388 protein-coding genes, 4 tRNA genes and 1 other RNA gene (2 of these 393 running past the window's edge) are annotated in these 461,373 nt (G+C 32.4%); 216 read left to right on the top strand and 177 right to left on the bottom strand.

Annotated elements, in window-relative coordinates:
* Nucleotides 1–872 carry the beginning of a M14 family metallopeptidase gene (locus D1815_RS11055; protein ID WP_118386982.1) on the bottom strand. The gene continues 874 nt to the left of window position 1, outside the view, so 872 of the gene's 1,746 nt are visible here — the first part of the coding sequence; its start codon is at nucleotides 870–872; its stop codon lies off the left edge, out of view.
* A gap of 151 nt (nucleotides 873–1,023) precedes the next feature.
* Between D1815_RS11055 and D1815_RS11050 the strand changes: the two genes are divergently transcribed.
* Nucleotides 1,024–2,622 carry a SulP family inorganic anion transporter gene (locus tag D1815_RS11050; RefSeq protein WP_027392375.1) on the top strand — a complete coding sequence of 533 codons (1,599 nt, stop codon included), beginning with the start codon at nucleotides 1,024–1,026 and terminating at the stop codon, nucleotides 2,620–2,622.
* A gap of 13 nt (nucleotides 2,623–2,635) precedes the next feature.
* Here D1815_RS11050 and D1815_RS11045 read toward each other — a convergent pair whose 3' ends face one another.
* The 8 genes from D1815_RS11045 to D1815_RS11010 all read right to left on the bottom strand — a co-directional run bounded on the left by D1815_RS11045 (nucleotide 2,636) and on the right by D1815_RS11010 (nucleotide 9,577).
* On the bottom strand, nucleotides 2,636–3,460 hold the full coding sequence (locus D1815_RS11045; RefSeq protein ID WP_118386980.1) for a class I SAM-dependent methyltransferase: 825 nt from the start codon (nucleotides 3,458–3,460) through the stop codon (nucleotides 2,636–2,638).
* 96 nt (nucleotides 3,461–3,556) lie between these two features.
* Entirely contained in the window at nucleotides 3,557–3,898 is a 342-nt protein-coding gene (locus tag D1815_RS11040; protein WP_027392373.1) for a hypothetical protein, read from the bottom strand.
* A gap of 341 nt (nucleotides 3,899–4,239) precedes the next feature.
* Nucleotides 4,240–5,433, bottom strand: a complete 1,194-nt coding sequence (locus D1815_RS11035; RefSeq protein WP_118386978.1) for a DUF1501 domain-containing protein — start codon at nucleotides 5,431–5,433, stop codon at nucleotides 4,240–4,242.
* A gap of 10 nt (nucleotides 5,434–5,443) precedes the next feature.
* Entirely contained in the window at nucleotides 5,444–6,838 is a 1,395-nt protein-coding gene (locus D1815_RS11030; RefSeq protein WP_118386976.1) for a DUF1800 family protein, read from the bottom strand.
* Between the two features lie 56 nt (nucleotides 6,839–6,894).
* Nucleotides 6,895–7,287 (bottom strand): VOC family protein, encoded by a 393-nt coding sequence (locus D1815_RS11025; protein ID WP_118386974.1) that lies wholly within the window; start codon nucleotides 7,285–7,287, stop codon nucleotides 6,895–6,897.
* Entirely contained in the window at nucleotides 7,287–8,021 is a 735-nt protein-coding gene (locus D1815_RS11020) for a hypothetical protein (protein WP_118386972.1), read from the bottom strand. The genes D1815_RS11025 and D1815_RS11020 overlap by 1 nt, the downstream gene beginning before the upstream one ends.
* Before the next feature lie 29 nt (nucleotides 8,022–8,050).
* Complete coding sequence (gene coaD / locus D1815_RS11015) at nucleotides 8,051–8,512, bottom strand: pantetheine-phosphate adenylyltransferase (RefSeq protein WP_027392368.1); 462 nt, start codon at nucleotides 8,510–8,512, stop codon at nucleotides 8,051–8,053.
* An 87-nt stretch (nucleotides 8,513–8,599) separates the two neighbouring features.
* Nucleotides 8,600–9,577, bottom strand: coding sequence for a D-alanine--D-alanine ligase (locus D1815_RS11010; RefSeq protein WP_118386970.1), 978 nt, complete (start codon nucleotides 9,575–9,577; stop codon nucleotides 8,600–8,602).
* A 94-nt stretch (nucleotides 9,578–9,671) separates the two neighbouring features.
* Here D1815_RS11010 and D1815_RS11005 point away from each other — a divergent pair, with 94 nt between their 5' ends.
* The 3 genes from D1815_RS11005 to D1815_RS10995 all read left to right on the top strand — a co-directional run bounded on the left by D1815_RS11005 (nucleotide 9,672) and on the right by D1815_RS10995 (nucleotide 11,636).
* A complete protein-coding gene (locus tag D1815_RS11005; protein ID WP_035084849.1) occupies nucleotides 9,672–10,250 on the top strand; it encodes a PASTA domain-containing protein in 579 nt (192 codons plus the stop codon).
* A 25-nt stretch (nucleotides 10,251–10,275) separates the two neighbouring features.
* Nucleotides 10,276–11,325 carry an RluA family pseudouridine synthase gene (locus tag D1815_RS11000; RefSeq protein WP_027392366.1) on the top strand — a complete coding sequence of 350 codons (1,050 nt, stop codon included), beginning with the start codon at nucleotides 10,276–10,278 and terminating at the stop codon, nucleotides 11,323–11,325.
* Nucleotides 11,326–11,444: 119 nt separating this feature from the next.
* The gene (locus tag D1815_RS10995) at nucleotides 11,445–11,636 is read left to right on the top strand and encodes a cold-shock protein (protein ID WP_027392365.1); all 192 of its coding nucleotides are present in this window, start codon (nucleotides 11,445–11,447) and stop codon (nucleotides 11,634–11,636) included.
* 89 nt (nucleotides 11,637–11,725) lie between these two features.
* On the opposite strand, the gene D1815_RS10990 is transcribed toward D1815_RS10995, so the two are convergent.
* A complete protein-coding gene (locus D1815_RS10990) occupies nucleotides 11,726–13,090 on the bottom strand; it encodes a glycoside hydrolase family 71/99-like protein (RefSeq protein ID WP_118386968.1) in 1,365 nt (454 codons plus the stop codon).
* 341 nt (nucleotides 13,091–13,431) lie between these two features.
* Here D1815_RS10990 and yaaA point away from each other — a divergent pair, with 341 nt between their 5' ends.
* The 5 genes from yaaA (at nucleotide 13,432) to D1815_RS10965 (ending at nucleotide 20,932) form a co-directional block, all read left to right on the top strand.
* Complete coding sequence (yaaA, locus tag D1815_RS10985) at nucleotides 13,432–14,193, top strand: peroxide stress protein YaaA (protein WP_118386966.1); 762 nt, start codon at nucleotides 13,432–13,434, stop codon at nucleotides 14,191–14,193.
* Between the two features lie 93 nt (nucleotides 14,194–14,286).
* Entirely contained in the window at nucleotides 14,287–14,793 is a 507-nt protein-coding gene (locus D1815_RS10980; protein WP_118386964.1) for a TRAP transporter small permease subunit, read from the top strand.
* Nucleotides 14,793–16,139 (top strand): TRAP transporter large permease subunit, encoded by a 1,347-nt coding sequence (locus D1815_RS10975; protein ID WP_027392362.1) that lies wholly within the window; start codon nucleotides 14,793–14,795, stop codon nucleotides 16,137–16,139. Before D1815_RS10980 ends, D1815_RS10975 begins: the two co-directional genes overlap by 1 nt.
* Nucleotides 16,140–16,169: 30 nt before the next feature.
* Entirely contained in the window at nucleotides 16,170–17,303 is a 1,134-nt protein-coding gene (locus D1815_RS10970; RefSeq protein WP_233557501.1) for a TRAP transporter substrate-binding protein, read from the top strand.
* Nucleotides 17,304–17,479: 176 nt separating this feature from the next.
* Complete coding sequence (locus D1815_RS10965) at nucleotides 17,480–20,932, top strand: pyruvate carboxylase (protein WP_027392361.1); 3,453 nt, start codon at nucleotides 17,480–17,482, stop codon at nucleotides 20,930–20,932.
* An 82-nt stretch (nucleotides 20,933–21,014) separates the two neighbouring features.
* On the opposite strand, the gene D1815_RS10960 is transcribed toward D1815_RS10965, so the two are convergent.
* Nucleotides 21,015–24,182: a T9SS type A sorting domain-containing protein gene (locus D1815_RS10960; protein WP_118386961.1), complete on the bottom strand. Its 3,168-nt coding sequence runs from the start codon at nucleotides 24,180–24,182 to the stop codon at nucleotides 21,015–21,017.
* Nucleotides 24,183–24,507: 325 nt separating this feature from the next.
* Between D1815_RS10960 and D1815_RS10955 the strand changes: the two genes are divergently transcribed.
* The 5 genes from D1815_RS10955 (at nucleotide 24,508) to D1815_RS10935 (ending at nucleotide 30,519) form a co-directional block, all read left to right on the top strand.
* Nucleotides 24,508–25,230: a hypothetical protein gene (locus D1815_RS10955; protein ID WP_120650205.1), complete on the top strand. Its 723-nt coding sequence runs from the start codon at nucleotides 24,508–24,510 to the stop codon at nucleotides 25,228–25,230.
* Between the two features lie 156 nt (nucleotides 25,231–25,386).
* Nucleotides 25,387–26,877, top strand: a complete 1,491-nt coding sequence (locus tag D1815_RS10950; RefSeq protein ID WP_147404078.1) for a lipase — start codon at nucleotides 25,387–25,389, stop codon at nucleotides 26,875–26,877.
* The gene (locus D1815_RS10945) at nucleotides 26,867–28,144 is read left to right on the top strand and encodes a GDSL-type esterase/lipase family protein (protein ID WP_118386955.1); all 1,278 of its coding nucleotides are present in this window, start codon (nucleotides 26,867–26,869) and stop codon (nucleotides 28,142–28,144) included. Before D1815_RS10950 ends, D1815_RS10945 begins: the two co-directional genes overlap by 11 nt.
* Nucleotides 28,137–29,795, top strand: coding sequence for an MBOAT family protein (locus D1815_RS10940; protein WP_118386953.1), 1,659 nt, complete (start codon nucleotides 28,137–28,139; stop codon nucleotides 29,793–29,795). The genes D1815_RS10945 and D1815_RS10940 overlap by 8 nt, the downstream gene beginning before the upstream one ends.
* Nucleotides 29,796–29,865: 70 nt before the next feature.
* Complete coding sequence (locus D1815_RS10935) at nucleotides 29,866–30,519, top strand: uracil-DNA glycosylase family protein (RefSeq protein ID WP_118386951.1); 654 nt, start codon at nucleotides 29,866–29,868, stop codon at nucleotides 30,517–30,519.
* 75 nt (nucleotides 30,520–30,594) lie between these two features.
* On the opposite strand, the gene D1815_RS10930 is transcribed toward D1815_RS10935, so the two are convergent.
* Nucleotides 30,595–31,128, bottom strand: coding sequence for a hypothetical protein (locus D1815_RS10930; protein ID WP_027395393.1), 534 nt, complete (start codon nucleotides 31,126–31,128; stop codon nucleotides 30,595–30,597).
* Between the two features lie 181 nt (nucleotides 31,129–31,309).
* Complete coding sequence (locus tag D1815_RS10925) at nucleotides 31,310–31,897, bottom strand: DUF1287 domain-containing protein (protein WP_118386949.1); 588 nt, start codon at nucleotides 31,895–31,897, stop codon at nucleotides 31,310–31,312.
* A 208-nt stretch (nucleotides 31,898–32,105) separates the two neighbouring features.
* Here D1815_RS10925 and D1815_RS10920 point away from each other — a divergent pair, with 208 nt between their 5' ends.
* Complete coding sequence (locus D1815_RS10920) at nucleotides 32,106–33,368, top strand: hypothetical protein (RefSeq protein WP_118386947.1); 1,263 nt, start codon at nucleotides 32,106–32,108, stop codon at nucleotides 33,366–33,368.
* Nucleotides 33,369–33,372: 4 nt separating this feature from the next.
* Here D1815_RS10920 and D1815_RS23635 read toward each other — a convergent pair whose 3' ends face one another.
* From D1815_RS23635 to D1815_RS10870, 10 genes are all read right to left on the bottom strand, one after another.
* Nucleotides 33,373–33,555, bottom strand: a complete 183-nt coding sequence (locus tag D1815_RS23635) for a DUF6576 domain-containing protein (protein WP_155839781.1) — start codon at nucleotides 33,553–33,555, stop codon at nucleotides 33,373–33,375.
* 159 nt (nucleotides 33,556–33,714) lie between these two features.
* The gene (gene trpA, locus D1815_RS10910; RefSeq protein WP_027395396.1) at nucleotides 33,715–34,476 is read right to left on the bottom strand and encodes a tryptophan synthase subunit alpha; all 762 of its coding nucleotides are present in this window, start codon (nucleotides 34,474–34,476) and stop codon (nucleotides 33,715–33,717) included.
* 87 nt (nucleotides 34,477–34,563) lie between these two features.
* Entirely contained in the window at nucleotides 34,564–35,745 is a 1,182-nt protein-coding gene (trpB, locus tag D1815_RS10905) for a tryptophan synthase subunit beta (protein WP_118386945.1), read from the bottom strand.
* Between the two features lie 49 nt (nucleotides 35,746–35,794).
* A complete protein-coding gene (locus tag D1815_RS10900) occupies nucleotides 35,795–36,439 on the bottom strand; it encodes a phosphoribosylanthranilate isomerase (RefSeq protein WP_118386943.1) in 645 nt (214 codons plus the stop codon).
* Entirely contained in the window at nucleotides 36,436–37,221 is a 786-nt protein-coding gene (gene trpC, locus D1815_RS10895) for an indole-3-glycerol phosphate synthase TrpC (protein ID WP_118386941.1), read from the bottom strand. The genes D1815_RS10900 and trpC overlap by 4 nt, the downstream gene beginning before the upstream one ends.
* Before the next feature lie 17 nt (nucleotides 37,222–37,238).
* On the bottom strand, nucleotides 37,239–38,234 hold the full coding sequence (gene trpD, locus D1815_RS10890; RefSeq protein WP_108801525.1) for an anthranilate phosphoribosyltransferase: 996 nt from the start codon (nucleotides 38,232–38,234) through the stop codon (nucleotides 37,239–37,241).
* 93 nt (nucleotides 38,235–38,327) lie between these two features.
* Nucleotides 38,328–38,897: an aminodeoxychorismate/anthranilate synthase component II gene (locus D1815_RS10885; RefSeq protein WP_027395401.1), complete on the bottom strand. Its 570-nt coding sequence runs from the start codon at nucleotides 38,895–38,897 to the stop codon at nucleotides 38,328–38,330.
* Between the two features lie 4 nt (nucleotides 38,898–38,901).
* Nucleotides 38,902–40,299 carry an anthranilate synthase component I family protein gene (locus D1815_RS10880; protein ID WP_027395402.1) on the bottom strand — a complete coding sequence of 466 codons (1,398 nt, stop codon included), beginning with the start codon at nucleotides 40,297–40,299 and terminating at the stop codon, nucleotides 38,902–38,904.
* A 227-nt stretch (nucleotides 40,300–40,526) separates the two neighbouring features.
* Entirely contained in the window at nucleotides 40,527–41,093 is a 567-nt protein-coding gene (locus D1815_RS10875; protein ID WP_118386939.1) for a YceI family protein, read from the bottom strand.
* Nucleotides 41,094–41,134: 41 nt separating this feature from the next.
* A complete protein-coding gene (locus D1815_RS10870; protein WP_027395404.1) occupies nucleotides 41,135–41,587 on the bottom strand; it encodes a MarR family winged helix-turn-helix transcriptional regulator in 453 nt (150 codons plus the stop codon).
* Nucleotides 41,588–41,805: 218 nt separating this feature from the next.
* Between D1815_RS10870 and D1815_RS10865 the strand changes: the two genes are divergently transcribed.
* The 4 genes from D1815_RS10865 (at nucleotide 41,806) to D1815_RS10850 (ending at nucleotide 43,847) form a co-directional block, all read left to right on the top strand.
* Nucleotides 41,806–42,327, top strand: a complete 522-nt coding sequence (locus D1815_RS10865; protein ID WP_027395405.1) for a TlpA disulfide reductase family protein — start codon at nucleotides 41,806–41,808, stop codon at nucleotides 42,325–42,327.
* 44 nt (nucleotides 42,328–42,371) lie between these two features.
* Nucleotides 42,372–42,998: a thioredoxin family protein gene (locus tag D1815_RS10860; protein ID WP_118386937.1), complete on the top strand. Its 627-nt coding sequence runs from the start codon at nucleotides 42,372–42,374 to the stop codon at nucleotides 42,996–42,998.
* 114 nt (nucleotides 42,999–43,112) lie between these two features.
* Nucleotides 43,113–43,427 (top strand): rhodanese-like domain-containing protein, encoded by a 315-nt coding sequence (locus tag D1815_RS10855; RefSeq protein ID WP_027395407.1) that lies wholly within the window; start codon nucleotides 43,113–43,115, stop codon nucleotides 43,425–43,427.
* Nucleotides 43,428–43,445: 18 nt separating this feature from the next.
* On the top strand, nucleotides 43,446–43,847 hold the full coding sequence (locus D1815_RS10850) for a rhodanese-like domain-containing protein (RefSeq protein WP_118386935.1): 402 nt from the start codon (nucleotides 43,446–43,448) through the stop codon (nucleotides 43,845–43,847).
* Between the two features lie 78 nt (nucleotides 43,848–43,925).
* Here D1815_RS10850 and D1815_RS10845 read toward each other — a convergent pair whose 3' ends face one another.
* The 3 genes from D1815_RS10845 to D1815_RS10835 all read right to left on the bottom strand — a co-directional run bounded on the left by D1815_RS10845 (nucleotide 43,926) and on the right by D1815_RS10835 (nucleotide 49,587).
* On the bottom strand, nucleotides 43,926–46,244 hold the full coding sequence (locus D1815_RS10845) for an N-acetylmuramoyl-L-alanine amidase (protein ID WP_118386933.1): 2,319 nt from the start codon (nucleotides 46,242–46,244) through the stop codon (nucleotides 43,926–43,928).
* Nucleotides 46,245–46,353: 109 nt separating this feature from the next.
* Nucleotides 46,354–48,786, bottom strand: a complete 2,433-nt coding sequence (locus D1815_RS10840; RefSeq protein WP_118386931.1) for a peptidoglycan DD-metalloendopeptidase family protein — start codon at nucleotides 48,784–48,786, stop codon at nucleotides 46,354–46,356.
* 141 nt (nucleotides 48,787–48,927) lie between these two features.
* Nucleotides 48,928–49,587 (bottom strand): response regulator transcription factor, encoded by a 660-nt coding sequence (locus D1815_RS10835; RefSeq protein ID WP_108801535.1) that lies wholly within the window; start codon nucleotides 49,585–49,587, stop codon nucleotides 48,928–48,930.
* A 727-nt stretch (nucleotides 49,588–50,314) separates the two neighbouring features.
* On the opposite strand from D1815_RS10835, the gene D1815_RS10830 reads away from it, so the two are divergent.
* A complete protein-coding gene (locus D1815_RS10830; RefSeq protein WP_118386929.1) occupies nucleotides 50,315–50,671 on the top strand; it encodes a T9SS type A sorting domain-containing protein in 357 nt (118 codons plus the stop codon).
* 105 nt (nucleotides 50,672–50,776) lie between these two features.
* Here D1815_RS10830 and D1815_RS10825 read toward each other — a convergent pair whose 3' ends face one another.
* Genes D1815_RS10825 through tssD form a run of 3 tightly spaced genes read right to left on the bottom strand, consistent with a single transcriptional unit; the run spans nucleotide 50,777 to nucleotide 53,500 of the window.
* Nucleotides 50,777–51,391 (bottom strand): hypothetical protein, encoded by a 615-nt coding sequence (locus D1815_RS10825; RefSeq protein ID WP_118386927.1) that lies wholly within the window; start codon nucleotides 51,389–51,391, stop codon nucleotides 50,777–50,779.
* Nucleotides 51,381–52,811, bottom strand: a complete 1,431-nt coding sequence (locus D1815_RS10820; RefSeq protein ID WP_118386925.1) for a reprolysin-like metallopeptidase — start codon at nucleotides 52,809–52,811, stop codon at nucleotides 51,381–51,383. Before D1815_RS10820 ends, D1815_RS10825 begins: the two co-directional genes overlap by 11 nt.
* Nucleotides 52,811–53,500 carry a type VI secretion system tube protein TssD gene (gene tssD / locus D1815_RS10815; RefSeq protein ID WP_118386923.1) on the bottom strand — a complete coding sequence of 230 codons (690 nt, stop codon included), beginning with the start codon at nucleotides 53,498–53,500 and terminating at the stop codon, nucleotides 52,811–52,813. The genes D1815_RS10820 and tssD overlap by 1 nt, the downstream gene beginning before the upstream one ends.
* 635 nt (nucleotides 53,501–54,135) lie before the next feature.
* Between tssD and D1815_RS10810 the strand changes: the two genes are divergently transcribed.
* The 9 genes from D1815_RS10810 to D1815_RS10770 all read left to right on the top strand — a co-directional run bounded on the left by D1815_RS10810 (nucleotide 54,136) and on the right by D1815_RS10770 (nucleotide 63,274).
* On the top strand, nucleotides 54,136–55,395 hold the full coding sequence (locus D1815_RS10810) for a tyrosine-type recombinase/integrase (RefSeq protein ID WP_118386921.1): 1,260 nt from the start codon (nucleotides 54,136–54,138) through the stop codon (nucleotides 55,393–55,395).
* On the top strand, nucleotides 55,396–56,448 hold the full coding sequence (locus tag D1815_RS10805; protein ID WP_118386919.1) for a hypothetical protein: 1,053 nt from the start codon (nucleotides 55,396–55,398) through the stop codon (nucleotides 56,446–56,448). It begins immediately after the preceding gene.
* Between the two features lie 88 nt (nucleotides 56,449–56,536).
* Nucleotides 56,537–56,812, top strand: coding sequence for a helix-turn-helix domain-containing protein (locus D1815_RS10800; protein ID WP_118386917.1), 276 nt, complete (start codon nucleotides 56,537–56,539; stop codon nucleotides 56,810–56,812).
* Between the two features lie 43 nt (nucleotides 56,813–56,855).
* Complete coding sequence (locus tag D1815_RS10795; protein WP_120650181.1) at nucleotides 56,856–57,875, top strand: protein rep; 1,020 nt, start codon at nucleotides 56,856–56,858, stop codon at nucleotides 57,873–57,875.
* 55 nt (nucleotides 57,876–57,930) lie between these two features.
* Nucleotides 57,931–58,248 carry a DUF6660 family protein gene (locus tag D1815_RS24100; RefSeq protein ID WP_118386913.1) on the top strand — a complete coding sequence of 106 codons (318 nt, stop codon included), beginning with the start codon at nucleotides 57,931–57,933 and terminating at the stop codon, nucleotides 58,246–58,248.
* 49 nt (nucleotides 58,249–58,297) lie between these two features.
* Nucleotides 58,298–60,484: a TonB-dependent receptor gene (locus D1815_RS10785; RefSeq protein ID WP_118386911.1), complete on the top strand. Its 2,187-nt coding sequence runs from the start codon at nucleotides 58,298–58,300 to the stop codon at nucleotides 60,482–60,484.
* A 2-nt stretch (nucleotides 60,485–60,486) separates the two neighbouring features.
* Nucleotides 60,487–60,900 carry a Fur family transcriptional regulator gene (locus tag D1815_RS10780; protein ID WP_118386909.1) on the top strand — a complete coding sequence of 138 codons (414 nt, stop codon included), beginning with the start codon at nucleotides 60,487–60,489 and terminating at the stop codon, nucleotides 60,898–60,900.
* Between the two features lie 56 nt (nucleotides 60,901–60,956).
* Nucleotides 60,957–61,319 carry a DUF3703 domain-containing protein gene (locus tag D1815_RS10775; protein WP_118386907.1) on the top strand — a complete coding sequence of 121 codons (363 nt, stop codon included), beginning with the start codon at nucleotides 60,957–60,959 and terminating at the stop codon, nucleotides 61,317–61,319.
* Nucleotides 61,316–63,274, top strand: coding sequence for a heavy metal translocating P-type ATPase (locus tag D1815_RS10770; protein ID WP_118386905.1), 1,959 nt, complete (start codon nucleotides 61,316–61,318; stop codon nucleotides 63,272–63,274). Before D1815_RS10775 ends, D1815_RS10770 begins: the two co-directional genes overlap by 4 nt.
* A 180-nt stretch (nucleotides 63,275–63,454) precedes the next feature.
* Here the strand turns inward: D1815_RS10770 and ssrA are convergent.
* Nucleotides 63,455–63,852: a transfer-messenger RNA gene (ssrA, locus tag D1815_RS10765) on the bottom strand.
* A 142-nt stretch (nucleotides 63,853–63,994) separates the two neighbouring features.
* On the opposite strand from ssrA, the gene D1815_RS10760 reads away from it, so the two are divergent.
* The 4 genes from D1815_RS10760 (at nucleotide 63,995) to D1815_RS10745 (ending at nucleotide 68,002) form a co-directional block, all read left to right on the top strand.
* The gene (locus D1815_RS10760; RefSeq protein ID WP_118389955.1) at nucleotides 63,995–65,203 is read left to right on the top strand and encodes an NAD(P)-dependent oxidoreductase; all 1,209 of its coding nucleotides are present in this window, start codon (nucleotides 63,995–63,997) and stop codon (nucleotides 65,201–65,203) included.
* A 26-nt stretch (nucleotides 65,204–65,229) separates the two neighbouring features.
* The gene (gene pyrF, locus D1815_RS10755) at nucleotides 65,230–66,051 is read left to right on the top strand and encodes an orotidine-5'-phosphate decarboxylase (protein ID WP_108801549.1); all 822 of its coding nucleotides are present in this window, start codon (nucleotides 65,230–65,232) and stop codon (nucleotides 66,049–66,051) included.
* A 295-nt stretch (nucleotides 66,052–66,346) separates the two neighbouring features.
* Nucleotides 66,347–67,135, top strand: a complete 789-nt coding sequence (locus D1815_RS10750; protein ID WP_118386903.1) for an ABC transporter substrate-binding protein — start codon at nucleotides 66,347–66,349, stop codon at nucleotides 67,133–67,135.
* 81 nt (nucleotides 67,136–67,216) lie between these two features.
* Complete coding sequence (locus D1815_RS10745) at nucleotides 67,217–68,002, top strand: alpha/beta fold hydrolase (RefSeq protein WP_027395425.1); 786 nt, start codon at nucleotides 67,217–67,219, stop codon at nucleotides 68,000–68,002.
* A 17-nt stretch (nucleotides 68,003–68,019) separates the two neighbouring features.
* On the opposite strand, the gene D1815_RS10740 is transcribed toward D1815_RS10745, so the two are convergent.
* From D1815_RS10740 to D1815_RS10725, 4 genes are all read right to left on the bottom strand, one after another.
* Nucleotides 68,020–68,193, bottom strand: coding sequence for a Lacal_2735 family protein (locus tag D1815_RS10740; protein WP_108801552.1), 174 nt, complete (start codon nucleotides 68,191–68,193; stop codon nucleotides 68,020–68,022).
* 154 nt (nucleotides 68,194–68,347) lie between these two features.
* Nucleotides 68,348–69,709 (bottom strand): RagB/SusD family nutrient uptake outer membrane protein, encoded by a 1,362-nt coding sequence (locus D1815_RS10735; protein ID WP_118386901.1) that lies wholly within the window; start codon nucleotides 69,707–69,709, stop codon nucleotides 68,348–68,350.
* A gap of 44 nt (nucleotides 69,710–69,753) precedes the next feature.
* On the bottom strand, nucleotides 69,754–72,768 hold the full coding sequence (locus D1815_RS10730) for a TonB-dependent receptor (protein WP_118386899.1): 3,015 nt from the start codon (nucleotides 72,766–72,768) through the stop codon (nucleotides 69,754–69,756).
* A 279-nt stretch (nucleotides 72,769–73,047) separates the two neighbouring features.
* Entirely contained in the window at nucleotides 73,048–73,767 is a 720-nt protein-coding gene (locus tag D1815_RS10725) for a DUF4197 domain-containing protein (protein ID WP_027395428.1), read from the bottom strand.
* A 36-nt stretch (nucleotides 73,768–73,803) separates the two neighbouring features.
* Between D1815_RS10725 and D1815_RS10720 the strand changes: the two genes are divergently transcribed.
* Nucleotides 73,804–74,760, top strand: a complete 957-nt coding sequence (locus D1815_RS10720; protein ID WP_118386897.1) for an MBL fold metallo-hydrolase — start codon at nucleotides 73,804–73,806, stop codon at nucleotides 74,758–74,760.
* Here the strand turns inward: D1815_RS10720 and purU are convergent.
* Together purU and D1815_RS10710 are read right to left on the bottom strand one after the other, a co-directional pair.
* Nucleotides 74,755–75,609, bottom strand: coding sequence for a formyltetrahydrofolate deformylase (gene purU / locus D1815_RS10715; RefSeq protein WP_118386895.1), 855 nt, complete (start codon nucleotides 75,607–75,609; stop codon nucleotides 74,755–74,757). The genes D1815_RS10720 and purU overlap by 6 nt on opposite strands.
* A 202-nt stretch (nucleotides 75,610–75,811) precedes the next feature.
* The gene (locus tag D1815_RS10710) at nucleotides 75,812–78,424 is read right to left on the bottom strand and encodes a zinc-dependent metalloprotease (RefSeq protein ID WP_118386893.1); all 2,613 of its coding nucleotides are present in this window, start codon (nucleotides 78,422–78,424) and stop codon (nucleotides 75,812–75,814) included.
* A gap of 272 nt (nucleotides 78,425–78,696) precedes the next feature.
* Here D1815_RS10710 and D1815_RS10705 point away from each other — a divergent pair, with 272 nt between their 5' ends.
* From D1815_RS10705 to D1815_RS10690, 4 genes are all read left to right on the top strand, one after another.
* Nucleotides 78,697–82,131 (top strand): methylmalonyl-CoA mutase family protein, encoded by a 3,435-nt coding sequence (locus D1815_RS10705; protein ID WP_118386891.1) that lies wholly within the window; start codon nucleotides 78,697–78,699, stop codon nucleotides 82,129–82,131.
* A 111-nt stretch (nucleotides 82,132–82,242) separates the two neighbouring features.
* Nucleotides 82,243–83,574 carry an amidohydrolase family protein gene (locus tag D1815_RS10700; RefSeq protein ID WP_118386889.1) on the top strand — a complete coding sequence of 444 codons (1,332 nt, stop codon included), beginning with the start codon at nucleotides 82,243–82,245 and terminating at the stop codon, nucleotides 83,572–83,574.
* A gap of 75 nt (nucleotides 83,575–83,649) precedes the next feature.
* Entirely contained in the window at nucleotides 83,650–84,849 is a 1,200-nt protein-coding gene (locus D1815_RS10695) for a hypothetical protein (RefSeq protein ID WP_118386887.1), read from the top strand.
* A 193-nt stretch (nucleotides 84,850–85,042) separates the two neighbouring features.
* On the top strand, nucleotides 85,043–86,218 hold the full coding sequence (locus D1815_RS10690; protein WP_118386885.1) for an alpha/beta hydrolase: 1,176 nt from the start codon (nucleotides 85,043–85,045) through the stop codon (nucleotides 86,216–86,218).
* Between the two features lie 5 nt (nucleotides 86,219–86,223).
* Here D1815_RS10690 and D1815_RS10685 read toward each other — a convergent pair whose 3' ends face one another.
* Entirely contained in the window at nucleotides 86,224–86,565 is a 342-nt protein-coding gene (locus D1815_RS10685) for a hypothetical protein (protein WP_233557568.1), read from the bottom strand.
* Between the two features lie 153 nt (nucleotides 86,566–86,718).
* Between D1815_RS10685 and D1815_RS10680 the strand changes: the two genes are divergently transcribed.
* The 5 genes from D1815_RS10680 to D1815_RS10660 all read left to right on the top strand — a co-directional run bounded on the left by D1815_RS10680 (nucleotide 86,719) and on the right by D1815_RS10660 (nucleotide 92,542).
* Entirely contained in the window at nucleotides 86,719–87,162 is a 444-nt protein-coding gene (locus tag D1815_RS10680; RefSeq protein ID WP_247666477.1) for an Lrp/AsnC family transcriptional regulator, read from the top strand.
* A gap of 24 nt (nucleotides 87,163–87,186) precedes the next feature.
* The gene (locus tag D1815_RS10675) at nucleotides 87,187–88,332 is read left to right on the top strand and encodes a hypothetical protein (RefSeq protein WP_118386883.1); all 1,146 of its coding nucleotides are present in this window, start codon (nucleotides 87,187–87,189) and stop codon (nucleotides 88,330–88,332) included.
* A 103-nt stretch (nucleotides 88,333–88,435) separates the two neighbouring features.
* Nucleotides 88,436–90,034: a sodium:alanine symporter family protein gene (locus D1815_RS10670; RefSeq protein ID WP_118386881.1), complete on the top strand. Its 1,599-nt coding sequence runs from the start codon at nucleotides 88,436–88,438 to the stop codon at nucleotides 90,032–90,034.
* 194 nt (nucleotides 90,035–90,228) lie between these two features.
* The gene (locus tag D1815_RS10665; RefSeq protein WP_027395440.1) at nucleotides 90,229–91,047 is read left to right on the top strand and encodes a mechanosensitive ion channel family protein; all 819 of its coding nucleotides are present in this window, start codon (nucleotides 90,229–90,231) and stop codon (nucleotides 91,045–91,047) included.
* Nucleotides 91,048–91,126: 79 nt separating this feature from the next.
* The gene (locus tag D1815_RS10660; RefSeq protein ID WP_118386879.1) at nucleotides 91,127–92,542 is read left to right on the top strand and encodes a hypothetical protein; all 1,416 of its coding nucleotides are present in this window, start codon (nucleotides 91,127–91,129) and stop codon (nucleotides 92,540–92,542) included.
* A gap of 715 nt (nucleotides 92,543–93,257) precedes the next feature.
* Here D1815_RS10660 and D1815_RS10655 read toward each other — a convergent pair.
* Nucleotides 93,258–94,010, bottom strand: coding sequence for a DJ-1/PfpI family protein (locus tag D1815_RS10655; protein ID WP_118386877.1), 753 nt, complete (start codon nucleotides 94,008–94,010; stop codon nucleotides 93,258–93,260).
* A 10-nt stretch (nucleotides 94,011–94,020) separates the two neighbouring features.
* On the bottom strand, nucleotides 94,021–95,250 hold the full coding sequence (locus D1815_RS10650) for an MFS transporter (protein WP_118386875.1): 1,230 nt from the start codon (nucleotides 95,248–95,250) through the stop codon (nucleotides 94,021–94,023).
* A gap of 128 nt (nucleotides 95,251–95,378) precedes the next feature.
* Here D1815_RS10650 and D1815_RS10645 point away from each other — a divergent pair, with 128 nt between their 5' ends.
* Nucleotides 95,379–95,993 carry a DUF1684 domain-containing protein gene (locus tag D1815_RS10645; RefSeq protein WP_027395444.1) on the top strand — a complete coding sequence of 205 codons (615 nt, stop codon included), beginning with the start codon at nucleotides 95,379–95,381 and terminating at the stop codon, nucleotides 95,991–95,993.
* A 68-nt stretch (nucleotides 95,994–96,061) separates the two neighbouring features.
* On the opposite strand, the gene D1815_RS10640 is transcribed toward D1815_RS10645, so the two are convergent.
* From D1815_RS10640 to D1815_RS10625, 4 genes are all read right to left on the bottom strand, one after another.
* Nucleotides 96,062–97,162, bottom strand: a complete 1,101-nt coding sequence (locus tag D1815_RS10640) for a porin (protein ID WP_118389953.1) — start codon at nucleotides 97,160–97,162, stop codon at nucleotides 96,062–96,064.
* A 317-nt stretch (nucleotides 97,163–97,479) separates the two neighbouring features.
* Nucleotides 97,480–97,818 (bottom strand): P-II family nitrogen regulator, encoded by a 339-nt coding sequence (locus D1815_RS10635; RefSeq protein ID WP_027395446.1) that lies wholly within the window; start codon nucleotides 97,816–97,818, stop codon nucleotides 97,480–97,482.
* 34 nt (nucleotides 97,819–97,852) lie between these two features.
* On the bottom strand, nucleotides 97,853–98,224 hold the full coding sequence (crcB, locus tag D1815_RS10630; protein WP_118386873.1) for a fluoride efflux transporter CrcB: 372 nt from the start codon (nucleotides 98,222–98,224) through the stop codon (nucleotides 97,853–97,855).
* A 16-nt stretch (nucleotides 98,225–98,240) separates the two neighbouring features.
* Complete coding sequence (locus D1815_RS10625; protein ID WP_027395448.1) at nucleotides 98,241–99,278, bottom strand: GyrI-like domain-containing protein; 1,038 nt, start codon at nucleotides 99,276–99,278, stop codon at nucleotides 98,241–98,243.
* A 186-nt stretch (nucleotides 99,279–99,464) separates the two neighbouring features.
* Here D1815_RS10625 and D1815_RS10620 point away from each other — a divergent pair, with 186 nt between their 5' ends.
* Complete coding sequence (locus D1815_RS10620) at nucleotides 99,465–101,516, top strand: dihydrofolate reductase (RefSeq protein ID WP_118386871.1); 2,052 nt, start codon at nucleotides 99,465–99,467, stop codon at nucleotides 101,514–101,516.
* Nucleotides 101,517–101,588: 72 nt separating this feature from the next.
* On the opposite strand, the gene D1815_RS10615 is transcribed toward D1815_RS10620, so the two are convergent.
* From D1815_RS10615 to D1815_RS10585, 7 genes are all read right to left on the bottom strand, one after another.
* The gene (locus tag D1815_RS10615) at nucleotides 101,589–102,758 is read right to left on the bottom strand and encodes a cupin domain-containing protein (protein ID WP_118386869.1); all 1,170 of its coding nucleotides are present in this window, start codon (nucleotides 102,756–102,758) and stop codon (nucleotides 101,589–101,591) included.
* Nucleotides 102,759–103,077: 319 nt separating this feature from the next.
* Complete coding sequence (locus tag D1815_RS10610) at nucleotides 103,078–103,275, bottom strand: hypothetical protein (protein WP_118386867.1); 198 nt, start codon at nucleotides 103,273–103,275, stop codon at nucleotides 103,078–103,080.
* 108 nt (nucleotides 103,276–103,383) lie between these two features.
* Nucleotides 103,384–104,301 (bottom strand): YfaP family protein, encoded by a 918-nt coding sequence (locus tag D1815_RS10605; protein WP_118386865.1) that lies wholly within the window; start codon nucleotides 104,299–104,301, stop codon nucleotides 103,384–103,386.
* A 103-nt stretch (nucleotides 104,302–104,404) separates the two neighbouring features.
* Nucleotides 104,405–105,031: a response regulator transcription factor gene (locus D1815_RS10600; RefSeq protein WP_108801576.1), complete on the bottom strand. Its 627-nt coding sequence runs from the start codon at nucleotides 105,029–105,031 to the stop codon at nucleotides 104,405–104,407.
* The gene (locus D1815_RS10595) at nucleotides 105,028–106,887 is read right to left on the bottom strand and encodes a sensor histidine kinase (protein ID WP_162897357.1); all 1,860 of its coding nucleotides are present in this window, start codon (nucleotides 106,885–106,887) and stop codon (nucleotides 105,028–105,030) included. The genes D1815_RS10600 and D1815_RS10595 overlap by 4 nt, the downstream gene beginning before the upstream one ends.
* A gap of 10 nt (nucleotides 106,888–106,897) precedes the next feature.
* On the bottom strand, nucleotides 106,898–107,479 hold the full coding sequence (locus tag D1815_RS10590; protein ID WP_027395454.1) for a hypothetical protein: 582 nt from the start codon (nucleotides 107,477–107,479) through the stop codon (nucleotides 106,898–106,900).
* A gap of 23 nt (nucleotides 107,480–107,502) precedes the next feature.
* A complete protein-coding gene (locus tag D1815_RS10585) occupies nucleotides 107,503–108,585 on the bottom strand; it encodes a papain-like cysteine protease family protein (RefSeq protein WP_027395455.1) in 1,083 nt (360 codons plus the stop codon).
* A gap of 411 nt (nucleotides 108,586–108,996) precedes the next feature.
* Between D1815_RS10585 and D1815_RS10575 the strand changes: the two genes are divergently transcribed.
* Nucleotides 108,997–109,383 (top strand): nucleoside triphosphate pyrophosphohydrolase family protein, encoded by a 387-nt coding sequence (locus tag D1815_RS10575; RefSeq protein ID WP_118386863.1) that lies wholly within the window; start codon nucleotides 108,997–108,999, stop codon nucleotides 109,381–109,383.
* A gap of 85 nt (nucleotides 109,384–109,468) precedes the next feature.
* Here D1815_RS10575 and D1815_RS10570 read toward each other — a convergent pair whose 3' ends face one another.
* A complete protein-coding gene (locus tag D1815_RS10570; RefSeq protein ID WP_118386862.1) occupies nucleotides 109,469–110,536 on the bottom strand; it encodes a branched-chain amino acid aminotransferase in 1,068 nt (355 codons plus the stop codon).
* 172 nt (nucleotides 110,537–110,708) lie between these two features.
* Here D1815_RS10570 and D1815_RS10565 point away from each other — a divergent pair, with 172 nt between their 5' ends.
* From D1815_RS10565 to D1815_RS10555, 3 genes are all read left to right on the top strand, one after another.
* Nucleotides 110,709–111,215, top strand: a complete 507-nt coding sequence (locus D1815_RS10565) for a DUF4920 domain-containing protein (RefSeq protein WP_118386861.1) — start codon at nucleotides 110,709–110,711, stop codon at nucleotides 111,213–111,215.
* A complete protein-coding gene (mnmD, locus tag D1815_RS10560; protein WP_118386860.1) occupies nucleotides 111,215–111,910 on the top strand; it encodes a tRNA (5-methylaminomethyl-2-thiouridine)(34)-methyltransferase MnmD in 696 nt (231 codons plus the stop codon). Before D1815_RS10565 ends, mnmD begins: the two co-directional genes overlap by 1 nt.
* A 108-nt stretch (nucleotides 111,911–112,018) precedes the next feature.
* The gene (locus tag D1815_RS10555; RefSeq protein WP_118386859.1) at nucleotides 112,019–112,921 is read left to right on the top strand and encodes a TIGR01777 family oxidoreductase; all 903 of its coding nucleotides are present in this window, start codon (nucleotides 112,019–112,021) and stop codon (nucleotides 112,919–112,921) included.
* A gap of 75 nt (nucleotides 112,922–112,996) precedes the next feature.
* On the opposite strand, the gene D1815_RS10550 is transcribed toward D1815_RS10555, so the two are convergent.
* Entirely contained in the window at nucleotides 112,997–113,668 is a 672-nt protein-coding gene (locus tag D1815_RS10550) for a YceI family protein (RefSeq protein ID WP_027395462.1), read from the bottom strand.
* Nucleotides 113,669–113,829: 161 nt separating this feature from the next.
* Here D1815_RS10550 and D1815_RS10545 point away from each other — a divergent pair, with 161 nt between their 5' ends.
* From D1815_RS10545 to D1815_RS10425, 25 genes are all read left to right on the top strand, one after another.
* On the top strand, nucleotides 113,830–114,372 hold the full coding sequence (locus D1815_RS10545) for a nucleotide exchange factor GrpE (RefSeq protein ID WP_027395463.1): 543 nt from the start codon (nucleotides 113,830–113,832) through the stop codon (nucleotides 114,370–114,372).
* Between the two features lie 8 nt (nucleotides 114,373–114,380).
* Nucleotides 114,381–115,499 carry a molecular chaperone DnaJ gene (dnaJ, locus tag D1815_RS10540; protein WP_027395464.1) on the top strand — a complete coding sequence of 373 codons (1,119 nt, stop codon included), beginning with the start codon at nucleotides 114,381–114,383 and terminating at the stop codon, nucleotides 115,497–115,499.
* Between the two features lie 340 nt (nucleotides 115,500–115,839).
* Complete coding sequence (locus D1815_RS10535) at nucleotides 115,840–116,769, top strand: ABC transporter ATP-binding protein (RefSeq protein WP_027395465.1); 930 nt, start codon at nucleotides 115,840–115,842, stop codon at nucleotides 116,767–116,769.
* Nucleotides 116,762–118,063, top strand: coding sequence for an ABC transporter permease (locus D1815_RS10530; protein WP_027395466.1), 1,302 nt, complete (start codon nucleotides 116,762–116,764; stop codon nucleotides 118,061–118,063). The genes D1815_RS10535 and D1815_RS10530 overlap by 8 nt, the downstream gene beginning before the upstream one ends.
* Before the next feature lies 1 nt (nucleotide 118,064).
* Nucleotides 118,065–118,961, top strand: a complete 897-nt coding sequence (locus tag D1815_RS10525) for a mechanosensitive ion channel family protein (RefSeq protein ID WP_035086658.1) — start codon at nucleotides 118,065–118,067, stop codon at nucleotides 118,959–118,961.
* Nucleotides 118,962–118,981: 20 nt separating this feature from the next.
* Nucleotides 118,982–119,884 (top strand): DUF6268 family outer membrane beta-barrel protein, encoded by a 903-nt coding sequence (locus D1815_RS10520; protein WP_118386858.1) that lies wholly within the window; start codon nucleotides 118,982–118,984, stop codon nucleotides 119,882–119,884.
* Entirely contained in the window at nucleotides 119,884–121,047 is a 1,164-nt protein-coding gene (locus D1815_RS10515; RefSeq protein WP_027395469.1) for a sigma-54 dependent transcriptional regulator, read from the top strand. The genes D1815_RS10520 and D1815_RS10515 overlap by 1 nt, the downstream gene beginning before the upstream one ends.
* Nucleotides 121,048–121,096: 49 nt before the next feature.
* The gene (locus D1815_RS10510) at nucleotides 121,097–121,618 is read left to right on the top strand and encodes a hypothetical protein (protein ID WP_027395470.1); all 522 of its coding nucleotides are present in this window, start codon (nucleotides 121,097–121,099) and stop codon (nucleotides 121,616–121,618) included.
* A gap of 238 nt (nucleotides 121,619–121,856) precedes the next feature.
* The gene (locus D1815_RS10505; RefSeq protein WP_027395471.1) at nucleotides 121,857–122,735 is read left to right on the top strand and encodes a phosphate--nucleotide phosphotransferase; all 879 of its coding nucleotides are present in this window, start codon (nucleotides 121,857–121,859) and stop codon (nucleotides 122,733–122,735) included.
* A gap of 42 nt (nucleotides 122,736–122,777) precedes the next feature.
* Nucleotides 122,778–124,166 carry a M20/M25/M40 family metallo-hydrolase gene (locus tag D1815_RS10500; RefSeq protein WP_027395472.1) on the top strand — a complete coding sequence of 463 codons (1,389 nt, stop codon included), beginning with the start codon at nucleotides 122,778–122,780 and terminating at the stop codon, nucleotides 124,164–124,166.
* 1,009 nt (nucleotides 124,167–125,175) lie between these two features.
* Nucleotides 125,176–131,796 (top strand): glycoside hydrolase family 48 protein, encoded by a 6,621-nt coding sequence (locus tag D1815_RS10495; RefSeq protein WP_118386857.1) that lies wholly within the window; start codon nucleotides 125,176–125,178, stop codon nucleotides 131,794–131,796.
* Between the two features lie 195 nt (nucleotides 131,797–131,991).
* The gene (locus D1815_RS10490; RefSeq protein ID WP_118386856.1) at nucleotides 131,992–134,373 is read left to right on the top strand and encodes a cellulase family glycosylhydrolase; all 2,382 of its coding nucleotides are present in this window, start codon (nucleotides 131,992–131,994) and stop codon (nucleotides 134,371–134,373) included.
* Nucleotides 134,374–134,515: 142 nt separating this feature from the next.
* Complete coding sequence (locus D1815_RS10485) at nucleotides 134,516–141,460, top strand: PKD domain-containing protein (RefSeq protein WP_118386855.1); 6,945 nt, start codon at nucleotides 134,516–134,518, stop codon at nucleotides 141,458–141,460.
* Between the two features lie 211 nt (nucleotides 141,461–141,671).
* The gene (locus D1815_RS10480; protein ID WP_118386854.1) at nucleotides 141,672–145,079 is read left to right on the top strand and encodes a PKD domain-containing protein; all 3,408 of its coding nucleotides are present in this window, start codon (nucleotides 141,672–141,674) and stop codon (nucleotides 145,077–145,079) included.
* A gap of 233 nt (nucleotides 145,080–145,312) precedes the next feature.
* Entirely contained in the window at nucleotides 145,313–148,567 is a 3,255-nt protein-coding gene (locus D1815_RS10475; protein WP_147404097.1) for an RICIN domain-containing protein, read from the top strand.
* Between the two features lie 35 nt (nucleotides 148,568–148,602).
* The gene (locus D1815_RS10470) at nucleotides 148,603–151,764 is read left to right on the top strand and encodes an RICIN domain-containing protein (RefSeq protein ID WP_118386852.1); all 3,162 of its coding nucleotides are present in this window, start codon (nucleotides 148,603–148,605) and stop codon (nucleotides 151,762–151,764) included.
* Nucleotides 151,765–152,053: 289 nt separating this feature from the next.
* Nucleotides 152,054–155,338, top strand: a complete 3,285-nt coding sequence (locus D1815_RS10465) for a T9SS type A sorting domain-containing protein (protein WP_118386851.1) — start codon at nucleotides 152,054–152,056, stop codon at nucleotides 155,336–155,338.
* A 401-nt stretch (nucleotides 155,339–155,739) separates the two neighbouring features.
* A complete protein-coding gene (locus D1815_RS10460) occupies nucleotides 155,740–160,107 on the top strand; it encodes a carbohydrate-binding protein (protein WP_118386850.1) in 4,368 nt (1,455 codons plus the stop codon).
* A gap of 214 nt (nucleotides 160,108–160,321) precedes the next feature.
* Nucleotides 160,322–162,589 (top strand): carbohydrate-binding protein, encoded by a 2,268-nt coding sequence (locus D1815_RS10455; RefSeq protein ID WP_081415704.1) that lies wholly within the window; start codon nucleotides 160,322–160,324, stop codon nucleotides 162,587–162,589.
* Between the two features lie 126 nt (nucleotides 162,590–162,715).
* Nucleotides 162,716–165,055, top strand: a complete 2,340-nt coding sequence (locus tag D1815_RS10450) for a carbohydrate-binding protein (RefSeq protein WP_118386849.1) — start codon at nucleotides 162,716–162,718, stop codon at nucleotides 165,053–165,055.
* A 273-nt stretch (nucleotides 165,056–165,328) separates the two neighbouring features.
* The gene (locus tag D1815_RS10445; RefSeq protein ID WP_118386848.1) at nucleotides 165,329–167,497 is read left to right on the top strand and encodes a glycoside hydrolase family 9 protein; all 2,169 of its coding nucleotides are present in this window, start codon (nucleotides 165,329–165,331) and stop codon (nucleotides 167,495–167,497) included.
* A gap of 126 nt (nucleotides 167,498–167,623) precedes the next feature.
* Nucleotides 167,624–169,003, top strand: coding sequence for an MATE family efflux transporter (locus D1815_RS10440; protein WP_027395476.1), 1,380 nt, complete (start codon nucleotides 167,624–167,626; stop codon nucleotides 169,001–169,003).
* A gap of 139 nt (nucleotides 169,004–169,142) precedes the next feature.
* Nucleotides 169,143–170,213, top strand: coding sequence for an OmpA family protein (locus tag D1815_RS10435; protein ID WP_118386847.1), 1,071 nt, complete (start codon nucleotides 169,143–169,145; stop codon nucleotides 170,211–170,213).
* A 117-nt stretch (nucleotides 170,214–170,330) separates the two neighbouring features.
* Entirely contained in the window at nucleotides 170,331–170,558 is a 228-nt protein-coding gene (locus tag D1815_RS10430; protein ID WP_027395478.1) for a hypothetical protein, read from the top strand.
* Between the two features lie 42 nt (nucleotides 170,559–170,600).
* Complete coding sequence (locus D1815_RS10425; RefSeq protein WP_118386846.1) at nucleotides 170,601–171,167, top strand: phosphatase PAP2 family protein; 567 nt, start codon at nucleotides 170,601–170,603, stop codon at nucleotides 171,165–171,167.
* 20 nt (nucleotides 171,168–171,187) lie between these two features.
* On the opposite strand, the gene D1815_RS10420 is transcribed toward D1815_RS10425, so the two are convergent.
* Together D1815_RS10420 and D1815_RS10415 are read right to left on the bottom strand one after the other, a co-directional pair.
* A complete protein-coding gene (locus tag D1815_RS10420) occupies nucleotides 171,188–172,117 on the bottom strand; it encodes an expansin EXLX1 family cellulose-binding protein (protein ID WP_118386845.1) in 930 nt (309 codons plus the stop codon).
* An 11-nt stretch (nucleotides 172,118–172,128) separates the two neighbouring features.
* Nucleotides 172,129–174,369 carry a transglycosylase domain-containing protein gene (locus D1815_RS10415; protein WP_118386844.1) on the bottom strand — a complete coding sequence of 747 codons (2,241 nt, stop codon included), beginning with the start codon at nucleotides 174,367–174,369 and terminating at the stop codon, nucleotides 172,129–172,131.
* A 299-nt stretch (nucleotides 174,370–174,668) separates the two neighbouring features.
* Between D1815_RS10415 and D1815_RS10410 the strand changes: the two genes are divergently transcribed.
* Nucleotides 174,669–174,959 (top strand): hypothetical protein, encoded by a 291-nt coding sequence (locus tag D1815_RS10410; protein ID WP_027395482.1) that lies wholly within the window; start codon nucleotides 174,669–174,671, stop codon nucleotides 174,957–174,959.
* 39 nt (nucleotides 174,960–174,998) lie between these two features.
* On the opposite strand, the gene meaB is transcribed toward D1815_RS10410, so the two are convergent.
* Nucleotides 174,999–176,057, bottom strand: coding sequence for a methylmalonyl Co-A mutase-associated GTPase MeaB (gene meaB / locus D1815_RS10405; RefSeq protein WP_118386843.1), 1,059 nt, complete (start codon nucleotides 176,055–176,057; stop codon nucleotides 174,999–175,001).
* A gap of 87 nt (nucleotides 176,058–176,144) precedes the next feature.
* Nucleotides 176,145–176,708 (bottom strand): DUF2911 domain-containing protein, encoded by a 564-nt coding sequence (locus D1815_RS10400; RefSeq protein WP_118386842.1) that lies wholly within the window; start codon nucleotides 176,706–176,708, stop codon nucleotides 176,145–176,147.
* Nucleotides 176,709–176,794: 86 nt separating this feature from the next.
* Here D1815_RS10400 and D1815_RS10395 point away from each other — a divergent pair, with 86 nt between their 5' ends.
* Nucleotides 176,795–178,393, top strand: a complete 1,599-nt coding sequence (locus D1815_RS10395; protein ID WP_027395485.1) for an NAD(P)/FAD-dependent oxidoreductase — start codon at nucleotides 176,795–176,797, stop codon at nucleotides 178,391–178,393.
* Nucleotides 178,394–178,396: 3 nt separating this feature from the next.
* Here D1815_RS10395 and D1815_RS10390 read toward each other — a convergent pair whose 3' ends face one another.
* The gene (locus D1815_RS10390; RefSeq protein ID WP_027395486.1) at nucleotides 178,397–178,621 is read right to left on the bottom strand and encodes a hypothetical protein; all 225 of its coding nucleotides are present in this window, start codon (nucleotides 178,619–178,621) and stop codon (nucleotides 178,397–178,399) included.
* Nucleotides 178,622–178,909: 288 nt separating this feature from the next.
* Here D1815_RS10390 and D1815_RS10385 point away from each other — a divergent pair, with 288 nt between their 5' ends.
* The 5 genes from D1815_RS10385 to D1815_RS10365 all read left to right on the top strand — a co-directional run bounded on the left by D1815_RS10385 (nucleotide 178,910) and on the right by D1815_RS10365 (nucleotide 182,913).
* Nucleotides 178,910–179,401: an RNA polymerase sigma factor gene (locus tag D1815_RS10385; protein WP_051336370.1), complete on the top strand. Its 492-nt coding sequence runs from the start codon at nucleotides 178,910–178,912 to the stop codon at nucleotides 179,399–179,401.
* Complete coding sequence (locus D1815_RS10380) at nucleotides 179,385–179,996, top strand: hypothetical protein (RefSeq protein WP_118386841.1); 612 nt, start codon at nucleotides 179,385–179,387, stop codon at nucleotides 179,994–179,996. Before D1815_RS10385 ends, D1815_RS10380 begins: the two co-directional genes overlap by 17 nt.
* Nucleotides 179,968–181,347: a hypothetical protein gene (locus tag D1815_RS10375; RefSeq protein WP_027395489.1), complete on the top strand. Its 1,380-nt coding sequence runs from the start codon at nucleotides 179,968–179,970 to the stop codon at nucleotides 181,345–181,347. Before D1815_RS10380 ends, D1815_RS10375 begins: the two co-directional genes overlap by 29 nt.
* A 263-nt stretch (nucleotides 181,348–181,610) precedes the next feature.
* A complete protein-coding gene (locus D1815_RS10370; protein ID WP_027395490.1) occupies nucleotides 181,611–181,910 on the top strand; it encodes a hypothetical protein in 300 nt (99 codons plus the stop codon).
* Nucleotides 181,911–182,274: 364 nt separating this feature from the next.
* Complete coding sequence (locus tag D1815_RS10365) at nucleotides 182,275–182,913, top strand: hypothetical protein (protein WP_118386840.1); 639 nt, start codon at nucleotides 182,275–182,277, stop codon at nucleotides 182,911–182,913.
* Between the two features lie 101 nt (nucleotides 182,914–183,014).
* Here the strand turns inward: D1815_RS10365 and D1815_RS10360 are convergent, their stop codons facing one another.
* A complete protein-coding gene (locus D1815_RS10360; protein ID WP_027395492.1) occupies nucleotides 183,015–183,365 on the bottom strand; it encodes a DUF6249 domain-containing protein in 351 nt (116 codons plus the stop codon).
* A 148-nt stretch (nucleotides 183,366–183,513) separates the two neighbouring features.
* Between D1815_RS10360 and D1815_RS10355 the strand changes: the two genes are divergently transcribed.
* The 5 genes from D1815_RS10355 to D1815_RS10335 all read left to right on the top strand — a co-directional run bounded on the left by D1815_RS10355 (nucleotide 183,514) and on the right by D1815_RS10335 (nucleotide 187,565).
* Nucleotides 183,514–184,101, top strand: coding sequence for an RNA polymerase sigma factor (locus D1815_RS10355; protein WP_118386839.1), 588 nt, complete (start codon nucleotides 183,514–183,516; stop codon nucleotides 184,099–184,101).
* The gene (locus D1815_RS10350) at nucleotides 184,085–184,483 is read left to right on the top strand and encodes a hypothetical protein (RefSeq protein WP_118386838.1); all 399 of its coding nucleotides are present in this window, start codon (nucleotides 184,085–184,087) and stop codon (nucleotides 184,481–184,483) included. The genes D1815_RS10355 and D1815_RS10350 overlap by 17 nt, the downstream gene beginning before the upstream one ends.
* A 95-nt stretch (nucleotides 184,484–184,578) precedes the next feature.
* Nucleotides 184,579–185,910: an NAD(P)/FAD-dependent oxidoreductase gene (locus D1815_RS10345; protein ID WP_118386837.1), complete on the top strand. Its 1,332-nt coding sequence runs from the start codon at nucleotides 184,579–184,581 to the stop codon at nucleotides 185,908–185,910.
* Nucleotides 185,907–186,596 carry a peptidoglycan DD-metalloendopeptidase family protein gene (locus D1815_RS10340; RefSeq protein ID WP_118386836.1) on the top strand — a complete coding sequence of 230 codons (690 nt, stop codon included), beginning with the start codon at nucleotides 185,907–185,909 and terminating at the stop codon, nucleotides 186,594–186,596. Before D1815_RS10345 ends, D1815_RS10340 begins: the two co-directional genes overlap by 4 nt.
* Before the next feature lie 324 nt (nucleotides 186,597–186,920).
* Entirely contained in the window at nucleotides 186,921–187,565 is a 645-nt protein-coding gene (locus D1815_RS10335) for a hypothetical protein (RefSeq protein WP_118386835.1), read from the top strand.
* Nucleotides 187,566–187,648: 83 nt separating this feature from the next.
* Here the strand turns inward: D1815_RS10335 and D1815_RS10330 are convergent, their stop codons facing one another.
* Nucleotides 187,649–188,230 carry a DUF4377 domain-containing protein gene (locus D1815_RS10330; RefSeq protein ID WP_118386834.1) on the bottom strand — a complete coding sequence of 194 codons (582 nt, stop codon included), beginning with the start codon at nucleotides 188,228–188,230 and terminating at the stop codon, nucleotides 187,649–187,651.
* A gap of 119 nt (nucleotides 188,231–188,349) precedes the next feature.
* On the opposite strand from D1815_RS10330, the gene D1815_RS10325 reads away from it, so the two are divergent.
* Both D1815_RS10325 and D1815_RS10320 read left to right on the top strand, forming a co-directional pair.
* Nucleotides 188,350–188,688, top strand: coding sequence for a PadR family transcriptional regulator (locus D1815_RS10325; protein WP_027395497.1), 339 nt, complete (start codon nucleotides 188,350–188,352; stop codon nucleotides 188,686–188,688).
* Nucleotides 188,685–189,293 (top strand): hypothetical protein, encoded by a 609-nt coding sequence (locus D1815_RS10320; RefSeq protein ID WP_035086670.1) that lies wholly within the window; start codon nucleotides 188,685–188,687, stop codon nucleotides 189,291–189,293. The genes D1815_RS10325 and D1815_RS10320 overlap by 4 nt, the downstream gene beginning before the upstream one ends.
* Before the next feature lie 81 nt (nucleotides 189,294–189,374).
* On the opposite strand, the gene secA is transcribed toward D1815_RS10320, so the two are convergent.
* The 5 genes from secA to D1815_RS23625 form a co-directional block, all read right to left on the bottom strand.
* On the bottom strand, nucleotides 189,375–192,731 hold the full coding sequence (gene secA, locus D1815_RS10315) for a preprotein translocase subunit SecA (protein WP_027395498.1): 3,357 nt from the start codon (nucleotides 192,729–192,731) through the stop codon (nucleotides 189,375–189,377).
* A gap of 238 nt (nucleotides 192,732–192,969) precedes the next feature.
* Nucleotides 192,970–193,191, bottom strand: a complete 222-nt coding sequence (locus tag D1815_RS10310; RefSeq protein ID WP_006989959.1) for a DUF2795 domain-containing protein — start codon at nucleotides 193,189–193,191, stop codon at nucleotides 192,970–192,972.
* Between the two features lie 140 nt (nucleotides 193,192–193,331).
* Nucleotides 193,332–193,907: a cob(I)yrinic acid a,c-diamide adenosyltransferase gene (locus tag D1815_RS10305; protein WP_027395499.1), complete on the bottom strand. Its 576-nt coding sequence runs from the start codon at nucleotides 193,905–193,907 to the stop codon at nucleotides 193,332–193,334.
* Nucleotides 193,879–194,025: a hypothetical protein gene (locus tag D1815_RS23630; RefSeq protein ID WP_158594437.1), complete on the bottom strand. Its 147-nt coding sequence runs from the start codon at nucleotides 194,023–194,025 to the stop codon at nucleotides 193,879–193,881. The genes D1815_RS10305 and D1815_RS23630 overlap by 29 nt, the downstream gene beginning before the upstream one ends.
* Nucleotides 194,022–194,186, bottom strand: coding sequence for a hypothetical protein (locus D1815_RS23625; RefSeq protein ID WP_155839784.1), 165 nt, complete (start codon nucleotides 194,184–194,186; stop codon nucleotides 194,022–194,024). The genes D1815_RS23630 and D1815_RS23625 overlap by 4 nt, the downstream gene beginning before the upstream one ends.
* Before the next feature lie 181 nt (nucleotides 194,187–194,367).
* On the opposite strand from D1815_RS23625, the gene recR reads away from it, so the two are divergent.
* The 7 genes from recR (at nucleotide 194,368) to D1815_RS10270 (ending at nucleotide 200,938) form a co-directional block, all read left to right on the top strand.
* Nucleotides 194,368–194,988 carry a recombination mediator RecR gene (gene recR / locus D1815_RS10300; protein ID WP_118386833.1) on the top strand — a complete coding sequence of 207 codons (621 nt, stop codon included), beginning with the start codon at nucleotides 194,368–194,370 and terminating at the stop codon, nucleotides 194,986–194,988.
* A gap of 27 nt (nucleotides 194,989–195,015) precedes the next feature.
* The gene (locus D1815_RS10295) at nucleotides 195,016–196,143 is read left to right on the top strand and encodes a glycosyltransferase family 2 protein (protein ID WP_118386832.1); all 1,128 of its coding nucleotides are present in this window, start codon (nucleotides 195,016–195,018) and stop codon (nucleotides 196,141–196,143) included.
* A 90-nt stretch (nucleotides 196,144–196,233) separates the two neighbouring features.
* Nucleotides 196,234–197,577 carry a dihydrolipoamide acetyltransferase family protein gene (locus D1815_RS10290; protein ID WP_027395502.1) on the top strand — a complete coding sequence of 448 codons (1,344 nt, stop codon included), beginning with the start codon at nucleotides 196,234–196,236 and terminating at the stop codon, nucleotides 197,575–197,577.
* Between the two features lie 238 nt (nucleotides 197,578–197,815).
* Nucleotides 197,816–198,463, top strand: coding sequence for a hypothetical protein (locus D1815_RS10285; protein ID WP_147404174.1), 648 nt, complete (start codon nucleotides 197,816–197,818; stop codon nucleotides 198,461–198,463).
* 26 nt (nucleotides 198,464–198,489) lie between these two features.
* The gene (locus tag D1815_RS10280; RefSeq protein ID WP_027395504.1) at nucleotides 198,490–199,137 is read left to right on the top strand and encodes a hypothetical protein; all 648 of its coding nucleotides are present in this window, start codon (nucleotides 198,490–198,492) and stop codon (nucleotides 199,135–199,137) included.
* A 515-nt stretch (nucleotides 199,138–199,652) separates the two neighbouring features.
* On the top strand, nucleotides 199,653–200,132 hold the full coding sequence (locus D1815_RS10275; RefSeq protein WP_118386831.1) for a hypothetical protein: 480 nt from the start codon (nucleotides 199,653–199,655) through the stop codon (nucleotides 200,130–200,132).
* 89 nt (nucleotides 200,133–200,221) lie between these two features.
* The gene (locus D1815_RS10270) at nucleotides 200,222–200,938 is read left to right on the top strand and encodes a metallophosphoesterase (protein WP_035086678.1); all 717 of its coding nucleotides are present in this window, start codon (nucleotides 200,222–200,224) and stop codon (nucleotides 200,936–200,938) included.
* A gap of 92 nt (nucleotides 200,939–201,030) precedes the next feature.
* Here the strand turns inward: D1815_RS10270 and D1815_RS10265 are convergent, their stop codons facing one another.
* The 5 genes from D1815_RS10265 to D1815_RS10245 all read right to left on the bottom strand — a co-directional run bounded on the left by D1815_RS10265 (nucleotide 201,031) and on the right by D1815_RS10245 (nucleotide 205,719).
* Nucleotides 201,031–201,696, bottom strand: coding sequence for a hypothetical protein (locus tag D1815_RS10265; protein ID WP_118386830.1), 666 nt, complete (start codon nucleotides 201,694–201,696; stop codon nucleotides 201,031–201,033).
* A gap of 77 nt (nucleotides 201,697–201,773) precedes the next feature.
* Nucleotides 201,774–202,937, bottom strand: coding sequence for a metal ABC transporter permease (locus D1815_RS10260; protein ID WP_027395508.1), 1,164 nt, complete (start codon nucleotides 202,935–202,937; stop codon nucleotides 201,774–201,776).
* Complete coding sequence (locus tag D1815_RS10255) at nucleotides 202,930–204,060, bottom strand: metal ABC transporter permease (protein WP_027395509.1); 1,131 nt, start codon at nucleotides 204,058–204,060, stop codon at nucleotides 202,930–202,932. The genes D1815_RS10260 and D1815_RS10255 overlap by 8 nt, the downstream gene beginning before the upstream one ends.
* A gap of 4 nt (nucleotides 204,061–204,064) precedes the next feature.
* Nucleotides 204,065–204,802, bottom strand: coding sequence for a metal ABC transporter ATP-binding protein (locus D1815_RS10250; RefSeq protein WP_118386829.1), 738 nt, complete (start codon nucleotides 204,800–204,802; stop codon nucleotides 204,065–204,067).
* On the bottom strand, nucleotides 204,802–205,719 hold the full coding sequence (locus D1815_RS10245; RefSeq protein WP_118386828.1) for a metal ABC transporter solute-binding protein, Zn/Mn family: 918 nt from the start codon (nucleotides 205,717–205,719) through the stop codon (nucleotides 204,802–204,804). The genes D1815_RS10250 and D1815_RS10245 overlap by 1 nt, the downstream gene beginning before the upstream one ends.
* Before the next feature lie 165 nt (nucleotides 205,720–205,884).
* Here D1815_RS10245 and D1815_RS10240 point away from each other — a divergent pair, with 165 nt between their 5' ends.
* From D1815_RS10240 to D1815_RS10230, 3 genes are all read left to right on the top strand, one after another.
* Complete coding sequence (locus D1815_RS10240; RefSeq protein WP_027395512.1) at nucleotides 205,885–206,568, top strand: metal-dependent transcriptional regulator; 684 nt, start codon at nucleotides 205,885–205,887, stop codon at nucleotides 206,566–206,568.
* 81 nt (nucleotides 206,569–206,649) lie between these two features.
* Complete coding sequence (locus D1815_RS10235; protein WP_118386827.1) at nucleotides 206,650–207,429, top strand: 3'-5' exonuclease; 780 nt, start codon at nucleotides 206,650–206,652, stop codon at nucleotides 207,427–207,429.
* A gap of 18 nt (nucleotides 207,430–207,447) precedes the next feature.
* Nucleotides 207,448–208,059 (top strand): fumarylacetoacetate hydrolase family protein, encoded by a 612-nt coding sequence (locus D1815_RS10230; protein WP_027395514.1) that lies wholly within the window; start codon nucleotides 207,448–207,450, stop codon nucleotides 208,057–208,059.
* Between the two features lies 1 nt (nucleotide 208,060).
* On the opposite strand, the gene D1815_RS10225 is transcribed toward D1815_RS10230, so the two are convergent.
* The gene (locus D1815_RS10225) at nucleotides 208,061–208,531 is read right to left on the bottom strand and encodes a thioredoxin family protein (RefSeq protein WP_118386826.1); all 471 of its coding nucleotides are present in this window, start codon (nucleotides 208,529–208,531) and stop codon (nucleotides 208,061–208,063) included.
* A 2-nt stretch (nucleotides 208,532–208,533) separates the two neighbouring features.
* Nucleotides 208,534–210,894: a TonB-dependent receptor gene (locus D1815_RS10220; RefSeq protein ID WP_118386825.1), complete on the bottom strand. Its 2,361-nt coding sequence runs from the start codon at nucleotides 210,892–210,894 to the stop codon at nucleotides 208,534–208,536.
* Nucleotides 210,895–211,228: 334 nt separating this feature from the next.
* Between D1815_RS10220 and D1815_RS10215 the strand changes: the two genes are divergently transcribed.
* The gene (locus D1815_RS10215; RefSeq protein ID WP_027395517.1) at nucleotides 211,229–211,567 is read left to right on the top strand and encodes an Hpt domain-containing protein; all 339 of its coding nucleotides are present in this window, start codon (nucleotides 211,229–211,231) and stop codon (nucleotides 211,565–211,567) included.
* Nucleotides 211,568–211,569: 2 nt separating this feature from the next.
* A complete protein-coding gene (locus D1815_RS10210; protein WP_118386824.1) occupies nucleotides 211,570–212,811 on the top strand; it encodes a competence/damage-inducible protein A in 1,242 nt (413 codons plus the stop codon).
* 5 nt (nucleotides 212,812–212,816) lie between these two features.
* Here the strand turns inward: D1815_RS10210 and D1815_RS10205 are convergent, their stop codons facing one another.
* The 3 genes from D1815_RS10205 to D1815_RS10195 form a co-directional block, all read right to left on the bottom strand.
* Entirely contained in the window at nucleotides 212,817–213,218 is a 402-nt protein-coding gene (locus D1815_RS10205) for a hypothetical protein (RefSeq protein ID WP_051336355.1), read from the bottom strand.
* A 226-nt stretch (nucleotides 213,219–213,444) separates the two neighbouring features.
* Nucleotides 213,445–213,858, bottom strand: a complete 414-nt coding sequence (locus D1815_RS10200) for a hypothetical protein (RefSeq protein ID WP_118386823.1) — start codon at nucleotides 213,856–213,858, stop codon at nucleotides 213,445–213,447.
* Nucleotides 213,859–214,003: 145 nt separating this feature from the next.
* Nucleotides 214,004–214,405, bottom strand: coding sequence for a hypothetical protein (locus D1815_RS10195; RefSeq protein WP_051336356.1), 402 nt, complete (start codon nucleotides 214,403–214,405; stop codon nucleotides 214,004–214,006).
* Nucleotides 214,406–214,883: 478 nt separating this feature from the next.
* Between D1815_RS10195 and rpmB the strand changes: the two genes are divergently transcribed.
* From rpmB to D1815_RS10165, 6 genes are all read left to right on the top strand, one after another.
* Complete coding sequence (gene rpmB / locus D1815_RS10190) at nucleotides 214,884–215,123, top strand: 50S ribosomal protein L28 (protein WP_027395521.1); 240 nt, start codon at nucleotides 214,884–214,886, stop codon at nucleotides 215,121–215,123.
* A 24-nt stretch (nucleotides 215,124–215,147) separates the two neighbouring features.
* The gene (gene rpmG, locus D1815_RS10185; protein ID WP_027395522.1) at nucleotides 215,148–215,330 is read left to right on the top strand and encodes a 50S ribosomal protein L33; all 183 of its coding nucleotides are present in this window, start codon (nucleotides 215,148–215,150) and stop codon (nucleotides 215,328–215,330) included.
* 4 nt (nucleotides 215,331–215,334) lie between these two features.
* On the top strand, nucleotides 215,335–215,487 hold the full coding sequence (locus tag D1815_RS10180) for a DUF4295 domain-containing protein (protein WP_081415706.1): 153 nt from the start codon (nucleotides 215,335–215,337) through the stop codon (nucleotides 215,485–215,487).
* A gap of 123 nt (nucleotides 215,488–215,610) precedes the next feature.
* Entirely contained in the window at nucleotides 215,611–216,564 is a 954-nt protein-coding gene (ftsY, locus tag D1815_RS10175; RefSeq protein WP_027395523.1) for a signal recognition particle-docking protein FtsY, read from the top strand.
* A gap of 6 nt (nucleotides 216,565–216,570) precedes the next feature.
* Nucleotides 216,571–217,188 carry a hypothetical protein gene (locus tag D1815_RS10170; RefSeq protein WP_120650660.1) on the top strand — a complete coding sequence of 206 codons (618 nt, stop codon included), beginning with the start codon at nucleotides 216,571–216,573 and terminating at the stop codon, nucleotides 217,186–217,188.
* Nucleotides 217,189–217,353: 165 nt separating this feature from the next.
* A complete protein-coding gene (locus tag D1815_RS10165) occupies nucleotides 217,354–219,024 on the top strand; it encodes an amidase family protein (RefSeq protein WP_240337551.1) in 1,671 nt (556 codons plus the stop codon).
* Here the strand turns inward: D1815_RS10165 and D1815_RS10160 are convergent.
* The gene (locus D1815_RS10160) at nucleotides 219,021–220,118 is read right to left on the bottom strand and encodes a serine hydrolase (RefSeq protein ID WP_118386821.1); all 1,098 of its coding nucleotides are present in this window, start codon (nucleotides 220,116–220,118) and stop codon (nucleotides 219,021–219,023) included. The genes D1815_RS10165 and D1815_RS10160 overlap by 4 nt on opposite strands.
* A 138-nt stretch (nucleotides 220,119–220,256) precedes the next feature.
* Between D1815_RS10160 and rimO the strand changes: the two genes are divergently transcribed.
* Nucleotides 220,257–221,558, top strand: coding sequence for a 30S ribosomal protein S12 methylthiotransferase RimO (rimO, locus tag D1815_RS10155; protein ID WP_027395526.1), 1,302 nt, complete (start codon nucleotides 220,257–220,259; stop codon nucleotides 221,556–221,558).
* Nucleotides 221,559–222,347: 789 nt separating this feature from the next.
* Here rimO and D1815_RS10150 read toward each other — a convergent pair.
* From D1815_RS10150 to D1815_RS10110, 11 genes are all read right to left on the bottom strand, one after another.
* Nucleotides 222,348–222,977, bottom strand: a complete 630-nt coding sequence (locus tag D1815_RS10150; RefSeq protein WP_118386820.1) for an NAD(P)H-dependent oxidoreductase — start codon at nucleotides 222,975–222,977, stop codon at nucleotides 222,348–222,350.
* Nucleotides 222,978–222,988: 11 nt separating this feature from the next.
* A complete protein-coding gene (locus D1815_RS10145; protein ID WP_118386819.1) occupies nucleotides 222,989–223,702 on the bottom strand; it encodes a pirin family protein in 714 nt (237 codons plus the stop codon).
* 96 nt (nucleotides 223,703–223,798) lie between these two features.
* Entirely contained in the window at nucleotides 223,799–224,665 is an 867-nt protein-coding gene (locus tag D1815_RS10140) for an AraC family transcriptional regulator (protein ID WP_118386818.1), read from the bottom strand.
* 222 nt (nucleotides 224,666–224,887) lie between these two features.
* Nucleotides 224,888–225,052, bottom strand: coding sequence for a hypothetical protein (locus D1815_RS23620; RefSeq protein WP_155839785.1), 165 nt, complete (start codon nucleotides 225,050–225,052; stop codon nucleotides 224,888–224,890).
* A 46-nt stretch (nucleotides 225,053–225,098) separates the two neighbouring features.
* Nucleotides 225,099–225,251, bottom strand: a complete 153-nt coding sequence (locus D1815_RS23615; RefSeq protein WP_155839786.1) for a hypothetical protein — start codon at nucleotides 225,249–225,251, stop codon at nucleotides 225,099–225,101.
* 487 nt (nucleotides 225,252–225,738) lie between these two features.
* Nucleotides 225,739–226,371 (bottom strand): hypothetical protein, encoded by a 633-nt coding sequence (locus tag D1815_RS10135; protein WP_118386817.1) that lies wholly within the window; start codon nucleotides 226,369–226,371, stop codon nucleotides 225,739–225,741.
* Nucleotides 226,368–226,619 (bottom strand): hypothetical protein, encoded by a 252-nt coding sequence (locus D1815_RS23825; RefSeq protein ID WP_027395531.1) that lies wholly within the window; start codon nucleotides 226,617–226,619, stop codon nucleotides 226,368–226,370. The genes D1815_RS10135 and D1815_RS23825 overlap by 4 nt, the downstream gene beginning before the upstream one ends.
* A 121-nt stretch (nucleotides 226,620–226,740) precedes the next feature.
* Nucleotides 226,741–229,611 carry a pitrilysin family protein gene (locus D1815_RS10125; RefSeq protein ID WP_118386816.1) on the bottom strand — a complete coding sequence of 957 codons (2,871 nt, stop codon included), beginning with the start codon at nucleotides 229,609–229,611 and terminating at the stop codon, nucleotides 226,741–226,743.
* An 11-nt stretch (nucleotides 229,612–229,622) separates the two neighbouring features.
* Nucleotides 229,623–230,342, bottom strand: a complete 720-nt coding sequence (locus D1815_RS10120; protein ID WP_027395533.1) for a hypothetical protein — start codon at nucleotides 230,340–230,342, stop codon at nucleotides 229,623–229,625.
* An 8-nt stretch (nucleotides 230,343–230,350) separates the two neighbouring features.
* Entirely contained in the window at nucleotides 230,351–231,001 is a 651-nt protein-coding gene (locus D1815_RS10115) for a DinB family protein (RefSeq protein WP_118386815.1), read from the bottom strand.
* 66 nt (nucleotides 231,002–231,067) lie between these two features.
* The gene (locus tag D1815_RS10110) at nucleotides 231,068–233,548 is read right to left on the bottom strand and encodes a M14 family metallopeptidase (RefSeq protein ID WP_118386814.1); all 2,481 of its coding nucleotides are present in this window, start codon (nucleotides 233,546–233,548) and stop codon (nucleotides 231,068–231,070) included.
* A 217-nt stretch (nucleotides 233,549–233,765) separates the two neighbouring features.
* On the opposite strand from D1815_RS10110, the gene bshC reads away from it, so the two are divergent.
* Entirely contained in the window at nucleotides 233,766–235,361 is a 1,596-nt protein-coding gene (gene bshC, locus D1815_RS10105) for a bacillithiol biosynthesis cysteine-adding enzyme BshC (RefSeq protein ID WP_118386813.1), read from the top strand.
* Nucleotides 235,362–235,447: 86 nt separating this feature from the next.
* Here bshC and D1815_RS10100 read toward each other — a convergent pair whose 3' ends face one another.
* From D1815_RS10100 to D1815_RS10080, 5 genes are all read right to left on the bottom strand, one after another.
* Nucleotides 235,448–236,365 (bottom strand): LLM class oxidoreductase, encoded by a 918-nt coding sequence (locus D1815_RS10100; protein ID WP_118386812.1) that lies wholly within the window; start codon nucleotides 236,363–236,365, stop codon nucleotides 235,448–235,450.
* Between the two features lie 3 nt (nucleotides 236,366–236,368).
* Nucleotides 236,369–237,166 (bottom strand): SDR family NAD(P)-dependent oxidoreductase, encoded by a 798-nt coding sequence (locus D1815_RS10095; RefSeq protein ID WP_118386811.1) that lies wholly within the window; start codon nucleotides 237,164–237,166, stop codon nucleotides 236,369–236,371.
* Between the two features lie 52 nt (nucleotides 237,167–237,218).
* Complete coding sequence (locus D1815_RS10090; protein ID WP_118386810.1) at nucleotides 237,219–238,091, bottom strand: DUF4437 domain-containing protein; 873 nt, start codon at nucleotides 238,089–238,091, stop codon at nucleotides 237,219–237,221.
* 40 nt (nucleotides 238,092–238,131) lie between these two features.
* Complete coding sequence (locus tag D1815_RS10085; RefSeq protein WP_240337553.1) at nucleotides 238,132–238,311, bottom strand: putative quinol monooxygenase; 180 nt, start codon at nucleotides 238,309–238,311, stop codon at nucleotides 238,132–238,134.
* A gap of 122 nt (nucleotides 238,312–238,433) precedes the next feature.
* Entirely contained in the window at nucleotides 238,434–239,033 is a 600-nt protein-coding gene (locus D1815_RS10080) for an NAD(P)H-dependent oxidoreductase (RefSeq protein WP_027395540.1), read from the bottom strand.
* Between the two features lie 114 nt (nucleotides 239,034–239,147).
* On the opposite strand from D1815_RS10080, the gene D1815_RS10075 reads away from it, so the two are divergent.
* Nucleotides 239,148–239,483, top strand: coding sequence for a helix-turn-helix domain-containing protein (locus tag D1815_RS10075; protein ID WP_081415711.1), 336 nt, complete (start codon nucleotides 239,148–239,150; stop codon nucleotides 239,481–239,483).
* A gap of 11 nt (nucleotides 239,484–239,494) precedes the next feature.
* On the opposite strand, the gene D1815_RS10070 is transcribed toward D1815_RS10075, so the two are convergent.
* Nucleotides 239,495–239,929: a GNAT family N-acetyltransferase gene (locus D1815_RS10070; protein ID WP_118386809.1), complete on the bottom strand. Its 435-nt coding sequence runs from the start codon at nucleotides 239,927–239,929 to the stop codon at nucleotides 239,495–239,497.
* Between the two features lie 66 nt (nucleotides 239,930–239,995).
* On the bottom strand, nucleotides 239,996–241,852 hold the full coding sequence (locus D1815_RS10065; protein WP_118386808.1) for a tetratricopeptide repeat protein: 1,857 nt from the start codon (nucleotides 241,850–241,852) through the stop codon (nucleotides 239,996–239,998).
* A gap of 343 nt (nucleotides 241,853–242,195) precedes the next feature.
* Here D1815_RS10065 and D1815_RS10060 point away from each other — a divergent pair, with 343 nt between their 5' ends.
* Nucleotides 242,196–243,215 carry a ThuA domain-containing protein gene (locus tag D1815_RS10060; protein ID WP_118386807.1) on the top strand — a complete coding sequence of 340 codons (1,020 nt, stop codon included), beginning with the start codon at nucleotides 242,196–242,198 and terminating at the stop codon, nucleotides 243,213–243,215.
* Here the strand turns inward: D1815_RS10060 and D1815_RS10055 are convergent.
* Nucleotides 243,212–243,757 (bottom strand): pyridoxamine 5'-phosphate oxidase family protein, encoded by a 546-nt coding sequence (locus D1815_RS10055; protein WP_118386806.1) that lies wholly within the window; start codon nucleotides 243,755–243,757, stop codon nucleotides 243,212–243,214. The genes D1815_RS10060 and D1815_RS10055 overlap by 4 nt on opposite strands.
* 85 nt (nucleotides 243,758–243,842) lie before the next feature.
* Entirely contained in the window at nucleotides 243,843–244,622 is a 780-nt protein-coding gene (locus tag D1815_RS10050) for a serine aminopeptidase domain-containing protein (RefSeq protein ID WP_118386805.1), read from the bottom strand.
* Between the two features lie 134 nt (nucleotides 244,623–244,756).
* Between D1815_RS10050 and guaA the strand changes: the two genes are divergently transcribed.
* The 4 genes from guaA to D1815_RS10030 all read left to right on the top strand — a co-directional run bounded on the left by guaA (nucleotide 244,757) and on the right by D1815_RS10030 (nucleotide 249,660).
* Nucleotides 244,757–246,289 (top strand): glutamine-hydrolyzing GMP synthase, encoded by a 1,533-nt coding sequence (gene guaA / locus D1815_RS10045; protein ID WP_027395546.1) that lies wholly within the window; start codon nucleotides 244,757–244,759, stop codon nucleotides 246,287–246,289.
* A 60-nt stretch (nucleotides 246,290–246,349) separates the two neighbouring features.
* A complete protein-coding gene (locus D1815_RS10040; protein ID WP_162897356.1) occupies nucleotides 246,350–248,515 on the top strand; it encodes a LysM peptidoglycan-binding domain-containing protein in 2,166 nt (721 codons plus the stop codon).
* A gap of 364 nt (nucleotides 248,516–248,879) precedes the next feature.
* The gene (locus D1815_RS10035; protein ID WP_035086693.1) at nucleotides 248,880–249,413 is read left to right on the top strand and encodes a DUF922 domain-containing protein; all 534 of its coding nucleotides are present in this window, start codon (nucleotides 248,880–248,882) and stop codon (nucleotides 249,411–249,413) included.
* Nucleotides 249,414–249,435: 22 nt separating this feature from the next.
* Entirely contained in the window at nucleotides 249,436–249,660 is a 225-nt protein-coding gene (locus D1815_RS10030; protein WP_027395549.1) for a DUF3820 family protein, read from the top strand.
* A 116-nt stretch (nucleotides 249,661–249,776) separates the two neighbouring features.
* Here D1815_RS10030 and lysA read toward each other — a convergent pair whose 3' ends face one another.
* Nucleotides 249,777–251,009 carry a diaminopimelate decarboxylase gene (lysA, locus tag D1815_RS10025; RefSeq protein ID WP_118386803.1) on the bottom strand — a complete coding sequence of 411 codons (1,233 nt, stop codon included), beginning with the start codon at nucleotides 251,007–251,009 and terminating at the stop codon, nucleotides 249,777–249,779.
* Between the two features lie 178 nt (nucleotides 251,010–251,187).
* Here lysA and D1815_RS10020 point away from each other — a divergent pair, with 178 nt between their 5' ends.
* The 11 genes from D1815_RS10020 (at nucleotide 251,188) to D1815_RS09970 (ending at nucleotide 262,361) form a co-directional block, all read left to right on the top strand.
* Nucleotides 251,188–251,823: an LON peptidase substrate-binding domain-containing protein gene (locus D1815_RS10020; protein WP_027395551.1), complete on the top strand. Its 636-nt coding sequence runs from the start codon at nucleotides 251,188–251,190 to the stop codon at nucleotides 251,821–251,823.
* A gap of 156 nt (nucleotides 251,824–251,979) precedes the next feature.
* The gene (sucC, locus tag D1815_RS10015) at nucleotides 251,980–253,173 is read left to right on the top strand and encodes an ADP-forming succinate--CoA ligase subunit beta (protein ID WP_027395552.1); all 1,194 of its coding nucleotides are present in this window, start codon (nucleotides 251,980–251,982) and stop codon (nucleotides 253,171–253,173) included.
* An 82-nt stretch (nucleotides 253,174–253,255) separates the two neighbouring features.
* The gene (locus D1815_RS10010) at nucleotides 253,256–253,762 is read left to right on the top strand and encodes a cupin domain-containing protein (protein WP_027395553.1); all 507 of its coding nucleotides are present in this window, start codon (nucleotides 253,256–253,258) and stop codon (nucleotides 253,760–253,762) included.
* Nucleotides 253,763–253,991: 229 nt separating this feature from the next.
* A complete protein-coding gene (locus tag D1815_RS10005; RefSeq protein ID WP_027395554.1) occupies nucleotides 253,992–254,498 on the top strand; it encodes a ferritin in 507 nt (168 codons plus the stop codon).
* Nucleotides 254,499–255,025: 527 nt separating this feature from the next.
* Complete coding sequence (locus D1815_RS10000) at nucleotides 255,026–255,790, top strand: YARHG domain-containing protein (protein ID WP_118386802.1); 765 nt, start codon at nucleotides 255,026–255,028, stop codon at nucleotides 255,788–255,790.
* Nucleotides 255,787–256,548, top strand: coding sequence for a hypothetical protein (locus tag D1815_RS09995; protein ID WP_118386801.1), 762 nt, complete (start codon nucleotides 255,787–255,789; stop codon nucleotides 256,546–256,548). The genes D1815_RS10000 and D1815_RS09995 overlap by 4 nt, the downstream gene beginning before the upstream one ends.
* A gap of 215 nt (nucleotides 256,549–256,763) precedes the next feature.
* Nucleotides 256,764–259,082 (top strand): DUF2339 domain-containing protein, encoded by a 2,319-nt coding sequence (locus D1815_RS09990; protein ID WP_118386800.1) that lies wholly within the window; start codon nucleotides 256,764–256,766, stop codon nucleotides 259,080–259,082.
* Nucleotides 259,066–260,292, top strand: coding sequence for a DUF3999 family protein (locus D1815_RS09985; RefSeq protein WP_118386799.1), 1,227 nt, complete (start codon nucleotides 259,066–259,068; stop codon nucleotides 260,290–260,292). Before D1815_RS09990 ends, D1815_RS09985 begins: the two co-directional genes overlap by 17 nt.
* 74 nt (nucleotides 260,293–260,366) lie before the next feature.
* Nucleotides 260,367–260,714, top strand: a complete 348-nt coding sequence (locus D1815_RS09980) for a YciI family protein (protein WP_027395559.1) — start codon at nucleotides 260,367–260,369, stop codon at nucleotides 260,712–260,714.
* A 15-nt stretch (nucleotides 260,715–260,729) separates the two neighbouring features.
* Nucleotides 260,730–261,077 (top strand): YciI family protein, encoded by a 348-nt coding sequence (locus tag D1815_RS09975; protein ID WP_118386798.1) that lies wholly within the window; start codon nucleotides 260,730–260,732, stop codon nucleotides 261,075–261,077.
* 6 nt (nucleotides 261,078–261,083) lie between these two features.
* On the top strand, nucleotides 261,084–262,361 hold the full coding sequence (locus D1815_RS09970) for an RNA polymerase sigma factor (protein WP_118386797.1): 1,278 nt from the start codon (nucleotides 261,084–261,086) through the stop codon (nucleotides 262,359–262,361).
* 21 nt (nucleotides 262,362–262,382) lie between these two features.
* Here the strand turns inward: D1815_RS09970 and D1815_RS09965 are convergent, their stop codons facing one another.
* Nucleotides 262,383–263,318: a hypothetical protein gene (locus D1815_RS09965; RefSeq protein WP_118386796.1), complete on the bottom strand. Its 936-nt coding sequence runs from the start codon at nucleotides 263,316–263,318 to the stop codon at nucleotides 262,383–262,385.
* A 371-nt stretch (nucleotides 263,319–263,689) separates the two neighbouring features.
* Here D1815_RS09965 and D1815_RS09960 point away from each other — a divergent pair, with 371 nt between their 5' ends.
* The 4 genes from D1815_RS09960 (at nucleotide 263,690) to D1815_RS09945 (ending at nucleotide 266,267) form a co-directional block, all read left to right on the top strand.
* On the top strand, nucleotides 263,690–263,881 hold the full coding sequence (locus tag D1815_RS09960) for a cold-shock protein (RefSeq protein WP_027395563.1): 192 nt from the start codon (nucleotides 263,690–263,692) through the stop codon (nucleotides 263,879–263,881).
* A gap of 464 nt (nucleotides 263,882–264,345) precedes the next feature.
* Nucleotides 264,346–265,185 carry an alpha/beta fold hydrolase gene (locus D1815_RS09955; protein ID WP_118386795.1) on the top strand — a complete coding sequence of 280 codons (840 nt, stop codon included), beginning with the start codon at nucleotides 264,346–264,348 and terminating at the stop codon, nucleotides 265,183–265,185.
* A complete protein-coding gene (locus D1815_RS09950; RefSeq protein ID WP_027395565.1) occupies nucleotides 265,178–265,672 on the top strand; it encodes an RNA polymerase sigma factor in 495 nt (164 codons plus the stop codon). Before D1815_RS09955 ends, D1815_RS09950 begins: the two co-directional genes overlap by 8 nt.
* Entirely contained in the window at nucleotides 265,665–266,267 is a 603-nt protein-coding gene (locus D1815_RS09945; protein ID WP_027395566.1) for a hypothetical protein, read from the top strand. Before D1815_RS09950 ends, D1815_RS09945 begins: the two co-directional genes overlap by 8 nt.
* Before the next feature lie 13 nt (nucleotides 266,268–266,280).
* Here the strand turns inward: D1815_RS09945 and D1815_RS09940 are convergent, their stop codons facing one another.
* On the bottom strand, nucleotides 266,281–267,363 hold the full coding sequence (locus D1815_RS09940; protein ID WP_118386794.1) for an acyloxyacyl hydrolase: 1,083 nt from the start codon (nucleotides 267,361–267,363) through the stop codon (nucleotides 266,281–266,283).
* Nucleotides 267,364–267,524: 161 nt separating this feature from the next.
* On the opposite strand from D1815_RS09940, the gene D1815_RS09935 reads away from it, so the two are divergent.
* From D1815_RS09935 to D1815_RS09925, 3 genes are all read left to right on the top strand, one after another.
* Nucleotides 267,525–268,277 (top strand): DUF5995 family protein, encoded by a 753-nt coding sequence (locus tag D1815_RS09935; protein WP_118389949.1) that lies wholly within the window; start codon nucleotides 267,525–267,527, stop codon nucleotides 268,275–268,277.
* Between the two features lie 340 nt (nucleotides 268,278–268,617).
* Complete coding sequence (locus D1815_RS09930; RefSeq protein ID WP_147404118.1) at nucleotides 268,618–269,511, top strand: glycoside hydrolase; 894 nt, start codon at nucleotides 268,618–268,620, stop codon at nucleotides 269,509–269,511.
* A 461-nt stretch (nucleotides 269,512–269,972) separates the two neighbouring features.
* A complete protein-coding gene (locus tag D1815_RS09925) occupies nucleotides 269,973–270,482 on the top strand; it encodes a DinB family protein (protein WP_118386792.1) in 510 nt (169 codons plus the stop codon).
* 9 nt (nucleotides 270,483–270,491) lie between these two features.
* Here D1815_RS09925 and D1815_RS09920 read toward each other — a convergent pair whose 3' ends face one another.
* The gene (locus D1815_RS09920; protein ID WP_118386791.1) at nucleotides 270,492–271,265 is read right to left on the bottom strand and encodes a phosphatase PAP2 family protein; all 774 of its coding nucleotides are present in this window, start codon (nucleotides 271,263–271,265) and stop codon (nucleotides 270,492–270,494) included.
* 308 nt (nucleotides 271,266–271,573) lie between these two features.
* On the opposite strand from D1815_RS09920, the gene guaB reads away from it, so the two are divergent.
* Entirely contained in the window at nucleotides 271,574–273,046 is a 1,473-nt protein-coding gene (gene guaB / locus D1815_RS09915) for an IMP dehydrogenase (protein WP_027395569.1), read from the top strand.
* A 79-nt stretch (nucleotides 273,047–273,125) separates the two neighbouring features.
* On the opposite strand, the gene D1815_RS09910 is transcribed toward guaB, so the two are convergent.
* Together D1815_RS09910 and D1815_RS09905 are read right to left on the bottom strand one after the other, a co-directional pair.
* Nucleotides 273,126–273,632 carry an OmpH family outer membrane protein gene (locus tag D1815_RS09910; RefSeq protein WP_027395570.1) on the bottom strand — a complete coding sequence of 169 codons (507 nt, stop codon included), beginning with the start codon at nucleotides 273,630–273,632 and terminating at the stop codon, nucleotides 273,126–273,128.
* A 93-nt stretch (nucleotides 273,633–273,725) separates the two neighbouring features.
* Entirely contained in the window at nucleotides 273,726–273,896 is a 171-nt protein-coding gene (locus D1815_RS09905) for a hypothetical protein (protein WP_369899405.1), read from the bottom strand.
* Between the two features lie 295 nt (nucleotides 273,897–274,191).
* On the opposite strand from D1815_RS09905, the gene D1815_RS09900 reads away from it, so the two are divergent.
* The 25 genes from D1815_RS09900 to D1815_RS09780 all read left to right on the top strand — a co-directional run bounded on the left by D1815_RS09900 (nucleotide 274,192) and on the right by D1815_RS09780 (nucleotide 301,280).
* Nucleotides 274,192–276,150, top strand: a complete 1,959-nt coding sequence (locus tag D1815_RS09900; RefSeq protein WP_118386790.1) for a peptidylprolyl isomerase — start codon at nucleotides 274,192–274,194, stop codon at nucleotides 276,148–276,150.
* Nucleotides 276,151–276,999: a peptidyl-prolyl cis-trans isomerase gene (locus D1815_RS09895; RefSeq protein ID WP_118386789.1), complete on the top strand. Its 849-nt coding sequence runs from the start codon at nucleotides 276,151–276,153 to the stop codon at nucleotides 276,997–276,999.
* Nucleotides 276,983–278,413, top strand: coding sequence for a peptidylprolyl isomerase (locus D1815_RS09890; protein WP_342667702.1), 1,431 nt, complete (start codon nucleotides 276,983–276,985; stop codon nucleotides 278,411–278,413). The genes D1815_RS09895 and D1815_RS09890 overlap by 17 nt, the downstream gene beginning before the upstream one ends.
* Before the next feature lies 1 nt (nucleotide 278,414).
* Nucleotides 278,415–279,368 carry a MoxR family ATPase gene (locus D1815_RS09885; RefSeq protein ID WP_027395575.1) on the top strand — a complete coding sequence of 318 codons (954 nt, stop codon included), beginning with the start codon at nucleotides 278,415–278,417 and terminating at the stop codon, nucleotides 279,366–279,368.
* A 438-nt stretch (nucleotides 279,369–279,806) separates the two neighbouring features.
* The gene (locus D1815_RS09880) at nucleotides 279,807–280,289 is read left to right on the top strand and encodes a hypothetical protein (RefSeq protein WP_027395576.1); all 483 of its coding nucleotides are present in this window, start codon (nucleotides 279,807–279,809) and stop codon (nucleotides 280,287–280,289) included.
* Between the two features lie 627 nt (nucleotides 280,290–280,916).
* Nucleotides 280,917–283,694, top strand: coding sequence for a bifunctional aconitate hydratase 2/2-methylisocitrate dehydratase (locus D1815_RS09875; protein WP_118386788.1), 2,778 nt, complete (start codon nucleotides 280,917–280,919; stop codon nucleotides 283,692–283,694).
* Between the two features lie 320 nt (nucleotides 283,695–284,014).
* Complete coding sequence (locus D1815_RS09870; protein ID WP_118386787.1) at nucleotides 284,015–286,282, top strand: aconitate hydratase; 2,268 nt, start codon at nucleotides 284,015–284,017, stop codon at nucleotides 286,280–286,282.
* Nucleotides 286,283–286,381: 99 nt separating this feature from the next.
* Complete coding sequence (locus D1815_RS09865; RefSeq protein WP_027395579.1) at nucleotides 286,382–287,062, top strand: NUDIX domain-containing protein; 681 nt, start codon at nucleotides 286,382–286,384, stop codon at nucleotides 287,060–287,062.
* Between the two features lie 218 nt (nucleotides 287,063–287,280).
* On the top strand, nucleotides 287,281–288,102 hold the full coding sequence (gene prs / locus D1815_RS09860) for a ribose-phosphate diphosphokinase (protein WP_118386786.1): 822 nt from the start codon (nucleotides 287,281–287,283) through the stop codon (nucleotides 288,100–288,102).
* Nucleotides 288,103–288,164: 62 nt separating this feature from the next.
* Nucleotides 288,165–288,623, top strand: a complete 459-nt coding sequence (locus D1815_RS09855) for a nucleoside 2-deoxyribosyltransferase domain-containing protein (RefSeq protein WP_027395581.1) — start codon at nucleotides 288,165–288,167, stop codon at nucleotides 288,621–288,623.
* On the top strand, nucleotides 288,620–289,168 hold the full coding sequence (locus D1815_RS09850) for an NADAR family protein (protein ID WP_118386785.1): 549 nt from the start codon (nucleotides 288,620–288,622) through the stop codon (nucleotides 289,166–289,168). The genes D1815_RS09855 and D1815_RS09850 overlap by 4 nt, the downstream gene beginning before the upstream one ends.
* 21 nt (nucleotides 289,169–289,189) lie before the next feature.
* Nucleotides 289,190–290,017 (top strand): TIGR02452 family protein, encoded by an 828-nt coding sequence (locus tag D1815_RS09845; protein WP_027395584.1) that lies wholly within the window; start codon nucleotides 289,190–289,192, stop codon nucleotides 290,015–290,017.
* Entirely contained in the window at nucleotides 290,014–290,652 is a 639-nt protein-coding gene (locus D1815_RS09840) for a DUF4291 domain-containing protein (protein WP_118386784.1), read from the top strand. Before D1815_RS09845 ends, D1815_RS09840 begins: the two co-directional genes overlap by 4 nt.
* Before the next feature lie 13 nt (nucleotides 290,653–290,665).
* A complete protein-coding gene (locus tag D1815_RS09835; RefSeq protein ID WP_035086698.1) occupies nucleotides 290,666–291,253 on the top strand; it encodes a DUF4291 domain-containing protein in 588 nt (195 codons plus the stop codon).
* Between the two features lie 20 nt (nucleotides 291,254–291,273).
* Nucleotides 291,274–291,789 carry an O-acetyl-ADP-ribose deacetylase gene (locus D1815_RS09830; RefSeq protein ID WP_118386783.1) on the top strand — a complete coding sequence of 172 codons (516 nt, stop codon included), beginning with the start codon at nucleotides 291,274–291,276 and terminating at the stop codon, nucleotides 291,787–291,789.
* Nucleotides 291,790–291,792: 3 nt separating this feature from the next.
* The gene (locus D1815_RS09825) at nucleotides 291,793–292,755 is read left to right on the top strand and encodes a DUF1152 domain-containing protein (protein WP_118386782.1); all 963 of its coding nucleotides are present in this window, start codon (nucleotides 291,793–291,795) and stop codon (nucleotides 292,753–292,755) included.
* A gap of 1 nt (nucleotide 292,756) precedes the next feature.
* Nucleotides 292,757–293,188: an ADP-ribosylation/crystallin J1 gene (locus tag D1815_RS09820; RefSeq protein WP_118386781.1), complete on the top strand. Its 432-nt coding sequence runs from the start codon at nucleotides 292,757–292,759 to the stop codon at nucleotides 293,186–293,188.
* Nucleotides 293,160–293,705: an RNA 2'-phosphotransferase gene (locus tag D1815_RS09815; RefSeq protein WP_118386780.1), complete on the top strand. Its 546-nt coding sequence runs from the start codon at nucleotides 293,160–293,162 to the stop codon at nucleotides 293,703–293,705. Before D1815_RS09820 ends, D1815_RS09815 begins: the two co-directional genes overlap by 29 nt.
* A gap of 5 nt (nucleotides 293,706–293,710) precedes the next feature.
* Nucleotides 293,711–294,262, top strand: a complete 552-nt coding sequence (locus D1815_RS09810) for a 2OG-Fe(II) oxygenase (RefSeq protein WP_118386779.1) — start codon at nucleotides 293,711–293,713, stop codon at nucleotides 294,260–294,262.
* A complete protein-coding gene (locus tag D1815_RS09805; RefSeq protein WP_118386778.1) occupies nucleotides 294,259–294,984 on the top strand; it encodes a metallophosphoesterase family protein in 726 nt (241 codons plus the stop codon). The genes D1815_RS09810 and D1815_RS09805 overlap by 4 nt, the downstream gene beginning before the upstream one ends.
* 77 nt (nucleotides 294,985–295,061) lie before the next feature.
* Nucleotides 295,062–296,237, top strand: coding sequence for a hypothetical protein (locus D1815_RS09800; RefSeq protein ID WP_147404106.1), 1,176 nt, complete (start codon nucleotides 295,062–295,064; stop codon nucleotides 296,235–296,237).
* 97 nt (nucleotides 296,238–296,334) lie between these two features.
* A complete protein-coding gene (locus D1815_RS09795) occupies nucleotides 296,335–297,780 on the top strand; it encodes a nicotinate phosphoribosyltransferase (protein ID WP_118386776.1) in 1,446 nt (481 codons plus the stop codon).
* Between the two features lie 225 nt (nucleotides 297,781–298,005).
* Nucleotides 298,006–298,674: a Crp/Fnr family transcriptional regulator gene (locus D1815_RS09790; protein WP_027395595.1), complete on the top strand. Its 669-nt coding sequence runs from the start codon at nucleotides 298,006–298,008 to the stop codon at nucleotides 298,672–298,674.
* Nucleotides 298,675–298,748: 74 nt separating this feature from the next.
* A complete protein-coding gene (locus tag D1815_RS09785) occupies nucleotides 298,749–300,494 on the top strand; it encodes a hypothetical protein (protein WP_233557522.1) in 1,746 nt (581 codons plus the stop codon).
* 222 nt (nucleotides 300,495–300,716) lie between these two features.
* The gene (locus D1815_RS09780) at nucleotides 300,717–301,280 is read left to right on the top strand and encodes a TlpA disulfide reductase family protein (RefSeq protein WP_118386775.1); all 564 of its coding nucleotides are present in this window, start codon (nucleotides 300,717–300,719) and stop codon (nucleotides 301,278–301,280) included.
* Nucleotides 301,281–301,282: 2 nt separating this feature from the next.
* Here the strand turns inward: D1815_RS09780 and D1815_RS09775 are convergent, their stop codons facing one another.
* The 5 genes from D1815_RS09775 to D1815_RS09755 all read right to left on the bottom strand — a co-directional run bounded on the left by D1815_RS09775 (nucleotide 301,283) and on the right by D1815_RS09755 (nucleotide 305,833).
* The gene (locus D1815_RS09775) at nucleotides 301,283–301,732 is read right to left on the bottom strand and encodes a sterol desaturase family protein (RefSeq protein ID WP_118386774.1); all 450 of its coding nucleotides are present in this window, start codon (nucleotides 301,730–301,732) and stop codon (nucleotides 301,283–301,285) included.
* Between the two features lie 25 nt (nucleotides 301,733–301,757).
* On the bottom strand, nucleotides 301,758–302,597 hold the full coding sequence (locus D1815_RS09770) for a phytoene/squalene synthase family protein (protein WP_027395598.1): 840 nt from the start codon (nucleotides 302,595–302,597) through the stop codon (nucleotides 301,758–301,760).
* 99 nt (nucleotides 302,598–302,696) lie between these two features.
* Nucleotides 302,697–304,190 (bottom strand): NAD(P)/FAD-dependent oxidoreductase, encoded by a 1,494-nt coding sequence (locus D1815_RS09765; protein ID WP_027395599.1) that lies wholly within the window; start codon nucleotides 304,188–304,190, stop codon nucleotides 302,697–302,699.
* Nucleotides 304,191–304,214: 24 nt separating this feature from the next.
* Complete coding sequence (locus tag D1815_RS09760) at nucleotides 304,215–305,111, bottom strand: MerR family transcriptional regulator (protein WP_027395600.1); 897 nt, start codon at nucleotides 305,109–305,111, stop codon at nucleotides 304,215–304,217.
* Nucleotides 305,112–305,275: 164 nt separating this feature from the next.
* Complete coding sequence (locus D1815_RS09755) at nucleotides 305,276–305,833, bottom strand: RNA polymerase sigma factor (protein WP_035086701.1); 558 nt, start codon at nucleotides 305,831–305,833, stop codon at nucleotides 305,276–305,278.
* A gap of 88 nt (nucleotides 305,834–305,921) precedes the next feature.
* Between D1815_RS09755 and D1815_RS09750 the strand changes: the two genes are divergently transcribed.
* Together D1815_RS09750 and D1815_RS09745 are read left to right on the top strand one after the other, a co-directional pair.
* Nucleotides 305,922–307,097, top strand: coding sequence for a FecR family protein (locus D1815_RS09750; protein ID WP_027395602.1), 1,176 nt, complete (start codon nucleotides 305,922–305,924; stop codon nucleotides 307,095–307,097).
* 288 nt (nucleotides 307,098–307,385) lie between these two features.
* Nucleotides 307,386–310,520: a TonB-dependent receptor gene (locus D1815_RS09745; RefSeq protein ID WP_233557440.1), complete on the top strand. Its 3,135-nt coding sequence runs from the start codon at nucleotides 307,386–307,388 to the stop codon at nucleotides 310,518–310,520.
* Between the two features lie 56 nt (nucleotides 310,521–310,576).
* On the opposite strand, the gene D1815_RS09740 is transcribed toward D1815_RS09745, so the two are convergent.
* From D1815_RS09740 to D1815_RS09720, 5 genes are all read right to left on the bottom strand, one after another.
* Nucleotides 310,577–311,908 carry a M23/M56 family metallopeptidase gene (locus D1815_RS09740; protein WP_118386773.1) on the bottom strand — a complete coding sequence of 444 codons (1,332 nt, stop codon included), beginning with the start codon at nucleotides 311,906–311,908 and terminating at the stop codon, nucleotides 310,577–310,579.
* Entirely contained in the window at nucleotides 311,901–312,284 is a 384-nt protein-coding gene (locus D1815_RS09735; RefSeq protein WP_027395604.1) for a BlaI/MecI/CopY family transcriptional regulator, read from the bottom strand. Before D1815_RS09735 ends, D1815_RS09740 begins: the two co-directional genes overlap by 8 nt.
* Nucleotides 312,285–312,524: 240 nt before the next feature.
* Nucleotides 312,525–312,608 (bottom strand) — tRNA-Leu (locus D1815_RS09730).
* Between the two features lie 69 nt (nucleotides 312,609–312,677).
* Nucleotides 312,678–312,750 (bottom strand) — tRNA-Lys (locus tag D1815_RS09725).
* Between the two features lie 80 nt (nucleotides 312,751–312,830).
* A tRNA-Lys gene (locus D1815_RS09720) sits at nucleotides 312,831–312,903 on the bottom strand.
* A 134-nt stretch (nucleotides 312,904–313,037) separates the two neighbouring features.
* On the opposite strand from D1815_RS09720, the gene D1815_RS09715 reads away from it, so the two are divergent.
* Nucleotides 313,038–313,559 (top strand): shikimate kinase, encoded by a 522-nt coding sequence (locus tag D1815_RS09715; RefSeq protein WP_118386772.1) that lies wholly within the window; start codon nucleotides 313,038–313,040, stop codon nucleotides 313,557–313,559.
* Here D1815_RS09715 and D1815_RS09710 read toward each other — a convergent pair.
* From D1815_RS09710 to D1815_RS09700, 3 genes are read right to left on the bottom strand one after another with little or no spacing between them, the layout of a single operon-like run.
* On the bottom strand, nucleotides 313,551–314,051 hold the full coding sequence (locus D1815_RS09710; protein ID WP_027395606.1) for a phosphoribosyltransferase family protein: 501 nt from the start codon (nucleotides 314,049–314,051) through the stop codon (nucleotides 313,551–313,553). The genes D1815_RS09715 and D1815_RS09710 overlap by 9 nt on opposite strands.
* A 22-nt stretch (nucleotides 314,052–314,073) precedes the next feature.
* Nucleotides 314,074–314,655, bottom strand: coding sequence for a methyltransferase domain-containing protein (locus tag D1815_RS09705; RefSeq protein WP_118386771.1), 582 nt, complete (start codon nucleotides 314,653–314,655; stop codon nucleotides 314,074–314,076).
* Nucleotides 314,652–315,041 carry an RNA-binding S4 domain-containing protein gene (locus D1815_RS09700; RefSeq protein WP_027395608.1) on the bottom strand — a complete coding sequence of 130 codons (390 nt, stop codon included), beginning with the start codon at nucleotides 315,039–315,041 and terminating at the stop codon, nucleotides 314,652–314,654. Before D1815_RS09700 ends, D1815_RS09705 begins: the two co-directional genes overlap by 4 nt.
* 91 nt (nucleotides 315,042–315,132) lie before the next feature.
* On the opposite strand from D1815_RS09700, the gene D1815_RS09695 reads away from it, so the two are divergent.
* The gene (locus tag D1815_RS09695) at nucleotides 315,133–316,338 is read left to right on the top strand and encodes an FKBP-type peptidyl-prolyl cis-trans isomerase (RefSeq protein ID WP_118386770.1); all 1,206 of its coding nucleotides are present in this window, start codon (nucleotides 315,133–315,135) and stop codon (nucleotides 316,336–316,338) included.
* Nucleotides 316,339–316,389: 51 nt separating this feature from the next.
* On the opposite strand, the gene D1815_RS09690 is transcribed toward D1815_RS09695, so the two are convergent.
* The 3 genes from D1815_RS09690 to D1815_RS09680 form a co-directional block, all read right to left on the bottom strand.
* A complete protein-coding gene (locus D1815_RS09690; RefSeq protein WP_118386769.1) occupies nucleotides 316,390–317,007 on the bottom strand; it encodes a porin family protein in 618 nt (205 codons plus the stop codon).
* A gap of 171 nt (nucleotides 317,008–317,178) precedes the next feature.
* On the bottom strand, nucleotides 317,179–318,132 hold the full coding sequence (locus tag D1815_RS09685) for a transketolase family protein (RefSeq protein WP_118386768.1): 954 nt from the start codon (nucleotides 318,130–318,132) through the stop codon (nucleotides 317,179–317,181).
* Nucleotides 318,133–318,186: 54 nt separating this feature from the next.
* A complete protein-coding gene (locus D1815_RS09680; protein ID WP_118386767.1) occupies nucleotides 318,187–319,032 on the bottom strand; it encodes a transketolase in 846 nt (281 codons plus the stop codon).
* A gap of 177 nt (nucleotides 319,033–319,209) precedes the next feature.
* On the opposite strand from D1815_RS09680, the gene tgt reads away from it, so the two are divergent.
* The 10 genes from tgt to D1815_RS09630 all read left to right on the top strand — a co-directional run bounded on the left by tgt (nucleotide 319,210) and on the right by D1815_RS09630 (nucleotide 330,139).
* Complete coding sequence (tgt, locus tag D1815_RS09675) at nucleotides 319,210–320,340, top strand: tRNA guanosine(34) transglycosylase Tgt (protein ID WP_118386766.1); 1,131 nt, start codon at nucleotides 319,210–319,212, stop codon at nucleotides 320,338–320,340.
* A gap of 1 nt (nucleotide 320,341) precedes the next feature.
* Nucleotides 320,342–321,418, top strand: coding sequence for an LptF/LptG family permease (locus D1815_RS09670; RefSeq protein WP_027395613.1), 1,077 nt, complete (start codon nucleotides 320,342–320,344; stop codon nucleotides 321,416–321,418).
* Complete coding sequence (locus D1815_RS09665) at nucleotides 321,405–322,319, top strand: DMT family transporter (RefSeq protein ID WP_118386765.1); 915 nt, start codon at nucleotides 321,405–321,407, stop codon at nucleotides 322,317–322,319. Before D1815_RS09670 ends, D1815_RS09665 begins: the two co-directional genes overlap by 14 nt.
* 72 nt (nucleotides 322,320–322,391) lie before the next feature.
* Nucleotides 322,392–323,345 (top strand): acetyl-CoA carboxylase carboxyltransferase subunit alpha, encoded by a 954-nt coding sequence (locus tag D1815_RS09660; protein ID WP_027395615.1) that lies wholly within the window; start codon nucleotides 322,392–322,394, stop codon nucleotides 323,343–323,345.
* Between the two features lie 168 nt (nucleotides 323,346–323,513).
* A complete protein-coding gene (gene dnaB, locus D1815_RS09655; RefSeq protein WP_027395616.1) occupies nucleotides 323,514–325,061 on the top strand; it encodes a replicative DNA helicase in 1,548 nt (515 codons plus the stop codon).
* A 1-nt stretch (nucleotide 325,062) separates the two neighbouring features.
* Nucleotides 325,063–326,325, top strand: a complete 1,263-nt coding sequence (locus D1815_RS09650; RefSeq protein ID WP_199726702.1) for an asparagine synthetase B — start codon at nucleotides 325,063–325,065, stop codon at nucleotides 326,323–326,325.
* Nucleotides 326,326–326,423: 98 nt separating this feature from the next.
* The gene (locus D1815_RS09645; RefSeq protein WP_158594392.1) at nucleotides 326,424–327,416 is read left to right on the top strand and encodes a DKNYY domain-containing protein; all 993 of its coding nucleotides are present in this window, start codon (nucleotides 326,424–326,426) and stop codon (nucleotides 327,414–327,416) included.
* Between the two features lie 71 nt (nucleotides 327,417–327,487).
* Nucleotides 327,488–328,282, top strand: coding sequence for a DUF6503 family protein (locus tag D1815_RS09640; RefSeq protein WP_118386763.1), 795 nt, complete (start codon nucleotides 327,488–327,490; stop codon nucleotides 328,280–328,282).
* 297 nt (nucleotides 328,283–328,579) lie between these two features.
* A complete protein-coding gene (locus tag D1815_RS09635) occupies nucleotides 328,580–329,701 on the top strand; it encodes an alanine--glyoxylate aminotransferase family protein (protein ID WP_027395619.1) in 1,122 nt (373 codons plus the stop codon).
* Between the two features lie 120 nt (nucleotides 329,702–329,821).
* Nucleotides 329,822–330,139: a hypothetical protein gene (locus D1815_RS09630; protein ID WP_027395620.1), complete on the top strand. Its 318-nt coding sequence runs from the start codon at nucleotides 329,822–329,824 to the stop codon at nucleotides 330,137–330,139.
* Nucleotides 330,140–330,195: 56 nt separating this feature from the next.
* Here the strand turns inward: D1815_RS09630 and D1815_RS09625 are convergent, their stop codons facing one another.
* The 3 genes from D1815_RS09625 to D1815_RS09615 form a co-directional block, all read right to left on the bottom strand.
* Nucleotides 330,196–331,488 carry an amidohydrolase family protein gene (locus D1815_RS09625; RefSeq protein ID WP_118386762.1) on the bottom strand — a complete coding sequence of 431 codons (1,293 nt, stop codon included), beginning with the start codon at nucleotides 331,486–331,488 and terminating at the stop codon, nucleotides 330,196–330,198.
* 14 nt (nucleotides 331,489–331,502) lie between these two features.
* Nucleotides 331,503–334,490, bottom strand: a complete 2,988-nt coding sequence (locus D1815_RS09620; protein WP_118389942.1) for an amidohydrolase family protein — start codon at nucleotides 334,488–334,490, stop codon at nucleotides 331,503–331,505.
* A gap of 119 nt (nucleotides 334,491–334,609) precedes the next feature.
* Entirely contained in the window at nucleotides 334,610–335,674 is a 1,065-nt protein-coding gene (locus D1815_RS09615) for a DUF3810 domain-containing protein (protein WP_027395623.1), read from the bottom strand.
* Nucleotides 335,675–335,770: 96 nt separating this feature from the next.
* Between D1815_RS09615 and D1815_RS09610 the strand changes: the two genes are divergently transcribed.
* Nucleotides 335,771–337,231: an aminoacyl-histidine dipeptidase gene (locus tag D1815_RS09610; RefSeq protein WP_118386761.1), complete on the top strand. Its 1,461-nt coding sequence runs from the start codon at nucleotides 335,771–335,773 to the stop codon at nucleotides 337,229–337,231.
* A 77-nt stretch (nucleotides 337,232–337,308) separates the two neighbouring features.
* Here D1815_RS09610 and D1815_RS09605 read toward each other — a convergent pair whose 3' ends face one another.
* The 3 genes from D1815_RS09605 to D1815_RS09595 are packed head-to-tail and all read right to left on the bottom strand — an operon-like array spanning nucleotide 337,309 to nucleotide 340,037.
* Nucleotides 337,309–338,457: a peptidylprolyl isomerase gene (locus D1815_RS09605; RefSeq protein WP_027395625.1), complete on the bottom strand. Its 1,149-nt coding sequence runs from the start codon at nucleotides 338,455–338,457 to the stop codon at nucleotides 337,309–337,311.
* 15 nt (nucleotides 338,458–338,472) lie between these two features.
* Nucleotides 338,473–339,024 (bottom strand): gliding motility-associated peptidyl-prolyl isomerase GldI, encoded by a 552-nt coding sequence (gene gldI, locus D1815_RS09600; RefSeq protein ID WP_118386760.1) that lies wholly within the window; start codon nucleotides 339,022–339,024, stop codon nucleotides 338,473–338,475.
* A complete protein-coding gene (locus tag D1815_RS09595) occupies nucleotides 339,021–340,037 on the bottom strand; it encodes a bifunctional oligoribonuclease/PAP phosphatase NrnA (RefSeq protein ID WP_118386759.1) in 1,017 nt (338 codons plus the stop codon). The genes gldI and D1815_RS09595 overlap by 4 nt, the downstream gene beginning before the upstream one ends.
* 80 nt (nucleotides 340,038–340,117) lie before the next feature.
* Between D1815_RS09595 and D1815_RS09590 the strand changes: the two genes are divergently transcribed.
* Entirely contained in the window at nucleotides 340,118–341,149 is a 1,032-nt protein-coding gene (locus D1815_RS09590) for an alkaline phosphatase D family protein (RefSeq protein ID WP_118386758.1), read from the top strand.
* Between the two features lie 171 nt (nucleotides 341,150–341,320).
* A complete protein-coding gene (locus D1815_RS09585; protein WP_027395629.1) occupies nucleotides 341,321–341,740 on the top strand; it encodes a nucleoside-diphosphate kinase in 420 nt (139 codons plus the stop codon).
* Between the two features lie 100 nt (nucleotides 341,741–341,840).
* On the opposite strand, the gene D1815_RS09580 is transcribed toward D1815_RS09585, so the two are convergent.
* The 3 genes from D1815_RS09580 to D1815_RS09570 all read right to left on the bottom strand — a co-directional run bounded on the left by D1815_RS09580 (nucleotide 341,841) and on the right by D1815_RS09570 (nucleotide 345,938).
* The gene (locus D1815_RS09580; protein WP_118386757.1) at nucleotides 341,841–344,390 is read right to left on the bottom strand and encodes a TonB-dependent receptor domain-containing protein; all 2,550 of its coding nucleotides are present in this window, start codon (nucleotides 344,388–344,390) and stop codon (nucleotides 341,841–341,843) included.
* Between the two features lie 4 nt (nucleotides 344,391–344,394).
* Complete coding sequence (locus D1815_RS09575) at nucleotides 344,395–345,309, bottom strand: FecR family protein (protein ID WP_118386756.1); 915 nt, start codon at nucleotides 345,307–345,309, stop codon at nucleotides 344,395–344,397.
* A gap of 107 nt (nucleotides 345,310–345,416) precedes the next feature.
* Nucleotides 345,417–345,938, bottom strand: coding sequence for an RNA polymerase sigma factor (locus D1815_RS09570; RefSeq protein WP_027395631.1), 522 nt, complete (start codon nucleotides 345,936–345,938; stop codon nucleotides 345,417–345,419).
* Nucleotides 345,939–346,111: 173 nt separating this feature from the next.
* Between D1815_RS09570 and D1815_RS09565 the strand changes: the two genes are divergently transcribed.
* The 4 genes from D1815_RS09565 (at nucleotide 346,112) to D1815_RS09550 (ending at nucleotide 351,419) form a co-directional block, all read left to right on the top strand.
* On the top strand, nucleotides 346,112–347,554 hold the full coding sequence (locus D1815_RS09565) for a hypothetical protein (protein WP_118386755.1): 1,443 nt from the start codon (nucleotides 346,112–346,114) through the stop codon (nucleotides 347,552–347,554).
* Nucleotides 347,555–347,771: 217 nt separating this feature from the next.
* Entirely contained in the window at nucleotides 347,772–349,205 is a 1,434-nt protein-coding gene (locus D1815_RS09560) for a hypothetical protein (protein WP_118386754.1), read from the top strand.
* 183 nt (nucleotides 349,206–349,388) lie between these two features.
* On the top strand, nucleotides 349,389–350,852 hold the full coding sequence (locus D1815_RS09555) for a hypothetical protein (protein WP_147404000.1): 1,464 nt from the start codon (nucleotides 349,389–349,391) through the stop codon (nucleotides 350,850–350,852).
* 174 nt (nucleotides 350,853–351,026) lie between these two features.
* Nucleotides 351,027–351,419, top strand: coding sequence for an acyl-CoA thioesterase (locus tag D1815_RS09550; protein ID WP_027395635.1), 393 nt, complete (start codon nucleotides 351,027–351,029; stop codon nucleotides 351,417–351,419).
* 78 nt (nucleotides 351,420–351,497) lie between these two features.
* On the opposite strand, the gene D1815_RS23610 is transcribed toward D1815_RS09550, so the two are convergent.
* From D1815_RS23610 to D1815_RS09535, 4 genes are all read right to left on the bottom strand, one after another.
* Nucleotides 351,498–351,653: a hypothetical protein gene (locus tag D1815_RS23610; protein ID WP_158594393.1), complete on the bottom strand. Its 156-nt coding sequence runs from the start codon at nucleotides 351,651–351,653 to the stop codon at nucleotides 351,498–351,500.
* 120 nt (nucleotides 351,654–351,773) lie between these two features.
* Nucleotides 351,774–352,070 carry a DUF721 domain-containing protein gene (locus D1815_RS09545; RefSeq protein WP_027395636.1) on the bottom strand — a complete coding sequence of 99 codons (297 nt, stop codon included), beginning with the start codon at nucleotides 352,068–352,070 and terminating at the stop codon, nucleotides 351,774–351,776.
* The gene (locus D1815_RS09540; protein WP_027395637.1) at nucleotides 352,071–352,484 is read right to left on the bottom strand and encodes a lipocalin family protein; all 414 of its coding nucleotides are present in this window, start codon (nucleotides 352,482–352,484) and stop codon (nucleotides 352,071–352,073) included.
* 20 nt (nucleotides 352,485–352,504) lie between these two features.
* Nucleotides 352,505–353,590, bottom strand: coding sequence for a DNA replication/repair protein RecF (locus D1815_RS09535; protein WP_118386752.1), 1,086 nt, complete (start codon nucleotides 353,588–353,590; stop codon nucleotides 352,505–352,507).
* Nucleotides 353,591–353,726: 136 nt separating this feature from the next.
* Between D1815_RS09535 and D1815_RS09530 the strand changes: the two genes are divergently transcribed.
* The 7 genes from D1815_RS09530 to D1815_RS09500 all read left to right on the top strand — a co-directional run bounded on the left by D1815_RS09530 (nucleotide 353,727) and on the right by D1815_RS09500 (nucleotide 360,100).
* Nucleotides 353,727–354,500: a tetratricopeptide repeat protein gene (locus D1815_RS09530; protein WP_027395639.1), complete on the top strand. Its 774-nt coding sequence runs from the start codon at nucleotides 353,727–353,729 to the stop codon at nucleotides 354,498–354,500.
* Between the two features lie 88 nt (nucleotides 354,501–354,588).
* Entirely contained in the window at nucleotides 354,589–355,086 is a 498-nt protein-coding gene (ribH, locus tag D1815_RS09525) for a 6,7-dimethyl-8-ribityllumazine synthase (protein ID WP_118386751.1), read from the top strand.
* A 162-nt stretch (nucleotides 355,087–355,248) separates the two neighbouring features.
* The gene (locus D1815_RS09520; protein WP_027395641.1) at nucleotides 355,249–355,542 is read left to right on the top strand and encodes a hypothetical protein; all 294 of its coding nucleotides are present in this window, start codon (nucleotides 355,249–355,251) and stop codon (nucleotides 355,540–355,542) included.
* Nucleotides 355,543–357,420, top strand: coding sequence for a DNA mismatch repair endonuclease MutL (mutL, locus tag D1815_RS09515; protein WP_118386750.1), 1,878 nt, complete (start codon nucleotides 355,543–355,545; stop codon nucleotides 357,418–357,420).
* A gap of 6 nt (nucleotides 357,421–357,426) precedes the next feature.
* Nucleotides 357,427–358,185, top strand: coding sequence for a rhomboid family intramembrane serine protease (locus tag D1815_RS09510; RefSeq protein ID WP_118386749.1), 759 nt, complete (start codon nucleotides 357,427–357,429; stop codon nucleotides 358,183–358,185).
* 8 nt (nucleotides 358,186–358,193) lie between these two features.
* The gene (locus D1815_RS09505; RefSeq protein WP_369899403.1) at nucleotides 358,194–359,081 is read left to right on the top strand and encodes a rhomboid family intramembrane serine protease; all 888 of its coding nucleotides are present in this window, start codon (nucleotides 358,194–358,196) and stop codon (nucleotides 359,079–359,081) included.
* A gap of 2 nt (nucleotides 359,082–359,083) precedes the next feature.
* Nucleotides 359,084–360,100 carry an endonuclease/exonuclease/phosphatase family protein gene (locus D1815_RS09500; RefSeq protein ID WP_118386748.1) on the top strand — a complete coding sequence of 339 codons (1,017 nt, stop codon included), beginning with the start codon at nucleotides 359,084–359,086 and terminating at the stop codon, nucleotides 360,098–360,100.
* 1 nt (nucleotide 360,101) lies between these two features.
* On the opposite strand, the gene D1815_RS09495 is transcribed toward D1815_RS09500, so the two are convergent.
* The 21 genes from D1815_RS09495 to D1815_RS09395 all read right to left on the bottom strand — a co-directional run bounded on the left by D1815_RS09495 (nucleotide 360,102) and on the right by D1815_RS09395 (nucleotide 383,728).
* Nucleotides 360,102–360,872, bottom strand: coding sequence for a M949_RS01915 family surface polysaccharide biosynthesis protein (locus D1815_RS09495; protein WP_118386747.1), 771 nt, complete (start codon nucleotides 360,870–360,872; stop codon nucleotides 360,102–360,104).
* A 76-nt stretch (nucleotides 360,873–360,948) separates the two neighbouring features.
* Nucleotides 360,949–361,257, bottom strand: a complete 309-nt coding sequence (locus D1815_RS09490) for a DUF6122 family protein (RefSeq protein ID WP_118386746.1) — start codon at nucleotides 361,255–361,257, stop codon at nucleotides 360,949–360,951.
* A complete protein-coding gene (locus D1815_RS09485) occupies nucleotides 361,257–361,886 on the bottom strand; it encodes a WbqC family protein (protein ID WP_118386745.1) in 630 nt (209 codons plus the stop codon). Before D1815_RS09485 ends, D1815_RS09490 begins: the two co-directional genes overlap by 1 nt.
* Nucleotides 361,887–361,953: 67 nt before the next feature.
* Nucleotides 361,954–363,522, bottom strand: coding sequence for a signal peptidase I (gene lepB / locus D1815_RS09480; RefSeq protein WP_118386744.1), 1,569 nt, complete (start codon nucleotides 363,520–363,522; stop codon nucleotides 361,954–361,956).
* 63 nt (nucleotides 363,523–363,585) lie between these two features.
* The gene (gene dapB / locus D1815_RS09475; protein ID WP_118386743.1) at nucleotides 363,586–364,284 is read right to left on the bottom strand and encodes a 4-hydroxy-tetrahydrodipicolinate reductase; all 699 of its coding nucleotides are present in this window, start codon (nucleotides 364,282–364,284) and stop codon (nucleotides 363,586–363,588) included.
* 35 nt (nucleotides 364,285–364,319) lie between these two features.
* Entirely contained in the window at nucleotides 364,320–364,934 is a 615-nt protein-coding gene (locus D1815_RS09470; protein WP_118386742.1) for a DUF5683 domain-containing protein, read from the bottom strand.
* Nucleotides 364,924–365,829 (bottom strand): ParB/RepB/Spo0J family partition protein, encoded by a 906-nt coding sequence (locus tag D1815_RS09465; RefSeq protein WP_118386741.1) that lies wholly within the window; start codon nucleotides 365,827–365,829, stop codon nucleotides 364,924–364,926. Before D1815_RS09465 ends, D1815_RS09470 begins: the two co-directional genes overlap by 11 nt.
* A gap of 6 nt (nucleotides 365,830–365,835) precedes the next feature.
* Nucleotides 365,836–366,600, bottom strand: a complete 765-nt coding sequence (locus D1815_RS09460) for a ParA family protein (protein ID WP_027395653.1) — start codon at nucleotides 366,598–366,600, stop codon at nucleotides 365,836–365,838.
* 137 nt (nucleotides 366,601–366,737) lie between these two features.
* A complete protein-coding gene (locus D1815_RS09455) occupies nucleotides 366,738–367,949 on the bottom strand; it encodes a hypothetical protein (RefSeq protein ID WP_118386740.1) in 1,212 nt (403 codons plus the stop codon).
* Nucleotides 367,950–368,098: 149 nt separating this feature from the next.
* Nucleotides 368,099–370,966 (bottom strand): pitrilysin family protein, encoded by a 2,868-nt coding sequence (locus D1815_RS09450; protein WP_233557569.1) that lies wholly within the window; start codon nucleotides 370,964–370,966, stop codon nucleotides 368,099–368,101.
* Nucleotides 370,967–371,274: 308 nt separating this feature from the next.
* Nucleotides 371,275–372,156, bottom strand: coding sequence for an SDR family oxidoreductase (locus tag D1815_RS09445; protein WP_118386738.1), 882 nt, complete (start codon nucleotides 372,154–372,156; stop codon nucleotides 371,275–371,277).
* Between the two features lie 81 nt (nucleotides 372,157–372,237).
* Nucleotides 372,238–374,373, bottom strand: coding sequence for a methylmalonyl-CoA mutase (gene scpA / locus D1815_RS09440; protein ID WP_118386737.1), 2,136 nt, complete (start codon nucleotides 374,371–374,373; stop codon nucleotides 372,238–372,240).
* A gap of 211 nt (nucleotides 374,374–374,584) precedes the next feature.
* The gene (locus tag D1815_RS09435) at nucleotides 374,585–375,217 is read right to left on the bottom strand and encodes a hypothetical protein (protein WP_118386736.1); all 633 of its coding nucleotides are present in this window, start codon (nucleotides 375,215–375,217) and stop codon (nucleotides 374,585–374,587) included.
* A gap of 84 nt (nucleotides 375,218–375,301) precedes the next feature.
* Nucleotides 375,302–376,669 (bottom strand): methylmalonyl-CoA mutase subunit beta, encoded by a 1,368-nt coding sequence (locus tag D1815_RS09430; RefSeq protein ID WP_118386735.1) that lies wholly within the window; start codon nucleotides 376,667–376,669, stop codon nucleotides 375,302–375,304.
* Nucleotides 376,662–377,021, bottom strand: a complete 360-nt coding sequence (locus D1815_RS09425) for a septum formation initiator family protein (RefSeq protein ID WP_369862757.1) — start codon at nucleotides 377,019–377,021, stop codon at nucleotides 376,662–376,664. The genes D1815_RS09430 and D1815_RS09425 overlap by 8 nt, the downstream gene beginning before the upstream one ends.
* A gap of 40 nt (nucleotides 377,022–377,061) precedes the next feature.
* On the bottom strand, nucleotides 377,062–377,670 hold the full coding sequence (udk, locus tag D1815_RS09420) for a uridine kinase (protein ID WP_118386734.1): 609 nt from the start codon (nucleotides 377,668–377,670) through the stop codon (nucleotides 377,062–377,064).
* 96 nt (nucleotides 377,671–377,766) lie between these two features.
* Entirely contained in the window at nucleotides 377,767–378,852 is a 1,086-nt protein-coding gene (locus D1815_RS09415) for an anhydro-N-acetylmuramic acid kinase (protein ID WP_118386733.1), read from the bottom strand.
* 45 nt (nucleotides 378,853–378,897) lie between these two features.
* Nucleotides 378,898–379,650 (bottom strand): hypothetical protein, encoded by a 753-nt coding sequence (locus tag D1815_RS09410; protein WP_118386732.1) that lies wholly within the window; start codon nucleotides 379,648–379,650, stop codon nucleotides 378,898–378,900.
* Nucleotides 379,651–379,799: 149 nt separating this feature from the next.
* The gene (locus D1815_RS23910; protein WP_118386731.1) at nucleotides 379,800–380,264 is read right to left on the bottom strand and encodes a cytochrome c; all 465 of its coding nucleotides are present in this window, start codon (nucleotides 380,262–380,264) and stop codon (nucleotides 379,800–379,802) included.
* Between the two features lie 15 nt (nucleotides 380,265–380,279).
* The gene (locus tag D1815_RS09400) at nucleotides 380,280–381,401 is read right to left on the bottom strand and encodes a PQQ-dependent sugar dehydrogenase (protein WP_118386730.1); all 1,122 of its coding nucleotides are present in this window, start codon (nucleotides 381,399–381,401) and stop codon (nucleotides 380,280–380,282) included.
* A 44-nt stretch (nucleotides 381,402–381,445) separates the two neighbouring features.
* Nucleotides 381,446–383,728, bottom strand: coding sequence for a TonB-dependent receptor (locus tag D1815_RS09395; protein ID WP_118386729.1), 2,283 nt, complete (start codon nucleotides 383,726–383,728; stop codon nucleotides 381,446–381,448).
* Nucleotides 383,729–383,836: 108 nt separating this feature from the next.
* On the opposite strand from D1815_RS09395, the gene D1815_RS09390 reads away from it, so the two are divergent.
* From D1815_RS09390 to pabB, 6 genes are all read left to right on the top strand, one after another.
* Nucleotides 383,837–384,454 carry a hypothetical protein gene (locus tag D1815_RS09390; protein WP_027395675.1) on the top strand — a complete coding sequence of 206 codons (618 nt, stop codon included), beginning with the start codon at nucleotides 383,837–383,839 and terminating at the stop codon, nucleotides 384,452–384,454.
* Between the two features lie 59 nt (nucleotides 384,455–384,513).
* A tRNA-Pro gene (locus D1815_RS09385) sits at nucleotides 384,514–384,588 on the top strand.
* 671 nt (nucleotides 384,589–385,259) lie between these two features.
* On the top strand, nucleotides 385,260–386,072 hold the full coding sequence (locus D1815_RS09380) for a glycosyltransferase (protein ID WP_051336367.1): 813 nt from the start codon (nucleotides 385,260–385,262) through the stop codon (nucleotides 386,070–386,072).
* Between the two features lie 160 nt (nucleotides 386,073–386,232).
* On the top strand, nucleotides 386,233–390,201 hold the full coding sequence (locus tag D1815_RS09375; protein ID WP_118386728.1) for a DUF4114 domain-containing protein: 3,969 nt from the start codon (nucleotides 386,233–386,235) through the stop codon (nucleotides 390,199–390,201).
* Between the two features lie 137 nt (nucleotides 390,202–390,338).
* A complete protein-coding gene (locus D1815_RS09370; protein ID WP_118386727.1) occupies nucleotides 390,339–390,878 on the top strand; it encodes an NADPH-dependent FMN reductase in 540 nt (179 codons plus the stop codon).
* A gap of 3 nt (nucleotides 390,879–390,881) precedes the next feature.
* Nucleotides 390,882–392,189, top strand: a complete 1,308-nt coding sequence (gene pabB, locus D1815_RS09365; RefSeq protein ID WP_118386726.1) for an aminodeoxychorismate synthase component I — start codon at nucleotides 390,882–390,884, stop codon at nucleotides 392,187–392,189.
* Nucleotides 392,190–392,211: 22 nt separating this feature from the next.
* Here pabB and D1815_RS09360 read toward each other — a convergent pair whose 3' ends face one another.
* A complete protein-coding gene (locus tag D1815_RS09360; protein WP_027395679.1) occupies nucleotides 392,212–392,916 on the bottom strand; it encodes a hypothetical protein in 705 nt (234 codons plus the stop codon).
* Between the two features lie 160 nt (nucleotides 392,917–393,076).
* Between D1815_RS09360 and tilS the strand changes: the two genes are divergently transcribed.
* The 5 genes from tilS (at nucleotide 393,077) to D1815_RS09335 (ending at nucleotide 402,548) form a co-directional block, all read left to right on the top strand.
* Nucleotides 393,077–394,390 (top strand): tRNA lysidine(34) synthetase TilS, encoded by a 1,314-nt coding sequence (gene tilS, locus D1815_RS09355; RefSeq protein WP_118386725.1) that lies wholly within the window; start codon nucleotides 393,077–393,079, stop codon nucleotides 394,388–394,390.
* The gene (locus tag D1815_RS09350; protein WP_118386724.1) at nucleotides 394,390–396,387 is read left to right on the top strand and encodes a thioredoxin family protein; all 1,998 of its coding nucleotides are present in this window, start codon (nucleotides 394,390–394,392) and stop codon (nucleotides 396,385–396,387) included. The genes tilS and D1815_RS09350 overlap by 1 nt, the downstream gene beginning before the upstream one ends.
* A gap of 172 nt (nucleotides 396,388–396,559) precedes the next feature.
* Nucleotides 396,560–398,461: a CocE/NonD family hydrolase gene (locus D1815_RS09345; protein ID WP_118386723.1), complete on the top strand. Its 1,902-nt coding sequence runs from the start codon at nucleotides 396,560–396,562 to the stop codon at nucleotides 398,459–398,461.
* Between the two features lie 33 nt (nucleotides 398,462–398,494).
* Nucleotides 398,495–400,363 carry a DUF885 family protein gene (locus D1815_RS09340; protein ID WP_118386722.1) on the top strand — a complete coding sequence of 623 codons (1,869 nt, stop codon included), beginning with the start codon at nucleotides 398,495–398,497 and terminating at the stop codon, nucleotides 400,361–400,363.
* 208 nt (nucleotides 400,364–400,571) lie between these two features.
* On the top strand, nucleotides 400,572–402,548 hold the full coding sequence (locus D1815_RS09335; RefSeq protein WP_118386721.1) for a tetratricopeptide repeat-containing sensor histidine kinase: 1,977 nt from the start codon (nucleotides 400,572–400,574) through the stop codon (nucleotides 402,546–402,548).
* Nucleotides 402,549–402,556: 8 nt separating this feature from the next.
* Here D1815_RS09335 and D1815_RS09330 read toward each other — a convergent pair whose 3' ends face one another.
* The 9 genes from D1815_RS09330 to D1815_RS09290 form a co-directional block, all read right to left on the bottom strand.
* Complete coding sequence (locus D1815_RS09330) at nucleotides 402,557–403,852, bottom strand: HlyD family secretion protein (protein ID WP_027394051.1); 1,296 nt, start codon at nucleotides 403,850–403,852, stop codon at nucleotides 402,557–402,559.
* Between the two features lies 1 nt (nucleotide 403,853).
* Entirely contained in the window at nucleotides 403,854–406,058 is a 2,205-nt protein-coding gene (locus tag D1815_RS09325; protein WP_027394052.1) for a peptidase domain-containing ABC transporter, read from the bottom strand.
* Between the two features lie 267 nt (nucleotides 406,059–406,325).
* Nucleotides 406,326–407,609 carry a DUF6734 family protein gene (locus D1815_RS09320; RefSeq protein WP_118386720.1) on the bottom strand — a complete coding sequence of 428 codons (1,284 nt, stop codon included), beginning with the start codon at nucleotides 407,607–407,609 and terminating at the stop codon, nucleotides 406,326–406,328.
* A 19-nt stretch (nucleotides 407,610–407,628) separates the two neighbouring features.
* Nucleotides 407,629–407,844, bottom strand: coding sequence for a hypothetical protein (locus D1815_RS09315; protein WP_118386719.1), 216 nt, complete (start codon nucleotides 407,842–407,844; stop codon nucleotides 407,629–407,631).
* Between the two features lie 609 nt (nucleotides 407,845–408,453).
* Nucleotides 408,454–408,669, bottom strand: coding sequence for a hypothetical protein (locus tag D1815_RS09310; protein WP_118386718.1), 216 nt, complete (start codon nucleotides 408,667–408,669; stop codon nucleotides 408,454–408,456).
* A gap of 212 nt (nucleotides 408,670–408,881) precedes the next feature.
* Complete coding sequence (locus D1815_RS09305) at nucleotides 408,882–411,650, bottom strand: alpha-amylase family glycosyl hydrolase (RefSeq protein WP_118386717.1); 2,769 nt, start codon at nucleotides 411,648–411,650, stop codon at nucleotides 408,882–408,884.
* A gap of 69 nt (nucleotides 411,651–411,719) precedes the next feature.
* Nucleotides 411,720–412,907, bottom strand: coding sequence for a SusF/SusE family outer membrane protein (locus D1815_RS09300; protein WP_118386716.1), 1,188 nt, complete (start codon nucleotides 412,905–412,907; stop codon nucleotides 411,720–411,722).
* A gap of 32 nt (nucleotides 412,908–412,939) precedes the next feature.
* Nucleotides 412,940–414,559 (bottom strand): RagB/SusD family nutrient uptake outer membrane protein, encoded by a 1,620-nt coding sequence (locus D1815_RS09295; protein WP_118386715.1) that lies wholly within the window; start codon nucleotides 414,557–414,559, stop codon nucleotides 412,940–412,942.
* 10 nt (nucleotides 414,560–414,569) lie between these two features.
* The gene (locus D1815_RS09290; RefSeq protein WP_118386714.1) at nucleotides 414,570–417,524 is read right to left on the bottom strand and encodes a SusC/RagA family TonB-linked outer membrane protein; all 2,955 of its coding nucleotides are present in this window, start codon (nucleotides 417,522–417,524) and stop codon (nucleotides 414,570–414,572) included.
* 226 nt (nucleotides 417,525–417,750) lie between these two features.
* On the opposite strand from D1815_RS09290, the gene D1815_RS09285 reads away from it, so the two are divergent.
* From D1815_RS09285 to D1815_RS09255, 7 genes are all read left to right on the top strand, one after another.
* Nucleotides 417,751–418,773, top strand: coding sequence for a LacI family DNA-binding transcriptional regulator (locus D1815_RS09285; protein WP_027394059.1), 1,023 nt, complete (start codon nucleotides 417,751–417,753; stop codon nucleotides 418,771–418,773).
* Between the two features lie 132 nt (nucleotides 418,774–418,905).
* Nucleotides 418,906–420,276, top strand: coding sequence for an MFS transporter (locus D1815_RS09280; RefSeq protein ID WP_118386713.1), 1,371 nt, complete (start codon nucleotides 418,906–418,908; stop codon nucleotides 420,274–420,276).
* A 7-nt stretch (nucleotides 420,277–420,283) separates the two neighbouring features.
* On the top strand, nucleotides 420,284–420,949 hold the full coding sequence (pgmB, locus tag D1815_RS09275) for a beta-phosphoglucomutase (protein WP_035085855.1): 666 nt from the start codon (nucleotides 420,284–420,286) through the stop codon (nucleotides 420,947–420,949).
* 83 nt (nucleotides 420,950–421,032) lie between these two features.
* Nucleotides 421,033–423,339 carry a glycoside hydrolase family 65 protein gene (locus D1815_RS09270; RefSeq protein WP_118386712.1) on the top strand — a complete coding sequence of 769 codons (2,307 nt, stop codon included), beginning with the start codon at nucleotides 421,033–421,035 and terminating at the stop codon, nucleotides 423,337–423,339.
* A 109-nt stretch (nucleotides 423,340–423,448) separates the two neighbouring features.
* Entirely contained in the window at nucleotides 423,449–425,311 is a 1,863-nt protein-coding gene (locus tag D1815_RS09265) for a glycoside hydrolase family 13 protein (RefSeq protein WP_118386711.1), read from the top strand.
* A gap of 24 nt (nucleotides 425,312–425,335) precedes the next feature.
* Complete coding sequence (locus D1815_RS09260) at nucleotides 425,336–426,721, top strand: alpha-amylase family glycosyl hydrolase (RefSeq protein ID WP_118386710.1); 1,386 nt, start codon at nucleotides 425,336–425,338, stop codon at nucleotides 426,719–426,721.
* Between the two features lie 311 nt (nucleotides 426,722–427,032).
* The gene (locus D1815_RS09255; RefSeq protein WP_118386709.1) at nucleotides 427,033–427,770 is read left to right on the top strand and encodes a T9SS type A sorting domain-containing protein; all 738 of its coding nucleotides are present in this window, start codon (nucleotides 427,033–427,035) and stop codon (nucleotides 427,768–427,770) included.
* Between the two features lie 118 nt (nucleotides 427,771–427,888).
* Here the strand turns inward: D1815_RS09255 and D1815_RS09250 are convergent, their stop codons facing one another.
* Nucleotides 427,889–430,405, bottom strand: coding sequence for an Ig-like domain-containing protein (locus tag D1815_RS09250; RefSeq protein WP_118386708.1), 2,517 nt, complete (start codon nucleotides 430,403–430,405; stop codon nucleotides 427,889–427,891).
* Between the two features lie 301 nt (nucleotides 430,406–430,706).
* Here D1815_RS09250 and pfkA point away from each other — a divergent pair, with 301 nt between their 5' ends.
* The 3 genes from pfkA to D1815_RS09235 all read left to right on the top strand — a co-directional run bounded on the left by pfkA (nucleotide 430,707) and on the right by D1815_RS09235 (nucleotide 433,698).
* A complete protein-coding gene (gene pfkA / locus D1815_RS09245; RefSeq protein ID WP_118386707.1) occupies nucleotides 430,707–431,693 on the top strand; it encodes a 6-phosphofructokinase in 987 nt (328 codons plus the stop codon).
* Nucleotides 431,694–431,735: 42 nt separating this feature from the next.
* Nucleotides 431,736–432,737 (top strand): type I glyceraldehyde-3-phosphate dehydrogenase, encoded by a 1,002-nt coding sequence (gene gap / locus D1815_RS09240; protein ID WP_027394067.1) that lies wholly within the window; start codon nucleotides 431,736–431,738, stop codon nucleotides 432,735–432,737.
* Nucleotides 432,738–432,825: 88 nt separating this feature from the next.
* The gene (locus D1815_RS09235) at nucleotides 432,826–433,698 is read left to right on the top strand and encodes a BadF/BadG/BcrA/BcrD ATPase family protein (RefSeq protein ID WP_027394068.1); all 873 of its coding nucleotides are present in this window, start codon (nucleotides 432,826–432,828) and stop codon (nucleotides 433,696–433,698) included.
* A gap of 22 nt (nucleotides 433,699–433,720) precedes the next feature.
* Here the strand turns inward: D1815_RS09235 and D1815_RS09230 are convergent, their stop codons facing one another.
* From D1815_RS09230 to D1815_RS09205, 6 genes are all read right to left on the bottom strand, one after another.
* Entirely contained in the window at nucleotides 433,721–434,095 is a 375-nt protein-coding gene (locus D1815_RS09230) for a hypothetical protein (RefSeq protein WP_120650317.1), read from the bottom strand.
* A gap of 43 nt (nucleotides 434,096–434,138) precedes the next feature.
* Nucleotides 434,139–435,956 (bottom strand): ATP-binding protein, encoded by a 1,818-nt coding sequence (locus D1815_RS09225; protein WP_118386705.1) that lies wholly within the window; start codon nucleotides 435,954–435,956, stop codon nucleotides 434,139–434,141.
* A gap of 10 nt (nucleotides 435,957–435,966) precedes the next feature.
* The gene (locus D1815_RS09220) at nucleotides 435,967–436,551 is read right to left on the bottom strand and encodes a DUF4202 domain-containing protein (RefSeq protein WP_118386704.1); all 585 of its coding nucleotides are present in this window, start codon (nucleotides 436,549–436,551) and stop codon (nucleotides 435,967–435,969) included.
* 56 nt (nucleotides 436,552–436,607) lie between these two features.
* A complete protein-coding gene (nirD, locus tag D1815_RS09215; protein ID WP_027394072.1) occupies nucleotides 436,608–436,985 on the bottom strand; it encodes a nitrite reductase small subunit NirD in 378 nt (125 codons plus the stop codon).
* Between the two features lie 24 nt (nucleotides 436,986–437,009).
* Nucleotides 437,010–439,529: a nitrite reductase large subunit NirB gene (gene nirB, locus D1815_RS09210; RefSeq protein ID WP_118386703.1), complete on the bottom strand. Its 2,520-nt coding sequence runs from the start codon at nucleotides 439,527–439,529 to the stop codon at nucleotides 437,010–437,012.
* Nucleotides 439,530–439,689: 160 nt separating this feature from the next.
* Nucleotides 439,690–440,997 carry an alginate export family protein gene (locus D1815_RS09205; protein ID WP_118386702.1) on the bottom strand — a complete coding sequence of 436 codons (1,308 nt, stop codon included), beginning with the start codon at nucleotides 440,995–440,997 and terminating at the stop codon, nucleotides 439,690–439,692.
* Between the two features lie 254 nt (nucleotides 440,998–441,251).
* Between D1815_RS09205 and D1815_RS09200 the strand changes: the two genes are divergently transcribed.
* The gene (locus D1815_RS09200) at nucleotides 441,252–441,935 is read left to right on the top strand and encodes a response regulator transcription factor (RefSeq protein ID WP_118386701.1); all 684 of its coding nucleotides are present in this window, start codon (nucleotides 441,252–441,254) and stop codon (nucleotides 441,933–441,935) included.
* Between the two features lie 12 nt (nucleotides 441,936–441,947).
* On the opposite strand, the gene D1815_RS09195 is transcribed toward D1815_RS09200, so the two are convergent.
* Nucleotides 441,948–442,781, bottom strand: coding sequence for a type IV pili methyl-accepting chemotaxis transducer N-terminal domain-containing protein (locus D1815_RS09195; RefSeq protein ID WP_118386700.1), 834 nt, complete (start codon nucleotides 442,779–442,781; stop codon nucleotides 441,948–441,950).
* A gap of 464 nt (nucleotides 442,782–443,245) precedes the next feature.
* On the opposite strand from D1815_RS09195, the gene D1815_RS09190 reads away from it, so the two are divergent.
* The 7 genes from D1815_RS09190 to D1815_RS09160 all read left to right on the top strand — a co-directional run bounded on the left by D1815_RS09190 (nucleotide 443,246) and on the right by D1815_RS09160 (nucleotide 450,431).
* Complete coding sequence (locus D1815_RS09190; RefSeq protein WP_108802468.1) at nucleotides 443,246–444,646, top strand: MFS transporter; 1,401 nt, start codon at nucleotides 443,246–443,248, stop codon at nucleotides 444,644–444,646.
* Nucleotides 444,647–444,982: 336 nt separating this feature from the next.
* Nucleotides 444,983–446,389: a CmpA/NrtA family ABC transporter substrate-binding protein gene (locus tag D1815_RS09185; protein ID WP_108802469.1), complete on the top strand. Its 1,407-nt coding sequence runs from the start codon at nucleotides 444,983–444,985 to the stop codon at nucleotides 446,387–446,389.
* A 114-nt stretch (nucleotides 446,390–446,503) separates the two neighbouring features.
* Nucleotides 446,504–447,601 carry an ABC transporter permease gene (locus D1815_RS09180; RefSeq protein WP_108802470.1) on the top strand — a complete coding sequence of 366 codons (1,098 nt, stop codon included), beginning with the start codon at nucleotides 446,504–446,506 and terminating at the stop codon, nucleotides 447,599–447,601.
* A gap of 10 nt (nucleotides 447,602–447,611) precedes the next feature.
* The gene (locus tag D1815_RS09175; protein WP_118386699.1) at nucleotides 447,612–448,475 is read left to right on the top strand and encodes an ABC transporter ATP-binding protein; all 864 of its coding nucleotides are present in this window, start codon (nucleotides 447,612–447,614) and stop codon (nucleotides 448,473–448,475) included.
* Nucleotides 448,476–448,486: 11 nt separating this feature from the next.
* Nucleotides 448,487–449,311, top strand: a complete 825-nt coding sequence (locus tag D1815_RS09170) for an ABC transporter ATP-binding protein (protein WP_199726766.1) — start codon at nucleotides 448,487–448,489, stop codon at nucleotides 449,309–449,311.
* Nucleotides 449,312–449,684: 373 nt separating this feature from the next.
* Nucleotides 449,685–450,014 (top strand): hypothetical protein, encoded by a 330-nt coding sequence (locus tag D1815_RS09165; RefSeq protein ID WP_027394082.1) that lies wholly within the window; start codon nucleotides 449,685–449,687, stop codon nucleotides 450,012–450,014.
* 93 nt (nucleotides 450,015–450,107) lie between these two features.
* The gene (locus D1815_RS09160; RefSeq protein WP_027394083.1) at nucleotides 450,108–450,431 is read left to right on the top strand and encodes a hypothetical protein; all 324 of its coding nucleotides are present in this window, start codon (nucleotides 450,108–450,110) and stop codon (nucleotides 450,429–450,431) included.
* Nucleotides 450,432–450,692: 261 nt separating this feature from the next.
* On the opposite strand, the gene D1815_RS09155 is transcribed toward D1815_RS09160, so the two are convergent.
* The 8 genes from D1815_RS09155 to D1815_RS09120 all read right to left on the bottom strand — a co-directional run bounded on the left by D1815_RS09155 (nucleotide 450,693) and on the right by D1815_RS09120 (nucleotide 457,924).
* Nucleotides 450,693–452,462 (bottom strand): cytochrome c biogenesis protein, encoded by a 1,770-nt coding sequence (locus tag D1815_RS09155; RefSeq protein WP_158594443.1) that lies wholly within the window; start codon nucleotides 452,460–452,462, stop codon nucleotides 450,693–450,695.
* Entirely contained in the window at nucleotides 452,459–453,844 is a 1,386-nt protein-coding gene (locus D1815_RS09150) for a cytochrome c biogenesis protein ResB (RefSeq protein WP_233557604.1), read from the bottom strand. Before D1815_RS09150 ends, D1815_RS09155 begins: the two co-directional genes overlap by 4 nt.
* Before the next feature lie 66 nt (nucleotides 453,845–453,910).
* Nucleotides 453,911–454,279: a hypothetical protein gene (locus D1815_RS09145; RefSeq protein ID WP_118386695.1), complete on the bottom strand. Its 369-nt coding sequence runs from the start codon at nucleotides 454,277–454,279 to the stop codon at nucleotides 453,911–453,913.
* A gap of 36 nt (nucleotides 454,280–454,315) precedes the next feature.
* Nucleotides 454,316–455,035 (bottom strand): cytochrome c3 family protein, encoded by a 720-nt coding sequence (locus D1815_RS09140; RefSeq protein WP_108802475.1) that lies wholly within the window; start codon nucleotides 455,033–455,035, stop codon nucleotides 454,316–454,318.
* A gap of 7 nt (nucleotides 455,036–455,042) precedes the next feature.
* Nucleotides 455,043–456,083 (bottom strand): ferredoxin--NADP reductase, encoded by a 1,041-nt coding sequence (locus tag D1815_RS09135; protein ID WP_118386694.1) that lies wholly within the window; start codon nucleotides 456,081–456,083, stop codon nucleotides 455,043–455,045.
* A gap of 13 nt (nucleotides 456,084–456,096) precedes the next feature.
* Nucleotides 456,097–456,585, bottom strand: coding sequence for a hypothetical protein (locus tag D1815_RS09130; protein WP_118386693.1), 489 nt, complete (start codon nucleotides 456,583–456,585; stop codon nucleotides 456,097–456,099).
* A gap of 11 nt (nucleotides 456,586–456,596) precedes the next feature.
* Nucleotides 456,597–457,460: a DUF3365 domain-containing protein gene (locus D1815_RS09125; protein ID WP_108802478.1), complete on the bottom strand. Its 864-nt coding sequence runs from the start codon at nucleotides 457,458–457,460 to the stop codon at nucleotides 456,597–456,599.
* Nucleotides 457,461–457,495: 35 nt separating this feature from the next.
* The gene (locus tag D1815_RS09120) at nucleotides 457,496–457,924 is read right to left on the bottom strand and encodes a globin family protein (protein ID WP_108802479.1); all 429 of its coding nucleotides are present in this window, start codon (nucleotides 457,922–457,924) and stop codon (nucleotides 457,496–457,498) included.
* 573 nt (nucleotides 457,925–458,497) lie between these two features.
* Between D1815_RS09120 and D1815_RS09115 the strand changes: the two genes are divergently transcribed.
* Nucleotides 458,498–461,373, top strand: the 5' portion of a protein-coding gene (locus tag D1815_RS09115) for a nitrate reductase (protein ID WP_118386692.1). The gene runs 643 nt beyond the window's last position; only the first 2,876 of its 3,519 coding nucleotides appear in the window; its start codon is at nucleotides 458,498–458,500; its stop codon lies beyond the right edge, outside the window.

Genomic DNA, 461,373 nt, shown 5'->3' with positions numbered 1-461,373 from the left:
ATCATTCCTAAGGTATTCCATAGCGTTGTGTATCCTGTAGAGTATCTAGGAGAATCCATGAATTGTGTCCATCCTTTATCTGGTGTTGTTCCCCAAACATTTACATAAGGTGTTATGTCCCAATTTTTGTTGGATAGCGATTTTTCTAACTGTGGATGCATTTGGTTGTGTAAATAATCACCAAGATTTCCGTTTAGTTTATTGTGTTGAGTAAATAGATGTGTTAGTGTGTACTGGTAGTCGGCACCATTACTAACGTGATTATCAATAAAAACATCTGGTTGCGTTAAATGAAAAACCTCTGCAAACGTCTGTGCATTTTTTGTGTCATTTTTTATAAAATCTCGATTTAAGTCATAATTCCTGGAGTTCCCTCTAAAACCATATGCTTTAGGACCATTTTGATTAGTTCGAGTTCCAGAATTTCTATTTAACGCACCTCCAATATTGTACACCGGAATTGTAACTAAAACAGTATGTTCTGGCGTTTTGATCATCCCTTTAGCAATATCTCTAAAAAGAAGCATAGTTGCATCAATACCATCACTTTCTCCAGGGTGAATTCCATTGTTGATCAATAAAATACGTTTGTCACGTCTTATTTTTTCGAAATCAAATATTTTATCTGGATTGAGTGTTACTATATGAAGCGGGTGGCCACTATCCGTACTTCCAATTTCTTGAATATTGATTTCTGGGTAGACTTTGGATAAATTTTGATAATAGGTAATAACTTCTGGATATGTTGGAGTCTCTGTGCCATTACTTTTTTCAAAAATAGTGGTAAAATCAAAGTTTTCGGCAGTATCTTTTTGAGTAGAATTACAAGATATAATCAACAGTGAGCTGATAATGAGAGTGATGGTTCGCATGAGCATTATGAGTTAGGCATAAATATACTAAGTTTTATATTTTTAAGATCTTCTATAACGTTTTAGTTTTGTTCTGGTAATAGATAGGTTATGATTTTACTTGTCAGGACACAAAATAACTGTATTTTTGCACCCTCAAAATAGACTGATTATGACTGAGTTTGTAAGAAAAAGAGTGGCAAATGCCAAAAATGATATTCTATCAGGATTGACTGTAGCTTTAGCTTTAGTTCCCGAAGCGGTAGCCTTTGCATTTGTGGCTGGTGTAGATCCTTTAGTGGGTTTGTATGCGGCATTTATGATTGGATTAATTACTTCTATTTTTGGAGGGCGTCCTGGAATGATTTCTGGTGCTACTGGAGCACTTGCTGTAGTTATGGTGAGTCTTGTGGCAGAAGGAAATGCTATGGGAGCAGAGGGTGAACAATTAGGATTGTATTATCTTTTTGCTACAGTTATCTTAATGGGTGTTATCCAAATGCTCGCTGGTGTTTTTAAGCTTGGTAAGTTTGTACGTTTAATACCTCATCCAGTGATGATGGGATTTGTCAACGGATTAGCAATTGTAATTTTCCTTTCTCAGTTAGGAATGTTTAAGGAGTATGTTCAAGGAGAAAAAGCTTGGATGCAGGGATCGGGATTGTTTTTAATGCTGGGATTAGTTGCTTTAACAATGTTGATTATGTGGGGACTTCCTAAAATAAAAGCTACTGCTAAGTTTCCTGAAGCTTTAATAGCTATTTTGGTAGTTTCGGCTATTGTAATCTTGGGTAAATTGGATGTTGCTACAGTGGGTAGTTTTATTAAAGATGGGGGAGGAGAAGGTCTAAAAGGAGGATTACCACAATTTCAGTTTGATATTTTTAATAAAGTCCCGATGACCTGGGAAACATTTAAGTTTATAGGGCCATATGCATTGATTTTGGCTGCAATTGGGTTGATAGAGTCGCTAATGACACTTAATCTTATTGATGAACTTACAGAAACCAGAGGAAATTCTAACAGAGAATGTCTTGCGCAAGGTGGTGCAAATATAGTTACAGGTCTTTTCGGAGGAATGGGTGGCTGCGCTATGATTGGACAATCGATTATTAATATAAAAGGTGGTGGACGTACTCGTTTATCAGGTATTGTTGCAGCAGTTACTTTGTTAATGTTTATACTGTTTGCATCAGGATTAATTGAGCAAGTTCCTATTGCAGCGCTTGTTGGTGTAATGTTTATGGTAGTGATAGGTACATTTGCTTGGTCTAGTTTTAGAATACTAAATAAAATTCCCTTAACAGATGCAATTGTATTGATCTCAGTTTCTTCATTGACTGTGTTTTTTGATTTAGCAGTTGCCGTTATTGCAGGAGTAATTATGTCTGCATTGGCATTTGCTTGGGAAAATGCGAAAAAAATTAGAGCAAGAAAGCACATTAAGGAAGATGGGACTAAAGTTTATGAGATATGGGGGCCATTATTCTTTGGAAGTATTCAGGCTTTTAACTCTAAGTTTGATGTGGCAAATGATCCAGAAAATGTAGAAATTGATTTTATCGAATCTAGAGTTAGTGATCATTCAGCATTAGAGGCTATTTTTAACTTAGTAGGTAAGTATGAAGAAGCAGGTAAAACAGTGCGTGTAAAACATTTGAGCGAAGAGTGTCAGGCTTTGATGATTAAAGCTTCTCCAAGATTGGCAAATGTTATAGAACATGATATTGATGATCCGAGATATCATGTGATGGCCAAAGTTATGAAATAAGGTTTAGATATATTTAATCAACTCTTTCTAGAAGATACATATGTTCATTAAGTATTTCTTTTGCACTAGCTAATTGAGATTCTGGATTATACTGTTTGGATAATTGATACTCATCGATATGCTCTTTTAAAATATATCCATCGAGATTTTCATAATATGAATTTGGAATAGTCTGATGAGCAAATGCATCATTAGCGTCATTATGAGAATCAAAATAATTGAGTAATCTTTTATAGACTTCTAGTTTTTCAATTTCAGGGATATACGATACGCTACCTATAAGATCACCTTGTTTTTGTAATCCTTTAAATATGGTAAAGAGTTTTTGAGTAATAGTTTTATTTAGAAAAAATAATACACCTTCCAGTACTATAAAAGTAGGTGCTTTTGTAATCATTTTTTTTAATGAACTAATCATCTTTTCTTCAGAATCTAGATTAAAATCAAGACTTAGATATTGAACATCACGTTTTGGTAATTTACCTTCTTGAGTCCACAAATCTATTTTACTCTTTTTGTATTCAATAATATCTGCTTTGTCAATTTCAATGGTTGATACATGATCATTCAGTAAGAATTGGTACATACTAAAGCCTGCTCCAAAATTGATCAGTGTTCCTCCATTGTTTTTGTCAAAAAAAGACTTCAATCTTTCATAAAAGTATCTATTCCTAATACTGTGTAAGATAGGTTCTTCCTTAGATATCGCTTTAGTAATTGATGGTATAAGAGCTTCTGTTTTAGGATTGTTCCATAATTTAGCATAGATATCTTTACTTACATTCTCGTGATATGAACGGTATGTGGAAACAATAAAAGCGGTTTCATGAATTTGCATACATAAATGTAAGCTTTTCTAAACTTAACTAAAAAAAAACACCACTATATCAAGCAAGAAAATAGTGGTGCGGTTAGTGTATATATATTCAAAAAATTATGGCAATAATCCAGTAATCTGTGTGCTATCAGTAATTGTAGAGTCCTTATCTTTTAGGTTGTTGTTAGCTAAACGGGTAGTTTTTTCGCTATCATTGATAAAACCGTTTTTAATCATTAAGGTCTTATAGAAATCAGTTTTAGTTTCTACGCTGGTAGTTTCTACTTTCTTAATTTTAATATCAAAATTATTCACAGCAATTAAAGTCTGATAAAAATCAACTTTAGTATTCTTTACATTATTAGATTCAGCTTTTGTTGGTTCTGTAGAAGTGGTCTCTTGAGCACTAATTGTAGAAAGAGAAAACAAAACAAAAATGGAAAGAATTATAGTTTTCATATTTTTTGGGGCTTAATGAATTTACTACTTGATTTGTATCAAATTTACAATCAAATAGTTATGTAATGAAATGATTTGACATGTTTTAGATGAAGAGTTGTTTTGTATCGACAAACAACACATTTTTTACGGTAAAACCGTAAAAAATGTGTTATGTTTTTTGTAGTTCTTCCTTGTTTTTAGTTTTGATAAAGTGTAAAAGCATTGATTTTTAGTAAGTTTTGTCTTGTTTTTATTTAAAGTACTAAGGCCTGTATTTTGGTATAAGTTTTTTAATTTTGTAACTAACTACTTACATAGTATGCAAAAGGGTTTGATTCGTTGGAAAAACTTGTAATACTTTATACAAAAGAAAGCTTTTTGAAATAGTTGTCCAAGACTTGTCGATCGTTAACCTCTAACCAATTATTTAAAATTGTGGCATAAATACTTCTAAAATCTATCGTATACTTGATATCTCCATTAGCATCAAGATTTGATAAATTTGGTAATTCATTATAGACACCTACTTTTTTTAATGAACCTCCTATAGCTATTGCATTATTGGCAGCTCCATGATCGGTTCCATGACTTCCATTTTGTTTTACTCTTCTACCAAATTCTGAAAAAGTTAGTATTAGCGTATCTTTAAATCGATCATTCTTTTTAAGATCTTTTACTAAAGCTCCAATTGCTTTAGAATATACACTAAGCAAACGGTCTTGACTATTTACTTGATTTACGTGACTATCAAAACCACCTAGAGAACTATAATAAACCCGTGTTTTTAATCCAGATACTATAAAATCAGCTATCGTTTTTAGATTTCTGCCAAATGTTGATTGTGGATATTCTATATTGGTTTTATAGATTTTAGAAGTGTTATAAATGTAAGCTGCGGATGAATGAGTCTCTAGCATTGTTTTATATAGATACCCTTGATTATCCTCATCGAGCATTTCTTTATTAGTATTCTTCGCTAGATTATTAAAAAAAGGTTCTCTTGTTGTTCGATGTAATTGGTTAGGGTCAGAAACAGCAATACCATTTAAATCTTTTCCTTTCATAGCAAGTGATAGTGAATTATCCACCTCTATTGCTTGATACGGATGCTGGCAATTAGCATCGAGATATCTGCCTACCCAACCAGAGGATAAATACTGGTTAGTATCACTAGCCGTTTGCCAGATGTCCGTACTTCTGAAATGAGACCGATTAGGGTTCGGGTATCCTACATTATTAATTATAGACACTTCTCCTAGATCATATAACTCTCTTAATTCTTTCAAGTTATTGTTAAACGCCAAATCATCTGTTATTTTTAAAGTTTCTATGGCTTTTTTAGAAATGGTAGGTCTTAAACGATAATAAATATCATTATTAATAGGAATAATACTATTTAGACCATCATTACCACCTGATAGTTGAATAATGATTAAATTTTTATATCCTGATAATTGTTCTGGTGTTAAAAATTCCATCCCTTTCAGGAATGAGGGAACTAATGCTATTCCTGATGCAAAAACTGATTGTCTTAAAAAATCTCTTCTGTCCATAATTAGGGTTTTAGCAAAGTTGATATTCTGGTAAACTCATTAATTCAACTATAAAATTTTTAGTGTCTTTAGAATCTAGTTTGTTTACAACCATTTTTGCACCATTTGATAATTCTGGCTGTATTATAAAATCAATTAATTCTTCTTTATTTTCTTTTTCTAATGAAGCAAGAAAGGACTGCCAATTAGGGGTAGCTTTGATTTTTCTCTGCATTTTTGATTTTACTTTATTATAGAATTTTTCTCGCATCATTGCTGTAGTACCATCATCATTGTTATTCCACTCAATAACTCCGTTGTTTAGGGTTACGGATGCCAGTTTTAAGCGTAGCATTAAAGTAGAGCTGTCGATCCACGATTTTCCACCAGGCCATCCAGCTACATTAGGTGGTAAAAATAAAGTTTGATTTAGTTTACGTTGAAGGTATAATAGTACTTTTGGATCCTTATAGGCTACCCTAAACGGTTTACTTAGTCCGACAAGTAGCTCTACAGGTGATTTTATTTTGACACCTATGTTTTGAGGTTCATAAAACCAATCACTTAAGAATATGGTTTTCATTAAAGTTTCGAGATTGTAATTGGAGTTATAAAAGATATTTGTTAGTTCTTTTATATGAGTAGGTTCTATTTTTTCATTAACAAAGTATCGATATATCTTTTCAACGAGATATTTCGCTGTCTGTTTTTGTTCTAAAAGAATTTTGATAACATCTTCGCCTTTAAAATTACCAGTTTTTCCTAGGATAGTTTTAGAACCAAAATCGTGATGTTTTTGTCTAAACACAAACGCTCCACTTTTATTAAAATTCCACCCAGTAAAAGCCCTTGCGGCTTCTTTTATATCTATTTCTGTGTATCCATTATCTTGTCCAAGTGTGAAAAGCTCCATAACCTCTCTGGCAAAATTCTCATTGGGATTATTTTTTCGATTTTGCCTATTGTTTAGAAATAATAACATGGCAGGAGACTTAGAGACTTCGATCAACATCTCTCCAAAGTTTTCTAATGCATGCTTTCTTATTATATTGTTTAAATGCAATGCTGCTCTTGGTGTTTTTAATCTAACAGCAAAATGATTGTGGAAAAACAATGTCATCTTTTCTCTTAAGACATGTTTGGTTTCTACTAATTGTTTTAACCAAAGAATATTAAGTTCTAACAATTTTTTATTGCGAAGTTTTCGTAACTCTTTTCGTTCTTCTCTAGATAAATCTCGTGGATTTTTTAGTAAAGCTCCAAAATCAAGGGATAGATCAGTGCTTTGTCTGCTTTCTGAAAACAGATGATTTACTATTTCGTTTTTAGAAAATTTTCTAACATTTTTTAATTCCAAAGAATCGATTCCAAAACCAATACGCCAATAGAGATGTTGTATTTGTTTATCTGTTAAAGAAGTATTCATGATCGCAGTCTTTTTTAGTAAGACCGTGATTTAGGAAAAAGGTTTAAATGAGAAATTTACTTTTTGGGTTTTATAAGGTCCCACTTGTTTCCATATAAATCTTCAAAAACTACCACAGTTCCGTAGATTTCTTCTCTGGGTTTTTCTAAGAAAATAACTTCTTTTGATTTCATCGTATTGTAATCTCTCCAAAAGTTATCAGTTTGAAGGAAAAGAAAAACCCTTCCGCCGGTTTGATTTCCAATTGCTTTTTTCTGTTCTGCAGTGGTTCCTTTTGCTAGTAAAATAGAGGTTTCTGAGTCGTTTTCTGGAGCTATGGTTACCCAACGTTTATTATCAAGTTGGATGTCTTGAATTAATTGGAAACCTAGTTTTTCGGTATAAAATCGGATTGCTTCATCATATTCTCTGACAACAATACTGATGGTTCCAATTTTTCTTTTTTTCATTAATTACAGGTGATTTCGCTTAATATTGTGGTTTCGTCAATTGCATCATTTTGATTGATATTTTCAGAGAATAAAACAAATCGATCAAGTGCATGAAAGGTAGATCTAGCCGAAACCTCCATGGTGTAAGTGCCAGGCGCATCAAATTCTACAAAAATATCATGAGCATCATTATCACTAGTAGAGGATTGCCATTTCCATTGATCCGCAGGACCACTTTTGTATATTTTAAACCAGCCATCTTTGCTAGAACCATTTGGAGTAGGAGATTGACCCGTATCTGCAGGGTAGACTACACTTTCTCCTTTTTTTCCATAAAACTTTGAAGCATCTGCAAATCGCAACCATGAATCATTGTGTTCAGAACCTGATGTTCCATTAGTTATTCTGGATCTCCAGATAAACCGATAAACACCTGGATTGGAAATTTTTATTTTATAAGTAAGAAGACCATTTCCAGGAGCTCCTAAGAATTGATTTTCTTTCCATACCAAGTAATGTGTTCCTAAGAATCCTGTAGTAGTGTTTTCTTTTATCCAATCATTATGGTCTTTAATACTTTCGAATTCGACGGCTACTAATCCGTCTTTTTCTTCATAAATCGCACTATCAGGGTTTTGGCAAGTTATAGGATCAATAGTATCATCATCAGATTCATTATCATTGCTACAAGCATAAAAAAGAGTAATAATGCTAATAATGAATAGTTTACTGATGTTAAGTGTGGTTTTCATGTAGGTATATTTTTGGGGTTTTACGAATTCTATTCTTTTTTGACAATTACGGTATCTGGTACCAAACCTGTATAATCTCCATTGTTTCTTATAACGTCTCTTACTATTGAAGAAGATATATAGCTTTTACCTGATGATGTTAGTAAAAAGACAGTTTCAATTTCAGTTAGTTTTCTGTTTGTATGAGCAATGGCTTTTTCAAATTCAAAATCAGCTGGATTTCTTAATCCTCGTAGAATAAAATTAGCATCTTGCTGTTTGCAAAAATCTACTGTAAGTCCTTTGTAAGTCATTACTTTGATTTTAGGTTCATCTTTAAATGCTTCTTCAATAAAATGCTTTCTTTCTTCAAGTGAAAACATATATTTTTTTTCAGCATTTACACCAATTGCTAGGATGATTTCATCAAAAAGAGTTAATCCTCTTTCTATTATATCGTAATGTCCCAAAGTTATAGGATCAAATGAACCAGGGAAAACAGCTCTTCTCATAAGTGATTTCTCAATGTTAATATAAAGATTAGGTAAAGTTACAAAGTTTAAAATTAGTATAATCTTAATTTCTAATGTACTTACTTATTATCCTTTTATTGCTTCTTCTATAGTATTGGTTAGTAAATCTTGTAAGCTAATCCCTGCCGCAATTGCTTGTTGTGGTAAAATACTTGCTTCACTAAATCCTGGATTAGTGTTCATTTCGATAAAATGAGGTTCGCCATTGTGAAAAATGTATTCACTTCTCGAAAAGCCTTTCATTTTAAGTATTTGATATACTTTTAATGCTAGATCTTTTACTTTTTTCTCATCGTTTTCATTCAATCTAGCTGGTGTAATTTCTTGTGATTTACCTAAATATTTAGCTTCATAATCAAAAAAATCATTTTCAGAAACAATTTCAGTAATTGGTAATACAGTATCTTTTCCTTTGTAGGTAATCACTCCTACAGAAACTTCTGTGCCGCTTAAGAAAGATTCAATGATAATTTCATCATCTTCTTTATAAGCTATATCTATTGCAGAAAGTAATTCATCTTCTTTATTTACTTTAGAAACTCCATAACTACTGCCTGCTTTATTAGCTTTTACAAAACAAGGCAATCCTACTGTATCAATAATAGCTTTAGGGTTTATAGTATCTCCTTTATTTAGAAAATAATTTGTGGCAGTTGGGATACCATAAGGTTTTAAAGTACTGATACAGTCTCTTTTATTAAAGGTAAGTGCTGCTTGATAAAAATCACAAGCAGTTTGCGGAATTCCTATAAGCTCAAAATAAGCCTGTAATAATCCATCTTCTCCTGGAGTCCCATGAACAATATTGAAAGCAGCATCAAAAGTAATTTTAGAACCATCTAAGTGTAATGAAAAATCATTTCGATCTATTGAAGTTTTTTCATTATTATCATTAACGTAATACCACAAATCTTTGGTTATATGAATACGATAAGGTTCATAGATGTTTTTGTCCAAATGTTTGTATACTACATTTCCACTTTTAATAGAAATGTCAAATTCACTGGAATAACCTCCCATAAGGATGGCAATATTTTTCTTCATTGAATAAGGTTTACAAACAAAAATATCATTTATCTGACAACAAAAGCTAAAAAGTTTCCGTTTTTATATCTTTGCCGAAACTATCAATTGATACATGGAATTTTTTAAAGGACTTTTGAGATTTATTTGGAGTAAGACATTTCTTATTCAACTAGTAATAGCTGTCGCTATGACTGCAATCTTATGCTTTATTGCACTAAAATGGTTGGATAGCTCTACAAACCACGATCAGCGAATAGTGGTTCCAAGCTTAAGTAAGAAGTCATTAGATGAGGTTAAAATGCTTGTGGAATCTAAAGATTTACGATTTGAAGTTCAAGATTCTGCAAATTTCAATCCAGATTTCCCTAGATATTCTGTCATAGAGCAAAACCCTCCTGCTGGAAATATGGTAAAGGAAAATAGAAAAATCTATGTTACTTTAAACCCATCAGGTTATCGTAAAATTGAAGTTCCAGATGTTATACGTAAAACTAGAAGACAAGTAGAGCCAAGATTGGTAGCTTTAGGTTTTAAGATTGGAACTATAACATTTAAACCCGATCCATCAGATCAAGTATTAGAACTTAGATATAAAGGAAAGAGATTAAAGCCTGGAGATAAAATAATGAAAACATCAACTATTGACTTAGTAGTAGGAGATGAGAGTGGGAATCTAAGACTTCCTCAATAAAATTAAATTCTTAAAGAAAATACTTTTGCAAGAGAATCCGAATATTGAAGAATTAGGACCTAATGAGGATGACCTATATGAACATCATCGTTTTGTTGCTGGCGCAGGTCAAGTTCCGCTTAGAGTAGATAAATTTTTGATGAATTTTGTTGAAAATGCTACTCGTAATAAAATACAACAGGCAGCTAAGGCTGGTAGTGTTTTTGTCAATGATATCCCTGTAAAGTCAAATCATAAGGTGAAACCAAATGACGTGGTTAGAGTTTTGTTTGCTCATCCCCCTTATGAGAATTTGTTAACTCCAGAAAATATTCCTTTAGATATTGTATACGAGGACGATGTTTTGTTGGTGGTTAATAAACCTGCCGGAATGGTAGTACATCCGGGTCATGGAAATTATTCAGGAACCTTAATTAATGCACTAATCTATCATTTCGATAATCTCCCAAATAATAGTAGTGATCGCCCTGGATTGGTTCATCGAATAGATAAAGATACTAGTGGGTTGTTGGTAATAGCAAAGACCGAAGATGCTATGACACACTTGGCAAAGCAGTTTTTTGATAAAACTTCGGAGCGAGAATACGTTGCCATCGCTTGGGGTAATATAAATGAAGATGAAGGAACTATTGAAGGTAATATTGGGCGCCATCCTAAGAATAGATTACAAAACACGGTTTTTGAGGGAGATGAAGCCGATAAAGGAAAACCAGCAGTTACTCATTATAAAGTTATAGAACGTTTAGGGTATGTAACCTTAGTTTCTTGCAAATTAGAAACAGGAAGAACTCACCAGATTCGTGTACATATGAAGCATATAGGGCATACATTATTTAATGATGAACGCTATGGAGGAGAAAAAATTCTGAAAGGAACCACTTTTACTAAGTATAAACAGTTTGTAGAAAATTGTTTTAAGGTGTTACCGCGGCAGGCCTTGCATGCTAGGACTTTAGGGTTTGTACATCCCGTAACCGGCGAGAAAATGCATTTTGAAACTTCTATACCTGATGATATGGCGCAATGTGTAGAGCGTTGGAGGAATTATGCTAAGAATCAATTGGATGTCGAGTAAACTTTTACTACAAAAACTACTAAGGTGATATATTAAATAAACATTACTAAAAACTTTATTTTGAAATAAATAGGGATTGCTCGGTAAATAATATTATCTTCGCGCTTTAATTATTTATAATGAACAAAGGAACAGTAAAATTTTTTAATGACTCCAAAGGATTTGGATTCATCACAGAAGAAGGATCAAACAAAGACCATTTCGTACACATTTCAGGCTTAATCGACGAAGTTCGTGAAGGTGACGAAGTAGAGTTTGAACTTAAAGAAGGTAAAAAAGGAATGAACGCGGTAAACGTGAAAGTATTATAATATATACATTTTGACTTTTTTAAAACATAAGCCCGTCTTTTAAGACGGGCTTTTTTTGTTTATAAATGATTGTTGTATAAAATGTTTAATTATAGAAACCGATTTACAGCTTTAATAATTTTATCAGCTCGTACCATATTTTGTTGTTTAATATATTTATAGGTCCTGTCAAGGTATTTTTGGGCTGTAATATTATTCTTAAATTCTTTTCTAGCTGCGTATAGATCTAATGCGACATTTAAGTCAGTTGTAGTGAATTCTACGCCAGTATATTGCTGTAGGAGTTGTAGATACATAAAACCAAATTCTTCTGTTGGTTCTATCATAGTTCCTTCGCCAAAATCATTCCAAGTAATTATTTGAATAAAATCTGAAATTTCATGATGTGTATAGTTTAATGTTTCTGCAAATATTTGACCTTGGTTATGATCTATACTCCATGAGTTGATCCCTTCAGACCAACCACCTTCTTCGTAAAAACTGTTAAAACCTGGATATGATGATCCTACTATAGTTAAATTCTCGGTTGGATAATAATCATAATAATGTTCATGCGCTAGTAAGTGATCCTTGTCTACCCATAGGAATTCCCCTGTTGCATTTTCTCCTACCAAGTTATTCGCTGCCCATAATGTTAGAAAATCTGGACGATTATCTGTTGGTAATATATCAAAAATAGTATCCCATTCTGGTTGAGTTGTAATATGATGCGGACCAAATACAAATAATAGATTTTTATTATTATGTTTTATATAATTGGGACTAGAAAAGTATGTATCATTAATATATAATAAATCTTCTTGTACGGCTTCAATAGGACTAGGAGATAGGTTTTGGTTAAAGGATTGAACTGCTACTCGGTCTTCATACATAATTGAAAAATCAAAATCTAAATCTTCTAATCTTGTTATAAAACTTTCCGTAGCATTTTTGATTTTTTGGTAATCGTGTAGATCTTTACTTCCATACCAATCGAATATCACCCCATCAATACCTGCTAATTTCATCATTAAAAAATGATATTCTTGTAAATCAGGATCGCTTGAAGAATAAGGACCAATTGCTGGATAATAGTAGGAAGCAATTTCTCGTTTGCCGTTTTCTTTAATATTATCGGGGTTTTGATTTGTCATGGTCCAATGCTGACCCCAGTATCCATCAAAATCTTTGTTCTGGAACCATGGCATATAATGCATATAAATTTTTTTAGGATTTTCTTTTTCTACATTCATTCCGGATACGTCTTTTATATATCCGTTTTTTGCTAGTTTGATGATTTCTAGCTCTTCATCTAGTACTTTTTTTAGTTGTGCATTCGTATAAGTTGTATCCTGAACAGCTAAAGGAATTGCTTGTTCTTTTTCAGTTTTTAGTATTTCATCCTTTTCACAAGAATAAAATAAAACAACTAAAAAAGTAATAGAAAGGCATTTGGTTGTAATTCGTAGTTTCATGTCATATATGTTTATTTATTTAATAGAATATGTGAGCTTGCTATTAAATAAGATAAATAGGTGTGTTATTGATTGAAAAAATATCAATCAAACTATATATGACAATTGTAAATTTTTTTGAGTAAATTACGTTTAAAACGTTATAAAGTTAAGGGATTTTTTCTGTTAAAAAAAATATAATTTCCTTTTTGTTAGTTAATTAGGTTTTTGGTGTTGAAAAAAAGTATTCTTTTAGTTTTGTTAGAATAGAACATGTCAATACTTCAATAGACAAGAATTACCTGGGCTGATTTTATATGTCGACTTACTATTGTATTTTTGGGAAAACAAAAGTTATCGGAATGAAAATCGTAATATCTCCTGCAAAGTCTTTGGATTTTGAAACGCCTTTGCCTACTAAAAAATATTCGGAACCATTATTTTTGGCTGAAGCAGAAAAGTTAAATTCAGTTCTTCAGAAAAAAACTCCTAAAAAATTGTCAGATTTGATGAATATCAGTGATAATTTGGCGCAACTAAATTGGCAACGTAATCAGGATTGGAACCTTCCTTTTACAGCAGAAAATGCACGACCTTCTGTGTACGCATTTAAAGGAGATGTTTATCTAGGACTAGATAGCTACAATATTCCAGAAGATAAATTAGATGTTTTACAAGATAAATTAAGAATACTATCCGGTTTATATGGAATTCTAAAACCTTTAGATTTAATGCAACCTTATCGATTAGAAATGGGAACTAAGCTTAAGGTAGGGCGTAAAAATAACTTATACGAATTTTGGAAAAAACAGGTAACCGAACAAATTAATGAGGAATTACAAGAAGATGAGTTGTTTGTAAATCTGGCAAGTAATGAATACTTCAGTGTTATTGATAAAAAGACGTTAAAAGTTCCTATTATAACTCCACAGTTTAAAGATTGGAAAGGTGATAAATTAAAGATGATTAGTTTCTTCGCGAAAAAAGCTCGCGGTATGATGGTGCGTTATATTATTGATACAGGAGCAGAAACCATAGAAGAATTAAAAGGATTTAATTATGATGGGTATAGCTTTAGTGAAGAGTATACAACAAAAGAAAATGAGCTAGTTTTTGTGAGATAAGCAGTGTTAAGTTATCCGGAAATTATTTTCAAAAGCAACAATTGTATCTAATTTTAGTATCTTCAACACTTATATATTTATATACAAGTGTAGATGCAAAAAATCATAAGTTTTCTTGATCGAATTGGCGAAAAAACAGGCACTTTAGTAAGCTGGGTTGCTGTTTTTTTAGCAGTTGTAATTGGTTTGGATGTTATCATAAGGTATGTGTTCCAATTTACATTTATCTGGATGATCGAAACGGAGATCTATTTATTTGGTATTCTATTTTTGGTAGGTTCTGGATACACTTTTAAACACGGAAAACATGTACGAGTAGATGTTTTTTACACTAATTTTTCTGAAAAAAGAAAAGCTTGGATCGATTTGCTAGGAGGAGCTTTTTTACTAATTCCATGGTGTTATGTAGTAATCGTTTCTTCGTGGTACTATGGCTTGTCATCATTTATGATACAAGAATCTTCTCCACAAGCGGGAGGGTTGCCAGCACTTTATGTACTTAAATTTTGTATTACACTGGGATTTGTGTTTTTGCTTATACAAGGCATTTCTCAGATGCTAAAATCAATTCATATAATAATTTTTAATAAAGATAATTAATGGAGTTTTTAGCAATTATTCTATTCGTAATTATCTTTATTTTAATTTTAAAAGGATATCCTGTTGCCTTTACTTTGGGAGGGATTTCTGTGGCTTTTGCTTTTGGTGTATCGATTTTTGCTCCAGAGTATTTTACAATGTCTACATTTTATTTATTGCCTTCTCGGATTATGGGAGTTGTAAATAATTATGTTTTAATGGCAGTTCCATTGTTTATTTTTATGGGGATTATGCTAGAGAAATCCGGACTTGCTCAAAGTTTATTAGAAACTATGGCAATGATGTTTGGTCGTGTAAGAGGAGGTTTAGCAATTTCTGTAGTTATTGTAGGTGCTTTATTAGCCGCTTCTACAGGTATTGTAGGAGCTACCGTAGTAACAATGGGATTAATTAGTTTGCCTACAATGCTAAAAAGAGGTTATAAAACTGAACTTGCGGTTGGAGTAATTGCATCCTCTGGAACTTTAGGGCAAATTATTCCTCCTTCTATAGTTTTGGTATTATTGGCTGATACTATCAATAGTTCATCAAGAGGAGCGGCTTCAGTAGATGTGGGCGCATTATTTTCTGCAGCTTTACTGCCCGGTTTAATTTTAGTTGGTTTATATATATTATATATATTACTAAAGTCATTTTTTCATAAAAAAGATGCCCCGAGTATACCTGCTGAAGAAATTGCAGCATTTCGCGGAAGTAATTTCACTTCTAAAATCATTAAAATATTATTACTACCAGTGCTGTTAATTATAATCGTATTAGGTTCCATTTTTACAGGTGTTGCTTCTCCTACCGAAGCTTCAGCAATAGGAGCATTAGGAGCAACTTTTTTAACCATTATTCAGAAAAAGTTTTCGCTTAAAATACTTAAAGAAGTTGCGCAGGAGACAACTCGTTTAACATCTATGGTGTTTTTTATATTGTTAGGCGCGACTACATTTACATTGGTCTTTAGAACATTAGGTGGAGATAGATATCTTCAAGAATTGATTATGTCATCTCAACTGACTCCAATGATGTTTTTGTTGTTAGTAATGGTTGTGATTTTTGTAGCAGGATTTTTTATAGATTTTATAGAGATTGTATTTATAATAGTGCCTGTTGTAACCCCAATTTTTAATGCTTTTGATATGAATATGCTTTGGGTCGGAATTTTAATGGCATTGAATTTACAAACTTCGTTTCTTACTCCGCCATTCGGTTTTGCTTTATTTTATCTAAAAGGTGTTGCGCCAGAAACCGTCAGAACCAGTCAAATATATCGAGGTATTATACCTTTTATTATAATTCAACTTATCATTGTAAGTTTAGTAATGTTTTTTCCTGAGATTATTTTTAACGGAGACTAATTTTTTAAGTTACTTTATAAATATAGAACTATGAATTTAAATTCAGTAAAAAGAACACGAGTTATTAGAGGATTTATGCTGACTACAATGACAACTTTAGTTCTGTCTTGTTTGGGTGAACCACCTGCTAGTATGAGTAACCCGACATCATATGGTATTGCAAAACCAGATAAAGTATTTCATTGGAAAATGACTACAACTTGGCCTCCTAATTTTCCTGTTGTAGGAGAAGTAGCTGAAAAGTATGCCGAATGGGTAGATGAGCTTTCTAATGGTCAGATTAAAATTAAAGTATATGGAGGTGGAGAATTAGTACCTCCTTTAGAAGCTTTTGATGCGGTTTCTCAGGGAACAATTGAGATGGGCTGTGGAGCAGCATATTATTGGGCAGGTAAAACTCCGGCTGCACAATTTTTTGCAGCAGTTCCTTTTGGAATGAATAGTCAGCAAATTACATCTTGGTTAGAGGTAGGAGGAGGTTACGAACTTTGGAAGAAAACATATGCAAAATTTAATCTAGTGCCTTATATGGGAGGGAATACTGGAGTTCAAATGGGTGGATGGTTTAATCGTGAGATTAATTCAATAGAAGATTTTAAAGGACTTAAAATGCGTTTACCGGGGATTGGGGGTAAAGTTCTTGAAAAAGCAGGTGGAGCTGCTGTTTTGGTTGCTGGGAGTGAAATTTATACGAGTTTAGAACGTGGGGTTATTGATGCTACAGAGTGGATTGGACCTTATCATGATTATAAAATGGGCTTTCATAAAATTTCAAAATATTATTATACGCCAGGTTGGCATGAAACCGGTTCTCAATTGGAATTTTTTGTGAATAAAAATTTACATGATGGTTTGCCACCTCATTTGCAAGCCGTATTACAAGCAGCTGCAAAACGAGCTCAGGTTTGGGTGTTGTCAGAGTTTGATAAACAAAATGGTATTTATTTAGATAAATTAGTTAATGAAGAAGGGGTAGAGGTCAGAGAATTTTCCAAAGAAACGTTGGATGCTTTAAGAGGTTTTACTGATGAGGCTATAGAAGAGATGATAGGTAATGATCCATTATCAAGAGAGGTTTATGAAAGTTATTCTGGTTTTCAGAAAAGAATTTCTAAATGGTCAGAGGTCACCGAGAAAGCCTACTATAATAAGATTCAGAAATAGTGTGCACATTATATAAAAAAGTATGGAACATAACAGGAAGAGCGAATTAGTTAATTATTAATATAAAACTTATTTATTTGATTTATTCTGTTTAAAATGTATTGCAAGTATTCATACTAATCGATATCTTCGCAGCGAATGTTCGCTAAATATTATTTAAACACAAAATTACAATCATGCAAATCAAAAAGGTTTTAGTTGCTAATCGTGGTGAAATTGCCATCCGAATTTTTAGAGCGTGTACAGAAATTGGTCTACAGACGGTTGGAGTGTATACTTATGAGGATAGGTATTCATTACACCGATATAAAGCAGATGAAGCTTATCAAATTGGTGCTGATAATGAACCTTTAAAGCCATATTTAAATATTGAGGCGATTATTCAGGTAGCAAAAAAGAATAATGTAGATGCAATACATCCGGGATATGGATTCTTATCAGAGAATGCTGATTTTGCCCAAAGCTGTCAAGAAAACGGGATTATTTTTATAGGTCCTAAAGTATCAGTACTTCGTTCATTGGGAGACAAAATCATGGCAAAAGAAGTTGCTATTGCTAATAATATTCCAATTATTCAAAGTAATAAAGAAGATCTTACTGACGTAAAAATTGCTATAAAAGAAGCAAAACGTATAGGGTTTCCTGTTATGTTAAAGGCAGCTTCTGGAGGAGGAGGAAGAGGAATGCGTGTGATTAGAAGTGTCGAAGAATTAGAAAAAGCATATCCAGAATCTCAAAGAGAAGCTTTAAATGCATTTGGTGATGATACTGTTTTTCTAGAAAAGTTTGTAGAAAATCCAAAACATATTGAGATACAAATTGTAGCGGATCATCATGGAAATATGGTGCATCTTTTTGAACGTGATTGTTCTGTACAAAGACGTTATCAAAAAGTAATAGAATATGCTCCTTCATATGGAGTTTCGCAGGAGATTTTAGATAATCTATATAAGTATGCGTTAACAATTTGTAGTGCAGTAGATTATAATAATATTGGAACCGTAGAATTTTTAGTTGATGATGATGAAAGTATTTATTTTATTGAAGTAAATCCTCGTGTACAAGTTGAGCATACGGTTACTGAGATTGTTACAGGTGTTGATTTAATTAAAACACAAATTTTTATTGCGGGAGGATACCAACTTTCTGACAAACAGATTAAGATCGAAAGTCAAGAAAGTTTGAAAGTAAATGGATATGCAGTACAATGTAGGATCACCACAGAAGATCCGGAAAACGATTTTAAACCTGATTATGGAACCATAACTACCTATAGAAGTGCATCGGGATTTGGAATTCGATTGGATGCAGGGAGTGTATATCAAGGAGTAACTATTTCTCCTTTCTTTGATTCTATGCTAGTAAAAGTTTCTGCCAATAGTAGAACTTTGGATGGCGCTTGTAGAAAAATGCGTAGAGCATTATCTGAATTTAGAATTCGAGGTGTAAAAACGAATATGCCTTTTTTAGATAATATTTTAAATCATGATACTTTTAGGAAAGGGGCGGTAACGGTCAACTTTATTAAAGATACAAAGGAACTGTTCAAGATTAAGGAATCTCGAAACCGAGCTACTAAATTAGCTAATTTTTTAGGAGATATTATTGTTAACGGTAACTCTGATGTTAAAAATATAGATCCAACGAAAACTTTTGTAATACCTCAAATTCCGAGTTATAATGAGAAAGCTAGTTATCAAAAAGGAACAAAGGATTTACTTACAGAACTGGGACCTGAGAAATTCGCTTCTTGGTTAAAAAATGAGAAGAAGGTTCATTTTACAGATACAACTATGCGTGATGCGCATCAAAGTTTACTTGCAACAAGAATGCGAACGTATGATATGCTTAAAGTTGCTGAAGGATTTGCAAAAAATCATCCGGAGGTTTTTAGTATGGAAGTTTGGGGTGGAGCAACCTTTGATGTTTGCCTTCGATTTTTAAAAGAAAATCCTTGGGAACGTCTTCGTTCTTTGAGAAAAGCTATGCCTAATCTGTTATTACAGATGTTGATTAGAGGATCTAATGGTGTTGGGTATACAGCCTATCCGGATAATTTGATTGGTAAATTTGTCGAACAATCTTGGGAAAATGGAGTAGATGTATTTAGGATCTTTGATTCATTGAATTGGATGAAATCGATAGCACCTTGTATAGAACATGTTAGAACGAGAACAGAAGGACTTGCAGAAGGTTCATTATGTTATACAGGTGATATTTTAGATCCGAAGCGTACTAAGTACACTTTAGAATATTATGTGCAATTGGCGAAAGATATCGAAAATGCTGGAGCTCATATATTAGGAATAAAAGATATGGCTGGTTTGCTAAAACCATATGCAGCATATGAATTAGTATCGGCTTTAAAATCAGAAATTAATATTCCAATACATTTACATACGCATGATACTTCTTCGGTACAATCTGCAACGTATTTAAAAGCAATAGAAGCTGGAGTAGATGTTGTAGATGTTGCATTAGGGGGACTTTCTGGATTAACAGCACAACCTAATTTTAATGCAGTTATGGAGATGTTGAAATTCCATGATCGGGAGAATCAAATGGATAAAGTAAAGTTAAACGAATATTCTAATTATTGGGAAGCTGTACGTGAGTATTATTACGTTTTTGAATCTGGTCTAAAAGCAGGAACAGGAGAAGTATATCAGCACGAAATTCCAGGTGGACAGTATTCTAACTTAAAGCCACAAGCACAAGGTCTGGGATTAGCAGATCGTTTCCATGAAATTACCAAAATGTATGGAGAGGTTAATACGCTATTTGGCGATATTGTAAAAGTTACACCAAGTTCTAAGGTAGTGGGTGACATGGCTCAATATCTGGTAAGTAATAATTTAACGATAGAAGATGTAAAAGAAAGAGGAGAGACTATTTCATTTCCGCAATCTGTAGTTAGTTTGTTTAAAGGGGAATTAGGGCAACCAGAAGGAGGTTTTCCGAAAGATCTTCAGAAATCAATTTTAAAAGATCAAAAACCATTTACGAATAGACCAAATGCTCATTTAGAACCGGTAGATTTTGAAACAGAGTTTAAAGATTTTGTAAAAGTCTTTAAGAAAGGAATGGGTAGAGAACTAGATATAACAGATTTCCTTTCATATAAATTATATCCCAAAGTATTTACAGGAGCATATAATCACCACGTTAAGTATGGTAATGTAGTTAATATCCCAACTAAGAATTTCTTTTATGGAATGACTCCAGGAGAGGAAATTATCATAGAGCTAGATAAAGGTAAAATCTTATTGATTGAATTAATTTCTATAGGAGAGCCTCATGAGGATGGAATGGTAACAGTTTTCTTTAAAGTAAATGGACAGACAAGAAATGTAGAAGTTAAGGACAATTCAATTAAAGTTGATAAGGTAGTTCACGCCAAAATCGATAAGGCAGATAGTAAACAAATTGGTGCGCCTTTACAAGGATCTCTATCTTCTGTATTAGTGAAAACTGGTCAAGAGGTAAAGAAAAATGATCCATTGTTTATTATAGAAGCTATGAAAATGGAGACAACAATTACTGCTAATGAAGATGCTACTATTAAGAAAATAGTTTTGAAATCTGGAACAATGGTTGAAGCAGATGATTTGGTAATTGTACTGAAATAATAAATATTCAATATTTATTTAGAAAACAAAAGAGTCTCTAAGTTTTTAAGCTTAGAGACTTTTTTTGATCACATATAAAAATTTATTCTTTTATAATTCTTTTTACAGTGTTTCCTTTTTCTCCTTCAATATTAACGAAGTAAATACCAGAGTTTAATTCCGAAATATCAAAAGTATTGGTATTACTTTCAAAAACTTTTTTACCTATCATATTGAATATTGTTGCTTTTTTTATTGGAATAGATATGTTTAACAGGCTTTTAGTTGGAATAGGGTAAATACGTAAATCTTGATCTTTTAATTCTTCTTCTTCCACGTTAAGAGTAGCAACAAGAAAACAGGAGGATCTTTCTGAACATCCATTAAAAGTGATTTCTACTGAGTAATTACCATTCTCTATTGCGGTAAAAGATTGATTTGTTTCACCAGGAATAGAGGTATTGGTTTCACAATCAATCCATTGGTAAGAAGCTCCGGAAATGTTGGCTGTAAAAGTTGGTGATGAGGTATCATCTACAGATGTGTCTGGAATTCCAAATACTTCAATAGTATCTGAAGCAGTATCATTACATGCATTAGCATTTGTAAAGCTGTATGTTATTGTATGAACACCTGCAGCTGCTATTGTGGGATTAAAGGAATATGTTGTTCCATTTCCATCATCAGTTACTCCAGGACCTGAATAAATTCCTCCTGCAGGACTTCCTCCAGTTAATCCAGTTTGTGTGCCTTGATCAATACATATATCCGTTGGTGCATTGAATGTTACATTTGGTAGTTCAAATACTTCAATAGTATCTGAAGCTGTATCAGTACATCCATTTGCATTCGTAAAACTATATGTTATTGTATGAACTCCTGCGCCAGCTGTTGCTGGATTAAAAGAGTATGTTGTTCCGTTTCCGCTATCTGTTACACCTGAACCTGAATAAATTCCTCCTGCAGGACTTCCTTCAGTTAATCCAGTTTGTGTACCTTGATCAATACATATATCCGTTGGTGCATTGAATGTTACATTTGGTAGTTCAAATACTTCAATAGTATCTGAAGCTGTATCAGTACATCCATTTGCATTCGTAAAACTATATGTTATTGTATGAACTCCTGCGCCAGCTGTTGCTGGATTAAAAGAGTATGTTGTTCCGTTTCCGCTATCTGTTACACCTGAACCTGAGTAAATTCCTCCTGCAGGACTTCCTCCAGTTAATCCAGTTTGTGTACCTTGATCAATACATATATCCGTTGGCGCATTAAAAGTTACATTAGGTAACGCAAATACTTCAATAGTATCTGAAGCTGTATCAGTACATCCATTTGCATTTGTAAAGCTGTATGTTATTGTATGAATTCCCGCACCTGCTGTTGCCGGATTAAAAGAGTATGTTGTTCCGTTTCCATTATCCGTTACACCAGAACCTGAATAAATTCCTCCTGCAGGACTTCCTCCAGTTAATCCAGTTTGTGTGCCTTGATCAATACATATATCCGTTGGAGCATTGAATGTTACATTTGGTAGTTCAAATACTTCAATAGTATCTGAAGCAGTATCAGTACATCCATTTGTATTTGTAAAGCTGTATGTTATTGTATGAATTCCCGCACCTGCTGTTGCTGGATTAAAAGAGTATGTTGTTCCGTTTCCATCATCAGTTACTCCAGTTCCAGAATATGTTCCTCCAGCAGGACTTCCTCCAGTTAATCCAGTTTGTGTGCCTTGATCAATACATATATCCGTTGGAGCATTGAATGTTACATTAGGTAGCGCAAATACTTCAATAGTGTCTGAAGCAGTATCAGTACATCCATTTGCATTCGTAAAACTATACGTTATTGTATGAACTCCTGCGCCAGCTGTTGCCGGATTAAAAGAGTATGTTGTTCCGTTTCCGCTATCTGTTACACCTGAACCTGAATAAATTCCTCCTGCAGGACTTCCGCCAGTTAATCCAGTTTGTGTGCCTTGATCAATACATATATCCGTTGGAGCATTGAATGTTACATTTGGTAGTTCAAATATTTCAATAGTATCTGAAGCAGTATCATTACATCCATTTGCATTCGTAAAACTATACGTTATTGTATGAACTCCTGCGCCAGCTGTTGCCGGATTAAAAGAGTATGTTGTTCCGTTTCCGCTATCTGTTACACCTGAACCTGAATAAATTCCTCCTGCAGGACTTCCTCCAGTTAATCCAGTTTGTGTGCCTTGATCAATACATATATCCGTTGGCGCATTAAAAGTTACATTAGGTAACGCAAATACTTCTATGGAATCACTTGAGCTATCATTACAAGTGCCTGCGCTTGTGTAAGTTATTGAATGCGTTCCTATACCCGCAATAGTTGGGTTAAAGCTGTAGGTAAGTCCATTACCATCATCAGTTACACCAGGACCAGAATAAACCCCTCCAGTTGGAGTTCCGCCTCCTAAACTAGTTTGTATACCGGCATTAATACATAAATCTGCGGGTGCTGAATAACTTGCAACATCATTTGCAGTGACATTGACCGTAAGATTTGCACACGAACCGGGAACTACACATAAACCTCCTTCACCTCTTACAAAATAAGTGGTGCTTGGTGATGAAGGGGTAACTACAAATGATGATGTGCTAGTAGTTCCGATTTCTGTACCTCCACAAGCTCCTGTGTATATGTGCCATTCTGTTGCGTCGTTTAGGTTTCCGGAAATAGAAAGTGTAGCAGTGTCACCTTCGCAAAGAGTAGTTGGAGCATGTGTAACCATAGGTATATCGGGATCAGTACAAGGAATCGCAGTAAGGTTTACTAAAAATAATAAATCACTGTTTGCCTGTGAGATTCCATTTTCATAACGTTGACCATCTGCATAATTAGGTGTTGGTTCATTATCATACGCTATTAGTCCACCTATATTGGAAATATCAAGCGTATACGTTTGTCCAGAGATTAGAGTAATATTTAACGCTGAAAAATCAAATTCCGAATAATCAGTAGGAGTCGAAAAAGGACTAGTAGTCTGATTCGTTAGCGTTCCTAATACCGTTCCACCATACCCTTCTCCATCATAAAGAGTTACATTTACTACATCACTAGTAAAAGTTAGAATACCAATAGAATTTAAAATGCCATTACAAGAAGCTATGAAACTCTGCCCAGATTGAAGAGAAGTTCCATTTATCAATTGGTCATCATCATTTTCAATAGAACATTGACTATTTCCAACATTTGCAATACAAAAGATTGCAATTACAAGTATAATTCTTTTCACTTTATAAGTATTTTAAATACACCTTTTCAGAGTTGTTAACACTGAATTTAAAAGTTATTAACAATGTAGATTGGGGGCTTATTTGTATAAGAGTGTCTACTGTTATGACTTTAAGTTTGTTATATGTTTATGGCGTAAAGATAGATAATTATTTTTTGTTAATAACTTTAACATTAAGAAGACCTGTCAAATAGCTGAAATTTCAAGATAGAAAATGATGTAAAACACAGACTTTTAGATGACTATTATTAATTGCGCAAAGTTTTATGAAGAGGATTGTGCTTTGTGTTTATAAATAATCATAGAGATTTATTATTTTCGTCGGATGCCATATTTTTTAATTATCGCTTTACAGGGCTTCTGCATATATCACGCTTTTAAAAATAACCGTGAGTACTATTGGTATTTTCTAATTGTGCTTTTACCAGTAATAGGATGCATTATTTATTTAGTTACGCAAGTCTTTAATAAAAGGGATTTAGATGTTGTTCAAAAGGAAATCGTAAGTGTAGTAAATCCAACTAAAAAAGTAAATGATCTTAGAAAACAGGTGGAGTTTGCTGATACTTTTCAGAATAGGGTTTTACTTGGTGATGCCTTATATGAAATTAATGATTATAATTCTGGAATTGGAGAATATGAGATAGCATTAAATGGTAATTATGAATCTGATGCGGGAGTTGTAAAAAAACTTCTAGAAGGGTATTATCATACAAGTCAATTTGATAAAGTCATTTTTTGCGCCGAAAAAATAGTTAAAAACACTGACTTTAAAGGGTCTAGAAGTCAGTTTTTATATGGTTTAGCTTTAAAAGAAGAAGGAAGGTCTAATGAAGCTGAAGAAAACCTAAGATCAATTGATCAGCGATACTCTAATTATGAAGAGCGCTATGTTTTAGCTCAATTTCTTATTAGCAAAGGAAAAAATATAGATGCTAAAGAAATCTTATCAGAAATAATTTTAGAATCGCAACATATGTCTAAACATAACCGCAACAAATATCGAGGAGTTGTTAATGATGTAAAGAAGTTAATTACATCTATTTAGTGCGTTAGATTGTAATAATAGACGATATAAGCTAATTAAGAGTAGTATTTACCGGTAAAGAATAGATAATCTCTTTGCATTTCGCAAAAACTTTCTATTTTTACAAAAATCAAAAGTTCCCCGATCACCTTGAAAATCAAACCTATTCAAATATCTTTGTTTCTAATACTCGTGTTGGGAGGATTATTCGGTTTAATGTTTTTGAGCAAAAAGGGAGGAATCCAAAAAGCTCAGATACAAGAAGATGGCTTCTCCTATGAAGGAGTTTCTCTAAAATACCCTACATATAAAACTTTCTTAGCTTTAGAAAAAGACTCATCACTTACTAAAAAGCAAGATATTTTAAAAGTTACGGAAACCGTTGTTCCTGTGGCTGATGAGTCCGATCTGGAATATGAATCCTTATCAGCAATTAAAGAAAATAAAGATAGTTTACAAAGGCCAGATTTCTCTAAGATTGATAGTACTAGAATTGAAAGAATACGATACCCTGTAGATAATCCGGATTTTGTAAAAGAGCTACAGTCTAAATTATCTTCTAGATCTTGTAGAATAATGCATTATGGTGATTCTCAAATAGAAGGAGATAGAATTACAGGTTATATTAGAAATAGGTTGCAAACCATGTATGGAGGTAGTGGTCCAGGTTTTATACCAGTAAAACCAGTTTATAATCAAATAGCCGCTGTGGTAAAGCCTAGCGAAAATTGGTTTAGATATGCTAGATTTGACCCGACACAGGAGAGATTTAAGCATAGGAAATACGGGGCATATATGTCAGTTTCTCGATTTACCGAACATAAAAAAACACTTCCTGATAGTACTACTTTGGATTCCTTACCCGTGGTAAAAGCTTCCGTGGTTATTGGAAAATCTAAAAAAGCATATGCTAAATTCAGAAGATTTACTAATATAGGATTACATTACGGAAATTGTAATTTTCCAATTAAAGTTTCTGTTTACAATGATGGAAAGCTAATTAAACAGGATAGTTTAATTGCAGATGGTCGATATCATAAGTATACGATAAAAACCAATACAACTCCAAGTAGTTTAAAAATTGAACTAGAAGGAAAAGTAAGCGCAGATTTTTATGGGCTGACATTAGATGGAGGATCAAGAGTACAGATTGATAATGTTGCTATGCGTGGTTCTTCAGGAACCATTTTTTCTAGTACCAATGCTTCTATTTATGGTCAGATGACTAGAAATCTAAAACCTAAGATCATCATTATGCAATATGGTGGAAACACGATGCCCTACTTGAAGGACTCTACAAAGGTTGATAACTATGCAAAATCTATTGTAAATCAGATTAATTGGTTGAGACGAAGAACTAAAAATGCAAGTTTTATATTTATCGGTCCTACGGATATGTGTCTTCCTGTAAATGGAAAAATGGAGACTTATCCTTTATTGCCATATTTGAACGCTAAATTAATAGAAACTTGTTCGGAAAATAACGTTGCGTATTGGAGTATGTATGATGCTATGGGAGGGAAGGGGTCTATGCCTTTTTGGGTTGAAGAAAAGTTGACTGCTAATGATTATATGCACTTTACTTGGAAAGGAACTAAGATTATTTCGGAGTTGTTTTTTACTGCATTATACTTAGATCTAAAAAAAGAAATAGCCGATGAAACATAGTATATTATATTTATATTTTTGTTTAGTGTGCACTTCGGTTATAGGTCAGGATTATGTTTTGGATACTATAAGAGATAAATATCCTTTTATTAACTGGAAAGCAAATAAGATTAAATTTGTAGAAAATGCTCCTTCTTTTGTGAAGTTATTTCATAAACTAGATACTATAGCCAGAGGAAATGAAGAAAATGTTCATATTTTTCATATTGGAGGCTCTCACATACAAGCTGATATTTATTCTAATAGGTTAAGAACGTATTTACAACATATGAGTCCTACTGCAAAAGGTCAAAGAGGATTTATTTATCCGTATAAAATAGCAAGCACGAATAACCCTAGTAATTTCAATGTAGAATATGATGGGAATTGGAAGGGATATCGTTGTTCTATAAAAAGAGATAGTATCGCCTGGGGTATGGCAGGTGTAACGGCAGTTTTTAAAGATTCAATTTCAAATATTAAGATAAAAGCAAATCATAGGGGGTATGATGCACAACAATACGATTTTAATAGAATTAGAATTTTTTATGATAATTGGAGTGAAGATTATGAAATCTACTTTAAAGAGTCTGGACTAATAGCGGATACCAAAGTAAATAAGGAGGCGCATTTCATTGAATTTGTATTGACACAAACTTTAGAAGAGGTAGAATTTTGTGTTCAAAGAATTGGTAATCCTGAAAACCCAGAGTTTTTAATGATGGGTATGGAGCTAATGAATGATAATAGCGGGGTAGAGTATACTACTATTGGTGTTAATGGGGCAAGTTTCAGCTATTATGATAGGTGTAGATATTTTAATGATCAGTTGATGTTGTATAAACCAGATTTGTTTATTGTCTCAGTTGGAACTAATGATGCGTATCATCCAGATTTTAATCCAAAAGAGTATAAAGCTTATTACGAAAACCTTATTTTAAACATACAGAAAGCTAATCCAGATTGTGCAGTTTTACTTACAGTTCCTAATGATTCTTATTATAAGAAGAAGTATCCAAACCCTAGAACTAGGGTGATGCAAAAGATTATTTATGAATTGGCAGAAAAACATAAAATGGCAGTTTGGGATTTTTATGAAATAATGGGAGGTTTTAACTCCTCTAGAGATTGGTATCAGAATAAGTTAATGCCACGAGATAGAATACATTTTACACAATTGGGATATAGAATTAAAGCAGATTTATTATTACAAGCATTGACAAATTCCTGGGAAAAAGAATTAAAGTTAACGCCTAATTCTGTTTTGAATCAAATAATTAATGAATAGATTAAGAGATATTTTTTCTTTTTCAGAGGAGTATCCTCTGATATTTACACAGGCGGATTTCTGGGTTTTCTTTGCAGTTATCTATTTTCTGTATTCGATATTATACAGCAAAAAGAATCTACGTAGCGCGTATCTGTTTGCGATAAGTCTCTTGTTTTACTACAAAACGAGTGGTTTGTTTATTGGAATCTTACTTTTTAGTACAGTAAACGATTTCTTTTTGGGTAAAGCCATTTACAATAGTAAATCTATATTGATCAAAAAACTACTGGTAACAGTAAGTGTGATAATTAATCTGGGAACGCTTTGTTATTTTAAATACGCCTATTTTTTTACAGAATCTTATAATAGTCTTTTTAATACTGATTATGAAGTGATTAATTACTTAGCTCAATTTGCTAATTCTTGGGCAAGTATTGATTATTTTACTGTAGATGCGATCATATTACCCGTAGGAATTTCTTTTTATACCTTTCAGACTATTAGTTACAGTGTTGATATTTATCGAAAACAGATAGAGCCTCTAAAGTCCATTATAGACTTTGGTTTTTTTGTAAGTTTCTTTCCACAATTGGTAGCAGGTCCTATTGTTCGTGCTTCGGATTTTGTTCCTCAAATCAGAAAAGAAATTACAATTACTAAAGAAGAATTTGGGAGCGCAACATTTATGATTCTAAAAGGATTAATAAAGAAGATGCTTTTTGCAGATTTTATCGCGATGAATTTTATGGATCGTGTATTTGATGTTCCAGAAATGTTTTCTGGATTTACCAATATTATGGCAATGATTGGATATTCATTACAGATCTATGGTGATTTTTCAGGATACACGGATATTGCGATTGGACTGGCATTGCTAATGGGTTATAAATTACCGGTTAATTTTAATTCGCCTTATAAGGCTATTCATTGCGGGGATTTTTGGAAACGATGGCATATATCTCTGTCTAGTTGGTTAAAAGATTATTTATATATTCCAATAGGAGGAAACCGAAATGGAAGTATATTCTCTTATGTTTTTATTACTGTTTTTACTTTTTTAGGAGTATTTGCATATGCAGATTTTGGAATAGCAATTATAGCAACGGCGGGAATAGGCTTATTACTTATTGTTACACTATTCTCCGCCAAATTAGCTTGGCATTTTAATAGAAATGTTAATATTATGATTACGATGTTAATCGGAGGTCTATGGCACGGAGCTTCTTGGAAATTTGTAATATGGGGAGGATTAAATGGATTGGGAGTTGTTGCATATAAATATTGGCGCAAAATAAGCCCTTATGAAAATTCTAATGCTTGGTTAGCAGTTACCTGGAAGATTGCATTCACTTTTATCTTTATAACTTTTACCAGAATCTATTTTAGAGGTAATAGTATGGATCATATTAATCGTTTTTATCAAGCGATTATGACTAATATGGATTGGACAAATGCATTGGTGGTTCTTTGGGAGTATAGAATCGTGTTTATAGTAATGTTATTGGGTTACATCACGCATTGGTTGCCATACAAAACTAAGGATTGGATATTAGATCAATTCATTAAAAGTAATGTTATTGTCAAAGGAATAATAGCGATAATTGTTGCTGTTATATGTTATCAAACATATGCAGCCGATTTTCAGCCGTTTATTTATTTCCAGTTTTAAGATCTATACTGATTTTGGATCCTACTAGATAAAATCTTTTTAACTTCGTATTTGTAAATAAAAACTAGTATTGTTCCAACATACACATCCATACGAACCTTTTTTTCCTGCGGGAGTCACAAAATTAATTGTGGGAACATTGCCACCTCCACGTTTTACTTCTGGAAAATTGAAAGAAGGAGATGTTGATTTTTGTTATGGTAGTATTAGCGGATTATTATGGCCGGTTTTAGATCGTATTTTTGATTTAGATTTGATTTTTGAAACAACACAAAAAGCTATAGATCAGCGTAAGAATTTTTTAGCCTCTCGAGGTATTGGAGTATGTGATATTGTGCATAGTTGTGAACGTGAAAAAATTGATGCATCTGATTTAGGTATGCAGCATATCCAACTAAGAGATGTAGTATCATATTTGCATCAATATCCTAACATAGAAACACTTCTGTTTACTGGTGGGAACAGTAAAAATGGACCTGAATATTTTTTTAGAAAACACCTTAGAGAATATCAATTAAAGTTAGAAGTAGTTTCTAATGATATTCCAAGAATTCATAGTTTTAGACTTGGAGAAAGAACTATAAAAACAGTTTCGTTGATTGCACCGTCGGGAGCTGCAAATAGATCTATTGGAAGTTTACAAACTTATAAAGATTTAAAAAACCAAAATCCAACATTCAATACAATTGATTTTAGAGTCTTGCAGTATAAAGATTATTTCTGATAAGATAGAAAAATCGACATCAATATTAGTGATGTCGATTCTCTTAATAAGTAACTTTGTTACAATACTATATTATTATGCATCTTGATAGGCTTGCGCTTGTGCAAGTAGAAATTTAGCTTGTTTTTCTGGTGCCATTTGAATCTGTACTAACCTCCATGTAAGATTGTAAGTACTAATCTTAAAGTTAGCAGGAATAGAACCGAAAAAAGGATCATTTGTGTCTAATGCGGTCGTTGCAAATGATGGTTGTCCTTTGGTGATTAGTTTAATTTCCGAAACACTCCCATCAATTGAACCTGTAACAGAGCGATAATATTGCCAAACTAAAGACGTGCTACCAATGCTATTAGTTAGATCTCTAAAACCATCTGCTGGTGGTGCAGATACATTATACGGTACTGTTGAGCTGGTTCCGAATTTATAAGATAATGAATTCACAATTTCTTTACCGCCCATGTTTACCGAAGAATAATCAAAATCCGTTTTTACGCTTTTGATTCCGTTCATTACATCCTTTACAGATGATTGAGCAGTTACATTTGGTACCTGTAGGTTTTCGAAATAACAGTAGAGTCCCACAACTCTAAAACTTACTTGTAATGACATAGTTCTTTTTTTAAAGTTAATATTTTTATTATGCCAAATTACAGTAAGTATTCAGGGAAAATACCCCGTATTAATACTGGTTAACAATTGTTTATTTATAAAAGAAAGAAAGTTCATGTCAATCAATTAAAGCTATACAATCGTTAACGTTTTTTTATAATCAGAATAGGTTTTAGTGAGATTATCTATTTCCATTGTAACGATAGTGTCCAATGATTTTATAGTCAAATAAACAATCTGCTAGTACTTGACCAGAACCAATGTTATGAACAATTAAATATCGTTTTTGATCAGAAGATTTTTTGTTTACGACTAATCCAATATGAGTAAGCCCTCCTCCTAAACTCCAACTAATGATATCTCCAGGTAAGTAATCTGTTGCGTTGTTAGAGTTAGATTTTGTCTCTCCAAATCTAGAAAAGAATCTCATTAAATTTGGAACTCTTCGATGATCAATATTTTTATCTGTTTTAGATAGTCCCCAGTTTTTAGGATATAAATGAAAATTCACTTTCATATCTTCATGAACCTCTTTTTGAAGATCGATTCCTAGTTTTCTATAGGCCCTTATTACTACATCTGTGCATACTCCTTTATCACTCGGAACATCTCCATTTGGATATTTTATGGAGAAATATGAAGGATCATAAGTCACATCATCTGCGGTTAATCTTATTGTAGCGTTGGATAGTCTATCATAAAAGCTTTCTTGAGAAACAAGAATATTAGAAAATGTAGATACTAAAAGGAATAAGATTAGTCTATGCATTTTGTTTTGTTTTTAATTTATTAACGTTATTAATTTTTTATTATTAAGAAAATTCTTGCATTATATTGTTAAAATTCTTTTTTTTGATCCTTGATTAGAATATAGTCTATTTTAATCAAGTATATAATTTTTGATACCCCTAATCTTCAATTTGTACTCATTATACTTTCGCGAAGGTGACTAACTAAAGTTACTACGATATTTCGTTATGAGAATTTACTGTTTACTAGCTGCTTTTTGCTCTTTGCTACAATATAGTTATGGGCAACAATTAGATGTTGATTTTTCCAGAGATGGATTGCTAGTTTTTAAAGAATTAGGAGTTTTAACTTCTCATATTATTGATTTTGATGTTCTAGAAGGTGGAGAAATTAATGTTTTGTACGAATCTGATGCAAAAAGAAACCTGGTACGTCTTACTAAAAATGGTACAAAAGATATTCGTTTCAATACCGAAATAAGTAATCTAAATAACGAATATACCATACCAGTAGCGATTAATTCTAAAGCAGATGGGAGTATATTAGTTCTATCAAACTTCTGGAATGGACATAGTTGGATGATTTCTGTAAATGAGTTTTATGATGATGGAACTATTAATCACGGGTTTGGTAGTAGTGGAGTGTACAAAAAAAATATTCTTGATAATTTAGATGATAATTATGGACAATATATCTATGCATCATCAAGAGATGAGATAATAGTTGTTGCCAAAGTAAAAGATTTTAGAAAAACAGAAAGTGAAGAAAAGATTGCTATTCTTAAACTTTCTGATATTGGAGAAACATTATCATCCGGTTTGTATGATGATCATTACTTTACATTAAATTGTTCTGCAATGACAAATGATTATCTATTATTAGCATATTCTGAATCTATTGATAATGGAGAAGAACAAGCCACTTACTTGGCTGGATTAGATAGTAGAAAAATGTCTTCGAATAAATTAAACTGTATACAGATTAATGAAGATTATCAATCATTTGATCGTATTGTGTTATCCGAAGAAGAGATGTATACTTCTCAATTGAAAAGTGATTCAGAGGGTTTGTATCATATTCGGAAATATGATGTAGAAGGAAATCTAGATGTTTCCTTTTTAGATACCGGAGAAATGAGTTATAGCGCGGATATTTATAACACTGATTTTGTGGTGAATGATAAGGGTGAAGTATTTGTTATTTCTGCTAGCTTGGATAATGAATTCGAAATATTGATCAAAAAGTTATTAAACAATGGAGATATCGATATGGATTATGGTACCAATGGAGTAGCTTCAGTTTTTCTTAAATACCCAATCTTAGAATTAAATAAAATTCGATTGAATAAAAAAAGTGAGTTGTATGTTTCTGGTGAAATGCGTGTCGAAGGTGATTCCTATGGTTTTATGACAAAATTAAAACTAAATATGGAGCAACTAAAAAGAGAAAAATTAGAAAAATTCTTGGATAATTTATTTACTAAAGAATAGTAAATTATTTAGATAACTCTTCTAACCTTTCTTTTTCTATTTTAGTGAGTTTATCAATACCTTGTTTGTTTATTTTATCTAATAAATCATTTAATTCTTTTTCTTTTTCTATTTTATTTGAATTGTATCGATCGTCTATATCTAATAGCCCTTCTGGTTTTTCCTTAATGCTTTTTTTGAATTGCAAAAAATCAGGTTTTAACCACTTGATGAAAACAAAAATGACAATAACGGCGATTATTAAAGGAATAGAAATAAAGGTTATCAATAAAATCGGAGATATCATAAAAATTCTAATTAATTCAGAACGAATATTATAAATATTCTTTTTTTAAATTTATGAATATTATCTAATTGTTTCAATAAAATCTTCAATACTTTCTACACCATTTTGAGTTAAGTGTTTGATAAAAGCAGATCCAATAATTGCACCTTTTGTAGTTTTAGTCGCTTTAGTAAACGTTTCATTATTACTAATACCAAATCCAACAATCTGTGGCGCCTTTAAATCCATATTAGCAATACGCTCAAAATATGCTTCTTGTGTATTTCCGAATCCAGATGTAGATCCTGTAACACTTGCAGAGCTTACCATATAAATAAATCCATTTGAAACACTATCAATAAAACGTATACGTTCTTCTGAAGTTTGCGGAGTAATTAAAAAGACATTGATTAATCCGTATTTTTCAAAAGTTTCTTGATATTGCTCGTGATACTCGGCAACTGGTAAATCAGGTATGATTAATCCATCAATTCCTATTTCTTGACATTTGGCGCAAAAAGCTTCTACACCATACTGCATCATTGGGTTAAAATACCCCATAATAATTAATGGTATGCTCACAGATTTTCTAATATCTGCAAGTTGTTCGAACAACAGTTTAGTAGTCATTCCATTTTTTAAAGCTATTGTAGAACTTTCTTGTATTGTTGGTCCATCTGCCAACGGATCGCTAAAAGGTAATCCTATTTCTATCATATCAACACCGCTTTTTTCTAGATCCTGAATGACTTTTTTTGTATCAGATAATGAAGGATAACCTGCGGTAAAATATATTGATAATAGTTTTTTATTTTGCTCAAGAGCTGTATTAATTCTGTTCATGTCTTTATTAGTACAGTAGTCTTTAATTAGTAATCAGTGTCAATAAAATAGATTGATACTAAGTACTAATTACTTTCTACTAATTTATTATAATTTGAAATAATCTATATAAGTATTAAGATCTTTATCTCCTCTCCCAGAAAGACTAATTACTACAATGTCATCAGGTTTAAATTTTTTGTCATTGAATATAGCCAAGGCATGCGATGTTTCTATTGCTGGGATGATACCTTCTAATTGAGATAATTCTAATCCAGCAGCCATGGCATCGTCATCTGTTACAGAGTAAAACTCTCCTCTTCCGGTTTTGTATAAGTGCGAGTGTAAAGGGCCTACACCTGGATAATCTAATCCAGCCGAAATAGAATATGGTTCGGTGATTTGGCCATCGCTCGTCTGCATTAGTAATGTTTTGCATCCGTGTATAATTCCTTCTTTACCTAATTGAGATGTTGCAGCACTTTCTCCACTATTAACGCCTTTACCAGCAGCTTCTACAGCAATAATTCCTACGTTTGGTTCATCTAAGAAATGATAATACGTTCCTGCTGCATTACTTCCGCCTCCGATACAGGCCACAACATAATCTGGATTTTCTCTTCCTTCTTTTTCTTTTAATTGCCATTTGATCTCTTCAGATATAATCGATTGAAATCTAGTAACCATATCTGGATACGGGTGTGGTCCAATAGCAGAACCAATAATATAATGAGTATCTACTGGGTTATTTATCCAATCTCTAATAGCTTCATTAGTTGCGTCCTTTAATGTTTTACTTCCGGATTTTGCAGGCCTTACTTCTGCACCAAGCATTTTCATACGAGCTACATTAGGAGCTTGACGTTTAATATCAATTTCTCCCATATATACGATACATTCAATTCCCATTAATGCACAAACTGTGGCAGTAGCTACACCGTGTTGCCCAGCTCCTGTTTCTGCAATAATTCTATTTTTGCCTAATTTTTTTGCTACTAGAATTTGCCCAATGGTATTGTTTACTTTGTGTGCCCCAGTATGATTTAAGTCTTCACGCTTTAAGTATACTTTGGTATTGTGTTTTTCAGAAAGACGTTTGGCATAGTATAATGGAGATGGTCGTCCTACATAATCCCTTAATAGTTGATCAAACTCCTCTTTAAAAGAAGGTTCATTCATAATCTCTAAATATGTAGATCTTAACTCTTCTACATTAGGGTATAGCATTTCTGGAATGTATGCTCCTCCAAAATCACCATAATATCCTTTTTCGTTTACTTGGTAGCTCATTTCTTTTCTTTTTGTGATATATCATAGTTGTCAGACATAAATAGCGCCTTTAACAATCTACAAACAATAGTTTTTTAAATTTTTCTAAATCATTTATATTTTTTAATCCTGGTTCAATTTCGAATTTACTATTGATATCTATTCCATATATTGGTAAATCTGTTTCTAGGATTTTTTTTACATTTTCAATTTCTTGTAATCCAATTCCACCACTTAAAATAAATGGAGTAGAGGAGTTATAATTATTTAAAACACTCCAATCGAACGTATATCCATTACCTCCTTTTTCTTTTCCTTTCGTGTCAAAAAGAAAATAATCTACAATTCCTTCATAAGGCTTTAATTCTTCAAAATCGAATTGATCTTTGATAGAGAATACTTTAAATATTTCTACTCTGTTAGGTTTGGTAGAGCTGTTTAACTTTGTTCTTAGTTCTTTGCAAAATTCAGATGATTCATTTCCATGTAACTGCACAGCGTTGAAATTATATTTGTTACTTTTTTCTAATATGGAATTAATTTCTTCATCCACAAAAACCCCTGTTTTTTTAATAGTATCCGGTATTTGAGGAATTATAGCATCAAAATTTCGAGGAGATTTTTCATAAAAAATGAACCCAAGATAGTCCGGCTGCAATGCTGCAACAGCTTCTATGTTTTCTTGATATTTCATTCCACATACCTTTAGTTTCATCTTTGTAAGGCTTTTATAAATTCTACAGCGCTAGATCCCGGGTTTTCAGTTTTCATAAAGTTTTCACCTATTAAAAACCCTTTGTATCCATATGGTTGTAATTCTTTTATAGCTTCGATATTACTAATACCACTTTCAGAAACTTTTACAAAATCATTAGGAATATGTTTGCTCAACTCTTTACTTATATCGATACTAACCTCAAAAGTTTTGAGATTACGATTATTAACTCCTAGCATATCTAAGGAAGGCATTATTGATTTCTCTAATTCTTCTAGATTGTGAACTTCTAATAATACGTCCAATGATAATTTTTTTGCAAACTCTGATAATGTTTTGATTTCGTCTTTAGATAATACAGCGGCGATTAATAATACTACATCGGCACCATATGCTTTGGCTTCTAATAGTTGGTATTCATCTATGATGAATTCTTTACGTAATAACGGCATCTTTACAGAAGCTCTAGCAAGTAATAAATCGTCTAATGATCCACCAAAATATTTTCCGTCTGTAAGAACTGACATTCCACAAACTCCAGCATTTTCGTACCCTGTAGCTACATCTTGGACACTAACTTTTTGATTAATTATGGATTTAGAAGGAGATCTACGTTTATGCTCTGCAATAATTCCTGTATCACTCTTTCGTAAAGTATCTGCTAAAGAATTTCCTTTACGATCAAATAATACAGAGTTTTCTAATTGATGAATAGGTATTAAGCTTTTTCTGAGTTCAACTTCTTTGTATTTATCTGCTATAATTCTATCTAGTATGTTCATTGTTAAATAACTGATCACTAATTCTTACTCAATTCTTGTACTTTTTTTAATGCAGCTAATCCTTTTCCTGATAGCAACGATTCTTTCGCTTTTTCAAATCCTTGAATTGGAGATAAATTTTCTACCGTTGCGATTGCCATTCCTGCATTAGCAGACACAACATTGTTTTGTGCCTCTGTACCTTTACCGCTTAGGATATTCATGAAAATAGTTGCTGACTCTTCTATAGAATCTCCACCCACAATCTCTTCCATTTTTAAAGCAGATACCCCAAAATCTTCAGGTGTTAGCATTCCTTCGGTTGTGTTAGAAATTGTTTTCGTACTTCCTGTAAGTGATATTTCGTCATATCCATCTAGTGCATGAATTATAGTAAAATTTTTATCTGTATTTTGATATAAATACCCATACATTCTTGCTAATTCAAGATTGAATACACCTACGATTTGATTTTTTGGAAATGCTGGATTTACCATAGGCCCTAGCATATTAAAGAATGTTTTTACGCCTAATTCTCTTCTTATAGGAGCTACATTCTTCATGGCTGGATGAAATAAAGGTGCATGTAATACGCATATCCCTGCTTCATCAATACTACGCTTTAGAAAATCTTTGTCATTACTAAATTTGATTCCTAAATGTTCCATAACATTAGAACTACCACATTTAGAAGAAACGCCATAATTACCGTGTTTAGTTACTTTAATACCAGCACCTGCAGAAACAAAAGATGATAATGTAGAAATATTAAAAGTATCTTTTCCATCTCCTCCAGTTCCACAAAGATCGATGGGATTATAATCACTTAAGTCTACAGCTATGCACAATTCTAATAATGCATCTCTAAAACCTTCTAGTTCTTCGACAGTAATACTACGCATCATATAAACCGTAAGAAATGAGGCAATTTGGCTTTGGTTATAATCTCCTTTAGATATATTAACCAAAACTTGTTTAGCTTCTTCTTTAGAAATGGTTTCGTGATTGATTAATCGATTTAATAAATTTTTCATAAGCCATTTTTTCCCAGTTTTCTCAGAGTATTGATAGAGAATTTACATAGGATATTTTTTAAAATTAATATAGTATCATTATTATTATCAATCTCAATTGTTGATCCAGTTTTCTAACATTTTCTTTCCGTCGGGAGTAAGTACTGATTCTGGATGAAATTGCACGCCTCTAACATCTAATTCCTTGTGACGAAGAGACATTATTTGTCCATTCTCATCAAATGATGTTGCTTCTAAACATGATGGTAAATCTTTTTCTGACACTACCCAAGAGTGATATCTCCCTACATCGAATGTATCGTTTAATCCATTAAAAAGTGGCTCGTCTGATACTGTAAGTTTTACTTCGGTAGCAACACCGTGGTAAACTTCATCGAGATTGATGATGTTTCCACCAAAAACTTCTCCAATAGCCTGCTGACCAAGACATACACCGAATATACTTTTGGTATTTGCATACGTTTTTATGATATCTTTTAATAGTCCAGCCTCATCAGGAATACCAGGTCCTGGTGAAAGTAGTATTTTATTAAAAGATGCTACTTCTTCTAAGTTCAATTGATCATTTCGTTTTACAACTACTTCACACCCTAAGTCTTCTAGATAATGAACCAGATTGTAAACAAATGAATCGTAGTTGTCTATTACTAATACTTTTTTCATCTCCTTATATTTCTTCAGCTAGTTTCAACGCTTTTGTTAGTGCTCCCAGCTTATTGTATACTTCTTGTAATTCGTTTTCTTTGTTTGATTCATTGACTAATCCTGCTCCAGCTTGCCAATGTAATTGATGGTTTTTACTTAAAAATGTTCTAATCATGATTGCGTGATTAAAATTTCCAGAGAAATCCATAAAACCAATTGCGCCACCATAAAAATCTCTGTTCACAGTTTCATACTTTTCTATAAGTTGCATAGCCATATGTTTTGGTGCTCCACTTAATGTACCCGCAGGAAATGTATCAGCAACTACCTGCATAGTAGTAGTGTCCTTGTGTTTTTTACCAGTTACTTTACTTACTAAATGAATTACATGAGAATAGAATTGCACTTCTCTATAAGTATCTACCGTAACGTCACTACCATTGCGACTTAAATCATTACGAGCTAGATCAACTAGCATTACATGCTCAGCGTTTTCTTTTTCGTCTACAGATAATTTTTTAGCAAGTTCTGCATCTTGTTCATCATTTCCTGTTCTTTTAAAAGTTCCAGCGATTGGATGAATTTCCGCAATATCATCTTTAACTACTAATTGCGCCTCTGGTGAGCTTCCGAATATTTTGAAATCACCATAATCAAAATAGAATAAGTAAGGAGATGGATTAACACTTCGTAAAGCGCGATACACATTAAATTCGTCTCCTTTAAATTTTTGAGAAAAGCGTTTAGATAAAACCAATTGAAAAACATCTCCTCGTTGGCAATGCTGCTTAGCTAAGGCAACATGTTCCTTGTATTGTTCATCATCTAAATTAGAGGTCGTTTGACCAACTGTAGTGAAATTATAAGATGCAAAGTTTTTTACATTGAGTAGAGATTCTATTTCCGAAATATTACTCGCAGAATCGTAACAATGGGCAAAAATGTAAGCTTCATTGTTAAAGTGGTTGATTGCGATAATATTTTGATATACGGTATATTGCATATCAGGGATGTCTAAACCACCTGGTTTCTTTGTGATTTCTATGTTTTCGAAATAACGGACCGAATCATAAGAAATATACCCAAATAATCCATTGTTTATAAATTTGAAATCACTTTTAGAGGTTTTGAATTTCTGCCCAAATTGCTCTATAACAAGAGGAATGTTTGTATCATTAGTTATTGGGGTTTCACTAAATGTTTTGTCAGGAAATGATTCATAAATGGTCTCATTTTCGATCCTAATATTAGCAATTGGATTACAACAGATATAAGAAAAACTGTTTTCATTACCTCTATAATCGCTACTTTCTAATAAAAGGCTATTAGGAAATCTATCTCTAATTTTTAGATAGACACTAACCGGTGTAATGGTGTCGGCAAGAATTTGTTTGAAATGTGTGGTTAATGTATAACTCATGTTAGATTTTAATATTTATAATTTATAAACCCCTTGATTATATGAACAAAAAAAAGGCTTGTCGTGATTTGACAAGCCTTTGATATGTTTACTTAACTATATGACAGGATCTATCTCACGACGTTTTCGTTATAAGATGACCACCACCATGTATTTGTTAAGATTATTTTCATTTTATTTTTCTTGAGTCAAATATATAAATTAATTATAATTCAAAAAACAAAAAATTACATTTTTAAATTTACAGCTAATTCGAATTCATCGCTGATCGCTTTATCCCCTAAATTATCAAAGAAACTTCCTGATCCGTATTTGATATCATATTTGGTTCTATCTACTTTTAAGGTAGTTGAAGCAGTTGATCCATTTACAGCAAGGTCAAAAGCTATAGGATTTGTTTTTCCCTTGATGGTAAGATCTCCGGCTATTTTAAAACCACCATCAATTTTTGAGGCTTTTTTAATTGTAAGTTTAGCGTTTTTGAAATTTTGTACGCCAAAGAAATCATCAGAATTAAGGTGACCTTCTAATTTTTCTTTTCCTTTTCCAGCTTCTAGATCTGTTACCGCAAGTGAGGTCATATCTACGATAAACTCACCACCACTTAAATTTTTGCCATCAAAGGTCAAGAATCCACTAGAGAAATTAAGTGTTCCAGTGTGTTGACCAGTCACTTTTTTTCCTGTCCAATTAATAGAACTTTCTGCTGTATTTATCTTTTTTTGTTGAGCATAAATAGATGTAGTAGCAATTATTGTTAATGCTAAGAATAATGGTCTAAGTTTGGTTTTCATAATTTTAAAATTTAATGATTATATAAATTGTGTTTACTTAATTAACTTCTAAGTTTATTTAATAGGTTGTTTAGAATGTTCAATTCTTCTTTAGATAAGTTGGAGGTGATTTTTTTTTCGAAATTATCCATTACGGGACTTATTTTATCTAAAAATTTATTCCCGTTTTCTGTTATCGTGATTTCTACTTTTCTTCTGTTAGTTTCACAAATGATTCTTTTTACTAAATCTTTTTTAATTAGTTTATCAACTAATCGTGTCGTATTACTCATTTTACTAACCATTCTCTCTTGTATAGTAGATAAGTTGGCAGGTTTACCTCCTTGACCCTTTAAAATTCGTAGCACATTAAATTGCTGAATAGAAATATCATAAGTTTTTAATTCTGAACTTATTCGATCACTTATCCAATTTTCGGTATATAATAAATTAATGATCACCTTTCTAGAGAGAGGAAGTTCTTTTTTTGTTTGTATGATATCTTCTATATTCATTTGTATAAACAATATTTGTATATACAAATGTAAAATGTTTTCTCTCTTAAAAATTATAAAGAGTTACTAATTCTTTGTTAAAGTTCAGATGATTGATATTCATTAATATTATTATTGTTCGATTATAGGATGAACGAAATCCTAAAATTCTCTTTATGAATTATTTAAACCTTGTTAATTTTCTTTTGAGAAATAACGCGTTTTAATACATTAGTGTAATGCAGAAACTGATCTTATATATAGGATTAACCTTTTTGGTTGTTGGGTGTAAAGGAGAACAAAGAGTTGCTTTTGAGGCATCTAATGTTTTTTCTAGCAAAGGTGTAGAGATACCAGTATATGATTTTGAAAATTTTGAACACCTTTTAACTATTAATGACGGAAAAACACGGGTGATTAATTTTTGGGCTACTTGGTGTAAACCTTGTGTTGCAGAATTACCGTATTTCGAATTGATTAATAGTAGATATCCAGATAAAGAAGTAGAAGTGATATTAGTGAGTTTAGATCTTCCTAATCAGGTAGAAACTAAGCTGATACCGTTTGTAAAAAAGCAACGTATACAAAGCAAAATTGTATTGTTGGATGATCCTGACGCTAATACTTGGATTCCTAAAGTGAATGAAAATTGGTCTGGTTCTATACCAGCTACCATAATATACAAAGGAAATACATCTAATTTTTATGAGCGATCCTTTACCTATGATGAATTAGAAAGAGAATTAAAAAAAATGTTATAATAGTTCCTAGTCGTACTGATTAAAACCTTAATTAAATAAAACAGATGAAAACTTTAAAAATTTTAGTAGCAGTTGTTCTAGTAATTGCAGTAAGTGCATTTGCGATTGATAAAGTTAATTTGTCAGATAGTGATGCTGGATATGTGATAGGTGATGTCGCAACAGATTTTAGCCTTAAAAACATTGATGATACTACAGTTTCTTTAGCTGATTATAAAGACGCTAAAGGGTTTATTGTTATTTTTACTTGTAATCATTGCCCATATTCTGTGGCTTATGAGGATAGGATTATAGAATTGGATAAAGCTTTTAAAGATAAAGGATATCCTGTTATTGCTATCAATCCTAATAATCCTAAAGCATATCCAACGGATAGTTTTGATAACATGAAAGTAAGAGCAAAAGAAAAAGGGTTTACATTTCCTTATTTGTTTGATGATGGCCAGAAAATATATCCTCAATATGGAGCTACAAAAACTCCTCATGTTTATATTTTAGAAAAAACGGCAAACGGTAACGTTGTGCGTTACATCGGAGCAATAGATAATAATTATAAAGATGCATCAGCTGCTGATAAAAAATATGCTGAGGATGCTATTAATGCTTTATTAAAAGGAGAAAAAGTTCCTGTAGAGACTACTAAAGCAATTGGTTGTAGTATAAAAGCATAATTAGCACTGTACTTTTAAAATAAATGGATGTACAACTTCGTACAATTCAGTAAGGACTCTTATATTTGTAAGGAATTGCGGATTTAAAAGTTCAATTAAAAAAGGAAATATAAAATGGCCGAAGATATCACTCAAGATCAATGGGAAGATCTAATTGCTAAGGATACAAATGCAGTAATTTTAGATGTTAGAACAGAGGAAGAGGTAGAAGATGGATTTATACCTAATATGTTAAATCTAGATATACGCCAAGGACAAGGTTTTTTAGATGAAGTACAGAAATTAGATAAATCCAAAAATTATTATGTGTACTGCCGTTCTGGAGCTAGAAGTGCACAAGCTTGTACATTGATGAATCAAATGGGTTTTGAAACTACTTATAATCTCATAGGTGGTTTTATGAGCTGGGATGGCGAAGTTGCCGAATAATAGTATTTAATTGTGTTTATGAGAATTAAAACAATAGTAACCGTAGTTGTTCTTTCAATGTTGTTATTCAATTGTAAAGATGCTAAAACAGATGATACTGCCATTGTAGAATTAATAACAGTAGCAGAGATGGATTCTTTATTGGAAATGGAAAAAGTACAGCTTGTAGATGTACGAACTCCACAAGAATATGCAGAAGGTCACATAGAAGGAGCGATTAATATAGATTTTAGTGATGAGAATTTCGAAACACTAATATCTGAAGTAGATAAAACAAAACCTGTAGCTGTATATTGCGGTAGGGGAGGAAGAAGTGGTAAATGTTCTGCGTATATGAAGAAAGCAGGGTTTACTAAAATCTACGATCTAGATGGTGGTATTACTGAATGGAAATATAAAGGAAAGACTTTGGTTAAATAATTTTTAAGTGTTTCTGTCATGATATAAAAAACCGACCATATAGTGGTCGGTTTTTTATTTTATATTTTTCCGAATTGATTATTGTTTTAAGATTCTTGAATAGGTTACATTTTTACCATTTTTTACTTTTATAATATAAGTTCCACCCGCAATTCCTTCAATTAAAGAGCTGATGTTTAGATTCTGTAAACTATTTTCTTTGGGTGTCGTATTAATTTTATTTAATAATTTACCAGTAATATCCCAAATAGATACTTCTAAACGTTGATTTGAGGTAGCATTATATGTCAATGTCAATGATTTAGCTGTTGTTGGATTTGGATAAATGATTGGATCACTATTGTTTAGTTTTGTATCATCAATAATATTTGGATTTTGTCTAGAAAGAGAGCTAATCGTTATATCTAAGTTTCCAGGAGCAGACCAATTCCCAGCAGCATCTCTTACCAAACTTTTAATTTTTCCATTTTGTCTTCTTATATCTTTAGTTACAGAAGATCCAGCTGTTATGGATTGTGTTTGATTTGCTCTAAATTTATACACTTTAAGATCATCGAATTCCATATTGGTTTTGTTCGTTCTTAACGAGATAGAACTTCCATTTTTGATTGGAGTCGTGTCTGTCCATCTTAAAAGCGAGGTATTGTTTCTAAAAATTTCTAATACTCCAAAAGCCGGGCTATAGGTTATTTTATAATTAGCCCATTGGTTATCTAGTGATACATCACTAATCGCTCTAAAATTTAGTTGATTATTTACTGTCTCATATATTCTGACCTTATTATCTTCTCCACTAAACCATATTAAATATGAGTTTCCTCTCTGACTTTGGGTTACATCATCAGCCATGATATGTAGACCAAATTTTTTTGGCCCAGTTGTAGAAATTGTTTTAGCAGAGAACTCATACAAATAAGGGAGCCCAGAATTTTGCGATAAAAAAGTATTCAATTTTGTATTGTCAGACGAAATGTCGGATTGACTTAAATGTCCATTACTAATACTCCAATTTCCAGCTCCTTGGGTATATCCAGAGTAGAAAATATTAAAATTGTCATTAAAAAAGCCATTGCCTCGGTTTGCATACCAATTATCACCATATTTCTCTAAAGCTTGATAAAACCTTCTAGTTACCCCTATGTTATCATTGTCATTAAAGTTAGCTGTAAAATCACCTGATTGTGTATTGCCGCCAGAAGCACTAATAGTCGTAGTTGGAGATTGATTATCGGTTCCGCCGCCAGATCCAGAGCAATTATTGTCAATAAGATTTTGTACTCCTGTTCTTATACTTGGCAGAATAGCATAACCTCCATCTCCTGGACACGCCGAACATCCACCTCCATCTCTATGCCCTGATATAGTTCTTAAAGAACCATCAATAGAATAGTGATAGGCAAATCCAGAAGGGTTAATGTTCTCTTTTGTAGCTTTCCAGGCTAATAAATCTTTTAAAGAATTTTGAGTAGCGACTTTTGGTGTAGCCGATGAATAATTACCTAACATACAAACTCCCATTGTATTACGGTTTCTACCACAAAAATGAGCACCTACCGCACTGTCTCCGCCAGCTCTTCCTTCGTAAATAACTCCATTCGGATCTATTAAGAAATTATATCCAATATCCGACCATCCATTAGAATTCATATGAAAATTTTGTACAGATCGTACTCTTGCAGCCCAATCACTACTAGAATTAGATCCAAATTCATGATGAACAATGAGATGTGTCACGTTCGTAGTAGGAAATGAACTTCTTGGAGGCCTTGCTCCCCATTGTGATCGTGAAACTACAGATGGTTTACTACAAGCTGCTTTATTTTGATTTTTAAATTTTATGGTGTTAATTTCTTCTAATGTTTTTCTTGGTGTAGCTCCAGGGCTGTAATGTTTTAACAGTATTTTTTCTAAAATCATTTCTTTATTCGTGGTAATATCTAATGCATATTGAATATAGGATATTGACTTATCTAGATATAATAGAGAAGAAATTAGATAGTTGTTATTTATTTTATCAAAATGTCCATCAAAAGGAATTTTTTTCCAATCTGACCAAATTTCCCCTTTTTCTGAAGTTCGGTAGGTGATCAAGATGGCGTCGTGATTTAAATTAGTACCATTTAATTGAAGATAAGTACTAATAAATGGTTCTGGTTCTATGAGTGAAATTTCTACAGGACTTATAATTATTTTTTCTGTTTCTGATAATTTAGAAAAGACTATTCCCTCATTACTATATTTTAAATTTTTAGATGTATAGCTAATAGCTTTTTTAGAACTTAATTCAATTACATTTTCTGTAGAACCTTCTCCTTTAAGTTTATTTCCTTGAGACCAAATTACCTGATGTAATAATAAACTTAGAATGAGGTAAATAAGTTTTGTGTTAGTTTTCATATGATGTTTGTGTTTTGAGTTTATATTTTATGAAGGGTTTTGCAAGAAAAAGGGCTCAGACAAGTTGTTAACCAAATATGTAGAACCCTTTTTACACACTTACAAAAAACTACCTTTTAATGATAGGGATCACTTGAGAACCTCTATCATCATTTATTTTGATAAAATATGTGCCATCTCCTAAGGATCCGAAATAACTGCTTAGATCTATAGATGTATTCTTTCCTTCTTCTGTGTATTTTATGAAGGATTTTAAAACGCTACCTTTTATATCAATTATGGATATAGATGCATGGGATTTATGTAGAGATTGATAGCTAATTGTTAAATCAGATCCATCTGTAGGGTTCGGAAATACGTTTGCTTTAATAGTATCATTATTAAGAAAAGTATCGTTTATAATTTCTGAATTTTGTCTTGTTAGAGAACTTATAGTTACATCTAGGTTTCCAGGAGTAGACCAATTTCCAGCGGCATCTCTAACCAAACTTTTTATTTTTCCATTTTTTCTTCGTATATCCTTAGTTATTTCTGATCCCGCAGAAATCTCTGTAGAATTGTTTGCTCTAAACTTATAGATTTTTAAATCATCGAATTCAATATTCGTTTTATTTGTTCTTAAAGAAATTGTGCTTCCGTTTTTTATTGGTGATGGATCTGTCCATTTTAAGATAGAAGTGTTATTTCTAAATACTTCGAGAACACCAAACCCAGGACTGTATGTAATTTTGTAGTTCGCCCATTTATTGTCTAGTGGGACATCATCAATTGCTCTAAAGTTTAATTGGTTATTTATGGTTTCGTATACTCTAACTTTGTTATCCTCTCCGCTAAACCATATTAAATAAGAATTTCCTCTTTGGCTTTGATCTGGAGAATCTGCCATGATGTGAATTCCAAATTTTCTAGGACCATTCGTAGATAATACTTTTGCAGAGAATTCATATAAATACGGTAATCCTGAATTTTGAGACAAGAATGTATTTAATTTGGTGTTGTCTGATGTAGTGTTCGATTGAAGTAGGTGATTATTATTAATTGACCAATCCCCATCTCCTTGTACATATCCAGAATAAAAAACATTAAAGTTGTCATTAAAAAAACCATTACCTCTATTGGCGTACCAATTGTTTCCGTATTTCTCTAAAACTTGATAGAATCGACGTGTTACCGCAATATTGTCTGAGTCGGTATAATTGGCAGTAAAATCACCAGATTGTATAGTTCCTCCATTAGCTGTTATAGAAGTGGTAGGAGCTTGTGTGTCTGCTTGCGAACCAAAGGTATTCTGTGAACGATAAATATAATTTTGTCTTGGTTGTCCTGCATCAACAAAAGAACCAGGAGTAGAAGAGTTTCCTCCAGCAGCTCTCCACTCAAAATGAATATGATCTCCTGTAGATCCTCCTGTTGTGCCTTCTAAAGCGATTACTTGTCCTTTTTGTACAGATTGCCCTTGACTAACTAATAGTGTTTTGTTATGAGCATAATATGTTCGAGTTCCATCGCTATGTCGTATGATAATCAATCTCCCATAACCACTAGATAAACTTCCACTTATTCCAGAAAAAGAAACAGTTCCTGCGGCAGAAGCTCTTACGTTATCATCTCCGGATAAAGAAGTTGCAAAATCAATTGCGTGATATCCGTGATGACCACCTGGAGTAAAAAAACCACATTGACCTACAGGGCTATGAGAACCAGTTGGACCAGGTGTTCCGTGTCTAGAGACACAATTCTCTTTGCCAAAATCCCAAGGTAAATAATAGGATAAATTAGATTTTTGATTATGGATAGATTCTTTATTAGTTTTAGAATTAACATTCCAACCTAAGATTTGAACCTGATCTCCTTCTGATCGATATATAGTCTTAGTTGTTTGTTGTTCGATATCATATTTATAAATAAGGTCAGAAGTACCATGTAGGTAGTCTAGTTTTTTATCGGTAGATCCAGAGAAGATAAAATAATCTCGCTTCGGAGAGAGTAACGGTGTACTGGTGTATTTAAAAGAGATAGGAAGTTTTTCGATATGATTTGTTTGAATGTCATATATAAAAATCCCTTCGTGTTCTTCTGCTGCATCTAAGTAAATCCCTTCTATAAAGATTTTAGAAGCATCATTGGTCCAGCCAATAGGTTTTAGCGCTATTTCCTTTCGATCATTATTAGTTTTACTTTGTAAAGTAACCTGTTTTTTATTAGAAAGATCTACTTTTTGAAGTTTAAAGGCTCCTCCAATTTGTTCTCTCTCTAGATATATCCATACATTCGGATTAAAAGGACTCTGTAATCCCTGAAAAAAATCAAAGTTAGCCGTTATATCTAGTTCTCGCGAGATATTATATGCTTGCAATACTATCACATCCATTGCTGAGGTGATAGCTAAAGAAGACTTATTCTTATTTAATAATACGGTATCGCTGTTACTTATATTTTGAGAATATAGTTGCTGGTTTTTTTCTATAATAAGTTCTTGAGCTTCCGATATGTGTATATAAAATAAGAGTATCAATAAAGCTTTGAGTGTAGTGTTTTTCATAATTAAGAGTTGTGTGTATTTTGTTTATTTTGGGTATAAACAGTATCGTTAGTTTTCGGTAGGAAAATTAAAAACTCTATGAATGAAAAATATAGGCACAAGTACTCAATTTTTTACTGAAGATTATTGCGCTTTAACAACCTAATGATACACATCTTTTAATTTCATGGTATATTTAAAAAGAGCATTACTACCTGCAATCTGTAGCTTTTTGCAAATATTTTGGCGATGATTTTTGATAGTTTTTTCGCTTTTAAATAGATCAAATGCAATTTCTTTATTGGTCTTGCCTAATGCTACTTGATTTAATATTTTGATTTCTGTTTTAGATAATTGTTGATATGATTTATCAGAAACTTCGGGAATAGGATTTGCTTTTTCTTTAAACCAAGATTCTCTAAATCGTTTACTTACATAAGGTTTGTTTTGGATAGCTCGCCCAGCACATTTAGTCAGATTTTCTACAGTATCAGCCTTATATAGAATCCACTTTATCTCTAAGTTTTTTAATTCTTTTATCAACCACTCTTCTAAGGTAAATGTCATGATAACAATCTTGGTTTTAGAAGCGTGTCGTTTAGTATATTTTGCTAATTCAATTCCAGAATCATTAGAATTTAGAGTAGCATCAATAACAATAAAATCAGGTTGGCTATCAACAATGACTTTTCGTAAGTTTTCTAAATCACTTATATCTTCATATAAATTAAATTTCATGTCTTTTGGGGCTTCTAGCATGGCTTTGATGCCTAACCTTTTTAGAGGATCATCATAGGCCACAACAACGCTATATACTTTCATAGTCTTAGGGATTTGTTATGAAATGTCAATAATAATTCTGGTTCGGTGGGTGGAATGTATTATTGAGAGAAATTAGGATATTATGTTTGTTGTAAAAAAGCTACTTAGGTTGATGATCTTCCAATAAATACGGGTAGTGCAAATATGCAGTGTAGCGGTTCGTAATTTTCATGAGTTTGAGGTTTTGTGTTAGCCTCATAAAGTTAATTGATATTTTAATTGATTTAGGAGAGATAGCTTTCTTTTCGATATAATGATATGTTTTTTAGCTAAAGACAAGAGTTGATATAACATGCCTAATTAATACAATGATAGTGTGTTAATTCAATCTCCAAAAGCGAATACCCTAGTATTCCTGTAGGTTTTAGTTAAAACAAATTTTTAGCATTACCGCTTAGATTTGTAAGTTTTTACGTACCGGTTCTAGTCATCTATATTTACTCAAAAATAGATGAATGTATTGATTTTGATTACTTTTTACTTGTATTTTATTGGTGGAAATGCCTGTAATCAAACTTTATGGTGTGAAATAGTTCTATTTTGTTGTTGATATTTCTTGTTATTAATTTTATTCCTAATTCCTTTATCTAGATTACCATAGGTTGTACCATTCGGAATATTTTAAACAAAACATAAATTTTTCTAAAAAACCAGGTTTTTAGATTTTTTATAAAATAGTTAACGGTTTAAGTTATTGAAAATCTGTATCTTAAGAAGAAAATAAGATATGAGAAATAAACTACTTACCCTACTGTTTTTAATTGCTTGTATCTCTGGTAATGCCAGTGATGATTATTTAGTAAGCAATAGATTGAATACTATTAACGATACTACATTTTCTTTTAAACTCGAATCTACGACCGTCCAACAGTCCATTACGATTATATCCGATGTAAGAGAACCTATGTTAATCAAGGTGATAGATGATTCTGGTTTTATTAGAATTCAGAAAAAGCTTCATGTAGATAGAGAAGTTGATATCTCTGGTTTATTAGAAGGTACCTATTTGATTAGAATATATGTAGGAAATCATACTGCAGTAAAAAGATTCTATAAAGGACAAGATGGTATTGATATAAAGTAAAGCAGCGGCTTTCTCTTTAATAAATAATATTTTTCATAACGTTTTCGGTTAATGATGTAATATTTACAACCATATAACCGGATATTGATCTTGTATACCTCATCTTTAGTCCTCTGATGAAATTAGCTTACCATTTTTATAGACTTCTTTAGTTACTTCTTCAATAGTAGTGTCCTTTATGATCCAGGTACCGTCTTTTTTATCCTTTTTATATTGTCCTTTAACCTGAATACCTGACATATTATCTTCACTAGAATAAGAACCATATTTCAACCCATTTTTATAGTTGATATTTTCGTGTGTGTCATTTTCACTATGTTCCCAATAGTCATGTTTTTTACCTTTCTTATAAAACCCTTTTTTTGAAAAAGTATGGTTGTCGGATTCAAAATAGTAACCTTCCAAAACATTATCCTTGTAATTCGCTACAAAACTTAATTTTAGCCCTCCAAATAAATTACGATAAGTGATCCATTCTCCTGTTTTTTCACCCTTATCAAAGCGTTTTATTTCAATTGTAATGATGTCTCCTTTTTTACTTCTGGTGGTAATACTAAAATTACCATCCATCTTATTGGTATTTCCATTCTTAGTAAACTCCTCATATTCATAACCCGCTAGTTCCGTATACTCATAACCTTTAAAGTTCTGAGAAAAGACCAGTAGGTTATTTAAAACAAAAACTACTAAGACAATATTTTTTATAAATCTATCCTCCATGATATTGTTTTACTTCATTAGTCATAATATCCCATTGCCATTTCCAAAAACTAATTCCCTCTGAATTAGGATTATGAATGGTTTCTCCCCCTGGGACATCATAACCATTATAATCCATTACATTTTCTGTTGTAGCTTTATTAAATGGGTGTTTAGGAATAAACGTTAATCTTGAAGCTTTTTCGCTTTCTAGCTCTTTGATATAATTGTTTTTTCTTTCCCTCACATCTTTTAATGTTTTAGTACTTCCTTTAACAGGCGTGCTATCTGGATAAGTTTTATATTTCTCAAGATACGTTTTTTGCTTTAACAATGTTTTCTCAATCGTCTCCAATCGTTTTGTGTTTTCTTCTTTAGTAGCCCAAGTATGATCCAATCCTAATGTATGTCCTAATTCGTGAGCAAATGAGTTAACATTTTCACTTCCTACAGAGCCGGGAGTCATTAAAATATAATTTAATTCAGTTGGGTATAATTTTGCGTGTCCTTCTCTTCCATCCTTTTGCTGAAATGCACTTAAAAAGAATATGACACCTCCGTATTCTCCATTATTTTGCACATATTCTTTGTATAACTCTCTATCAAAACCATTGTTATATCTAGGGATACCTTTAACTCCATTTATTACCAATGTCTCAAGTACTCCTTTATTTTCATAAGATTCTACATCGATAATCATTTCTTCTAATCCACCATTTTCAGCCTTTATTAATGATTGATTGAAATATTTAGTATTGAACTTCTGAATCGTACTCTTAACCCATCCATTCGGCATTTGACCAAATGTTCTTTTATTGTAAGTGTTACCAGGTTCATTGCTCATAACTTTTATAAATTTAATCTTTACTGTGTTAACCTCATAATTTTTTACAACAATGATTTCACCTACAGGATTATCATTCTTATCCAATAGCTCAATACTTGTATCTTGACTTAATGGATTTTCACAAATAACTTTTACCTCAACTCTAGTAACTTTTGAAACATCTCCGTCATAACCTTTTGCTTTTTCTTTATTAATAGCTTCTTGTTCTTTTTGCAAATCCTTAAGAGATATTTTATTTGGTTTAAATTTTATACCATCTTTAGCAGGGAGTTTAATAATATCGTCTTTATGCGCTTTTCCTTCTAAAACATCTAGTTTAAAGTTTAGGATAACATTATCTTGATTTGGGAGCATACTCAAATAAGGAACAAAATATTCTGAACCATTAATTTGAGCATCTTTATATTCTTTTTTTAGTTCCTCATAATTTTGCGATACTGTTTGATAATTATCTCGCATCCAATCAAAACCAAACTCACCTTTATAATCTCTTTTGCGTTCGAATTGAACCGAGAATAAAATATCCTCTACAACTTCAACACTTGCGGTTTTAGTAATCCCTGCGACTTGTAATTTAAAAGTATTTGTACCCATTAGTTTTGCTGCTTAATTACTTCTAACTCTATTTTTTCAAGATTACTGCCTATTTCATAGTCAGTTAAAGTGTCGTTAACTAATATATCTCCATTATATTTAAAATCTACCGTTTGGTTATCCAGGTTTATGGTCAATTTCTCACCGATTAAGTTTCTGGAATCAATATTTAATAGAATGTTTTCGCCTACTATCGTTTCTTCAATTCTCTTATTGTTAGTATCTGTAATGTAATATTCTACAATTCTAGGTTCATTGTCAGATGTTTCACTATCAGCTACTGGAGCAGTATTAGGATATGTAACCCTCCAATACTCTGAGAACTCCGCAGTACCTTCTTTCATTCCTGCTGAGGTAATATTTAGATTAATGGTCATTGGATTCTCACTATCGCTAGTAAATTGCTCTACATAATTTACACAACAAGCATCAATAAAATTGAGAGTTCTTCCTTTACCATTTAAAGCTCTTGGTTCTAAACGGATTTTTAGTTGCTTAGACATAAAAGGATCCGTCATCCATTCTAGTAAATCAGCATCTTTTGTAGCTTCTATAATTAGCGATAAACCTAAAAATTGAGGTTTAGAAGACGGGTTTCCATTATAATCACTCTCTTGACTAAAAGTATAAGAAAAATCAAGAATGTTTATCTCTTTATCATCAAAGAGCAGTTTTGCAGTAAAACTCATATATGCCTATGTATAAAAAAAGTACAAATATAAAAGTATATCTATGATGTATGTATACGGTAAAACCTTTTATTTATTGTTTTTAGGAATGAGAATTCTATATACTTGAAAACCATCAAAGAACCTTTTGATTACAATGTTTTCCAGCAGTTTACTACAGAGTAAAAGAAAGTATAAATTAGGATGTTTGAAAGGATTATAGAAAAATGAGTTAAATGGAAAAAAATAAAATTATAAACAATAATAAATAGTTCTATTTTGTAAATCGTGTGCTGATAAATTCGGAATGATTGCAGATACTCCTACATTCTTATGCAATGGATCGGGAAAAGAATTTAATTAAAGTGGAGTCGGAGACGATCGAGCGTTAAGAAATTATCCTGTGGATGATTTTAGCGAAGAGGCGGGCTTGCCGCGCTGGCCGAATCCCCCGGATACACAAAATCCCGCCATTTGGCGGGATTGAAGTGGAGTCGGAGGCTATTGAACTATTGGTGTCTTGTTAATAACAGTTTATAAGTATATCAAGCTGTTAACCATATAAATAAGGTAATTGTTTATTTTTGTTATAGTTTAGAATAGTATCTAAATATAACATAATTGTCGACCAGATTGTCGACTGTAATATTCAATTGATGACCTCAACATTCTTTTTAAAACGTCCGAAATCTGAAAAGGAAACATTAATTATTTTTTCGTGTTACTTTAAAAGCGAAGGAAAGAAGTTCTTGTATTCTACAGGAGAGAAGATAAAACCAATAAATTGGGATCAACAGAATAAACAACCTATTCTAAAAGGTAAACATAAGGCTGTAAGTAGTAGCATTATCAAACTGCAATTAAATCGATATCCAGATGCATTTGAATTAATACAAAACAGATGTAAAGCAATTGGAGAAGATTTTACTTCACAAATATTAAAAAGGGAATTTGATACTATTTTCAAAAAAGCACCAACTGGTAAGAATACATTTTATGATGCATTTGATGAGTTTATGGACTATAAGATCAAAATGCAAGAATGGTCACCTTCTACAATTAAGCGGTACAAGAATATCAAAAACATATTACAAGATTTCGAGAAGCAAACGAGCTATAACCTAACATTTAGTACTATAAATGAAGTTTTCCACGCTGATTTTACAGATTATTGTATGAATATTCGTGGTCATATTAATAATACGTACTCCAGAAACCTTGGACTGTTCAAAACGTTTATGTTTTGGGCTTTAAAAAAGGGATATACCTACAATAATATATTTCTAAGCTTTGAGAAGAAAAAGAGAGTGATTACTCAACAGATAGCTTTGACTAAAATTGATTTGCAGAATCTAATGCATTGTGATTTTAAAAATGAACGATTAGAGAAAGTTAGAGATGTATTTGTATTTTCTTGTGTTACAGGGATGAGGTTTGGCGAACTTAGATTATTTAATATGGAAGATATTGTAAATAATTCTATTGTTCTAAAAGAAGAAAAAGATACAGAGAAAGAATCTCGTACCATACCATTAAACGAAATATCACTACACATTCTGCGTAAATATGATTATCAATTACCATTGATAGCTAATCAAAAACAAAATGAATATATCAAAGAAGTTTTTAAGAAAGCAGGGTATACCGATGAGGTAGTAAAGACGACTACCAAAGGAAAAGAGAATATACGAGTGACGATGCCATATTATGAACGTATTAGTACGCATACAGCACGTAGAACGTTTATTACGATGATGAAAAAAGAAGGGTTATCTGATAAATTAATAGCATCGATAACAGGGCATAGGGATATGAAAACGTTAAATCAGTATTATCAGGTAGATGATGATTCTAAGGTAGAAGCGGTAAATGAGGTTTTTAACATGGATATTGGACTATTAAAAAAAGTTGATTAAATGAAGAGGAAGGAAATAGGATTGGAGATTAAATTGGAAGAAGGAGCTAAAATTGCTTCTATTCAGTTAAGTGATGAAACTGTAGCATATTTAGATAGTATTTGGGGTAAAAAAACATATGTAGACTATCTTAAAGAGTTTTTAGTTGATGAAGAAAATTTTGAAAAAGCGGATAAGGCTGTTATGCGGTGTATGGAAGATTCTTTGCCAAAGGATATAAAAGAAAATTGTAAATACTGTAAAGGAGAGACTGAGGATGAAGGCTATAAATTGTGCACGAAATATTATCTCCAAATGAAAGCGACTTTTTCTATGGTAGCAGGAGAGTTTGTAAACATAGTATTGAGTCATAAACATATTTATGATAATAAGGATGAGTTACAGCAATTGACAAAGAATTTTTTTAACTGCTTAATTTTTATTAGTGGTAGAGGGGTTATACTCATTGATTTGGAGAGATTGTCACGTTATGCTTTAGACGCTAATTTCAAATCATTGTCTCAACTATTTAGGAGCTCCAGAGTTTTGAAAAGTTTGGAGATAATAAATAATTCTTTAGACGCTTTGAGTGACCAAGAAATGGAAAATAAGGTGCTTCAGCAAGAAGATGAGAACTATATAGAGCTTCAAAAAGAGTTTTTTGAGCAGAAGCAAGGAGTTTATGAAAAAAAGCTACTCATTGAAAAAGAGAAAAGTAATCTTAATCAAATAAGTAAAAAGGTCAAGAAAACAAAGCAATCAAAAAACAATAATTTCAGCCAAAAACAAATAGCAATAGCATATTTTATTAAAGGAATAGTCATTACTTCTGATAATTATTTGGAGATATTAAGAAAACACTCCAGTACTAAAAGTGAAAAAATTCTTCAAAAAAGAATTTATAAACCAAATGAATTAACAAGACTGAGCCAAAATAAAACAACAGATTCAAAACATCTTAAAGATTTACAGGAAGCCAAGAGGTTGTTAAATAATCTAAAAGACACGAAAGCAGTAAATGATTTAGAAGCTGTTATTTCTACGTTTACAAGTAATTATAATGCTAATTATTAAATTCACAACCACTCAACTACCAGTCGCAAGAGGTTAAAATCTAATTCTATAATGACCTTTACACCAGTAAAATTAAAATACTGGTACAATGAATAATCCTTTCGAAATTCTCAATGAGCGACTAGCAAATATTGAAAGTCTTCTATTAGATATAAAACACAAGCCTGTAGAAGAGCAAAAACCTGAAAATCTTACCGTAAAAGAAACAGCAGAACTTCTAAAAGTTTCAGAGCAGTCCGTACATAATTACATAAAACGGGGTACACTGCCAGCTCAAAAAGTAGGTAGAATATTAATTATCAAAAGAGAAGATTTAGATAACGCATTAACAGAGGTTAAGTCACTTAAATACAAAAGGGCTTAATCTCTTTGTTTACAAGGTGTTAGAATTTCTAAAATTAGGTAGTATGTATACATTAGCAGAAAGTAGGACAAACAAAACGGGACAGAATAACATTATTGTTAATGGAGAAGGCTCAGACCTCAACAAGAAAGAGGCGTTGAAAGGTAGAGCAAAAAGAAAAACCATTACGCAAATAATGATGCTTCGATTAATAGAGGTCGCGCAGGAAAATGGAGAGTCAGAATTAGAAAAATCTTATTGGAACACCTACTACTGCCAACAGAACATTGTTACAGCAGATGGTCGATTGTATGGGAAATATTGCAAAAACCGTTTTTGTACTTTGTGTTGTAGTATCCGAAAGGCTCAGATGATTAACAAGTATTTACCAGTTATAAAGCATTGGGAACAACCCTATTTTTTGACTTTAACGGTAAAATCTTGTAACGCACATAATTTGCCTAGATATATAAAGAAATTCACACAAGGAATACAGAGAATAACAGAAAAACATCGTAAAAGATACCAAAGGGGAAAAGGAAAGATGCTTATTGGTGTACGTTCGTTAGAGTGTAATTTTAACCCTAAAAAGAAAACATACAATCCACATTTTCATATCATTACTAAAGACAAATATACCGCTGAGGTATTATTGGCTGAATGGTTGCAACTATGGACACCAAAATTTGCTAATAGAAAAGCTCAAAATATTCAACAAGTAACTCATTTAGAGAATGGATTAGTAGAGATTATAAAATACGGCAGTAAAATTTTCACTGAACCAGATTTAAAGAAAAGAGAAAAAGAAACAAGTACCGCACAAATTTATATCAAAGCTTTAGATATCATACTTATGGCAATGAAGGGGAAGCGTATTTTTGATCGATTTGGTTTTAATTCACCTAAGAAAACAATAAAACAAAAATTCTCAGCAAAGTTGCTTAGTAATTATAGCGAATGGGAATACAATTCAAAAACAGCCGATTGGGAGAATATAGCTACGGGTGAACTATTGAGTGGCTATGAAATACCGTCTCATTTAAAAGCTATTCTGGAAAATAATGTTGATTGTATTACTAAATAAATTTCATATTTCTTTTGCACAACCATTGCATTATTAAATTTTTATCTTTGTAATTGTGAAATTTGTAACCGTCATATTATCATTAATAATACTATTGCTTTCAGCAAAGCCTTGTTCTGATGGTCAAAATATAGAAGACCAGCATCAAGAAGAAATAAGTATTAACCACAATCATCAAGAAGATAGTGACGATTCTTGTCCTGTAACTTGTATTTGCAATTGTTGCGGTATGACAATTACTTACGAACCAATCAAGAAATTTGATTTCAAACTCAATATTGAAATTTCAACGGAGTTAATTTCTACATATCAACCTATTTATAGGTTTAATTTCCTTTCCAACATTTGGCAACCGCCACAAGTAATAAGCTAAAATAACACGATTTTAAATCAATTATTTAGTTAATTACAATTATAATTCAATGAATAAATATTTATTGAGCATAAAGCTCATATTAATACTTTGCCTATCATTACAGGCACAAACAACTGACATACAAATAAAAGTCATCACAGAGGCTGAAAACGAGCCTTTAATGGGTGCGACTGTTTACTTTGAAGCATTAGAAAAAGGTGCTGTAACTAATTTTGATGGTATTGCAGAATTTACAGAAATACCAAACGGTCAGCATCAAATAATAATTTCCTTTTTAGGTTTTGAAACATTTGAGACAACAATTCAAATTCCAAGTAATAATGAATTAGTGTTTAAACTAAAAGAGGGCGGTAATCAATTAGATGCTGTAGTACTGCAATCTACAAGAAGCACAAGAACAGTACGAAAAATACCTACACGCATCGAGTTTATAGGTGCAGAAGAATTAGGTGAAAAAGCAATAATGAACCCTACTAATATTTCTATGGTGCTTCGTGAAAGTACAGGAATACAGATGCAACAAACGTCTTTAAGTAGTGGGAGTACTAATATTCGTATTCAAGGGTTGGATGGTAGGTACACGCAATTATTAAGAGATGGGTTTCCACTATATGGTGGCTTTTCAAGTGGATTAAGTATTTTACAAATTCCACCTTTAGACTTACAACAATTTGAGATTATTAAAGGAAGTTCCTCTACACTTTACGGTGGAGGTGCTATTGCAGGATTGGTAAATATGGTATCTAAAACACCAGACGAAGAACCTGCTTTAGACATTATGCTTACGCAGACCCAAGCATTAGGAAGTACAGCTAATGTATTTTATAGCAAACGAAATGAAAAATTTGGTTTTTCACTTTATGGCTCTGGTCATTATCAAAAAGCATACGACCCAGAAGATGACGGCTTTAGCAATCTACCAAAAACAACATCAATTTCTTTTAATCCTAAACTGTTTTATTATCCATCAGAGAATACTACAGTTTGGTTTGGATTAAATGGAACGTATGATGATAGAATCGGTGGTGATATAACCAAAATTGAAAGCGGTGAAGATGGTATTCATCAATATACTGAAGAAAACAATTCAAAACGATTAAGTAGTCAATTGGTGTATCAAACGCAATTAGATTCTGTTAGCTCATTAGAATTTAAAAATAGTGTCTCTTTTTTTGATAGGAATTTAACTGTTCCTGATTTTAATTTTGATGGTAAGCAAACAAATACTTTTACTGAAATCACATATAACAAAGCATCAGAAAAAACAGATTGGATAATTGGAGCTAATCTATATACCTCAAATTTTGATGAAAACGATAATGCACAGCTACAACGAGACCAAAAAGATGTGACCTTTGGAGCTTTTGCAAATAATATCTACGATATTTCAGATAATTGGATATTAGAAACAGGGTTAAGAGCAGATTATAATAACGATTTCGGATTCTTTCCATTACCAAGAATTTCATTATTATATAAGAATAATAGTGGATTTTCAAGTAGAATTGGTGGCGGTTTAGGTTATAAAATTCCAGATATTTTTACAGAAGAAGCAGAGTATATAAATTTCGAAAATGTTCTTGCAATAGATAAACCCACAGTAGATGCAGAACGTTCTTATGGTGTTAATTTCGATTTCAACTATCAAACACGTTTAACTGATGAGATTGGTTTTTCTGTAAATCAATTATTCTATGTTACAGCTATAAATGATGGATTACTTTTAAATACTGCAGATAGCGGTTTGTTTGAGTTTGAGAATGCACCAGATGAAATCTTTAGCAAAGGAGCAGAAACAAATATTAAATTTACTTACAAAGACTTTAGATGGTTCTTAAACTATGCGCTTATTGATACCAAGCTAAACTATTTACCTGGTAATCCACAAAAGCCATTAACCGCAAAGCATAATGCAGGTAGTGTATTAATGTACGAATCAGATAAGTGGCGAATTGGTTATGAAACCTACTACACAGGAAAACAATTTTTATCAAACGGTACAGAAACTACAGATTTTGTTACTATGGGTTTGTTGCTAATGCGTAATTTTAAATTAGGTAGCGTATTTGTGAACTTTGAAAACTTTACAGATAGAAGACAAAGCAGATTTTCACCTTTGGTTTTACCACCACACGAGAATCCTGTATTTCCAGAGATTTATGCACCTACAGATGGCTTTATATTTAGTGTAGGGCTTATTATTAAACCATTCGGAAACGAAGACCACGATTAGTTATGGAAACAATAGAACAATTATTAGAATCAAAAGATATTCGTATTACAGCAATGCGTTTGTTAATTTATAAGTTTCTTGCTGAAAAAGAAATTGCGGTAACATTAAGTGATATTGAAAATGCGTTTGAAAAAGCAGATAGAACTACGCTTTACAGAACTATTAAAACTTTTGAAGAAAAGGATATTGTACATCAAATAGACGATGGTACAGGTATTACCAAATACGCTTTATGTGAACAAGGTTGTAGTTGTGATATAAAGACCGATTTACATTTACATTTCCATTGTAACAATTGCAATGAAACCATTTGCTTAACAGACCATAAAATACCTCAAATAAAAGTTCCTGATGGTTTTGTTTCTGAAAATGTAAACTTGGTTGTAAAAGGTATATGTGATAAGTGTAGTGGATAATAAATGCACTTCCATTGCACTTACTATTAACTTACTTTTATCCAAAATTAGTGGATATGAAGTTTAATACTAAAATACCAAAACATCTTAAACAGGCTTATAACGAAGAATTAAAACTATACAGTTTATGTTTAGAAAATAAACAGTATGGTAATGCTTGGTATCATTTAGAGCGCAGTCATATAATAGGGCAATCTTACCCTATAGAACATACCTATTCACATTGGCTAATGCTAAAATTTGGATTAAGACAAAAAGATACTAAAGAAGTATTCGGTCAAATTATTAGGTTACTTGTTGGTGGTTGGAAATCATTTATTGACCACGTTCCACTTGGCAATACAGGTGGTGCAAACGTACCACCACTAGAACGTATGTCTATTCCAAGTGATATTGAAAAGCTATTAGAGAGCAAATGAAAAAAAAGAAAGTCAATTTAAGAGATTTAAAACCACAATCTGAAGAAGAACATTCTCACGATGATGGTCACAACCACGACCACGGAAATAGCAGTTCATTTAGAACCTATGTACCTGCAATCATAAGTTTTACAATGCTTATCATTGGAATAGGATTAGATTATTTTGATGTTTCTTTTTTTAAGAATTGGACTCGTATTGTTTGGTACAGTATAGCATATTTACCTGTAGGTTTTCCAGTAGTAAAAGAGGGTTGGAATAGTATTAAAAAGGGTGATGTTTTTACAGAGTTCTTTTTAATGTCTATAGCTACTATTGGTGCGTTTATAATTGGTGAATATCCAGAGGGAGTTGCAGTTATGCTATTTTATGCAGTAGGTGAGTTATTTCAAAATTCGGCAGTAAATAAAGCAAAAGGAAATATAAAAGCGTTATTAGATGTTAGACCGAAAGAAGCTAATGTTTATCGTGATGGTGATTATGTAAATGTTTCCCCAGATAATGTAAATATTGGAGAGAAAATTCAAATTCGTGTAGGTGAAAAAATTCCTTTAGATGGAAAGTTGTTGTCATCAAAGGCATCATTAAATACATCAGCTTTAACAGGCGAAAGTAAACCAGATACTATTGTAAAAGATGAAAAAGTATTTGCAGGTAGTATTAATTTAGAAAGCGTTATTGAAGTTGAGGTAACCAACAAGTTTGAAGATAGTTCTATTGCCAGAATATTAGAATTGGTTCAAAATGCTACAGCACGTAAATCTAAAACAGAATTATTCATTAGACAGTTTGCTCGCATATATACACCAATTGTAGTGTTTTTAGCTATTGGCGTTACTTTCCTACCTTACTTTTTTGTAGATGATTATGTGTTTAGAGATTGGCTATATAGAGCATTAATATTCTTGGTAATCTCTTGTCCGTGTGCACTGGTAATTTCAATCCCTTTAGGATATTTCGGTGGTTTAGGTGTAGCTTCAAAGAATGGTATTTTATTTAAAGGTGCTTCATTTTTAGACGCTATGACCAAGATAAATACATTAGTAATGGATAAAACTGGGACAGTTACCAAAGGTGTATTTAAAGTCAAGGAAATAAAGACTATTGGTTGGGATGAATCAGATTTTATGGAGTATTTAATGGCTATGGAAGAACAATCCACGCATCCAATTGCTAAAGCCATAATGGTATATAAAGGAACTGAAAATAGCTATGAAGCAAAAGAAGTTTCTGAAATTGCTGGTAAAGGATTAAAAGGTATAGTAAACGGTAAAACTGTTTTAGTAGGTAACAAAGCCTTAATGATTGCTAATAGTATTGATGTTCCAACTGAAACGGAATCTATTGTAGAATCGATAGTATTAGTTGCAATCGATAATCAATTTGCAGGTTATGTAGTAATAGCAGATGAATTAAAAGAGGATGCAAAAGAAACAATTACAGATTTACATAAAGTAGGTATTAAAAATATTATGATGCTTTCTGGTGATAAAGATTCTATAACTCAACAAGTCGCTAAAGAGTTGAATATTGAAAATGCTAAAGGTGGTTTACTACCAGAAGATAAATTAAACGAAGTTGAATCTTTAAAGAAGAATCCTGAAAATAAAGTAGCTTTTATAGGTGATGGTATTAACGATGCACCTGTTTTAGCAGTAAGTAACGTTGGTATTGCAATGGGTGGTTTAGGTAGTGATGTAGCAATAGAAACCGCAGACATCATTATTCAAACAGACCAACCATCAAAAGTAGTGAGAGCCATTAAAATTAGTCGTTCTACACGCAAAGTAGTTTGGCAGAATATTATTTTAGCTTTTGGTGTCAAAGTTATTGTATTGATTTTAGGAGCAGGTGGTTTAGCTACAATGTGGGAAGCGGTATTTGCAGATGTAGGAGTAGCTTTATTAGCTATCTTAAATGCTGTTAGACTACAGAAAATTAAGTGGGATTGCTAATAAGGTCATTCATCATATAGGATAGCGGAACTTTACAACAAAGCGAATCATAAATCATAATCTGCTATTGAGAATTAAACTTTTAATCACTTGGTTTAAAATAAAAAAAGGACAATATTGTCGACTAAATTGTCGACCAAAAATAGAAACTCCCGTAATCATTATTGATTCGGGAGTTTTCTGTGGAGTCGGAGGGATTCGAACCCTCGTCCAAACAAGTAATACAATAGCTTTCTACACGCTTAGTTTTTGTTTAGATTTTCGTGGGATTGCCGGCCAAAAACCGCCAACGCACCCCTTATTCTCAATTGATTTCGAAACTATATCAAGATCCTATAGTTTCTAGGTTTATTTTTACGATACTCAAAACCAAACGCCATAAACCAAGGCTTCTGAAGAGTATCCTGCTTGTCTACCTAGTAGACCGAGGCACTATCCTACTATAATTCGGATTATGCAGCTAGGGCGTAGTTATTCTCGCCGTTTAAAAAAGGTGAAATATGATATTTACGAGCTGTATCTCAGCGCTCGACGTGCTTACCACTCTATTAATCTCGCTGTCAAAACCAGTCGACCCCGATATTTATGTAATTGGTATTCATTTAAAGTTAATTTGACATAAATTACACTAGTTAGAATACCAAAATGGTTGGCAAAGATAATCATATTTGTCATATCTTAGCCGCGCTTTTAAATAAACAAAATACATACCAAACCTATATGACTACATTCGGAATAATTAAAGAGCGTAAAAACCCGCCAGATCGTCGGGTAGTCTTTTCTCCAAAGGGACTTAGTGACACCATGTCTAAATTTCCTGAGGCATCTTTTATGGTAGAAAGCTCTGATATTAGAATTTTTGATGATGCTGCGTATAGAGATGCAGGTGTAGAAATAACTAATGACATATCTGATTGCGAGGTATTATTAGGTGTAAAAGAAGTTCCGATTGAAGCATTAATTCCGAATAAAAAATATTTTTTCTTTTCGCATACTATAAAAAAGCAACCTTATAATAGAAGATTGCTAAAAGCGATTTTAGATAAGAACATAGAATTATATGATCATGAGGTTATCGTAAATCAAAAAGGGTGGAGACTGATAGGTTTTGGAAGATATGCAGGTATTGTAGGTGCGTATAATGGTTTTAGAGCATTTGGACTAAAAAACGAAAGTTTTACGCTTCCGAAAGCAGAAACTTTACCAGATCAAAAAGCTCTAGAAGCAGAGTTGTCCAAAATTAACCTACCAAATATCAAAATTGTTCTTACCGGAAATGGTAAAGTTGGGAGTGGAGCTAAAGAGATTTTAGACGCAATGCGAATCAAAGAAGTTTCTGTAGATGAATATCTAAATATGGAATTTGATGAAGCTGTATACACCCAGATTGATGTATTAGACTATAATAAACGAAAAGACGGTCAACTATTAGAAAAAAAGGATTTTTATGATAATCCAGAGGAGTATGATAGCGATTTTATGAGATTTGCCAAAGTAAGTGATGTGTATATGGCAGGTCATTTTTTTGGTGATGGCGCACCTTATATTTATACTAGAGAGGATGCAAAATCCAAAGATTTTAAAATTAGGGTTGTTGCCGATATTTCTTGTGATATCGATGGACCCGTCGCTACAACGATAAGATCATCTACCATAGCAGATCCGATTTATGGATATCATCCTAATAGAGAAGAAGAAGTAGATTTTAAAGATCCAAAAGCTATTGTGGTAATGGCAGTGGATAATTTACCTTGCGAGTTGCCAAAAGATGCGAGTGAAGGTTTTGGAACGATGTTTATGGAGCACGTAATACCAGCTTTTTTTAATAATGATATTGATGGAGTATTAGAAAGAGCCAGAATGACTCAATCAGGTAAGCTTACGGATCGATATAGTTACTTACAGGATTATGTCGATGGAAAAGAATAGTTTATATAACGCAAATTATACTAAGAATGACGACTAAGCAACTTGTTGATCAAATTTGGAAAAAGAAATCCTTTCTATGTGTAGGTCTAGATGTGGATCTTAACAAAGTACCAAAACATATATTAGAGACAGAAGATCCTATTTTCGAATTCAATAAAAAAATCATTGATGCTACGCATCATCTAGCGGTTGCGTATAAACCGAACATAGCTTTTTATGAAGCTTATGGTCTAAAAGGTTGGAAGTCTTTAGAAAAAACTATCCAATACTTAAATACGAATCATCCTGAGGTGTTTACAATAGCGGATGCTAAAAGAGGTGATATTGGTAATACAAGTTCTATGTATGCCAAAGCGTTTTTTGAAGATTTAGAGTTTGATTCTATAACCGTAGCTCCTTATATGGGTAAGGATTCTATAGAACCTTTTTTAGCTTTTGAAGACAAACATACGATTATGCTTGCGCTGACTTCTAACCAAGGAGCTTTTGATTTTCAGACTAAAATGGTTGATGGGACAGAATTGTATAAGCAAGTATTAGAGACTTCTAAAGGCTGGAAAAATGCAGATAACTTGATGTATGTGGTTGGCGCTACAAAAGCAGAATACCTGGCGGATATAAGAAAGATTATTCCTGATAGTTTTTTATTAGTTCCTGGAGTTGGAGCGCAAGGTGGAAATCTACAAGATGTATGTAAATATGGTATAAATGATCAGATTGGTCTATTAATTAATTCATCTAGAGGAATCATCTATGCTTCTGATGGATTGGATTTTGATACTGTTGCTGGCGAAAAAGCAAAAGAGCTTCAGTTACAAATGGAAGAAATATTAGATGCAAGAAAATAACAAAAGGAGATTACATGTAATCTCCTTTTGCTGTAGTTTTTAAAATTAAAACTAGCGTCTATTGGCTTTAAATACTTGTTTTGCATATCCTATAAGTCCATACGTGATGAAAATTACAAAAAACGCTAAACAAGCATAGATAATAATGTTAAGTAATATTGAATTCATAGCCCCAAAATTTTAAATTAATATTTCTTCTTATAAGATACGGTTTTTTTAAAGAATATTAGCTTTAAACATTTAATTTTTAAATAGTTGTGTTTTTTTTAGTATTGTAGCTAGTCTCAATTAAAGTATGATTTATATAGATCAATTAGATAGAAAAATTACCTTAGTTTCTACTCCTGTAAGAATAATATCATTGGTGCCTTCTCAGACAGAGCTTTTGGTTGATTTAGGTTTGTCTGATTTTATTGTTGGAGTTACTAAGTTCTGTGTGCATCCAGATACAATAAGAAAGGAAAAGGTTGTCGTCGGAGGAACAAAAAGTATACACTTACAAAGAATCAAAGAATTGAATCCGGATATCATTTTATGTAATAAAGAAGAAAATACCAAAGAGATTGTCGAAACATTGGAACAAAATTATTCTGTACATGTTTCAGACATTGCTACCATAGCAGAGTCACTGGAGTTAATCAGTCAATATGGCGAAATTTTTGACAGAAGGAATAATGCAAAAAAGCTTACAGATAAAATTAAACTAGAAGCAAAAGAGTTTTCTGAATTTATACAAAACAAACCAAAAAAGAAGGTTGCCTATTTTATTTGGAGAAAACCTTGGATGGTGGCCGGAAAAGGAACATTTATTCATCATTTATTGGAGATAAATGGTTTTATAAATGTATTCGGTAATCAAGAACGATATCCTGATATTCCAGAAGAAGATCTAGCCACCTTATCTAATCTTGATTTTATCTTGTTGTCATCAGAGCCTTTTCCTTTTTCTGAAGAACACCAGGAAGAAATGACTAAATTAGTGCATGAAGTTAAAACACTTTTGGTAGATGGGGAATATTTTTCTTGGTATGGGTCTCGATTGGCTAAAGCATTTACTTATTTTAGATCACTTCATGAAAACTAATACATTGAACAATACATTAAATACTGTTAATCCTTCTTAAACTGTATAAGAAGTGGTTATCTTTACGTCATCAATCAGTCTATGCTTAATTATTCTATATATCGCCATCCAGATAATACCAAATGGGTGACCTTTGTTCACGGAGCAGGCGGAAGCTCTTCTATATGGTTCAAACAGGTTAGAGAGTTTAGAAAGCATTATAACGTGCTATTATTGGACTTAAGAGGTCATGGTAAATCTAAACCAGCAATTAAAGATGCTTTTAACTTTAAATACACTTTTGATTTTATAACAGATGATATTCTAGAAGTTATAGACCATGAACAGATAGAATCGTCTCATTTTATAGGAATCTCACTAGGTACCATTTTAATCAGAAATCTTGCTGAGAAATATCCAGATCGGGTGGATAGTATGATTATGGGGGGGGCAATAATGAAATTAAACTTTAGATCTCAGGTCCTTATGAAATTAGGAGTTGTGTTTAAATCAGTGATTCCATATATGTTTTTGTATAAGTTTTTTGCATTTATTATCATGCCTAAAAAGAATCATAAGCAATCGAGATTATTATTTGCAAACGAAGCTAAAAAGTTATATCAAAAAGAGTTTATTCGTTGGTTTCGGCTGACTTCTGAGATAAATCCTTTACTACGTTTTTTTAGAGATAAGGATATAAAAATACCTACACTTTATGTAATGGGAGAAGAAGATTATCTGTTTTTACCATCTATAGAAAAAATTGTTTCTTTACATGAATTTTCTAATCTCTTTGTGGTTAAGAACTCTGGACATGTTGTAAATGTAGAGCAGCCAGAGATTTTTAATGAAGAATCCTTATCCTTTTTGAATCGGTTCTCTCTATAATGTCAAATACATTCATCTTATGACTGATGCTGTAGTTTTTTAATTTCGATTAAAAGTTTGCTTGCTTCCTCGTGTAAAAGATCACTTTTTTCTTTATTCTTAATCGCAAGATTATATGCGTTTTTCATTAGCCTACAATATCGTTTTTGTAGTTTATCAAGATTAGATTTGTCTTTAGTCCAATAGAACATATACTCTCTCTTTTTCTTTTTTACAAAAGTATTAGCTAGGATTCTAAATGATTCTTAAGACTACGTTAAGTTTGTTTAATACAATATTAAAAAAGGATAGTGCAATTGCATATACACTATCCTTTTTTATGGCTAATCAAATAATTTATTGTGTTTAGTATCCGTCGTTTTGCTCCAGATTAGGATTTACATTTCTTTCTCTTTGTGGTATTGGTAACACTAATCTATCATCATCAAATGGTAAAGCTCCTACAGAAACTTCTAATCTTTTAAAATCATGTAATTTGTGTCCTTCAAAAGATAATTCACGTAGTCTCTCTAATATAATATCTACATAAGCTACATCTGTTAGCGCAAAAGCATTTGATCTAGTACGTACTAGATTTACATCACTTGTTGGATCCGCTCCAACTGCAGTACTAAGGACAAAATTAGATTCGGCACGTATTAAATGCATTTCTGGTAATCTGATAAATGGAATGTTAGAGTTTCCGAATATCCATTTATAAGATGCTATCCCAGATCCTGTTTCTGAATCTACATAAAAGTAACTTGCTCTTAGATCATTGAAGTCATCAAATATTCCAAAAAATGCATCTTCGATAGAGATATCTGGATTTCCAGGTCTTCCGCCGAATCTGTCCGTAGCCCAAAATGTATTCATACTATTGGCACCATCAGAATCTGTTACTTGCCAAGCAAAGATGTCTTCAGTAGAGTTGTCATCATTATTATAGGCATCATCAAGAGTTTCGGTTAGAGCGAATCGCCCTGATTGTATTACTTCATTAGATAAATCTCTAGCTTGTTCATAATTACCAATCTGTAAATGGATTCTTGCTAATAAGGATTTAGCAGCATTTACAGATGCAAAAACACCATTGGTTTCAGGTAATAATACAATCGCATCTTCTAGATCATTGATGATGAAATCATATACTTCTCCAATTGTATTTCTAGATGGATAAGTAATATCCTCATATTGGATTACTGGTGTTCTTATAATAGGTACGCCCAGTTCGCCGTCATTTAGTCTGTTGTTATTATGTTTAGAGAAAAAACGTAATAAATCAAAATAGGTTACTGCTCTTAAAAACTTAGCTTGACCTTCTACCGAATTTTTACTATCCAGATTTTCAAAAACATCTAGGTTGTCTAAGACGATATTAGCTTGATTACTGATGTCATATCCATTTAACCATAAGTTAGCGACAAAGGTATTATTAGTGTTGATCACCTTGTTGTTAAACTCTCCAGGATCAGAAAATGTTCCGTTCCATTTTAATTCTTGATCATTTCCTAGCAATTCGGCGATTGTATATAGTTGACCACCATAACTAGCCGCTTGTCCCGCTTGTGCATATGCTCCAATAAGAATGTTGGTTACTTTCTCGGGAGTATCGAACGCGTCATCTGTTGTTAATGATTGATCCGGGTCAGTGTCTAGTCTGTTCTCACAACCGATGTTTGCAATTGTAAGAGTAAAGATTAGTATAATTTTTATGTATGTTTTCATTTTTTTTGACTTTTAGGTTAGTACTAAATTTTAAAAACCTGTTTTTAAAACTCAATATTTATACCTAGTGAATATGTTTTTGCTGGTGGTGCGGAGTAAAAAGAGGTACCTGTTCTTACTCCTGAATTTCCGTTAAAATCTGCTGTAGATTCAGGATCATATCCATCATAATCAGTAATGGTAAGTAAGTTTACACCACTGAAATAGAATCTTACTTTTTCTAAGAAAAATCTTTTAGAGAAAATAGGATTAATTGTATATCCCAACGTAATGTTTCTAAGTCTTATAAAGTCGGCTTCGTCTAGGTAACGAGTAGAATCCGCTTGTCCATTCTCTTGATTTAATCTGGCTTGTGGAACATCGGTAATATCACCAGGATTTTGCCATCTATCTAATTGATCAATGGTTTGGTTGTCAAAGAATTTACCATTTCCAGAAGAGAATTTACCGGCTTGATCAAAAATGGAAGCTCCAAATTCTCCTTGAAAAGTGAATTGAAAATCAAAATCGTTTACCTTTAAAGTATTTGTAAACCCGATCTGATACTCAGGAAATGGATTTCCTACTACAATTTTACTTGCTTTAGAAATACTATTTGTAGTTGTTTTATCTAAAGAACCGTCTGCATTTAATGTATTAGTATAAAATAAAGCATCTCCATTAGATGGATTAACACCTGCGTACTCATATAGATAGAAAGAGGAAATAGTTTCACCTTTTCGTATAATATTTACTCCATCGATGATATCACCACTTGGTAGATCTGTTACCTCATTCTTGTTTTGAGTAAATAGTGTACTTACGTTCCAAGTAAATGAAGGCTTAGATATGATTCTTGCATTAAGACTTACTTCGAATCCTTTATTAACAATCTCTCCAATGTTTCTAACAATAGAGGTAAAACCAGAAGTACCTGGTAATGGTTGATTGAATAATAAGTCATTGGTGGTTTTATTATAGTAATCAAATTCACCAGAAATTGTACCATTAAACAAACCAAAATTTACTCCTAAGTCATACTGGGTTGTCTTTTCCCAACGTAATTCATTATCTCCTAATTGAATTGGTGAAACACCAAGCCTTTCATTATAGGTAGTTACACCATAAAGATCTTTACTGGCAAAATCTCCAATTTCTGCATTTCCAGTAATACCCCAACTTCCTCTTAATTTTAAATTACTTAAAAAATAAGAATTACTTAAGAATCTTTCATTACTAACTATCCAAGCAGCAGAAGCAGCAGGGAACCATCCAAACTGTGAGTCCTCACCAAATCGAGAAGAACCATCACGACGAATACTTAGATTGAATAGATATTTTTCGGCAATGGAAAAACGTGATCTGGCAAAATATGATAAGAAGTTATATTTAGTTTTGTTAGAACCTCCGTTCGTTATTAATACTGCATTGTCTAAGGTCTGTAGATCATCCGAAGGAAATCCTTGTCCTATTGTAAATTGACTTTTACGGTTGGTTTCTTCAAAACTTCCTCCTAGTGTAGCAGAAAAATCTACTGCATCCCCAAACGTACGTTTATAAGTCAAGTAATTTGTTAAAATATATCTTTCTGTAATTGCATTACTTACAGTACCAACTCCACCTGCCGAAGCAAATTCAGTTAAACTTCCAGAGAATCGTTCCGCATTCTGGTTATTAGCATCATAACCAACTTCGGATTTAAGCCTTAAATAATCATTGATATAAAAATCACCATACATATTGGCTGTGGTTCTCCAGATGTCAGTAACAAATCTTCCTGTTTGTTCTTGTCCTAGAAAATTTTGAAACAGTGTAGAATTACCATCTACATTGGCTGTTCCATCTTCTAACAAAGCGGGTGTTAAGGGAGACTGACCGATAGATTGAAGTGGTGATATAAATGCATTGTCATTAGATAATCGATCAATCGTAACTTTAGAGATATTGATGTTTACTCCAGCTTTTGATTTTTCTGTAATATCTGCATCAACTTTACCTCTTAATGTATATCTGTCTAATTCATTTCCTAGTATAATACCTTCTGTCTTATTGTATGATGTAGAAACAAAATAGGTGATTTTTTCACTTCCGCCAGAAGCTGATAAATCTATATCCTGAGTAATACCTTCGACCAAAGCAAGATCTTGCCAATCAGTATCCACTTCATTGTTTCTCCAATCACTACCTAGAGATAATTGATCAAATTTGGTTTCAATTTCACTTAAAGAAAGTCCACCATTAAGAGCAGCTTCGGTATAAAATTCTACATATTGTTCAGCATCTAAATATTCTCTTTTGTTAGTAGCAAAGTTCCATCCTGATGCAGTATTTAAGGTAACTTTAGTTTTTTCTGCTTTACCTTTTTTGGTAGTAATGATAATAACTCCATTAGTTCCTCTGGCACCATATATTGCAGCTGCTGATGCATCTTTTAAGAAATCAATAGAATCTATATCGTTAGGATTCAGTCCAATTAAAGGATTGATTGGAGAATTGTTTATAGACTCATCATCATTAATAAGCGGTACTCCATCCAAAACGTATAACGGTTCCTGAGAAGCACCAACAGTAGAGATACCTCTAATTCTTACTTTTATACCAGATTCTACCCTTCCAGAAAGCTGAGTTATCTGCACACCAGTAACTTTACTAGTCATTAGCGATTGAACACTTGGAGTGTTGATATCTGCAATTTCACTAGCTCTTATACTCGAGACACTAGTGGTAATCTCTTTTTTAGAAGAACTACCATATCCTATTAGAACAACTTGATCTAATCCTTCTACATTATCTTTTAACGTAACATTTATTACGGTAGATCCAGTGATAGTAACTTCCTGAGTTTCGAAACCTACATAAGAAAATATAAGTATATCGCCAGTAGTAGCTTCAATAGAATAATTTCCATCAAAGTCAGTTTGAACTCCATTATTTGTCTTTTTAACTAAAATGTTTGTTCCTGGAAGTGGAATTCCGGATGGGTCGATAACCGTTCCAGTAATTGTTTTCTCTTGGGCTTGGGCAAATCCAGAGCATACTAGCATAGCCATAGCTATGCTAAGTTTGATTAAGTTTTTCATTGAGGGCGTTTTAAAATCGGGCCCAAAATTACGCTAATCCCGTAATAAAAACACCCCTACAATGATGTGAGCTAATGAAAATAGCTGTTTTTTTTTAAGAATATTTTATCTGCGACAAGAATTGAATTTTGTTATTCTTAATTAAAACAAATATTATGTATTATTATGATAAAAAAAAATACAAAAAAATGAGTTTTTGTGAAAAATTAAAAAATCGTTAAAACCAACACAAGGTTAGATAAAGTGTATGGATTGTAAGTCTATTCTTTCTTACTTTTATTATTTTCTGTCTTGTAGGGCAAATACCTTACGTAATAAATCTGTTGTCCTAGAACTAAGTTTATTTCTAATTTCTCCTTCTTCTACAGCAATCATGGTATATACACCTTCTAAAGCTTCGCTAGTAACATAGTCTGTAAGATCCGGGTTTACGTTACTAGTAAAAGGAATCGTATTGTATTTATTAATGATGTTTGACCAAACTTGATCAGCTCCTACCTTAGATAAAGAGTTCTTAATAACAGGATTAAATTTAGAATACAATGCAGATTTGGTAGTACCTTTTAGATATTGTGTGGCAGCATCTTGGTTACCTAGTAATATCTGTTTGGCATCGTTAAATGTAATTTGTTTTACTGCATTTACAAAAATTGGAGTAGCTTCTTGTACAGCATCTTCGGCAGCTCGGTTAAGAACTTTTAAACCTTCGTCTGCTAGATTATCAAGACCAATATCTCTTAATGTCTTATCTACCTTTTTTAATTCTTCTGGTAATACAATTTTAACTAACTCATTTCTGAAAAAACCATCTTTTTGGGTAAGTTTAGTTACTTGTTTATCGATTCCTTTGTCTAAAGCTTCTCTTAAACCATTCCCTATGTCAATATTGCTAAGACCAATTGCTCCTGTAGTTTCTTGAGGAAGGCTCTCTATTACTTGTTGTAGTTCTGCACAACTTGAAAGTTGAAATATAACTAACAGTAAAAAAATTCTTTTCATAATTTCTTATTAGATTTGAGATTGTAATGATTTTATATGAATTCAAAGTTAATTTTTTTCATACTATCTATTTCAATTCTTTCCTGCAAAAATAGTGAAGATTCGATGAAAGGGAGATCTTTTGGGCCTAATGATCCAAAACAATACATAACTATTTTGGGAATTGCCCAAGATGGAGGGTATCCGCATATTAATAATACAGATGAATTCGTAGGTGTTGCCCAAGGTGATATTAGCAAAGAACTTGTTGTTTGTTTAGGAATTGTAGATCAAAAAGAGAGAAAAAAGTTTTTGATAGAAGCTACACCAGATTTACCTGAACAACTGGCTATGCTAGACGCAATATATCTAAATAAAGCTCCCATTATTGATGGTGTATTTCTAACCCACGCTCACATTGGTCATTATACTGGGCTTATGTATTTTGGTAGAGAGGCAATGGGATCAAAAGACATTCAGGTTTTTACAATGCCTAAAATGAAATTATTTTTGGAAAACAATGGCCCCTGGTCGCAATTAGTGGATTTACAAAACATTGTACTACGTCCATTAGAACATGAAGTATCGGTAGACTTGACAGAAAATATTAAAATAACACCATTCCTTGTGCCGCACCGAGATGAATTTTCTGAAACAGTTGGGTATAGAATTGATGGAAAATCTAAGTCTGGATTATTTATTCCTGATATTAATAAATGGACTTTATGGGAAAAGAAAATTGTAGATGAAGTGAAAAAAGTGGATTATGCTTTCATAGATGCTACTTTTTTTAAAGAAGGAGAAATACCTAGACCTATGGCAGAGGTTCCGCATCCTTTTATTCAAGAGAGTATCGAATTATTTAAAAATGAATCTAAAGAAGTTAAATCAAAGATTATTTTTATTCACTTTAATCATTCTAATCCTTTAATGGATCCTAGTAACAAAGAAAGAATTCAGTTAGAAAAAGAAGGATACAGGTTTGCAAACACTAATGACATGTTTGAATTATGAAAAAATAACGGTTTTGTTATTGTATACCAATACTTTTCTTTCTATATGATGTTTTATGGCTCTGGATAAAACTATTTTTTCAAGATCTCGTCCTTTTAAGATAAAGTCCTGTACATTATGAATATGTGATACTCTAACCACTTCTTGCTCAATTATTGGTCCTTCATCGAGATCAGAAGTCACATAATGACTGGTAGCTCCGATTATTTTCACACCGCGTTCATAGGCAGAATGGTAAGGTTTAGCACCAGGAAAAGCGGGTAAAAAAGAATGATGAATATTGATTATTTTATTGGGAAATTGATCCACAAAATTTTCAGATAAGATCTGCATATATCTTGCTAAAACAATGAAATCAATTTTAAGTTCTTTTAATAAAGCTATTTGTTCTACTTCGGCTTGTTGTTTGTTCGATTTGTTAACAGGAATATGCTTAAAAGGGATTTTAAAATTATCTGCAATCGATTTTAGATCTAAATGATTACTTATGATGATTGGAATTTTTACCTGAAGCTCTCCAGAAGCGTGTCTTCCCAGAATATCATATAAACAATGGTCATACTTAGAAACAAAAAGTGCCATTTTAGGTTTTTTCTCAGCATTATACATTTCCCAGTGCATATTGTAATTATAGGCTACTTCTTTATTAAAAGACTCTTTAAATAAAGCTAGTTTCTCTTCATCTTGATCAAATTCACATTCTAATCTCATAAAGAATTCTCCTAATTCTCTATCAACATGTTGTTCAATATAGACTGTGTTTCCTTTTTTTGATAAGATAAAATTAGTTACTGTAGCTATGATCCCTTTTTTATCCGGACAGTTAATGAGTAAGGTTGTTTTTTTCATGTAATGATTAGATTGAAAATTCTAATTTTTGGGATATAAACTTACTATTTAAGTTGTAATAATTACTTATGAACGTGACCTATTCGAATCGTTTTTGATGAATTAAAAAAATATGCTTGTTTTTTCTAAATTATCTATAATAAAAAAAGGTTGATTTTTATAAAAATCAACCTTCTCTTAATACAGTGATATGTAATATCTGTTATTTAATATCTTCTACTACATTATTAATTAAAGTTCTTATATGGTCTTTATGTGCTTTAGATAGTTTGTCTCCAGTACCGTTAGAAACCATCGACCTGATTCGTTTTAGATTATATAATGCCATTGATTTCGATGCATAAGTGTATTTAGGACCTCTAGCATTATTTATCGAAATAACTTGGATGAGCCTTTTGGTATATTCTAATTGTAAATTTTGTCTAAAAGTATTTACAGAACTTGCAGCATCTGCCTGAAAAATAGCATTATTTAGATCTGTCATAAACTCTGATAATTTATATTCATTACCATATAATTCAGAATCGGTAATTCTTTGTAAAGTATTAGGGTGTAAAATATGATCTAGTACTCTTTTTTGAAACCCAAGTGTAAGATCATGAATTTTAGGATCTTCTGGACCTCCAAAGAAGTTGTATCCTCTTCGTTGCATAGCAATATAATTATAAAGATCATTTGGAGTCTTATATGCATCTGGTGCAAACACATACTTTTTTAAAGCATTCATTGCTCTTTTTTGATCTTCATAACTAACAGGTGTAAAAGGTTTGGCATTTGCATCTTGCCCTACCATACTTCTATCAACATATACACCACCAATGAATCTTGAAATAACATTTCCTGCTTGAGCATATTGACCGCTCAGGATGTAATAAGCTTGTCTCAGTTCTTGATAAGACTCTCCTTTTTTACTAAACTTCAGTTTGATTTCGCCCATCATATTATTCACTAATTCCATTCTGTTGATAGAATATTTTATTTGATCATTAGACATATCACCAATCATTACTCTTGGATCTATTGCCTTTCCTGGAGAGCGCATATCATCTGCATCATTCCCGAAAATTAGTTCAGGTTTCGTAGATTGACTAGCGATTTTTTCCAGCTCTTTATCCGAGCTTACTGGAGTATATCCATATTGTATAGCCCATTTATCATAAGGTCCAACTGTCGTAGAAAAATATTGTCCTTGATTTGATTTATCATTTGTAACATTAATTGCAGTATAATCCATAACCGATCCTGTAAGACATTTGTCTTTAATAAACTCTGGATTATTTAATTCTTCGGGAGAGAACAACTGACTTGCTTTCATGTTATGATTTAATCCTAAAGTATGACCAACTTCGTGCATTACTAATTCCTTCATAGCTTCCATTTTCATACCTTCCATTTCATTGTCATTTGCTCCATAAGCAATAAGAGCAGCTTGACCAAATAAAGAGTTTTCCTGCATTATATGACCATATGAGCAATATGTATGTTTATCCTTTATCATAGTTGGATAATTATTCTCCTCATCTTGATCGCTTATAGTTAGGTTAAACAATCGATCATATTTTACACGATTTGTATGATATACATACTCTAACATAATATCTGCACCTAAAATTTCACCTGTTCTTGGGTTTACAAAACTTGGTCCATATCCACCAAAAGGAGGTATTGGAGAAGATGTCCATCTCAGTACATTATATCTAATATCTCCAGCATCCCATGTTGCATCATCAGGTTGTAATTTTACAACCATTGCATTTTTAAAACCTGCCTTTTCAAAAGCTTTGTTCCATTCTAAAACAGCTTCTTTAATGGTTTCTCTAAATTCTACTGGAGTAGAGTTTTCCATCCACCAAACAATTGGCTGTACTGGTTCGGAAATTGCTAAACTTGGATCTTTTTTAACTAAATTCCAACGATGTACCAAATCCCTATAAGGTGTTGGACTTGCAGAAGTCATATCAGTCACCTGAGTTAAGAAATAACCAATTCTAGGATCATCAAATCTTGGCTTATAATCATTTTCTGGCATTGCAATAAGACTGTGCTCTACCTTAATTGTCACATTTCTACCATCCGTAACGGCTCTAGAGCCTCCATTAAGTATGTTTGATTTAGAATATACATAATGACTGTTTATGTTCAGATTTTCTGGATAATTTTTGATCATCTTAATTTTAGTTTTCTCTTTACTAAGAGAACCTAGCTTAAAAGCAAAAGGTGATTGCCCAGGGAAATTCGGCATTTTTATTTGTTCAAAAGTCTCTTTAAGGAATAGATCGTCTGATTTTATTAGATACAATCCTTTTTCTTCGTCCAAAGCTTCGATTTTTAAACTTGCCATAATTCCTTCGCTAATATTGGCATTAGCGGATTTTGATAAAGCACTATTTTCATCAAAATAATAAGAAGCATTTTGAGTTATAAACTCAATCTTATTATAGTGTTTTTCGATTTTAAAAATCTTATTATCCATGTAGGATCCTCTAAAAGCACCCGCTTCTAGTACGCCATCAGAAATTTGACTGAAATAAATAAACTCTTTTCCAATTTGGTCTTTTTTAATCACCATTTTGGTAGTTCCATCAATAGTATCTCTATAGATGGTAAACAATCCTTCTATTTTTTCACTTTTCTTAGTAAGTTCTTCAATCGATTTTTCTTTGGAATCTTTCTTAGCTGTATCTACTTGCTCCGTTTTCCCTTTTTTTGATTTTTTCTTTTTCTTACGTTGCGCTTCCATGTTTTGGATCCCTAATCCCAAAACAAATGCAAATGATAAGAGTAATAATTTGTTTTTTGATGATGTAATTTTCATTTTAAAATGTATTTGTTTTCAATAATTTTGGAAGATATAATTTTCCATATATAGTTAGAAAATCTTTAACAATAGTGTTAACACTTTCTTAAGTACTATTTGACTTATGGAATGTCACTTTGTTACAGGAATTGAAAAATAATAAACGTAAATTTGAACTATAAATAATAAAACGATAATTAGAGTTATTGAAATTATATAATTCTAAAAAAATATCGGTTTTTGATGCGTATTTCGTAAATTAGCACCTATTAAAATACTTTTTATTGTCAATGGAACAAATTGCACCCTATAAGCCCAAGAATAAAGTTAGAATTGTAACTGCAGCATCATTATTTGATGGTCATGACGCGGCGATAAATATTATGCGTCGTATTATTCAGTCAACCGGAGTCGAAGTCATACATTTAGGACATGATAGAAGTGTTGAGGAAGTAGTAAATTGTGCAATTCAAGAAGATGCCAATGCTATTGCAATGACCTCTTATCAAGGTGGGCATAATGAATACTTTAAGTATATGTATGATTTACTTAAAGAAAAAGGAGCTTCGCACATTAAAATATTTGGAGGCGGAGGTGGAGTAATCTTACCAGAGGAGATTAGTGAGTTAATGGATTACGGAATTACAAGGATTTATTCTCCTGATGATGGAAGAGAATTGGGGTTGCAGGGTATGATTAATGATCTAGTGCAACAATCTGATTATCCTATTGGAGATAATTTAAATGGAGAAGGAGCGCATTTAGCAGATAAAGAAATTGGTGCGATTGCTCGTGTGATTTCTTCGGCAGAAAATTTTCCTGAAGTTGCAAAAGACACCTTAGATCAAATACACGAAAAAAATAAAACATCAAAAACACCTGTTCTGGGTATTACTGGAACTGGAGGAGCCGGAAAATCCTCTCTTGTAGATGAATTAGTTCGACGTTTCTTAATTGATTTTCCTAATAAAACAATTGGATTGATTTCTGTGGATCCATCTAAACGTAAAACCGGAGGAGCTTTATTAGGAGATCGTATTCGGATGAATGCAATAAATTCGCCTAGAGTATATATGCGTTCATTAGCAACAAGACAATCTAATTTAGCATTATCCAAATATGTGGCAGAAGCTATCGAAGTTTTAAAAGCAGCAGAATTTGATCTTATCATCTTAGAGACTTCAGGTATTGGACAATCAGATACAGAAATTCTAGAGCATAGTGATACTTCATTATACGTTATGACTCCAGAGTTTGGAGCCGCTACTCAGTTGGAAAAAATAGATATGCTGGACTTTGCGGATTTAGTTGCTATTAATAAATTTGATAAAAGAGGTTCGCTTGATGCTTTAAGAGATGTTAAAAAACAGTATATGCGTAATCATCAGCTATGGGATACTCCACAAGATGATTTACCAGTATACGGAACTATAGCTTCGCAGTTTAATGATCCAGGAATGAATACGCTTTATAAAGCGATTATGGATAAGGTGGTGGAGAAAACAGGTGCAGATTTAAAATCAGATTTTCATATTTCTAAGGAAATGTCTGAAAAGATATTCGTAATTCCTCCAAGTAGAACTAGATATTTATCTGAGATCTCTGAAAATAATAGGGCATATGATAAAATGGCTAGTACCCAGGTAGATGTAGCTCAGAAATTATATGGAATCTATAAAACGATATGCAGTGTAGCTAATCTAGATTTTTTAGGTTTATCTAAAAATGGTGTTGAGGAAGAACAACTTAGAAAAGTAAAGAATGATGAAAATGAAGATTTCTTAAAACTTTTATTAGCAGAATTTGACCGAGTGAAATTAAATCTAGATCCTCATAATTGGGAAACGATAATCGGTTGGGCGGCAAAAGTTCAGAAGTATAAAGATCCAATTTACTCTTTTAAGGTTAGGGATAAAGAGATTAAAATAGAAACACATACCGAGTCTTTATCACATAGTCAAATTCCTAAAGTAGCTTTGCCTAAGTACCAAGCTTGGGGAGATATCTTAAAATGGTGTCTACAAGAGAATGTTCCTGGAGAGTTTCCTTTTGCCTCCGGGTTGTATCCTTTTAAACGTACAGGAGAAGATCCTACACGTATGTTTGCAGGAGAAGGTGGTCCAGAAAGAACGAATAGACGTTTTCATTATGTTAGTTTAGGGATGCCGGCAAAACGTTTATCTACTGCTTTTGATTCTGTAACATTATATGGAAATGATCCAGATCATAGACCTGATATTTATGGTAAAATTGGGAATGCTGGAGTTTCTATTTGTTGTCTTGATGATGCTAAAAAACTATACTCTGGTTTTGATCTTACTCATGCAATGACATCTGTTAGTATGACTATTAATGGTCCTGCACCAATGTTATTGGGCTTTTTTATGAATGCCGCGATCGATCAAAACTGCGAGAAGTATATCAAAGAAAATAATCTTGAAGCTGAGGTTGAGGCTAAAATAAAGAAAATTTATAAAGAAAAAGGAGTTGAGCGTCCTGCGTATCAAGGAGATCTTCCAGAAGGAAATGATGGATTAGGATTAATGTTGCTTGGTGTAACAGGAGATCAAGTACTGCCGATAGATATATATGCAGAGATCAAGGCTACCACACTTAATACAGTGCGTGGAACTGTGCAAGCCGATATTCTTAAAGAAGATCAGGCTCAGAATACTTGTATATTCTCAACAGAATTCGCTCTACGATTAATGGGAGATGTGCAAGAATATTTTATAGAAAAGCAAGTTCGTAATTTTTATTCAGTTTCGATTTCTGGATATCATATTGCAGAAGCAGGAGCCAATCCAATTACACAATTGGCATTGACACTGGCTAATGGATTTACATATGTAGAATATTATTTAAGTAGAGGAATGGATATTAATAAGTTTGGACCAAACTTATCTTTTTTCTTCTCTAATGGTATCGATCCAGAATACGCTGTAATTGGTAGAGTAGCTCGTAAAATTTGGGCAAAAGCCTTAAAAAACAAATATGGCGCTAATGCTAGAGCGCAGATGCTTAAGTATCATATTCAAACATCTGGGCGTTCATTACATGCTCAGGAAATAGACTTTAATGATATTCGTACCACGTTGCAAGCATTGTATGCGATCTATGACAATTGTAATTCATTACATACTAATGCTTATGATGAAGCTATTACTACACCAACCGAAGAATCTGTAAGGCGTGCTATGGCAATACAGTTGATTATTAATAAAGAGTTAGGGCTAGCTAAAAATGAAAACCCAATTCAGGGATCTTTTATTATCGAAGAATTAACCGATTTGGTAGAAGAGGCTGTACTTACAGAATTTGATAGAATTACAGAGCGTGGAGGTGTATTAGGAGCTATGGAGACCATGTATCAACGTAGTAAAATACAAGAAGAAAGTTTGTATTATGAAACACTTAAACATACAGGTGAATTTCCTATTATAGGTGTAAATACTTTCTTAAGTTCTAAAGGATCTCCAACGGTAACTCCAGGAGAAGTAATTCGTGCTACAGAAGAAGAGAAGCAATATCAGATTACTATGTTAAATGAATTGCAGAAAGGAAATACAAATGAAACTTCTGAATTATTAAAAGATTTACAACAAAAAGCGGTTACTAACCAGAACATTTTTGAAGCATTAATGGAAGTGTGTAAGAAATGTTCTTTAGGTCAAATTACTTCTTCATTATTTGAAGTAGGTGGGCAATATCGAAGGAATATGTAATTGAAATATTTTTTTCAATTTTAATACTATCAAAAACTTATAGAATCCCGCTTTGACGCGGGATTTTTCTTTTCTGTTAGTTTTTCTATCTTTAGAGAAACACAACTCATCATGAAAAGAATACTCATAATATTATTCCTTGTTTGCTGTAGCGCTTTTGGACAGCAAAAATCATTAAAAGCTTTAGTCGGTGGAACATTAATCGACGGCTTTGGTGCTTCTCCCATAAAAAATAGTGTAATAATCATAGAGAATGATAAAATCAAAGCTATTGGTACAATAGAAACCTTAAAAGTGCCTGCGAATGCAGAAGTAATTTCTACAGAAGGAATGTCGGTGTTGCCGGGACTTTGGGATATGCATGTGCATACGATGATTAATGGTCATGCCGATTATTCTTATTGGGATAAAACGTATCCACCATTATTAGAGGATGTTATCATGCCTTCTTCAGCAGAACAATTATTAATGGCAGGAGTTACCAGTGCTAGAGATCTTGGAGGCCCGCTGAAAGAAAGTATTTCTGTAAGAGATCGAATTAATAAAGGAGAAATTCCGGGAGCTACTTTGTATGTTTCAGGGCCATTTATCCAGAAAAAACGCTATCCTGGAACCGAAGCATTTCGTTGGGGAATTAATGGAGCAGAGGATGCTAAAAAGAAAATTAAAAAATTGGCAGATGCAGGTGTGGACTGTGTAAAATTAATCGATCAAGATCAAATGACTACTACAGAATTAAAAGCTGTAGTTGATACGGCTCATAAGTACAATTTAAAAGTAGTTGCTCATGGACATAGACCACAAGAAATAAGAGCAGGACTTACCGCTAATGTGGATTGTTTTGAACATACAGGTTTATCATCTGCTCCTAGATATCCGGATGATGTAATGGATGCGATTAAAGAGCGCACTGCTCAAATGAATCTTGGACCACTATTTTGGTGTCCAACGGTAGAAGGATTATACAATTATGAATATGTAAGGGATAACGGAGAGCATTTAGATAATGATTCTTGGCATAGAGGGCTTCATGATACTATAATTACAGATATAAAAAATAGTTTTGCACATAAAGATCGTTTACCATATTTTCAGTTAACACCTTTACGTAAACCAACATTAGAAACGAAGATTAAACAATTAATGGATGCAGGAGTAGTATTAATGATTGGGACTGATAGTGGTATCCCAATGAAATTTCACAGTCAATCTACTTGGAATGAATTAGATGTGTGGGTAAATGAGTTTGGGATAGATCCTATGTATGCAATAAAAGCAGCTACGTATTGGCCATCAGTTTGGATGGGAGTTTCTGATAAAGTAGGTACTATTACAGAAGGTAAGTTTGCTGATATTATAGCAGTAAAAGGAGATGTTTTAAGACATGTAAACTTATTGCAAGATGTTGATATGGTGATTAAACACGGTAAAAGATATAAATAAGATTAATAATGAAAATAGTAAACTATAGGTTGCGGCAAGATTTTTGATTATCGATGTAGCATTAAAAAACATCTTATGAACTTTTACAAATACCGTGTAATACTCTTATTTACTCTTCTTGTTCATTCTTTTGGAGCATCTCAGACAAAACAAATTATTATTGTTGATGAGCTTACTAATATGCCAATAGAAGGAGTTCATTTGTTATATGCTAATCTAGAAGAAGGAAGTTATACAAATGCTGATGGTGCTGCAAATATTATCGTTAGAGAAGAGATATTAACGATCTCCCATCTTAATTATCAAGATGTAACTATAACACCAAAAGAAATAACACTGTTAAATACTATTTCTTTAAAACCCGATGATGTTCAGCTAGATGAGGTAATTGTTAACTCTTTTGATTTAAGAAAAGCGTTGCAATATGTATTGGATAATTATTATAACCTATACGTGGATTATCCAACAGAAAAAGAATGTTCTTTTAAGGAAACCCTATTAGTGGATGATAAAATACATCGTCTAATCCTTTCGGATCTTAAAATCTGGACAAAAGATGCAGGTTTTAATAATAGAAAACTAGAGAGAAACATAAAACTTAAATTAGGTACTGTTAGTCAAAGCAAGAACGTTCCTATGGATTTTGATATTAATGATAAAGGCGAATCTAATCCAGAATCTAGTGGACATATTATCACTAAAAGTCTATTATTTAATACATACTTAGATGTAGCTATAGCTGGATTTTTGAAATATTCAGGAATGATAGAAGAAACGGTAGAAGTATCTTCATCTGATGTTATAATAGTTTCCTTTACAACGGACTGGAAGAACGTTAATGAAATAGCTAACCGAACAAAAGGCAGGTTCGTTTTTGATAAAAAAACGCAAGCAGTTATCGAGTTTGTTAAGGAGATTGAATTACGTAATGATATAAAGAAAAAGACTTCTACTTTTTCTAATAGAGAATATGAGTATGAAAGTAAAAGTCAGGTTATCTCGTATAATTTTGCTAAGAAAGTTGATAAAAAATATAGTCTAAGTAAATTTAGTATAGAAGCTAATGTGACTTTATCTTATGATAACAAAAACTATGATACTAAATTTAAAAATGATCTTTTTGTTCTAAAAGAATCCAAAAAAAGGAGGTTTGGAAATACTGGGGTAGTGGATTTAGAACAACCGATTTACAAAATGTTGCCGTCTAACGTTATTAATTCTAATGCTATTGTATTAACAACAGAAGAAAAAGAGTTTTTAGAATCTAAAGATTGATCTGATTGTGTTTTTTTAGCAATAGTTTTCTATAAAGCTGATTAGTAATAAAATATCAAACTTTTTAGGGAATAAATTTTATTTTTTTATCTTCATCTAACTATATAAACCAGTAAATTATTTGCTTTTTTTTCGATCAATTGGGAGGAAATAACCTTCAAAAGGTAAGTAATTGATTCAAAAGATATAAGTAATGTTAAGATATATCATATTATTGAGTATTTGTGTAAATACTTTTGCTCAAACCTATGAAACAGGAAAACTCATAGATTCTATTCTTGTCTCTGATAAAAGTAAAGAGACATTTGCGATATATCTTCCTAGTGCTTTTGATGCCAATGTAACATCACCAATTGTTTTTATTTTTGATCCAGGAGCAGAAGGTAAAAGAGGAATACAACAGTTTATTAAAGCTTCTGAAATTTATGGATATATATTAGTATGCTCCAATCACACTAAAAATGGACCGTACGATCGTAATTTTGATATTACCAATCGTTTGTTCGAATTTATGTTCGCTAATTTTAAGATTAAGCAAGATCAAATATATTTATCTGGCTTCTCTGGAGGATCTCGCTTAGCTTCGGCCATTGCAGTATTAACAAATCAAGTAGCTGGCGTTGTAGGATGTGGTGCAGGCTTTTCTTTAGAATCTTCTCATGTTCCCAGTACGCAGAGTTTTGCGTATGCCGGTGTTTGTGGTGATAGGGATATGAATTATCAAGAAATGATTCGTGCAAAAGGATATTTACAAAAACTAAATTTTACAAACACATTAATAACCTATGATGGTCATCATAGTTGGACGCCTCCTGATCAAATTTTAAGAGCATTCGATTGGCTCGAAATTCAGGCACATCTTCAAGGTATTCGTAAAAAAGATGATTCAGAAATTTATAAGAATTATCAAAAAGTTTACAACACTGCATTAGAGGCGCAGGAAGAAGGAGATTTACTAATCGCTGTAGAAAATTATGAACGCGCTTTGACTACTTATAATTCGTTTTATAAATTGGATAGTATTGTGGATAAATTAAAAGTAATCCGCAAGAGTAAAGAATATAAGAATTTATTAAAATCTGTGTCTAAGGCATTTGATAAAGAAGTTACTTTGACCAAGAAGTTTACTACACGTCTGTTTGAAGATTATAAAAAACCTGATAAAATTGATCTTTCTTGGTGGGAAAAAGAGTTGGGGAAATTAGAAAAGCTAGACGAAAAAGAAGATCCGCAAACAAAAAAAATGCTAGAAAGGTTGAGATTCCAGATTTTTGCTGTTGCACACTCTATGAATAATCCCAATCTATATCAATCTAATCAGAAACAGAAGGAACTTACTAAGAAAATAAGGAAGTTGATTTATCCATAAATTGATTATAAGGACATCATCCAGTTACGCTGAAGTTTTTTGAACTTTTTTACCTCTTTGCGAAGTAGTCTAACAAAATCTTTACCATTACTTTCAGAATGTTCTAGTCGTTGACAATTTCGATAAAGTTTATTAGTTAAATTCTCTAATAAACAAGCATGTTTTAAACGATCATTTTGGAAAACTTGATTTTCTGCCTTAAGAATTTCAGGAACTAAAGAATCAGAATCTTTTATAATATCACCCGTAAAATAAATAAAAGGATTTTCATTTCCGTTTTTCTCTAACGCAGAAAAATCATGAACTAAATATTTAGAAACACTCTTTGATAGAATGAGTATTTCCATAGCTTTTTTATATAATATTTTATTTTTAGGGCTCGAATTCATGGTTAAGTCAAAATTAAGAGTATTTATAGGGATATTGCTTTTTACTTTAAGGTATAATGTTTAATTTGCTTTAGAAAATAATGTAAATTCTATTTTTTACTTAAAATTATAATGGATATCACAAATTGGAAAATTCTTCAATTATTACAGGAGAATGCGAGACTATCTAATGCGGAAATAGGAAGAAGCGTGGGGCTAAGTTCCCCAGCTGTTGCCGAACGAATTAAAAAAATGGAAGATTATGGTATTATTGAAGGATATACAACCAAAGTCTCTTATGCCAAAACGGGTTATCAACTAAAAGCTATTATAACTTTAAGAGCTTTTATGGGACGTTTAAAACCATTTCTATCAAAAATATCTGAATTTAAAGAAGTACTTAATTGTTATCGAATTACTGGTAATGAAAATATTATTATGGAAGTAGTTCTGGAGGATCAGGTTCATCTTCAAGGTTTTATAGATAGATTGATAACGTATGGGGAGGCTAAAACTCATATTATTTTATCTAATGTGGTCGAAAACAACCCGATTTTGAATAGAAATAATAAATAAAATATATACTATCTTTAGAATATCATGTACGTTACTTTAGAATATTATGTTACGGCAATAGTTTGTTTAATTACTGCTTTCGTAATACATAGGATTTATTATAAAGAGAAGATAAAGAATCAGTCTTCTATAGCGATTAGTGGTATTAAATGGTTCGGATTTGCAATTTTTTTATGGGGGTTGGGCGCTCTCATAAATGTTATATTGGTCCAATTAATAGATATTGAAACCACTAATAAGATTGTCATTTATCTGGGAGTATTTATTTCTTTAACCAATTCACTTAGTATTTTACTGTCATTACCATCTATAGAACATCAGAAAGAACGTAATATCGTGGTTAGATTGGTACAGCGTTTTTCTGAGAAAGAGTTTGTAACACTTTTTAGTGGTGTTCTGGCGATGATAGCTTTTGTATTTATCGTCACTTCTTATAGTAATACAGAGATTAGTAATAATTTTATTTGGCTTATAGATATTCCAATTTCTTTAATTGTGGCATTTGCCTTATTAAATGAACTAAGCAAAGCTTTTGCAAACCGGGCTATGAAATTTATGGTAGTTCCTTGTTTTTTGTTATTTGTACTTATCGTAATTGCTGTAACACATAGAATTATACCACAAGATAAAGTACTGGGTTACATAGATCAGGAATTTTGGAGCTTACTTGGAGTAATTGCTGGAGTTTCCTTCAAATTTTTATTTATCCTGCTATTTTCCATTTTATTATATAGTTGGAAATTTCTTTCAGAAAAAGAACTAAAACAAACGGAACTGGAGGTCCTTCTTGAAGAAAAACAGCTGCTACTAAAACAGCAAGAAAAATTAGTAGTAGCTAACGAAAGTCATCTAGATACAATTACTACATTACAAAAACGCTTAAAAGAAAGTGAAGTAAAAATTAATGTATTAGAAGAATCTACAAGAATAGCACTTTCTGATAGACAAAAAGAAGTGTTAGGAAATCTAGGAGCGTGTGGAGCTAGTAAATCATATACCGAGATTGCTGAAGCTATGAATATTAGTTTAGATGGTTTTCAAACCCATATTTACCAGATTAAGAAAGTACTTAAAATTAGTGGAGCTGATGGAAAAGAACAACTTATCGCATTTGCTAAAGCCAATGAATTACTAAAGTACGCTAGTATCCAAAATAAAAATACTGATTAAGTATATGCTTAAGTATACGTAATGTCGATTTTGATCAGTACGTAATCTTTTCTTAAAGCTAGTTTTATTCAATCTTCGTCCGAAATCATAATACTCGGAACAGATGAAGAAAATTACAACAATGTGTATTTCTTTTTTTGCGTATGTATATACAAACGCGCAAGAAAAACTAGAAAGCACTATTGATCAAAACATTAACGAAGGCTTTAAGAATGCTACAGATTGGTTTGTAGATGGTATTTTTGCAGAAATACCAATTACTTCTCAAGTTGGAATTCCTTGGGTTTTGGTCGTTTTGTTAGTAGGAGCATCTTATTTTACAATCTATTTTAAAGGAATAAATTTTAAGAGTTTTTGGACTTCAATAAATATTGTTAGAGGTAAGTATGATGATCTAGAATCCTCTGCTCTATTGGAGGTGTCAGAATCAGTTTATACAAAAGAAGGCGATCAACCGGATACAATTAGGATAGAAGGTGAAATAGGCGAGGTTAGTCATTTTCAGGCTTTAACTGCAGCTTTATCAGCAACAGTTGGTTTAGGAAATGTGGCAGGTGTAGCGATTGCTTTATCTATTGGAGGAGCAGGAGCGACTTTTTGGATGATTTTAGTAGGTTTTTTGGGAATGGCATCCAAATTTGTTGAATGCACTTTAGGGGTAGCTTACAGAGAAATAGACAAAAATGGTACGGTGTATGGCGGTCCAATGTATTATCTAAGTAAAGGTTTAAAAGAAAAAGGACTTACTAATCTAGGAAAAATTTTAGCCATAATTTTTGCAATTATGTGTGTCGGTGGATCTTTTGGGGGAGGCAATATGTTCCAAGCTAATCAAGCTTTTAAATTATTCGAGCATGTAACAGGCGCTGAAAATAGTTTTATCTATGGAAAAGGATGGTTGTTTGGATTAGTAATGGCTATTCTGGTCGGTATTGTTATTATTGGTGGTATAAAAAAGATCGCTAAGGTAACTGATAAAATAGTGCCTTCCATGGTTGTTTTGTATGTAGTAGCTGTAATAACCGTTATAGCTATTAATTATAGAGTAATACCAGATGCTATTTATGCTATTATAAATGGAGCTTTTAGTCCAGAAGGGATAACAGGTGGAATGATAGGAGTGATGATCCAGGGATTTCGAAGAGCTGCTTTTTCTAATGAAGCTGGAATAGGTTCAGCTTCTATCGCGCATTCTGCGGTAAAAACTAAATATGCAGCAAGTGAAGGATTAGTTGCGTTATTAGAACCTTTTATAGATACTGTGGTAATTTGTACGATGACAGCTATTGTTCTCATAATTACAGGACAAATTGATGTAGGAACAGAAATCTCTGATGAGCAAGGAGTTTTACTTACTGCTAAAGCCTTAGAGAGTGGTATTTCTTGGTTTCCATATGTATTAAGCTTTGCGGTTACCCTTTTTGCTTTTTCATCTATGATTTCTTGGTCTTATTATGGATATCAGGCCTGGTCTTATTTATTTGGTAGAGGAAAGTTCACTGGATATATCTATAAAAGTATATTTTGTATCTGCGTAATTATTGGTTCTGCAGCTAGTCTCACTGCTGTTACTGACTTTTCTGATGCAATGATTTTTTCTATGCTCGTTCCTAATATGATCGGTTTATTTTTGATGGCGCCAAGAGTGTCTAAAGAACTAAAAAAATATAAAAGAGCTATTTCAGAAAATAAATTGATTTAGAGCTCGTTATTTGCTTTTTTGGCATAAGATTTGATACCTATATAAGTGTATAGAATTTATCAAAATCTTGTGTGAGGACATTGGTTCAAAAGAACTAAAGATAGTACGGGAAAAGGATAAGAAAAACGCTCGAGCAAAACTCTGAGCGTTTTTTTATTTTATTTTTCTATTTTAGATATTATAAAAATCGCATCATGGAAAAATTATACGAATATTTTGAAATAGCCATTGATAAAGTTGTCTTTTTCGCTCCAAGAATTATTGGAGCTGCTTTGGTATTTTGGATAGGGTTCAAAATCATTAAAAAAGTACTTCAATTATTAGATAAAACCTTAGAAAAAACGGGTATTTCGGATACTATGCGCCCTTTCCTGCTTTCGATTATATCGGTAGTTCTAAAGATAGCTGTCATTTTTGCGATTGTTACAATTTTAGGAGTAGATTTATCAGGGCTATTAGCTATTCTCGCTGCGGTTGGATTTGCCATTGGGATGTCTTTGCAGGGAAGTTTAGGTAATTTTGCATCAGGAATCTTAATTATGTTTCTAAAACCATACGAAGCAGGAGATTGGATTCAGGTTGGTGATTCTTTTGGAAAAGTTCAGGAAATAGGTATTTTTAGTACTGTTGTAATAACTCCTGGAGATAAAGTTTTAATTATTCCTAATGCTAAAATAACCGATGATGTTGTTGCTAATTACTCTAAGAGAGGTGTAGTACGTTTAGAGATAGGTGTTACAATGCCGTATAATGAAGATTTTTCTAAGGTTAAGCGAGTAATTGAGAATGCCATAGCTCCAATTGATAAAATTTTAGATTCACCAAAAACAGAAATTGGAATTGAAAATTTTGATTCTCATAATATTTTGATAGCTGTAAGACCTTATGTAAAACCCGATGATTTTTGGGAAGTTACCTTTATAACCCATCAAGAGATTAAAAAAGCATTTAGCGAGCATGATATTAAAGTTGCCTACTCAGAAGGTGTAGAATTAGGGAACATTGGAGTATAATTTCAGATACACTTTTATATAATAAAAGATGTGAATGGCATTTTTTTTGCTGCTCTTATTTTAGTCAAAATTTTTAAATATGAAATTTACTTCTATTAGGAATATATTGTTTTATGTGTTTTTGTGTACTGTGACTTATTCATATAGTCAAAATACTTTAAGACTAAAAAAAGGACAGGTTATAGATTCATTGACAGTACCTTCTAGTAAAGGGGTTTATAGTATTTATTTACCGACATCTTTAGATTTAAACAAAGGTTGGCCAATACTTTTTGGGTTTGACAGTACAGGAAGGATGAATGAATTTACCAATGTATTTAAAAATTCAGCAGAGGAGTTTGGATACATAGTAGTGGTTTCTAATTATTCAGAAAAATTAAGTTCCGAAGAAAAATCCAATTATATTGCTCTTTTTATAAAACATATGGTTTCTCTTTTTCCAATTCAAAATGAAAGAATGTATGTTTTTGGAGTAGGGAAAGATGCTCCTCTAAATACCTCATTGCCTCTTTTATACAAACATTTCAGTGGCGCGATTGCTATTGGCGATAGTTATAACTATTATCAAAAAATAGGTAGAAATAAGAATTTCTCATATGTAGGAATGGTTGGGGACAAAAATTTTAGAACGCTTGATTTTATAGATATTGATAAGTATTTTAAAAGGAAAAAAATAAGTTCTGAAGTTTCCTTTTTTGATGGTAAAGATGAACTTCCATCTTCGGAGGTAATATCAAAAGCATTACCATATTTTACCTTGGATGCTATGGCTAAGGGAATGATACCAAAAGATTCTGTTTGGATTGCTAATAGATATAAGAGAGATAAAGAACTCGTTTCTTTACTGAAAAAAGAAGGTAAGTATATACGGGCATATGATGAGCTAACCCAAATTATGAATAGATATGATTCTTTTTTTAATGTAGATAGCCTTAAAGAAGAAAAAAAAGAAATCAAAAAAAATAATAGCTATAAGAAAGAAAAGAGACTTATAACTAGATATCAAAATCAAGAAATATTTTTAAGACAGTCATTGTTTTTTTCGTTAGAAGAAGATATCGAGCTTAATCAATATGATAATCTTGGCTGGTGGCAATATAAAATGGGTGAACTGGAAAAAAGACAGAAGGATGGAGACGCATATGCTACGAATATGGTAATTAGATTAAGAGGTTTTCTGAAAAATGTTTTGTCTGACTATAAAAAAGAACTGGTTAATAAAAACGAAGAAGACAGGAAAATATTTTTAAATATATTGAGTACGATAGTAGATAAAGATGATTTTGAATCATACAGAAATATTATTTCATTAAGCACGATTGATCAAGACGATGAAACAGCCCTTTTTTATTTAGAAAAAATGCTTCAACAAGGATATAAGGAAATAGAATCACTTTATAACATAGATGGGACTTTAGCTCTAAGGGTTTCAAAAGAATATAATGGTATTATCAAACAATATTTGGGGACTTCAAAGTATTTCAATTTTGACTAAAAAGTAAGTTATTGTGTATTTTGACGATAGTAAATAACACTTAATCGATATTTTGTTAATAACTTTTTTTTAGATTACGGTTTTGAAGTAAAAATTCATATATCTTTATAACACGTAAAATATGAACGGTGTGTATTGTAGAAATTAACATATCAAGAAATATGACGATATGGATTTGAAATTTTAATTTGGAATATACATTGGGATAAATTAAGTGTGAGGACATTAGTCTAAAGACCCCGAATCTAAAAACTAAAGAGAGTACGTAATTTGCCCCGTATGAAAAAGCGATCTTGAAAAAGATCGCTTTTCTTTTTTAACAGATTTTTTTAAAGAATAAAGGGGAGAATTACTGTATAAAATAAAACTTTAATCGATTTTTATTGATGAAAAAACCTTTGATAAATACATTTTTGTGTATTTCATCGATTTTTATTGTTTTTTATCGTTAAAAATTTTGTATTAACAATTTTTTTACAATATATTTACATGTGCTTAAAAAATACTTCGGTGTATGGCCAGAATTAACATTTTAAATTGTATGACGATATGGATTTAAAATTTTAGTTTGGAATACATCAGGGCCTATTAGGTGTGAGGACATTAGTCTGAAAGACCCCAAATCTTGAAGCTAAAGAGAGTACGTAATTAGCCCTAAAATTGATGAAAGCGTTCCTTGATCGGAGCGCTTTTATGTTTTTAGTGTACTCCAGATCTATTTTGAAATTACCAAATGCGGTATGTTTTCTAAATTCCAATCAATTACAAGCCCACCTGCTAATGATCGAGCAATTTCTGCTCCGTATAAATGTTCACATAAATATAAGGCTGCCTCAAAACTTTTAGCTCCGCCGGCGGATGTGATATATTTTCCGTCATGTACAAATAATACCTCTTTTCTTATATCCAAATCAGGAAACATTTCTCGCATTTTGTCAATATCACTAGGAAACGTTGTAGAAACTACATTGTTCAATATTCCTGCTTTAGCTAATACGAAAGCACCATCACAATGTGAAGTTATGTAAGAAGCTGTTTGATTCACTTTTTTCACAAAATTTATCATTGCTTCATCTTCTAAATCTGTATCCAGATGATGCTCTGCACTTGGTACTACTAGAATATCAATTTTAGGTAAGACATCTTTTAAGTAGTTATAATCTGGGATTATTTTTACACCTTCAAAAGTAGTAATTGGTTCATCTGTATTGGCAACTGTAAAAACATTCATTTGTTTAATGTTTTTTCGATATTGAGTATGTTGAAAAATATCAAAAGGAGCAGTGAATTCGGTATTGTAAGTCCCATCCATCAATAAAAAAGCTACATTATATCTGTTAGGTTCTAGTTTAGGGAAAGTTTTCTCTTTCTTTAATACCTTAACTTGTTCTTTGTTACTTAAAATAGATTTTTCTTGACAACTAATTATTATTGCTGATAGAAAAATGGCGTATAATATAGATCTCATAATTTATTTCTTAATTAGAATTTAATGCCTTTAAAGTATTTTCTTTATTGATTTTTTGTTTTACAATGAATAATAAAAGTATTCCTACTGCAGAAACTATAGTCATGAGTATCCAAGTGTTATTATAACCATACTGATTTATAAATTGCATTCCAGAATTATGTCCAAATATATGAGCAAAAGAAAAAGACATACTGTATAATCCCATATATGCACCTTGTCTACCTCTTTTAGATCTGTCTAAAGCAAAAGCATTTCCAAAAGGAAACGAAATCATCTCGCCAAGTGTTGCTATGATCATACCTATAATGACAATCCCAGTCCAAGGAGTTATTAATAACAATATAAAGCTGATCCCGGTTAGAAGAAACCCGTTCATTACATTTCTAATTTTAGATATTGAAGTGGATTCTAAATAGGCTATTAATGGCATTTCAAAAATAAAAATTAACACTCCATTCATAGCTAAGATTAATCCTATATTTCTTTCAGAAAGCAGGTGTACTTCCTTGTAATACAAGGGGATTGTAGAAAAATACTGGACAAAAATAAACCCGAAGAGTGTTAGTGCTACTAGAAAAATCATATAAACTCCATCACTATAAGCTGGGGTTGGATTATCTACAATAATTTCTTTGTCAATTATTCTAGCTTTTTTAGGATGTAAGGTCTTAATCATAATTATTCCAGCAATAATGCAAGTGACTCCATCCACCCAGAACAATCCAGAATAACCAATTGTTGCAATCATAAAACCACCTAAAGCAGGAGCCATAGAAAACCCTAGGTTTATCGCTAATCTAATAAAAGTTAAAGATCTAGTTTTGTTTGCGGGTTTGCTATAGGCACTAAGTGCTACAAAAAAAGCAGGACGTGCAGAATCGGCAACCGCGATTAATACAAAAAAGCTGATACAGATACTCCAAAAACTAGTGAAATATTGAACAATAAAAAATGAGAGGCCTGTTAATAGTAAAGAACCTAAAATTACTTTATAATAACCAATGCTGTCGCTTAATTTTCCTCCAACCCAAGCACCTAATAAAGAACCTAGTCCATAACTAGTCATTACCCAACCAATCTGGCCAAGAGAGAAGCATAGATTGTCGGATAGATACAAAGATAAAAAAGGTATTACCATTGCACCCATTCTATTAATTAAGGTAATAAGTGCTAACCACCAAACTTCTTTTGATAAGCCAGAAAAAGTGTCGATATAATTTCTGAAAAGTTTTTTCAATGTATTGATGGTTGGTTTTCTGAAAACTGGTAAAAGTAACCTTTTGTCGAAAAACTAACAGCAATTTTAGAGAATATTAACTTGTTTATTGCTAATGCTTTGTACTTTTGCAAAAAAATAAGGGGACAGTGCATAAATTATCTTTTTTACTAATATTATTCTTTAGTCATATGATGGCTCAAGATTCTACGACCATTAAAAAAATATTAATATTTCAGGATGAACTTAATAAGGAGTTTGCATCCGAAGAAGAATCACCATTAACCCCAAAAGATTTTAAAGTATTTAAAGAGCTTGATTTTTTTGATATTGATACCACGTATAGTGTTACGGCAGAATTTGTTCGAACCCCATATGAGACTCCGTTTATTATGAAAACTACAACGGATAGAGAACCTATTTATGTTAAGTTTGGAGAAGCTCATTTTACACTTCAAGAAAAAGAATGGACATTGAATATATATCAAAATCAAGGTTTAAAGACACAATCAGAATATGAAGATTATCTTTTTCTTCCTTTTACTGATCTAACCAATGGAGAAACTAGTTATGGAGGAGGGCGTTTTATAGATCTTAAGATACCAGAGGGAGATATAATTCTTATTGATTTTAATATGGCTTATAATCCATATTGTGCTTATAGTGCAAGATATTCTTGCCCAATTCCTCCAGAAGAAAATCATTTAGAGTTAGAAATACCTGTGGGAGTTAAGAAATATGATATACACGAAGTAAACAAATAAATAAAAAGCGCTCTGAATAAACAGAGCGCTTTTTGCATAAACAAACAAATATATTAAACTATAATATATTAAAATTTATAGATGGCTCCAAGAACAAAAGATGAAAGGCTTTTTGTTGCTTCTCCATCATTATCCGAAAAGAAATCTTCAGAAGTTGAATCTAATCTTAATTCAGGCTTAAGCGTTAGGTCACCAATATCATAACTTCCTGTAAGTGTCGCAGCAATTACGCTACCATCACCTTCGGCATCTAAACCTACTACATCAACTAAGCCTCCGTTGAATACAGAAAAGTATTCACCTCTTAATCCAATACTAAAATTATCAGTTGCTTTTACTTGCGGGTATAATGCTACGCCATAAAATCCAGATGCATCAGCATCTCCTTGATCTTCTGTAGTTAAATAAGTAGTGTTTACTCCTAAGTAAAATTTTTCTGAAAGATCCCAACCTGTAGTAAGATCCACCTGAAAAGTTGGTCCTACTAATCCTGGTTCACCTTCATTTCCATATCTAAAGTTTAAATATGCACTACCGTTATCAGCAGCATATCCAACTTGTGCTCCAAAAATATAGGTGTCAAAAGGGTTATTTTCTGTGTAATCTGTTGGATTCATAACTGCTACCATTGCAGACCAATTATCATTGATTGCAAAATCTGCTTTAAGTCCTGTATGAGAAAAAGGTCCATAAGAGAACATATACGATGTTGAATAGTTAAAGTTACCTGTAGGTGATATTACTTCGTAACCTAGAAACGTATTAAAATTTCCAAAAGTAAGTTTAACTTTCTCAGATACATTCCAGTATGCATATAACTGGTTTACGATTTGAGAAGAACCATCTGAAAGAAATACAGCATCTTCACCTCTTGGGCCAAATACAAGATCAGCTACAAATCCTACTTTTTCCCCTTCATAGCCAAGTATTAGATTAGCCATTCCTAAAGCAAATCCAGATTGATTAGCAAAAGAAGTTGCTGGTGCTGTGGAGTTGTCATTTTGTGCCCCAAAATTATATCTAAAATATCCATCAACGGATCCATTAACCGAAAAGTTATCGAACCATTTTTTTTCTTCCTCTTCCTGTGCTACGGTGGTTAAACTAACTAGCGCAAGAGAAAAAAGGCATACTTTTTTGAAAAGTTTTGTTACGGTTTTTGTTTTCATAATAAACATTAATTGGTATTAATTTGTTTTTAATTGGAGCTGTAAAACTATGTTAAAACAATTTTACCCCAATAAAAAATAGGGGTTGAGTAGTTATTTTTACATATTTTCAATTTTATGCCCTTAAAAAATTAGACATTAATGTTTAATTCGTGATTTTTTAAGAATTTTGAAAGTGGGTTTTTAGAAAAAGAAGATAAAAAAGTGACTTTAAGGTCTATAATTTGTTAAATTATTTAAAAATAAAAGTTAAGAATATCACTTAAACAAAAAAGACCTACCAATAGGTAAGCCTTTTCAATATATGTATAAAAAAATTAGTTTAGAGCTTGATTACCATGTTCACCAGTTCGTATTCTGTAGGTGTTTTGTATTTCTGACACAAAAATCTTTCCATCTCCTACGTCTCCGGTTTTAGCTGCATTGATAATTGTTTCAACAGTTTTTTGTTCAAATTCATCAGAAACAACTATGGATAGATACCTACGCTGTATATCTGTAGTGCTATAGCTAATGCCTCGATATACGTGACCTTTTTGTTCATTACCTACGCCAGTAACATCCCAGTACGTAAAGAAGTTCACTTCTATTTCGTGCAATGCATCTCTAACTTCTTTAAATCTTGATTTACGAATGATCGCTTCTATTTTTTTCATTTATTCTTTATGGTGTTTAAGCGGATAAAAATCTTTATATCATTTTTGCTATCCACATTCCTAAAAATACTAAAAGAAATCCTATCACAAAAGTACCTATAGCATATAAACCAAAGTTTATAAAGTCACCAGATCTTAAAAGCATATGGTTTTCATAGGCAAAAGTGGAAAATGTTGTAAATCCTCCACAGAAACCTGTGGCGAGAAATAGAATGGTATTCTGAGATAAAACATTGTTTTTTAGAGCTAGTCCTAATATAATACCAATCAGAAAACTCCCCAGAATATTTGCTGCAAAAGTTCCATAAGGAATTCCAGTAGCTTCATTATTTAGGTATTTACTGATAAGAAACCTTGCTACACTACCTGTGCCTCCTCCTATAAATACAAGAAGTAATTGTTTCATTTAGTATAAGTATCTATTATTTTATCGGTATATAAATCTCTGTGATCCAAGCTGCCGGATTTGGTTGTAAGGTTGCATTGGACCTATAAACTTCAAAAGCAGAAGACTCTGGATTAGCTTCTAGTCCATTTTGATCTATATATTTATAGCCAGTCTCCCAAGCTTCTTTTAAGTTTATATAATCTCCATTTAAAGTTATCTTTACAACTCTTTGTTTAGGTAATGAGCTACATAAAATATTACTGTCAGAAGGCGTAATTACTTCTTCTCTAATAGGTACTCCCGTCGAATAAATAGCCGTTCCTTGAGCTTCATTATATTCATTATAAAGAGTAAAAGGCATACCAGTTTGTGGAAGTTTATTCTGTTGCACATATGATACGACCGAAAGAATCATTTGCTCCGTTTTTTGAGAAATTTCCGCAATAGATGATGCAGTAGCCATATACATGTAAAAACCACCTTGGTGTTCTGTAACTCCATCAACATTGATAGAATATTCTTTCATTTTTTCTTTTGCGTAAGAATCTAGTTTTTCTAGTCCTTCTTTGTACATAGGTCTTAAACTTTCAGACATAGTACTATCCTTTGTCATCCAAAATAATTTTTCCATAAAGCCTTGTTCTCCTTTGATTCCCCAAGTGACTTTAGTTTTATTACTTTCAAGTCTTTCAAAATTCCAATAAACGTCATTAGTAATTTCATCAACTACCGGAAGAACTATAGAGAGTTTTTGTTCGATACTAGAAAAAGGTGCAACTTTTACTGTCTTCATTTTTCCATCTTCCTGTGTTTCACTTTTCCAGCTATAAGAAGCTCCATTACCACTGGTCTGGTTTCCGTATCCTAAAATTAAATCATCAGAATTATCCATCCAAGGGTTCCATTTTTTCCATGTTTTGTATTCATTAACAGTGTTAAAAAGGAGTTCATCAGGTGCGTCAATTACTCTACTTTCTTCTAGCTGAAATTTACCATCAATCATAGCGACATAAGCACTACCACCAATAATTAAGATAAGTAGAAGAAAGAATAGATATTTTATGATTTTCATGTTAGTTAGTTTAGATCTTTTCAGAAGCTAATATAATCAATTTTTAAAATGGGTTTTAGTTTTAAGATTTCCAATAGGTTATGATGTTATTAGTTTTATGTCTTATTAAGATAGGACTTGGTAAGTATTTAAAAAAGTGATTTTTTTTATTTCGTTACATTTGCTGGAAACAATAAACATAAACAAATGAAACTTAATCGTATAATATTTTTTATGATAGTTAGTGCAATGCTAATTGCTTGTAAAAAGGATCCAAGTATACAGGATCAGATTAATCAAGAAGAAACAAAACAAGAAGTGAAAGAAGAAAAATTCGATCATCTTGTGGAGCAATTTTCAGATATTAAAGTGCTTAGATATCAAATTCCTGGATGGGAAAATCTTTCTCTTAAAGAACAAAAGTTAGTATATTATCTTACCCAAGCTGGTTTAAGTGGAAGAGATATTATGTGGGATCAAAACTATCGCCATAACCTAGCAATTAGAAAGTCTTTAGAAAAAGTGTATACCTCTTATGCAGGAGATAAAACTACTGATGATTGGAAGTTTTTTGAAACATATTTAAAGAGAGTATGGTTTTCTAATGGAATTCATCATCATTATAGTAATGATAAAATCAAGCCAGAATTTGATAAGGATTATTTAGTATCTCTTTTAGCAGAAACTAAGACTGAATTATCAGAAGATGCCACGAACGTAATTTTTAATGAGGATGACTCTAAAAAGGTGAATCAAGCAAAAGGAGTAGATAATGTAGCCTCATCAGCAGTTAATTTTTATGGGCCTGGTGTTACTAATAAGGATGTTACTTCTTTTTACGCTAATATGAAATCTCCAGATCCTAAAAAACCTTTATCATATGGTTTAAATTCTCAGCTAATTAAAGAAAATGGAGCATTAAAAGAAAGAGTATACAAATCTGGAGGTTTATATGGAGCTGCTATTGATGAGATCATCAAATGGTTAGAAAAGGCACAAGGAGTTGCAGAAAATAAAGCACAAGGAGATGCATTAGGTTTATTGATAGCGTATTATAAAACTGGTGATTTACAAACTTGGGATGATTATAACGTGGCATGGACCGCAGCTACCGAAGGTAATATTGATTATATCAATAGTTTTATCGAAGTGTATAATGATCCATTAGGATATAGAGGTTCTTATGAAACAATAGTACAGATCAAAGATTTTGATATGTCTAAGAAAATGGCGGTTTTATCAGAAAATGCACAATGGTTTGAGGATAATTCTCCATTAATTGATGAGCACAAAAAAGATAGTGTAGTTGGAGTAACTTATAAAGTAGTTACAGTTGCTGGAGAAGCAGGTGATGCATCCCCAAGTACCCCAATCGGAGTAAATCTTCCTAACGCTAATTGGATTAGAGCGGCGGTTGGATCTAAATCAGTTTCTTTAGGTAATATTATCAATGCTTATAATAATGCAGGTGGATCAGGTCGTCTTAAAGAGTTTGTTCACGATGATGAAGAATACGAATTAGAGGAGAAGTATGGGCAATTAGGAGATAAATTGCATACAGCTTTACACGAAGTTGTCGGACATGCTTCTGGACAACTAAACCCTGGAGTTGGAGAGACAAAAGAAACTTTGAAGAATTACGCATCTACTATGGAAGAAGGGCGTGCCGATTTAGTAGGGTTATATTATTTAATGGATCCAAAATTACAAGAATTAGGATTGGTTGATGATTGGGAAAAAGTTGGAAAAGCAGCTTATGATGGTTATATAAGAAATGGGTTAATGACACAGTTAATTCGTCTTAATTTAGGTGATGATGTAGAAGAAGCGCATATGCGTAATCGCCAATGGGTAAGTGCTTGGGCTTTTGAACAAGGAGAAAAAGATAATGTGATCGAAAAAGTAACTAGAGAAGGTAAAACCTACTATAATATCAATGATTATACAAAGCTACGTGAAATTTTTGGTCGTCTTCTAAGAGAAACACAACGTATTAAATCCGAAGGTGATTTTAAGGCTGCTGAAGCATTAGTAGAAGGTTATGGAGTGAAGGTGGATCAAGATATTCATGTAGAAGTCCTAAAAAGGAACGAGCAATTTACTTCTGCTCCCTATAGTGGTTTTGTAAATCCAGTATTAGTTCCTGAAATGGATGAGAATGGAGAAATTACTAAGATAAATGTAACACAACCGAAAGATTTTGTTACTCAAATGTTAGAATATAGTAAGACTTATGGTTTCTTGCCAGAGGTAAACTAGTAAGAAGATATTTTATTTATGTAGATCACCTTCTAAGTTAATTCCCTTAGAAGGTGATTTTTTTAAGCTATTTTAAGAAGCAATATCAAGTATTCCAATTTTAGATAGCTGCCGGGTTACTAGAATTTTACTTTGATCATCAAGATTACAATGGATTTTATGGATAGGTAATGCTTGATTTTCGTTTATAAGTACATTAAGAAATGATTCACATTGTATTGGCATAGATAGTTTTAGATCATAAAATTTCACATCTATTTTTTCGCAGTTTTTGATCATTCTAAATTTGTTCTTTTCTCGAATCTTGATTTTAGAATCTTTATTAATACAATCAATATTCACTATTTGACTTAGTTGGCCTTGTGCGATAGCTTTTTGCCTACTATAAAAGTCATCAATAATCTCATCATCTTGTTGTAATTTTTTGATGAGTTCTGTAACAACATTGGTAACTTCGATAATCTCTTCATTTTTATCATTTTCGTTAATAGAATGAAATTTTGTGAATTTCCTTAACGGTAATATGGATTTAGATTTTTCTAAAAGAACTTCTGCTAAATGTTCTGCCCAAGTTTTGCCAATGATACCTGTAGTAATGTGCCCAGAATTTTGATTAGTACAATAGGCGTCATGAACAATTCCTCTTGGGATATATAATACGTCTCCCTTTTCCAAGGTGAATTCGTCGATTACTTTACCAGGAATGAATTCTTCTTTGTTAAAAGGAGTTGTTTTATCAGCCAATAGAACAGGTTGGTCATAGATACGCCAATGCTTAGAACCTTCAAACTGAAATATAAATACATCATGAGTATCGTAATGAGTAGAAAACCCTTGGGATTTTTTTGGAGTTAGGTAGATGTTTGTTTGTATTTTATGTTTAAAAAATGTCTCTAATTCATTAGTTAATTTTCTTAAACTGTAAATTTTATTTTGCAGTCCAGACATTACTAAAGTGCTTCCATTTTCGAATGCGTTAGAGAATTTTAGGGGATCTATAATATCAGAATCTTTTATGGTATATTCTTTAGAATCTGGTTTTTCGGTTTTAGAATGATCAGCTAATCTAAAATCCGGGTGATGATTAGTTTGTGAAAATAAAATAGAATCTAAATCTTGAATAGATAGCAATTGATCAAAGAAACTTCTGTTTCTGTTTTTTATTATTAGGTGTTTTTTTTCAAAATATTCATTAAAAAAGACATCTGTAGTAATTGGATGTAATATTTCTTGCAGATTCATACGTGGTGTTTTATTATAAAGAAGGATTTAAATAGTAACTTTTATAAGTTCATCGGTTGATGAAAAGAACAAGAGGAGATTAAAAAAAACGAAACTAAAAAAGCAGTAGTGTAAATCTTATTTATAGTTGTCTTTTTTAAATCTTTGAGTAATCTTTTAGAGAATGTAAAAACTTTAATCATAACTTTTATTGTTTAGTGTTATGTTAAAATTACTATTGAATTACGTGCAAAAAAATACCCAAAAGAGGGTATTTTTCCAGTTACAATTTTATTGAATAACAAGGTAACTTCTTTTGTTTTTTTAAAATTCGAGTAAATTAATCTGAGTCCGCACAGTTAACACCAGCTCCTACCGCATCCCCACTATTACTATCGGTGCAAACGGGACTGTCAGTAGTACAAGAAGTTGTTACTGCTAGAGATGATACTAATAAAGCAGAATAAAATGTCCTTCTGAAATTGTAGTTCTTAGAAACATTGTCAATTTCAAAATCGGAAAGTTTCAATTTGATCATAATTAAAATATTTAAAAGTTTTGTTAAAACTAGGCAGGAGATTAGCAAAAAAAAATACCCAATTAGGGGTATTTTCTTAGCTAACTTGACTCACTAAAAAATAAAGGTCTAGTTTTTTGTGTATGTTAATGTGTTAGAATTTCCACTACTGATAGTACCATTAAATGTATTTACAGTGTTACCATTATCTCTTACAGTTATAGTATATGATGTAGCGCTTCCACTAAAAATATTTACATAGAATTGATATGTGCCTGAAGGACCTCCATTGGCCCAAGTGATATTTTCTGAATTACCACCTGAACAATTTCCGGTACAATCTATATCTAATGCACCTCCAGAATTTGATTGTGGATTGTTAAAAGATAAAGTTTCACCATTCGGATCTTGAACGTACAAATCTAAATCAGCACTGCCGGACCAAGTAAGGTTAAATCTCGGACTTCCGTCTTGTCCAGCTAATCCTCCACAATCAGATGCATCAACTAAACCTTGACACGAAGGTTCATCACAATTACCGCAGAGCATAGCTACATCTCTTATGTTCGCTCTAGAGATATTTCCAGAAGATGTTTGTGCAAATTCATAGCATTTGATATCATGACATACTTGTGATAAATCTGCACAGATTCCTTGATTGATTAAAAAATCAAAATTTCCAGTACCAGCAGTGGCACCGTTGGTATTTACAGGAACAAAATAAATAGGCCCTGTTGTACCGAATCGCATTCCTACAGCATTTACATTTCCGTTTGGAGCGTTAAATGATATAGAATTAGTCATGGATTGTCCAGAAGCTAATGGCACAATGCTAGAAGAACCATTACCAATAGTTATGGATTCATCAATTTGTACGGTATTTGGATCTACCGTAAAAGAACCGGGAGGTAATATTAAATTGTCGTTCATAATAGTAGCAATTTGCGCAGGATCAGATATCCCTGAATTTCCTGAATCGCCATTGTCTTCGCTACAACTGTAACAACATAGTATTCCAATAATTGTAATTAGATAAAAATTTTTCATTTGAATGGTATTTTTTGTTTACATCAAATCTACCTTCGAAATGAGCATAAAAAAATACCCGTAATAGGGTATTTTTGATTTGTATTGGATAAGCTTTAGTCTTTTAAAAATCATATTTTTTTTCAATAGCATATCGAAGCAATTCTCCTTTTCCTTGCAGCCCTAATTTTCGTATAATATTTTTACGATGTGTTTCTACAGTTGATACAGAGTTGAAGCGAATTGCTGCTATTTCGGATGAGGTTTTTCCTTGGCCAATAAGCGTTAGTATTTCACGTTCACTTTTAGAAAGCACCTGTTTCTTTACTTGTTGTTTTGTCTCTTCCGAAAAAAAAGAAGGATCAATAGAAGCGTCATAATATGTGTTACCTTTCATAACTTCTTGTATAGCAGTTAAAACTTCTTCTAAAGGGGAGTTTTTTAATAAATACCCAGACGCTCCCGCAGCCACCATTTGTCTCACAGCATCTTCTTGATCAAACATAGAGAAGGCAATAATTTTAGTGTATGGTAGTTCCTTTTTTATGATTTTAGTGGCTGCAATACCATCAATTTTGGGCATACGGATATCCATAAGTACTACTTTGGGTTGTTTTCTTCTAACAATAGCTAACAATTCTTCGCCATCATTTGCCTTTCCGATAATGCTTATTTCTTCTTCGTATTTGAGAAGTAAATCTATTCCATCGATAAGTGATTGGTGATCTTCTGCTATGGCTACTGTGATCATATAGGTATATTTATAATAATGTTAGTTCCTTTTCCTATGGTAGAATCAATCTCAAAAGTTCCTTCTAGATGTTCTATACGTTTTTCAATACTTTTTAATCCCATTCCATCTTTTTCGGGTAATACTTTCGCATTAAACCCCTTTCCGTTGTCCTCTACAATGATATTCAATAAAGAGTCGTGATTAGTAAGAGAAATACCAATTTCTGAAGCGTCGGCATGTTTGATAGTATTGGTAATAAGCTCCTGAATAATTCTGAAGATAGAAATTTCTAATGCATTGTCTAATCGTTCATTTAGTCCGTAATCTTGAACTTCAATTTGTAATCTATTACCATTAGAAGCTTTTTTTGCAAGGTTTCTAACAGCAGGTAATAATCCTTGTTTGGCCATAACACCACTGTTTTTTTCGTGAGCAATAGTACGCACCTTTTGATACGCTTCATCTAGTAAATTATTGGTTTTACTGTATAATTCTTCTATGTTTTCTACTTTTGGGTTATTACGGTTGTTTTTTAAATGATCGAAATGCAGTTTTACGGTTGCTAGTGTGCTCCCTAGATTATCGTGTAGATCATTAGCCAATCGTTGTCGTTCTTTTTCCTGGCCAGAAATCATAGCATCAATTGCCGTAAGTTCCTGTTCTCTGAGTAGTTTTTCTGTCTTTTGAATTTCGATCTCCCGTTCTTGTTCGGCGATACGTTGTTTGCGTTTGGTGTTTCTATAAATAAGAATCGCAATAACACTTCCTAGAAAAAGTGACCCACCTAAACCTATAGCTATGTTTTGGTTTCGTTTCTTTTTTTGCTGTTCAATTAGGATTTGTTTTTCTTTTTCTGCGGTTTGAAATTTTGTTTCATATTCTGAAACAATTTGTAAGTTTTTAGCTTGATTGTTTTTTAATTCATTAATAAGATATTTATTATAATAATAAAGGCTTTTTGTTGAATCACCTTTTGTTTTATATAATTTATATTTCCAAAAATGTAAATAAGTCCTTAATAATTTAAATAAGTAACCATCTTTTTTTATTTTAATATTATTAAGTGAGATTTCGCTTTTTTGTAACAACCCTTTTTTAAATTGTAAAACAGCATTATTTATTATGGCAGCTTGTAAACGTTCATTTTCAAAATAACCATCTAAATTCTTTAATATATTTATTGAGTTAGTTAAATAAATATGGCTACTATCTATATCTTTTGTAACTAGCTGATGGTAAGCTGAATTAGTAAGGTCTAATTTCGCTTTTAAAAATTCCGGACTACTTTTATCAATAAATTTGTTTGCTTTTACATAATAATTTTTTATTTCCTCCGGGGTCCTATAAAAGTATCTTTGTGTTATGCGATATTCATAGAATGTACAAATTTGGTTATCTAATGTGTTTGTGGTGTTTTTTTTGCACTCATTTATAAAATATTTATATGAAGTATCTTCAATCATCATATTAAAGCGTTCGTAGATCTCTAAAATGAATTTAATAGATTCACGAATTAATAATTTATCATTTCTTTTTTTTGCAATTTCTAAGCTTTTTTTAAAAATTTTAAATGCTGATATTTCATTGCCTTTTTTTAAATAATCATATAAACCATTATTTAATGTTGAAATGTTATTTTGAAGAGAAAATGGATTTTTGGAATTTGATTTTTTATAATTTTTAGGAAAAATACCTAGATGAACTATATCCAAGAATATATTTAATTCAGTTTTTAACTCTTTATTAGGTAGATTATTTAATGAAGTTCTAGCTAAATTATAATTTCCAGTATTTATGTAATTGAAAAATATCTCCATTTCATTAGCATTTAATGAAATGGAGAATAAAAAAAAGAGTAGTGAAATTTTTTTCAATTCGTATGATTTATTTTATGATTGATCTATCAGGAATACAAGGCCCAAATTCACATCCAATATCTTTTGGAATAGGAAATGGTTCGTTAGATCCTAGCTTTCTCGTTGATATTTCGGAATAGGCTTCACCATCTCTTATAAGACGATAAGGACTTAAATATACTGATTTATCAGGATTAGCTGGGTCAAAAAGATGTTGTGGCGGTGCATTTAAGGTGAAATTAGTTTGTAATGTCATACCTGCTTGTATTGGATGTTTAACAATGATGTTTTCATCAAGTATTTCATTGTTAATGTAAAAGGGAGAAACAGAAATGTTTAGAAAAGCATCAACACCTTCAACTGCAGTACTATCAATTTTTATATCCGGTGATCCCGAAAGTCCCATAGTAATTGCACCTCTATAATTTTGTAATTTAAAATCACAGGTGTATAAGAAAAATGGAGTACCATCATCACCAGTTATATCTTGGATGTTTTTAATCTTAATATAAATCATATAAAAAGTACCAAAATCTTGCGAACCAAATACAGGTTGCCAAACATCTCGATCTTCTAAACGAATTACGAATTTTAAATTTTCATGTGCCATATTTCAATTATTTGTAAAGTTATTTAGTCTTCAAAAAACACTCCTTTTGGTTGTTTTTGTAATGCTGAGTAAAATTTATCATATTCTTGCCAAGAGTTATCGAGTTTGTAATTTAAAGGAAAGTTGATAGGCTTTATTTCTTTAACACCAGAATTATCTCTTATAACTCCAGTAGTGAAAAACTCATTGAAGTTTATAATATGTAAGTCACTAATTTCTTCATCGAGAGTTATTTTTTCTCTAATATTTTCTAATAAATCAAATTCTAGATGAAAACCTGTTGGTACTTTTGGAATACATAAAATAGTTGATAATGAGTCAAAATCTTTCCATTCTTTTTGATAATTTTCATTAATAAGTGATGATTCTTCAGTATCGAGATTTTCATTGATAAAGGAAATGTTTACTCTAAATTTTGATTTAAGATTATTTATTTTATCAATTTTAGAATTAAAGCTCTTTGAAAACTCTTCGAGATCATTGGTAACATTAGGGTCCAGTGCAAGATTTTTATTATTAACATCAACTTTTTTAACTTTTGATGCCCAAAATTTTGCTACATTTGAATTCAAAATATATTCTTCTAGGAATACATCAAAACGAACATATTTTTCTCCAATACCAGGAGAGGGATCTCCAATAAAGACATAGTTGCATTCAGGAGTTTTTCCATAACCACTAATTAGAACCATATGTGCCATGGAAGTATTCAATTTTAAAACAATTGGAGAGTCGTTTTCTTCAAGTTTTTCGATAATGAAATCAATATTTTTAAGATTATTGGTTTCCAAAAATTCTTCGCATTCAAATCCGGCTTTATTGAAGATTTTGATAAAATGTTTATCCTTTAATCCAATATTACATTCATTAAAAAACTCTCCTGAATCACTACAACAGCTGGTAAGATTAAGTTGATCATCATTATTATATGTAGATAAAACATGGTTTTTGTAATATGAAACAATTTCACATTTACTTGTGCCTATTTCAGATTTTGAGTAAAGTCCTTTAATCATTTTTTCAGCACATGCAGCCCAACACCAATAGGAGTTCTCAGGTTGATTTACATGGCATAGGTCAGTAAATCGATAAAAATTATCTTCCATTTTTAGGTTATTTAGTTACTCCAAATCTCATTAAAATAAGTTGTTGTTTGTATACCCAATACAAGGTATATTTCTAAAGGTATCTAAAAAAACACCATAACAACACCTTCCTACTGATCCAATGATCCTAGGTAATAGGAATTACTATTTAATTGAAAACTAGGGGTATAGTTTTTATTCTGGCCTTAAATACGTTTTTAGTACGAAAAGCAGTAAAATAAAGATAATAAAACCAACGAGAATAAAAATACTGCCTTTGTAGTATTTGCGATGTAGTTTAAGATCTTTTCGGTAGCTGATAATCATTAAAACAATAAAAGCTATTACAAAACATCCTGCAAATATCCATTGACCAGTACTAAACATATTTATGCTATTTTTACAGCAAAGATAACTTATTAGAGGAAATACATGAAAGATAAAATTGCTGCTGTACAGGAATTTCATACAGCATTCGAGATAGGATATAAAAATGAGCCTATTGCAGATTTAGGAGAAGCTAAAAACACACTTCGCTTTAATTTAATGAAAGAAGAAAATGAAGAATATCTAGAGGCCGCACAAGATAATGATTTGGTAGAAGTGGCGGATGCATTAGGTGATATGCTTTATATTCTATGCGGTACTATTATAGAACATGGAATGCAACATAAAATAGAAGAAGTGTTTGCAGAGATACAACGAAGTAATATGAGTAAATTGGGAGAAGATGGAAAACCGATATATAGAGAAGATGGTAAAGTGCTAAAAGGCCCTAATTATTTCAAACCGAATATCAAGGAGATTTTAGACCGATAATTATAAATCAAAAAATGCCTCAAGAATTCTCTTGAGGCATTTTTTGATTATATAAATTCGTAATTTGTTAATCTTAGTTCAGTAATTACACCTTCGTTCTCCATCCAAAAGCATCTTCAGCTTTATTATACTGAATATCCATAAGAGCTTTCTTAAAATGGGAAGCATATGAATTTTCTTGTTTTTCTAGCTCATAATGCTCTCCTTTATAACCGAATGCTTTTACTGGACTTACTACTGCCGCAGTTCCTGCTCCGAAAATTTCTTTAAGACTACCATTTTTAAAAGCATCTACAACTTCACTAACTTTTATAGGGCGCACCTCTACGTCATATCCTTGTTTCTCTGCTAATGCAATCAAACTTTTACGAGTAATCCCATCTAAGATTCTATCACTAACGGGTGCTGTCAATAACGTGTCATTAATTCTGAAGAAAACATTCATGGTTCCAGCCTCTTCCACATATTCATGAGTGTTAGAATCTGTCCAGATAATTTGTTGATATCCTTGTTCTTTAGCTAGTTTGGTTGGGTAAAATTGCCCTGCATAATTACCAGCAGCTTTAGCATATCCAAAACCTCCGCTTGCAGATCGACTAAATTTTTCTGCAACTAATACACTAACATCACCACTATAATAAGATTGTGCAGGTGAACAAATAATCATAAAACGATATTCATCAGCTTCTGATGCAGAAACACTGGGTTGTGTCGCAATTACAAATGGGCGTATATATAAGGAGTTACCAAAACCAGATTTGATCCATTCATTATCTAGTTTTAATAACGTATTTAGTCCGTCAAAAAAATACTCTTCGGGAAATTCTGGCATTGCTAATCGCTCAGCAGACTTGTTAATTCGTTTAAAGTTTTCATCTGGCCTAAACAAGAAAGTATCACCTTGATCATCTTTATAAGCTTTCATTCCTTCAAAAACAGCTTGCCCGTAATGAAATACTCGAGCAGATGGATCCAGTGTTAGAGGTCCGTAAGGGACAATCTTTGGTGTTTGCCATTCTCCGTTGACATAATCACATATGAACATATGATCTGTAAAAACTTTACCAAAAGCTAATTTTTCAAAATCTACTTGACTGATTTTTGATTCATTTATCTTGGTAATTTCGATCTCTTGCGGAACTGCATTTCTCATCCGATACTTAATTTATTGGGTTATGAAAGTTTTTATTAATTGTTGTATTAGTTCTAAAATAATAATAGATCTATATACTCATTTAATATTTTAAACAAAAATACCCTTTTCTTATAAATTAAGAATTTTAAAAATGTTTAATTTTGCTAAACATCATTAATAATAATGTATCATGAAAAAAATCACACTATTTTTTGCCGGATTATCATTTCTAGTATCTTGTAATTCTGTTCAAAAAGAAAAAGAATCTTTCTCAATTGCGGATGTAACACTAAGTCAATATGATAATTTTGGAGGAGAAGTTTCATCAGAAACAGTTTTTTATAAGGATGCAATAGCAGAAAAATACGAAAATCTTAGTGAAGGAGATACTATTGATATCACTTTTTCTAGTACAGTAAACGATGTTTGTAAAGCTAAAGGATGTTGGATGAAAGTTGCTTTAGGAAATGATCAAGAAACAATGGTGAAATTTAAAGATTATGGTTTTTTTGTTCCAAAGGATATAGAGAACGACACAATAATTGTTCAGGGTAAGGCGTATGTCTCGGAAACTTCTTTGGAAGAATTACGTCATTTAGCTTCTGATGCAGGAAAATCAGAAACTGAGATAGCAGCAATTACTGCTCCTAAGAAAACATATTCTTTTATGGCAGATGGAGTTTTAGTAAAACAATAATGAAAAAGAATCTAAAAAGGGAGATTATTACTACTTCTGATGGTTCTACTACTATTCATTTTCCGGAACTTGATGAGCATTATCATTCTAAACATGGAGCTATCAATGAGGCAAAACATGTTTTTATAGATAAGGGTTTTGATCATGTTTTAGAATCAAAAGCATTTCCAGAGTTACATGTTTTAGAAATAGGTTTTGGTACCGGTTTAAATGCCTTTATAACATATTTAGAAGCACTTAAAGTTTCTCAAAAAGTATATTATGTTGGAGTAGAGGCGTATCCTGTTTTGATGGAAGAGGTGAAATGTCTGAATTACTTAAAGCAATTATCAGCTCAAGATCAGGTAGCTGTTTTTGATCATTTTCATCAATCTTCTTGGGGGGATCAACATGCTATAACGGATTCATTTTTTCTTACCAAGAGACAACAGTTTTTTGAAGATATTGATGATAAATCTTGTTATAACTTGATTTATTTTGATGCATTTGGAGCTCGAGTACAGCCAACTTTATGGGAAGTAGATATCTTTAAAAAGATGTATGATGCACTTTTAGATCATGGGGTTTTAGTTACGTATTCTGCAAAGGGAAGCGTAAGGCGTGCGATGCAAGAAGTAGGTTTTACTGTAGAAAGACTTCCTGGACCTCCTGGCAAAAGAGAAATGCTTCGAGCCACTAAAATAATGAACGGTTGATAATGGATTTTAGAAAATTAAAATACAGTTTTCTTAGTGTGTTAAACCTATAATAAATCGGTAGGTTATGTTAAACCCTCGTATTACTTTGCAATAAATTACTTTATTATGAAAGTTTTAATTACTGGCGCAACCGGACTTATTGGTCAGGAAATTGTAAGGTTATGTCATCAATCTTCTATTGATGTCAATTATCTTACTACAAGTAAAAATAAACTGACATCTGAAAAGAATTATCAAGGATATTATTGGAATCCAAGTTCTGGAGAAATTGATTTAGATTGTTTTAAAGACGTCGAAGTTATTATTCATCTTGTGGGTGCTACAGTAGCGAAACGTTGGACGAGCAGTTATAAAAAAGAAATTATTGACAGTCGTGTTCTTACAACTTCATTAATCTTAGAGTCATTAAAAAAAATAAAACATTCGATACGTCAAGTTGTATCAGCTAGTGCGATTGGGATTTACCCAGATTCTTTTCAGAATTATTATATGGAAGATTCCAATAAAGTTGATAATGGGTTTTTAGGAGAAGTGGTGAAAAAATGGGAATCGGCTGTCCAAGAGTTTGATACACTAAATATAGAGGTTAGTTTACTAAGGATAGGATTGGTGCTTTCTGATAATGGAGGCGCATTTCCTAAAATCGCAAAACCTATAAAGCAAGGAATGGGAGCTGTGTTTGGAAATGGAAAGCAATGGCAAAGCTGGATACATGTAGAAGACCTAGCAAAAATGTTTATGCACGTGGTTCAAGAAGAATTAAACGGTTTATATAATGCCGTCGCTCCAAATCCGATTTCTAATCATAAATTAACAATGGTTATAGCTGACCAAATGGAGAAAAAAATAATACTACCCAATATTCCTCGTTTTGCTATGAAACTTGTTCTTGGAGAAATGCATATGCTTCTTTTTAGCAGTCAAAGAGTATGTTGTGATAAAATTTTGAAAACAGGTTTTCAATTTAAATATGAAAATATTACTCAGGCAATAGAAGATCTAGTTTGATGGATTCAATTCAGAAATAAAAAAAGTCCAACATTTTAAATGCTGGACCTTTTTGCTTGATAAAATCTTTTTTAATTAAGCTTTGGTCGCTTTTAAGCTAACTTTTAACTCGATATCATCTAAAATGAACTTGTCACCTAAATTTTCAAATACTGATTTAGATCCATAATTTACGCCCCAATCTGTACGATTGATAGTAAAAACTTCACTGTTTAATGTCATAGTATTTCCTTCTACAGAAGTTGATGCTGGGAAAGAAATATTTTTCTTAATTCCTTTAATAGTAAGATTACCATCAATAACAGTTTTTCCTTCTTTTTCAGAAACACCAGTTACTTCAAAAGATGCATTTGGAAATTGTGCTACATTGAAGAAATGATCTTCTTTACCTTCTCCTTCTCCTTTAAGATGACCTTCTAATCCTGCTTTTTGCTTACCTTCTAAGTCAGTTACGTTAATTGATGTCATATCAATTACGAATGATCCGCTTTGGATTTTACCATCCTGTGTTTTTACCTTACCATCTGCGATATTGATGGTTCCTGTATGATTTTCTGTTGGCTTTTTTCCAACCCAATCTATAGTGCTTGCCGCGTTGTCTACTACGTATGTAATTGCTTCTACTGGTGCTTCTACTACTTCTTCAGCTGCCGTAGCTTCTGTTTCATTTTTTTTCTCACCTTTACAAGAAGTTGCTGCTACAATAATTGCAGTCACAGCAAATAGGTTAATCAATTTGGTTTTCATAATAACGTTAGTTTATAGTTTGAATTTTCAAAATTATTTTTTTAGAAAATGAATACTCTTAAATATATACTAAAATATTCCAGTGACATTATGACATTTATTCAAAAATGGCAGTACTTTTGCATCTCCAAAAAAAGAAACTTATAAAAGGTACTAGTTACATGAGTAAGAAAAATAAAAATACAGAAGATATAAAAGATCAAGTAGAAGAAGTACTTGATACTACTGTTGAAGATACTGAAGTAGAGGAAGTAGATGTTGAAACACAATTAAAAGAAGATCTGGAAAAGGAGAAAGATAAATTCTTGAGGCTTTTTGCAGAATTTGAAAATTATAAAAAACGTACTTCAAAGGAACGTATAGAATTATTTAAGACAGCTGGTCAGGATGTAATGCAATCTATGTTACCTGTTTTGGATGATTTTGATCGTGCTATGAAAGAGATTGAAAAGTCTGCTGATAAAGATGTGTTAAAAGGGGTGGAGTTAATCCATAATAAATTGAAGGAAGCTCTTAAAGGGAAAGGTTTGTCAGAAGTTGAGGTAGCTGCTGGAGATGCTTTTAATGCGGATGATCACGAAGCAATTACACAAATACCTGCCCCAACAGATGAATTAAAGGGTAAAATCGTAGACGTTATAGAAAAAGGATATAAATTAGGAGATAAGGTAATTCGTTTTCCTAAGGTAGTAACCGGACAATAAGATAAATGATGAAAGAAGATTTTTATGATATTTTAGGTATTAGTAAAGGTGCTACTGAAGCTGAAATTAAAAAGGCATATCGTAAAAAAGCGATAGAATACCATCCGGATAAAAACCCAGGAGACGCTACAGCAGAAGAAAAGTTTAAAAAAGCTGCAGAAGCGTATGAGGTCTTAAGTGACCCAGATAAGAAAGCACGTTACGATCAATACGGACATCAGGCCTTTGAAGGTGGTGGTGGTTTTGGCGGTGGTTTCGGCGGTGGCGGAATGAATATGGATGACATATTTAGTCAGTTTGGAGACATCTTTGGTGGTGGCGGTTTCGGTGGTGGTTTTGGCGGCGGAGGAAGACAACGTCGCGTAAAAGGTAGTAATCTCCGTATCCGAGTAAAACTTACATTAGAGGAAATCGCTAACGGTGTAGAGAAGAAGATTAAAGTAAAACGAAAAATTCAAGCACCTGGGACTACATATAAAACGTGTAGTACCTGTAATGGTAGTGGGCAAATGACTCGTATTACCAATACAATTTTGGGTAGAATGCAAACCTCTACTACTTGTTCTACTTGTGGAGGAGCTGGACAAGTTATAGATAAAAAACCTTCGGATGCAGATGGACAAGGACTAAAAGTTTCTGAAGAAACTGTAAGTATAAAAATACCAGCTGGAGTAGAAGATGGTATGCAACTTAAAGTTTCTGGAAAAGGAAATGAGGCACCAGGTAATGGTGTTGCTGGAGATCTTTTAGTTGCAATAGAAGAATTAGATCATTCAGAATTACAACGCGAAGGAGATAACTTACATTATGACCTTTATATTAGTTTTTCTGAGGCTGCTTTAGGAGCATCTAGAGAGATTGATACGGTATCTGGTAAAGTTCGTATTAAAATAGAAGAAGGGGTGCAAAGTGGTAAAATATTAAGATTACGTGGTAAAGGAATTCCTAGTATCAATGGTTACGGAAAAGGAGATCTTTTAGTGCACGTGAATGTATGGACTCCAAAAACATTGAATAAAGAACAACGAGAGTTTTTTGAAAGAATGGCGCAGGATGATCATTTTAAACCTAGCCCTGATAGTAAAGACAAATCATTTTTTGAAAAAGTTAAAGATATGTTTTCATAAAAATAAGAATGATAAAATATAACCAGAATCATTCTTGAATGCTAATTTTTGTTTAATAAAAATTCGTATATTTGAAACATCACTAGCGCATTTAGTGATAATTTTTCTTTTTCATAGCAATTTTTTTCCCATCCTTAATACTTGTATTTAGGGTGGGTTTTGTTTTTTTATAAACACTAAATTTTCTAGACCAATCTAGATCCTATATTTAGAACATATCTGATGTGTAACTTCAATCTTACTATTGAATGATCAGTTTAAATTCGTTATTTATTTCATTTCATTAATATTTTGACTTAATTAGCATTGTTTTTAATTTTTTAATAAACCATACCTTTTTATGACTAATCTTTTAGAGGTACAACAGGCATCGAAACAATTTGGCGATTTTATTGCATTAAATGATGTTTCTATAAAAGTACCTAAAGGAAGTATTTTTGGTTTATTGGGTCCTAACGGAGCTGGTAAAACTACTTTGATAAGAATCATTAATCAAATTACATTACCAGATACTGGAAGTGTATTTCTTGATGGAGAACCATTGCAACCACATCATGTAAAAGATATTGGTTATTTACCCGAAGAAAGAGGTTTGTATAAATCTATGAAAGTAGGAGAGCAAGCATTATATCTTGCTCAATTAAAAGGGTTGAGCAAAAAAGATGCTAAAGAGCGTCTTAAATATTGGTTTGATAAATTTGATATTTCGCATTGGTGGGATAAAAAAATACAAGAGCTGTCTAAAGGAATGGCTCAAAAAGTTCAATTTATTGTTACTGTACTACATAGGCCTAAATTATTGATATTTGATGAACCCTTTAGTGGGTTTGATCCAATAAATGCCAATGTGATTAAAGATGAAATACTTCAATTGCGAGATGAAGGCGCTACGGTAATTTTCTCAACACATCGTATGGAGAGTGTAGAGGAGTTATGTGATCATATTGCTTTAATAAATAAGTCAAATAAAATACTGGAAGGAAAGGTATCTGATATTAAAAAAGAATATAAGTCAAATACTTTTGAAGTTGGACTACTATCTGATAATAAAGTAGAATTACAGAAAGATTTACAAGCCAGATTTGTAACGGAGCCTGCAGATTTTAAAACTATAGAAGACCAATTGAAGTTAAAAATTTCTTTGGATACCAATACTACTTCAAATGATTTATTAAAGTATTTGTCTGAGAAAGGGCAAGTTGTTAGGTTTAACGAGGTAATACCAAGTGTAAACGAAATATTCATTAAAACCATCACCGAAAATGAGTAGTAATTTACAGTTAATTATAAAGAGAGAATTTATATCTCGTGTTCGCAATAGAACTTTTGTTGTAATGACTTTTCTGAGTCCTTTAATCGTAGTGGGGATGATTGCATTGATCGCCTGGTTAACGACTCTTAATAATGACGAAGTTAAGAAGGTAGCTTACGTAGATGAAACAAAGTCGTTTGCTGCAGATCTTAAAGATACAGATGAGGTAAAATATATAGATTATAGTAGCTTTGATTTAGAAACTGCAAAAGACTCTGTAATATCGCAAAAGTTGTATGGTTTATTATATATCCCAAATAAATCTACCAATAAAGAGCTTGCGGAATCCATACAGTTTTATGCAGAAGAATCTCCTAATTTTTCAATATTAAATAAGATTGAGAGAATTATAGCTAATAAGCTAACAAAACAGAATTATAAAGCAGAAGGTCTAAATTTAGAAGCGATAGAGAGTTCTAAAGCCAGAATAAATATTCAAATAGAGAATTTTTCTGGAGAGAAAACTTCTAAAATGTCTAATTATGTAAAAATGGCATTTGGAGGTTTTGCAGGTTATCTGTTAATGATGTTTATCATCATCTATGGTAATATGGTGATGCGATCTGTTATAGAAGAAAAAACGAATCGTATTATAGAGATTATAATTTCTTCTGTAAAACCAATGCAGTTAATGATGGGTAAGATTCTAGGGACATCCTTTGCTGGTATTTTACAGTTTTTTATTTGGGTAATTTTAGGAGGAGTTCTTCTATTAGTTGCTACATCTGTATTTGGAATAGATCCGCAACCGGTAGGAGTTGATCCCTCGATCGCGTTACAAGAAAATAATCAACAAGAAATTCAGCTTTTGGTGCAGGATATTCTAAAACTTCCTTTATTAACATTGGTGTCGTCCTTTTTTGTGTATTTTATAGGAGGTTATTTTTTGTATAGTTCGATATATGCTGCTATTGGAGCAGCAGTAGATAGTGAAACAGATTCTCAGCAGTTTATGTTGCCAATTATATTACCTTTAATGTTAGGGATTTATGTTGGTTTTTTTGCAGTAATTGAGAATCCACACGGAACAGTATCTACGGTGTTTTCTATGATTCCTCTTACTTCTCCGATAGTTATGCTTATGCGTATACCTTTTGGAGTTCCTTGGTGGGAAATTCTAATTTCTATTGCATTACTTATAGGGAGTATTATTTTTATGGTATGGTTTGCAGGTAAAATTTATAGAATAGGTATCTTGATGTACGGTAAAAAACCTAGTTATAAAGAGTTGTTTAAATGGTTGAAGTATTAATATGATTCAGGAAGAAATAACAGAGCAGGTTAAAGAGGTAATCCAAGAAGATGTATGGGGTAATATCAAGAAGTTTTTAGATTACGAAATATTTCATTTCGGTCCAGATGATCATTCTATTATACTTACTGTGGGTCTTCTGTTATTCGTGATATTTATTCTCATTATTACTACGATATCACTAAAGTTTATTCGACGAATCGTTACAAGAAAATTACAAAAGGAGGATAAACTAAAATTTGAATCTGTTTTTTCTTTTTCAAAGTATTTTATCTATATAATTGTTATTCTTATAGCCTTAGATAGTATAGGGTTTAATATTACAGCTATTTTTGCTGCCTCGGCTGCACTTTTGGTAGGTGTAGGTTTGGCATTACAAACATTAATTCAGGATGTTATCTCTGGGATTTTTATACTAATTGATCAGACGGTTCACGTAGGGGATATTATTGAATTAGACGGTAAAGTAGGTAGGGTGGAAGAAATTAAATTAAGGACTACTAGGGCAGTTACCATAGATAATAAAGTGTTAGTTATCCCTAATCATAAGTATCTTACGTCAACATTATATAATTGGACCCAGAATGGATCAATAACAAGAGAATCCATAGAGATTGGAGTAGCATATGGTAGTGATATAAATTTAGTAAAGCAATTGCTTATAAAAATAGCAAACGATAATGACAAAATTCTGAAAACTCCAGAACCACTAGTATTGTTTACTAACTTTGGTGATAGCTCTTTAAATTTCAAACTTATTTTTACCATGAATGATAGCTTTCAGGCCAGTATTCCAAAAAGTGAAATAAGATTTGAAATTGATCGTTTATTTAGGGAGAATAAGATAAATATTCCGTTCCCTCAGCGAGAAGTTACTATCTTAAACCCCAAACAGTAGTATAGCCCCTAGATATAAAAATGAATAATAGAACCTTACTAATAATTTGTATTACTCTTTGCTGTATTATTAATACGGTAAGATCACAGGATACTAATTTAGCCAGGGTAGAGTACGCGTATATTCCGCAAGCTAATAGTGATAATGAATATAATAGTTTAAGAATTTCTGGAAACTATCCAATTAAGATGGATGACAAGGGAACTTATTTGGTGATGTCATTTCAGTATAGATTAAATAACTTATTGTTAAATGATGATTCTATAATCGTTGATAAAGATGGTCTTCAAGAATTTCATACGATAGGTTTTGAATTAGGATATACCTATAAAATGAAGAATAATTGGAGATTCGGGGCTAAACTGGGAGCACGTCTTTCCTCTAATCTTGAAGGTTCTGGAATAGACGGAGATGATTTTAGATATATAGGATCGGTTTACTTTGTAAAAAGTTATGGAAAGAAGACATCTCCAAAATCTGCAAGATTAGTGTTGGGATTGCGATATGCTGCACCAGCCAGTATTAACTTTCCGTTGCCTATAATTAATTATTCTAAACGATTTCATCCAAGTTGGTCATATTCTATAGGAACACCAAAAACAAGTATAAAGTATTTTTTTAATGAGACCAATACTTTACAAGCATTTATAGGGCTAGATCGATTTTATGGTAACATACAGAATAATAGGGTGTTTGTCGATGAAAATGGCGAGACTAAAACTGCAGAAAACGCTTCAATGTTATTAATTAATAGTGCTTTGGGGTATGAATACTATTTTACGGAACACTTATTGTTATTTGCATATGGTGGATATACTTTAAGTAATGAAATTCGCTTGCGAGATAAGAATCAAGAAAATGTTTTAATTCTCAATGATAGAAATACATTTTATCTGAGAGGTGGAATTAAATTAAAATTATAATGGCAAAAATATTAGTAATAGAGGATGAAGCGGCAATCAGAAGAGTGCTCGTTAAGATATTATCAGAGGAAAGTGATAAATATGAAGTTTTTGAGGCAGAAGACGGATTAGTTGGAATTGAAAAAATCAAGAATGAGGATTTCGATTTAGTACTATGTGATATCAAAATGCCTAAAATGGATGGGGTAGAAGTATTAGAAGCCGTAAAGAAAATAAAACCAGAAGTTCCTATGGTTATGATTTCGGGTCATGGTGATTTAGATACAGCTGTAAATACCATGAGATTAGGGGCTTTTGATTATATTTCTAAACCACCAGATCTTAATCGATTACTAAATACTGTTCGTAATGCTTTAGACAGAAAAGAATTAGTTGTCGAAAACAAAATGCTTAAAAAGAAGGTCTCTAAAAATTATGAAATGATCGGTGAGTCCACAGCTATTTCTGATATAAAGAATATTATCGAAAAAGTGGCAACGACGGATGCAAGAGTTCTTATAACAGGTCCAAATGGTACTGGTAAAGAATTGGTAGCACATTGGATACATCAAAAAAGTGAACGATCTAAAGGTCAAATGATAGAAGTGAATTGTGCTGCTATTCCGGGTGAATTAATCGAAAGTGAGCTTTTTGGTCATGTAAAAGGAGCATTCACCTCTGCTAATAAAGATCGTGCAGGTAAATTTGAGGCAGCAAATGGCGGAACTATATTTCTAGATGAAATTGGAGATATGAGTCTTTCTGCACAGGCCAAAGTACTTAGAGCTTTACAAGAAAATAAAATACAGCGAGTTGGTAGTGATAAAGATATTAAAGTAGATGTACGAGTGGTAGCTGCAACAAATAAGGATCTTAAAAAGGAAATTGCAGACAATAAATTTAGAGAGGATTTATATCATCGATTAGCGGTGATCCTAATAAAAGTACCAGCATTAAACGACCGTAGAGAAGATATTCCTTTATTAGTAGATTACTTCACAAAGAAAATTTCTAATGAACAAGGATCTCCTGCTAAGACTTTTTCGGATAAAGCAGTTAAGCAATTACAGCAATATGATTGGACCGGTAATATTAGAGAATTACGTAATGTTGTGGAACGTCTTATAATACTTGGTGGAAAGGAAGTTAGCGAGGAGGATGTTAAACTTTTTGCTGCGAAGTAAGAAGAATCATTATCTTGCGACTTACCCCTAAAATATATTGACCCCAAAAATGAAGAGAATACTGTTTGTAATTATATTAGCTTGCCTTTCATCTGTATTGAATGCGCAGTATGAACCAAGTGCAATAAATTATGGGGTAGTTGCTATTAAAAGTTTTAGTTCGATAGAAGAAGTTGGGCTGGGAGTAAGAATAGAATACGCTCCAAATTGCTATACAACCTATATGGGAGAATATAATCGTTTGTTTTCGATTGGAACAAGCGATGAGATAGAAGGGTACAATGAACTTGCTCTCGGAGTTAATTTAATTTTGTTTAATTGGTATCCAACAACGATAACTGCAGGGTTTGGTTACATAGGAAACGATTCTAGTGTTTTTGAAGAGATAGAAGATGATGCTTTAATAGCGTTTAGAAGTGGAGATTTTAATCATGGAGCTCAAATTAAATTACGAGCTTTACATCAAATTGCCGTTCCTGTTCATATTTTTGCCGAATTTAATTTAAAAAGCCTTGGGAAACAATATCATACGTTTCTTATTGGATTTAGTTATGACTTTGATGCACGATAATGATGTTGTTTTATTGTGGTAAAAGTTACTCTTTATTTTGACCTTTATATCTTCTCAAGAATCGTATTATGAATGAGAGGAATATATCTTGAGATTACATCCAAAGAATTTTAGAATACATTACATTACCCCTCTTTTATTCTCAAATATCCTTTAAGTAATTAATCTTACTTAACATTTTTCTTTTTTGACCAATCTAAAACTTTAGTATCTTACCAGAGATAATACAAATCAAACTATGAATAAAATAGATCACGAAGATTTTAAAGTTTCTCAACCGATAGAATTGTCAAAAATTCCTACAACTTATGACCTCGGAGAGAGTGAAAAAAAAATTGAAAAAGAACTAGAAAAGGTCAGAGAAAAATTAGGCAAATTTCAAGACACAATATATGCGCACGATAAATATGCCATTTTAATTTGTTTACAAGGAATGGATACAGCTGGGAAAGACAGTCTTATCCGAGAAGTTTTTAAAGATTTTAATACGAGAGGAATTGTTGTACATAGTTTTAAAGTTCCTACGGAATTAGAACTTGGACATGATTATTTATGGAGACATTATATAGCGTTGCCACAACGTGGAAGATTCTCGGTCTTTAATAGAACACATTATGAAAATGTTTTAGTGACTAGAGTACATCCACAATATATTATAGGCGAAAAACTACCGAATATTAATTCTGTAGATGATATAAATGATGAGTTTTGGGAAAAGCGTTTTGAGCAGATAAGAAATTTTGAAAAACATATAGCAGATAACGGGACACTTGTTTATAAATTTTATCTTCATTTATCCAAAGAAGAACAAAAAAACAGATTACTTCGTAGATTAGAAAAGAAAGAAAAAAACTGGAAATTTTCTTCAGGAGATCTTAAGGAAAGAAAACTATGGGATGATTATCAATCTTGTTATCAAGAAGCAATAAATAAAACATCCCTACCACATGCACCTTGGTATGTAATTCCTGCAGATGATAAACCCACCGCAAGATATATTGTAGCAAAAACATTATATGATACTTTGATAAAATTTGATGATATAAGAGAGCCGGAATTAGACGAAAAAACCAAGTCTAATATAGAACAATATAAGCAACAACTGGAAAACGAATAATAATACGATTACATTTAAAATAATATTATAAAAAATACATCTGTGAGAAATATAGTCTTTATCCTTTTTATAACTTTTTCTTTTTCCTCTTATAGTCAAAAGGATAACAGAAAAGAAGATTCAATAGCAATTAAAAACTTTTATACAACTTCATTATTAGAAGGTAAAAGCTATACTTGGTTGGATTATTTATCTAATCAAATAGGCCCTAGGTTGTCAGGATCTTTAAATGCTCAAAAAGCAGTGGAATGGACAGAACAGGAACTTAAAGATATAGGGCTGGATAAAGTATGGTTGCAATCTGTAATGGTACCTAAATGGACAAGAGGAGTTACTGAATTTGCTTATATAGAAACGGATCCTGGACAAACAACGAATGTCCCAATTTGCGCTCTTGGAGGTTCTGTTCCTACACCTATAGGTGGAGTTAAGGCCGAAATAGTTGAAGTAAAGGATTTAGAGGATCTTCGAAAACTTGGAACAGATAAGATAGAAGGAAAAATAGTATTCTTTAACCGTCCGATGCAAGCTGATTTAATAAATACTTTTGAAGCTTATGGTGGATGTGTAGATCAACGCTATTCTGGAGCTGCAGAAGCTGCTAAGTTCGGAGCGGTTGGTGTAATTGTACGATCAATGAACTTGAGATTAGATGATTTTCCGCATACAGGTTCAATGAGTTATGGAAAACTAACTGATTTAGAAAAGATTCCGGCAGCTGCAATAAGTACAAATGGAGCAGAATTATTACACTCCATGTTAACGCTAAACCCAAAGGTTAAGTTCTTATTAAATATGAATTGCCGTAGTTGGAAGGATGTGGAATCTTTTAATGTAATAGGAGAGATTACGGGTAGTGAATTCCCTGATGAATATATGGTTGTAGGAGGGCATCTGGATTCTTGGGATTTAGGTGACGGCTCACACGATGATGGAGCAGGAGTAGTACAATCTATGGAAGTACTTAGGTTGTTTAAAGATACAGGATATAAACCAAAAAGATCCATTAGAGTAGTTTTATTTATGAATGAAGAAAATGGACTAAGAGGAGGTAAAAAATATGCAGCTGTAGCTAAAAATAAAGGGGAGAATCATGTATTTGCATTAGAAAGCGATGCAGGTGGTTTTACTCCAAGAGGTTTTTCTTTTGACTGTAGTAATGAAAATTTTGATCAGATTAAAAGTTGGAAACCTCTTTTTGAACCTTATTTGATTCATTATTTTGTTCAGGGAGGTAGTGGAGCAGATATAGGTCCATTAAAAAAAGATGGAATAGTATTGGCCGGACTTCGTCCAGATTCTCAACGGTATTTTGATTATCATCATGCTAAGAATGATACTTTTGATGCTATTAATAAAAGAGAATTAGAATTAGGTGCTGCCACTATGACAAGTTTAATTTATCTTTTTGATAAATATGGAGTCAAGTAATTTTCGAAGTTAATTTAATAAAAATTTAGGCGTAAAAACTTCTTAAAACACGTTAATATAGTTTGTTTTTTTTGGGGAATTTTGCGCTTTTTGTCTGATATTGTGTAAAAGTGTAAAAATTCTGTAAGTTGTTTCTTGTTTAAAAATTTAACTTTTTTATGAAAATTTTTATAAGAAAAAACATTTAAAAATGATTTTTTGTTAATTTAGGCTGTGGTTTTACCATTGAGAAGGTTTTCTTTTTTTGTAAATCATCTTTTTTTTTGTCCTTTTTCGCATTCTTTTTTCTTAGCATCTTCTTAACAACGAAACTTTTTTCTTTTTTTAAGATTTAAGAAAAGTATTTTGATTCTTCCTTTACGCCCCAGAAACAGTAAGCTCAGAGATTAATGCTAGAAACTAACAAGTTTTAGATAAAACTTGTTAAGACTTAGTAAAGGTGACTAGTGTTACTTTTTTACCTGAGAGTTGTCATAACTTTATTCAACGTTTCAAACGATATTTTTAGATCAAACCTTAATAACTAAATCAAGATTTGATAAAAGAGTTTATCGATGAACGGAAAAGTAAACGTAACAATCGTCATGTCAAGCATTTTCCCAATTTATGTTTGATATGGTTTTAATGACAATTAACTTAAAACTGTACTAACCTATGAACAAACTCAAAAAAAACAAAATAGCATTGTCTTCTATGTTATTTTATTTAGAATCGAATTTTTTTCATCATTCTAAACCTATTGGTCTTAACTAAAGATTTAAGACACTACAGTAAAAAAATAAACAAAGCTTTAAAGGAGAGTTAATAGTATCTATGAATATTTAGGTTTCAATAAATTGGTTGACCAATTTATTGGACGAATTCTAAGAATACTATATCGGATTCTCTTTAGACCAGATCAATTAATAAATCGAAGTATATGACTAGTCTGCATAAGACTATTTTCACTGCTTATAAAATCAAAATCAAAAACAATTTTCAAAACACAATTCTTAAAACTACACTAACAATGAGAAATTTAATTAAGATAAGTACTATTATATTATTGTGCTTATTCTGTGCTAAATCATCAGCACAGTTCAATTATGGAGAAGCACTGCAAAAGTCTTTGCTTTTCTATGAAACACAACAGTCCGGAAAGTTACCAGATTGGAATAGAATAAGTTGGCGATCCGATTCGGGAGTCAATGATGGAGCAGATGTAGGTCTTGATCTAACCGGAGGTTGGAATGATGCTGGAGATCACGTTAAGTTCGGTTTTCCAATGGCTTTTTCTGTAACTGCTCTAAACTGGGGATTCCTAGAGTATAAGGACGGATATGATACGGCAAATCAGACAGAACATTTTAAAAGAAACATTAAATGGGTTACGGATTATTTTATTAAATGTCATCCCTCTCCTAATGTTTTTTATGCGCAGGTAGCGGATAGTAAATCACAAGATCATAATTTCTGGATGCCAGCAGAAATGGTTGACGTGCATCCTATGTATGGACAACGAAAATCATATGCTTTAACCACAAGCAATCCTGGTACAGATGTAGCTTGTGAGACAGCCGCTGCACTTGCATCAGCAAGTATAATCTTTAAAGATAGCGATCCTGCTTACAGTGCTACGTTATTGAGTCATGCAATTGAATTGTATGAATTCGGAGATAATCATAGAGGACTTTATACTTCAGAAGGTAATATACCAGCTGTAGGTACTTATACATCTGGTAATTATCAAGATGAATTAACCTGGGGAGCACTTTGGTTGTACAAAGCTACAGGAGATCAAAAATATTTGGATAAAGCTGAAGCGGAATATGCGCAGCCAGATTTTTTATGGAGTCTCGTATGGGAAGATAAGTCATATGGTAATATGGTTTTGTTATCAATTATTACCGGAAAAGAAACATATAAAATTGATGCCGAGCGTCATTTAGATTGGTGGCAAGAAGGAAACGGAGGAGTTAATTATTCTCCAGGTGGTCAAGCACATTTAACACAATGGGGATCTTTGCGTCATGCAATGAATGCATCCCTTACCGCACTTATTTATAGTGATAATGTGAACACACCAAAAAGTACTCAGTATCGTAATTTTGCGATTAATCAGGTAAATTATGCCTTAGGCGATAATCCTAACAACAGAAGTTTGGTTACAGGTTTTGGAGTAAATCCTCCTACAAAACCTCACCATAGAGGACAACATTCTAGTTGGTCTAGAAGTAGTGCTAACCCAGTAGAATCAAGACACACTATGTGGGGCGCATTAATGGGAGGTCCTGCTAAGCCAGATGATTTCTTCATAGAGGATAGAGATGACTTTCAAGCGAATGAAGTAGCTACAGATTATAATGCTTGTTATCAAGGAGTTTTAGCAAGAATGGTGATGGAATTTGGAGGGTCATCATTACCTAATTTTCCACAGCCAGAGACTCCTGGATTAGAGTTTGCTAACGAGGTTAAACTAAATAATGATCAGTCAAAGTTTACAGAAGTTGCAATATGGTTAAATAACCGTTCTGGATGGCCAGCGAGAGTACCAAATACTCTAAAAGCTCGTTATTTTGTTGATATTTCAGAAGGTATTGCAGCTGGATTTACTGCTAGTGATTACGAGCTTACTGCTCGTGGAGCAGGAAACACAACAATTAATAGTTTACAAGAATGGGATGCTTCTAGTAATATTTATTATGCGGAAATAGAAGTTGATCAAGATAATATGCCTTTTCCTGGAGGTCAAGGCGAGTATAGAAGTGAAATTCAACTAAGAGTTTCATTACCTACTAGTGCTCCAGAATCGGCTTGGGATGCATCTAATGATTTTTCGTATCAAGGATTAACCAGTGGATTACAAATTTCAGATAATGTACCAATCTATGCAGATGGAATATTAGTAGGAGGACGAGAGCCTAATGGTGGTGAAGTACCGACAGCATCTTTTACGGCTACTCCAGAATCAGGAACGGCTCCATTAGAGGTTTCGTTTGATGCTTCAGCTTCGTCTGACCCGAATGGAGATTCATTGAGTTATAATTGGGATTTTGGTAATGGTCAAACATCTTCTGTTGTAGATCCATTGATTACATATACAGAGATAGGATCTTATTTAGTAACTCTTACAGTTAATGATGGAACTAATACTTCCTCAGAATTTACACGAACAATTACCGTACTTGATGGGAATATAGCACCTATAGCTGATTTTTCAGTAACACCAACTACAGATGTAGCTCCGGTAATAGTTAATTTTGACGCGTCAGCTTCTTCCGATGAAAATGGTGATTCTTTGACATATGTATGGGATTTTGGTGATGGAGAATCAGGGTCTGGAGTAACAATTGCACATGAATATGCTGTAATAGGAGAATATGATGCTCAACTTACGGTAAGTGATGGTAGTAAAGAAGATACAAAAACCATAACAATTACAGTTACAGATGGAAGTCCAGTAGCTGCTTTTACTGTAAGTACAGATTCAGGAGTTGCACCATTAGATGTTACTTTTGATGCCTCTGGATCCGCAGATCCAACAGGAGGAAGTCTTACATATAGTTGGGATCTAGGGAATGGTCAAACAGCTTCTACAGTAACCACTTCCGCTACATATACAGATATAGGAGAAGTGATTGTAACACTAACAGTTACAAATGCTTCGGGAGATACAGATACAGCGACAAAAGCTATTACTATTACTGATGGTAGTGTAAGCTGTACGTTTGATACTCCAATACCTAATGGATTACCTTCTATTAATGAGGAGTTTCAGAATATTTTTGTTTTAGGAGATGGAGGACCAAATTTGGATAATATTGCCAAGTTTAATATTAACTGGAGTTTAGAAAATAATGGATTATATCAGTTTTCTATGAATACCAATAATGGTACTCCTAGTTGGTGGAATGATTTTTTACCAAACATTACACAAAACTTCAATTCTTCTCAGCCAGAGATTACAATTACAGGTTCTGGTTTTGTCGGGCTTGATGGTTCATATTATGTAACAATCGATGAGGGTAATTTTGTTTTAGTTTCTAAGACTGGTGGATTTACTATTTATTTTAGCACTTCTGCAACTGCACCGGATTGTGATGGAGGAATATCGAATCCAATTATAACGGATGGTGGTAGTATCACTGGAGGCCCATTTGTATTTACAGTAGGGGATGGTGTTGCTGATAATGTATCAGGAATTACTTTAACTGGGAATACAGGCGCTAATTCTCAATGGGTAGTAACAGATGATCAGAATGTTATTCTTGGATTACCAGGAAATATCGAAGATGTTGATTTTGATGGAGCAGGAACAGGAACTTGTTTAATCTGGCATTTAAGTTATGAAGATGGATTACAAGGTTTAGAAGCAAATAATAATGTTTCAGCATTAGTAGGAGATTTTGATTTTTCTAACTCAATTGATGTAGTAAGAAATCCAGTAAACCAACCAGGTCCTGATGGAGGAGTTATATCAGGAGGTCCGTTCACGTTTACCGTTGGAGATGGTATTACAGACAATGTTTCTGGAATTTCTTTAGCAGGAAATACAGGTACTAATTCTCAATGGGTAGTAACAGATGATCAGAATGTTATTCTTGGATTACCAGGAAACATCGAAGATGTTGATTTTGATGGAGCAGGAACAGGAACTTGTTTAATTTGGCATTTAAGTTATGAGGATGGATTACAAGGTTTAACACTAAATACGAATGTTTCGGATTTAGTAGGAGATTTTGATTTTTCGAATTCTATAGCTGTCATCCGAAATCCAGTCACTATTGGTGGCGATTGTACTTTTGATACACCAATTGCATCAGCATTACCATCTATTGATAATAGATATACTAACGTATTTGTATTAGGCGATGGAGGTCCAGATCCTAGTAATATTAGAGAGTTTTCTATCAACTGGAATCTAGAAAATAACGGATTATATCAATTTGCATTAAATACAAATAATGGTACTCCTGATTGGTATGTAGATCTTAGTGGAAATCTAACTCATAATTTTAACTCTTCTCAACCAGAAGCTATTTTAACAGGAACTCAGATTAGTGGTTTGGATGGCGAGTATTGGGTGAATGTAGATGGAGATAATTTTGTAATGGTTTCTAAAAATAATGGATTCACACTTTATTTCAGTTTAAGTCCTACAACGCCTGATTGTGGCGATACTGGAGGAGGAAATACAGATCCTGTGGCGGATATTTCTGCAACCCCTATTTCTGGAGAAGCACCACTTTTAGTAATATTTGACGCAGTTGCTTCTATCGATGCAGATGGAGATGCATTAAGTTACGCTTGGGATTTTGGAGATGGCAATACTGCTAATGGAGTGACTGTAGAAAATACATTTACTTCTGTAGGAGATTATTCGGTAACATTAATTGTGGATGATGGTAATGGAGGTACAGATCAGGCAGTGATAACAATTACGGTAACGGATGGTGATATTATAATTAACCCTCCTACTGGTGAAAATGCATATATCGATCGTTTTATCGAAATGAGAAATGAGTTCTATGATCCTGCAAATGGATATTTTAGTGCAGATGGTTCTCCACATCACTCAGTGGAAACATTAATTGTAGAAGCTCCTGATCACGGTCATGAATCAACTAGTGAATTATATTCGTACTGGTTGTGGCTAGAAGTTATGAACGGTAGAATTACACAAGATTGGGCTCCGTTAAATAATGTTTGGAATAAAATTGAGGAATTTATAATTCCTACTACAGCGGATCAGCCTAGTAATGGTGCCTATAATGCTTCATCTCCAGCAGCATTCGCAAGTGAATTCCCATTGCCAAGTGATTATCCGGCACCACTTAATTTTAGTGCTCCGGTTGGATCAGATCCAGTTTCACCAGATTTAACTGCAACATACGGTGCTGATATTTATCAGATGCATTGGTTATTAGATAATGATAACTTTTATGGATATGGTAACAGAGGTGATGGTGTAAGTACGCCTTCATATATAAATACCTTCCAAAGAGGAGAACAGGAATCAGTTTATGAAACTGTGCCTCATCCTTCTTGGGAGAGTTTCGACTGGGGAGGAACCAATGGATATCTTCCACTATTTATTGAAGATCAAAATTATGCACAGCAATGGAGATATACAAGTGCTCCAGATGCAGATGCAAGAGCAGTTCAAGCAATGTATTGGGCTCAAGTGTATGCAAAAGAACAAGGTGCAAGTTTAGGAAGTTTAGATTTAGATAAAGCATCTAAAATGGGAGATTTCCTTAGGCTATCAATGTTTGATAAGTATTTTAAACCCATGGGAGTACAAAGTGCGACCAGTGGAGCGGGATCTGGATATGACAGTGCACATTACTTAATGTCGTGGTACATGTCTTGGGGTGGTTCGGCAGATCCTGCTTCGCAATGGGCCTTTAGAATAAGTTCTAGCCATTGCCACTTCGGATATCAGAATCCTATGGCGGCTTATGCGTTAACGCAGGTAGATGAATTGAAACCAATATCTCAGAATGGAGAAAGAGATTGGACTGAAAGTTTAAAAAGACAAATGGAATTTTATACTTGGCTACAGTCTAAAGAAGGTGCTATTGCTGGTGGAGCTACTAATAGTTGGAATGGAGATTATAGTCCATATCCTGCTGGTAAATCTACATTCTATGATATGGCTTTTGATACTGATCCAGTATATCATGATCCAGGAAGTGGAACATGGTTCGGATGGCAAGCTTGGTCTATGGAAAGAGTGGCAGAATATTACTATATCACAAATGATCCAATGGCAAAATCTTTAATGGATAAATGGGCAACGTGGGTTAAAAGTGAAGTGAAACTTATCGGAACGGATGATTTCGAAATACCTGCTACCTTAGAGTGGACTGGTGAGCCAGATACTTGGAATCCAGATAGTCCAGGAAGTAATGATAATCTTAGTGTTGTGGTTACGGATTATGGTAAAGATTTAGGTGTTGCTGCTTCTATGGCAAAGGCACTTATTTATTATGCCGCAGCAACTCAAAAACATGCTACTTTAGATACAGAATCTCGTGATTTGGCTAAAGAAGTATTAGATAGAATGTGGAATACGTATAGAGATGATAAAGGAGTTTCTTCTCCAGAAGATAGAGGAGATTTTGCAAGAATCTTTGAAGAAGAAGTATATATTCCTAATGGATTTAGTGGAACAATGCCTAATGGAGATCAGATTAAACCTGGAGTAACATTCCTAGATATAAGATCAGATTATAAAAATGATCCAGATTTTGATAGATTAGAAGCAGCATACAATGCTGGAGAGGAATATACACAACGTTATCATAGAAGTTGGGCTCAGATAGAAGTAGCATTAGCAAATGCAGAATTTGGATTCTTTTTTGGAGATCAAGAGCCAGGAGTTAAAGCTCCAGAAAAAGAGCTTACAGTAAGTGCGACACCAAATCCTGCTTCGGATTATATTACACTTTCTACTAATTTTGATATGACAAATGTTAGAATTAGAGTGATAGATATTGCTGGTAATGTGATCAGAACAGAATCTATGAAAAATGAACAAAAGTCTACTAGACTTTCTGTTAATGAACTGCCTTCTGGTATGTATATTTTAGAAATTTATGATATAACTACTGGAGATAAATTCAGAAATAAAATTATCAAAAAATAGTTTTAAAAAGAGAGAGGTTATATAACCTCTCTCTTTCTTTTTTAGTTCAATAAAATTAAATCTTCTTAAGATAGTTACGCGAATGAGAGTTTGCTAAAACATAGTTGTATCATATACTCTTTAGTAATCATACTTCTATGACGATTAATATCAATTACTATAACTACGATGCTAGTTATTGAAAAAAATATATACATGAAACGATTTATAAATTATATGATGATTCTGTTACTGTTTTTCAGCAGTATTACAGAAATTATAGCACAACAACAAAATTTCTTAACTGTATCAGGAAATAAATTATATGATACAACAGGAAAAGAAGTACGCCTAACTGGTGTAAATTGGTTTGGTTTTGAAACACAAAACTATTCTCCTCATGGAATTTGGTCAAGAGATATGAAAAGTGTTTTACAACAAATTAAAGATTTAGGTTTTAATACCATACGAGTTCCTTGGTGTAACGAGATGTTAAACCCTAGTTCTACAATTGCCATAAATTCTTATGGTACTGATGCCTATAGCGGAGTATCACCAATGAATGAAGAAGAAGCAACAGTAAGCAAGCCAATAGAATTACTTGACATTTTTGTAAAATGGTGTCAGGAAAATGACATGAAGATTGTATTAGATAATCATTCTAGAGCCGCTGATGGTTTTTTAAACGAAGCGGTTTGGTATACTCCAGAATATTCTGAGGAACGTTGGATTAACGACTGGGTTTTTATAGCTGATCGTTATAAGGATTATTCTGCAGTGGTAGCTATGGATTTAAATAACGAACCACATGGATCTACTTGGGGTGATAGTAACCCTGCTACAGATTGGAATAAGGCAGCAGAACGTTGTGGTAATGCAGTTCTTCAGGCAAATCCGAATGTTTTAATTATAATTGAAGGTGTAGGAGAATTTGAAGGAAACTCATATTGGTGGGGTGGACAATTAATGGGGGCAAAGAAATATCCAGTTCAATTGTCTGACCCAAGTAAACTTATGTATTCTGCTCACGAATATGGTCCTGAGGTATCTCAGCAGGACTGGTTTACTGCCAGCGATTTTCCTCAAAATATGCCCGGTTTGTGGACGGATAATTTTCACTATTTATATGAAGAAGGTACTTCTCCATTGTTTTTAGGAGAATTTGGAATTAAAGATCAAGATGCTTTCGGAGGCATTTCTTATACTTGGTTTACTGAATTTACAGATTTCATGGGTGATATTTATTCTTGGACATTTTGGAGTATGAACCCTAATTCCGGCGATACCGGAGGAATTTTACAAGATGATTGGACAAATGTTAATCAATGGAAATTAGATGTGTTAACTCCCCATTTGGCACCATTTATTCCTAATGTTGTAGGGGGAACAGGAAATCTTCCTCCTACAGCTAGATTTACTTCGGATATAGACTCGGGTAATGCACCGTTAACAGTGCAATTTGATGCATCTGGATCTACAGATCCCGATGGAGATAATTTATCTTATTCTTGGAGTTTCGGGGATGGGTCTACTGCCACTGGAGTAGGAATATCTCATTTGTTTACGCAACCAGGTACTTATCAAGTTAGTCTTACTGTTAATGATGGAGCATTAAGTGATACTACTAATAAAACCATAATTGTTATAGACGATACGGTTTCCACGGTTACTGCTAATTTAGTTACGGACAATAACTCGGGAGTAGCGCCAGCAACTATTAATTTCGACGCTACAGGTTCTATATCATCAGATGGAAGTGCATTGGTTTATGGCTGGGATTTTGGAGATGGAACTGCTGGTTCTGGAGTAACTATAAATCACGTGTTTGTAGAGGCAGGTAGTTATGATGTTGTATTAACAGTATCTAATGCAGACGGAATCTCTGATACAGCAATTACTACTATTGTGATTACAGAATCAAATACTGGAGGTGATTGTAATTTTGGAGCACCATTAGCTAACCCTTTACCAACTATTCCTAATGCTTCGTATAGCAATATATATATTCTTGGATCTGGCGGACCGGACTTAAGTAATGTTACTAATTTTACTGTTAATTGGGATTTACAAAATAATGGTCTTTGGCAATTCTCTATGAATACCAATAATGGAATTCCAAGCTGGTGGAATGATTTAAAAACTAATGTTACTATTCAAAATTTTAATACTGCGCAACCTAGTGTTACCATTGCAGGTACAGGTTTTTCTAACTTAGATGGTGCTTATTACGCAACAATTGATGGGGATAATTTTGCATTGGTATCTAAAAGCGGAGCGTTTACAATTTATTTTAGTAATAGTAATACAGCTCCTAATTGTCAGGAACAGTTAAAAGATCCAATTGTTGAGAATGACGTAATAAGAATAAAAGCATATCCAAACCCTGTGTCGGATAAATTAATGATAAGTCAGGATAATAGTTTTAATAATGCACAAATGAAAATAGTTGATATATCAGGAAAAGTAATTAAAACATTTTCTACAATTACTGATACAAATATGATAGAGTTAAATGTTTCAGAATTAAAGGCTGGCGTTTATTTTATAAAAATATTTGACCAAAAGAATATTGTAACAAAACAAATTATAAAGCAATAATTTAAAGAGTAGTATAAAAGAGACTCTAAGATGATTGATATGTTAGTTGTCTCTTTTGTACTAATATCCTGAAAATACCTACAACAGACTTTTCTTTATAGAAAAGAAACAGCAAAATAATTTACAAAACTCACCACTTATTATGGGACCAACACCAAACAATAAGCGTGGATGGCGTGCGTATATAAAAGATACTCGTAAAGCACTCTTTTACACGATAGCAATATCAATATCATTAGGCCTTGCCGTCATATCATTCGTAGATGTATATGATGGAACAGAAGGACCAATGATGACAACCCAAACTTGGCCTGCAGGAACGTTTCTTTCTAATTTTCCTGAGGGAGATAGAATTAATACTTACCATCGTAATTACTTGATGATTAATGGCCAAGCTGGAACAGGAATATGGGATGTTTCTAACCCTACGGCTCCCAAAAAAGTACAATTTAGCGATGCAGCAAATAACGGACATAGATGGTGGAAATTAGAAGGAGATCTTTTCTATAGAGAATATTCGGTTCCCGAAGTAGAAGGAACTGGATATAAATATTTAGATCTTTCTAATATGTTAGAAAGAAAACCAATTACTACTTCGGATATTCTCTATACCGTACAAGACGGGCAATCTAATTATGATAATTTAGAAACTTTTCCACATACTATAGATGGTAATAGAGTTTTTGATATGAGAACTGGAGAGCAATTAGATGACATCCCAACTTCAGTTTCTTTGCCAGATGTAGTAGTTAGAATAGGGAACTATGTTTTTTATGCACCACAAACAGGGGATATAAGTGTATTTGATTTTGGTGACCCTACTAATATTAAATTTCTTGGTTCATTCGGAGGAGATATTCCTCATGAGCAGTATAGTACAGGGTTTCAATTATGGCGAAATCACTTAGTTTTCATGAGTGGAAATGAAGGGTCAAATGCTTTGGTTGGATTTGATATAAGTGATCCAACTGATGTTAAATTAGGTTTTAGTTTACATTCTGATCAAGCCACATTAGGAAGGTATATGATATTTCAGGATGAGTTTGGTTTTTCTGGTCGTTTTGATCGGGGAGTCAAATTTAATTTTGAAACTATGGAAATTGAACAAGAGTTTTTTCCACCATCAAGTGATGAGACACTTCAGTTTATAGATAATCAATGGATGCCAATAGGCCATATTCTTATAGCAAGTGGAGATGATAAGACGTCTATTTTTGCTCATCAGGATGGACTTGATACAAAACCTCCAACAGTAGGTCATCATTTTCCTATTTCTGGGGCAATTAATCAACCTATTTCTTCTACAATAGGTTTTGTAATAAATGAAACATTAAATGATTTAACGCTTAGTGACGAGACTATACAAGTAAGTCCTTTAGGAGGTGATCCAATTCGGGGTGATGTGACCACAACATCTTATCAAGTTATAAATTATGCCCCAAAAGAAGATTTACTTCCTAATACAACCTACGAAGTAAAGTTTGTAGAAGGAGGTGTAAAAGATGCTGTTGGTAATGGGATTGAAGAGTATGTGTTTTACTTTACTACTGGAGGCGATGCTTCTAATCAATCCCCTGTAATTACAGAAATTGATGTAGACATCTCTTCTCCGGTAACGATCGGAACTACTATAAACTTTACAGCGAATGCAAGTGATCCTGATGGTAATGATTTGAAATATAGATGGAATTTTGGTGATAATTCTCCTAAAACCGAATGGATTGGAGCGGTTAGTAGTCATACGTATACAGAACCAGGAAATTACCTGATACAAGTACAAATTTCTGATGATAATGGTGGTTTTGTAGTAGGATCTCAATCTATTGTAATAGTAGATGCTATATATGATAAGTTACCAACACAATCGGGACCCATTACCGTTGATACTGATAATAGAACTGTGTGGTCAGTAAATCCCGATAATAATTCTGTAACACTTATTAATTCGGATGATTTATCTATTATTAATGAAATACAAGTAGGAAAAGACCCTGTTAATATAGCATTAGATTCCCAGGGGAAAGCTTGGGTCACGTGTCGAGATTCTGATGAGGTGTATATTTTAAGAAAAGATGGAATATTAGAAACCAAAATATCCTTAGAAAGTGGATCTCAACCTTATGGAATTGTATTTACACCTGATGGTAATCGCGGGTTTGTATCAACTTTTGGTTCAGGTAAAATATTAGAGTTTTCAATAGTTACTAATTCAATTGTCAATGAATTAGCTGTTGGAGAAAAACCTAGAGCAATGGCTATAGATGGAGAAGGGGAAGTGCTTTTAGTAACAAGGTTTGTTTCTCCAGATCAAGAAGGACAAATATGGAAAATAGATTTAAATACATTTACTCTTGACACAACTATTGGATTGCCATTGGATGATTTTACACAGGATAATGGAAATCAAGGAAGAGGTTTGCCTAATTATGTTTCAGGGATAACTATTCATCCAAATAATGAATCAGCGTGGTCAGTAGCTAAAAAGGATAATATTCTTAGAGGATTAAATCGTGATGGAAAACCACTGTCATTTGATAATGTTGTGAGGACCGCAATATCATCTATTGATCTAACAACTAATAATGAAAATCTAAATGAGAGGTTGGATATCGATAATCATGGTCAGCCTTCATCTGCTTTATACACGCCAACTGGAAATTACCTTTTTGTTACCATGCAAGGTAACAATAGAATTGTAGTAATAGATCCTAAAACGGGACAAGAATTGCTTAAAAAAGATGTGGGAAAAGCTCCTCAAGGACTGACAATAGATCCTGTAAATAATCGGGTTTTTGTGAAGAATTTTATGGATCGTTCAGTTACGGTTTTTGATGCTAATGAGATGATAAATGATGGTAGCAGTACGTTGGAAGAATTATCGACGATTGTAACGGTAGATAATGAGTTACTATCAGCTACAGAACTTAAAGGGAAACAAATATTCTATGATGCGGCCGATATCAGAATGGGTACAGATGGTTATGTGAGTTGCGCTACCTGTCATATCGATGGAGGAGAAGATGGAAGAACTTGGGACTTTACTGATAGAGGAGAAGGATTGAGAAATACAATCTCTTTAATAGGTAGAGCAGGAACAGCTCACGGGAGAGTTCATTGGAGCGCTAATTTTGATGAGATTCAGGATTTTGAAAATGATATTCGATTTCATTTTAAGGGACAAGGTTTTATGAGTGATCAGGATTTTAATGACGGTACAACGGCATTAACTACTGGAGATCCTAAAACTGGGAAATCAGTTGATTTAGATGCTTTAACGGCGTATATAGAATCTCTAAATAGTTTTAGCCCTAGTCCATATCGAAATAATGATGGATCGCTTACAGCAGATGGAATAGCTGGAAAATCTTTATTTGAAGATCTAAAATGCTATGCTTGCCATAGTGGGAGTAATTTTACAGATAGTAATTCTGGAAAATTACACGATGTTGGTACAATTACGAGTACTACGGGAAATCGTTTGGATAAAAAATTACTTGGGATTGATGTGCCAACGTTAAAAGATGTCTGGGCAACAGCTCCATATCTTCATAATGGAATGGCCAAAACTATAGAAGAAGTACTAACAATTTATAATAATAATGATACTCACGGAGTAACATCATCTTTAAATGCCACTCAAATAAGACAATTAGAGGCATATATAAAACAGATTGATGGTTCCGAATTAGCCAAACCATCAGAGCAGTTACTAAAAATGGCTTCTCCTGTTGATGGATCTATAATTGATAGAGCAGAATCACAAAACCTTAGTGTTGATACTAATATAGAAGGGATTACAAAGATTCAATATTTTGTAGATAATGAAATGATAGAAGAAGTGGTAAGTGCTCCTTTCGCATCATCGTGGACACCTGTTCTTTGGAAAAACTATACAATTAACGCAAAGGTTTTTTATAACAATGGTAATACAGCTTCTGTAACTCCGGAAATCACAGTTCAATTTAAGAATGTTATAAAAGTGATGTTTGTTGTTGGGGATAAAAATGCACTTACTTCCGAAGACCAACGTATAAAATCTAGATTGGAGCAAAAGTTTGGGTTTAAAATTACATTATTCTCGGATGAAGAAGCGACCAGTCCGCAATCTGCTAATCCATTCGATATGGCTTTAATTTCTTCCACAGTTGATCCTAGAGAACTAGGAAATGATTTAGAAGGAGCTAGAGTTCCATTGATGACTTGGAATCCATTTATGTATAACAAATTGAGAATGGTTACTGGAGAATTAAATAGTGGATTTGGAATTACAGAACAAGGTTTTTCTTCAATTGCAATAACATCTCCAGAACATCCAATGGCTGTAAATTCTGGTATTGAAACATCATTATATTCCATAAGCCAAAGTTTACCTTTTGGTAATCCAACAGATGAAGCTATTGTTATTGCAACAGCCGGAACCAAACCTATTTTATTTGGTTATGAGGCTAGTATTGATATCCCTTCGAGAAGAGTAGGTTTCCCATTACGAGATCAGTTTATGCATTTGCTAACTGACCAAGGGCTAGCCATGTTCGATGCCGCAGTTTTATGGACCTTACATGGAGGTGATGCAGATACACCAATAGGCCCCTTGCCTGATGTATTTTTTAAATCACCGGTGGATGGAGAATTAGTTAATACTCCTTTGACCATAGATTTTAATACAGAAGGTTGGGAATTACCATCACAGCAGTATAAACTAAGATTTAAAATTGATGGACAAGATCGTGGATTAATCACCTCAGAAGGAGAATTTACAGATGGAACAGCTCTTACTGAAGGTCCTCACGAGTTGTCATTACAAATGGAACGAAGTGATAATTCCGTAACTGATTTGGGAGAAACAATAACAGTAATTGTGACCAATGATCCATTGCCTCAAGATCCAACAGCGATTATTCAATCTCCGTCGGATGGAGGATTGGTAGGACCAGATTTCGAAATAGAATTTTCTACTTATAAATGGGATATTAATCCAGGAGGACAACATATTAAATATTTTATTGATGGAGTAGAGAAAGGTTCTATGTTTGAAATAGCGCCAATACCGGTTTCAGGCTTGTCAGAAGGGATACACACTATTACACTATCATTAGCTACGGAAAATGGAGAAATCACAGGAGATTCTGCAGAGGTTACAATAACTGTGGATGAACGATTTAATAATCTTCCGGATACCGATTTTAGTTTAGAATATAGAGATAATAGTTCTGGGGTATCTACATCAGAATTAAAGCCTGTATTTCAGATAGTAAGTGAGTCATCAGAAAGTCATTCATTAAAAGATTTCAAAATTAGATACTGGTATACTCCAGAACATAATCAAGCTATGAATTTTAATATAGATTATTCCGCAGTAGTAGGAACTGTAGGTGGCTTTGATTCTAGTTTAGAAGAAAATTATATAGAGATTGGGTTTAGTGCATCTTCTGGAAATTTAAATCCTAATAGTAAGTCTGGTCAAATTCAGACTAGATTACATCATTCAGGTTTTCAAACACATAATCAGAATAATGATTATTCATATGACGCAGGAAAGACTTCTCTGAAACCACATGTATTAACAACCTTATACTATAAAGGTGAATTAGTTTGGGGATTAGAGCCTAATGGTGGAGGAATAGTAAATAGAAAACCAAATGCTATTATAAACCCTAGTATTGTATCAGGAACAGCACCTTTATCCGTAGATTTTGATGCTTCAGCTTCTAGTGATCCGGATGGGGATTCACTGAGTTATTCGTGGGATTTTGGGAATGGTAATGTCACTACAGGTGTAACTAGTCAGTTTACATTTCTTACTCCAGGTGATTATGAGGTTGAATTAACTGTGGATGATGGAAACGGAAATTCCGATACAGAATCTATTGTGATTATGGTTAAAGACGAAACTCCAACTTTAATTTCTAGTTTTATAGCAGCCTCATTATCAGGTTATGTACCTTTAGTTGTCGATTTTGATTCTTCGAGTTCTGTATATCCAGATGGATCTGTGATAGCATATATTTGGGATTTTGGAGATGGAAATACGAGTGATTTGGCCAATCCTTCTCATACATATACTAGTTCTGGATCTTATGCGGTTACGTTAACAATTAGTGATGGCGTAGTCTCGGACATTTCTGATCCAATTACTATTAGTGTTCTTGAGGGTAACGTCGCTCCGCAAGCTAGTTTTGATATGTCGGTAACATCAGGAGTTGCTCCTTTGCTGGTAAGCTTTGATGCTTCAACTTCTTCTGACTCCAATGGAGATACTTTAGAATACCTATGGGATTTTGGTGATGGAACAACTGGAGAAGGAATAAATAGTACCCATACATATACGGCAGCTGGAGAATATATTATTTCTCTTACAGTAAGTGATGGACTTTTATCAGCTAATCAAACAGCTGTACTTCTGGTAAATGAATCTACGGGCAGTACTAATTGTAGTTTTGGCGCTCCTATGCAAAATCCATTACCTACATTATCTAATTCCACATTTGATTATGCCTATGTTTTAGGAGAAGGAGGTCCGGATTTAAGCAACATGGCTAATTTTACAATCAACTGGGATTTACAAAACAATGGATTATGGCAATGTTCAATGAATATGAGTGATGGTAACCCTGCTTGGTGGATTGATTTAAAGGCAAATATTGAAAGTCAAACATTTAATCAAGTACAACCAAGCATAACATTTTCTGGAATAGGAATATCAAATTTTGATGGTGTTTATGATGCTGTTATGGATGGAAATAATTTGGTGCTCGTTTCTAAAACAGCAGGATTTACTATATACTTTAGTAATGAAAATAATGCTCCTAATTGTGATAACAAGCTAAGTGAACCATTAAAAGATACTTCGATCTCAGTAACGGCGTTTCCTAATCCGGTAATAGATTATCTAACAATACAAAGTAATCAAAATTTAAAAGGAACTTTTATTAAGGTTGTAGATATAAATGGAAAGGTCTTATCATCTAGTAATATTCAGAGAAACATAGAGTCGATACGATTGGATATGAATACGTTCCAATCAGGGATATACTTCATACAAATTAGGAAGAATCAAAAAACCGTAATTAAACAAATTATTAAATAAGAAAATCACTGTTAGATCTCTTATTTAAATAGGAGATCTAACAGTGGTTATAAAATAAAACTCTAAACAATAAACTTTTAAAAAAGAAAGAATTTAGAACATCCGAAATAGAGTGTTCTTAGAATCGGGGGATTCATGAGTTAGGAATAGTTGGAATAATGATTATCAATTCAAACTTAAATCAACATACACACAACTAATTCTTTTAAAAATGAAAACTAACATTAAAATTTTATTAATAGCGAGCTTGCTCTATAGCATGCAAGTATTCGCTCAAAAACAAAAAAGTGCTCCCACGGGATTCGTATATGCAGAAGAAGAAAAGTTCATGTTGGATGGGAGACCTTATTACTTTTCTGGAGCCAATGTATATGATTTTTTTACTTACGGATCTTCCAGTGGCGATATTGAAACCCAATTTATGGACAAAGATCGCATAGATCAACATATGCGAAGATTATATAAAAATGGAATCAGAGTTGTACGATTATGGGGATTTAGCCACGAAGATTGGCACGGTTTTGAACCTCAAAAAGGAGTATATAGTGAAGCTCAATTTTCTTTATTTGATTATATCATTAAATCAGCTGAAGCTAATGGGATAAAATTAATCGTCGCTTTAGAAAATTATTGGAATGATTACGGAGGTATCAAAGATCGTCTTAAATGGGAAGGAATCGATGTACAAGGTGCCGGAGAACATGATCAAGGGCAATTTTTTACTAATCCATCGGCTGTACAAGGATATAAGGATTATGTGGAGTACTTTCTTACTCGTGTCAATCATTATGATAATGTAGAATATAGAAACGATCCTACGATTTTAGCTTGGGAATTAATGAATGAGCCTAGGTATCAGGGTTTTGGAGATGATATTGCTTCCGATGTTCTAAGAGCTTGGGTTGATGATATGGGAGCTTTTATTAAAGAGCTTGATCCTAATCATTTGTTAGGTACTGGTTTAGAAGCTCATGGAACCAAATATAATTTTGGAGGAGATGAAGGAAATGATTTTATAAAAATACACGAATCTCCATATATTGATTTTACATCAGCTCATCCTTATATTAGAGAAAGTTGGTCCAATTTTACATTAGAACAAACCATGAAACTAATGGAACAATGGGCTAATGAGTCTCATAATATCATCAAAAAGCCTTTATATATTGGAGAGTTTAATGTAGAAATCCAAGAACGATACGAGTGGTGGGAAGAGATGTATGCTTTTATTGAGGAAAATAAGATCGGAGCAAGTGGCTTCTGGTGGTTTCCTGATAATAATACACCTAGAGATAAATTTGGTGTGTTCGAAGGTGATGTCGAAGTTGCTATTTATAAAGAGCATGCGCTGAGAATGGAAGAAATGTCTGGAGGAGAAGCCATTTATCTATCTCTGTTATCTCCTAAGTCGGGAGATAAGTATGTAACTGGTAGTGTTGTACATGTGGAAGCTAATTTGCTCAATGAAAATAATACGATTAATAAAGTAGAGTTTTTTAGCAATGGAGAATTGATAGGAGAAGACACTACTGCACCCTATGAGTTAGATATATCAGGCTTGCCTGATGGTAATTACACTATTACTTCGGTAGCTACGGGTATTAGTGGATTAACTAAAACATCAACACCTAGAAATATTCAAATAGGAGGAGATGGTATATTATCATTAGAATATAAGGATGCTTCTATTGAGGCGATTACAAATGTTATAAAACCGCATTTTAGATTATTTAATAATTCTTCTCAGGATGTTGCATATTCAGATCTAAGTATTCGCTATTGGTTCGAGACAGAGGTTGATTTGCCACTTAGTTTTTTTATAGATTATGCAATGATAGGAAGTGGTAATGTTAAAGGGCAAATTGTTAGTACAGAGCCTAACAAACATTACCTAGAAATTACATTTGACCCCGCCGCAGGTATATTAGGAAGAAACGCTGGTTCCGGAAGAATGGAACCCAAAATAGCGAATAGCAATTGGTCCGATACAGATCAAACGAATGATTATTCTTATGATGGAACTAAGAAGGATTTTGAGACTTGGGAAAAAGTTGCCTTGTATCTTAATGGAAAATTAGTTAGCGGTATTGAACCAGGAACAACAATAGATACTCCAACGGCAGTAATTCAAGCTTCTACTATAAGTGGAGATGGACCTTTGTCTGTAACATTTGATGGATCAGCGTCCACAGATCCAAATGGAGATCTTCTAACATATAGTTGGGATTTTGGAAATGGAGATACCGCTATAAATGAAATAGTAATATATGAGTTTGCTGAATTTGGAGAAGCTTTAGTTACTCTTACAGTTGATGATGGTAATGGAAATTCAGATAGCGAAACAATTGCGATTACAGTTACCGACCCTAATGTAGCACCTGTAGCTATTTTTACCAGCGATATCGAAATAGGTGTGGCACCAATACGTATTACTTTTGATGCGTTAGAATCAACAGATGCGAACAATGACACGTTATCTTATACGTGGGATTTTGGAAATGGAGATACAGCAACAGGAGTAGTAGTCTCATATCAATTTGAAACTGAAGGAGAGTTTGATGTAAAACTCACTGTAAGTGATGGTAAAATTGAAGATTCTACAATAAGAAAAATTATAATTTCTGATGGAAATCCTATTGCAAATATTATTGCAGACGTGACCTCAGGTTCTGCTCCTTTGCAAGTAACATTCGATGGTTCAGGTTCTACAGATCCTTCTAATAATACATTAAGTTATTTGTGGGATTTTGGAGATGGGACAACAGAAACAGGTCAAATCGTTGTTCATACTTTTAATACTATTGGATTTTATACAGTAACTCTTCAGGTAGATAATGGGCAAGGAGGAATTGATAGTAGTACAATGGTAATTCAAGTACAAGAGATACTTCCTGTATCAGATATATCCGTAGAATATAAAGATGGTGGTAATGGTAATGCCACGGATAACATGATCAATCCACATTTTAGAATTCAAAATAATAGTGACCTTGCAGTTTCTTATCAAGACATAACAGTTAGGTATTGGTTCACTTCAGAAGATAATAATGAACTTAATTTTTGGTGCGATTGGGCGCAATTAGGAGCTGAAATGGTTAATGGGGTTTTTGGTCAACAGAATAATGTAGATTATCTCGAAGTTTCATTTGATCCAGCTTCTGGAATGTTAATGCCTAGCCAGAATTCTGGACCAATACAAACAAGGTTAGCTAAAACCAATTGGAGTACTTTCGATGAAAATGATGATTACTCTTACAAGTCCTTGTTAACCGATTTTCAGTTTAATAATGAGATGACTTTGTATGTGAATGGAAATTTGGTTTGGGGTATAGAACCACCTGCTTCTGTAACAACATTAGATTTGTTGAAAAACGTAAAAGTTTATCCAAACCCCGCTAAAAACCATATTAATATTTCAGGTTTTGAGGTTTTGGAAAAAATTGAAGTGAAATTGACAAATCTAGTAGGTAATTTAATTCGTAGAGCTAATCCGAATGAAAGGCAATCAATCATAACATTTTCATTAGATAACCTAGAACAAGGAATCTATATTTTAGAGATTAAAGACCTTATAGAAAACGTGACTTCAAGAAGAAAAATTATAGTCAATAATAGATAGTAAAAAAAGATATTGATATGGATGATGAATTAGAAATAATCACCCTTGTCAGTCTTTAAAAAAGAGCAATAAAAATAGAATTTATTGGAAAAAATAAAGAAACTTTTTAGCTCTCAAACTTGTTGTTCTATTTAACGAATTCTAGCATAATACCTGCGGTTAATAGAAGAAGCAATACAGAAATAAGAGGTAATATTATTTTCGCCAAAATTAATCAAACTCAACAATTAGCAATGAAAAACAATCAAACTCTCAAAACCTTTTTTCGAAAATGTATATGGATACTTTTATTCATATTTGTGTCTTCCTTACACGCGAAAAATATTTATGTAGCAAAAAACGGGAATGATTCAAATTCCGGAACACAATCAAGTCCATATAAGACAATTGCAAAGGCATCTGCAGTAGCAGAAGCTGGTGATGTTATTGTTATTGGAGGAGGTACCTATGAGGAAGTCATCAGACCAGCGAGGTCAGGGCAAGCTGGTCAACCTATTACATATACTTCAAAACAAGGAGAAAAAGTAATAATTAGCGCTATGCAAGCGCTTAGCGCTTGGCAAAAAGACAATGGAGCTATTTACAAAACCAAAATAAACTGGGATTTAGGACAAGAAAACTTTGTTTTGAATGGTAATACAGCAATGGATTTGGCAAGGTGGCCCAATAATACAGATGGTGATCCTTTCACGTTAAATTCTCGTCGAAATGATGGAGGTAGTGGAAGCAATGTAGTTAATGGAGCTTTTTTAACATCTTCACAAATTCCTAATATTAATTGGTCGGGAGGATCAGTTTTCTTTTACGGAGACAAACCTGGATCAGGGTGGATCGCCTGGAAAGCATTTATTAATAGTAGTTCTTCTGGAAGAGTAAACTTTACACTGGATAAAAATCCTGCTTGGATTAGAACTTTCCATGCCCCAGCTGATAAAGGAGATTTTTATTTAGAAGGAGTAAAAGGAGCTTTAGATTATCAAAATGAATGGTGGTTTAATAAGCAGACAAAAGAATTATTTGTACAAATGCCAGGTGGGCAGGCACCAGTTAATGGAGTTGTACAAATGAGAAGAAGAACAACAACCGTAGATCTAAGTGGTAGAAGTTTTATTCATATCAGAAACCTCGCTGTTTTTGGAGGATCGATTAATATGCCTAGAAATTCAAACAATAATGTGATTTATGGTGTTTCCTCTTTTTATGGGAATCATACACAAGGTGTTCAAAAAGGTTTTTCTGCCAATAAACAAAGTGTTTTGATGGAGGGAAATAATAATACAATAGAGCGTTGTGAGATAGCTTTTGGAGCTGCCAATGGTATCAAAGTAAGTGGTGATAAAAATAGAATTCTTAATTCTAGAATTCATGATTTTAATTATATCGGTTCTTATGATGCGCCCATTAATGCAAGAGGTGGAAAAAATACACTTTTCAAGGGGAATACAATTTTTAGAGCCGGAAGAGATGGTATTCAATTCTTTAATAATAGAAGTGAGTTTGCTTATAACGATGTATACAGGTCAAACTTAATTAATGATGATTGTGCCTTACTTTACACGGTAGGTGGACCGCATTATGGGGAGATTCATCATAATTGGTTTCATGATAATGAGGGTAGAGGAAAATTAAGAAAAGCTGCAGCTATCTATTTAGATAATGATGCAGAAGCATTTTCAGTACATCATAATGTAGTATGGAATGTAGAGTGGACTGGAGTCCAGATTAATTGGAATGGTAAAGACATTGATATTTTTAATAATACGTTGGTCAAGACAGAGGGAGGAGCTATGGGAGCTTGGCATAAGGAAGGAACAGCTTTTTCGAATGTTAAGGTCTGGAATAATATTGCTGATGTTAAAACTGAAGATGACCCTTCTACACAAGAGGACGAAGGTACTTTCGAAAGAGATGCGGATAAGCAAAATAATGTAATTACTCAATCTGGTTATACGAATTATAACGGAAATAATTTTACATTAAGATCTAACTCACCCGCAGTAAACGCTGGTAGAAGAATATCAGGTATAACTGATGGATTTGTAGGATCTGCACCGGATGCAGGGGCATATGAATTTGGAGGCGAAAATTGGGTGCCAGGAATTAATTGGAATTCAGATCTAGGTCCTACAGGGAATGGATGCTACGGATTACCTGGCGAGGATTGTAATGTGAGTACTACTCCAGATGAGGTTACTTTTGTAAATCCAGCAACAACTATTCAACCACAAACCTCCTATGATTTTAAAGTGAATTATAGTGCTTCCACAAATAGAGAAATTGTGGTAGAATTTTGGTCATCAACGGGCTGGTTAGGTCAGCAAATGGTAGCAGTGAATGCAGGGACGGGAACAACAAATGTTACCGTTGATTTAGCATCTGCACCAACTCCAGGTACAGGATATATTTACAAAGCGCATATAAGACCAGTAGGTACTACCTGGCAGGAAGCTATCGATAGAGATCAGGTGGAAAATGTAACGGTTGCTAACCAAACATTTGCAGATAAGGTTTCTTTTAGTAATGCACCAACTACTATTGTACAAGCTACTTCGTATTCATTTGATATTAATTATGAAGCTTCAGCCACTAGAGATATTATCGTAGAGTTTTGGTCATCTACAGGTTGGATTGCACAACAAAATGAGCAAGTTGCTAAAGGTATTGGTACAAAAACAATTACTGTTAATCTACCTAATTTGCCTTCACCAGGAAGTGGATATGTTTATAAAGTGCATATCAGGCCATTAAATACCTCTTGGCAAGATGCAATCGATAGAGATCAGGTAAACAATGTGACAGTAAGTGTTCGTTTTACTCAATTAATTCCAAATGGCATTTATCATATAGAATCTCCTCAGAATAATGAAAGATTATTAGCTCGCGCTTTAGAAAGCCATAGTGCTAGAATGCATAAGCCAGCGAATTTTGATGATCAGAAATGGGAGATTAAGCATATTAGTGATAATTCATATACCATTAAAAATTTAGGAACGAACAGATATTTAGAAGTTCCTTATGCTCGTTGTGAAAATGGAACCAATGTCGCCACTTGGACCGATGATGTAGATTCTCATAAGAAATGGAAAATCGTTAAGAATGGTAATGATATTTATGGGATAAAACCGATGCATTGTCTTTCTAGAGCATTAGATAGAGCCGGAGGAGTAGTTGGTGCGAATGCAACTATTTGGGATTATAATAATACAAATGCGAATCAAAAATGGAAAATTCTCTCCATAGGAAATAGACAAGACCCTACATCAGATGATTCAGTACTAACGGTATATCCAAATCCATCCAAAGAATCGATCACTATTCTGGGAGTGGAGGCTAATGATATCATTACTATTTATGACATCACTGGTAAAACGATTAAGAAAACGAAACTAACTTCTGGAGATGAGTTAATATCAATTTCGGGTATGGAATCCGGAGTTTACATACTATCTGTTTTCGGAAAAAGTAAAATACAATTTGTAAAAGAGTAAATCAGCTAATTAAATTAATTTATAATAATCAAACCATGAAAATTAAATTTTTAATTGGCTTTCTCTGGGTATTCTGTGCCCAGAGTTTACTCGCCAAGGACTATTATGTAGCAACTAATGGAAATGATAATAACAACGGTGCTATAAGTAGTCCTTTCAAAACATTTGCTAAAGCAGTTTCAGTAATGAAAGCTGGGGATGTATGTGTTATCCGAGAAGGAGTATATACCGAGCCTTTAGTTGTTAATAAAAAAGGAACTCAAAATAATTATATCACCTTTAAAGCTGCAGATGGAGAAAATGTAAGAATCAAGGCGACAAAGTTTATAAATGGATGGCAATTACACTCCGGTAACATTTATAAGGCATCTGTGAATATGACCTTAGAAGAAAGGTTTCGGAATGTTTACCATAATCAACAATATATGGATTTGGCTAGGTGGCCAAACAATGTTGATAACAATAGATTTACGGTAGATTGTAAGTTTATTGATAATGGTGGTAGTAATTATTTTAGTGTGTCGGGAACACCAAACTTCGATTGGACAGGTGGATTAGTGTATTATATTGGCGGACACTCTGGTACTAGCTGGACGAGAAGAATTACTCGTAGTGCCGGAAATAGGATTGAACACGCAGGAGTGAATATAAATAAATGGCCATTTAATCCTCATAACCCAACAATTGTAAGAAATGGACATAGAGGACAATTGTATCTGTTTAATAAATTTGAAGCCTTAGATTATGCCAGAGAATGGTATTACGATACTGTAACTAAAACACTATATTTTCAACCTGCGAATGGTAAAAAACCTGCTAATAATACAGTAGAGTATGCCACTCGTAAATTTATTGCGGAAGTAAAAGGAGATTATATAAAAATTGAAGGTATTGAGTTTTTTGGAGGAAGTGTAAAGATCAATGGTCGTTCTAATATCTTTGAGAATAATAAAGTAATCCATGGAAGTGAAGGTTTTGATAATATAAATAGTACGAGCGCAGGTGTAGGTGAATCATCAATCGAAGTGTTGGGACCTAATACTATTATAAGAAATTGTACCATTAATCATAGTTCTGCAAATGGAATTTCGGTTCAGAGTTGGGCAAATGCTCATAATTCTATTATCGAGAAAAATACCATTTCAAATATCGATTATTTAGGAATTCATGCTACGCCTATAAGAACGAGAGCAAATAATGTAAAAGTCCTAAAGAATAAAATTACCAATTCAGGAAGAGATGGAATGTACGTTAGTGGAGATAACTGCGAAGTTGCTTATAATGATGTGTCAAGAGCGCAGCTAATCAATGCTGATTCAGGAGTTTTTTATACAGTTGGTGATGATAGACGAAAAGGAACTGAAATTCATCATAATTGGTTTCATGATTCAAAACCACCTTCATATGCTGGAAATAAAGCAGCTGGGATATACTTAGATAATAATAGTAAAGGATATGTTGTCCATCATAATGTGGTATGGAATGTATCTTGGACTGGTTATCAGGTAAACTGGAATAATGAACATTTAGACTTTTTTCATAACACTATCTGGAATGCAGGAGAAGCAATGGGCTCATGGGTAAATGGTTATCCACAAAGTGATAATAGAGTTTATAATAATTATTCGAATAAAGAAGGATGGCATGAAGCACCAGGGTTTGAATACAAGAATAATATAATAAATGCTACTTCTCCATTTGAGAATGCAAATGGTCTAAATTTTATGCCAAAATCTAATGGATCTGTGGTCAATAGCGGAAGAGTGATTGCAGGATTCGAAAAAGCTTATAAAGGTTCTGCACCAGATATTGGAGCTTACGAACGAGGAGGAACGAGATGGACTGCAGGAATTGATGCAATAGAAGATACAGGAGAAGGAGATGCAGCAAATGATCAAATTGTATTTATCAATCTTTCCACTACAATTGCTTCTCAAACTTCCTATGATTTTGAAGTGCAATACAGTGCAGATACCAATAGAGATATTGTAGTACAGTTTTGGTCAGCTACTGAATGGTTAGGTCAGAAAAGAGTTACTGTGGGAAGTGGTTCAGATACTATAATTGTAACAGTCGATTTACCAACAGCACCAATCCCGGGTTCTGGATATGTTTATAAAGCAGATATTAGACCTGTAGGTACTAGTTGGCAAGAGACTATTGATACAGATCAGATTAATAATGTAACTGTGCAAGGGCAAACATTAGAAGATAAAATATCTTTTAGTAATTCTCCGAATAGTATGGCGCAGGCGACTTCTTATACTTTAGATGTAAACTATGAGGCTTCTTCTAATAGAGAAATTGTAATGTCTTTTTGGTCAGCTACCGGATGGATTGCAGCGCAAGAAGAAGTGGTAACAGCAGGAACTGGATCTAAAGCAATTACAATCGATCTTCCGAATATACCACAACCTGGTTCAGGATATTTATTTAAGGTACATATTAGACCAGTAGGAACTACTTGGCAAGATGCATTAGCTACTGATCAGACAAATGATATTACTGTTACTGAACTTTTTACTCAGTTAATTCCAAATGGTATTTATCATATAGAATCTCCTCAGAATAATGAGAGATTACTAGCTCGTGCTTTAGAAAGCCATAGTGCCAGAATGCATAAGCCAGCAAATTTTGATGATCAGAAATGGGAGATTAAGCATATTAGTGATAATTCATATACCATTAAAAATGTTGGAACTAATAGATATTTGGAAGTTCCTTATGCACGTTGTGAAAATGGAAGTAATGTAGGTACTTGGATCAATGATTTGGATTCACATAAAAAATGGAAAATCGTTAAGAATGGTAACGATATTTATGGAATAAAACCGATGCATTGTCTTTCTAGAGCATTAGATAGAGCCGGAGGAACCATTGGGACAAATGCCATTATCTGGAATTATAGCAGTACCAATACAAACCAAAAGTGGAAAGTTCTCTCCGTAGGAAACAGACAGGATCCTACATCAGATAATTCAGTACTGGCAGTATATCCAAATCCGTCCAAAGAATCGATTGCTATTCTAGGAGTTGAAGCGAATGATATTATTACTATTTATGATATCACTGGTAAAACGATTAAGAAAACGAAACTAACTTCTGGAGATGAGTTAATATCAATTTCGGATATAGAATCTGGGGTTTATATACTATCTGTTTTCGGAAAAAGTAAAACACAATTTGTCAAAGAATAACACATTCTAAAAATTATTTAATTAAAAGAAAACATTCCTTATGCGGTTATCAAGAATATGGTAAGCGCGTGAGGTGATGTTAACGAACTAAACCGATTGATATTGTAGATCAAAATTTTTAGGGAAAATTATCTATATCTAGAGTAAAAAAATCTTGATATAGTCCTAATTTATGTAATGGTCTCGAAATATCTAACGAATTCTTTTTGAATCCTAGCGATTAATAAAATAGAAAAATAATTTTTAAACGTATTTTATACATTTAAAAGCCAAAAGCTACTCAAAAACCATGAAAACTAACCAAAAACTTCAATTCATATTGCAAAAATATGTCTTGATATTCTTCTTAACTATAGCATCATCGTTATGTGCTAAGAATATTTATGTTTCTAAAAACGGAAACGATAATAATCCAGGAACACAATCTAAACCATATAAGACAATCGCAAAAGCTTCTTCTGTTGCCCAAGCTGGGGATGTGGTCATCATTGGAGGCGGTACTTATGAAGAACTGTTGCGGCCTGTGCGATCTGGAACAGCAGGGAATCCAATTATATACCGATCCAAAGCTGGAGAAAAGGTAATCATAACAGCAATGCAAGCTGTTAATAATTGGAGTAAAGACCAAGGTAAGATCTATAAAGCACAAGTTACTTGGGATTTAGGACAAGATAATATGACATTACATAATGATAAACTCATGGATCTTGCTAGATGGCCAAACAATGTAACGCAAAACTTATTCAAACGTGATTATTTACCAGCTTGTAATAGAGGTGCTGCAGGAGGTGGGAAAACTTGGTTAAATTATAATGGAAGCCAATCCAATGGACATGCAACGAGTATTCCTCATGCTGGTAAATGGCAAAATGGAGGTTCAATTCATTTTTATGGTGGAGCAGGATTTTTAGCCTGGACGGATTATGTAACGAATTCCTCTTCTAATCGAATAGATTTTAAATTACAAAGAGCGCAAAACTGGATTCAATTAAGGCATAATCCAGGATATACTGGACATGGTATCAAAAAGGGTGAGTTTTTTCTACAAGGAATAAAAGAGGCTTTGGATTATAAAAATGAATGGTTTTATGATAAAAGAAATAAAACACTTTATGTTCAAATTGAAGGTGGAGGATCGCCAGCAAATAATTCTATTCGTTTTAGAAGAAGAACACAGACTATAAATCTAAATAAAAATTACATTCATATTGAAGGAATAGCTGTTTTTGGCGGTTCCATTGATATCAGTGGTAATAATAATAAGTTATATGCGGTTTCAAGTTTTTATGGTAATCATACCTTAGGTGTTATCAATGGATTTGACTCTAGACGACAAAGTGTTCTGATAACAGGTAATAAGAATCTTATTGAAAAATGTGAAATTGCTTGGGGAGCAGGAAATGGAGTTTATGATAAAGGAGATGATAATAGATTGTTGAATTCTTATGTTCATGATTTTAATTATTTAGGTAACTATGATTGTGTGCTAAATACTCGTGGGGCAAAACGAGGAAAATACAGAAATAATACCTTAACTAGAGCTGGTAAAGATGTAATTCAAGCATATGTTGATGGCGGAGAATTTGCATATAATGATATTAGTAATAATAACTTTATCGCCGATGATGGAGGATTACTTTATACGACTAACGCAAGAGCTGCTAAATCATCTATTCATCATAATACTTTTCATGACTCTAAAGCTCGAACTGGTAGATTTAAAGGAGCAGGAATTTATTTAGATAACGATTCTAAAAATTGGGATGTCCACCATAACGTTGTATGGAACACTAAATGGACCAACATACAGATTAATTGGGATGGTACAAACCTCAATATTTTCAATAATACCTTTGCCAAAGGTTCTGCAACTATGGGGGCATGGCACAAACCAGGTACTCAATTTAGTAATGTAAAAGTTTGGAATAACATAACAGATAAAGAAGCTACAGATCAAGATGGAAATCAAGAAACTGAAAGTACTTGGGAACCGCAGTCCGATAAGCAGAATAACTTGGTAAGCAGAAATTCTTTTAAAAACTATAATAATAATGATTATACCTTAAAATCAGGAGCTCAAGCAATTGATTATGGAAGGGTTATTAGCGGATACACAGATGGTTATCAGGGGAATAAGCCTGATGTAGGAGCTTATGAGTTTGGTGTGCCACCATTTAGAACAGGAATCAACTGGAATTCGGACCTAGGTCCTACAGGAAATGGGTGTTATGGATTACCAGGTGAAGGTTGTAATGTGAGTACTACTCCAGATGAGGTTACTTTTGTAAATCCAGCAACAACTATTCAACCACAAACTTCCTATGATTTTAAAGTGAATTATAGTGCTTCCACAAATAGAGAAATTGTGGTAGAATTTTGGTCATCAACGGGCTGGTTAGGTCAGCAAATGGTAGCAGTGAATGCAGGGACGGGAACAACAAATGTTACCGTTGATTTAGCATCTGCACCAACTCCAGGTACAGGATATATCTACAAAGCGCATATAAGACCAGTAGGTACTACCTGGCAGGAAGCTATCGATAGAGATCAGGTGGAAAATGTAACGGTTGCTAACCAAACATTTGCAGATAAGGTTTCCTTTAGCAATGCACCAACTACTATTGTACAAGCAACTTCGTATTCATTTGATATTAATTATGAAGCTTCTACCGCCAGAGATATAATAGTAGAGTTTTGGTCATCAACTGGTTGGATTGCACAACAAAATGAGCAAGTTGCTAAAGGTATTGGTACAAAAACAATTACTGTTAATCTACCTAATTTGCCTTCACCAGGAAGTGGATATGTTTATAAAGTGCATATCAGGCCATTAAATACCTCTTGGCAAGATGCAATCGATAGAGATCAGGTAAACAATGTGACAGTAAGTGCTCGTTTTACTCAATTAATTCCAAATGGCATTTATCATATAGAATCTCCTCAGAATAATGAAAGATTATTAGCTCGCGCTTTAGAAAGTCATAGTGCTAGAATGCATAAGCCAGCGAATTTTGATGATCAGAAATGGGAGATTAAGCATATTAGTGATAATTCATATACTATTAAAAATTTAGGAACGAACAGATATTTAGAAGTTCCTTATGCTCGTTGTGAAAATGGAACCAATGTCGCCACTTGGACCGATGATGTAGATTCTCATAAGAAATGGAAAATCGTTAAGAATGGTAATGATATTTATGGGGTAAAACCGATGCATTGTCTTTCTAGAGCATTAGATAGAGCCGGAGGAGTAGTTGGTGCGAATGCAACTATTTGGGATTATAATAATACAAATGCGAATCAAAAATGGAAAATTCTCTCCGTAGGAAATAGACAAGACCCTACATCAGATGATTCAGTACTAACGGTATATCCAAATCCATCCAAAGAATCGATCACTATTCTGGGAGTTGAGGCTAATGATATTATTACTATTTATGATCTAACAGGTAAGATTGTTAAACAAACTAAATTAACCACCAATAATAAATCAGTGAATGTTTCTGATATGGCATCTGGACTTTATGTTTTATCAGTATTTGGTAAGGATAAAGTGCAGTTTGTTAAAGACTAAATCAAAATTTTCAACCCTTTTTTTTAAACATGAAAAACATAAATCAAATAGTTAATTAAAAGTTAAAAAATAATAATTTTCAGTAGGACAAAAGTCCATTTGACCCAATAAGGTAGCATAAGTTATAATAACTATTTTGTTAATTAAATATCGAATTCTAAATGAATTTTAACGAATTCTATTTCCAAAAGAACACTTAATAGTTTTGATAAATTTAATAAGCTTATGAGATCTTAAATTCGAGAAATCTTTCGTTTTTAACTTCGTGTTAAAACTTGTTAACTAACTGTTTGTTAGGTGTTTTGACTCGAAATTAAAAACAATAAAAGACGTTCTTTGAATACTTACACGAACAAAATAAATATCTTAAAACCAAACACACACAAAAAACAATTTAAATCATGAAATTAACTAAACTCAACGTTCTATTAACGTTCTTGTTTCTAGGGTTTTTGCTACAAGCTCAAACACCAGAAGGAGAATTAAAGAGATGGCACAAAGTCACTCTGACCTTTAACGGTCCTAACACCTCAGAGACCGCAAACCCAAATCCTTTTTCGGATTATCGATTGGATGTAACATTTACACATCAAGGTAGTAATACTAGTTATACTGTACCAGGATATTTTGCCGCTTGCGGAAATGCAGAAAATAATAGTTGTGATTCCGGTAATAAATGGCGAGTAAATTTTGCTCCAGATCAGACTGGTACATGGAATTGGTCGGCTTCTTTTAAATCAGGATCCAATGTAGCAATTAATGGTGGAGGATCTAATGCTGGATTTATGAATGGTGATACGGGATCTTTTAATATTGCTGAATCAAATAAGTCAGGAAGAGATTATAGAAGTAAAGAACTTGGAAGGCTTAAGTATATTGGAGAACATTATTTAAAGCATGTAGGAACAAATCCCAGTAATCCGAATGGACCTTGGTTTGTAAAAGCTGGAGCAGATTCTCCAGAAAATGCTTTTAACTATGTAGATTTCGATGCTACACCAAGTTATAATAATAACCTTAATAAAATAGGAAATAAAACGTGGCAACCACATCAAAGAGATTATGTAGCTGCTGATGCATCTTCTTATACTTGGTCGAATGGTAAAGGAACAGAAATTTTAGGTATGATCAACTACCTATCTGGTCAAGGAGCTAATGTTGTTTCTTTTTTAACATGGAACACTTCTGGAGATGGAGGAGCAGTTTTTCCGCATGTTTTGAAAGTTTCTGAACAAGAGTATGGAAACACAGCAAGAGGCCAACAATGGGATAAGGTTCATCACGATAGATTTGATGTGTCCAAAATGGCTCAATGGGAAAAAGTAATGGAGTATGCTGATAAAAAAGGAGTATATCTTCATTTTAAAACCATGGAGACGGAGAATGATAATAAAATGGATGGTGATAATTTCGGAAGAGAAAGAAAATTATACTATCGTGAATTAATTGCAAGATTTAGTCATCATTTAGCACTAAACTGGAATTTAACAGAAGAAACTACTTTAAAAGATCAAGTAGCAAAATCGACTGCAACTTATATTAAAAATGTGGATCCATATGATCATAATATTGTGATTCATACATATCCAAATCAACAAGACCAGCGATATAATCCATTGTTAGGAAACAACTCTGATTTAACCGGGGCTTCTATCCAAACAGGAAAAAACAACGTTCATAATGATGTGCGAAGATGGTTAGAAAAGTCTAGAAATTCAGGTAAAAAATGGGTAGTTGCTAATGATGAGCAAGGTCCTGCTTCTACAGGAGTTAGAATTTCTGATAAAGAAGTAAGGCATAGAATTTTATGGGCTACTCTTATAGCAGGAGGAACAGGAGTAGAGTATTACAGTGGTTATACTAATGATGATGGTGATATAAACGGAAATGATCAGCGTAAAAGAGGTAATAAGTATAAAGAAGGAGGTTATGCACTTAGCTTTTTTAATCGTTATCTCCAGTCAGATATGGTGAACATGGTAAGTTCTGACGGTGTAACTTCGGATAATAACGATTATGTATTAGCAAAATCGGGTAGCATCTATGCAGTCTATAGACCTAATGGAGGATCTACAGGATTAAGTTTACCAGGAGGTAATAATAAATACGATGTACAATGGTATAATCCACGTTCTGGGGGAAATTTATCCACTAAACAAACTCTTGGAAACAATCTTGTTGCTCCAGATAATAATGACTGGGTAGCCCTAGTAACAAGTAAGGATGGTGATAATAATGGTGGAGGAAATTGTGGTACAATTTCTATGCAGGCAATTACAGATTTCCCTACACTTTCGGTAGCGGGTTTTTCACCTGCTTATAAAGATAATGCTCGAAATGCTCTAGCAATTAATGCCGCACAATACAAAGATAAGTTTGCTGCTGCAGAAGCTACTTTTAATGGAGATTCTGGAACTTATGATATCAATTTAGCTACACTTACAGAAATTGATGGCGAATCAACATACAGAGTTTCTGTTAATGGAACACGTATTGGTGAGTTTGTAAACCCTACAACTACTACTGATTATACTGCATCGGGGAGAACTTTTACAGGTGTTCAGGTTACTAAAGGTGATAAAATTAGAGTAGAATTTAACTCTCATACCAATGGTACCATACCAGAAGGTAATAGTACTGCATATTCTAGAGGAAGATGGACAGCTTTAAACTTCACTTGTACTGACAACGGTGGTGATGGAGGCGGCGGCGGTGATGGAAATAACTGTATCCCAACAGAACAAAATGGAATCCTAGCTGTAGAAGCAGAGAAGTTTGAAAGTCAAACTAAAGTAGCTGATAGAAAATGGTACGTGTTAGATGGTAGTGGAGCTTCAACTCCTACACCAGATCCGGATCCAGATCACTCTAATGGAGCTAGTGGAGGCGGATACTTAGAAATCTTGCCAGATACGCGAGTAACTCATAGTGATCCATTAGTAAACGGAGTAAGTTTTTCTAATACTCCTGGACAAGTAGCGATCATCGATTACAAAGTTAAGTTTACAAGTGCTGGAAGATACTTTGTATGGGTTAGAGCACATTCTACTGGATCCGAAGATAATGGAATTCATGTAGGATTAAATGGAAACTGGCCAGCATCAGGTGCAAGAATGCAATGGTGTGCTGGTAAAAACCAATGGACTTGGGAAAGTAAGCAAAGAACCAATGCAAATCACTGTGGAGAAGCGCAAAAGATCTATTTAGATATTCCTTCTGCAGGAGTGCATACAATCTCTTTCTCTATGAGAGAAGATGGTTTCGAAATGGATAAATTTGTATTGTCAAAAGCTTATAATAAGCCATCAGGTGCAGGACCAGATGTATTCTATACAGATTGCCAGGATCAAAATACCGCTCCTCAAGTTTCTGTGACATCTCCTGCCAATGGTGCAAGCTTTGATATAGGTCAAGCAATTCCATTAGTGGCTAATGCTTCTGATAGCGATGGATCTATTGCAAAAGTTGAATTTTATATAAATAACAACTTAACAGCTACAGAGCAAGTAGCACCTTACGAAACATCAACAACTATTAATGCTGCAGGTAGCTATACAATTACTGCAAAAGCTACTGATAATGAAGGAGCAACTAAGACGTCTTCTCCAGTAAATATAACTGTTAAAGATGATTCTACTCCACCAACTGATGCAATCGATATTCCTGGTTCTTTTGAAGCAGAAGATTTTGAGTTAAAGTCAGGAAGTGTACGAATAGAAAATACTCCAAATAGTACTGGTAAAAACCTTGGGTTCATTAACAATGGAGATTTCGTATCATACAATGTAAATGTTGATGCAACTAGCGAGTACACTTTTGATTTCTATGCATCTACTAAAGGAACAGGTGGTACAGTGGATATTCTTGAAGCAGGAACAGTTGTAGGATCTGTATCAATTCCGGTTAATGGACAATGGCATGATTACAAGAAGTATTCTACCTCAGTGTCTCTTTCCTCAGGAGAAAAAGAATTGAGATTCGTATTCAAAGGAGGAACTGGATATCTGTATAATGTGGATAAAGTGGTTACAACAAAAATACAACCAGTAGAGCAAACAGTAACACTTAATCCAATACATGATGCATATATGCAAGGATCTACAGGATTCAATAACGATATGGTTCGTATAGAATTAAATAAGAGAACGGGATATTTAATGTTTGACCTTTCTTCTATAAATGGAACTATTACGAAAGCAGACTTAAAGTTTACTATATATTCTGATCCTGGAAATGGTAATATTAGTGTAACCAAAGGAAGTACTAACAACTGGACCGAAGCAAATTTGTCAAATTCAAACAAACCTGGAAAAGGAACCCAATTAGGTTCGTTAAATGCTAATTTCCCAGAAGGAAGCATAAAGACGATTCCATTAAAAACTGGGCAGATATCTGGAAATAGACTTTCGTTGATTATTGATGCTGTTTCTGGGAATGATTTTGCTTTTGCATCTAAAGAAAATGGATCCGTATCGAAGCCTCAGTTAGTAATTACATATACTACAAATAGGGATGATGGACAGGTTGAGGATGATATTACATTATATCCGAACCCAGTTGTGGATGTAATTAATATTTCTGGTTCAACTGCAGGAAAGACAATCAAGGTATTTAATACTGTTGGTATTCTTGTGAAAGAAGTAGTACTAACCGATGGTCAAAATACTGTTGACATGAGTAATTTATCATCTGGATATTACATCATAAATATTTTAGAAGCAGGTAAAACGAATAAGATTCTTTCGGCTAAGAAAGTATTAAAGCGTTAATCAAGTTCTTTCATCTTTTATTAGATCAAAATAAAATTTAAAAAGAAGGATAGGAAAATAGGCGGTCATTTAAAGACCGCCTTTTCCCCTAACTTATTATTAAATATAAGAAGTAAAGTGTTTTAAAACCTTTACCAAAAATGTTAAGATACTCTTGTATTATACAATCTGAAAAAGATTGGTTTTTGATCTAAAAAACAAAACGATTTTAATCATGGAAAAAAATAACAAATCAATCATATTCTTATTGTTATGTATGATAACAGTAAGTGTTTTTGCACAACCAACACCTCCAAATGGTAAGAAGTGGGAAAAAATAGACATCATGTCTGATGAGTTTAATGGTTCTTCATTAAATACTAATAAATGGGCAATAAATAGTCCTCAATGGGAAGGTAGAAAACCTGCCAGATTTGAAACATCATCAGTTTCTGTTGGAAACGGAGACCTTAAAATTTCTGCTTCTAAAAAGGCAAACCCATTTAATGGTTGGACTCATAACGGAGGTCTCGTTAGATCCTTAACAAAAAATACATACGGATATTACGAAACGCGAATGAAAGGTAATAAAACCTTTATGTCATCCACGTTTTGGCTTATTAATCAACGAAATGAAGGTAGTGGATGTAATCTTCGCGTTACAGAGTTAGATATTACGGAGACGGTAGGTGTTAACTCTAATGGAGCTAATTGGGTGAATAATATGATCACTAATATGAATTCCAATACGCATAGTAGAAATACAAATTGTAATAATACGCCTGTTGGGCAACAAGGAAACAAAGCTCCACTAGGAGAAGCTTCTTGGAAAAATTATCATACTTATGGAGTTTGGTGGAAAAGTAAAAGTGAAATTTTATTTTATCTAGATGGTCAGTTTGTTGGGCAAATTAAGCCACCAGCAGATTTTAATCTTCCTATGTACTTGCGTATGGTAGTGGAGACCTACGATTGGAATCCACCAAAAAATGGTCAGGATGGAATAAATGATTCTTTGGAAAATCGAACTACATATTATGATTGGGTACGCTCTTATAGATTAGTGGATGATACAAATCCTAATACCCCTCCAACAGTTAATGTTACGGCACCTACAAATGGAGCAGATTATCAGGTTGGTCAAACGATACCTTTAAAAGCGAATGCATCCGATAGTGATGGATCTATCTCTAAAGTAGAGTTTTTTGTAAATAATAACTTAATAGCAACAGAGCAAGTTGCTCCATATGAAACAACTACGGTTATTAATTCGGCAGGAAGTTACACTATCACAGCAAAGGCCACTGATAATGATGGAGCTGTTGCTACATCACAAGCTGTAAATATTGTTGTTAAAGATGATTCGGTTCCGCCAATTGATGTAATTAAGATACCAGGATCATTCCAGGCAGAAAGTTTTGAATCAAAATCGGGGAGTGTTCGTATAGAAAATACTCCTGGAACAAACGCTGGTAAAAATTTAGGGTATATTAAAAATGGAGATTTTACTAATTACACTGTAACTATAGATGCAACAAGTGAATATACACTCGATATATATGCCTCAAGTCAGGGAGTCGGAGGGAAAGTAGATATCTTAGAATCTGGATCTGTTGTAGGTTCTATAAATATTCCAGTTACTGGACAATGGCATAGTTATAAGAAATACTCTACTACTATTTCTTTGACTTCAGGAGAAAAAACATTGAGATTATCTTTTAAAGGAGGTTCTGGATATTTATATAACATTGACAAAGTTGTTGCTACAAAGATTCAGCAAGTGGAACAAACTATTACATTATCGCCAATTCACGATGCATATCTACAGGGATCAACGAGATATAACTCTGAGCTGGTTCGTATTGAGAATAACCGTCGTTCGGGATATTTGATGTTTGATTTATCGTCAATTAATGGGACAATAACAAAAGCGGATCTTAAGTTCACTGTATATTCGGATGCTGGAAATGGGAATATTGCTGTTAGTAAAGGAAATAGTAATAATTGGACAGAAACTAATTTATCCAATTCGAATAAGCCAGGAAAAGGAACACAATTAGGATCATTAAATACGAACCTTCCAATCGGTAGCACAAAAACAATTCCTTTAAAAACAGCACAAATTTCCGGTAATAAAATTTCATTTGTTATCGATGCTCTTTCGGGAAATGATTTTGCATTCGCTTCGAAAGACAATTCATCAGTCTCCAAACCTCAATTGGTGGTTACTTATACTACAAGTCGAAGTGATGAGAGTAACTCGAATATTATAAAATTATATCCTAATCCAGTGGTAAACACAATTAACTTTTCTTCTGACATGGAAGGCCAAATAGTTAAAGTGTTTAATGTTAATGGAGTATTGATGAAAGAAACTACTTTAGAAGCTGGTCAAAATTCTATTGATGTAACTAGCTTGTCATCTGGATATTATATTATCAACGTTTTAGAAGCGGGTAAGTCAAATAAATTAATTGTTTCTAAGAAAATAGTTAAACAATAAGAATCAATTATAACAAGAAATACTAGCTAACTACTAGTATTATTTACACAAACTCAGTATGTAGAAACTATCCCCTGAAAAAGGGATAGTTTCTCTTCTTTAATTTTAGAAGAAAACTCAAAAAAAATGAAAAATTTATTTTCAAAAAAATATAAATATTCTACGCAGAAAACTATGGGAAGTATGCTGTTTCTATTGATTTTTATAACCACTCAATTAGAAGCCCAATTGAGAGTAGGAGATCCAGGAGTTACTTTTGATTCGGAAAAATTTGATAACCGTTATCAACAAATGAAAGAATGGGAAAAAGCCGGTGTTAGAGGTGGTATCCCTTTTTTAAAAGACATTAAAATTGTAAAAACTCTAACTAATGGTGCGGATAGTGATGCAATTAATAGGGCAATTGAGGATGCATCTAAACAAAACGGATTGGTAGCAGTGTTTTTGAAAAATGGAACCTACAATATCAATAAACGAGTTTCCATGAAATCAAATGTCTCTTTGATAGGAGAGAGTAGAGAAGGTGTTAAATGTATCATTAGGATGAATAGTAGCAATGCCTTTAGTTTTTATAAGGTTAGTAAAAGTGGAATATATACTCTAACAATCGAAGGGAGTTGGGGAAAACCAAAATACGACTGGAATTATAGTTTAAGTGCTAACGATGAATTAAGAGGTAATGATAATATATCTGTTAAGTTTAATGATTCTCCTGACTGTTGGTTAGATAAAGTAAATATTATTAATTCTGCAAGAGATCCAGTAAGGGTTCCTTCTAACCATGTAACATTGAGAGATTTAATGGTAGATGGAGCTCATAAAAAAGCAGGTGGTGCGCAAGGATATTTTTTTATACAAGGAGCTTATAATCTTATTACAGGATGTAAGGTTACCCGTTTACGACATATATCTTTACAAGGAAGTAACGTTGAATATAATGTGGTGTATGATAATGATTTTAGGCAAGAAGTAAGTTTCCATAGTGGTGATAATGGAAATAACCTAATAGAAAATAATAGAATTACATTACCTAGAGATATGCCTAACTCAAAAGCTGATACACCAAATGCGGCTTATAACAATAGAAATGAACCCAACTACTATGCAATTATGGGACCTTGGTCCATCCAACATCAAAATTCAAAAAAACCAAACTTTATATATAAGAATAATTGCCTTGAAGAAAATCATAATAATATTAAACCATGGTCAGATCCTAATTTATTGTACAAAGGACCTCGAGAAGTAAAACCTTCGAATCCTGCAACAAATTTTCCGGCGTTATCAGCGAGTGAATCTCCAAAAGGAGGAACGCTATACCCTGTGGTTTTAAAAGATGAAAACCCAATAAGATCAATTCCAGGAACATTCGAAGTCGAGGATTTTACAAGAAAATCAGGTAATGTTCGTGTAGAAAATACACCAGGAACTTCTGGCAAAAACCTTGGATTTATAAAAAATGATAACTACACCGATTACACGATAAATGTCGATTCTAGTGGTGAGTATATATTTGATATTTATGCTTCTAGTAATGGAACTGGAGGAAAAGTAGATATTTTAGAATCAGGATTTATTGTTGGTACGATAAATATTCCGGTAACAGGACAATGGCATAATTACAAGAAATATTCCACTACTGTTTCTTTAACTTCAGGAGAAAAAACATTGAGATTATCTTTTAAAGGAGGTTCTGGATATTTATATAACATTGACAAAGTTATCGCAACAAAGATCCAGCAAGTAGAGCAAACAGTTACTTTAATTCCAATACAAGATGCTTATTTACAAGGATCAACTAGACACAATCTTGATATGATTCGAATTGAGCATAATCGACGTTCAGGGTATTTGATGTTTGATTTATCATCAATCAACGGAACTATAACAAAAGCTGATCTTAAGTTCACTGTATATTCAGATGCTGGAAATGGGAATATTGCTGTTAGTAAAGGAAATAGTAATAATTGGACAGAAACTAATTTATCCAATTCCAATAAGCCAGGAAAAGGAGCACAATTAGGATCATTAAATACGAATCTTCCAATCGGTAGCACAAAAACAATTCCTTTAAAAACAACACAAATTTCTGGTAATAAAATTTCATTTGTTATCGATGCTCTTTCGGGAAATGATTTTGCATTTGCTTCAAAAGAAAATATATCAGCCTCAAAACCTCAATTGATTATCACTTATACTACAAATCGAAGTGATGAAAATACATCGAAGGATGTGCTATTGTATCCTAATCCAGTGGTAAATACCATTAATTTTTCTTCTAATATAGAAGGTCAAATAGTTAAAGTATTCAATGTTAATGGAGTGTTGATGAAGGAAACTGTTTTGGAAGCTGGTCAAAATTCTATCGATGTAGCCAATCTGTCATCGGGTTATTATATTATCAATGTTTTAGAAGCTGGTAAATCAAATAAATTAATTGTTTCTAAGAAAATAGTTAAGCAGTAAAGCAGGTAAAACTATAAGAGTAAATACTAGTTAACTACCAGTATTATTTGCACAAACTCTGTATAGAGAAACTATCCCTTAAAAAAGGATAGTTTCTCTTCTTAATTTTAGAATAACAAGAAAAAGGTCTTTGTAAGAATTTTTTTCAAACAACATAAAAATATCTTATCACTCTCTTAACAATGAAAAAAAACAGCAATATGTAACCTGAAAAAAGAGTTATGAAAACCTTTAACCTCACATAAATTAAAATAATACACAAATCATTTAGACATGAAAAAAAACTTACGAAACTTATTGTTAATCTTTTTAGGATTACAAGGGACACAGGTCGTCGCACAACACAATTATGGTGAAGCTTTACAAAAATCAATATTGTTTTATGAATCACAACAATCAGGGGTTCTTCCAGATTGGAATAGAATTAGCTGGCGTAGTAACGCCGGTGTAAATGATGGGCAAGATGTTGGATTAGATCTAACTGGTGGATGGTTTGATGCTGGTGATCATATAAAGTTTGGTTTCCCAATGGCATTTTCCGTAACTGCATTAAATTGGGGGTTTTTAGAATATAAAGATGGTTATGATGCTGTGAATCAAACAGAACATTACAAGAGAAACATAAAATGGGTAACAGATTATTTTATAAAATGTCACCCTTCTAAATTTGAATTTTATGCTCAAGTTTCTAAAAAGGGACAAGATCATAATTTTTGGATGCCTGCCGAGATGATAGATGTACATCCGCAATATGGTCAAAGAGAATCTTATAAATTAGACGTGGATCACCCAGGAACAGAAGTAGTTTGTGAAACAGCTGCTGCTTTAGCTTCTGCTAGTATTATATTTAAAGACAGTGACCCTACATATAGCGCTACTTTATTACAACATGCTAAAGATCTATATGAATTTGGAGAAACGTATAAAGGAAAATATACTGAAGAAGGTGGAATTCCAGCTGTTGGGACTTATTCTTCTGGAGGGTATGAAGATGAATTAAGTTGGGGTGCTTTATGGTTGTACAAAGCAACAGGAGATAATACGTATCTTCAAAAAGCTGAAGCCGCTTATGGAGAACCAGATTATCTATGGAGTTTTGTATGGGATGATAAGCGATATGGAAATATGGTTTTATTAGCGCAGCTTACAGGAAAGCAACAATATATTGATAATACAGAAAGACATTTGCAGTTTTGGATAGACAATGGGAATGGTATAACATACTCTCCTGGAGGTCAGGCGCATCTTACACAATGGGGATCTTTACGTCATTCTATGAATGCAGCATTAACAGCTTTAATATTTAGTGATACTGTAGATACTCCAAATAAGCAAGAATATCACGATTTTGCTGTTGATCAAGTTAATTATGCTTTAGGAGATAACCCTAATAATCGTAGTTTAGTTACTGGTTATGGAGTAAACCCTCCTACAAAACCACACCATAGAGGACAACATTCTAGTTGGATAAGAAGTGAAAGTATTCCAGAAGAATCAAGACATACACTTTGGGGCGCATTAATGGGAGGACCAGGAAATCCTGATGATGTTTTTGTAGAGAATAGATCAGATTTTCAAGCTAATGAAGTTGCTTGTGACTATAATGCCTGTTATCAAGGAGTTTTAGCTAGAATGGTAATGGAATTTGGAGGTACTGCATTGGATAATTTTCCGCAAGAAGAGCAAGCGAATACTGAATTTCTTAATGAAACGAAAATCAATAGTGAGTCAGGAAGATTTACAGAATTGGCAATTTGGCTAAATAATAGATCAGCTTGGCCTGCAAGAATTCCAGGAAGTTTAACGGCACGTTATTTTATTGATATTACCGAAGGAATTAATGCAGGATATACACCTAGTGATTATGAAATTACTAGTAGAGGAAATGGTCAAGCTACAGGAGGTTTACAAGTGTGGAATGCAGATGACAATATATATTTTGTTGAGGTAGCTATTGATAATGAAAATATGCCTTTTCCAGGTGGGCAAGGAGAACATCGAAAAGAAATTCAAGTAAGAGTTTCAGTGCCTAATGACGCTTCTGATAGTTCTTGGGATCCTACTAATGATTATTCTTATGAAAATTTAAGTAATACACTTATCGAATCAGAAAAAGTTCCTATTTATACTGATGGGGTATTAGTTTGGGGTACGGAGCCTTCAAGGTCATTATCTGTAACTGATTTTGATGTGTTAGGACTACAGTTATTTCCTAATCCTGCAAAAAATGTAATCTACATTTCTGGAGATTTAACAAAGATTCAAAATTCGACTGTTGTGATCTCTGGAATAACCGGAAATATCATAAAATCTATTACAGTATCTGAAGTTGCTACAGATAGGATTTCGATACCAACTTGGAATTTATCATCTGGGATGTACTTTGTTAGTTTAACTTCTAATACTGGTGCTAAAGCGACTACCAAGTTTATGAAGAATTAATATGATCGTTTTATATCTATAAAAGAAGGTGCTTATTTGTAAGCACCTTTTTTTAATAAAGTTGTTTTAAAACAAGAAGTAATTCTGTTACTAATCTCCCTATATTTGTAGGTTCAATATGTACAGATGCTTTATCAATACACAAAAGAGTTTAGTTATAATCTGAAGTTGGCAGCCCCAGTAATGTTGGGTATGTTGGGACATACTTTTGTGGGATTAATTGATAACATTATGGTGGGGCAATTAGGTACTGCGGAATTAGCTGCAGTATCTCTAGGAAATAGTTTTATGTTCATTGCGATGTCTCTAGGTATTGGTTTTTCTACTGCAATAACACCTCTGGTAGCAGAAGCAGATGGAGAAGATAATTTTAGCAAAGGTAAATCAGCATTTAAGCACGGATTATTTTTGTGTACAACCTTAGGTATAGTTTTATTTTTAGGGATATTATTAGCGAAACCACTTATGTACTTTATGAGACAACCAACAGAAGTGGTTGAGTTGGCGATACCATATTTGGACTTAGTTGCAGTCTCATTAATTCCTTTAATTATTTTTCAAGCTTTTAAACAGTTCTCCGATGGATTGTCAATGACCAAATATCCAATGTATGCAACATTAATTGCGAATATTGTTAATGTGGTGTTGAATTATTTGCTAATTTTTGGGAAGTTCGGTTTCCCTCAGATGGGGATAGTAGGAGCAGCAGTAGGAACATTAGTTTCTAGATTTGTTATGGTAATCTTTTTATGGTTTTTTCTGAAATATAAAGAGAGATCAAAAGCGTATGTGTCTAATATTAAATTCTTTTCTCTCCAAAAAAACATGTTGAAAAAAATAGTTACATTAGGTTTTCCTTCTGCATTACAGATGTTTTTTGAAGTTGCTATTTTTACGTCGGCTATTTGGATCTCGGGTATTTTAGGTAAAAATCCGCAAGCAGCCAACCAGATAGCATTGAATTTGTCGGCAATGACTTTTATGGTAGCTATGGGATTGAGTGTTGCTGCGATGGTTAGAGTAGGGAATCAAAAAGGATTGAAAAAATATAAAGAACTCAGAAGAATTGCTTTTTCGATATTCTTATTAACTTTTTTTATTGAAATTGTATTTGCATTATGTTTTGTTATTTTTAATAATGTTCTTCCCGAGATTTATTTAGATGTTAACGACACAGAAAATTTAGCGGATAATACAGAAGTAATTGGAATCGCTGCGAAACTTTTGATCATTGCTGCATTGTTTCAGATATCCGATGGAATACAAGTGGTAGTTCTTGGTGCGCTACGAGGATTACAAGATGTTAAAATACCTACTGCTATTACATTTTTTGCGTACTGGGTTGTTGGTTTTCCTGTTAGTTATTATCTAGGTTTATATACTGAATATAAAAGTTCAGGTATTTGGATAGGACTATTGGCAGGGTTAACAACATCGGCAATATTACTTTATTTTAGATTCAATTATTTAAGTAAAGATCTAATGTTAAAAAAAGGTAATGCGTAATCTTTTTTGACTTTTACAATATAGATAGTTTTAGATCGTTTCTTTTTTTGGACTAGTTTTTGTTACTTGTCAAAGTATATTTCATATTAAGAAATATTTAACTATATTTCGAATATATCTAAACCTGAAAAGAAAAGAGATGAATAGCCCAAAATCTAACCTTTACCTTTTACTTTTTGCGATTTTTAGTGTTAGTTTTAGTAACACTATTAATGCGCAAAATTTAATTCCTAATCCAAGTTTTGAAGAAACGAATGCAGCTGTTAGAAAATTAAAGCATGAGATGCGAAACTTTGGTGTCATTTCACATTGGAAATCTTTAACAAATACACCTGATGCACACCATCCAGCTGTAAGCGAAGTAAAGTTTGACCATAAAGCACCTGGATTTCTAAAGCAATTTGGTCCTCAGGCTCCTAGAACAGGTGAGTCTAAAGTAGGATTATATGTAACGGGTAACAATACGAAAGAATCCATTGTTACGAAATTGGTTAGCCCTTTAAAAGCGGGGAAGTATTATTATTTTCATATGTATGTGTCACTTGGAGAAGGAAGAGTTAGTAATTCGTGTACTTCATCAATAGGTTCTTATTTTACAGCTAGGGTTCCTAGGATTACAGAAACATCAACTTATAAACTGCACATAGAATCTTCAGAGATGATTTGTGATACAAAAGAATGGACGAAAGTTTGCGGAGTTTATAAAGCTAAGGGAACTGAAAAATATATCTCTTTAGGGTATTTTTCGGATACACCTAATGGAAAATCATTAAAAGGTGGACCATTTAACGATGCATATTATTATATAGATGATGTAGAGCTTAGAGAAATGCAAGATGTGCAAGGTGTAGCAGTGGATAATATCTGTGATATGGCACTTGACTTTTCTGATATAGAATACCTAATCGGAGAAAGTGAAGTTTATGAGGAGATTAAAACAGCACTTGATTCTTATCTTCAATATCTTAAAGTCTTTAAGTTTGATAGTATTAAAATAGTTGGTCATGCGAATGATTCTGAAATTGAATTTGAAAATGAAATTCTTTCATCTGCTAGAGCTGGATTTGTTAAAGATTACTTGATAGAAAATGGAATTGACGAAACCTTGATAGAATATGTGGGTGTTAGTAATACAGAACCTAAAGAAGGAGAAGGTATAGATAATTCAGAATTGGGTTCTAACGCTAGAGTTCAAATTATTATAGAATAAATCCTAATAAAGACATAACAAACAAGAAGGGGTAAATTTTAAAATAAATTTACCTCTTCTTGTTTTTGTTACTTTGGGATTAAACTTCGTAGCTTTGCTTAACATAATATTTTATATATGAGTTTTCCAAAATTCTTATTAGGTGATAATACAGATTATCCAAATGCCATCTTTGTAGTGCATACAGAATTTCCTCGGTTTATTATTAATTTAGAGAATGATGAGGTGGAGTGGTTAGAAGAATTTGATAAAAGTGATGAAAAAGAATTAGAAAGTGAGGCTGAGAATCTATTTCAGGCTGCGAATGATTTTTATGATCGAGAGATTGAACGTTATGAAGATTAATTAATGTTTTAATTAAAAAAGAAATATAAATTACTTGTCATTATGGAAGAACTTATACAATTAGATAAAGATCTGTTTGTTTTTCTTAACAATTTAGGAACTCCTTTCTGGGATGGTTTTTGGTTGTTTATGACAGAAAAATTATATCAAATTCCCTTGTATGTACTTCTGTTATACTTTTTTTATAAGTACTATGGAATTAAAGGTACGATTATAACACTTGTTATAGTAGCTGCTTTAATAACAGCATCTGATCAGTTATCTAATTTATTTAAAAATGTTTTGTTTATGAGGCCAAGACCTTGTCGGGCAGAAGGGGTAGAGGAATTTACCAGATTTATAGCTGAGAGATGTGGTCGTCATGGGTATTTTTCTGCTCATGCTGCTAGTTCTATGGCATTAGCCTTTTTCACTGGATTGGCTTTGCAAAAAAAGTTGAAATATATATTTCCTTTTATGGTGGTTTGGGCTACTGTAGTTAGTTATAGCAGAATTTATGTTGGAGTTCATTACCCAGGAGATATTATAACGGGTATGGCTATCGGAATTCTTTTAGGTGTAGGCGCCTATAAATTACTTATGTTTTTAGTCAAAAAATATGTAAGATAGATCTATAATTAAGTCTAATGTTAGTGTTTCACTAATTTTATAACTTTTTTCTTTTCTAATATTAGATAATAGATACCATTACTGTAAGATGATATATCTATTTCTTTACGAGAACCTTGATCTAATATTTTACCCGCATTATTTACCAGTTTCCATTTTTTAGTGTTTTTTGTGATATGTATTATATCTGATGTTGGGTTCGGATACAATATCGTTGCTTCTGTAATATCAACTTCTGGTATAGAAAGTTCTTGATTACATTCTTCTGGAGTAGAAAATTGAAGTCCTGTATCAAAATCTTCGTTTAGATTTAATGCAATATTTTCGAAAATCAGTTCTTCTCCTAAAATTGAAGTTACTCTTAGATTCATCGGAGATGGAATTCCAGAAGTTTCTATAAAAAAGTTAAATAGTTCTCTATTTGTGTTTTTCCAAGTATTATCTGGTAATCGATATTCCATTTTAGAAATTGCATGATTAATGTTTCTAAATTGGATGGCTGTCCAGAATTCAGTGGAACCTTCTTTAAAATTAATTTTAATAGTTTCATTAGTAAGTATAGTTTCACAGGGTACAAACTTCCACGATATTGGGACTCTACCGTCAATAACCTCGGCAATCATTTCAAAAGCCTCCATAGTCATATCGACATCACCAGAAGCGCACTCAGGACAACGATCAACTACATTTAGAATAACACTTCCTTTTGCTCCAGTCACTTCGATACAGGCTCCACAACCATTGCTGCCATCGTAATCAAAATTATTTAGTGCACAATGCATATAATCTCCAACTCCTACAGGCAAAGAACAATTACCAAAAGTACCTCCTGCTACACCATCATAAAATGTACCTTCACCCGTATGTACGGTATCGTTGCATTCCTGAGCAGAAATTTTCATAATCATGATTACTGCCAAAAAGCAGAAAATATAATTGTGTGAATTCATTAAGTTAGGTTTTAATTCTTTTTAAATTTCTTTCTTTTTTTCTTTTTACTAAAAAGCCTCTTTAAAAAATTATCTCTTTTTTCCGGTTTACATTCTAAATCTTCAAGCACATTATTAGAAGTTTTTTCGAAACTACTTTTGGTTATAAGATCGAAAACGGGGTTCTCGTTCATTTTTTGATAAAGTTCTCCGAAGATTGGTAATGCAGAATTAGCGCCTTGTCCCTGTTTGGTGGTTTTAAATCCAATATTATAATTATCATTCCCCACCCAGGTTACCGTGACAAGTTTTGGTGTAATCCCTACAAACCAACCGTCTTTGTTATCTTGAGTTGTACCCGTCTTTCCTGCTATATCATTTTTTAAGCCATAGGTTTTTCGTAATCTGGTTGCTGTACCATTATCTACAGTAGATTTCATCATTTCTAGCATTACCTGTCGGGTATAATCGCTATAGGCAGTTTCTGTTTTTTCTTTTTCAAAAGATGCAATTAGATTGCCATTTCTATCTTGTATTTTTGTGATATAAAAAGGTTGAACACCTTTAGATTTATTAACGTAACTAGCATAAGCACCAGCTAATTCTTTAATTTTGATTCCAGCTGTTCCTAGTGCAATGGACGGTTGTTCCGGTAGCTCTTCATCGATTCCCATTTTTTTTATTTGATCAAGCACATTTGTAACTCCAACTTCGTCCATAACTTTTACAGCTATTGTATTTACCGAGTTACTTAAAGCAGTTTCTAGGTTGTAGTTTAAATAAGGATCTTGTTCTGTAGAAGAATTTTTTGGTGTCCAATCTTCTAAATTAGTATAAGTAACTTCTTTTAATGGGAAATAAGTACAAGGTTTCATTCCATTTTCAATGGCTGCAGTATATACAAAAGGTTTGAACGTGGAACCTACTTGTCTTTTACTTTGTGATACGTGATCATATTTAAAGTATCTATAGTCAATACCTCCTAAATATGCTCTAACGGCACCATCTGTAGGGTCAATTGCTATCATTCCTGCATTCAGAAATTTTAGATAATGCTGGACACTATCTTTGGTAGATACTTTTTTGGTAATATTACCTCCCCATTCAAAAAGTTCCATTTCTTGTTTTACAGATAATGAATCCTTGATCTGGTTTTCACTAAGACCTTGTTCAACGTATTTCTTGTAAATAGGAAGTCGTTTAATTGTATTGTCTAGAAGTTTTGTGTTTCCTTTCCAAGGAGCCTTTAAACCATATTCTTTTTCATATACGTTTTGTAAGTTTCGCATATGATCTTTCATTACTTTTTCGGCTAATGATTGCATTTCGTAATCTAAGGTTGTATGTATTATCAACCCATCTTTATAGATATCATATAAGGTACTATCTGTTTTTTTGTGCTTTTTTAAGATCTGAATAAGTTCTTTCTTTACTTCTTCTCTAAAATAAGGTGCCAATCCCAGATCATGATTAAAGTATTGATAATCCAATACGATATTTTTATTCATCACTTGGTCTGCCACATTTTGAGTAATGTGTCCGTATTTTACCATTTGGCGTAAAACAACATCGCGTCTTAATTGACTTCTTTCTGGGAAGAGTCTAGGGTTATAGCTATGGTTAGCCTTTAAACTACCAATTAATGTAGTTGCTTCTGATAATGTAAGTTCTTTGGTTGATTTATTGAAAAATTTCTGCGAAGCACTCTCAATTCCATATGTGTTATCAGGAAAAGGAACAGTATTAAAATACTGGGTTAAAATATCTTCTTTAGAGTATAAATCTTCAATTCGTTTAGCAACAATAGATTCTTTTAATTTATTTACTACAATGCTAAAAACCCCATAGTCTTTTCTTCCAAAAATATTTTTGACTAATTGTAATGTAATTGTACTTCCTCCTCCAGAGGATTTATCACTTAATAAGATAGTTTTAAAAAAGACTCTAAGTAAACTAACATTATCAACGCCATTATGTTGGTAGAAACGAATATCTTCTGTGGCGACTAATGCATCTATTAAATGATCTGGGAGATCATCATAGGTTATGGGTTGTCTGTCATAGATATAATATTTTCCAATAAGACGTCCATCTTTGTCTAGAACTTGTGTTGCTTCTACTTGTTTTAATGAGCTCAATTCATCTTTGTTCGGAATGTTTCCCCAGAAACCAAAATAAATGCTTCCATAGAAAATAATGAAGATGAAAATAAATCCTCCTAATGAGATTAATGGATACTTAATCCATTTTTTTTTTAATAGTACTCGTATCATAGATCTGACTACTGTTAACGCTAAAAATATAATATTATTGAGGAGTATCATGCTTTACAATATTCCTAAAATTAATTTCAGGGAAACACTTACTTTTTTTGAAGGTTAATTATCACGGTTTTATGATTTTTTATTTTAAATTGTAGTAATAAATACTGTGTCATAAGCACTAGAAGAAAATTATTTGGAGCATCCATCAAAATTGAGCTTCAAAATGGATTGTATTAAAAAATGTAACACAAAATAACATTCTTTGATTTACTATTTATTAGTAAAGTAACCGACTAATCCTGCGCATTATGAAAAGAGTAATTGTTAACTACAAGAAACTGAATAAAGATATTTTAAATCTTTTAGTAGGTAAATTTCCAGATGGCTATTCAGACAGTGATATTATTTCTTTTAAAAATCATCAAAATCATACTATTGAGGCTGTTGAGGTAAAAACTAATGATACCATATATTTAGTCAAAATTAGTGAGCGTCTTGCTGGTGTTATGCAAGATCACGATGAGAACACTTCTAATATTAAAGTTCCGGAAGCTGTTACAAAAGAACAAGTGAGAGATGAAGTAAACTTTGATGTTTAACTGATTATATTATAGGCTCCAAGTAAACAGATAGTGCCGTTATTTCGATTTTTTATGTTGATTTAATAGAGATGTTGCTGCCGCAAAGGGAGTGATTTTATGTTGTTGTACAGCCTTAATTTGATCAGATAAAGATTTTTTGATTTCTGGATGGTTATAGAATGAGCTTTTTAGCTCTTCTTCAATAGTTTGTAATAACCAAAATTTATTTTGTCGAATTCTGTTTTGTTCGAAATACCCATTTTTTGTTGAAATATCTAAATACCTTAAAATTAATTCCCAGATCTCTTCAATGCCAGTATTTTTAAGAGCACTACAAGTCAATACTTCTGGAGACCAACTACTTTCAGCGATAGGGTAAAGGTGCAAAGCTTTTTTAAATTGGTTTTTAGCCTCCCTAGCACGTTTTAGATTGTCGCCATCTGCTTTATTAATAACAATTGCATCCGCCATTTCGATAATACCTCGTTTAATTCCCTGAAGTTCATCTCCCGCTCCGGCTAATTTTAATAAAAGGAAAAAATCTACCATACTATGCACAGCAGTTTCGCTTTGCCCAACTCCAACAGTTTCAATGATTATTATATCATAGCCTGCAGCTTCACATAAAATAATTGACTCACGTGTTTTTTGGGCAACTCCTCCTAAAGAACTTCCGGAAGGAGAAGGTCTAATAAAAGCACCAGTTGATCTCACAAGTGATTCCATTCTGGTTTTGTCTCCTAAGATGCTCCCGCCAGAAATAGTGCTACTAGGATCTACCGCTAAAACGGCTACTCTTTTTCCTTTTTTTATAAGAAGATTTCCTAAAGCTTCGATAAATGTACTTTTTCCTACTCCAGGAACTCCTGTAACTCCTATTCTTATAGAGTTATTAGCATAAGGAAGACATTTTTCAATAAGTTGTTGGGTTTTTTGACTGTGTTTTTGTTGAGTACTTTCTACTAATGTAATTCCTTTGCTTAAAGCTGCTGTGTTTTGTGAAACAATTCCTTCAAATATATTAGGAATAGATACTTCCTTTTGCTGTAATTTTTTAAAACGATCAATAACATTCTTATTGGTGTTAGAGGGGATTTTAGAAGATTGATCTTTCATATAATTTTATTCAGAAACTACTTTAGAGCAAATTTATAAATTCATTTTAGTATACATTACTATTCTTGTATAGAATACAAAGTAAAATTATTGTTTAGAAGTTATAGGGATCGCAATAGCCGTTTGATCCCAAGCTAAGAACATAATAGTAAAATTATTAGCCTCCTGAAAGTAAATAGAAAATTGTTCTACAACATTCAATAAATGTTGTACAGGAACTTCTATAGTTAGTATATCATATTCAGGGTTTCTAGATGGAGTACCGTCTGTAAAATTAACCCCCCAATTATATTGACCTTTATTAAAAATAACCTTCCAAGAGTCTTTTCCGGGGATTGTCCATAGCGTATAGGTTCCGGCTTTTAGTTCCGTGCCATCCACGAGAATTGACTTATCAGTCGTAAAAGTTGTGGCCTCATTGGCACCAGTTCTCCATACTTTATCAAAAGGAACTAATTCTCCAAAAATTTTCCTACCGTTTTTAATAGGTCTATTATAAAAAACAGTAAAGTTTGTTTCTTTACTTGCATGTGTCACTGTCTGTTCTGGACTATGCGCTTTGGTCTTCGATTTAAGAATTGATATTCCTGCAATTCCTATAATTACAATTCCGATAATTATGATTAATAATCTTTTTAAGAGCTTAGACATTAGTTGCTTTTTTGTTTTTAAAGATAATCCATTTTACATGTGAAAATACAGATATTTATGTACTTTTGGGCTCTTACTAGTGACATATGGTCGAAAAATCCTTTAAAAAATTTACTTCAGATATTAAATTTACCGATGATACTTATGTTATTATTGGTTCTGGAATTGGCGGCTTAACCACTGCGGTTTTTTTAGCTAAAGCTGGGAAAAAAGTAGTAATCTTAGAGCAACATTATACTCCAGGTGGATTTACACACACTTTTAAGAGACGAAAAGGATTGATTTGGGATGTAGGAGTTCATTACGTGGGGAACATGGAAGAAGATTCGGGATTACGTAGGATTTTTAATTATCTATCTGATAACAAGTTGGAATGGGATTCGATGGGAGATCCATACGATGTAGCGTACATAGGTGATCGTAAGTTTGAATTTGTTAGCGGAAAGGAAAACTTTAGACAGAAGTTTAATGAATACTTTCCTAATGATACTATTGCAATAGATAAATATTTAGAATTACTTCAGAAATCAATTAAGAAAAACCTTTTATATTTTGCTCAGAAAGCTTTTCCAACATTTCTAAGTGTAGTTTTAGGCCCTTTATTTAGAGGGATACAAAGTTCTATTTCTAAAAAAACTACATATGAGGTATTAAGTAGTATTACAGATAATCAGGAGCTTATTGCAGCGTTATGCGCCCAATGTGGAAATTATGGGCTATCACCTAAAGAAAGTAGTTTTGCTTCCCATTGTATAGTAATTAATCATTTTATGGAAGGAGGGTATTATCCTAGAGGAGGAGCTAATCGTATCCACGAGACCATAATTGATAATTTAGAATCTTTAGGGGTTCAGGTATATATCAAAGCAAAAGTTGAAAAAATTCTTACTAAAGGAAGAGCAGTGCGTGGAGTGATGATTAATGGACAAGAATATGTATGTAAGAAAGTAATAAGTAATGCAGGAGCTCGTAATACTTTTTTACGTTTATTAAACAATTCTTTGAACAATAAAAAATATTTGAATTTTGAAAAGATTAATCCATCTACCTCTCATTTGTGCTTGTATGTTGGTTTAAATAAAAGCGATAAGGATCTTAAACTACCAAAATATAATATTTGGTGGTATGATGATAAGGATACAGATAGTATTTTAAATGATAGAAATAATCTAGAAAAAGATACTTTGTCTTTTGCCTATATATCTTTTCCTTCTGCGAAAGATAGTTTATGGCCTTCTGAGCACCCTGATCAATCAACAATTCAATTAATAGGTAGGGCTTGGTATTCGGATTTCAGTAAATACGAAGATAAGCCTTGGCTCAATAGAGGCGAAGAATACGATAAAATTAAAGAGAAATTTAAGCTTAAAGGATTAGCATTGCTTAAAGAACTCTACCCACAATTGGATGGGCAAATAATCCATGCAGAAGTTTCTACTCCTGTTTCTACGAGAAAATTTAGTAATTACAGTCAAGGAGAAATTTATGGGATCACTCATGGACCGGAGCGATATCAAACTAGAGTCTTGAGACCTAGGACTCGTATTAAAGGTTTGTATTTAACTGGGCAAGATATTACATTAGTTGGAGTAGGTGGAGCTATGGGGAGTGGTGTTTTGACTGCAGCTACAATTATAAAATGGAATATGAGTAAGCAGTTTAAAGAAATTGCTGCTAAATATTAACCGCTATATTTTCTTCATGATTCTCATAGAATTCATCACATTTACTGCATATGTGTTTCGTTGAGTAACTAATAAGTCAAGTACTGATTTTGGTAATAATTTAGTTTCTAAGAAATTGTCTATTTGATTGATTATATCTTTCGTACTATCAACATTATCCTTCATAAGATTGATAACATTTTTAAACTCTTTAGTATCTGTTTTAGTATTGTTAATTGGAGTAAGCATTTCTTTGATAATTTGTGATTAACAGAATTAGTGTATTTCAATAGTCTTATCTTTTATAAAAAGCTTACTTCGTTTCGTGATTTTTTTTTAACAAATTGATATTCAGTGTGTTTTGTTTTTTTGTTTTTTTTATCTTTAATTTTGCAACAAATTGATATTCCCTGTCGTCTTTAGAAGAGAATAGTAATTAGAACAGTTTTAAGAAAGTAATCACTAACCAAAATTTAGAAAAGTTTGTTACAGAGCGAGCTAATAGAACAATGTAGGGCTAATGATCGTAAAGCACAGATGAAGCTTTATAATAAATACTGTGATGGTATGTATTATGTAGCATTACGATTTCTAAAAGATCCTTTTGAGGCTGAAGAAGCCATGCAAGAATCTTTTATTAAAGCCTTTTTAAAACTTCATCAGTTTACCGGTGATGTGACTTTTGGTGCGTGGCTAAAACGTATAGTGATTAATAAGAGCATTGATATGCTCAAAGCGAAGAAGATGAATATGGTTGCTATTAATGAGCAGGTGATGTCTACCGTAGAAGAGCAGGATGATTGGTCTGTTGCTGATTCTACAACGGTTGACGAAGTAAAGGGAGCAATAGAAAGATTACCTGAGAAATATAAATATGCTGTAATGCTATTTTTAATAGAAGGATATGATCATAAGGAGATCAGTGAAATATTAGATATTACTCCAGTTGCTTCAAGGACTTTAGTACATAGAGGAAAGAAACAACTTCAGGATCAATTAAAACATTTGAGAGATGGGACAGGATATTAGAGAGTTATTAAAACAAGACAACAGAATTCCTTCAGAACGTTTGTCAGAAGGACATCAGAATCGTTTTATGGCAAGATTGGAGGAGGAACTTCCTAAAAAAGCTAGGAAATTTAACTATGGTTGGTTAAGAATTGCAGCCAGTGTTGTGGTAATCTTATCAATATCTATGTTCGCTTTTAATGATTTTGGAAATAATAATGGTAATAATACTAAAATTGTTGATACCAATACTCCAGATGTGAAAAATGCTACAGTGGTTTTGAGTAAGCAGACATCTTCATTAGCCGAAATGTTTCCTGAATATGAAAAAACGGAAAATTATTTGCTAACAGGAATAAAGTTTCAGTTATCTCAAATTAATGTGGATGATTCTAATAGGGAGCTAGTAGAAAGTTTTATGAAGAGGTTAGAGAATTTAAATAGAGAATATCAAGATCTTAATAAAGAATTAATAGAGATAGGACCTAATGAGCAAAGTGCGGAAGCAATGATAGAAAATCTAACACTTAGACTATCGCTCTTAAAGAGATTAAAAGACAAACTAAAAGAATTAGAAAAAATTGAGAATGAAAATTACATTGATATACAAGCTTAATCTTGTAACGCTTAGTCTAGTATGTTTCTCTGGAGTATTTGCTCAGAATAGACAAGACAAGTTAAGTGAAAAGTTTGTAGTAAATAAAGATGTTGCAATTCATCTAAATACTAGCCATACCGAAGTTGTGTTCGAAACTTGGAATAAAAATTCCGTTGAGATAGAAGCGTACATAGAGGGGGATAATATTACAGAAGAAAATAAAGAGCGGCTATTACAAAATTGGAAAATAGAAGCTTTAGGCAATAGTAAAGAGATTACTATAAATTCTATTACGGGTAATTTTTGGTCAGGAAAAGCAGCTGTTTCCAATACACAAAATATCAACTCACCAGAACTTAGACGATTGGAGCCAGTTATTTCTAATATGCTAAAGCCTATTTTAAAGAACATAGAGAATAATCCGATGCCAAGTGCTCTTTCCGAAAACCTGGCTAGTATGAATTTTGATACGAATAAGTTTAAAGAAAATGAAGAAAAATATATTCAACAATGGGGAGACCAGATAAAAGAAAAGTTTGGTGATAATTATGAGAATGTTGTAAAGAGTTGGACAAAAGAACTAAGTAAGAATGTAAAACAAATCCAACCAAATTCTGAATTGAGTTCTCAGAATTGGGCAGGAGAAGAGTTTGCTCGAAGAATGCAAGCTTGGGCATCACAATTCTCTGGTGATCTAGAAATTACTCAAACAAATGGTTCTAACGTTACCGTATATAGATATAGTTCTAGAATGAATAACTCAGGAACTATTCATAGAATTGTAAAAGTAAAAATGCCGAAAGCAGCATTACTTAAATTAAATATTAGACATGGAGATGTACAATTAGCAGAAAAAACTACGAATATAATTGCTTCTTTATCCCATACAAGCCTACAAGCTAATGTTATCGATGGAGATCGGACATTTATTAGAACATCGTATTCTCCGGTAAATATTAAACAATGGAATAATGGTAGATTAGCAGTTAATTACGTGAAGAATTGCAGGATTCAAAACGCTAAAAACCTTAGGGTAAATGCAGATTCTAGCAATATTTTTATTCAAGAACTAGAAGATAATGCTGCTATATCCGGAAGTTTTGGAGCAATTACTGTAGCAAATCTTTTAGAGTCATTCTCGACATTAGATTTAGCGGTTGAGAATAGTGATTTTAAATTGAAATTACCAGAAGTAGCATTTAATATAGCCTATAGTGGAATGCAAAGTAGAATCTCATTACCGAAAACCATGGAGGTAAATGCAAGAAGAAATTTTGGAAATGTATTCGTCAATGGATTCAATCAAACCAGAAATACTGATAGGGTTATAACTATAAACGCCAAGTATAGCGATATCATACTACAATAATTTTATAATAATGTGTTAATTGTTTAAAAGCTCTGCTAATCAGTTTAGTAGAGCTTTTTTTGTTGTTGTGTTTTACTTGTAAAAGGATTTCTTCTTGTAAACGGAGTACTACATTTTTGTTTCTAAAATCGTTTAATTATGTATTTAGTCGACCATATTGAAATTTAAACTAAAAAGTTTTAAGGTTCTTTTGTCTATTCTGATTTTATAGTAAATTTAAAGTGGGAAAATACAGATCATAATTAATTTAATTTCAGTGGCTTATGAAAAAATTATTACTAATTTTTTCTTTAATATCTGCTACAGTTTTGTTTGGAAATAATGGGAATGACGAAAGCCTCATCGTCAAACGTAATGGCAACATCATCACTGTAGTCAATTTTAAAGATGGGGACAAAGTAAAATTGTTTGAGTTAAGAACAGGTAGGATTATTACCTATAAAACAAAAAGAGGAATCTTCGACCTTACTCAGCTTCCTGCAGGTAAATACCTTCTAGTAGATAAAGATGGGCGAAAAGTTATTGTCGAGAAGTTATCAAATCCAGAGTTTTATGTTAAGTGATTGTAAATCAAAAATCAAGCTAATTTTGACATGAAAATTGTTTGAATAAATGTTAATTTATTCACATTTAAAGCTAATTGTTAATATTTTTTTAAGAAAATTATAATAGTACGAATATTAAAATCTGGTTTTTTCGTCTAAATAATGTGCTTTTTGTCGTTTTTTTCGAAACCTTACAAAAAATAAATACTTGATAATCAATTATTTGTAATTTTAAAATTAAATAAACGCACCTTTTTGTGTCATTTGTCGAAAATCAAAAACGTTTGATCTAAAAGTTGGTGTTTTTTTTCGGGAAACGATAATTTAACAATATTATTGTGTGGTAATCACGTAATAACATTACAATAAACATATCCAGACAATGAGGGCTTTAATTTTTATTTTCAGTTTATTCTTCCTAACAAATCTAAATGCTAGATTTGAGGATGATGATCTGCAAATAGCAAGAGAAGGATTTGTTATAGTAGTTGTCGATTTTAAAGAAGGAGATAAGATAAAAATGTTTGAAGTTGAAACCGGAGATCATATTTTATCTAAAACAAGAGGACAGATTGATCTTAGTCAATTACCATCAGGTAAATATTTATTGGAAAATAGTGAAGGTAAGTCTGTTGTAATCGAAAAAAGTGAAAATGATATAGTAATCGAGAAAGAACTTGGTACTGAATATATCGTGGAGTATGATAGCGAGTCAATGTCTTCAAATGATGTAACTGTAGAGGAAGAGTTAGAAGAATACTATTTAAAGTCAGAATTAAATCCTTTAGGAATAACAAGGAATGGAGATGTTATTACAGTGGTAGACTTCTTAGAAGGAGATAAGATTAAATTGTTCGAGATGATTGGTAAAATTCACGTTTTATCAAAAACAACAGAAGTTGTAGATCTTACGCAGTTGGCTACCGGTAAATATATTTTAGAAAATGATAGAGGGCAATCAGTAGTTGTAGAGAAGTTTGATGTTGATCTAGAATTTACTGAAACTGTGGCATTCAACTAGAAAATTAAAATTAATTATTTATTTTTATAGAATAAGTAGAATTTGGGGGAAAGACCTATCAGAAATGATAGGTCTTTATATTTTATAAACTATTTAAAAGTTTATTTGTCTAAATTGCTAGTCATTTTAAAACCAGTAAATAATCCTGCCCCAGCCATTAAAAAGATAGTTCCTGGGTATGCTACTTCTCCATCTACACCTAAGCTATAGTGCAGTATTCCTGCTATAAAAATACCTAAACCAATCCCCATTAATAATAATGAAAAATTAAGAATGAAAACTTTCCAAATGGGAGTTACTCTTTTAGTTTTACTGCTGTAAAAAATAGAAGCATCGGCTCCTTTATCAATAAGAGACATACGCTCTTTATTGCGGGCGGTAATAAATAAATAAAAAATACCAAAAATACATCCGAATATAGATAATGGTATTAGTACTTCGATAAAACTCATAATTTTTAGATTTAAAAAATTTAACTGTTCGTTTTTTATCTATGACGTTGATATGTAAAGTTCGGTTACAGAAAAGATGAAAAATTATTTTGTATCTTTTTACGTAAGGAGTGTAACCAGTTATAAAAAGGTATCGTCTAATGTATAAATGAACCATCAATCAGATCAATATTATATTAAACAAGTGTTAGAAGGAGATGTAAACGCTTTTTCGACATTAGTAGAGCGTTATCAAAATTTGGTGTATACTGTAATATATCGAATTGTTAGAAATAAAGAAGAAGCAGAAGAGATTGCACAGGATACTTTTATTAAAGCGTATAAATCCTTATCTAATTATAGAGGAGAAGCTAAGTTTTCTACTTGGTTGTATACTATTGCATATAGAAAAAGCTTAGACGCAATAAAAACTAAAAAACGATTCGTTGCTACAGAATTAATAGAGGAGATAAGTGAAGGAGAAGTGACCAATGTAAATGACGCATTAAGTTATTTACAGGATAAAGAACGGAAACAGATTATTTCCGATAGTATTCTTAAGCTTCCTGAAGAAGAAGCTGTTATTGTAACCTTATATTATTTTGAAGAGAAGAGTGTAAAAGAAATTAAAGCTATTGTAGGAATTACAGAAAATAATATAAAAATAAAACTATATAGAAGTAGAAAAAAACTATATTCGATACTTAAGTATCACATTTCACCAGAAATTAATACTAGCAATGGAAGAGCAATTTAATGACATAAAGAAATTAGTAAAAGAAGCAGGTGTAGAAAATCCTTCAGTAGATTTTTTGCAAAATGTGATGCGTAATGTTAGTGTAGAAAACACTTCTTCAAATAAACCGCTAGTTTATCAACCTTTGATCTCAAGAAAAGCATGGGTTGTTATTGGTTTAATAGTAATTGGAATTTTAATTTCTTTACCGTTTTTATCAGATGGAACTTGGGCTTTGCGTAAATTCGATTTTCCATTATTTAGTCTACGTGATTTTAAGAATCCCTTTTCCGATTTTAGGCTTCATGCTACTACAACATATGGTATTATATTTCTTGCCATATTATTTACAGTACAGATAACAGTAATTAAAAGAAGGATAGATAAGATATATTCTATTTAAACTGCTTCTGTTGTTAATCTAAATCATAAAATACTTTTTAAACTTATATACATTCTTTATTTTACAAGCTGCTTTGGATAACAGGGTTATAGTTTATGAAATCAAGAATATGTATTATAGGAGCTGGACCAAGTGGTATTACTACTCTAAAAAATTTGAAAGACAAAGAGCTAACAGTTGTTGTCTATGATCGTAATCAGGAAGTAGGAGGTAACTGGATTTTTTCAGAAGATGTTAGTCATTCTAGTGTATTCGAAACGACACATATAATTAGTTCCAAAACACTTTCGCAGTATGAAGATTTTACTTTTGATGATTTTGATACTACTGTAGCAGATTACCCATCTCATGATGAATTAAGAAGATATTTTCAAGCGTATGCTAAACATTTTGAGCTCTATCCTTATATAGAATTTGGAACTATAGTAAAGCATTGTGATCGTATAAGTGATCGTGAATGGGAAATTACCATACTGCAAAATGGAGATGAAAGAAAAGAAATGTTTACAGATTTAGTAGTTTGTAATGGACATCATTCCGTCCCTAGAGTTCCTAGATATCCTGGTCATTTTTCTGGAGAATTTATACACTCTCATGAGTATAAAAAGGCAGCACCATTTGCAAATAAAAAAGTTTTAGTAATTGGTGGGGGTAATTCTGCTTGTGATGTAGCTGTCGAGACAAGTAGGGTAAGTAAAAAAACAGCAATTAGTTGGCGTAGAGGTTATCGAATAATACCCAAATTCTTTTTTGGATTACCCTCAGACATTGTTGGATCAAGATCTGCATGGCTTCCGGTAAAAATTAGAGGTTGGTTTAATGATAGGTTGTTACGCCTTATGCTAGGGAAGAATAAATTATACGGTTTGCCAGAAGTGAAAACTAAGTTTGGTGAAACACATCCAACGATTAATGATGAACTTTTGTATAAAGTAAGACATGGAAAAGTGCATCCAAAAGTTGACATAGAAAGACTGCATGGTAAAATAGTATGGTTTAAAGATGGAACAAAAGAAGATTATGATGTAATTATAGCATGCACGGGCTATGTATTAAAACATTCATTTTTTGATTCTTCATTTATCGATTATAGTGATGGACCAGTTCCACTATACCTTAAGATGTTTCACGAAGAATTTCATAACCTTTTTTTTATTGGATTATTCCAGCCTTTAGGATGTATTTGGCCGGGATCAGAATTACAAAGTAAAATACTGGCAAATTACCTTACGGGAGACTGGAAAATGCCTTCTACTATCAAAAAATTATGTCAACGAGAAATAACACATCCACACTACAAACAGATTAATACACCTAGACATACGATTACTGTTGATTATCATAAATTTAGAAAATCGTTACTAAAACAGTTGCCTAAGAATTGGGTTTCGAAAACACCTAATAATATTTCAAAAAGTACTTTATGATGAATGATTCATTTTCTCAGTTTATAGAGAGCCTATCCCGTAGTTTTATACCTATTGTTGATCCTGATTTTTTAAAAGAGAATTATGTTTCTATAGATCTGTCAATATATAATAAAGATTTAGAGCGTATTGATGTATCTTCTTCTAAGGCTTTTGAAGGTTATATAAATAGATATTTGATCAAGAATGCGGCTGAGGTAGCTTTTGGTGGTTATAATGAAACCAGAGGTATTTATAGAAGAAGTAAACATTTTAACCAACAAGACCCAGAAACCGAACGTAATATACATCTCGGATTGGATGTTTGGTGTGATGCAGGGACTGATGTTTTAGCTCCATTAGAAGGAAAAATTCATAGTTTTAAAAATAACAAAAACTTTGGCGATTACGGGCCTACTATAGTTCTAGAGCATAAGATAGAAAAAGTGATCTTTTATACATTATATGGACATTTAAGCGAAAAATCAATTGAAGATATAAAGATAGGACAACACTTTCGTGCAGGAGATGTGGTAGCTAAGTTAGGGGATGCATCTGTGAATGGTGATTATGCCCCTCACTTACATTTTCAGATTATTAAGGATATGCAGGGTAATGTAGGCGATTATCCAGGAGTATCTAATAAAAAAGAATTGCGGTATTTTTTGCAAAATTGCCCAAACCCTAATTTATTACTTAAAATTTAAGCTAATTGTTGTGTTGTTTTAGGTTTGTTTGATTAATACGTGAGATAATCAAAATGTAAAATAATATGAAAACAGATAAGAACTTGGGAGTTTTTTGTGTTTTTGATCGATTTTAAAACGCCTTTCATCAGTATTTTTATGATTTTTTAAATATAATAACTTGATAATCAGTGTTTTGTTGTAAAAATTAACAAAACCTTTGTAGTTGAACGAAAATCCGTGTTATTTCATCTAAAAGTCTGATTTCTAGTTGGTGGCGTAAGTTTTTTGTGTTATTCTTGTATGGTAAAGCCGTAATAACTTAACTTTAAAGCCCCAGAAAAAATGAAAGTTATAGCCCTAATATTCAGTCTATTTTTATCTCTTATCATTTCAGCCAATGAAGACAACAAACTTACTGTTCATATGGATGGTTTAACTGTTGAGGTGTTAAATTTTGAAGAAGGAGATAAATTAAAGTTGTTTGAACTTGAAACAGGGGATCATATCTTATCTAAATCATATTCATTAATAGACTTAAGTCAATTACCTGTTGGTTCTTATTTATTAGAAAACAATGAAGGTAAGTCTTTAGTGATTAACCGTCAAGAAGAGGAGTTGATGATTGATGGCGCGGTTATTTTACAAGAAGAAGAGTTTATAGTGGGGGATGATGCTCAATTTGCTGATGTTACTGGAGATGAAGAAATGAATGTAGAGAAAGATTTCATCAATAACTATGTAAATTCAAACCAAAACTTATTGAATATTGAAAGACAAGGTGATATAATCGTAGTAGTGGATTTTGAAGAAGGAGACAAATTAAAATTATTTGAAGTAAAAGATACTATTCACGTATTGTCTAAAACAACAAATGAAATAGATTTAAGTCAATTACCAGTAGGATTATATATATTAGAAAATAGTAAAGGGGATTCTGTTGTTGTTGAAAAATTTATAGAAACTCAAGCTACATTAACTGATTTGTAGGAAGTTTAAAGGGGATAAACAAATACAAGAATAAAGCGGGTTCGATTAGAACCCGCTTTGTTTTTATTTGTAATTAGTGTGTATTATTCGTTTATTATTTCTTTTAAAACATATTGATTATCAGATCCATGAGTAAATACTCCTGTTAACTGTTCTTGATTATTGATTTTATTAGATAATTCCAAACATAGATCTTGACAATCGATAGATATTGAAGAGTTTATTAGTGCATGGTTGTTTTCCTGATCTACAGTTGTCCAGTTGTAAAAGGTTCCATCGGTTGTATTCATTGTTAATCGTACTTTAAATTCTGTATTTGACGAAACGGCTGTTTTGGATAGCACTCTAATTAAGTCAATTCTTATACTAGAACCATCTTGTGGAGGATCGGGGATGTGGGTTTTGCTGACTTGTAAATCATGAATAAACCCTAATCCATATTCAAATCCCTGTATTTTTTCATGGGAATTTGTAAATTCTTCTTCTCCAATCTGATCTCCTTCTTGGGTTAGTATAATAACACCTAAATCTCCCCAAAATGTAACTAATCCAGTGTCCTGATAATGATTCACTCTAATGTTAGTGATTTCTATTATTTCATCATCATTATTACAAGAAATACTTATTGTTAGTATTATGACAAGCAAAAGGAATTTTTTTTTCATATAACATTTTATTATAGGATGGTTTATGTGTTTAAAGGTTGCTCACTATTTATCTTAAATAATGTTAAAATTAAATACATAGAATTATGATGTATTGTATTTTTATGTATATTTGATCTATGTATTCAAAAGAACTTTTAAAGGGAACACTGTCTGTAATTATTCTCAACTTATTATCTGAAAAAGGTAGAATGTATGGTTATGAGATTTTTCAGCAAGTAAAAGAGCGATCAGATGGTAAAATATTATTAAAGGATGGGTCACTCTATCCTGCTTTACAGAAAATGAAAAAAGAGGGTTTGTTGTCTTGTGAAGAAGAATATATCGGTAAAAGAATTAGAAAGTACTATTTGCTTACATCCAAAGGGAAAGAAGAAAAAGTAAATTATATAGAGGAGCTTAAGGATTTTATGGAAACACTTAATAAAGTTATTTTTCCAAAACTAGATGCTATATGAAATTGAATAGTGAACAAGAAAAGAAAATTAAAAATTTTGTAGATAAACAAGGATTTAAACTATTAGAATTACGAGATGATATAGAAGATCATCTATGTTGTGTTGTAGAGAGTGATCTTAAGAGAGGAAGAACATTTGATCAATCATTACGAGATGCTATATCAGAATTGGCACCTAATGGATTAATCGATTTAGAACGAAAAACAATTTTTTTATTAAACTCAAAACGAATTATTATGATGAAAAAACTGATGTATTTTATTGGATTTATTGGAGCGTTAACATTAACAGTAGGTGTTGTATTTAAAATATTATGGTATCCTGGTGCTAATAAACTTTTTATGACAGGTTTTCTATTGTTGTTGTTGATTTTTGTTCCGATGCTAGCTATTGATAGATATAAAGTAGCGATTGCAAAAACGCTTTCAGAGCGCTTAAAAATTGTTTTAGGTTGTGTTTCTGGTGTTATTGTAGGTTTATCAGGATTGTTTAAATTGATGCATTGGATGGGAGCAGAGGTGCTATTGTTAGCAGGTGCTTTTATTTTTGTAGTAGGGTATCTTCCATTTTTGTTTTTTACAATGTATAGAAAGTCCCTTGCTTAAGTAAACGAGATATATGATATAAAAATGAAACAACCCTGAGGTATTACTTCAGGGTTGTTTTAAGTTAAGCGTTTTAGGGATTTATTCAGAAATAAGAACCCATTCTCCTTTTTCTATTAAAGGAATTGCTTGCTTATATTTTACCGTTTTGTTTTCTCCACTCATTACATGTTTGATGGTAACCTTATCATTACGTCCAATTTTTGGTTGTTCTCTAACAATAGTTTCTGTTACCTGAGGACGTTGTTGTGTTTCTCCAGCAGCTCTGTTTTGTGCAGCACGCTCATCCATATTAGGGATTTCTTCTTTAGAAGTTTCTAAATTCTCTTTTTTTCGTACCTGACGAGCTTCAGAAATGTCCTGAGTGTTACCAGTTGGCAACTCTCCTTTGAACAAGAAAGAAATAACATCTTTGTTAACCTCTTCAATCATTACTTTGAATAATTCAAAAGCTTCGAATTTATAGATCAATAATGGATCTTTTTGTTCGTGAACTGCCAATTGTACACTTTGTTTTAACTCATCCATTTTACGAAGATGTGTTTTCCAAGCGTCATCAATAATTGCTAAAGTGATATTTTTTTCAAAATCAGTAATTAATTGTTTTCCTTCACTTTCATAAGCTTTTTCTAGGTTAGTAGCTACATTTAAGCTTTTTACTCCATCCGTAAACGGAACTAAAATACGTTCGTATTTACTAGAAGGATCTTCATATACTTGTTTAATAACTGGATATGCAGCTTCTGCATTTCGCTTCATTTTATCTTGATAGTGCTCATAAGCTGCTTTGTAAATTTCTCCAGCAATCTTTTGAGAATCCATTTTCTCGAACTCCTCAGCAGTTATAGGGCTGCTCATTGAGAAATAGCGAATCAATTCAAACTCAAAGTTTTTATAATCCTGAGCATTCTTATTAGATTCTGTGATCACCTCTGCGGTATCATAAATCATATTAGCAAGATCTACACGAAGACGCTCTCCAAACAATGCGTGATAACGACGTTTATATACAACTTCACGCTGCGCGTTCATTACATCGTCATATTCTAATAATCGCTTACGAACTCCAAAGTTGTTTTCTTCTACTTTTTTCTGAGCTCTTTCGATAGATTTAGAAATCATAGAATGCTGAATTACCTCACCTTCTTTCAGTCCCATTCTATCCATCATTTTAGCAATACGTTCTGATCCAAAAAGACGCATTAAATTGTCTTCTAAAGAAACATAGAATTGAGAACTACCAGGATCTCCTTGACGACCAGCACGTCCACGTAGCTGTCTGTCTACACGACGAGAATCATGACGTTCTGTACCTATAATTGCTAAACCTCCAGCTGCTTTTACTTCATCAGATAATTTAATATCTGTTCCACGACCTGCCATGTTGGTTGCAATAGTAACTACTCCTGGATTACCAGCCTCAGCTACAATATCCGCTTCTTTCTTATGTAGTTTCGCATTCAGTACATTGTGTGGTACTTTACGAATTGTAAGCATTCTACCCAGTAATTCCGAAATTTCTACAGAAGTAGTACCAATAAGTACAGGTCTACCAGCTCTTGATAATTCGGTTACTTGTTCGATTACAGCATTGTATTTCTCGCGTTTAGTTTTGTATACTAAATCTTCCATATCTTTTCTAGCGATAGGTCGATTTGTAGGGATTTCTACAACATCCAATTTGTATATTTCCCAAAGTTCTCCCGCTTCTGTAACGGCAGTTCCGGTCATACCAGATAATTTTCCATACATACGGAAATAGTTCTGTAATGTTACAGTGGCAAAAGTTTGAGTTGCATCTTCAATTTTTACATTTTCTTTAGCTTCAATTGCTTGATGTAATCCATCACTATAACGACGTCCATCCATGATACGTCCTGTTTGTTCATCAACAATTTTTACTTTGTTGTCCATCACTACATATTCTACATCTTTTTCGAATAAAGAGTATGCTTTTAGTAATTGGCGTAACGTGTGGATGCGTTCGCTCTTTACGCTGTATTCTCTGAAAAGATCTTCTTTCTTTTCTGCTTCTTCTTCTTTTGGTAAGCCAAGATTCTCAATTTTAGCAATCTCCATTCCTATCTGAGGTAGTACAAAGAAATCAGGCTCATCTTTACCAGAAAGATAATCTACACCTTTGTCAGTAAGATCAATTTGATTGTTCTTTTCTTCTATTACGTAATATAGATCTGCATCAATTTTATGCATCTCTCTATTGTTATCCTGCATGTAAAAATTCTCAGTTTTCTGAAGCAGCATTTTTACACCTTCTTCACTTAAGAACTTTATTAGCGCTTTGTTTTTTGGAATTCCTCTGTAAACTTGAAGTAATTTAAACCCACCATCTTTAGTGTTTCCTTCTTTGATAAGTTTTTTAGCTTCAGCTAAGACTGTTGTTAAGTATTTTTGTTGTACCCCAACGATATCAGCAATTTTTGGTTTTAGCTCATTAAATTCATGGATATCTCCTTTAGGAATAGGCCCAGAAATAATTAATGGAGTTCTAGCGTCATCAATTAATACTGAATCAACTTCATCTATGATCGCATAATTATGAGGGCGCTGAACTAAATCTTCCGGTGCATGAGACATATTATCCCTTAGGTAGTCAAAACCAAATTCATTATTAGTTCCATAAGTTATATCTGCGTTATAGGCTGCTCTACGTTCTGCAGAATTAGGTCTATGATTATCGATACATTCTACAGTTAATCCATGGAATTGAAATATAGGAGCCATCCATTCGCTATCACGTCGGGCTAAGTAATCATTAACAGTAACTAGATGAACACCATTGCCAGATAATGCATTAAGGTATACAGGTAGCGTAGCAACTAGGGTTTTACCTTCTCCAGTTTGCATTTCTGCTACTTTTCCTTCGTGTAAAGCAATACCTCCAATCAGCTGCACATCATAGTGAATCATATCCCATTTTACCTCTTTACCAGCAGCATCCCAACTTGTAGACCAGATAGCTTGATCTCCATCGAGATTAATATGATCTCTCGTTCCAGAAAGTTCACGGTCATAAGCGGTAGCTTCTACTGTAATAGTTTCATTTTCTGCAAATCTCTTAGCAGTTTCTTTTACAACAGCAAAAGCTTCAGGTAAGATTTCGTTTAAAGCTTTTTCTGTTGCTTCATAAGCATCTTTCTTTAGTTTGTCGATCTCACCATAGATATCTTCTTTTCTATCAATATCTTCTGTAGCGTCCGCTTCTTCTTTAAGGGAATCAATTTTTGCATTGATATCAGCACGGGCTTCATTTATGGTATTTTTGAATTCTACGGTTTTGGCACGTAATTCATTGTCAGAAAGAGAAGCGATACCTTGCGCTGCTTTTTTTATTAATTCAACCTTTGGTTGGATTTCTTTTATATCTTTTTTGGATTTATCTCCAACGAATACTTTTAATACAGAATCTAAAACTCCCATGATTTATGGTTATGTGTTTTTTAATGAGATTTAATTTTAAAATGAAATTAACTTGTTTCTCCTTTAAAAAAAGAAGAACTCTAAATGTAACTTCAATTCTTTGAATCTATTGTAATCTCTATACCTAAAAGGCATTATTATACAATGCTTCACAGACTATTGACAGCTAGTGAAGGTGGCGTAATTTACGCAAAAAAAAAGCCTCTTGCGAGACTTTTAATACTATTTAAATATTTTTTTAATATTCATCCTCATTCCAAAGATAATCTTCGTCAGTTGGATAATCTGGCCATATTTCTTCTATAGAATCATACGAATCCCCTTCATCTTCAATTGATTGTAGGTTTTCCACAACCTCTAGCGGTGCTCCCGTACGAATTGCATAGTCAATTAACTCATCTTTGGTTGCTGGCCAAGGTGCATCACTTAAATAAGATGCTAATTCTAAAGTCCAATACATATGCTTACTGGTTTAATTTTTTTGCAAAAATAATTTTTTAGTTTAAAAAGTCAAGTAAAAAATTAATTATTTCAACAATAATTATAAGAACGTGATTTTTCGGGTATTACCCTTAACTTATTTTTAAGCTTTTTTGAGCACTAAGAATTTTTTTGAGGAATCCATTGTATCTCGTTTGCTTGTAAATCGTAGGACAACTTTCGTGCCAGTACAAATAGATAGTCAGATAGTCGGTTTAAGTACTGTAAAGTTGTTGCTTCAAAAGGGTCTAACTCATATAACGCTGTGGCTAAACGCTCGGCTCTCCTACATACACAGCGTGCAATATGACAGAATGACACTGTTTGGTGTCCTCCTGGTAGTACAAAATGAGTCATTGGAGGTAAAGATTCATTCATACGATCTATTTCAGTTTCTAAAAGTGTTATATCTTCTATAGAAATAGTAGGGATGTTTAATCTTTTTTGTCCGTTTTTTAATGTTGCTTTTTCCGGATCTGTAGCTAAAACGGCTCCTACAGTAAACAATTTGTCCTGAATAGTCACTAATACTGTCTTGCTTAGCTCATCTATTTGCTGATCTCTTATTAAACCGATATGCGAGTTTAATTCATCAACGGTCCCATAGCTGTCAATACGAATATGATGTTTAGGGACTCTGGTACCACCAAATAATGCGGTAGTGCCTTTATCCCCTGTCTTTGTGTATATCTTCATCTCTTTTTTGTTGATTATCTTTTTTATATTTAGAAATATCTTTTTTCGCCTTATTTACATTTAAATAAACAAAGATTCCTCCGATTAATACAGCGGTCCAAAACCAAGGAAATTTCATTTTTTCTTCTTTTTGAAATAATTCTTCCTAAAATCTCTTGTCGAGCGATCATATAATTTCTTTTTATTTCTGCCAGAATTCCATCGCACTACAAAAAACAGTAATGCTATTCCAATAATAACTAAAACTAACTGGGTTTCTTCAGATAGTGCATCAAACATGATTTCTTCTTTTGCAGTAAATGTAATAAATAGCTATGAGTATTTTAGTACTAGAGTTTATCAGTGTTAGTACAGTTTGGTGTTAAGTTGATTGTTAAATATTAAATAAGAACTTAAGTTGTGATCGTATTCCCTTAGAGACAAGTAAACTCAAAGACTATTTTATTACATTTGTATCGCTATGGAATTTTCGTCAAAATTATTGGAAAATGCAGTATATGAAATGTCTCAGTTGCCAGGGATTGGTAAAAGAACTGCGTTACGATTGGTTTTACATCTTTTGAGACAACCGGAGACGCAAACACAGCATTTGGTAAAAGCGTTGGGTACGTTAAGAGAAGATGTGAAGTTTTGTAAAAACTGTCATAGTATTAGTGATGTAGAAATATGCGATATCTGCAGTAATCCTAATAGGATACAAGATATTGTCTGTGTGGTGGAAGATATTAGAGATGTTATGGCGATAGAGAGTACTAACCAGTATAGAGGTTTATATCATGTTTTGGGTGGAAAAATTAGCCCAATGGATGGTGTTGGCCCTCAGGATCTTAAAATCCATACATTGGTAGAAAAAGTAAAATCGGGAGCAGTAAAGGAATTAATTTTTGCTTTAAGTGCTACTATGGAAGGTGATACTACGAATTTTTATATTTATAGACAATTAGAAGGTGTCGATATTAAAATAGCTACTATTGCTAGGGGAATAGGTGTAAATGACGAGTTAGAATATGCCGATGAGGTGACTTTAGGTAGAAGTATTATTAATAGAATTCCTTTTGAAAACGCATTGAAGAGTTCCTAATTTGTTTCATTTTTAAAATTTGATCTTCTGAAATTATCTGTAGTCATCCTTAATTATAATGTTCGTTATTTTTTAGAACTATGCATTTTAAGTGTTCAGAAAGCCGTAACTGATTTAAATGCAGAGATTATTGTTGTTGATAATAATTCTCCTGATGATAGTTGTGCTATGGTTAAAGAACGTTTTCCTAAAATTCTCTTGGTAGAAAACAATGATAATGTTGGGTTTGCAAGGGCTAACAATCAAGGAGTTGATTTAGCAAAAGGTGAATATATCTGTATCCTAAATCCAGACACTGTAGTAGCTGAAGATACGTTTGTAAATATTATTTCGACATCAGAAAAGTTAATACATATGGGCATGTTAGGCCCAAAACTTATTGATGGTACTGGTAATTTTCTTCCAGAAAGTAAGAGAAATGTGCCATCTCCTTTGACTTCTTTTCGAAGATTGTTTGGTGTTAAATTAGGCAAAGTGAAAAATTATTATGCAGATCATATACCTGAAACTGGAATTGCAGCTGTTGATATTTTAGTTGGGGCTTTTGTTCTGGTAAGAAAAAAAGACTATAAGTCAGTAAAAGGTTTTGATGAAGATTATTTTATGTATGGAGAGGATATTGATCTCTCATATAAAATGAAAAAGAAAGGGTTACAAAACTACTATATAGGAACAATTCCTGTAATTCATTATAAAGGAGAAAGTACAGATCGTAACGCAGAATACATAAAACGTTTTTATGGAGCAATGCGATTGTTTTATAGAAAACACTTTAAGAGTAATTGGTTCTTGGACTTCATTGTATCTCTAGGAATACGTTTGACTTCTATAATTCAGTCGTTTAAAAGTTATCATAAAGAAAAGCGTGTGATTGATACTTATTATTTAGTATCGGAGAATCATAGTTTGAAGAAGCGACTTAGTGAGGTGCTGCAAAAAGAAGTGAAGTTTATTTCATTGGAAGCTGTAAAGAATTTGGGATATACTAATAACGAACTTATCTTTGACAACGAGTTACTAAGTTTTGGTGAAATAATAAAAGAAATGCAAATTTTGAGAAAATCAAATATGACTTTTAAGATTAAACCAGTAGGATGTGATTTTATATTAGGAAGTGATTTTAGTGATGGAAAAGGAGAGGTAATTACTTTTTAAAGAAACTTTAGTAAATAAAAATTAATTTAAGAGCTTAACTTTTATTAATTTCGCAAAAAACATAACTAATAAATACCTTTGATTAAGAATATGGCAAAATTTGAGCTTAAACTTCCGAAGATGGGTGAGAGTGTTGCAGAGGCAACAATAACAACTTGGTTAAAAGAAGTTGGAGATACTATCGAAATGGACGATGCAGTATTAGAGATTGCTACGGATAAAGTAGATAGCGAAGTCCCTTGCGAGGTAGAAGGAGTATTGGTTGAAAAGCTTTTTGATGTTGACGATGTAGTAAAAGTTGGTCAAACAATTGCTATTATTGAAACAGAAGGAGAAGTTGCTACAGATGCATCTCCAGAAAAAATTAAAGAAGAAGTTGTAGCTGCACCTGAAACCGCAGCTCAAGTTATAGAAAACGATATTGCTGCAGTAACTGAAACGGTTACTACAAAAGCTGATTTTTCCGAAAGTTCTAAGTTTTATTCTCCATTAGTTAAAAATATAGCTGCGGCAGAAGGAATTTCTGTAGCAGAATTAGAAAATATATCTGGAACTGGAAAAGATGGTAGAGTTACTAAAAATGATATCTTACAGTTTGTAGAAGATAGAAAAGCTGGTAAAACTGCGACTCCTTCAACACCAGTATTAAAAGAACAAAAAAATACTCCTGCAGCACCAGCTAAGAAAATGGATGCTCCCAAAGCTACACCAGTAGTTGCATCGGGAGAAGATGAGATTATAGAAATGACCAGAATGGGGAAATTGATTTCGCATCATATGGTAGATTCTGTACAAACTTCTGCACACGTACAATCGTTTATTGAGGCAGATGTAACTAATATCTGGAACTGGAGAAAGAAGGTGAAAGGTGATTTTATGAAGAGAGAAGGAGAAAACTTAACCTTTACTCCAATCTTTATGGAAGCTGTAGCAAAAGCCATTAGAGATTTTCCAATGATTAATATTTCTGTTTCTGGGGATACGATCATTAAAAAGAAAAATATTAATCTAGGAATGGCAGCTGCCTTGGCAGATGGTAATTTAATTGTTCCAGTAATTAAGAATGCAGATCAGTTAAACTTAGTTGGAATGACCAAAGCTGTGAATGATTTGGCAAACCGAGCGCGTAATAATGCATTAAAACCAGATGATATTCAAGGAGGAACTTATACAGTTACTAACGTAGGAACTTTTGGTAGTATTATGGGAACTCCAATTATTAATCAGCCACAAGTTGCTATTTTAGCGTTAGGAGCTATTCGCAAGGTGCCTGCTGTGATTGAAACACCTGATGGAGACTTTATTGGTATTCGTTATAAAATGTTCTTATCGCATTCTTATGACCATAGAGTTGTAAATGGTGCTCTTGGAGGACAATTTGTGCAACGAGTAAAGGACTATCTCGAAGCATTTGATGTAAATAGAGAGTTTTAAGAAATACTATAATTTATAAATAAAAAAACCGCATATGTATTATGCGGTTTTTTTATTTTATAATATTTAATTACTACCAAGATGTTTTGATTAGAAGACATATAAACGTGTTAGTTCTTGAAATACTCCTATTCCCTATATTCTGATTTTTATACAATAAATGCATATAATAGGGTAACATTTTCCTTCTAAATGATACATATGTTAAACTCTAATAAATATTTAAATTTTAAAATGTATGAGATTCTCAAAAGTAAATTATTTTTTGTGTGTATTGTTAGGAACGATGTTGTTAAGTTGTTCTCCGGAAGATGGAACTGATGGTGTTCCTGGGTTAAGTAATCTTACAATATTAAATGATGAGCCTAGCGGAGCAAATTGTGAAAATGGAGGGGTTAGAATTGAAAATGGCTTAGACTTAAATTCAAATACAATTCTTGAAACTAACGAGGTGTTAACGACAACTTTCTTGTGTGATGGATTTAATAGTGATTATCAAGATGAAACAAGGTTAGTTTTATTTAGTAACGGATCCGGTGCGTCTGGAACTAGTTCTGTAGAAGGAAGGAAAATGGGTGAAATAATAAAATTTGATAAAAAAAATTGGGAAAATGCGTCTTCAATTTATTATGTAGCTTGGATATATTCGGAAAATTCTAATAATAGTTGTTTTGTAGAATTATTTAATGAAACGGATGGGGAGGTTATAGCTAATAGTGTTCTTACTAACAATAGTACCAATTATCCTGGAATATTAATGATCTCAGAAAATATAATTTCTTCTATTCCTGAAAAAGAAATAGATATATCATTAAGATTGCGTTCAGAAAATGAAGGTACGACTGTGTATATGGGTAGAAAGGCTGAATTAGTTATAAAACGTTAATAACACAAACACTTTTTTTGATCACTATGAAAAATATTATAAAATTAAGTTTCTTATTTATATCTGTTTTAATATTAAGTGGTTGCGAACCAGAGGATGGAGAGAATGGTGTTTCGGGATTAAATTCCTTAACAGTGTTTTCTAAGGAAGATTCTGGCTCAAACTGTCAATATGGAGGTATTAAAATAGAGTTAGGTTTAGATGTCAATTCGAATTTTGTTTTAGAAACAAATGAAATAGAAACAACCAAATTTGTTTGTGGGGGAATTGATGATCCAATTTCAAAAGAAACGAGAATTATACTTCATAATAATAATGGTGGAGCTTCCGGTACTTCTGGTAACTATATAAATACGTATCCAGCCATTATAAAATTTGATAAAAGAAATTGGAGTAAATTAAGATCCGTTGTTTATACAGCGAGTATTAAGTCTGACAACAGTAATAATAGTGCAATTGTTGAATTGTATGATGCTACTAATTTTAGAACGATAAGTAATTCCGTTCTTGCTACAAGAAATACTGAATACGAAAATGTGATTTCTAACAATCTTGTTGAATCATTACCGGAGGAGGAAATAAATATTTATTTAAGATTGAGGTCGGAAAATAATACAGGAGACAATGTTTGGATATCTAATAAGTCTGAACTGATTATAAAACAAGAGAATTAATTATCAAAGAACAGTTTTTGTTTAATAAAACAGTTTTGGACTAGATTATTTAGGGTAGAAGATGAGGTGAATAACGAAAACATCTTTACGGTAGAGATGAAAAGTACTCCTTATGAAGATTGCGAATTGGTAGAAAAAATAATTATAGTTATGCTTCAAAATCAGCATAGATTATGAAGGCTTGTGAAATAAAAAATGCGGTTCCTGTACACTTTTCTCGTAAGTATGATGAAGATGAAATAAAAGAGTTGATAGAACAATTTAATAGATCAAAAAAATAAGTTTTTTTGAGATAAGTTTGAGGTCTTAAATAATTTTACCGTCATATCATTATTCTTTTATAGAATTGTGGATAAAGTGTCTAGTGAAGCTTGATTGACAAAAGAAATTTGATATTTCTATATAATTTAATAATAATAGATATACGGTAAGTTTCTTTTTAATATTGTAACAAATAAAATCGTATGACTACTAATAAGGTGGTGTCTAATTTTAAATATTAAAACGCTATACCTATGACTATTGAGGAAGCATCTAAATTTTTTAAGAACTTGGTTACAGAAACTGACGAAACATCAGAAATAAAGGTGTATAAAAAGTTCATTAGTATTTTATCTCAGTTAGAGAGTAGAGGTTTATCTGAAGACCAATTACGTGCTATAGAAAGTAAATTAGATGCATTTGATATAGATATACCAAGAGAAAACAGGAAAAAATACTACAACAAAAGACTTAGTGAGTTTATAACCTATTTAAAAAAGGAATTTTCTTTGATATCCGAAGGGTATTATATGACGATTGGTATGAGTTTAGGTATGAGTCTTGGAATGAGCTTAGGGATGACTTTTGGAGTAGTTTTCTGTGGTTCTAATGGGTTGATCTATGGAATGACTTTTGGAATGACAATAGGTATGTCTTTGGGGTTAGCAATTGGTGCAGCTATGGATGCTAATGCAAAAAAAGAAAACAAAGTGTTAAGTGTCAAATGCAAGTAAAAAAGTATAAAAAATGTCTTTAGATATTTTTAAAAATACTTTTGAGAAGCGTATTAAACTGCATAACTTCGTAGTTAATATCTATAGGTATGGTCAAAAAGATAGCTTATATTACAGATGCTCATATAGATGAAGAATATCCTAAAGGCTTAGGTGTAAATGCCCGAAACAATTGGAAGACAATTTTAGAAGATATTGATTCAAAAAATATTGATGAAGTTATTTATGGTGGTGATATAGGAGAGAAATCATCTAATTCTTGGTTTTTTGATACTTTACAAAAGTATAAAGTATCTATTTCTTTGGGAAATCATGATTACTTTTCCGAGGTAATAGAGTACTACAAAAATGATTTTCTAATAGATTCTAATGAGCTTTTTTATTATAGAGAGGATGATTTTTTTAGGTTTATTTTTTTAGATTCTAGTACCGATGTAGCTAGTGAAAAACAATTAATATGGTTGGAGTCAGCGTTGGTTACTTCAAAAAAAATAGTATTATTTATTCACCATCCTGTTTTACCTATTCCTGCTATTATAGATAAAAAATTCTCTTTAAAAGGAAGAGAGAAGATTCAAACTTTATTAGAAAAAAATCCAAATGAAATTATACTTTTTTCAGGACATTATCATATGGAAGATTATCAAAAGTTTAATAATATAATGCAATATATTACACCAGCAGCATCTTATCAGGTAGAAAAAGATCCGAATGAGATTAAAGTTAATAATAATTCATTTGGATATAGAGTTATTGAGTTACATAAAGATCAATTATTTACTGAGGTAATTACCTTTAAGGTGTAGAATTTTAAACAGATCTTATAAATAGTAGTATGTATTGTTTAGATAATAAGTGGCTATTACTTTTTTAAAAGTATTTGAATTTTAAGTTCGTTCTAAAAAAAACTTGTTCTTTTCCTTTGTTTGGGTTTCTTTGTGATCTCTTCAATAAAAACATCAAAATTTGTAATGGGATAATGCGTTTTTTTATCTTTTTTGGCAAATGGTAATTCTATGTTTTCTCTGGTATACCCTTTTTCTAACATGTTCCGCCAGAACACAGGGGATAGTAAATTATTTTTACTATCGATATCGACTTCTAAAAACTGTATTTTCTTTTCCTTTAGTTTTTTTATTAATGTATCACATCGATTACAACCTTGATCAGTGTAGATAAAGAGTTTGTAATTAGCTACAGTTCGTGATTGTATTTCTTTCGGTTTTTCTTTTTGCCTTCTAGTATTTATATTTTCTAACTTATCATTAACAATAAGGTTATATGTATAAGATGATTCTTTATCTGTTAAGGGAATTAGTATTAACATTTGTACTTTACTTTTAGCTGGAATGTTCTTAAGAATAGGGCGTTGTGCTCTTCTGCGGTAACCAATAGGATCTATTTTAAGAAAAACGCTTTTATCCGAGTTAGTATCATTTTGAACATAGATAACACTACGTTTTTTTTGAACGTCTTCTACTAAATAAACTAATTCTTTTTGGCAAAAAGCCGTTGTGGTTTTTAATAATGTAAAAAGAAAGGAAAAGTAAAAAAGGATCTTCAAAACAAGTTTTAGTTTTTATAAAGATAAGTAATTTACTTTTTTAAAAGTAAAAAACAGCCCACTCCTAGTAATAGATACTAACCTCTAAATAAGAAAAAACGATCTTTCATTTTCTCAATTTCAGAATTCTTATTAGTTATGATATAATCAATAGCTTCAGTAGTGAAATGCTGTCCTTTTTCTGTTAAGGAAACGATATCGTCATTAATTTCGATCATATTATTCTTAAGAGCTAAATCTAATACGGATTTAGATTTTACTTTTTGCCAATTGATATGCTCATTAAGGTGTTTTACATGTCGTTCAGTTTCGTCATCTGCATGATTACCAAGATGCAGTAGAAAAGTTAGTAATGAAACTTCGATACGTTGTTGTCTGTGTCGGTAAATAACAGAGAAATACCCTCTATTTGGAGCAAATAAATATACTACTAGAAATAAAATACCAAGTACACTAGTCATGGAGCCAGAAATAGAAGTGTCTAGCCCGTGAGCGACCCAATATCCAACAATGGCGGAAATAACACCAAAAATACAGGCTAGAAGGATCATTTTTTTTAGATCATTGGTTAATAGATAAGCAGTAGCTGCCGGTGCTATCATAAATGCAATTACCAAAATGGCTCCAACCGCATCAAAAGCTCCTACTGTAGTTATAGATGCTATAGTCATTAAACCATAGTGCATTACGATCGGTGATAGTCCTAAGGCAGCGGCAAGGCCGGCATCAAATGTGCTTACTTTTAACTCTTTGAAAAAAGCAAAAAGCAAACCACAAGTTGTTAAAAGGATAGTTCCGATAATCCATAAAGATTTAGGACCCAGATCTATTGTGTTGATAATAAGTCTATCAAAAGGAGCAAAAGCCAACTCTCCTAGTAATACGGCATCTATATCAAGATGTACATCATTGGCATTTTGTGCGATCATTATAACACCGATACTAAATAAAGCAGGAAAAACCAATCCAATAGCGGTATCTTCTTTCACTAAACCAGTTTTTTGAATAAACTCTACTAAAACTACAGTGAGAACTCCGCTTAGCGCAGCGAGTAAAATTAGTAAAGGAGAAGATAGATCATGTGTGATAAAAAAACCAATTACAATTCCTGGTAAGATAGAATGACTAATTGCATCCGTAATTAGAGCCATTTTCCGTAATACTAAAAATGTACCAGGAATAGCACAAGCAATAGCAACAAGACTAGCAATTAATTGTATTTCAATCTGCGCACTACTCATCGTTTACTTGTGTTAGTTGATTGTATAAGTTCGAAGCAGTTTTGTATCCCGAAGAGGTTAGAGACCACATATTTCCTTCGATTTTTACATAATCTTTGTCTTCTAATTTTTGTAAGGATCGTTTGGTAAATCCCTGAAAGTTATTAAGTATTTTGATTGCGTGTGGATGCGAAATATCTTCGTGATCACGGGCAATATTATACATAAATGAAAGGGTTTTATGAAGTTGCAGATCGTTTCTGTTTTTTCTGAAACGTATTTCTCTAAATAGAAGTCCTCTACCAGGAGAAAATATAAAAGAAACTAATACAAATACCGCTGCAACTAAAACGATCACTGGGCCTGTAGACAGATTATTATGACTAGCACTTATAGCTGTTCCGATAACTCCGGAAAACGCACCAAAGATAGCAGCAAGAATTACCATAATTGATAGACTGTTGGTCCATTGTCTTGCTGCGGCTGCAGGAGCAAGAATCATAGCGCTCATTAAAACTACCCCGACAGTCTGTAAGCCTAGAACAATTGCAATAACAATAAATGTAGTAATTAGTATATCTAAAAACTTAACATTAAAACCTAATGTTTTGGTATAATCACTATCGAATAATGATATTTTAAGTTCTTTCCAGAATAATAATAAGACAACAAGACAAACTCCAGTTACTAAAGACATCATCCAGACATCACTTTCTAATAATGTTGCAGCTTGTCCAAAAAGATAATTCTCCAGTCCTGCTTGATTAGCATTCGGGAGTTTTTGGATATAAGTAAGTAATAACATTCCAAAGCCAAAAAATAAAGAAAGAATTAAACCAAGTGCTGTGTCGGATTTAAGGTGTGTTTTTTTTATAATACCTCTTATCCAGAAACTACCAACCAAACCACTGACTAAGGCACCTAGTAAAAAGGCATTACTGTTTTTTGCTCCGATAATTAAGAAAGCTATAGCTATTCCCGGTAATGCGGCGTGGGAAATTGCATCACCCAAAAGACTTTGTTTTCTTAATACGGCAAAACTTCCTAACATGCCACATATAGCTCCCAAAACAGCAGTTCCTAATGTGATAGTACGCAAGGTGTAATCAGTAAAGACAAGCTGTATGTATTCTAGGATATCCATAGTATTATTGTTGGACGCTTACTTTATAATTTATTCCGTATGTTTTCGTAAGATTATCATCGTTAAAAATGTCTTTCACAGGTCCTGTTGCAATTTTTTTTACATTCAAAAATGTAACCCAATCAAAATATTCAGGAACTGTTTGTAAATCATGATGTACTACAATTACCGTTTTTCCAGCTCTTCTAAGTTCTTTCAGGATATTGATAATTGCTTTTTCAGTAGTAGCATCAACCCCTTGAAAAGGTTCATCCATAAAATAGATAGATGCATTCTGGACTAATGCTCTAGCAAGAAAAATGCGTTGTTGTTGTCCGCCAGAAAGCTGACTAATTTGTCTAGATTTAAATGCAAGCATTCCTACCTTTTCTAAAGCTTCGAGCGCTGACTTTTTTTGTTTTTGCCCTGGTCTTTTAATCCAACCTAAACTTCCATAAGTTCCCATCATCACCACATCAAGTGCTGTTGTGGGGAAATCCCAATCTACACTTCCTTTTTGTGGGACATAAGCAACTAAAGACCGCTGTTTTTTATAAGGCTTTTTATAGATCTTTACACTTCCTGCTATAGGTTTGATGATATCTAACACAGACTTGATTAGTGTAGATTTTCCGGCACCATTGGGTCCCACAATCGCCATTAAAACTCCTTCAGGGATAGCAAGATCAATATCCCATAGCACGGGTTTGTAATTGTATGCAACTGTTAAGTCATCTATTTGTACAGCTATCTTTTCTTTCATTATTTCAATGCATTTACAATGGTGGTTACATTGTATTCAAACATTCCTATATATGTTCCCTCAATAGTTCCAGGGTTTCCTAAAGCATCAGAATATAAAGTACCGCCAATTATTACTTCGTGGTCTTTAGATTTCACTGCAGCTTGTAACGCTTCAATAGTACGTTTTGGTACTGAGGTTTCAACAAAAATAGCTTTTACTTGGTTTTCTATAATAAAAGCAGCTAACTTCTGAACATCTTGTACGCCAGCTTCCGTGGCAGTAGATAGACCTTGTAAACCAACCACATTAAAGGCGTATTCTTTGCCAAAATAACTAAAAGCATCGTGAGCAGTTACCAATATTCTTTTGTCCTTAGGTAAGGTTTCGATGGTAGTTTTTATGTTGCTTTCTAAAACATTTAATTTTTTTAGATATGATTTCCCATTAGTCTCAAAAACTTCAGCGTTTTTAGGATCTAATTCTTTTAGTTTTTCAATAGTAAATAAAGTTACTTGTTTCCAATTATTTACATTAAACCAGATATGAGGGTCGTAATTAGAAGCAAAATAATCAGATCCAATAAGAATGCTTTTGTCCAAAACTTCGCCAACTGCAATAGTTTTTATATTTTGACTCCCCATTTTCTCAAATACTTCTACTAATTTTCCTTCGAGATGCAGTCCATTATAAAAGATAACATCTGCGTTAACTAATTTGGTAACATCACCTTCACTAGCTTTATATAGGTGTGGGTCAACACCAGATCCCATTAACCCTTCGACAGTTATTAAATCTCCCCCAATATTTTTTACTAAATCGGTTATCATAGTAGTCGTTGTAACTACATTTAATTTTTGATTTACTTTCTTTTCTTCTTTTTTACAAGAAAACAAGGTAATTGTTAATGCTAGAAATATTGCGGTTTTTTTGATCATTTTAAATTTTAATTCAATAGTGGTGTTTTAATTTTAGGCTAAAACTATGTTTAAAAAAGATATCCAAAAAAACTTAATGAGAAGAGGCTATAGTTGGATACCTTATAATTGTATTAGGTTTAGTATTTTTGTTTAATTATAATAGCAAAACTAAAAAAGTTAGCCATGACTAACAAATTAAATTTGAATAATTTAACAAAAAGCGAAGAAGATTATTTAAAAGCTCTTTTTCAGTTATTAGTAGAAGATAATTCTGTAAAGGTTGGAAATAATCAATTAGCGGAATATCTTAAAGTGTCTCCAGCTTCTACTAATAATATGATTAAAAAACTGAAAGCAAAGAATTATGTAGTAAGTGAGAAGTATGGGAAATTAGAATTAACAGAAGAGGGCAGAGCTATTGCTGTTAGATTGATTAGAAAACATAGGCTTTGGGAAACTTTTTTATATAATTACTTAAACTTTAGTTGGGATGAGGTCCATGAGGTGGCAGAGCAGTTAGAGCATATAAAATCGTACAAACTGATTGATGAGCTAGATCGGTTTATGGATTTCCCAGAAAAAGATCCACACGGAGAACTAATTCCTACTTCAAAAGGTGAGTATAAAGTAGTTCCGAAAATCACACTATCCTCATTAGAAGAAGGTGCTGTGTGCAAGTTGATTGCTGTAAATGATGGTTCTGTTAATTTTTTGAGATTTGTTTCAGAAATAGGATTAGCGTTAAGTAGTGAAATTAAGGTGCTCGAAGTACGAGAGTTTGATAAGTCTATTCGAATTCAGTTTAACAATAGTATAGAAACAGTAACTAGAAAATTTGCGGATAATGTATTTGTAAAGGTGTTGTGATTTAATAATAAATGTTAAAAAAAACAAGACTATTGCGGATTGTGGCATATACCTATTATCTTTGAGGCACACAATCAATTTATGGAGCTTACGTTAAAAAGACCGATCTGTTTCTTTGATCTGGAAACAACCGGTATAAATATTTCTAAAGATCGAATCGTGGAAATCTCTATTCTTAAAGTTTTTCCGAATGGAAATAAGGAGAGTAAGACTTGGCTTGTTAATCCAGAGATGCCAATTCCGCCAGAAACTACAGAAGTACACGGGATTACAAATGAAAAAGTAGCTAATGAACCAACTTTTAAACAATTAGCAAGTATAGTTAGTGATATGATAAAGGGTTGTGATCTGGGAGGTTTTAATTCTAACAGGTTTGATATTCCTTTATTGGCAGAAGAATTGTTACGTGCTGATGTAGATTTTGATATGAAAAATACAGTAGCAGTAGATGTTCAGACGATTTTTCATAAAATGGAAAAAAGAACCTTGGCTGCGGCTTATAAGTTTTACTGTGATAAAGATTTAGAAGATGCACATTCTGCTGAGGCTGATACCAATGCAACGTATGAAGTCTTAAAAGCACAGTTAGATAGATATCCAGAATTAGAAAATGACACAAAATTTTTAGCAGAGTTTAGTTCTAGAAAGCAATTTGCGGATTTCGCTGGCTTTATTGCTTATGACAAAGAAGGAAGAGAGATATTTTCTTTTGGAAAGCATAAAGGTAAATTAGTCGAAAAAGTAATGGAAAATGAACCAGGTTATTTTGGTTGGTTGCAGAATGCTGATTTTCCTTTATATACCAAAAAAGTGCTTACAGCTGTAAGACTTCGTAAGTTAAATAATAGTCTTAAGCTATAACTGTTATCACCAATTTTTATGAAGATTATTTGTATTGGGCGCAACTATACGGATCATATAGAAGAATTGGAAAATGAAAAACCAACTGATCCAGTGGTTTTTATGAAACCTGACACTTCAATTCTTTTAAAGAAACAGCCTTTTTTTATTCCTGATTTTTCTAATGATATACATCATGAAGTAGAAATTTTAGTAAAAATTAAAAAATTAGGAAAGTATATTGATAAAAAATTTGCTCATAAATATTATGATAAAATTGGACTTGGGATAGATTTTACAGCAAGAGATTTACAAAGTAAGCTTAAGGCAAAGGGATTGCCTTGGGAAAAATCTAAGGCTTTTGATGGCGCGGCTGTAGTAGGGAAATGGATTGATAAAAATGAGTTTTCTGATGTGAATAATATCAATTTCCGCTTGGAAAAAAACGAAGAAATTGTACAGGAAGGAAATACAAAATTAATGTTGTGGAAAATTGATGAGCTTATAGCTTATGTGTCACAATATTTTACCTTGAAAATTGGAGATATTATTTTTACAGGTACGCCGGCGGGCGTAGGAGCGGTAAAAACAAATGATAACCTGAAAGGCTATATCGAAGAAAAGGAATTTTTTTCAATTAAAGTAAAATAGTCTAAAGTGTTGATAACATTTTCTTTGGACTCATATATTCGAAATAACGTTTTCTTACCGTAAAATTTTCGTCTAAAAAAATAATTGCAGGTAAAGAGAAAGTAGTGTCCTTTCTAGATGCTAATAATGCTGGAATTTCGTGGATTGCATTTCTCGAGGTAGTATAATTCTTGTTTGTGAAAATTGAACGGTCAAAATTAATTGTATCTCTGCTCTCTGCATCCATTTTTACGGCATAATAATCCTTAGATATTTTTTCTATAATCTCTGGTTTGGTATATACAACTCGATCCATTTTCTTACAGTAAACACACCAATCTGCATAAAAATTGATAATTACTTTTTTTGGCTTTACGGCAAGAGAATCATCTAATTGCTCAAAAGTGATCCAATTAATGGTTTTGTTTTCTTGAGCTTCTGTTTTTAAGATTATTATCAAGAAAAAGAACAGTATGATTTTTAAAAATTTCATAACTAATGAAGTTTACCAAATTTTATCCCTATAAAGAATGTTCTAGGAGTTCCAGGACCATAAATATAATCAGAATCCCGAAGTGGTCCGATATCAAAATCATCTTGGTAGCTATTAAATATGTTTTTAATACCTCCGCTAAATGTAATTTGAAAGTTATCCGAAATATCTGAGTGATATTCAAGTTTTAAATTCATATCAAAAAATGAATCTGTATCTACTAGATCTAAAAAACCAGATTCACTTATAACTCTAGGAACTGTCATTCCTCCTGTGTAAGTACCAGTAACATCTATATTAAATCGCTCGCTAGGAATCCAGGATGTATTTAGATAGCCATACGTATTCGGGTTTCTTATGAATTCGTTTACAGCTACATTATTTTCTCCGGGTATACTACCATCTGTTTCAAAAAGTATTTGACTTTCATTATAAGATGCTTTTTGAACGGTTCCGCCTAATTGGAATCGCCATTCTTTTGATGGAGATATACCGATTTCAAAATTAGTTCCAAATACCTTCGCTCCTGATCCATTCCTTACTTCTTCAAGAATAGAACCGTTTTCAAGAACTGCACCGGTGCTAACTAAAGTAAAAGGATCTTCAAGACTTGTATAAAATCCTTCAAGTAAAAAGTCTGCTTGAACCTTTTGTATGTTTTTTGTGTAATTTAAAGAAGCTGTAAACGCATTAGAAAATTCTGTATCTAAGTTTTCTGATAAAATGACAAACTGAGGTTCTCCACCAACTGATGAGATGTGCAAATCTTCATTAAACGCTTGTGGGGCTCTAAATCCTCTAGCATACCCTCCTCTAAATTTTAAAGAATTAAGAATGTTGTACGATATAGTTATTCTTGGACTTAGTACAGTTTGTTTTATAGAGACGTCTCGAGAAATTCCGCCTATATTGTATGCGCCATCAACATTTACATAATCGAGTCTAGTTCCTAGAAGTGCTGTGAAATCGTTGTTCGGTTTCCACTCGTACTGAGCGTAAGAACCAATAGTATGAACTTGTTGATCAATTAATCGGTTATATCCTGCAATAATATCTTCGGTATCGCTAATGTTGTACTCCGTTCCTATTGTAATAATATCCTTATTTTTTAAATTTTGAGTGAATTGAAAACCTGTAAGCAAAGCCAAATCCTTGGTAATCCCGTATGAGTTTAGCGCAAGAATACTATCTTGTCTAGTTCTAGAACCACCTAATCCACCATAATAACTATCTCTGTCAGTATATTGACCAGAGGTGTAGATTGATAAGTTGTTTGTTCCTTTTTTGTTTTCTAGTTCGTATGTTAAACCTCCTAAAAAAGTATTATGATCTAGTTCTTCTGTAATATCCGTAAAATGAGGAGCAAGGTCAAGACGATCTCCTCCACGACGATATTCTTTAATAGTGGTTAGGTCTAATGAAATTTTACTTCGATCATTTGGTTTTAGGAATGTTTTTAGCCCAAAAGTAGTATTTTGTAGCGTTGTTAATTCTGTGAATCCGTCATTATTAGCATCAAACTCTTCTCGGTCTCTATTTAATCCAAATACTGTAATTCCAGACATTAAATCATCACTTACAAGAGATGCGTTGAAGTTTAAAGAGCGATCAGGAATTTCTCCATCTATAAGACCTAGGTATGTTCCTATTTCCCATGTGTTTAGAACTGGATCTTTGGTTATTATATTTATGGTTCCTGCAATAGCATTAGAACCATAAAGGGCGGAACCGCCACTTCTTACTACTTCAATACGTTCAACAATGTTGGTAGGTATTTGTTCTAGTCCATAAACACTATTTAGTGCACTAAAAACAGCTCTGCTATTTATTAATACCTGAGTGTAACTACCATCTAATCCATTAAGTCTTACTTGGGTGAATCCACAGTTTTGACAATTGTTTTCGACTCTAACCCCTGGAGAATAGTTCAAACCCTCGGAGATTGATATTGATTGGGTAGCTTCTAGTAGTTTTGGACTTAAAACATTTACAACCACAGGAGCGTTTTTTCGATTTACTCTATTTCTAGTGGCGCTTACTACGACTTGATCTAGATTTAAACGATCTTCTCTAAGAATGAATTTTTTTACTGGATTATTAGTTGTTATTGTAATGTTTTCTGTCAAAGTCTGATGTCCTAAAGAGCTGATTTTTATGTGGTAATCTCCTGTAGGAATATTTTTTATTTCAAAAAAGCCGTCTCCATCCGCAGATGTATATGTATTAAAAGAAGGGTTCGATATTGTTATGTTAGCATAAGGTAATGAAGATTCAGTTGTGTTAATGTTGCCTTTTAGGTTTCCTGTTTGACCTATTAATAAATAAGAGTTTATTATGGTTAAAAAGAATAGAAATGGTTTCATAATTAAATACTATGGCTTCTTTATTAGTTTCGGCAAATTTAAAAAGTTAGTTAAGACTAACAAATTGTTTTAACAAATAATAAAGTATATTTTAGTTTAGTTTAAGTTTGTTAAATTTTTTATATTAGGATAACCTATATTTATAGTTATAATAGATCTTTTGAACTCGTTATTTTATAATTTGATTAAAGAATAATCAATGAAATATTTTAGTTTGAAGATTGGAGATGTTATCTTTACGGGAAGACCAATTAGAAGGTTTGCAATAAAAGCACAATATTTATTGATTGGTTTTATAGAAGGATAATAATTTTTTTCAATTATAATTAAGTAAATGAGTAAAAGTTACAGCTTAGAGAGTGTAAATGAATTATCAGGTGGTGATGATGAATTTATAACAGTATTGGTTCAAACGTTTTTAGAGGAAATACCTCCTGATCTTGAAGGTATGGGGCAAGCAGTTAAAGATAACGATCCTAAGACTGCCTATCAATTCGCTCATAAAATGAAACCTAATCTACAATTATTTGGAATTGATCTTTTAAAAGAAATTAAACAAGTTGAAGCTTGGTCAAAATCTGGTATGGATCAATCTGAAATATCTTCTATTCTTGATCATATTACGGCAACTGTTAATGGTGCAATTGAAGACCTGAAAGTTGATTTTCAATAAATATGCTTGCAGAAATAATTACCATAGGAGACGAAATTCTTATTGGACAGATTGTAGATTCTAATTCCGCTTTTATAGGAAAAGAACTTAATAAAATAGGTGTTGATGTTTATCAGATTACTTCTATTCAAGATGATAAGCAACATATTCTCAATGCACTAGAAGAAGCAAAAAACAGAGTGGATATTGTGCTTATTACTGGTGGTTTAGGGCCTACTAAGGATGATATTACGAAGCATACTATTTGTGAATTTTTTGATGATGCATTGGTTCAAAATGAAAAGGTTTTACGACATATCGAATCGATTTTCGCAAAGTATATACAAACTCCAATTACTGATATTAATCGAATGCAGGCACTTGTTCCTAGTACTTCCATAGTATTGATGAATCAATATGGGACAGCTCCTGGTATGTGGTTGGAGAAAGATGAGACAGTTTTTGTGTCTATGCCAGGCGTTCCCTTTGAGATGAAAAACCTTATGAAGGATGAGGTGTTGCCAAAACTTCAAGAACGATTTGATAGACCATTTATAATTCATAAGACAGTGCTGACTTATGGACTAGGAGAAAGTGCAATTGCTGAAAAAATAGAGGCCTGGGAAGATGATTTACCAGCCTTTATTAAATTGGCTTATTTACCAAATCTAGGAAGAGTTAGATTGCGACTTTCTGCACGTGGAACAAATGAGAAATTGTTAATTGATACCATTGAAGAAAGAATAGTTGATTTAAAGGTTCTTATTGGTGATATTATTGTTGGTTATGAAGAAGATGAATCTATTGAGGTGTTAATTGGTAAAATATTGACCTCTCAAGGACATTTTCTTGCTGTTGCAGAAAGTTGTACAGGAGGTAAAATTGCACAGTCTATTACTTCTTATCCTGGGACATCTTCATTTTTTAAAGGAGGAGCAGTAACGTATGCTACTCAATCCAAAAGTGATATTTTAGGGGTTTCAGAGGAAATAATAAAACAGTTTACTGTTACAAGTAAAGAAGTTGCAGAGGCTATGGCGTTGGGTGCAAAAGATAAATTTAAATCCGATTATGCTATTGCTACAACAGGAAACGCTGGTCCAACAAAAGGAGATGGTGATGTCGAAGTGGGAACAGTTTTTATTGCGATAGCCACACCAGAAAGAGTTTTTTCTAAGAAATTTGTATTTAGCAATAACAGAGAGCGCACTATAGGTAAGGCTGTTAATAAATCTTTTGAGCTTCTTCTTGATGAATTGAGCTAGTTTTGTTAACCATTTAGTAGTTCTTTTGACCATATGATCGCCTCTTCTAAATTACTAAAATTATAAAATGGTTTCTGTGCAAAATGCTTTTCAATTTCAGTGGATTTTTCAGTTAATAGGTTATAAGTAATTACTCCGTATCCTTTAAAATTATCCATATATAAAAATGGACAATCTAAATAATCCGTTGGGATTATAGAGTGAGAATTTATTCTATTAGATATGTATGTGAATGGTTGTCCGTTTCCAAAGTGTTTTTGTACTATAGGGATGAGATCCTGAAGCTTTCCTAATGTAATGGTAACCCCCTCTTTTATTTCTGCAATAATATAGTTGTCATAAATATAGTAAGTACCTAGTTTCAGGTCATATCGTTCTATTAAAGTGTTGTTTGTGTTGATGGTCATAACTTTTGTCTTTTTATTAGTTATGAATCGGTCGAGTTCTTAAGTAGATAATTTCTTTTTAAATGCTGAATTTCAATATTTTATGAATTTTTTGTGAATTTCAAACGTTTTAGTTGTTTAAGATGCTAATCAGCTACTTATAAATTAGATGCTATTGACTTAGATATTGAGGACATTGCTTTTTTGTAAAAAGCTTAAGTGTATTTAACTTATGTTAGTTTAAAGGTTAATCAAGATCTGATAGTGGTTTAATAAGTTCTTGTGCCCATAACAAAGCTTCATTGAGATCATCAAAAATTTTAGTTTCATTTTCTAGGAAAGACTGTTCAAGAGTTGCTACCTTGGTGTTAATAGCATCATAAGTTACTACACCATACCCAATAAAGTTGGGAAATAATTTAGATGATTTAAAATGCCCAGTAGGAACAAAGGAATATGAATTTTTTCTATTAGAAATGTATACAAATGGAGTAGAGATTCCATAATAAGAATGAATTATCTCAAATAATTCACTGCAATTTTCGAAGGTTAGGGTAACTCCTTCTTTTACTTCAGAAATAATATGATTCTTATAAAAGTAAAATAATCCAATAGCAAGCTCATGCTTGTGAAGAAGCTTTTTGTTAAAATCATGAATCATGTCTAAATAAAATGTTTTCCAATTACCGTTGTAATATACTCATTTTCATAGAAAAGGTCGATTTAACAGCTTTAAAACAATACAGTTTTATGTTTTTAGTTAATTTTTTAAAAATAATTAAATACAATCAGGTGTAATGATGGATTTAATCAACTGTAATTATTTCGTCTACCCAAAGTACCGCTTCCTTTAGATTGTCAAATATTTTGGTTGGAACATCAAGAAAGGATTGTTCTAAAGAAGCTATTTTGTTATTAATTGCATTGTAAGTTACGACACCATATCCTTTTAAATTTGGGAATAACTTCCCGGATTTGAAATGAGTAGTGGGTTCAAAAGAGTAAGAATTGATTCTATTCGTAATGTATACAAAAGGGGTGCTGATTCCATAATACTCCTTTGCTAACAAAAATAATTTATTTGCTTTGTCATAATTTATGGAAGCTCCCTCTTTCATTTCAGAAACTAAGTAATTTTTATAAAAATGAAAAGACCCTATATCAAGCTCATGTGTACGAATGAAATTATTATTGTTGTCCGGTAGCATCGCATTATTTTTTTCTAATATACAATTTAGACGGTATATAATGGTAATAAATAATAAGGTATTTTATGTTTTCCTTAACAGTGTTTGGAGTTTGATTTTTTGATCTAAACTTTAGTACAAAAAAAGCGGATCCTAAGATCCGCTTGTTTACTACTCAATTACCCCATATCAAGTAGTTAGTTACAGTTATGAAAACTAACTGGTGTAAAATTAATTCTAATCTTTGATTTACTATACAGGTATAAATACGTGTTTTTAAATAGAAAGTGTTGATGTAGTTAAAAACTAATAGTGGTATCTTTGTATTACCTGATTATAAGGTGCTTTTTTACATTAACCTCTTTAATAGTAGCGTTGTAATACTTTAAATGAGTTTTTTTTGAAAAAACAGAAAAAATTACAAAACTATTATTGGTGGTTCGGTAAATAATTCGTTAATTTGCACCCTGTTTTGAAATAATACCAAAATTAAGAAGAGATGTCAAGAGTTTGCGAGCTTACAGGTAAAAAAGCGATGGTGGGAAATAACGTTTCTCATGCGATGAATAAAACAAAACGTAAATTCAACGCGAATTTAATAAAAAAGCGTTTTTATATTCCTGATGAAGATCGTTGGGTAACACTTAAGGTGTCTACTGCAGCGTTAAAAAATATAAATAAAAACGGTATTGCTGCTGTTTTAAAAGAAGCAAAAGCTAAAGGTTTCTTAACAAAATAATTCAGCTTCTAAAAAGATACTATAATGGCAAAGAAAGGTAATAGAGTTCAGGTAATCTTAGAATGTACAGAGCATAAAGCTTCTGGTAAACCAGGTACATCAAGATATATTACAACGAAAAACAAAAAGAACACTCCTGATAGAATGGAAATAAAGAAATTTAATCCTATTCTTAAAAAAATGACTGTTCATAAAGAAATAAAATAAGACAATGGCAAAGAAATCAGTAGCATCGTTACAGACAGGATCAAAGAGATTGACCAAAGCTATTAAGATGGTTAAATCTCCAAAAACGGGAGCATATACTTTTGTAGAGTCTATTATGCAGCCTGATGCAGTAAATGACTTTTTTAAGAAAAAGTAATTCGTAAGAAAATATTTTAAAAAGAAGCCGTTTCAATTTTATTGGAATGGCTCTTTCTTTTTATATTTATACGATTTTATGGATATATCCATATTTAACTTATTAGCATTCTGAATATAACACATGAGTTTGTTTAAAAAAATATTCTCTTCTGAGAAAAAAGAAACCCTAGATAAAGGGTTAGAGAAATCTAAAACCACCTTTTTTTCTAAATTAAGTAAGGCAGTTGCCGGTAAATCTAAGGTAGATGATGATGTATTAGATAACCTTGAAGAAGTTTTGGTTACTAGTGATGTGGGAGTGAAAACTACCATAAAAGTTATAGAAAGAATAGAAAACCGCGTAGCAAAGGATAAATATTTGGGGACAGAAGAATTAAATCAAATTCTTAGAGAAGAGATTGCAGGTTTACTTTCTGAAACTAATTCAGGAGAAGCTACGGATTTTGAGATTCCAGCAAATAAAAAACCATATGTTTTAATGGTGGTAGGCGTAAATGGTGTTGGAAAAACTACTACTATAGGTAAATTGGCTTATCAGTTTAATAAAAAAGGTTTAAAAGTGGTTTTAGGCGCAGCTGACACGTTTAGAGCGGCCGCAATCGACCAGTTGCAAGTTTGGGCGGATAGAGTGGATGTTCCTATTGTAAAGCAAGATATGGGTAGTGACCCAGCATCTGTTGCCTTTGATACGTTAGAGTCAGGAGTAAATCAAGATGCAGATGTGATTATTATAGATACAGCCGGTAGATTACATAATAAAGTAAACTTGATGAATGAATTAACCAAAGTAAAGCGAGTGATGCAGAAAGTAGTAGGAGATGCTCCTCATGATGTTTTATTAGTTTTAGATGGTTCTACTGGTCAAAATGCATTTGAGCAAGCAAAACAATTTACAGCTGCTACAGAAGTAACTTCATTAGCTGTAACTAAATTGGATGGAACGGCAAAAGGAGGAGTGGTTATTGGAATTAGTGATCAATTTCAGATTCCTGTAAAATATATTGGTGTAGGAGAAGGGATTGAAGATCTTCAGGTATTTAATAAATACGAATTTGTAGATTCCTTTTTTAAGTAATTTTAAATGACTAAAAGAAGAATACTCCAGTTCCTAATACTTTTCTTGTCCATTAACGTTTTAAGCGCACAAAAAACGGAAGCAAAACTTTATTTTAAAGATGGTTCTGAACTAATTGGTTTTGCAAAATTCAAAGGTAAGGATAGAATAAAATTTAAGGAAACTAAAAAAAATAAGGCAATCATATATAATTGGGAAGATCTTCATAAAATTACACTAACCAAACCCGGCAGTGGAAGATATCATTTTTACTATAAAAAAATTAAAGAAACTGATACTTTTAAACCGTTACAATTAGTGAGTGATGGGAAAATTATGCTTTATAGAGTTGTTACCAAAGGATACGATATAAAGTATAGCAATGGTGCAAATGCAGGAGTCTTTGCTAATGATAATGGCGTGCCACAAACTACTCGTACAGAAATAGAGAATTTTTATATTTCCAAAGCAGAGGAAGATGTAATTGATATATCTTATGGATCAGAGTTTTTCAAAAATTTCAGAGAAACATCTATGTCTTTTTTTGCTGATTGTAAAGAGATAGTTGCTAAAATAGAGGAAGGTACGTACACAATAAATGACATTAGGGATATCGTGTTTTATTATAATTTCAAATGTGGTTAAACTTACTTTTATAATATAATTGTTGATTTTTCATTTATAAATATTAGTTAGTTTTATTACATAGAAAGATTACTGTGTTACAAAATAGTTAAAAGGGATATTGTCGTAGATTGCAATGTCCCTTTTTGTTGTTTTGAATGGATATTTCTGTAAACACACAAACTCATGATGTATAGAATAATAAGTGTTCTTATCACAATTTCTCTTTTTTCTTCTTGTAAAAAAGAAACTACACCGGAATTAATTGCAAAACAACATAGAGTAACATGGAAGCCCTATGATGAATTGGAAGATTTAAAAGCAACACTTGATTTAGAGCAATCAAGAATGCATTTAAAACTTGTAAACTCTAAAGTTTTAGATAAAAATAAGATTTGGAAATCGTTAGAGTCTGAATTGGATTATTTTTCTGAAGAAGATTATAATACATTAAAACCTCTCATTTTAGAAAAGGATATTTCTTCTTTGCAAACAAGTATAAAACAAGGAGAGCTTACCTATGAGAAATTGGTACTTTTTTATTTGTATCGCATTAGAAAATATGAAAGTGACAATAAGCTTTCCCTCAATAGTATTATTGCTCTAAATCCTCTGGTAGTTAAGCAAGCAAGGGAGTTTGATAAAAATGATAAATCTAATATAGATATCCACTCTGTTTATGGTATACCAATTTTGCTTAAGGATAATATCAATGCCAAAGGGATGCCTACGACCGCGGGTGCTATTGTTTTACAAAACAATAATGCTGAAAATGCTTTTATTACTAATCGTTTATTAGAAAAAAAGGCTTTATTACTAGGGAAGACAAATCTAAGTGAGTGGGCTTATTTTTTCTGTTCTGGATGTCCGGTAGAGTATAGCGCAGTTGGTGGACAAACAATGAATCCGTATGGAAGAATGGTTTTCGAAAGCGGAGGATCTAGTTCTGGTAGTGGTGCCGTTGTTGCTGCGAATTTTTGTGTAGCAGCTATTGGGACAGAAACAAGTGGTTCTATATTGTCTCCCTCGAGTCAGAACTCTGTAGTAGGATTAAAACCTACTATTGGAGTTTTTAGTAGAAGTGGAATTGTACCTATTTCCAGTACGTTAGATACTCCAGGGCCTATGACAAAATCAGTGATTGATAACGCAATTTTATATAATGCATTTTTGGGTAAGGATACTTCAGATAGTGCCTCTGTTCAGGTAAAAACAGTTTCATTATCCGAAATTACAAATACCAACTTAGTAGGAAAAAAGTTTGGCGTCTTGAAAGCATATCTTAAAGATTCACTCTATGCCGGAGCGGTGAAAAATATTAAAAATTCAGGAGCAGAAATATTTGAGTTAGAGCCTAAAAATACTGATCTTCCTGGTTTTTTGACAATTTTAAATATCGATATGAAACACGATCTCCCTCAATATATAGCTAATTATGCAAGTGATAGTATCGCCATAAAAACTATTGAAGATATTATTACATTTAATCAGCAAGACTCATTGATAAGAATGCCATACGGTCAAGCATTGTTAGAAGGAATAATGAGTGATAGTACGACAACAAAAGAATTGAAAACGATCAAGGAAAATTTAAAGAGTGTGTCTAGAAATTATTTTGATACTCATCTAGATAAACATAATTTGGATGCTATTTTATCCATAAATAATTATCACGCTGGATACGCTGCTGTTGCCAAATATCCAGCCGTAACAGTTCCGATGGGCTATACGGATAAAGGAGAACCTAAGAGTTTGACTTTTATTGCAAAGTCATTTTCTGAAAATAAATTGTTAGCATTGGCATTTGCTTATGAACGAATTTCAAAAGAACGTCGAGCACCATTAAAGTATAATTAATTAATCAGTTCATTAATTTTAATCCATAGATCATTATCGAAACTTGATGGCCCTAATAATGATTCTCCAGAATCATTTCCCATTCTTACAATTACCAAATTCTGACTAGGAACTACATATAGTTTTTGATCATCTTTACCTAAACCTGCAATAAGGTCATCGGGTGCATCTGGTATTAATTCTCCTGGGAATTGATTTTCGAAAGCTGGAGCTCTAAAACTTGATTTACCATTCAACCACCATAAATATCCATAAGATTCATTAAGATTTTGAGAAGTAGTGGTCATTTCGGTAAAATAGCTTTGATCAGTAAGGATCTGGTTGTCACCCCAAGTTCCTTTGTTAAGGTTTAACAGACCAAATCGAGCCATGCTTCTTGCTGTACTGTAGTATATATGAGCAAAACCTAGACGAATCCAGCTGCCATTCATTCCAATTTTATTTTTCACCGAGTTGTTAAAGTAGGTGTTATAGTCTGTATTTGTAGCTTGAGCTATGATATCAGTAAGAAGGGTATATGTTGCATTATGATAATACCAGAAATTACCTGGTTGATTAAGGTATGTTAAACATTCAAAATCAGTACAGTTTTGATTAGAAACAGTATAATCTAAACCAGTTGTCATGGTTAGGTGATTTTTTATCGTAATAGACTGTTCCTGAGAAGCGGTTAGATTTGCCCATTGAGTTCCTAAATATGTGTTAGAAGGTTCATTAATACTTAATAAATCGTCTTGTTGTGCAACTCCGATTGTAAATGCAGTCAATGTTTTTCCGGCCGAGTACCAAGGATTATTATCTGAGGATGCGGCTCCATTAAAGTATTTTTCGATTACAATTTTTCCGTTTTTAAGAATTATAAATGCTTTAGTGTTTTTTTCTTCAAGAAAATCATAAAGAGGTTGTTCTGCATTGATATTCCATTCTAAATCTAGAATTGAAGTATTTTCCCATTCTTCAGAGTTAATAGGTGGAAAATATAACTCATCTTGATTTGGATTTGGTTCTTCGGAAATTACTTCTTCGGTTTCATCAGAACAAGAAAGCATAGTGCTTAATAAAAGGAATAGAAAGGGAATCGTTTTAGTTTTCATAGTTGGGGGGTATGAATTTTAGACTACACAATATACAAAAGGTTTAATTTACTTTTTTTTACTTGATTGACTTATTAAGAATTATGTACTAAAACTTTGGTTATTCATTGTATCTTTGCACACCTTTATTCAAATGATATGAGAACAAAGACTTTAAAAAAGAATAAGATTAATGTAGTTACATTAGGTTGTAGCAAGAATGTGTATGATAGTGAGGTTCTTATGGGACAACTAAAGGCCAATAACAAAGAAGTGGTTCATGAAGAAGAAGGAAATGTTGTTGTAATTAACACTTGTGGTTTTATAGCAAATGCTAAAGAGGAATCTGTTAATACTATTTTAGAGTACGTACAGAAAAAAGATCAAGGTGTTGTAGATAAAGTTTTTGTTACAGGTTGTTTATCCGAAAGATATAAGCCTGATTTACAAAAGGAAATTCCAGATGTAGATCAATATTTTGGTACTACAGAACTACCAGGTTTGTTAAAGGCTTTAGGAGCAGACTATAAGCATGAACTTATTGGGGAGAGATTAACAACAACTCCTAAGAATTATGCGTATTTAAAAATAGCAGAAGGATGTGACCGTCCTTGTTCTTTTTGTGCTATTCCGTTGATGCGAGGTAAACATAAATCTACTCCTATTGAAGAATTGGTTACGGAGGCAGAGAAGTTGGCTGCAGATGGAGTAAAAGAATTGGTTTTAATCGCCCAGGATTTAACATATTATGGGTTAGATTTATATAAGGAAAGAAAGTTAGCAGATTTACTTCGCGAATTGGTAAAGGTTGATGGTATAGAATGGATTCGATTGCATTATGCATTTCCTACCGGATTTCCAATGGAAGTGTTAGAAGTAATGCGAAAGGAACCCAAAATCTGTAATTATATTGATATTCCATTACAACATATAGCGGATCCAGTTCTTAAATCTATGCGAAGAGGAACTACAAAAGCTAAAACTACAAAGCTTTTAAAAGAATTTAGAGCGGCTGTGCCGGAAATGACAATTCGTACTACATTGATTGTCGGATATCCTGGAGAGACACAAGAGGATTTTGAGACGTTAAGAGATTGGGTGAAAGAAATGCGTTTTGAGCGTTTAGGTTGTTTTACATATTCTCACGAAGAAAACACACATGCTTTTAACCTGGAAGATGATGTACCAGAGGAAGTAAAAATGGACCGTGCCAATGAGATAATGGAAATACAATCACAAATCTCTTGGGAATTGAATCAACAGAAGATAGGACAAGAATTTAAGGTTGTTATTGACCGTAAAGAAGGACAATACTTTGTTGGTAGAACTGAGTTTGATTCTCCAGATGTTGATAATGAGGTTTTAATAGATGCTTCTAAGTTTTATCTAAAAACAGGAGAATACACAACCGTTAAGATATATGAAGCAGAAGATTTTGATTTATATGGGGAAGTTGTTTAATTAACTTCCTAAAATGCTATTCTTTAATCTGATTCTATATTGTAATTAGGGTTTTGTTAGTATGAATGGTTAATCAAATATTGTTTATCCGGTTATTATTGTTATTAATTTTCTTTTCACCTAGGTGCACTCACTGCAGGTTTCATATTGTTATATAAAAAAATAGAATATTGGACTCTATAGGTTTTTAGATGGTTCAAACAAATTACAGTTTAAAACAAAAAAATCGAGGATTTTAATGATCCTCGATTTTGTCGCGTAATACTCTTTAGATTTTTTGGCTAATTCTAATTATGAGAGAACTTTATTTCTTTATTTTATTAAGGGACAAAGTTTTATAGTTAACGCTGTATTTTAAATTTAATTTTATTCGGGCGCAAAAGTATTTAAAAAAGAGATACGAAATTCTTAATTTCTGATGATGTTCATTATAGTAATATAATTGAGGTAAATGATAACTTGAGATTTTCGTAACGTAGTAAAGGCAAGGGGTAAGATATCATTAGTATAATAAAAAAAACTATTATTGGAATGTATTTTTTTTAGGTTTTTATTGAATTAAGTTCATTGTTGTTTTCTGTAAAAAAAACTTTAAACTTAACAATTTGATAATATTGGGTCTTAAATATTAGGTTGTTTTGAGATTTTTGTATTAAAAAGATGAATATTCTAGTTATAATGTATTAATTACGGTTTTGTCCTGTTTGGAGATAGATAGATTTCTTAAAATATTAATAGAGGTCCGATTATTTCAATTTCAGACCCCTATCACTATGTTGGTTTTATATATTAAATAGTTTCAAATAATTCATGTAAAGGTTTACGTACTTTTTTATCATGTTGAGTTGGATCTTCTTCCGAACGGTATCCAATTGTGGCAATAACTGCCGCAGAAAGTCCTTTTTCGGATAAACCTAATATCTCATCATATGCTTCGGGTTCAAAACCTTCCATCGGACAGGCATCAATTTTAAGTTCTGCACAGGCAGCTAGTAAGTTTCCTAATCCAATATAGGTCTGTTTTGCAGTCCAAGCTTTCAAGATTTCACTAGGTAATTCCGTAATTTTAGATTTCATAAAGTCACCATACCCTTTTAGGTTACCCAAGTTTAAATTTTGTGTATCAGCTTTCAACTTTAGATAATCATCGATTACTTTTTCATTTACAGTTGTATAGTTACAAAATACAATTAAATGTGATGCGTCTACAACTTGTGTTTGCCCCCATGATTTCGGCTGTAATTTTTGTCGAATTTCTGGATTCGTTATAATCAATACCTTATATGCTTGTAAACCGTAAGATGATGCTGAAAGAGAAATTGCTTCTTTGATCTTTTCAAGATCGGACCCCGATATTGTCTTCTTTGGATCAAATTTTTTGGTAGCGTACCGCCAATTTAGGTTTTCTAATAATTTCATAATTTATTGTTTTATTGTGTGATAGGGACTTCCATTATTAATATTTTAGAAGATTCGTTTGGTCTAATTTGAAGTTGTTCTATATCCCAGATTCCTAATCCATCTCTTTTATCTAATATTGTTCCTTCTATAGAAATGTTTCCTTCTAGTATAAAAACGTATACGCCATTGTCTTTGTTTTTTAATGTATACGTATGTGTACTATCTTTTTCTAAATTGCCAATATGAAACCAAGTATTTTGATAAATCCATACACCATCGTCTTCTTTATTAGGTGATAATATTTGATGTAAGTTATTTTTTATTTTTTCTTGATCAATGGTAATTTGATCATATCTAGGAGTTACATTTTTTTGGTTTGGAGTCACCCATATTTGTAAAAACTTTACTTTCTTGTCAGGGTTTTTATTGTATTCGCTATGAAATACACCGGTACCCGCACTCATTACTTGAATATCACCTTCTTTGATTACAGTGGTGTTCCCCATGCTGTCCTTGTGCTCTAGATCACCTTCAAGAGGTATAGAGATAATTTCCATATTGTCATGTGGATGTTTACCAAACCCCATTCCTCCAGAAACTGTATCATCATTAAGAACCCTAAGCGTACCAAAATTCATTCTTTCTGGATTATAATAATTTCCAAAACTAAAAGAGTGATGAGAATTTAACCAGCCAAAATTTGCTATTCCTCTTGTGTCTGATTTATGCATGATCGTTTTCATAATATATCCTTTCTTTATAATTCTTTTACAAAGGTCAAGTTTTGAATTATGATTTAAAATATGAGAATGCGGAGGAATATTATAAAAATCCGATCTTTAGTTTTTTTGTCTAAAGTTTGAAGGAGTAATATTTGTACATTTTTTGAAAAAATTACTAAAATTAGCTGGTTCACTAAATCCAAGATTATATCCAATCTCTTTAGTTGTTTTGTCAGAAAAACTTAATAACCTTTTTGCAGCAATAATAATTCGAGATTGTAAATATTCCTTTGCAGTTTTGCCTATAAGTGATTTTATAGTTCTGTTTAGGTGATCCGGAGTAACGTGCAATGCGTTAGCATATTGATGTACTTTGTGCCATTCGAAAAAACGTTGCTCCACTAAGTTTTTATATTCTTTAAGTATCATAGATCCCGCTTGTAATTGTTGCGGATCTTTCGGATGAATATCACAAACGTTGTTACTATAAATCAAAAAAAGTTTTACGAACGCTCCTATCGCTTCTAATCTAAACTTAGAATTAGAATGATGTGTTTCGAAGATTTCTGAACTGTAAAAGCTTAATTGTGCTAATTGTTTTTCATTTAAGGGAAGTGGAGGAGTATAGCCATAATCCTGAAAAAGATTAATATCCTCTATAAATCGATAATCGATATTATTTTTTACCAGAAATTGTCTGGAAAATGTAATTACCCAACCATAAGATTTTTGTTCTTCTTTGATTTGATGGACTTGCCCTGGACTTATAAAAAAGGCTTGTTGATCTTTTAGAGTAAATTCGTTGAAGTCTATAATATGTATACCTTTAGCTTTAGAAACTAAAATGATAATATAAAAATCATGTCTATGAGGTAAATCTACTTTACCAGCTGTTTTATCATAAATGTCTTCCATTTTTTTGATGTCAAACATTATGTGGTTATCTATTTCATCAGTAAGTTTATACGTCTTAATAGAAGTCATTTGTTAATCCTAGATAGTACTTTTTTTGTTTTAATATACGACTCTATATTAGAACTTTAATTAATCATAAATAGAATAATTTATAATTAATAGTTTTTTAACTATTTAGATAGTATATGGGTGAAATATTTATAATTAAAAAGGGAAAGCTTAGATGAGCTTTCCCTTTTTAATAAATATTGTGTCTTTTTTAATTTTTATCAAAAAAGATGTGTAACGTGACTAGTTATTACCACCGATAATAATATCACCATCAGTGTTTTCATCATCTGTGTTATTGTTATCGTTTTCTTCTTCATTGAAAACTTGACTTTCGATTGTTTCGTTTTCACAAGAAACGAATGTTGTAGCTAATGCGAATACTAATAAGAATGTAAATTTTTTCATTTTGATTTGTTTTATTATTTAAATTTTATTTTGAGGTATTTTATTTTTAGTCTCCTAATCCGTGGTTATCCTCTTCGTGGATATGTACGATTTCAGGTTTATCATTTTCTTCACTAAATGTTTCTTCTTCAACAGAAGATTTTTCACAAGATGCAAGTGCAATAACTAGCATAAACAGAAATGGGATTTTTTTGATCATTTTAGTAAAAATTAATTATGTTTTGTTCTACTTTTTCAAAATCGAGTGCAAATGTATTCAAAAAACTGAATGCAAATCATAAAATTATCTTAACACCCCTTTGTTTACGGGCTTTTGAAGAAAAACACAGTGTTTAGTCTTTAATAAAAAAGGGAAAAAAATCAATATTTAATATGGTATTGAAATGAATCTATAAATTATACTTAGTTTTTAGCTGTTTGTATTGAGAATGTGATAAAAGTATAAAAATGATTAAATTAACAATATGGTAATATTGAAGCCTAAAATTAATATAAAATTGAATTATATTTATTATTTAGACTATTTTAATAATAATATTTCAAAAAAATCGAACATCATTAAAACTATTATATGTGTAAATTCCCTCTTTTTGTATAGTTGATAATTCTAAAACTTAAGAAAGCGTACTATTTATACATAATCATTTCAAATTCGATCATTATGTATGTTATTTGATGGTTGTTTTTTATGATTCTGATTTTAAAATTTTCATCATTTCTGCCCCGATTCCTGCTTCAAATGGATGTGAACTTGTAGCTAATAGGTCAGCAGTATTAAAATAACCTCCATATATAAATATAGTAGCATTTATGTCAGCACCTCGATCAATTAAAAATTGTGTGATTTCTGGAAGGTTTTTGGGAGCTTTTTGTCTCCACATTTCTACACCATTACTAGCTGTATAAATTAATAATGTAGCTTTGTGTCCGTATTTTGATGTTTTTGTTACTAAATCGGGATAGCTAGTGACAAGCCTTTTTAATTCTGTAAAATCACCGTTAATTAATAAATTGACAGCTTTTTCAAAGTTTTGATCATAAGAATCTTTTAATTTTTCTACTTCGTTCCAATTTTTAAAACCATATTCATTTGCTATAGTGGTTCTACAATCATCAATAGCCAGGTTAAGTTTTTTTAATTTTTCTATGGGTATCCCTAAATAATCTGGGTGGTAATTATTTATTTCATGGAAGATCACATCTTGGTTTTCTAACATACCCTCTAACATTCTGTTCACTATTTTATCTAAATGATCTCTGATTAAAGGGTAAGAATCAGTTTGATAAAGAAGATTTCCATAAAAATTAGTTATTTTCATAATACTTGATTCATATGTAAATCTTCTTTATTATTTAAGGATACTATGCCTATACAACGGTAGCTTGTATATCTGTGGTAGTATATACCTAGTCTACTTGGCTTAGCTACTTTTTTAGGATTCTTAATTAAAATCGTTATAGAAGTAACTCCATGATTAGTTAGAGTTTTTTCAGATGGAGAAAAGTTCCTAGCATCTTTTTTAAATCCTGTTCCTTTTTTTCGAATTATTTGTTGTGAAATTTCCATTTGTTCACGACAGTTACATTCTACATCATAAAACAAAATTTCACGATATTCTCCAAATTAGGTTTTAAGATTAATTTCTGCTAATCTAATAATCACTTTAATTATTTTTTAAAATTCAATATTAATCTTTTACAATTTCGTTTTCTTTATTAAGTAGTATTGGTGTACCGAATCCGAGTTGTTCTAGTTTTTTCATTTGAGTTTTGGCATCTCCCACTACTAGATATATCATTTTATTTGGATTGAGGTATTGATTGGCTAGTTTTTTAACCTCCTCAACTGTCATATTATTTACGACTTCTTCTCGTTGTGTAATATAATCATTAGGATATTGTAGTGTACTTATATTAGTTAGTATGTTTAATTTAGCTCCTAAGGTTTCAGAAGCTCTGGCATTACTTTTAATCAAAGAACTTTTTGTGATTTCAAGGTCATCATCGTTATAATTTTTCCCGTAATTTTCTAAAATTTCTTTTACCAAACTAGTAGATTCATACGTAACATTAGATCGTACCCCACTAGAAATAACAAAAGAACCTAACGTAGGTGTTCCAGAAAAACCTGATCGAATACCATATGTGTATCCTTTCCCTTCTCTTAGTTGTTGCGTAAGTTGGGATGCAAATCCCCCTCCACCTAATCGATAGTTCATAATACTTACGGGATAATAATCTTTATCTGTAGCTGGCATTGCACGATATCCAAAACGTAACATAGATTGCTTAGCGCCTGGAACGTCATAAAAATACACTTTAGATCTTTCTGGAGAAGTTGGAGCTTTAAGCTCTGGGAATCTCACATCTTTTGGAACCCAATTTTTATTAAGTTCGGTAAGAGAAGTGGTTACTTGTTCTTTAGAGATATTACCAGCAATATGTAATTTGGTTACAGATGGTGAAAGATTATTATTATAATATTGTTTAAGATCTTTTATAGTAATTTCTTTTACAGAACCTTCTGTTCCCAAATTATTATGCGAAAGTATATGGTCTTCTCCATAAATTAACTTGGCATATTCATTTCCAGCGATACTACGAGGACTTGCTTTTTGCTGTTGTATTTGGCTGGTAACGCTTTGCTTTATTAGTCCAAATTCTTTTTCGTCCCATCTAGGTTCTAATAGAATCTCTTTAATCAATGTAACCGTTTTATCATAATTTTTGGAGAGTGTACTTCCACTGATAACAATACTTTCGTCTGTTGCATAAACATTTAATATTGCACCAAGACTTTCTATAGCATTTTCTAATTCTTCGGCAGTTTTGTTTTTTGTACCTTTAGTCAATAACTCTGCTAAGAGATTAGAAACACCAACTTTATTAGATTTTTCTAATAATAAACCGCCTCTAATATTCATCCTAAACTGCACTAAAGGGACTTCGTTATTTTCAATTCCATAAACTTTTATACCCGAGGTAAGATTATCTTCCCATACTTCTGGAACGGTCACTTTTGGGGTATCTCCATATGCTGGTTCTACTGATCGATCAAAATTAGAAGGTGTTTTATCGTAAGTAGCAACTATACTAGCATCAAAATTTTCTTCTGTCCCTTCTACAATTTTTTCCTCTACAACTTCAGCTAATGTAGAGTTGTTTAAAATTAAATCTGTTTGTCCAATGGGAACAAAACTGGTAGCTACGTAATGCTTTCCTTTTATATATTGATTATATACTCGCTTGATATCATCTGTAGTCACCGCAAGTATGTTTTTGATATCTTGGTTTATAAAATCTGGGTCCCCAGCAAAAATCTCATATTGCGCTAGTTGAAATCCTTTACCTAATACACTGGATAGACTATTGTAAAAATTAGTTTCTAAACCTGCTTTTATTCTGTCAAGATCCTCCTGAGAAATACCTTCTGTTTCGAACTTGGTAAAAGATTCTTGTACTGCTTTATCCACTTCATTTAGATCTACTTTTTCGAATCCTCTTACGATTAGTCGAAATTGGCCAGCTAATTCGGATCCATAATGAAACATAGTAACATTAGGTGCTAGTTGTTTATCTTCTACGATAACTTTATTGAAAGGAGCTTTTTTTCCTTCTGATAGATAACTTGATAATACATCCAACGCATAAGAATCTGGATGGTATTGGTGTACTGCAGGCCATGTCATTGTTAGTTGAGGAAGTCTAGCAAAATTGTCTTCGTAGTATAACTTCTTAGTTTCAGTTAATGATGCAGGTCGTTTTTTTAGAGGTTCGATATCTTCTCCTTTTTTAATTTCATCAAAGTATTTATGAACCCATTCTTTTGCTTGAGAGGTGTCAAAATCTCCAGCTATAGTAAGTGTTACATTATTTGGTACGTACCATCTATTGTAAAAATCTTTTACATCTTGTAATGTGGCATTTTGAAGATCCTCTAAAGATCCTATCACCTGCCAATTGTATGGATGGTCTTTTGGAAACATATTTTTATCTATTACATAAGATACATGTCCGTAAGGACGGTTATCTACACTTTGACGTTTTTCATTTTTTACAACTTGTTTTTCCTTGGCTAAAACAGGGTCGGTAACGGTATTGATAAAGAACCCTAGTTTGTCTGCTTCTGCCCAGATCATTTTTTCTAAGGCATCTTTAGGCACAGTCTGAAAATAATTTGTACGATCCCTACTTGTAGAACCATTTGCTCCAGATCCTCCTATGCGGGCACTCATTTTATCAAGTCCTCCTTTACCTAAATTTTCTGATTCAAGAAATAACAAATGTTCGAATAAATGTGCAAAACCAGTTCTTCCTTCAATTTCTCTGGCTGAACCCACATGAGCAGTTAGCGCAACTGCTACTACAGGATCAGAACGATCTATATGAAAAATAACTTGTAATCCATTATCTAAGGTGAATTTTTCAAAATCAACTTTGAATTCTTTTGTCTCCGATAACTTCTCCGTATCTGCAGTAGTTACAGGAGTATCTTTTTTACAGGATACTAGACATCCAATAAATAAGAGTGGTATTGCTAAAATTTTGATTGTTTTCATAATTGATGAGTTTACGTTTGTTTGTTATTTTTAGGGGTTGATTCGTTTAAAATTATAAGTTTTTGCCAAATTTTTCTACTTAATCCAGTGGTAAGTACTTCGATTTCATTTGCTGCTTGTACCACATTTTCATCCGGCAAACTCTGAGAGTATAATGCAGCCACTTTTCCTACTAGCGCCATAGCCTCAGAACAATAATCTAAATATCGTTGGAGTTCGAATCTTGTAAAGGTTCTTTTTGGTGAATTTTCCGTTGCAGATTCTGGTAAATCAGTTAGATTAGGGTCTTTAGTTAGCTGATGCATATCAATTACGTGTGCAATTCCCCTAAGTTCATTAAGAGCCTTTAAGGCTCGTTTTGTTTTTAATCGTGACTCTAGGGTAATTAAGAAGAAAATTGCAGCACCAATTAGTACAATATCATTAAATATAGCTTCTGACAGTGCAACGATATTGCTGAGAGTAGTATTTTTTATTTCTAAATCTACATATGTTATGCTATAAATTAATCCTCCTAATCCTATAAGGATTACCAAATAAGCAAAGACCCTTAATGATAGATTAGGTTTCGAAATCCAATCTATATTTTGTTTACTATCTAGTGTAATTTGCAGAAAATTATGACATACTTTTTTTAAACCTGAATTAGGAAATCTATCTTCGATACGTTTTTCTAGTAAAGAAATTGTGTCGATTATTTTTTCAGGTTGTAACTGTACGTTTTTATCCATTTATTTAATTAAGCAGGAAGCCTTTTTATAATAAACTTCATTTGTCCTCGATGGTTAGATTCGTGCTCACAAACATGAAACCATTTTGCATAATTATTTGTGGGTTGATTACTGAAAAAAGGCTCAGATTTCATGATCCAAGTATCATCTCTTTTTGCAAACTCTTTCTGGGTTATTTCTCTTACTTCTTCAAGTGTTTTTAGGTAATAATCAATGGAATTCCCTTTAATTATTTCTCTTCCTTTTTTACCTAAACCACTCGCAATATTCCATTCTTTTTTGATGTCATCATCCCATTTGCCCCAAGAAATTTCATCAAAAGTGTTAAGTTGATAGTATCTTTCTGTGGCTGCTAGATGTAATAACATAGCACCAATAGAATTAGATTGTTCATCAATTTGAAAATCCAATTGTTCTACTGTAAGATCTTTTACTGTTCGGATTACCCAAGCTCTCATCATGGTCATGGTAGATAATAAAGTGCCTATCTGAGGTGAATACCCTTTTTGAGGGCCTACTAAGTAGATGTTGTCAGCAGTGTTTATAGGAAAATCCTCATTTGCAAAACTCATCAATGGGGTAGCTGCAATGCCAGCTGCTAGTATTGATGAACCTTTAATGAATTTTCTTCTAGTAGTAGTATTTGATTCTTTTTTCATCTTTGAGTTTTTATATGTTTAGAATATAGTAAGTCGTCTAACTAATTTGTTTAGTTCACTTACTAATTAAAGTCTAAACTTGTTGTTATTAGTAAAGAAAATTGCATTAACAAAAAATAGTTTTCCATTTTCCCAGAAAGATCTAAACAATGGATTGTCTACCATGTAAATAATACTTCCACTACCCATTCTAGCTTCACCAAAAACTAAGGAGTTTTTAAGTCCTTTAAAGGCATCCTTACCAGAAAAACCAGATACACTCGTTGGTTCTTTCATATACGCCACATTATATCCATCTTGTAAAAATTGGTAAGAACTACTACCTAATTTTAAACTAAAATAAGTGTCTTCATACCCAAAAGCTAAAGGGTGCGAAGTATCTACTTGAGTTTTGTAAATACTTCCTGTAATGAAGTCTTTAACTCGTTCACGTTCGCGCTTATCATAAGGTACTAGATTACCCAAAGAATCTTTCTTTTCTTCTTTACTTTTATTACTTTTTAAATCAAAGCCATCTTTGTTTGCAAATGCATTAACTGCATTGGCAATAGCAATAACTTTTCCTCCACTACGAATCCATCCTTTTAATTTATCCAAAGAGCTCTTGTCTAAATATCCTCCGTAATATCCATTAGGAAGTATTAAAACATCATACTTGTCTAAATCTACTCTTTTAAAATAATCAGTATCAATAGATGTTATTGGATATTTTAGTTGTTGTTCAAAGAAATGCCAAATTTCTCCATAGCTTAATGAAGAGGTGTAATTACCTTTTAAAACAGCTATTTTTTGATTATTGATAAGCTTTACATCTGGAGAACCAAAGTCTACTCCACTTGATGCAAAACTAGAAGCTGTAGTATATATTTTTCGACTATGTTTGTTAGCAATATCGATTACTTTCTTATCATAATCTATTGTTTTTCTATTATCACTTTTGGTTATAATTAGACTACCTTTCTTAAATTTTTGACCATTATTTGCAAAATCCTTTTCACTAAATCGAACTCTGATTTTATTTTTGAGTAAATCAGCTAAGAAATTAGCATCATTTAAACTATTCCATTTTACAATATACCCTGCTCCTGCAGGATTCGCAGTATTGTTGATTTGTTTGTTCTTTTTAGTTCCATTGGCAGGTATTAATGAGGTGGATGCAATTGCATCTAAACCATATGCATGTGGAATGCTCCATGCCGTTATATCATAGGTAAGAGGTTCACTTAGTTTAGCATCAGGTTCGAATAATACTTTTACCATTTTACCTTTTGGTTGATCTGTACTAACCACCAGTGCTCCATTTGCATCAATACTACCTTGTTTATTTTCTCTAAAATTAAAACCAGATATTTTTGCACTATTAGTATATCCGTATTTTATTTCGTGTTTATCTAAAAGTTTGGTTAAAGCATTAATTTTATCGGCCTGACCGTTTAGTACGTAACTCTTATATTTTAATCCTGTATTGTTAAAGAATTTCTTGAATTCTAGATTAAGTTTTTCAGCATTTTTTGAAGAAATTTCTACTGTAGATAAACCAGTAGTTGTGTGATGTAATGCTCGATCTTTTAGTGTCAAAACATAGCCTTCGTCCGTTTGGATACCTAATCCAGCACGTCCATGTCCAGCTTGCTCGTAGGTCATACCAATAGCTCCCATAAATGTTGGATAGGTATCTCCATAACTAGGGTATAAAAGATCAAAGCGTTCTTTGGTAAAGAATAACCAACCTTCTGCATCAAAGTATCTCGCATGATTTTTACCAATCTGTGTTTGGAAATCTCTTTGCCAGGGCGTTATTATTTCATGAAATGGTTCCGCAGCAGGAGCAAAGTAATATGGTTCGTTAATTCCTTGTTCATGGAAATCCACATGAACGTGAGGCATCCACTTATTATATGCCGTTAGACGACGATAAGATTCTACCTGCGTAGCCCAGGCCCAATCTCTATTAAGATCGAAAAGATAATGATTTGGTCTACCACCAGGCCAAGGTTCGTTATGTTCAGTGGCATTCTGATCTGTGTTATAAGGTGTTGCCTTGGTTTGGTTGTACCAGTTTGCATATCGATCTCTACCATCAGGATTTACGCAAGGATCCATAATAACCACAGTGTTATTTAACCAGTCTTTTTTAGTGGTAATCAATTCATATATGGTTTTCATTGCTGCTTCTGTACTAGAAGCTTCATTACCATGAACGTTATAACTAAGCCAGACGATAGCCATTTTTGGATTACTAGTTCCTGTTACAATCCCTGTGTTTTTTAGATGGTCTATTCGTATATTTTCAATGTTTTTTTGATTCTCTGAACTTGTTATAATCGCATAAGTAAGAGGTCTTCTTTCGTTGGTTTTTCCATAAGTATGATATGTTACTAATCCTGAGTTAGAAGCTACGTGATTAAAGTAGTTAACTACATTTGCATGTCTTGTAAATTGGCTACCTATTTCATATCCTAAGAATTCTGCAGGAGTTTGAACATTGTTTTGTGCGAATACCCAGTTTGTAGAAATTATAAATAGGGTTAAGAATAATTTTTTCATTGATGATTTTTTAATTTTGGTAAAATACCGCCTTAAATTTAGGATATTAATTGTATTAACTAAAATTTAGGATTTGGGATAACCTATATTTATAAATTTATGTTATCGCTATGTAACTAATGTCAGTAATGGAAGTTGATCGACTATTAAAAAAAATATAAAATAATAAATACAAACACAATCTAATGTATATTTATCGATCAAAAAAGACGACCCTATGCCAAGTGACTGTATTCCGTTTAGATCAACAAATTACTTCTCATCTTTTATTTGTGATTATTTAGACGAAAAACCTGAGCTTAAAGAATTTTATCATAGATATCCTAAGATTGATAATTTTGAAGATCAGATTCTGGAGAAACAGCAGTCGTTTTCAGCAGAAAATCGAAAAGTTCTTAAAGCTGCATTACTTACTCAATATGCCAAAGTAGACATTTCCGAAACTACTCAAAATAATATTGATCTGTTGGATAAGGATATTACCTTTACAGTAACTACAGGTCATCAATTAAACCTTTTTACGGGTCCTTTATATTTTTTGTATAAGATAGTCTCGACAATAAATTTAACTTCTATTTTAAAAGAGAAGTATCCTATCTATGATTTTGTTCCTATATATTGGATGGCAACAGAAGATCATGATTTTGAGGAAATCAATTATTTTAATTTTAAAGGAAAGAAAATACAATGGAACCGAAAGGATGGAGGAGCTGTAGGGGTTTTTGATACAGAAGGATTGGATAAAGTTTTTGAAGTGTTTTCTTCGGAAATTGGGTCGGGAAGAAATGCTGAACGATTAAAATCTCTTTTCCAAGAAGCTTATTTAAAGCATGAGAACCTTGCAGATGCTACTAGGTATTTAGCAAATGAATTGTTTGCAGAATACGGGTTGGTTATTGTTGATGGAGATGATAAAGATTTAAAACGTCTCTTTATTCCATATGTAGAAAAGGAGCTCGAGGAACAGGTTTCGTATAATAATGTGATGCTCAAAGCAGAAAAATTAGCTTCTAAGGGGTATAAAATACAAGTTAATCCCAGAGAAATTAATCTGTTTTATCTTTCTGCAGGTTTAAGAGAACGTATCATAGAAAAGGAAAATCGTTATTTTGTAAATGATACAGATATTGTTTGGACCAAAAGTGAGTTGTTAAAAGAACTATCGGAGTCCCCGGAGCGATTTAGTCCTAATGTTATGATGAGACCACTGTATCAAGAAGTGATTTTACCTAACCTCTGTTATATTGGAGGAGGAGGTGAGCTTGCTTATTGGTTGGAATTAAAAGACTATTTTGATACTGTGAAAATACCATTTCCGATGCTGTTATTGCGTAATTCTGTATTAATGCAAACAACAAAACAAGGGCAGAAAATTAAAAAACTAGAAGTTTCTGATGAAGAGTTGTTTTTGAAACAACATGAATTGATCAATCGCAAAGTCAGGCAGATATCTAATATTGATATTAATTTTGATCCACAACGAATACAATTAAAAGAGCAGTTTAAAGGAATGTACGAACTAGCAAATCAAACAGATGTGACTTTTTTGAATGCGGTAAAGGCTCAAGAAATTAAGCAACTTAAAGGGTTAGATATGTTAGAAAAAAGATTGCTCAAAGCGCAACGTTTAAAACTTAGTGATCAAGTTAAGCGATTAACAAGTATACAAAATGAGCTATTCCCTAATCAAAGTTTACAGGAAAGAAATACTAATTTTTCTGAAATGTATCTTGAATATGGAGAAAATTTAATTCCGGAGCTTGTCAAACATTTGAATCCTTTATTAGGAGAGTTTATTATTTTAAAGCAATAAGAATTTTGTAATACACGATTTATTGATCTAAGATTTTTCTATAGGGGTATTGTTTTTACAGCTATTCTAATGTTCAATAAAATTGACTACATAAAATGTGGTAAAACATCTTTACCTAGTTCTTCAATAACGATTTCTGCGGGTCTACTACCATATTTTAGATTAATAATTACATGATTAACTCCAGTAGATTCTAAAGTGTGTAGATGTTCTATAGCATATGCGGTACCGGATTTAAACCCTAAATGAATCCCTTTTGGAGATGCGTTTTTGTTTTCTAGTAAATCAATATAGAGGGATTGCATATAAGGTTTCCAGGATTGTTCAGCCTTTTCTAAAGCATTAGACCAATTAGCTATTGTTTGTTTTAGAAAATTAAAATCTCTAGGATAATATAACCAACCATCCGCGTGTGTTGCAATCCAGTCTAATGATTGTCCAGAATGGCCGGTTACTAACATTGGAGTATGATATTGTGATTTTGGAAGCATATCAATTCTACCATCTGTTTTACCATAATACTTTGATTGATAAACAGGGAAGTCTTTTTGCAGTGCTTTAATGTAAAAAAAACTATCTCTAAATAACTCACTTTTATTTTCTAGGTTATAATTAAATGCGGGATATTCAATCGGTCGATCGCCAGATGCTATACCTACGATAATCCTACCTTTTGATAGTTGTTGCAAACTTTGTATTGATTTGGCGGTATGAATAGGATGTCTTAATGGTAGAATTACGCTTCCGGTAGCTAATGCAATTTCTTTGGTATGGTTCATTATATGAGTCATGTAAATCCAAGGATCATATAATTGTCCAGCATCTCCAAAAGAAGGGTCATTAAAAGGAACATCTCTAAACCAAAGGGCCTTAAAACCTAAATCCTCTGCTAGTTTCGCTAATTTTTCTTGATTTTCCATTTTTGCAATGGAACCATTGTAAGATTCTAACGGAAAAACAAGTCCCAGACTTAAATGATTTTTCTTGCCTATCGTTTTTAGCATAATTTACTTAGCTAACATTGAATTAGTAATTGAAATCAACTGATCTATTTTATTTTGATCATACGCATCTCCATGTGCTTTAGAAAAAAAACCTTTATCATTATCAAAATATTTACCAGAATCATTGGAGTATTTATCAGAAGTTGCTAAGTCAAATAGTATATCGACACCTTTTTCTGCAGAGGACCAATGGTTTCCATAAGCTTCTTTAACCATTTTAGTGTTTAGTAATGAACCAGGGTTTACAGCTATTATATTTACATCATTAAACTCTTTTGCTAATTTAGTAGTCCACATGGTTAACGCTAATTTACTTTGAGCATATGCTTCTTGCTCCGAGAGATGACTTTTTCCTAATAGTGCATCTAAGGAAACAACAGATTGTGCAGCAGAGCTTAGGTTAATGATTCTAGGAGCTGTGCTTTTTTGGAGTAAGGTAATTAACTCCTCTGTTAATAAAAATGGAGCTAAATAATTTACTGCAAATCTAATATCTATTCCATCTTTATTATGTGTTGCAGGACTTTTAAATATTCCTGCATTATTTATAAGAACATCTATTTTAGAAACTTCTTGTTTGATTTTGGACGTCATTTCTCGTACGCTATTAAAATCAGAGAAGTCTCCTACAAAACCTATTATGTTCTCATTGTTTGTGATTTCTTTTATTTCAGTAACGGTACGTAATAATTTTTCTGGATTTCTTCCGTGTATGTAAATAGAATGTCCAAATTTAGCTAGTTTTATAGCGGTTAGTTTTCCTATTCCGTCAGTGCTTCCTGTGATAAAAATAGTTTTCATAGTGTTGTATTAAAATTCTATGTTTTTAAATGCGTGTGATTATACCTTACCGTTATTTTGTTTCTTCAATTTGGATGTTTCCATTGGTTCTCACATATAAAACAACTTCGTTGTTAGTATCGTTAGAAACTTCATGAATTGCATAATCCGTAGAACCAAAATAACTTCCAGATTCTAAGCCTTTTATTTCATTGGTTTGTGGTAAGGTGTAGTTTAATAAACCGTTTATTATTACGGCGTGTACAATGGTCCCGTTAGTCTTTAATTTTCCATTAAAACCATTAGGTAATTTTATAAAAAGTCCTTTATGTTGGTCAATAGATTTGCTTTCCCAGAGAAAACTGATTTCTGCATCACTATAGGTAGTTATCCAATTGGTTTTAGAATGATCCAGCCATATAATATTAGATACATCTATATTGATAGGCCTCTCGCCATTATCAAAAGCTTTGTCTACAGGTCTTACTAGATATGGGCCATTGTCTATTTCTACCAAGGCTATATTTTCTGTTCCTTTTGCAGAAGTGATATGTGATTCTCCTGCAGGTTGTGTCCAAAAACTACCAGATTTCATCCACATATTTCTAGCTTTTGGATCATCGTTATGAATGGAACCACTAATAACAATAGCTCTGTAAGTAACATTATGGATGTGTGGAGGAGAAGAAAATCCATCTATAAATTTAGCTAAAAATCCAGTTGGTACTTCTTTGTTTCTATCTCCCCAAATAGTTCCCGCTTGGGGGCTTTGATCACCACGAGCAGGATTTAATTTTTCCCATTGAATTTGTGAACTTAGCAAAACTTTATTAGTTGGTTCTTTAATGCTTTCTGAAGTTATTTTTTCTATTGAGTTTTCAGAATTACAACAAGAAATTACTGCACTGGCAAATAAGATTACGAAAATTGTGATGATCTTTCTCATGATATTATTTTGGAAATAATTAAAGATTTCTAAATCATGTTTATGCAATGTGGCTCATTTCATTTAAGACAAATTCCTCTACAGCTCCATCAGTAGCTTTCATATAAGCTGCCAAATGATCATTGTTCATGTGTTCTTGCCACAATGCTCTACTTTCCCAGTTTTCATGAAACAAGAACAAATTTGCGTTTTCATTATCTTGATGTAAATCATAATTAATACATCCTTTTTCTACTCTAGTAATATCAATAAGCTTTAATAATTCGGATTTTACTAGTTCTCTTTTTCTTCTTTAGCAAGTATTCTTGCAACTATAGTAAGTTTTGTCATTTTATTAAATTTTTAAATAGTTTCTACAACTTGATTTATGTTTCTTCTAGACTTAGGTCTTTTACTTGGTTGATTATTATCTTCTGGATCTCTATATCCAATGGCAACTGCCACCATTGTATGATAATTTTCTAATTCTAATATAGTATTGTAATTGTCAGGTTCAATTCCTTCCATAGGTGTTGCATCGATTCCCATTTCGGCGCAAGCACTTAAGAATACACCTAACGAAAGATATAATTGATGCCCGAACCAAGATTTAATTTGTTCTTCGGATTGTGGCTTGATAAATTCTTTAAAATAACTAACAGCCCCAGCAGGTAATTCTTTTTCTATTTGTTTTTCGAAAAGAGAGATATTGTCAATTCTACTAAAAACTACAACAGTGTCGCAGTCTATTACTTTACCTGCATTTAACCATGATACTTTAGAGAGTTGCTCTTTAGTTTTTTGATTGGACACAAGTGTAAATTTCCAAGGTTGACTATTAATAGAAGATGGACTTAAGTTTAAAATCTCTTTTAACTCATTGATTGTTTCCGAGTTTATTTTTTTATTTGGGTTATATTTTTTTGTGGTATAACGATTTTGCATTGAATTTAGGAAGCTCATAGGTTTTAATTTATTACTATAAAAATTATAGTAGCAAAATTAACTATAGTTTAATACCTTTGCAATAACGGTCAAAAAGGATAGTTTAAAATAATGAAGGAGTCAGAGCATAAAATGTTAAAATTTAGAGGGAAAGAATACCCTTGTTGTGCAAGTTTAACCATGGGTATGATTGGTGGCAAATGGAAGACAGTAATTTTATTTCATTTGCTAAAAGAAACACTACGATATAGTGAGTTAAGAAAGGAGATGCCGACGGTTACGGAGAGAACATTAAGTCTACAATTAAAAGCGTTAGAAGAAGATGGGTTAATCAATAGAAAAGTGTATACCTCTAAACCTCCTTTAAAAGTAGAATATTCGTTAACAGATTTTGGAAAAACTTTAACACCATTAATAGAGTCTATTGCAAGTTGGGGAGATTTTGTTCTGGAAAATTACTCGGATTAGAAATGTGTTTATTAATCTATTCTTTTTGAAAAATAAATGCGTCGATGCCCTTCAGGGAAGTTATTAAGTTCTCCTAGGATTTGATATCCATTTTTTACATAAAAATCTTCTGCCTGAAAATCAAATGTATCAAGCATTACTGTTTTAACTCCCTTTTCTTTAGCAATCTTTTCAACGTGTTTAATTAATATAGTCCCAACACCTTGTCTTCTATGTGTTTCTTTTACCCATAAAATTTTAATTTCTAACCCATTCCAATACCCAATACCTCCTAAAAGACCTCCGATTTCTTCCCCATTATGGTCTTTAGCAATAAATTCTAAAGGAGTCCATACATCTGCAATTGCTGGTACCTTACTCAGGTTATACGAGTTAATTCCATCTACTATGGTTTTAATATTTTCCTTTTTGCAGGATTCAATAGTAACTTTGTTTGTTATTGTCATTATAATAAATAAACGGGTAAAAGCGATAAATTTTTAGTGAATAAAACAAATTTATAATTTTATTCATTAAAAATTTAGAATAATATCTACGAGAATGTTATTACTGGGGATTTCTAGCTTTTTACGTAATCGATATTGCGCTTTTCTGACTCCTTCTTGCGTAATATTTAAGATGTTTGCAATTTCTTTAGAAGTAAGGTTCATTTTTAGTAGCGCCATTAAACGTAATTCGTTGGTAGTAACATTAGGGTATTTGTTTTTGATATTTGTATAAAAATTTTTGTGAACTTGTTCAAAATGTCTTTTGAAGTTTTCCCAATTTTGATCATCATTTAAATCAAAGTTTATAATCTGTATTATTTTTTGATAGTTATACTGGGTATTTTGATCTTCAGAATATTTTATTAATTCTACCTTTTCTTTTACGTTTTTTAATGTTTTGGTCTTGTTTACGAGATGCAAGGAATTAGTGGTGAGTTCTTTTTTCTTTGTATCCAATTCTCTAGTTAATATTAATTTTTCAAGACAGCTGAGTTTAATTTTTTTTCTAAAAATAGATATGAAAACCATTAGTATGATAATACCAATTATCAATCCAAAAATTAATAAGGTATACTGGTGTTTAACTTGTTTGTTTTGCTTTAGTAATTCATTGATTTTTGATTCTTTCTTACCAGTTTCGAATTTAGCTTGAAGTTCTCTGACTTGTTTGTTTTTTTCGATAACTTCTAAGGAGTCTTTTAACTTGGATAGTTCTTTGTAATACATATACGCAGCAACACTATTCCCTTCTTTTTCTGCAATTAAAGCAAGTGTTTGATTTGCTTCTTTTTCTATAACTAGGTCTAATATTTTTTTGGAAGTTATAAGAGATTTTTCTGCATGAAATTTTGCTGAATCTAATAAATTTAATTTCAAAAATGATTTTGCAATAGCGTTGTTTGTTATAGCTTTTTGGATGTGATTTCCTTTAGGACTATAATTTTTTAGAGCTTTTTTTTGATAATCTAATCCTTTCGAGAATAACCCCATTTCATAATATGTGGTTCCAATTTCGGATTGTACAATAGCAATTGTTTTAGAGTTTCCTCTTTCTTTTCTTAATAATAGTGATTTTTGGAAATAATCCAATGCTTGGTTATACTTGTATAGGCCTCTTTTACTGATTCCTATATTTTGCAAAATAGAACTCAGATATCTTTTATTTCCTTTACTTGTTATTATTGGTAATGATCTATCAAGATATTTTAATGCTTCATAATATTCTTCTTGTTTTATTAGAATATTACTTATATGTATGTATGTTCGACTTATTCCTGGGGTATCATTAAGGTTTTCATATAGTTTGTTCGCAATAATAAAATGCTCTAATGCTATTTTTTTATATTTCATCAAACTGTAAGATACACCTATGTTTTCGATGGATTTTATATATGATATGGAGTCCTGTAAAGATTTAAAAACTTCTCCAGCTTTTTTAAAACTTTCAATAGCTTTAGTGTAATTATTTAAGTGATTATGTACAGCGCCGATTTGATGAAAAGCTGAAGCTTGACCCCAAAGATGATTAATTTTTTGGTTCATTTTTAAAGCTTTTTTGAAGTGCACCAAAGCAGAATCATACTCTTTTTGATAATAATACACAACACCAAGGCAGTTGTTTGCACCTGCAATACCTCTGGGTTTATTTATGTTATTGGCGATACCAAGTGCATGGCGAATATGTTTTTTAGCTAAAAAAGTATTAGAAGTAGCATATTGAATTCCTAAATCATTATATGCTTTAATCAATGTGGTATCGGGTGTGTTTTTACTTTTTGTTAAACGTAATAAACTATCTACAATTTGTTTGTTTTGAGCTTGTAGATTAGAATTAAATAAAATGATTATATAAAGAATACTGCTTACTTGAAGAGTTTTCATCTTTAGGGGTATAGGTTAGTTGAGGTGTTAAAAATAATTTTTTGTTTTAAAAATCAAGAATCCTTAACGGATAGTTAATGAAATCTTAAAGTCTATTTTTGTATGTCATTATAAGAGATTGAAATTGAGTGTTAAATGATATTTTTTATGGGGAAATAAAAGTTGATTTTTTAGATGATTAGCTTAGATTTAGGGATATACCTTTTGTAGTACGTTCTAAAGACAGTAATTCTTTGAAAATAAAATTTTCAAGTTGGTTTTTTATTTAAAAATGTAATTGGTTTCTATAGGATTGTATAATTTAAAATAGACCTGAGCGTTATGAAAATAAACTCCAATCGTCATGAAATCACAAATTCTCATAGTAACTTTATTTTTATTTATAACTTTTAATCTTTCATCACAAGAAAAAGTATTGGTTTTTACTAAAACTAATGGTTTTACACATCCATCAATAGGTGCTGGTGTTACTATGATTCGAAATCTCGGGAATTCCAATGGACTTTGGGAAACTGATGATACTGATAATGCGAATGCATTTACGACATCAAATTTAGCTCAGTATAGTGCGGTTATATGGTGTAATACCAGTGGTAATAATTTATTAGATGCATCGCAACGTCAGGCTTTTGAAGATTTTATTGCTGCGGGAGGAGGCTTCTTAGGGATCCATGCGGCTACAGACACCTATAGAGATGGGAGTTGGACTTTTTATAATGAACTTGTTGGTGGAATAGTACAATCTGGCCCTAATCATACGAGTAATAACTTTAATGCGGATATGACAGTAGTTAATTCACATCCTTCTGTAGATTTTTTAGGAAATGTAGGAGCTATTTGGAACAAGTCAGAGGAATATTATTACTGGAGAAACAATGGAGGACAATTGTTTGATGGTAATATAGATTTATTGATGGTAGAGTCAACGGGATCCAATGACTATGATGAGGCTAGACCAATTTCTTGGTTTAAAGAATATGGTGGAGGACGTTCATTTTATACCGCATTAGGACATAATTCTAGCGACTATACTAATAATCCGGATTTTATTAAACACATAGAAGAAGGTGTAAAATATGTGATAGGTAATACATTAAGTGTTGGAAGTCCAGAAGCAGAAATTCCGTTTCAGATTTCTCCAAATCCAGTAAGTAATATCATTAGATTTTCCACTTCTGATGTGGCTAAAGAAAAATCATTAATGATTTACACTATTAATGGACAGTTAGTGTATAAAGGAAAAATACCATCAGATGTTGCTTCTACTAATATTAATGTAGAAAATTTATCTAATGGATTGTATATAGGTAATGTTGTGTCTAATGGATTACAAAGTAATTTTAAATTTATTAAAAGAAATTAAGGGGTAACATAGTGACCTTTCCAATTAGCGTTTTCTTTTTTGAATACAACTTTAATATGATTTGGTCTTGTTAATCTTAAGTACTCCATTCGTACTGGAATAAGTTTTATTGCAGCAAAAAAATGTTTTCCTTCTAGGTAATTTATCTCATCAGGATTTTTGATTTCGACTCCTGGAGACAGCTCCGTTGTGTAATCTTTTTTGGATTTTGAAGGGATTTGGTTCCAGATAGTGTCTAAAGTCGTTTGATTACTTATAATTTCTGCTTTTGCCTTTATTGTAATTTGTAACAAACGATTTTGATCGTAAAATAAGAGACTGACTCTATCGTTTGCTTGGATATTTGCAATTTTTTTAGATCGTTCATCAGTGTATATGATCATGTTTAAGTTATCATCTATGTCTCTTAAAACTACAGTCCGTAGTCTAGGTGTATTATTAAAATCAGAGGTGGCTAAGGTAAAATATCTAAAAGAGTGTTTGTTGTTTGTAATAGCTGTTTTTAAATCAACCACTATAGAAGAGAATATAATGTCAGTCATTAGTTGTTAGGTTTTACGAATGTTTTAAAGTTAATCAATTTGTTAGCACAAGCTGTAAAAACATTCGACTAAAATTTACTTTAATTCATCTAGTTTGCCATACTTCCTTTTCCATCCAAGGAACACTTGTTTTTAGTATTTCTATATATTCACATGCTTTGATATGTGTATTTCCTTCGGCTTCCACGAAAGTAATGTTACATCCCAATGCTTTTGCTTCTGCGATTCGTTTTCTTACTCTTTTGATAGGGAAGAATTTGTCCTTTGTACCCTGTATTACATAAATCGGAATGTTAAGTTTTTCATCTACTTTACAACTGGACCCCATTAATATCATACCAGAAAAAATAGTAGAGTAATCTTTGGCGTATTGCCATCCAGCTATAGCTCCATTACTATAGCCTACTAATATGATTTTATCAGGGTCAATGGGCCAATTTTCTTTTGCGAGATCAATAAAATCTAAAATTCTTTTTTCTAGATAATCTAATGTCCACGTTCGCCAAGCACCAGAAGGGCTAAAAATAAACCCTCCAGCATCCTGTAACCCAGGAGTAACTAGGCAACTATTAAATTTAGTATAATTTTTACTTCCAACACCACCGTGTAAAACAATGAATAATGGAACTTTTTGGCCTTTAGTAATTGTTGGTATTGTAAGATCATATTTCCACTCCGATTCTTTGTCTTTTACTTTAAGAATGCTAATTCGATTTCCAGGAGTTAATGGGATTTCTCTAAACGATTTGGCATCAATACTGCTAACATAATTGGTATTTCCTCTGGTATCTAATCCACTTTTACAAGAAATAACTAAAATAAAGAAGAGAATATAAAAAAGACAGTATAAAATTGAAGATTTCATAGTTTTTCTATAAATATACTAAGTATGTGTCTATTATTTTTAAGAATTGATAGGGTGTTTATAAAATAACCGTGTAAGTTGAAAATTATCCCAGTTAGGATTTCGGGGGTTGTAATTTAATTTTATTTTTGCCTATGCAAAATAACAAGGTACTTATTTTAGACTTCGGGTCACAAGTAACGCAACTTATAGGACGCCGAGTAAGAGAGCTCAATATTTATTCAGAAATACATCCGTATAATAAACCTCCAAAAAATATCAGTGATTATCATGCTGTAATTTTATCGGGTAGCCCACTTTCGGTAAGAGGTGAGGATGTTGCCCACCCAGATCTATCGGAGATACAAGGTAAAAAACCATTATTAGGTATTTGTTATGGTGCTCAATATTTAGCGCATTTTGGTGGTGGCCGTGTAGCAGAATCTAATACGAGAGAGTATGGTAGAGCTAATTTATCATATATAGGTAAAAATGAATTGTTTCAAAATATTTCTGAAGGTTCTCAGGTTTGGATGAGTCATAGTGATACTATTAAAGAATTGCCAACCAAATCAACTCTTCTAGCTAGTACTGAAGATGTAGAAAATGCAGCATTTAAAATTGAAGGAGAGGAAACTTATGCGATTCAATTTCATCCGGAAGTTTACCATTCTAAGGATGGGACGCAACTTTTAGAGAACTTTTTAGTGAACATAGCTGGAATAGCACAGGATTGGACTCCGGATTCTTTTGTAGAAGAAACGGTAAAAAACCTAAAAGAGCAATTAGGAAATGATAAGGTGGTTCTTGGATTGAGTGGTGGAGTAGATTCTACTGTTGCCGCAGTATTGCTTCATAAGGCTATTGGCAGTAATCTTCATTGTATTTTTGTTAATAATGGATTGCTTCGTAAGAACGAATTTACATCTGTACTACAGCAATATGAAGGTATGGGACTCAATGTAAAAGGAGTAGATGCTTCGGCACGCTTTTTGGATGCTCTAGCGGGAGAAAGTGACCCAGAAGGGAAAAGAAAAATAATTGGAAGAGTATTTATTGAAGTTTTTGATGATGAAGCTAACCAAATAGAAGATGCTAAGTGGTTGGCACAAGGAACAATATATCCAGATGTAATTGAGTCTGTTTCAGTAAGTGGAGGTCCATCTGCTACAATTAAATCGCATCACAACGTAGGAGGTTTACCTGATTTTATGAAGTTGAAAGTAGTTGAACCGTTAAAAATGTTATTTAAAGATGAGGTGCGAAGAGTTGGAGCTTCTATGGATCTTGATCCAGAATTGCTCGGGCGACACCCATTTCCTGGACCTGGATTAGCAATTCGAATTTTAGGAGACATTACTCCAGAAAAAGTTAGTATTTTGCAAGAGGTTGATGCTATTTTTATAAACGGACTAAAAGATAACGGACTGTATAATAAGGTATGGCAAGCTGGAGCAATTTTGTTACCAGTTCAAAGTGTAGGTGTTATGGGAGATGAGAGAACTTATGAGAAATGTGTAGCATTGAGAGCTGTAGAAAGTACAGATGGAATGACTGCTGATTGGGTAAATCTACCGTATGAGTTTTTGCAAAAAACATCAAATGAAATAATAAATAAGGTAAAAGGCGTTAATAGAGTAGTATATGATATTAGTTCAAAACCGCCTGCAACTATAGAGTGGGAGTAATATATTTTATATATTGACACTTTGATTCGTGAAGAATCAGATCCATTAAAATTAAATCGAATGAAAAAAGTATTGTTGTTCTTTTGTGTGCTTTTTATTACCAGTGTTGGTTTTGCTCAGCAGTATAAAAGTCATAAAGTTGTTCAAGGAGAAAATGTATATAGAATTGCAAAACGATATAATACAACTCCTGAAGCAATTTATAAAATCAACCCTAATTCAAAAGATGGGATTAAGGAAGGTCAAATTCTAGCTATTCCTGTCACTAATGATGAAGAATATCAAATCCATGTGGTAGGAGAAGGGGATACCGTATTTAACCTTTCTCAAAAATATAACACTACACAAGAGGCGATTTTGAGTTTAAACCCAGATGCGGTAAATGGGATTAATCTGGGGCAGATTTTAAGAGTTGCGGTAATAGAAAAACCTAAAGAAGAAAATACACCAACAGAAAATGTAAGTGATCCTGTTTTAGATAGTATCAAACCGTTAGAAGAAATACGTCAGATAGTTCGTTTTAAAACCCATAAGGTTAGAAGGAAAGAGACTTTATATGGAATTGCCAAGAAATATAATATCACGATGGATGATATTAAGAAACATAATAAGAGGCTATATTCAGAACAAGTTCGAAAAAGGGATAAAATTAGAATACCTGTATATGCGGAAAAAGCAGTTGTAGAAACAGATGTGCCTAAAGATTCTTTGAGTAGTAGAGTTTCTACCACTACTAAGTATATAGTGAAGCCAAAAGACACGAGATATAGAATTGCTAGAAGACATGGTATTACTGTTGGAGAATTGGACCAATTAAACCCAGAAATGGATCCTAATTTTCCTATTGGCATGGAGATTCTGGTGCCTACAACCATATTCGTTCCCTTAAAAGAAATTATTGATGCAGATAAGTTTGAATTGTATGAAGTTCAACCAAAAGAAACAGTGTATAGTATACTAAAAAGAACTGAAATTTCTTCGGACTCTTTGTTTAATATGAATCCATATTTAAGAGATGGTCTTAAAGCTGGTATGGTAATTACACTTCCTAAAACAGGTGAAGTAGATTCTCTAGCGATTGATTTTCCAGAAAAGAAAATAGTTCCGTTAGAGAACATGCTCTCAAATTTTAAAATGAAAAAACTTGCTGTAATGTTGCCATTTGGATTAGATACACTAGATCCAAATGAAAGACAAAAAACAGAAGATTTTTTGAAGAGTAGAAAAGCAAGAGGAACAAGAGTAGCTTTAGATTTTTATAAAGGAGTTCAGATTGCGGTTGATTCTGCTAAAAGTAGAGGGCTGAGTATTGATTTGACTGTTTTTGATACACAAAAAAATAATAATACAGGTCATATCAAACAGTTAATTGATCAAAATAGTTTTGATGAAATGGATGTTGTGATTGGACCTCTATATCAGGCTAATGTAGAGACTGTTGCTTCAGAATTAAAGAAGTATGATACTCCGGTGATTTCTCCAATTTCTAATAGAGAATCAAAATTATACAGTAATTTTTTCCAAACGATACCGACAGACATAATGCTTCAAGATAAACTGATTAATTATGTCGCTCAAGATTCTACGGATAAGAATATTGTTATTATCGTGCAACAAGGAAAAAAGAAGCATGAGGAAATAAAAAATAAATTGATTGCTAAATTTCCTGAAGCTAAGATAGCAAGAATAGAAGAAGGTAATTATGTATATGAAGTTCATCTTAATAAGGTATTGGCAAAGAACAAACCAAATTGGGTTTTTCTTGAGTCTGATGATGTAGCTATGATAAGTAATGTCACTCCTTTACTAAATGCAAAAGCAGAGAGTCATCAAATTACTTTATTCACTACGGATAAGCATAATGCTTTTGATGATGATAATATTAAAAATGAACATTTGTCTAAACTACATTTACACTATCCTTCTATCGATAAGGAATTTGATAATTATGATGAGACAAGAATGACTCCTTTTGTAGCGAGATATAAAAAAGAATATGGAACTATTCCTAGTAAATATGCGGTGAGAGGTTTTGATATTACATATGATATTTTAATGCGATTAGGTTCTGCAGATGATTTGTACCATGCAGCAACTTTTGAAGGTACAACAGAATATGTTGAGAATAAATTTAATTATGCTAAAAAGCTTTTAGGAGGCTATTATAACAAAGCTTCCTATATAATTAAATTCGATGATGAATTGAAGCTTACGGTAATAGAATAAAAATTATTTTGCCAATAATTAATTTTAAAGCTGATTTTAAAATCATTTTCTTTATTTTTAAATTCTGAATTATATTGTTTTACAGATAAAATAGTTTCGGAAAGAGATTTTTTAGTTTAGATTTTTAGGATATTTAAAGTCGTGGTATGGAAATTGATATACTCGTAGTATACAGTTTTTATAAACTAAAATAAATTCGAAATTTTGGAAAAATTGTTTCGATTGGGATAGATATAAATTGTATATCTGAAGATAAATAAAATTATTTAAGCGAAAATTATCAATACTTAGCCCCGTATTGTATATTTTAGTTACTTGAATAAAAAAAAACAACAACTATTAGCCGGGCATAATTATTGCAATTATGGGTAAATTTTTTACTATTCTCTTAGTTTTAGTTTTTGCTAATCATGGATATGTAGAGCGTTTTTCTTATGCAGAAAAAAGTAAGTTAGATTGGTCGGATTTTAGGGGAGAACCTAAACTCGATAGTGATTTTGACGCTAGTGTCAATACAGGAATAACTTATCAATGGTCTATAAGTAAGGATTATGGGAAAATTGAATTAAAATATGAAGTGGACAGCTTTTGTTATCCATCACTATCATGGGTGAAAAAAGGTCAGTCTACTAAATACCTTTTGTTACACGAACAACTCCATTTTGATATATCTGAATTGCATGCTAGAATAATGCGTAAAAAATTAAAAGAGTATAGACCTGGTAAAAACGTGCGTAAGGACCTTAATAAGATGTATAAGAGAGTGGAACGCATGAGAATCAATATGCAAGAGCAATATGATTTAGAAACGGATCATTCAAAAAATAAAGTAAATCAGAAGAAGTGGGAAGAGAAAGTAAAGAATTTGATGTGGTATTATAGAGCTTATTCAAAATAAATTTACACTTACTTAACTTTTAATGGATACTCAATCCCAGAAAGATTTTTTAGTTAAACTAGCCAATACCAAAATGCCTTTTGGTAAATATAAAGACCGATATCTTATTGACTTACCCGAGCATTATATTGTTTGGTATCATAATAAGGGTTTTCCCAAAGGTACTCTAGGTAAGCAGATGCAAATGGTTTACGAACTTAAGCTAAATGGTCTTGAGTATTTAATAAGAAATATCAGAAAACTTTAGAAAAGTATTTTTATAAAACCTCTGTAATTACTAGTGCCGTACACTATAGAATATTAGGTAAAAAAATGCAGCAAATTGATACTTGCTGCATTTTTTTTGTGTAAGATTAAAATGTGCTATGAAGCAGTTGCTTCAGCCTTATTAAATATATTTACATCTACCTGATTTTTGGTAAGATCTTCAAAAGTTTCATGTTTACGAATCAAATGTGCTTTGTTATTATGCCAAAGGACTTCTGCTGGACGAAAACGAGAATTATAATTACTGGCCATAGAGAAACAATAGGCACCGGCATTTTTAAAAGCGATAATGTCACCTTCTGTAATTTCAGAAATTCGTCTATTGGTGGCAAATGTATCCGTTTCACATATATATCCTACTATGGAATAAAAACGTTCTCTACCAGTCTGATTCGATACGTTAATAATTTCATGATGAGAATTGTAAAACATAGGTCTTATTAAATGGTTGAAACCACTATCAATTCCAGCAAAAACAGTAGAAGTAGTTTGTTTTACTACATTAACTTTGGCAAGAAAATATCCAGCTTCACTAACTAAAAATTTTCCTGGTTCGAAACCAAGAGTTAATTCTTTACCATATTCCTTACAAAAGGTATTAAAGCGTTTTGTTAGTTTTTTTCCAAATTCTTCTATATTAGTTTCAATATCTCCTTCTTTATAAGGAACCTTAAAACCACTACCAAAATCTATAAAGTCTAAATTCTTAAAGTTTTTAGCAGTTTCAAAAAGGATTTCACTAGCATATAAAAATACATCAACATCCAGAATGTCACTGCCAGTGTGCATATGAATACCATTGATATTCATACCTGTGTTTTCTACAATTCTTAGAATATGTGGAATTTGATGGATAGATATTCCAAACTTACTATCAATATGGCCTACTGAGATTTTGCTATTTCCTCCAGCCATAACATGGGGATTAATTCTAATACAAACAGGTACATCTGGATGTTTTGTTCCGAATTGTTCCAGTATAGATAGGTTGTCAATATTTATTTGTACACCCATTTCAGAAACTTCCTCAATCTCTTCTAAGGATACACCATTAGGAGTAAATATTATATTGGCTGGTTCTACACCTGCTAATAAACCTAATTTAACTTCTTGTATGGATACAGTGTCTAATCCAGCACCTAATGAATTCATTAGTTTTAAAATCGCAAGATTAGACAATGCCTTGACGGCATAGTTAAGTTTAACATGTTTCACCTGTTTAAAAGCGTTTGTTAGGCGTTCATATTGTGAAACAATTTTTTCGGAGTCATAAACGTATATAGGACTCCCAAATTCTTCTGCGATTGCTAATAAATTTGCGTTTTCCATGGTAATTAAATTAAGCTTACGAAATTACTATTTTTGCTATAGATTTCCTCTAAGCGCCGCGTAATTAGTATAAAATTATGTAATCCTAAAAAAAATAAGCTTCAAATAACGAATTTTTACTTTTTGAACAGATATCATACATATCATAGTGGTTTATTTAGTATTTTTAAATAAAAAAATGTTAGCACTCTTTCCTTTACAAATGGTTGTATATCCAGGCGAACGATTACCTCTCCATATCTTTGAAAAGAGATATCAACAGTTGATTTCTGATTGTGAAGAGGAAGGTATCTCTTTTGGAGTGCCAACTTTTATTGATAAGAAGCTTGAATATGGTACCGAAGTTACTCTGCAAAAAGTAGAGAAAAGATATCCAGATGGAGGTAGCGATGTGGTATGTTTAGGTACTAGAGTATTTAAAATTGAAAGTTTTCTTCCCAAACTTCCGGGTAAATTATATGCTGGCGGTGAAGTACAATATTTGGAGGATAATGAAAATGGGATAGAAGAGTTACAAGAAGAATTATTAAAAAATATAGCAATTCTTTATGTAGAGCTCACTATAGAGAAACCTCCAATATTCAATATACCATTTATAAGTTACCAAGTAGCACATAAGGTAGGCTTAGCATTACATCAAGAATATCATTTGTTAAAGTTGAGAAGCGAATTAGAACGTCTTAATTATCTCATTGGGCATCTAAAAATTACAATTCCTGTAGTGAGGGAAATGAATAGGGCTAAAGAAGTAATTAAAATGAATGGACATTTTAAGAATTTTGACCCTTTAGATTTTGAAGATTTTAAATTATAAGTTATTCATAATTCGAATTCAACTAAATTTTTATGTTATTTTTTGAGATAATATAAGAGCTTCTATTGTATAACTTTTTTTACCCGAAAAGATTGGCACAGTAACTTCACTTTTCCTATTTTTGGAACTCCTATTCAAAAGGCAAAAAATAAGACTATGAACTTACACGAATATCAGGGTAAAGAGATATTAAGTAGCTTTGGTGTGCGCATCCAGCGAGGTATTGTTGCACAGAATGCTAAAGAAGCAGTTGCTGCTGCAAAACAATTAACTGCAGAAACAGGTACTGGGTGGCATGTGATTAAGGCACAAGTACACGCCGGTGGTCGAGGAAAAGGTGGAGGTGTGAAACTTGCTAAAAACCTTCAAGAAGTTGAAGATATTGCAGGACAGATCATTGGGATGAATTTGATAACTCCTCAAACATCTGCTGAAGGAAAAAAAGTACACCAAGTATTAGTTGCAGAAGATGTGTATTATCCTGGAGATAGTGAACCAGACGAATTTTATGTTTCTGTATTATTAAATCGTACTACAGGTCGTAATATGGTTATGTATTCTACAGAAGGTGGAATGGATATCGAAACGGTTGCCGAGGAAACTCCGCATTTAATATTTACAGAAGAAATAGATCCTGCAGTAGGGTTATTACCTTTTCAGGCAAGACGTGTAGCATTTAACTTAGGTTTAAGTGGTGTTGCGTTTAAAGAAATGACCAAGTTTGTGATGGCATTATATACTGCGTATGTGAAATCTGATTCTTCAATGTTTGAAATCAATCCTGTTTTAAAAACAAGTGATGATAAGATCATGGCAGTTGATGCTAAGGTTACTATTGATGATAATGCATTATATCGACATAAGAACTATGTGGATATGAGAGATATTCGCGAAGAAAATCCAATCGAAGTTGAAGCGAACGAAGTAGGACTGAACTATGTAGATCTAGATGGTAATGTTGGATGTATGGTAAATGGTGCTGGTCTTGCAATGGCAACAATGGATTTAATTAAGCAAGCTGGTGGAGAACCTGCAAATTTCCTTGATGTTGGAGGTACAGCAGATGCTAAACGTGTAGAAGAAGCTTTTAGAATTATTCTTAAGGATGAGAACGTAAAAGCAATTTTGATCAATATCTTTGGAGGAATTGTTCGTTGTGACCGAGTAGCACAAGGAGTAGTTGATGCCTATAAAAATATGGGTGATGCTATTAATGTTCCTATTATAGTTCGTTTGCAAGGTACCAACGCAGATATTGCTAAAGAATTAATAGATAATAGTGGATTAGATGTACAGAGTGCAGTGCAGTTCCAAGAAGCTGCTGATAAAGTACAAGCAGTACTTGCATAATTTATATAAATAAATTTATACAATATTTTGAAGCGATCCATTATTTGGATCGCTTCTTTTTTTTAGATAAAAACATACTGTTATGAATAGGGAAGTAGGAAAAATAGTTGAAAAATTAAATATGAAGTCACATCCTGAAGGAGGGTTTTATAAAGAGACATATAGAAGTAAAGGAGTTATTCCTAAAGATGTTTTAGCTGAAGAGTTCTCTGGAGATAGGAACTATTGTACGGGGATTTATTTTTTATTGACATCAGATAATTTTTCCGCATTTCATAAAATAAAACAAGATGAAATGTGGCATTATTATTCAGGGAGTTCATTATATGTACATGTAATAACTCCAGAAGGAAAATATATCAAGCATGCCGTAGGAATGAATTTAGATCAAGGAGAATCACCACAATTAGTTGTTCCTGCTAACAGTTGGTTCGCATCAAGTGTAAAAGATGATGAAGGGTATTCTTTTGTTGGATGTACTGTGTCGCCGGGATTTGATTTTGATGATTTTGAGTTAGCAGAAAAAAACTTTTTAATAAAACAGTATCCAGATCACGCGGGAACAATTTCAAAATATACACGTCAGTAACTTTATTAAGTTAAATATGAAATCTTTTTTAAGTTTTGGTTGTTAAATAGTCTGAATTTAAATTAGAAGAAAACACTAGTTAAAGCTATTGAAAGGATTATAAATTGTGTACTTTTATTTAATTGTCATAAAATTGATTATAACAAGTTTTTATAGATGTATGAGATAGTTACTTGATATACTTTTTTATAACCATTATTAGAATATTATAAATACAAGAAATAAAAATATGATACCTGAAATAGAGAAGTCGTTAAACGATCAAGTACAGTATGAAGCTACGGCATCTGCACAATATCTCTCAATGGCTTGTTGGGCAGATGTAAATGGTTACAATGGAATAGCAGATTTTTTTTATACACAATCAGAAGAGGAACGTGTGCATATGACCAAATTAGTCAAATTCATAAATGAAAGAAATGGAGAAGCTGTAATTCCTGCTATAGAAAAACCTAGAAATGATTTTAAATCATTAAGAGAATTGTTCGAAATTTTCTTGGAAAGTGAAGAGTTTGTAACTGCACAAATTAATAATGTTATTTTTCAATGTTTAGAACATAAGGATTATAATGTACATAATTTTATGCAGTGGTATGTAGCAGAACAATTAGAAGAAGAAGCTGTAGCAAGAACATTATTAGATAAATTAAAGATTATTGGTGATGATAAATCAGGACACTATTTGTTCGATAGAGATATCAATACTTTTCAGATAAGTAATTCGCAAGAAGAGTAGATAACTATTTGTTAATAAGTCATTAAATAAAAATAAAAGATTCTTTTTTTGAGAATCTTTTTTTTATATTTTTGCGCTTTATTTAGATTCAATAAAAATTAAATAATAGTGCAGAGTTCTGATATCCCATCTTTATATTCACCTTGTGCTTCATTAAATTGTGAAGCTAGTTGTGGAGGCAAAAAGAAAAAGTGTTGTAAAAAATACAAGAAAAAAGGTAAATCTAATTGCAAAAGATGTCCAAAACTTTAGATGGACTTTAAAGTATATAAATTCTATATAAGCACGCAATAGCGTGTTTTTTTGTTTTTAATCAGAAAGAAGATGTTTATCTATATTTTTTAATATAGTTTATCTAAATGTTGTTAAATAGAGTTTAGTGAGTTAGTTCTTTTTGAGAAATGAAATATAAATGAAAATTTATGAACTAAAAGATTGATAGATCCTTGGGGTTTTGCCAATCTTTTTTAGATTTGTATATCTCCCAGATTGTTAGTTTTACCAGCCTACATACAACTAGTTTTTTTATGATAAGATATGTAGTATTATTTTGTGTATTTATTACAAGTGTAGTAACCGCACAAGAGAGTGAGTTTAATAAATTACTTGAGCAGTTTAATGAACAGAATAAAGAAATTCCAATCGATCTGGCTTTAAAATATTTTGATTTTAAATCTACAGAAAGAGCAAATGCTTTATTGACAGGAAAAGTAATTGTTAAGACCGATAATTATGTTATCCTGTCAACTATAATGAGCTGCAATGTAGGAGTAAGTTGCGAGCAATCTTCTATAACATCATTTACTCCTTTTGGTGATAGGGTTAATACTATTTCATTCGAGAGAAAAATAGCTGATTGTTCTTTTGATGATTCAAGGATGTCAGTTTTCGTATCCAATAATTTGTTAGTTTTTAAGGAGGTTAGAGAAAAATTGGATTGCATCGGAGATGGTAAACAAATTGGAATAAAAATGTGGTTAGAATTTCAACCAATAAAAGAAGATGGGACTTTTTCTAAACCTTATACAGATTTAAAAGCAGTAGAAAGGGAAAATTATATATTTTCTCATCGAGTTTTTACTGCAGAGGAGTTAAATAGTAAAACTGAAGAAGAATTAGCAATTATTAAAAATGAGATTTTTGCTTCGCACGGATATATGTTTACTAAAAAGAAGTGGCAGGATTATTTCGAATCTAAATCTTGGTATTTGCCTTCAGATACTGATGCAGCTGATAAGTTAACTGCTATAGAAAGAAAGAATGTGGAATTAATTTTGAGTCTTATACAATGAGATCACTCTTATTAATGATTTTCTTGTTATGTTCTGCATTATCTTTTGGTAAGGTAAGAACGATTCATGTTTTTGTAGCCCTTTGCGATAACCTTAATCAAGGTATTGTTCCTGTGCCAAAAGCCATTGGAAATGGTCAGGACCCTAAAAATAACCTCTATTGGGGAGCTGGGTATGGTGTAAAAACATTTTTTAATCGCAAAACAAAAGATTGGCAACTAGTTAGAGCTATTCCATCTAAGGATCCCTATATTTTAGAAAGATTATTGTTTAAACATGTTAGTAAGGATGTTTATATGTTAGCAGACGCTTATGACGGTGCTAGAATCAAACAAAGTATAGAACACTTTTTGAAATCATCTAATGGACAGATGCCTTTGCAAATTGCTCAAAAAAATATGACTTTAGATTTTGGAGGAGGAGCTGATTTATTGGCGTATGTTGGTCATGATGGTTTGATGGATTTTAGTGTGGATGTCAGTTATAAAGAATCTGTTGCTAATCCTAAGAATGTTATCATTCTGGCATGTTATAGCAAAAGTTATTTCTCTCCAGAAATTAAAAAAGCTAAAGCAATTCCTGTGTTATGGACCACCCATTTGATGGCACCAGAAGCATATACATTAAAAGCAGCAATAGACGGATGGATTAGGAATGAATCTGGTAAACAGATTGATGAAAGAGCTGCACAATCATATCATAAATATCAAAAATGTGGTATTAGGGGAGCTAGAAATTTATTTACTACCGGTTTTTAAATTCTGAGTATTCCGCCGTTTTATTATAGACTTAAAGCTGTACGGTAAACCACTAAAAACATTTCCCTTTTTTCAGGGGATTGATTCTTTTCTATTAGTTATATCTTTGAGTATAATAGGGTAGAAGATGTTTTGTTTTTTAACAAGACTCTTTTTTTGCCTATATTTCTAATATGAATGTAACTACGTTATGTTCATTTTATAACTAAACAACCATGGCTGACAATCAAAAGTATATTAATGATTTGCTTGAAAAAATAGCAATTCTATCTAATAAACAAGAGGTCTTTCGTAGAGAAATTTTGAATCTTAAAAATGAGGTTCTTCGTTTTAAAAATGAAGAGGAACAAAAGAACGTTGAAGTAACCGAAGATACGATAACTACTCCTGTTATTGAACCAGTTTTAAAAGAGGTAGAAGATAAAGCTGAAATAAAAGAGCCTTTATTACAAAAACAACCAGAGGTGTCATTTTCTCAGCCTAAGGTTAAGCGAGATGAAAAGCCAAAAGGGAAGTCTAATTTAGAAAAGTTTATTGGAGAGAATCTTATAAGTAAGATAGGAGTTATTATTCTGATTATAGGAGTTGCTATTGGTGCAAAATATTCTATAGATAATGAACTCATTAGTCCATTAACACGAATTATATTGGGATATCTTACCGGAATCGGTTTGATCGGTGTAGGCATGAAGCTAAAAAAGAAGTATGAGAATTTTAGCGCTGTTTTGGTAAGTGGAGCAATGGCTATATTATATTTTATTACTTTTCTTGCTTATAGCTTATATGGTCTTATTCCGCAAATGTTTACGTTTGGATTAATGGTAATTTTTACGATTTTCACGGTATTTGCAGCCATACAGTATAATAAACAGGTCATAGCACATATTGGACTAGTTGGCGCTTATGCAGTTCCATTTTTATTAAGTGATGGATCAGGAAAAGTAGCCGTTTTATTTAGTTATATGGCGATTATTAATGTAGGGATCTTAATCATATCTTTTAAAAAGTACTGGAAACTTTTATATTATTCTTCCTTCATACTTACGTGGTTAATTTATTTTAGTTGGTATGTAATGGATTATGAAACGGAGGTTCATTTTGGATTAGCTTTTACCTTTTTGTTAGTGTTTTTTATCACATTTTATTTCATGTTCCTTGTATATAAATTGAATAGAAAAGAAAAATTTGGTACAGGTGATGTTATACTTCAGTTGATTAATGCATTTGTTTTTTATGGAATTGGTTTTTCTATGTTGAGTAACCATGAAATTGGATCACAGTTATTAGGCGTATTTACTTTAGCAAATGCAATAGTACATTTTATTGTTAGTGTAATAATCTATAGATTAAAATTAGCGGATCGAAATTTATTTTACTTTAGTTCTGGAATGGTATTGGTTTTTATCAGTATTGCATTTCCAGTTCAGTTAGACGGAAATTGGGTAACCTTGCTTTGGGCTGCTGAAGCAGCATTGTTATTTTGGATAGGAAGGACTAAAAAAGTACCTATTTATGAAAAACTAGCATATCCAGTTATTGCCTTAACATTTTTTAGCTTAATTCAGGATTGGTGGATGTATTATGCAGAATATGCCTATATGCCTGGTACTGATGAAATTTCGGTAATTCCGTTTTTGAATATTTCGGTACTTACCTCACTATTGTGTGCGGCCTCTTTTGGATATATTCTCTTTTTGCATCGTAGTGAGAATCATCCTTTTCCTTGGTTAAAATATAAGACTTGGTATCAGTTAATCTCCCTTTGGATATCAGCGATGTTTCTGTTTGTCTTGTATATGACTTTTTTCTTAGAGATTATTGATTATTGGGGTAGTTTAGATAGTAATCAAGAAGATTTTATGGGAATTTGGTTAATTAATTACACCTTAGCTTTCTTATCAATTTTATCTTTTGTAAATATTAAAAAGATTAAGAATGTAGTTTTTGGTTATATTAATATTGCGCTCAATATGTTTGCATTATTGATGTTTTTAACTACTGGATTGTATTTGTTGAGTGAATTGCGAGAAAGTTATTTGGACCCTACACTTTTAGAAACAGGTGAAGCAGGATTGTATCATATCGGTATTCGATATATTTCATTGGCATTTTGTGTTTTATTATTAATAGCTAGTTATAAATATGTTAGACAAGGTTTTCTAAAAGGCGTTTTTACAATTGTCTTTGATGTGGTTCTGCAAATTGCTATAATCTGGTTATTGAGTAGTGAATTAATCCATTGGTTAGATATTGCTGGTTATACTTCTTCTGATAAATTAGGACTAAGTATTCTTTGGGGGATATATTCTTTGTTATTGATCGTTATAGGATTTTGGAAGAAAATAAAACATATACGAATAATAGCTTTTATACTTTTTGGAGTCACACTCATAAAATTGTTTTTATATGATATAGCGCATTTAAACACGATTTCTAAAACAATTGTATTTGTATCACTAGGTTTATTATTGCTTATTATTTCTTTCTTATATAATAAATACAAACATATTATTACAGATGAGGTTAAAGATTAATATTGTACAATTGTTATTGTTCTTAATTTGTTTACAAACTTATGCCCAAATTGATAAGTATACCTACAAAAAAGAATTATTGAATGTGTCGGATGATTGGCATGCCATCGTATTACCGAATGAGATTTTTAAAAATGTATCTTCTGACCTTTCAGATATACGAATTTATGGGATTACTAAGGGAAATGATACTGTAGAGGCGCCATATCTTTTAGAACAAAAGAAGCCTAAAATATCAAGTAAAAATATCGGATTTAAATATGTTAATAAATCTACTACGGATAAAGGCTCATATATCACTTTTAAAGTTACGTTAGATGCTATAATTAATCAAGTTCAGTTATCTTTTGAACAAGACAATTTTGATAGATTCATAAAGGTAGAAGGGAGTCAAAACCTAAAAGATTGGTATACTGTTGTAGATGATTATCGTGTGTTGTCTGTTAACAATGAATTGACGAAGTATTCATTTACAACCCTAAAGTTCCCTGACTCTAAGTATACATATTATAGAGTTTTTGTTAAAGGTAAAGACGCACCTGATATAAAAAAGGCTGAGATTACCTTAAAAGAAAAACAAAGAGGTAGTTACAAGAAGTTTACTGTTAAATCAACGGAAATTGTAGAACAAAATAAAAATACAATAATTACTATTGATTTAGGAATGCCTGTTCCTGTAAGTCATATAAAAATTAAGACTAAGAATACTTTCGATTATTACAGGCCTTTTCGAGTGAAATATCTTAGAGATAGTATTCAGAGAGAAAGCGGATGGAAATATAATTATCAAAATATTACCTCAGGAGTTCTAAATTCTATTGAAGAAAACGAATTTAACTTTTATAGCACAATTACTAATAAGATAAAAATAATTGTTAATAATCAGGATAATGAACCATTAAATATTGATGAGGTTGTAGTTAAAGGTTTTGATTATGAGTTGATTACTAGGTTTAGTGCTTCTGCTAATTATTTTCTGACTTATGGTAATGAAGATGTGAATAAACCATCCTACGATCTTCAGTACATGAAAGAAAGAGTTCCAGGAAAATTAGTAAAACTTCAATTAGGACCAGAACAAATAATACCTAAAAACCAAGAGAAAACTGTGGAACCACTCTTTAAAAATAAAGTTTGGTTGTGGGCTATAATGCTTATTGTTATTGCTTTGTTAGGAGGTTTCACGCTGATGATGATGAAAAAAAAGTAATTTTTTAAAAAAATTGTCCAAATCTTTATAACCACTTCGTCATAGGATCATATAAACCATAAATAAATAATAGTATGAAACAATTTATGTTACTTTTTAAAGGTGGAGACGACGTTTGGGATGCAAAATCCGAAGAAGAACAAAATGCACACATGGAAAAGTGGATGCAATGGATTGGGCAAATGGCAGAAGAAGAAAAATATGTTGGAGGAGAACGCCTTTATCCTGCAGTAAAAACAATTCATCCTGGAGGAACAAAAATTACTGACAGGTCTTTTGCCGAGGCTAAAGAATTAGTCGGAGGTTATATTACCGTATTAGCAGAAACATTGGATGAAGCTACAGAAATGGCAAAAGGATGTCCAGGGTTACTGTGGGAGTCATCTGTAGAAGTCAGAGAAGTTTGGCCAGACGATGTTTAATTTAAAAGATAGGAGATGAAAGAGTTTTTGATGCTAATTAGAGGAGGACAAGAACAATATAGTTCGGTGTCTCCGAGTGAAATGCAAAAGCATATGGAACAATGGCAAGAATGGATGGGTGGATTAGCTAAAGAAGAGAGATTGTTAGGAGGGCAGCCTTTAATAAGTGAAGGAAATACATTGTTAGAAGGAGGCAAGAAAGTTATGGATAGACCATTTGCAGAAGGAAAGGAGCTAGTAGGAGGATATCTTCTGATTAAAGCGGATTCTTTAGATCAGGCAACTACGATAGCTAAAGGTTGTCCAAGTTTTGAATATGATTGTAGTGTAGAAATTCGCGAAATCGCTCCATTAGAGCAATAGTATAAGTTGGAGTCAGAAGATCACATAGATAATACGTTAAACCATCTTTTTAGACAAGAATCTGGAAAGATGGTTGCTGTTTTAATTAAAATTTTCGGTACGGAAAATATTGAAATGGCAGAGGATGTAGTACAAGACGCATTGGTAAGTGCTCTAGAAACATGGAAATATAGAGGAGTACCTGATAATCCCAAGGCTTGGTTGTATAGAACTGCAAGGAATAAAGCAATCGATATTTTAAGGAAGAAAAAACACAGTAAAACTATTGATTTTTCGGATCCCGAACGTAAGTTGTTAACCTCAGAATATACATTAACAAGTACGATGGATAATTTTTGGAAAGAACAGTATATACAAGATGATTTTTTAGCAATGATGTATGCTTGTTGTCATCCAGATATTTCTCCAGAAAATCAAATTACTTTTATTCTAAAGTCCCTTTGTGGATTTAGTACAAAAGAAGTTGCAAGATCTTTTCTAACCTCAGAAGATACTATTTCTAAAAGATTATATAGAACTAAAGAATATTTTAGAAAACGAAAAATACGTCCTAAAATACCATTACCCGAAGAGATTATTGATAAAACTAAAACAGTAATAAGTACTATATATTTAATGTTTAATGAGGGGTATAATGCTACTCACGATGATAATTTGGTGAGGAAAGATGTAATTTTTCAAGCGATTTGGTTGTGTAAATCTTTATTAGATCACGAACAAACACAATTATCGGAAGTATATGCGTTGATGGCATTAATGTTATTTCATACTTCTCGTGTGGATAGTCGTATTAATGAATATGGTGAGTTGATACTGTTATCAGATCAAGATAGAGATTTATGGAATAAGGAATTAATCTCTCAAGGAAACAAGTATTTAAATCAATCGGCTTTTGGAGAATCTTTATCTACCTATCATCTCGAAGCTGCTATTGCTTATCAACATTGTATTTCTGAAAGTTATACAAAAACAAATTGGAAAGAAATATTAGTATATTACGATTTACTTTTAAAAATAGATAGCGACCCAATTGTTTTTTTAAATAGGAGTTTAGTTGTTTTAGAACTTTTTGGAGCTGAAGAAGCACTAAGAACTATTAAGGAAATAGAAGATCATAAATTGGTTAGTAATTATTACCTCTATTATGCGATCTTAGGCGAAATTCATGAGCGTATGATAAATCCAAACAATGCTGTGGATTATTATCAAAAAGCAATAAAACTTACGCAATCAAGACCTGAACGACGTTTACTTAAGCGAAAAATAGCAAGGATTCTTAACTAAGAAAACAATATTTCCTATTTATTATTGGCAATTCTTCATGGATTCATAATAAGCACGATACGCTTCATAACTTACTTTTTTTCGACCTTTCTCTAGAACAATTGTGTTTTGATTAGAGAATTCCGAAAAAGGAATTGTCTTTTTAGGAAAGCCATCTATCACTATTTCCATATAACTATTGGTAGTAATTTTATTGGTGTCAATTTCTATTTTAAACTTACCATCATAATCCGAAAATGCGTATGCACAAGATTCATCTGATAATTGTAGCTTTACAACTGCAATAGGAACAACAGAACCATCAGGTTTTTTTATAGTACCTTCAATAGCTTTAATGCCTACATTACTAGTCGATGTTTCAGAAATTTGGTGTGTAATATTAGGATTAACTTCTGTAGTGGTATTACCAGAAAGATCTTCAATTGTCCAGTTATCCAGTTTTTTTCCTTTTTTGTAAGTGCCTTTTACAATTACACCTGATGCATCTTGCCTCCAATAATCACCGTGCTTCTTTCCATTTTTATAGTTAATTTTTTCTTTAGAACCACTTTTTGTAATGTTCCATAGGCCTACTTTTTCACCTTTTTCATAATATCCTTCTTCAGTAAAAGTAAAATCATTATCAGAGTTATAGTAGTAGCCATTTCTTTCGTTGTCTTCATAATTTTCTACCGTAGATAAATCTAGAGAACCTTTTTTTCTAAAAATCAAAAAATGAACCCATTCTCCGTGTTTTTTCCCTTTTTTGTATTCAATTTTATGAATACCAATAACTTTTTTATCCTTTAACTCTCTTACGTAGTATTTACCATCAAGTTCATTTTCTTTATTAATCTCCAGAAGTTCATTATACTCTTCTTTACTAAGTTCTATGTATCCTCCTTCGATAGGAGTTTGCCCCTTGACTATAAAAGAAAATAATAATACGAAAGTGAAGACAATGTGTGATTTTTTCATCCTTATTACCGATTGTATTTGTTTAATTTAATTCTCCCAAACTGTACTACTAAAGTTAAGTTATTTTTGTTGTTTTTCAAATAACTTGCAGTATTCAGAGTTTGTTTTTAATTATAAATCAAAGACAGTACCAATTTGTTACCTAGTTTAAATAATTTTAAAAGAAAAAAATCAGTAGATCCCATTCATTGTATAGAGAAGTTGTTTTTTTCGATACTAAATTAATACCTAATAAACAATCAAAGGTATTACCGTAAATGAGATATGATTATTATTTGTAGCTTTACAAGTAACGAAGACATGCCATTTTGTAATAGTTTTATGTGGCATCATCTTTGCAAACCATTAAATAATTAATATAAATTTTTACAATGAACAAAGGAACAGTAAAGTTCTTTAATGATGCCAAAGGTTTTGGTTTCATTACAGAAGAAGGTTCGAACAAAGAACATTTTGTACACATTTCAGGATTAGTAGATGAAATTCGTGAAGGTGATGTAGTAGAGTTTGATCTACAAGAAGGAAAAAAGGGGTTAAACGCAGTAAATGTAAAAGTAATTTAATACATACTACATAACTTTTTTAATCAATAAGCCTATCAATTTTGATAGGCTTATTTGTTTTCGAAGTTTAACAACTAATATGTGCAATTTGCCAATAGTTCTGGTTTAATTACCAGAGATTACCAGATTACTTTTATATCTTACTTTCTTATCTCCTTATAGCATATCCACAAGAAGACGGTAAGTCTTTTATAAAATTCATCATAAGCTTAAAATTCAATCTAAAGTGTGTTTGTAAAAATCTCATAGTCTTTTCCCTTTTTATAATATAACGCTTGTTAGAATAAGATACCCTACCACTGTTATATTCTTTTTATTATAGTGTTTCTAATGAAGTATAAGAATAATAAAAGCCTATGATGTAATCTATAAGATGCAAATCATGCTAAAAACACAAAGTTTTTTAATTAGGTGTAACAATTTATGATCAAGTGCATCAAAGAAGAAATCAAAAACAAAACGTAATGAAAAACGTGAAAATCACATTTGCTTTCTTCTTGCTAATTAATCTTGCATTTAGTCAAGCTCCAGCTATTACAATAGACCTATCAGGAAATGGAACCCCAATTATATTTTTGCCTGGTTTTACAACACCAGGATCAGTTTGGGAGGAAACAATAACTCATTTAGAAGGTAATTATCAAAATCATGTAGTATCCTATGCAGGATTTGATGGTAATACCCCTATTGCTATGCCTTGGTATGATACTATAAAAAAAGAATTGATTACATATGTTAAAGAAAATAAGTTAACAGATGTAATTATTATTGGACATAGTATGGGAGGTAATTTAGCAATTGATATTGCAGCCTCATTACCTAATTCCATAAAAGATTTAATTCTGGTGGATTCAATACCTTGTATGCGTGAATTAATGATGCCTGGTGTATCAGAAACCCAGATCCAATACGATAGTCCATATAATAAACAAATGTTATCTATGAATGAAGAACAGTTTACCCAAACAGCTTTGATGATGGCTCAAAATATGACTAATAAAAAGGAGAAAGTAAATACATTGTTAGACTGGATACAAACAGCAGATCGAGAAACATATGTGTATGGTTATACAGATTTATTAAAATTAGACTTGAGAAAAGTATTGGATAGAATAACTGCAAAAACTCTAATCGTTGGAGCGGCTTTTCCAACTATTGAAACAGCAAAAGCAAATTATGAAAAACAATATGCGCAGCTATCTAATAAGCGTATAGAGATGATACCTGATAGTAAGCATTTTATTATGTTTGATCAACCAGAATTGCTTTATGAAAAGATAAATGAATTTTTAACTAATGAGTAAAGAGAAGCCACAACTTTTTGAAACAATATATAATGATTGTTATCCAATGGTATTGCAGATGTGTTTAGGTTATATGAAAGGAGATGAGAGTTTGGCCCATGATTTAACCCAAGAAGTATTTATTAATATTTGGAATGCATTGGATAAATTTAAGGGTATATCATCTCATAAAACCTGGGTGTACAGAATTACAGTTAATTCATGCTTACAACATATTAGAAAAGAGAAAAACAAAAAACAAGTGTCTATTGATACGGTAGCACATATGATTGAGGATGATAATCAGGAGGTTAATACAGGAGAAAATAAGAGTTTATATACAGCAATAGGTAAGCTGGAAGAGATAGATCGTTTGCTAATCATGATGGTTTTAGAAGGCCAGGATTATGATAGTATTTCAGAAATAATGGGGATAAAGCCAACCAATGTAAGAGTTAAGATCCATAGAATAAAGAAGAGATTAAAAAAAATATTAGATCATGAGTAATGAATTTGAAGCATTGCAGAGTCAATGGAAAGAAAATAAGAATAGTATTAAACGTAATTCACCGAATTCAGATGAGATGTTTTCCTCAATAAATAAAAAGAAAAGTTGGAGTACTCGTTTTCATTATGGAAATATTATTATACTATCATTAGTTTTGATAGGGATTGTAGCTTTTTTCTATTTTATAGCTCCTGTTCAGGAGCTGTTGAGTAGAGTTGGGGCTGGATGTATGATTGGAGGTTTATTTATAAGAATCGTAATTGAAATCATAAGTGTATCTAAGGCAAAAAAGATCAATATGACTGACAATGCTTTACAAACGACTAACGATACAATTGCATTCTATAATTTTAGAAAAAAGATTCACGGGCCAGTTACCGTCGGAATTATAGTTTTATATACTATTGGTTTTTATATGATCACTCCAGAGTTTAGTTTGTATTTTAAAATGTGGCAGATGATTTTGATTGATGTGTCTTATATTATTGGTGCGATAATTCCTTATATCGCTGTTCGAAAAAACATCAGAAAAGAAATACATGTTTTATTAGAGATTATTGAGTTAAAGAGAACAATAACAAGGGAGGTTAAATAATATATTTGAGAAATCAATTTATAATATAGATAAGTCGACCATCCATATGGTCGGCTACTTTTCCGTAAGCAATTAAAGAAGCTCCAATGGTCCAGCGCTTAGATTTTCCAATGCTATACCAAAACGAATATCGTTGATATAACCAATTTGGTTGAATGTTTCTAGGTCTAGTAATATAAAATCCAAACTGCTGTAGGAAATAAAAATCTCCTATTGAGAAATGGTGGCCAACTGTTATTGACGATGAAAATGCGGAATCATTAATATCCTCTTGTTTTGCAATCTCTCGATCAGAAAAATCATACCAAAATTCTATACCGGCATTTAGCCCATTAATTCCAGATATTGGTTGTAGAATTCCTCCCGTGATTCCGATTAAAAGATGATTCGAAGCTTCAGCTTCTCGATCAGAGGATCTTAAACTAATAAATGAACCTAGGTAATAATCAATAGATGTTTCATAAGACTTTAAGGATTTTGGTTTTTTCTTTAATTGAGTGTTATTAATGACTTTATCAATCCCTATAGAAAAAGTTGGAAAATTCATTCCTTTATTCGGTTGCTTTTGACCGCCATTAGAGATGTGATTATAATTTGCGGAAAGGTTAACTGTATAATTATCGTTAATATGATAATTTAGATTTAGAGATAATGCTAGGTAAAAACTAAAATGAGTACTAAATAATAGATTTTCTGGGTTCGTTTCTTGATCAAATATTTGATCAAGGTATGTAACCCCTAAAGATCCTCTTAGCGAAAATTTTAGAGGTCCTTTATACGTAAAATAAGGTTCTACAAAGTATATAAGATTGTATGAGTTACCCAGGATGTTTGGGTTGGCATAGTTGAAATAAGCAAATGCAAATCCACTTCTTCCGTAACAGAAACAGGTTTTCCAGGCTTTGTCGGTGGTTTTTAACCAACTATATTCTAACTGCAATCCATAAGGATTTGTTTGCGAAATCGGTTTTAATTCCGGCGAATGCGCGATGATAAAACCGTAATGGGATTTTGCCCCAAAAAAAGTAGGATTCACTTGGGCTCCTATCGAGGTGTAGATCAATATGCTGAATAAGATTAATGCAATCTTTTCCATTGCTAATCAGTGTGTTATTAAATTTACTGAAAATTATTAACGGTTTAAATTCAATTTGATACTTTATTTTAGTTTTCATAAAGAAAACCCATGTATACTAGAAATGTTATTTGCAATTATTTAGTACATTAGTAAATAACTATAGCATATATAACGACAACTTGAAACCAATAACGACCATCAATGATGTCATCGACTCTTTAGATGATATTATTAAAACATCACAATTTGATAATAGTCCCTTAGGATATTTTGCCGCGTTGTATAGACGGGTAACTATTAAGGTAAAAGAAGGAATTGAAAATGATTTTTTTGATGACGGTCCTAGGATGGAAAAACTTGATATCATTTTTGCTAGTAGATACTTAGATGCCTATTTTTCTTATAGAGATGATAAAGTAGTAACGACTTCTTGGAAAATAGCATTTGACTTGTCAAAAAATTATTGGCCTATAGTATTACAACATTTATTAATAGGAATGAATGCCCATATTAATTTGGACCTAGGAATAGCAGCTGCAGAAGTTTCCAAAGGCACAAATATTGAAAATCTTAAAGAAGATTTTGATAAAATAAATCAAATTCTTTCATCATTAGTAATTGAGATAGAAAATGATCTGGCAAGTATTTGGCCGACCCTTAAAAAAATCCTCAAATTGACTCGAAATGTTGATGATTTTTTAGTTGATTTCAGTATGGAATTAGCAAGAGATGGAGCATGGGAGTTTGCTAAACAAATTGCAATCACACCAAGTGATCAATTTATAGAAGTAATTAATCAAAGAGACCTTAAAGTAGCTGATAAAGCTTCAATAATTACAAACCCAGGTTTCGTGGCTAATATTATCTTGGGTATTATTAGAATAGGCGAACGAGGATCTGTTTCCAATAAAATTCTATATTTAATATCCTAAAACGCAGTTTTTTTGTTTTTCAAAGTCAATTTTGACTTTTTTAACATAATATGTAAGGAAAATTACTTTTTTATTTAATTTTTTCGCGATAAACATCTTAAATTTTTCTTATGTTTTAATATTTTAGTTAAAAAAATGTGATAAAAACAACGCAAACGTTTGCGTGATTGTAATTTCTGTGATCCCTTGTTAAATCTTCATTTCTAGGGTTTTTATTTTTTATTATTGTTAAATAAATAGTATTAAAAAAGAATATTCAATATAGTTTACCTTGTTTGTTTAATGATTTGGTAATTCGGTTCTTAATTTAGTAACATAATCATTAACTAAATTTAACACTATGAGAATGTTTGTCAAGTTTTTTGGAATTCTGTTATTAATTTTGTCATCATCTGCCTGCGAAACAGAAGAGTTAATTGTAGAAGATGCCGCTGATATACAAAATACAACAGATATAGATGCAAAGGCAGGACCTTGGGTTCGACAGTTTACTGATAACTTTAATTCTAATGGAAATTTAAATCAATGGGAGAGGACACATAATAGAGCGGATTATAATTCTAGTGTATGTAATTATAAAAATTGGAATTCAGAAATAGCTAATCTTGATGGCAGTAGTTGTTTACGTCTTCAAGCATATAAAAAGAGCAATAATAATTATGAATCAGGTCATGTAAAATCTTATTTTAATTTTCATCCTGGAAATAACGAGGAATATAGAGTAAGAGCAAGAATTAAATTGTTAGCTAAGAACGGTACAAATAGTTATAAAGGATTTTCGGAAACTTATGGTGCTTGGCCAGCTTTTTGGACGGTTAATGAAACGAATTGGCCTACACGTGGAGAAAGTGATATTATGGAAGGTTATTCTTTTGGTAATAGCGCAAGATTCGCTAGTAACTTATTTTATGGAGCAAATACCTCTCAAAATCAATTGGGAACTAGTGCTGAAAGAAGATATAATTTAGGAGAAGGATGGCATACTTACGAGCAAAGATGGATCAACAGAAATGGATGGGTTACTATTCAGGTCTATGTTGATGGGAATAGAGTTGCTAGTTATAATAATAATGTGGATAATGATCTAAGACTTCAGAATTTCAAAAACCATAATATTATTTTAAATTTAAATATCGGTTCTGACACAGGTATTTTTAATAATTCTAGCATTAATATTTTCTGGAATACTTATATGTATGTAGATTATGTTCGTGTTGATAAGCGAACTATTTAAAAGTGTAGAGATCTTATACTAAACCATTACATCTTAATTAAAAGTAAAAAGCTGTCTCATGTTAACTTAGAGGCAGTTTTTTTAAGAATGATAATGTTTTGATTTTGTCTCAAAAAAGCCTAAAAAATATACACCACTTGGTTTTAAGTACTTCCACTGTTGTCAGAAATGTATACAATTACATTTATCTAGTTTTTTCTAACTCTCAGTTCTGACTGGCCCATACTTAAATAGAGAGTTTTTGGTTTTTGAATTTTTAGGCTTTTTGTTTTCTATTGAATTTGGCTAACTCAAATAAATTAAGAACTTCAATATTCTTTTTCAAAAATACATTATATGATGACTCTAATAAAGAGTTAAAGAACTGGTTTTGATAGGGGTATGTTACCCTTTGTTTTGTGATGATATCATAGATATATATCTTTACTTTGATAATCCTAAAAAAAATAAAAACTTAGTTCATGAATCATCAATTAATAATAAAAAGCTTGTTAAGAAATCAAAAGGTTTTCGAAGAACTATTAAGCGGTATTACAAAAGAAGAATATTTATGGAAAGACAGGCCAAATCGTTGGTGTTTACTTGAGATAGTTTGTCATTTATATGATGAAGAAAAAGAAGATTTTAGAAAAAGAACAAAACATATATTAGATACTCCAGATAAAAATTTTGAGCCAATTGATCCCGAAGGTTGGGTGGTTAACAGAGCGTATATAAAACAAGATTATAATGTTGTTTTTAATAATTTTATCGAAGAACGAAAAGCATCTATTAATTGGTTGAATTCTTTAGAAAATACTAATTGGAACAATGTTTCAATACATCCCGACCTTGGAGAAATGACGGCAAAACAATTTCTTTCTAATTGGTTGGCACATGATTATTTACATTTTAAACAAATTGCAAAATTAAAATTAGATTATATTAAATACCTGTCTAAAGAAGATTTCTCTTATGCAGAGGGGGATTAGGTGTATAGTCTAAAAAGATTTCGAAAAATATAGCCCAACACTATCACCAGTAAATTGTGGAGCAAATGCTATATCCTCTACATTTTTAAATGGATTCCAAGAAATAAGATGTTCATAATGGTATACTAATCGCGTAGTTAAGATTCCTATTCCGGCTCCCACAAGTACATCAGAGAGATAGTGTTTATTGTTCATCATTCTTAAGCTACCAGTGGTAATTGCAAAAATATATCCACTATAAGCTAATAAAGGACTGCTATCGATGAATTCTTCATATAGGACAGCAGCAGATACAAAAGCCATAGAAGTATGTCCTGATGGAAATGAGTTTAATTGGGTAGGATCTCCTGGTCGTGCCTTATCAACCTCTTTTTTTAAGACTGTAGTAGCTGCACTGGTTACTAAAGAAGAGATTAAAAGGTTTTTAGTTTGATCGAACCAATGATTTCTTGATGTTACTCCAAAAATATCAGCAGCATACATTTGCACTATAGGGGCGTACCTTGTGTAATCATCAATGTTTAAATAAAAATTATTACCTGTGTAACCTCTAATGTCTTTTTGTAATGATTTTTCAAAATCACTAGTTGATAAAAGAATTCCAGAAGCAATTAAAGTAAAGGGTATTACTCTTTTTGTAAATAGATTTCTTTTTTGTTTTTTACGTTCAGTTTGTTTAGAAGTCTTGAAATCAACTTTAGTAGCTGGTGCTTCTGTAAATTGGGCATTGGTGGTGTTTATATATAGACATACCAATAGTAGTAGGTTAATACTAATCTTCATAGAATATTTTTTAGGGCTCTTTTTGATTTGGGATCAAAAGCATTGAAATATACTATTTTAATATTAAAAAAATGTTAAATTAGATGAAGCTATTATTAATTTTTGGCAACTAATACTATTAACAGGTTAGTTTGTAATGTACTTAAAAACAGTGTTTAAAGGTGGTTTCGTGTTTTTTGAAGAGTCATGAGTATTGTTGTAAGGTATTAAATTTCATTTCAAATAAACAAAACCGATATTAGCTATTGACTTTTATAGGATTCCTTTAAAAAAGGCTTATATTTGCACGCAATTAAATCTTAATTGCGATGACAGCACACGAATCCAAAATCGTTGGAGAAGGACTTACATATGATGATGTACTTTTAGTCCCTGCATTTTCCGAAGTACTACCACGAGAAGTAAGTATCCAAACAAAATTTACAAGAAATATAACGATTAACGTTCCTATAGTTTCTGCGGCTATGGATACCGTTACAGAAAGCCGTATGGCAATTGCTATGGCGCAAGAAGGTGGAATTGGTGTATTGCACAAAAATATGACCATTCAGGAACAAGCTATGAAAGTTCGAAAGGTAAAAAGGGCAGAAAGTGGGATGATTATAGATCCTGTTACATTACCATTAGATGCAAAAGTTATTGATGCTAAAAATAATATGCGAGAGCATAGTATTGGAGGAATTCCTATAGTAGATGATAATAATAAGTTGTTAGGAATAGTTACTAATAGAGATTTACGTTTCGAGAAAAATAATGAACGACCTATATCAGAAGTGATGACTAGCGAAAACCTAGTTACTGTTGGAGAAGGAACATCATTACAGGAAGCAGAAGTTATATTACAAGATAATAAAATTGAAAAATTACCAGTAGTAAATGATGATAATACCTTAGTGGGATTAATAACTTTTAGAGATATTACAAAACTAACGCTAAAACCAAGTGCTAATAAAGATAGTTTAGGACGTCTTCGTGTAGCTGCTGCTATTGGAGTAACGGGTGATGCGGTGGATCGTGCAGAGGCTTTAGTTGGTGCTGGAGTAGATGCGGTGGTAATTGATACAGCTCATGGACATACTAAAGGAGTAGTTTCTGTTCTAAAAGAAGTGAAAAAGAAGTTTCCTGAATTAGATGTAATTGTTGGTAATATTGCAACAGGAGAGGCTGCAAAATATTTAGTAGAAGCTGGAGCTGATGCGGTAAAAGTTGGAATTGGACCAGGCTCTATCTGTACGACTAGAGTTGTTGCTGGAGTAGGTTTTCCACAGTTTTCAGCAGTTTTAGAAGTTGCTTCTGCAATTAAAGGATCAGGTGTTCCTGTAATAGCGGATGGAGGAATTAGATATACTGGAGATATTCCTAAAGCAATTGCAGCTGGGGCAGATACAGTTATGTTAGGCTCTCTATTAGCAGGAACAAAAGAATCTCCAGGAGAAACAATTATTTACGAAGGAAGAAAGTTTAAATCCTATCGCGGAATGGGATCAGTAGAAGCAATGAAAAAAGGATCAAAAGATCGTTATTTTCAGGATGTAGAGGATGATATCAAAAAACTAGTTCCAGAAGGAATTGTTGGTCGTGTAGCGTATAAAGGAGAATTATATGAGAGTATTCATCAATTCGTTGGTGGATTGCGTGCTGGTATGGGATATTGTGGTTCTAAAAATATTAAAACGCTACAGGATACAGGCCGTTTTGTGAAAATAACTGCTAGTGGTATCCATGAGAGTCATCCTCATGATGTTACTATTACTAAAGAAGCTCCTAATTATAGTAGGTAATAAAGTTTTAAATAAAGATATAAAAAACGCTTCAAAATTATTTGAAGCGTTTTTTTATAATGTATTTTAATAGGTAAGATTACTGTACTGGAATTCCCAGTTTTGTCATTACCGTTTTAGTAAGATCAAATTTTGGATCTACATACGCTAATCCGCTGCTTGTAATTGTTAGTACCTGTGTATATCCTTCTGCTTTGGCTACTTCTTCTAGCGCCTTTCCTATTTTAGTATATAATGGTTGTAATAATTTATTTTGCTCTAGTTGTACTAGTTGTGAACCATTTTGGCGAAATTTAGCAATATCATTTTCTACAGCAATGATTTCTTCTTGCTTAGTTTTTTTCATAGGTTCAGTCATTGTTGCTTCACCCTCCTGATAAGCTTTTACTTTTGCCTGATAATCATCAACTTTTACTTTTAAGTCAGCTTCTAATTTGGTGTTATATGCTTTCAGGTCTTCTTGAACTTTTGTTAATTCAGGCATTTTAGACAAAATAAAATCACTATCGATTGTTCCTACTTTAGATTGTGCTATTGCTTGTGCACTAATAAATAATACTAGTATTGGTAATAATATATTTTTCATTATAACTTTTTTTCTTTAATTTTTGATTTAGAATTTTTGCAAATATATAAGGTCTAAGGCAATATACGTGCCAAGACAAAAAAAAATAAAAATCTATTCTTGAAACAATTGACCACGATGTGGTTTTAAGGCGTCTCTGACTTTTTTCATTTCGGAGTCGATTACTACCATATAGGCAATACAGTGGAACTCGTTAACATCTTGATGACCAGTGTTTTTTATAGACAAGCCTTCAGAAGTAATGTATTCATTAAGGTGAATCACATGGTGTTGTGCCGTTTTATTTGCTACAGGACCTCTAAAATCCCAAATAAGCTTTAATTTTCTTTCCAAATTTTATAGTTAAGGTTGTTGTAAAATATATATTTTTCGATTTTGAAGTGTTTTTTTCTTTCTGATATATTTATATTGGTTAAATATGGTGGCAATATATATAGAACACTAAAATTTTAAAAACTAATTAATACTATATTATGGTAATGTTTCGTTAGAATAAAGAGCTTGTAAAACGCTTTAATATTGTTATTTTTGTCCGATTTGGGACTTTATTTAGAGAACTATGCACAAAAAATCTATCGTACTGTTTTTAACAGTCATCTTTTGCACCTTAATATATGGTCAAGAAAAAGACCCTGTATTACTTACCATTAATAATTCGCCTGTATACAGATCAGAGTTTAAGAGAGTATATCTTAAAAATATTGATTTGGTAAAGGATGAATCCCAAAAAGATATTGATGAATATCTACAGCTGTTTATAAACTATAAATTAAAGTTAGAAGAAGCTAAAGAACAAGGTCTAGATAAAAAAGAATCTTACATTAAAGAACTAGAGGGGTATAAGAAACAACTTTCATCTGGATATCTTACAGATACAGATGCATCTGATGCTTTGGTAAAAGAAGCCTACGATCGTTTACAAGAAAGAGTAAATGCAAGTCATATACTGGTACAGGTTAAACCTAATGCATCTCCAAAAGATACATTGCAAGCTTATCAGAAAATAATAGAGGCAAGGAATAAAATAATTAATGGAGCTGATTTTAAAGAAACAGCATTTGCATATAGTGAAGATCCTTCTGCCAAAAAAAATGGAGGTGATTTAGGCTGGTTTTCTGCGTTTAGAATGGTGTATCCGTTCGAACAAGCTGCTTTTACAACTAAGGTAGGGAATGTTTCAGAACCTTTTAAAACTCGTTTTGGGTATCACATCGTAAAAGTTAATAAAAAAGAAAAAACTTTAGGAGAGGTTACAGTTGCTCATATTATGGTAGCCTTTAATAAGGACAGAACGGAAAATGAAGCAGAAAAAAGAATCAATGAGATCAAGACGCAATTGCAAGCTGGTACTTCATTTGAATCACTTGCAAAACAGTATAGTGATGATCGCAATACTGCTGTAAACGGTGGTAAGATTAATCGTTTTGGTAGAGGAGCTCTAAATTCAGAAGATTTTGAGAAAGTAGCTTTTGCTTTAAAATCTTCGGGAGAATTGTCAAAACCTGTAAAAACGAAGTATGGCTGGCATCTTATCAAACTATTAGAAAAACATCCACCCAAGACTTTTGATGAACTGAAAGGAGAACTTACTCAGAGAATTAAAAAGGATAGTAGATCTCAACTTATTACAAAATCATTTATAAATTCTTTAAAAGAGAAATATGGTGTAAAAAGAAATGAAGAAGCAATATCTTATTTCGAAAAGAATGTGCCGTCAACTATTTTTAATGAAAAATGGAATATTCCAACGAGTGATAAAAATTTAACTAATTCTATTTTTTCTATAGGTAAAGAGAGTTTTACTTATTTAGACTTTGCAAAATTTATACAACAAAAAGGAACTCGTAAAACGAAAACAAAAGATATCTCTTTGTTCATAGAAAATGTGTATAGTGATTATGAATCAGCTAAGTTACTCCAGTACTATGAAGAGCATTTAGAAGAAGATAATCAAGATTTTGCAAATGTAGTTTCGGAATATAGAGATGGATTATTGCTATTTGATCTTATGGAATCTAAGATTTGGAATGCTGCTAAGGTTGATTCTGTAGGGCTTCAAGAATTTTATGCATCTAGAAAAGAAACCTATATAAAAGAAGAAAGTTATAAAGTGATAAAAGCTTCTTCGTCTAATAAAGAACTAATAGATAATGTGAAAGCGAAAATTGAAAAGGCCAATAGTATTGAGCAAATTAAAAAGGAGGTGAATATTTCAGACTCCAATACGGTACTTTTTACAGAAGAAGAGTTAACTAAGGATATAGATGAGTTAGCAGATAAATTTTCTGGTAATAATGGAGAAGTGGTCGTTGTTAATGAGGATGATTATATAACCCTGATTAAAGTAGTAGAAGTACTACCTTCAAGGGTGAAAACCTTTGATGAAACAAAAGGTAAGGTTATTAATGACTTTCAGGAAGACCTAGAAAAGCAATGGCTTAGTGAACTTAGAAAGAAATATTCTATAGAATTAAATAAAAAGACGTTAAAACAAATCAAAAAAGAATTATCTATCTAAATGCGATATATCTCTAACATACTATTGTTTTTTGTTTTAGTTTCTTGCGGAAATATAAATCGAAATGCAAACAGAGAAGTGGTGGCAAGAGTTAATGAGACTTATCTCTATAAAGATGCTATAAAAGATCTTGTTCCTAATGGCACTGCAATAGAGGATAGTCTAAATATAGTAAACAACTATATCAATATATGGGCAACTAGACAATTGTTTATAGACCAATCAAAAAGGAATCTTACTGAAGTAGAACTTCAGGAATTTGATAATCTAGTAGAGGATTATAAAAGTACTTTATATATCAATGCGTATAAAGATGCAGTAATCAATAAATCCATTAATATGGAGGTTACCAAAGATGATATGACGTCTTATTATTCAGAAAATTTGGAAAATTTTATTCTTAATGAAGAGTTAGTAAAGCTACGTTACTTACATTTGCCACCGGATTACAAAAATATTGTTGCAACGCAAACACGTTTTAATCGTTTTAATGAAGAGGATCATGAAGAATTACTTAGTAAAAAAATAGAGTTTGCTACATTTTCCTTTAATGACTCAGTTTGGGTTAAATTTGATCAGGTGTTAAATAAGATCCCTGTTCTTAAGAATCAAGACAAGAATAAGATCTTAAAAGATGGTAAGTACGTTCAGTTGCGAGACTCTTTGGGAGTATATATGATTAAAATAAAAAAAGTGCTTAAGAAAAAAGAAACAGCGCCTTTAGATTATATAAAGCCAACAATACGACAAATTATATTGAATAAAAGAAAGCGAGAGCTGATAAAAAAATTAGAAAAGGATATCACGAAAGATGCAATTAAAAACAAACAATTTGAAATATATAATTAAGAATACTATTTGTATTGCTGTATTGCTATTATGTAGCACTGGTGCTCAGATCTATGCTCAGGAAATTATAGAAGATGTTAAAAAAGAGGTTGAGAAGAAAGAAGATTCTGTAAAATCATTTCAAAAGATTAAAATCGATGGAGTTGCAGCTGTAATAGGAGAGTATGTAATATTAGAGAGTGATATTACAATTGCTTATCAGCAATTGATAAGTGAAGGAGTTTCTGCTGCAGATGTTAGTCGTTGCGAATTAGCAGGAAGCTTGTTTGAGAACAAATTATATGCTCACCATGCGGTACAAGATAGTGTTATTGTATCTGATGCTGAGGTGAATTCTATGGTAGATCAGCAACTGAGTTATATGACAAGAGAACTGGGAACAATAGATAAAGTTTTAAAATTCTATAGAAAAGAAAGTGAAGCAGATTTTAGAAAAGAACTTTTTGAAATTAATAAAGGAAATAGACTAGCAGAACAAATGCGTTCTAAGATAGTAGAAGATGTAGAGATTACACCAGAAGAAGTAAGAGAGTTTTTTGATGAAATCCCTGAAGATGAAAGACCTCTTTTTGGTACAGAATTAGAACTTGCTCAGATAGTAATAGACCCTAAAATTCCAGATGAAGAAGAGCAAAAAGTAGTTGATAGGTTAAAGCAATTTAGAACTGATATCGTAGAGAATGGAAGTAGTTTTGCTACTAAAGCGGTTTTATATTCTCAGGATCCCGGATCAAAATCAAAAGGAGGGAAATACACGTTAAACAGACAAACTCCTTTTGCTAAAGAGTTTAAAGACGTTGCCTTTAGTTTACAGGTTGGTGAGGTTAGTGAGCCTTTTAAGACAGATTTTGGTTGGCATATCATACAATTAGATAAAATTAGAGGAGAAGAAATAGATGTTAGACATATTTTATTGATTCCAGATGTTACAAGAGAAAGTGTTGAGGTAGCACAGAAACTTGTGGATTCTGTTCGTACAGCAGTGGTTTCCGGAACTATTGGTTTTAAAGAAGCTGCTAGAAAATTTAGTAATGAAAAAGAGACCAAAGAAGATGGAGGACAATTATTAAATCCTACAACAGGTGATACACGTTTTGAACTTACCAAAATTGATCCTATATTGTACGATCAAGTATCAAAATTAAAAACGAATGAAGTTTCCTTAGTAATACCAGATCAAGATCGTCAAGGTCGTAAAAAATTTAAATTAATCACTGTACTAAATCGTTTTGATGAGCATATAGCGGATTATTCTAAGGATTATTTAAAAATACAAGAACTCGCTCTCAGGAAAAAACAAATAGAAGCAATACGAGCTTGGCAGGAAGAAAAAATTAATGATACTTATATAAAAATTAATGGAGAGTACAGAGACTGTGAGTTTAGCGGTAACTGGTTAAAAAAAGAAAAATAATATGTCTGACGTTGCAGCAGTAGAAAAACTGGTAAGCAAACATACCGAACTCAAAAAAGAAATAGCAAAAATAATCATAGGTCAGGAAGAAGTAATCGATCAGATACTGATTGCTGTATTTTCTGGAGGTCATGCTTTATTGATAGGTGTTCCAGGATTAGCAAAAACACTAATGGTTAATACCATTTCCAAAGCTTTAGGATTGGATTTTAAAAGAATTCAATTTACTCCAGATTTGATGCCTAGCGATATATTAGGAAGTGAAATCTTGGACGAGTCCAGACATTTTAAATTTATCAAAGGCCCAGTGTTTTCTAATATTATTTTGGCAGATGAGATTAATAGAACTCCACCAAAAACACAGGCAGCCTTATTAGAAGCAATGCAAGAAAGAGCCGTAACAGTAGCTGGTCACCATTATAAACTGGATTTACCATATTTCGTATTAGCTACACAAAATCCTATTGAACAAGAAGGGACTTATCCATTACCAGAGGCTCAATTGGATAGATTTATGTTCGCTATCGAATTGAAATATCCTAGTTTTCAAGAAGAAGTAGAAGTTGTAAAAAGCACTACTGGAGATACTTCTGCAACAATTAATGCCTTGTTTACTGCCCAAGAAATTATCGATTTTCAGCAATTGATTCGTCGTATACCTGTAGCTGATAATGTAGTAGAATATGCAGTATCTATGGTTTCTAAAACTAGGCCTAATGGAGAATCTGCAACGGATTTAGTTAAAAGCTATATAGATTGGGGTGCTGGTCCAAGAGCATCACAAAATCTAATTTTGGCAGCAAAAGCAAATGCAGCCGTAAAAGGTAAGTTTTCTCCAGATATAGAGGATGTGCAAGCTGTGGCTATGGGGATATTACGTCACCGTATGATTAAAAACTATAAAGCCGAAGCAGAAGGAGTAAGTATTGAGGATATTATTCAAAGCTTATTCTAATCATTAAACCAATTTCTTAGTTTAAGAAGAATCAATTTTTATTTAATAAAAAAAGAAAAGCCCATTCAAGTAGGAAATGGGCTTTTTGCAATTATGAACAATTGAATTTTTGGGTAATGAATACTTGGGGAAAATCATCACCAGATATCTTCAATTTCAGTGCGCGAAAATAATAGAATAAGGGGAAATAACCCCGTTTTTAACATTTCTTTAATCCACTTTTAAGGGTTTGTAAAGAAATCATAAAGCCTGAGTTAAAATCTTTTAACCTCAATAGAGTAATTGAGGTTGTTGATTAATGTTTTCATTAACTTATAGAGGTAGAATTCTAAATAACTTTGTTTTTTTTATCTAAATAATTAAACCTTTTTTATTTCTGCGAGTCTTACTATTGAACGTTCATTAAAATAAAGTTGAATAATTAAGAAAAATAGATAGATGAAAAATAGTATAACCTACATAATGATTATGTTTTTGGGAGCATTTACGATGTTTGCCCAGTCGGAAGATGTAAGTGATAGACGTGAGAAACATAAAGAGCAAAGAGAGTTAAGAAAAGAATTTAATGAAAGCCTTTCAGAAGATCAAAAAGCTCAATTAGAGTATCAAAGAGAGTTGCATAAAGAACACAGAAAGGCATTTAAAGATACTTATACAGAAGAACAATTACAGATTGTAAAGAATGAAGACCTTTCTAGAAAAGGAAAACGTAAAGCCTTAAATCCTACGTTAAGTGATGAGCAAAAAAGCCTTAAAAATAAACAAAAAGAGGAAATGAAAGCTGCTAAAAGCAAGTTTGAATCATCTCTTAATGATGAACAATTAGAGAAATATAAAAAGGTAAAAAAGAAAGGTCATAGAAAAGGGAAGAAAGGACGTAAAGGTCATAACAGAAAAAAAAGCGATAAAGAAGAAAATTAAATTTAGTTTATTTTGTGTAGAAAGAGTGAAGTTGCTAAAACTTCACTCTTTTTTTGTTTTTATGTTAAAATTGATGGTTTTTAAATCAATAACTTAACAAATTACTACAACGTTTTCGTAATTCTTAAAGAAGTCAATTAAAATATTAGATATTTTTTTATGTGATTACCATTTTAATAGTTCTAAAATTGATTATTTAATCAAATAAAAGCGGTATTTTTTTTAAAAATGTAAAAAAGGGTTATTAACGCCATTCATTTAATAAAATCCCTTAAAATTCGTATTTTCGTCGGACTTTTCAATACACATTATATAGCAATATTGTTCTCAATATCGATATGATAAAGAAAGATGTAGGTCTAAGTTATAGAAACACAAAATACTGTTTCTTAATCAAGAATATATCTTTACTATTATTTTAGAAAATTATCACGATATTTTTTTGAGAAACTTGAGATAAATAAGAATATTGAAAAGATGTAAGGACTACCATAATTTCACTACCTAATGTATAGCTTGTCATTATGTAACAATATATAATAGGATTTTTCTATTATTGGCGGGTAGGAGAAATTTATCGTTTTCCAAACATTTGTATTAAACCAGGAAAGAATTCTATTACGTACTATGAACATTTACAATAATTACATTAGGGAAATCGAAGAAAGGAAATCCCTTGGGTTACACCCTAAGCCAATCGATGGAGCAGAGTTATTAAGTGAAATTATTTCACAAATTAAGGATAATGATAATGCACATCGTGATGACTCCCTTAACTTTTTTATCTACAATGTTTTGCCAGGAACCACAAGTGCTGCTGGTGTAAAAGCTCAGTTTTTAAAAGAAATTATTTTAGGTAAAGAAGTCGTTAAAGAAATTACTCCTGCTTTTGCTTTTGAGCAATTATCTCATATGAAAGGTGGACCTTCTGTAGAGGTATTGTTAGATTTAGCTTTAGGTGATGAAACTGCAATAGCTAATGAAGCTGCTAAAATATTAAAAACGCAAGTTTTCTTATACGAGGCAGATACAGAACAATTAGAAAAGGCGTATAAAGCAGGCAATACTATTGCTAAAGAATTAATAGAGAGCTATGCTCAAGCAGAGTTTTTTACAAAGTTACCAGACGTAGAAGAAGAAATAGAGATTGTAACTTTTGTTGCGGGAATAGGTGATATTTCTACAGATTTATTATCTCCTGGAGCGGATGCGCATTCAAGATCAGATCGTGAATTACACGGTCAGTGTATGTTTGAGCATAATAAAGATATGCAAAATGAATTATTAGCTTTAAAAGAACAACACCCAGATAAGCGTGTGATGTTGATTGCTGATAAAGGAACAATGGGAGTAGGTTCTTCTAGAATGTCTGGTGTAAATAATGTTGCGTTATGGACCGGTATATCATCTAGCCCATATGTACCATTTATTAATATTGCTCCAGTAATTGCTGGTACAAATGGTATTGCGCCAATATTCTTAACAACTGTGGGAGTAACTGGTGGTATTGGTATTGATTTAAAAAACTGGGTAAAGCAAAAAGATGCTGAAGGAAATACGATTGTAGATGAAGAAGGAGAAGCAATCTTAAAAGAAGAGTATTCTGTAGCTACAGGTACCGTTCTTACCATAAATACAAAAACGAAGAAATTATATAAAGGAGACAAAGAGTTAAAAGATATCTCAACTGCGTTAACACCACCAAAAATGGAGTTTATTAAAGCAGGAGGTTCTTATGCTGTTGTTTTCGGTAAGAAATTACAAACATTTGCTTGTAAAGTTTTAGGAATAGATGTTCCTCAAGTGTATGCAGCTTCCAAAGAAGTTTCTGTGGAAGGACAAGGTTTAACTGCTGTTGAGAAAATTTTTAACAGAAATGCAGTAGGAACCACGCCAGGTAAAACATTACACGCAGGTTCAAATGTTAGAGTTGAAGTTAACATTGTAGGTTCTCAAGATACTACAGGTTTAATGACTTCTCAAGAATTAGAGATGATGGCTGCTACAGTAATCTCTCCAATTGTTGATGCTGGTTACCAATCAGGATGTCATACAGCTTCAGTTTGGGATGATAAATCCAAAGCTAATATTCCAAGATTAATGAAGTTTATGAATGACTTCGGATTAGTTACAGCACGTCATCCAGAAGGGAAGTATCATGCAATGACTGATGTAATTCATAAGGTATTAAATGATATAGCGGTAGATGATTGGGATGTAATCATAGGTGGAGATTCACACACACGTATGGCAAAAGGAGTTGCTTTTGGAGCGGATTCAGGAACAGTTGCTTTAGCATTAGCTACAGGAGAAGCTACTATGCCAATTCCAGAGTCTGTAAAGGTTACTTTTAAAGGAGAAATGAAACCTTATATGGATTTCCGTGATGTAGTTCATGCTACTCAAGAGCAGATGTTAAATCAGTTTGAAGGCGAGAATGTTTTCCAAGGAAAAATTATTGAAGTACATATCGGTACTTTAACTTCTGATCAAGCATTTACATTTACAGATTGGACCGCTGAAATGAAAGCAAAAGCATCTATCTGTATTTCTGAAGATGATACATTAATCGAATCCTTAGAAATCTCTAGAGATCGTATACAAATTATGATTGATAAGGGTATGGATAACCCAAAGCAGGATCTTAAAGGATTAGTTGATAAAGCAAATAATCGTATTACGGAAATTAAAACTGGAACTAAATCGGCATTAAAACCAGATGCAGACGCTAAATATTATCAAGAAGTTGTTATTGATTTAGATAAGATCGTAGAGCCAATGATAGCTGATCCAGATGTAAATAATGAAGATGTATCTAAGCGTTATACGCATGATAATATTCAACCATTGTCCTTTTACGGAGGAACTAAGAAAGTAGATTTAGGTTTCATAGGATCTTGTATGATTCATAAGGGAGATATGAAAATTTTAGCTCAGATGTTAAAGAACATTGAGAAACAACAAGGAGAAGTTGTATTTAATGCACCTTTAGTTGTTGCTCCTCCAACATATAATATTGTTGATGAGTTAAAAGCAGAAGGTGATTGGGATGTTTTAGTTAAATATTCTGGTTTTGAGTTTGATGATAGTGCGCCAAAAGGTTTAGCACGTACAAAGTATGAGAATATGTTATACTTAGAACGTCCTGGATGTAATTTATGTATGGGTAACCAAGAAAAAGCGGAGCCAGGAGATACAGTGATGGCTACTTCTACACGTTTATTCCAAGGAAGAGTTGTTAGAGATTCTGATGGCAAAAAAGGAGAATCTTTGTTGTCTTCTACGCCAGTAGTAGTTTTATCTACAATTTTAGGTAGAACACCAACCATGGAAGAATATGAAGCTGCTGTTGATGGTATTGTATTGACTAAGTTTAAACCATCTCAGAAGCAATTAGTTATGTGATTAAAAATATATAATAGTTTAAAAGCCTTAATACGAATTGTTGTATTAAGGCTTTTTTGGTTTTAGCTAAAGATGTTTTTTGATATACGAGATAAACTTTTTAATGAAAATAGACAGTTTAGGGAATCAAGTTTAAAATTGATTGTTTGCAATCGATATTATGTGCAGGTTATTCTTAGTTTGTATAATACTTGTTTTTAGTGCAATAGAATATTTTTTATAATCATTCTATATTCTCGATACTCTTTTCGTAGTCATTCGATATTTCGTATCTTGGAATACTTAAAAAAGAATAACGAAAACACATAAAACACAACTATATGGCATTCGATATCGATATGATAAAAAAGGTGTATGCTCAAGTTGCCGAAAGAGTGGATGCTGCTCGCGAAGTAACAGGAAAACCTTTAACATTAGCAGAGAAAATTTTGTACTCACATCTTTGGGATGGTAAAAGTAAAACAGCATTTACTAGAGGTAAGGATTATGTTGATTTTGCTCCAGACCGTATTGCTTGTCAAGATGCAACTGCTCAGATGGCATTATTGCAATTTATGCAAGCTGGAAAAAAGAAAGTTGCAGTTCCAACGACGGTACATTGTGATCATTTAATTCAGGCTAAAGTTGGTGCTGATAAAGATTTACAATCAGCGATGAATACCAGTAGTGAAGTATTTAATTTCTTAGAATCGGTATCTGATAAGTATGGTATTGGTTTTTGGAAACCTGGAGCTGGAATTATACATCAGGTAGTTTTAGAAAATTATGCATTCCCTGGAGGTATGATGATTGGTACGGATTCTCATACGGTAAATGCAGGAGGATTAGGAATGGTAGCAATTGGTGTAGGTGGAGCTGATGCTGTAGATGTAATGGCAGGAATGCCTTGGGAATTAAAATTTCCTAAATTAATAGGTGTTAAACTAACTGGTAAATTATCTGGTTGGACAGCACCAAAAGATGTGATTCTAAAAGTAGCCGAAATTCTTACTGTAAAAGGTGGAACTGATGCTATTGTAGAATATTTTGGCCCAGGAGCAACTTCAATGTCATGTACAGGAAAAGGAACTATTTGTAATATGGGTGCCGAAATTGGTGCTACAACATCTACATTTGGGTATGATGAATCAATGGAGCGTTATTTACGAGCTACAGAAAGAGCTGAAGTAGCAGACGCCGCTAATAAAGTAAAAGAACATTTAACTGCAGATCCAGAAGTATATGCTAATCCTGAGCAATATTTTGATCAGGTTATAGAGATAAATTTATCCGAATTAGGACCATTATTAAATGGGCCATTTACACCAGATTTATCAACTGAGGTTGGTACGAGTATGACAGAGAAAGCAAAAGCTAATGATTGGCCATTACAGGTAGAATGGGGGCTAATAGGTTCTTGTACCAATTCTTCGTATGAAGATTTATCACGTGCTTCTTCTATTGCGCAACAAGCATTGGATAAAGGTCTAAAAATGAAGTCAGAATTAGGAATCAATCCAGGTTCTGAACAGGTACGGTATACAGCAGAGAGAGATGGCATTCTTGGAATATTCGAAAAATTGGATGCTAAAATCTTTACTAATGCTTGTGGACCTTGTATCGGGCAGTGGGCAAGATATAGTGATCCTAAAAATGCTCCGAAGAATAGTATCGTTCATTCTTTTAATAGAAACTTTGCGAAACGTGCAGATGGAAACCCTAATACACACGCTTTTGTAGCATCTCCAGAATTAACCGCTGCCATTGCAGTTTCTGGACGTTTAGACTTTAATCCACTTACGGATAAATTGATTAATGAAGAAGGACAAGAAGTAATGTTTGATGAGCCAACTGGATGGGAGTTACCTCCTAAAGGTTTTGAAGTGGAAGATGCGGGATATTTAGCGCCGGTAGAAGATGGTAGTGGAGTGCAAGTTAATGTAAGTCCAACATCAGAAAGGCTTCAGTTATTAACTCCTTTTGAACCAATAGGTGATGAAATAAAAGGAGCAAAGCTATTAATCAAAGCTTTCGGAAAATGTACTACAGATCATATTTCTATGGCAGGTCCTTGGTTGCGTTATAGAGGACACTTAGATAATATATCCAATAACTGTCTAATAGGTGCTGTTAATGCTTTTGGAAAAAAGACAAACTTTGTTAAAAATCAATTAGATGGAGAATTTGGTGGTGTGCCAGATACAGCAAGAGCGTATAAAGCTGCGGGTGTTCCTACAATCGTAGTAGGAGATCATAATTATGGAGAAGGTTCTTCTCGTGAACACGCCGCAATGGAACCAAGACATTTAGGTGTTGTTGCAGTAATTGTAAAATCCTTTGCTCGTATCCATGAAACTAACCTTAAAAAACAAGGTATGTTAGGACTTACATTTGTAAATGAAGGAGATTACGATAAAATTCAGGAAGATGATACTATCAACTTCTTAGATTTAAATGCTTTTTCACCAGGAAAAACTTTAAATATAGAGTTTGTACATGCAGATGGTTCTAAAGATGTAATTGAAGTAAATCATACCTATAACGATTCTCAAATCGAATGGTTTAAAGAAGGTTCTGCTTTGAATTTAATAAAGAAACAAAACGCTTAAATTTTAGATTAATAATACAGACTTTATAGGAAACTCCTGAAGATTATTCTTCGGGAGTTTTTGTTTTGTAAAAAGTCAGAATTTTGTAATTTTGCGTATATGGTACGCCAAAATATTAAAGTAGCAGTAGATGCAGTAGTCTTTGGATACAAAGATAAGGCACTGCATGTGCTTTTAATCAAAAGAGATATAGAGCCGTTTAAAGATTCATGGGCCTTACCAGGTGGTTTGGTCTTAGAGAATGAAAGTTTAGAAAATGCGGTAGAACGAGAACTTAAAGAAGAAACTAATGTTACTGCTGATTATTTAGAGCAGTTGTATTCTTTTGGGAAACCAGGAAGAGATCCAAGAAATAGGGTAGTGAGTATTACGTATTTTGGTTTAGTTAAACCAGAACATCATAATATAAAAGCAGATACCGATGCTAATGATGTAGCTTGGTTTGATATTAATGAACTTCCTGAGTTAGCATTCGATCACGCTACTATTCTTGATATTGCTAAGAAAAGATTGCGTAATAAACTAACCTATGAACCTATAGGCTTTGATTTATTAGCAGATAAGTTTCTCTTTTCTGACTTAGAGAAACTATATATGACAATTCTCGATAAACAAATCGATCGAAGAAATTTTAGAAAAAAAATTCTAAGTTTTGGTATTTTAGAAGAACTAAAAGAAAAAATTTCTGAAGGAAGAGGAAGACCGGCAAATCTTTTCAAGTTCAATCAAAAGCAATACTTCAAGCTTAAAGAAGAAGGTTTCCTTTTCGATATTAAATAAAGATTCTGTAGTACTTAGATCGGAGTCGAGAAGTAGTAGAACTCATTTTTCATTATTCTAAGATATCATGTTGATCCCTCCTGAAGGATGAGGGCATCCAGTGTGGAATCCAAATTATAGTTAGTAATACCTGTAAAACATCTTTTATTGTATTTTTTACGCAAAATATTTTGTCAATATATTGATCTGTTTTATATTTGCGTAAAAATAACACAATTATGCAGTATTTACATTTAGATCAATCATTTACTCCATTCGATAAATCAATTGAGTTTACTTCGTTTGTTTTTAATGGTGGTGAGCCACATATCAAAATCTCTGAAAAATCCATAGGTAATGAAGTAACAATTACACATAGATTGAATTCATTTAATGATGTTGGTTTATTGTTAGTAGCCACAGATGCGTTGCGTAGAATGGATGTGAAATTAATTAATGTTTTGATTCCGTATTTTCCAGCTGCAAGACAGGATAGAGTGATGGTTAGTGGAGAGTCACTAAGTGTAAAAGTATATGCAGATATTATAAATGCGCAAAACTATAATCAGGTGATGGTTTTTGATCCACATTCTGAAGTAACTCCAGCGTTGTTGAATAATGTAAAAGTGATAGAGAACTATGAGTATGTAAAACAGTGCTTAGGTCATATTAATGAAGATGTTGTGTTGATATCTCCTGATGGTGGAGCATTAAAAAAGATTTATAAAGTATCTGAGTATTTAGGAGGAATAGAAGTTGTAGAATGTTCTAAGAAAAGAGATGTAAAAACAGGGAAACTCTCTGGTTTTAGAGTATATGAAGAAGACCTTAATGGAAAACATTGCGTAATTGTAGATGACATTTGTGATGGAGGTGGAACGTTTTTAGGATTGGCAACTGCATTAAAAGGAAAAAATGCAGGGAAGTTAAGCTTAGTAGTAAGCCATGGAATTTTCAGTAAAGGATTTGAAGAATTAAATAAGTCATTTGATACTGTTTTTACTACCAATTCTTTTAGGGATATAGAAGAGAAGAACGTTATACAATTTCCAGTTATATAGCTAAACATTAAATACTGTCATTCCGGCGCAGGCTGGAATCTAAGAATTGAAAATATAAAACTATGAAAATAATAACAGCACCAACAAAAATAGAACTAGATAAAAATCTAAGTGTTTTTTTAGCAGGTAGTATCGAAGTAGGTGTTGCAGAAAGATGGCAGGATATAGTTATAAATGAGTTATTAGAATACGATGTAACCTTGTTAAATCCCAGAAGAGCAAGTTGGGATGCTAGTTGGAAACAAACAATTGACAATCCTGTTTTTAAGGAACAAGTAGACTGGGAACTAGAAGCTTTAGAAAAGGCTGAAATGATTATAATGTATTTTGATAAAAATACAAAGTCTCCAATTACATTATTAGAATTGGGGTTGTTTGCTAGAAGTGGAAAACTAATTGTTTGTTGTCCAGATGAATTTTGGAGAAAAGGAAATGTAGCTATTGTTTGTGAGAGATATGAAGTAAAACAAGTAGATAGTTTAGAAGAATTGATTAATGAAGTAAAGAAGAGAGTGAAATGAAATACACATTACAAAACATACAAGAGCAGTTTAATAAAGGAAAGAGTTTGAAATATCTGTTCTTCTGGGGGCATACGCCTAATAAAGATGGAAGTATTGGTAAAAGTTGTTTTAGTCAATGGTGGAATCAGTCTTTCGAAGTAGAAGGAGTTGTTTATAAAACAGCAGAACACTGGATGATGGTTGAAAAAGCCAGATTGTTTGAAGACAATGAAATTTTAAAAGAGATTATTGATTGTAATCAACCAATGGAAGCTAAGCAATTAGGTAGAAAAGTAAAGAATTTTGATCCTAAAGTATGGGATACTCATAAGTACGAAATTGTAAAACAAGGAAACTATCATAAGTTTTCACAGCACCAAGAGTTGAAGGAGTTTTTGTTAAATACCAAGAAAAGAATTATTGTAGAAGCAAGTCCAAGAGATCGCATATGGGGAATCGGAATGGGACAGGCAAATGAAAAAGCACAGAATCCTAATTTGTGGAGAGGTCAAAATCTATTAGGTTTTGCCCTGATGGAAGTGAGGGATGAATTAGATCCATAGGGTCTTTAAAAAATTAAGAAAATGCAAAAGACATTAAGAAAAATAACTGCAAAGGAAACGCTTGAAATAACTGAACAAGGTTTCTATATTAATACTAAACAAGAAAAAATAGTTATTTCTGAAATTCAGAAGAACGCAATTTATGGAACAAAATTTTATGATACTAAAGAATTAGATGAGTTACTTATAGAGTTAGATACAATTGATAATTATAAAACATCTTTTGAAGTTGTAGAAGAAACAACGATAGGCAGTATACAAAGATTAGTTTCTTTAGGATTCTCCAACCTGATGTGCTTAAACTTTGCTTCTGCTAAAAATCCTGGAGGAGGTTTTTTTAATGGAGCACAAGCTCAGGAAGAAAGTATTGCGAGATCTTCAGGTTTATATCCATGTCAACTATCTGCTATAGAATTTTATGAAACGCATAGAGGAATGAAATCTTGTATGTATACAGATGGAATGATTTATAGTCCTAAAGTTCCGGTTCTACGAAACGATAAAGGAGAGTTATTCGATACTCCAATAGTAAGTTCGATAATTACAGCAGCGGCTGTTAATGCGGGAGTAGTTAAAAGGTTTGAGGCTGATAAGGTATCCAAGATTGAAGATGTAATGAGAGTAAGGATTGATAAGTTATTAGCACTTTCGATAGCGAACAATCATAACGCTTTGATTTTAGGAGCTTGGGGGTGTGGAGTATTTCAGAATGATCCTAAAATGATAGCGAAACTGTTTTCGGAATTATTAAAAGAAAAATATAAAGGAGTATTCGAAAAAGTGGTATTTGCTATTTATGCAAAAAACAAAAAGTTTATTGAAGCTTTTCAGAATGAATTTGAGAAATGAAATTAGAGTTAACAAATTATAAAGAACAAGAAGAAAACTGGCCGGAGCAAGGATATCATATTATGGCACAATATGATGATCAAAAAATAGTAGTATATCAATCGTATAGACTAGCTATTGGAAACTTTGCGGTGGAAAATCAATTTTTTGGTGGTCCATTTAGTTTAGAAAGAATGACTTGGATTAAGCCTAATTTTCTTTGGATGATGTATCGTAATGGATGGGGAACGAAAGAAGGACAAGAAGTTGTATTAGCTATACATCTAAAGCGAGAGGCTTTCGAAAGTTACCTAAGTAACGCGGTGTACTCTTCATTTAAACCTGAATTATATTCATCTTATGAAGCTTGGCAAGAGGATGTTACTAATTCTGATGTTAGACTACAATGGGATCCTGATCACGATCCTTATGGAGTAAAGCTAGAAAGAAGAGCAATTCAGATTGGATTAAGAAAAGAGTTTATAAAGTCGTATGCATCCGAAGATATTTTAGAGATAGAGGATATTTCACAATTTGTAAAAGAACAATATGAACTAGTAAAATCTAATAATTTGGAAGAATTAATAACTCCTCTCGAAAAACCATTGATTTTTGAAAATGAGAAGTTGAATACATATTTGAAGTTAAAAGAATAGTAAAAAGATAAAAATGATTCAAGAAATACGAGCAGATTATGATAGAGAAACGATCACGATGTATCAAGCATATGGTAAATCCATTGCCCTACCTGCTATCAAGAATAATAAGTTCGAATCACCTTTTTCTTTTAATCGAATGACCTGGATCAAACCATCTTATTTATGGTTAATGGAACGAAGTAATTGGGGGACAAAATCGAATCAGGAGTATATCCTTGGAATAAAAATAAATAAAGCTAGTTGGGAAAAAGCGCTGTCAATGGGAGTGTTAACAGATCCTGATAAAACTATTTATAAAAGTGGTGCTTTATGGGATAAGGAATTCCGAAATGCAAAAGTTCATATACAATGGGATCCAGAAAGAACTTTAAAAGGAGCTAAGATGCAAATAAGATCCATTCAGGTGGGTATTGGTAGAGATTTAATAAAAGAATATAATGAAGAATGGATACAGGAAATAAACGATTTAACTCCGTTAACCAAGAAAATTCGATTATTACTAAAAGATGGGAAGTATAAGGAAGCTAAAAGATTAGTGCCCGGAGAAAAAACGTATGAAGTTCCTGATGATACAAAACGAAGAATAGGAATTAGGTGAACTAAGTAAAAAAGTGATGTATGAAACTAAAAGCACTCCAATCAGATATAACAACTGTAAAGGTAGATGTCATTGTTAATGCTGCGAATACCTCTTTATTAGGTGGAGGAGGAGTGGATGGAGCAATTCATAGAAAAGGAGGTGCGGAAATTTTAGAGGCTTGTAGAAAGATTAGAGCTACCCAAGGTAAATGTAATCCAGGAGAGGCTGTGATTACAACTGCCGGAAATCTTCCTGCTAAATATGTAATCCATGCGGTAGGACCGGTATGGAATACAGGAGGAAAAGATAAAGAAAGACTACTAGCTAATTGTTATTTGAATTCTTTAAGATTGGCTATAGAGAATGATATTAAGACCATTGCTTTTCCTAACATAAGTACGGGGATTTATAAGTTTCCAAAGGAACTGGCTGCTAAGATTGCCATTGAAACGGTAATGAGTTTTCAGCAAGATCAAATAGAAGAAGTAATCTTTGTGTGTTTTGATGAAGAGAACTATAAGTTATATGATGAATTGTTAAGGATAAAAAAATAAACTATGTATACACTAGATAAAATACCTTTTTTTCAGGAAGTTGAAGAAAGCAATAACATACTGCTAGCAGGAATGGGAGGTGGCTTTGATATCTACGCTGCTATACCATTATATTTTAGCTTAATACAACAAGGTAAAAAGGTAACTATTGCTAATTACTCTTTTACGAGATTACGCAATACCAATTCAGAGTCAGTATTTCCTTTTTGTTATAAAATAAGATCTGGTGATCAGGTATATACAATGCCAGCATATTTTCCAGAGAAGTACCTTAAATTATGGTTTCAATCTCAGGGAATATCAGTGGACATTTACGCTTTTGAAAGAATAGCAGTCCAACCTCTTAAGGGTGCATATCAGTTTTTAGTGGATAAACATAAAATAGACACTGTTATTTTGGTGGATGGCGGAACTGATTGTTTAATGTTTGGAGATGAAGAAGGATTAGGAACGCCACAAGAAGATGTTTCTTCCATGGCAGCAGCGTTTCAGATCAATGTTGCTAAAAAATTACTAGTAAGTATTGGTTTTGGAGTAGATCATTTTCACGGAGTTTCTCATTATAGGTTTCTCGAAAATTTAGCAGAATTAGATCGAGAGAATGCATATTTGGGGTCGTTCCAAGTGCTTAATTCAATGTTAGAAGGCCAAAAGTATAAAGAAGCAATCGATTTTGTGGATAGTAAAATGACAGGAATGGAAAGTATTGTTTCTAATTCGATTATTAGTGCCTTAGAAGGGAATTATGGAAACTATCATAAGACTGGTAGAACAAAAGGAAGTGAATTGTGGATTAATCCATTAATGACAATTTATTGGTGTTTTGAATTAGAAAAAGTTCTGAAAAAGAATAAGTATTATGATTATATAAAAAACACCAATACCATAGATGAATTTAATATGGGGTTATCAGAATACAGAGAAGGTTTAGAAGATATTAGGGTGAAAAAACAAATGCCAATTTAAAATGAAAACTATAACACTATATAGACCTGTAGGATTAAAAGAACTAGAGTTAATTCATAATACTGGATGGAAATATTTCCCTCAAAGATTGAGTTGGCAACCGATCTTCTATCCAGTAATGAATGAAGTATATGCCATAGAAATAGCAACCAAGTGGAACTTGGATGATGAAGGATCTGGGTATTCAGGTTTTGTAACCACTTTTGATATGAACGAGTCGTTTTTGAAAAAATATAAAGTAGAAAATGTAGGAGGTCCCATTCATAATGAATTATGGATTCCCGCAGAAGAATTAGAAGAGTTTAATGAAAATATAGTAGGAGAAATTAGGGTAACAAAAACATATTTCGGTCAGAAATATACCTCACCTGAAAATGAAGAATTAAAAAGAATTATTGAAAAAAATGAAAACAAATACGAAACAAATAAGTAAATTTTTGAGTCTTATCCTAAGGCATAATCCAGGAAAGATTGAATTGAAATTAGATGAAAACGGTTGGGCAGATGTTAATGAATTGATAAGTAAAGCAAATAAACATCGCAATAAACTAACTATAGAAACCCTAAAAGAAGTGGTAGCTACTAATGATAAAAAGCGTTTTGCTTTTAATGAGGATAAGACCAAAATCAGAGCGAATCAAGGACATTCTATAAAAGTAGATTTAGAATATACGCCTATTCAACCACCAGAATTTTTATATCACGGTACCGTAGGGAAGTTCAGAGAAGATATACGAAGAAAAGGTCTGCTAAAGATGAGTAGACATCATGCGCATCTTAGCGAAGAACTAGAAACAGCAATGAAGGTAGGTTCCAGAAGAGGAGTGCCCATTATATTAACGGTTCGATCAGGAGATATGTATCGCGATGGTATTGAATTTTATCAATCCGATAATGGAGTCTGGTTAACGGATACTGTTGCTCCAGAGTATATCGAGTTTAAAAAGTGAAAGTGATGATCAAGAAAGTACTACATCCAGAAATATTTTTAATAGAAGATTTTCTTTCAAAAGAAATGTGTGATCATTTCATAGAGAAAGGGGAACAAGTTTCATTCGAAGAGGCTAAAGTTTCTATTGATGGCAAACAAGTAATGGTAAAAGGAGTTCGTAATAATCAACGAATTTTATTCAAAGACCAATTGCTAGCTGATAAGATTTGGAAACAATTAGAACCATATGTAGTGCAGAATTTTGGGATTTATAAAGCGAATGGTCTTAATGAAATGTTTCGTATTTATAAGTATGAAGAGGGACAACGTTTTAAAGTGCATCGAGATGGTAGTCATAAACGAAATGAGAAGGAATGTAGTTTCTTCTCATTTTTGATATATCTCAATGAAGATTTTGAAGGTGGAGAAACTTATTTTGAAAACGGAGTCACAATTACACCTAAACTTGGGGATGCTTTGATATTCCATCATCCACTACGTCATGAGGGAAAACCAATAATCTCAGGAACAAAATATGTGTTAAGAACGGATATAATGTATAAATTAATACAATGAGAACATTAGTAATTGGAGATATACACGGAGGTTACAAGGCATTACTACAGGTGCTAGAAAGAGCTAAAGTAATACCATCAGATACATTAATCTTTTTAGGTGATTATGTAGACGGATGGAGCGAATCTGCAGAAACGATTCAATACCTAATTGAATTGAGCAAAAAACAAAAATGTATTTTTATAAAGGGAAATCATGATGTATGGTGTCATGAGTGGTTATTAGATCCAGAAACCGAAAACCATATTTGGTTTCGCAATGGAGGTAAAGAAACTATTACTTCTTATTTAACTAATAACTTTAGCACTTCTGTTCATTTAGAGTTTTATAAAAACCTCAAAAATTATCATGTTGATAAAGAGAATAGATTGTTTATTCATGCAGGATTTTCATCAATGAAAGGGCCAGAAAATGAAGTGTATCTTACTAATTATAGATGGGATAGGACATTGTGGGAAATGGCTATTGTAATGGATAAAAGAGTTAAAAAACACTCGGCATTATATCCAAATCGATTAAAACTATATTCTGAAATATATATAGGTCATACACCAACATTACATTATAATTGTGATGTCCCAATGCAAGGAATTAATGTTTGGAACATCGATACAGGAGCAGCTTTTAAAGGAAAACTCACAATACTGGATATTGATACCAAAGAATTTTGGCAAAGCGATTCATTACCTTCCTTATATCCTAATGAAAAAGGACGAAACTAAGTCTTTCCTATTTTAGCTGAAAATGGGGTAGTTTCTACATGAAATTCTACCGATTTTTGTCATTCAAAATATTTATAATGATGATTATCAAATTTTCACTTGAATATACAATCAATTATAAGGTCAAAATGACTTTTCTTTTGGTATTCTGTATGCTTTTATCCAACACTATTAATTCTCAAAATATGGAAGATACTATTGAGCACAATTCCTTTTTAATTTTAGAAAAACCCCAGAAAACATATATAGGAATTTATAAAGATGGTATTCCTTTTAATGGATATTTCTCCAAAGGAGATCAAGATTTCCCTAGAGTAGATTATTATGAAAATGGAGAGGCTAAGTTTCAATATTCATTAGATGTTTTTCAAATGGCAATGGGAGCAGAAACAGTAGAAATTAGTGAGGAACTTTTTAAGGGAGAAGAAGATGAAACTAGTGAAGAGTATGAAATGAGTGAAGAAGAATACGAGGAATATGAGCGAAATCTATACAAGGCAAAACTCAATATAAAATCGATATATAGAGATGGTAAAATTCTTCAGGGATATGAATATGTCGAAGCACCTTCTGCTCTGTTTTCCAAAAAGATAATGGATGGTAAGATTGTAGCATTGTATATTGATGTATTTGCTATGCATTATTATCAGAGAACTTCTATGATTCTAAAGAGTGATTCTATAGTTATAGAGTCTCCTACACTGGCTGTCGAAGGAGATAAATTTCAGACAAACTTATCAAAAAAAGATATGTACTGGGAGATAAGATATGTTATGAATAATGAAAATATAGGTTCTAAATATTTTGTGATAGGAGAAACTAATAATTTGCCTAAGAATAGTATCCTTTTTATGTATGATAAGAATGATAGTACTTATAGTTATGGTACTAGTGGTTTTCAAGATTATTTACCCACTCTTAATTTAATAAATATTTCAAATATTTTTTTTGATAAACCAGAAATTTTTAAGTCCGCTGATATGGACACTTTTTTTAGTGATTTAGTAGAAGCTGCTATAATAGAAACTAAGAGAGAAGAAGGAACTTACCCAAAAGAACCAGAAAAATATAGAGGGTATTTAGAAACTGGAGATGATGGAAATGTAGTAACAGGAATACGATTTTTTGACAAAGGAGTAGACTCTTATTATGAAGAATATATAGAAGGAGATAGCGTTAAAAAGGAAAAGATGGATATTGTTAGTTTTCAAAAAGAATTTAAAAAATACTTAAATAAGGTTAGAAACAAGTAGAATATAAAAGGCATTTTAGAAGAAATGTTTTTAAAAATTTTATTTATTTTAAAATAAAAACTATATTTGCGTATAATTAACGCAAAACAATTAATATATGAATCCACTATTATTAACAGACGGTTACAAATTAGGTCATAAAGAACAATATCCAGATGGAACTACTTTAGTGTATTCTAACTGGACTCCTAGAAAAAGTAGAATAGATGGAATTGATCATGTTGTCTTTTTCGGATTACAGTATTTTATCAAAGAGTATTTAATCAAGAGATTTAATAAAGACTTTTTTAATCAGCCAAAAGAAGAAGTTGTTGCAGAATATAAAAAATATGTGGATAATTATTTGGGTGTAGATTATGACACTCAGCATATTGCAGCATTGCACGATTTAGGATATTTACCAATTGAGATAAAAGCATTACCAGAAGGGACAGAAGTACCTATAAGAGTACCTATGTTTACGTTGGTTAATACAAAATCAGAATTCTTTTGGTTAACAAACTATTTAGAAACTCTACTTTCTAATATTATCTGGCAGCCTTGTACTTCTGCTACGATTGCTAAGCAATATCAAAAGATTCTTAGTAAGTATGCTATGGAAACTGATAAAGAAAACCAGGAATTTATTACTTGGCAAGGGCATGATTTTTCGATGAGAGGAATGTCTGGTACAGAATCAGCTATCCTTAGTGGAATGGGGCATGCATTATCTTTTTCTGGTAGTGATACTTTACCAGTAGCAAAAGCTTATGAAATGTATTACAATGCTGATGTTACAAAAGAACTGGTAATAGGTAGTGTAAATGCAACTGAACATAGTGTGATGTGTGCCGGTAGTAAAGATGATGAGATTGGAACTTTTAAAAGATTGTTAGAAACATATCCAACAGGAATTTTATCTGTAGTATCTGATACTTGGGATCTATGGAAAGTATTAACAGAATATCTTCCAAAGTTAAAAGAAGAAATTTTAAAGCGTGACGGAAAATTGGTGATCAGACCGGATTCTGGTGATCCAGTAGATATTATTTGTGGTTGTGAACATGAAAACCCTACAGTAGCTAAAGGTGTTATCGAATTGCTTTGGGATGAATTTGGAGGAGCCATTAATGAACAAGGATATAAGGTATTAAATCCTAAAATTGGAGCAATTTATGGGGATAGTATTACAATAGATAGAGCAACACAGATCTGTGAGCGTCTTAAGGAAAAAGGTTTTGCATCTACTAATGTAGTATTAGGAATAGGGAGTTTTACTTATCAATATAATACTAGAGATACTTTTGGATTTGCTATGAAAGCTACTTATGTTGAGGTGAATGGAGAAGGAAGAGAAATTTTTAAAGATCCAATAACAGATGATGGAACTAAAAAATCAGCAAAAGGACTAATGCAATTATATAAGTCTAATGGTGAGATTATATTAAAAGATCAATGTACAGTAGAGGAAGAAACTCAAGGATTGTTTGAGACTGTTTTTAAAGATGGTAAATTAATTAAAGATGAAAGTTTGTCTGAGATTAGAAAAAAGATTCTGTCATGAATTAAATGAATATTCATTAAAACTCCCAAAAAAGTATTTTTTGGGAGTTTTTGTTTGTAGTTGTATAGGGTTTATAATGAATAGCTTGTTATAACATAGTGAGGTTCTCGTTTGTTTTACAAAAAATTAATTTGATCATTTTTTTGTAAGGATCATTTTAGTATTACGACAGTCTTTATGGTATCAGTCACTAGATATCTAACTAACTTATAAAACACAAACATCATGAGTACAATTTGGTTTTTTGAGGATGCCAATCTCTTCAAGGTATTATGTCCTCATAAATTTAGAAATTACAAAAAAGATCACGACTTCGACGCTTATAAAAAGAGCGATTACATTTATTTTGAAGAAGATTCAGCCAATAAAGTATACCTAATTGAAAAAGGGAAGGTAAAAATTGGTTATTATTCTGAAAATGGGAATGAAGTTGTAAAAGCAATCTTAACACGAGGAGAGCTTTTTGGAGAAAAAGCAATTTTAGGAGAAGATCGAAGAACAGAGTTTGCACAATCCGTTGATAATGCAACGTCCATTTGTCCTATTGGGGTGCAAACTATGCACGATCTTATGAGGGATAATCAGACCTTTAGCTTAAAGGTTTATAAATTTATTGGACTTCGTTTTAAACGTTTAGAAAGAAGGTTGCAATTACTCTTATTTAAGGATACTAAAACTAGATTACTAGAATTCCTAGATGAACTTAAAGAAGATTTTGGGTATTGCTGTCCTAATACTGGAGATACTGTGATACAACATCCATATACACAAAGAGATATAGCAAATCTTATTGGTACATCGCGTCCTACCTTAAATATCATTATGAACGAATTGAAAGAGTCTAAGCAAATAGATTTCAATAGAAGAGAAATTCGTTTAAAAATTGTTGCTTAGTGTTAGCTACCTAACATTTTAAAAAGTTTTATGAAATTATTTTTACAGTAATAATAATCATAAAACAAAAGGCAATGTTTAAAAAATTAATAATAGGAGTACTAGCGATAGGATTGATCGCAGTTTCCTGTAATGACGACGACGATAACGTACTTGTCGCTAATGCTGGTGAAATCGCTGGTGGTCCCTTCGAATTTGATGTGGATGGTGAAGCAGATATGGTTTCAGGAATTACTTTAGATGACACCAATGCATTTGGTACAAGTAGTACATGGATAGTAACAGATGATCAAGGGAATATTCTTGGATTACCACCTACAATAACCGCAGTAGAAGGGGTTAATTTTGATGAGGCTGGTGCAGGAACTTGTTTAATATGGTACGCTAGATATAATGGTACTATTACCGGTTTAGAAATGGGTATGAATGCCAATGATGTAACAGGTGATTTTGATCTTTCTAATTCGATTACCGTAATAAGAAATCAAGTAGCTAATGCAGGAGTTATAGCTGGAGGACCATTTGAATTTGATGTTGATGGTGAAGCAGATATGGTTTCAGGCATTACATTAGATGACACTAATGTATTTGGTTCTGGTAGTACTTGGGTAGTTACTGATGATCTAGGAAATATTTTAGGATTACCTCCAACAATTACTGCTTTAGAAGGAGTTAATTTTGATGGAGCAGGTGCTGGAACCTGTTTGATATGGTATGCTCGTTATGAAGGAACAATTTCAGGTTTAGAAATGGGTATGAATGCCAATGATGTAACAGGTGATTTTGACCTTTCTAATTCAATAACCGTAGTTCGTAATCAAGTTGTAAATGCAGGAACTATTTCTGGAGGACCATTTGAATTTGACGTTGATGGAGATGCTGATATGGTATCCGGAATTACATTAGATGATACTAACGCTTTTGGGGTCAATAGTACTTGGATTATTACCGATGATTTAGGAAATATTTTAGGATTGCCGCCAACACTAATGGCTGTAGAAGGAGTTGATTTTGACGCAGCAGGAGTAGGTACTTGTTTAATATGGTATGCGAGATATGATGGAACCGTAACTGGTTTAGAAATGGGTATGAATGCTAATGATGTAACAGGAGATTTTGATCTTTCTAATTCTATAACGGTTATTCGTAATCAAGTGGCTAATGCAGGAGTAATTTCTGGAGGACCATTTGAGTTTGATGTAGATGGAACTGCTGATATGGTATCAGGAATTACATTAGATGATACTAATGTATTTGGTGATAATAGTACTTGGGTAATTACAGATGATCAAGGTAATATTTTAGGATTACCACCAACTTTGATGGCTGTAGAAGGTGTTGATTTTGACGCTGCGGGTCCAGGTATTTGTTTAATATGGTATGCAAGATACACAGGAACAGTAACAGGATTAGAAATGGGTATGAACGCCAACAATGTAACAGGAGATTTTGATCTTTCTAATTCGATAACAGTAACTAGAAACTGTAATACGAGTCCAGGGGTAATATCAGGAGGTCCTTATACTTTTACTGTAGATGGAACGCCAGATATGGTAAGTGGATTGTCAATTGATAATACAAATGCGGCAGGACCTAATAGCACGTGGATTATTACAGATGATCAAGGCGAAATTTTAGGACTACCAGGAACTTTATTTGATGTACAAGGTGTTGATTTTGATGCAGCAGGAACTGGAGTATGTCTAATCTGGTATCTAAGATATGAGGATGGATTAGAAGGATTAGCAATGGGTATGAATGCAAATGATCTTAAGGGATGTTTCAGCCTATCAAATTCTATACAAGTAACAAGAAACTAAAAGATACATTGAAAAAGAAATAAAAATCATTAAAGATAATGATAATGTGAACTTAACGTAGTAGCTTCTCTTCTCTTAGGAAGTATATCACAATAGTTCATTGTTGTTTTTTTGTTAGTTTTAAAGCGCAACCCCAAGTTGCGCTTTATTAATTTATATACTTTTGTAAGGAAACCTGTTTATACAGACAAATTTTAAAAGTAATACTATACTAGACCACTTATGAAATTCAATAAAAAGAATATATCTAATTTAATTTTTGTAATTATTTTATTGCTCTTTTTTATTCCTAATACTAGAGGAATGATGCAAATTTTCTTAACAAGAATATTTTCGTTTAGCCCTAGTTTAGTAGATGTAGAAGAACGAGCGCAAGTGGCTACTTATGACTGGAAATTACACGGGGTGAATACAGAATCAATGAATTTCAATGTTGCTGAGGGTAAAGTAGTTTTATTGAACTATTGGGCAACTTGGTGTCCTCCTTGTATTGCAGAAATGCCATCTTTGCAAAAACTATATAATGATTATAAAGATAAAGTAGTGTTTGTTTTCCTTACGGAAGATGATGATCCTGAATTAAATAAATTTATGAGTGATAAAAGTTATAATTACCCTATTTATAGGTCTTTATCAAAACAACATCCTAAACCTTTCGTTCACAAACCTATTCCTGGAACTTACCTCATTGATAAGAAAGGAAATATAGTAATTCATAAAATTGGTGCAGCAGATTGGAATACAGAGAAGGTAAGGGCTACGATTGACCAATTAATTGCAGAATAACTTTATTTTTTAAAATATTTAAAAGGAACAAATAGCATTCCGAAACATTCTCCTTTATTTTTACCTAAATGTTTATGATGTATTTTGTGTGCTCTTCGCACACCTTTTGCATACCAATGATTTGCGTTTCTAAATAGTTTAAAACGTTGATGAATAAAAATATCATGAACGAGAAAGTAGGCAATACCATATGCTAAAATTCCAAAACCAATAGATTCTCCAAACCAAAAAGTAATAGGATCATGAAGCATGATACACGACATACTTATTACAGCGTAGAAAACAAAAAATAAATCATTACGCTCCCACCAACTGCTACGATCTTTATGGTGATGATCTTTATGTAAAGACCATAAAAATCCATGCATGACGTATTTGTGAGTAAACCATGCCATAAATTCCATAAAACAAAATGTAGCTATAAAAATTGATATCCAAATAAGAGTATTCATTTTAGATAATTTTTTTAATATACTATTATATTAAGTTCAATCTATAATCAAAATACGATTTAGCTAATAGACCAAATTTTTGATAATTAGGGACACGTATTCTAGTATTCTTTATTTCAACAGAAGGAGTCGACTTTAGTTTGTTTAATAGCTTTTTGTAATAAATGTAAGCGGTGTAAACCCCAAATTTAGCTTCTGCTGGTAGTTTCATAATACCTTCGAAACCTTTGTCAAAATCTTCTTGAATTTCTTCTATAATTCTTAATTTAGACATTTCATCGAGCTGTGTAAGATCAGTATCAGGGAAATAAGTACGACTTAATTCTTCAAAATCAGCTTTTAGATCTCTTAAGAAATTTACTTTCTGAAAAGCTGAACCTAAATGCATAGCACTTTCTTTAAGTTCGTTATATTTCTTATCATCTCCTTTTACAAACACTTTAAGACACATTAGTCCAACCACATCCGCAGAACCATATATATATTCTTTATACTCGGCATTAGTCAAGTAATCTGTTTTATGAAGATCTAATCGCATACTCTTCATAAATGCTTCATATAATTCTGGTTCAATGTTGTAATCGTGAACCGTTTGCTGAAAAGAGTTTAAAATTGGATTTAAGCTTATTTTTTGCTCAATCGCTTTATACATTTCAGTTTCAAAGTCATTAAACAATGTTTCTTTATCGTAATCGTGAAAACTATCAACTATTTCATCTGCAAACCTTACAAATCCATAAATATTATAAATATCCTGTCTAATAGAATCAGATAACATTTTAGATGCAAGAGAAAAAGAAGTACTATATGAATTAGTAACAAGTTTACTACAACTATAAGAAACGGAATCAAATAAAGCTTTCATGGATATGGTTTTAGTTAGGTTTAAGTCTCAATGTGATTGGAGAATTAATAATTAGATTTTTAATAATAGTGTTGAATAATCAGTTGTGTTTTACATAAATTAAACAGTTTGAAGTTTCGGTTTTCTTGATACATTTAACTGTGATTCTATTAATCCTGCTACTAATTTACCAGATATTAAAGAAGGTGGAACTCCAGGTCCAGGGACAGTTAGTTGACCGGTGAAAAATAAATGCTTCACTTTTTTACTTTTCAACTTAGGTCTTAGAAATGCTGTTTGCAACAGTGTGTTAGCCATTCCATATGCATTTCCTTTGTATGAATTATACTCTTTTACAAAGTCCTTAACACAAAAGGATTCTTTAAAGATAATATTATTTCGAACAGTTTGCTCAGTTAAATCTTCAAAACGCGTTATAATTTTATCAAAATAAGTTTCTCTTAAAGCTGGAGTATCTTCTATTCCAGGTGCTAAAGGAATCAAGAAAAAGCCATTTTCTTTTCCTTCAGGAGCTGAACCAGAATCCGTAACAGACGTAAAATTCGCATAAAAAAGAGGTTCTTCTGGCCATTTTGGCTCATCATAAATATCTTTTGCGTGTATATCAAAATCTGTATCAAAAAATAAATTATGATGATGAATGTTTTTTAGTTTTTTGTCAAAACCTACATAAAACAGCAATGAAGAGGGAGCAAATGTTTTGCGTTCCCAATATTTTTCTGAATACTGTCGATATTTAGGTTCTAATAACGTTTCACTATGATGGTAATCAGCACCGGATAATACTATATCTGCATTTATTTTGGTACCATTAACGACAATACCATTTGCAACTCCATTGTCTACTTCAATTTTTTCTACAGGCGAACTGGTAAAAAAATCAACACCTAACGATTCTGCTAATTTTTTCATTCCTAGTATTACTTGATACATTCCTCCTTTTGGATGCCAAGTTCCTAATCCAAAATCTGCATAGTTCATAAAACTATAAAAAGCAGGAGTATCACTTGGTTTTGCACCTAAAAACAGTACTGGAAATTCAAGAATTTGAATTAATTTATCGTTCTTAAATTCTTTTCTAACTTCTTTTGAAATAGTACTAAAAAATTGTCCAATTTTTTTGATGGTTTCTTTAGTTACCAATTCTATGGGCGAAACACCTGGGCGATATACTAGTTCATTAATCGCAATATCGTAGTTGTTTTTTGCGGCATCAATAAATTTTTTAAGTTTTATAGAACTTCCTTTTTCTTCTTTTTCAAAAGCGGTATATATCTTTTCTAAGGTATCCTCAATTGTAATACTTTCTTTGTTTTCAAAAAAAACTTTGTATGCAGGATTTAATTTATCTAATCCGTAAAAATCAGAAGGGGAAGTATTAAAATCATTAAAAAACTTTTCAAATACGTCTGGCATCCAATACCAAGAAGGTCCGATATCAAATGTAAATCCGTCTTTTTTAAGTTGTCTCGCTCGACCACCAACGGTATCATTTTTTTCGTAGATCGATACATCATATCCTGATTGCGCCAAATAACACGAGGCAGAAAGAGACGAAAAGCCAGAACCAATGATTACTACTTTCTTTGACATAGTGGTTTGTTTATAGATAATATGTTATAATTCTTTGATTAGATCTGTGATAGATGAGAAATAACGGTGGTTGGGAGCGCTATTTTCAGATATATGCATGGTTTGTTTACCCAGCATCCAAAACTCACTTTCACGTTTCGAACATATTATATCGTTAAATTTTGCAACATAGTCTTTTATTTTGTCTTTTTCAGGTCTAACAGTAAAATAAGACAAAAATGTAGTGTTTTCATGAAAAGTAAGCATATTGGGTAAGCTATCAAGAGGGATACTAGGACCTAAATAGATAGCTTTATATCCTTGTAATAATATCTCATAGTTAATATATAACAAACCTAGTTCGTGGATCTCATTTTCCGGAAGAAAAAGTATAAAAGCCTTATCTGTTTTTGTAGATTTAGAATATTGAAGTTTTTCAATATTGATAAGCAATTTTTGCTTGATTAAGTTTGTTATGAAATGCTCGTGAGATGGACTTATAGTATTTGTTTGCCATAATAGACCAATCTCTGTTAACAAAGGAATAAAAACATCAGTAAATATTTGTCTAAAAGTTCTTTTCTCAGCTAATTGCTCATAAGTTCCTAGAAACAATTGAAGATCATAATTAAGCATGGATATTTTAAGAGAATTGATCGCTTGATTTTTTGTGCTATTGTCAGAAACAATTCTTCGCACATACTCATCTATTTCTTCATTATTAAGTTTTGAAACTCTAGATATTTTATATCCGCTATTTACTAAATAAGTTACATTAAGTAATTTCTGAAGGCTTTTTAAACTGTAAGTTCTTATATTGGTTTCTGTGCGATCTGGTGACAATAAATTATATCTTTTTTCCCATATCCTGATCGTATGCGCTTTAACACCGCATAAATTCTCCAGATCCTTAATGCTAAAATTTTGTTTTATATTGTTCACCTTTTGTATAAAATAGTTAAACAAATTTAAACAAAAAGTAGATAATCTTTAGATAGTTCTTGTTAAATTATTAACGATAACTGTTAAAAAGATATTTAGAAACTGAATTTGAAATTTAAAAGACTTATGTATTTAACAGTAAAAAGGTACTTCTATAGAAATACTTAAAAGAAAAAGGCAGAGACATTTGTTTTTAAAAACCGCAATGCTTTCGTGATATGAATTTCTACAGTTTTTGTAGAAATACCTAGAATTTCGGCAATTTCCTTATGCTTTTTCTGTTCGAATCTACTTAATTTAAAAACCTCTTGACATTTTTTTGGTAGCTTTTCTATTGCGCTTTCTATTTTTAACCAATTTGCTTCTTGTTGCATTTTTTCATTTTCTTGGTATAATTGAAAAAGCGCTTTCCATTTTAATTCATCTAATAAATCGATCTCTTTTTTTTGTTTACGCAAATGCATCAGGTATTCGTTATGGCAAGATCGGAAAAGATAATTTCTGAGTGAAGAGGTAATGTGTAAAGTAGATTTTTTTTCCCAAAGTCTTAAAAAAACATTTTGTACCAGATCTTCGGATAATGTGCTATCGTTAGATAACTTATGGACATAATTACATAACCAGTCATAATATTGATCAAATAAAATTTTATAACTTTTTTGATCCCCCTCTATTAGCCCGTTAATAAGTAATTTTTCTATGTTATTGTGTTGATTCTTCATGATAACAATCACTTGCTAAATTATAAAAATTAAAATAAAGTAGGGGATTGATGTGATTTTTGCATCATGTATATAGAAATGTAGAAGAATGGATAATTATTTAACAATAATTAAGAAGTATTTAGAAGGAAGTATTTCTTCTTCGGAGAAAGAAACTTTAAAACAATGGCTACAACAGAAACAAGAGCATCGAGATGTTTTTGAGAAAAAAGTTGCGCAATGGCATGCTTCTAGTAAAGATATTTCTGTAAACTCTGATCAGGCTTTTAATCGGTTTTTAAATTCGATACAGGAAAAAGAATTAGAAGAGCGTAAGGTTATCACATTAAAGACTCTAAAAAAAGTATTTCGATATGCAGCTATACTTATAGGGGTTCTAGTATTAGGATATTACTTAAGTAGATTAAACCCGTCCAATGTAGATAATGTAGAAGATTTAGTATCTACTGAAACAGTAAGAGATGATAAGATCAAAATTGTACAAGAAGATGGAACAATAACGTATATAGATATCAATAGTCTGTCTGATGTTATAACTGCTAATGGTAGTATGATTGGTAAAAAAGATAGGGATAAGTTAGTTATTTCGGATAATGCTAAAGATTTAGAGGAAATAGAGTATTTAGAGATTTCTATTCCTAAAGGTGAAATTTTTCAATTGAGTTTATCTGATGGAACAAAGGTTTGGATGAATGCCGATAGTAAACTAAAATTTCCTAAGAACTTTATAGCCAAAGAGGTTAATAGAATAGTGTATCTGGAAGGTGAAGCATTTTTTGATGTAACTACGAATAAAGCACAACCATTTATAGTAAAAACTAAAGAGATGGATGTAAAAGTTTTAGGGACAAAGTTCAATGTATCCTCTTATGCTGAGGATTCAACTATTAAAACAACATTGGTTGAAGGTTCGGTTGCTATAAATGCTAAAAATAAATTAAAGGAATTGAAGCTGAGACCAAATTATCAAGCGGTTTATTCTAAGGGTGACGAGCTGATTGCAAAAAAGAAAGTGAATACTATACTCTTTACATCATGGATGCAGAAAAAGATGATCATACATAATGAATCTTTCGCCGAGGTAATTAAGAGATTAGAAAGAACGTATAATGTAGAAATTATAAGTACAAATCAAAGATTGAATAATACTAGATTTACTGGAGAATTTGATACGGAAAATGTAAAACAGATTCTTAATGTATTTTCTAAGACGATAAATTTTAATTATGAAATAGAAAATAAAAAAATTGTCATCGCCCCATAGCTAAGAGGCAATAATCATTCAGGACTTATCAAAAGATGTAAGTAGTACAGAGAATTTGATAAGTTCTGTATGATATATGAAGATTAAAATCAAACCATAAAAAAAAGGAAGTGCTGCAACACTTCCCTTATGGTCTGATTATTATTTAACTGAGTACTAACAACCAAACTTTTCAAAATTATGAAAAAAAAGGGTAACCGTACGCTATTTTCACACCTAGCGCACAAATCAATCGTTTTAAGAATGAGGCTTACATTAGTTTTATTTTGTTTTTCCATCTTTCAACTGATGGCAACATCCGGCTTTTCGCAGGGCGAAATAGAACTTAATTTAGAGCAAACAACTATTGCTAATGTAATAGAAGAGATTAAAAATCAGACTTCGTATAAATTCTTCTATATCAATGATGAAGTCAATCTAAATCAAGAAACTTCTATTAAGGTAAAAAAGGGAACCATCGAAGAAGTATTATCTATGCTTTTTGAAAATACAGATATTTCTTATTCAATTATAGAGAAACAAATTGTATTGAAGAAAGCTCCGGATATAAAAGAAAAACTTAAAATTATTCGAGAGATAAAAGGTAATGTAAAAGATTCTAATGGGAGTCCGCTTCCTGGAGCTAATGTATTGGTAAAAGGGACTACCATAGGCGCACAGACAGATTTTGAAGGAAATTTTATAATCAATATACCAGATGATAATAATATACTCGTTATTTCTTATATAGGTTTTGAAACTGTGGAAGTTGATGTTACGGGAAAAGATTTTATTTCTGTGGCTTTAAAAGATGCTTCTGCTCAATTGGATGATGTTGTGATTGTAGGATCTAGAAATCCTAGTCGTACTGCAACAGAGACCGCAGTGCCTATTGATGTAATTGATATTACGCAAGTAGCAACGCAAGGTCCGCAAACATCTGTAAATGAAATATTAAATTATGTAGCACCATCTTTTACATCACAAACCCAAACTGTTTCTGATGGAACGGATCATATTGATCCTGCTTCACTTCGTGGATTAGGTCCCGATCAAGTATTAGTTTTAGTTAATGGAAAAAGAAGACATAATACTGCTTTGGTAAATGTTAACGGAACGGTAGGAGCAGGTAGTGTTGGAACCGATTTAAATGCAATCCCTACAGCGGCTATTCAGCGTATCGAAGTATTACGAGATGGTGCTGCTGCCCAATATGGTTCTGATGCAATTGCAGGGGTAATTAATATTGTATTAAAAAAAGGAACTAATAAATTGGATGTTACATTGACTACTGGAGCAAATTTTAGTGAGAATTCTAACCAATTCGATGGAGGTAGTGATGGAGAAAAAGTAAAGCTTGATGTTAATTATGGACTACCAATAGGCGATAATGGAGGGTTTATTAATTTTACAGGTTCATTGTCAACAAGAGAACCGGCGTTACGTAACAAAGATTATCAAGGAGATATTTTTAGAGGTTTCCATGGAGCAGAACGTATTTTTGCTGCTAACGGAGGAAATGTTGCAGAAATGACATTAGTTGATTATCAAACAGCTTCACAGGATATTTCTTATTTAGATCAAGTAACGAAGGATCAGATCGCGGCATTGGATGTTAGTGATCCAGCTGATATCGATACGTTCAGGACGCTATTAGATTTTGATGCAGATGAGGATGAATTATCAGCCAGAGGATTAACACGTACTGATTTTAGATTTAAAGTAGGAACAGCTAAATTACGAGAAGGGAAGTTCTTTGCTAATATGTCAATTCCCCTTGGAGAAGATGCAGAATTCTACAGTTTCGGAGGGATTAGCTATCGAGAAGGTTTAGCATCTGGGTTTTATAGAAGACCGGCACAAGCAGACGGTAGAGCAAATACTCCAGCGTTTCCGAATGGATTCTTACCAACTATCGGAACTGATATTGTAGATAAATCAATAGCAGTTGGTATCAAAGGAAAAGTAAATGAATGGAATGTGGATTTTTCAAATACTTATGGGATTAACAATTTCGATATTACTGTTGGAAACTCCAGTAATGGAACTCTAGGAGTGGCTACGCCACGGAGTTTCGATGCAGGAGCTTTGAGTTTTATGCAGAATACTACAAATCTTGATATTGGTAGATTCTATGATGATATTTTTAAAGGATTAAATATAGCGATGGGAGCAGAGTATAAGGTAGAGAATTATACCATTAGTGCTGGAGAAGAAGCGTCTTATACAAGTTATGATATTAATGGTAATATTGTAACAAGTACTACTCCAGAAACAGATTTGGTGCGTAATAATTTTACAGGAGCGGTTCTTGGAGGAGGTTCGCAAGTATTTAGAGGTTATGATCCTAATAATGAAACTGATGAATATAGAAATAGTATCGCTGGGTATATTGATTTAGAAGCGGATTTTACAGAACAATGGTTGGTAAGTCTTGCAGGTAGATATGAGAATTTTTCAGATTTTGGAGATACATTTAATTACAAATTAGCAACTCGTTATAAAATAACTGAAAACTTCTCAGTTCGAGGTGCAAATAGTACAGGATTTAGAGCACCATCTTTACATCAACAATTTTTTAGCCGTACTAGCACGGTTTTCGTAGATAATCAGCCATTTGAACAAGGAACTTTTACTAATAATAGTAGGGCAGCTTCATTGATAGGGATAGCACAATTGAAAGAAGAAACATCTAGTAGTTTTAGTCTTGGGCTCACTGCTAAAATTCAAAATTTCACTATTACGGCAGATGCATATTTAATTAATATAGACGATAGGATTGTGTATAGCGGTAGTTTTGGAAATGGAGGAGATCCTGAATTAACGCAGATTTTTGAAGATGCAGGAGCTACTAGTGCTCGATTCTTTGTTAATGCAATAGATACAAAATCACAAGGAATAGATGTGGTGGTGGCACATAAAATGAATATTGGAGAGAATATGATACTTAAAAATGATCTTTCCGCCACATTTGCTAAGACTGAAGTAGAAGATATAAGAGTTCCGGAAAGAATTGCTGCGGCAGGAGAAAGTGGAAGTTTTTTCGATGGGCAAGAAGAAGCTTTTTTAACATTAGCGCAACCAAGAACCAAGCTGAGTCTAACCAATGCTCTATCTTTTGGGCGGTATGATATTTTACTTAGAAACGTATTCTTTGGAGAAGTTACAGATCCAGATGATTTTAATGGAGATCCAAGAGTAGATGGAACTGTAGTTAGTGATGATGCGCTGTATGGAGGAAAAGTGGTTACAGATCTTTCATTTTCTGCAAAAGTTTTAGAAAATCTAAATATTACGATTGGAGCTAATAATTTGTTAGATGTGTATCCTGATGAAAATAGAGCAGGAGGAACAGCGGGTGACCAATTTGTGTATTCCAGAAGAACTTCTCAGTTTGGATATTCAGGGAGGTTTTTATTTGCAAGAATTAATTTTAGTCTTTAGATAAGAACATTTTGTAAAAGCATAGGCAAGGATTAGGATATCCTTGCCTACTTTTTTTATTTTAAGTAATCCATTGGATCCATGTTTTTTCCATTAAGTTTTACCTCATAATGAAGATGAGGGCCAGTAGAAAGGCCTGTGTTTCCGGTTTTTCCAATAACTTGCCCTTTGTTTACTTTTTGATTTTCTGTTACTTCGAAACTGTCTAAGTGAGCGTACCAAGTTTCATAACCGTTAGCATGGGTAATAACAATTAAATTTCCCCAATTCCCTTTATCCTTTGCTACAGAAACTGTTCCATCTTCAGTAGCTAATACTGAAGTTCCAATTTTAGCTCGGATATCTATTCCTTTATGAATTACTTTCTTTTTTAAAAGAGGGTGTTTATGGGTTTTTCCATAAACCGCAGTGATGTTATCTTTTGAACCATTTTCGATTGGAAATATCGAAGGTGGAATTTCGACCTTCATTTCTTCCTCTATAATATTATCCACAATATTCTTATCATCAAATTTAGGTTTTATAAATGCTGTTAAGAGTATCATGAAAATTGGTAATAATAAGATGTATCTAAAAATACTTTTTTGATTAGAATTGGTTTTTGTGATCATGTCTATTCGTTTTTTGATTAATGAATGATTAAAATAACTATGTAATTTTTTTGTTTGTCTGGTTTGTAACGTACTGATAAGGAGTTCTAAATAATAGGATTTTTTTATTTGGGTATTTAGAACAAAGCTATCTGCTTGGAATTCGTGAACAGATCGTATTGATTTTCTGAAAAAATAAGAGAATGGATTAAACCAAAATATAACAACATATATTTCCGTAAGTATTAAATCTGCAGTATGCCATAGCTTAATATGTGCTTTTTCATGTTCTATAACAGCTGAGGCAATTTCATTTGTTTTATTTTTTGGAATAAAAATCCAGCCGAAACTTGAGAATATATGAGGAGTATCTGTTGTAACAAAGCGATATCCATCTTTCGAAAATATATTGGACTTTTTCTTTATTCTATAAAGTTGTATTACAGATAGAGATAATCGAAATAGTGCTATAAAGAAACCCAAGATGTACATTAATGAAATAAGATTAGTCAGATAATTCTTTTCTTCGGAGCGTGGCTTTTCCAGCAAAACAACATCTGTTGCTGGTTGATCTATCGGTAGAAGTTCATTAAAAAACGGGATTGTTATAGTTTCGTTGGTTATAGTGAATTCTATTTGATTTAGTAACGGAATACCTAAAGAACAAGGTATCAATAGGAGTAATACTATTCTATTAATCTTATGAAAAGTTAATCTCCTAAAGAATAAATAATAAGAACAGTATAGTATGGCTAAACAAAAACTAGCTTGAAACAGGTATGTTAAAATATTACTCATTTTCTTTTTTCAATTTTTCAATTTTTTCTTCTATAAATTGTTTCATGTTCTCTAGTTCTTTAACATTCAAATCTTCATCATTTGTGAAAAACATGGCAAATTTGCTTATAGAACCACTAAAGAAATTTTTTACAACACCTTTAAAATGATTTTTGAAATAAACTTCTTTAGATATGAGTGGGTAATATTCTTTTATTCTTCCGTAGGTGTTAAAACTTATGAATTTTTTGGTCACTAAGGTTCTGATCACCGTTGATATGGTAGTATAAGCAGGGCGAGGTTCTGGAAATTGCTCTACGATATCTTTTAGGAACGCTTTTTCAAGCTTCCATAAGTATCTCATAATTTGTTCCTCTGCTTTTGTTAAGTCTTTCATATTGCTAATGTAACTATAATTTTAGTAATATTACTATAAATATAGTAAATAAACTATTTTTATAGTAATTGATGTGTTGTTTGTATTCTAGCTATTAGCTTTTTAATATAATTAGGAAGGCTTGTGTGTTAATTATTGAAGTGTAAGTATCTTGTCTATAATCATTACTTATACAGATAATGAACTATAGGAATTGATTTTTGAAAATTTACTCGAATTTAATGTGGTAAAGAAGAAAAGTGCCCAGAGCGGGAGTCGAACCCGCACGCCCTAATGGACACATGGCCCTCAACCATGCCTGTCTACCAATTCCAGCACCTGGGCAATATAATTTATTTTACAATATAGTGTAAAACTAAAAAAGTATCACAGGGGAATTGCGATACTTTTTAGTGACCGGGCTGGGGCTCGAACCCAGGACCCTCTCCTTAAAAGGGAGATGCTCTACCAACTGAGCTACCCGGTCATTGATAAATTAAATTATCATATATTTTAAAGAACTATAGAATAAATAATCAGTAATACCTCATAATTATTCAGTATTTGTGACCGGGCTGGGGCTCGAACCCAGGACCCTCTCCTTAAAAGGGAGATGCTCTACCAACTGAGCTACCCGGTCATACATTCTTTTTTCCTTGAATGCGGGTGCAAATATACTATCAATAATTTATTTTTCAAGAAGAATTTAATATAAATTTACGTTTTATTTTAAATGCCCTTTTTTTTAGGCATAAATTACCTAATTTTTACTTTATGAATATTATTTTATTAGGATATATGGGTTGCGGTAAGTCCTCTATTGGCAGGGATTTAGCTTCTGAATTAAAAATGGAATGCATCGATCTTGATGATTTTATAGAAAATCAAGAAAAAAAATCAATAGGTCAAATTTTTGAGGATAACGGTGAAATATATTTTAGAAAAAAAGAAAATGAGTACCTAAAACAAGTCTTAAAAACGAAAAATAATCATATTATTTCTTTAGGAGGAGGAACTCCTTGTTTTGCGGGAAACCTTGAGATCATTAAAGGAGATGAAAACGCTAAAAGTGTGTACCTGAAAACTTCTTTAGAAGAATTAGTGGATAGATTATATCTAGAGAAAGAAAAACGTCCTTTAATAGCTCATATATCATCTAAGGATGATCTTAAGGACTTTGTTCGTAAACATCTTTTCGAACGTTCTTTTTATTATAATCAAGCGGAGTATGTTATTTCTACTGATAACAAGACTATTCAAGAAGTTGTCAAGGAAATGCAAAATGTTTTATTCTAGTATAGCTAGATCATTTTCTCCAAAAGTTACATTCACATGTTCGTGTAGTGATGTAGAAAGTGAAATTCCTTTGAAATCAGCTTTTATAGGGTATTTTTTATGATTACGATTAACAAGAACGGCTGTTTTAAACCTTGTTAGTGGTACATCCAAAAAATGTTTGACGCCATACACTAAAGCTGTTCCAGAATTAAGCACATCATCTGCAAGAACAAGTGATTTGTTTTTATAATCCGAAGCAGAAATGGAGGTTTTAACAGTGTCTTGTGGAGAAGATTTATCCATAGTTACTTCACATAATGTAATATCAATATCAGAAACCTCATCTAATATTGCTTTTAGACGTTGAGCAAAAATATAACCATTACTAGCAATACCAGCAATAACAATTTCTTTTTCATTTACATTGGTTTCATAGATTTGGTATGCTATACGTTTAATCTTATGTTGTATTTGTTCGTGAGTAAGGATGATATTGTCTTCGGCTTGCATTCTAACTGGAGTTATGTTTTTTTCAATTGACTTCAAAGATAAAAAAGAGTTCGTTATCCTTGCGTGGTAGAATGGAATTATAACATTTTTCTAATGTGTTAATTTTGAAATGTTGTGAAAATAACCCCAGATAGTGATTTTTAGTACCTCCAAATGGAGGGCCTGATTTTTCAAATTCTATATTAAAGAAAAGACCAACTAATTTTCCATTTGGTTTTAAAATTGATTTCATCTTAGTAATATATTGCTTTCTTTCGTCCGGATGAATTGCGCAGAAGAATGTTTGTTCTACAACAATATCGAATTGATCTTCTAGTTCAAAAAAATCTTTATACAGTATTTGAGATACAGGAAAATCCGGAAATTTTATTTTGAAATTATCAAGAGTATCTTTTACAAAATCCAATATGTAGATGTTTTTAAAACCATTCCGAAATAAATAAATAGCCTCATATGCATTTCCACATCCAGGAATTAATATTTTTAAGTTTTTGTCTTCTAACTGATCAAAGTATGAGATAATTGGAGGAGATGCATATCCTATGTCCCATCCAGTTTGATTTGAACGATATTTTCTATTCCAAAATTTTGAATCTAATTTCATTCCTCACTATCGTTATTAGAAGGTTCTTCAAACCAATCATCAATATCTCTTCGATCTTTCTTGGTAGGTCTACCAGCACCTTTTTTTCTGTAGTAATCTTTAGAATATTTTAAAAGATCTAGTTTTTGCAACGTTTCCGTTGGGGTGACGTCTTTACGATATATGTCGACTAGCTTAGCGCCAAGTCGACTTTTTGGTGTGTCCAGAACAACAAGTTCATAGTTAACCTGGTTTTTTCGAACTGTAATTTTATCAGTTGGGTAGATTTCTCGTGATGGTTTTATAATATCCCCATTCACTCTTACTTTACCCTCTTTACAAGCTTTGGTAGCAATGCTACGCGTCTTGAAATATCTGATACACCATAAATATTTATCAACTCGCATAAAAAATGATTAAAAAATGCGTTTTATCTATAATAATAGTTGAGCAAAAGTACAAGAAAATTGTATCTTGCGCCTTCAAAAAAGCAATCAAATGAATGTAAGAAAATATATTTTTGCCGCAGGTGTTGTCGTGGCATCCTTATATGCCTGTAATAATGATGATGATAATGATTTTGTTAGTGTGCCGATTAGAGATGAGGCGGAGCAGCAGGCCGATGAAGATCCGATAATACAAAATTACTTAAAAACACACTTTTTTACCTTAGTAGATAACGACGGAAATCCTGATTTCCAGACTGTCCAATTTGATACTATAGCAGGAGTTAATAGTGGCGAAACTTCTATTTGGGATTCCGGATTTTTGGAAACTAAGACAGTTACCAATATGGATACAGAGGTTTCTTATACATTGTACATGCTTAAATATGATAATGGAGTGGCTACTGAACGCCAAACACAGTTTGCAGATTCTACATTTGTAACTTATACCGGAGAGGTTTTTTATGATTACGAAGATGATGATGGAGATGGAATTCCTAATGATGGGGATGTAGACGCAGATGGAGATGGAGAACCTGATACGGTAGATGATTCTGTTACTAAAACAGATAGTGACGGCGATGGTATTGCTGATGATAGTGATATTGATAACAATCCAACTTCTTCAGATTCTGATGGTGATGGTGTAATAGATGAAAATGATCCTGTAGATAATAACAACCCTAGGAGAAGAGTGTTTGATAGTGCAGTAACTCCAGTGTGGTTTGATTTAGTAAACGTTGTAGAAGGTTTTAGAGAAGCAGTTGTAGATTTCAAGGGAGCGTCAGGTTTTATGGAGAACGGCGATGGTACCGTTAGATATAATATGGATTTTGGTAATTTTACAGTTTTTATGCCTTCAGGTTTAGCATATTTTGAAGAAGTTCAGAATGGAATCCCACAATATGCGCCTTTGATATTCAGTGTTCAGTTGTACGGAAGTGTAGAAGCAGATCACGATAATGATGGGGTTCCTTCATATTTAGAAGATATTGATGGCGATAGACTTGTTTTAGATGTTGATGATGATACGGATGATAATGGTTTTCCTAACTACTTAGATCCAGATGATGATGGAGATGGAACATTAACAATAGATGAAGATTTAGAACCAGATACAGATTTAACTGTAGATAGAGATGGAGATGGAGATCCAACAAATGATATTGGAGATGGAGATCCAACAAATGATGATACTGATGGAGATGGAATTCCGAACTATCTCGATACTGATGATACAGCATCTAGAGATGATTAATTTATAAAAAAAACTCCGGTAATTTTACCGGAGTTTTTTTTATAAATGAAATTATAAGTCCAATGCTAAACTTAGAATAAATTGATTAGGTCTAGAATCAACCCTAATTGTTTGTCCTGTATTTGCATCAATAGTTTGAGCCTGGTTTTCGGTAATTCCTCTTTCATACCTAAGATCTATGTTTAGTCGTCTTATCTGTAACCCCACACCAAATTGAACTCCTACAGTGAATTCATTTTTAACTTCACTTAGTCGAACATCTTCTAGATCATTATCTACAATATATTGTAAAGAAGGTCCTCCAAATACGTGTAAAGGGCCTAATAAATAGATCCCTGCTAAAATAGGAAGATCTAGTTTCTTTACATTGTAATTTAATTTTCGATTATCAAATGAATAAGAACTACTGTTTTGTGTATACTGTAATTCTGGTTTAAGATAAAAGTTGTCAGTGATATCTCCTCTTAAAAATACTCCGATATGATATCCTACACGATCATCAGCATTCTCAGAAAGTAAATTGTCACCAGCATTGGTTACATCACTAAATTCTATTTTGCCATTGTCCCCATAGTTCAGACCAGCTTTTACACCAAAGTTTATTCCTTTTTCTTGTGATATGATTGTACAAGAGCTAAAAAGAATTAAAAACACTACTACGTTTTTCATTTTAAATGAGTTTTAAAAGATGAATAAATAATTAATTGTAATTTTTGGTTGTGGTCAGTGTTTCTTTTATAACGAAAATAGGGTGGGATTATTCTAATAGTTAATAAAAAAGTCCTCTGTAAAAACAGAAGACTTTTAAAATATACTTTGATAAATAATATAATACTGATGTTATTTTCTTTTGATAACTTTTTCCGCCGCATTTATGATAGCATCAGCATTTAATCCATATTTTTCCATAAGTTGATCAGGAGTTCCACTTTCTCCAAATGTGTCATTAGTAGCAATGAATTCTTGTGGTACAGGGTGATTTTGAGTTAATACTCTAGATACACTTTCTCCTAAACCTCCTAAGAAGTTATGCTCTTCTGCCGTAACAATACAACCAGTCTTTTTAACGGAGTTTAAGATAGCTTCATTATCAAGTGGTTTTATGGTGTGTATATTAATCACTTCCGCACTAATTCCTTTTTCTTGCAATGCTTCAGCAGCTTGTAATGCTTCCCATACTAGGTGGCCTGTAGCTACAATAGTAACATCAGTACCATCCTGTAAATGAAGAGCTTTTCCTATTTCGAATTTTTGATCTTCTGGTGTAAAGTTTGCAACCTTTGGTCTTCCAAAACGCAAGTAAACTGGACCTTCATAATCAGCAATTGCAATTGTAGCTGCTTTAGTTTGATTATAATCACATGGGTTAATTACTACCATACCTGGTAACATTTTCATTAACCCAATATCTTCTAAAATTTGATGTGTTGCACCATCTTCTCCAAGTGTTAAACCAGCATGAGAAGCACAGATTTTTACATTTTTACCACTGTAGGCAATGGATTGACGAATTTGATCATAAACTCGACCAGTAGAAAAATTAGCAAAAGTTCCAGTAAAAGGTATTTTACCACCAATAGTTAACCCAGCTGCGATTCCCATCATATTAGCTTCGGCAATTCCTATTTGAAAAAAACGATCTGGATTGTTCGCAATAAATGCATCCATTTTTAGAGAACCGATAAGATCAGCACAAAGTGCTACAACATTCTCATTTGTTTTTCCAAGTACTTCAAGACCTGCTCCAAAACCAGAACGAGTATCTTTTTTTCCTGTATCTATATATTTTTTCATGAATATTTTTTTTAAGTCATTTCTGTTTTCACAGAAACCTCTTTTATGTATGCCTTAATAGTCTCCTAAAGTCTCAGGATTTTGTGCTAAACCTATTTCTAATTGCTCATCATTTGGAGCTTTACCGTGCCAAGCATGAGTATGCATCATAAAATCTACTCCATTACCCATTACAGTATGCATTAATACACAAACTGGTTTACCTTTTCCAGTTCTGCTTTTAGCTTCCTGTAATCCTTCTATTACAGCTGTAATATTATTTCCTTCTTTGATTTCCATAACATCCCAACCAAAAGCTTCGAATTTAGCTCTAAGACTACCTAATGATAATACATCATCAGTGGATCCATCGATTTGTTGTCCATTAAGATCTATTGTAGAAATAAGATTATCCACTTTTTTTCCGGATGCATACATAGCTGCTTCCCAAATCTGACCTTCTTGTAATTCTCCGTCTCCATGAAGACTGTATACAATATGGTTATCATTATTCAGTTTTTTTGCTTGCGCAGCACCAATAGCTACAGACATTCCTTGACCAAGAGATCCAGAAGCAATTCTAATACCAGGAAGACCTTCGTGAGTCGTTGGGTGTCCTTGAAGTCTACTGTTAATTAGTCTAAATGTATTTAATTCTTCTACGGGAAAATATCCGCTTCTTGCTAATACACTGTAAAAAACCGGAGAAATATGTCCGTTAGATAAGAAGAAAAGGTCTTCTTCTTTTCCGTCCATATCGAAACCATCTTTTCTTTCTAAAATTTCTTGATAAAGAGCTACAAAAAATTCCGTGCACCCTAGAGAACCACCTGGATGCCCTGAGTTTACTTTGTGAACCTGTCGTAGAATATCTCTACGAACTTGAGTTACAAAATCTTCTAATTGTTGTGTTTTTGGCATTGCTATGCTAATTGGCTTAATGATTAAGGCGCAAAAATACAGGTTTTGATTACCGTGGCAAAATGTCTTTACACCTTTTAATTAAGATACCATTGTTAATAACGAAAAGTTTTCGGAAACTAGACTTTATTAAAGTAGTTTTAGTTAGTTATCTTTGCGCTCTACGAAATAAAAAATATGCAATTCGACCTATTATCTACGGACCCTCAGAGTAAGGCCAGAGCCGGAAAAGTAACAACTGATCATGGAGTTATTGAAACTCCAATTTTTATGCCTGTTGGTACTGTAGCAACTGTAAAAGGCGTACATCAAAGAGAGTTGAAAAATGATATTAATCCTGATATTATATTAGGAAACACTTATCATTTATATCTAAGACCGCAAACACCAATTTTAGAAAAAGCAGGTGGGTTACATAAATTTATGAACTGGGATAGAAATATTCTTACAGATAGCGGAGGTTATCAAGTATATTCTCTATCAGCAAATCGTAAGATTAAGGAAGAAGGTGTGAAGTTTAAGTCTCATATTGATGGATCATATCACGTGTTTACACCAGAAAATGTAATGGAGATTCAACGTACAATTGGTGCAGATATCATCATGGCTTTTGATGAATGTACTCCATACCCTTGTGATTACAGATATGCAAAGAGAAGTATGCATATGACTCACAGGTGGTTAGATAGATGTATGCAACATCTCGAAAAAGTTCCAGTTAAATATGGATATGATCAGACTTTTTTTCCAATAGTACAAGGAAGTACTTATAAAGATCTAAGAAGACAGTCTGCAGAATATATTGCTAATGCGGGAGCAGAAGGAAATGCAATCGGAGGTTTGTCAGTAGGAGAACCAGCAGAAGAGATGTATGCAATGACTGAAGTAGTGACAGAAATATTGCCAGAGGATAAACCTAGATATTTGATGGGTGTGGGTACACCAATTAATATTTTAGAAAATATTGCATTAGGTATTGATATGTTTGATTGTGTAATGCCGACTAGAAATGGGAGAAATGGGATGTTATTTACGGCACACGGAACTATAAATATTAAGAATAAAAAGTGGGAGGATGATTTTTCTCCGATTGATGAAATGGCTATTACCTATGTAGATACTGAGTATTCTAAAGCATATTTAAAGCATCTTTTTTCGGTGAATGAAATGCTTGGAAGACAGATAGCAACGATCCATAATTTAGGTTTTTATTTATGGTTGGTTCGTGAAGCAAGAAAACATATCTTAGCTGGGGATTTTTATTCTTGGAAAAATATAATGGTAAAACAAATGGATAAAAGATTGTAATTTGAAAATATTAGACTGGTATATACTTAAACGTTATTTGGGAACATTTTTCGCAATGATTCTCATGTTTATTCCAATAGGAATTATCGTTGATCTTTCTGAGAAAATAGATAATATATTAGAGCATGAAGCGCCCTTTGGAGCCGTTGTTTCTTATTATTTGGATTTTACCATCTACTTTGCAAATTTACTATTTCCATTATTTGTATTTCTTTCTGTGATTTGGTTTACTTCTAAATTAGCTAATAAGACAGAAATTATAGCCTTTTTAAGCTCAGGTGTTTCATTTTGGAGATTTCTTAGACCGTATATGATTGGAGCGATTTTAATTTGTGTAGGAGCTCTTGCAATGGGGTTATTTTTAGCACCTAAAGCAAGTCAGGGATTTAATGAGTTTAAATATACCTACTTAAAAAAGGGGAAGAAAGTTCAAGAAACCAGAAATGTATACCGTCAATTAAATGATAGTATATTTTTATATGCCAGTGATTTTAAGCCACTTAAGAAAAAGGCGACAAATTTTACATTGGAATATTTTGATGGAAATAAATTAGTTACAAAAATTTCAGCTAGAACGATAACCTTTATAGAGAAAGATAGTATTTATGAATTAAGAGACTTTGTGAAACGTACAGTTTTAGAAGACAGAGATATCATAGAGAAAGCAAGGAAAAAAGACACGATTTTACCTTTTGATATAGATGAGTTTACTCCTGTGACTTATGTAGCAGAGACACTAAATTATATGGAATTGAGTAAGTTTATAGAAAAGGAAAGTAAAAGAGGTTCTTCAGATATAAACAGGTATAAAGTGGTAGCTTATAAGAGATGGAGTATTCCTGTTTCAGCATTTATACTTACCGTTATAGGTGTAGCAGTTTCTTCAATGAAAAGAAGAGGAGGAATGGGTATAAATCTAGCTGTCGGTATCTCTTTAGCCTTCGTTTTTATCTTTTTTGATAAAGTTTTAGGTACGTTGGCCAATCAATCTGATTTTCCACCTTTAGTAGCAGTGTGGTTTCCTAATTTTTCTTTTGGGATATTAGCAATTTATCTTCTTTATAATGCCAAACGTTAAGCTCCAGAATTATCTTCATTTTCATTTTATAGTATTTATATGGGGGTTTACTGCAATACTTGGAGAGCTAATCTCTATTGAAGCACTACCTTTAGTATGGTATAGGATGTTGATGGCTTCAGGATTTATTTACCTTTATATTCTCATTAGAAAAATTTCTTTAAAGGTATCTAAAAAGCTTTTGTTTACATTATGTATTGCTGGTGGGATTATTGCATTACATTGGATTACTTTTTTTGCGGCAATAAAAGTTTCTAACGTTTCTATAACGCTTGCTATTTTGTCTACGGGTGCATTTTTTACTTCAATTTTAGAGCCTATTTTTTATAAGCGAAAACTTATTTGGTATGAGGTTGTATTTGGTTTGATGGTAATTGTAGGTCTTTATATTATTTTTAATGTAGAAGGTGATTATTTTTTAGGAATTGTATATGCACTATGCTCAGCTTTTTTATCATCTGTTTTTTCATTAATTAATGGTAAGATTGCTCAACAATATTCTCCTTCAATGATTTCTTTTTATGAATTATTAACTGGAGTGGGTTTTGTGACAATTTACTTGACAGGAATGTCTTTTTTAGGAGCAGAAAATGACGGTTTTACAATTGGTTTCTTTCAGTTATCAACCTCGGATTGGATATTTTTAATAATACTTGCTTCATTTTGCACGGCTTATGCTTTTATAGGTTCAGTTCAGGTTATGAAATACTTAAGTCCTTATACAGTAATGTTAACGATAAATTTAGAGCCTGTTTATGGAATTGTATTAGCATTTTTAATTTTTGGAGATTCAGAAAAAATGAACCCAGGATTTTATTACGGAGCCCTTATTATACTTAGCACAGTAGTGTTGAATGGTATATTTAAAAATATTAAAAAAATAAAAAGACAAAGGTCTTAATACTAGTTTAACAAGTATTGTTTTATATTTGTCTGCTAACCCTAGTTAAAAAAAACAAAATATATTCTTGATATGGAATATTTAGAATTTGAACTCCCCATAAAAGAACTCGAAGAACAATTTGAAAAAGCTTGCGCTATAGGAGCAGAAAGTGATGTTGATGTCACGGATACCTGTAAGCAAATTGAAAAAAAGTTAAATGAGACTAAAAAGGAGATTTATAAGAACTTGACTGCTTGGCAGCGAGTACAATTATCTAGACATCCATCTAGGCCATATACATTAGATTATATAAATGCTATATGCGGAGATTCTTTTTTAGAATTACATGGAGATCGTAATGTTAAAGATGACAAAGCGATGATTGGAGGTTTAGGTAAAATTGGTGATCAAAGTTTTATGTTCATTGGTCAACAAAAAGGATACAATACAAAGACAAGACAATATAGAAACTTTGGGATGGCTAATCCTGAGGGATATAGAAAAGCACTTCGTTTGATGAAAAGCGCTGAAAAATTCAATATTCCTGTAGTTTGTTTTGTTGATACTCCAGGAGCATATCCAGGTTTAGAAGCTGAGGAAAGAGGACAAGGAGAAGCTATTGCTAGAAATATCCTAGAAATGACACGTCTTAAAGTTCCTATTACTGTTATTATTATTGGAGAAGGTGCCAGTGGAGGTGCATTAGGAATAGGAGTAGGTGATAAAGTATTGATGCTAGAAAATTCTTGGTATTCTGTAATCTCTCCTGAAAACTGCTCTTCTATTCTATGGAGAAGTTGGGAGCAAAAGGAAATTGCAGCCGAAGCATTGAAATTAACTGCAAAAGATAGTGCTAAACTTAAAGTTGTGGATGAAATCGTAAGAGAACCGCTTGGTGGAGCTCATAGTGATCGTGAAAAAACATTTAAAGCTGTTCGAGATAAAATTTTGTCATCTTTTGAAGAGATGAAAAACTTATCACCAGAAGAATTGGTAGAAAAGCGTATGGATAAATATGCAAATATGGGGGTCTTCAAAGGCTAACCCCTAATAAATCACTTGACACAAAAATCTGAAGTTTTTGACTTCGGATTTTTTTATGCTTATTAACAATATAATTAAGTTATCAACAGTTCATTTGTTGAAGACTGGTGGACATTGATTACCTTTGTATAAGGTCCACCTCTTTACAATTTTTTTACATTCGTGGTTATGGAAAAAGTACAGCAAGCTCAGCAATCTAATTATGGTCGGGGGAACGTAATTTCGCTGGAAAAAGGAAAAATACCTCCTCAAGCAACTGATTTAGAGGAAGTTGTACTTGGGGCGATGATGATAGATAAAAAAGGAGTCGATGAAATTATCGACATTCTTAATCCCGATGTTTTTTACAAAGAATCTCATAAATATATTTTTGACGCTATATATAAGTTGTTCGAAAACTCAGAGCCGATTGACTTATTAACGGTTTCGAGTCAACTTAAGAAAGATGCAAAACTTGAATTAGCAGGTGGGGAATTTTATCTAATTCAACTTACCCAAAAGGTAGCATCTTCAGCACATATCGAATTTCATGCTCGTATAATTTTGCAGAAATATATACAGCGTAGTCTGATAAAAATATCGAATGAGATTATCGAAGAATCATACGATGAGACCGCAGATGTCTTCGATCTTTTGGACATGGCAGAATCTAGATTATATGAGGTAACTCAAGGAAATATAAAAAGATCCACAGAGACTGCTCAAAGTTTAGTAATTCAAGCAAAGAAAAAAATTCAGGAAATATCGAATAAAGAAGGAATGAGTGGAGTTCCTTCTGGTTTTGATAAATTAGATAAGCTGACCTCTGGTTGGCAACCAAGTGACTTGATTATTGTTGCAGCACGTCCTGGTATGGGTAAAACTGCTTTGACATTGTCTATGGCTAGAAATATGGCAGTTGGAGCTAATATTCCTGTTGCATTCTTCTCATTAGAGATGTCATCAGTACAGCTGATTACACGTTTAATATCTTCAGAAACGGGTCTTTCTTCAGAGAAATTACGTACTGGTAAGTTAGAAAAACACGAATGGGAACAACTTAATGTAAAAGTAAAAGACTTAGAGAAAGCTCCTCTTTTTATAGATGATACTCCTTCTCTTTCCATTTTTGATTTACGAGCAAAAGCAAGACGTCTTTCTTCTCAGCATGGTATAAGAATGATTGTTATAGATTATTTACAATTAATGACAGCAGGTGGTAGTGGTAAGAATGGAAACCGTGAACAAGAGATTTCGACAATTTCTCGTAACCTTAAGGCATTAGCAAAAGAATTGAATATTCCTGTTATTGCATTATCACAGTTATCACGTGCTGTAGAAACTCGTGGAGGTAGTAAGAGACCGTTATTGAGTGACTTGAGGGAATCTGGAGCGATTGAGCAGGATGCGGATATTGTAGCATTTATATTTAGACCAGAATATTACAAGATAGATGAGTGGGATGATGAAGAAAGATCACCTACTCAAGGACAAGGAGAGTTTATTGTTGCCAAACACCGTAATGGTGGTTTAGAAAATATTAGGTTAAAATTTATTGGTCACTTAGGTAAATTTGATAACTTAGATGACTTTAGTACTCCTTTTGAGTTTCATTCTAAGATGAATGATGGTAAAGAAGAAGATGATCCTTTTAGTACAAGCCATCTTCCTAGTGCCGATGAAGCCTTTGGGAGTAGCATAAATGACTCTAATGATGATGATGACGTTCCTTTCTAAAATGAAGTGTAAATTTTTGATTTACGCACTATTATTTTTCTTTACTTTTCAATCATACGCTTCGTATGTGTTAATTCCTATGGATGCCGAAGGTCAGCAAAACCATTTAAAAGCCTATGGAATTACATATTGGACACTTAGCAAAGATCTAAAAGTTAAATGGCTACTTAATTATAGAGGAGGTTCTTTTTTATTACCTGATACGGATGACATTAAAAAAGAATGTACGATTCGTGGGGTTTCTTATGAAGTTCTGAGCAACGCTAAAACAGAAGAAATTTTAGAGGATATAAGTAGTCCCTCTAAAAATATGGAAGCTGTTATTTTAGAAAAAGCACCTAAAATAGCAGTGTATTCTCCAAAAGGGAATCAGCCTTGGGATGATGCGGTAACAATGGTTTTAACGTTTGCCGAAATCCCGTACGAGACTGTATATGATAAAGAAGTTTTAGAAGATAATCTTATTTTATACGATTGGTTACACTTACATCATGAAGATTTTACTGGACAATATGGTAAGTTTTATGCATCTTATAGAGCGGCACCTTGGTATATACAAGAAAAAGCCAATGCAGAGAAATTGGCATTTGAACTAGGTTATGAAAAGGTTTCTCAAGAAAAACTTGCAGTAGCACTTAAGATTCGAGATTATGTAGTAGGTGGTGGGTTTATGTTCGCTATGTGTAGTGCTACAGATAGTTTTGAAATAGCTATAGCTGCAGAAGGAGTGGATATTTGCGAGCCAATGTTTGACGGAGATCCAAGTGAACCAGGTTATCAGTCTAAAATCGATTATAATAAAACATTTGCGTTTAAAGATTTTACGCTCGAACGTAGTCCAAATGTATATGAGTTTTCTTCTATAGATATGACTAGAAAACGTCGTATTTCTAAAACTACAGATTATTTTACGCTAATGGATTTTTCTGCGAAATGGGATCCGATTCCTACGATGCTTTGTCAAAACCATACCGCATTGGTAAAAGGCTTTATGGGGCAGACCACGGCATATGACCCTAAGGAGATTAAATCTAATGTATTAGTTCTTGGAGAAAACAGAACTAATAACGAAGCTAGATATATTCACGGAATTAAAGGAAAAGGTTTCTTCACCTTTTACGGAGGTCATGATCCAGAAGATTATCAGCATAGAGTAGGAGATCCAAAAACTGAGCTAGAATTGCATCCTAATTCTCCTGGATATCGCTTGATTCTTAACAATGTTCTCTTTCCCGCAGCGAAAAAGAAAAAACAGAAAACATGATTACTTTGATTTTGTTTTAAAGAATTAAATCACTGTTTATAGGGTAATTTGAGGATTAAACATTTTGTAGTTTTGATTCTATGGTAAAAAAAATCATAATGATAGTTGCTATTTTGTTTATATCAATAGGTGCCTTGTGTATTTATGGATTGTATCGTTTTTTTAATCCTTTTGGGAAAGAAGTAAATAAAGAATTATCGGACTCTTATTATTATACTAGGGATAAAGAAGGTATTATTTATAGTCCAATGGGTAATTGGTTTGAATTAGGAAAAGATGAAATGGAAGTTGATATGCAAACATTTCAGGTACTAGCAAGGGACTATGCTAAAGATAAAGATCAAGCTTATTTTAAATCAAGAGCAATTAATAATGAAATAGATCTTGCATCATTCGAAGTGCAGTTAGGGTATACACCTATAGATAAAAATCATGTATATGAATTAAACGATAATTATTATCATATAGGTACAAAAGATATAAAAGCACTAAAAATTCTAGAAGGAGCAGATGCAAAAACTTTTACTCAGATAAGTTTCGATTTTGCTAAAGACAAGAATTTTGTATATCAAAATTATAAGAGAAATGACTCCCTAGATGTTGCATCCTTTGAAGAGATTAATAGTCACTTTTGTAAAGATAAAAAAGGAGTGTATTATTATTCTTATGGAAATCCTACACATAAGATTGAAGAAGCTAATATCTCAGGAATTGTTTCTTTGACAGACTACTATATTCGAGACGATAATAATGTGTATTTTTATGTGGGATATCAAAATTCAGAAAGCCTAGATGAAGTTATTACTATTCCTTTTAAAAATAGTAACGCTATTAATTTTTTTGAGGATAATGGATTAGTGAGAATAGACGATAAGATATTTTATCAAGGAGAGGCAATAGAAGAAGTAGATGTTACTACTTTTAAAGAACTAGAGCATGGGTACACAAAAGATAAAAATTACGTCTTTTTTAATGGAAAGATAATCGATAGGGCAGACACAAATACGTTTAGATATAATACGAATACTTATACTTTTTCGGATAAAAATCACATTTACGAAGTTGGTGAAATTGTAAAAAGTAAAAAGTAAATTTTGATTTTTGTAAGGTTGTACATAAAAGACGACTATTGTAAACTTAAACAATAACCTTACATCCAAAAATGAAAAAAATAATAGTATCCGTACTAATTCTCAGTGTTTTATTTTCTTGTAAAGAAACACCTAAAGAAGAAAAAGAAATTGTTGTAGAAGAGAAAGAAGAAATAATTATTCCTGATCGCTCTAGTGATTTCCCAAAAGATATAGCTGCTGTTTTTAAAGCTCACGGTGGTATTCAATCTTTTGATGAAAAGAATTCCTTGGTTTTTGAACTTTCTAACCCAGAAGGTAATGAAAAGCATACTACGGATCTTAAAACTAGACATGCACGTATCGAAACTGATAAGTTTCAATTAGGTTTTGATGGGAAAGAAGCATGGATTGAGCAAGATTCAACTTATTTTAAAGGGAACCCACGTTTTTATCATAACTTGATGTTCTATTTTTATGCAATGCCTTTCGTATTGGGAGATGATGGTATTTCTTATGAAAAAGTGGACGATTTAAAAGTGGGAGAAGTATCATATCCTGGTTATAAAATATCTTATGGAGACGCAATTGGTGATTCTCCAAAGGATAATTACTTTGTATACTATGATTCAGAATCATATAAGATGAAATTTTTAGGATATACAGTAACATTTTTTAGTAAAGAAAGTAGTGAGAAAATTAGCCTTATAGAATATTCAGATTGGAATGATATTGATGGGTTATTATTGCCAAAAACCTTAAAATGGAGATCTTATAAAGATGGAATTGTAGGAGAAGTTAAAAGTGAGAGAAACTTCGTAAATGCCTCTGCGAGTAAAGAAAAAATGGATGCTTTTATATTTAGTAAGCCGAAAGATGTGAAATAGGTCTTCTATAAATTATAAGATATTAAAAAGAGCTCTGTTAGTTTTTGTCTAACGGAGCTCTTTGTTTTTTCAGAAAGCGAAAACTTTTTTTGATAAAAATATAGGTATGATTTTTAGTATTTGATAATTATATAAGAGAATACTCTTTGTTTATTGCGAAAAAATCATAAGTGGTGTACTTTTAAATAAGAATACCTTAAAGTCTATTCAAGTACATTTTTAGAATTAATTAATTTTATATCCTTTATCTAATTCTATTTACGAAAACGATATAGTAACACACACAAAAATAATTTTATGTATAAAGAACTAACAACGAGTAATAGGATTTTGATGGGACCTGGACCATCAGATGCACATCCTAGAGTACTTAAAGCAATGTCTACACCATTAATTGGGCATTTAGATCCAGAATTTGTAACCATTATGGATGAGGTTAAAACGATGGTACAAGATACTTTTATGACTAACAATCATATGACTTTTGTAGTTTCTGCTCCCGGTAGTGCTGGTATGGAAACTTGTTTGGTTAATTTGTTAGAACCTGGAGACGAAGCTATTATTTGTATCAATGGAGTTTTTGGTGGTAGAATGGCAGATATAGCCGAAAGATGTGGCGCTAAAGTACATAAAGTTGAGGTAGCTTGGGGAACAGTGATCACTCCAGAAGATATAAAAAAGGCCTTGGACATATGCAAAAAACCAAAATTAGTAGCACTTGTACATGCAGAAACTTCTACCGGAGCTTTACAACCTTTAAAAGAAATTAGTGATCTGGTTCATAATGCTGGTGGATTATTAATGGTAGATGCTGTAACTTCTTATTGTGGTATGGAACTAAAAGTGGATGATTGGAATATAGATGCAATATACACTGGTACACAAAAGAATTTAAGTGCCCCTCCAGGTTTATCACCTGTAAGTTTTTCTGATAATGCGCTAAAAGCACTAGAGAATAGAAAAACAAAGGTGCAAAGTTGGTTTTTAGATTTAAGTTTAGTTAAAAACTACTGGGGAGGTGCTAAACGTGCTTATCATCATACTGCACCAGTTTCTTCGGTATACGCTTTAAGAGAATCGCTAAGAATCGTATTAGAGGAAGGTTTAGAAAACAGATGGAAAAGACATCAAGAAGTACACGAGGTTTTAAAAACAAAACTAGAATCTTTAGGATTTAGATATTTAGTAGAAGAGCAATATCGATTACCCAATTTAAATGCAGTTTTTTTACCAGAAGGAAATGATGAAGCAATATTGCGTAAAAAGTTACTGACTAAATATAATATTGAAGTAGGAGGTGGTTTAGGCGCTTTCGCAGGAAAGATATGGAGAATAGGAATTATGGGGGAGAGCTGTACACATAATCACGTAAATATGTTGGTTAGTGCATTGCAAGATATGAAAGAATTTAAAAGCTGATATATCAATTGTAGTGTATAGAGTTTCACTGAAAACAGGGTGTGATTTAAGGTTGATTTTCTTGATTTTTGTGTAAATAAATTAGTTCACACATTTTTTAATCTCTTAAAACCTTATTCAATGAGTTCTATTAGTAATGACCAAATGGTAGTAGAAATTTTAAACTTTTTTTATCCTAAGAATACAATCTCAGAACATGATGTATCAGATCAATTAGGTGATTTGGCGGCAGAAATGTATGCAGAAGCATTAGAGGCTTCTGCTGCAATGCATTTAGTCCCAAGACCTACGTATACTCCATCAATGTCTTGGTTAGTAAAAGAAGGTGTGAAAGCTTTCTGGAGATCAAGAGGAGAGGATGAAATATATGAATCCGTAAGAGCTACAGTCGCGCTTAAATATAAAAGTAAACATCAGATGAGTAAATTGGGAATTTAAAAAGAAAGAGGCACTTCTATGAAGTGCCTCTTTCTTTTTAATGAAATAAAGCTTTTTTATTTTGTATACTTATCGCTATAGCGTTTCCATAGTTTTGTTTGGTGACTTTCTAAACTGATATCTCTTCCTTGGATAAAGGCTTTTTCTAACTGATTGGTTCTCATGTCTAAAGCATCTCCAATACTTATAAATAAAGTAGCATCTTTACCAACTTCTAAGGTGCCTACGATATTATCAATGCCTAAAATTTTAGCACTATTACCAGTAATTAGCTGTACAGCCTTTTCTTTATCTAATCCGTGAGCAGCCACAGTTCCAGCTTGGAAAGGGAGGTTACGCGCATTGGCGCGTTCCATCTGACCGCTGTTTTGTAATGCTACTAACACACCTGCATCTACCAATAACTTTGCATTTTTATATGGCAAATCATAATCATCATCTTCATAATTTGGTGTAGAGTGTGTTCTTGTAAGTAGTACAGGAATGTTTTGTTGTTTAAGCTGTTCGGCTACTTTATAAGCTTCATCACCTCCTACCAATACTACTTTTTTAAGTTGTTGTTCTTTAGCAAAACGCAATACATCCAAAATAGCTTTTTCCGCTCCAACATGAACAAATAAGGTCTGTGTACCATCAAAAACTTTTTGCATTGCTACATGAGGTAAGTTTTCGTTACTAGTGTTCGATTGCATAGTAGCTTTGGCTTGATTCATATAATCTGCTAGAGCAGTTACCTGTTCCTGATATTTTTTATTAGGTTTAAATCCAGGATCTTCTCCTAGCCACCATCTACCTCTAGTAAAAGGACTTGGCCAATTCATATGGATCCCATCATCAGTTTTGATCGCCGCATCTTCCCAATTCCAAGCATCTAATTGTACAATAGAAGAAGTGCCAGAAATCCATCCGCCACGTGGTGTGGTTTGCGCAATCAATACACCATTTGGACGCATACTTTCTACAATTTTACTTTCTGCATTGTATGCTATAATACTTCGGATGTGTGGATTAAAACCTCCAATTTCACTATCATCATCGGTAGCTCTTACGGCTCCGATTTCAACCAACCCTAAGGTAGAATTAGGTGCTATAAATCCTGGGTATATATGTTTTCCAGTTGCATCAATTGCTTTTCCTTTGGTAGCAACAGTACCATTGGTACCAACAGTAGTAATTTTACCATTTTCGAAAATAATAATGCTATTGGCAATCACTTCTCCATTACCGATATGAGCAGTAGCTCCGGTAATAGTAATTGTTTCAGTCTGGCTTTTTGCCGGAGTTTGTTGTGCAGTTACACTTCCGAATGTAACCATTAGCAACAATAATATATATGATATTTTTTTCATTTTGTAATCGGTGTTTAGTGAATGTGTTCTACAGTATCACAGTGAAAATGTTGTTTTTCTTTTTTCTTAGGCGGCTGTGTTTTTAATCCACTATTTTTTGCCTTTAATAACATGGTAGACAGCTCGTTTCTTTCATCAGCAATTGATTTCCGCATAGCTTTATCTTTTTCTAAATCAAAATAAGTAGCTCCATCGATCAACGTTTTTTCCGCTTTGGCATATATAGAAAGAGGGTGATTCGTCCATAAAACAACATCTGCATCTTTCCCTACTTTAATACTTCCTACACGATCATCAATGTGTAACATTTTTGCTGGGTTTAGCGTAACAAATTTCCAAGCTTCTTCTTCACTAACTCCTCCATATTTCACGGATTTTGCAGCCTCTTGATTTAATCGTCGAGACATCTCACCATCATCACTATTAATAGCAACAAGTACTCCTTGATTATACATAATTGTAGCGTTATAAGGAATGGCATCATTTACTTCATATTTATAAGCCCACCAGTCAGAAAAAGTAGATCCAGCCACGCCGTGTTTAGCCATTTTGTCTGCAACCTTATATCCTTCAAGAATGTGAGTAAAGGTGTTGATTCTAAAATTGAATTTTTCTGCCACTTTCATCAGCATATTAATTTCACTCTGCACATAAGAGTGACAGCTTATAAAACGTTTGCCATTGAGGATTTCAACTAAGGTTTCCATTTCTATATCTTTTCGATATGGCTTTCCACTATTTTTTAGTTTTTCATATCGCTTAGCACGTGTAAAATAATCTACATACAATTGTTCTACACCCATACGAGTCTGTGGGAAACGTATTCTTTCTGCATCTCCCCAATTACTTTGTTTCACATTTTCTCCTAAGGCAAATTTGATAAACTTAGGTGAGTTATTGAAAATAAGATTTTCTGCACTTTCTCCCCATTTTAATTTTAGGATTGCTGATCTACCACCAATAGGGTTAGCCGATCCGTGTAATATTTGGATAGAAGTTACGCCACCTGCAAGATTTCTATACATATTAATGTCATCAGGTGAGACCACATCCTCTATTGTTACTTCTGCAGTTGAATTATGGCCAGCTTCATTAATTGCTGCTGCTGCGATATGAGAATGCTCATCAATAATACCGCTAGTTAAATGTTTTCCAGTAGCGTCTACAATTCTAGCATTTCCAGCATTTAGATTTTTTCCGATCCCGGCAATTTTTCCATTTTTGATTAAGACATCAGTTTCTGTCAGAATTCCATCGACTTCGTTTGTCCATACAGTGGCATTTTTGAATAATATGTTTTCAGATTTAGGAAGTTTACTATTTCCGTAGGCGATATTTGGATAGGTTACTGGCAGTACCTTTGGGGTCTCCTTTTTGTCTTCAGATTTTTTTCCATCTTTTTTAGCAGCATCTTTTGGCTTTTGTTTTGCCGTAAAAGTTGTCTCTGATCCGTTTGGCAAAATCGCCTTTCCGCTCCAAAATTTAGGGTTTTTATTAATTGCAGTTACTATTCTAGTATATTGAGTTTTTGTAGTATCAGCGTCCGTAAAAGTAAGGGATACCCAATCATTAGTGTATGTCATTTTACTTCCTAATTTAGTTTCTCCAAGTTTTACTTCGGCCTTTGGTTTAGCAGGTTTTCCCGAAATGGATACATCATACGTTTTTCCGGCAAGTGTTAGTTCATATGCACCATTGATATCCGTGGTATTCATATCATTAACAATGTTTTTATGTCCCTGTACCCAATTTTCATAGATAATATTATCCTTGGAAAATAACTCTTGACTAGTAATTAAAAAATTAGCATATGCCCCTTTTTTAAGAGTTCCTAGTACATCACTTTTTCCTAAGATCTGAGCAGGAACTGTAGTCAACGCTTCTAATGCAGTTTTTTTGTCTAATCCGTGCTTGATTGCTTTTTCGATTCTTGCATTGAGATCAGCAATCTTTTTTAGCTTGTGTGTAGTTAGTGAAAATTGAACTCCATTTTTAGCCAAAATAGATGGGTTTGTCGGTGCTTGGTTCCAATGGCGCATATCACCTAAGCTTACTAGGTTAGCCATATACGGGTCAGATACATCATAAGCTTCGGGAAAATCAAGCGGAATTATATATTTGGCATTGGTAGCTTTTACTTTATTGATTCTAGCATATTCGTCACCACCACCAACGATGATGTATTGAATATTAAATTCGTCACCTACTTTATCGGCTCTAAAACCATTAATTCTACTTCCTGCTTCAAAAATTTGAGGTAAGTTTTTGTTTTTGTTCAAAGCTTCTATAGATAGATCTTTATAATCTGTATCATTAGTGGTGTACCATTTGGCATCTAAATATACTTGTCTTAGCAGTGCCATCGAACCCATTAGTGATGTAGGGTACATTTGTTTGCTTTTATTGCTTTTTGAAAAAGAAAGTAATTGTGATGATGCATCACTTAATAAACGATCACCTTTGGTGCCATCATTATTAAGAGCGACTAATAAACCGGTTCCTCTCATAATTCCATCAGGCATATGAGTATTTAATGTTCCAAATCCAGCTTTGATAAATTCATCAGCCTTTTTCTTGTCATAAGTAAAATCATCTAATGAATTTGTTTCTGGACGGATATGGTCATTCCAATAATATCCTTCTCTAGAAGCATCATATTGAGGATTGCTTCTAAAAGAACCTCCTTGTCTTTTAGGCTTTTTAATTCCGAAGCTAGTAAAAGGATCAATGAAGGAAGCATATATGTGTTTCCCTTGCAGATCAATTACAATACTATTTTTAGGAATGGATAATCCAGTACCTACTTGTTGAATTTTACCTTTTTGTATAATTAATGTGCCATTAGTAATCTCTGTTCCAGGAGATGTGTGAATGACAGCATTCGTAAAAACAGTATAATTAGAATTAGACGTCTTAACACCGTCATTTTTTGGGAAATATTCTTGAGCATAAAAATTAAATCCCATAAATATCACAGCAAGTGATAAAAATAGTTTTTTCATAAGAGTTAGTGTAAAAAATGAATTGGTTTTAAAGATAACTTTTGCTACAGAAAGACCTTGCAAATTAGTAATTTTTTAACAAGGAACAGGAAATTTTGAATTCTACAATTACAGATACATTATAACTTATCCTTATAATAGTTTACTAGTAATGCAACTACATAGCTATACGTTTCCATACCTTTTGGTTGATTATTAGCCTTAAGATAGCTGTCGTATGTACTTTTAAAAATAGGTTCTAGTGGATTTTGATAACTCATCCAAAAGTCATTCACTTCTTTGTAATTTTTTAATATTCCGGGTCTTAGTTTTTCGATCAAGCAAAATGCTTTTTGCTCGTCTCTAAGGTAGAGGTCATTAAGACAGAATTTAAGAGCAAAAGTGGTTCCACTATAGTTGAAATAAGGATCATTAAAATTCATAGTGGTTAAAGCCGCGATAAAATTAGCTTCATTTTCTTTTGCAAATCCTAATTGGTGTGCTTCTTCATGGCAACTAGTGGTCGGAGCTTTATAATTAAGAATTAATCCATTTACTTGGGCTTCATTGGTAATAGGATTTAAATATCCACTAAACCCCATATATGTTAAGGGAATACTCAGTAAAGATTTTTTAATACTTTTTGGAGAATATCGAAGGTTAGGAATTACTTCATTAATTTGTTCGTAGGCGGGAATTGTTTTTTCGAATATTTCCTCTTTGTCATAAGGCATTACTATTGATAGAGAGTCATCGGATTCTAAACTTTCATGTATAGAATTAGCGCGTTTAATAAGTTTTTCAGAGACCATTAAAAGTTCAGCTTCACTGTATTGATCTTCAATTTCTAATATTTCGTGCATTGGTAATCTATAATAGTTCATTCCCCATAACAAATGAAAAGCGGCATATACTATAGATATGGTAGCACCTACATCTAACAATATTTTTTTCCATTGAACTTTTTTTCGAAATACTTTCTTAAATAAAAAACGAATCAAAAGAATAATTAAAATACTATACCCTATATCACCAAAAGAAAAAGGAATCCAACCAAATACATATCGCAAGGCTTTAGAGGTGTAAACAAAAACTCCATTACTATAAAAACGATCTATAAATTCTGGAAAGAAAGAAAGAATTTTGATAATTATAAACTGAACTGGTAAAAGAAAAGTAAGGTATAGTTTTGTTTTAGATTGCATGTAATGAAATATATCAGATTGTAAATCTACAACATTTAATATATGATTTGAATTAAGATTATCATAATGTACATTTGCCAAAAACACAATACATATATGAATTCAGAAATAAGAAACCTAGAGCCTAAGAAACTTTGGAATAAATTTGCGGATTTGAACGCTGTACCAAGGCCTTCTAAAAAAGAAGAGCGAGTAATTGCTTTTATGAAAGATTTTGGTACGTCTCTTGGGTTACCGGTAGAAGTAGATGAAGTAGGGAACGTTTTGATAAGAAAACCTGCTACTTCTGGCATGGAGAATAGAAAGACTGTAGTGATGCAATCTCATCTAGATATGGTACATCAAAAAAATGCTGATACGGTTTTTGATTTTGATACTCAGGGAATAGAAATGTATGTAGATGGTGATTGGGTACGTGCTAAAGGAACTACTTTAGGAGCTGATAATGGATTAGGTGTAGCTACTATTATGGCTATTCTAGAATCTAGTGAATTATCACATCCTGCAATCGAAGCATTGTTTACCATTGATGAAGAAACTGGAATGACCGGAGCAATGGGATTAAAACCAAATTGGTTACAAGGAGATATTCTACTTAACTTAGATACAGAAGAAGATGATGAAATTGGAGTTGGATGTGCAGGTGGTGTAGATGTAACTGCAGAGAGGACTTACAGTCAAGAAGATACGCCAGAAGGTAAAACAGCATATCAAATTTCTGTGACTGGTCTTAATGGAGGGCATTCTGGAATGGATATTCATAAAGGTTTAGGTAATGCTAATAAAATAATGAATAGATTGTTATTTGATGGTTTTGAGAATTTTGGACTTAGAATTCATGAGATTAAAGGTGGGAGTTTACGAAATGCTATTCCTAGAGAGAGTTTTGCAACAGTTGTTGTTGATACGATACAATCTGAAGCTTTTGAATTTGAAACTTCGGAATTGATCTCTACAGTAAAAAAAGAACTTTCTTTGGTAGATCCAAGCCTATCAATAGAATTGAAGCAGGTTGAACTACCGAGTAAAGTAATGGAATTGGGTGTTCAAGAGGGTGTTTTAAAATCTTTATATGCCGCTCATAATGGTGTATACGTTATGAGTTTATCGATCTCTGATTTAGTGGAAACATCTAATAATATAGCAAAAGTAACGATTGGCAACGGAAATATTAAGATTGAATGCTTAACTAGAAGTAGTGTAGATTCTACCAAATTAGATTTAGTTAATAAGTTACGAGCTACTTTTGAATTGATAGGATGCGAAGTAACAACGGATGGCGATTATCCAGGTTGGGCACCAAATATGGATTCTGCAATATTAAAAGTATTAGATAGTTTGTATCAAAAAATAAATGGAGAAAAAGCTCATATTGCCGCTTGCCACGCCGGTTTAGAATGTGGTATTCTGGGACAGAATTACCCAGATATGGATATGATATCTTTTGGTCCTACGATTTTAGGAGCACATTCTCCAGATGAGAGAGCTAGTATTTCCTCTGTTCAGAAGTATTGGGGATTTGTCAAAGAAATACTAGAAAATATTCCTAATAAATAGTTTTTTAATTTATACTAAAAGAAAAGGCATCTCAAATAAAACTTGAGATGCCTTTTTTATATTATTAATAGATAGGTTTATTGTTTTCCTAAGATCCCAACTAATTCTAGTTCGAAAACCATTTCTGTATTTGGTGGAATTGGAGCTCTACCTCTTTCTCCATATCCTAAATGAGGAGGGACAAAGATAATAGCTTTATCTCCTACTTTCATTTGTTGAACTCCTTCTTTAAAACCAGGAATCATTTTAGCTTCTGGAGAATAAGGAATTTCTAAAGGAACATATCCTTTTGGATGGTCAGCACGACGCTGATCAAAAAGTCCCATTTCTCTTGCTTTTTCTACAAGGTTTGTGTCAAACATTTTTCCATCAGTAAAGGATCCTTGATAGTTTACTTGTACCATATCACTTTGCTTAGGTTGTTCTCCATTTCCTTGTTCTAAAAATAGGATCTCCAAACCACTTTCTAACTTAGTCGCCTTTTTTCTTAATTCAGCGAATTCTGCAGCAATAGCAGGAAACTTTTTAGCTATCTCAGCTTGTCTTTCCTTTTCAATACGTTCTTTCTCTAATTTCTCTTCTTCTAGCGCCTTTAGTTTATCTTCAAAAGCCGCTTTAGAATCAAATGCTTTAGCATCTTTTCCTTTACGAATGATATTAACTTGTTCCATTCTTATTTCAGATACAGGTTTGTCTCCAGGTTTAGTTTCAGTGACACCAATACTATCCACGATATCCTGACCAGAAACGATTTCTCCAAAAACAGTATGTTTACCGTTTAACCAAGGAGTTTCTTTTAATGTAATAAAGAATTGACTTCCGTTGGTAGCTGGACCAGAGTTAGCCATAGATAAAATACCTTTAGACTTATGCGTTAATGAGTCTACGATTTCATCCGGAAATTTGTAACCAGGGTCACCTGTTCCTGTTCCTAGAGGATCACCAGTTTGGATCATAAAATCTTTGATAACTCTATGGAAAATAATTCCGTTGTAATACTTCTTTCCTTTATATAAACTATCTACCATAGTGTTCGTTCCTTCTGCTAGAGAAACAAAATTTGCCACTGTCATTGGAGTTTCTTTGTAATGTAATTCAGCTATAGCAGTTCCTTTGTTGGTAATGATTTCTGCATAGATTCCATCTCCAAGTTCTGGGTACTTTTCCTCGCAATTAGTAAATGTAAGGGTGATAAGTGCTAAAAATAAAAGACTTAATTTTTTCATTTTTTTAGTTAAGATTTAATTTTCTTTTGTTGATTGTTTTGTGATTTTATTGAGTTTTACTCTAGATATTAACGGAATATTTGTTCCAATCTTATGATTGTCTCCATAATATCCGTATGCTTGATAGGAAGGAAATAGAAATGTTACTATTTCTCCTTCTTTCATTATTTTTAATCCTTCTCTTAAACCAAAAAATAGATCTTCTTGGTCAATAGCGTAGTTTACAGTGTCTAACTCTTTTTCGCTATATATAGTATCTCCGTTAAGATCTTTGATGTCATAATTGAAATTAACAATATCACCAAATTTAGCAGTACCAGAAGTTAAAGTGTCTTTTTTTTCATAAAAATACCAAAACCCACCTTCAGAAGTGATGTAATTATTAGAAGAATCTTGCTGTATTATTTTTTGTATCCTAGCTTCTTCCCGTGCGCTAAGTTCTTTATTTCGATTAATAGATTCATTAATAAACGATCCTGACGAAATACTTACGGGTTTTCTTGCTTCTGGTGCTTTACAAGAGAAAAATAGCGTTAGGAAACTTATGGATAGGAGAAAATATCTCATGAATTCAGGGCATTTTTATAAGACGGTAAGATACTAATAAATTTCTCAACAGTTTCGCCTAGAGAAAGATTACTTTTTCCTCCAGCAGCATTATGATGTCCTCCTCCTTCAAAGTGGTTTCTAGAAAATTCATTCACCGAAAATTCACCTTTAGAGCGTAGTGATATTTTTATAATATTTTCGCCTTTGTTTTCTATAAAAATAAGTGCAAAAATAATTCCTTCTACAGATAATCCCATATTAACAAATCCTTCGGTATCACCTTTTTTGAAATTATGATCATCCAATTCTTTTTGAGACAATGTGATGTAAGCAGTTTTGTATTCTGGAAGTACTTTTAAATTCTTAAGTGCTACACCTTGTAATTGTAATCTAGAATAGGTGTTGTTGTCATAAATATTTTCGTGAATAGCAGTGTTGTTAGCTCCACGTTCAATTAGGTCAGCGATCACTTTATGCGTAATATTTGTCGTGGATCGAAATCTAAACGAACCTGTATCTGTCATAATACCAACATATATACAAGTAGCTATATCTGCTGTGATTTTATCCAAATCATCTAGATTTTCAATAAAATGATAAATCATCTGACAAGTTGAACTCATGCCGACATCACTATAGGTATAGGTAGCATAATTATCAGGTTGTTGATGATGATCAATCATAATGAAAGTGGTGTTTGTATGCTCTAACACGCTTTCCATATTTCCAGTTCTGGAAAAATGATTAAAATCTAATGTGAAAATTATATCTGCTTCTCTAATTTTTTTAACTGCTAATTCGGTATCACTATCATATTTAATGATAGAAGATTCACCTGGAATCCATTTTAGAAAACTTGGATAATCATTAGGCGTTATAACTGTAGATGTATGTCCTAAACTTGATAAATAATGATGTAGGGCTAGAGTAGATCCTATAGCATCACCATCCGGATTTTTATGAGGAATAATTACAATGTTTTTTTGAGTGCTTAAAAGCACTTTTATTTCTTTAAACTCACTTGTATTCATAGGTCAGCGAAGATACTATTAATTAATAATATGGTAATACTGGAATGATTACTTTTACCAATATCTAATTGTTTCGAAAAATGAAAACCCCAGTATCTATTTCCTTTTTTATACTATGTATCTTAAATTTTGTCTCTGCTCAAGAAATTTCTCAAAAAGGAAATACTGATTTTACAATAGCTTTTGGAAGTTGTAATAAACAAAATAGTCCTCAACCATTTTGGGAAGAAATTCTAAAGAACGGACCCGATGTTTTTATTTGGGGAGGAGATAATATTTATGGTGATTCTGATGATATGTCTAAAATTGCTGATGATTATAAAATTCAGAATAATAATTTGGGATATCAAAAATTAAAAAGTAAAGTTCCCGTAATGGCCACCTGGGATGATCACGATTATGGCAAAAATGATGTAGGTGCAGAATGGCATAAGAAAAAAGAAAGTCAACAATTATTTCTTGATTTTATGGGCGTAGATAAAGATCATAAAAGAAGACAGCAGGAAGGGATATATGCATCTCATTTTTTTGAAACTTCTAAAGGTAGCATTAAGGTGATGATATTAGATACTCGATATTTTAGAGATTCACTTCGTAAAGATATTACAGGAAAAAAACGTTATGTACCTAATGATAACCTGAAGAGAACAATACTGGGTAAAAAGCAATGGATATGGTTAGAGAAAGAATTAAAATCTAGTCAAGCAGATTTTAATGTCCTTGTTAGTAGTATTCAGTTTTTATCCGGAGAACACGGATGGGAAAGTTGGGCTAATTTTCCGAATGAAGTATTAAAATTAGAAGAATTAATATCAAAAACAGAGGCTAAGAATTGTGTGATCTTAAGTGGTGATCGTCATATTTCAGAATTTTCAAAAAAGAATATATCTACTATTCCTTACCCTTTAATTGATTTTACTTCTAGCGGGTTAACGCATGCATATTCTAAATATAGTGGAGAACCTAATCAATATAGAACTGGAAAAGTGATTGCTATTCCAAGTTTTGGTATCTTAAAATTTGATTTTGACAGGAAATTAGTAACCATGCAAATGCGAGGAACTAGTAACGCCTTACTACAAGAAATAAAACAAGAGTATTTAAAAAAATAGAATAATTAAATTCGATTTTATAAAAGACAGTACTTTCTTAGGATTTTTATTGTTTTTGATGCTTTTATATATACTTTTGCACAAAATTTTGCATTTGACATTAATAGTCAAAAAGATAATTAAAAATCAATTTCCTTAACTAGGAGATAGGATAAAAACCAAACTTTAAAAATGGCAACAAATAGAACTTTTACAATGCTTAAGCCGGATGCGGTAAGAAAAGGATACATCGGTGCAATCCTTGAACAGATAACTGCTTCAGGTTTTAGAATTGTAGCAATGAAATTAACACAGTTAACTACTGATGATGCTAAAGCTTTTTATGCGGTGCATAGTGAGCGTCCTTTTTATGGAGAGTTAGTAGAATATATGACTAGTGGTCCAATAGTAGCAGCAATTCTTGAAAAAGAGAATGCTGTTGAAGATTTTAGAACTTTAATTGGAGCTACGAATCCAGAAGAAGCTGCTGAAGGAACTATCCGTAAGAAATTTGCTACTTCTATTAGCGAAAATGCTGTACACGGAAGTGATAGTGATGATAATGCTGCTATAGAAGGAGCTTTCCATTTTTCAGGAAGAGAGCAATTCTAAGAAAATTACATTATATAATGTTTAAAAAAGAGGTGTTGAATTCAGCACCTCTTTTTTTGTAAAATAAACTTATTTATATTCTTTTTTCAGGAATAAGAGGTTACCAAAAAATCCTAAAACTAATATTAGGAGTAATGCCCAATGCTACAATATCAGAGTTTATAAATCGATTGTCTAAAGAGTTGGTTGTTCTAAATTCTCGATTTAGAAGGTTTTCTCTATCATATAGATTCAATACAGAAAGTCCTAATCGATATTTAGTATTAGGATTAGCTCCAATTTTAAAATCATATATTGCAGAAAAATCAAGACGATGGTATATTGGCAAGTTATTTCCATTGATTTCTCCAAAATCCAGTACTACCAAATTTCCATTTTCATCTACGCCATCTACATTAGTAAACGCTTTACCAGTATGCCATAACCAGCCTAATGAGAATTGAAAGTTATTAACTTTATAAAAGTGAGACCATTTAACAGTATGTTCTATGTTCCAATTACCAGGAAAAGATTGATTGTTATTAATGTCTTCAAATTTGTTTTTAGTGTTAATGTAGGAGTAACTCACCCAGGTTTTATAATTGTTAAATCGTTTCTTTAGGAAAAGATCAACTCCATAAACTCTACTTTCACCGGTGTGATAGGTGTTATCAATTGGGTTTATAAATCCTGCGGTTAGGGAAGTTATATCATCTATTTGCTTGTAATAAGTATCTATGTCAAAATACCATTTGTGTTTTTTAAAGCTACTTCCCAAAGTAAATTGGTAGCTGGTTATTACAGGAAATTGCTCTTTGTTGGATAAGGTCCAAACCTGATTCTCTAGAGATAGATCACTTACCACGGATTCTCTTATTTGGCTAACAGCTTGACTTCTGTATTCTCCTGTAGCATTAATTTCCCAAGATTTAGAGAGGTTTTTTTGTATAAAGATTCTAGGTTCTATAAATGATTGATTCAGTTCTGCATAATTATTAAATCTTACGCCCATAGAAAGGTATAAGTTTTTTGGTATTTCATATTTATACTCACCGTATATGGAGTGTGTATTAAGAAGGCGATTGTCTTGATCCAGAATCAATTCATATGTTGGTGTTGTTGTAACAAATGCATATTTAATAGTGTTATTAGAGAATTGATACCCGCCTAAAATTGTATGATATTGAGATAAAGAATATGTTACATCAATAGCAGCTCCTAAGTCTTTTACACTGTTCTTCTTACTTTCTGTTTCTATAATGTTTCCAGACTCACCTGTAATAAATTGATAATTTAATAGATACCTCGTATAATATCCACTGGTTTTAAGGTTAAAGCCATTATTCGATTGATGTTTCCAGCTAAGGTTATATCCTTCATTCTCCGTAATTAAATTATCATTAAAAGACATTAGGTTATCACTTCGTTTAAAATCAAGATCATTTTTACTGTAAAGCGCATTGGCTTCTATTTTATCAAAATCAGAAATTTTCGCGATTAGGTTGGCATTATAGTCTTCATAGAAAAAATCATTTTTTGCATCATTAAGTTCGATAGTTTCTGCAATTGTAGTATTTTGAAAAACTCGATCAGCAAACTGTTTATATGTAAAAGTTTCTAGAATATCGGTGTATGATCTTCTACCAGATATTTGTAATGAGACCTTGTCTTTGATAATTGGAGTATTAATAACTGCGTCTGCATTAATCAAATTAAAACCGGCTCCTCCAGAAAACCGATTAGCAATTTTATCTTCAGTCTTGATATCGATTATTCCAGAAATCCGATCTCCATATTGAGCGCTTACTCCGCTTTTAGAAAAATCTACTTCTTTTACCACATAGGGGTTAAAAGCTGATATCATGCCAAAAAGATGTCCTTGATGATATGTTTTAATACCATTCCAGAGTACTAAGTTTTGATTAGGAGCACTACCTCTAACATATAACCCTGATGCTGTTTCGAAAGGGCTGTTGACACCAGGAGTTAATTGAATACTTTGTAAAATATCTGGCTCCGTAAGACCAGGAAGTATTTCTATATCTTCTAGATTTATATTAACTACACGCTTATTTTGAGTAATTCCCTTGGTAAGATACTCTTGTATAACAACTTCATCAAGGGTTTCAATAGCATTAATTAAGTATATATTGGTACATTTGGTATTGGTAAATTCGGATGAGTTTAAAACTTTTTGTCTAAATCCTGGTGCACTTATTAGAATAGGAGTATTAAAGGGTACTTCTTGGTTTTCAAAATAACCTTGATCATTAGTAGTAGTATTTGTTCTAGACCCTTTAAAGAATACTCTTATTCTCTCTAAAGGTTCATTACTTTCATTATAAATATAACCACAAATTGAAATAGTATCTGTTTTAGAATATTTTCTAATAGTGATGAAATTTTTTCCAGTAATTTCAAATTTTAGCTGCGTTTGTTTTTGCAGTAAATCAATTACTTCTTCTAAAGTAGTTTTTACACTTGTCTGTAAAGAAATTGGTTTATTTATAATCGTAGCATCTATATAAGAAAATTTGATTTTAAATTGTTTTTCGATAGAAGGGATTATTTGGGATAGCGCTTCATTTTTTGCATTGATAATAGTTGTTTCTTCTTGCGAAAAAACAGACATTCCCCAGAAAAGTATGCAAACACATAAAAATCTTGTCATTCTCTTATTTATCTAATACCACTGTTTTTTGGTCTTGCAATAATTTGTATTGTAAACCTAAGGTACTAAAAACTGTTTTAAGAGCAACTTCTATATCATTATTAGGAAAAGTTCCTGTATAGATTGTTTTGGTGTCAATTCCATTCGTATCGATAGAGATATTATACTGATCTTCCAATTCTATAAATACATATTTTAATGGTACACTTTTAAATGAACTGGTATTACTAATCCAAGAAGGTTCTAAAGCTTCTAACACCCAGTTCTCAGAAGCGATTTTAGCAATTTTTCTATAACCTTTCCCCGCTGTAAGTATAGTGTTTTCATCTCCTCGAGTAACATTAACTTTACCTTCATAGCATACCGCTTCGAAATAAGAAGATAGCGATTGTACGTTAAATTCTGTACCAAGTACGGTAACATCTCCATTTGTGGTAGTAACCGTAAATTTGCTTCCTTTTTTTACTTTAAAATACGCTTCTCCTTCTAAGGATATTATTCTATTGTTTTCCCAATCATTTTTGTTAAAAGTAGCTTCTGATTTCGCATTCAATATCATTTCCGAACCATCTGGTAATGTAACAGCTAATTGTTCTCCATATGAAGTGGTAAAAGAGTTGCTTGATTTAAAAAAGAAAAAACCAAATAGTATAGCAATTGAGGCTGCAACAGCCATAGCTGGCCATAGTTTAATAACCGGTTTCTTATGCTGCTTTAAAGAAGTTTGTTTGTTAGATTTAATATTATTTAATGCGGTATCTAAATCATACGGTATTAATTCCAGAGTGTCTGCACCAGCCATAATCTTAGCGTAATGATCATATTCCGGATGAGATTGAAACTCACGAAGTTCCTCTGGAGAAAGCTCTCCATTAATCCATCTGGATAAGAATATATCATCTTTTTTATCGTCCAACATAACTTGTCTGTATATAATAGAAACGTTTTATTATCTAATAACCCTACCCCTATATTTATTTTTTTTCAAAACGATCTAGTGGTTTACTACCAGAAAACAATTATAAATCAAATATTTCCAATTTTTTTTCTTAGTGTTACCAATGCCTTATGCATTAATTTTTCAATTGCCTTTACTGATACATTAGATAATTCAGCAATTTCTCTATATGTTTTTTTATCGATTCTACTAAGTAAAAAAACTTCTCGTTGCCTGTCAGGTAAATCAGCTATAGCATTTTTTAATTTCTCCATATATTCTTTTTCGAGCATAACAAATTCTGGAGATTCATTAGTCACATCACTTTTTCTTTTTGTAATATAATTTTGATGTTTAAACTTTACCTGTTGATGTCTAGCATTACTAATTCCCAAATTAGTAGCAATCGTATAGACGTAACTTTTTGCTTTGTCTAAAGAAACCTTTGCACAATTATTCCATAGTTTAATAAAAGAATCTTGTACGATATCTTCTGCTTGATCAAGATCTCCAAACTTATAGTATAGATAATTCCTCAAAAGTTTAGCATGACTTTTGAAAAATTCATTAAAGACTTGTTCGTCACAAGTAGTGTTTTTACTATCAGACATTTGGGGGATTTATTTAGTGCCAAAACTAGATTTTTTTCTGATACCAAAAAAAATAAATCATAAAAAAAATAAAAGCTGGGGTGGGGTAGGATGATTGATTAGCGTTTTACTAGTGTTATAACACACAGAATATCTCAATTGAGTTTTACTTAATCTTTAATTAAAAAATTAAAATGAAAAATCTTAAAATTCTTAGCCTACTTATGCTAGGGCTTGTGCTAACATTTACTTCTTGTGAAGAAACTGATGATGGTGATTCAACCACCGATTGTCCTGAATTATCTTTTGAAAGAGATGGTGGGAAATTAATTGCAAATTTTGAAGAAATAAACAGTTTGGATGTTTACGAGTGGTTTGTAAACGATGAATTGGTAGAAACCGAAAGTTTAGAAAATCAACGTGATAATATATTAGATATTTCGGAATATAATCCTGGAACTTATACTGTTTGTATAAAGGCAGAGACTCCAGATTGTCCTAATGGAGTAGAATTTTGTAAAGAAATAGTTGTTGGAGAAGACATGGAAGGTTGCCCAGAACTAAAATTTACCAGAGATGGAGAATATCTAATTGCAGATTTTGAAGGTATCGATACATTAGAATTTTATGCTTGGCAGATTTCAGGGGAAACTCTGGGTAATGAAACTATCATAGAAAATGAAGGAACCGATAACCAAGGAGATAATAAATTCTCACTTGCTAATTTAGAAGAAGGGACATACACTGTCTGTTTAATTTCAGAAAGTCCTACTTGTACTAGTACAGAATATTGCGAAGAAATAACTATAGATGGTGACGGACAGGATTCTTGTCCAGATCTTTCGGTTAGCTCAGAAGGAGGTATCGTTATTGCTACTATTAATGGTACCGATAATATCGATTTATTTAAATGGTATGTAAACAATCAACTTATTGGATCAGATGAGTTACAGATTCAAGGTGGAGTTGTAACATTAGATCTTAGTGATTACAATCCAGGTTCTTATGAAGTTTGTGTGAAATTTAATTCTAATGATTGCTCTCAAGGAATCGAAGCTTGCGTATCAGCTCAGGTAACAGATGATAATAATAGTGGTGATGACTGTCCAGATTTATCATTCATTGAAGAGGGAACATTAATGTTTGCTAATTTTTCTGGAATAGACCAATTGGACGTGTATGAATGGTTTGTGGACGGAGTATTGGTAGAAACCGAAAGTTTACAGAGTCAGGATAGAGATAATAAACTTGATTTATCATCGTATAATCCTGGAACTTATACAGTTTGTATCAAAGCAGAAACTAACGAATGTCCTAATGGCACAGAATTTTGTAGAGATGTAGTAATTCCAGAACCACAGCCAGTAGATTGTTCAGTATTTAAGCTGGAATATATAGCAACAAATGGAGCTGAATTTGTAAATGCTAATGGAGTTATTCTATTTGGATTAGAGGGTAATTCTGTAGTGTGGGAAATTGATGGAACTCAAATTAATCCTACAACTACAACAGGACATTTTATCATATTAAAAAATCACCTTAGTCAAGCAGGAAAGTATGAGATTTGCTATAAGGCGGAGTCAACTGAATGTGGAGCACTACAAGAGTGTATCGAAGTTGATTTTCAAGGATTGTAATATGAATAATAAATGTTCTTAATAGATCATAGTTCATAATTTTAAAGAATGAGGTTGTATTGATATACAACCTCATTTTTTTATTCTAAAAATGACTTTTAACATTTTTTTTGAAGGAAGGGGTAGGGTATTCTTTTTTAGCTGCGTTTCATAATTGTAGGGCTGATAAAAAAGGTTCTAAACAATTAATTATTGACAACCCCTAAAAATTATAATGATGAAAAAACTTAGTATTTGGTATGTAATGATTTTTGCATTACTGTTAGGAATTATTTCTTGTGAAGAGATTGAAGAATTAGAAAATTGTCCAGATGTTACTATTAATGTAGACAATGTTTCTGGAAGCGCAGTTTATCGATTTGCAGCTCAATTTGATGGTATCGAAGATGTAAGACTTACTTGGTCTATTGATGGTGAAGAAATAGATACTGGTAACTTAAGCGATATAGCAAATCAGATTTTTGAATATCAGTTTGAAGAAGGAACATATACTGTTTGCGTAAAAGTAGCAAGCGATACTTGTCCTATAGAAGTGTGTAAAGAAATTGAAGTCGATGTTGATGAAACTGATCCTTGTCCGGATTTGTTTTTTGAAGCAAGACAGTACGAAAGACCAAATAAGTATAAGTTTATTGCAGATTTCCCAGGGATTGAAGATGTTCGTTATGAGTGGTTTATCAATGGAGAAGTGGTGGATAATGATAATCAGAATGATGATAACTATTTATTTTGGGAATTTAATGAACCTGGTAGTTATGAAGTATGTATTAAAACAGAAACTCCAGATTGTCCTAATGGAACTTCTTATTGCAAGACTATTGAAATAGAAGAGACAGATATAGACGAAGAATGTCCTGAGTTATTTTTTATTGCAGAACAAGATGGAGATAATCCAGCATATTATTTTCAAGTAGAGTTTGAAGGAGCTGATCAAGTAGAATGGTTAGGATGGTATATTGATGGAGAGTTTGTAGAAGATTCAAATAATGGAGATAACAATAGATTCTATTATCAATTTGCTCCAGGAAGATATGAAGTATGTTTAAAAACAGAAACTCCAGAATGTCCAGAAGGAACTTCTTATTGTAAAATTATTGAAATTGAAGGTGATACTAGTGTTTGTCCAGAATTGTTCTTTGAAGCAGAACAAGATGGAGATAATCCAGCATATTACTTTTACCCAAACGCTTTTGATGGTATCGACGATGTAACACTAGAATGGTCCGTTAATGGGGATTATGTAGGAGCAAGTTCTGGTCATAACGATCCTTTTTATTATCAATTTGGTACAGGTAGTTTTGAGGTGTGTCTTTCTGTAGAAACTCCAGAATGTCCAGAAGGAGTAACATTTTGTAAAGTAATTGAAATAGAAGGATCAGGAAATGATTGCCCTGATTTATTTTTTAGTATTGAACAAGAAGGCAATACTCCAGGATATAATTTTTGGGCAGAATTCGAAGGGATGAGTAATGTTAGCTACGAATGGTTGATCAATGGTGATGTCGTAGATTCTGAAACAATGAACAGTAATGATAGAGATAATTATCTATACTATCAATTTGGAACCGGAACATATGAGATCTGTATTATAACAGAAACACCGGATTGTCCAAATGGTGTAACATTTTGTAAAACATTAGTCATAGAATAGTACAGTTAGTTAGGTTAGATTAATTAGGTTGATTCCCTGGAAGCATTGTCATTCTTTCAGGGAATTTTGTTTATACGCATAAGATATGTTAGATTGTAACCTAAAATAAACGAATAATTTATTTTAATTAAGGGTAGGGTAGACTGATTTTCAGACGTTTTACTTATATAAATGCAAATTATTTTGAAGAATTTCAATACTTATATACGATTATATGCATTGCTAATAATGATTTCATTCTTTAGTAGTTGTGTAAATGATGATTCGTTTCTTCCTGAAGAAAACACCGGTAATGTAATATCAAGTACCGCTTTGGTTACGGTTCTTAATAACTTTGATAGTGTCGCTAATTTCCCTACAGAGAATGAGCAGTGCTTTAGGTTTGTATATCCGATTATACTTGGTTATAATACGGATTCTACTATTAGAGTAGAGAGTTATGATGGATTAGTAGATGTCATTTCAAGTCAAGGTGCTAATTTTAATGTTACCGGATTAGAATTTCCGATTAACATAATTTTTAAGAATACAGATGTCACTATATCCATTATTAATGAAATAGCTTTATTAAATGTTTTAAGTGAATGTGAGTTTGACACAATCAGAGATGATTTTGATCAATTTTTTGATGGATGCTTTACGTTTGATTATCCGGTAACTTTATTTGATAATGCTGGAGAAGAAACTGAAATTACAACGGATGATGCATTTCAGACTTTTTATCAAGAGCAAGGAATAGCTTATCAGCCTAGTTTTAAATTTCCATTAAGTGTATTAGTATCGCCAAATTTTGAAAGTACTGAAATAGAGACGTATTTTGGGTTCTATAGACTAATAGAATCTTGTGAAAGTAGATGTCCAAACCTTAGTTTTTCCTTCGAGTTAACAGACCAATTTAATTTGGGATATCAATTTACTGCTGATTTTCCGGATATAGAAGTAGTAGGAACGTATGATTGGTTTGTAGATGGCCAATTTATTGAGAGTGATGGCCCAAATAATCAAGGCGATAATTTATTGATGCGTGATTTTGGATCATCTGGAACTTATGAGGTTTGTATAAAAGCAGAAACTCCTAATTGTCCAGAAGGAATAGAGTTTTGTACGCAGATCGATGTTGCTGAGGTTTGTCCAGAATTATTTTTTGATTTTGAACAAGAACAAGGAACACTAGCTTATACTTTTACATCAAGTTTTTCTGGGATAGAAGAGTTAAGTTATCAATGGTATATAGATGACCAGCTTATAGAAGAAGATGGAGGAGCTAATGGAGATAATATATTGTCTTCTAATTTATCACCTGGAGTACGCGAGGTGTGTATAAGAACAGAAACTCCTTCTTGTCCTAATGGAGCTGAGTATTGTAAAGAAATAACTGTAGAACCAATTTGTCCTAATTTATTTTTCACTTTAGAACAAGAAGGAAATACAACAAGCTATAATTTTACTGCAGAATTTGGAAATATTGACACAATAACATATCAATGGGAGATAGATGGGGATGTTATAGAACAAGATGGTGGACAAAGTGGAGATAATATATTCTTTTTTCAATTCGATCCTGGGTCATATGAGATCTGTATTAGGACCACAACTGATACTTGTCCTGATGGAACTGAATTTTGTGAACAGCTAGTGATCGAGTAAATCACATTTTTTAAAGATTCAAAAGTGCATAAGTAATAATATTTTACATTCTATTTTTTCAATTTGGTAGTAATCCTTTGATGATTTTTTGGATTAGATAATTCTTTCCGCGTAAGTGCTAAATTTATAGAAAACACCTGGTGTTTTAGTAATTTTGTAATAAAGTAAAGGAATATGAGATACCACACTAGGAAGATTGTAAAACCGGGAGATTTAAATCCTAACGAGACATTATTTGGAGGGAGATTGTTGGAATGGATTGACGAAGAAGCAGCACTATATGCAGTTATTCAGTTAGAAAGTAAGAAAGTTGTTACCAAGTTTATGTCCGAAATTAATTTTGTAAGCTCAGCTGTACAAGGTGATATTGTAGAGATAGGAATGGATGTTGTTAAATTTGGAAGTTCATCCTTAGTATTGACTTGCGAGGTTAGGAATAAGTTAACTCGTAAAACAATCATTAAAGTTGAAAAGATTACGATGGTTAATCTTAACGAGAGTGGTAAACCTACACCGCACGGTAAGACCAAAATAGAATTTGTAAGAGATAGGCTAGCTCAAAACTAATACTTTTTAGTATTAGGATGTAATTTGACTAAACAGAAGTTACCTTTCTTAGATAACTTCTGTTTTTTAGTTGTTTAATTAACCACCATAATAAGCATCACATTCAGAAGACATATCATAAAACCAAGTTTCTGGTTTATCGCAGTTTTCATAATTAATACCTCCACTAATCGCTTTTTTCTGATCTTTTTTTAAGAATGTAATTCCTTCTAAATTTAGCATGTCTTTTAACATAATGAAATGATTTGAATGATTTATACTAAGTATTAATAACATTAAAGAAGAATATGTTACTAGGTAAAAGGAGGGAAAAAGTAGTATTTTAACAAAAGATTTGCACGAAAGTAGTGTTCGCTATCTAAGAACAATCTTTTTAATGAGTGAGCGTCCTAAAGCTTCATTTAGATTGGTAATAATCTTTTCTTTACCGTAGCTTAATTCTTCTCTAAGAACAGAAGAGGTAAGTTCTATATATAAGGTTTCACGATCAAGTTTGATATTTCTTGTGTATTTGTTTATGGCAGGTCCCATGATTTGTTCCCAAACATCACGCACTTCTACTTTATCCAGCCCTTTCTGGAGTTTGTTTTCATTTACGAATTCTTTGAGCACATCACTAATACTTAGGTGATCATTTTGCCTTTTTGCCATTTATAATTCAAGCTTTTTATATGGTTTGTAAAAGTATAGATTTCCAGCTTCATTCTTTATAATTAATTGGTTTTCTTTTGCAGAGACAAGTGTTTCTTTCCATTTTGATAATGGAGTCGTGTAATATATCCTTAGACTATCATTCTCTATCTCCAATGTAAAAAATTCTCTGTCTTTCGTAGTTATAAAATTACCATCTAATTGAGGTTGTACTTTTTTACGAATCCCTTTTTTATCTTTCACTTCGAAATAATCAATACTTTGATTAAAATTATATTGTTTTTCGATGCCGTCATATGTAATTACCTTTTCTATTTCCCAATAACCTGAGATATGTTTTATAAACGTTTCGGGATTAGGTTTGGAACAAGAAGTTATTATAAGGATGAATATGAATAGACCATTTTTTAGCATAAAGATCGTTTTTTATTTAATTAGGAATCTAGTTTAATAATCTTATAGGATTGTGATATCTTTTTTACAACACTTTCCGTTCGATCAGCGTGCGTATCACTAATAAAAAGTTGTCCAAAGTTTTGATCATCTACTAGTTGTATAATATGTTCTACACGTTTTTCATCTAACTTATCAAAAATATCATCTAATAGTAATAAAGGATTTACCTTACTTTGTTTTTTAATAAAATCAAATTGTGCCAGTTTTAAAGCAATTAAAAATGATTTTTGCTGCCCCTGACTTCCAAATTTTTTTATAGGATATCCTTCAATTTCAAAAGATAGGTCATCTTTATGAACACCAACACTTGTATATTGTAACATTCTATCTTTTGAGAGGTTTTGTTCCAATAATGTTAATAGATTATTTTCAGATAATTTACTTTGATAACGTAATGATACGGATTCTTTACCTGAGCTAATAGCCTCATAACGTTCTATGAATATTGGGATGAATGTTTCAAGAAAAGCAGTTCTTTTTTGAAATATGGAATTACCAAGTTCATTTAATTGTTGATTGTATATTTCTAAAGTAGTAGTGTCAAAGGTGTTATTAGCAGCAAAATACTTCAAAAGTGAATTTCGTTGAGAAACTACTTTAGAATATTTTAATAATGTGGATAGATATGCTGTATCACTCTGAGAAATCACACCATCTATAAACTTACGACGAGTATCACTTCCATCGGTTATAAGATCTCTATCGGCTGGAGAAATAATCACTAGAGGAAGAAAACCTATATGTTCACTAAAAGTATCATACGCCTTACCATTTCGTTTAATTACTTTCTTCTGTCCGCGTTTAGCACTTACAATTACTTTTTCTTCACGATCAGATTTTTCATAGCGTCCTTCTACCACGAAAAAATCAGTACCATGTTTAATATTTTGACCGGTAATAGGATTAAAATAACTTTTTCCAAAAGATAAATGATAGATAGCATCCAGAATATTAGTTTTTCCTACTCCATTGTGTCCAACAAGGCAATTAATCTTAACATCAAAATCGAAATTCTCCGATTCAAAATTTTTGTAATTGATTAAAGAAAGTGATTTTAGAATCATAAATTACTGATCGTCAGCAAGTAGCGACTTTTTAGAAATTCTCAAATAAGAAGTGCAAAATATTGAAAAATAACAAATATTTTCGCTTTTAATTATGAATAAAAATTTTATTTTTGCCGTTCATTAAATATAATTTATGGCAACTTATAAGAAACGAGGATACAAACCAAAAAATAAAGCAGAAGAGGTAGAGCAATTAGAAGACAATTCTACAACTGCTGAGGTATTTAATACTTTGGATGAAGGTGCTTCCCGAACTGAAGAATGGGTTGCTGCTAATCAAAAGTATATATTTATCATTGTTGGTGCTATTGCCGCTGTAGTATTAGGATATCTTGGATATCAGAAATATGTTCAGGAGCCTAAAGAATTAGAAGCTTCTAATGAAATGTTCAAAGCGCAACAATATTTTGATAATGCAGTAAATGGAAACACCACTGTTAGTGATTCTTTATATACATTAGCTCTTAACGGAGGAGAAGGGAAATACGGATTCTTAGAGATCATTGAAAATTATGGTGGTACTAAGGCAGCTAATCTTGCTAATTATTATGCAGGATTCTCTTATTTAAATATGAAAAAATATCAAGAAGCTATTGATCATCTTGATAAATTTAAGAGTGATGACGAAATGTTAGGACCGCTAGCACTAGGAGGAATAGGTGATGCTTTTGCTCAATTAGATCAGACGGGAGAAGCTTTATCGTATTATGAAAGAGCCGCAAAAGCTAAGAGCAACGAATTTACGACTCCTAAGTTTTTATTAAAATCTGCTGTAACTGCAATATCATTAGGGAAACCGGAATTAGCAGTTACTTATTTAGAAAGAATTAAAGAAGAGTTTTCTAAAAGTGTTGAGGCTAACCAAGCGGATGTACATTTAGGAAGAGCTCAAGGAATGCTTAAGTAGTATTCATAGTTGTTCGGTTATAGTTTTTGCGGTAGTATTAAGTTACAGTAAGCACTATCAACTTTTCAACAATAAACCATTAAATAAAATGGCTACAGAAAATAAAAATTTATCTCAATACGATAAAACAACAATCCCAAATTCGAAAAATTTTCGGTTTGGGATTGTTGTTTCGGAATGGAATGATACCATTACCGAAGGACTTTTTCAAGGCGCATTTGACGCGTTAATAGATTGTGGAGCTATCAAGGATAATATTGTGCGATGGAATGTTCCTGGTAGTTTTGAACTTATCTATGGGTGCAAGAAAATGCAAGAATCGTATGATATGTTAGATGCAGTAATTGCAATCGGGAGTGTAATTCAGGGAGAAACTAAGCATTTTGATTTTGTATGCGATGGAGTTACTCAAGGAATTAAAGACCTAAATATCCAAAATGATATTCCTGTTATATTTTGTGTACTTACAGATAATAATATCCAACAATCTATTGATAGATCTGGAGGTAAACACGGTAATAAAGGAACAGAAGCAGCTATCGCTGCTATAAAAATGGCTCAGTTGCGCAAAGATGCAAAGTTTTAATTGATCTTGAGTATACTAGCTTATATCATTATATTCTTTTCTTAATTCTAAAACGGCATCATACTTGCTGTTCATATTTTCAATGTTATTGTAATGCTAAAAGCTTTAGATTACTATGCATTTTAAGTATATTTGAATAATATAAAAAGAAAGGAGCATCACGTGAAATTAAGTATCCCTAAAAGAAAAACTAATCGCAGGTATAACTACACTCCCCGATATTATAAGGGAAAGAGTGATGGTAATATCTATGATTTCGAAAATAGAATTACTAAATATCGCGATACTAGAAATGCAATTGACTTTGGCTCTCAATGGAGTGAGGATCGAAAAGCTAGTAGAAATAGAGGCAATCGAGAAATAAATAAAAGAGTCATTTATGTCGCATTTGTGTTAATCTTCATTTTTTTATATTTAATTGATTTTGATTTATCCATATTTACTGCCCGACAATAAATGTCAGATATCATACAACTATTACCGGATCACGTAGCCAATCAAATAGCTGCCGGAGAGGTAGTGCAGAGACCTGCTTCTGTAGTAAAAGAACTATTAGAAAATGCAATTGATGCTAAGGCTGAGCATATCAAATTAATAATTAAAGAGGCTGGAAAAACACTTATTCAAGTAATTGATGATGGAGTAGGGATGAGTGTTACAGATGCGCGACTTAGTTTTGAGCGTCATGCCACTTCTAAAATAAAATCAGCAGAAGACCTTTTCCAATTAAATACAAAAGGATTTAGGGGAGAGGCACTTGCTTCAATTGCAGCTATTGCTCATGTCGAGTTAAAGACTAAGCAGGAAAATGATGAGGTTGGAACTGAAATAAAGATAGAAGGGAGTGAAGTGACTTCTCAGGAAGTTTGTGTTACTCCGAAAGGAACTTCTATATGTGTTAAGAACTTGTTTTATAATATTCCGGCAAGACGAAATTTTTTAAAATCAAATACTGTAGAACTTCGACATATAATTGATGAATTTCATCGAGTAGCTATGGTACATCCAGATATTAAGTTTGATATGTATCATAATGGAAGTGAGGTTTTTAGTCTACCAGTAGCAAATCATCGCCAGCGAATAGTACATATTTTTGGAGGAAAAACGAATGAGAAATTGGTTCCGATTGATGAGGAAACTGATTTAGTAAGTATTACCGGGTTTGTCTGTAAACCTGAATATGCAAAAAGAACTAGAGGTGAACAATTCTTTTTTGTAAATAATAGATTTATTAAAAGTGCATATCTTAACCATGGAGTAAATTCAGCTTTTGAAGGATTGTTAAAAGAAAAAACACATCCAAGTTATTTTATTTATCTCACAGTAGATCCAACCTCTATAGATATTAATATTCATCCGACAAAAACTGAAATTAAGTTTGATGATGAGCACGCATTATATGCAATGTTACGTTCTACAATTAAACATAGTTTAGGGCAATTTAATGTAGCTCCTGTTTTAGATTTTAATAGAGATTCTTCCATGGATACTCCATATGAGTATAAAAGTAAAATGGCCCAAACACCCACTATAGAGGTAGACAGAAGTTTTAACCCTTTTAAGGAGGATAAAAAAGAAGATTCATCTTTTTCATCTACAAAGAACTATAATAATTTTAAAAAAGAATCAGCAGGTAGTTGGGAAAATTTATATGCTGGTTTGGATACAACCGAAATACACTCTAAACAGACAGAGAGTGAGTTTTCTTCCATTCAATTTGAGAGTTCCGAAGTAACAGGTTCGTTATTTGATGGAGATCAGCAGACAGAATTAGAGCATAATACTACATACCAGTTGAGAAAGAAGTATATTATTACTACAATTAAAAGTGGAATGGTAATAATACACCAAAATAGAGCACATCAGCGAGTACTTTATGAAGAGGTACTACGTAATATTACTATGGCGAGTGCTGTTAGTCAGCAATTGCTGTTTCCATTAAAATTGTCTTTTTCTAAACAAGAAATACAATTATTAAAGGAGGTTCAGGAGCAGTTAGAAAATACAGGGTTTGTTTTTGGAGAAATTACGGATGGAGAGGTTTCGATATCAGGTATACCTACAGTTACAACAGAAAGTGAAGTTTCGGTACTGTTAGAAAAATTAATTAGTGATATCGAACAAGAAGTTCCAGATAGTGGATTCTCTTTAACTGATCTTTTAGCAAGATCTATTTCAGGAAGTATTGCAGTAAGAACTGGTGTTAATTTAGGAAAAGAGCAATTGCAGCATATAGTAAATAGTCTTTTTGCTTGCACAGAACCAACAGTAACACCAGATAATAAGCCAACATTCATCACGTTAACAGTAGATGATATAGATAAAAAATTTTAAAAGTACATGGGGAGAATTACAGATACAGTAAAAACTTTATTAATAATTAATGTAATCTTTTTTATAGGTGCATTAACTCTCGGAGATACAGCTTTTAGATTATTTGCATTGTGGTTCCCGAAAAATGATAATTTTCAAATATGGCAGATTGTTACGCATATGTTTATGCATAGCCAGTCAACATTTACGCATATTCTTTTTAATATGTTTATGTTATATATGTTTGGAAGTCATTTAGAAAATTCGGTTGGACAGAAAAAGTTTTTGTTTTTATATTTTTCTTCTGGGCTAGGCGCAGCAGGTTTGCAAATTTTGTTTACTTATTTCCAGTTTTTACCAGGATATCAAGCGTATCAGGAGGCAGGATTTACTGTTTTAGAGATAAAAGAATTTTTGAATAACACATTGGCAACAGGGAAGTATACGGTATATCCAAATATTCCTCAAGAAGTAACTGAACAAATGATTGGTTCATACTTAACTCCTATGGTGGGTGCTTCAGGAGCTATTTCAGGAGTTATAGTTGCTTTTGCTGTGTTATACCCTAATTTACCATTATATCTAATGTTTATTCCAGTGCCGATAAAGGCTAAGTATATGGTTGCGGGATACTTTGCTTTAGACTTGTTTGGAGGAATAACTGGTCAAAGTATTTATGGGGCAACGAATGTTGCTCATTGGGCGCATATCGGTGGAGCAGTTATAGGGTTTATTACCATGTGGTACTGGAAAAAGAATTCGTTTAATCAAAATCGTTGGAATTAATGTCACAGATGGACGATTTAAAATTGAAGTTCAAGAGTTTTTCGATCATAGAAAAACTAATTACGGTTAATGTGGTGGTATTTATAGCATTTTATTTTATAAATACATTTGCATACTTATTTGATTCTTCCAGCGGATTTATAACGGATTGGTTCACTTTTCCGAAAGAGCTAGGAGAGTTTTTAACGAAACCTTGGTCAGTCGTTACGTATGCTTTTCTACATAGTGGGTTTTGGCATATTGCTTCTAACATGATTATCTTATACTTTTCTGGGAAATATTTTGTTTCTTATCTTACCGGAAAACGGGTGTTAACTGTTTATTTTTTAGGAGCAATTATGGGAGCAATATTTTATATGTTGTCATATAATTTATTTCCAGCATTCTCTAAAGTAGGTAGTTCCGTATTACTTGGAGCTTCTGCTTCTGTAATGGCTATTCTAATAGCTACCGCGGCTTATATACCGCATATGTCGGTTAGGTTAATGTTTATTGGGAGTGTTAAGTTCTGGTGGATTGCAACTTTTTTTGTGATATTAGATGTTATTCAAATACCTTCTGGGAATGCAGGTGGACATATAGCACATTTGGGAGGAGCCTTATTTGGTTATTTGTACGCTGTGCAACTTAAAAAAGGAAATGATATTGGAAGTGGTTTTGAGAAGTTTATGGATGCTACGGTAAGTATGTTTAAACCTAAAAAGAAGAGTCCTTTAAAAACAGTTCATAAAGCTAAGAAATCTAAAAATGCTGTTTCTAAAAAGCCTGGTGCACCCAAAATTAAGAACCCCAATCAAGCAGAAATAGACGCTATCTTGGATAAAATAAGTAAAAGTGGTTATGATAGCCTAACCAAGCAGGAAAAAGACTTTTTGTTTAAGGCGGGCAAAGATTAGGTATGAGAAAGCTGATAAATAAGATAGTGTTCTTTATCAATTCATTGGTAGCTTTTGCCTTATTGATATCTTATTTATTACCCTATGTCTCTCCTCAAACATTTCCTTTATTATCTGTCTTAAGTCTTGCTGTTCCTATATTGATTGTTGTTAATGCATTATTTTTATTGTATTGGGCAGTCCTTCTTAAGCGTAAGATGTTATTATCGTTAATTGTACTAGTATTGGGTATATCTCATATAACATCCTTATATAAGTTAAGTGGGAAATCGTCAGATAATACAGATAAAACACTTTCCTTACTTAGTTATAATGTACACGCATTTAATCGATTTAAATGGATTGATTCAGACGAAATACCAAAAGAGATTTCGGAATTAGTAAAAACCGAAAATCCTGACATTTTCTGTGCGCAGGAATTTTATAATAACCCTGATATAGATTTTACACAATATGATTATAAATATGATTATTTTCATCATCGCAGTAAAGAACTAGCATTAGTTATATTTTCTAAATTCCCTTTTATAAACAAGGGGTCATTAAGTTTTGAAAAAACCGCTAATAATGTCATTTTTGCTGATATTGTTACTGATATGGATACAGTAAGAGTCTATAATGTGCATTTGCAGTCACACGGCATTAGCACTAAAACAGATGATCTGGCAAAAGCGGATTCTCAAAAGTTATTAAAACGTATCCAGACTTCTTTTAAAAAACAACAAAGTCAAGCAGAGCAACTAATTGATCATATGAAGTCATCACCATATAAAAATATTGTAATGGGTGATTTTAATAATACTGCATATTCTTATATATATGATAAAATAAAGTCAGAAGATTTGCAAGATACTTTTAAAGAAGCAGGTAAAGGCTTTGGGAAAACCTTTAATTTTGAGTTATTTCCAGCTAGAATTGACTTTATTTTAGTTCCTGATGATGCTGAAGTAATAGGTTTTAAGAGTTACGATGTAGAGCTTTCGGATCATTATCCTATATCTTCCAAAATCAAGCTTTGATCTATTGATTTTCTAATCTTATAGCGTTATTGGCCATCTTTTTTTCCCAATCGTCTGCAAAAACAGCATGCCCATTTTTAGTCATTGATTTCATTATTGTTTTAACAGCTTCTTGTATTTGTGGCGGGAAATTATAGAACTTTTTATTTATTTTGGTAGTTCTCCCATCAGGAATTTCGCTATTCTGGTGTTTGATAGTCACTCTGCTTTTTTTATTATAAGCAATGATTCTTACCCTGCCATCTTCGTATTTACTCGGAGTAATTGTGCCGTAAACGATTATAGGATCTATTACACCATCTCCATCAAAATCTGATAGTCGCGAATATTGATTCCAGAAACCAACTGATGCCTCCCAATCTTTATCTATTTCGCCTTTGATAGTTGATCTTTTTTTGAATTGATTTTTTTCCACTCGTAAGTTTACTCCATATATATTGTCATATAAAGTATCTTTTTCTTCGTTTATTATTTTTTTATGATCCGTAAGTAGTAGGTAATATTCACCAGAATCATCTTTATAATTATATGCTTGATATAATGGATAGGAAAGGCCTAATTGAATCTGTCTTCTGTTAGAGAAAACGGCGTTCATTTCTTTTTTGGTAAGTTTTCTAGCTAATGCAGTGTCTACAGGTATTGTAGCGTGTTTTTCTATTGGTAATGCGTTAATTTTTTTTGTTTGCGCATTAGAATCTTCTTTGGGATCTTTGGTTTGTTTACCACAAGAAAAAAATGTAAGAATAACGATAGAAAGTAGAAGTTTATTCATAGATATATGGTTTATAAATAACGTTAGGGGGCTTATTTATGTACTAAATTTAAAAAATATTTTCTAAATAGAAGATCTATATCATTAAACAATCAATAGAGTCAGTAAGAATGTGCCAAAGCAATGCCATTCCAATAATTCTTGTTTTTTTAGGAATTAGTATTAGAAGGTACAAAATAATTGCTGGTAAGCTATGTAAGAAGTGAAACCCAATACTACACCTGTTTGGATCGAAAATAGGATTTGCTATTAAATGATCTAAATCAATTAACATTGCTCCTAAAAAAATAAGATATACTTTTTTCCATTGTTTAGGGAATAGTATCAAAGCAATACCCAGAGGTATAAGAAAATGAAATCCGTAATGTACTAATGTGCGAAACATTAAAAAATTTGTTGTTCTTCTAAGTAAGTAAGTGCGTTCGTTCCCTCATTAAATAAGAGATCTAAAATAGAAAGGTTAGGAATGAAACCGTACTTATCCGAAAACACCTGGATATAAGACGATAGCTCGTATTGTTTCTCTTTTTTGGCATTTACCAATGTTCTAAGATCAATTACAGTTTCGACTTCTTTTTGATAAGTTAATGTTTTCGTATACGAAATATCTAGTTGCAGGCAATCCTGAATAACCTCCATGCATTCATAATTAAAGTCTAATAAGAAATTTTTTCTTTTTTCAAAAAGATGTATCATCTCATCTTCATAATATTCAAAAAACGGAGAAGTTCGATATGCAGATTCGATAGATTTCCAATGGAGTAACTGCCACTTAAATTCGTTTTCTATTTTAACATCCTTATATAATTGCTTATTGTTTCGTTTATCTCCAGTATGTTTTATTGGGATGGTTAATAATAGCTTTCCATTTGCGCCATAAATATAGTTTCTGCTGCGATACGTTTGTTTTTGATAGTTGTCCTCATTTTCAAAAATAATCGAATCAGATTGCGCTATTACTGCATACTGAGAAATAGACCCAAAATACATAGGGTGGAGTAGGACGTTTTTCAATCTAAAATTGTATTACTTGTTTTATTACGATAATAAGCTTGATGGATATACGGACAAATATATAGTATTACGCAGCTTTCTTTTTCTTGCGGTATTTACTGAAAACTATCCACCCTGCTAATGCAATTAAGAAATAATAGAAATAAGATACAGGTTTACCATTACCTCCAACGGTTGTAAACAGGCGTTCCCATCGTATTTTATTAAATAAACCTTTAGCATTAGTGTCCCAGCTCATCCAGATAAAAACAGGCTTACCTACAATATGATTCGCTGGCACATATCCCCAAGCACGACTGTCTTCACTATTATGTCGATTATCTCCCATCATCCAGTAATAATCTTGCTTAAAGGTGTAACTATCGATAGGGTTTCCATTTAGTAGGATTTGAGTTCCATTTACGGATAATTTATTATCTATTCCCATTTCTGAACCTTCATAAACTTCTATGATTCTTCTGTACAAAGAAAAACTCTTTAGATCCATTTTTACTGTTTTACCAGCTTCAGGAATATAAATTGCACCGAAATTATCAATATTCCAGTTAACCTTTCCGTTGTTAGGAAAAATACCAGAACCTTTTACTCCTTTTGGAGTGATGCTTCTTTGAATACTAGCTACATTAGGATGATTTTTGAATTTATTAGCAGCTTCATTTGTTAGACCTCCTGATTGGAAGAATTCATTGTTGTAACCAAATTCGTTTGGTTTAATTTTATATCGATTGTATAGGTTCTGCATATTAAACCCTTTTCCCTTAGTGCTTCCTGTATAAGAAAATTGTAATTGCGCTCTATCAGGTAACTCGGTTTGTTTTCCGTTAATATATACATATCCATCAACTACAGATAAAGAGTCACCAGGAATACCTACGCATCGTTTTACATAATTTGATTTTTTATCAATTGGTTTGTAAACGTTGATTCCAGAAGGGTCTCTAAAAAATCGAACCGTATCCACAGGCCAGCTAAATACTACAATATCATTACGTTTTATTTTTTGAAAACCTGGTAGTCTAAAATATGGATATTGGATGTCACTATTGTATGATTTAGTCTTTACTAAAGGAATGGTATCGTGAACCATAGGAAAAGAAACTGATGTCATTGGTGTTCTCGCCCCATAATGAAATTTACTTACAAATAAGAAATCACCAACCAAAAGTGTTCTTTCTAAAGATCCTGTTGGTATAGTATATGGTTGCATAAAATATGTGTGAACCAATGTTGCAGCGACTACTGCAAAAAGAATAGAGCTGATCCATTCTCCAGTGCTTGTTTTGGGTTTTAGATCCCTATCCTCTATGTGCTTTACATCTAACATATAGTTTACATAATAGATGTAGAAACCTAATGTTACAATTACTAGTATGGTATCAGTTGTTGTATTTTTCCCAAAACTTCTAATGGTTTCTACCCATACAACCGGAAGCATAATCACATTGATTACCGGAATAAACAGTAATATAACCCACCACCATGGACGGTTAATTATTTTCATTAAAACAACTGCATTGTATACAGGTACTGCTGCTTCCCAAGCTTTCCTTCCTGCTTTAACGTATAGTTTCCAAGTTCCCAAGAAATGTATTACTTGTACTGCCAGGAAAAAAATAAACCATTCTGATAGTGTCATTCTGTATATGTTTTTAATATAAGTGTAAGTAACATCAAAAGTGTTACACTTTTTGTTTTTTAGTTATAAGCCTAAAACGTCTTTCATTCCATAAACACCTGTTTTACCAGATAACCATTCTGCAGCCACAACAGCTCCCAACGCAAAACCTTGTCGGTTATGTGCAGTATGCTTGATTTCTATATCATCTACAGCAGAAGTATAGGTAACGGTATGAGTTCCAGGAACATTTTCAATTCTTTTTGCAACAATAGGTATTGTTGTCTCATTTCCTTGATCTAAAAGCCATCCATCTTTACTACTATTTTCGATAACTCCTTCGGCTAAAGTAATAGCGGTTCCACTTGGAGCATCTAATTTTTTCGTATGATGAATTTCTTCCATTTTGATGTCATATCCTTCAATAGGATGCATCATTTTTGCTAATTTTTTATTTAGTTCAAAGAACAAGTTAACACCTAAGCTATAGTTTGAAGCATAAATAAAACCTCCTTTTTTCTCCTTACATAAAGATATGATATGATCATAATGATCTAACCAACCTGTAGTGCCAGATATAATCGGTACTCCAGCATTGAAGCAGTTCGTGATATTGTTTACCGCTGCAGACGGGATGCTGAAATCAATAGCTACATCAGCTACAGATACATCATAATCCTTATCATCCTTATCAACAATAAGAACAATGGAATGACCTCTCTCTGTTGCAATTTTTTCTATGGTTTTACCCATTCTGCCATATCCTAAAAGAGCAATATTCATATTTTTTGGTGGTTGTTGGTTATTGGTTATAAAATCTAAAAACTATAATTTAATGACATAACATAACTAGGTCTGGCATCAAATTCGTTGAATTTTATTTTGGGTTTAAAAGAAAGGTCTTTTGAGACATTAAATTGTTGTAAATGAGCAGTAACATTAGCATCTATAATGTTAAGAACATACAAGCCAGCAGTAATCAATAAAGATAACTCTTGATCTCTTCTAAAACGTCTTTGTAAATCAATTAATTGTTCATCACTAAAATCAGGAAAATCTAAATCATTTGGATCTATCCCAGCTAATCTACCTTTGTAAGCATCTCTTAGTTCGTTGTAAATCCTGTTGTTGTCCAAATAAAAGTATACTCCTGCACCTAACGCTCCATAAACAATTGGTATTTTCCAGTATTTCCCTGTATATGCTTGACCTAAACCGGGAAGTATAGCAGAGTAAAAAGCAGCACGAGCTGGCGCCAAAGGCTCATAGGGTCTAATTTTTTTATTTCTTTTCTTCTTTTTCTTTTTAACTGCTACTTTTTCTGTAACTACTTTTAATTCATCATTCTCTTTATTCTCATTTTCTTCTTGAGAAAAAGCATTATGAACAAAAAAGCATAAAAATAAAATAATATAAAATGACTTAGTTTTCACTATCAATAAGTTTCTTTAGGCGTTTAAAATCTTCTTCAGAAGAAAACGGGATTATTAATTTCCCTCGTCCATTACTGGAAACTTTAACATCAATCTTAGCTCCAAAATATTCTGAGAAATCTTTAATTCCTTTCAAAATATATTGAGGAGCCTTATTTTCCGTTTTTTCAGTATCGATTTTTTCTTCTTTATTGTTTAAAGACCTAACTAATTTTTCAGTGTTACGGACAGATAAAGAATCTCCTATAATTTTTTCATAAATATCGAGTTGTTGTTGTTGATCGTCGATATTAATCAATGCTCTTCCATGCCCCATAGAGATAAAACCATCTCTAATACCTGTTTGTACAATAGGGTCTAATTTTAATAGTCTTAGATAATTCGCAATAGTAGATCTTTTTTTACCTACACGATCACTTAATTGTTCTTGAGTTAACTTAATCTCATCGATCAATCGCTGGTATGATAGAGAAATCTCTATTGGATCTAAATCTTGACGTTGGATATTTTCTACCAAAGCCATAGTTAACGATTCTTGATCATCGGCAATACGGATGTATGCAGGAATCGTTTTTAAGCCAACTAATTTAGATGCACGAAAACGTCTTTCTCCACTAACTAATTGATATTTATCAAAATCTAACTTACGAACAGTTATAGGTTGTATCACACCTATTTCTTTTATTGAAGTAGCAAGCTCTTGAAGTGTTTCGTCATTAAAACTGGTCCTTGGTTGAAAAGGATTAACCTCAATACTATTAAGATCTAATTCTATAATATTACCAACTACCTTATCAGCATTTTTATCATCAGCTGATTTTATATCATTTTCCGGGTCTTTCAGCAAAGCTGATAAACCTCTACCTAATGCTTGTTTTTTGGTTGCCTTCGCCATGAATCCTTAACTATTTTTCTTTATAATCTCGTGTGCCAAACTTAAGTAATTGCTGGCACCTTTACTAGAAGCATCATAATTAATTATGCTCTCACCATAACTAGGAGCTTCACTTAAACGTATATTTCTCTGAATGATTGTTTTAAAAACCATTTCATTAAAATGTTTTTGCACTTCTTCTACCACTTGATTCGATAATCGTAATCTAGAATCATACATGGTAAGTAATAATCCTTCTATATCCAATTGTTGATTATGGATTTTCTGAACACTTTTGATAGTGTTAAGTAATTTCCCCAACCCTTCTAAAGCAAAATATTCACATTGGATAGGTATAATAACAGAATCAGATGCGGTTAATGCATTTAACGTTAATAAACCTAATGAAGGTGCGCAATCAATCAGTATGTAATCATACGCTGATCTAAGATCATCGATTGCTTTTTTTAGCATATACTCGCGTTCGTCTTTATCTACTAATTCGATTTCGATAGCAACAAGATCGATATGTGCTGGTATAATATCTACATTAGGAGAAGTAGTTTCTAATATTGCTTCTTTAGGATTGATGGTGTGTTCTAGAATCTGATACGTTCCTTTTTCGACACTTTCTACATCTAATCCTAATCCAGAAGTCGCGTTGGCTTGTGGATCAGCATCTATTAATAATACTTTTTTCTCTAATACTCCTAGAGAAGCAGCTAAATTTACAGAGGTGGTTGTTTTACCAACACCACCCTTTTGATTGGCAATCGCTATTATTTTACCCATAGGGGGAGATTTGGATTTTAAGCGATAAAAATACAATTAATTATACATTATAAAAATGAAAAATATTAACAGTGCTTAATAAAAAAGAGACCATCAGTGTTGACGGTCTCTGAGAAGATGTTATTATTATATAAAAGTTATAAATTAAAACTATAACCTAATTTTAGAGTGAATGTATTACTTGCATATGTAGCTCCTACAAAATCTAAAAAATCTCCTATTCTTTCATACCCTACCTTAGCTATTATGTCATTATTTTTATAAACATTGTAATTAAAACCTAGCTCTATCGCAAATCCCGAAGAAGACTTTAATATTGGAACATTAAAATCTTCATAAAAATATTCTTCATTTCCATCAGTATCAATCCTTAGATATGTTTTATCTGAATTAAGTAACCGACTATTTATATAAAATATCCCTAAGTTGCTATTTAATTTTTTCTTTGATTGACTAAAGTTATAATAAATACCAAACCTAAGATTTAAAGTTTTAGGATTTACTTTGGTTGTGACATAATCTCCTATTAAAACAGGGACGTTTCTAAAGTAGTCTGTTTCTGAGTTTATCTCATTATAGGAAGCTCCAATCGAAAGTGAAGTTTTAGAGTTGAATAGAGTAGGAGTATATATATAATGGATTTCTATTGATGGCGTTAAAGAGTTTTCAAACCCCATTCCTCTTATTCCGTCTCCTTTTTCTTTAATTTTTGTAGAATATAAACCTGCTAGTATTACAAGGTCATGTATATCTTCTCTTTTTAATCGTTCGGAACTAAAAGAGGTACTTCCTGAACAATTGTTATATTCTAAAAAGGCTTTAGATAAACTGGTTAGTGTTAGTTTAATATTATTTGCTCGGATTTTTAAGTTTTCACAATCATTAAATTCAAGATTTAAAATTCCAACATATCGTTTTAACTTGAATTGTCCTTTACTCAAGTCCCCTTTGTTTTTTGTAATAATATCCAGTTCTTTCAAACCTGATTTTTTGGATTTCAGAAAATATCTTTTGTCACCATTTTTATCATTGTATAAAAGGAGACTTGCTTTTCCTTCAATAATTACTTCAAGAAAAACAGGAGAGAGGTTGATTAACTCGGTAATTACTTTTTTATCAACATTATCAAAAGCATAATAATCAATTTGATTAGTTGTAAACGTTTTTACCTCACTCTCTTCTAGTTTTTTAAATAGAATTGATTTGTAATTTTTTTTATTAAAAAATTGAATCAATCCCTTTTGTTTTGATCCGTCTTTTAAATGGATAGTTCCTGGTTCAAATTTATTTTGAGCAGAAGTTATTGTACTTATTAATAATGCGATTAGTAAAATAATTGTATTCTTCATTTTTGCTATTTATTTATACATTATAGTGTCATTAAATGAATAAATGTAACTGTATAGAATGGGATATTTTTTTAATTTTATTTAGGTTCATAAATAAAAAAGGCCGTCTACTGAAACAGACGGCCTTCGGAGTGAATATTATGTTTTATTTATTCTTTTTCTGGCATTAATACACCTAAAATATAGCCAGTATCTACATATTTTTGAGCTATTTTTTGAATATCTTGTTTAGATAATTTTTGAATAGTTTCTGCATATGTATCTCCGATTTCTAATTTGATCTGATTATAATCTGCATTTTGAAGATTACCTAACCAGAATGAATTTTGCTTACTTTGTTCTTTATAATCTAATAATCTGGATTCTTTTATTTTAGCCAAATCCTTATCAGTTGGCCCTTCGGTTATAATTGTTTTTACTTCTGCAATAGCAGCATCAGTCAGTTTTTTTACATTTTCTGGTCCACAAGGGAACGAGATTGAAAAACGATATCCACTATAACCGCCAGATGGTCCTATCTTGTACATATTACCTCTAGCTCCAACACCATATACACCACCTTCTTCTTCTCTAAGTTTTTCAATAAGCTTGATACTTAGAATTTCTCCTAAAGCTTCGATTGCTAATTTTTCTGATTTATTATAGGTTGTTTCTCCTCTCCAAATAATGTTTACAGAACTTTTTGGATCTTTACCTCTATACACTGTTTTTTCATGAGCACCGGATAATGGTCTGAAATCAGAAACTTTATAGGTCTCATCTTTACCAGTATCTGGCAAGCTAGCAATATATGTTTCTGCGTATTGTTTTAGTTTAGATTCGTCAATGTTACCCACAAAATAGAAATTAAAACCTCCAGCTCCGGCAAATCTTTCTTTATATTTCTCATAGGCTAAATCATAATTAACAGCATCTAATTTCTCCGGCGTAGGAAAACCAGTATACCTTGGATTTTTTTCAAATTGAAATTTGTTAAACTCTTCTCTAAAATAACTTTGTGGATTGGATAGATAGTTTGCTAAAAAACCTTTTGTTTTTTCTTGATCTGACCTAAACGCTTTTTCATCTTTATTAAGACTCGTAAAGTAAAGGTGTATTTGTTGAAATAGCACTTCTAAATCTTTGGGAGTAGCAGACCCATTAAATCCTTCGGATAAATTATTTATATACGGACGAACTCTAGCAATTTTCCCAGCCATTACTTTATTCATGTCGTTAAGAGATAATCCTCCGAGTCCGGTTTGAGCAATACTCCCCAATCCAAAACTTACTTGCTTGTAATCTTCTAATGAAAATAAAGAGCTTCCTCCATAGCTATACGCAGAAAATAAGATTTCATCATTTTTAAAATCAGTTTTCTTATATGTGATTTTGGCTCCGTTACTTAATTCTAAAATAGTAACATCAAGTTTTTCGTCTTTTTTAGATGATACCACTGTACCAGGACTTGGCATTTTTTCAATTAAATTTTCACGAACTTTCTCATCTTTGTAATCCTCAATATCTGCTGTTTCTATTTCTTTTAGTAATGCAAGGATTTCTTCTTTTGTTACTTGTTTTAAACCATCTTTTTCTGGTCCAGTCATAACTACAGCTCGATTGTCATCGTGTAAAAAATCTTTAATCAGTCCATTAACCTCTTCAAGAGTAATGGTTGGTAGTTGTGACATTGTGTATTGATATTCCCATTCGATCCCTGGAATTGGTTCTTGTTCTAGATAGTTGTTAATATACTCACCGATAATACGAGCAGATTCTCTTTTGTCTTTATCTTTAAATTGCTTTTCCCAATTAGCAGAAATTTGCTTCTTTGCACGCTCTAATTCACTAGCTTTAAATCCATGTTTTTGAACTCTTTTGTTTTCTTGAAGTATTGTTTTTAAAGCGATTAACTGACCTGTTTCTGAGGTTAAGGCAAAGGATTGATATGCTTCCCTATTACGGGCAAAAGTTCCACTATGACTACTTCCTGCGAATACAAATGGTGGATTAGGTTTATTACGTAATTCGTTTAAACGGCTATTCATCATTTGGGTAAATACTCTTTCTACAATGGCCTTCCTGTAATCTCCTACTGTAGTCATTGGTTCTGAAACCTCTCTGTCTTTATACATAAGTCTAACAACAGAGTTTGAGGCTTCTTTATCCGATACAACAGCAATAAGCGTTTCTTTATGATTAGGGGTGTCGTAAGTTTCTCTTTTCTTAGGGTTTAACGGCATTTGTAAGTCACTAAAGTGATCTTTAATTTTTTGTTCCAAGGTAGCTACATCAAGATCACCTACTGCTACTACGGACATTAAATCAGGACGATACCAGTCTTTGTAAAAACTCCTTACATCTTCATATTTGAAGTTTTCTAATATTTTTTTAGTCCCTATAAGTAAACGTTCCGAATATCTAGAGTTATATGCTATAATAGGTAAATACTCTTGTAGCATACGCTCATTAGCACCTTTACCTAAACGGTATTCTTCTAGTACGACACCTCTTTCTCCATCGATAGCTTCTTCGGTTAATTCTGCGTTATGCGCCCAATCTTCAATGATTTGAAATCCTTTTTCTAGCTTTTCTGGATCATCACTTGGAATAGGGAGAATATAAACTGTTTGATCAAAACTAGTATATGCGTTAAGGTCCGCTCCAAATTTAACTCCAATGGTTTGTAGGTAATCTACAAGATCATTCTTTTTAAAGTTCTTAGTTCCATTAAAGTTCATATGTTCCATAAAATGAGCCAAACCTAATTGGTTTTCGTCCTCTAAAATAGAACCTGCGTTTACAACTAATCTTAATTCGACCTTGTCTTCAGGTTTTCCATTATTACGTATATAATAGGTGAGACCATTTTTTAATTTCCCAATCTTTACATTAGGATCTACGGGTATTTTATCTTCATTTTTTACATTAGATGCTGCGTTTAACTCTTTAGTATCGCTAGATTGAGCTATTCCGGAAAATGGGATACTACATAAAAAAGCTCCAATAAATGTATTAAAAATTGTTTTTTTAATCATCGATGACATATTATGGTTAGTGTGAATTTGTTCCTTGATTATTTTTTAAAAGTAGTTAAACTTTTTATTATTGAACTATTTTTTTAGTTGAATATTTGATTTTGATGAGTTTTCTGTTGTATAGAAGTTCTGTAAGCGTAATCTTTTTAAAATATATAATTCCTTATAAACCTGAAAAGACTTCAAAATTAAATATGCTATATGTATGTGTATGAAAGAGTAGATTTGTTACTCTATTTTTTAAAATAAAAAAACTGAATACCAGAAAATCTGATATTCAGTTGGAATAATATTTTAAATAAGACTCTTTATTTATTCTTTTTAGCTCTAATAGCAGCTTCTAGCATGTCCCACATTTGTTCCGGAACTTGATCAAGTAAATTAAATTGCCCAGCTCCTTTTAACCACTCTCCACCATCTAACGTGATTACCTCTCCATTGACATATGCAGAAAAATCGGATACAAGATATGCTGCCAGATTAGCTAGTTCTTGATGATCACCGACACGCTTAAGAGGTACTTTTTTAGCAAGATCAAACTTTTCTTTCATATCACCCGGTAAAAGTCTGTCCCAAGCTCCTTTAGTAGGAAAAGGTCCAGGAGCAATGGCATTAAAACGCATCCCGTATTTAGCCCATTCTACAGCAAGAGATCTAGTCATAGCCAGCACACCAGCTTTTGCAGTTGCACTTGGCACTACATAAGCAGAACCGGTCCAAGCATATGTAGTTACTATATTTAGAACATTAGTGTTTTGATATTTTGTATCTATCCAATGTTTACCAAATGCTAGTGTACAATTTTTTGTTCCTTTTAATACAATGTCAATGATAGTATCAAAGGCATTAGCGGATAAACGTTCTGTAGGAGAAATAAAGTTTCCAGCGGCATTATTTAATAGTATATCTACGGTTCCGAATGCCTCTAAAACCTGATCTTTCATAGCTTCTACTTGATCATAATGTCTTACATCGCATTGAAGTGGGAGGCAAGTACCTCCAGTTTCTGATTCTAACTCTTTAGCCGTACCTTGTAATTTTTCAAGATTACGTGAAGTTATTGCTACTTTTGCTCCAAGCTCCATAAAATACTTGGTCATAGACTTTCCAAGTCCGCTACCTCCTCCGGTAACTACAATGTTTTTTCCTTCAAGCGCTCCTTCTCGAAGCATTTTATCAGTATAGCTCATATGTTATGTATTATAATGTCTTTATTTTTGTGAAAGTTACAATTTATATTTAAAATACTATGCACGCATAGTATTTTAAATTTATTCAAACGTCGAAATTAAAATATCAAGTATTGTAATTGCAGCATCACTAATTTTGGTACCAGGACCAAATATAGCAACTGCACCTTCTTGGAATAGAAAGTCATAGTCATCTGGAGGAATAACTCCTCCAACAATTACCATAATATCTTCTCTTCCGTGTTTTTTTAACTCTGCAATAATCTGGGGCACAAGTGTTTTGTGTCCACCTGCTAACGACGAGACCCCAACGATGTGTACATCATTTTCTACAGCTTGTTTAGCGGCTTCTATTGGGGTTTGAAATAACGGGCCTATATCTACATCAAAACCTACATCGGCATAACTAGTAGCTACTACTTTTGCACCTCGATCATGGCCATCTTGCCCCATTTTTGCAATCATTATTCTTGGTCTTCGGCCTTCTAAATCAGCGAATTGATTTGCAAGTTCTCGAGCCTTATTAAAAGACTCATCATTCTTTATTTCTTTAGCATACACTCCAGTAAATGATTTAATTTCTGCTTTATATCTTCCAAATTCTTTCTCAAGGGCATCACTAATTTCTCCTAAGGTAGCTCTTAATCGAGCAGCATTTACCGCTAAAGCTAATAAATTTTGTTTATCATCTTTGGCTGCTTCTGATAAATTATCAAGTGCTTCTCTTACAGCATTATCATCTCTTGATTTTTTGACATTTGTTAAACCTTCAATTTGTTGATTTCTAACAGCGTCATTATCTACTTTTAGAGTAGCAATATGTTCTTCCTCTTCTAGTTGAAATTTATTTACACCAATGATAACATCTTGTTCACTATCTATTCTAGCTTGTTTTCTGGCTGCAGCTTCTTCTATCCGCATTTTAGGAATTCCAGCCTCAATGGCTTTAGTCATTCCTCCTAATTCTTCTACCTCTTCGAGTAATTTCCAAGCTTTTTCTGCAATATCATTGGTTAATGATTCTACATAATAACTTCCTGCCCAAGGATCAACCGTTCTATTTATTTGTGTTTCTTCTTGAAGGTATATTTGTGTATTTCGAGCTATTCTAGCAGAGAAATCTGTTGGTAGAGCAATTGCTTCATCCAATGCATTTGTATGTAAACTTTGCGTTCCTCCAAAAGCCGCCGCGCTCGCTTCGATACAAGTTCTGGCTACATTGTTAAAAGGATCCTGGGCTGTTAGGCTCCATCCACTAGTTTGACAATGCGTTCTTAGCATCAGAGATTTCGGGTTTTTAGGGTTAAATTGTTTAATTAATTTAGCCCAAAGCATACGAGCAGCACGCATTTTAGCAATCTCCATAAAGTGATTCATTCCAATAGCCCAAAAGAATGATAGGCGAGGAGCGAAAGAATCTACATCCAGTCCTGCTTCGATACCTTTTCTGATATATTCTAATCCATCGGCTAGCGTATAAGCTAATTCTATATCACAGGTAGCACCTGCTTCTTGCATATGATAGCCAGAAATACTTATTGGATTAAACTTAGGCATGTTTTTAGAACAATATTTAAAAATATCGCTAATGATTCGCATAGATGGAGTAGGAGGATAAATATAAGTGTTACGAACCATGAATTCTTTAAGAATATCATTTTGGATAGTACCAGAAAGTAATTTTTGATCTACTCCTTGCTCTTCTGCAGCAACAATGTAAAAAGCCATTATAGGTAACACTGCTCCATTCATAGTCATAGAAACAGACATTTTATCTAGTGGTATCTGATCGAAGAGGACTTTCATATCCTCAACAGTATCGATAGCTACTCCTGCCATTCCTACGTCTCCAAATACTCTTTCATGATCGCTATCATATCCTCGGTGAGTAGCAAGGTCAAAAGCAACTGATAATCCTTTTTGACCCGCTGCTAAATTTCTACGGTAAAAAGCATTACTTTCTTCTGCTGTAGAAAAACCGGCATATTGTCTTATAGTCCAAGGTCTTCTTACATACATTGTAGAATACGGACCTCTTAAATAAGGAGGGATTCCTGCGGCAAAATTAAGATGCTCAAGATCTTTTATTTCTTCACCCGTATATTCCTCTTTTATTTCAATTCCTTCGGAAGTAATAAAGGTTTTGTTTTCCGAAGTAACTTTAGTTGTACTGGTTTCTTTTTGCAGTGTAATATGTTGAATATTTTTTCTGGTCATTTTAAAATTTCATTTTTTCAATCCAATTCTAAGTTACTTGTATTTGTGAATTACAAGTAACTAGTATCTATAAGGTACAAATTAGAGGATTATATCTTATTTTCATTGAAGAAAATCATTGCTAAAAATGTAAAATTACGGTTTTATTAATGATCTATTTTAGAAAATATAAAATATGTTAACTGTTTATGAAAGAATATTGCAATAATGTCTAACCAAAAGCTTTTTCAATAACCATTAGAATTGAATAATATATATCAAAAGCTATAAATTTCTTTATTTCGGCAGCTTTAATTTTTTTATCAGGGATGTAATAAATTCTTTGCGCTATTAAAGAAGTACTAACGTTTCCATCTTGTTCAAGTGTGCTGATTATATTTTGAAAATCATCACTATCACTATTATTTTTAAGACATTGAATTAATCCACCTCTGTAATTAAATATCAATATTTCTTCTTCTCCTTTTTTGGAAGGGTTTGTGTAGGGAGATGCTTTTTTCGTTGCCTCTTGATTTTCGTAATCACTTAGTTTTACCCAAATAGAGTTAGGATCACTAGATTTTTTTTTAAAGGTTCTCGCTAATTGGATAGAATTGTTAGATGGTAATTTTCTTAAATCCAGCGATAGACTTGCAACTTCTGCTAGAAAAGTTCGATACGTTTTTATAGAATCATTTCCGAATTTGTAGTGCGCAAATAAGTCTTTTTCGAAAGAATTAAAGGCTTTGGAATAAAGTCCACTGCTATCTACACTTAGACAATTGACACCACTTTGAGAGTGGCCAAATACCGTAATAAGTAAAAATGCTACTAAAGCGATTCTAGATCTAATCATTTGGGGCATCGATTAAGATTTAGTTTTGTTAATTATTTGTTAGTTAAATGTTAATTTCAACGAAAGTTAACAATAAATTATCAATTATTTGCGTTATACATAGTTTTTCTCTGTTTTTTCGCACAATCTTCTAGTGATAATTGGGTTTATTAACGTTTTTCTTATATTTTTTTCTTTAAATAAAGACTTTTGTAATGGTGGAATTACTTCTTCAGGATTTTTATAGGTATTAGCACCTGTTAAAATAATTTCCTCCTTATCAAAAAGTTCTTGCTCTTTATCTGCGCTTTCTTTTATTTTTTTCTGAATTGTTCCAGCTTTTAATTGCTTTAAATAACCACCACTTTCTTCAATATTCTTAAATAATGATAGGGCCTTATCCGCTAATTGATTCGTTAAGCTTTCAATATAATATGATCCAGATGATGGATTGTTTACAATATCAAAATAACTTTCATTTTTTAAGATCAACAATTGATTGATCGCTATTCTTGTTCCAAAATCATTTTCAAGATTATAAATATCATCATATCTTACATTATGAATAATATCTGCCCCGCCTAAAACAGCACTCATACACTCCGTTGTTGTACGAAGCATATTTACATTATAATCTAAAATAGTTTTATTTCTGTGTGAAGGATGTGCGAATATATAACATTTTTTTAACATATTATATTCTTCGGATAAAGAATCCCATAATATTCTTAATGCTCTTAATTTTGCAATTTCAAAAAAATAATTTCCCCCAATCGCTACTTTAAAAATAACAGGTGTTTTAATAAAAGGATTGTCTTTTTTACTTTCAAAATAATTAAGGTACTCATTTACGTGAGCCATACCATATGCTAATTGCTGAATCATTGTAGCTCCCGCATTTTGCAGTATACTAAGGTCTACCGTGATGCTGCTTTTTAAATCAGGATTTTCCGAAACAATACTTTCTAATTTATTATGGTCATCTTTTAGGCTGTCGTACCAATTTCCTGTTTTCCCTAAGTTTCCAATGATATCGGTTAATAGGTGGATGGAAAGTTTAGATGTAAGAACATGGTTGTTTAACTTATTTGCATAATCCGTTGATAGGAATAAGGTTTCAATAAAGACAAATACATTAGGGGAAATATTGGATAGTAATGTCGCAGGGTTAATATTTTCATTGGTAATAATAAAATATAGACTCTCCGCTCCTTTTTTGATTGCAGTTAATGCAGCATTATTTCCTGTAGTTGCATCTTTAACTTCTATCTTTTGAGAATTTTTCCAGGTAGATGGGTGATTTACATTCTTCTGATTTGGAGTAATATCTTCTTCATTATAGAATGGTTTGACATCTATACCTTCATAAGATTTATATATTAGTGCTTCATTATAGTCAGCACCTTTTAAATCAAATTGAATTTTTTGTTTCCATTCTTTCGCAGAAACTTTATCGAAATCATTAAATAAAGTTTTAGTCATCGTTCTTTTTTTTAGGGATACTGTCTTCGTATTCGATAATGTAAATTTCTTCATTATCTCTTTTCATAAAATATTCTTCTCTTGCAAACTTTTCTAGTTCACCGCTATCTTTTAGAATTTTTATGTCCTTTTGATCTTTAACAATTTCCTTTTTATAATATTCTTTATTATCCTTTAATTCTTTAATTTCTTGATCCAATTCTCTATGAATAAGCCAAGAATTAGTGTCTAAAAATAGAATCCACACTACGAATACCAAAATGATAAGCACATATTTATTAAAAAATATGGCAAAAACAGGAATCAATGCAGGAGTATTCCTAAGCTTTTCGAAATAGCGTTGTAGCTTCAATTTAGATTAAAATATTTATTAGTTTATAAAGGTACAAAAGTTAATTCAAGCGTTCTTTCACTATAGTACGAACTATATCAATTGCTACATTATTATAATTATTATTTGGAATAATTAGATCAGCAAATTCTTTTGTGGGATCAATAAATTGTTGGTGCATTGGTTTTAGCGTGTTTTGATATCTATCTAAAACTTCTTCCATATCACGACCTCTCTCTGCAATATCACGTTTTAAACGACGAATTAAGCGTTCGTCACTATCTGTTTGTACATATATTTTAATATCAAACATTTCCCGTATTTTAGGGTTTGTTAGGATTAAAATACCTTCTACAATAATCACTTTACTAGGTTTGGTCAATATAGTTTCTTTAGTGCGGTTATGTTCCACAAAGGAGTAAACGGGTTGTTCAATAGTTTTTCCTTTCCTTAAAGCACTAAGATGTTCTCCTAATAATTCAAAGTCGATAGACTGAGGATGATCAAAATTAATTTTTGTTCGCTCTTCATATCTAAGATGACTGGTGTCTTTGTAATAAGAATCCTGAGATATGACACATACTTCATTTTCAGGTAATTCGTTAACAATTTGATTTACTACGGTTGTTTTTCCGCAACCAGTTCCTCCAGCTATACCAATAATTAGCATTCCCAATATTTTTTTGACAAATTTAGAAATACTTATTGAGTTATTAAGTTTTTGTGTAAGAGAGTTTTTATAACCTACATGATTAATGAAAAAAAATTATTGAGGATAGCAGATAATTCCAGAGGAAGAATCTTTCTTAGCACCAGTAACTGATTGTAGGCAGTTTACTTCATTTAGCTCCCTTAAAACTCCCATGAAGGCAAAAATTAATGCTTCTTTATAATCAATGACATTTTCTTCTGGTATAATGACAGTTGTGTAATTTTGTAATTTTTGTTTTAGGGTTTCTATTAAGAAGTCATTTTTTGCACCTCCGCCAGTTACTAAGATCGATGATTTTTTTTTCCCTGTGTTTTTTATTGCGTTTGTAATTTGTTCCGTTATATGATGAACAGATGTGTATAGCAGATTTTCGACAGGTTCATTGGACTTTTCTATAATTGGTACAATTTTATCTAAGAACCATTCATATCCAAGTGATTTTGGATAAGGATCTTTATAGTATGATAAGTCGTTTAGAGTATTGTATAATTCTTCGATTAGTTCTCCTGTTCTTGCTATTTTACCTCCATCATCATATTCAAGATCTATAGAATTGCAAATAAGATTTAATAACATATTAGCAGGAGAGATATCATAGGCTATTCTTTTTTCATCAAGATCAAACGAAATGTTGCTAATGCCTCCTAAATTAAGGCAAAAATCATATTTATTAAATAATAGTCGGTCTCCTATTGGGACTAAGGGTGCGCCTTGTCCGCCAAGAGCTACATCATTAGTTCTGAAATCATAAATTACTTTTAAATTAGAAGTATTAGCGATATGCTGACCAGATCCAATCTGATAGGTTAATCCAATTTCAGGCTGATGAAAAACAGTATGCCCGTGACTAGAAATGAAATCTACAGCTATTGAATTCTTATTGATAAATTTTGCCACTTGTTTTCCTAGCCAGGTTCCATAGGTATTATGAAATGCTAGTAGATCCGTACTGGGAAGATCTACAGTGTTTTTTAATTTATTCTTAAAATCTTCAGAGTATGCTATGTTTTCTGTATTGACAATAGAAAATGTCCAAGAGCCCTCGTGTTTTTTTATGTGGCAATAGGCGATATCCAAACCATCTAGTGAGGTTCCGGACATTAATCCAATTACTTTATATGTTTTATAAAAAGTGGACATATAGGGATGCAAACTACCAAAATATTTTGAACAAAATCACTTTGACTAATTATATTTATTTATGTATTGCAGGTCAAGTTTTTCTGTATCGATTTCTAAGATTGCTTTGTTGTAGTAAAAATCTATAATCTCATTTTCTAGATAGTTCTTAATGTCGGTAACAGTTTTTTTTCCATAAAGAGAAAATATGTACGCTGCTTCAGCTTTTTTGAATTCTGTTATAAGATCATCGGGATTTTCTACAATATTAATGCCTTTATAGCCGTCAAATTTATTCTTCATCCATCGATGACTTGCTAATCTAACCAAACTTTTTTGTCGTTCTTCACTTAAATACTGTATTTCTTTTGTGTTTGTAGAATCTTCTTTCTTGATTCGATCTACTGCCGTTTTTGCTTTTATGTATTGTCTTTCGAGCTTAAAATCGATGCGTTTCATATCTCTTTTAAGTTTTTCAACAACTTCGTAGAGCGCACCATTATACATGATTACGAATTTCTCATAATTATATAAGGCATCCAGAAACAAAATAGCTTTCTTTTTATATACTCTTGGAAAAGCTTGTTTTTTGGCGTCAATAAATAGTTCATTAAGTCCAACTTGAATTTCTTCAGGTATTCCAGAGAATTTTGGACTGTTTTTTATAGTTCTAAGTTGTGCAGTAATTTGTAACCTAGATCCTTTATATAAAATAGATTTGTATTTAAACCGATATCGATTAGGAGAAATGTCGTCTATTTCTTGATTATAGGCAGAGTAGCCTACTAGAAGTATAACAAAAAATAAGAAGGATTTCATAAATATTGATTTCTACACCTATATTTTAAAGTGCATATTTCTGATCTACAAAAGTAGTAACGTAAATTATGTAAATATTGTTATGTAAAAAAAGAGGTAGGATTGTTTTAGGTTATTAATTAGTTGTCTACACATCTAATATATGAATATTACTTTTGAATGCTTATAACTTCCTCTATAGTAACCATTTTTTGTTGTTTGTTACCCCAACTGTTCATAATGTAATTCATAACATCAGCAACCTCTTCGTCTTCTAATCCTAATGAAGTCATGGCACTATTATATGATTCCCCATTAACTTTAATTGGTCCATTTAGCCCATATTTAATAGAGTGTATACTTTCTTTACGCTTGTTAACTAGCCAATCGGAACCTGCTAATGGAGGAAAAACTTTGGGAGTTCCTTTTCCATTAGGTAAATGACATTGCATACAAAAATCCATATAGACTTCTTTGCCACGAGTGATACTTTTAGATAATTCTGTATCCTGATAATTTAAATTATTGACCGAAATATATGTTCTTGAAGGACTTTCTTGTTTTGCTATGATCGAAATACAAAATAATAAAGAAAGTACTTCTAGTAGTAAGATATGTTTGAATCGTTTTTTCATTTTACCTAATAAAAATTATGATTTCGGAATTATTTTTATAATTCCTTTGTTTTCCACAGCAACATAAATATAGCCGTCAGGGCCTTGACGAACATTGCGAACTCTTCCGATATCTTCAATTATTTTTTTTCGTCTTATTACTTTGTTGCCATCTAATTCTACTAATTCTAAATATTGAAATTTTAGGGAACCTACTAAAAGATCATTTTTCCAATCAGGATATTTATCACTAGTTACAAAGTCCATTCCACTAGGAGCGATAGAAGGAACCCAATAATAAACAGGCTGTTCCATTCCTTCTTTACTAGTAATATCGGTAATTGTGGAGCCGCTATAATTAATTCCATAAGTAATAACCGGCCATCCATAATTGAAGCCTTTATTGATGATATTAATTTCATCACCTCCTCTAGGACCATGCTCATGTACCCAGATTTTGTCATTTGTTGGATGAATAGCCATTCCTTGAGGATTTCTATGTCCATATGAGAAGATCGCTTTTTTGCTACCATTCTCTTTTACAAAAGGATTATCTTTAGGAATGCTTCCGTCAGCATGGAGACGATAAATTTTTCCACCATCCTTGGTAATATCTTGCGGGTTTTCGTCTCTATTTCCTCTATCTCCAATACTAAAATAAAGATAACCTTCTTTGTCAAACTCTATTCTTGATCCAAAATGATGGCCTCTCGTAGTATTCGGAGTTCCTTTGTATAGGTTTTCTATAGAGATAAGCTTGTTGTTTTCTAATTTAGCTCTAATAAGCGCGGTATGTCCTCCTTTTTCTGCTCCTTCTCTTGAGGAGTAAGTAATGTATAACCAACCATTTTTATCGTATTCTGGATGTATTTCGATATCTAATAACCCTCCTTGATTGCGATTATATACTTCTGGAACATTTTCGATAATAGTTTTTGTTTCATTTTTATAATGGATTAATTCACCACTTTTTTCAGTAATGAGCATACTTCCATCAGGAAGCCAAGCCATTCCCCAAGGAATTTGTAAATCAGGAATGACAATTTCAGTAGTATAATTTTTTGGATCAGGATCAATTGATATATCATTTTTCTTTTCTTGAGCACAAGAGAAGAGGGTAGATAACACTGCGGATATACAAAATAAAAGGTTGTTCATTGTTTTATTATGATTTGCACTTGAAAATTACAAATAAAAATTATTTATATTCTATATTTTATGTTAATCCCTCCATACATATTGAAAGGCAATCCTGGATAAAAATATCTAGGTTGACTCCCTCCAAATCCCGTGGCATTGATCTGTAGTTGGGATGCATATCGTTTGTCTAAAATATTATTCATTCCGAGAAATAAATCAAAAGAAATATGCTCATTAATTAAATTTGCATACCCTATTTTTCCGTTTAGTAATTCATACTGATCGCTAAAAATTGTATTGCTATCGTTTGCTGGGATGCTACCAACAATCTGAAAATTTAGATTCCCATAAATTCCTTTTTTAGTTATATAATCCATTCCAAAATTAATAACATGTGATGGAGCTCCGGTAAGTTTATTACCAGAAAAATCATCATCGAGGTCTACAAAATCGTCAAATTTATAATTGTTTAGTGTTCCACTTACTTGTAGGTTTAGTTGTTTTTTTGATAATTTAATAAGTTGATAATTAACTGTTCCTTCAACTCCAGTATGAGTTGTTTTTCCTGCGTTGATAGCAAAGAAATTATCTTCTTCAGTTCTCCTTGTTACTAGTAGATCTTTTACTTTTAAGGTGTATAAAGAAAAAGAACCGTAAAGTCTGTTTTTCATCAGGTTATATCTAGTTCCAATTTCATAGTTCCATCCAATTTCTGGTTGTATTTCTGGATTGAACTCTCCATCAGGCAATAAAGTTTCAGAAGTAGTAGGAGTGGAAAATCCATGGGCAATGTTTCCAAAAAAGATAACATTAGTATTCAATGCATAATTGACACCGATCTTGGGAGATAGTATTGGATCAAATTCAAATTTCCCAGAGCTATCATCACCATCTTCTAAAAAATTATCTTCGACATTAAAAAATGTTTGATTGAGGTGTATTCCCGCATTGATTTTTAATTTATCTGTTATAGATAAATTTGATGCTGCAAAAAGATTGTAATAGTTTCTTCTTTCATTTAGATTAGAAAGCTGATCTCCTAAGACACTGCCAGTTCCTGTTGGAAAATCTTGATATAGGTTGTCGAACGTTTTACCTGTATAGAAATCAAAAAATAGTTCTCCCCCAACGGTCCAATCCCATTTTTTATCAAATAGTCTGGAGTTATGTACGACTCTGCTTCTAATTCCAACTGAATTAGATTTCTCTTCTAAAATATTAAAAGGTCTTGGCTCATAATTTTTTCTGAGTGAAGTAAATAGACTTGTATATTGTGAAAAAGATGCATTGTATTGATGTTTCCAAGAAAATCCAAATATTCCGTACGTAACATCTTCAAATGCCTGAGATTGCCCCCAAGTAAATGCTGCTTGTCTTGGATTATTTTCAAAATCATCTTGGTCTAACGAACTAGGAATACCCGCTTTTAGATCAACATAACTAGCAATTATCGAAAAATCATTTTTTTTTCCGAGGTATAAAGAAGAAGTTATAGTAGCTGTATTTCTGGTATATTGATTATTATCTCGATATCCATCAGAATGGTTGTTACTATATAAAACATTTATACTTGATCTTTTGCTTCCAATAGCTATTTTAGCAACATTTCTCACGAGTCCATAACTTCCTAGGGTTGTTGATAACGAAGTTTCTATACCTTTATTTGTAATAAGTTCAGGTCTTAATAGAATAGTACCACCTAAGCCAACACCATAACTACTAGATGATGGTCCTTTATGGATATCAATCCTAGAGATGGATCCTAACTCTAGATCTTCAATAGATGATTCTCCATTACCATCAGTTAAAGGAATATCTCCAAAATAAGTTCTGATATTGGCAGTACCGAATAAATTTCTCGCACCGATACCTCGGATAGTTATTCTATTTGTATTTAGAGTACCATTTTGCATAAGAACTCCAGGGACTTTATTAAGAATTGGATGTAGCTCAATCGTATTACCTCTATTAATGTCTTGTGTATTAAGAATAGTTATGGCATCTGTAGCATATTTTTTTTGTAAAGGAATTGATTGCGTGTTAATGAAAACTTCTTGTAATTCATTTACTTTAGTTTCGATAGGTATAATTAAATACTGTTTCTCTAGGGCTGTAATTATTTTACTTTGGTAACCTGTAAACGAAATTTCAATATTTCCAGAACTGATCATTTCGAATTTACCTAGTTCATTGGATAGTACTTTTTGACCTGTTTTTATATCTAATATGCTGGCATTACTAATCGGGAGTAATGTTATTTTATCTATAATCAGTCCAGAAATTTCTACTTGAGCTTGAATACTATAGGTAACGAAAAGGAAAAGAAGTAATATTGTTTTTCTCAAAAGGTGCAATTTTGATCAAATATCGGGAACTAATTATGTATTGGTTCTTAAAAATAACTTATAATTGCTGCTAAATCAAAAAATGAAATCAATTAAATAAGTTATTAAATGATTAGAAAAATAGTTTGTATTGTTTTTATAGCGTTCAGTTCGGTTTCTGTTGCTCAAAGAATTAAAATAGATAAGAAAAAACTAAACTTTTTAAAAAACGAAACTAGCATAGGTGTCCAGCTTACATTTCCGGAGGATATTACTTTTTTGAGTGATAATATATCTGAAGAAGAGTTTATAGTATATATGAAGGATAGGAGAAATAAAAAAGATCCAACGAAAGGGGATATGTGGTTAGCAGAATATAATAAAGCTAAACAAACAACTTGGAAGATTGATTTTTTAGATGGGATAAATAAAGCGTTAGAAGAGTATAGTGATTTAAGATTTGTGAAATCCGAAGAAAAAACGAATTATTTATTAATTATAGAAGGAGATTGGATTTACCCAGGTTATGGAGGTGGTGCAAGTGTTGGTAGAGAAGAAGCTAAGTTAGAAGTAACCTTAAAATTTGTTGATCCGTTAGATCCTGAGAATGTATTATATGCTACACAGACACCAAAAATTATAGGGAACTATGCATATGGAGAATTCGGAACAATTCTAAGAATTGGAGAATGTTATAAGAAATTAGGATATTTATTAAACCTTCAGTTTAAAAGAATTTTAAAATAATAGTAGGTTTTAATAAAAGAGTTTGTTTATATTTGCACCCGCAAAAAGGATAACCTTTTCGGGGTGTAGCGTAGCCCGGTTATCGCGCCGCGTTTGGGACGCGGAGGTCGCAGGTTCGAATCCTGCCACCCCGACAAAAAAAATCCAATCACTTCTGTGATTGGATTTTTTATTTTAAATAATCATATAATATTTCATTTTAGTATAACCTTCTCTTTTTAGCTTGTTATTCTTTTGATTATTAATTTTTTGAGTTTTAAAAGGTATTTCTGTGTCAATTCGCAAACTTGTTGAATAACACAAAGTATTTTATCATTTAGGAGCAAGAAACATTTAAAAAAAGTAATTTTTGATTAGGAAAAACCAAAAAAGTGGTTTTTTCCCCTAATTGTTAATTGTTAAAAAAGGGTTTTTTCCCCTAAATTATTCATTTTTTTATTGTTTATTACTTGTATTAAATGATTTTATTTGTAGTACGAAAACTTTTTTTCGTGTTAAAACGTGTTAAAAAAAATGTTAAATGCATAAAAAAGCGATGAAATACACGTTTTTTTAACATAACGTAAAACTATTGCGGTTTTACCGCAAACAACTAAACCGTGATTCATTTACTTTTACAATGCGCTGGTAATCAGAGCTCAATACTAGTGCAAACGATGCGATCTTCAGGAAGCCCCAGAAGAAATACGAACCATTAAGAGTAAGAAATAACGTTTTTTAAAAAAAGAACAAAAAATTATTCTAAGGTACTTTGTTAAACCGTTTATCATAAGTTTTATAAGGTACATCCAAATCTAAAAATACAATGACTAAAAAGACAGGAATTATTATTCCAGCCTATAATGAATATTATAGATTGGACAAGGAGAAGTTTTGCAATTTTTTAACCAATCACGATGATTATTATTTATGTTTTGTAAACGATGGGAGTACAGATGATACTTCTAGAATGTTACATCAATTGAAAAAGACTAATGAAAAAAAGATTCACGTAATAGATTTAGAGAAAAATCAGGGTAAAGCTACCGCTGTACAAACAGGAGCAAACTATCTAAACTCTTTACCATTTATTGATAATGTAGCATTTTTGGATGCAGATCTTTCTACCTCTCTAGAAGAATTAGATAAGTTGGTACAAAAACTAAATAGTGAGAGTAAACTATCAATGGTTTTTGGTTCTAGAAAAGCGGATGATTCGGATGATATAAAAAGAAGTTTTACAAGAAAGGCATTGTCCAATTTTGTAGGATTTTTTATTCAATTTATTTTACAATTACCGATAAAAGATACGCAGTGTGGAGCAAAAGTTTTCAAAAAAGAAATCATCAAAAACATTTATCATAGAAAGTTCATTAGCAAATGGTTGTTTGATATAGAAATTTTTCTAAGACTTAAAAAACATATCGGATTAAATGATTTGCTGAATACTATAAGCGAAGAACCTTTGGATAGTTGGATAGAAGTAGAAGGTTCTAAAATTACTTTAAAAGATTCTTTTTTGATTCCCCTTAATCTGATTCTTATCTGGATTAATTATGTGAATATTTTTAAAAGGAAAAACAGGCCTGTTTTACAACCTATTTTTAATCAAGAAAAAGAAATGTCTATGGTTAAATAACTACTTTGTTTATTGTTAAAACCTCAATAAAAATAAGGTGCGATATTAATGTTAAGAGCACTCTTGTTATAACTATGTCAAAAAATATTTAAGTGCTGTGTATTCATGAAGTTTGATAGAAAATAATATTTAAGACCTTGACAAAACAACTTTATCTCCAATGAAAAAAACTTTACTATTTATATTATTACTTGTTACTGTAAAATTTTCATACGCTCAGCTTCCTTTTGATTGTGATGAAGCTAAATTTTATCAAGTAATTTCGGGATCATTACGATCTTATGATCCTGTGACAGGAACCTATTCTGAACCACTACATACGACACCTAGTTATAATGCTGGAGGTTATAATGTGGTTGATGATTTTTTATATGCTATTAGAAGTAATGATAAGCATTTATTGCGAATTGGTATAGATCAAGTAATTGATCTAGGAGCCGTTGCCTCTAATGGAGGTGTTAGTTTTGGTGGAGGTTATGCTGCAGATGTTGATGATGAGGGTAACTTATGGGTTTTCCAGAATGCACAAGGAAGGCAGTCTTTTCATAAAATTGTTAATCTTCAGAGTTATGATGGATCAACATCGCCAACTTTCGAAATAATAGTGGCGAATCAGGCTTCTCCCAATACGTGTGCAGATATTGTTTTTATAGATGGAGATCTTTATGGAGGTAGTAAAGGAAAAGTTTATAAATGGGATTTGTCATCATCGACTCCGGTTTTTAGTTCTAAAACAGTAACAGATTTACCTAATGATACTTTTGGAGCTTGTTATACAGATACTAGTAATAGATTGTATGTGTCCAGTAATAAAGGAGGTTTGCATTTGATTAATGAATATGAGGGTGTATCACCTTATGCTACGCTATTAAATAATACAGATGTAACCAATCAGAATGATGGTTTTAAATGTGCAGCAGGTGTTTCGCCAATTGATGCAGATGGAGATGAGGTATTAGATCCTTTTGATAAAGATACTGATGGAGACGGGATACCTGATGTTGTAGAAGGAGGGGGAATAGATCCATATGGGGATGATGATAACGATGGGATTTTTAATTACTTAGATCCTGATTTTGGTAATACTTGTAATAGTGGAGTTTCTTTAGCCTTTGATATTGATAGAGATGGTATTCCTAATGCGTTAGATTTAGATAGCGATAATGACGGGATTTATGATATTGTAGAGGCAGGTCTCGGAGATTATGATACTAATGGTGATGGTTTGTTTAATAGTGAAGATACCGGTTTTCAAGATTCTGATTTGGATGGTATAGCAGATGTAGTTGATGTTGATCAAACAGGAGTTGCATTTTTTCCAGATGACGCTGATGGAGATTTAATTTATGATCCTTACGATATTGATGCAGATCAAGATGGAATTATAGATCTTATAGAAGGACAAAACCGTGAAACCTTTGTTTCTTTATCGGGATTGGATCAGGATAGAGATGGAATAGATGACTCGTTTGATCCTGATCAAGGCGGAACTCCTCAGGGATATATAAATACTGATAATACCGATACTCCGGATTTTCTTGATACAGATTCAAATAATGATGGAGTTTTAGACACTGTAGATGCTTATGATACCAATAATGATGGTGTAGCAGATACCGTTTTAGCTAATAGCGATTTTGATCAGGATGGACTTGATGATGGTTTTGATATAAAAGAAACTGTTTTTGACTCAGAAAATGGAGATCAAACACCAAGCAGTTTTCCTGTGGCTAGTACAGGAGAACGATATCAATATTTGGGGACATTTGATGTCGATGGTGTACCAGATTATTTGGTAGCAGATATTACTATAGATTCTGGCCTTTTAACCAAAATTGATACCGCATTACCAGAGGGAGATTCTGTAGTAGATTTAAATCCTAATTATATATATGGAGGTTATGATACTGATATTATATTAGAGCAAGCTACAAATGTTGCGATCACTTTTATTAATGAAAATACACTATATGAAAATATCTTAGGGTATTATACATACAATACAAATTTACCGTTAACAAAGGCTCCAGAACCAGAAGATATTACTGTGATCTTACCTAATTCTTCTGCTTCAGGAAGTGGTGGCGGATTGATTACAGGTAATACAGTTGATCTGGGAAGTTTTCCAGCTAATACAGGAATTGGATGGGTTTTATTGGTAGATGCTTGGGATAATAGTAGTATAGATGAAGGAATTTGGCAATTGTATTCTCAGACTGAGTTTAATCCAGAATGTGATGAGTCATTACGACCACATAACATATTACTAAAAGATGATGCAAACGAAGCGGTTGTATTAGGATTTGAAGATGAAAGAAGGGACTATCCGAGCGTTGATAATGATTTTAATGATATACTATTTTATATTACCGCAGATCAATATTCTGCTATCAAAACAAGTAATATAATTGATTTGGAAGAAGAAAGTGAGGTAACTTCAGCCAATGATGGTGGATTAGAAAGTAATGGAGATTTAGCTACTTTAATAGCAAAAAGAAATTTTACTAGATCAAAAACTAATGAAGTTAACAATAAAAAGAAATTACAAAAAGAGTTTAAACCAGGCCGTATATCCTATAAAACAAGAAATAATGATGATTTAAGCATTTACTTTCCACAAACGGGAGCGGCTGGAACAGAAACTTCTTATGTTTCTACACCAGAGGATTTAATAGGTATAACAAATGCATCTTCTGTGTTTTCGATTGATTATTATAATAATGAAAGTAGAGTTGGCGCGGGTCTAGCGACCGTAACAAGTGGGACAATTTATGATCATTCTAAAACAATTTGTGACCGATTAAATGGTTCAGTTGTAGAGGATATAAGAACCCTTAGCGTTCGAGACTATGTTTTGGTAAATACTAAGATAAGAAGGCCTTCGGGAGAATTAGAACAAGCGCTACATTTTTCAGTGAGAATAGATGAGTTTCAAAATGAATTGTATAGTCTTTGGAATATTGATCAATATCCAGAAGGAGACTATTTGAACTTCCAAATTTGGGGAGGTTCTATTCCACAAGTGGTAAATATAGCGAATACCATTATCGATAAACTTTTAGAAGATAAAGGTTTAGGTAAGATGTTTATCCCATCTAATATTCCAGAAGTATTTGTGCAAAAAGGATATTATAAAGATGGAAAGTTGATTCTTGATATAGTGAATAAAAATCAAGTCGATCAATTTGATTTTAGAGGGAATAAAAGAGTTACAGAATTATCCAATGAAGAATTAATGATCTCATCAATTTCATTGTCTGGATCTTATCAAGAGACCATCGTTATAGATACTGGATATTTATTTGATATTGGATTTGCGGTTACCGTTAATGATAAAACAGATGCTTTATATCTTGCCGATGGACCTTGGGGTCTTGATTATAACTCGGAAGGAGTGGATGTAACCAATTTCGAAATTGTAAAAGAGGAAATTACAGAAAATGATAGTGATGATTATTTGATAGAAAGAGACGTAATGGTACAAGGTTCTGTAAAAGAAACACTAAATATATTTAGAAGTGTACTGGGTGGAGATTTAACATTGAATGTGTCAGAATACAATGAATTGGAATTTGAATTACAAGCGAATACAGAAGTAGAAGTTATTCTTGTAAATAAGGAATTAGCGGATTGGGAGAATAGGTTACGATATATTATTTCTGGAGATGGAAATATGCAAACATTTAATATACCGTTTTCGGAGTTTACAAACCCTAATGGAGATAATGGAACTCAATTACAGGATATTAGAAGTATTGTTTTTTCTATACAAGGTAATTATGTAGACTTTTCTTCATTTGACGTAAGTGTTTCTAACCTAGCATTTACTACAAGTCAAGAAATAGATCAAACTGATGATGAAATAGAAGAAGAATCGATTAACCAATTAGTAACTTACCCAAATCCATTTAGACAATCTACTAATATAGCATTTCCAAATGCCCATAAAAAAGTAAATCTAAGGGTTGTTGATGTACTTGGAAAAGTAGTACAAGAAGAATCAGAAAATTCAGTTGATCCATTTAATACAATAACTTTTATACCTAAAAATTTAAGTCCAGGAGTATATAGATATATTGTTATTGGGGATCAATCAACCAGATACGTTGGCAGTTTTATGATTTATTAAACGTATTAATTTACCGATTAATCTTGTTAATAAAAAAATAAAAAGATCACTTACCCTAAAGTAATAATATTTAGAGTAAGTGATCTTTTGCATCTGTATTGAATTTAGTTATTTTTGAGTCTAAACTTAGACTAATAATGAAAAACATTCTCGCAATAGCAGGTTCCAATAGTAGTACTTCGATCAATCAAAAACTTGTAGAATATGTAGCTAAAGAAATAGCCGATCATAAAATTAAAGTATTAAAATTGGCAAATTACTCGATGCCAATTTATAGTGAAGATGAAGAAAAAGAGAATGGGTTTCCGGGAATGACATTAGGTCTAAAACAAGAGATATCCGAAGCAGATGCCTTAATTATTTCTGTAAATGAGCACAATGGAAGTTGGAGTGCTTTTTTTAAAAATGTTATTGATTGGTTATCTCGATTGGATCGTAATTTTTTAGAAGGAAAAAAAATACTTTTAATGAGCACATCACCCGGTCAAAGAGGAGGTTTAAGTTCTTTGGAATTTGCGAAGAATGTATTTCCTAGATTTGGAGGTGAGATTATAGAAAGTTTTAGTTTTCCATCGTTTCACGCTAATTTTTCTGTAAAAAATAATGAAGTTACAGATGAAACACTTTTGTTGGGATTAAAGGAAGTTCTAAGTACTTTTGCGCATCAGATTAAATAACTTGTGCGTAGTACCAAAATATATATATTAGAAAATTCTTCAGACTTTAAAATCAAATTATTGCAATGGGCGCAGCAATTTGATGAAATAGTATGGCTAGATTCAAATACATATTCCCAGCAATATTCGAGTTATGATGCAGTTTTAGCAGTCGATGCTTTTACCGCTATACAAACAGATCATTATACCGGTTTTGATAAACTAAAAGAGTATCAGGAACAAACAGCTGATTGGATTTTTGGGTATCTATCTTATGATTTAAAAAATGATACAGAGCAACTAACTTCCAGGAATTTAGATAGTTTAAATTTTCCGGATTTATACTTTTTTCAACCTAAGAAGTTATTTTTTTTAAAGGATAATAGATTAGAAATTCAATATCTAAATATGGTGGACGATGAGATGGAGGAAGATTTTCTTGATATTCGGAGATTTCCATCCACTATAAAGGTTCCTAATGATGATACGTCTTGTGGTAAGGTTAAAATTAGTTTGCGTATTTCTAAAGATGTCTATAAGCAAAAGATCCAACAAATGCTTGCTCATATTGCTCGTGGAGATATTTATGAGGCAAACTTTTGTCAAGAGTTTTTTGCCGAAAATAGTTGTATAGCCCCACTAGAAACCTATTATCATCTTAATCAAATCTCTAAACCACCTTTTGCAGCTTTTTTTAAAAGAAGTCATCAATATTTACTCTCCGCATCTCCAGAGAGATATTTAAGAAAAGAAGGAAGTAAAATTATTTCTCAACCTATAAAAGGAACTGCTAAACGTTCACAAAAAGAGGAAGAAGATAAACGACTTATTCAGGATTTAAAAAATGATCCTAAAGAACGTTCAGAAAATGTAATGATTGTAGACCTAGTCAGAAATGATCTTTCTAGAACTGCTATTAAAGGTGCAGTGCAAGTAGAAGAATTATGTAAGGTCTATACATTTCCGCAAGTACATCAAATGATATCAACCGTGGTTTCCGAGATTCATTCAAAAACGTCTCCGGTAGATGTGATTAGAACAACATTTCCTATGGGCAGTATGACAGGAGCGCCTAAGATTTCTGCAATGGAGATAATAGAAAAATTAGAAACATCTAAAAGAGGTTTGTATAGTGGTGCAGTAGGATATTTTACTCCAGAAGGTGATTTTGATTTTAATGTGGTGATAAGAAGTATATTATATAATGAAGACAAGCGATATATATCTTATACTGTAGGAGGTGCTATTACTGCCAAATCCGATCCAGATAAGGAGTATGAAGAGTGTTTGATAAAAGCAAAAGCAATGCGAGAAGTGCTAGAAGGTATTTAATAAGCAAGTTTAGCTTCTTTTTTTAAATAAGGTTTTTTCTAAAGCTTTTTCTGACATCAATAATTGTTTCTTTAACTTCTTGCGCTGTAATGTCTTTTATTCTGGCAATTTCCTCAAAATTTAATTTCCCGAAAACAAATAGATCAATAATTTTAGAAGTTTCTAACGGTAACCAACTATAGAACTTGCCTAATAATTGTTGTTTCTTATTTTCTGTAGATTCCTCGGAGTCAATTAATTTAAGGATAGCAGAATCAGAGTCATCATAAATAAACAATTGTTTGTTTTCTGAGTTTTGATGATAAGAAATATCATTAAGATCTTCATTCATGATCAACTTGTTATCGGATTCTAGGGTGTAGTTTTCTTCTAGTTTATTAAGTTCATCTCTTAAAAAGTAATTTGTACTTATACATTGTTGATGCCAACCTTCTCTTTTGTACAGCTCATCGATCAAATGATCAGCTATTCTAAAAAGTTTCAATTCTAACGATAATTTATCGATACCAATATCTAAATGCTCTTCATTATAAAGATTTACAATAGCATCATCTATAATACCATTAGAACAATACATATTTCTGGGAAGAACTCTAGTGCTTTCTGCAATATATAATCGATGTTTAACATATGGATGGAGATGAGGTACTACAGATAATAGTTTTTTGCTAAACTCTTTTTTATGATCATTTTCATAATATTTTGGCATTTCATCTATCCTATTCATAATATCAAAATTTTAAGAGTTGTTTAAAAATAACAAAAAGGATTGAGTTTTTGTGTTAAAAACCTGAAATTCAGATGTTAAACAAGCTTAAAAGAAAGGTTTGTTTACTTTTACAAAATCGTATATTTGATATCAGTCTAAAGATAAATTTTCAGGAATATTGAAGCAGCAGTTTAAAATCCATATAGAAGATCATTTACCGTTTCTAAAAGGAAGTAAATTACTAATTGCTTGTAGTGGAGGTTTGGATAGTATTGTGCTAGCGCATATATGTCATTTGCTTGATTTTGAAATTGGAATTGCACATTGTAATTTTAATTTAAGAGGTTCGGAAAGTGATGGAGATGAACAATTTGTGTCTCAATTCTCTGACGCAATTAAAGCTCCTTTTTTTGTGACTCATTTTAATACAGAAACCTATGCCAATAGCAACAAAATTTCTATACAAATGGCCGCAAGAGAGCTTAGGTATGATTGGTTTAATGTGTTGATTCAAGAATATAAATATGATTATGTGTTAACAGCGCATCATCTAGATGATAATTTAGAAACCTTTCTAATAAACCTTTCTAGAGGAACAGGAATTGATGGACTTACTGGGATTCCTGAAATTAATGATCACTATGTAAGACCATTATTACCTTTTTCCAGAGAACAAATTTTAGAATTTGCAACTAAAAATAATCTTACCTGGCGAGAAGATAGTAGCAATAAGAGTACAAAGTATGTCAGAAATAAATTAAGACATAATGTTATTCCCGAACTTTTGACAGTTAACACGAAGTTTTTAAATAATTTCGAAAATACACTAGATAATTTAAAACAAACTCAAAACTTTGTCAAGGATCAAGTAGAGATTGTTAGAAAAGAAGTGTTCGAATATGACGAGCTAGATACAATCAAAATATCAATTTATAAATTACAACAATATAAGGACCCAAAGACATATTTGTATTTTTTATTAAAAAAATATGGTTTTACTGCTTGGAATGATATTGTACAAATTTTAACGGCTCAATCTGGTAAACAAGTTTTTTCGCCTACGCATAGATTAGTAAAAAATCGATTGCACTTATTGCTATGCCCAATCATAGAAGATGTTTCAGATCGCGTATATACCATTCCTGAAGAAGAGAATATGATTATGATTCCTTCTGGAATGATTCAACTTAAAGAGGTTTCTGAGTTGTCTAATACTGATCTAAAAACAATTTATGTAGATAAAGAAAAGTTAAAGTATCCCTTAATTGTAAGAAAATGGAAAGAAGGCGACTATTTTTATCCCTTAGGGATGAGAGGCAAGAAAAAGTTGAGTAAGTATTTTAAAGATGAAAAACTATCTTTGCTCGCTAAAGAAAGAGTCTGGTTGCTATGTTCTAATAATGAGATTATATGGATTATAAATTATAGAGCAGATAACAGATTTAAAATAAACCCCAAAACGAAACAATTACTAAAAGTAACAATAACCTAATGAGGAATATTCTACTATTATTGACAACATTGTTGTTTTCTACCACATTATTTTCGCAAATATTTGAACCTATTAAATGGGAAAGTAGCGTTAAAGAAGAATCAGAAAATGTTTATATATTATCTTTTGCAGCTACTTTAGAAAAAGGGTGGCATATATATTCACAGAAAGAAGTAGATACAGACGACATAGCTCCGACAGCAACAGAATTCACATTTTATAATGAGGAAAAAGCGTACGAACTAGTTGGAGAGACTATAGAACCAGAAGGTATACAGAAGTTTGATAAGGTATTTGAAATGGATATCAAATATTTTGAGGATAGTGTTGTGTTTACCCAAAAAATAAAACGATTAGATCCATCTCTTAAAACGGTGAAGGTCGAAGTGTTTTTTGGAGTATGTGATGATGAAAAATGTCTAGCTCCTGATATAGTAGAGTTTAATCTTAATTTGTCAGGAAAAAATATAGATGAAACAGAAAATCCAGATGTTTCTAAATCTTCTTCAGAGGATACAGATAGAGAATCTACGTCTTCTAGTAAGGATAGTAATAATGATGAAAAAGGTAGTCAAAAAGGTCTATGGAGTACCTTTATCTTAGCTTTCTTATCCGGGTTTGCCGCATTATTGACACCATGTGTGTTTCCTATGATTCCAATGACAGTAAGCTTTTTTACTAAGCAAAGTAAAAATAGAGCCACGGGTATAAAGAACGCAATTTTTTATGGTATTTTTATTATCGTAATCTATGTTGGATTAGGTTCTGTGGTTACAGCTATTTTTGGAGCAGATGCATTAAATGCTTTGTCTACTAATGTCTGGTTTAATTTGTTGTTTTTTGCCTTACTTATCGTTTTTGGACTTTCTTTTCTTGGAGCCTTCGAAATTATGTTACCAAATTCTTGGGCAAACAAAGTAGATCGACAAGCTGATAAAGGTGGGATGATAGGTATATTTTTTATGGCATTAGCGCTCGCTATAGTGTCATTTAGTTGTACTGGTCCTATAGTTGGGACTATTTTAGTAGAAGCTGCTTCTAAAGGAGGAATAGCTCCTATAATTGGGATGCTTGGTTTCTCACTAGCAATTGCATTGCCATTTGCACTTTTTGCTATGTTTCCGGGTTGGTTAAATTCTTTACCCAAAAGTGGTGGTTGGCTAAATACAGTTAAAGTTTTTCTAGGTTTTTTAGAATTGGCATTTGCGTTTAAGTTTTTATCTAATGCAGATTTAGTGTTACAGTTAGGATTATTGCAAAGAGAAATTTTTCTATCGATATGGATTGCTATTTTTGGAACGCTTGCATTATATTTATTGGGTAAAGTGAAACTTCCTCATGATTCGCCAATAGAAAATATTTCAGTAGGAAGACTATCGATAGCTCTACTGACATTAGCGTTTACTATTTATTTAATTCCAGGTTTATGGGGAGCACCATTAAAATTAATAAGTGGTTTCCCACCACCACAAACATATAGCGAATCGCCTAGAGGTTTTGGAGGTTCTAGTAGTAACAGTTTACCAGGCTCAGAACTTCCAGAAGGAGCGAAGTATGGAGAACACGATATAATATCTTTTACAGATTATCAAACAGGTCTAGATTATGCTAAAAAAGTGAACAAGCCTGTTTTAATTGATTTTACAGGATATGCTTGTGTAAATTGTCGCAAAATGGAAGAATATGTATGGTCTGAACCAGCAGTTTTGAAAACATTGAAAAACGATGTGGTTTTAATCTCCTTATATGTAGATTATAAAAAAGAACTACCCGAATCAGAACAGTATGTCTCAAAAACTACCGGCAAAAAAATAAAAACAATAGGTAATAAATGGAGTGACTTTCAGATTACTAGATATAAAGCAAATGCGCAGCCTTATTATGTTTTAGTAGACCATAATGAAGAAAACCTGAGCAAACCAGTCGGATATACTCCTAACGAGAATGAGTATTTAGGTTGGTTAAAAAAGGGGATTGATAATTTCTCGGTTAAATAAAAAGGTTGAATGTAGTATATTGGAATTATACACCGATAAACAGAGGAGCCTGTAGTGAACACTACAGGCTCCTCTATTTGTTAATATTTCTGATGATTGTTAAAATCTCCTTAAAATAGAGTTTGCCAGCATTCCATTTTTTTATCTTCAGCGTTCAACTAAACTCGAGCATATGCGATCAACTAGAATACTATTATTATCTTTTCTGAGTCTTTTTGTTTTTATCACATCTTGTAATGAAAAAACAGATCCGATTAGTAATACAGAAACGAAGGAAGAAGTCACAACCACAGAACAAAAAGATACGTACGATGTAAAAGAATTTTATTCTAAGAAAGAAGTCGATATCGTAATGAGAGATGGTACTAAATTACATACTACTATTTATTCTCCGAAAGACACTAGTAAAAAGTATCCTATTTTAATGCAGAGAACCCCTTATAGTTCAAGACCTTATGGGGAAGATCAGTTTCGATCTAAAATTGCTCCAAATGAATTTTTAATGAAAGAAGGTAATATTATTGTATATCAAGATGTTCGTGGTCGATGGATGAGTGAAGGAGTATATGACAATATGAGAGCGTACATTCCTAATAAAAAAGATAAACAATTTGATGAAGCAAGTGATACGTACGATACTATTGATTGGTTGGTAAATAATGTAGATAATAATAATGGTAATGTAGGTGTTTGGGGAATTTCGTACCCTGGTTTTTATGCCACGTATTCCTTGTTAGACTCACATCCAGCTTTAAAAGCTGTGTCTCCTCAGGCTTGTATTGGTGATTTCTTTTTTGATGATTTCCATCATAATGGAGCATATCTTTTGAGCTATTGGAGAGCAACGGCGGTATTTGGGTATGAAAAAACCGAGCCGGTAAAAGAAAGTTGGTATACATTTCCTGAGTTAAAGGCCAAGGATCAATACCAGTTTTTTTTAGATGCTGGCCCCTTAAGTACATTGGATCAATATTATAAAGAAGATAATGTTTTTTGGACTCAACTTAAAGAACATCCTAATTATGATGAATTCTGGCAAAAAAGAGGAATTATTCAACATCTTAAAGATATTAAACCTGCAGTAATGGTTGTTGGTGGTTTGTTTGATGCAGAAGATTTATATGGTCCGTTTGAGACGTATGAAAAAATAGAAAAAAACAGTAATAACTATAATATTATGGTTTTTGGCCCTTGGAGTCATGGAGATTGGGCAAGAAATAAAAAACGTCAGGCGATAGGGAATGTGTATTTTGGAGATGATATATCACTTAATTTTCAACAAAATATAGAAACAAAATTCTTTAATCATTTTCTGAAAGGAGAAGGAGATAATGAAAGTGGATTAACAGAAATTCAGATTTTTGATACAGGAAAAAAGGAATGGAATACATTTGATAGTTGGCCTCCAAAAAATGTAGAGAAGAAAACAATGTATCTATCTGGTGATGATTTAACAGAAACTGTTGGTAATGGATTTTCAGAATTTGTTAGTGATCCTAAAAAGCCAGTACCATACACAGAAGATATAAAAATGGTATTTACACCTAGGAAATATATGACGGATGATCAGCGTTTTGCTGCAAGACGTCCCGATGTATTAGTATATGAAACCCCAATTCTTTCAGAAGATATGACACTTTCTGGAGAGATTTTGGCAAAGTTAAAAGTTGCTACTACGGGAACTGCAGCCGATTGGGTGGTTAAATTAATCGATGTGTATCCAGCTGATGCAGAAGATACAGAAGAAACACAGAAGTATCTTAAAATGTCTAACTATCATATGATGGTCCGAAGTGAAGTGCTTAGAGGAAGATTTAGAAATAGCTTTAGTAAGCCCGAGCCGTTTATACCAAATCAAAAAACAGATGTTAATATAAAGCTTCAGGATGTACATCATACATTTCTAAAAGGTCATAAAATTCAGATTCAGGTACAGAGTACTTGGTTTCCTTTTATAGACCTAAATCCACAGACTTTTGTACCTAATATTTTCAAAGCAAAAGCATCAGATTTTAAGAAACAAACGCATAAAGTTTTTGAGGATTCGTCAGTCGAGTTCTCCGTGTTAAAATAGACTAAACTAACTAAATTTAATACCCCTTTAGAAATGATTAAAGCAAAATTTACTTTGTTATCTTTTTGCTTCTTACTATTTATTTCTGCCTGTAAGAATACTAGTGAGGAGATTAAACCTTTAGTGTCTGCTGAAGAACAAATCGAGATACACTCTAAAAAACTTAATGATTGGTTTGAGACTCAGTTTCAAGAAGAAGTAGCTGAATCTCCTATGATGCAAACGTATTTAGGTGTAAAAACAGAAGATTATGGTAAATGGGATGATGTTTCTTCTAAAAAAGAAGTAAAAGACTTGGATAAAGCTAAAAAAAGATTGAGGTATTTAAATGATTCAATTGATATTACTAAACTAAATAAAGCTACTGCTTTGAGTTATCGATTGATGAAAGAAGATTTAAGAAATGAAATAGATGATTTTCAATATCGTTTTTATGATTATCCAATAAATCAAATGCATGGAATGCAGGCAGAAATCCCAGCTTTTTTGATCAATATGCATAAAATAGAAAATAAGAATGATGCAGATGCTTATATTTCAAGACTGGAAGGAATGGATGAGCTATTTGCGCAGCAATCAGAAAATATTAAGATCAGGGAAAAGAATGGAATTGTTCCTCCTAAGTTCGTTTTTGCTAAGGTTCTTAATGATTGCCGTAATCTAGTAACAGGTAAACCATTTGATGATTCGAACAACGAAAGCACATTATTATCTGATTTCAAATCTAAAATAGAGAAATTAGAGATTTCAGAAGAAGAAAAAGATAGTTTGGTTTTTAAAGTTGAGTTGGCTTTAAAAGGAGATGTGAAAACTGCCTATGATCAACTAATTACTTTCTTAGAAGATCAACAACAAAGAGCTACAACAGAAGATGGAGCTTGGAAATTTCCAAAAGGTAATGCGTTTTATAATAATGCTTTAAGACGAACTACTACTACCAATATGACTGCAGAACAAATTCATCAACTTGGTTTGGATGAGGTAGCTAGAATTCATAAAGAAATGAAAGATATTATGACGGAGCTTAAGTACGAAGGCACGTTACAAGACTTTTTTAAGTTCATGAAGGAAGATGAGAGGTTTTATTATAGTAATGACCAAGTAGGTAGAGAAGAATATCTTAAAAGAGCCGTGGGGTTGATTGATAACATGAAATCTAGAATGGATGAGTTATTTATCACTAAACCCAAAGCTGATATTGTAGTAAAAGCAGTAGAACCATTTAGAGAAAAAAGTGCCGGAAAAGCATTTTATCAAAGAGGAACTCCAGATGGATCACGGCCAGGAACTTATTATGCAAATCTATATGATATGGAGGCAATGCCAAAATATCAGATGGAAGCTCTTGCCTATCATGAGGGAATACCTGGACATCATATGCAAATTTCAATTGCTCAAGAATTAGAAGATGTTCCTAAGTTTAGAAAATTTGGGGGATATCAAGCTTATGTAGAAGGGTGGGGATTGTACAATGAATTTTTACCAAAGGAAATTGGACTTTACAATGATCCATATTCTAATTTTGGAAGATTAGCAATGGAGTTATGGAGAGCCTGTAGATTAGTAGTAGATACTGGTATACATGCTAAGAAATGGACCAGAGAAGAAGGAATTAAATATTATACGGATAATACTCCAAATGCCGAGAGTGATGCAATAAAAATGGTAGAAAGACATATCGTAATGCCAGGTCAAGCTACTGCTTATAAAATAGGAATGAATAAAATTCTAGAATTAAGAGAAGGTGCTAGGTCTAAATTAGGTAATGAGTTATTCGATATAAGAGAGTTTCATGATGTAGTTTTGACAAATGGAGCGGTACCGCTTACTATACTTGAAGAATTAGTGAATGAATGGATAGCATCAAAGCGTAAAACATTGGAAACTAAAGAAACAAGTTGATATTCGGTTTAATATTAATCTGGCATACGTAATTTATAGCCTTTCACTCGCTGAAAGGCTATTTTTTTGATCTAAATGGATCTAAATTATGGTTAATCTGTAAATTTAAGTAAGAATAATACTATAATATAACATTTTTTAAGATATTTTTGTGTACTTTACTGGTGTAATTGGTGTTTAATCTGATTCTAGCCCCAAAATAGATCATATGAATAAAGCAATTTTAACCTTTGTGATTTTCTGCGCAATGAACCTACTTGGTTTTACGCAAAGTCAATTTTCAGCCGTTGATTTCTCTAAAATAGAAAACGTAAAAGACTCTTTGTTATTTAACAGTGCGGTAAATGATTTACAGCATTATGTCAATGAAGATCAATTAGACCGAGCAGATGATATCGCTAACAAGCTTATTGAGCTTGGCCATGATATTAAGTATTTTAAAGGATTAGGTTTAGTATACAGGCTGAAAGGCGTTATTAATAACGAATTGAATAAGAGCATCGATTCTAACGAAAGTTTTGAAAAAGCCGTACTCAATTTTCAGAAAGTTGATGATAAAAACGGCTTAGCAATGGTAAGTAATGATAGATACAATATCGAAAGAAATAAGGGTAATATAGAGCAAGCTGCTAACTACTTATTAGACGCCAAACTACATCGAGAACAATTAAATGATAGTGTAGGTCTTTCTGCCGTATACAATAATTTAGCAATCATTTATAAGGAACTTAATGATGTCCCAAATGCAGAAAAATATTACTTGAAGTCAATGAATTTGGGTAAGAAATTGAAGACCGATGGTGTAGGGCTGGTTATCAATAACTTAGCTTTATTATATACAGAAGGAGGAAAGCTTAAAGAGGCGCAGAAGCTTTTAGAAGAAGCATTAGTAATTAATAAAGCAGAAGATGATCTAAGGCATATGGCTCAATCATATAGTATTATGGCTAAAGTAGCGATGTATGGAAAGGAATATGAAAAAGCTAAAAAATTCTATGACACAACACAATGTGTTGGTACCCAAGCCAATTTCAAAATAATAGTGATAAATGCAAAACAACAATTAGGGATTATAGCACTTGAACAACAAGAATATGATAAAGCAGAGAAATATTTAGAAATAGCAAGAAAGGATTTGGTTAAATCAAATGTTACATCACTAATTTTGAAAAACTATAAACATTCATTTAAACTAGATTCGGCTAGAGGTAATTTATTAAACGCTATAGCTTGGCAAAAAAAATATCAGGAACTTTCTGATAAGAGAATGAACGATATTACCACAAAAAAGGTAGAAAACACAAAATCTAGATACGAAGCCGAGTTAGAACAACTTAAATTGATAGATGAAAAAGAGAAGCGAGAACAAAAAACAAAAGAAGAATTGTTCAGATATAGGTTATTAGCATTTATTAGTTTGGCAGTCATTGCAGTAATCTTAGTCTTTATGGTGCTTATTATCAAAACAAGGAAAGAAAGAAAAAGATATATTAAGGAACTCAATGAATCTAATCAGGTAAAAAACAAACTGTTTTCTATTATTTCTCATGATCTTAAAAATGAAATACATGGGTTAGAAAGTAGTCTTAATTTAATGAAAGAGGATGTAATATCAACTGATGAGTTTAGAGAAATAGTACCATTATTAGCTAATAGAACACATCAAACATCCATTTTACTTAATAATTTATTGAATTGGTCAAAATCACAAATGAAAGAGCTTAATGCACAACCTACCACTTTTGATATTACAGAGGTGATTAGTAATAAGTTCACTTTTTTTAAGCCAAAAGCTGAGAAAAAGGATATTAAACTGATTAATAAATTAGATCCTACCCTCATCTTCGCTGATAAAGATATGTTCGGGATCGTGGCTCAGAATCTGATTGCTAATGCGATAAAATTTTGTAATCCTGGTGATTCTATAGCTCTAGTATCTAAGGAAAAAGAAGATTATTATGAAATTTGTTTTGAGGATACTGGTATAGGTATAGATCCTAGTAATATTAATAAATTATTTGCAGAAGATACGTTTACTACTACAGGTACAGAAAACGAAACCGGAACAGGTCTTGGACTTAGGATATGTAAAGAATTGATTGAACTTAATCAAGGTAAGATACAAGTAGAAAGTACACCAGGAAAAGGAAGTGTTTTTTCAGTTTCTTTGCCAAAAGCCGCTTGAACTTAAGTTTACTTATCCATCAAGCTTCTAAATTGATAAAAGAACCGTTCTATAAGTCTTAAATCTTCTGTTATGATTTCTACAGAACCACGCATTTCTTGTTGGAAAGGTATTTCTTTATTATAAGTAGTGATGAGGTTTTTAGGAAGTTTTACATCGATAAGATATAATCCGTCCTTATCTGGTAACATAGATATATAATCCACGGTTCCCTGTAACATTCCGAATTCATCATCCGGAAAATTTTCTAATTTAATATTCGCTTTTTGCCCTAATTTTATTTTTCCAGAATTCTGAGTAGGAGCTTTTATTTTAGCCACATAAGAAGAAGATTCTTGAATCGGAATTACAATAAAAACAATGTCTCCGGCAGTTACATTTTGATTTACAAAACGATAATTAGAAAATGAAACACGTCCTTCGATATCCGATTGCAGCAAATACCTTAGTTCCCAGTCTTTAATGCTTTTCTTAAGTCTATTAAAGGACTGTAGTACTTTTAGTCTAAGATTATTTTCTTCTTTTGTTTTGTTTATTTCTGTATTTACAGATGTTTTATTTGCATTACCTATTGATTCAGTAATTTGCGAAATTTGGGCATCAATTGCTTTATAATTTCTCTCTACTCCGTAGTACTCAGATTCGCTTTGTTCATATTCTTGCTGAGAAATTCTACCTTTTTCAAATAACACTTTTTGTCTATTGAAATCTCTTTTCTTGTTATCTAATTCTCTTTTGGAAAACTTCTTCTGATCAATTAAATTTTGCTTTCTTAAACGAAGTTCTGATAAAGAGTTCTTATTCGCTATAGCTTCATTAGAGAAAGGATTTAATCGCTTATTAAGTAAGTAATCTAAATAACTATTTTCGAATGTAGCGAAATCAGTTAAGATATCTCCAAGAATTAATGTTGGTAGTTCATCCAAAGGGAAACTAAATGATTTATTGCTTACAGTAATTGTATCAACAATCGCTTTAAGTTTAAATACATCTTCATAATTAGCGGTGTTTCTTAAAATTGCTAGGGGAGTACCTTCAGGAACTGTATCTCCTTCTTTTACCAAAATAGCCTCTATTTTTTCACTAACATTTGCTTGTTCTTTTTGTAAAGGAGCTTCTGTAGTAATAATAGCTTGTGCAGGAATAGTATCAGGATATTTAAGCATCCATGACAGAAATAATAATAATAGAATTAATACTAATATCAACAAATTTCCCCATCGTATCATCCAATGTGGTACTCTAGTTAAAATCTCTTGGACTTCTTCACTTCTTAATTGTATGTCTTCTAAATTATCTGGCATGTTACTTTCCTAATTCTAATTGATTTTTAACCAAATTATAATAGCTTCCTTTTTCTTTGATCAATGATTCATGATTTCCAACTTCTATAATCTCTCCTTTATCAAGTACTACAATCTGGTCCGCATTTTTAACCGTACTTAACCTGTGTGCTATTACCATAACCGTTTTATCTTTGAAAAAGGTGTCTAACTTTTCCATAATTACCTTTTCATTATTAGCGTCCAGAGCAGAAGTTGCTTCGTCAAAGAATAAAAATTTAGGATTTTTATAGACCGCTCTAGCAATAAATAATCGTTGTTTTTGACCAGTACTTAACCCAACACCTTCCATTCCTATTTTGGTATTATAAGATAGAGGTAGAGATTCTACAAACTCCTTGATATTAGCAACATCTACTGCGTGAGCTAATTTTTTCTTATCCACATAATCTTCTCCAACAGCAATGTTGTTAGCAATTGTATCATTAAATATATACCCCTCTTGCATTACAACTCCAAATTGATCTCTCCAAGATTTCTGAGATACGTTCTGTAAATCATGAGAACCAATAAATATTTGCCCTTCATCAGGTTCATAAAACTTTAGTAGAATTTTCATAAGAGTAGTCTTTCCACTACCACTCACACCCACTACTGCTGTTATTTTATTAGCAGGAATAGAGAGTTTTAAATTTTGTAAAACAGGTTTGTCAGACCCAACATATCTAAAGCTAAGATTTTTAATTTCAAAACCAGAGTTATCAGGAATTTCTCGAATCTTTTCTTCACCGGATTTTTCTTCGTCTTCCTTATTATGAATTTCTCCAAGACGTTCTAATGAAATCTGAGCATCTTGTAATTCTCGTAAGAAATTAATCAATTGAGTAATAGGAGCATTTAATTGGCCAACAATAGATGTAATTGCTAGCATCATACCCAAAGTGATTTCTCCATCAATCACTAACACTGCAGAAAGTACAGTAATTAATATGTTTTTTAATTCGTTAATAAAAGCCGAACCAACACTTTGATATTGCTCTAAGGCAAGGTTTTCTATAGATATTTTAAAAAGTTTTGCTTGTACAAACTCCCAATTCCATCTTTTTCTTTTTTCAGCATTGTGGAGTTTAATTTCCTGCATACCATTTACCAACTCAATTACTTTACTCTGTTCTTCACTGATTTGAGAAAAACGTTTATAATCTAATTTCTTACGTTTTTTAAAGAATATTAATATCCAAGCAAAATAAAAGGCACTACCAATTGCAAAAACTGAAAAAATGGAGAAACTATAATAAATAAGAACGATACTAAAAACGATTAAATTCACCATCGAAAACAATACGTTTAATGACGACATGGTGAGTATCTGTTCAATCCTTTTGTGATCATTAATTCTCTGTAATAAATCTCCGGTCATTTTTACATCAAAATAGGAGATGGGTAGATTCATTAATTTGATGAAGAAATCTGAGATCAGAGAGATATTTATTCTAGTGCTTAAATGCAATAAAATCCAACTTCTTAGAACATCAATTAAAGTTCTTCCGATAAACAAAGATAATTGGGCGATTAATACTAGGTAAACAAAGTTGATATCTTCGTTTTTTATACCAACATCAACAATACTTTGTGTAAGAAACGGAGTGATTAATTGTAATAAACTCCCCGCAGTTAATCCAAGAATAAGCTGAAAAATGAATTTTTTGTATTGAAAAACATATTTAGATATAAATTTAAATCCAAACTCTTCATCTTTCTCATCGATATTATCATTATAGAATTTTGGTGTAGGTTCTACTAATAAGGCAACACCTTCTTCGGTAGTTTGATCGGCATTATTACCAATCCAAGCTTTAATGAATTCTTCTTTGGTATATGTAATTAAACCATGAGCAGGGTCTGATACATAAATTGTCATACCTCCCTTTTTGGTAGTTTTTACTTTGTAAACCACTACGTAATGCACTTTATTCCAATGTACTATGCATGGTAGAGGGACTTCTAATAATTGATCTAAGGATAGTTTTACTCCTAAGGATCTAAATCCTATACTTTCTACTGCTTCGCTTAAACCGAGTAAAGAACTTCCTTCTCTTGTTGTTTCACTAAGTGATCTAAGTTTCTGAGTGTTTAGTACTTTTCCGTAATGTTTAGCTATGATTTTAATACAAGTAGGTCCACAATCTTTTGATTCGGCTTGTTTGTAAAAAGGAAATTTAGGCATTAAAAGTTTTAATTTTGAGTGATGAGTTGTTCTACAAAGAAAAGTAATTCTTTTTGATTATACTATCAAACTTGATTAGATACTAAATTGTTTACATGAATTAGTTTAACTAATAAGCAATTTGTTACCCATGAAAGATCAATTATTTTTAAATAAGATATATAACTGTCTTATTTTTTAGTGTTTTTTTAAAAGTTTATACTATATTTAGATGATAGAATTTGATTTTTCTAATATTGTTGATTGTGAAATTTAATTAAGTATTTGTTATACAAATTCAGGCAATAGGATTTCATTGTACATAGATCGATCCATGACTAGCGAAAATAATCGTTCTTCTAACTGTTTTTTATCCATTTGAGAAGATATAGATTCATCTAAGTAGGCTTCGCACGCTGCGCCTCTGATGGTATTTTCTTCTTCAAAGTAGAAAAGGAAAAAATCCCAATCTTCAATTTTAATGGAAGTGTTTTTTAAATCTTGTGGAGAATTGTAATGTAATATTACATTGTCATTTGCGTCTTCTTTGAATATAACACTCTTGTTTATGATGAATTTAGTATTCATTTTTTCATCCCAAGTGGTGTTTTTTAACCAATCGAAGTGCTTTTCTAGGTAATGGAAACGTTTTTCAGTAACACCTTTGTATTCATTATCAAACAACCCGTTCCTTTTTAAGGATTCGGTTAGTTTATGAAACTCATCTGGAAATTCATACTTAAGTCTTGCTTCTATTTGTTCTTGGGTTACGGGTGACTTTTTCCCATGCCCTACAGTATGAATATAATATTCTTTTTCTGGGATAAGATGAAACCGCATTACTTTGGAAAAAGAAGCATTCATTTCTTCATAAAGAGCATTGGTACTTAGATTATTTTCCATGGCTAGATTCATTCCTAGCATCTGCTCATAAACCATATTAAAAATACCAAGATCTATTTTGTTTAAATTCGATCGATTATCATCAATAAAAGGGAAAACTATTTTTGCAAGCTCTTTAAAAAAAGAGTTATTGTTACCTCCGATCACTCCTGCATTAAATGCGTTGATGTTTCCAGTTTTTAAGTATTCTTTACTCAAGACTTTAGGTACATTTACAAACTCCTGTAATATCACATCTAACACTTCTTTATATCTGGGAAAATTAAACTCTAAATTCTGAAAACAAATATCTTTGTTAACAAATGATTCAGGGAAACGATTCCATACAAACACATCAGTATCTACATGTAGGAAGGGTTGATCTTGTAGGGAGTATGATAAGATCTTACCTAATGCCCATAGACCAGAAGGATAATGATGTAAGCGCTTTAATTCTGTACTAACTGATGTGTATGGAATTTGTAATTTTTCCTTCAATAATTCGTTTCCGTAATCATCAGTATACATGACTACATTTCCATATTTTTTTTTAAAAGTCATGCAACTCAATAATGCACTATAAAAGAACAGGTTGGTACTGGACCAACCCGCCTTAAATCTAGCACTTTCGTCATAATTTTGTTCTAAAAAAGGTTTAGACCAAAAACTTTGAATGATTTTTATGCTCATACGTGGTTAAAATATTGATTTAGTATGAAAGACATTTTCCATATCTTCCACCACCAAGTGATCCCATATATGCAGGAATATCGCAACCTATATTTAAGGGATACCATCCATGTACGCATCTAGGTAAACCACATGTTACAATTTCATAGCCACCATATCCACCAGAAATAGTTTTACTTTCTTCTTTGCTCAATAATCGAGCATCTTTAATCTTATTTAAAAATTCTTTTTTCATTTTAGTAAATTTTAATAGTTCACCTACTCATTAGCTTTTCGGTTTCCGCTTTTTGTTTGATGAGAAATCATAATTTTTAGACATTAACCCTCAATCGGTCTGAGGTTGCGCAACCTAAATATTTATTATCCTTTAGATTTGCATTTGCAACTACAAACCGGTTAGGGTAATAAATGATTATTCTTTGATTTTATTCATAAAAAAATATGAATTATGTGATAATAGGTTTGGGAAAATTGAGATTTTATATGTTTGTTGTTTAAAATTATGAGAAAATTATAAAAAGAACTTATTCGTTTTGTGGGATTGTCATACTATCACGTTTTCGTGTTGATAACTTATAATAGAAGTCACATATAATTTACAAAATTTTAACAAATAGGGGTCGTTTATCGGAGCTGATAGATTTGGTTTCATTGACTGATTTATTTTTTAATAAAGAGCCATCTATACAAAGTTCAGAATATAATTGCTTTGATAAAGAAAAATAACTTAGCGATGTACTGTAAAAGACAGGTTGGTACTTGACCAACCTGCTTTAAATATAGCTTTTACCCTCACTTTTTTCTAGAGAGGGTTTAATTCAAAAACTTTGAATAATTTTTGCCATTAGGGAAGTGAACAATATTCAACTGAGCCCCAAGCAGTCTGTCCTAAATATGTCTTATTACTTAAACAATTTGGTAAGCCTACGCGCTGGAATGTATATGCACAATTAGGCAAGTTACAAGAGCCTCCAGTGACATAACCTCCAGAAATAGTTTTGCTTTCTTCTTTACTCAATAATCGAGCATCTTTGATTTTGGATAAAAACTTTTTTTTCATGATTAATATGATTTTGAAATTAATAAGAAATGAGACGATCTCTTTTCTTGTTAATTAGTTACATTAAGTAGCAAATTGTTATCTACTACAACGTTGTAGTGTTGATAAGTAATTATTTATGAAAGAATTTTAGGCTTTTCACAAAGGGATATAAAATAAAAAGGAGTGTTTTTTAAAAAAACACTCCTTTTATATTTATGTAGTTTAATGTTTTAGTTTAAACTTAATTTAGTAGTCGCAATTCCTTTTTCGTTTTCAATTTGTACTAAGTATAATCCTCTTGCTAATTCTCCTATTTCGAAATTAGTTCCAGGTGCAAAACTGCCCTCAAACTTCTTAGCTAGAGAACCAGTGATATTGTAAATAAACACTTTTTGTACGGTCTCATCAATGCTAAAAGCTGTTTTTGCGGGATTAGGATATGCATTAAAGCTATTACCTTTAATGAAATCCTGTGTGCTTAAGTTACGCTGTTGATTTCCATAAACTTTAAACTCACCAGGTTCTAGTGAAATAGGAGCATTAACATCCGTTACTGTAATTGATTCACCAGTATCACTTAATAGATCATACCAAGTACCAGTTTCCTGAAATGCAGGGTCAATGGTTAAAGTAGTAGTCCTAAAATTTCCTATAATAGTTACATGTTTTATTTCATCTCCAGTTGCGGTATCGTCAGTAAGGTGAATAGATTTCCTTGTATCCACGGAAGTTTCTAAAGTGAAGTTATCCGTTTTGAAGATTTTTTCATTTAACTTTAAACTAATTAATTTAGCATAGATATCATAAACATCAGTTCTGTCGGTTTCATTTAAATAATCCCAACGGATAGGTTTTGGATTAGTTCTACAATTATTATCTATAGTTCCATTTTCGCATCGATTAATACTAAAATCATATCCAAGCTCACCAAATTGCCAGATCAATTTTGGTCCTGGAACTGTAAAATAAAAAGCTCCAGCCATTTCTACTCGATCTAATGCTGTTGAAAGATCTCTAATGTTATACGATCCTAAAGAATTTCCTGATTGAATATTATTATACATTAAGCGTTCCTCGTCATGACTTTCCATATACCCAACTAAGGAAGGAGTAGTCCATCCTCTTGTTAAATACGAAACTCCTTCGAAATCAGAACCACCAAATCCCATAGTTGCATTGTTATAGCTAAAATGTATGTTTCCCCAAATCATCATGCCATCATTTACTAATTGGGTTTCTTCATCGTTTGGAGCGAAATGTTCTAAAATTACATATGCATCGGCATCAACAGCTTGAATCGCTGTATTCATTCGAGTAAGAATATCAATACGACTTTGATCAAAAGATCCACCATCACCTATAGTATTTGTAAACCCTTTAGTAAAATCAAATCTAAAACCATCAATATTATATTCTGTTAACCAATATTCATTTAATCGGTCGATATAAGCTTCTGTGGCTGTTGATTCATGGTCAATATCATTAAAAAATGAGAAACTTGTATTTGGATCATTGATATTGAAGATAGGATTCTCTGAGGTGGCTTGACCATTATAACAACCATTACAATCATTCCACATTCTATAGTATGGATTTTGACCTGTAGCATGATTGTAAACAACATCTAAAATAACTGCAATACCTCTTGAATGGCATTCATCAATAAATTGTTTAAAGGCAGTAGGAGTTCCATAATACTTATCTAATGCCATATGAAAAGATGGGTTATAACCCCAACTATTGTTACCATCGAATTCTGAAACAGGCATTAATTCGATTGCATTAATACCAAGATCCTCTAAATAATCAAGCCTTGCTTTTACTGCATCAAAAGAATGTAAAGCATCAAAATCTCTAATTAACAGCTCATAAATAACCAAGTCAGTAATCTCTGGTCTTTGGAAATTAGTAGTTTGCCAAATGTATTCAGATTCTCCAGTTTTAAACCAAGAAACAGCGTCATTCGTTTTACCCGTTGGGTAACTAGGCAGGTTAGGGAAAGTCGTGTTGTCTATAAAACCATCATTAAATTCTGATAGTATTAAAGTAGAATAGGGATCGGCAACGGTAATAGAAGCATCAATTTCATATTGGTATAATATATCAGTATCATCAGGAAGATTTGTTAAAGTAATCCAGAATCGGTCTTGAGTACTATCTTTATTTAATAAATAGGTGTTATCTCTAGTCCAATCATTTCCGTTAAAGTTCCCTTTTAGATGTATAAATTCTTTATTAGGTGCGTACAAAACAAAAGTTGCAGTTGCTGGATTGCTAGGATCTAAATTTAGACCATCTTTCATTCCAGTAGGAACTGCCGCTTCAGTTACTGTGGGAGATACAACTACAGAAAATGTTTCAGATAATTGATTAGAAGTTCCACTTTCTGTTGCAACCAATTCTAAACTCGCGTTTGCAGTAACATTATAATTAAAATTATAAGAAGTTATTGTGTTTTGGGTATCCACAGCAGTAGTAGATCCATTAACAAATAATTGAAAATCTGCATTTATAGTAGCGGTAGCAGATATAGTAAGATCATTTCCACTATTTACTACAGTAGTTTCGCTAGTTGGAGAAGTAAGAGATATTTGAAAAAGCCCAACTTCTGCAAAATTATCACCAGTTTGCCCATCATTACCATCATCAGCTTTTGCTAAAAATCCGATACGTCCTATACCCGTTGTATTATAAAGTGCTGTAGGGATAAAGGTAAAAGAATAGGTCCCATTTCCATTGTCGGTGAATTTTTGAGACTCATCGGAATTTGTCCATTGACCATTAGTAGGGGAGTCTCCAGTAGGATTATCATCCAGATCAAAATACCAAGCCCAAAGATATACATCAGTAACTCCCCATTCTGCGCTTGGATCGAAATTAGAGAGTGTTATAGTTATTTCATCTGTTTCATTAAATGCAGAAGGAGAAACAGTAAATGTCTGCGCAGATGCAAAAAACACACTGCAAAATGCCAATGTAATAAAGGTAATTCTTTTCATGACTTATCGTGTTTGATTATAACGCAAAAAGGCTGTTGTGAAACAGCCTTTTTGGTTATTTAGGATATATTATTCTACTATTGGAATAAGTACATAACTTGCATCAAGGTCATTAAACCAGATGTCATATACTCCTTCTCTAGAAACAGGAATATTAGGTCCGTCTTGAGTAGCAAAACCAGTTAATTCAGTATTGTTTCCCCAGTTTACGGCCCAGTCATCCTGTGCTCTAAACTTCATTTCACCAACAGTAAGTGTAACTCCATTAGCATACCATATGTGTGGGTCAAAAGTAGATTGTGTAAGATCTGTGTCACTATCCCATCCATCAGGAGTAGCGTCTCCAATAAATCCAATAGTTGGATATGTTACGGATGCACTTTCATCAAAAGGATCAAAGCTAGAACTTAGGTTATCAGGATCAACTGAAACCGTTAATGTGTAATACCCTGTTGTTGGTACAACAAAAGAAGCTGGATCTCCTCCAAGAATATCACTACTAGTAAATCCTCCTCCATCAAGTCCCCATTGTGGTTGCCATTGACCTTTGATCTCTAATAATTTGAATTCATTAGCAACAAAATATCCAGTATAGCTATAAGAATTTTCATTTTGTGGATCTCTGGTCATTGGAGTATTGTTATTGTTGTTATTCCAGTCTGCTGCTGTAGCATTTCCAACAAAGAATAATTCTCTTAATAATATTATTGGCTCTTCTCCTGTTGGTTCTGGTAAAAATACATTTAAAGGTAATACATCCGAAGTGGTAGAAGGTCCTCCATCAGTAGTTCCAACAGAAGCAACTAATCTAAAGAACAATTCGCCAACGTTATTAGGTATTGGATTTCCATCACCATCAAGAACTGGATTTCCATCTGCATCTACTTGAGAGGTTTCAGGATCATTATCAAGTCCAGCAATAGCTGCTAAATCAAATAATTGTTTTACGGTTATTGCAATATCATTAGCAGAAGTAGTTCCTAAAGATTCGAAAGTTGTAAAAGTAGATTCTGCAGCACCTTGTAGGTCATATGTTATTGCAGTATCAACCCCAAAATCAGGAGATTGCCATACGAATCTTTCTGCAGTGTTGTCAAATGCATCTAATGTTAATACATATTCTGAGGAAACAGAATTGATAAATGTAATAGCTTCTACCGGATCTTGTGCTGTAAATACTAATGCGTCGTCGTCAGTACAAGCATTGAACCCAATTAGAGTTACTAATGCCATCATGATTATTGATACTTTTTTCATTTTGCTTTATTTTTAAAAATTGAGTTTAATTATTAATAACCAGGATTCTGGCCTAAGTTTTGATTTGCAGCTCTTGCTGCATCTGGAACAGGAAATAAGTTTCTAAATGCAGGAATCGAAATTCCATTTTGAGAGTTTCCTTTAAGAGCCCAGTTATATCCTCCTCCAGAGAATAATCCGAAACGAATTAGATCTTGTCTTCTATGCCCTTCCCAATATAATTCTCTCGCTCTTTCATCTATAATAAAATCAAGATCGACATCAGAAGAAACAACTGTTGATGCATTACTTCTATTTCTTAAATCATTAATATATCCTAATGCGGTATTTGGATCACCTCCACCGCCACGAAGATTTGCTTCTGCGTACATCAAATAAATATCTGCTAATCTGAAAAGAGGAAAATCAACATCAGAAAAAGTGTTATTTGCATCGGTACCTGTATCACCAGTTGTAGTAACATTCGTGAATTTTTCTAATACAAAACCAGTTGCGGGATCCGTTATATTGGTTATTTCTGCCGTTCTATCGTCTTTAATAAGAGTGTTTCTGTCGTCATTAGTGAAAGCAGCATCATCGAATTTCTCAGCAAACTGAGGAGAAATTCTGATAGCTCCACCCCAACCACCGGCAGATACACCAAGGTTTTCTCCGTTTTGTTCTAAACTACCTACAGCGCCGTTAGTCATTACTGTGGTTGGTCCAAAGTTTTGAGTGAATTGTCCGTCAGCTATAAAAGGAAAAATAATTTCATTAGCAGCTTGATTACTATCATTATCACCTCTAAAAAGATCTTTATAATTATTGGCTAAAGTGTATCCTCCGTTAATAATTCTTTCACAATAGGTAATACAATCACTATATCTATTAGTGGCAATATATACTTCCGCATTTAAGTACATTTTAGCAAGAATTGTCCAGGCAACTGCTTTATCACCTCTCCCATATTGATTTTGTCTTGGATCAATAAGTTCAGGTTCAATTGCTAGCAATTCGGTTTCAATGAATTCAAATAACTGTTGACGATCCATTTCCGGACCTTGTACATTTCCTACAGGATCATTTTCACTATATAATGGAGCTCTACCATAGGAATCCATTAAATGGTAATATGCTAATGCCCTAATTAACCGTGCTTCTGCTCTATAAGCAGCGATTTCTGTTCTTAATTCGCCACTTACACCTCTAGAATCTAATTTATCCCCAGTTGTTTGACGTAAAAATTCATTAGAAAGTGCTACTGAATACATAGCTCTACTAAAAAAACCACGAATTATAGTATTCGCTCCAGTCCATGTAGAAGTTTGTAAATCATCAATAAATCCACTTTCATCATTGATATAAGTCCATACGATTTCATCAGTACTAAATATTTGCATATTCATAATACCTCGACCATACTGGCTAGTACCTGCATCAAGGCCTCCAATATTAGAAGATGTAGGTCCTGTCAATCCTGTAAGAGAGAAGTTTCCGTATACTCCCGCAATAGCCTGTTCATAGGAACTAGGGTCGGAGTAGAATTCTTCATCAATAAAAACACTGTCATCTCTTGGACTTTGTTCTAGATCACTTGTACAAGAATTTAAAGTGATGATACTTATCATCAGCATTAAATACTTGAAATAATTAGTTCTTATATTTATTTTCATAACAAATCAATTAAAATTTTACGTTAGCTCCCATTAGGAAAGTTCTTGCGCGAGGGAAGATAGTTTGATCAACTCCTGAAAAGATTTCAGGATCTAAACCGGAATATTCAGTAATTGTAAATACATTCTGTACACCACCCCATAGTCTTATAGATGAAGTATCTCCAAAGAACTTAGTAAAGGTGTATCCTAGTGTTACATTGTCCATTTTTAAGAACGAAGCATTTTCTACATAAATATCTGATTGGAATGTATCTCCGAATACGTTAAAATTAGTATCTAAAACCGAAGTGTTTAGGTTAGCTAAAGTTCCATTGTTATTAATGGCATTATAGGTAGATCCATTTGCTACACCATTGAATACATAGTTACCTAGACTAGCTCTTAAGTTAAAAGACAAATCAAAACCTTTATATGTCATATTAGATTGAAATCCCATAGTAACATCAGCATCACGATTTCTATAAACATATTTATCTTCACTGTTAATTATGTTATCTCCGTTAAGATCTGCATAAGCCCCTTCAATCGGAGCTCCGTTAGCATCATATAATTGTTTGAAAACTAAGAATGAAAAAGGAGCAAATCCTTCTCTATGTAATTGAATGTTACCTCCGGTTCCACCTACTGATGGGCCTACTAGTTGATCTTCACCACCAACAAGTTTTTCAACTTCTTGATTAATCATAGCAGCATTATAGTTAATATTCCAAACAAAGTTTTTACCCTTTATAATATCCGCATTAAGGTTTAATTCGATACCTTCTGTCAATAACTCACCTAGGTTTTGTTGCCCTATATTTCCAAAATTAGCTCCATCAGGTAAACTACCACTGATAAACAAATCTTCAGTTTCTCTTCTATAAACATCAACAGATCCATTAATTCTATCGTTAAATAATCCAAAATCTAACCCAATGTTATATTGTGTTGCAACTTCCCATTGTAATTCTTCATTTCTTAATGAAGGATTAGCCACAGTAATTGATGCGTCACCAAAAATATATTGAGATGTGTTTTGACCTAATTGATATTGTGCTAAATAAGGAAGTTTATTAAATTGACCAGCTCCAATATTTTCTTGTCCTGTAACACCATATCCTAAACGAATTTTTAGATTACTTAATGTTTGTGAGTTGGTTAAAAAGTTTTCATCAGATATGTTCCAGGCAAATGCTGCAGAAGGAAAATTACCCCATCTGTTATCTTCACTAAATCTAGATGTCCCATCTCTTCTATAAGAAAGAGTTAATAGATATTTGTCATTTACAGAAAAATTTGCTCTACCAAAAAATGCCACTAATACCAAATCTGGATCAAAAGCTCTTATTGCTTGATTAGAATCATTGTCACCTCTTAATTCACCGGTGTTAAAATCTTCTACTCTGAAATTTTGATAAGAATATCCACCAGTAACATCTAAATTGAAACCTCCGAATTCTTTTTTGTAGTTTAAGTAAGAATCAAATAAGGTATTCCTTCTATAACTAGTAAATTCTGTTCTTGCTCCATCTAAGGTACCATCTGTTAATAACTGACCACTACTGTTTTCTCGAGATAATTCATTGAAACCATCTCCGTTTTGTTCATCAAAACCTACATTCACAGTAGCGGTTACCTCAGGTAAAAACCATAAAGAGTAATCTACTTTGAAGTTTCCAAAGTAGCGGTTTACCTCACTACGATTGTTTCTTTGTAAGAGTGAAGCTACTGGATTAGAAACTGCTAGAATATTATTTAATGATCCATCAGGATTAATACTGTCATATTCAAAGAAGCCACCAAATGGAGAATTGGCATCATAAACCGGTTGTGTCGGGTCAAAAGCTATAGCAGCGCCTTCAACTCCATTTGCAAATCTTCTTTTTTCGAAAGTAGCATTTGCATTTAAGTTAAATTTTAGATTTCCATTCAAGAATGTTGGGTTTAATACTAGCGTAGCAGAACTTCTTTCGAATTCACTTGTTAGACGTAACCCTTCTTGGTCTAAATGACCTAAGGATAGTCTAACAGGTAATACATCAAATAGAGAACCTCTAATTGAAATATTATTGTCGGTAGAAACTGCATTTCTATATATCTCTTTTTGCCAATCAGTGTTAGCATTTCCCAGTAAAGAAGGGTCGATGCTGTTATTAATTAAAGCTTGCTCTCTAACAATATCTCTAAATTCTCCAGCTGAAAAAACATCAACAGTTTCAGGGACTGTATAAATACCAGATTGAAAGTTATAGTCTACTTGTAAACCTTTACTTCCTTTTATTGTTTCGATGATAATAACTCCGGCAGATGCTCTATTACCATAAATAGCTGCTGCAGATGCATCTTTCAAAACAGTAAAGGATTTGATATTATTAGGGTTAATAGAGGAAAGTATCGATTGTGATCCCCCTACTACATTATTGTTAACAGGCAAACCATCAATTACAATTAAAGGATCGTTAGAGGCTGCTAAAGAACCTCCTCCACGAATTCTAATAGCCGCTCCTGAACCTGGAGCACCACCAGCTGTTATGTTAACTCCGGCAACACGACCATTTAATAAATTTTCCGGAGAAACTATATTTCCCTTGTTAAAATCATCGGCTGTTACAGTACTTACAGAACCGGTCAAATCTTTCTTTCTGGCAGCGCCATAACCAATGACCACTACTTGTTCTAGTTCTGCAGCATCTTCTTGTAATGCAACATCAATTCTACTTGTCCCAGAGTATGTAAATTCCTGTGCAATAAAGCCAACATAAGAGAACTCAATAATGTCCCCATTGTTAACCCCATTTAATACATAATTTCCATCAAAATCTGATGAAGTTCCATTTGTTGTTCCCTTTATGATGATGTTTACACCCGGAATAGGTTGACCATTTCCAGCATCGGTAACAGTACCACTGACCGACGACTGTGCAAAAAAGCTCATTGGTATCAACCACAATAAAAACAATGCGCTTTTAGTAAATGTTTTCATAAAAATTTAAATTAGTTTTTAATTGTTTTTAGCCTTATATTTTCACTTTCTGGAGTCCAAAGTATGTAAAATCTATGTTAAATTTCAGCTACGGTGTAGCCGTAACCTTACTCAAACGTTTGCGTGTGGATAACTTTTAAAATTCTGTTAAAATTTTAAGGGTAATTGTGATCATATCGCATATTTTCGCACTAAACTTTAACTTTTAATAAAAAATTCGAGGGAAATGAAGCAAAAAGTTACGTTAAAACAAATAGCAAAAGAATTAGATGTATCTATTTCAACCGTGTCAAAAGCACTAAAAGATAGTGTAGAGATTAGTTTAGATACTCGACAAAAGGTAAAAGCCTTCGCTAAGTTGTATAATTATAAGCCTAACAACATTGCGCTTAGCCTAAAAAACAGAAAAACAAAGACAATTGGTGTTATTATTCCAGAGATAGTTCATCACTTTTTTACCACTGTCATTGGTGGTGTTGAGAAGGTTGCTAATGAAAAAGGATATAACGTAATTATCTGTTCTTCAAATAATTCTTTTGATAAAGAAGTGATAAATCTGGAGATGTTGGCTAGTGGTAGTGCTGATGGTTTCATCTTATCAGTAGCAAAAGAAACACAGCAAAAAAAAGATTACCATCATATAGAAGAAACGATGAGTCAGGGAATGCCAGTCGTTCTTTTTGATAGAATTATTGATGAATTAGTATGTGATAAAGTTATTATTGATGATGGAAAAGGAGCACAGACAGCTACAAATCATCTGTTATCGTTAGGGTGTAAAAAGATTGCAATTCTTACTACAGTTGATTATATCAGTGTAGGTAAGTTAAGAACTAATGGATATCTTAGAGCATTAAGAGCGTATGATATTACGGCTAGAGAAGATTATATCTTAAAAATTGAGGATATTGATAACTGTGAAGCCGAAATATCTAATTTTCTTCAAAATAAAGATGTGGATGCGATATTCGCAGTAAATGAACTTTTTGCTGTTACAGCGGCCAGAGTTCTTAATGATCAAGGGAAAAAAGTACCAGATGATGTTTCAATAGTTGGTTTTACGGATGGTATTTTATCAAAACATTTTATTCCTAGTTTAACAACAATTAGCCAACATGGAGAAGAGATGGGTGTTAGAGCTGCAAAACTACTTATAGATAAGCTTGAGGGAGAAGAAGATGTTCCTGAAGAATATAAAACAGTGATCATAGATACAAGCTTGATCCAAAGACAATCCACAAAAAAATAACATACTAAAATTATTTTATTTAAAATATTATAATATATTTGACGCCTATCAGAACTTATATTTTCACTTTCTACTAACATAAGTTTTGATAAGTGTACGCGCTTATCATAGTAATTATTAAAGATTTACTTAATGAACAAGCGTAAGCTAAGTTTCTGGGAAATTTGGAACATGAGTTTCGGTTTTTTGGGAATACAATTCGGATTTGCATTGCAAGGCGGATTCATGTCTAGAATTTTTCAGACGTTAGGAGCAGAAATCCATGATATTCCAATCATGTGGATTGCAGCACCATTAACCGGTTTATTAGTGCAACCCGTTATAGGATATTTAAGTGATAGAACTTGGAACCCTAGATGGGGAAGAAGAAGACCTTATTTTCTAATCGGAGCTATTTTTAGTTCTATAGCCCTATTTTTTGTACCGCACTCTCCAGCTTTGTGGGTAGCAGCTGGTTTTCTATGGATTTTAGATGCTTCTATTAATATTTCAATGGAACCTTTTAGAGCTTTAGTTGCGGATAAGTTGCCAGAATCACAAAGATCTTATGGATTTGTAATTCAAACATTAATTATTGGTATAGGTACGTGGATAGCTAGTAATCTTCCTTGGATGGTTTCTCAGTTAGGTGTTAGTGATTCTGCAGCTAATGGAGTTGTTCCGATGTCAGTTAAGGTTGCTTTTGCAATTGGAGCTTTTGTTTTTCTCATAAGTATTTTATACACTGTCTTTACAACTACAGAATATCCTCCAGAGGATATGGAAGAGTTTAAAAGGGAAAAAGAAAAGAAAAATCAATTTATTCCTGATATTTTGAATAATATAGGGAGTATGCCATTAACAATGAAAAAACTCGGACTAGTTCAGTTTTTTAGTTGGTTTGCTTTTTTTACTATGTGGAGTTTAACTAATCCTGCATTAACAGAACATGTTTTTAAAACACCTGCACCAGTAGAAGCTAATTATAATATGGATTCAGAAGAATCTGTAAATGAATTTCAGATAGCTAATACAGCATTTCAAAAATCATCAAATGAAGTGGGGAAATATATGGGGGTTTATGGATTATCATCAATGGCTTTTGCTTTGATCTTGGCTTTTTATACTTCTAGAAGGAGGATTAATAGAAAGCTAGTACACCTTTTTTCATTAGTATTTGGTGGAGTAGGTTTTATATCTATGTATTTTATACCATCCCCATCTTGGTTGATACTTTCTTTTACGCTAATAGGTTTTTCTTGGGGTAGTATTTTATCAATGCCATATGCGATGTTATCCAGTTCGGTTGATCCTAAAAAAATGGGAGTCATTATGGGTATTTTTAATATGTTTATTGTTATACCGCAGGTGATAGCTGCTTTGGGAGGAATAAATTACACATATAAACTTATAGGAGAAGAAACAATTAACGCAATGATAGTAGCAGGAATTAGTTTAATTATAGCTGGTTTTTGTAACTTGTTGATTACTAACAAAGATGCTATCACATATAACCCAAAATAAATTTAGAATGACAAAAAAAGCATTCATATTTGATCTTGATGGTGTCATAGTGGACACTGCAAAATATCATTTTCTAGCATGGCAAAATTTAGCCAATGGTCTTGATATTTCTTTTTCTGAAGAACAAAATGAACAACTAAAAGGAGTTAGCCGAGTACGATCTTTAGAAAAAATTTTAGAATGGGGTAATAAAACCATTTCAGAAGAAGAATTTACTGCCTTGATGGCAAAAAAGAACGAGGAGTATTTAAATTACATAGAAACCATGGACACTTCAGAAGTTCTTCCTGATGTACCTAGAGTTTTAGATTATCTTTTAACCGAAGATCAAGCCGTTGCTCTTGGATCTGCTAGTAAAAATGCAAGAATCATTCTCGATAAAGTATTGCTTAGAGATAAGTTTCATGCTATCGTTGATGGAACAGATGTTTCTAAAGCGAAGCCGGATCCAGAAGTGTTTTTAATTGGTGCTCAAAAATTAGGAGTAGACCCTAAAGATTGTGTTGTTTTTGAAGACTCAGTTGCAGGCATTCAAGCTGCCAATGTTGCTAATATGGTGAGTATTGGTATTGGGGATCCAAAAGTACTTCACGAAGCAGATTATGTATTTAAAAATTTTACAGAAATAAAAGAAGAGTTCATTAACCAATTAGTTACAACCAGAAAAAATTAAGAATAATTCGGAATATCAAGCAAAGTATTCTACTGGATGTTTTGCTTGGTGTTTCAATCAACTAAAAATAAAAAAGAGAACCGATGAATCAGGATTATATTAAACCAGATAACTGGTCTATAATTGAAGAAGGATTTGATGTTGAACGAGTTAAATCCTCAGAGAGTCTTTTTAGTATAGGTAACGGAGCCATGGGGCAACGTGCAAATTTTGAAGAGACATATACAGGCCCTACTTTTCAGGGAAGTTATATCGCAGGAGTATATTATCCTGACAAAACCAGAGTTGGTTGGTGGAAAAATGGATATCCAGAATATTTTGCAAAAGTGTTAAATGCACCTAATTGGATTGGAATTGATGTAGAGATTAATGGAGAAAAACTAAACCTTCATAAATGTAAAACTGTATCAGATTTTCGTAGAGAACTTAATATGAAAGAAGGTTGGTATCAACGTTCTTTTAAAGCAGTTTTAGGAAATAATACGGAGATATTAGTAAAATCTACAAGGTTTTTAAGTTTGGATTTAGATGAGGTTGGTGCTATTAAATATGAAGTTACTCCTCTTAATAAAGAAGCTATAGTTCTTTTCACCCCTTATTTAGATGCTGGAATCACAAATGAAGATACCAATTGGGACGATAAATTTTGGGATACATATGAAGTATCTCATAAAGGAAACGCAGCGTACATATCTTCAAAAACAATGAAAACAGAGTTCCATGTGTGCTCTGGAATGCTTAATCAGTTGTTTTTAAATGGTAAAAAACAAGATGTTTATCCTACTGTGGAAACAAACAAAACATATGCAAGTCTTAAGTATGAAGTAAGAGTAGAAAAAGGCCAAACTACGGAACTACATAAGTTTGGTGGTTATACTGTTTCCTTAAATCATAAGCAAGAGGACATAGCATCTGCTAGTGCTGCAGTTTTAAAACAAGCTTCTGATTCTGGATTTGATGCTTTGTTGGATTTACAGAAGAAAGCTTGGTCTAAAATTTGGGAAATGGCCGATATTGTTATTGAAGGAGACGTAAAAGCTCAACAAGGAATTCGTTTCAATATTTTTCAATTAAATCAGACGTATTTAGGTAAAGATGCACGATTAAATATAGGACCTAAAGGATTCACAGGAGAAAAATATGGAGGAAGTACCTATTGGGATACAGAAGCGTATTGTATACCTTTTTATATGGCTACCAAAAATCAGAACGTAGCTAGAAGCTTATTACAATATAGATACAATCATTTAGATAAGGCGATCGAAAATGCGGAGAAACTTGGATTTACTAATGGAGCTGCATTATATCCAATGGTAACCATGAATGGAGAAGAATGTCATAACGAATGGGAAATTACTTTCGAAGAAATCCATCGAAACGGTGCGATGACATTTGCTATCTTTAACTATCTAAGATATACAGGTGATTATAGTTATATTCCAGAAATGGGATTAGAAGTAATGATAGCAATTGCACGTTTTTGGCATCAGAGAGCTACTTTTTCTACAGATAAAGAAAAATATGTGATACTAGGCGTAACTGGGCCGAACGAGTATGAGAACAACATCAATAATAACTGGTATACTAATTATTTAGCAAAATGGTGTATTGAGTATTGTGTTGAAAATATTGAAAAGGTTAAGTCAGAATATGAGATTGATTATAATAGAATTATAGAAAAGACAAAACTTGGCCAAGAAGAAATAAAAGCAATGTTGGAAGTAGCGGAGAAAATGTATTTTCCATATTCCGAAAAACACCAAGTATACTTGCAACAAGATGGATTCTTAGATAAGGAACTTATTACTGTTGATAATCTGGATAAATCGCAAAGGCCTATTAATCAAAAGTGGAGTTGGGATAGAATTCTAAGATCTCCTTATATAAAGCAAGCAGATACCTTGCAAGGTTTCTATATGTTCGAAGATCAATTTACTAAAGAAGAATTGAAACGTCATTTTGATTTTTATGAGCCATTTACAGTTCACGAATCTTCACTTTCACCTTGTGTACATAGTATACAAGCTGCTACTCTTGATAGAATGGATCAGGCATATACGTTCTATTTAAGAACTTCTAGGTTAGATTTAGATGACTATAATAAAGAAGTCGAAGAAGGACTCCATATTACAAGTATGGCAGGAACTTGGATGAGTATTGTAGAAGGTTTTGGAGGGTTAAGAGTAAAGAATGATAGATTGTCATTTACACCTAAAATACCTAAAGAATGGAAAGGCTATGCATTTAATGTGAACTTTAGGAACAGTATATTAAAAGTAAATGTTTCTCAAGATGGTACTACTTTTAACTTAGAAGGAGAACATGAATTATTGATATATGTAGACGGAAAAGAATTTACAATATCTCCGAATAGTTTAATGAGCGTATAATTCATTTATATAAGTGAAATGTAAATACCCCAAAAACCAAAGTTTTTGGGGTATTTAATTCAATTCTGGTTTTACAACTAAACAAAATATACAAATCAAAATTAAATCAATGAAGAATATATTAACCATGCTTTTTGGGTTAATCGTTTCATTAACCTTTGGGCAGATAGAAAAAATAGAGCCTCCGTTTTGGTGGAGTGGTATGCATTCTAATCAATTACAATTAATGTGTTATGGTAAAGAAATATCTAAATATAATATAGAAATAGAAGGCATAACAATTAATGAAGTCACCAAAACAGAAAACCCTAATTATGTTTTTGTAACTGTTGATACTAAAGATGTACCATCTGGTGAAATAGTCATTAATTTTAAAGAGAATAATAAAATTGCTTTTTCAGAATCTTATGAATTTAAGAATAGAAGAAAAGGTTCGGCAGATCGAAAAGGGTTTGATAGCAGTGATGTAATGTATCTAATTATGCCAGATCGTTTTGCCAATGGTAATCCAGATAATGATTCTCAGAAGGATACTGCAGAAAAAGCAGATCGTTCTAATCCAGGAGGACGTCATGGGGGGGATATACAAGGAGTGATAGATCATTTAGATTATTTATATGATTTAGGAGCAACTGCACTTTGGAGTACTCCTTTATTAGAAGATAATGAACCTGTTTATTCCTATCATACGTATGCACAGAGTGATCTTTATAAAATAGATCCAAGATATGGAACTAATGAAGATTATAAAAGGTTAGCTGATGAAATGCATAAGTTGGATATGAAGTTAATTATGGATTATGTAACAAATCATTGGGGGTCAAAACATTGGATGATTCAAGATTTGCCAACGAAAGATTGGATTCATCAGTGGCCTGAGGGTTTTAGAAGAAGTAATTACAGAATGACGACTCAGTTTGATACCAATGCTTCTGCAATTGATGCAAAAGGATGTATGGATGGATGGTTTGATACTACAATGCCTGATATGAATCAAAGCAATCCATTACTTCTTAATTATATAACTCAAAATGCAATTTGGTGGATAGAATATGCAGATTTGGATGGCTTTAGGGTGGATACATATTCTTATAATGATAAAGCAGGAATTGCAAAATGGACCAAAGCGATTATGGATGAGTATCCTGAATTTAATATAGTAGGAGAAGTTTGGATGCATGATCAAGCGCAGATGGCGTATTGGCAAAAAGACAGTAAAATAGGAGCAATTGATAACTACAATTCATATTTACCTTCGGTTATGGATTTTACACTTCATGATGCGGTATCCGTTATGTTTGATGAAGATGGTAACTCTTGGGATAAAGGGATGATTAGAGCCTATGAAAACTTTACTAATGATTTTTTATATCCAGATATTGATAATATACTATTGTTTGCAGGTAACCATGATACGAATAGAATCAATGAGATTTATCAGAGTGATATTAATAAATATAAGATGGTAATGACCCTAATTTTTACTACCAGAGGTATTCCTCAGATCTATTACGGAGATGAAATAGGAATGTTAGGTAATAGAGATAAAAAAGGCGATGGTGATATTCGTAGAGATTTTCCTGGCGGATGGCCTGATGATACAAGAAGTGCATTTGTTTCAGAAACCACTAAAGGTAAAACAAAAGGGAGAACGCAAGATGAAGAAGCATTTCATTTATTTACAAAAAAGGTGTTAAACTGGAGAAAAACAAGCAATGCTATTCATAATGGAGAATTATTACAATATATACCCTTTAATAATGTGTATGTGTATTTCAGGTATACTGAAAAAGAAAGGGTAATGGTTATTATTAATAATAATTCCGAGAATCAGGAACTTGATATGAATCGCTTTAAAGAAGGGTTGAGCAGTTTCAAGACGGGGAAAGATATCATTACTGATAATATAATAGATGTTAGCGAAAATATAATTGTTGCTGCTAAAACATCAATGATCATAACATTACAATAAACTTAAAAAATAAAATTATAAATAATGAGAAAAGTAACTTTCTGTCTTGTCCTTGCAGGTATGATAATTTCCTGTGGTAAGCAAAAAAAAGAAGAAACAGTTGCAAAAGCAGAAACTGTTGTAGAAGAAGTAAGTAAAGGATTAGCTGCTGTTAGTGGCGCTATGATGGAAAATGCGGTGATATATGAAGCAAATATTCGTCAATATTCTGAAGAAGGATCTTTCAAAGCTTTTACTAAGGATATCCCTACTTTAAAAAACCTTGGTATAAAAATACTTTGGGTTATGCCTATTTATCCAATATCTACTACCAAAAGTAAGGGATCACTAGGTAGTTATTATGCGATTTCTGATTACACCAAAGTAAATCCAGAATTTGGAACCTTAGAAGATTTTAGAGAACTTGTGAAAACAGCACATGATAATGGAATTTATGTTGTGTTAGATTGGGTAGCAAATCATACCGGATGGGATCATGTTTGGTTAAAAGAACACCCTGAATTTTATACTAAAAATGATAAAGGAGAAATTACGCATACTGTAGGTACTGATTGGACGGATGTTGCAGACCTTGATTATGATAATGAAGAGATGAGAAAAGGAATGTTAGATGCAATGAAGTATTGGGTAGAGCAAGAAGGAGTAGATGGTTTTCGTTGTGACGTAGCTGGGATGGTACCTGTTGATTTTTGGAATAACACAGTTACAGAACTTAAGAAAATTAAACCAGTATTTATGTTAGCAGAAGGCTGGGAACCAGAATTAATGGAAAAAGCATTCGATATGGGGTATGGATGGGATACGCATCACGTAATGAATCATATCGCTAAAGGAGAAAATACTGTAGAAGCTTGGGATAAAAGAATGGTACAAGTGGATTCTATGTATGCTAAAGACGATATCTTAATGAACTTTACCTCCAATCACGATGAGAATTCTTGGAATGGGACTGTGCAAGAAAGAATGGGTGATTCTAAAGAATTATTTGCTGCATTATCATATGTAGCTCCTGGAATGCCGTTAATTTATTCTGGACAAGAATATGATATGGATAAGCGTTTATTGTTTTTTGAAAAGGATACCATTATCAAAAAGAAAGGAGTGTTCTACCCATTATATGAAAAATTAGGAAAGCTTAAAAATGAAAACTCAGCATTACATGGAGGTAAAAATGCAGCTTCATACAATAGAATTAAAACTTCAGCAGATACTAAAGTGTTGGCTTTTGAAAGGGAAAAAAATGGAGATAAAGTTGTTTTCGTTGCAAATATGACAAAAAAACCGGTAACGTTTACAGCAGAATATGAGGGCAAATTTAAAGATTATCTTACGGGAGAATATATAGATAGTGTTAAAGGAAAAGAATATGAGTTAAATTCTTGGCAGTATTTGATATTGATTCAGGAATAGAGTTTTTTAAAACTTTTAATTTCAAAAGGCAACATATAGTATTATATGTTGCCTTTTACTTTTTACAAAATAGTTGCTAAAAGGTTGCTTAATTAATTTGGGGTATGAAAAGGTTGCTAAATTTTAATAGAAGGTTATAAAATGATATAATTTATCATTTCATGTTATTATTGAGTTAATTAAGGGAAAATTCCCTTAATTTAATGGTGCTTCCGTAAATAAGTATGTGTCGATTTAAGTAATTTTAAAGAATAAAGATTTAGTTAAATCTATGTTCTATTAATTAAAATTCATTTTAAAACCACACAATTATGAAAACTTTTTTATTCTCTTTTTTGTTGATTTTTGGTTATTCGATTTCTAATGCCCAAATAAAAATTGGTCAAGGGGTTACTTCACCAGCTGATTGGGTAGATTATAATACCACAGGTATATATGTTGATGTCGATACAAAATCTTGTGAGTTTACAACGACCCCTCATTATTTGGTGACATTAGAATCTATTAGTAATAAAGGATTTCATTGGTATATATCGGGTGTGCCTTCTGTTTATAACGCTACTTCTACAGGTTTCAGGGTGTATTTAAGATGGACCGATGCTCCTAGTGATTTACCAACAGTTGGGTCTTTAAATTTTCCAAATCCTCTTAGAGCAAGTACTGCTGCAGATCGAGATTGGGTAATCCGTTGGACGGCAATTGAAATGCAAGATTGCAGCTCATCTAGATTAGAAAATAATGAATTGAGCAAAGTCTTTTCAGGTGCTTTCGGACCTGAGGGTGATATGTTATCTTCTGATAAGAAAGAAAATGGAATAGGTAATCATTCTGAAAATGATTTAAAAGTATTTCCAATTCCAGGTAATAAAGTAATTAAAATACAATCAAAGGGAGAGGTAAACAAGTATGAAATTTATGATCTAAACTCCAGATTGTTGGGAACATACTATAATAATACTATTAATATTGAAAAATTTCCAAAAGGAAATTACATATTAAAGACATTTATGAAGAGTGGCGAAGTGATTACTAAGCAGTTTATAAAATAGTCCTATAATTATATATATAATTTTAGTGCTTAAATTTAAAAAACGACCTATGAGAATAGGTCGTTTTTTGTTTTTCTTTAAGTTTGAAGAGTAGAATAGTATCGTTCAGATATTATTTTTATAATTTTATTATTCGTCTCGTTATCTGTTTTTCATTGGTCTGTATATTGAATATATAGATACCAGATTCTAATACTGATAGATCAAATGTGTTTTTAGTTGTTTCTAGTACTTTTTTACCACTGTAATCAAAGACAGTAACTAGTTCTATAGGAATACTTATATATACTTTGCCTTTAGTTGGATTTGGATATATGATAAATGTATCCTCTTCAAATTCTTCTGTACTGAGTAGCTCGTCATAGGTAATACTAAATTCTACAGCAGATAGATTCCCATCGCCAGAAACACTATTGGCTATATTAGCACCAATGTTTAACGTGATAACTCCGGTTGTAGAGGGAATAACCTGAACATTATATATTGCATCAGAACCAGAAAAATTAGTAAGTGATCCATTAGTAATAGTGATATCGTTAATATCGAAATTTAATACATTCTCAGAAAATGTTATGCTAATAGGAATAGGGTTAGTTGCCGTTGGAGAACTTTCGGTAGAAGTAATAATTACTGTTGGTTCGTCATTGGCACTAGTAACAGTAATCATAAATGTTTGATCCGCAGAAGTATCAACTCCTCCGTTAGCAGTTCCTCCATCATCAGATAGGTTTACCGTAACCGTTGCACTTCCAAAAGCATTTGCAGCTGGAGTATAGGTTAAATTTCCAGTTGCATTTATTGTAGGTTGACTGCTGAATAACGTATTGTTATCATTAGTTACATTAAAACTAAGTGTTTGCGTATTTCCATCTCCATCATCAATACTAGAAGCAAATCCATTTACGGTTTGTGCACCAGAATCTTCTACAACTGTTTGATCAGGGCTAGCAAGTAAAGAAAAGCTAGGAACATCATTTACTGCATTAACAGTAATCATAAATGTTTGATCCGCAGAAGTATCAACTCCTCCGTTAGCAGTTCCTCCATCATCAGATAGGTTTACAGTAACGGTTGTACTTCCAAAAGCATTTGCAGCTGGGGTATAAGTTAGATTTCCAGTTACATCTATTGTAGGTTGACTGCTGAATAACGTATTATTATCATTAGTTACATTAAAACTAAGTGTTTGTGTATTTCCATCTCCATCATCAATACTAGAAGCAAATCCGTTTACAGTTTGCGCACCAGAATCTTCTACAACTGTTTGATCTGGGCTAGCAAGTAAGGAAAAACTAGGAGCATCATTTACTGCATTAATAGTAATCATAAATGTTTGATCCGCAGAAGTATCAACTCCTCCGTTAGCAGTTCCTCCATCATCAGATAGGTTTACAGTAACGGTTGTACTTCCAAAAGCATTTGCAGCTGGGGTATAAGTTAGATTTCCAGTTACATCTATTGTAGGTTGACTGCTGAATAACGTATTATTATCATTAGTTACATTAAAACTAAGTGTTTGCGTATTTCCATCTCCATCATCAATACTAGAAGCAAATCCATTTACGGTTTGCGCACCAGAATCTTCTAGAATTGTTTGATCGGGACTAGTAGGGAGTGAAAAACTTGGAGCCGAATTAGAAGGAATAGTGTTTATAGTGTAGTTGTTTGATTCTGAAGCAACTCCTGTATTTCCTGCAGCATCTGTGTATCCCGTTCCGACACTAATAATATTTGTGGCATCTTGTATGTTTGGTGTAGGGGTAAATAATCCAGTATATATAGCTAGGTTGGCTGTTACCATAAAGCCTGATAAAACACCATTTTGTACTGTAACATCAGCTGATGTAAATCCTACTGGAACTTCACTAAAAGTAAAGGTTATAGTCGAGGTTTCTCCCATTGTGAGAGCAACATCTGAAAGAGAAATATTAACTGTTGGAGGTGTTAAATCTCCTAAAAAAGCACTTCCTGTAAAATTACCAATCACATCATATGGATGTGTATAGTTTCCAAAACTCCAATTATTTACAGAATCATATATTTGAATTAAACAATCCCCTATTGTGCTATTACAAGTGGTGGGACCCGTGTAAATACCTTGATCAGAAATTAATAAAATCTGAGCGCTAGATAAGCCTGTGTTTGTTGTAACAAAAGGAAAACCATTATCACCATCTATAGCGGATAGAAAAACACCAGGAGTTGCTCTTGTTCCTGTTACTGCTACAATATCTTCTGCTGCAGCCAAATCAAATCCAGCATTGATTTCATCAACAATACCTATGGAAGCCATTTCGGTATTTCCATCTGCATCTGTAATATTGATAACTGTTCCAGCATCAATAGTGCTACCAGTATTGTTAGTCCAGATTAAATCTCCTTCATTTATGGGACTCGAAAATTGAGTTCCATCCCATTCTTCATCTATAAATGTTATCGTAGTTCCGTTGATGGCATCGTCTAATAAAATAAAAGAAAATCCATCTTCTTGATCTGCACCTCCATTATCTGTGTGAAAAGCTACAAAGGCAATATCACCTGGGGCATCTATTAAATTGTTTTGGTTTTGTGAGAAAGCTTTGAATGAAATAAGTATTACTATTGACAAAGCTAGTATAAGTGGCTTTTTTTCCATGTCAAAATGAAATTAATTTGGGTGAATTATGACTTTTTGTGCCTGTAAAGATACTAAATATGAATGAGGCAAGTATACTTATTACGGTATCTCGACTTTAATTGTTAGTTTATATAAGTTTTGTGAATACCAAAATCAGGGATAAATTATTTTGCCATAATACTTTTTTCTTAACTTATTTCATGAAAATGTGTTAAAACCATACATTTTTTGTCAGTAATTACTGAATTTATTAACCGAAAACGTTTTAGATTTTTGGTAAATTAGGTTATTGTGGTCAATAACAATAGATTTGACTTCAATGACAAAGAAAGTAAAAAATATCGCTGTACTTACTTCTGGAGGAGATGCTCCAGGAATGAATGCTGCCATAAGGGCGGTAGTTCGTGCGTGTAGTTATTATCAGGTAGATTGTTTCGGCGTTTATAAGGGGTATGAAGGCCTTATTTACAATGAAATGGAAAAACTGAACGCACGTTCGGTAAGGAATATTATAAATAAAGGAGGAACTTTTCTTAAATCAGCTCGTTCTAAAGATTTTCGTACAGAAGAAGGAAGAAAAAAAGCGTACGATAATTTGGTGAAGAATAATATTGATGCTCTTATTGTAATTGGAGGAGATGGTAGCTTTACAGGTGCGTTAAAGCTTTCTGAAGAGTTTAGCTTTCCAGTAGTGGGAATTCCTGGAACCATTGATAATGATATCAATGGAACTGATTACACTATAGGGTATGATACTGCTTTAAATACTGTGGTAGAAGCTATAGATAAAATAAGGGATACTGCGAGTTCGCATAATAGACTATTCTTGATTGAGGTAATGGGAAGAGATGCAGGAGATATTGCACTTAATGCAGGAATTGGAGCAGGTGCAGAAGAGATCTTGATTCCAGAAGAAGATATGGGAGTTGATAGACTTATAGAATCTTTGAAGAAAAGTAAAAAAACAGGTAAAACTTCTAGTATTATAGTTGTAGCAGAAGGAGATAAATCCGGAAAGAATATTTTTGAGTTAGGAGAATATGTAGAGGAAAACCTAGCAGATTATGAGGTTAGAGTTTCTGTATTAGGTCATATACAGAGAGGTGGATCACCCAGTTGTTATGACCGAGTTCTAGCAAGTAAGTTGGGAGTGGGGGCTGTAGAGACTTTATTAGAAGGGAAAAGTGAGGTAATGATAGGAATTGTTCATAAAAAAGTACAAATAGTTCCTTTAACAACCGCTTTAGGAAAAAGAACACACAAACACGATAGATTAATTAAAGTTGCTGATATTACTTCAGTATAAATATAACCACGTTTTAAATCAAAAACAACTAAATTATTAAGTATGAGTACGTTAAAAATTGGAATTAACGGTTTCGGTAGAATTGGAAGAATCGCATTTAGAATTGCTTCTAAGCGCGAGAATGTAGAAATAGTAGCTATTAACGATTTGTTAGATGTAAATCATTTAGCTTATTTATTGGAGTACGATTCTGTACACGGAAAATATGATGGTACTATTGCTGTAGAAAATGGAAACCTTGTAGTAAATGGTAAAGCTATTCGTGTTACTGCAGAAAGAAATCCTGAAGAATTAAAATGGGATGCAGCTGGAGTTGATGTGGTGATGGATTGTACAGGTATCTTTACAACATTAGATAAAGCCGGCGCTCATTTAAAGGCAGGTGCTAAAAAAGTTGTTATTTCTGCACCTTCTGCAGATGCACCAATGTTTGTTATGGGTGTAAACCATACAGAAGCTAAAGCAACAGATACAATTGTTTCTAATGCTTCTTGTACTACAAATTGTTTAGCTCCTTTAGCTAAAGTAATTAATGATAATTTTGGAATAGAAGAAGGCTTAATGACTACAGTTCATGCCGCAACTGCAACACAAGCAGTGGTTGATGCTCCTTCTAAAAAGAATTTTAGACTAGGACGTTCTTCATTGAATAATATTATACCATCTTCTACTGGAGCTGCGAAAGCCGTTGGTAAAGTTATACCAGAATTAAATGGTAAACTTACTGGTATGGCATTTAGAGTTCCTACAGCGGATGTTTCTGTTGTAGATCTTACGGTAAAAACAAAGAAATCTGTATCTTATGAAGACCTGAAAGCTGTTGTTAAAAAAGCTTCAGAAAATGAATTAAAGGGTGTTTTAGCATATACAGATGAAGATGTGGTATCTCAAGATTTTGTAGGCGAAGACCATACATCTACTTTTGATGCTGGAGCTGGAATTGCTTTAAATGACAATTTCTTTAAGTTAGTATCTTGGTACGATAATGAATATGGATATTCTTCTAAATTGGTAGACCTTTCATCTTATGTAGGTAATCTATAGGGAGTAATATAGTATATTGCCTCGATTTTAAACGTAATCGAGGTTTTTTAGCTGACTGCAACACACACACAACAAACATATTTTTAAAATGATTTTATTAGCTGACGGTGGTTCCACTAAATGTGATTGGATTCTTCTTGATGAAGAAGGAGAAATTGTGTTTAAAACTCGTACAGAGGGTTTAAACCCTGCTGTATTTAGTAAATCTTTATTAGAAGAGAGACTTAAGGACAATGAACAACTTGCCTCTTATCGAAATAAGATAGATCGGGTACATTTTTATGGCGCTGGTTGTGGGACTAATAAGCCAACTCAGATGTTGGCAAAGATTTTTGAGGATTACTTTTCTAATGCAAATGATATTCTCGTTAAAGAAGATATGGTTGCAGCTGTCTATGCTGCTACTACAGAACCTGGGATTGTTTGTATTTTAGGTACCGGATCTAATAGTTGTTATTTTGATGGTGATGAAATAAAAATGACGGTAGATTCTTTGGGGTATATTTTGATGGATGAAGCCAGTGGAAATTACTTTGGAAAACGATTAATTAGAGATTACTATTATAAAAGAATGCCACCAGAAGTAGCAGGAGAATTTGAAAAACGTTTTGATCTTTCTTCTGATAGTATAAAAGAAAATTTATACAAAAAGGAAAATCCAAATACGTATTTAGCTTCTTTTGCAGAATTCATTTTTACAAGTGAGCGTAATGGATATTTTTATAAAATTATTACAGAAGGGATACAAGAATTTGTAGAAACAAGAGTATTATGTTTTCCTGAAGCTCAGAATGTTCCAGTACATTTTATTGGATCTATAGCGCACTTTAGTGAAGATATTATTAGAGCAGCAGTTTGGCCATATCATTTAACAGTAGGTAATATCGTTAGAAGACCTATCGATGGTATTATAGATTATTACAGAAATGATGTAATAAAAAAGAAACCAAATAATGTTTAGATAAAAAAATGAGAGGGAGAAATCAATGATAATGTTCTAATATTATCAAGTTTTCTCCTTTTTCCATTTTCCATAAACTGGCAACAAAAAAGTATCCATCCTTAAAGTCTTCGTAGTCACAACCTACAAAATAATCATCATCATCTTTGATGATCTTTTCGCAGATGTGTTGTTCCATTTTGTCTTCCCAGAAATTTTGATTTTCTTTTTTTTCAATCCAATTAATAATATCTCTTTCTGAGATAATACCTAGTTGAGTATTTTTATCTTTAATCAGTTCGTAAACCTCTTTCTCCTTAAGATATTTAATGAACTCTTTACTAATGATTTCTTCTTTCCAAATTTTTTTGGAATCCCAATTCATTAGATATTTCGTGTTTTCCTTACTTACTTTCACTCTTTTCGTTTGGGGGATAAATACAAAGTAAAAGTATATAATTTTATTTATTAAAATTATAATTTAGACTAATTCTTGTTCCTTTTCCTGGTGCGGAACTTATAAAAATTCTACCATCTATATAATTCATTCTTTCTTTCATAAAAAATAGGCCCATTCCACCTTCTGCATTATTCTTTGGTTTGTTAGGAATTTTAGTTAAATCAAATCCTTTTCCGTTATCGTTTATGGTAATACTTAATATGGATTCTGAACTATTAATAGATATTAGTATGTAGTCTGATTTAGCGTATTTGATAGCGTTGTTAACAGCCTCTTGCGTAACTCGATATAGATTAGTTTCAACTAAAGAATCAAAACGAAGTTCAGTATTCGATTTATCTTCTAAAATGATGTTCTTACTAGTTAGTTTTGTGAGTTCTTTTGCCATTTTTTGTAAAGCAATACTAATTCCATAGTCTTTTAATTCAGGAGGAGTAAGGTTAAATGTTGCTGTTCTAATTCCAAGAATTAAATCTTTAGATAGTTGTTTAAGGCCTTCTATTTTTTGATTTGTTTTTTCAATATTATTTGTGTTTATTGATTCTATATTAAATTTTAAAGCAGTAAGCATTTGCCCAATACTATCATGTATTTCTTTTGCAATTCGCTTTCTCTCTTCTTCTTGGGCTTCTACAATTAAACTAGCATTAGATTTTTGTAATTCCTCCTTTTGCTGATATTCTAAATCATTTAATCTTTCTATTTCTAGTTGTGCTTCTTTTCTCTTAGAGATATCAGAACAAAGAACTAATCTTTCTGCAGTTCCAGACTCTTTAAAAACATTTAATATTGAAACATCTAGCCACATTTTTTTATCTTCACCAGAAACAAATTCAAACTCTTCATTAAAAACACCTCCCTTATTCTGCGATATGAGTTGAAGCAGTCTATTGGATTGAAGTTCACTTAGTTTCATAAGTTCCGAAAGATTTTTTTGATAGAATTTTTGATCTACATTTAAAACTTTAGCAAAACGTTCTCCCAAGTTTTTTACAATTCCTTGTTCATTAACTCTAGCATATAAAAGGGTTTGATCTAATGCTTTAGTAAGTGATATAAGTTCTTGTACATTTTCATTTTGAATTTTTCTTAGCTTTTCGGCATTAGCAGCCATGTTAGTAGCGTTCTTTTGCGATATTAATAGGTTTGAGATTGTTTTTTTAATACTTAAAGCTACCGGTCTAAATAGTAAGAAAAATTCAAAAATTAAAACCAAAATGATGAGACCAAAAATGATATATTCAATTTTTTTAAGGCTTGATATTTTTTCCTGAGCATCTCTTTCATATCTATAAACAATAGCATCCATTTGTTTAAGAAAAAGAGGCTCGTTAAAAGTTACATTGTCCAGATGTGGTTTTAGTATTTGTTGGTTGACAGAGTCATTTTTAACTAAACTAAGTATCTCCGTGCTATTCTCGTAGATGGTTTCAAAATAAGGCTGTAAAACCAAAAACATTTTTTTTATCTCCGTGCTATCATTTTTTCCTTTAGGTATAGAATCATTATATCTTCTTAATCGCTCGTGAGATGTTTTCCAAAGTTGTATAGTAGCTTCTAATTCTTCAATATACCTTTTTTTAGATATGTTATCCGTCGTATAGCTAAGTAATAGAATTTCTTTAGTTAGTTTCTGACTAAGCATTCGCTGTCTACCAGAAATATTAATAATTTTAGAATCATCTATTTGAGAGTTAAGATACCGTTGGATAAAAAACTGTCCGCCAATGGTAAATAAAGCAATCGCCCCTAATGCAATAATGTAAATCTTACTTAGGCGATTAAATGTTTGATGATCTAATGATTCCAGTTTGTTCAATATGATAAAATTATGCGATGGCTTGCTTAATCAAATCTAATCCTTTTTCTGAATATGATATTTTTAGTGCGGCTTGATGTCCTTTTTCAGACATTTTTCTCCAGGTCTTTTGTAAAATGTCTATGACTTTTTCTGAAGCATGTTTTTTATAAAAATCGGTGTAATAAAATTCTAGAAAAACAAGACATATAACATCTTCTAATATTTGAGTGTCTTCATCTTTTTTTAGTTTCTTTTTTTGAATTAAAAATGAAACTCGATCTATAACTTCTTGATTATAACCTACTTTTTCAAGTATTTCTGAAGCCTTTTTTGCGTGAAATTTTTTAAGTTCTTCACGCCATTTTAAATACCCCACACGATCCATTGGGTAACTGTTTCTAGGGATTTCCCATCTACAGATATGTTGAGCCCTAGCTGCTAACTGAAGTGCTTCTGATGCTTCTGGAGTAAAATTATCCAGTGTTTGACTCATTCGTTGTCCATAGACTAATTCTTTTGCAATAGATATTCCCTGAACGATTTCTTTATTAGGATCATTTGCATTTGATGCATCAATGATAGAGAATGCTTCGGTTATTTTTAAGGTTGGCATAAAAGTAATATTATTAGAATACTTGCTAAAGTAATGTTTTTTAGCAATAAAATTCTTTATTCTTCGAAGCCAATAAAAACGTTGTCATTTTCTACTTTTATTGGATAGATTGCAATGGGAGGTAAATCACCATTTAGATTTTCTCCAGTTTCTAAAGAAAAAGTTTTTTTATGAAGAGGACAAGCAACTTTGGGTATCCCGTTATGGTCTCCAATCATTCCTCTGCTTAAAACCATCTCGTTTTTTTCAGGTGATAAGTTTTGGCATGCATACCAGTTGTTTAATCTTTCAAAATTAAATACTGCAATTTGTAAATCTTTATATTTAATACAAGCCCCTCCATCTTTTGGAAAAGCATGAATTGACGCCGCTTTAAACCAAATTTTTACATCTTCTAATTTGATGGTTTTGTATTTGTTTAGAATTTCTTCCATTTAATTTTAATTATAAGCTATTTATTACTTCCAAGGTTCAGGCATTTTTTGTTCTCTTAAAGGGACAAAAACAATATTATCGTCTTCTTCTTTGCTATTTACAAAGTGATTAAAGCGTTTCATTATTTCAGGATCATTAACAGCTTGGGTCCACTCACATTTATACTTGTTAACCAAGGTTTTCATTTCGTTTTCTAAATCTTCAACGATACCGAGCTTATCATCAATAATAACTTCTTTTAAATAATCTAACCCTCCTTCTAGACGTTCTTGCCATGCAGCAGTTCTTTGTAATGGTTTTGCTGTACGCATATAAAACATTAAGTATCTATCTAGATATTTTATTACAGTTTCATTATCAATTTGTTCTGCAAATAATTCTGCGTGTCTTGGTGTAGCTCCACCATTTCCACCTACATATAAATTCCAGCCACCTTCTACAGCAATTAATCCAAAGTCTTTTCCACGTGCTTCTGCACATTCACGTATACATCCAGAAACTCCACCTTTAATTTTGTGCGGAGCTCTAATTCCTCTGTAACGATTCTCTAGTTCAATACCAAAACTTACACTTTCGTCCATTCCATAACGACACCAGGTTGAACCAACACAGGTTTTTACCGTTCTTAATGACTTCCCGTAGGCGTGACCACTTTCAAAACCATGGTCAATTAGATCTTTCCATATTAAAGGCAATTGGTTTACAGTAGCACCGAATAAGTCGATACGCACCCCACCAGTTACCTTAGTATATAAATCATATTTTTTAGCGATTTCTCCAAGTGCGATAAGTTTTTCTGGAGTAATTTCTCCTCCGGGTACTCTAGGAACTACAGAATATGTTCCATTTCGCTGTATATTGGCTAAGAAGCGATCATTAGAATCTTGAATAGCGTATTCTTCATTCGCGGTATCGGCATGAATAGTGGCCATTAAAGAAGCGACGAGTGGTTTGCATAATTCACAACCATGACCACCATTTCCGTGATTATCTAATACCTCATTAAATGTAGTGTATCCTTTTACTTGGATTATTTTATATAAATCTTGTCTACTTAGATCAAAATGCTCACAAACCCCTTCTTTAACTTCTATACCTAAAGATTTTAAGGTAGCATTGGTTAAGTCAGTTACCATAGGTTTGCAACCACCACAACCAGTTACTGCTTTAGTACAACTAATTACTCCTGCAACATCTGTAGCTTCTCCGTTTTCTATAGCGCTACAAATCTGTCCTTTAGTAACACTTTCGCAAGAACAAATTTGAGCTGCATCAGGTAAATCCATTACATCACCTAATAAGCCTCCTTCATCACCTCCACGACTACCTAATATTAGATCTTCTGGTTCTTCAGGAAGTTTCATTCCATTGATATAAATTTGGAATAGAGAATTATAATCAGAGGAATCTCCAATTAAAATTCCACCTAAAAGCTTTTTTCCGTCTTTAGAAATGTTTATTTTTTTATAAATTCCATTTCGTTTATTTTCATATACAATTTCATCAATGTCTTCTTTAGACTGATTAAGAGCGTCTCCAAAACTAGCAACTTCAGTACCGATTAATTTTAATTGCGTAGACATATCAATGGACTCTGGCATTTCTGAATCACCACCTGTAATTTGTTGTACGGCAACTTCCGCCATATCGTATCCAGGAGCTACTAAACCATAAATCATACTATTTAGTAAAGCGCACTCCCCAATAGCAAATATATTTTTATCAGAAGTTTCCATTTTTTGGTTGACAACAATTCCGCCACGAGTTCCAACTTCAAGGCCACATTCTCTTGCAACTTCATCACGTGGACGTATGCCAGCAGAAACAACAAGCATGTCAACTTTTAATTCTGTATCATCAACATATTGTAAGCCTTCGATTGCTTTTTCACCTTGAAGAAATTGTGTTTGTTTCGAGAGGTGTACTTTTAAGCCCATGCTTTCAATTTTAGACTGAAGCATATCACTAGCACCTTTATCAAGTTGTCTCGGCATAAGACGAGGAGCAAACTCAACGACATGGGCATTAAGTCCTAAATTTTTAACTGCATTTGCAGCTTCAAGTCCTAATAGACCTCCACCAAGAACAGCAGCTTCAGTTTTTCCTTGAGCTTTTAATTTTTTGGCATATGCTTCTGTTGCTTCAAGATCTTCAATAGTTCTGTAAACAAAAACACCTTCTTTATCAATACCTTCAATTGGCGGAACGAAGGCTGAAGATCCAGTTGCTAATACTAAATAATCATAGGGATAGATATCTCCTCTATGATTCGCTACCGTTTTATCTTCTCGATTAATTTCAGTAATCATTTCCGAGGTATGAAGATCAATATTATTATCTTCATACCAATTAGCAGTAGACATGCTTAAATCTTCGGAAGTTTTACCATCGTAAAATTCGCTAAGATGGACTCTGTCATACGCTCGCCTTGGTTCTTCACCAAAAACTATAAGTTTGTAATCTGTAAATTTTTCTGATGCTGCAAACTTCTCACAGAACTTATAACTTACCATTCCGTTACCTATTACTACTACCTTCTTCATTAGTTACGTATTTATATATCAAAATTAAGTATTAATACGTATTTAAGTAATAAGAATTACGTAATTATCAGTATTGTAAATTAAGAATTTCAAAATAATACATTAAAAAACCTGCGAAACTGATTTCGCAGGTTTTGAATTATGGTATTGTTATTATATGCTATTGTTTTGGTTTTGGACTCCATTTTAAGAAGTTTGGTTTTACAACTAGCATTGCCCATCCCCAGTTTTGTAATCCGCTAGGATCAGCAACTCCTTTTAGAATTTCCATACTATCACCAGCAAACATCTGAGAGTATCCTATTTTTAAGGTAGCATATGGTAGTATTTTTTGAGTAAAAACTAAATCTAGTTCTGTACCTAAGTATGTATCATCAGTTCCAGCAATATCTTCTGCAGCAGAGAAATAGTGAAGTTTTGCTAATAAACTACTGCTTTTACCAGTTTTGATAACAGCTTTAGCATATATATCTTGTAATCCTACACTATTGGCATGATTCCCTACATAAAAGTAATCCATATATCCATTAAATTTATGATTCGTTCCAAAGATTGGGAAGAAAGAAGTGATCTCTCCATCTGTTCCTCCATTATCATCACCACTAAGCAGTTCTCCACCTATTCCGAATAAAGTTTTTCCTGGTTTATAGGTAACCTCTAGACCGGCGTTATATGCTGATAAATCAACTGTTTCTGTGAATTTTCCAGTTTGTGCATATAAGTTTAAAGCTATTTTTAATCCTTTAGCAGGTTTTGCAACTAAATGTGTACCAAAGGTTTGTCTATTTACAGTTCCATCAATTGGAGTTTGACCATCGGTATCTAAATTCTGATAAGAATTATTTACAAAAAGAAAACTCCCAGAAAATTTAGCCCAGTCTTTGTGCAACCAAGCATAAGCCATTCCTTTGTAATCAAATACAGCTCTTGCATTTCCATCATTATTAGGATCGAATAAAGTATTTATTCTACTTACTCCGTTTTGATTAAAAGAAAAACCAAGATCTAGTTTTAAACCATTATCATTTTTATACTTGATTAATGCAGCATCATGAAATCTTCCTTGCATTGCCCAATCCAATCCACCAAGTATTCTCTGATCGTCATAAACAAGAGCTTGTCTACCTAATTTAGTGGACCATCCGTTACCAAACTTAAAATTAATCCAAGCTTGGGCTAGTGAGAAACTATTATTGTTATCAGCCGCAGCTATCTGGGGTGTATCTCCCCAAACACTTACATCCTGTACACTAAGATATGTAGAAAACTTGTCTGCAGTATATCCAAATTTTAATCGAGAACGTTGTTGTACAAATATAGCTGCATCTACTCCAGCTGGAGTTAAATTACCAAAACCGTGTAAATACTCTAATCGTGGTCTTATATCTGCATCAATACTTAATTCCTGTGCATTCCCCTTAAATACCAGTACTAGTAATAGTATGGTAAAGTATAACTTATTTTTCATTTCTTAAATTTGTTTGGTGTGAGTATAAGTATTTCTCACAGTTGCTATGTTCTTTTCAATTAATCCTATTAGCTGACGTATCAATTGAGTAACAAATCTAAGTATTAATACTTATTTTTAGTGTTTTTATTAGATAAAAATACGTAGTTTTTCTTTGTGGATTATTAATTTATTGATTGTATTTTTGAATTATTCTTATCTTTGGATAGTAAGTAGTTTTTTTATAAAGAGCACGTAATTAAGTATTATAAAGTATGGTAAGTATTGTATTGGTAGATGATCATTTTTTAGTTAGAGATGGAATTCGTTCACTTCTGGAGGATGAAAAGCAATATGAGGTTATTGGAGAGGCTTCTGATGGGAGAGAAGCTATTGAATTAGTGCAGTCGTTGTGCCCAGATATCGTAATATGTGATATAAGAATGCCAGAAATGTCCGGAATAGATACTGTAAAAGAACTTACGGCGCTATCTGTTTCTTCTAAAACAATCATGTTATCAATGCATGATTCCGATGAGTATATTTTACAATCTATTAATGCGGGGGCAGATGGATATCTGCTTAAGGATGCGGGTAAAGAGGAATTTTTGAAAGCACTGTCTACCGTAAGCAAAGGGAATAAATATTTTAGTGGAGATGTTTCTTCTATATTGGTCAAAAATTTACTTAAAAATAGTGATGAAAAGGTAGAAGAAAAAGCCTTAAAACCAATTATTGAAGGTAAGAAGGAGAAGAGTAACCCTTTTGACCTTACGAAAAGAGAAAATCAAATACTTAAGTTGGCAGTGTCCGGGATGACTAATAAAGATATTGCGGCTGAACTTGATATAAGTAAAAGAACTACAGAAGTTCATCGCTTTAACTTAATGAAAAAGATGGCGGTTAAAAATGTATTAGAATTAAGTAAAAAAGCCAGAGAATATGAGATGATTCCCTGACTTTTAGTTTTTTTAATTATTAGCTACATCTTCGTATAAATTAGTAATTTTATTAAAAGATTTTGTTAGCTGGTTTGTAGTAGCAAACATGTCTTGCAAAGTAAAGTCACCATTTAATAAACCATTTTTATTGGTTTGAAATTTTTCCCAATACGACATAACAACACCTAGTTCTTCCTCTATATCAGTGCTGTTGTAACTACTTATTAGTAATTCTCCAATCGTATTGTCAAATTTTTCATAAGTTTCATTCAATATTTTTTTATACTCAGGACTATCTCCTTTAAACATAGTAGTTGCAGTGTAGTATAGACATAATCGCTGTGATAGCATTCGCTGTCTTCCGGATATATTTATTGTTTTTGCTAAATCTTTGTTTTTATTCTGAAAAAATTGATTGTTGTAGTTATAACTGTTTTCTATACTAATAACTACATCGTTACAAGTTTTTAATAAATTGGTGTTAGCTTTTACAATCCTTAAGGAGTTTTGAGCGTCTGGAGTACTTGCAATGATGGCTTTAAAATCGTCCCATAATGTTCTAACTTTTTTTAAGGATAATTTTGTAGAGCTGCTAGAGGCATTTTTAGTAAGTATTTGTAGTTGTTTTTCAAATATAAACTTACTAGAGTTTAATTCCTTTTTTATCGATTGATCATTAATTCCTTTAGCAGTTAATAAATATGCTTTAGAAATCTTCTGTGATAGCATTCGTTGTTTTCCTGAGATATTTATAGCCTTTGCGTAACTAATAGTTCCGTATTTGTTCGATTGAGCTGTTAAATAAGTATTTGATATAAGAGTAATAAGGATTGTCAATAAAATTGTAGTGCTCTTCTTTTTCATAAGTAAGTTTTTACATTGTTATTAAATTATCATTGGGGTTAACCATTTTATAGGGGTTTATGGCGGTTTGGTTTGTAAAAAAAAGTATTTACGCTGTAGAGGTATATTTGCCAAAATACTTATTTTTTTTCGAGAAAACCAAATATTTAATACGTAGTCCTGGAGAATGCGTTTTATTGCATTGCTTAGGTTATGGGATAGCCATATTTATGATATTGTAAAACAGTTAAGTATTTGTTTATCAGATGTTTGTTTTTTTGGTACTACGTTAATGATGTCGTTTTAGATTTTTGATAGTCGAAACTGTTGATTCTATAATTATTAAGTTCTGAAATTATTAAATACGTAATTCTACAGTTAAGTACTTAATAATTTAGCTTAAGTGTTGTTTTTGATAAGTATTAGTACGTAGTTTGTTTCATGTTTTATAACATATAGAATTTAAACTTTAAAAATACATTAATATGGATGCCTTAGGGAAATCTACTACGCTAAATCTTTTAAACTTCAAGAATCTCTCAATTAGAACTTTTTGGATAACTTCAATTGCCTTTTTCTTATGCTTTTTTTCCTGGTTTGGTATTGTTCCCTTTATGCCTGATGTTGTTAGGGATTTGGGATTAACTCCTGATCAAAAATGGAATTCAATTATTGTTGCAGTCACAGGAACTGTATTTGCAAGACTTTTTATAGGTAAAATGTGTGATAAATATGGTCCTCGGATTTGTTACACTTGGTTATTGATGTTAGGTGCGATTCCTGTAATAATATTAGGATTGGTGCAAACTCCTATGCAGTTTATAATTTGTAGGCTTTTTATTGGTTTTATAGGAGCTTCTTTTGTGATAACGCAGTTTCATACTTCGATTATGTTTGCTCCTAATATAGTAGGTACAGCGAATGCAACTTCTGCTGGATGGGGTAATCTAGGTGGCGGTGCAAATCGTCTAGGGATGCCATTGATAGCCGCAGCAGTAGTAAGTTTTGGTATTGCAGAAACAGAAGCTTGGAGGTATTGTATGGTAATAGCGGGAGTTGTTTGTTTTTTAATGGGGATTGTGTATTACTTTTTTACGCAAGATACACCTAATGGAAATTATAAAGAACTAAAAGTTAAGGGAGAGTTACCGCAATCAAAGAAAGATGAGGTGAGTTTTTTGTCAGCGATTAAGGATTATCGCGTTTGGATACTTTTTGTCATATATGCAGCTTGTTTCGGAATGGAACTTACGGTATATGGAACAATGGATGATTATCTTCAAAATACATTTCAGTTAGAACGGGTTACAGCTGGAAACCTAGTATTGTCTTTTGCATTGATGAATATTTTTGCTAGAACGTTAGGAGGTTTTTTTGGAGATCGTTTTGGTAGGTTAAAAGGGTTGCGAGGTCGTGTGTTGTTTCTTGCGGTAATACTTGCGATTGAGGGAGTAATGCTGTCTTTGTTTTCTGGAATGAATGGATTGACTTTTGGAGTTGTTTTTTTGGTAGGCTTTAGTCTTTCGGTTCAGATGGCAGAAGGAGCAACCTTTTCTGTAGTTCCATTTATAAATAAAAAAGCAATTGGTTCTATCTCAGGAATTGTAGGAGCTGGTGGTAATGTAGGTGCCTTTGTTGCTGCTATGGTATTGAAATCAAAATCGGCAATTGCCGAGAAGACTGCAATTTTGGATAGTCAAGGTATGGGAGAAGAAGCTGTAAGTGCTGCGCAAGCAGCTGCGTCTTCACAAGCGGTATCAGAGGGTTATTTTTTAATTGGTGTTTTTGTAGTGATAACTGCAGTTATTTCATTAGCTATAAAATTTTCTACAGAAGATGAAAAAGCCGTTCAGAAAGAAATGAAAGCTATTCCTGTGCCGAACTAACTTATCTTAAATAATAATCAAGAAAGGCTTTTATCTGGTTAGAATACTACTTAGTTAAAAGCCTTTTCTAGTTATAGGTAAACAATTGCTACATTATTTTTTGGTTAGTTGTTTGTTATAGCTTGTTGATTTTAAGTGTTTTGATAGGTTGTCTTTTGTTAGTATTACGATTCTGTTAAAAATATGCCGTTAATTTTTTATATAAAATAATATTCCCCTTGTAATTTTTGTAAAATAAAAATACTTAGTTAAATACGTAATTTTAACATTCGTAGTTAAGTATTTATACGTAGTTTTGATGTGTTCTATTAGCTGAATAACAAAAAAATACAAATTATGACAAAACTTAATTTTAAAATAGGGATTTTCTTAACCGCAATGACTCTTTTGTCTTGTGGTGGTGAAAAGAAGAAAGAAATAGCGTCTAGTACCACGGAATCTAAAGAGGAGGTGTCTAAACTAACTATAGAAAAACCTCAGTTGACTTTTGGTTTTATAAAGTTAACGGATATGGCTCCTTTAGCTATAGCTAAGGAAAAAGGTTTTTTCGAAGATGAAGGATTGTTTGTTTCTGTAGAAGCACAATCAAATTGGAAAAATGTATTGGACCGTGTAATAGATGGTCAATTAGATGGTTCTCATATGTTGGCAGGTCAACCTATTGCTGCAGGAGCTGGTTTTGGTAGACAAGCAGAATTGGTAACACCATTTTCTATGGATTTAAATGGTAATGGTATTACAGTTTCTAATGATGTTTGGTCTAAAATGAAACCTAATGTCCCAAAAGGAGAGGATGGAAAACCAATTCATCCAATTACCGCAGAATCTCTTAAGCCAGTAATAGACTCTTATAAGAATGAAGGGAAGGCTTTTAAAATGGGGATGGTGTTTCCGGTTTCTACTCATAATTACGAAATACGATATTGGTTAGCTGCTGCAGGGATTAATCCTGGAATGTATTCTAAGGATAATATTCAGGGGCAGATAGATGCAGATGTATTGCTATCTGTAACTCCGCCACCACAAATGCCTGCTACTCTTGAAGCTGGAACAATATATGGATACTGTGTAGGAGAACCTTGGAATCAACAAGCTGTTTTTAAAGGAATAGGTGTTCCGGTTACTACAAATTATGATATCTGGAAAAATAATCCAGAGAAGGTATTTGTGATGACAAAGAAATTTGTGGAGCAATATCCAAATACCGCTACAGCTGTTACTAAAGCATTGATTAGAGCAGGGAAGTGGTTAGATACTCCAGGAAATCGGCCAGAAGCTGTAAAGATATTATCAATGCCAGAATATGTTGGCGCTGATGAAGTAGTTCTAGCAAATTCTATGACAGGAACTTTTGAGTTTGAAAAAGGAGATAAAAGAGAAATGCCTGACTTTAATGTGTTTTACAGATACGATGCTACATATCCTTTTTATTCAGATGGTATATGGTTTTTAACTCAAATGAGAAGATGGGGGCAGATTCCAGAAAGTAAATCAGCAGAGTGGTATGATACTACCATTAAAGATATTTACCGTCCTGATATTTGGACTAAAGCGGCTAAACTATTGGTAGAAGAAGGTCATTTAGAAGCTTCAGAATTACCAAAGACAGATGGTTACAAGCCAGCAACTACTGATTTTATTGATGGTAATAAATATGATGCCAAAGATCCAATAGGATACATTAATAGTTTTGGTATTGGGAATAAAGAAAATGTGGAAGGTGTTTCAAGCATTGAGAAATAAAAAGAGGTTTTCTCTTTTTATTTCTCTTTCCATAACAAAATTAAATAATCTCTAATGCCTTACTAGGTATTGTGTTATGGTGGTTAAAGAGAAATAAGTTTTAAAAGAAATAAAATGAAAGATAGGTCAATACATATTCTGAACTTTGTTGGATTAGGTTTTTTTGAGCCGGCTATACGATTAGCTACAGGAGAAGAAACAAAGAAGAATTTAATCGCATTACTTAAAAAGGTATTATTACCAATATTGTCAGTGGGGTTGTTTTTGTTGTTATGGCATTCTGGTGCTACGTATCTTTATAATGTTGAAAAAGATGCTAGAATAGAAAAAGCGTTAGCGGATCAAGGAGAGGCTGCAGCATTAGAAATGCGAACTTGTATAGAATCTGGAGATATTAGTTGTCAGCCAAATACATTGCCGTCACCTGCTCAAGTTTGGACTGCTTATAAATCACTATTAGCAGATCATGCAGCAATATCTGAGAAAAAAAGTTCTTTTGCTGATAAAGTTGCAGCAACCAATGCTAAAAGAGAAGAACAAGGTTTAGCTGCTATCACTTACACAGGAAGACCGTCGTTTGTAGATCAGATTTTTACAAGTCTTAAAACAGTTTTTGCTGGTTTTTTATTGGCTTTGTTTATTGCAGTTCCAATAGGTATTATGTTAGGGTTGAGTAAGACTTTAAGATCCTCTGTTAACTGGTTGATTCAAATATTTAAGCCTGTTTCTCCAGTTGTTTGGTTGCTGTTGGTTTTTATGATTGTAAAAACATTAACTAGAGGTTCTGATTCTGATAGTTCATTTATTATTTCATTTATAAGTGTTGGTTTATGTTCCATGTGGGCAACATTGGTAAATACTAGTATGGGAGTTTCTTCTGTTGATAAAGATTATATTAATGTGGCTAAGGTGCTTCAATTGAGTGTTGCTCAAAAAGTGTTTAAGATTATTTTACCATCATCATTTCCTTTGATTTTCACAGGCTTGCGTATAACATTGTCTGTGGCTTGGATGGTGTTAATTGCAATAGAGTTATTAGCACAAAGCCCTGGATTAGGTTCTTTTGTATGGGAAGAGTTTCAAAATGGAGCAAATGATTCTAACTCTAAAATTATTGTAGCCATGTTTGTGATCGGAATCATCGGGTTCTTATTAGATCGGGTAATGTTAACAATACAGAAGTTTGTCACTTTTACAGAAGAAACCGCTTAAAACATAAGGTATGGCATATATAGAGTTAAGAAATGTATCCAAATCTTTTGGAACAGGAAAAGATCGTACAAAGGTGTTGTCTAATATCAATTTAGAAATTGAAGAAGGAGAGTTTGTGGCTATTGTTGGTTTTACTGGAAGTGGAAAAACAACTTTAATAAATCTTATTTCTGGGTTATTGATGCCAGATGAGGGGGAAGTATTGTTTAAAGGAGAACCTGTGACTGGACCTGATCACGAGAGAGGAGTGATTTTTCAGAATTATTCATTGTTACCTTGGTTAAATGTACGTAATAATGTAGGGATGGCTGTAAAAGAAGCTTTTAAAAAAATGTCTAAAAAAGACAGGAGTAAGCGAGTCGAAGATTACGTAGAGATGGTTAATCTTTCGCCTGCAATAGGTAAGCTTCCTAAAGAACTTTCTGGGGGTATGAGACAGCGAGTTTCTGTTACAAGAGCCTTGTCTATGAGTCCAGAGGTGATATTGATGGATGAACCTTTAAGTGCATTAGATGCATTAACCAGAGGGAATTTACAGCAAGAGATTCTTAAGATTTGGAATAAAGATAAAAAGACTGCTTTGTTGATTACAAACGATGTCGACGAGGGAATTTTAATGGCAGATCGAATTATTCCTCTAAAACCCGGCCCAAAGGCTACACTTGGTCCAGAATATAAAATAAACCTGGAGAGACCTAGGGATAAGACAGCACTTAATCATAACGAAGAATATAAACAACTTCGAAATAGTATTATGGAGTATCTAATACAAATTGGAGAGCAGAGAGCTTCTAAAAAAGATACTGATTATGTACTGCCAGATATTAAGCCAAAAATGAAACCAGCACCTTTTAGGAGATTAAGTTTTAGTTAAAAAAGATGGAAATGGAAGCGTTAGAAAAAGAAGAAGTTGTAAGAAGATCGGATAATGGGTTGTTTGAGGATAAGTATATGCTAGATATTTCTCAATTAACTAAAATTTATCCTACTCCAAAAGGAGACTATGTGGTTTTGGATGATTTAGATTTAAAAGTAAAACATGAAGAGTTTATATCAATAATTGGTCATTCTGGATGTGGTAAATCTACGTTGCTTACAATGATCGCGGGTCTTAACCCTATTTCTAGAGGAACTATTGTTGCGGATAATCAAACAATTAAAGGGCCTGGTCCCGATAGAGGAGTTATATTTCAGTCTCCAAGTTTATTGCCTTGGATGACAGCATACGATAATGTGATGCTAGGTGTTAAGCAAGTTTTTGCACACGGAACTAAAAAAGATAGGGATGATATTGTAAAGTATTACTTATCAAAAGTAGGGCTAGAAGATGCAATGTACAAGAAAGCAAAAGAATTGTCTCAAGGAATGCAGCAAAGAGTAGGGATAGCTAGAGCATTTGCTCTTAAGCCAAAAGTTTTATTGTTGGATGAGCCTTTTGGAATGTTGGATTCTCTAACAAGAGGAGAGTTGCAAGATGTGCTTATAGAAGTTTGGAATCAAGAAAAAATAACTGCTATAATGATTACACACGATGTAGATGAGTCTATTTTTTTAGCGGATCGAGTTATTATGATGACAAGTGGTCCAAGAGCCAAAGTTGGTGATATCTTAAATATTGATTTTGAAAGACCTCGTTTAAGAAAGGATGTTTTAGAGCATCCGGATTATTATAAATATCGAGAGCATTTGATAAACTTTTTAGAGCATTAAGAATACCTAAGAAGACTTTGTAAGCCAAACACCTTTATTCCATTCTTGACTTTTAGATAATGGTATAAGGTGTTTTTTTTGTTTATAAGCTATATTCATAAGCTTATAGCACGTAAAATCTTGTTATTGTAATGTGTAATAGATTTTGAAATTTTGCTTACTCTAATTGCGGAATAATTAATTTAAATAATTATTTTTTTGTTAAAACATAATTTTTTGGTATTAACCCCTAATTTTTTAGGGGTGTTTTGTGTTTTTATATCTTTTATATATAGATTTGTATCAAAATATGGGGGTATTTTTTATTAAAAGAAGTTTTTTTATCATGTTAACCCTAAAAAAAATAGGGGTTTAATTTTTAAAAGTAAAAAGTATGAATATTGAAGAATTGATAACTGTGTCAATTACGGAATTTTTAGATGTTGAGGTACATAGGGATACTGGAAATTTGGATTTCTCTTCTAAAATTGAAATTGTAAAAAAGCGAATAACTAATAAAGTAAAAAATAGTCCAGATGCATATGGTATGGTAAGTGGATCTGAAGGATATGAGTATGAGATGTTTTTTAGTAGTAACCCGAATGATATGATTAAAATTGATGGGTGGATTCCAATTGATACTAGTAGGATTGAAAAAGCAGATAAAATCAATGAATATATAGAAATTGGATTGTTAAGAAGAATAGGGAGCTCTTTGAGCTAACAAACATTAGTTATTAAATCTAGCTTAATCACGCGTAGTGTAGGTGGATTTTATCATTTTAAAAAATTGTATAACCCAAATATAATATGAATTATGAAAGTAAATGAATTAATTACAGAAGCTATTACTGAGTTCTTGGATGTAGAAGTAAATGGAGATACAGGTAATCTCAATTTTGCATCCAAAATTGAGATTGTTAAAAAGAGAATTAGCGACAAAGTAAAGAGTAGCCCTGAATCTTATGGAGTTAATGATTTAGAGGCATATGAGTACGAAATGTTTTTTAGTAGTAATCCAAACGATATGATTAAAATAGACGGATGGCTTCCAATTGATACTAAGAAAATAGAAAAGGCAGATAAGATTAGAGAGTATATCGAAATCGGTTTGTTAAGAAGGATAGAGAAAGCTGCATAAGCTATAACGTAATAGTTCACAATTTTTTGTAAAAAAGAACAAGTTTTAAGCTCTGTTTAACTAATATTGGTATATTTAATCTAGTATTTAGTTAAACAGAGCTTATTTTTTAGTAGTTACGGATAAACAATATTGTTTATTAAAATAAGTGTTTTTTGAGAAACGTAAGATCTTCAAAATATATGGGGGTAATCTCCAATAATAATTTAGTGTTTGAAACCTTAAAGATCTAGTAGCTTTAAGTGTTTCTTGTGTTGCCGGTTATGAGAAGTCATAGCCGGCTTTTTTTGTTAAGGGTATTATTGAGATAATACAGGTTAATGGAGTTATTATGTATATCCAATAAGGTATGGGAAAAGGATCTCCTTTTGCGTAGGAATGCAGTCCTGATAAGTAATAGTTGACACCAAAAAAAGTCATGATAAGGCTTCCTAATGCAAAAAGACTACATACGTTATAGAAATATATATAGTTTTTTGGAATAATGATCCTGATATGAAGTACAAACGAATAGATGATAATGCTAATTAAAGCCCAAGTCTCTTTGGGATCCCAGCCCCAATATCTTCCCCATGATTCATTTGCCCAGATGCCTCCAAGAAAAGTACCTATGGTTAACATGTATAATCCAATAGTACTTGTAAGCTGATTAATGTTGGTTAGCTTTTTTATGGTATTAGTTGTCTCTTCTTGATTTGAAAACGAAAAGGTGTTTATGCTCATAAGTAATAAAGAGATTAATGCTAAAAGTGACCCCATAGCCAGAAAGCCATAACTACCTGTTATGATTGCTACATGAATTAATAGCCAATACGATTTTAATACCGGTACCAAATTAGTAATCTCGGGATTCATTAAGCTTCCGTGAGCAATACCAATTAAACAGATAGCTAATATTGATGCTGCAGCTGGTGCAAAAGAGCTTTTTTTGTAAAATAGAAAACCAGAAAACATCCCTATCCAAGCAATAAATATGCTAGCTTCATATCCATTACTCCATGGAGCGTGTCCTGATATATACCATCGTAATATAATTCCAGACCCTTGTAGCAAGAAAATGATAAATAGTAAAAGAATTGTAAGAGATATCGTTTTCTTTAGAGTATTATTTTTTTGCTTAAAAACTTTTATAAAACTCAGTAATATTAATAACACACCAAGACAGGTATATCCGATGAGGCACCATAAAAATATAGGATTGTTGTTAAACCATATTTCTAACTTTACTTTGGTTTCCTCTAGTATAATTGTCTCTCCGTTTTTTTTCTGAAAATTTTTGATTAGTTCAACAGTCTCGTTTGCTTTTGTCCAATTGCCTGTTTTGATTCCAATAGAAAGGTTTGCAAAATAAGTGGGTGTTATTTTTGAATAAAAAAGTAAGTCGCCCTCGTTAAAACTGGGTTCTTTCTCTATGGGTGTATACCATTTTAGTGATGGATCATCTTTTTTTGGAAAAATTTTAAGGAATTGACCATTAAGGATACCCCATAAAACGTTAATACGCTCATCAATTTTGATAATATCTTTATCAAAAATAGATCGTTTTCCTGGGGCTTTAGCATATGCGTTGCTAACAAGCGATTCGAGTTTGTAATTTCCTTGAAAATCAAAAAATTGGGAAGCACTTGTGTAGCCAGAAGTGTTAATCTGGATGATTTCTTTTAACTCATGAATTGCTTTTTTCTCAATTTTAATGAACTCCAACAATTGCCATGAATCAGGCTTAAAATTCATTCCTATGAATATTTGTGTAGGAGTAAGTTGTTTTTTTGTTTTGTTTTTGTCAATATATGTGAAGCCGTTTTTACCATGAATTTTTCTAACTAATTCTAATGACAATGTTCCTATTGGTTTAACTCTTCCCTGGAAATCTTGCACTTGGATGGTGGTGAACTTTTGAGCGTGGGTAATGTCTATATATTGTCTCTCAATTAATTCGTGCTCTTGTAGGTGATGTAATTGTTGTGTATATGTATTGTTTACTAATAATAGTATGAGATTTATAGCGCAAAAAAGATTTTTTTTTATCAACGTAGTATTTTTAGTGTTATTCCAAAATGAGAATTTTTCCAGCATAAGCTCAATAGCATTCCTAGCGCTAATAGTCCATACCCTAAATAGGTTACTAATGTCCCCCAATGATCCCTATTAACAGAAAGTATTGTTCCGCTTTCATCAGGTAGATAAGCAGATTGAAAAAAACGATATCCTTTATAGTTCAGAACGTTATTCATGAATATTGTATAATTAAACATTTTATGTTTTTCTTGGATTTCTAAGTGACTGTAAAATGCAGAAGGGCTATTAGATCCAGGATAACGTTCTAAAATAAAGTCCTTTAAAAAAATAGAGAATGGTAGTTGTATAGGTTTAGAGCCGAATCGTAAGCTTATATGAATGTCGTTGATGAATAACGTATTAAAAGGGTTCATGTATCCTGGTCCTCCAAATAAAGTAATTTCCTTTTTTTCTGATCCCGATTCTAGTGATAATATGATTGCGCTTTCGGGATTTTTAATTTCAGGGTTTTTGTCTTTAGAGGTTATTTTAAGGTATTTGTTTTCTGATATTTCATTAAACACAACAGGTGTATTGTTTATTTGACTTAATGCTTTGAATTGTAAAGGAACTAAGCTGTCTTTTGGATATGAGCTTGCCTTGTTTAGTATCATAGAAAAATAATCGGTTTCTTTTGGGAATGAGGCAAGCCAAGTATTGTTTTTTTTGGTTATGAAAATATCATTGGTTAGCTTATCGTTGCTTTCAAAAGAAATAGGGATTCCGTATATGGTTTTTCTGTCCCCTTTTTTTATATAAAAATCTTTCCGTTCATCATTTTCTGCAATAACAATATGTAAGTAAGTCTTTCCTTTGCTAGTGTCTTTTAGTATTTGATGAGCTCTGGGGATATAGTTTTTTAATTGTATTTTTATTTGTTTGTCATTAAAATTATAATGTTCGCTAATGCGGTTATATCCAATTTCGCTCATGTGAATAGGAGTGCTAGAAAAGTTTTGGGTAATAGAGCCGTTACTTGCCTGAAGCTGTAAATAGCTATCTATAGAGATCATTCTGTCACTTGCAGAATCCTCTTTTATGGTTATTAATGCTTCGTAGCCTCTATATCTTGTTATTCCTGAGCCTAGAATTATAATTACAAATGCTATGTGGAATAAGAAAATTGGTGCTTTTTCCCAACTAAAGAGGTTGTATTTTGGGATGTTTCCTATAAAGTTAAAGGCAATTAATAATACTAGAATTTCAAACCATTTAGCATTGTATATTAAGGCTTTAGAAGTTTCAGTTCCAAAGTCATTTTCTATAAAAGTTGCAACGGCCATTGATATAGCAAAAATTATCAGTAATAATGCGCTAACTCGGTTGGAGAAAAGTAATTTTAGTAGATGTTTCAAAGTTGTTTTTTCTTTTCTGATATCCTTTTTTCGGGAGATGTTTATGATTTGAATTCAAAAAAAATCTTATTCTTTCATTCCGAGATCAACCCAAGTTTTGATTAACTCTATGGTGCAACTATCAATTTTAGTTTCTTTACGATAGGGCATAGCGATATATCCTTGTGCATGAGTTATAGAGCCTACTAGTTGTCCACTTTCTCCCATTTTTTTTAAGCTCGAATAATCAAAAATTTTACTTCTTGATGCTTTTTCTTTGTAAACATCCTCAGCATGACATTTAAAGCAATGAATTTCAATTATTGAAGCTACCTGGTTTTTGTATGTTATGTTTTTAGGTATATCGCATATTGGTTTGTCTTTTTTGTTGCAAGAAGCCAACATTATGATTGATGTTAAGATAGCTACAAGTCTTATATGTTTTGTTGAGTTCATTTTTTTTGAAATTTTTGTTTCTAATATAAATTCATGCTATTTTTTTGCGTATTTATTTTTTATTTTAATCCATTCTTCTTCTGTTAGCGGTTTGTATTTCTTTTTGTTAGAAAAAGGATCTTTACCGCCTTTTAGGTATTCTTGAATTTGTTTTAGCGGAATAGTGTCTTTTATTTTCTCTGCTACTTTATAAATATGATTTCCGTGAAAATCGTGACATTGTAGGCAGGTATTCCATTGCTTGTTTTTAATAAGTTGTTCATGCGGGACATCAATGGGATCGTTCTTCACTTCTAGGTCGTAATGGCAATTGATACAAAATGCAGCGTCTTTAAGAACAACTCTGGTATCATTATGTTCCTTATGACATGTTTCGCATTCCGCCGCATTTATATTAGCAATTGCTTCTTTGAATCTTGGTTCTAAGAAACGATGTGTTGGGTGTCTGTCGTTTGGCCTGTCGTGGCATTCAATACATTTTTTATTGTCTACGTTTTCAGTTCCAAAATCTGCTTTGGTTTTACGCATTCCGAAAGTGTATGAAATGTTAGATTGTACCTGTTGGATTAAATTACCTTTGGCATCAGTATGACAAGCATTACATGATAAACCTTCATGCCCGGTGTTTAATGGGCCAAGACTTAAAAAGCTTTCTGTTTGTTTTAATGGTAGAATTATATATATAATTAATCCGATCCCGATCCCAATAAATGAACCGATTCGTTGTCTTTTTCGTAAGGGATTTTTATTAAACATCTATTTTTTAATCGTTTAGGAAACTAATACTTACATTGCTTGAAGCAGGAAAGCTGATGCAGGTTAAAATGTCTCCATTAGCAACCTCTTCTTCTGATAACAAATGACCATCTATCATTTTTACTTTTCCTTTGACGCATTTTGCCTTGCAACTACTACACATGCCGGATCTGCAAGAGTAGGGTAGCATGATGTTTTCGGACATTGCTGCTTGAAGAATTGTTTTATCTCCTGTAACACTTATTTCGTGCTTCTTTTTTTCTTGATAGATGACCACATTGCTTACAAGATCTTTAGAGTCACTAGATGTTATAAAATTGGCACTAAAAGCTTCTAGTTTTATTTGGTTCCTTGAAATACCGTTATTTCCTAATATTTCTTTTGCTTTATCCATAAAGCCTTGTGGGCCGCACATCATATATTTTCCCTCAACATAGTTTAACATATGGGTTTCCATAATTTCTGTAATGAGTTCCTCGTTTAGTAAGTCTTGATGGTAGTTTGGTTTTTTAGAAACATTCTTTTCTAATATATGTTGGGTGCTTAGACGGGTCGGATGATTTTCTTCAAGATCTTCAAGAGCTTTTTTGAAGATGATAGATTCTTCGTTCTTGTTAGCATAAATTAGAATAATCTTAGATAAAGGTTCTTTTTCTAAAACGGTTTTTATGATAGAAAATATAGGTGTAATTCCACTTCCTCCGGCAAAAAAAACATAATTGTGTTTAGCATTTTTGTCTGGTACAATAAAAAAACTACCTGCAGGTTTTTCAATTTCAATTTTTTGACCTGCCTCTAAATCTTTACATATGTAGTTAGAAACTAGACCTTTTTCTACTTTCTTTACGGTTATTCTAAGAAATTTATCTGTAAAAGGACTACTGCTAAAAGAATACGCTCTTTTTTCAATTTTATTTTTGATAGGGATTTTAACGGTAAGAAATTGACCTGGTTTGTATTTAATTTTATTAAAGATCCCCCCTTTGTTTAGAATAACACTTACAGCATCTTCGGTTTCACGAATTATCTCTTTTACAGTTAGTAACATAATACTTTATTTTTTATTCGTAATAAAACACAACACCAATATGAAAGACTACTAGAAAACTGATTACTACTGATAGAAGGACATGTACGATCATCCAAGATTGAAAAATCCATTCTTTTTTACTTTTGATAATATCTAGATTAACAGTTCCTAAAACCATATTTATAAAAAAGATGTAGGATAATAACGCGAGATAACCGTACCCAAATTCTAATGCATGTATATAAAAGAATATAGGAGAAAGAACTCCAATCCATTTATGTAAAATAGTGAATCTGACCGTGTGTTTTCTAAGTTTTTTTGATATCCTGGTCACAGAAAGTATCCATTGAAATAATATAAATATTCCAATAAATACTCCTGACCATCGTTTGTATTCTTCATTAAGTTGTAATTCATATAGCCATTGCCATTTTAGGTCTAGGAAAAACTGTAAAAGGTATAATACAAGTAAACTAAAGCCAATAAATAAAAAGCTATATGATTTTTTTAGATTATCCAAGTTGTGTTCTTTTAATTTGAAGCTAAGTCTTTTGTTGTTTTTTGGTCCTTTCTTTCGACAAGTAATAATGTTTCCATACTGTGATAAGAAGCTAATTTTCTTACGCTATCAATAAAAACTTCTGCTGTAGGTAGATAAAAACCTTTAGAAGGCCAGTTTTTGCCAATCTGTGGTTTTGTGCTATCAATTTTAAAAGCGGCAATTTCTTTAAGATATGCATTGTAGATAGCTTTTGTTCCATTTCTATATGCATTTATAACTCCAATCGCTTCTTTGTATGATAAGGAATCAGAAGGGTATTGCCATGTAGTAGCTCCCATAACATCACCAAGTTTCCAATCTGTTTTAGTGGTGCTTTTGTGGTCGTTATGGCAGTTTACACAAGGTGCTGCTACGGCAAGATCGGCAAACATAGAAGTGTATAATTTCTGATCTTCTTCATAGAAATGTTGAGGTTTTTGATCCGCTTTTATTTTGGCAAATAATTCAGCTTGTTTTCCTTGAAACTTGTTTGAGGCGTTAATAGGAAAGTCTGAACCAAGATATAACCCTAGAGGAACGTCGCTTTTTCGAATATCAGAAGAAATACCTCTTAGGAATAAAGCAGGGAGTGGACCAGCTTCTATTTCATCATCTTGCCAGTCTTCATCAAATTTAAGTCCTTGTTTTTTGCCTGCGCCCACAATTCCTTTGGTATATAACGTACGAGTGATATCATTTTCCTCTGCAACCAAGGTGAGTATGTCAGCAACCGCAAACACTTTATCAGAAGGTCCATTTGAAGAAGTTTCTTCGGGAACACCTCCACAAGATTGAATAATAATTGAGATACAAGATGTGAGTAAAAATATCCATTTTGTTTTTAGATGATTCATTTTGTTGTGTTTTGAGTTAATAATTTTAGTGTGTTCTATGCAACTTCTCCGTATGCTGCAGTCTTCATTACAGATGCCATAACTCCATACGTGTCAGTCCAGGCTGCTTTTACTTCTGGAGTAAAATCTTCTCCTAACCCAGTTGCTAGGGTACTTAATAATGCAGCTCCTACAGTATCATAATGCGAGGATTCTACTTTGTAATCTACATGTCTCTTTCCTAAGTCTTGTAAAATTGGTATTAAGCGGTCTAAGTTGCTAAGGCCTGCTACAGCAGAAGATAGCATGGTCATTAGTTTGTTTCCTTGCCCTTTCATTGCTTCTGCGTTATCTGAAGGAAATATTTTTTTTAGTTCGGGATCTAATTCAAAAAGTTTGTTATAAAAAATTTCTGCAGCAGTTTCTGCTATTGGAGCAACTTTACTAAATGATGTTTGTACTAAATCAATTGTGCTTTTTTCCATAATTGCGTTTTTAAAGTGAAATTTTAGACGATGGAAATAAGTATTAATACTTATTTTTATTCAAATATATTTTATTGATTAGTGAAACGCAAATGAATTATTTTTAATAAATACATGTTTTTAACATTTAAAGTGTAATAAAAACATGTAAAAATAATTATTACATTATTTTTTAACTTTTTTATTAAATAATACTTAAAACAATGTTTCTTGAATTAAACACTATTTAAAAATAAGTATTTATACGTGTTTTTTTAGTTTTATGATAATCTTAAAATTGACTTGTTTTTTTGCAGAAATGATAACCAGATATTTTTTTTGAAGAATGGTAGTGTTGATTAATTTAAATTAAAATAGTTTTCGTTTTTCCTTGTAATGCTTTTCTAACAGTGTTTTATTTTGAATATTGATGAATCAAAAAGGGGCTTTTTTTTTAAAATCCTTTTTTAGTAAGGATCTTTTGTGGATTTCATAATTAACAGGAGGGTTGGGTCAGTTACAGGTCTTTTTTAATCTAAATTTAAGTAATAATACTTAATTTTGTTGTTTGATATAATTTTAATAAAACTCTTTATGGCATTTAAATCTTATAAAACTACCTGTTCTTATTGTGGTGTTGGTTGTGGAATAATAGCTAAAAAAGATGCTAAAGGGGTAATTACAGTAGAAGGTGATCCAGATCATCCAGTTAACAAAGGGATGTTATGTTCTAAAGGAATGAATTTACATCATGTTGTACAGGATAAAAGCGATCGAATTCTCTATCCAGAGATGAGATGGAGTAAAGGGCACGAGTTACAACGAGTTTCTTGGGATCAAGCTTTTGATCGTGCGGTTGCAGTATTTAATACTATTATTAATAAATACGGTCCGGATAGTGTTGGTTTTTACGTTTCTGGGCAGTGTCTTACAGAAGAGTATTATTTGGTTAACAAGCTTACAAAAGGATTTATCGGAACTAATAATATAGATACTAATTCTAGATTATGCATGAGTTCTGCAGTTGTAGGCTATAAGCAAGCATTAGGAGAAGATAGTGTTCCTATTGCCTACGAGGATATAGAGCTTGCCGATTGTTTTATGATTGCAGGAGCAAACCCAGCTTGGTGTCACCCAATTTTATTTAGAAGGATAGAAGCTCATAAAGAGAAAAATCCAAATACAAAAATTATTGTAGTAGATCCAAGAAAAACACAATCTTGTGATATTGCAGATTTACATTTACAGATAATTCCAGGCACTGATGTAGTATTGTACAATGCGATTGCTAAAAGATTAATTGATCGAAAAAAAATTGATAAAAGCTTTATAGCGAATCATACTGATAATTTCGAATTATTGAAAGAATCTTTACAATCCACCTCACTAACCGAGGCAGCAAAAATCTGTGGCATAACAGCAGCCGATATAAAGAAAGCAGCTACATATATTAGTAATGCTAAAGGGTTTATAACGCTTTGGGCAATGGGATTAAATCAAAGCTCGATAGGTGTAAATAAAAATAATGCGCTTTTAAACCTCTCGTTGGTCACTGGTCATATAGGAAAACCTGGATCAGGTCCTTTTTCATTAACAGGGCAGCCTAATGCTATGGGGGGTAGAGAAGTAGGAGGTATGGCAAATTTATTAGCGGCTCATAAAGATTTAAGCAATAAAGAACACCGAACCGAAGTAGCTAATTTCTGGGGCGGAAAAGAGATTTCTGAAAAACCTGGGTTAACTGCTACGGAAATGTTTGATGCATTAGAAAGTGGAAAATTAAAAGCAGTGTGGGTTATATGTACGAATCCATTAGTAAGTCTGCCTAATGCAAATAAAGTAGAAAAGGCGCTTCAGAAAGCTAAGTTTGTAGTGGTTCAGGATATCTCACATCGTTCCGAAACATTAGAATATGCAGATTTGGTGTTACCCGCTGCGGGTTGGGCAGAGAAAGAAGGTACGATGACTAATAGTGAACGTCGTATTACCTATTTGAATAAAGTAGTGGATCCTCCTGGAGAAGCATTACCAGATGCAGAAATTCTTTGGAAATTTGCACAGCGAATGGGATATAGAGGCTTTGATTATACATCTGTAGAAGAAGTGTATAAAGAACATTGTCAATTGACTAAAGGGACCAATATTGATATTACAGGTCTAAATTATGATCGATTAAAGAACGAAGGTAGTTTTCAATGGCCTGTTCCAGAAACAAATCATTCGGGAACAGCACGATTATTTCAAAATAAAAAATTTTATACAGATACAGGTAATGCGAAGTTTGTAGTGCCAAGATTTACTAAACCAACTTCAGAATTACTTACGGATAAACACCCTTTGATTTTAACAACAGGTAGAGTACGTGATCAATGGCATACTAGAACTAAGACAGGTAAAGTAAATAGACTGTTGACACATATTCCGCATCCATTTTTAGAAATAAATCAGGTAGATGCTTTTCTCCGAAAAATTAAAGATGGAGACATTGCAGTGGTAGAAAGTAAAAGAGGAAAGGTACAAGTAAAAGTAAAAGTAAGTGATACAATAGCTAAAGGGGTTGTGTTTTTACCAATGCATTGGGGTAAAGTTTTAGGAAATGATTACGGAAGAGCAAATAACTTAACCACTAGTATTATTGACCCTATTTCTAAAGAACCAGATTTTAAGTTTTCTGCAGTACAGGTTTCAAAGTTTGTAAAAGAAAAGCAAAAAATCTGTATTATTGGAGCAGGTACGGCTGCATACCGTTTTATACAAACATATAGAGAACAAAATACAGAAGATGATATTACCGTGTTCTCTAAAGAACCATATCCTTTTTATAATAGAGTATTGTTACCAGAATATGTAAGTGAAGAACTCACTTGGGAACAATTACAAAAGATGAGGGAAGGCAGTATGGAATCTCTTAACGTTGCCTTATCAACCAGTAATCCGGTTACTGAAATCAATAGAGAAGAAAAATATCTTATTGATAGTAAAGGAGAAAAACATGAATACGATATTGTCTTAATGGCTACTGGAAGTAGAGCTTTTGTGCCAAAAGAAGTTCCTATTCATTTACCAGGTAGATTTACAATGAGAGATCGAGGAGATGCAGATAAATTGAAAAATTACTTAGAAGAAACTGGTTTGCCAGAAAATCAACAACATGTAACAATTGTTGGAGGTGGACTATTAGGTTTAGAGTTGGCTGCTGCACTACGAAAAAAGAGTGTGAAGATTACGATTATACAAAGAGGTAATCGTTTAATGGAAAGACAACTAGATATTATCGCAAGTCGTTTGTTAGCAGAAGATGTTAGAGAAAAAGGAATACAGATTCATTTTGATAATGAAGTAGATACGGTTTTTAATCAGGATTCTGGTTCCCTATTAGTAAATCTAAAGTCAGGAAAATCATTTAATTGTAATGCTGTAGTTTACTCTATTGGTACCATTCCCAATATTGATTTGGCAAAAACAGTTGG

Origin of the sequence: Aquimarina sp. AD1 (assembly GCF_003443695.1) — a bacterium.
Classification (GTDB): Bacteria; Bacteroidota; Bacteroidia; order Flavobacteriales; family Flavobacteriaceae; genus Aquimarina; species Aquimarina latercula.
This window is presented reverse-complemented; position numbering and strand designations above follow the sequence as displayed.

Bases quoted from the DNA above. Each gene is read 5' to 3' on its own strand.
- D1815_RS10110 (WP_118386814.1), bottom strand. From the start codon at position 233,548: ATGAAAAAATTATTCTTAACCCTATTTATAATTTCTACAAACTGGGTA.
- D1815_RS10140 (WP_118386818.1), bottom strand. From the start codon at position 224,665: ATGACTTCTATTAAGACGTATAAACTTACTGATGAAATAGATAACCAC.
- coaD (WP_027392368.1), bottom strand. From the start codon at position 8,512: ATGAGAAGAGCTGTTTTCCCTGGTTCATTTGATCCTATAACTTTGGGA.
- D1815_RS09630 (WP_027395620.1), top strand. From the start codon at position 329,822: ATGAGTTCTATTAGTAATGACCAAATGGTAGTAGAAATTTTAAACTTT.
- D1815_RS10420 (WP_118386845.1), bottom strand. From the start codon at position 172,117: ATGAATTCACACAATTATATTTTCTGCTTTTTGGCAGTAATCATGATT.
- D1815_RS10270 (WP_035086678.1), top strand. From the start codon at position 200,222: ATGGTCAAAAAGATAGCTTATATTACAGATGCTCATATAGATGAAGAA.
- rpmB (WP_027395521.1), top strand. From the start codon at position 214,884: ATGTCAAGAGTTTGCGAGCTTACAGGTAAAAAAGCGATGGTGGGAAAT.
- D1815_RS09950 (WP_027395565.1), top strand. From the start codon at position 265,178: ATGAGTAAAGAGAAGCCACAACTTTTTGAAACAATATATAATGATTGT.
- D1815_RS10825 (WP_118386927.1), bottom strand. From the start codon at position 51,391: ATGGAGGATAGATTTATAAAAAATATTGTCTTAGTAGTTTTTGTTTTA.
- D1815_RS09580 (WP_118386757.1), bottom strand. From the start codon at position 344,390: ATGACAAGATTTTTATGTGTTTGCATACTTTTCTGGGGAATGTCTGTT.
- D1815_RS10720 (WP_118386897.1), top strand. From the start codon at position 73,804: ATGAATTCAAAGTTAATTTTTTTCATACTATCTATTTCAATTCTTTCC.
- D1815_RS10145 (WP_118386819.1), bottom strand. From the start codon at position 223,702: ATGAAAACGATCATGCATAAATCAGACACAAGAGGAATAGCAAATTTT.
- D1815_RS11045 (WP_118386980.1), bottom strand. From the start codon at position 3,460: ATGCAAATTCATGAAACCGCTTTTATTGTTTCCACATACCGTTCATAT.
- D1815_RS09315 (WP_118386719.1), bottom strand. From the start codon at position 407,844: ATGAAAAAAGAATTTTTAAATAAGATTAAAGATGCTCGATTATTGAGC.
- D1815_RS09160 (WP_027394083.1), top strand. From the start codon at position 450,108: ATGAAAGTAAATGAATTAATTACAGAAGCTATTACTGAGTTCTTGGAT.
- D1815_RS10530 (WP_027395466.1), top strand. From the start codon at position 116,762: ATGAGTAGTAATTTACAGTTAATTATAAAGAGAGAATTTATATCTCGT.
- D1815_RS10990 (WP_118386968.1), bottom strand. From the start codon at position 13,090: ATGAAACTACGAATTACAACCAAATGCCTTTCTATTACTTTTTTAGTT.
- D1815_RS09705 (WP_118386771.1), bottom strand. From the start codon at position 314,655: ATGAAATTAGATTCAAAATTTTGGAATAGAAAATATCGTTCAAATCAA.
- D1815_RS10040 (WP_162897356.1), top strand. From the start codon at position 246,350: ATGAAAAAAGTATTGTTGTTCTTTTGTGTGCTTTTTATTACCAGTGTT.
- D1815_RS09635 (WP_027395619.1), top strand. From the start codon at position 328,580: ATGTATAAAGAACTAACAACGAGTAATAGGATTTTGATGGGACCTGGA.
- D1815_RS10435 (WP_118386847.1), top strand. From the start codon at position 169,143: ATGAATAGCCCAAAATCTAACCTTTACCTTTTACTTTTTGCGATTTTT.
- D1815_RS10230 (WP_027395514.1), top strand. From the start codon at position 207,448: ATGAAGATTATTTGTATTGGGCGCAACTATACGGATCATATAGAAGAA.
- D1815_RS09330 (WP_027394051.1), bottom strand. From the start codon at position 403,852: ATGCCAGATAATTTAGAAGACATACAATTAAGAAGTGAAGAAGTCCAA.
- D1815_RS10425 (WP_118386846.1), top strand. From the start codon at position 170,601: ATGGAAGAACTTATACAATTAGATAAAGATCTGTTTGTTTTTCTTAAC.
- D1815_RS10255 (WP_027395509.1), bottom strand. From the start codon at position 204,060: ATGGATATCCTAGAATACATACAGCTTGTCTTTACTGATTACACCTTG.
- D1815_RS10385 (WP_051336370.1), top strand. From the start codon at position 178,910: ATGAAGCTTTATAATAAATACTGTGATGGTATGTATTATGTAGCATTA.
- D1815_RS10550 (WP_027395462.1), bottom strand. From the start codon at position 113,668: ATGAAAACCAAATTGATTAACCTATTTGCTGTGACTGCAATTATTGTA.
- D1815_RS10505 (WP_027395471.1), top strand. From the start codon at position 121,857: ATGAATAAAATAGATCACGAAGATTTTAAAGTTTCTCAACCGATAGAA.
- D1815_RS10070 (WP_118386809.1), bottom strand. From the start codon at position 239,929: ATGACAATAACAAACAAAGTTACTATTGAATCCTGCAAAAAGGAAAAT.
- D1815_RS10775 (WP_118386907.1), top strand. From the start codon at position 60,957: ATGAAGTTTAATACTAAAATACCAAAACATCTTAAACAGGCTTATAAC.
- tgt (WP_118386766.1), top strand. From the start codon at position 319,210: ATGCAATTCGACCTATTATCTACGGACCCTCAGAGTAAGGCCAGAGCC.
- D1815_RS09945 (WP_027395566.1), top strand. From the start codon at position 265,665: ATGAGTAATGAATTTGAAGCATTGCAGAGTCAATGGAAAGAAAATAAG.
- D1815_RS09235 (WP_027394068.1), top strand. From the start codon at position 432,826: ATGATTTTATTAGCTGACGGTGGTTCCACTAAATGTGATTGGATTCTT.
- D1815_RS10455 (WP_081415704.1), top strand. From the start codon at position 160,322: ATGGAAAAAAATAACAAATCAATCATATTCTTATTGTTATGTATGATA.
- D1815_RS10325 (WP_027395497.1), top strand. From the start codon at position 188,350: ATGTATTCAAAAGAACTTTTAAAGGGAACACTGTCTGTAATTATTCTC.
- D1815_RS09560 (WP_118386754.1), top strand. From the start codon at position 347,772: ATGAAAAAACTTAGTATTTGGTATGTAATGATTTTTGCATTACTGTTA.
- D1815_RS09450 (WP_233557569.1), bottom strand. From the start codon at position 370,966: ATGATTAAAAAAACAATTTTTAATACATTTATTGGAGCTTTTTTATGT.
- D1815_RS10520 (WP_118386858.1), top strand. From the start codon at position 118,982: ATGAATAATAGAACCTTACTAATAATTTGTATTACTCTTTGCTGTATT.
- D1815_RS09430 (WP_118386735.1), bottom strand. From the start codon at position 376,669: ATGACTAAAACTTTATTTAATGATTTCGATAAAGTTTCTGCGAAAGAA.
- D1815_RS09815 (WP_118386780.1), top strand. From the start codon at position 293,160: ATGAAAACAAATACGAAACAAATAAGTAAATTTTTGAGTCTTATCCTA.
- D1815_RS10365 (WP_118386840.1), top strand. From the start codon at position 182,275: ATGAGGGCTTTAATTTTTATTTTCAGTTTATTCTTCCTAACAAATCTA.
- D1815_RS10410 (WP_027395482.1), top strand. From the start codon at position 174,669: ATGAAAAGAGTAATTGTTAACTACAAGAAACTGAATAAAGATATTTTA.
- D1815_RS10250 (WP_118386829.1), bottom strand. From the start codon at position 204,802: ATGAAAGAAAAGATAGCTGTACAAATAGATGACTTAACAGTTGCATAC.
- D1815_RS10875 (WP_118386939.1), bottom strand. From the start codon at position 41,093: ATGAAAACCAAACTTAGACCATTATTCTTAGCATTAACAATAATTGCT.
- D1815_RS09550 (WP_027395635.1), top strand. From the start codon at position 351,027: ATGAGATACCACACTAGGAAGATTGTAAAACCGGGAGATTTAAATCCT.
- D1815_RS10430 (WP_027395478.1), top strand. From the start codon at position 170,331: ATGAGTTTTCCAAAATTCTTATTAGGTGATAATACAGATTATCCAAAT.
- D1815_RS09530 (WP_027395639.1), top strand. From the start codon at position 353,727: ATGGCAACTTATAAGAAACGAGGATACAAACCAAAAAATAAAGCAGAA.
- D1815_RS10005 (WP_027395554.1), top strand. From the start codon at position 253,992: ATGATACCTGAAATAGAGAAGTCGTTAAACGATCAAGTACAGTATGAA.
- D1815_RS10495 (WP_118386857.1), top strand. From the start codon at position 125,176: ATGAGAAATTTAATTAAGATAAGTACTATTATATTATTGTGCTTATTC.
- D1815_RS10055 (WP_118386806.1), bottom strand. From the start codon at position 243,757: ATGACTGACATTATATTCTCTTCTATAGTGGTTGATTTAAAAACAGCT.
- D1815_RS09595 (WP_118386759.1), bottom strand. From the start codon at position 340,037: ATGAATACAAGTGAGTTTAAAGAAATAAAAGTGCTTTTAAGCACTCAA.
- trpA (WP_027395396.1), bottom strand. From the start codon at position 34,476: ATGAACAGAATTAATACAGCTCTTGAGCAAAATAAAAAACTATTATCA.
- D1815_RS10320 (WP_035086670.1), top strand. From the start codon at position 188,685: ATGAAATTGAATAGTGAACAAGAAAAGAAAATTAAAAATTTTGTAGAT.
- D1815_RS10080 (WP_027395540.1), bottom strand. From the start codon at position 239,033: ATGAGCTTCCTAAATTCAATGCAAAATCGTTATACCACAAAAAAATAT.
- D1815_RS09765 (WP_027395599.1), bottom strand. From the start codon at position 304,190: ATGTCAAAGAAAGTAGTAATCATTGGTTCTGGCTTTTCGTCTCTTTCT.
- D1815_RS09510 (WP_118386749.1), top strand. From the start codon at position 357,427: ATGGGGAGAATTACAGATACAGTAAAAACTTTATTAATAATTAATGTA.
- D1815_RS10860 (WP_118386937.1), top strand. From the start codon at position 42,372: ATGAAAACTTTAAAAATTTTAGTAGCAGTTGTTCTAGTAATTGCAGTA.
- D1815_RS10100 (WP_118386812.1), bottom strand. From the start codon at position 236,365: ATGCTAAAAACGATAGGCAAGAAAAATCATTTAAGTCTGGGACTTGTT.
- D1815_RS09540 (WP_027395637.1), bottom strand. From the start codon at position 352,484: ATGCTAAAAAATGGTCTATTCATATTCATCCTTATAATAACTTCTTGT.
- udk (WP_118386734.1), bottom strand. From the start codon at position 377,670: ATGCTAATTATTGGTATAGCTGGAGGAACTGGTTGCGGAAAAACAACC.
- D1815_RS10925 (WP_118386949.1), bottom strand. From the start codon at position 31,897: ATGCATAGACTAATCTTATTCCTTTTAGTATCTACATTTTCTAATATT.
- D1815_RS10695 (WP_118386887.1), top strand. From the start codon at position 83,650: ATGAACTTTTACAAATACCGTGTAATACTCTTATTTACTCTTCTTGTT.
- D1815_RS10585 (WP_027395455.1), bottom strand. From the start codon at position 108,585: ATGGAAGATAATTTTTATCGATTTACTGACCTATGCCATGTAAATCAA.
- D1815_RS10480 (WP_118386854.1), top strand. From the start codon at position 141,672: ATGAAAACTAACATTAAAATTTTATTAATAGCGAGCTTGCTCTATAGC.
- D1815_RS10200 (WP_118386823.1), bottom strand. From the start codon at position 213,858: ATGATTCATGATTTTAACAAAAAGCTTCTTCACAAGCATGAGCTTGCT.
- trpD (WP_108801525.1), bottom strand. From the start codon at position 38,234: ATGAAAAATTTATTAAATCGATTAATCAATCACGAAACCATTTCTAAA.
- D1815_RS10885 (WP_027395401.1), bottom strand. From the start codon at position 38,897: ATGAAAAAAGTATTAGTAATAGACAACTACGATTCATTTGTTTACAAT.
- D1815_RS10980 (WP_118386964.1), top strand. From the start codon at position 14,287: ATGCAAAAAATCATAAGTTTTCTTGATCGAATTGGCGAAAAAACAGGC.
- D1815_RS09200 (WP_118386701.1), top strand. From the start codon at position 441,252: ATGGTAAGTATTGTATTGGTAGATGATCATTTTTTAGTTAGAGATGGA.
- D1815_RS09195 (WP_118386700.1), bottom strand. From the start codon at position 442,781: ATGAAAAAGAAGAGCACTACAATTTTATTGACAATCCTTATTACTCTT.
- D1815_RS10000 (WP_118386802.1), top strand. From the start codon at position 255,026: ATGATAAGATATGTAGTATTATTTTGTGTATTTATTACAAGTGTAGTA.
- D1815_RS09820 (WP_118386781.1), top strand. From the start codon at position 292,757: ATGAAAACTATAACACTATATAGACCTGTAGGATTAAAAGAACTAGAG.
- D1815_RS09495 (WP_118386747.1), bottom strand. From the start codon at position 360,872: ATGAATAAACTTCTACTTTCTATCGTTATTCTTACATTTTTTTCTTGT.
- guaB (WP_027395569.1), top strand. From the start codon at position 271,574: ATGACAGCACACGAATCCAAAATCGTTGGAGAAGGACTTACATATGAT.
- D1815_RS09375 (WP_118386728.1), top strand. From the start codon at position 386,233: ATGAAAAAAACTTTACTATTTATATTATTACTTGTTACTGTAAAATTT.
- sucC (WP_027395552.1), top strand. From the start codon at position 251,980: ATGAACTTACACGAATATCAGGGTAAAGAGATATTAAGTAGCTTTGGT.
- D1815_RS10610 (WP_118386867.1), bottom strand. From the start codon at position 103,275: ATGATCAAATTGAAACTTTCCGATTTTGAAATTGACAATGTTTCTAAG.
- rpmG (WP_027395522.1), top strand. From the start codon at position 215,148: ATGGCAAAGAAAGGTAATAGAGTTCAGGTAATCTTAGAATGTACAGAG.
- D1815_RS10370 (WP_027395490.1), top strand. From the start codon at position 181,611: ATGAAAAAATTATTACTAATTTTTTCTTTAATATCTGCTACAGTTTTG.
- D1815_RS09435 (WP_118386736.1), bottom strand. From the start codon at position 375,217: ATGCCCCAAATGATTAGATCTAGAATCGCTTTAGTAGCATTTTTACTT.
- mutL (WP_118386750.1), top strand. From the start codon at position 355,543: ATGTCAGATATCATACAACTATTACCGGATCACGTAGCCAATCAAATA.
- D1815_RS10195 (WP_051336356.1), bottom strand. From the start codon at position 214,405: ATGCTACCGGACAACAATAATAATTTCATTCGTACACATGAGCTTGAT.
- D1815_RS10545 (WP_027395463.1), top strand. From the start codon at position 113,830: ATGAGTAAGAAAAATAAAAATACAGAAGATATAAAAGATCAAGTAGAA.
- D1815_RS09350 (WP_118386724.1), top strand. From the start codon at position 394,390: ATGAGGAATATTCTACTATTATTGACAACATTGTTGTTTTCTACCACA.
- D1815_RS09690 (WP_118386769.1), bottom strand. From the start codon at position 317,007: ATGAAAAACGTAGTAGTGTTTTTAATTCTTTTTAGCTCTTGTACAATC.
- D1815_RS10555 (WP_118386859.1), top strand. From the start codon at position 112,019: ATGAAAGTTTTAATTACTGGCGCAACCGGACTTATTGGTCAGGAAATT.
- D1815_RS10730 (WP_118386899.1), bottom strand. From the start codon at position 72,768: ATGAAAAACTTAATCAAACTTAGCATAGCTATGGCTATGCTAGTATGC.
- D1815_RS10035 (WP_035086693.1), top strand. From the start codon at position 248,880: ATGGGTAAATTTTTTACTATTCTCTTAGTTTTAGTTTTTGCTAATCAT.
- D1815_RS09960 (WP_027395563.1), top strand. From the start codon at position 263,690: ATGAACAAAGGAACAGTAAAGTTCTTTAATGATGCCAAAGGTTTTGGT.
- D1815_RS10850 (WP_118386935.1), top strand. From the start codon at position 43,446: ATGAGAATTAAAACAATAGTAACCGTAGTTGTTCTTTCAATGTTGTTA.
- D1815_RS10570 (WP_118386862.1), bottom strand. From the start codon at position 110,536: ATGAGAAATGCAGTTCCGCAAGAGATCGAAATTACCAAGATAAATGAA.
- D1815_RS11040 (WP_027392373.1), bottom strand. From the start codon at position 3,898: ATGAAAACTATAATTCTTTCCATTTTTGTTTTGTTTTCTCTTTCTACA.
- D1815_RS10445 (WP_118386848.1), top strand. From the start codon at position 165,329: ATGAAAAAAAACTTACGAAACTTATTGTTAATCTTTTTAGGATTACAA.
- D1815_RS10945 (WP_118386955.1), top strand. From the start codon at position 26,867: ATGAAACATAGTATATTATATTTATATTTTTGTTTAGTGTGCACTTCG.
- D1815_RS10745 (WP_027395425.1), top strand. From the start codon at position 67,217: ATGCTTAATTATTCTATATATCGCCATCCAGATAATACCAAATGGGTG.
- D1815_RS09780 (WP_118386775.1), top strand. From the start codon at position 300,717: ATGAAATTCAATAAAAAGAATATATCTAATTTAATTTTTGTAATTATT.
- nirB (WP_118386703.1), bottom strand. From the start codon at position 439,529: ATGAAGAAGGTAGTAGTAATAGGTAACGGAATGGTAAGTTATAAGTTC.
- D1815_RS09930 (WP_147404118.1), top strand. From the start codon at position 268,618: ATGAGAATGTTTGTCAAGTTTTTTGGAATTCTGTTATTAATTTTGTCA.
- tssD (WP_118386923.1), bottom strand. From the start codon at position 53,500: ATGAGTTTTACTGCAAAACTGCTCTTTGATGATAAAGAGATAAACATT.
- D1815_RS10525 (WP_035086658.1), top strand. From the start codon at position 118,065: ATGATTCAGGAAGAAATAACAGAGCAGGTTAAAGAGGTAATCCAAGAA.
- D1815_RS09955 (WP_118386795.1), top strand. From the start codon at position 264,346: ATGAAAAACGTGAAAATCACATTTGCTTTCTTCTTGCTAATTAATCTT.
- trpC (WP_118386941.1), bottom strand. From the start codon at position 37,221: ATGAACATACTAGATAGAATTATAGCAGATAAATACAAAGAAGTTGAA.
- D1815_RS10475 (WP_147404097.1), top strand. From the start codon at position 145,313: ATGAAAAACAATCAAACTCTCAAAACCTTTTTTCGAAAATGTATATGG.
- D1815_RS23625 (WP_155839784.1), bottom strand. From the start codon at position 194,186: ATGTTTGATGCACTATCTGAAGAAACCCAGTTAGTTTTAGTTATTATT.
- D1815_RS10635 (WP_027395446.1), bottom strand. From the start codon at position 97,818: ATGAAAAAAATAGAAGCGATCATTCGTAAATCAAGATTTAAAGAAGTT.
- D1815_RS10380 (WP_118386841.1), top strand. From the start codon at position 179,385: ATGGGACAGGATATTAGAGAGTTATTAAAACAAGACAACAGAATTCCT.
- ftsY (WP_027395523.1), top strand. From the start codon at position 215,611: ATGAGTTTGTTTAAAAAAATATTCTCTTCTGAGAAAAAAGAAACCCTA.
- D1815_RS09575 (WP_118386756.1), bottom strand. From the start codon at position 345,309: ATGTTGGACGATAAAAAAGATGATATATTCTTATCCAGATGGATTAAT.
- D1815_RS09990 (WP_118386800.1), top strand. From the start codon at position 256,764: ATGGCTGACAATCAAAAGTATATTAATGATTTGCTTGAAAAAATAGCA.
- D1815_RS10440 (WP_027395476.1), top strand. From the start codon at position 167,624: ATGCTTTATCAATACACAAAAGAGTTTAGTTATAATCTGAAGTTGGCA.
- D1815_RS10205 (WP_051336355.1), bottom strand. From the start codon at position 213,218: ATGACCATCAACACAAACAACACTTTAATAGAACGATATGACCTGAAA.
- D1815_RS10770 (WP_118386905.1), top strand. From the start codon at position 61,316: ATGAAAAAAAAGAAAGTCAATTTAAGAGATTTAAAACCACAATCTGAA.
- D1815_RS10760 (WP_118389955.1), top strand. From the start codon at position 63,995: ATGACTACATTCGGAATAATTAAAGAGCGTAAAAACCCGCCAGATCGT.
- D1815_RS23910 (WP_118386731.1), bottom strand. From the start codon at position 380,264: ATGAAAAAACGATTCAAACATATCTTACTACTAGAAGTACTTTCTTTA.
- D1815_RS10705 (WP_118386891.1), top strand. From the start codon at position 78,697: ATGGAACAAATTGCACCCTATAAGCCCAAGAATAAAGTTAGAATTGTA.
- D1815_RS10845 (WP_118386933.1), bottom strand. From the start codon at position 46,244: ATGAAAACTAACACAAAACTTATTTACCTCATTCTAAGTTTATTATTA.
- D1815_RS09895 (WP_118386789.1), top strand. From the start codon at position 276,151: ATGCGATATATCTCTAACATACTATTGTTTTTTGTTTTAGTTTCTTGC.
- D1815_RS09340 (WP_118386722.1), top strand. From the start codon at position 398,495: ATGATTAAAGCAAAATTTACTTTGTTATCTTTTTGCTTCTTACTATTT.
- D1815_RS09505 (WP_369899403.1), top strand. From the start codon at position 358,194: ATGGACGATTTAAAATTGAAGTTCAAGAGTTTTTCGATCATAGAAAAA.
- D1815_RS09875 (WP_118386788.1), top strand. From the start codon at position 280,917: ATGAACATTTACAATAATTACATTAGGGAAATCGAAGAAAGGAAATCC.
- D1815_RS09870 (WP_118386787.1), top strand. From the start codon at position 284,015: ATGGCATTCGATATCGATATGATAAAAAAGGTGTATGCTCAAGTTGCC.
- D1815_RS09170 (WP_199726766.1), top strand. From the start codon at position 448,487: ATGGAAGCGTTAGAAAAAGAAGAAGTTGTAAGAAGATCGGATAATGGG.
- D1815_RS09750 (WP_027395602.1), top strand. From the start codon at position 305,922: ATGGATAATTATTTAACAATAATTAAGAAGTATTTAGAAGGAAGTATT.
- D1815_RS10665 (WP_027395440.1), top strand. From the start codon at position 90,229: ATGGAAAAATTATACGAATATTTTGAAATAGCCATTGATAAAGTTGTC.
- D1815_RS10795 (WP_120650181.1), top strand. From the start codon at position 56,856: ATGTATACATTAGCAGAAAGTAGGACAAACAAAACGGGACAGAATAAC.
- D1815_RS09185 (WP_108802469.1), top strand. From the start codon at position 444,983: ATGACAAAACTTAATTTTAAAATAGGGATTTTCTTAACCGCAATGACT.
- D1815_RS10210 (WP_118386824.1), top strand. From the start codon at position 211,570: ATGCTTGCAGAAATAATTACCATAGGAGACGAAATTCTTATTGGACAG.
- D1815_RS09620 (WP_118389942.1), bottom strand. From the start codon at position 334,490: ATGAAAAAACTATTTTTATCACTTGCTGTGATATTTATGGGATTTAAT.
- D1815_RS09190 (WP_108802468.1), top strand. From the start codon at position 443,246: ATGGATGCCTTAGGGAAATCTACTACGCTAAATCTTTTAAACTTCAAG.
- D1815_RS10120 (WP_027395533.1), bottom strand. From the start codon at position 230,342: ATGGATAAAAACGTACAGTTACAACCTGAAAAAATAATCGACACAATT.
- D1815_RS09710 (WP_027395606.1), bottom strand. From the start codon at position 314,051: ATGCAAGCCGAAGACAATATCATCCTTACTCACGAACAAATACAACAT.
- D1815_RS10780 (WP_118386909.1), top strand. From the start codon at position 60,487: ATGGAAACAATAGAACAATTATTAGAATCAAAAGATATTCGTATTACA.
- D1815_RS09605 (WP_027395625.1), bottom strand. From the start codon at position 338,457: ATGAAAAAATTAAGTCTTTTATTTTTAGCACTTATCACCCTTACATTT.
- D1815_RS11005 (WP_035084849.1), top strand. From the start codon at position 9,672: ATGGAATTTTTTAAAGGACTTTTGAGATTTATTTGGAGTAAGACATTT.
- dnaB (WP_027395616.1), top strand. From the start codon at position 323,514: ATGGAAAAAGTACAGCAAGCTCAGCAATCTAATTATGGTCGGGGGAAC.
- D1815_RS09410 (WP_118386732.1), bottom strand. From the start codon at position 379,650: ATGAAATCCTTCTTATTTTTTGTTATACTTCTAGTAGGCTACTCTGCC.
- D1815_RS10640 (WP_118389953.1), bottom strand. From the start codon at position 97,162: ATGAAAACAAAAACCGTAACAAAACTTTTCAAAAAAGTATGCCTTTTT.
- D1815_RS10515 (WP_027395469.1), top strand. From the start codon at position 119,884: ATGGCAAAAATATTAGTAATAGAGGATGAAGCGGCAATCAGAAGAGTG.
- D1815_RS10605 (WP_118386865.1), bottom strand. From the start codon at position 104,301: ATGAAAAATTTTTATCTAATTACAATTATTGGAATACTATGTTGTTAC.
- D1815_RS10180 (WP_081415706.1), top strand. From the start codon at position 215,335: ATGGCAAAGAAATCAGTAGCATCGTTACAGACAGGATCAAAGAGATTG.
- D1815_RS09360 (WP_027395679.1), bottom strand. From the start codon at position 392,916: ATGAATAGGATAGATGAAATGCCAAAATATTATGAAAATGATCATAAA.
- D1815_RS09545 (WP_027395636.1), bottom strand. From the start codon at position 352,070: ATGGCAAAAAGGCAAAATGATCACCTAAGTATTAGTGATGTGCTCAAA.
- D1815_RS10615 (WP_118386869.1), bottom strand. From the start codon at position 102,758: ATGAATCTGCAAGAAATATTACATCCAATTACTACAGATGTCTTTTTT.
- D1815_RS10225 (WP_118386826.1), bottom strand. From the start codon at position 208,531: ATGAAATTTTTAAAAATCATACTGTTCTTTTTCTTGATAATAATCTTA.
- dapB (WP_118386743.1), bottom strand. From the start codon at position 364,284: ATGAATATTGCTCTTTTAGGATATGGCAGAATGGGTAAAACCATAGAA.
- D1815_RS09715 (WP_118386772.1), top strand. From the start codon at position 313,038: ATGAATATTATTTTATTAGGATATATGGGTTGCGGTAAGTCCTCTATT.
- D1815_RS09145 (WP_118386695.1), bottom strand. From the start codon at position 454,279: ATGAACTCAACAAAACATATAAGACTTGTAGCTATCTTAACATCAATC.
- D1815_RS10855 (WP_027395407.1), top strand. From the start codon at position 43,113: ATGGCCGAAGATATCACTCAAGATCAATGGGAAGATCTAATTGCTAAG.
- D1815_RS09140 (WP_108802475.1), bottom strand. From the start codon at position 455,035: ATGTTTAATAAAAATCCCTTACGAAAAAGACAACGAATCGGTTCATTT.
- D1815_RS10275 (WP_118386831.1), top strand. From the start codon at position 199,653: ATGACTATTGAGGAAGCATCTAAATTTTTTAAGAACTTGGTTACAGAA.
- meaB (WP_118386843.1), bottom strand. From the start codon at position 176,057: ATGAAAGATCAATCTTCTAAAATCCCCTCTAACACCAATAAGAATGTT.
- D1815_RS11025 (WP_118386974.1), bottom strand. From the start codon at position 7,287: ATGAAAAAAAGAAAAATTGGAACCATCAGTATTGTTGTCAGAGAATAT.
- D1815_RS10450 (WP_118386849.1), top strand. From the start codon at position 162,716: ATGAAAAATTTATTTTCAAAAAAATATAAATATTCTACGCAGAAAACT.
- D1815_RS10090 (WP_118386810.1), bottom strand. From the start codon at position 238,091: ATGAGAAAGATCATCACAATTTTCGTAATCTTATTTGCCAGTGCAGTA.
- D1815_RS09795 (WP_118386776.1), top strand. From the start codon at position 296,335: ATGAATCCACTATTATTAACAGACGGTTACAAATTAGGTCATAAAGAA.
- D1815_RS10750 (WP_118386903.1), top strand. From the start codon at position 66,347: ATGATTTATATAGATCAATTAGATAGAAAAATTACCTTAGTTTCTACT.
- D1815_RS09335 (WP_118386721.1), top strand. From the start codon at position 400,572: ATGAATAAAGCAATTTTAACCTTTGTGATTTTCTGCGCAATGAACCTA.
- D1815_RS10235 (WP_118386827.1), top strand. From the start codon at position 206,650: ATGGAGCTTACGTTAAAAAGACCGATCTGTTTCTTTGATCTGGAAACA.
- D1815_RS10490 (WP_118386856.1), top strand. From the start codon at position 131,992: ATGAAACGATTTATAAATTATATGATGATTCTGTTACTGTTTTTCAGC.
- D1815_RS09535 (WP_118386752.1), bottom strand. From the start codon at position 353,590: ATGATTCTAAAATCACTTTCTTTAATCAATTACAAAAATTTTGAATCG.
- D1815_RS10260 (WP_027395508.1), bottom strand. From the start codon at position 202,937: ATGAGTAGTGCGCAGATTGAAATACAATTAATTGCTAGTCTTGTTGCT.
- D1815_RS09885 (WP_027395575.1), top strand. From the start codon at position 278,415: ATGTCTGACGTTGCAGCAGTAGAAAAACTGGTAAGCAAACATACCGAA.
- D1815_RS10970 (WP_233557501.1), top strand. From the start codon at position 16,170: ATGAATTTAAATTCAGTAAAAAGAACACGAGTTATTAGAGGATTTATG.
- D1815_RS10725 (WP_027395428.1), bottom strand. From the start codon at position 73,767: ATGAAAAGAATTTTTTTACTGTTAGTTATATTTCAACTTTCAAGTTGT.
- secA (WP_027395498.1), bottom strand. From the start codon at position 192,731: ATGGGAGTTTTAGATTCTGTATTAAAAGTATTCGTTGGAGATAAATCC.
- D1815_RS09840 (WP_118386784.1), top strand. From the start codon at position 290,014: ATGAAATTAGAGTTAACAAATTATAAAGAACAAGAAGAAAACTGGCCG.
- D1815_RS10810 (WP_118386921.1), top strand. From the start codon at position 54,136: ATGACCTCAACATTCTTTTTAAAACGTCCGAAATCTGAAAAGGAAACA.
- D1815_RS10485 (WP_118386855.1), top strand. From the start codon at position 134,516: ATGGGACCAACACCAAACAATAAGCGTGGATGGCGTGCGTATATAAAA.
- D1815_RS10965 (WP_027392361.1), top strand. From the start codon at position 17,480: ATGCAAATCAAAAAGGTTTTAGTTGCTAATCGTGGTGAAATTGCCATC.
- D1815_RS09260 (WP_118386710.1), top strand. From the start codon at position 425,336: ATGAGAAAAGTAACTTTCTGTCTTGTCCTTGCAGGTATGATAATTTCC.
- D1815_RS09975 (WP_118386798.1), top strand. From the start codon at position 260,730: ATGAAAGAGTTTTTGATGCTAATTAGAGGAGGACAAGAACAATATAGT.
- recR (WP_118386833.1), top strand. From the start codon at position 194,368: ATGGAATTTTCGTCAAAATTATTGGAAAATGCAGTATATGAAATGTCT.
- scpA (WP_118386737.1), bottom strand. From the start codon at position 374,373: ATGACCAGAAAAAATATTCAACATATTACACTGCAAAAAGAAACCAGT.
- D1815_RS10820 (WP_118386925.1), bottom strand. From the start codon at position 52,811: ATGGGTACAAATACTTTTAAATTACAAGTCGCAGGGATTACTAAAACC.
- D1815_RS09755 (WP_035086701.1), bottom strand. From the start codon at position 305,833: ATGAAGAATCAACACAATAACATAGAAAAATTACTTATTAACGGGCTA.
- D1815_RS10125 (WP_118386816.1), bottom strand. From the start codon at position 229,611: ATGAAAACAATCAAAATTTTAGCAATACCACTCTTATTTATTGGATGT.
- D1815_RS10660 (WP_118386879.1), top strand. From the start codon at position 91,127: ATGAAATTTACTTCTATTAGGAATATATTGTTTTATGTGTTTTTGTGT.
- D1815_RS10150 (WP_118386820.1), bottom strand. From the start codon at position 222,977: ATGAAATTATTAGAAAACCTAAATTGGCGGTACGCTACCAAAAAATTT.
- D1815_RS10345 (WP_118386837.1), top strand. From the start codon at position 184,579: ATGAAATCAAGAATATGTATTATAGGAGCTGGACCAAGTGGTATTACT.
- D1815_RS10390 (WP_027395486.1), bottom strand. From the start codon at position 178,621: ATGCTTACTCCAATTAACAATACTAAAACAGATACTAAAGAGTTTAAA.
- D1815_RS10215 (WP_027395517.1), top strand. From the start codon at position 211,229: ATGAGTAAAAGTTACAGCTTAGAGAGTGTAAATGAATTATCAGGTGGT.
- D1815_RS10170 (WP_120650660.1), top strand. From the start codon at position 216,571: ATGACTAAAAGAAGAATACTCCAGTTCCTAATACTTTTCTTGTCCATT.
- D1815_RS09940 (WP_118386794.1), bottom strand. From the start codon at position 267,363: ATGGAAAAGATTGCATTAATCTTATTCAGCATATTGATCTACACCTCG.
- D1815_RS09835 (WP_035086698.1), top strand. From the start codon at position 290,666: ATGATTCAAGAAATACGAGCAGATTATGATAGAGAAACGATCACGATG.
- D1815_RS10460 (WP_118386850.1), top strand. From the start codon at position 155,740: ATGAAATTAACTAAACTCAACGTTCTATTAACGTTCTTGTTTCTAGGG.
- D1815_RS10700 (WP_118386889.1), top strand. From the start codon at position 82,243: ATGAAAAGAATACTCATAATATTATTCCTTGTTTGCTGTAGCGCTTTT.
- D1815_RS09740 (WP_118386773.1), bottom strand. From the start codon at position 311,908: ATGAGTAATATTTTAACATACCTGTTTCAAGCTAGTTTTTGTTTAGCC.
- D1815_RS09745 (WP_233557440.1), top strand. From the start codon at position 307,386: ATGGCAACATCCGGCTTTTCGCAGGGCGAAATAGAACTTAATTTAGAG.
- D1815_RS10350 (WP_118386838.1), top strand. From the start codon at position 184,085: ATGGAAGAGCAATTTAATGACATAAAGAAATTAGTAAAAGAAGCAGGT.
- D1815_RS09380 (WP_051336367.1), top strand. From the start codon at position 385,260: ATGACTAAAAAGACAGGAATTATTATTCCAGCCTATAATGAATATTAT.
- lepB (WP_118386744.1), bottom strand. From the start codon at position 363,522: ATGACACTATCAGAATGGTTTATTTTTTTCCTGGCAGTACAAGTAATA.
- D1815_RS09165 (WP_027394082.1), top strand. From the start codon at position 449,685: ATGAATATTGAAGAATTGATAACTGTGTCAATTACGGAATTTTTAGAT.
- D1815_RS10740 (WP_108801552.1), bottom strand. From the start codon at position 68,193: ATGTTCTATTGGACTAAAGACAAATCTAATCTTGATAAACTACAAAAA.
- D1815_RS11010 (WP_118386970.1), bottom strand. From the start codon at position 9,577: ATGAAGAAAAATATTGCCATCCTTATGGGAGGTTATTCCAGTGAATTT.
- D1815_RS10020 (WP_027395551.1), top strand. From the start codon at position 251,188: ATGTTAGCACTCTTTCCTTTACAAATGGTTGTATATCCAGGCGAACGA.
- D1815_RS09325 (WP_027394052.1), bottom strand. From the start codon at position 406,058: ATGCCTAAATTTCCTTTTTACAAACAAGCCGAATCAAAAGATTGTGGA.
- D1815_RS10930 (WP_027395393.1), bottom strand. From the start codon at position 31,128: ATGTCATTACAAGTAAGTTTTAGAGTTGTGGGACTCTACTGTTATTTC.
- purU (WP_118386895.1), bottom strand. From the start codon at position 75,609: ATGAAAAAAACAACCTTACTCATTAACTGTCCGGATAAAAAAGGGATC.
- D1815_RS23825 (WP_027395531.1), bottom strand. From the start codon at position 226,619: ATGGAAATTTCACAACAAATAATTCGAAAAAAAGGAACAGGATTTAAA.
- D1815_RS09800 (WP_147404106.1), top strand. From the start codon at position 295,062: ATGATGATTATCAAATTTTCACTTGAATATACAATCAATTATAAGGTC.
- D1815_RS10840 (WP_118386931.1), bottom strand. From the start codon at position 48,786: ATGAAAAACACTACACTCAAAGCTTTATTGATACTCTTATTTTATATA.
- D1815_RS09345 (WP_118386723.1), top strand. From the start codon at position 396,560: ATGCGATCAACTAGAATACTATTATTATCTTTTCTGAGTCTTTTTGTT.
- D1815_RS10240 (WP_027395512.1), top strand. From the start codon at position 205,885: ATGACTAACAAATTAAATTTGAATAATTTAACAAAAAGCGAAGAAGAT.
- D1815_RS10625 (WP_027395448.1), bottom strand. From the start codon at position 99,278: ATGAAAATCATAAAATATCTATTCTTTCTTCTACTTATCTTAATTATT.
- D1815_RS09900 (WP_118386790.1), top strand. From the start codon at position 274,192: ATGCACAAAAAATCTATCGTACTGTTTTTAACAGTCATCTTTTGCACC.
- D1815_RS09865 (WP_027395579.1), top strand. From the start codon at position 286,382: ATGGTACGCCAAAATATTAAAGTAGCAGTAGATGCAGTAGTCTTTGGA.
- D1815_RS09810 (WP_118386779.1), top strand. From the start codon at position 293,711: ATGATCAAGAAAGTACTACATCCAGAAATATTTTTAATAGAAGATTTT.
- D1815_RS10010 (WP_027395553.1), top strand. From the start codon at position 253,256: ATGAATAGGGAAGTAGGAAAAATAGTTGAAAAATTAAATATGAAGTCA.
- D1815_RS10360 (WP_027395492.1), bottom strand. From the start codon at position 183,365: ATGAGTTTTATCGAAGTACTAATACCATTATCTATATTCGGATGTATT.
- D1815_RS10785 (WP_118386911.1), top strand. From the start codon at position 58,298: ATGAATAAATATTTATTGAGCATAAAGCTCATATTAATACTTTGCCTA.
- D1815_RS10535 (WP_027395465.1), top strand. From the start codon at position 115,840: ATGACTAATCTTTTAGAGGTACAACAGGCATCGAAACAATTTGGCGAT.
- D1815_RS10735 (WP_118386901.1), bottom strand. From the start codon at position 69,709: ATGAAAACATACATAAAAATTATACTAATCTTTACTCTTACAATTGCA.
- D1815_RS09300 (WP_118386716.1), bottom strand. From the start codon at position 412,907: ATGAAAAAAGTATCAATAATCATGATGGCATTAGTAACTCTAATTGGG.
- D1815_RS09290 (WP_118386714.1), bottom strand. From the start codon at position 417,524: ATGAAAACATTTACTAAAAGCGCATTGTTTTTATTGTGGTTGATACCA.
- D1815_RS09845 (WP_027395584.1), top strand. From the start codon at position 289,190: ATGCAAAAGACATTAAGAAAAATAACTGCAAAGGAAACGCTTGAAATA.
- D1815_RS09250 (WP_118386708.1), bottom strand. From the start codon at position 430,405: ATGGAAAAAAAGCCACTTATACTAGCTTTGTCAATAGTAATACTTATT.
- D1815_RS09700 (WP_027395608.1), bottom strand. From the start codon at position 315,041: ATGCGAGTTGATAAATATTTATGGTGTATCAGATATTTCAAGACGCGT.
- D1815_RS11035 (WP_118386978.1), bottom strand. From the start codon at position 5,433: ATGGACAGAAGAGATTTTTTAAGACAATCAGTTTTTGCATCAGGAATA.
- D1815_RS10305 (WP_027395499.1), bottom strand. From the start codon at position 193,907: ATGAAGATATACACAAAGACAGGGGATAAAGGCACTACCGCATTATTT.
- D1815_RS09685 (WP_118386768.1), bottom strand. From the start codon at position 318,132: ATGAAAAAATATATAGATACAGGAAAAAAAGATACTCGTTCTGGTTTT.
- D1815_RS09125 (WP_108802478.1), bottom strand. From the start codon at position 457,460: ATGAATCATCTAAAAACAAAATGGATATTTTTACTCACATCTTGTATC.
- D1815_RS10245 (WP_118386828.1), bottom strand. From the start codon at position 205,719: ATGATCAAAAAAACCGCAATATTTCTAGCATTAACAATTACCTTGTTT.
- D1815_RS10330 (WP_118386834.1), bottom strand. From the start codon at position 188,230: ATGAAAAAAAAATTCCTTTTGCTTGTCATAATACTAACAATAAGTATT.
- D1815_RS10285 (WP_147404174.1), top strand. From the start codon at position 197,816: ATGAGATTCTCAAAAGTAAATTATTTTTTGTGTGTATTGTTAGGAACG.
- D1815_RS09305 (WP_118386717.1), bottom strand. From the start codon at position 411,650: ATGAAAAGAATTACCTTTATTACATTGGCATTTTGCAGTGTGTTTTTT.
- D1815_RS09855 (WP_027395581.1), top strand. From the start codon at position 288,165: ATGAAAATAATAACAGCACCAACAAAAATAGAACTAGATAAAAATCTA.
- D1815_RS10115 (WP_118386815.1), bottom strand. From the start codon at position 231,001: ATGAAAAAAGAATCAAATACTACTACTAGAAGAAAATTCATTAAAGGT.
- D1815_RS10400 (WP_118386842.1), bottom strand. From the start codon at position 176,708: ATGTCTAAGCTCTTAAAAAGATTATTAATCATAATTATCGGAATTGTA.
- D1815_RS10375 (WP_027395489.1), top strand. From the start codon at position 179,968: ATGAAAATTACATTGATATACAAGCTTAATCTTGTAACGCTTAGTCTA.
- D1815_RS10800 (WP_118386917.1), top strand. From the start codon at position 56,537: ATGAATAATCCTTTCGAAATTCTCAATGAGCGACTAGCAAATATTGAA.
- D1815_RS10340 (WP_118386836.1), top strand. From the start codon at position 185,907: ATGATGAATGATTCATTTTCTCAGTTTATAGAGAGCCTATCCCGTAGT.
- D1815_RS09995 (WP_118386801.1), top strand. From the start codon at position 255,787: ATGAGATCACTCTTATTAATGATTTTCTTGTTATGTTCTGCATTATCT.
- rimO (WP_027395526.1), top strand. From the start codon at position 220,257: ATGAGAACAAAGACTTTAAAAAAGAATAAGATTAATGTAGTTACATTA.
- D1815_RS09850 (WP_118386785.1), top strand. From the start codon at position 288,620: ATGAAATACACATTACAAAACATACAAGAGCAGTTTAATAAAGGAAAG.
- D1815_RS09135 (WP_118386694.1), bottom strand. From the start codon at position 456,083: ATGTTACTAACTGTAAAAGAGATAATTCGTGAAACCGAAGATGCTGTA.
- D1815_RS10620 (WP_118386871.1), top strand. From the start codon at position 99,465: ATGAAACTTAATCGTATAATATTTTTTATGATAGTTAGTGCAATGCTA.
- nirD (WP_027394072.1), bottom strand. From the start codon at position 436,985: ATGGAAGAAATTCTAAACAAATACAAAACCATCAAATTAGAAGATGTA.
- D1815_RS10670 (WP_118386881.1), top strand. From the start codon at position 88,436: ATGAAGAAAATTACAACAATGTGTATTTCTTTTTTTGCGTATGTATAT.
- D1815_RS10335 (WP_118386835.1), top strand. From the start codon at position 186,921: ATGAAAGTTATAGCCCTAATATTCAGTCTATTTTTATCTCTTATCATT.
- D1815_RS09220 (WP_118386704.1), bottom strand. From the start codon at position 436,551: ATGCCAACCTTAAAAATAACCGAAGCATTCTCTATCATTGATGCATCA.
- D1815_RS09310 (WP_118386718.1), bottom strand. From the start codon at position 408,669: ATGAAAAAAAAGTTTTTATCCAAAATCAAAGATGCTCGATTATTGAGT.
- D1815_RS09265 (WP_118386711.1), top strand. From the start codon at position 423,449: ATGAAGAATATATTAACCATGCTTTTTGGGTTAATCGTTTCATTAACC.
- D1815_RS10310 (WP_006989959.1), bottom strand. From the start codon at position 193,191: ATGTATTGGACTTTAGAATTAGCATCTTATTTAAGTGATGCACCTTGG.
- D1815_RS10095 (WP_118386811.1), bottom strand. From the start codon at position 237,166: ATGAAAACTATTTTTATCACAGGAAGCACTGACGGAATAGGAAAACTA.
- D1815_RS10880 (WP_027395402.1), bottom strand. From the start codon at position 40,299: ATGAGTTATACATTAACCACACATTTCAAACAAATTCTTGCCGACACC.
- D1815_RS09790 (WP_027395595.1), top strand. From the start codon at position 298,006: ATGAGTACAATTTGGTTTTTTGAGGATGCCAATCTCTTCAAGGTATTA.
- pyrF (WP_108801549.1), top strand. From the start codon at position 65,230: ATGACGACTAAGCAACTTGTTGATCAAATTTGGAAAAAGAAATCCTTT.
- guaA (WP_027395546.1), top strand. From the start codon at position 244,757: ATGCAAAATAACAAGGTACTTATTTTAGACTTCGGGTCACAAGTAACG.
- D1815_RS10050 (WP_118386805.1), bottom strand. From the start codon at position 244,622: ATGAAATCTTCAATTTTATACTGTCTTTTTTATATTCTCTTCTTTATT.
- D1815_RS10830 (WP_118386929.1), top strand. From the start codon at position 50,315: ATGAGAAATAAACTACTTACCCTACTGTTTTTAATTGCTTGTATCTCT.
- D1815_RS10690 (WP_118386885.1), top strand. From the start codon at position 85,043: ATGTTAAGATATATCATATTATTGAGTATTTGTGTAAATACTTTTGCT.
- D1815_RS10900 (WP_118386943.1), bottom strand. From the start codon at position 36,439: ATGAAACTAAAGGTATGTGGAATGAAATATCAAGAAAACATAGAAGCT.
- D1815_RS10710 (WP_118386893.1), bottom strand. From the start codon at position 78,424: ATGAAAATTACATCATCAAAAAACAAATTATTACTCTTATCATTTGCA.
- D1815_RS10220 (WP_118386825.1), bottom strand. From the start codon at position 210,894: ATGAAACCATTTCTATTCTTTTTAACCATAATAAACTCTTATTTATTA.
- D1815_RS09180 (WP_108802470.1), top strand. From the start codon at position 446,504: ATGAAAGATAGGTCAATACATATTCTGAACTTTGTTGGATTAGGTTTT.
- D1815_RS09590 (WP_118386758.1), top strand. From the start codon at position 340,118: ATGAAAACCCCAGTATCTATTTCCTTTTTTATACTATGTATCTTAAAT.
- D1815_RS10160 (WP_118386821.1), bottom strand. From the start codon at position 220,118: ATGAAAACTAAAACGATTCCCTTTCTATTCCTTTTATTAAGCACTATG.
- pgmB (WP_035085855.1), top strand. From the start codon at position 420,284: ATGACAAAAAAAGCATTCATATTTGATCTTGATGGTGTCATAGTGGAC.
- D1815_RS09925 (WP_118386792.1), top strand. From the start codon at position 269,973: ATGAATCATCAATTAATAATAAAAAGCTTGTTAAGAAATCAAAAGGTT.
- D1815_RS10995 (WP_027392365.1), top strand. From the start codon at position 11,445: ATGAACAAAGGAACAGTAAAATTTTTTAATGACTCCAAAGGATTTGGA.
- D1815_RS09465 (WP_118386741.1), bottom strand. From the start codon at position 365,829: ATGGCGAAGGCAACCAAAAAACAAGCATTAGGTAGAGGTTTATCAGCT.
- D1815_RS10165 (WP_240337551.1), top strand. From the start codon at position 217,354: ATGATGTATAGAATAATAAGTGTTCTTATCACAATTTCTCTTTTTTCT.
- D1815_RS09570 (WP_027395631.1), bottom strand. From the start codon at position 345,938: ATGTCTGATAGTAAAAACACTACTTGTGACGAACAAGTCTTTAATGAA.
- D1815_RS10510 (WP_027395470.1), top strand. From the start codon at position 121,097: ATGAAGAGAATACTGTTTGTAATTATATTAGCTTGCCTTTCATCTGTA.
- D1815_RS09175 (WP_118386699.1), top strand. From the start codon at position 447,612: ATGGCATATATAGAGTTAAGAAATGTATCCAAATCTTTTGGAACAGGA.
- D1815_RS09660 (WP_027395615.1), top strand. From the start codon at position 322,392: ATGGAATATTTAGAATTTGAACTCCCCATAAAAGAACTCGAAGAACAA.
- pfkA (WP_118386707.1), top strand. From the start codon at position 430,707: ATGACAAAGAAAGTAAAAAATATCGCTGTACTTACTTCTGGAGGAGAT.
- D1815_RS09825 (WP_118386782.1), top strand. From the start codon at position 291,793: ATGTATACACTAGATAAAATACCTTTTTTTCAGGAAGTTGAAGAAAGC.
- D1815_RS09805 (WP_118386778.1), top strand. From the start codon at position 294,259: ATGAGAACATTAGTAATTGGAGATATACACGGAGGTTACAAGGCATTA.
- D1815_RS10030 (WP_027395549.1), top strand. From the start codon at position 249,436: ATGGATACTCAATCCCAGAAAGATTTTTTAGTTAAACTAGCCAATACC.
- D1815_RS09565 (WP_118386755.1), top strand. From the start codon at position 346,112: ATGAAAAATCTTAAAATTCTTAGCCTACTTATGCTAGGGCTTGTGCTA.
- D1815_RS10685 (WP_233557568.1), bottom strand. From the start codon at position 86,565: ATGGAAATACTCATTCTATCAAAGAGTGTTTCTAAATATTTAGTTCAT.
- D1815_RS10075 (WP_081415711.1), top strand. From the start codon at position 239,148: ATGTTAAAATTTAGAGGGAAAGAATACCCTTGTTGTGCAAGTTTAACC.
- D1815_RS11020 (WP_118386972.1), bottom strand. From the start codon at position 8,021: ATGAAAACCACACTTAACATCAGTAAACTATTCATTATTAGCATTATT.
- D1815_RS09370 (WP_118386727.1), top strand. From the start codon at position 390,339: ATGAAAAACATTCTCGCAATAGCAGGTTCCAATAGTAGTACTTCGATC.
- prs (WP_118386786.1), top strand. From the start codon at position 287,281: ATGCAGTATTTACATTTAGATCAATCATTTACTCCATTCGATAAATCA.
- D1815_RS10395 (WP_027395485.1), top strand. From the start codon at position 176,795: ATGGTCGAAAAATCCTTTAAAAAATTTACTTCAGATATTAAATTTACC.
- gap (WP_027394067.1), top strand. From the start codon at position 431,736: ATGAGTACGTTAAAAATTGGAATTAACGGTTTCGGTAGAATTGGAAGA.
- trpB (WP_118386945.1), bottom strand. From the start codon at position 35,745: ATGAGCTACCAAGTAAACGAAAAAGGATATTATGGTGATTTTGGAGGA.
- D1815_RS09640 (WP_118386763.1), top strand. From the start codon at position 327,488: ATGAAAAAAATAATAGTATCCGTACTAATTCTCAGTGTTTTATTTTCT.
- D1815_RS09460 (WP_027395653.1), bottom strand. From the start codon at position 366,600: ATGGGTAAAATAATAGCGATTGCCAATCAAAAGGGTGGTGTTGGTAAA.
- D1815_RS10355 (WP_118386839.1), top strand. From the start codon at position 183,514: ATGAACCATCAATCAGATCAATATTATATTAAACAAGTGTTAGAAGGA.
- D1815_RS10575 (WP_118386863.1), top strand. From the start codon at position 108,997: ATGAAAGATAAAATTGCTGCTGTACAGGAATTTCATACAGCATTCGAG.
- D1815_RS10680 (WP_247666477.1), top strand. From the start codon at position 86,719: ATGGATATCACAAATTGGAAAATTCTTCAATTATTACAGGAGAATGCG.
- D1815_RS09415 (WP_118386733.1), bottom strand. From the start codon at position 378,852: ATGTCCACTTTTTATAAAACATATAAAGTAATTGGATTAATGTCCGGA.
- D1815_RS09455 (WP_118386740.1), bottom strand. From the start codon at position 367,949: ATGAAGAATACAATTATTTTACTAATCGCATTATTAATAAGTACAATA.
- crcB (WP_118386873.1), bottom strand. From the start codon at position 98,224: ATGAAACAATTACTTCTTGTATTTATAGGAGGAGGCACAGGTAGTGTA.
- D1815_RS10835 (WP_108801535.1), bottom strand. From the start codon at position 49,587: ATGAAAGTATATAGCGTTGTTGTGGCCTATGATGATCCTCTAAAAAGG.
- D1815_RS09920 (WP_118386791.1), bottom strand. From the start codon at position 271,265: ATGAAGATTAGTATTAACCTACTACTATTGGTATGTCTATATATAAAC.
- D1815_RS10135 (WP_118386817.1), bottom strand. From the start codon at position 226,371: ATGAAAATAACTAATTTTTATGGAAATCTTCTTTATCAAACTGATTCT.
- D1815_RS10465 (WP_118386851.1), top strand. From the start codon at position 152,054: ATGAAAACTAACCAAAAACTTCAATTCATATTGCAAAAATATGTCTTG.
- D1815_RS10955 (WP_120650205.1), top strand. From the start codon at position 24,508: ATGCCATATTTTTTAATTATCGCTTTACAGGGCTTCTGCATATATCAC.
- dnaJ (WP_027395464.1), top strand. From the start codon at position 114,381: ATGAAAGAAGATTTTTATGATATTTTAGGTATTAGTAAAGGTGCTACT.
- D1815_RS09320 (WP_118386720.1), bottom strand. From the start codon at position 407,609: ATGAGCATAAAAATCATTCAAAGTTTTTGGTCTAAACCTTTTTTAGAA.
- bshC (WP_118386813.1), top strand. From the start codon at position 233,766: ATGCCAAGTGACTGTATTCCGTTTAGATCAACAAATTACTTCTCATCT.
- D1815_RS09980 (WP_027395559.1), top strand. From the start codon at position 260,367: ATGAAACAATTTATGTTACTTTTTAAAGGTGGAGACGACGTTTGGGAT.
- D1815_RS09735 (WP_027395604.1), bottom strand. From the start codon at position 312,284: ATGAAAGACTTAACAAAAGCAGAGGAACAAATTATGAGATACTTATGG.
- D1815_RS10675 (WP_118386883.1), top strand. From the start codon at position 87,187: ATGTACGTTACTTTAGAATATTATGTTACGGCAATAGTTTGTTTAATT.
- D1815_RS10415 (WP_118386844.1), bottom strand. From the start codon at position 174,369: ATGATACGAGTACTATTAAAAAAAAAATGGATTAAGTATCCATTAATC.
- D1815_RS10470 (WP_118386852.1), top strand. From the start codon at position 148,603: ATGAAAATTAAATTTTTAATTGGCTTTCTCTGGGTATTCTGTGCCCAG.
- D1815_RS10865 (WP_027395405.1), top strand. From the start codon at position 41,806: ATGCAGAAACTGATCTTATATATAGGATTAACCTTTTTGGTTGTTGGG.
- D1815_RS09295 (WP_118386715.1), bottom strand. From the start codon at position 414,559: ATGAAAATAAATATAAGAACTAATTATTTCAAGTATTTAATGCTGATG.
- D1815_RS09205 (WP_118386702.1), bottom strand. From the start codon at position 440,997: ATGAAAAATAAGTTATACTTTACCATACTATTACTAGTACTGGTATTT.
- D1815_RS23630 (WP_158594437.1), bottom strand. From the start codon at position 194,025: ATGAAATTTCCTTGGTTTTGGACCGCTGTATTAATCGGAGGAATCTTT.
- D1815_RS09965 (WP_118386796.1), bottom strand. From the start codon at position 263,318: ATGAAAAAATCACACATTGTCTTCACTTTCGTATTATTATTTTCTTTT.
- D1815_RS09490 (WP_118386746.1), bottom strand. From the start codon at position 361,257: ATGTTTCGCACATTAGTACATTACGGATTTCATTTTCTTATACCTCTG.
- D1815_RS09650 (WP_199726702.1), top strand. From the start codon at position 325,063: ATGAAGTGTAAATTTTTGATTTACGCACTATTATTTTTCTTTACTTTT.
- yaaA (WP_118386966.1), top strand. From the start codon at position 13,432: ATGAAAATCGTAATATCTCCTGCAAAGTCTTTGGATTTTGAAACGCCT.
- D1815_RS10920 (WP_118386947.1), top strand. From the start codon at position 32,106: ATGAGAATTTACTGTTTACTAGCTGCTTTTTGCTCTTTGCTACAATAT.
- D1815_RS09695 (WP_118386770.1), top strand. From the start codon at position 315,133: ATGAATGTAAGAAAATATATTTTTGCCGCAGGTGTTGTCGTGGCATCC.
- D1815_RS10805 (WP_118386919.1), top strand. From the start codon at position 55,396: ATGAAGAGGAAGGAAATAGGATTGGAGATTAAATTGGAAGAAGGAGCT.
- D1815_RS09785 (WP_233557522.1), top strand. From the start codon at position 298,749: ATGTTTAAAAAATTAATAATAGGAGTACTAGCGATAGGATTGATCGCA.
- D1815_RS10600 (WP_108801576.1), bottom strand. From the start codon at position 105,031: ATGATCACAGTAGCCATAGCAGAAGATCACCAATCACTTATCGATGGA.
- ribH (WP_118386751.1), top strand. From the start codon at position 354,589: ATGGCTACAGAAAATAAAAATTTATCTCAATACGATAAAACAACAATC.
- D1815_RS09400 (WP_118386730.1), bottom strand. From the start codon at position 381,401: ATGAACAACCTTTTATTTTGTATATCCGCAGTGTTATCTACCCTCTTC.
- D1815_RS09270 (WP_118386712.1), top strand. From the start codon at position 421,033: ATGAATCAGGATTATATTAAACCAGATAACTGGTCTATAATTGAAGAA.
- D1815_RS09445 (WP_118386738.1), bottom strand. From the start codon at position 372,156: ATGAGCTATACTGATAAAATGCTTCGAGAAGGAGCGCTTGAAGGAAAA.
- D1815_RS10060 (WP_118386807.1), top strand. From the start codon at position 242,196: ATGAAATCACAAATTCTCATAGTAACTTTATTTTTATTTATAACTTTT.
- D1815_RS10565 (WP_118386861.1), top strand. From the start codon at position 110,709: ATGAAAAAAATCACACTATTTTTTGCCGGATTATCATTTCTAGTATCT.
- D1815_RS09285 (WP_027394059.1), top strand. From the start codon at position 417,751: ATGAAGCAAAAAGTTACGTTAAAACAAATAGCAAAAGAATTAGATGTA.
- D1815_RS09255 (WP_118386709.1), top strand. From the start codon at position 427,033: ATGAAAACTTTTTTATTCTCTTTTTTGTTGATTTTTGGTTATTCGATT.
- D1815_RS23615 (WP_155839786.1), bottom strand. From the start codon at position 225,251: ATGATCAAAAAAATCCCATTTCTGTTTATGCTAGTTATTGCACTTGCA.
- D1815_RS09615 (WP_027395623.1), bottom strand. From the start codon at position 335,674: ATGCAATCTAAAACAAAACTATACCTTACTTTTCTTTTACCAGTTCAG.
- D1815_RS09770 (WP_027395598.1), bottom strand. From the start codon at position 302,597: ATGAAAGCTTTATTTGATTCCGTTTCTTATAGTTGTAGTAAACTTGTT.
- D1815_RS09830 (WP_118386783.1), top strand. From the start codon at position 291,274: ATGAAACTAAAAGCACTCCAATCAGATATAACAACTGTAAAGGTAGAT.
- D1815_RS10290 (WP_027395502.1), top strand. From the start codon at position 196,234: ATGGCAAAATTTGAGCTTAAACTTCCGAAGATGGGTGAGAGTGTTGCA.
- D1815_RS09680 (WP_118386767.1), bottom strand. From the start codon at position 319,032: ATGCCAAAAACACAACAATTAGAAGATTTTGTAACTCAAGTTCGTAGA.
- D1815_RS10870 (WP_027395404.1), bottom strand. From the start codon at position 41,587: ATGAATATAGAAGATATCATACAAACAAAAAAAGAACTTCCTCTCTCT.
- D1815_RS09880 (WP_027395576.1), top strand. From the start codon at position 279,807: ATGAAAAATAGTATAACCTACATAATGATTATGTTTTTGGGAGCATTT.
- D1815_RS09390 (WP_027395675.1), top strand. From the start codon at position 383,837: ATGATTAGAAAAATAGTTTGTATTGTTTTTATAGCGTTCAGTTCGGTT.
- D1815_RS10065 (WP_118386808.1), bottom strand. From the start codon at position 241,852: ATGAAAACTCTTCAAGTAAGCAGTATTCTTTATATAATCATTTTATTT.
- D1815_RS23610 (WP_158594393.1), bottom strand. From the start codon at position 351,653: ATGTTAAAAGACATGCTAAATTTAGAAGGAATTACATTCTTAAAAAAA.
- lysA (WP_118386803.1), bottom strand. From the start codon at position 251,009: ATGGAAAACGCAAATTTATTAGCAATCGCAGAAGAATTTGGGAGTCCT.
- D1815_RS11030 (WP_118386976.1), bottom strand. From the start codon at position 6,838: ATGAATACTTCTTTAACAGATAAACAAATACAACATCTCTATTGGCGT.
- D1815_RS09645 (WP_158594392.1), top strand. From the start codon at position 326,424: ATGATAGTTGCTATTTTGTTTATATCAATAGGTGCCTTGTGTATTTAT.
- D1815_RS09585 (WP_027395629.1), top strand. From the start codon at position 341,321: ATGGCAACAAATAGAACTTTTACAATGCTTAAGCCGGATGCGGTAAGA.
- mnmD (WP_118386860.1), top strand. From the start codon at position 111,215: ATGAAAAAGAATCTAAAAAGGGAGATTATTACTACTTCTGATGGTTCT.
- D1815_RS09665 (WP_118386765.1), top strand. From the start codon at position 321,405: ATGCCAAACGTTAAGCTCCAGAATTATCTTCATTTTCATTTTATAGTA.
- D1815_RS23620 (WP_155839785.1), bottom strand. From the start codon at position 225,052: ATGAAAAAATTTACATTCTTATTAGTATTCGCATTAGCTACAACATTC.
- D1815_RS09120 (WP_108802479.1), bottom strand. From the start codon at position 457,924: ATGGAAAAAAGCACAATTGATTTAGTACAAACATCATTTAGTAAAGTT.
- D1815_RS10940 (WP_118386953.1), top strand. From the start codon at position 28,137: ATGAATAGATTAAGAGATATTTTTTCTTTTTCAGAGGAGTATCCTCTG.
- D1815_RS09775 (WP_118386774.1), bottom strand. From the start codon at position 301,732: ATGAATACTCTTATTTGGATATCAATTTTTATAGCTACATTTTGTTTT.
- D1815_RS09625 (WP_118386762.1), bottom strand. From the start codon at position 331,488: ATGAAAAAAATATCATATATATTATTGTTGCTAATGGTTACATTCGGA.
- D1815_RS09985 (WP_118386799.1), top strand. From the start codon at position 259,066: ATGAGGTTAAAGATTAATATTGTACAATTGTTATTGTTCTTAATTTGT.
- D1815_RS10975 (WP_027392362.1), top strand. From the start codon at position 14,793: ATGGAGTTTTTAGCAATTATTCTATTCGTAATTATCTTTATTTTAATT.
- D1815_RS09500 (WP_118386748.1), top strand. From the start codon at position 359,084: ATGAGAAAGCTGATAAATAAGATAGTGTTCTTTATCAATTCATTGGTA.
- gldI (WP_118386760.1), bottom strand. From the start codon at position 339,024: ATGAGATATTTTCTCCTATCCATAAGTTTCCTAACGCTATTTTTCTCT.
- D1815_RS09280 (WP_118386713.1), top strand. From the start codon at position 418,906: ATGAACAAGCGTAAGCTAAGTTTCTGGGAAATTTGGAACATGAGTTTC.
- D1815_RS09910 (WP_027395570.1), bottom strand. From the start codon at position 273,632: ATGAAAAATATATTATTACCAATACTAGTATTATTTATTAGTGCACAA.
- D1815_RS11050 (WP_027392375.1), top strand. From the start codon at position 1,024: ATGACTGAGTTTGTAAGAAAAAGAGTGGCAAATGCCAAAAATGATATT.
- D1815_RS10590 (WP_027395454.1), bottom strand. From the start codon at position 107,479: ATGGCACATGAAAATTTAAAATTCGTAATTCGTTTAGAAGATCGAGAT.
- D1815_RS10280 (WP_027395504.1), top strand. From the start codon at position 198,490: ATGAAAAATATTATAAAATTAAGTTTCTTATTTATATCTGTTTTAATA.
- D1815_RS10655 (WP_118386877.1), bottom strand. From the start codon at position 94,010: ATGAGATCTATATTATACGCCATTTTTCTATCAGCAATAATAATTAGT.
- D1815_RS09610 (WP_118386761.1), top strand. From the start codon at position 335,771: ATGAATTCAGAAATAAGAAACCTAGAGCCTAAGAAACTTTGGAATAAA.